This window comes from Pseudomonas sp. m6p, assembly GCF_055760375.1.
Window position 1 is genome coordinate 1,420,800 of record NZ_CM147084.1, and the last position, 454,083, is coordinate 1,874,882.

Annotated in this window: 417 protein-coding genes, 4 tRNA genes, 6 pseudogenes and 1 riboswitch (2 of these 428 running past the window's edge); of the genes and pseudogenes, 196 read left to right on the forward strand and 231 right to left on the reverse strand. The window is 60.2% G+C overall.

Features of this window, described 5'->3' with window-relative positions; all coding sequences use genetic code 11:
• The 3 genes in view from ACYZUM_RS06410 to ACYZUM_RS06420 are tightly spaced (at most 51 nt apart) and all read right to left on the reverse strand, a layout consistent with a single transcriptional unit that may run on beyond the window.
• Positions 1–397, reverse strand: the 5' portion of a protein-coding gene (locus tag ACYZUM_RS06410) for an ExbD/TolR family protein (protein ID WP_003223575.1). Its footprint begins 5 nt before the window's first position; 397 of the gene's 402 nt are visible here — the first part of the coding sequence; its start codon is at positions 395–397; its stop codon lies beyond the left edge, outside the window.
• Positions 397–1,104 (reverse strand): MotA/TolQ/ExbB proton channel family protein, encoded by a 708-nt coding sequence (locus ACYZUM_RS06415; RefSeq protein WP_007966644.1) that lies wholly within the window; start codon positions 1,102–1,104, stop codon positions 397–399. Before ACYZUM_RS06415 ends, ACYZUM_RS06410 begins: the two co-directional genes overlap by 1 nt.
• Before the next feature lie 51 nt (positions 1,105–1,155).
• Positions 1,156–1,980, reverse strand: coding sequence for an energy transducer TonB (locus ACYZUM_RS06420; protein ID WP_108182253.1), 825 nt, complete (start codon positions 1,978–1,980; stop codon positions 1,156–1,158).
• Positions 1,981–3,062: 1,082 nt separating this feature from the next.
• Between ACYZUM_RS06420 and ACYZUM_RS06425 the strand changes: the two genes are divergently transcribed.
• Positions 3,063–3,686 carry a glutathione S-transferase N-terminal domain-containing protein gene (locus ACYZUM_RS06425; RefSeq protein WP_041074054.1) on the forward strand — a complete coding sequence of 208 codons (624 nt, stop codon included), beginning with the start codon at positions 3,063–3,065 and terminating at the stop codon, positions 3,684–3,686.
• 136 nt (positions 3,687–3,822) lie between these two features.
• On the opposite strand, the gene ACYZUM_RS06430 is transcribed toward ACYZUM_RS06425, so the two are convergent.
• Positions 3,823–4,263 (reverse strand): CBS domain-containing protein, encoded by a 441-nt coding sequence (locus tag ACYZUM_RS06430; protein ID WP_041074056.1) that lies wholly within the window; start codon positions 4,261–4,263, stop codon positions 3,823–3,825.
• 342 nt (positions 4,264–4,605) lie between these two features.
• Here ACYZUM_RS06430 and ACYZUM_RS06435 point away from each other — a divergent pair, with 342 nt between their 5' ends.
• Entirely contained in the window at positions 4,606–6,966 is a 2,361-nt protein-coding gene (locus tag ACYZUM_RS06435; protein ID WP_262949097.1) for a DNA polymerase II, read from the forward strand.
• On the opposite strand, the gene ACYZUM_RS06440 is transcribed toward ACYZUM_RS06435, so the two are convergent.
• The 3 genes from ACYZUM_RS06440 to ACYZUM_RS06450 all read right to left on the reverse strand — a co-directional run bounded on the left by ACYZUM_RS06440 (position 6,952) and on the right by ACYZUM_RS06450 (position 9,578).
• Positions 6,952–7,401, reverse strand: a complete 450-nt coding sequence (locus ACYZUM_RS06440) for a DUF1810 domain-containing protein (RefSeq protein ID WP_108182255.1) — start codon at positions 7,399–7,401, stop codon at positions 6,952–6,954. The two genes, ACYZUM_RS06435 and ACYZUM_RS06440, sit on opposite strands and share 15 nt — an antisense overlap.
• Positions 7,402–7,429: 28 nt before the next feature.
• Complete coding sequence (locus ACYZUM_RS06445; RefSeq protein WP_108182256.1) at positions 7,430–8,251, reverse strand: aldo/keto reductase; 822 nt, start codon at positions 8,249–8,251, stop codon at positions 7,430–7,432.
• 178 nt (positions 8,252–8,429) lie between these two features.
• On the reverse strand, positions 8,430–9,578 hold the full coding sequence (locus ACYZUM_RS06450) for an aldose epimerase family protein (RefSeq protein WP_108182257.1): 1,149 nt from the start codon (positions 9,576–9,578) through the stop codon (positions 8,430–8,432).
• Positions 9,579–9,923: 345 nt separating this feature from the next.
• Here ACYZUM_RS06450 and ACYZUM_RS06455 point away from each other — a divergent pair, with 345 nt between their 5' ends.
• The 3 genes from ACYZUM_RS06455 (at position 9,924) to ACYZUM_RS06465 (ending at position 13,049) form a co-directional block, all read left to right on the forward strand.
• Positions 9,924–10,673 (forward strand): hypothetical protein, encoded by a 750-nt coding sequence (locus ACYZUM_RS06455; RefSeq protein WP_108182258.1) that lies wholly within the window; start codon positions 9,924–9,926, stop codon positions 10,671–10,673.
• Between the two features lie 167 nt (positions 10,674–10,840).
• Positions 10,841–12,055, forward strand: a complete 1,215-nt coding sequence (locus ACYZUM_RS06460; RefSeq protein WP_108182259.1) for an MFS transporter — start codon at positions 10,841–10,843, stop codon at positions 12,053–12,055.
• A gap of 208 nt (positions 12,056–12,263) precedes the next feature.
• Positions 12,264–13,049 carry a sulfite exporter TauE/SafE family protein gene (locus ACYZUM_RS06465; RefSeq protein ID WP_041074069.1) on the forward strand — a complete coding sequence of 262 codons (786 nt, stop codon included), beginning with the start codon at positions 12,264–12,266 and terminating at the stop codon, positions 13,047–13,049.
• Between the two features lie 80 nt (positions 13,050–13,129).
• On the opposite strand, the gene ACYZUM_RS06470 is transcribed toward ACYZUM_RS06465, so the two are convergent.
• The gene (locus tag ACYZUM_RS06470; RefSeq protein ID WP_108182260.1) at positions 13,130–13,603 is read right to left on the reverse strand and encodes a GNAT family N-acetyltransferase; all 474 of its coding nucleotides are present in this window, start codon (positions 13,601–13,603) and stop codon (positions 13,130–13,132) included.
• 209 nt (positions 13,604–13,812) lie between these two features.
• Between ACYZUM_RS06470 and ACYZUM_RS06475 the strand changes: the two genes are divergently transcribed.
• Positions 13,813–14,385: a DUF4174 domain-containing protein gene (locus ACYZUM_RS06475; RefSeq protein ID WP_041074073.1), complete on the forward strand. Its 573-nt coding sequence runs from the start codon at positions 13,813–13,815 to the stop codon at positions 14,383–14,385.
• Between the two features lie 136 nt (positions 14,386–14,521).
• Here the strand turns inward: ACYZUM_RS06475 and ampC are convergent, their stop codons facing one another.
• Complete coding sequence (gene ampC, locus ACYZUM_RS06480) at positions 14,522–15,688, reverse strand: class C beta-lactamase (protein WP_108182261.1); 1,167 nt, start codon at positions 15,686–15,688, stop codon at positions 14,522–14,524.
• Positions 15,689–15,848: 160 nt separating this feature from the next.
• Between ampC and ACYZUM_RS06485 the strand changes: the two genes are divergently transcribed.
• Positions 15,849–16,721, forward strand: coding sequence for a LysR family transcriptional regulator (locus ACYZUM_RS06485; RefSeq protein ID WP_108184375.1), 873 nt, complete (start codon positions 15,849–15,851; stop codon positions 16,719–16,721).
• Between the two features lie 130 nt (positions 16,722–16,851).
• Here ACYZUM_RS06485 and gudD read toward each other — a convergent pair whose 3' ends face one another.
• Together gudD and ACYZUM_RS06495 are read right to left on the reverse strand one after the other, a co-directional pair.
• A complete protein-coding gene (gudD, locus tag ACYZUM_RS06490; protein WP_108182263.1) occupies positions 16,852–18,195 on the reverse strand; it encodes a glucarate dehydratase in 1,344 nt (447 codons plus the stop codon).
• A gap of 25 nt (positions 18,196–18,220) precedes the next feature.
• Positions 18,221–19,567: an MFS transporter gene (locus tag ACYZUM_RS06495; RefSeq protein ID WP_108182264.1), complete on the reverse strand. Its 1,347-nt coding sequence runs from the start codon at positions 19,565–19,567 to the stop codon at positions 18,221–18,223.
• Positions 19,568–19,934: 367 nt separating this feature from the next.
• On the opposite strand from ACYZUM_RS06495, the gene ACYZUM_RS06500 reads away from it, so the two are divergent.
• Together ACYZUM_RS06500 and ACYZUM_RS06505 are read left to right on the forward strand one after the other, a co-directional pair.
• Complete coding sequence (locus ACYZUM_RS06500) at positions 19,935–20,648, forward strand: FadR/GntR family transcriptional regulator (RefSeq protein WP_108182265.1); 714 nt, start codon at positions 19,935–19,937, stop codon at positions 20,646–20,648.
• Between the two features lie 92 nt (positions 20,649–20,740).
• The gene (locus ACYZUM_RS06505) at positions 20,741–20,971 is read left to right on the forward strand and encodes a hypothetical protein (protein ID WP_007965409.1); all 231 of its coding nucleotides are present in this window, start codon (positions 20,741–20,743) and stop codon (positions 20,969–20,971) included.
• A gap of 39 nt (positions 20,972–21,010) precedes the next feature.
• On the opposite strand, the gene ACYZUM_RS06510 is transcribed toward ACYZUM_RS06505, so the two are convergent.
• Complete coding sequence (locus tag ACYZUM_RS06510) at positions 21,011–21,166, reverse strand: hypothetical protein (protein ID WP_262949096.1); 156 nt, start codon at positions 21,164–21,166, stop codon at positions 21,011–21,013.
• Positions 21,167–21,186: 20 nt separating this feature from the next.
• Positions 21,187–22,530 (reverse strand): prephenate-dependent tRNA uridine(34) hydroxylase TrhP, encoded by a 1,344-nt coding sequence (gene trhP / locus ACYZUM_RS06515; RefSeq protein WP_108182266.1) that lies wholly within the window; start codon positions 22,528–22,530, stop codon positions 21,187–21,189.
• Between the two features lie 249 nt (positions 22,531–22,779).
• Here trhP and ACYZUM_RS06520 point away from each other — a divergent pair, with 249 nt between their 5' ends.
• The gene (locus ACYZUM_RS06520; protein WP_041074089.1) at positions 22,780–23,841 is read left to right on the forward strand and encodes an AI-2E family transporter; all 1,062 of its coding nucleotides are present in this window, start codon (positions 22,780–22,782) and stop codon (positions 23,839–23,841) included.
• Here the strand turns inward: ACYZUM_RS06520 and ACYZUM_RS06525 are convergent.
• The 3 genes from ACYZUM_RS06525 to ACYZUM_RS06535 all read right to left on the reverse strand — a co-directional run bounded on the left by ACYZUM_RS06525 (position 23,838) and on the right by ACYZUM_RS06535 (position 24,897).
• Positions 23,838–24,020 (reverse strand): hypothetical protein, encoded by a 183-nt coding sequence (locus ACYZUM_RS06525; protein ID WP_041074091.1) that lies wholly within the window; start codon positions 24,018–24,020, stop codon positions 23,838–23,840. The genes ACYZUM_RS06520 and ACYZUM_RS06525 overlap by 4 nt on opposite strands.
• Positions 24,021–24,122: 102 nt before the next feature.
• Positions 24,123–24,317, reverse strand: a complete 195-nt coding sequence (locus tag ACYZUM_RS06530; RefSeq protein WP_025108897.1) for a hypothetical protein — start codon at positions 24,315–24,317, stop codon at positions 24,123–24,125.
• A gap of 229 nt (positions 24,318–24,546) precedes the next feature.
• Positions 24,547–24,897: a hypothetical protein gene (locus ACYZUM_RS06535; RefSeq protein ID WP_007965394.1), complete on the reverse strand. Its 351-nt coding sequence runs from the start codon at positions 24,895–24,897 to the stop codon at positions 24,547–24,549.
• Between the two features lie 256 nt (positions 24,898–25,153).
• Between ACYZUM_RS06535 and ACYZUM_RS06540 the strand changes: the two genes are divergently transcribed.
• A complete protein-coding gene (locus tag ACYZUM_RS06540) occupies positions 25,154–25,972 on the forward strand; it encodes a shikimate 5-dehydrogenase (protein ID WP_108182267.1) in 819 nt (272 codons plus the stop codon).
• A 216-nt stretch (positions 25,973–26,188) separates the two neighbouring features.
• Positions 26,189–26,707: a cupin domain-containing protein gene (locus ACYZUM_RS06545; protein WP_108182268.1), complete on the forward strand. Its 519-nt coding sequence runs from the start codon at positions 26,189–26,191 to the stop codon at positions 26,705–26,707.
• A gap of 131 nt (positions 26,708–26,838) precedes the next feature.
• On the opposite strand, the gene ACYZUM_RS06550 is transcribed toward ACYZUM_RS06545, so the two are convergent.
• Positions 26,839–27,483 (reverse strand): YceH family protein, encoded by a 645-nt coding sequence (locus ACYZUM_RS06550; protein ID WP_108182269.1) that lies wholly within the window; start codon positions 27,481–27,483, stop codon positions 26,839–26,841.
• Between the two features lie 125 nt (positions 27,484–27,608).
• Between ACYZUM_RS06550 and ACYZUM_RS06555 the strand changes: the two genes are divergently transcribed.
• Positions 27,609–28,118: a DUF1993 domain-containing protein gene (locus ACYZUM_RS06555; RefSeq protein ID WP_047291564.1), complete on the forward strand. Its 510-nt coding sequence runs from the start codon at positions 27,609–27,611 to the stop codon at positions 28,116–28,118.
• Between the two features lie 161 nt (positions 28,119–28,279).
• Here the strand turns inward: ACYZUM_RS06555 and sstT are convergent, their stop codons facing one another.
• Complete coding sequence (sstT, locus tag ACYZUM_RS06560; RefSeq protein ID WP_108182270.1) at positions 28,280–29,512, reverse strand: serine/threonine transporter SstT; 1,233 nt, start codon at positions 29,510–29,512, stop codon at positions 28,280–28,282.
• A 337-nt stretch (positions 29,513–29,849) separates the two neighbouring features.
• Between sstT and ACYZUM_RS06565 the strand changes: the two genes are divergently transcribed.
• Entirely contained in the window at positions 29,850–31,013 is a 1,164-nt protein-coding gene (locus ACYZUM_RS06565) for an MFS transporter (RefSeq protein WP_108182271.1), read from the forward strand.
• Here the strand turns inward: ACYZUM_RS06565 and nhaR are convergent.
• Positions 31,008–31,907 (reverse strand): transcriptional activator NhaR, encoded by a 900-nt coding sequence (gene nhaR, locus ACYZUM_RS06570; protein ID WP_086794737.1) that lies wholly within the window; start codon positions 31,905–31,907, stop codon positions 31,008–31,010. The genes ACYZUM_RS06565 and nhaR overlap by 6 nt on opposite strands.
• A 231-nt stretch (positions 31,908–32,138) precedes the next feature.
• Here nhaR and ACYZUM_RS06575 point away from each other — a divergent pair, with 231 nt between their 5' ends.
• Both ACYZUM_RS06575 and ACYZUM_RS06580 read left to right on the forward strand, forming a co-directional pair.
• Positions 32,139–32,381 carry a hypothetical protein gene (locus ACYZUM_RS06575; protein ID WP_025108906.1) on the forward strand — a complete coding sequence of 81 codons (243 nt, stop codon included), beginning with the start codon at positions 32,139–32,141 and terminating at the stop codon, positions 32,379–32,381.
• 28 nt (positions 32,382–32,409) lie between these two features.
• Positions 32,410–33,159 (forward strand): TerC family protein, encoded by a 750-nt coding sequence (locus ACYZUM_RS06580; protein ID WP_041074106.1) that lies wholly within the window; start codon positions 32,410–32,412, stop codon positions 33,157–33,159.
• Positions 33,160–33,347: 188 nt separating this feature from the next.
• Here the strand turns inward: ACYZUM_RS06580 and ACYZUM_RS06585 are convergent, their stop codons facing one another.
• Positions 33,348–33,509: a hypothetical protein gene (locus ACYZUM_RS06585; RefSeq protein WP_174377378.1), complete on the reverse strand. Its 162-nt coding sequence runs from the start codon at positions 33,507–33,509 to the stop codon at positions 33,348–33,350.
• 234 nt (positions 33,510–33,743) lie between these two features.
• Between ACYZUM_RS06585 and ACYZUM_RS06590 the strand changes: the two genes are divergently transcribed.
• The 3 genes from ACYZUM_RS06590 (at position 33,744) to ACYZUM_RS06600 (ending at position 34,929) form a co-directional block, all read left to right on the forward strand.
• Complete coding sequence (locus ACYZUM_RS06590; protein ID WP_041074108.1) at positions 33,744–34,415, forward strand: lipoprotein; 672 nt, start codon at positions 33,744–33,746, stop codon at positions 34,413–34,415.
• 89 nt (positions 34,416–34,504) lie between these two features.
• Positions 34,505–34,711 carry a DUF6021 family protein gene (locus ACYZUM_RS06595; protein ID WP_041074110.1) on the forward strand — a complete coding sequence of 69 codons (207 nt, stop codon included), beginning with the start codon at positions 34,505–34,507 and terminating at the stop codon, positions 34,709–34,711.
• A gap of 11 nt (positions 34,712–34,722) precedes the next feature.
• On the forward strand, positions 34,723–34,929 hold the full coding sequence (locus ACYZUM_RS06600) for a hypothetical protein (protein ID WP_108182272.1): 207 nt from the start codon (positions 34,723–34,725) through the stop codon (positions 34,927–34,929).
• A gap of 53 nt (positions 34,930–34,982) precedes the next feature.
• On the opposite strand, the gene pbpG is transcribed toward ACYZUM_RS06600, so the two are convergent.
• A complete protein-coding gene (pbpG, locus tag ACYZUM_RS06605; RefSeq protein ID WP_041074112.1) occupies positions 34,983–35,921 on the reverse strand; it encodes a D-alanyl-D-alanine endopeptidase in 939 nt (312 codons plus the stop codon).
• Between the two features lie 230 nt (positions 35,922–36,151).
• Positions 36,152–37,006, reverse strand: a complete 855-nt coding sequence (gene folD / locus ACYZUM_RS06610) for a bifunctional methylenetetrahydrofolate dehydrogenase/methenyltetrahydrofolate cyclohydrolase FolD (RefSeq protein ID WP_041074114.1) — start codon at positions 37,004–37,006, stop codon at positions 36,152–36,154.
• Between the two features lie 275 nt (positions 37,007–37,281).
• Between folD and ACYZUM_RS06615 the strand changes: the two genes are divergently transcribed.
• The 12 genes from ACYZUM_RS06615 to ACYZUM_RS06670 all read left to right on the forward strand — a co-directional run bounded on the left by ACYZUM_RS06615 (position 37,282) and on the right by ACYZUM_RS06670 (position 50,671).
• A tRNA-Arg gene (locus tag ACYZUM_RS06615) sits at positions 37,282–37,358 on the forward strand.
• Positions 37,359–37,390: 32 nt separating this feature from the next.
• Positions 37,391–37,466, forward strand: a tRNA-His gene (locus ACYZUM_RS06620).
• A 57-nt stretch (positions 37,467–37,523) separates the two neighbouring features.
• Positions 37,524–37,608: transfer RNA gene (locus ACYZUM_RS06625), tRNA-Leu, on the forward strand.
• Positions 37,609–37,684: 76 nt separating this feature from the next.
• Positions 37,685–37,760 (forward strand) — tRNA-His (locus ACYZUM_RS06630).
• Between the two features lie 1,420 nt (positions 37,761–39,180).
• Positions 39,181–40,884 carry a group II intron reverse transcriptase/maturase gene (gene ltrA / locus ACYZUM_RS06635; RefSeq protein WP_023093520.1) on the forward strand — a complete coding sequence of 568 codons (1,704 nt, stop codon included), beginning with the start codon at positions 39,181–39,183 and terminating at the stop codon, positions 40,882–40,884.
• Positions 40,885–41,013: 129 nt separating this feature from the next.
• Entirely contained in the window at positions 41,014–42,324 is a 1,311-nt protein-coding gene (gene tig, locus ACYZUM_RS06640) for a trigger factor (protein WP_041073914.1), read from the forward strand.
• Positions 42,325–42,416: 92 nt separating this feature from the next.
• Entirely contained in the window at positions 42,417–43,052 is a 636-nt protein-coding gene (gene clpP / locus ACYZUM_RS06645; RefSeq protein WP_007951559.1) for an ATP-dependent Clp endopeptidase proteolytic subunit ClpP, read from the forward strand.
• A gap of 112 nt (positions 43,053–43,164) precedes the next feature.
• Entirely contained in the window at positions 43,165–44,448 is a 1,284-nt protein-coding gene (gene clpX, locus ACYZUM_RS06650) for an ATP-dependent Clp protease ATP-binding subunit ClpX (protein WP_003223632.1), read from the forward strand.
• A 162-nt stretch (positions 44,449–44,610) separates the two neighbouring features.
• Positions 44,611–47,007, forward strand: coding sequence for an endopeptidase La (gene lon / locus ACYZUM_RS06655; RefSeq protein WP_003223634.1), 2,397 nt, complete (start codon positions 44,611–44,613; stop codon positions 47,005–47,007).
• 148 nt (positions 47,008–47,155) lie between these two features.
• Positions 47,156–47,428 (forward strand): HU family DNA-binding protein, encoded by a 273-nt coding sequence (locus tag ACYZUM_RS06660; protein WP_008077714.1) that lies wholly within the window; start codon positions 47,156–47,158, stop codon positions 47,426–47,428.
• Positions 47,429–47,664: 236 nt separating this feature from the next.
• The gene (locus ACYZUM_RS06665; protein ID WP_108182273.1) at positions 47,665–49,536 is read left to right on the forward strand and encodes a SurA N-terminal domain-containing protein; all 1,872 of its coding nucleotides are present in this window, start codon (positions 47,665–47,667) and stop codon (positions 49,534–49,536) included.
• A gap of 247 nt (positions 49,537–49,783) precedes the next feature.
• Positions 49,784–50,671: a DUF2242 domain-containing protein gene (locus tag ACYZUM_RS06670; RefSeq protein ID WP_041073907.1), complete on the forward strand. Its 888-nt coding sequence runs from the start codon at positions 49,784–49,786 to the stop codon at positions 50,669–50,671.
• A gap of 324 nt (positions 50,672–50,995) precedes the next feature.
• Here ACYZUM_RS06670 and ACYZUM_RS06675 read toward each other — a convergent pair whose 3' ends face one another.
• Positions 50,996–52,036 (reverse strand): AraC family transcriptional regulator, encoded by a 1,041-nt coding sequence (locus ACYZUM_RS06675; protein ID WP_108182274.1) that lies wholly within the window; start codon positions 52,034–52,036, stop codon positions 50,996–50,998.
• 3 nt (positions 52,037–52,039) lie between these two features.
• Positions 52,040–53,170, reverse strand: a complete 1,131-nt coding sequence (locus ACYZUM_RS06680; RefSeq protein WP_108182275.1) for a nitrilase-related carbon-nitrogen hydrolase — start codon at positions 53,168–53,170, stop codon at positions 52,040–52,042.
• 206 nt (positions 53,171–53,376) lie between these two features.
• Between ACYZUM_RS06680 and ACYZUM_RS06685 the strand changes: the two genes are divergently transcribed.
• Entirely contained in the window at positions 53,377–55,416 is a 2,040-nt protein-coding gene (locus ACYZUM_RS06685) for an NADPH-dependent 2,4-dienoyl-CoA reductase (protein WP_108182276.1), read from the forward strand.
• Positions 55,417–55,642: 226 nt separating this feature from the next.
• Positions 55,643–56,566: a 1-aminocyclopropane-1-carboxylate deaminase/D-cysteine desulfhydrase gene (locus ACYZUM_RS06690; protein ID WP_108182277.1), complete on the forward strand. Its 924-nt coding sequence runs from the start codon at positions 55,643–55,645 to the stop codon at positions 56,564–56,566.
• 158 nt (positions 56,567–56,724) lie between these two features.
• On the opposite strand, the gene ACYZUM_RS06695 is transcribed toward ACYZUM_RS06690, so the two are convergent.
• From ACYZUM_RS06695 to ACYZUM_RS06705, 3 genes are all read right to left on the reverse strand, one after another.
• Complete coding sequence (locus ACYZUM_RS06695; protein ID WP_108182278.1) at positions 56,725–57,279, reverse strand: cytochrome b; 555 nt, start codon at positions 57,277–57,279, stop codon at positions 56,725–56,727.
• 191 nt (positions 57,280–57,470) lie between these two features.
• A complete protein-coding gene (phnX, locus tag ACYZUM_RS06700; RefSeq protein ID WP_108182279.1) occupies positions 57,471–58,298 on the reverse strand; it encodes a phosphonoacetaldehyde hydrolase in 828 nt (275 codons plus the stop codon).
• 154 nt (positions 58,299–58,452) lie between these two features.
• A complete protein-coding gene (locus ACYZUM_RS06705; RefSeq protein WP_108182280.1) occupies positions 58,453–59,562 on the reverse strand; it encodes a 2-aminoethylphosphonate--pyruvate transaminase in 1,110 nt (369 codons plus the stop codon).
• Between the two features lie 113 nt (positions 59,563–59,675).
• On the opposite strand from ACYZUM_RS06705, the gene ACYZUM_RS06710 reads away from it, so the two are divergent.
• A complete protein-coding gene (locus tag ACYZUM_RS06710) occupies positions 59,676–60,536 on the forward strand; it encodes a LysR substrate-binding domain-containing protein (RefSeq protein ID WP_108182281.1) in 861 nt (286 codons plus the stop codon).
• A gap of 133 nt (positions 60,537–60,669) precedes the next feature.
• Here ACYZUM_RS06710 and ACYZUM_RS06715 read toward each other — a convergent pair whose 3' ends face one another.
• Positions 60,670–61,542 (reverse strand): LysR family transcriptional regulator, encoded by an 873-nt coding sequence (locus ACYZUM_RS06715; RefSeq protein WP_108182282.1) that lies wholly within the window; start codon positions 61,540–61,542, stop codon positions 60,670–60,672.
• A gap of 269 nt (positions 61,543–61,811) precedes the next feature.
• Here ACYZUM_RS06715 and ACYZUM_RS06720 point away from each other — a divergent pair, with 269 nt between their 5' ends.
• Together ACYZUM_RS06720 and ACYZUM_RS06725 are read left to right on the forward strand one after the other, a co-directional pair.
• Positions 61,812–63,137: an MFS transporter gene (locus ACYZUM_RS06720; RefSeq protein ID WP_142580167.1), complete on the forward strand. Its 1,326-nt coding sequence runs from the start codon at positions 61,812–61,814 to the stop codon at positions 63,135–63,137.
• A 71-nt stretch (positions 63,138–63,208) separates the two neighbouring features.
• The gene (locus tag ACYZUM_RS06725; RefSeq protein WP_108182283.1) at positions 63,209–64,600 is read left to right on the forward strand and encodes an FAD-dependent oxidoreductase; all 1,392 of its coding nucleotides are present in this window, start codon (positions 63,209–63,211) and stop codon (positions 64,598–64,600) included.
• Between the two features lie 1,055 nt (positions 64,601–65,655).
• On the opposite strand, the gene ACYZUM_RS06730 is transcribed toward ACYZUM_RS06725, so the two are convergent.
• A complete protein-coding gene (locus ACYZUM_RS06730; protein WP_108182285.1) occupies positions 65,656–67,041 on the reverse strand; it encodes a type VI secretion system Vgr family protein in 1,386 nt (461 codons plus the stop codon).
• A gap of 221 nt (positions 67,042–67,262) precedes the next feature.
• Between ACYZUM_RS06730 and ACYZUM_RS06735 the strand changes: the two genes are divergently transcribed.
• Complete coding sequence (locus ACYZUM_RS06735; RefSeq protein WP_027614601.1) at positions 67,263–67,967, forward strand: YebC/PmpR family DNA-binding transcriptional regulator; 705 nt, start codon at positions 67,263–67,265, stop codon at positions 67,965–67,967.
• Between the two features lie 82 nt (positions 67,968–68,049).
• On the opposite strand, the gene ACYZUM_RS06740 is transcribed toward ACYZUM_RS06735, so the two are convergent.
• Both ACYZUM_RS06740 and zapE read right to left on the reverse strand, forming a co-directional pair.
• Entirely contained in the window at positions 68,050–69,363 is a 1,314-nt protein-coding gene (locus ACYZUM_RS06740; RefSeq protein ID WP_108182286.1) for a leucine-rich repeat-containing protein kinase family protein, read from the reverse strand.
• Between the two features lie 122 nt (positions 69,364–69,485).
• A complete protein-coding gene (gene zapE / locus ACYZUM_RS06745) occupies positions 69,486–70,607 on the reverse strand; it encodes a cell division protein ZapE (protein WP_108182287.1) in 1,122 nt (373 codons plus the stop codon).
• A gap of 285 nt (positions 70,608–70,892) precedes the next feature.
• On the opposite strand from zapE, the gene ACYZUM_RS06750 reads away from it, so the two are divergent.
• From ACYZUM_RS06750 to ACYZUM_RS06780, 7 genes are all read left to right on the forward strand, one after another.
• Positions 70,893–71,414, forward strand: a complete 522-nt coding sequence (locus ACYZUM_RS06750; RefSeq protein ID WP_108182288.1) for a Csu type fimbrial protein — start codon at positions 70,893–70,895, stop codon at positions 71,412–71,414.
• Between the two features lie 105 nt (positions 71,415–71,519).
• Positions 71,520–72,053, forward strand: coding sequence for a Csu type fimbrial protein (locus ACYZUM_RS06755; RefSeq protein ID WP_108182289.1), 534 nt, complete (start codon positions 71,520–71,522; stop codon positions 72,051–72,053).
• A gap of 19 nt (positions 72,054–72,072) precedes the next feature.
• Positions 72,073–72,609: a Csu type fimbrial protein gene (locus ACYZUM_RS06760; RefSeq protein WP_098968110.1), complete on the forward strand. Its 537-nt coding sequence runs from the start codon at positions 72,073–72,075 to the stop codon at positions 72,607–72,609.
• A 4-nt stretch (positions 72,610–72,613) separates the two neighbouring features.
• Complete coding sequence (locus tag ACYZUM_RS06765; RefSeq protein ID WP_041068749.1) at positions 72,614–73,114, forward strand: Csu type fimbrial protein; 501 nt, start codon at positions 72,614–72,616, stop codon at positions 73,112–73,114.
• A gap of 34 nt (positions 73,115–73,148) precedes the next feature.
• The gene (locus ACYZUM_RS06770) at positions 73,149–73,937 is read left to right on the forward strand and encodes a fimbrial biogenesis chaperone (RefSeq protein WP_041068752.1); all 789 of its coding nucleotides are present in this window, start codon (positions 73,149–73,151) and stop codon (positions 73,935–73,937) included.
• Between the two features lie 244 nt (positions 73,938–74,181).
• Entirely contained in the window at positions 74,182–76,539 is a 2,358-nt protein-coding gene (locus tag ACYZUM_RS06775) for a fimbria/pilus outer membrane usher protein (protein WP_108184376.1), read from the forward strand.
• Positions 76,536–77,507 carry a Csu type fimbrial protein gene (locus ACYZUM_RS06780; RefSeq protein WP_108182290.1) on the forward strand — a complete coding sequence of 324 codons (972 nt, stop codon included), beginning with the start codon at positions 76,536–76,538 and terminating at the stop codon, positions 77,505–77,507. The genes ACYZUM_RS06775 and ACYZUM_RS06780 overlap by 4 nt, the downstream gene beginning before the upstream one ends.
• A gap of 103 nt (positions 77,508–77,610) precedes the next feature.
• Here the strand turns inward: ACYZUM_RS06780 and ACYZUM_RS06785 are convergent, their stop codons facing one another.
• Entirely contained in the window at positions 77,611–78,366 is a 756-nt protein-coding gene (locus tag ACYZUM_RS06785; RefSeq protein ID WP_108182291.1) for an anti-sigma factor family protein, read from the reverse strand.
• Positions 78,363–78,869 (reverse strand): RNA polymerase sigma factor, encoded by a 507-nt coding sequence (locus tag ACYZUM_RS06790; protein ID WP_108182292.1) that lies wholly within the window; start codon positions 78,867–78,869, stop codon positions 78,363–78,365. The genes ACYZUM_RS06785 and ACYZUM_RS06790 overlap by 4 nt, the downstream gene beginning before the upstream one ends.
• A gap of 158 nt (positions 78,870–79,027) precedes the next feature.
• Between ACYZUM_RS06790 and ACYZUM_RS06795 the strand changes: the two genes are divergently transcribed.
• On the forward strand, positions 79,028–80,122 hold the full coding sequence (locus tag ACYZUM_RS06795) for a catalase family peroxidase (protein WP_108182293.1): 1,095 nt from the start codon (positions 79,028–79,030) through the stop codon (positions 80,120–80,122).
• On the forward strand, positions 80,119–80,664 hold the full coding sequence (locus ACYZUM_RS06800) for a cytochrome b (protein ID WP_108182294.1): 546 nt from the start codon (positions 80,119–80,121) through the stop codon (positions 80,662–80,664). The genes ACYZUM_RS06795 and ACYZUM_RS06800 overlap by 4 nt, the downstream gene beginning before the upstream one ends.
• On the opposite strand, the gene ACYZUM_RS06805 is transcribed toward ACYZUM_RS06800, so the two are convergent.
• The 3 genes from ACYZUM_RS06805 to ACYZUM_RS06815 all read right to left on the reverse strand — a co-directional run bounded on the left by ACYZUM_RS06805 (position 80,661) and on the right by ACYZUM_RS06815 (position 83,981).
• Positions 80,661–81,860: an MFS transporter gene (locus tag ACYZUM_RS06805; protein WP_108182295.1), complete on the reverse strand. Its 1,200-nt coding sequence runs from the start codon at positions 81,858–81,860 to the stop codon at positions 80,661–80,663. The two genes, ACYZUM_RS06800 and ACYZUM_RS06805, sit on opposite strands and share 4 nt — an antisense overlap.
• A 148-nt stretch (positions 81,861–82,008) precedes the next feature.
• Entirely contained in the window at positions 82,009–83,160 is a 1,152-nt protein-coding gene (locus tag ACYZUM_RS06810; protein ID WP_108182296.1) for a M14 family metallopeptidase, read from the reverse strand.
• A gap of 482 nt (positions 83,161–83,642) precedes the next feature.
• Positions 83,643–83,981 carry a DUF6124 family protein gene (locus ACYZUM_RS06815; protein WP_108182297.1) on the reverse strand — a complete coding sequence of 113 codons (339 nt, stop codon included), beginning with the start codon at positions 83,979–83,981 and terminating at the stop codon, positions 83,643–83,645.
• Positions 83,982–84,112: 131 nt separating this feature from the next.
• Here ACYZUM_RS06815 and ACYZUM_RS06820 point away from each other — a divergent pair, with 131 nt between their 5' ends.
• Positions 84,113–84,772 (forward strand): LexA family protein, encoded by a 660-nt coding sequence (locus ACYZUM_RS06820; RefSeq protein ID WP_086794635.1) that lies wholly within the window; start codon positions 84,113–84,115, stop codon positions 84,770–84,772.
• Positions 84,773–84,811: 39 nt separating this feature from the next.
• Here ACYZUM_RS06820 and ACYZUM_RS06825 read toward each other — a convergent pair whose 3' ends face one another.
• The 4 genes from ACYZUM_RS06825 to ACYZUM_RS06840 all read right to left on the reverse strand — a co-directional run bounded on the left by ACYZUM_RS06825 (position 84,812) and on the right by ACYZUM_RS06840 (position 90,480).
• Positions 84,812–86,761, reverse strand: a complete 1,950-nt coding sequence (locus tag ACYZUM_RS06825) for an acetyl/propionyl/methylcrotonyl-CoA carboxylase subunit alpha (protein WP_108182298.1) — start codon at positions 86,759–86,761, stop codon at positions 84,812–84,814.
• Positions 86,761–87,576, reverse strand: a complete 816-nt coding sequence (locus ACYZUM_RS06830; RefSeq protein ID WP_108182299.1) for a gamma-carboxygeranoyl-CoA hydratase — start codon at positions 87,574–87,576, stop codon at positions 86,761–86,763. The genes ACYZUM_RS06825 and ACYZUM_RS06830 overlap by 1 nt, the downstream gene beginning before the upstream one ends.
• 120 nt (positions 87,577–87,696) lie before the next feature.
• The gene (locus ACYZUM_RS06835; RefSeq protein WP_041068786.1) at positions 87,697–89,304 is read right to left on the reverse strand and encodes a carboxyl transferase domain-containing protein; all 1,608 of its coding nucleotides are present in this window, start codon (positions 89,302–89,304) and stop codon (positions 87,697–87,699) included.
• Positions 89,305–89,316: 12 nt separating this feature from the next.
• Positions 89,317–90,480: an isovaleryl-CoA dehydrogenase gene (locus ACYZUM_RS06840; RefSeq protein WP_108182300.1), complete on the reverse strand. Its 1,164-nt coding sequence runs from the start codon at positions 90,478–90,480 to the stop codon at positions 89,317–89,319.
• Positions 90,481–90,840: 360 nt separating this feature from the next.
• Here ACYZUM_RS06840 and ACYZUM_RS06845 point away from each other — a divergent pair, with 360 nt between their 5' ends.
• A complete protein-coding gene (locus ACYZUM_RS06845; RefSeq protein WP_108182301.1) occupies positions 90,841–92,538 on the forward strand; it encodes an AMP-binding protein in 1,698 nt (565 codons plus the stop codon).
• Positions 92,539–93,141: 603 nt separating this feature from the next.
• Here ACYZUM_RS06845 and ACYZUM_RS06850 read toward each other — a convergent pair.
• From ACYZUM_RS06850 to ACYZUM_RS06860, 3 genes are all read right to left on the reverse strand, one after another.
• Positions 93,142–94,041 (reverse strand): hydroxymethylglutaryl-CoA lyase, encoded by a 900-nt coding sequence (locus ACYZUM_RS06850; protein WP_108182302.1) that lies wholly within the window; start codon positions 94,039–94,041, stop codon positions 93,142–93,144.
• A gap of 138 nt (positions 94,042–94,179) precedes the next feature.
• Complete coding sequence (locus tag ACYZUM_RS06855) at positions 94,180–94,590, reverse strand: MerR family transcriptional regulator (RefSeq protein WP_108182303.1); 411 nt, start codon at positions 94,588–94,590, stop codon at positions 94,180–94,182.
• 197 nt (positions 94,591–94,787) lie between these two features.
• The gene (locus ACYZUM_RS06860) at positions 94,788–95,717 is read right to left on the reverse strand and encodes a LysR family transcriptional regulator (RefSeq protein WP_041075049.1); all 930 of its coding nucleotides are present in this window, start codon (positions 95,715–95,717) and stop codon (positions 94,788–94,790) included.
• 157 nt (positions 95,718–95,874) lie between these two features.
• Between ACYZUM_RS06860 and ACYZUM_RS06865 the strand changes: the two genes are divergently transcribed.
• A complete protein-coding gene (locus ACYZUM_RS06865) occupies positions 95,875–97,104 on the forward strand; it encodes an acyl-CoA dehydrogenase (protein WP_041075051.1) in 1,230 nt (409 codons plus the stop codon).
• 145 nt (positions 97,105–97,249) lie between these two features.
• Here the strand turns inward: ACYZUM_RS06865 and ACYZUM_RS06870 are convergent, their stop codons facing one another.
• Together ACYZUM_RS06870 and xthA are read right to left on the reverse strand one after the other, a co-directional pair.
• Entirely contained in the window at positions 97,250–98,584 is a 1,335-nt protein-coding gene (locus ACYZUM_RS06870) for a substrate-binding domain-containing protein (protein ID WP_108182304.1), read from the reverse strand.
• Between the two features lie 162 nt (positions 98,585–98,746).
• Positions 98,747–99,559: an exodeoxyribonuclease III gene (gene xthA, locus ACYZUM_RS06875; protein ID WP_108182305.1), complete on the reverse strand. Its 813-nt coding sequence runs from the start codon at positions 99,557–99,559 to the stop codon at positions 98,747–98,749.
• A 327-nt stretch (positions 99,560–99,886) separates the two neighbouring features.
• Here xthA and ACYZUM_RS06880 point away from each other — a divergent pair, with 327 nt between their 5' ends.
• From ACYZUM_RS06880 to ACYZUM_RS06890, 3 genes are all read left to right on the forward strand, one after another.
• Positions 99,887–100,537, forward strand: coding sequence for a GNAT family N-acetyltransferase (locus ACYZUM_RS06880; protein ID WP_086794616.1), 651 nt, complete (start codon positions 99,887–99,889; stop codon positions 100,535–100,537).
• Positions 100,538–100,603: 66 nt separating this feature from the next.
• Positions 100,604–102,331, forward strand: a complete 1,728-nt coding sequence (locus ACYZUM_RS06885) for an autotransporter assembly complex protein TamA (protein WP_108182306.1) — start codon at positions 100,604–100,606, stop codon at positions 102,329–102,331.
• Positions 102,328–106,002: a translocation/assembly module TamB domain-containing protein gene (locus tag ACYZUM_RS06890; protein WP_108182307.1), complete on the forward strand. Its 3,675-nt coding sequence runs from the start codon at positions 102,328–102,330 to the stop codon at positions 106,000–106,002. Before ACYZUM_RS06885 ends, ACYZUM_RS06890 begins: the two co-directional genes overlap by 4 nt.
• A gap of 155 nt (positions 106,003–106,157) precedes the next feature.
• Here the strand turns inward: ACYZUM_RS06890 and ACYZUM_RS06895 are convergent, their stop codons facing one another.
• The 8 genes from ACYZUM_RS06895 to ACYZUM_RS06930 form a co-directional block, all read right to left on the reverse strand.
• A complete protein-coding gene (locus ACYZUM_RS06895) occupies positions 106,158–108,668 on the reverse strand; it encodes a fimbria/pilus outer membrane usher protein (protein WP_108182308.1) in 2,511 nt (836 codons plus the stop codon).
• Between the two features lie 84 nt (positions 108,669–108,752).
• A complete protein-coding gene (locus tag ACYZUM_RS06900; RefSeq protein WP_108182309.1) occupies positions 108,753–109,502 on the reverse strand; it encodes a fimbrial biogenesis chaperone in 750 nt (249 codons plus the stop codon).
• Between the two features lie 72 nt (positions 109,503–109,574).
• Positions 109,575–110,168 carry a fimbrial protein gene (locus ACYZUM_RS06905; RefSeq protein ID WP_108182310.1) on the reverse strand — a complete coding sequence of 198 codons (594 nt, stop codon included), beginning with the start codon at positions 110,166–110,168 and terminating at the stop codon, positions 109,575–109,577.
• A gap of 109 nt (positions 110,169–110,277) precedes the next feature.
• Positions 110,278–110,925, reverse strand: a complete 648-nt coding sequence (locus tag ACYZUM_RS06910) for a response regulator (RefSeq protein ID WP_108182311.1) — start codon at positions 110,923–110,925, stop codon at positions 110,278–110,280.
• A gap of 22 nt (positions 110,926–110,947) precedes the next feature.
• Positions 110,948–114,115, reverse strand: a complete 3,168-nt coding sequence (locus ACYZUM_RS06915) for a hybrid sensor histidine kinase/response regulator (protein ID WP_142579973.1) — start codon at positions 114,113–114,115, stop codon at positions 110,948–110,950.
• An 86-nt stretch (positions 114,116–114,201) separates the two neighbouring features.
• Positions 114,202–115,389, reverse strand: a complete 1,188-nt coding sequence (gene pvrR, locus ACYZUM_RS06920; protein WP_108182313.1) for a response regulator cyclic di-GMP phosphodiesterase PvrR — start codon at positions 115,387–115,389, stop codon at positions 114,202–114,204.
• The gene (locus ACYZUM_RS06925; protein ID WP_108182314.1) at positions 115,376–118,189 is read right to left on the reverse strand and encodes an ATP-binding protein; all 2,814 of its coding nucleotides are present in this window, start codon (positions 118,187–118,189) and stop codon (positions 115,376–115,378) included. The genes pvrR and ACYZUM_RS06925 overlap by 14 nt, the downstream gene beginning before the upstream one ends.
• A gap of 52 nt (positions 118,190–118,241) precedes the next feature.
• On the reverse strand, positions 118,242–119,210 hold the full coding sequence (locus ACYZUM_RS06930; protein ID WP_108182315.1) for a fimbrial protein: 969 nt from the start codon (positions 119,208–119,210) through the stop codon (positions 118,242–118,244).
• Positions 119,211–119,387: 177 nt separating this feature from the next.
• Between ACYZUM_RS06930 and ACYZUM_RS06935 the strand changes: the two genes are divergently transcribed.
• From ACYZUM_RS06935 to ACYZUM_RS06955, 5 genes are all read left to right on the forward strand, one after another.
• Entirely contained in the window at positions 119,388–120,710 is a 1,323-nt protein-coding gene (locus tag ACYZUM_RS06935; protein ID WP_108182316.1) for a DUF308 domain-containing protein, read from the forward strand.
• A 253-nt stretch (positions 120,711–120,963) separates the two neighbouring features.
• Positions 120,964–121,446, forward strand: a complete 483-nt coding sequence (locus ACYZUM_RS06940) for a MarR family winged helix-turn-helix transcriptional regulator (protein WP_041073261.1) — start codon at positions 120,964–120,966, stop codon at positions 121,444–121,446.
• The gene (locus ACYZUM_RS06945) at positions 121,436–122,905 is read left to right on the forward strand and encodes an efflux transporter outer membrane subunit (RefSeq protein ID WP_108182317.1); all 1,470 of its coding nucleotides are present in this window, start codon (positions 121,436–121,438) and stop codon (positions 122,903–122,905) included. The genes ACYZUM_RS06940 and ACYZUM_RS06945 overlap by 11 nt, the downstream gene beginning before the upstream one ends.
• A 14-nt stretch (positions 122,906–122,919) precedes the next feature.
• Positions 122,920–124,122 carry an HlyD/EmrA/EmrK family protein gene (locus tag ACYZUM_RS06950; protein WP_108182318.1) on the forward strand — a complete coding sequence of 401 codons (1,203 nt, stop codon included), beginning with the start codon at positions 122,920–122,922 and terminating at the stop codon, positions 124,120–124,122.
• Between the two features lie 237 nt (positions 124,123–124,359).
• Complete coding sequence (locus ACYZUM_RS06955) at positions 124,360–125,889, forward strand: DHA2 family efflux MFS transporter permease subunit (protein WP_027614637.1); 1,530 nt, start codon at positions 124,360–124,362, stop codon at positions 125,887–125,889.
• Between the two features lie 103 nt (positions 125,890–125,992).
• On the opposite strand, the gene lpxH is transcribed toward ACYZUM_RS06955, so the two are convergent.
• The gene (gene lpxH, locus ACYZUM_RS06960; protein WP_108182319.1) at positions 125,993–126,745 is read right to left on the reverse strand and encodes a UDP-2,3-diacylglucosamine diphosphatase; all 753 of its coding nucleotides are present in this window, start codon (positions 126,743–126,745) and stop codon (positions 125,993–125,995) included.
• Positions 126,742–127,248 (reverse strand): peptidylprolyl isomerase, encoded by a 507-nt coding sequence (locus ACYZUM_RS06965; RefSeq protein ID WP_027614639.1) that lies wholly within the window; start codon positions 127,246–127,248, stop codon positions 126,742–126,744. The genes lpxH and ACYZUM_RS06965 overlap by 4 nt, the downstream gene beginning before the upstream one ends.
• A gap of 251 nt (positions 127,249–127,499) precedes the next feature.
• On the opposite strand from ACYZUM_RS06965, the gene ACYZUM_RS06970 reads away from it, so the two are divergent.
• Complete coding sequence (locus ACYZUM_RS06970; RefSeq protein WP_047291683.1) at positions 127,500–129,200, forward strand: glutamine--tRNA ligase/YqeY domain fusion protein; 1,701 nt, start codon at positions 127,500–127,502, stop codon at positions 129,198–129,200.
• A gap of 22 nt (positions 129,201–129,222) precedes the next feature.
• The gene (gene cysS / locus ACYZUM_RS06975; protein ID WP_047291685.1) at positions 129,223–130,605 is read left to right on the forward strand and encodes a cysteine--tRNA ligase; all 1,383 of its coding nucleotides are present in this window, start codon (positions 129,223–129,225) and stop codon (positions 130,603–130,605) included.
• 199 nt (positions 130,606–130,804) lie between these two features.
• On the opposite strand, the gene ACYZUM_RS06980 is transcribed toward cysS, so the two are convergent.
• Positions 130,805–132,646, reverse strand: a complete 1,842-nt coding sequence (locus tag ACYZUM_RS06980) for a sigma-54-dependent Fis family transcriptional regulator (protein ID WP_108182320.1) — start codon at positions 132,644–132,646, stop codon at positions 130,805–130,807.
• A 336-nt stretch (positions 132,647–132,982) separates the two neighbouring features.
• Between ACYZUM_RS06980 and ACYZUM_RS06985 the strand changes: the two genes are divergently transcribed.
• From ACYZUM_RS06985 to ACYZUM_RS07010, 6 genes are read left to right on the forward strand one after another with little or no spacing between them, the layout of a single operon-like run.
• Positions 132,983–134,077, forward strand: coding sequence for an ABC transporter ATP-binding protein (locus ACYZUM_RS06985; RefSeq protein ID WP_041073274.1), 1,095 nt, complete (start codon positions 132,983–132,985; stop codon positions 134,075–134,077).
• On the forward strand, positions 134,077–135,192 hold the full coding sequence (locus tag ACYZUM_RS06990; RefSeq protein ID WP_473061304.1) for an ABC transporter ATP-binding protein: 1,116 nt from the start codon (positions 134,077–134,079) through the stop codon (positions 135,190–135,192). Before ACYZUM_RS06985 ends, ACYZUM_RS06990 begins: the two co-directional genes overlap by 1 nt.
• Positions 135,189–136,055, forward strand: coding sequence for a carbohydrate ABC transporter permease (locus ACYZUM_RS06995; RefSeq protein ID WP_007961995.1), 867 nt, complete (start codon positions 135,189–135,191; stop codon positions 136,053–136,055). Before ACYZUM_RS06990 ends, ACYZUM_RS06995 begins: the two co-directional genes overlap by 4 nt.
• A 10-nt stretch (positions 136,056–136,065) precedes the next feature.
• Positions 136,066–136,866 (forward strand): carbohydrate ABC transporter permease, encoded by an 801-nt coding sequence (locus ACYZUM_RS07000; protein ID WP_108182322.1) that lies wholly within the window; start codon positions 136,066–136,068, stop codon positions 136,864–136,866.
• Positions 136,867–136,876: 10 nt separating this feature from the next.
• Positions 136,877–137,149 (forward strand): DUF2160 domain-containing protein, encoded by a 273-nt coding sequence (locus tag ACYZUM_RS07005; RefSeq protein ID WP_027614647.1) that lies wholly within the window; start codon positions 136,877–136,879, stop codon positions 137,147–137,149.
• 47 nt (positions 137,150–137,196) lie between these two features.
• Positions 137,197–138,939 carry an ABC transporter substrate-binding protein gene (locus ACYZUM_RS07010; protein WP_041073279.1) on the forward strand — a complete coding sequence of 581 codons (1,743 nt, stop codon included), beginning with the start codon at positions 137,197–137,199 and terminating at the stop codon, positions 138,937–138,939.
• Positions 138,940–139,524: 585 nt separating this feature from the next.
• Here ACYZUM_RS07010 and ACYZUM_RS07015 read toward each other — a convergent pair.
• Entirely contained in the window at positions 139,525–140,958 is a 1,434-nt protein-coding gene (locus tag ACYZUM_RS07015) for a heavy metal sensor histidine kinase (RefSeq protein ID WP_108182323.1), read from the reverse strand.
• A complete protein-coding gene (locus ACYZUM_RS07020) occupies positions 140,955–141,629 on the reverse strand; it encodes a heavy metal response regulator transcription factor (protein ID WP_047291700.1) in 675 nt (224 codons plus the stop codon). Before ACYZUM_RS07020 ends, ACYZUM_RS07015 begins: the two co-directional genes overlap by 4 nt.
• 408 nt (positions 141,630–142,037) lie before the next feature.
• Between ACYZUM_RS07020 and ACYZUM_RS07025 the strand changes: the two genes are divergently transcribed.
• From ACYZUM_RS07025 to ACYZUM_RS07055, 7 genes are all read left to right on the forward strand, one after another.
• Positions 142,038–143,285 (forward strand): TolC family protein, encoded by a 1,248-nt coding sequence (locus tag ACYZUM_RS07025; protein WP_108182324.1) that lies wholly within the window; start codon positions 142,038–142,040, stop codon positions 143,283–143,285.
• 49 nt (positions 143,286–143,334) lie between these two features.
• Entirely contained in the window at positions 143,335–144,528 is a 1,194-nt protein-coding gene (locus tag ACYZUM_RS07030) for an efflux RND transporter periplasmic adaptor subunit (protein WP_108182325.1), read from the forward strand.
• A 15-nt stretch (positions 144,529–144,543) separates the two neighbouring features.
• A complete protein-coding gene (locus ACYZUM_RS07035; RefSeq protein WP_108182326.1) occupies positions 144,544–147,693 on the forward strand; it encodes a CusA/CzcA family heavy metal efflux RND transporter in 3,150 nt (1,049 codons plus the stop codon).
• A gap of 257 nt (positions 147,694–147,950) precedes the next feature.
• Positions 147,951–148,154, forward strand: coding sequence for a co-regulatory protein PtrA N-terminal domain-containing protein (locus ACYZUM_RS07040; RefSeq protein WP_108182327.1), 204 nt, complete (start codon positions 147,951–147,953; stop codon positions 148,152–148,154).
• A gap of 76 nt (positions 148,155–148,230) precedes the next feature.
• A complete protein-coding gene (locus ACYZUM_RS07045; RefSeq protein ID WP_041073199.1) occupies positions 148,231–148,563 on the forward strand; it encodes a DUF2790 domain-containing protein in 333 nt (110 codons plus the stop codon).
• Between the two features lie 462 nt (positions 148,564–149,025).
• On the forward strand, positions 149,026–149,406 hold the full coding sequence (locus tag ACYZUM_RS07050; protein WP_108182328.1) for a DUF6124 family protein: 381 nt from the start codon (positions 149,026–149,028) through the stop codon (positions 149,404–149,406).
• 330 nt (positions 149,407–149,736) lie between these two features.
• A complete protein-coding gene (locus ACYZUM_RS07055; RefSeq protein ID WP_108181669.1) occupies positions 149,737–150,708 on the forward strand; it encodes an IS110 family RNA-guided transposase in 972 nt (323 codons plus the stop codon).
• A 130-nt stretch (positions 150,709–150,838) separates the two neighbouring features.
• On the opposite strand, the gene ACYZUM_RS07060 is transcribed toward ACYZUM_RS07055, so the two are convergent.
• From ACYZUM_RS07060 to ACYZUM_RS07175, 24 genes and pseudogenes are all read right to left on the reverse strand, one after another.
• Complete coding sequence (locus ACYZUM_RS07060) at positions 150,839–152,164, reverse strand: OprD family porin (protein WP_108182329.1); 1,326 nt, start codon at positions 152,162–152,164, stop codon at positions 150,839–150,841.
• 425 nt (positions 152,165–152,589) lie between these two features.
• Positions 152,590–152,685: pseudogene (locus ACYZUM_RS07065) on the reverse strand (transcriptional regulator); the annotation flags it as partial.
• 270 nt (positions 152,686–152,955) lie between these two features.
• The gene (gene nuoN / locus ACYZUM_RS07070) at positions 152,956–154,419 is read right to left on the reverse strand and encodes an NADH-quinone oxidoreductase subunit NuoN (protein ID WP_095666947.1); all 1,464 of its coding nucleotides are present in this window, start codon (positions 154,417–154,419) and stop codon (positions 152,956–152,958) included.
• 7 nt (positions 154,420–154,426) lie between these two features.
• Positions 154,427–155,959: an NADH-quinone oxidoreductase subunit M gene (nuoM, locus tag ACYZUM_RS07075; protein WP_027614661.1), complete on the reverse strand. Its 1,533-nt coding sequence runs from the start codon at positions 155,957–155,959 to the stop codon at positions 154,427–154,429.
• A gap of 39 nt (positions 155,960–155,998) precedes the next feature.
• Complete coding sequence (gene nuoL, locus ACYZUM_RS07080; RefSeq protein ID WP_095666946.1) at positions 155,999–157,852, reverse strand: NADH-quinone oxidoreductase subunit L; 1,854 nt, start codon at positions 157,850–157,852, stop codon at positions 155,999–156,001.
• Positions 157,849–158,157 (reverse strand): NADH-quinone oxidoreductase subunit NuoK, encoded by a 309-nt coding sequence (nuoK, locus tag ACYZUM_RS07085; RefSeq protein ID WP_003180046.1) that lies wholly within the window; start codon positions 158,155–158,157, stop codon positions 157,849–157,851. Before nuoK ends, nuoL begins: the two co-directional genes overlap by 4 nt.
• A gap of 3 nt (positions 158,158–158,160) precedes the next feature.
• The gene (gene nuoJ / locus ACYZUM_RS07090) at positions 158,161–158,661 is read right to left on the reverse strand and encodes an NADH-quinone oxidoreductase subunit J (protein ID WP_041073216.1); all 501 of its coding nucleotides are present in this window, start codon (positions 158,659–158,661) and stop codon (positions 158,161–158,163) included.
• Between the two features lie 9 nt (positions 158,662–158,670).
• A complete protein-coding gene (gene nuoI / locus ACYZUM_RS07095; RefSeq protein ID WP_003223795.1) occupies positions 158,671–159,219 on the reverse strand; it encodes an NADH-quinone oxidoreductase subunit NuoI in 549 nt (182 codons plus the stop codon).
• An 11-nt stretch (positions 159,220–159,230) separates the two neighbouring features.
• Positions 159,231–160,238 (reverse strand): NADH-quinone oxidoreductase subunit NuoH, encoded by a 1,008-nt coding sequence (nuoH, locus tag ACYZUM_RS07100; RefSeq protein WP_007964859.1) that lies wholly within the window; start codon positions 160,236–160,238, stop codon positions 159,231–159,233.
• Positions 160,235–162,949 (reverse strand): NADH-quinone oxidoreductase subunit NuoG, encoded by a 2,715-nt coding sequence (gene nuoG / locus ACYZUM_RS07105; RefSeq protein ID WP_108182330.1) that lies wholly within the window; start codon positions 162,947–162,949, stop codon positions 160,235–160,237. Before nuoG ends, nuoH begins: the two co-directional genes overlap by 4 nt.
• A 136-nt stretch (positions 162,950–163,085) precedes the next feature.
• Positions 163,086–164,441, reverse strand: a complete 1,356-nt coding sequence (gene nuoF, locus ACYZUM_RS07110) for an NADH-quinone oxidoreductase subunit NuoF (RefSeq protein ID WP_041073222.1) — start codon at positions 164,439–164,441, stop codon at positions 163,086–163,088.
• Entirely contained in the window at positions 164,438–164,935 is a 498-nt protein-coding gene (gene nuoE / locus ACYZUM_RS07115) for an NADH-quinone oxidoreductase subunit NuoE (protein WP_003223804.1), read from the reverse strand. Before nuoE ends, nuoF begins: the two co-directional genes overlap by 4 nt.
• Positions 164,936–164,937: 2 nt before the next feature.
• Positions 164,938–166,722 (reverse strand): NADH-quinone oxidoreductase subunit C/D, encoded by a 1,785-nt coding sequence (nuoC, locus tag ACYZUM_RS07120; protein WP_041073225.1) that lies wholly within the window; start codon positions 166,720–166,722, stop codon positions 164,938–164,940.
• A 69-nt stretch (positions 166,723–166,791) separates the two neighbouring features.
• Entirely contained in the window at positions 166,792–167,466 is a 675-nt protein-coding gene (locus tag ACYZUM_RS07125; protein ID WP_003223809.1) for a NuoB/complex I 20 kDa subunit family protein, read from the reverse strand.
• 10 nt (positions 167,467–167,476) lie between these two features.
• Entirely contained in the window at positions 167,477–167,890 is a 414-nt protein-coding gene (locus ACYZUM_RS07130; RefSeq protein ID WP_003223812.1) for an NADH-quinone oxidoreductase subunit A, read from the reverse strand.
• Between the two features lie 746 nt (positions 167,891–168,636).
• Positions 168,637–169,962 (reverse strand): isocitrate lyase, encoded by a 1,326-nt coding sequence (gene aceA, locus ACYZUM_RS07135; RefSeq protein ID WP_041073228.1) that lies wholly within the window; start codon positions 169,960–169,962, stop codon positions 168,637–168,639.
• Between the two features lie 473 nt (positions 169,963–170,435).
• A complete protein-coding gene (locus ACYZUM_RS07140; RefSeq protein WP_108182331.1) occupies positions 170,436–171,197 on the reverse strand; it encodes a secretin N-terminal domain-containing protein in 762 nt (253 codons plus the stop codon).
• 263 nt (positions 171,198–171,460) lie between these two features.
• Positions 171,461–171,886 (reverse strand): GNAT family N-acetyltransferase, encoded by a 426-nt coding sequence (locus ACYZUM_RS07145; protein WP_003223818.1) that lies wholly within the window; start codon positions 171,884–171,886, stop codon positions 171,461–171,463.
• Positions 171,879–173,051, reverse strand: a complete 1,173-nt coding sequence (locus ACYZUM_RS07150) for a ribosomal protein uL16 3-hydroxylase (protein WP_041073232.1) — start codon at positions 173,049–173,051, stop codon at positions 171,879–171,881. The genes ACYZUM_RS07145 and ACYZUM_RS07150 overlap by 8 nt, the downstream gene beginning before the upstream one ends.
• A gap of 86 nt (positions 173,052–173,137) precedes the next feature.
• Complete coding sequence (gene purB / locus ACYZUM_RS07155) at positions 173,138–174,508, reverse strand: adenylosuccinate lyase (protein WP_027614666.1); 1,371 nt, start codon at positions 174,506–174,508, stop codon at positions 173,138–173,140.
• Positions 174,509–174,635: 127 nt separating this feature from the next.
• Entirely contained in the window at positions 174,636–175,259 is a 624-nt protein-coding gene (gene hflD, locus ACYZUM_RS07160; RefSeq protein WP_041073234.1) for a high frequency lysogenization protein HflD, read from the reverse strand.
• Complete coding sequence (gene mnmA, locus ACYZUM_RS07165; RefSeq protein ID WP_108182332.1) at positions 175,256–176,380, reverse strand: tRNA 2-thiouridine(34) synthase MnmA; 1,125 nt, start codon at positions 176,378–176,380, stop codon at positions 175,256–175,258. The genes hflD and mnmA overlap by 4 nt, the downstream gene beginning before the upstream one ends.
• Before the next feature lie 59 nt (positions 176,381–176,439).
• The gene (locus ACYZUM_RS07170; protein ID WP_041073236.1) at positions 176,440–176,886 is read right to left on the reverse strand and encodes an NUDIX hydrolase; all 447 of its coding nucleotides are present in this window, start codon (positions 176,884–176,886) and stop codon (positions 176,440–176,442) included.
• Between the two features lie 196 nt (positions 176,887–177,082).
• Positions 177,083–179,308 (reverse strand): NADP-dependent isocitrate dehydrogenase, encoded by a 2,226-nt coding sequence (locus tag ACYZUM_RS07175; RefSeq protein WP_041073238.1) that lies wholly within the window; start codon positions 179,306–179,308, stop codon positions 177,083–177,085.
• A 480-nt stretch (positions 179,309–179,788) separates the two neighbouring features.
• Between ACYZUM_RS07175 and icd the strand changes: the two genes are divergently transcribed.
• Positions 179,789–181,045, forward strand: a complete 1,257-nt coding sequence (gene icd, locus ACYZUM_RS07180; RefSeq protein WP_473061305.1) for an NADP-dependent isocitrate dehydrogenase — start codon at positions 179,789–179,791, stop codon at positions 181,043–181,045.
• Between the two features lie 79 nt (positions 181,046–181,124).
• Here the strand turns inward: icd and ACYZUM_RS07185 are convergent, their stop codons facing one another.
• The gene (locus tag ACYZUM_RS07185) at positions 181,125–181,406 is read right to left on the reverse strand and encodes a cold shock domain-containing protein (protein ID WP_108182333.1); all 282 of its coding nucleotides are present in this window, start codon (positions 181,404–181,406) and stop codon (positions 181,125–181,127) included.
• A 224-nt stretch (positions 181,407–181,630) separates the two neighbouring features.
• Here ACYZUM_RS07185 and clpS point away from each other — a divergent pair, with 224 nt between their 5' ends.
• Both clpS and clpA read left to right on the forward strand, forming a co-directional pair.
• Positions 181,631–182,014 carry an ATP-dependent Clp protease adapter ClpS gene (gene clpS / locus ACYZUM_RS07190; protein ID WP_011334948.1) on the forward strand — a complete coding sequence of 128 codons (384 nt, stop codon included), beginning with the start codon at positions 181,631–181,633 and terminating at the stop codon, positions 182,012–182,014.
• A 30-nt stretch (positions 182,015–182,044) separates the two neighbouring features.
• Positions 182,045–184,315: an ATP-dependent Clp protease ATP-binding subunit ClpA gene (clpA, locus tag ACYZUM_RS07195; protein WP_041073244.1), complete on the forward strand. Its 2,271-nt coding sequence runs from the start codon at positions 182,045–182,047 to the stop codon at positions 184,313–184,315.
• Positions 184,316–185,291: 976 nt separating this feature from the next.
• On the opposite strand, the gene infA is transcribed toward clpA, so the two are convergent.
• The 4 genes from infA to trxB all read right to left on the reverse strand — a co-directional run bounded on the left by infA (position 185,292) and on the right by trxB (position 188,090).
• Positions 185,292–185,510: a translation initiation factor IF-1 gene (gene infA, locus ACYZUM_RS07200; RefSeq protein ID WP_002553999.1), complete on the reverse strand. Its 219-nt coding sequence runs from the start codon at positions 185,508–185,510 to the stop codon at positions 185,292–185,294.
• A 112-nt stretch (positions 185,511–185,622) separates the two neighbouring features.
• Positions 185,623–186,330, reverse strand: coding sequence for an arginyltransferase (locus ACYZUM_RS07205; protein WP_108182334.1), 708 nt, complete (start codon positions 186,328–186,330; stop codon positions 185,623–185,625).
• A 57-nt stretch (positions 186,331–186,387) separates the two neighbouring features.
• Positions 186,388–187,068: a leucyl/phenylalanyl-tRNA--protein transferase gene (gene aat / locus ACYZUM_RS07210; protein ID WP_108182335.1), complete on the reverse strand. Its 681-nt coding sequence runs from the start codon at positions 187,066–187,068 to the stop codon at positions 186,388–186,390.
• A gap of 62 nt (positions 187,069–187,130) precedes the next feature.
• Complete coding sequence (gene trxB, locus ACYZUM_RS07215) at positions 187,131–188,090, reverse strand: thioredoxin-disulfide reductase (protein WP_108182336.1); 960 nt, start codon at positions 188,088–188,090, stop codon at positions 187,131–187,133.
• Between the two features lie 309 nt (positions 188,091–188,399).
• Here trxB and ACYZUM_RS07220 point away from each other — a divergent pair, with 309 nt between their 5' ends.
• The 6 genes from ACYZUM_RS07220 (at position 188,400) to cysG (ending at position 196,084) form a co-directional block, all read left to right on the forward strand.
• Positions 188,400–190,808, forward strand: a complete 2,409-nt coding sequence (locus ACYZUM_RS07220) for a DNA translocase FtsK (RefSeq protein WP_084234290.1) — start codon at positions 188,400–188,402, stop codon at positions 190,806–190,808.
• A 66-nt stretch (positions 190,809–190,874) separates the two neighbouring features.
• Positions 190,875–191,495 (forward strand): outer membrane lipoprotein periplasmic chaperone LolA, encoded by a 621-nt coding sequence (lolA, locus tag ACYZUM_RS07225; RefSeq protein ID WP_041074219.1) that lies wholly within the window; start codon positions 190,875–190,877, stop codon positions 191,493–191,495.
• 201 nt (positions 191,496–191,696) lie between these two features.
• Positions 191,697–193,019 carry a replication-associated recombination protein A gene (locus tag ACYZUM_RS07230; protein ID WP_108182337.1) on the forward strand — a complete coding sequence of 441 codons (1,323 nt, stop codon included), beginning with the start codon at positions 191,697–191,699 and terminating at the stop codon, positions 193,017–193,019.
• The gene (gene crcB / locus ACYZUM_RS07235) at positions 193,019–193,393 is read left to right on the forward strand and encodes a fluoride efflux transporter CrcB (RefSeq protein WP_041074221.1); all 375 of its coding nucleotides are present in this window, start codon (positions 193,019–193,021) and stop codon (positions 193,391–193,393) included. The genes ACYZUM_RS07230 and crcB overlap by 1 nt, the downstream gene beginning before the upstream one ends.
• A 15-nt stretch (positions 193,394–193,408) precedes the next feature.
• The gene (gene serS / locus ACYZUM_RS07240; RefSeq protein ID WP_003223852.1) at positions 193,409–194,689 is read left to right on the forward strand and encodes a serine--tRNA ligase; all 1,281 of its coding nucleotides are present in this window, start codon (positions 193,409–193,411) and stop codon (positions 194,687–194,689) included.
• The gene (cysG, locus tag ACYZUM_RS07245; RefSeq protein ID WP_108182338.1) at positions 194,690–196,084 is read left to right on the forward strand and encodes a siroheme synthase CysG; all 1,395 of its coding nucleotides are present in this window, start codon (positions 194,690–194,692) and stop codon (positions 196,082–196,084) included. It abuts the gene before it with no gap.
• Positions 196,085–196,200: 116 nt separating this feature from the next.
• Here the strand turns inward: cysG and ACYZUM_RS07250 are convergent, their stop codons facing one another.
• From ACYZUM_RS07250 to ACYZUM_RS07285, 8 genes are all read right to left on the reverse strand, one after another.
• Positions 196,201–197,202 carry a glutathione S-transferase family protein gene (locus tag ACYZUM_RS07250; protein ID WP_142580031.1) on the reverse strand — a complete coding sequence of 334 codons (1,002 nt, stop codon included), beginning with the start codon at positions 197,200–197,202 and terminating at the stop codon, positions 196,201–196,203.
• A gap of 91 nt (positions 197,203–197,293) precedes the next feature.
• Positions 197,294–198,295, reverse strand: a complete 1,002-nt coding sequence (locus tag ACYZUM_RS07255; RefSeq protein WP_108182340.1) for a glycosyl transferase family protein — start codon at positions 198,293–198,295, stop codon at positions 197,294–197,296.
• On the reverse strand, positions 198,292–198,627 hold the full coding sequence (locus tag ACYZUM_RS07260; RefSeq protein WP_108182341.1) for a TusE/DsrC/DsvC family sulfur relay protein: 336 nt from the start codon (positions 198,625–198,627) through the stop codon (positions 198,292–198,294). The genes ACYZUM_RS07255 and ACYZUM_RS07260 overlap by 4 nt, the downstream gene beginning before the upstream one ends.
• Entirely contained in the window at positions 198,624–198,917 is a 294-nt protein-coding gene (gene tusB, locus ACYZUM_RS07265; RefSeq protein ID WP_108182342.1) for a sulfurtransferase complex subunit TusB, read from the reverse strand. The genes ACYZUM_RS07260 and tusB overlap by 4 nt, the downstream gene beginning before the upstream one ends.
• Positions 198,917–199,273: a sulfurtransferase complex subunit TusC gene (gene tusC, locus ACYZUM_RS07270; RefSeq protein WP_041074231.1), complete on the reverse strand. Its 357-nt coding sequence runs from the start codon at positions 199,271–199,273 to the stop codon at positions 198,917–198,919. The genes tusB and tusC overlap by 1 nt, the downstream gene beginning before the upstream one ends.
• A gap of 1 nt (position 199,274) precedes the next feature.
• Entirely contained in the window at positions 199,275–199,667 is a 393-nt protein-coding gene (gene tusD, locus ACYZUM_RS07275) for a sulfurtransferase complex subunit TusD (protein ID WP_041074269.1), read from the reverse strand.
• Between the two features lie 235 nt (positions 199,668–199,902).
• A complete protein-coding gene (locus tag ACYZUM_RS07280) occupies positions 199,903–200,607 on the reverse strand; it encodes a YoaK family protein (protein ID WP_041074232.1) in 705 nt (234 codons plus the stop codon).
• Between the two features lie 25 nt (positions 200,608–200,632).
• Positions 200,633–200,962 (reverse strand): DUF6388 family protein, encoded by a 330-nt coding sequence (locus ACYZUM_RS07285; protein ID WP_108182343.1) that lies wholly within the window; start codon positions 200,960–200,962, stop codon positions 200,633–200,635.
• A gap of 134 nt (positions 200,963–201,096) precedes the next feature.
• Here ACYZUM_RS07285 and ACYZUM_RS07290 point away from each other — a divergent pair, with 134 nt between their 5' ends.
• A complete protein-coding gene (locus tag ACYZUM_RS07290) occupies positions 201,097–201,447 on the forward strand; it encodes a hypothetical protein (protein ID WP_041074236.1) in 351 nt (116 codons plus the stop codon).
• 89 nt (positions 201,448–201,536) lie between these two features.
• Here the strand turns inward: ACYZUM_RS07290 and ACYZUM_RS07295 are convergent, their stop codons facing one another.
• Positions 201,537–201,962, reverse strand: coding sequence for a GNAT family N-acetyltransferase (locus tag ACYZUM_RS07295; RefSeq protein ID WP_041074238.1), 426 nt, complete (start codon positions 201,960–201,962; stop codon positions 201,537–201,539).
• A gap of 147 nt (positions 201,963–202,109) precedes the next feature.
• Here ACYZUM_RS07295 and ACYZUM_RS07300 point away from each other — a divergent pair, with 147 nt between their 5' ends.
• From ACYZUM_RS07300 to ACYZUM_RS07315, 4 genes and pseudogenes are all read left to right on the forward strand, one after another.
• Positions 202,110–202,547, forward strand: coding sequence for a hemerythrin domain-containing protein (locus ACYZUM_RS07300; protein WP_041074240.1), 438 nt, complete (start codon positions 202,110–202,112; stop codon positions 202,545–202,547).
• 222 nt (positions 202,548–202,769) lie between these two features.
• On the forward strand, positions 202,770–203,405 hold the full coding sequence (locus ACYZUM_RS07305; RefSeq protein WP_108182344.1) for a lytic polysaccharide monooxygenase auxiliary activity family 9 protein: 636 nt from the start codon (positions 202,770–202,772) through the stop codon (positions 203,403–203,405).
• A gap of 40 nt (positions 203,406–203,445) precedes the next feature.
• Positions 203,446–204,468: pseudogene (locus ACYZUM_RS07310) on the forward strand (chitinase); the annotation flags it as partial.
• 131 nt (positions 204,469–204,599) lie between these two features.
• Entirely contained in the window at positions 204,600–205,190 is a 591-nt protein-coding gene (locus ACYZUM_RS07315; RefSeq protein ID WP_108182346.1) for an NUDIX domain-containing protein, read from the forward strand.
• Between the two features lie 83 nt (positions 205,191–205,273).
• Here ACYZUM_RS07315 and ACYZUM_RS07320 read toward each other — a convergent pair whose 3' ends face one another.
• Positions 205,274–205,789: a methylated-DNA--[protein]-cysteine S-methyltransferase gene (locus ACYZUM_RS07320; protein WP_108182347.1), complete on the reverse strand. Its 516-nt coding sequence runs from the start codon at positions 205,787–205,789 to the stop codon at positions 205,274–205,276.
• 150 nt (positions 205,790–205,939) lie between these two features.
• Between ACYZUM_RS07320 and ggt the strand changes: the two genes are divergently transcribed.
• Positions 205,940–207,667 carry a gamma-glutamyltransferase gene (ggt, locus tag ACYZUM_RS07325; RefSeq protein ID WP_108182348.1) on the forward strand — a complete coding sequence of 576 codons (1,728 nt, stop codon included), beginning with the start codon at positions 205,940–205,942 and terminating at the stop codon, positions 207,665–207,667.
• A gap of 66 nt (positions 207,668–207,733) precedes the next feature.
• Positions 207,734–208,267 (forward strand): cysteine hydrolase family protein, encoded by a 534-nt coding sequence (locus ACYZUM_RS07330; protein WP_108182349.1) that lies wholly within the window; start codon positions 207,734–207,736, stop codon positions 208,265–208,267.
• A 286-nt stretch (positions 208,268–208,553) separates the two neighbouring features.
• On the opposite strand, the gene ACYZUM_RS07335 is transcribed toward ACYZUM_RS07330, so the two are convergent.
• Positions 208,554–209,195: a TetR/AcrR family transcriptional regulator gene (locus ACYZUM_RS07335; protein ID WP_108182350.1), complete on the reverse strand. Its 642-nt coding sequence runs from the start codon at positions 209,193–209,195 to the stop codon at positions 208,554–208,556.
• 142 nt (positions 209,196–209,337) lie between these two features.
• Here ACYZUM_RS07335 and ACYZUM_RS07340 point away from each other — a divergent pair, with 142 nt between their 5' ends.
• Complete coding sequence (locus ACYZUM_RS07340) at positions 209,338–209,796, forward strand: GNAT family N-acetyltransferase (protein WP_108182351.1); 459 nt, start codon at positions 209,338–209,340, stop codon at positions 209,794–209,796.
• A gap of 6 nt (positions 209,797–209,802) precedes the next feature.
• Here ACYZUM_RS07340 and ACYZUM_RS07345 read toward each other — a convergent pair whose 3' ends face one another.
• Complete coding sequence (locus ACYZUM_RS07345; protein ID WP_041074257.1) at positions 209,803–210,105, reverse strand: DUF7693 family protein; 303 nt, start codon at positions 210,103–210,105, stop codon at positions 209,803–209,805.
• A gap of 157 nt (positions 210,106–210,262) precedes the next feature.
• Here ACYZUM_RS07345 and ACYZUM_RS07350 point away from each other — a divergent pair, with 157 nt between their 5' ends.
• The gene (locus ACYZUM_RS07350) at positions 210,263–211,708 is read left to right on the forward strand and encodes a SulP family inorganic anion transporter (RefSeq protein WP_108182352.1); all 1,446 of its coding nucleotides are present in this window, start codon (positions 210,263–210,265) and stop codon (positions 211,706–211,708) included.
• A gap of 106 nt (positions 211,709–211,814) precedes the next feature.
• Here ACYZUM_RS07350 and ACYZUM_RS07355 read toward each other — a convergent pair whose 3' ends face one another.
• Positions 211,815–212,708, reverse strand: coding sequence for a DMT family transporter (locus ACYZUM_RS07355; protein ID WP_108182353.1), 894 nt, complete (start codon positions 212,706–212,708; stop codon positions 211,815–211,817).
• An 89-nt stretch (positions 212,709–212,797) separates the two neighbouring features.
• On the opposite strand from ACYZUM_RS07355, the gene ACYZUM_RS07360 reads away from it, so the two are divergent.
• Both ACYZUM_RS07360 and ACYZUM_RS07365 read left to right on the forward strand, forming a co-directional pair.
• The gene (locus ACYZUM_RS07360) at positions 212,798–214,129 is read left to right on the forward strand and encodes an aminotransferase-like domain-containing protein (protein WP_108182354.1); all 1,332 of its coding nucleotides are present in this window, start codon (positions 212,798–212,800) and stop codon (positions 214,127–214,129) included.
• A gap of 161 nt (positions 214,130–214,290) precedes the next feature.
• On the forward strand, positions 214,291–214,677 hold the full coding sequence (locus ACYZUM_RS07365) for a c-type cytochrome (protein WP_108182355.1): 387 nt from the start codon (positions 214,291–214,293) through the stop codon (positions 214,675–214,677).
• On the opposite strand, the pseudogene ACYZUM_RS07370 reads toward ACYZUM_RS07365, so the two are convergent.
• Positions 214,674–214,808 (reverse strand): annotated as a pseudogene (locus tag ACYZUM_RS07370) (LysR family transcriptional regulator); the annotation flags it as partial. The gene ACYZUM_RS07365 and the pseudogene ACYZUM_RS07370 sit on opposite strands and share 4 nt — an antisense overlap.
• Before the next feature lie 212 nt (positions 214,809–215,020).
• Here ACYZUM_RS07370 and ACYZUM_RS07375 point away from each other — a divergent pair.
• A complete protein-coding gene (locus tag ACYZUM_RS07375) occupies positions 215,021–215,716 on the forward strand; it encodes a hypothetical protein (RefSeq protein WP_473061306.1) in 696 nt (231 codons plus the stop codon).
• Positions 215,717–215,756: 40 nt separating this feature from the next.
• On the opposite strand, the gene ACYZUM_RS07380 is transcribed toward ACYZUM_RS07375, so the two are convergent.
• The 3 genes from ACYZUM_RS07380 to ACYZUM_RS07390 form a co-directional block, all read right to left on the reverse strand.
• Positions 215,757–217,400, reverse strand: a complete 1,644-nt coding sequence (locus ACYZUM_RS07380; protein WP_108182357.1) for a sensor domain-containing diguanylate cyclase — start codon at positions 217,398–217,400, stop codon at positions 215,757–215,759.
• A gap of 227 nt (positions 217,401–217,627) precedes the next feature.
• Complete coding sequence (locus ACYZUM_RS07385; RefSeq protein WP_108182358.1) at positions 217,628–218,029, reverse strand: hypothetical protein; 402 nt, start codon at positions 218,027–218,029, stop codon at positions 217,628–217,630.
• A 124-nt stretch (positions 218,030–218,153) separates the two neighbouring features.
• Positions 218,154–218,723 (reverse strand): chorismate mutase, encoded by a 570-nt coding sequence (locus tag ACYZUM_RS07390; protein WP_108182359.1) that lies wholly within the window; start codon positions 218,721–218,723, stop codon positions 218,154–218,156.
• A gap of 126 nt (positions 218,724–218,849) precedes the next feature.
• On the opposite strand from ACYZUM_RS07390, the gene ACYZUM_RS07395 reads away from it, so the two are divergent.
• On the forward strand, positions 218,850–220,208 hold the full coding sequence (locus tag ACYZUM_RS07395) for an MATE family efflux transporter (RefSeq protein WP_108182360.1): 1,359 nt from the start codon (positions 218,850–218,852) through the stop codon (positions 220,206–220,208).
• 98 nt (positions 220,209–220,306) lie between these two features.
• Positions 220,307–220,867, forward strand: coding sequence for a YceI family protein (locus tag ACYZUM_RS07400; RefSeq protein ID WP_108182361.1), 561 nt, complete (start codon positions 220,307–220,309; stop codon positions 220,865–220,867).
• A 15-nt stretch (positions 220,868–220,882) separates the two neighbouring features.
• Here the strand turns inward: ACYZUM_RS07400 and ACYZUM_RS07405 are convergent, their stop codons facing one another.
• Entirely contained in the window at positions 220,883–221,095 is a 213-nt protein-coding gene (locus tag ACYZUM_RS07405) for a YXWGXW repeat-containing protein (RefSeq protein WP_095666916.1), read from the reverse strand.
• A gap of 41 nt (positions 221,096–221,136) precedes the next feature.
• Positions 221,137–221,460, reverse strand: a complete 324-nt coding sequence (locus ACYZUM_RS07410; RefSeq protein WP_041074788.1) for a YXWGXW repeat-containing protein — start codon at positions 221,458–221,460, stop codon at positions 221,137–221,139.
• A gap of 256 nt (positions 221,461–221,716) precedes the next feature.
• Between ACYZUM_RS07410 and ACYZUM_RS07415 the strand changes: the two genes are divergently transcribed.
• Positions 221,717–222,403, forward strand: coding sequence for a GNAT family N-acetyltransferase (locus tag ACYZUM_RS07415; protein WP_086790845.1), 687 nt, complete (start codon positions 221,717–221,719; stop codon positions 222,401–222,403).
• 350 nt (positions 222,404–222,753) lie between these two features.
• On the opposite strand, the gene ACYZUM_RS07420 is transcribed toward ACYZUM_RS07415, so the two are convergent.
• Both ACYZUM_RS07420 and ACYZUM_RS07425 read right to left on the reverse strand, forming a co-directional pair.
• The gene (locus tag ACYZUM_RS07420; RefSeq protein WP_108182362.1) at positions 222,754–223,872 is read right to left on the reverse strand and encodes a DmpA family aminopeptidase; all 1,119 of its coding nucleotides are present in this window, start codon (positions 223,870–223,872) and stop codon (positions 222,754–222,756) included.
• 173 nt (positions 223,873–224,045) lie between these two features.
• Positions 224,046–225,161: a polyamine ABC transporter substrate-binding protein gene (locus tag ACYZUM_RS07425; protein WP_108182363.1), complete on the reverse strand. Its 1,116-nt coding sequence runs from the start codon at positions 225,159–225,161 to the stop codon at positions 224,046–224,048.
• Between the two features lie 111 nt (positions 225,162–225,272).
• On the opposite strand from ACYZUM_RS07425, the gene ACYZUM_RS07430 reads away from it, so the two are divergent.
• On the forward strand, positions 225,273–226,052 hold the full coding sequence (locus tag ACYZUM_RS07430) for a helix-turn-helix transcriptional regulator (protein WP_108182364.1): 780 nt from the start codon (positions 225,273–225,275) through the stop codon (positions 226,050–226,052).
• A gap of 132 nt (positions 226,053–226,184) precedes the next feature.
• Here ACYZUM_RS07430 and ACYZUM_RS07435 read toward each other — a convergent pair whose 3' ends face one another.
• Positions 226,185–227,126 carry a class I SAM-dependent methyltransferase gene (locus tag ACYZUM_RS07435; protein ID WP_108182365.1) on the reverse strand — a complete coding sequence of 314 codons (942 nt, stop codon included), beginning with the start codon at positions 227,124–227,126 and terminating at the stop codon, positions 226,185–226,187.
• Between the two features lie 199 nt (positions 227,127–227,325).
• Between ACYZUM_RS07435 and ACYZUM_RS07440 the strand changes: the two genes are divergently transcribed.
• Entirely contained in the window at positions 227,326–227,739 is a 414-nt protein-coding gene (locus ACYZUM_RS07440) for a response regulator (RefSeq protein ID WP_041062997.1), read from the forward strand.
• A gap of 78 nt (positions 227,740–227,817) precedes the next feature.
• On the forward strand, positions 227,818–228,486 hold the full coding sequence (locus ACYZUM_RS07445; RefSeq protein WP_108182366.1) for an HAD-IA family hydrolase: 669 nt from the start codon (positions 227,818–227,820) through the stop codon (positions 228,484–228,486).
• A 102-nt stretch (positions 228,487–228,588) separates the two neighbouring features.
• Here the strand turns inward: ACYZUM_RS07445 and ACYZUM_RS07450 are convergent, their stop codons facing one another.
• Positions 228,589–229,248: a methyltransferase family protein gene (locus ACYZUM_RS07450; protein ID WP_108182367.1), complete on the reverse strand. Its 660-nt coding sequence runs from the start codon at positions 229,246–229,248 to the stop codon at positions 228,589–228,591.
• Positions 229,249–229,424: 176 nt separating this feature from the next.
• On the opposite strand from ACYZUM_RS07450, the gene ACYZUM_RS07455 reads away from it, so the two are divergent.
• Positions 229,425–230,222 carry an SDR family NAD(P)-dependent oxidoreductase gene (locus tag ACYZUM_RS07455; protein WP_041062988.1) on the forward strand — a complete coding sequence of 266 codons (798 nt, stop codon included), beginning with the start codon at positions 229,425–229,427 and terminating at the stop codon, positions 230,220–230,222.
• 137 nt (positions 230,223–230,359) lie between these two features.
• Here the strand turns inward: ACYZUM_RS07455 and ACYZUM_RS07460 are convergent, their stop codons facing one another.
• On the reverse strand, positions 230,360–231,754 hold the full coding sequence (locus ACYZUM_RS07460) for a sensor histidine kinase (RefSeq protein ID WP_047295030.1): 1,395 nt from the start codon (positions 231,752–231,754) through the stop codon (positions 230,360–230,362).
• Positions 231,732–232,415 carry a response regulator transcription factor gene (locus ACYZUM_RS07465; protein ID WP_003223938.1) on the reverse strand — a complete coding sequence of 228 codons (684 nt, stop codon included), beginning with the start codon at positions 232,413–232,415 and terminating at the stop codon, positions 231,732–231,734. Before ACYZUM_RS07465 ends, ACYZUM_RS07460 begins: the two co-directional genes overlap by 23 nt.
• A 306-nt stretch (positions 232,416–232,721) precedes the next feature.
• On the opposite strand from ACYZUM_RS07465, the gene ACYZUM_RS07470 reads away from it, so the two are divergent.
• From ACYZUM_RS07470 to ACYZUM_RS07495, 6 genes are all read left to right on the forward strand, one after another.
• A complete protein-coding gene (locus ACYZUM_RS07470; protein WP_108182368.1) occupies positions 232,722–233,663 on the forward strand; it encodes a hypothetical protein in 942 nt (313 codons plus the stop codon).
• A 265-nt stretch (positions 233,664–233,928) separates the two neighbouring features.
• Complete coding sequence (locus tag ACYZUM_RS07475) at positions 233,929–234,276, forward strand: metalloregulator ArsR/SmtB family transcription factor (RefSeq protein WP_041062977.1); 348 nt, start codon at positions 233,929–233,931, stop codon at positions 234,274–234,276.
• A 26-nt stretch (positions 234,277–234,302) separates the two neighbouring features.
• Positions 234,303–234,773 carry an arsenate reductase ArsC gene (locus ACYZUM_RS07480; protein WP_108182369.1) on the forward strand — a complete coding sequence of 157 codons (471 nt, stop codon included), beginning with the start codon at positions 234,303–234,305 and terminating at the stop codon, positions 234,771–234,773.
• 12 nt (positions 234,774–234,785) lie between these two features.
• Positions 234,786–235,484: an arsenical resistance protein ArsH gene (gene arsH / locus ACYZUM_RS07485; protein WP_108182370.1), complete on the forward strand. Its 699-nt coding sequence runs from the start codon at positions 234,786–234,788 to the stop codon at positions 235,482–235,484.
• Positions 235,485–235,586: 102 nt separating this feature from the next.
• Complete coding sequence (locus tag ACYZUM_RS07490) at positions 235,587–236,426, forward strand: helix-turn-helix domain-containing protein (RefSeq protein WP_108182371.1); 840 nt, start codon at positions 235,587–235,589, stop codon at positions 236,424–236,426.
• Between the two features lie 68 nt (positions 236,427–236,494).
• Positions 236,495–237,073 (forward strand): LysE family translocator, encoded by a 579-nt coding sequence (locus ACYZUM_RS07495; RefSeq protein WP_041062965.1) that lies wholly within the window; start codon positions 236,495–236,497, stop codon positions 237,071–237,073.
• On the opposite strand, the gene ACYZUM_RS07500 is transcribed toward ACYZUM_RS07495, so the two are convergent.
• The 7 genes from ACYZUM_RS07500 to ACYZUM_RS07530 are packed head-to-tail and all read right to left on the reverse strand — an operon-like array spanning position 237,044 to position 243,365.
• Positions 237,044–238,438: an ATP-binding protein gene (locus ACYZUM_RS07500; RefSeq protein ID WP_086790855.1), complete on the reverse strand. Its 1,395-nt coding sequence runs from the start codon at positions 238,436–238,438 to the stop codon at positions 237,044–237,046. The two genes, ACYZUM_RS07495 and ACYZUM_RS07500, sit on opposite strands and share 30 nt — an antisense overlap.
• Positions 238,435–239,097: a response regulator gene (locus ACYZUM_RS07505; RefSeq protein ID WP_108182372.1), complete on the reverse strand. Its 663-nt coding sequence runs from the start codon at positions 239,095–239,097 to the stop codon at positions 238,435–238,437. The genes ACYZUM_RS07500 and ACYZUM_RS07505 overlap by 4 nt, the downstream gene beginning before the upstream one ends.
• An 11-nt stretch (positions 239,098–239,108) precedes the next feature.
• Positions 239,109–239,753 (reverse strand): tetratricopeptide repeat protein, encoded by a 645-nt coding sequence (locus ACYZUM_RS07510; protein ID WP_041062956.1) that lies wholly within the window; start codon positions 239,751–239,753, stop codon positions 239,109–239,111.
• The gene (locus ACYZUM_RS07515; RefSeq protein WP_108182373.1) at positions 239,750–240,559 is read right to left on the reverse strand and encodes an SDR family oxidoreductase; all 810 of its coding nucleotides are present in this window, start codon (positions 240,557–240,559) and stop codon (positions 239,750–239,752) included. Before ACYZUM_RS07515 ends, ACYZUM_RS07510 begins: the two co-directional genes overlap by 4 nt.
• The gene (locus ACYZUM_RS07520) at positions 240,546–241,220 is read right to left on the reverse strand and encodes a TenA family transcriptional regulator (protein ID WP_047295011.1); all 675 of its coding nucleotides are present in this window, start codon (positions 241,218–241,220) and stop codon (positions 240,546–240,548) included. The genes ACYZUM_RS07515 and ACYZUM_RS07520 overlap by 14 nt, the downstream gene beginning before the upstream one ends.
• On the reverse strand, positions 241,217–242,698 hold the full coding sequence (locus ACYZUM_RS07525; RefSeq protein WP_108182374.1) for an AMP-binding protein: 1,482 nt from the start codon (positions 242,696–242,698) through the stop codon (positions 241,217–241,219). Before ACYZUM_RS07525 ends, ACYZUM_RS07520 begins: the two co-directional genes overlap by 4 nt.
• A complete protein-coding gene (locus ACYZUM_RS07530) occupies positions 242,688–243,365 on the reverse strand; it encodes a thermostable hemolysin (protein ID WP_108182375.1) in 678 nt (225 codons plus the stop codon). Before ACYZUM_RS07530 ends, ACYZUM_RS07525 begins: the two co-directional genes overlap by 11 nt.
• A gap of 207 nt (positions 243,366–243,572) precedes the next feature.
• Here ACYZUM_RS07530 and ACYZUM_RS07535 point away from each other — a divergent pair, with 207 nt between their 5' ends.
• The gene (locus tag ACYZUM_RS07535; protein WP_108182376.1) at positions 243,573–244,121 is read left to right on the forward strand and encodes a cytochrome b; all 549 of its coding nucleotides are present in this window, start codon (positions 243,573–243,575) and stop codon (positions 244,119–244,121) included.
• 232 nt (positions 244,122–244,353) lie between these two features.
• Positions 244,354–244,833: a GNAT family N-acetyltransferase gene (locus ACYZUM_RS07540; RefSeq protein WP_108182377.1), complete on the forward strand. Its 480-nt coding sequence runs from the start codon at positions 244,354–244,356 to the stop codon at positions 244,831–244,833.
• Between the two features lie 170 nt (positions 244,834–245,003).
• Here the strand turns inward: ACYZUM_RS07540 and ACYZUM_RS07545 are convergent, their stop codons facing one another.
• A complete protein-coding gene (locus ACYZUM_RS07545; protein WP_108184378.1) occupies positions 245,004–245,543 on the reverse strand; it encodes a thioesterase family protein in 540 nt (179 codons plus the stop codon).
• A gap of 503 nt (positions 245,544–246,046) precedes the next feature.
• On the opposite strand from ACYZUM_RS07545, the gene ACYZUM_RS07550 reads away from it, so the two are divergent.
• The 6 genes from ACYZUM_RS07550 to ACYZUM_RS07575 all read left to right on the forward strand — a co-directional run bounded on the left by ACYZUM_RS07550 (position 246,047) and on the right by ACYZUM_RS07575 (position 251,705).
• A complete protein-coding gene (locus ACYZUM_RS07550) occupies positions 246,047–246,409 on the forward strand; it encodes a DUF6124 family protein (protein ID WP_473061307.1) in 363 nt (120 codons plus the stop codon).
• A gap of 140 nt (positions 246,410–246,549) precedes the next feature.
• Complete coding sequence (locus ACYZUM_RS07555) at positions 246,550–248,091, forward strand: T6SS phospholipase effector Tle1-like catalytic domain-containing protein (RefSeq protein WP_108182379.1); 1,542 nt, start codon at positions 246,550–246,552, stop codon at positions 248,089–248,091.
• A complete protein-coding gene (locus ACYZUM_RS07560) occupies positions 248,091–248,744 on the forward strand; it encodes a DUF2931 family protein (RefSeq protein WP_108182380.1) in 654 nt (217 codons plus the stop codon). The genes ACYZUM_RS07555 and ACYZUM_RS07560 overlap by 1 nt, the downstream gene beginning before the upstream one ends.
• Positions 248,745–248,755: 11 nt before the next feature.
• Complete coding sequence (locus tag ACYZUM_RS07565; RefSeq protein ID WP_108182381.1) at positions 248,756–249,415, forward strand: DUF2931 family protein; 660 nt, start codon at positions 248,756–248,758, stop codon at positions 249,413–249,415.
• Between the two features lie 408 nt (positions 249,416–249,823).
• Entirely contained in the window at positions 249,824–250,807 is a 984-nt protein-coding gene (locus ACYZUM_RS07570; RefSeq protein ID WP_473061308.1) for a DUF3644 domain-containing protein, read from the forward strand.
• Positions 250,808–250,937: 130 nt separating this feature from the next.
• Positions 250,938–251,705, forward strand: coding sequence for a hypothetical protein (locus ACYZUM_RS07575; RefSeq protein ID WP_142580128.1), 768 nt, complete (start codon positions 250,938–250,940; stop codon positions 251,703–251,705).
• A 148-nt stretch (positions 251,706–251,853) separates the two neighbouring features.
• Here ACYZUM_RS07575 and ACYZUM_RS07580 read toward each other — a convergent pair whose 3' ends face one another.
• The 6 genes from ACYZUM_RS07580 to ACYZUM_RS07605 all read right to left on the reverse strand — a co-directional run bounded on the left by ACYZUM_RS07580 (position 251,854) and on the right by ACYZUM_RS07605 (position 257,815).
• Positions 251,854–252,975: a hypothetical protein gene (locus tag ACYZUM_RS07580; protein WP_108182384.1), complete on the reverse strand. Its 1,122-nt coding sequence runs from the start codon at positions 252,973–252,975 to the stop codon at positions 251,854–251,856.
• Positions 252,976–253,133: 158 nt separating this feature from the next.
• The gene (locus ACYZUM_RS07585) at positions 253,134–253,838 is read right to left on the reverse strand and encodes an adenylate/guanylate cyclase domain-containing protein (RefSeq protein WP_108182385.1); all 705 of its coding nucleotides are present in this window, start codon (positions 253,836–253,838) and stop codon (positions 253,134–253,136) included.
• An 8-nt stretch (positions 253,839–253,846) separates the two neighbouring features.
• Positions 253,847–254,758 carry a TIR domain-containing protein gene (locus ACYZUM_RS07590; RefSeq protein ID WP_108182386.1) on the reverse strand — a complete coding sequence of 304 codons (912 nt, stop codon included), beginning with the start codon at positions 254,756–254,758 and terminating at the stop codon, positions 253,847–253,849.
• A gap of 372 nt (positions 254,759–255,130) precedes the next feature.
• A complete protein-coding gene (locus tag ACYZUM_RS07595; RefSeq protein WP_108182387.1) occupies positions 255,131–256,237 on the reverse strand; it encodes a DNA alkylation repair protein in 1,107 nt (368 codons plus the stop codon).
• A gap of 2 nt (positions 256,238–256,239) precedes the next feature.
• A complete protein-coding gene (locus ACYZUM_RS07600; RefSeq protein ID WP_108182388.1) occupies positions 256,240–256,845 on the reverse strand; it encodes a glutathione S-transferase in 606 nt (201 codons plus the stop codon).
• Positions 256,846–256,906: 61 nt separating this feature from the next.
• Positions 256,907–257,815: a MurR/RpiR family transcriptional regulator gene (locus tag ACYZUM_RS07605; protein ID WP_108182389.1), complete on the reverse strand. Its 909-nt coding sequence runs from the start codon at positions 257,813–257,815 to the stop codon at positions 256,907–256,909.
• A 539-nt stretch (positions 257,816–258,354) separates the two neighbouring features.
• Between ACYZUM_RS07605 and ACYZUM_RS07610 the strand changes: the two genes are divergently transcribed.
• The 3 genes from ACYZUM_RS07610 to ACYZUM_RS07620 all read left to right on the forward strand — a co-directional run bounded on the left by ACYZUM_RS07610 (position 258,355) and on the right by ACYZUM_RS07620 (position 260,902).
• Positions 258,355–258,759, forward strand: a complete 405-nt coding sequence (locus ACYZUM_RS07610; RefSeq protein ID WP_003225981.1) for a TraR/DksA family transcriptional regulator — start codon at positions 258,355–258,357, stop codon at positions 258,757–258,759.
• 606 nt (positions 258,760–259,365) lie between these two features.
• Complete coding sequence (locus ACYZUM_RS07615; protein ID WP_473061355.1) at positions 259,366–260,589, forward strand: methyl-accepting chemotaxis protein; 1,224 nt, start codon at positions 259,366–259,368, stop codon at positions 260,587–260,589.
• Between the two features lie 112 nt (positions 260,590–260,701).
• On the forward strand, positions 260,702–260,902 hold the full coding sequence (locus tag ACYZUM_RS07620; RefSeq protein ID WP_007966907.1) for a hypothetical protein: 201 nt from the start codon (positions 260,702–260,704) through the stop codon (positions 260,900–260,902).
• Between the two features lie 6 nt (positions 260,903–260,908).
• Here the strand turns inward: ACYZUM_RS07620 and ACYZUM_RS07625 are convergent, their stop codons facing one another.
• Together ACYZUM_RS07625 and ACYZUM_RS07630 are read right to left on the reverse strand one after the other, a co-directional pair.
• Positions 260,909–261,145, reverse strand: coding sequence for a DUF2789 family protein (locus ACYZUM_RS07625; RefSeq protein WP_041062897.1), 237 nt, complete (start codon positions 261,143–261,145; stop codon positions 260,909–260,911).
• Between the two features lie 46 nt (positions 261,146–261,191).
• On the reverse strand, positions 261,192–261,467 hold the full coding sequence (locus tag ACYZUM_RS07630) for a hypothetical protein (protein WP_084234098.1): 276 nt from the start codon (positions 261,465–261,467) through the stop codon (positions 261,192–261,194).
• Between the two features lie 401 nt (positions 261,468–261,868).
• On the opposite strand from ACYZUM_RS07630, the gene ACYZUM_RS07635 reads away from it, so the two are divergent.
• The 3 genes from ACYZUM_RS07635 (at position 261,869) to ACYZUM_RS07645 (ending at position 263,687) form a co-directional block, all read left to right on the forward strand.
• Positions 261,869–262,339 (forward strand): hypothetical protein, encoded by a 471-nt coding sequence (locus ACYZUM_RS07635; protein ID WP_047294976.1) that lies wholly within the window; start codon positions 261,869–261,871, stop codon positions 262,337–262,339.
• Positions 262,340–262,347: 8 nt separating this feature from the next.
• Positions 262,348–262,545, forward strand: coding sequence for a hypothetical protein (locus ACYZUM_RS07640; protein ID WP_108184379.1), 198 nt, complete (start codon positions 262,348–262,350; stop codon positions 262,543–262,545).
• 128 nt (positions 262,546–262,673) lie between these two features.
• A complete protein-coding gene (locus tag ACYZUM_RS07645) occupies positions 262,674–263,687 on the forward strand; it encodes an ABC transporter substrate-binding protein (RefSeq protein ID WP_108182391.1) in 1,014 nt (337 codons plus the stop codon).
• A gap of 124 nt (positions 263,688–263,811) precedes the next feature.
• Here ACYZUM_RS07645 and ACYZUM_RS07650 read toward each other — a convergent pair whose 3' ends face one another.
• Both ACYZUM_RS07650 and ACYZUM_RS07655 read right to left on the reverse strand, forming a co-directional pair.
• Positions 263,812–265,944, reverse strand: a complete 2,133-nt coding sequence (locus ACYZUM_RS07650; protein ID WP_108182392.1) for a TonB-dependent receptor — start codon at positions 265,942–265,944, stop codon at positions 263,812–263,814.
• 92 nt (positions 265,945–266,036) lie between these two features.
• Positions 266,037–266,426, reverse strand: a complete 390-nt coding sequence (locus ACYZUM_RS07655) for a DUF2946 domain-containing protein (protein WP_047598254.1) — start codon at positions 266,424–266,426, stop codon at positions 266,037–266,039.
• Positions 266,427–266,519: 93 nt separating this feature from the next.
• Here ACYZUM_RS07655 and ACYZUM_RS07660 point away from each other — a divergent pair, with 93 nt between their 5' ends.
• The gene (locus ACYZUM_RS07660; RefSeq protein WP_041062882.1) at positions 266,520–266,960 is read left to right on the forward strand and encodes a DUF3995 domain-containing protein; all 441 of its coding nucleotides are present in this window, start codon (positions 266,520–266,522) and stop codon (positions 266,958–266,960) included.
• A gap of 80 nt (positions 266,961–267,040) precedes the next feature.
• Here the strand turns inward: ACYZUM_RS07660 and ACYZUM_RS07665 are convergent, their stop codons facing one another.
• From ACYZUM_RS07665 to ACYZUM_RS07695, 7 genes are all read right to left on the reverse strand, one after another.
• A complete protein-coding gene (locus ACYZUM_RS07665) occupies positions 267,041–267,403 on the reverse strand; it encodes a Na+/H+ antiporter subunit G (RefSeq protein WP_047294967.1) in 363 nt (120 codons plus the stop codon).
• The gene (locus ACYZUM_RS07670; protein WP_003225959.1) at positions 267,400–267,678 is read right to left on the reverse strand and encodes a K+/H+ antiporter subunit F; all 279 of its coding nucleotides are present in this window, start codon (positions 267,676–267,678) and stop codon (positions 267,400–267,402) included. The genes ACYZUM_RS07665 and ACYZUM_RS07670 overlap by 4 nt, the downstream gene beginning before the upstream one ends.
• A complete protein-coding gene (locus ACYZUM_RS07675; protein ID WP_047294965.1) occupies positions 267,675–268,163 on the reverse strand; it encodes a Na+/H+ antiporter subunit E in 489 nt (162 codons plus the stop codon). Before ACYZUM_RS07675 ends, ACYZUM_RS07670 begins: the two co-directional genes overlap by 4 nt.
• Positions 268,160–269,839 carry a monovalent cation/H+ antiporter subunit D gene (locus ACYZUM_RS07680; RefSeq protein WP_095666874.1) on the reverse strand — a complete coding sequence of 560 codons (1,680 nt, stop codon included), beginning with the start codon at positions 269,837–269,839 and terminating at the stop codon, positions 268,160–268,162. The genes ACYZUM_RS07675 and ACYZUM_RS07680 overlap by 4 nt, the downstream gene beginning before the upstream one ends.
• A complete protein-coding gene (locus tag ACYZUM_RS07685) occupies positions 269,836–270,180 on the reverse strand; it encodes a Na+/H+ antiporter subunit C (protein ID WP_003225953.1) in 345 nt (114 codons plus the stop codon). Before ACYZUM_RS07685 ends, ACYZUM_RS07680 begins: the two co-directional genes overlap by 4 nt.
• Positions 270,180–273,098: a monovalent cation/H+ antiporter subunit A gene (locus ACYZUM_RS07690; protein ID WP_047294961.1), complete on the reverse strand. Its 2,919-nt coding sequence runs from the start codon at positions 273,096–273,098 to the stop codon at positions 270,180–270,182. The genes ACYZUM_RS07685 and ACYZUM_RS07690 overlap by 1 nt, the downstream gene beginning before the upstream one ends.
• Before the next feature lie 213 nt (positions 273,099–273,311).
• Positions 273,312–274,250 carry a DMT family transporter gene (locus tag ACYZUM_RS07695; protein WP_095666872.1) on the reverse strand — a complete coding sequence of 313 codons (939 nt, stop codon included), beginning with the start codon at positions 274,248–274,250 and terminating at the stop codon, positions 273,312–273,314.
• 85 nt (positions 274,251–274,335) lie between these two features.
• Here ACYZUM_RS07695 and ACYZUM_RS07700 point away from each other — a divergent pair, with 85 nt between their 5' ends.
• Both ACYZUM_RS07700 and ACYZUM_RS07705 read left to right on the forward strand, forming a co-directional pair.
• Positions 274,336–274,899 carry a helix-turn-helix domain-containing protein gene (locus tag ACYZUM_RS07700; RefSeq protein WP_041062862.1) on the forward strand — a complete coding sequence of 188 codons (564 nt, stop codon included), beginning with the start codon at positions 274,336–274,338 and terminating at the stop codon, positions 274,897–274,899.
• Positions 274,900–276,294, forward strand: coding sequence for an FAD/NAD(P)-binding protein (locus tag ACYZUM_RS07705; RefSeq protein WP_108182393.1), 1,395 nt, complete (start codon positions 274,900–274,902; stop codon positions 276,292–276,294).
• Between the two features lie 271 nt (positions 276,295–276,565).
• On the opposite strand, the pseudogene ACYZUM_RS07710 reads toward ACYZUM_RS07705, so the two are convergent.
• A pseudogene (locus ACYZUM_RS07710) lies at positions 276,566–277,301 on the reverse strand (substrate-binding periplasmic protein).
• Between the two features lie 308 nt (positions 277,302–277,609).
• Positions 277,610–278,983: a nucleotide 5'-monophosphate nucleosidase PpnN gene (ppnN, locus tag ACYZUM_RS07715; RefSeq protein WP_041062856.1), complete on the reverse strand. Its 1,374-nt coding sequence runs from the start codon at positions 278,981–278,983 to the stop codon at positions 277,610–277,612.
• A gap of 223 nt (positions 278,984–279,206) precedes the next feature.
• Between ppnN and ACYZUM_RS07720 the strand changes: the two genes are divergently transcribed.
• Complete coding sequence (locus tag ACYZUM_RS07720) at positions 279,207–279,734, forward strand: DUF3087 domain-containing protein (RefSeq protein ID WP_086790878.1); 528 nt, start codon at positions 279,207–279,209, stop codon at positions 279,732–279,734.
• Here ACYZUM_RS07720 and ACYZUM_RS07725 read toward each other — a convergent pair.
• Entirely contained in the window at positions 279,731–280,117 is a 387-nt protein-coding gene (locus ACYZUM_RS07725) for a DUF2784 domain-containing protein (protein ID WP_086790879.1), read from the reverse strand. The two genes, ACYZUM_RS07720 and ACYZUM_RS07725, sit on opposite strands and share 4 nt — an antisense overlap.
• Before the next feature lie 152 nt (positions 280,118–280,269).
• On the opposite strand from ACYZUM_RS07725, the gene ACYZUM_RS07730 reads away from it, so the two are divergent.
• The 3 genes from ACYZUM_RS07730 (at position 280,270) to ACYZUM_RS07740 (ending at position 281,497) form a co-directional block, all read left to right on the forward strand.
• Positions 280,270–280,968: an AzlC family ABC transporter permease gene (locus tag ACYZUM_RS07730; RefSeq protein ID WP_027612977.1), complete on the forward strand. Its 699-nt coding sequence runs from the start codon at positions 280,270–280,272 to the stop codon at positions 280,966–280,968.
• A complete protein-coding gene (locus tag ACYZUM_RS07735) occupies positions 280,968–281,279 on the forward strand; it encodes an AzlD domain-containing protein (RefSeq protein WP_177327894.1) in 312 nt (103 codons plus the stop codon). The genes ACYZUM_RS07730 and ACYZUM_RS07735 overlap by 1 nt, the downstream gene beginning before the upstream one ends.
• Positions 281,280–281,341: 62 nt before the next feature.
• Entirely contained in the window at positions 281,342–281,497 is a 156-nt protein-coding gene (locus ACYZUM_RS07740; RefSeq protein WP_174376867.1) for a hypothetical protein, read from the forward strand.
• A 45-nt stretch (positions 281,498–281,542) separates the two neighbouring features.
• Here the strand turns inward: ACYZUM_RS07740 and ACYZUM_RS07745 are convergent, their stop codons facing one another.
• The 4 genes from ACYZUM_RS07745 to ACYZUM_RS07760 form a co-directional block, all read right to left on the reverse strand.
• The gene (locus ACYZUM_RS07745) at positions 281,543–281,815 is read right to left on the reverse strand and encodes a hypothetical protein (RefSeq protein WP_047294946.1); all 273 of its coding nucleotides are present in this window, start codon (positions 281,813–281,815) and stop codon (positions 281,543–281,545) included.
• A 349-nt stretch (positions 281,816–282,164) separates the two neighbouring features.
• Complete coding sequence (locus ACYZUM_RS07750; RefSeq protein ID WP_108182394.1) at positions 282,165–282,845, reverse strand: SOS response-associated peptidase; 681 nt, start codon at positions 282,843–282,845, stop codon at positions 282,165–282,167.
• Between the two features lie 48 nt (positions 282,846–282,893).
• Positions 282,894–283,739: an ABC transporter permease gene (locus ACYZUM_RS07755; RefSeq protein WP_108182395.1), complete on the reverse strand. Its 846-nt coding sequence runs from the start codon at positions 283,737–283,739 to the stop codon at positions 282,894–282,896.
• Between the two features lie 60 nt (positions 283,740–283,799).
• On the reverse strand, positions 283,800–284,786 hold the full coding sequence (locus ACYZUM_RS07760) for an aliphatic sulfonate ABC transporter substrate-binding protein (RefSeq protein ID WP_108182396.1): 987 nt from the start codon (positions 284,784–284,786) through the stop codon (positions 283,800–283,802).
• A 293-nt stretch (positions 284,787–285,079) separates the two neighbouring features.
• On the opposite strand from ACYZUM_RS07760, the gene ACYZUM_RS07765 reads away from it, so the two are divergent.
• From ACYZUM_RS07765 to ACYZUM_RS07775, 3 genes are all read left to right on the forward strand, one after another.
• The gene (locus ACYZUM_RS07765) at positions 285,080–286,027 is read left to right on the forward strand and encodes an ABC transporter substrate-binding protein (RefSeq protein ID WP_108182397.1); all 948 of its coding nucleotides are present in this window, start codon (positions 285,080–285,082) and stop codon (positions 286,025–286,027) included.
• A 131-nt stretch (positions 286,028–286,158) separates the two neighbouring features.
• Positions 286,159–287,058 carry a polysaccharide deacetylase family protein gene (locus tag ACYZUM_RS07770; protein ID WP_108182398.1) on the forward strand — a complete coding sequence of 300 codons (900 nt, stop codon included), beginning with the start codon at positions 286,159–286,161 and terminating at the stop codon, positions 287,056–287,058.
• Positions 287,059–287,167: 109 nt separating this feature from the next.
• Entirely contained in the window at positions 287,168–287,410 is a 243-nt protein-coding gene (locus ACYZUM_RS07775; RefSeq protein WP_041062828.1) for a DUF1652 domain-containing protein, read from the forward strand.
• A gap of 4 nt (positions 287,411–287,414) precedes the next feature.
• Here ACYZUM_RS07775 and ACYZUM_RS07780 read toward each other — a convergent pair whose 3' ends face one another.
• Positions 287,415–287,777 carry an NUDIX hydrolase gene (locus ACYZUM_RS07780; RefSeq protein WP_108182399.1) on the reverse strand — a complete coding sequence of 121 codons (363 nt, stop codon included), beginning with the start codon at positions 287,775–287,777 and terminating at the stop codon, positions 287,415–287,417.
• Between the two features lie 222 nt (positions 287,778–287,999).
• Between ACYZUM_RS07780 and ACYZUM_RS07785 the strand changes: the two genes are divergently transcribed.
• Positions 288,000–288,197: a DUF2188 domain-containing protein gene (locus ACYZUM_RS07785; protein ID WP_108182400.1), complete on the forward strand. Its 198-nt coding sequence runs from the start codon at positions 288,000–288,002 to the stop codon at positions 288,195–288,197.
• 58 nt (positions 288,198–288,255) lie between these two features.
• On the opposite strand, the gene ACYZUM_RS07790 is transcribed toward ACYZUM_RS07785, so the two are convergent.
• Complete coding sequence (locus tag ACYZUM_RS07790; protein ID WP_041062819.1) at positions 288,256–288,495, reverse strand: hypothetical protein; 240 nt, start codon at positions 288,493–288,495, stop codon at positions 288,256–288,258.
• Between the two features lie 186 nt (positions 288,496–288,681).
• Here ACYZUM_RS07790 and ACYZUM_RS07795 point away from each other — a divergent pair, with 186 nt between their 5' ends.
• Positions 288,682–289,017, forward strand: a complete 336-nt coding sequence (locus tag ACYZUM_RS07795; RefSeq protein ID WP_041062809.1) for a hypothetical protein — start codon at positions 288,682–288,684, stop codon at positions 289,015–289,017.
• A gap of 188 nt (positions 289,018–289,205) precedes the next feature.
• Positions 289,206–289,805 carry a DUF6338 family protein gene (locus ACYZUM_RS07800; protein ID WP_108182401.1) on the forward strand — a complete coding sequence of 200 codons (600 nt, stop codon included), beginning with the start codon at positions 289,206–289,208 and terminating at the stop codon, positions 289,803–289,805.
• A gap of 137 nt (positions 289,806–289,942) precedes the next feature.
• On the opposite strand, the gene ACYZUM_RS07805 is transcribed toward ACYZUM_RS07800, so the two are convergent.
• The gene (locus ACYZUM_RS07805; RefSeq protein ID WP_041062806.1) at positions 289,943–290,827 is read right to left on the reverse strand and encodes a LysR substrate-binding domain-containing protein; all 885 of its coding nucleotides are present in this window, start codon (positions 290,825–290,827) and stop codon (positions 289,943–289,945) included.
• Between the two features lie 159 nt (positions 290,828–290,986).
• Between ACYZUM_RS07805 and ydiJ the strand changes: the two genes are divergently transcribed.
• The gene (gene ydiJ / locus ACYZUM_RS07810; protein WP_108182402.1) at positions 290,987–294,013 is read left to right on the forward strand and encodes a D-2-hydroxyglutarate dehydrogenase YdiJ; all 3,027 of its coding nucleotides are present in this window, start codon (positions 290,987–290,989) and stop codon (positions 294,011–294,013) included.
• Here ydiJ and ACYZUM_RS07815 read toward each other — a convergent pair.
• Both ACYZUM_RS07815 and ACYZUM_RS07820 read right to left on the reverse strand, forming a co-directional pair.
• Positions 293,946–294,635, reverse strand: a complete 690-nt coding sequence (locus ACYZUM_RS07815) for a paraquat-inducible protein A (protein WP_108182403.1) — start codon at positions 294,633–294,635, stop codon at positions 293,946–293,948. The genes ydiJ and ACYZUM_RS07815 overlap by 68 nt on opposite strands.
• Positions 294,632–295,228, reverse strand: coding sequence for a paraquat-inducible protein A (locus ACYZUM_RS07820; RefSeq protein ID WP_041062800.1), 597 nt, complete (start codon positions 295,226–295,228; stop codon positions 294,632–294,634). The genes ACYZUM_RS07815 and ACYZUM_RS07820 overlap by 4 nt, the downstream gene beginning before the upstream one ends.
• A gap of 180 nt (positions 295,229–295,408) precedes the next feature.
• On the opposite strand from ACYZUM_RS07820, the gene ACYZUM_RS07825 reads away from it, so the two are divergent.
• Positions 295,409–296,578: an acetyltransferase domain-containing protein gene (locus ACYZUM_RS07825; RefSeq protein ID WP_108182404.1), complete on the forward strand. Its 1,170-nt coding sequence runs from the start codon at positions 295,409–295,411 to the stop codon at positions 296,576–296,578.
• A gap of 150 nt (positions 296,579–296,728) precedes the next feature.
• On the opposite strand, the gene ACYZUM_RS07830 is transcribed toward ACYZUM_RS07825, so the two are convergent.
• A complete protein-coding gene (locus tag ACYZUM_RS07830) occupies positions 296,729–298,120 on the reverse strand; it encodes an aldehyde dehydrogenase family protein (RefSeq protein ID WP_108182405.1) in 1,392 nt (463 codons plus the stop codon).
• Positions 298,121–298,223: 103 nt separating this feature from the next.
• Between ACYZUM_RS07830 and ptrR the strand changes: the two genes are divergently transcribed.
• Positions 298,224–299,102, forward strand: coding sequence for a putrescine utilization regulator PtrR (gene ptrR / locus ACYZUM_RS07835; RefSeq protein WP_108184380.1), 879 nt, complete (start codon positions 298,224–298,226; stop codon positions 299,100–299,102).
• 83 nt (positions 299,103–299,185) lie between these two features.
• The gene (locus ACYZUM_RS07840; protein WP_108182406.1) at positions 299,186–299,848 is read left to right on the forward strand and encodes a M24 family metallopeptidase; all 663 of its coding nucleotides are present in this window, start codon (positions 299,186–299,188) and stop codon (positions 299,846–299,848) included.
• Positions 299,849–299,851: 3 nt separating this feature from the next.
• Here the strand turns inward: ACYZUM_RS07840 and ACYZUM_RS07845 are convergent.
• Both ACYZUM_RS07845 and ACYZUM_RS07850 read right to left on the reverse strand, forming a co-directional pair.
• A pseudogene (locus tag ACYZUM_RS07845) lies at positions 299,852–300,149 on the reverse strand (glutathione S-transferase family protein).
• Between the two features lie 102 nt (positions 300,150–300,251).
• A complete protein-coding gene (locus ACYZUM_RS07850; protein ID WP_064587942.1) occupies positions 300,252–301,667 on the reverse strand; it encodes a purine-cytosine permease family protein in 1,416 nt (471 codons plus the stop codon).
• 398 nt (positions 301,668–302,065) lie between these two features.
• Between ACYZUM_RS07850 and ACYZUM_RS07855 the strand changes: the two genes are divergently transcribed.
• Positions 302,066–302,977: a LysR family transcriptional regulator gene (locus tag ACYZUM_RS07855; RefSeq protein WP_108182407.1), complete on the forward strand. Its 912-nt coding sequence runs from the start codon at positions 302,066–302,068 to the stop codon at positions 302,975–302,977.
• A 19-nt stretch (positions 302,978–302,996) separates the two neighbouring features.
• On the opposite strand, the gene argE is transcribed toward ACYZUM_RS07855, so the two are convergent.
• The 9 genes from argE to ACYZUM_RS07900 form a co-directional block, all read right to left on the reverse strand.
• Positions 302,997–304,148 (reverse strand): acetylornithine deacetylase, encoded by a 1,152-nt coding sequence (argE, locus tag ACYZUM_RS07860; RefSeq protein ID WP_108182408.1) that lies wholly within the window; start codon positions 304,146–304,148, stop codon positions 302,997–302,999.
• On the reverse strand, positions 304,145–304,822 hold the full coding sequence (locus tag ACYZUM_RS07865; protein ID WP_108182409.1) for a DUF1028 domain-containing protein: 678 nt from the start codon (positions 304,820–304,822) through the stop codon (positions 304,145–304,147). Before ACYZUM_RS07865 ends, argE begins: the two co-directional genes overlap by 4 nt.
• A 152-nt stretch (positions 304,823–304,974) precedes the next feature.
• Positions 304,975–305,391: a RidA family protein gene (locus tag ACYZUM_RS07870; RefSeq protein WP_003225869.1), complete on the reverse strand. Its 417-nt coding sequence runs from the start codon at positions 305,389–305,391 to the stop codon at positions 304,975–304,977.
• Between the two features lie 57 nt (positions 305,392–305,448).
• Entirely contained in the window at positions 305,449–306,768 is a 1,320-nt protein-coding gene (locus ACYZUM_RS07875) for a flavin-containing monooxygenase (RefSeq protein ID WP_108182410.1), read from the reverse strand.
• Positions 306,769–307,024: 256 nt separating this feature from the next.
• Complete coding sequence (locus ACYZUM_RS07880; RefSeq protein WP_108182411.1) at positions 307,025–308,488, reverse strand: GDL motif peptide-associated radical SAM/SPASM maturase; 1,464 nt, start codon at positions 308,486–308,488, stop codon at positions 307,025–307,027.
• Positions 308,489–308,590: 102 nt separating this feature from the next.
• Positions 308,591–309,169, reverse strand: coding sequence for a DUF1842 domain-containing protein (locus ACYZUM_RS07885; RefSeq protein ID WP_108182412.1), 579 nt, complete (start codon positions 309,167–309,169; stop codon positions 308,591–308,593).
• A 42-nt stretch (positions 309,170–309,211) separates the two neighbouring features.
• Positions 309,212–309,829 (reverse strand): DUF1842 domain-containing protein, encoded by a 618-nt coding sequence (locus ACYZUM_RS07890; RefSeq protein ID WP_108182413.1) that lies wholly within the window; start codon positions 309,827–309,829, stop codon positions 309,212–309,214.
• A 34-nt stretch (positions 309,830–309,863) separates the two neighbouring features.
• Entirely contained in the window at positions 309,864–310,049 is a 186-nt protein-coding gene (locus ACYZUM_RS07895; protein ID WP_041062751.1) for a DUF1843 domain-containing protein, read from the reverse strand.
• Positions 310,050–310,709: 660 nt separating this feature from the next.
• The gene (locus ACYZUM_RS07900; RefSeq protein WP_108182414.1) at positions 310,710–310,940 is read right to left on the reverse strand and encodes a hypothetical protein; all 231 of its coding nucleotides are present in this window, start codon (positions 310,938–310,940) and stop codon (positions 310,710–310,712) included.
• Positions 310,941–310,981: 41 nt separating this feature from the next.
• Here ACYZUM_RS07900 and ACYZUM_RS07905 point away from each other — a divergent pair, with 41 nt between their 5' ends.
• Positions 310,982–311,350 (forward strand): lysozyme inhibitor LprI family protein, encoded by a 369-nt coding sequence (locus ACYZUM_RS07905; RefSeq protein WP_108182415.1) that lies wholly within the window; start codon positions 310,982–310,984, stop codon positions 311,348–311,350.
• Positions 311,351–311,387: 37 nt separating this feature from the next.
• Here ACYZUM_RS07905 and ACYZUM_RS07910 read toward each other — a convergent pair whose 3' ends face one another.
• From ACYZUM_RS07910 to ACYZUM_RS07935, 6 genes are all read right to left on the reverse strand, one after another.
• The gene (locus ACYZUM_RS07910) at positions 311,388–313,517 is read right to left on the reverse strand and encodes a TonB-dependent receptor family protein (protein ID WP_142579882.1); all 2,130 of its coding nucleotides are present in this window, start codon (positions 313,515–313,517) and stop codon (positions 311,388–311,390) included.
• 199 nt (positions 313,518–313,716) lie between these two features.
• Positions 313,717–315,261 carry a methyltransferase regulatory domain-containing protein gene (locus ACYZUM_RS07915; RefSeq protein WP_108182417.1) on the reverse strand — a complete coding sequence of 515 codons (1,545 nt, stop codon included), beginning with the start codon at positions 315,259–315,261 and terminating at the stop codon, positions 313,717–313,719.
• 85 nt (positions 315,262–315,346) lie between these two features.
• Positions 315,347–316,219 carry an AraC family transcriptional regulator gene (locus tag ACYZUM_RS07920; RefSeq protein WP_108182418.1) on the reverse strand — a complete coding sequence of 291 codons (873 nt, stop codon included), beginning with the start codon at positions 316,217–316,219 and terminating at the stop codon, positions 315,347–315,349.
• A 210-nt stretch (positions 316,220–316,429) separates the two neighbouring features.
• Complete coding sequence (locus tag ACYZUM_RS07925) at positions 316,430–316,924, reverse strand: PaaI family thioesterase (protein WP_108182419.1); 495 nt, start codon at positions 316,922–316,924, stop codon at positions 316,430–316,432.
• 8 nt (positions 316,925–316,932) lie between these two features.
• Positions 316,933–318,090, reverse strand: a complete 1,158-nt coding sequence (locus ACYZUM_RS07930; RefSeq protein WP_108182420.1) for a GGDEF domain-containing protein — start codon at positions 318,088–318,090, stop codon at positions 316,933–316,935.
• A 103-nt stretch (positions 318,091–318,193) separates the two neighbouring features.
• Positions 318,194–318,442 carry a hypothetical protein gene (locus ACYZUM_RS07935; RefSeq protein ID WP_047294879.1) on the reverse strand — a complete coding sequence of 83 codons (249 nt, stop codon included), beginning with the start codon at positions 318,440–318,442 and terminating at the stop codon, positions 318,194–318,196.
• Positions 318,443–318,612: 170 nt separating this feature from the next.
• Between ACYZUM_RS07935 and ACYZUM_RS07940 the strand changes: the two genes are divergently transcribed.
• The 3 genes from ACYZUM_RS07940 to ACYZUM_RS07950 all read left to right on the forward strand — a co-directional run bounded on the left by ACYZUM_RS07940 (position 318,613) and on the right by ACYZUM_RS07950 (position 320,856).
• Positions 318,613–319,257, forward strand: coding sequence for an ATPase (locus ACYZUM_RS07940; RefSeq protein WP_108182421.1), 645 nt, complete (start codon positions 318,613–318,615; stop codon positions 319,255–319,257).
• An 86-nt stretch (positions 319,258–319,343) separates the two neighbouring features.
• Entirely contained in the window at positions 319,344–319,685 is a 342-nt protein-coding gene (locus tag ACYZUM_RS07945; RefSeq protein WP_108182422.1) for a hypothetical protein, read from the forward strand.
• A 217-nt stretch (positions 319,686–319,902) separates the two neighbouring features.
• Positions 319,903–320,856, forward strand: coding sequence for a bifunctional helix-turn-helix transcriptional regulator/GNAT family N-acetyltransferase (locus ACYZUM_RS07950; protein WP_108182423.1), 954 nt, complete (start codon positions 319,903–319,905; stop codon positions 320,854–320,856).
• 45 nt (positions 320,857–320,901) lie between these two features.
• Here the strand turns inward: ACYZUM_RS07950 and ACYZUM_RS07955 are convergent, their stop codons facing one another.
• From ACYZUM_RS07955 to ACYZUM_RS07975, 5 genes are all read right to left on the reverse strand, one after another.
• Positions 320,902–321,906: an XdhC family protein gene (locus tag ACYZUM_RS07955; protein WP_108182424.1), complete on the reverse strand. Its 1,005-nt coding sequence runs from the start codon at positions 321,904–321,906 to the stop codon at positions 320,902–320,904.
• A gap of 11 nt (positions 321,907–321,917) precedes the next feature.
• Positions 321,918–323,270 carry a c-type cytochrome gene (locus ACYZUM_RS07960; protein ID WP_108182425.1) on the reverse strand — a complete coding sequence of 451 codons (1,353 nt, stop codon included), beginning with the start codon at positions 323,268–323,270 and terminating at the stop codon, positions 321,918–321,920.
• Positions 323,271–323,287: 17 nt separating this feature from the next.
• Positions 323,288–325,540: a xanthine dehydrogenase family protein molybdopterin-binding subunit gene (locus tag ACYZUM_RS07965; protein ID WP_108182426.1), complete on the reverse strand. Its 2,253-nt coding sequence runs from the start codon at positions 325,538–325,540 to the stop codon at positions 323,288–323,290.
• Complete coding sequence (locus ACYZUM_RS07970) at positions 325,540–325,995, reverse strand: (2Fe-2S)-binding protein (protein ID WP_027613020.1); 456 nt, start codon at positions 325,993–325,995, stop codon at positions 325,540–325,542. The genes ACYZUM_RS07965 and ACYZUM_RS07970 overlap by 1 nt, the downstream gene beginning before the upstream one ends.
• Before the next feature lie 88 nt (positions 325,996–326,083).
• On the reverse strand, positions 326,084–327,016 hold the full coding sequence (locus ACYZUM_RS07975) for an AraC family transcriptional regulator (protein ID WP_108182427.1): 933 nt from the start codon (positions 327,014–327,016) through the stop codon (positions 326,084–326,086).
• A gap of 159 nt (positions 327,017–327,175) precedes the next feature.
• Here ACYZUM_RS07975 and ACYZUM_RS07980 point away from each other — a divergent pair, with 159 nt between their 5' ends.
• Together ACYZUM_RS07980 and ACYZUM_RS07985 are read left to right on the forward strand one after the other, a co-directional pair.
• Positions 327,176–328,225 carry an NAD(P)-dependent alcohol dehydrogenase gene (locus ACYZUM_RS07980; protein WP_041062671.1) on the forward strand — a complete coding sequence of 350 codons (1,050 nt, stop codon included), beginning with the start codon at positions 327,176–327,178 and terminating at the stop codon, positions 328,223–328,225.
• Between the two features lie 157 nt (positions 328,226–328,382).
• Positions 328,383–329,111 (forward strand): type 1 glutamine amidotransferase, encoded by a 729-nt coding sequence (locus ACYZUM_RS07985; RefSeq protein ID WP_108182428.1) that lies wholly within the window; start codon positions 328,383–328,385, stop codon positions 329,109–329,111.
• Here ACYZUM_RS07985 and ACYZUM_RS07990 read toward each other — a convergent pair.
• The 3 genes from ACYZUM_RS07990 to ACYZUM_RS08000 form a co-directional block, all read right to left on the reverse strand.
• Entirely contained in the window at positions 329,108–329,464 is a 357-nt protein-coding gene (locus tag ACYZUM_RS07990; protein ID WP_108182429.1) for a hypothetical protein, read from the reverse strand. The genes ACYZUM_RS07985 and ACYZUM_RS07990 overlap by 4 nt on opposite strands.
• 230 nt (positions 329,465–329,694) lie before the next feature.
• Positions 329,695–330,534, reverse strand: a complete 840-nt coding sequence (gene yghU, locus ACYZUM_RS07995) for a glutathione-dependent disulfide-bond oxidoreductase (protein ID WP_108182430.1) — start codon at positions 330,532–330,534, stop codon at positions 329,695–329,697.
• A 73-nt stretch (positions 330,535–330,607) separates the two neighbouring features.
• Positions 330,608–331,228: a LysE family translocator gene (locus ACYZUM_RS08000; protein ID WP_108182431.1), complete on the reverse strand. Its 621-nt coding sequence runs from the start codon at positions 331,226–331,228 to the stop codon at positions 330,608–330,610.
• Positions 331,229–331,404: 176 nt separating this feature from the next.
• Between ACYZUM_RS08000 and ACYZUM_RS08005 the strand changes: the two genes are divergently transcribed.
• A complete protein-coding gene (locus ACYZUM_RS08005) occupies positions 331,405–332,316 on the forward strand; it encodes a LysR substrate-binding domain-containing protein (RefSeq protein WP_108182432.1) in 912 nt (303 codons plus the stop codon).
• Positions 332,317–332,379: 63 nt separating this feature from the next.
• On the opposite strand, the gene ACYZUM_RS08010 is transcribed toward ACYZUM_RS08005, so the two are convergent.
• Complete coding sequence (locus ACYZUM_RS08010; RefSeq protein ID WP_411157865.1) at positions 332,380–332,823, reverse strand: GFA family protein; 444 nt, start codon at positions 332,821–332,823, stop codon at positions 332,380–332,382.
• A gap of 375 nt (positions 332,824–333,198) precedes the next feature.
• Positions 333,199–334,155, reverse strand: coding sequence for a LysR family transcriptional regulator (locus ACYZUM_RS08015; protein WP_108182433.1), 957 nt, complete (start codon positions 334,153–334,155; stop codon positions 333,199–333,201).
• 126 nt (positions 334,156–334,281) lie between these two features.
• Here ACYZUM_RS08015 and ACYZUM_RS08020 point away from each other — a divergent pair, with 126 nt between their 5' ends.
• From ACYZUM_RS08020 to ACYZUM_RS08030, 3 genes are all read left to right on the forward strand, one after another.
• The gene (locus tag ACYZUM_RS08020; RefSeq protein ID WP_108182434.1) at positions 334,282–334,557 is read left to right on the forward strand and encodes a DUF2798 domain-containing protein; all 276 of its coding nucleotides are present in this window, start codon (positions 334,282–334,284) and stop codon (positions 334,555–334,557) included.
• 222 nt (positions 334,558–334,779) lie between these two features.
• Positions 334,780–336,567, forward strand: a complete 1,788-nt coding sequence (locus tag ACYZUM_RS08025) for a thiamine pyrophosphate-requiring protein (RefSeq protein ID WP_108182435.1) — start codon at positions 334,780–334,782, stop codon at positions 336,565–336,567.
• Positions 336,568–336,782: 215 nt separating this feature from the next.
• Entirely contained in the window at positions 336,783–337,496 is a 714-nt protein-coding gene (locus ACYZUM_RS08030) for a DUF72 domain-containing protein (RefSeq protein ID WP_108182436.1), read from the forward strand.
• A gap of 1 nt (position 337,497) precedes the next feature.
• Here ACYZUM_RS08030 and mntP read toward each other — a convergent pair whose 3' ends face one another.
• The 3 genes from mntP to ACYZUM_RS08045 all read right to left on the reverse strand — a co-directional run bounded on the left by mntP (position 337,498) and on the right by ACYZUM_RS08045 (position 340,493).
• Positions 337,498–338,061, reverse strand: a complete 564-nt coding sequence (gene mntP / locus ACYZUM_RS08035; protein WP_108182437.1) for a manganese efflux pump MntP — start codon at positions 338,059–338,061, stop codon at positions 337,498–337,500.
• 8 nt (positions 338,062–338,069) lie between these two features.
• Positions 338,070–338,240: riboswitch (yybP-ykoY riboswitch) on the reverse strand.
• 223 nt (positions 338,241–338,463) lie between these two features.
• Positions 338,464–339,834, reverse strand: coding sequence for an ATP-binding protein (locus tag ACYZUM_RS08040; protein ID WP_108182438.1), 1,371 nt, complete (start codon positions 339,832–339,834; stop codon positions 338,464–338,466).
• Complete coding sequence (locus tag ACYZUM_RS08045) at positions 339,831–340,493, reverse strand: response regulator (RefSeq protein WP_108182439.1); 663 nt, start codon at positions 340,491–340,493, stop codon at positions 339,831–339,833. The genes ACYZUM_RS08040 and ACYZUM_RS08045 overlap by 4 nt, the downstream gene beginning before the upstream one ends.
• A 170-nt stretch (positions 340,494–340,663) precedes the next feature.
• Here ACYZUM_RS08045 and ACYZUM_RS08050 point away from each other — a divergent pair, with 170 nt between their 5' ends.
• From ACYZUM_RS08050 to ACYZUM_RS08070, 5 genes are read left to right on the forward strand one after another with little or no spacing between them, the layout of a single operon-like run.
• A complete protein-coding gene (locus tag ACYZUM_RS08050) occupies positions 340,664–340,930 on the forward strand; it encodes a PepSY domain-containing protein (RefSeq protein ID WP_007960465.1) in 267 nt (88 codons plus the stop codon).
• Entirely contained in the window at positions 340,930–341,475 is a 546-nt protein-coding gene (locus tag ACYZUM_RS08055; protein WP_108182440.1) for a cytochrome b/b6 domain-containing protein, read from the forward strand. The genes ACYZUM_RS08050 and ACYZUM_RS08055 overlap by 1 nt, the downstream gene beginning before the upstream one ends.
• 51 nt (positions 341,476–341,526) lie before the next feature.
• Entirely contained in the window at positions 341,527–342,822 is a 1,296-nt protein-coding gene (locus ACYZUM_RS08060; protein ID WP_108182441.1) for a sialidase family protein, read from the forward strand.
• Entirely contained in the window at positions 342,822–343,433 is a 612-nt protein-coding gene (locus tag ACYZUM_RS08065) for a hypothetical protein (RefSeq protein ID WP_108182442.1), read from the forward strand. Before ACYZUM_RS08060 ends, ACYZUM_RS08065 begins: the two co-directional genes overlap by 1 nt.
• Positions 343,434–343,455: 22 nt before the next feature.
• Entirely contained in the window at positions 343,456–345,483 is a 2,028-nt protein-coding gene (locus tag ACYZUM_RS08070) for an LTA synthase family protein (RefSeq protein ID WP_108182443.1), read from the forward strand.
• A gap of 29 nt (positions 345,484–345,512) precedes the next feature.
• Here the strand turns inward: ACYZUM_RS08070 and ACYZUM_RS08075 are convergent, their stop codons facing one another.
• Positions 345,513–346,331 carry an alpha/beta fold hydrolase gene (locus ACYZUM_RS08075; protein WP_108182444.1) on the reverse strand — a complete coding sequence of 273 codons (819 nt, stop codon included), beginning with the start codon at positions 346,329–346,331 and terminating at the stop codon, positions 345,513–345,515.
• Positions 346,332–346,503: 172 nt separating this feature from the next.
• On the opposite strand from ACYZUM_RS08075, the gene ACYZUM_RS08080 reads away from it, so the two are divergent.
• On the forward strand, positions 346,504–346,953 hold the full coding sequence (locus tag ACYZUM_RS08080) for a winged helix-turn-helix transcriptional regulator (protein WP_108182445.1): 450 nt from the start codon (positions 346,504–346,506) through the stop codon (positions 346,951–346,953).
• A 73-nt stretch (positions 346,954–347,026) separates the two neighbouring features.
• On the opposite strand, the gene ACYZUM_RS08085 is transcribed toward ACYZUM_RS08080, so the two are convergent.
• Both ACYZUM_RS08085 and ACYZUM_RS08090 read right to left on the reverse strand, forming a co-directional pair.
• Entirely contained in the window at positions 347,027–348,070 is a 1,044-nt protein-coding gene (locus ACYZUM_RS08085; protein ID WP_108182446.1) for an LLM class flavin-dependent oxidoreductase, read from the reverse strand.
• Positions 348,071–348,133: 63 nt separating this feature from the next.
• A complete protein-coding gene (locus ACYZUM_RS08090; protein WP_003225754.1) occupies positions 348,134–348,619 on the reverse strand; it encodes a flavin reductase family protein in 486 nt (161 codons plus the stop codon).
• Positions 348,620–348,944: 325 nt separating this feature from the next.
• Here ACYZUM_RS08090 and ACYZUM_RS08095 point away from each other — a divergent pair, with 325 nt between their 5' ends.
• Complete coding sequence (locus ACYZUM_RS08095; RefSeq protein ID WP_108182447.1) at positions 348,945–350,366, forward strand: purine-cytosine permease family protein; 1,422 nt, start codon at positions 348,945–348,947, stop codon at positions 350,364–350,366.
• A gap of 297 nt (positions 350,367–350,663) precedes the next feature.
• A complete protein-coding gene (locus ACYZUM_RS08100) occupies positions 350,664–351,764 on the forward strand; it encodes a polyamine ABC transporter substrate-binding protein (RefSeq protein ID WP_007960451.1) in 1,101 nt (366 codons plus the stop codon).
• 80 nt (positions 351,765–351,844) lie between these two features.
• Here the strand turns inward: ACYZUM_RS08100 and ACYZUM_RS08105 are convergent, their stop codons facing one another.
• The 4 genes from ACYZUM_RS08105 to ACYZUM_RS08120 form a co-directional block, all read right to left on the reverse strand.
• On the reverse strand, positions 351,845–352,822 hold the full coding sequence (locus ACYZUM_RS08105; protein WP_108182448.1) for a TerC family protein: 978 nt from the start codon (positions 352,820–352,822) through the stop codon (positions 351,845–351,847).
• A 289-nt stretch (positions 352,823–353,111) separates the two neighbouring features.
• Positions 353,112–353,585 carry a hypothetical protein gene (locus tag ACYZUM_RS08110; RefSeq protein WP_108182449.1) on the reverse strand — a complete coding sequence of 158 codons (474 nt, stop codon included), beginning with the start codon at positions 353,583–353,585 and terminating at the stop codon, positions 353,112–353,114.
• A gap of 223 nt (positions 353,586–353,808) precedes the next feature.
• Positions 353,809–355,521, reverse strand: a complete 1,713-nt coding sequence (locus ACYZUM_RS08115; protein ID WP_108184382.1) for an amidase — start codon at positions 355,519–355,521, stop codon at positions 353,809–353,811.
• A gap of 139 nt (positions 355,522–355,660) precedes the next feature.
• Positions 355,661–356,449, reverse strand: a complete 789-nt coding sequence (locus ACYZUM_RS08120; protein ID WP_108182450.1) for an AraC family transcriptional regulator — start codon at positions 356,447–356,449, stop codon at positions 355,661–355,663.
• 85 nt (positions 356,450–356,534) lie between these two features.
• Between ACYZUM_RS08120 and ACYZUM_RS08125 the strand changes: the two genes are divergently transcribed.
• A complete protein-coding gene (locus tag ACYZUM_RS08125; RefSeq protein ID WP_108182451.1) occupies positions 356,535–357,533 on the forward strand; it encodes a bile acid:sodium symporter family protein in 999 nt (332 codons plus the stop codon).
• A 101-nt stretch (positions 357,534–357,634) separates the two neighbouring features.
• Here ACYZUM_RS08125 and ACYZUM_RS08130 read toward each other — a convergent pair whose 3' ends face one another.
• Positions 357,635–357,829, reverse strand: a complete 195-nt coding sequence (locus ACYZUM_RS08130; RefSeq protein WP_041062599.1) for a PLDc N-terminal domain-containing protein — start codon at positions 357,827–357,829, stop codon at positions 357,635–357,637.
• Between the two features lie 54 nt (positions 357,830–357,883).
• Positions 357,884–358,498: a LuxR C-terminal-related transcriptional regulator gene (locus ACYZUM_RS08135; RefSeq protein ID WP_108182452.1), complete on the reverse strand. Its 615-nt coding sequence runs from the start codon at positions 358,496–358,498 to the stop codon at positions 357,884–357,886.
• 114 nt (positions 358,499–358,612) lie between these two features.
• Here ACYZUM_RS08135 and ACYZUM_RS08140 point away from each other — a divergent pair, with 114 nt between their 5' ends.
• Positions 358,613–360,238 (forward strand): ATP-binding response regulator, encoded by a 1,626-nt coding sequence (locus ACYZUM_RS08140; RefSeq protein WP_108182453.1) that lies wholly within the window; start codon positions 358,613–358,615, stop codon positions 360,236–360,238.
• Position 360,239: 1 nt separating this feature from the next.
• Here ACYZUM_RS08140 and yecR read toward each other — a convergent pair whose 3' ends face one another.
• The 4 genes from yecR to ACYZUM_RS08160 all read right to left on the reverse strand — a co-directional run bounded on the left by yecR (position 360,240) and on the right by ACYZUM_RS08160 (position 363,948).
• Entirely contained in the window at positions 360,240–360,548 is a 309-nt protein-coding gene (gene yecR / locus ACYZUM_RS08145) for a YecR family lipoprotein (protein WP_027613060.1), read from the reverse strand.
• A gap of 31 nt (positions 360,549–360,579) precedes the next feature.
• Positions 360,580–360,894 (reverse strand): hypothetical protein, encoded by a 315-nt coding sequence (locus tag ACYZUM_RS08150; RefSeq protein ID WP_041062586.1) that lies wholly within the window; start codon positions 360,892–360,894, stop codon positions 360,580–360,582.
• A 508-nt stretch (positions 360,895–361,402) separates the two neighbouring features.
• A complete protein-coding gene (locus ACYZUM_RS08155; RefSeq protein WP_041062583.1) occupies positions 361,403–362,575 on the reverse strand; it encodes a cystathionine gamma-synthase in 1,173 nt (390 codons plus the stop codon).
• Positions 362,572–363,948, reverse strand: a complete 1,377-nt coding sequence (locus ACYZUM_RS08160; RefSeq protein WP_108182454.1) for a pyridoxal-phosphate dependent enzyme — start codon at positions 363,946–363,948, stop codon at positions 362,572–362,574. The genes ACYZUM_RS08155 and ACYZUM_RS08160 overlap by 4 nt, the downstream gene beginning before the upstream one ends.
• Positions 363,949–364,340: 392 nt before the next feature.
• Between ACYZUM_RS08160 and metE the strand changes: the two genes are divergently transcribed.
• The gene (gene metE / locus ACYZUM_RS08165; RefSeq protein WP_108184383.1) at positions 364,341–366,629 is read left to right on the forward strand and encodes a 5-methyltetrahydropteroyltriglutamate--homocysteine S-methyltransferase; all 2,289 of its coding nucleotides are present in this window, start codon (positions 364,341–364,343) and stop codon (positions 366,627–366,629) included.
• A gap of 125 nt (positions 366,630–366,754) precedes the next feature.
• Here the strand turns inward: metE and ACYZUM_RS08170 are convergent, their stop codons facing one another.
• A complete protein-coding gene (locus ACYZUM_RS08170) occupies positions 366,755–367,690 on the reverse strand; it encodes a Ppx/GppA family phosphatase (protein ID WP_108182455.1) in 936 nt (311 codons plus the stop codon).
• Here ACYZUM_RS08170 and ACYZUM_RS08175 point away from each other — a divergent pair.
• From ACYZUM_RS08175 to map, 3 genes are read left to right on the forward strand one after another with little or no spacing between them, the layout of a single operon-like run.
• Positions 367,689–368,084, forward strand: a complete 396-nt coding sequence (locus tag ACYZUM_RS08175; RefSeq protein ID WP_142580081.1) for a hypothetical protein — start codon at positions 367,689–367,691, stop codon at positions 368,082–368,084. The two genes, ACYZUM_RS08170 and ACYZUM_RS08175, sit on opposite strands and share 2 nt — an antisense overlap.
• A 36-nt stretch (positions 368,085–368,120) precedes the next feature.
• The gene (locus tag ACYZUM_RS08180) at positions 368,121–368,348 is read left to right on the forward strand and encodes a ParD-like family protein (RefSeq protein ID WP_041062571.1); all 228 of its coding nucleotides are present in this window, start codon (positions 368,121–368,123) and stop codon (positions 368,346–368,348) included.
• On the forward strand, positions 368,345–369,136 hold the full coding sequence (gene map / locus ACYZUM_RS08185) for a type I methionyl aminopeptidase (RefSeq protein WP_108182456.1): 792 nt from the start codon (positions 368,345–368,347) through the stop codon (positions 369,134–369,136). The genes ACYZUM_RS08180 and map overlap by 4 nt, the downstream gene beginning before the upstream one ends.
• A gap of 131 nt (positions 369,137–369,267) precedes the next feature.
• Here the strand turns inward: map and ACYZUM_RS08190 are convergent, their stop codons facing one another.
• From ACYZUM_RS08190 to ribBA, 5 genes are all read right to left on the reverse strand, one after another.
• A complete protein-coding gene (locus ACYZUM_RS08190; protein WP_108182457.1) occupies positions 369,268–370,422 on the reverse strand; it encodes an ABC transporter ATP-binding protein in 1,155 nt (384 codons plus the stop codon).
• A 17-nt stretch (positions 370,423–370,439) separates the two neighbouring features.
• The gene (locus ACYZUM_RS08195) at positions 370,440–371,249 is read right to left on the reverse strand and encodes an ABC transporter permease (RefSeq protein ID WP_025111627.1); all 810 of its coding nucleotides are present in this window, start codon (positions 371,247–371,249) and stop codon (positions 370,440–370,442) included.
• Positions 371,250–371,255: 6 nt separating this feature from the next.
• Positions 371,256–372,170: an ABC transporter permease gene (locus tag ACYZUM_RS08200; protein ID WP_041062560.1), complete on the reverse strand. Its 915-nt coding sequence runs from the start codon at positions 372,168–372,170 to the stop codon at positions 371,256–371,258.
• On the reverse strand, positions 372,167–373,192 hold the full coding sequence (locus ACYZUM_RS08205) for an ABC transporter substrate-binding protein (RefSeq protein WP_108182459.1): 1,026 nt from the start codon (positions 373,190–373,192) through the stop codon (positions 372,167–372,169). The genes ACYZUM_RS08200 and ACYZUM_RS08205 overlap by 4 nt, the downstream gene beginning before the upstream one ends.
• Before the next feature lie 369 nt (positions 373,193–373,561).
• Positions 373,562–374,671, reverse strand: coding sequence for a bifunctional 3,4-dihydroxy-2-butanone-4-phosphate synthase/GTP cyclohydrolase II (gene ribBA, locus ACYZUM_RS08210; RefSeq protein WP_108182460.1), 1,110 nt, complete (start codon positions 374,669–374,671; stop codon positions 373,562–373,564).
• Between the two features lie 69 nt (positions 374,672–374,740).
• Between ribBA and ACYZUM_RS08215 the strand changes: the two genes are divergently transcribed.
• On the forward strand, positions 374,741–375,034 hold the full coding sequence (locus tag ACYZUM_RS08215) for a DUF1330 domain-containing protein (protein ID WP_108182461.1): 294 nt from the start codon (positions 374,741–374,743) through the stop codon (positions 375,032–375,034).
• A 100-nt stretch (positions 375,035–375,134) separates the two neighbouring features.
• On the opposite strand, the gene ACYZUM_RS08220 is transcribed toward ACYZUM_RS08215, so the two are convergent.
• The 7 genes from ACYZUM_RS08220 to ACYZUM_RS08250 all read right to left on the reverse strand — a co-directional run bounded on the left by ACYZUM_RS08220 (position 375,135) and on the right by ACYZUM_RS08250 (position 380,539).
• On the reverse strand, positions 375,135–375,698 hold the full coding sequence (locus ACYZUM_RS08220) for an NUDIX hydrolase (protein WP_041062549.1): 564 nt from the start codon (positions 375,696–375,698) through the stop codon (positions 375,135–375,137).
• Position 375,699: 1 nt separating this feature from the next.
• On the reverse strand, positions 375,700–376,452 hold the full coding sequence (locus ACYZUM_RS08225) for a GntR family transcriptional regulator (protein ID WP_108182462.1): 753 nt from the start codon (positions 376,450–376,452) through the stop codon (positions 375,700–375,702).
• A gap of 58 nt (positions 376,453–376,510) precedes the next feature.
• Positions 376,511–376,900 (reverse strand): carboxymuconolactone decarboxylase family protein, encoded by a 390-nt coding sequence (locus ACYZUM_RS08230; RefSeq protein WP_007968634.1) that lies wholly within the window; start codon positions 376,898–376,900, stop codon positions 376,511–376,513.
• A gap of 207 nt (positions 376,901–377,107) precedes the next feature.
• The gene (locus ACYZUM_RS08235; RefSeq protein ID WP_108182463.1) at positions 377,108–377,593 is read right to left on the reverse strand and encodes a flavin reductase family protein; all 486 of its coding nucleotides are present in this window, start codon (positions 377,591–377,593) and stop codon (positions 377,108–377,110) included.
• 12 nt (positions 377,594–377,605) lie between these two features.
• Positions 377,606–379,087: an aldehyde dehydrogenase gene (locus ACYZUM_RS08240; protein WP_086790934.1), complete on the reverse strand. Its 1,482-nt coding sequence runs from the start codon at positions 379,085–379,087 to the stop codon at positions 377,606–377,608.
• The gene (locus ACYZUM_RS08245) at positions 379,084–379,917 is read right to left on the reverse strand and encodes an alpha/beta fold hydrolase (RefSeq protein ID WP_041062533.1); all 834 of its coding nucleotides are present in this window, start codon (positions 379,915–379,917) and stop codon (positions 379,084–379,086) included. The genes ACYZUM_RS08240 and ACYZUM_RS08245 overlap by 4 nt, the downstream gene beginning before the upstream one ends.
• Before the next feature lie 31 nt (positions 379,918–379,948).
• The gene (locus ACYZUM_RS08250) at positions 379,949–380,539 is read right to left on the reverse strand and encodes an amino acid synthesis family protein (RefSeq protein WP_007968626.1); all 591 of its coding nucleotides are present in this window, start codon (positions 380,537–380,539) and stop codon (positions 379,949–379,951) included.
• A 451-nt stretch (positions 380,540–380,990) separates the two neighbouring features.
• Between ACYZUM_RS08250 and ACYZUM_RS08255 the strand changes: the two genes are divergently transcribed.
• On the forward strand, positions 380,991–382,034 hold the full coding sequence (locus tag ACYZUM_RS08255) for a WD40/YVTN/BNR-like repeat-containing protein (RefSeq protein WP_108182464.1): 1,044 nt from the start codon (positions 380,991–380,993) through the stop codon (positions 382,032–382,034).
• A complete protein-coding gene (locus tag ACYZUM_RS08260; protein ID WP_086790937.1) occupies positions 382,031–384,415 on the forward strand; it encodes an efflux RND transporter permease subunit in 2,385 nt (794 codons plus the stop codon). The genes ACYZUM_RS08255 and ACYZUM_RS08260 overlap by 4 nt, the downstream gene beginning before the upstream one ends.
• A 173-nt stretch (positions 384,416–384,588) precedes the next feature.
• Here the strand turns inward: ACYZUM_RS08260 and ACYZUM_RS08265 are convergent, their stop codons facing one another.
• Together ACYZUM_RS08265 and ACYZUM_RS08270 are read right to left on the reverse strand one after the other, a co-directional pair.
• The gene (locus tag ACYZUM_RS08265; RefSeq protein ID WP_108182465.1) at positions 384,589–385,308 is read right to left on the reverse strand and encodes a FadR/GntR family transcriptional regulator; all 720 of its coding nucleotides are present in this window, start codon (positions 385,306–385,308) and stop codon (positions 384,589–384,591) included.
• Between the two features lie 156 nt (positions 385,309–385,464).
• Entirely contained in the window at positions 385,465–387,201 is a 1,737-nt protein-coding gene (locus tag ACYZUM_RS08270) for an IlvD/Edd family dehydratase (RefSeq protein ID WP_027613081.1), read from the reverse strand.
• 194 nt (positions 387,202–387,395) lie between these two features.
• Here ACYZUM_RS08270 and ACYZUM_RS08275 point away from each other — a divergent pair, with 194 nt between their 5' ends.
• The 8 genes from ACYZUM_RS08275 to ACYZUM_RS08310 all read left to right on the forward strand — a co-directional run bounded on the left by ACYZUM_RS08275 (position 387,396) and on the right by ACYZUM_RS08310 (position 394,150).
• Positions 387,396–388,718: an MFS transporter gene (locus ACYZUM_RS08275; protein WP_108182466.1), complete on the forward strand. Its 1,323-nt coding sequence runs from the start codon at positions 387,396–387,398 to the stop codon at positions 388,716–388,718.
• A gap of 158 nt (positions 388,719–388,876) precedes the next feature.
• Entirely contained in the window at positions 388,877–389,869 is a 993-nt protein-coding gene (gene araD1 / locus ACYZUM_RS08280; RefSeq protein WP_108182467.1) for an AraD1 family protein, read from the forward strand.
• Between the two features lie 9 nt (positions 389,870–389,878).
• A complete protein-coding gene (locus ACYZUM_RS08285; protein WP_108182468.1) occupies positions 389,879–391,459 on the forward strand; it encodes an aldehyde dehydrogenase (NADP(+)) in 1,581 nt (526 codons plus the stop codon).
• Between the two features lie 155 nt (positions 391,460–391,614).
• Positions 391,615–391,914 carry a DUF5629 family protein gene (locus tag ACYZUM_RS08290; protein ID WP_108182469.1) on the forward strand — a complete coding sequence of 100 codons (300 nt, stop codon included), beginning with the start codon at positions 391,615–391,617 and terminating at the stop codon, positions 391,912–391,914.
• A complete protein-coding gene (locus ACYZUM_RS08295; protein WP_108182470.1) occupies positions 391,914–393,089 on the forward strand; it encodes a lactonase family protein in 1,176 nt (391 codons plus the stop codon). The genes ACYZUM_RS08290 and ACYZUM_RS08295 overlap by 1 nt, the downstream gene beginning before the upstream one ends.
• A gap of 157 nt (positions 393,090–393,246) precedes the next feature.
• Positions 393,247–393,426, forward strand: coding sequence for a hypothetical protein (locus tag ACYZUM_RS08300; RefSeq protein WP_041062495.1), 180 nt, complete (start codon positions 393,247–393,249; stop codon positions 393,424–393,426).
• Positions 393,427–393,686: 260 nt separating this feature from the next.
• The gene (locus ACYZUM_RS08305; RefSeq protein WP_108182471.1) at positions 393,687–393,896 is read left to right on the forward strand and encodes a hypothetical protein; all 210 of its coding nucleotides are present in this window, start codon (positions 393,687–393,689) and stop codon (positions 393,894–393,896) included.
• A complete protein-coding gene (locus ACYZUM_RS08310) occupies positions 393,893–394,150 on the forward strand; it encodes a hypothetical protein (protein ID WP_108182472.1) in 258 nt (85 codons plus the stop codon). Before ACYZUM_RS08305 ends, ACYZUM_RS08310 begins: the two co-directional genes overlap by 4 nt.
• 99 nt (positions 394,151–394,249) lie before the next feature.
• On the opposite strand, the gene ACYZUM_RS08315 is transcribed toward ACYZUM_RS08310, so the two are convergent.
• From ACYZUM_RS08315 to ACYZUM_RS08325, 3 genes are read right to left on the reverse strand one after another with little or no spacing between them, the layout of a single operon-like run.
• Positions 394,250–394,834, reverse strand: coding sequence for a glutathione S-transferase (locus ACYZUM_RS08315; RefSeq protein ID WP_108182473.1), 585 nt, complete (start codon positions 394,832–394,834; stop codon positions 394,250–394,252).
• Complete coding sequence (locus ACYZUM_RS08320) at positions 394,831–398,472, reverse strand: AAA family ATPase (RefSeq protein WP_108182474.1); 3,642 nt, start codon at positions 398,470–398,472, stop codon at positions 394,831–394,833. The genes ACYZUM_RS08315 and ACYZUM_RS08320 overlap by 4 nt, the downstream gene beginning before the upstream one ends.
• Positions 398,469–399,713, reverse strand: a complete 1,245-nt coding sequence (locus tag ACYZUM_RS08325) for an exonuclease SbcCD subunit D C-terminal domain-containing protein (protein ID WP_108182475.1) — start codon at positions 399,711–399,713, stop codon at positions 398,469–398,471. Before ACYZUM_RS08325 ends, ACYZUM_RS08320 begins: the two co-directional genes overlap by 4 nt.
• 242 nt (positions 399,714–399,955) lie before the next feature.
• Between ACYZUM_RS08325 and ACYZUM_RS08330 the strand changes: the two genes are divergently transcribed.
• Positions 399,956–403,579 (forward strand): RCC1 domain-containing protein, encoded by a 3,624-nt coding sequence (locus tag ACYZUM_RS08330; protein WP_142579961.1) that lies wholly within the window; start codon positions 399,956–399,958, stop codon positions 403,577–403,579.
• Between the two features lie 85 nt (positions 403,580–403,664).
• Here the strand turns inward: ACYZUM_RS08330 and ACYZUM_RS08335 are convergent, their stop codons facing one another.
• The 7 genes from ACYZUM_RS08335 to ACYZUM_RS08365 all read right to left on the reverse strand — a co-directional run bounded on the left by ACYZUM_RS08335 (position 403,665) and on the right by ACYZUM_RS08365 (position 411,152).
• Positions 403,665–405,302, reverse strand: coding sequence for a BatD family protein (locus ACYZUM_RS08335; protein ID WP_108182477.1), 1,638 nt, complete (start codon positions 405,300–405,302; stop codon positions 403,665–403,667).
• Positions 405,299–407,035 carry a tetratricopeptide repeat protein gene (locus ACYZUM_RS08340; protein ID WP_108182478.1) on the reverse strand — a complete coding sequence of 579 codons (1,737 nt, stop codon included), beginning with the start codon at positions 407,033–407,035 and terminating at the stop codon, positions 405,299–405,301. The genes ACYZUM_RS08335 and ACYZUM_RS08340 overlap by 4 nt, the downstream gene beginning before the upstream one ends.
• Positions 407,032–408,111, reverse strand: a complete 1,080-nt coding sequence (locus tag ACYZUM_RS08345; protein ID WP_108182479.1) for a vWA domain-containing protein — start codon at positions 408,109–408,111, stop codon at positions 407,032–407,034. The genes ACYZUM_RS08340 and ACYZUM_RS08345 overlap by 4 nt, the downstream gene beginning before the upstream one ends.
• Positions 408,104–408,601 (reverse strand): DUF4381 domain-containing protein, encoded by a 498-nt coding sequence (locus ACYZUM_RS08350; protein WP_108182480.1) that lies wholly within the window; start codon positions 408,599–408,601, stop codon positions 408,104–408,106. Before ACYZUM_RS08350 ends, ACYZUM_RS08345 begins: the two co-directional genes overlap by 8 nt.
• Positions 408,598–409,542, reverse strand: a complete 945-nt coding sequence (locus tag ACYZUM_RS08355) for a DUF58 domain-containing protein (protein WP_047293911.1) — start codon at positions 409,540–409,542, stop codon at positions 408,598–408,600. Before ACYZUM_RS08355 ends, ACYZUM_RS08350 begins: the two co-directional genes overlap by 4 nt.
• A 5-nt stretch (positions 409,543–409,547) precedes the next feature.
• On the reverse strand, positions 409,548–410,507 hold the full coding sequence (locus ACYZUM_RS08360; RefSeq protein WP_003218556.1) for an AAA family ATPase: 960 nt from the start codon (positions 410,505–410,507) through the stop codon (positions 409,548–409,550).
• Positions 410,508–410,798: 291 nt separating this feature from the next.
• Positions 410,799–411,152 (reverse strand): hypothetical protein, encoded by a 354-nt coding sequence (locus ACYZUM_RS08365; RefSeq protein WP_108182481.1) that lies wholly within the window; start codon positions 411,150–411,152, stop codon positions 410,799–410,801.
• A 336-nt stretch (positions 411,153–411,488) separates the two neighbouring features.
• Between ACYZUM_RS08365 and ACYZUM_RS08370 the strand changes: the two genes are divergently transcribed.
• The gene (locus ACYZUM_RS08370; protein WP_108182482.1) at positions 411,489–412,883 is read left to right on the forward strand and encodes a hypothetical protein; all 1,395 of its coding nucleotides are present in this window, start codon (positions 411,489–411,491) and stop codon (positions 412,881–412,883) included.
• Positions 412,884–412,932: 49 nt separating this feature from the next.
• Here ACYZUM_RS08370 and cui read toward each other — a convergent pair whose 3' ends face one another.
• A complete protein-coding gene (gene cui / locus ACYZUM_RS08375) occupies positions 412,933–413,508 on the reverse strand; it encodes a colicin immunity protein Cui (RefSeq protein WP_108182483.1) in 576 nt (191 codons plus the stop codon).
• Between the two features lie 78 nt (positions 413,509–413,586).
• Positions 413,587–414,783, reverse strand: coding sequence for a colicin-like pore-forming protein (locus tag ACYZUM_RS08380; protein WP_108182484.1), 1,197 nt, complete (start codon positions 414,781–414,783; stop codon positions 413,587–413,589).
• A 648-nt stretch (positions 414,784–415,431) separates the two neighbouring features.
• On the opposite strand from ACYZUM_RS08380, the gene ACYZUM_RS08385 reads away from it, so the two are divergent.
• Positions 415,432–420,327: an NAD-glutamate dehydrogenase gene (locus ACYZUM_RS08385; protein WP_108182485.1), complete on the forward strand. Its 4,896-nt coding sequence runs from the start codon at positions 415,432–415,434 to the stop codon at positions 420,325–420,327.
• A gap of 205 nt (positions 420,328–420,532) precedes the next feature.
• On the opposite strand, the gene ACYZUM_RS08390 is transcribed toward ACYZUM_RS08385, so the two are convergent.
• The 5 genes from ACYZUM_RS08390 to pdxR all read right to left on the reverse strand — a co-directional run bounded on the left by ACYZUM_RS08390 (position 420,533) and on the right by pdxR (position 425,156).
• Positions 420,533–421,246 (reverse strand): hypothetical protein, encoded by a 714-nt coding sequence (locus tag ACYZUM_RS08390; protein WP_041062440.1) that lies wholly within the window; start codon positions 421,244–421,246, stop codon positions 420,533–420,535.
• Positions 421,247–421,487: 241 nt separating this feature from the next.
• Positions 421,488–421,889, reverse strand: a complete 402-nt coding sequence (locus ACYZUM_RS08395) for a cupin domain-containing protein (protein ID WP_108182486.1) — start codon at positions 421,887–421,889, stop codon at positions 421,488–421,490.
• A 170-nt stretch (positions 421,890–422,059) separates the two neighbouring features.
• Positions 422,060–423,031 (reverse strand): IS110 family RNA-guided transposase, encoded by a 972-nt coding sequence (locus ACYZUM_RS08400; RefSeq protein WP_108181694.1) that lies wholly within the window; start codon positions 423,029–423,031, stop codon positions 422,060–422,062.
• A 274-nt stretch (positions 423,032–423,305) separates the two neighbouring features.
• The gene (locus ACYZUM_RS08405) at positions 423,306–423,599 is read right to left on the reverse strand and encodes a putative quinol monooxygenase (protein ID WP_108182487.1); all 294 of its coding nucleotides are present in this window, start codon (positions 423,597–423,599) and stop codon (positions 423,306–423,308) included.
• A 123-nt stretch (positions 423,600–423,722) separates the two neighbouring features.
• Entirely contained in the window at positions 423,723–425,156 is a 1,434-nt protein-coding gene (gene pdxR / locus ACYZUM_RS08410) for a MocR-like pyridoxine biosynthesis transcription factor PdxR (protein ID WP_108182488.1), read from the reverse strand.
• A 315-nt stretch (positions 425,157–425,471) separates the two neighbouring features.
• On the opposite strand from pdxR, the gene ACYZUM_RS08415 reads away from it, so the two are divergent.
• Positions 425,472–425,912 (forward strand): carboxymuconolactone decarboxylase family protein, encoded by a 441-nt coding sequence (locus tag ACYZUM_RS08415; protein ID WP_041062432.1) that lies wholly within the window; start codon positions 425,472–425,474, stop codon positions 425,910–425,912.
• 217 nt (positions 425,913–426,129) lie between these two features.
• On the opposite strand, the gene ACYZUM_RS08420 is transcribed toward ACYZUM_RS08415, so the two are convergent.
• Positions 426,130–426,474, reverse strand: coding sequence for a hypothetical protein (locus tag ACYZUM_RS08420; protein ID WP_108182489.1), 345 nt, complete (start codon positions 426,472–426,474; stop codon positions 426,130–426,132).
• Positions 426,475–426,681: 207 nt separating this feature from the next.
• On the opposite strand from ACYZUM_RS08420, the gene ACYZUM_RS08425 reads away from it, so the two are divergent.
• Genes ACYZUM_RS08425 through ACYZUM_RS08435 form a run of 3 tightly spaced genes read left to right on the forward strand, consistent with a single transcriptional unit; the run spans position 426,682 to position 428,865 of the window.
• On the forward strand, positions 426,682–427,347 hold the full coding sequence (locus ACYZUM_RS08425; protein ID WP_473061309.1) for a secretin and TonB N-terminal domain-containing protein: 666 nt from the start codon (positions 426,682–426,684) through the stop codon (positions 427,345–427,347).
• A complete protein-coding gene (locus ACYZUM_RS08430; RefSeq protein ID WP_027613107.1) occupies positions 427,344–427,895 on the forward strand; it encodes an RNA polymerase sigma factor in 552 nt (183 codons plus the stop codon). The genes ACYZUM_RS08425 and ACYZUM_RS08430 overlap by 4 nt, the downstream gene beginning before the upstream one ends.
• A gap of 31 nt (positions 427,896–427,926) precedes the next feature.
• Positions 427,927–428,865: a FecR family protein gene (locus ACYZUM_RS08435; RefSeq protein WP_108182491.1), complete on the forward strand. Its 939-nt coding sequence runs from the start codon at positions 427,927–427,929 to the stop codon at positions 428,863–428,865.
• A 219-nt stretch (positions 428,866–429,084) separates the two neighbouring features.
• Here ACYZUM_RS08435 and ACYZUM_RS08440 read toward each other — a convergent pair whose 3' ends face one another.
• Complete coding sequence (locus ACYZUM_RS08440) at positions 429,085–429,693, reverse strand: prepilin-type N-terminal cleavage/methylation domain-containing protein (RefSeq protein WP_108182492.1); 609 nt, start codon at positions 429,691–429,693, stop codon at positions 429,085–429,087.
• A complete protein-coding gene (locus ACYZUM_RS08445; protein ID WP_108182493.1) occupies positions 429,690–430,142 on the reverse strand; it encodes a GspH/FimT family pseudopilin in 453 nt (150 codons plus the stop codon). Before ACYZUM_RS08445 ends, ACYZUM_RS08440 begins: the two co-directional genes overlap by 4 nt.
• A 133-nt stretch (positions 430,143–430,275) precedes the next feature.
• Between ACYZUM_RS08445 and ACYZUM_RS08450 the strand changes: the two genes are divergently transcribed.
• From ACYZUM_RS08450 to ACYZUM_RS08475, 6 genes and pseudogenes are all read left to right on the forward strand, one after another.
• Positions 430,276–430,710, forward strand: a complete 435-nt coding sequence (locus ACYZUM_RS08450) for a type II secretion system protein N (protein WP_108182494.1) — start codon at positions 430,276–430,278, stop codon at positions 430,708–430,710.
• Between the two features lie 215 nt (positions 430,711–430,925).
• Entirely contained in the window at positions 430,926–433,334 is a 2,409-nt protein-coding gene (locus ACYZUM_RS08455) for a hypothetical protein (protein ID WP_108182495.1), read from the forward strand.
• Between the two features lie 55 nt (positions 433,335–433,389).
• A pseudogene (locus tag ACYZUM_RS08460) lies at positions 433,390–433,817 on the forward strand (type II secretion system protein N).
• A 302-nt stretch (positions 433,818–434,119) separates the two neighbouring features.
• Positions 434,120–434,548 carry a hypothetical protein gene (locus ACYZUM_RS08465; RefSeq protein WP_262948266.1) on the forward strand — a complete coding sequence of 143 codons (429 nt, stop codon included), beginning with the start codon at positions 434,120–434,122 and terminating at the stop codon, positions 434,546–434,548.
• Positions 434,549–434,614: 66 nt separating this feature from the next.
• A complete protein-coding gene (locus ACYZUM_RS08470; protein ID WP_473061310.1) occupies positions 434,615–435,919 on the forward strand; it encodes a hypothetical protein in 1,305 nt (434 codons plus the stop codon).
• A gap of 475 nt (positions 435,920–436,394) precedes the next feature.
• On the forward strand, positions 436,395–437,033 hold the full coding sequence (locus ACYZUM_RS08475; RefSeq protein ID WP_108182496.1) for a hypothetical protein: 639 nt from the start codon (positions 436,395–436,397) through the stop codon (positions 437,031–437,033).
• 154 nt (positions 437,034–437,187) lie between these two features.
• Here the strand turns inward: ACYZUM_RS08475 and ACYZUM_RS08480 are convergent, their stop codons facing one another.
• Positions 437,188–437,952, reverse strand: a complete 765-nt coding sequence (locus ACYZUM_RS08480) for a hypothetical protein (protein ID WP_108182497.1) — start codon at positions 437,950–437,952, stop codon at positions 437,188–437,190.
• A gap of 420 nt (positions 437,953–438,372) precedes the next feature.
• Complete coding sequence (locus tag ACYZUM_RS08485; RefSeq protein WP_108182498.1) at positions 438,373–439,080, reverse strand: hypothetical protein; 708 nt, start codon at positions 439,078–439,080, stop codon at positions 438,373–438,375.
• A gap of 675 nt (positions 439,081–439,755) precedes the next feature.
• Between ACYZUM_RS08485 and ACYZUM_RS08490 the strand changes: the two genes are divergently transcribed.
• Complete coding sequence (locus tag ACYZUM_RS08490) at positions 439,756–440,112, forward strand: DUF6124 family protein (protein ID WP_108182499.1); 357 nt, start codon at positions 439,756–439,758, stop codon at positions 440,110–440,112.
• A gap of 231 nt (positions 440,113–440,343) precedes the next feature.
• Here the strand turns inward: ACYZUM_RS08490 and gspI are convergent, their stop codons facing one another.
• The gene (gene gspI, locus ACYZUM_RS08495; RefSeq protein ID WP_108182500.1) at positions 440,344–440,718 is read right to left on the reverse strand and encodes a type II secretion system minor pseudopilin GspI; all 375 of its coding nucleotides are present in this window, start codon (positions 440,716–440,718) and stop codon (positions 440,344–440,346) included.
• Positions 440,719–440,866: 148 nt separating this feature from the next.
• Here gspI and gspG point away from each other — a divergent pair, with 148 nt between their 5' ends.
• From gspG to ACYZUM_RS08540, 9 genes are all read left to right on the forward strand, one after another.
• Positions 440,867–441,325 (forward strand): type II secretion system major pseudopilin GspG, encoded by a 459-nt coding sequence (gene gspG, locus ACYZUM_RS08500; protein WP_473061311.1) that lies wholly within the window; start codon positions 440,867–440,869, stop codon positions 441,323–441,325.
• Positions 441,326–441,333: 8 nt separating this feature from the next.
• Entirely contained in the window at positions 441,334–442,287 is a 954-nt protein-coding gene (gene gspK / locus ACYZUM_RS08505) for a type II secretion system minor pseudopilin GspK (RefSeq protein ID WP_108182502.1), read from the forward strand.
• The gene (gspL, locus tag ACYZUM_RS08510) at positions 442,284–443,468 is read left to right on the forward strand and encodes a type II secretion system protein GspL (RefSeq protein ID WP_108182503.1); all 1,185 of its coding nucleotides are present in this window, start codon (positions 442,284–442,286) and stop codon (positions 443,466–443,468) included. Before gspK ends, gspL begins: the two co-directional genes overlap by 4 nt.
• Positions 443,461–444,009, forward strand: coding sequence for a type II secretion system protein GspM (gene gspM, locus ACYZUM_RS08515; RefSeq protein WP_108182504.1), 549 nt, complete (start codon positions 443,461–443,463; stop codon positions 444,007–444,009). The genes gspL and gspM overlap by 8 nt, the downstream gene beginning before the upstream one ends.
• Positions 444,006–446,387: a type II secretion system secretin GspD gene (gene gspD / locus ACYZUM_RS08520; protein WP_142580132.1), complete on the forward strand. Its 2,382-nt coding sequence runs from the start codon at positions 444,006–444,008 to the stop codon at positions 446,385–446,387. Before gspM ends, gspD begins: the two co-directional genes overlap by 4 nt.
• A 308-nt stretch (positions 446,388–446,695) precedes the next feature.
• Positions 446,696–448,102 carry a type II secretion system ATPase GspE gene (gene gspE / locus ACYZUM_RS08525; RefSeq protein WP_108182506.1) on the forward strand — a complete coding sequence of 469 codons (1,407 nt, stop codon included), beginning with the start codon at positions 446,696–446,698 and terminating at the stop codon, positions 448,100–448,102.
• The gene (gene gspF, locus ACYZUM_RS08530; protein WP_108182507.1) at positions 448,102–449,316 is read left to right on the forward strand and encodes a type II secretion system inner membrane protein GspF; all 1,215 of its coding nucleotides are present in this window, start codon (positions 448,102–448,104) and stop codon (positions 449,314–449,316) included. Before gspE ends, gspF begins: the two co-directional genes overlap by 1 nt.
• A 520-nt stretch (positions 449,317–449,836) precedes the next feature.
• Positions 449,837–450,949 (forward strand): substrate-binding domain-containing protein, encoded by a 1,113-nt coding sequence (locus tag ACYZUM_RS08535; RefSeq protein WP_142580095.1) that lies wholly within the window; start codon positions 449,837–449,839, stop codon positions 450,947–450,949.
• Positions 450,950–451,152: 203 nt separating this feature from the next.
• Positions 451,153–454,083: the start of a filamentous haemagglutinin family protein gene (locus ACYZUM_RS08540; RefSeq protein ID WP_108182509.1), read on the forward strand. Its footprint extends 9,564 nt past the window's final position; the window shows 2,931 of its 12,495 coding nt (coding positions 1–2,931); the start codon lies at positions 451,153–451,155; its stop codon lies off the right edge, out of view.

Consider the following 454,083-nt stretch of genomic DNA (forward strand, 5'->3'; position numbering starts at 1 on the left):
GGGTGGTCATCACCGAAATCTTGCTGATGCCCGAGCGTTCGATGGACGCCATGGCCTTGGCCACCTGGCCGTAATTGACGTTGGCGTCGGCCTGCAGCTGCACGCGCACCTCGGCGTCCTTGGCCTTGACCTCCTTGAGGCTGGCCTCCAGAGATTCCGGTGCCAGTTCGGTTTTCGCCAGGTAGAACTTGCCGTCCTGATCGACGCTGACCACCACCGGGTCTTTCTTCTCGGCGGGGGCGACGGCGTCGGTTTTCGGCAGGTTGACCTTGATCGCGTTGGTCATCAGCGGTGCGGTGACGATAAACACCACCAGCAGCACGAGCATCACGTCCACCAGCGGCGTGACGTTCATTTCGCTGAGCACTTCATCGCTGTCTTGAGTGGAAAAGGACATCAGCTGGCCTCCCGCACGGCGGCAGTGGTTTTGCTGGCGATGGCCTGGCGGCTGATGGAAAACGCGCTGCGCGAGGCGAGGGCGTCGAAGTCGTGGGCGAAGTCATCCATGTCTGCCGAGGCCAGTTTCAGGCGGCGCAGAAAGAAGTTGTAAATCAGCACCGCCGGGACCGCGACGGCGATCCCGACGCCAGTGGCGATCAGCGCGTGACCGATCGGGCCGGCGACCGCTTCAAGGCTCGCCGAACCGGTTTCGCCGATGCTTTGCAGGGCTTCCATGATCCCCCACACGGTGCCGAACAGACCAATGAACGGCGCGGTGCTGCCGATACTGGCGAGGATCGCCTGGCCGTTTTCCAGCGAGCGGCGTTCTTTCTGGATCTGCTGGCGCAGGTTGCGTTCCAGGCGATCCGAACGGTTGATGGTGTGCGCCAGTTGTTGCGTGGTACGCGGCGATTCTTCCACCAGCAAGGCTTCGAAACCGCTGCTGGCGATGCGCGCCAGCGAGCCCGGATACTGGCTGGCGTGTTCGGCAGCGGTGAGCAGATCCGGTGCCCCCCAGAAGGCTTTGCTGAACTGTTTGTTCTGGGCTTTCTGGCGCAGGTATTGCGCCGACTTGACCAGCAGGATCGCCCAGCTGACCACGGAAAACAGCACCAGGCCCCAGAGCACACCGGGGACAATCATCGAAGACAGTGAATTGTTCATCGCTACACCTCGCTTGCATTAAGTCGGTTGTGAGTTCGTCGGGTTGTGCCGTTATTGCGGCAATTTGAAATCGATGGTTTGGGTGGCGAAGCCGTCAATCGGCGTGTCACCGCGTTTGGCCGGAATGAACTTCCAGTTCTTTACCGCCGCGACGGCGGCGTCATCCAGTTGCGGCTTGCCGCTGGACTTGGTCACTGTCACCGAGCCGGCGCGACCGTTGGCCAGCACCTGAATGCGCAGCACCACACTGCCTTCCCAATTGCGCCGCAGCGCCAGCGACGGGTATTCCGGCGGCGGGTTGCCAAGGCTGGCAAGGCCGGAAATCGCTGCCGATTCCTTGACCGGGCCAGGCGCGGCGGCCGGGGCCGGTGGCGCGCTCGGTGTCACCGGCGCAGCGGGAGCGGCCGGTTGTGCCGGGGTGGGCGGAGCTTTCGGCGGCTCGACTTTCTTCACCGGTTTGGGCTTCTCGACCGGTTTCGGTTTTTCGATCGGCTTGGGTTTTTCCACCGGTTTTGGCGGTGGCTTGACCGCATCTTCGTCTTCCACCGGTTGTTCCGGTTCCGGAGGTGGAGGGGGCGGCGGTGGCGGTGGCGGTTCCGGTGTGGGCGGTGCCGGCGGCGTCGGGCTGGTCAACTCGACGGTCATTTCCGGAATCTGCGGCGGAGTCGGCAGTGGCTCGGGCCGGGTCTGCTGGAAAAACCACCAGGCGCCGCCGTGTATCAGCGCCGATACCGCCACCAGCAACAGCATTTGCTGTTTGTTCAACCCGCCGGGTTGCGAGGTATTGGCCGTGAAGGCTGGCCTGTCCGGTGACAGCGGGATTGGCGCTTCCCGTAACGACCCCGGCAGGGTTCTGTGCTTTACCGCATCGTTCATTAAAGCTCCCTCGGGTTGATGAAGGGCAATAAGGTGCCGTCCGAACATTTCGGTGATGTTCGAGTGGGTGGGTGTAACTTTCTTTTGGGTGTAAGCAAGCCGATAGTTGAACTATCTATTGAATAGGCTTGTGCAGGCTTACTGGTTTAACGCCAATGACTTCGTTTGTTCATTCGCCATTCCCTGGTGTTGTTCTGTATCGGTATGGATTGTTTCAATGGTCGTGATTCATTTTGCAACCGCTGTGCCAAATATTGCTGAAATGTAGCGCGGTTATTTCATGGCTGTTACTCATGTCGCATTTATATAAGTTTTACAGAATGTCCCGGTTTTCTTTAGTGCATGACTGTCCGCGGCCCCGAACGCCGGGGCTTTTTTGCAGGCGAGTCAGACCGGGCGCTGTATCGGCCGGATTAGCCAGATAGAGCCGCTGAGCTCGGGTCCGCCCAGGCGCTTGATGGTGCGCGACGGACTGATTTGGTGCGGGTCAATGTTTTAGCGGGTCACGGCGCATGTTCCTTGTTTTTGTTTAAATGAAATCAGTATTTCGGATCTGCGTTAGTTGCGTGCGCAGGAACGCTTTTGGTGCAATTAAAAAATCAGTTGAAATTATTGTTCGACAATTCGGCAATCGTTGATTGACGCAGTGCTTGCGCAATAACTTCATGGGTCTTATTTAAAAAATAAATAACACGCTGCTGTCGGCACATTATTCAGCGCCAACACAGTGGTCGTTTGTCAGGTTCAGGTAATGACGTAAATTCGCGGATGGCCGGTACTGTTCAGGTGAACTCGACATTGCGCGGATGGATATAAACAGGCCGTGAAACGGCAGAACGATTGAAGATTCACGCAGTGACCTCCTTGTTGCCAGTTCGGATACGCGAACTTTTGGTCCGGTATCGCACCTTACAAGAACGCGGATAGCGTTCGATGATTGCTCTTGGTGCGGGATGGGCACCGCCAGCGCGGTTTTGCGGGGTTTGAATTCGCAAGTCGCGAATGCATGGGAAAAACGTGCCAAAGCCGATACACCCGCTATAAATAGGGCTACACAGATCCGTCGAGATCGAGGAGGGGGCATGTATCAACTGTACGGACATCGCAATTCGGGTGCTGCAGCCATCGAAGCAGCGCTGGAGTTATGCCAGATCGCCTATCGCTTCATCGATATCGAAGCTTCGAGCGAGGCGGCCGAAGCCCTGGCGCGCCTCAATCCACTGAAACAGGTGCCGACCCTGCAGTTGCCCGATGGCAGTGCGATCACCGAGAGTGTGGCGATTCTGATTCACCTGGGCTTGCGCTTTCCCGGATTCGGCCTGTTGCCGGCCGAGGCCACTGATCGCGATCAGGCGATTCGCGGCATGGTCTACATCGCAAGCAATTGCTACGCGGCCATCGGCGTCATCGATTACCCCGAACGCTGGCTGGTGATGCCGGACGAAGCCTCACGACAGAATCTGATGGCCGGTGCCCGCGAGCGCTTGCACTGGAGTTGGGAAGTGTTTGCCGACCAGTTTTCCGCCGAGTTGTACCTGGACGACGAGACGCCCGGCGCACTGGACGTGCTGGCAGCGGTGGTGACGCGCTGGTCGGGGAGTCGCGAGCACCTGCGTCAGACCCGCCCCGGGTTCTACGCGTGGTTGCAGCGCATTGACCGGCACCCGGTGCTGGCGCCGGTGTTTGCCCGGCATTGGCCGGTTTGACCACCACAAGATCCTGTAGTGAGGGGATTTATCCCCGATGTGGCACGAAGCACCCCCAAAAAAGCCGGGACCGCTACGCAGTTCATCGGGGATAAATCCCCTCACCACAGGGCTCACTCCTAAAGGAGGGAGGGACTTATTCCCCGCGAATGTACTGCTCCAGCTGCTTGATCAGCTCGGCCTGTTCGGCAATCGCCTCTTTCACCAGGTCGCCGATCGACAGCAAGCCGATCAGTTTGCCGTTCTCCACCACCGGCAAGTGGCGCAGGCGTCTGTCGGACATGATGCCCAGGCAGGTGTCGACGGTCTGGTGGGTGTCCACGGTGATGACATCCTTGACCATGATGTCGCGCACCGGTGTACCGACCGAGGAGCGCCCGTGCAGTACCAGTTTGCGCGCGTAATCACGCTCACTGATGATGCCGACCACTTTTTCGTCTTCCACCACCAACAGGGCCCCGACGTTTTTTTCGGCCATCTTCATCAGCGCTTCGAGCACCATGTGATCGGGTTTGATCTGATGCACTTCCTGATTTTTCTGATCTTTGAGCTTGAGCAGTTGGGCGACGGTCTTCATGGTGGTTACTCAGGTGTTGTCGTTGTTCTCCAAGCATCGTAGACGCTGGCGTGCAGGGCAAGGTGGCAAAGCGGCAGATAGCACGCAAAAAACGTCATTTGCCGAAAATACCTACCCCTGAGCCTGCGCGAAGGGAAACCTTGTGGTGAGGGGATTTATCCCCGATGGGCTGCGAAGTAGCCCCAAACTCATGAAGCCGGATTTTTCTGACATATATCACTGGATGGCTTTGGGCCTGCTACGCAGGCCATCGGGGATAAATCCCCTCGCCACAGGGAATGGGGTTATCCCGTGAATGGCAGCGTAGAATGCCCCTCTGATTCAATTCCTGAGGTTGCAGTGGTGGATTTACAGCAGGGCTTCGTCCTGACCCGGCATTGGCGCGACACCCCGGCCGGCACCGAAGTCGAGTTCTGGCTGGCGACCGACGCCGGGCCGCGCCGTGTGCGTCTGGCGCCGCAGACGTCAGTGGCGTTTATCCCCGCTGCACAACGCGAAGCGGCCGAACGTCTGCTGCACGATGAAAAGAATGTCGAACTGCGCCCGCTGGCCCTGCAGGATTTCGAACATCGCCCGGTGCTGGGCCTGTATTGCCAGCAACACGGTCAATTGATGCGCCTGGAAACCGCGCTCAACCGCGCCGGGGTCGACGTCTTTGAAGCCGACGTGCGTCCGCCGGAACGCTACCTGATGGAGCGCTTCATCACCGCGCCGGTGCTGTTCAGTGGCAGTGCCGATGACGACGGCGTCTTGCTCAATGCCCAACTGAAACCCGAACCCAACTACCGACCGCAACTGCGGCTGGTCTCGCTGGATATCGAAACCACCGAAACCGGCGAGCTGTATTCCATTGCCCTGGAAGGCTGCGGCCAGCGTCAGGTGTACATGCTCGGCGCACCGAACGGTGATGCGAGCATGGTCGACTTCGACCTTGAATACTGCGACTCACGCACCGTCCTTCTCAAAAAGCTCAACGACTGGTTCGCCCGGCATGACCCCGACGCGATCATCGGCTGGAATGTCGTGCAGTTCGACCTGCGCATCCTCCACGAACACGCGCGGCGCCTCGGCGTGCCGCTGAAAATCGGCCGTGGCGGTGAAGAGATGCAGTGGCGCGAACACGGCAGCCGCACGCACTACTTTGCCTCGGCAGCAGGGCGGCTGATCATCGATGGCATCGAATCGCTGCGTTCGGCGACCTGGAGTTTCCCTTCGTTCAGCCTGGAAAACGTCGCCCAGACCCTGCTTGGCGAGGGCAAGGCGATCGACAACCCGTACCAGCGCATGGACGAAATCAACCGCATGTTCGCCGAGGACAAACCGGCGCTGGCCAAGTACAACCTCAAGGACTGCGAACTGGTCACGCGGATCTTCGCCAAGACCGAACTGCTGACGTTTTTGCTCGAACGCGCCAGCGTCACTGGTCTGCCGGCGGACCGCAGCGGCGGCTCGGTGGCGGCGTTCACCCACTTGTATATGCCGCTGATGCATCGCCAGGGTTTCGTAGCGCCCAACCTGGGCACCAATCCACCGCAGGCCAGCCCGGGCGGCTTCGTCATGGATTCACAGCCAGGGCTGTACGAGTCGGTACTGGTGCTCGATTACAAGAGCCTGTACCCGTCGATCATCCGCACCTTTCTGATCGACCCGGTGGGGCTGATCGAAGGTTTGCAGCACCCGGACGATGCCGATTCGGTTCCGGGTTTTCGCGGCGCGCGTTTCTCGCGCACCCGGCATTGCTTGCCGTCGATTGTCGCGAGGGTCGCCGAAGGTCGCGAGACCGCCAAACGCGAGCACAACGCGCCACTGTCGCAGGCGCTGAAGATCATCATGAACGCGTTCTACGGCGTGCTCGGTTCCAGCGGCTGCCGGTTTTTCGATACGCGTCTGGCGTCGTCGATTACCTTGCGCGGCCACGAGATCATGCTGCGCACCCGTCAACTGATCGAAGCGCAGGGCCATGCGGTGATCTATGGCGACACCGATTCGACCTTCGTCTGGCTGCGCCGGCCTCACGGTCAGGAGGAGGCGGCGCAGATCGGCCAAGCGCTGGTCAAGCACGTCAACGACTGGTGGCGCGAGCACGTGCGGGAAGAATACGGCCTGCAAAGCGCCCTCGAATTGCAGTACGAAACCCACTACAAACGCTTTCTGATGCCGACCATTCGCGGCGCCGAGGAGGGCAGCAAGAAACGCTACGCCGGACTGGTGACCCGCGCTGATGGCAGCGAAGAAATGGTCTACAAGGGCCTGGAAACCGTGCGCACCGACTGGTCACTGCTGGCCCGGCAGTTCCAGCAGGAACTCTACGAACGGATCTTCCAGCGCAAGCCGTATCAGGATTACGTGCGTGATTACGTGCGCAAAACCCTGGCCGGCGAGTTCGATGAACGACTGGTCTACCGCAAGCGCCTGCGCCGCACTCTTGATGACTACGAACGTAACGTGCCGCCGCATGTGCGGGCGGCACGACTGGCCGATGATTACAACGCGCAGCACGGGCGCCCACGGCAGTACCAGAATGGCGGCTGGATCAGTTACGTCATCACCCTGGCCGGGCCGGAACCGCTGGAAGTGCGCCGCGCCGCGATCGACTACGACCACTACATCACCCGCCAGCTACAACCGGTGGCGGATGCGATTCTGCCGTTTGTCGACGACGATTTTTCAACCCTGATCGGGGGCCAACTAGGCCTGTTTTGAGTCCAGCAGTTGCAGGGTCCATTCGTCGAGGATGCCGTGGAAGTAGCGCTCCAGTGCCTGAGCGAACGGGCAGTCGTCGGCGCTGAACTGCGCAAACAGGGTCATCGAGGAGTGGAATTTCAGGTCGTCGGGGTGGCCGAAAATCTCGGCTATCGAGCGCTGACGGATGTTCAGCACCAGTTGCGTGCAGGTGCGCAGCCGTGCACCGAGCAAATCGTGGGCCAGATAGGCCCGCGCCTCTTCGGCAGACTGAATGGCGAAGCGTCGAGACATTTCACTGCCACCCAGCCCGGCGAACTGCGGGAACACAAACCACATCCAGTGGCTGCGCTTGCGCCCCTCGCTGAGCTCACGCTGGACCCGTTCGAACACCGGATCCTGCGCCTGGACGAAACGCTGCAGGTTGAACGGGTCGTACTGATCAGTGCTTCTCATGACGAAGACCTCGCCAGCAGCCAGCGACTCAGACCATCGCCAGCCGCTGCTTGCGTTGTGGCGCTTTGAATACCTGGTCCAGCGCCGCCAGATCCCCGGCATCCAGTTGCAACTGCGCCGCTTGTGCATTGAGTTGCACGTGTTCCGGTCGCACAGCCTTGGGAATCGCAATCACACCATCCTGGCGCAGAATCCACGCCAGTGAAACCTGTGCCGGGGTCACCTTGTGACGAGTGGCAATCTGCTTGAGTACCGGTTCGGCCAGCATCGCACCGCCCTGACCGATCGGGCAGTACGCCATCAATGGCATGCGTTGCTGTTGGCACCATGGCAGCAGATCGAATTCGACGCCGCGCTCTTCCAGGTTGTACAGCACCTGATTGGTCGCGCAGGCCGGGTTGGCCAGTTCTTCGAGGTCATCGACGTCGAAATTCGACACGCCCCAACGGCCGATCTTGCCGTCCGAACGCAGGCGTTCGAAGGCTTCGACGGTTTCTTCCAGCGGATACTGGCCGCGCCAATGCAGCAGATAGAGGTCGATGTAATCGGTGTCGAGCCGGCGCAGACTGCGCTCGCAGGCTTGCGGAATGCCTTTGCGGCTGGCGTTGTGCGGGTAGACCTTGCTCACCAGAAACACTTGGTCGCGCAGGCCCGCGATGGCTTCGCCGACGACAGATTCGGCACCGCCTTCGGCGTACATTTCTGCGGTGTCGATAAGGGTCATGCCCAGTTCGATGCCTTGGCGCAGCGCGGACACTTCACGCGAGTGCGCCGAGCGGTCTTCGCCCATGCGCCAGGTGCCTTGGCCGATCACTGGAACCTGCACGCCTGCCAGTTCAAGGGTACGCATTCAAACCTCCTGTGCTGATGGTCATACCTTAGTGGGCAGCAGGATAGCGCAGGGGTTCCAATGGAGGGCGATGAACCTGTGGCGAGGGGATTTATCCCCGATGGGCGCGTAGCGCCCCCAAGAAGCAGGGTTGCTGCGCAACCCATCGGGGATAAATCCCCTCACCACAAGGCCGGTGCTATTTAGCGGAGAACTTCAACACCACACTGTGGTTGTAAGTCTGCCCCGGATCGAGACGCGTACTTGGGAAGTCCGGCTGATTCGGCGCATCCGGATAGTGCTGCGTTTCCAGGGTAAACGCGCCCCAGTGCGGATAGACCTTGCCGCCCTTGCCTTTGACCGTGCCGTCGAGGAAGTTGCTGGTGTAGAACTGCACGCCCGGCTCGCTGGTGAACAGCTGCAGATGCCGTCCGGATTGCGGATCACTGACCTCGGCGGCAACTTTGCTCACATCACCTTTTGTGTCCAGCACCCAGTTGAAATCAAAGCCGCCCTGTTTCGGTTCGGCGAATTTCAGCTGCGGGTGATCAGCCTTGATGTGGGTGCCGATGGCAGTGGGCTGGGTGAAATCCATCGGCGTGCCGGCCACGGGCGCCAGTTCGCCGGTCGGGATCAGCTTGCCGGTGACCGGGGTGTAATGGCTGGCGTGCAAGGTGGCCACCTGCTTGAGGATGTCGCCATTGCCGGCACCGGCGAGGTTGAAGTAGCTGTGGTTGGTCAGGTTGAGCACCGTCGGTTTATCGGTGCTGGCCTTGTAGTCGATGCGCAACTCGTTGTTGTCGGTCAGGCGATAGGTCACTTCGGTGGTGAGATTGCCGGGGAAGCCCATTTCACCGTCCGCCGACAGATAGGTGAGGGTCACGCCGACTGAATCCTTATCCTTGGTTTCCTGCGCTTTCCAGACTTTCTTGTCGAAACCCTGAGTACCGCCATGCAAGGCGTTGGACTTGTCGTTCTGCGGCACTTGATAGCGCTTGCCGTCGAGTTCGAATGCACCCTCGGCCAAGCGATTGCCGAAACGGCCGATGGTCGCGCCGAAATACGCCGTGCCTTTCTGGTAACCCTGAACATCGTCGAAACCGAGCACCACGTCAGCGGCTTTGCCGTGCTTGTCCGGCACCAGCAGCGATTGCAAGGTGGCGCCGTAGGTGATGACGGTCGCCTGCATGCCGTGGCTGTTGCGCAGGATGTATTGCTCGACGGGCGTGCCGTCATTGGTTTTGCCAAAGGCTTTGTGTTCGGCGCTGAGGCCGGCCGCGTTGGCGGAGAGGGTGGCGATCATCAGGGACAGTCCGAGGCCGGAGAGCAGGTGTCGGGATTGAAGCATGGTTGACCTTCCTTTTTGTTGTTGTTTTCAAAACACCACAATTCCCCTGTAGGAGCTGCCGAAGGCTGCGATCTTTTGACTTTTGTTTTTCAGGATCAAGATCAAAAGATCGCAGCCTTCGGCAGCTCCTACACGGCACTAGTCAATCTATTTTCGCGTGTGGAAAAGATTTATAGCTGATTGAACGTGTATTTCAACAATAAAGACTGACTAATTAGCTTGGCGCTCATTCGCCGCCAATCAACCGGGCAGATCCGCCACTGCACTTTTTTGCAATTGCCGGCTCTATCCATGGCCAGGATGCGGCGACGCCCGCCGCGCAGGAATGTGCCCGTTCGAGAATCCATGCCGAGAGCTTTTCACCCGATCATCCGATTTGTTCGCCGCCCATGTCTGCTGCTGGCCTGTCTGTCATCGCTGTTTGTCAGCGGTTGCACGCACCAGACCGGCAACGGTTTCATCGCTCAGATGCGTGACGGTCAACCGCAGGAATTCCTGCAGACCAGCGTCGATCGCATGGCCACGTTGGCGATGCGCGACAACCTCAACAGCCTTTATCGGTTGATGGGCAAGCTGTATTTGCGCAACCCGGAAGAACTGCGCAAGTCGGGCTTCCTCGACATCAACACGGCGGTGAAACAGGTGCGCCTGGCGGTCGAGCAGCAGCAACCGTTACCGGTGTTGGGCGGGCGCAAAGATCTGGCGGCGCTCAGCTATGCGATGAGTCCGGAGTTTCTCGGGGATCGGGTCGGCGCCTTCATCTATGCCATCGGCAGCATGCTGGTCACCGCCCACGGCAATCGCATCGAGTTCTACATGACCGATGCAATCAACCCGACCTTCGTCTACAACGCCGCGCGCAATATCGAGAAAGCCACGTGGATTCTGGCCCAGCGGCAGAACAAGGAAGGCCAGCCGCTGCTGTTCTCCAATGAAATCTCGGAGGAGGGCAGCAACCTGAGCTTCGCCACCGAATTCGGCAAGATCGTCGCGCGGCTCGACTTGCTGACGCAGATGCTCGACGAGCGTTACCGGCGTATTGGCCTGAATTACGCGCAGAGCCTGCTGTTTCTGAATTTCCTCCCGGTGCAGTAATCCCTGTAGGAGCTGCCGCAGGCTGCGATCTTTTGATTTTGTTTTCTAAGATCAAGATCAAAAGATCGCAGCCTGCGGCAGCTCCTACAGGGAAGTGTTGTCAGTCATGATGGATAGGTTGTATACAATCCTCCGTCACATTTGACTCAAAGGGAGCTGCACCTGTCATGACCGACTCCGCAAGCACCGACTTCAACCGCATCGACCGCGTCGCCCGTACAGAAAAACTGCCGTACGCCGCGTTGCTGGCGTTCGCCATGACCGGCTTCATCGCCATCCTCACCGAGACCCTGCCGGCCGGGCTGCTGCCGCAGATCGGCGCCGGGCTCGGCGTCAGTGAAGTGCTCGCCGGGCAACTGGTGACGCTGTATGCGCTGGGTTCGATTGTCGCGGCGATTCCGTTGACCGTGGCCACCCGGGGCTGGCCACGGCGCCGGGTGCTGCTGATGACGGTCGGTGGTTTCCTGCTGTTCAACACCATCACCACGTTCTCCAGCCATTACGGCCTGACCCTCGCGTCGCGGTTTCTCGCCGGGATGGCCGCAGGACTGTCGTGGGGCATCATGGCCGGTTACGCCCGCGGGATCGTGCCGGTGCATCAGCAAGGACGGGCGTTGGCAATCGCCATGCTGGGCACCCCGGTGGCGCTGTCGCTGGGCACCCCGGCGGGGACGTGGCTGGGCAATCTGATCGGTTGGCGTGCGTCGTTCGGAATAATGTCGGCGCTCGCATTGGTACTGGCGGCGTGGATTGTGCTGGCGGTGCCTGATCGTCCGGGCCAGTCCAGCGCCGAACGCCTGCCGTTGCTGCAGTCATTGCGCCTGCCGGGCGTGCGGCCGGTGCTGTTCGTGGTGCTGACCTGGATGCTCGGGCACAACATTCTTTACACCTACATTGCGCCTTTCCTGATGCAGGCCGGGCTGGCCGAGCGTGTCGATCTGGTGCTGCTGGTGTTTGGTCTGTGTTCGCTGGTCGGAATCTGGATCATCGGCGTGCTGGTGGATCGCTGGCTGCGCTGGCTGACCCTGATCAGCCTCGCGGTGTTTGCCGTGACTGCACTGGTGCTGGCGTTGATGTCTCCGTCGCCGTGGCTGATCTACACCTGTATGGCGGTGTGGGGTCTGTCATTCGGCGGCTCGGCGACGTTGCTGCTGACGGCTGCGGCGGATTCGGCCGGCGAGCATGTGGACGTGGTGCAGGCAATGCTCACCACGTCCTGGAACGTGGCAATTGCCGGCGGCGGCCTGTTTGGCGGGTTGCTGCTGGATCGGGCGGGAGCGATGTCGTTTCCGTGGGCGCTGTTGATCCTGTCGCTGATTGCGCTGGCGACGGTGTGGATCAACCGGCATCACAGTTTCAAACCGGGCCGGCGCCAGCACTGAACCACACCTCCACTGTAGGAGCTGCCGGAGGCTGCGATCTTTTGATTTTGTCTTTTAATCAAGATCAAAAGATCGCAGCCTCCGGCAGCTCCTACAGTGTTAGATGTAGGAATCGGGCATAACGATAGACCGCATTGATATATGTGGTTATATGAAAAATCGCTATGCTGCGGGCCAGATTTTTCCTGTCGTTTTTCTGGACGTCTTAATGGAATTGGCAAATTTCGGCCTGGTCATCGCCGGGCTGGTGGTGGGTTTTATTGTCGGCATGACCGGTGTCGGCGGCGGTTCGTTGATGACGCCGATCCTGCTGTGGTTCGGTATCAACCCGGCAACCGCGGTGGGCACTGACCTGTTGTACGCGGCCATCACCAAATCCAGTGGCGTGCTGGTTCACAAGAAGAACAACAACATCGATTGGGCGATCACCGGTTGGCTGACCCTTGGCAGCGTGCCGGCAGTCGCCTTGACCTTGTGGTTTCTCAGCAGTCTGCACACCGCGCCCGAGGCGATGAACGCGATCATCAAGCAAGCCTTGGGCTGGGTGTTGTTCGCCACCGCGCTGGCGATTCTGTTCAAGAAGCGCCTGCTGGAATTCGCCCATAACCGTGCGGGCGGCAACTACAACCCGAGCGGCGCGCGCCTGAACGTAATGACCGTGATCACCGGTCTGATCCTCGGCACCATGGTCGCCCTGACCTCGATCGGCGCCGGCGCCCTCGGCACGGTTGCGTTGTTCATTCTCTATCCACTGCTGCCAACCCGGCGTCTGGTCGGCACCGAAATTGCCCACGCTGTGCCGCTGACCCTGGTTGCAGGTCTTGGCCACGCGAGCATGGGCAACATGGATTGGGGCGTGCTGGGTTTCCTGCTGATGGGTTCGCTGCCGGGCATCTGGCTGGGCAGCCACTTGACCGGGCGCATTTCCGATGAATTGCTGCGCCCGTGTCTGGCGACCATGTTGCTGTTGATCGGCTATAAACTGGCGTTCTGATGTAGGAGCTGCCGCAGGCTGCGATCTTTTGATCTTCGTTTTTACAATCAAGATCAAAAGATCGCAGCCTGCGGCAGCTCCTACACTGGGGTATGAAGGATGTTGAATTTCATGACGGTCACCGGCAAATCCTCGTAGACCAGATCCTCGACCACCTCCCAACCCAACCCCGCATACAGTGTTTGCGCCGCATCGGTGTACAGATACAACGTCTGTACGCCCAACGCTCTGGCTTCTTCAACAATACGTTTGACCAGTTGCGAAGCAATTCCGCGTCCGCGATCTTCAGCCTTCACATAAACCCCCGCCAGCCACGGCGTCAGTTGCGGGCGGATCTTCATGTCGCTGTCGATCAACAGCGCGCCACCGAGCAATCGGCCGTCTTCAATGGCCACCACCACGCTGGGAACCGCACCCTTGCCGCAGGCGGCGCGCATCCGTTCGGTACGAGCCTCAAGGGTATCGCCGTCGCGGAATTCGCCCCATTCCTTGAAATTGAGTTCGGCCAGTTCCTCAATCAAATGCGGGTGATCACACAGGTAGTCGATGTGCATGGGCTGAACTCCTTTTCATGGGCGGAACAGCCAGCCTAATGCGCTCACAAAACGTAATCAAATGCGCGTCACGATTACGCCGATGCGGTTGCGCAATGACGCGGCTGACCTAAGCTTCTGACAAGGCGAAACATATTTGCCGGGCACAGGTCCGGAACAATCGCCGCGATGCGCAATCATTAGAGCGTGGATATCAAAAGGAGATGCGCATGCTCATCAGGTCACTGACCCTGACACTCTTGCTGGCGATTGCCGGTCCCTTGTTCGCCGCTGACAACGATTCGCCCATAGCCGGGGATATGGGACGGGCCCGACCGTTGATCGTGATCGCCCAAAGCACCGTCGACCCCGTGTGGGTGGGGTTGAAAAAGTCGCTGGAAGATCCGGCGAACAAGAAAGGTGTGACTGACCGCAACATCAAGGTCTACACCATCCTCAATATGGCCGGTCAGCTTGATGGCAAGGACCTTGGGCAGCAGGACACCATGGCCCTGTTGCGTTCGTTGAAGCTCGGCGCCGGGGCGTACCCGAAAGTGTTCCTGCTGGGCAAGGATGGCGAGACCAAACTCTCGGCCTCGGGCGATGAAGCGAAATCGGTGGACCTGAAGAAAATCTTCGATACCGTCGATGCACTGCCGGCCAGCGAAAAGGAAATCAGCGCACCAACGGTCGCTGAAACCAAGGCCACCACAGCCGAGCCGGCAGCCAAGAAAGGCGAGAAGGGTGCCAAGGCGAGCAAACCGGCGAAACCGAGCAAACCACCGGAAATGCCGGATGATTGATGGCATGGCCTGAATCAAAAAATGGGCGACCTCTACAGGTCGCCCATTTTTATTGTCCGCCAAAAAGATCGCAGCCTGCGGCAGCTCCTACATGGGGCCGGTGCAGGAGCTGCCGCAGGCGGCGATCATTTGATTTTCAGTCGGCCAAAGCGCTGAGGATCGTGTGAGCAATCTTCACCCGCTCCGGAATCGGAAAGTTTTTGTTCGCCAGAATCACCACGCCGACATCCTTCGACGGCACAAACGCCACGTAACTGCCAAAGCCACCCGTAGACCCGGTTTTGTTCAGCAGCACATTATCCGCCTGCGGTTGCGGCGGGTTGAGCCACTTCACCTTATGCGGCTGCATGGCCATTTCCGTACTGTTACCGGCCAGCAAGCGGTCGAGGCTGATCGGGTAACGGTACATCTCCCAACCCAGGCCCTGAGTCATGTCACCGACGCTGTAGTAACCGGTGTGGGTGTTGGCGATGGCTTGTTGCAGTGGAGTATCGAGGCTTGCCGGTTTCAGGTTGGCCTGAACGTAACGCAGCATGTCGGCGGCGCTGGTTTTCACGCCATAGGCTTGCGCATCCATCGCGCCCGGGGTGACGCGCACCGGTTGGTTGTTCTTGTCGTAGCCCTGTGCATACAGGCTCATTTGCGCTTTCGGCACTTGCAGGTAGGTGTGTTGCAGGCCCAGTTTCGGCAGCAAGGTTTCACTCATCGCCTGATCATAGGGCTGGCCAAGAGTCTTGGCGGCCAGATAGCCGAACAGGCCCAGGCTCGGGTTGGAGTAAAGACGCTGGCTACCGGCCGGGAAGCTCGGTTTCCACTGTTGGTAATAGCCGAGCATCTTCTCCGCCGAATCCCACTGGTCAGGGAATTGCAGCGGCAGGCCACCAGCGCTGTAGGTGCCCAGTTGCAGCACGCTGATGCCATCGAAGGCGCTGCCCTTGAGCTCTGGCCAGATCTGGCTGGCCTTGGTCGACAGTTCCAGTTTGCCCGTCGCCTGCGCATAGCCCGCCAGGGTCGCGGCGAAGGTTTTGCTCACCGAGCCGATTTCGAACAGGGTGTTTTCGCTGACTTTCTGTCCGGTGTCCTTGGCGGCGACGCCGTAATTAAAGTAATGCGGCTGGCCGTGGACGGTGACAGCCACGGCCAGGCCCGGAACCTGTTGTTGCTGCATCACCGGGGCGACGGCTTTATTAACCAGGGCTTGCAATTGCTCGTCGCTGGGTGTGGCGGCCATGCACGTGGTAGCAGCGAAAATCACGCCAAATGCGCTGCAGATATTGACTTTTCTCGGGTTGATGAAGGACATGTGTGACCCACTCTCCATGAGTGTTGAGGGTGATATCCCGCTACACTGCGGGCGATCTTCTTGTTGGGCGACTGATCAGCGCCGTCAATTTAGGCAGTCCGGCGATGATCGACAAACGATGAAATCTCGCATTAGCCATTAGAAAAATTTGGGAATGGGCATGATTCGACCTCAACTGCCGCTCAATGCACTGCGCGCTTTTGAAGCTTCAGCGCGTCATTTGAGCTTCACCCGCGCCGCCGTGGAGTTATGCGTGACTCAGGCGGCGGTGAGCCATCAGGTCAAAAGCCTTGAGGCGCAACTCAACGTCACCCTGTTCAAACGCCTGCCCCGTGGGCTGATGCTGACCAGTGAAGGGGAGACTCTGTTGCCCGTTCTGACCACTTCGTTCGATCACATCGCGCAGTTGCTTGAGCGGCTGGCCGGCGGTCAGTATCGGGAAATGCTGACCGTGGGAGCCGTCGGAACCTTTGCGGTCGGTTGGCTGCTGCCACGGCTGGCAGACTTCCAGGCGAAACATCCGCTCATAGATTTGCGGCTGTCGACTCACAACAACCGGGTCGATGTCGCCGCCGAAGGACTGGATTACGCGATTCGTTTCGGTGCCGGGGCGTGGCATGGCATCGAGGCCACGCGCTTGCTCGATGCGCCACTGTCGGTGTTGTGCGTGCCGGAAATTGCCCGGCAGTTGCAATCCCCGGGTGACCTGTTGCAGCAGCGTTTGCTGCGCTCGTATCGCACCGATGAATGGCCGCAGTGGTTTCAAGCCGCCGGTCTGGCGACCCACGCCGCGCCGCCGCAGAGCATCGTGTTCGACTCGTCGCTGGCGATGATGGAGGCCGCGCTGCAGGGCAGCGGCGTAGCGCTGGCACCGCCGCTGATGTTCGCCCGGCAATTGGCGGCGGATGTGATTCGTCAGCCGTTTGCGATTGAAATCACCACCGGCAGTTATTGGCTGACGCGCCTGCAGTCACGGCCGGAGACGGTGGCGATGACGGCTTTCAAGCAGTGGCTGGTACACCTCTCGGCTTGAAACAAATCCCCCTGTGGGAGCGAGCCTGCTCGCGAAAGCGGTGTGTCAGACGACAAAAATGTTGGCTGTTTTACCGCATTCGCGAGCAGGCTCGCTCCCACAGGGACGGCAGTGGACTGCAGATCAGCGTTCAGCGCACCAGACACGGCCGCTTGTTATCGAACGTCCACCCCGGAATCAAAAACTGCATCGCCACGCTGTCATCCCGCGCACCGAGGCCCATGCCTTTATACAGCTCATGAGCCTTGGCCACTTGGTCCATGTCCAGCTCCACGCCCAGCCCCGGTTTCTGCGGTACTTGCACGCAACCGTCGACAATTTGCAGCGGTGCCTGGGTCAGGCGCTGGCCGTCCTGCCAGATCCAGTGCGTGTCGATGGCGGTGATGTCGCCCGGTGCCGCGGCCGCGACATGGGTGAACATCGCCAAAGAGATATCGAAGTGGTTGTTGGAGTGCGAGCCCCAGGTCAGGCCCCACTCATGGCACAGCTGCGCGACACGTACCGAGCCTTGCATGGTCCAGAAGTGCGGGTCGGCCAGCGGGATGTCCACCGACTGCAGCTGAATGGCGTGGCCCATTTCACGCCAGTCGGTGGCGATCATATTGGTCGCCGTCTTCAGCCCGGTGGCGCGGCGAAATTCGGCCATGACTTCACGCCCCGAGTAACCGTTTTCCGCACCGCAAGGGTCTTCGGCATAAGCCAGCACATGATGCTGATCGCGGCACAGGCGGATCGCTTCCTTCAGTGACCAGGCACCGTTCGGATCAAGCGTGATACGCGCCTCGGGAAAACGTTCGGCCAGTGCCGTCACGGCTTCGATTTCCGCATCACCGCTGAGCACGCCGCCCTTGAGTTTGAAATCCTGGAAACCGTATTTTGCCTGGGCCGCTTCGGCCAGACGCACCACCGCTTCGGCGCTCATGGCCTTCTCGTGGCGGACGCGGAACCAGTCGTTATCGGCGTCTGGTTCGCTGCGGTAGGCGAGGCTGGTTTCGCGCTGGTCACCGACGTAAAACAGATAACCGAGCATCTTCACTTGATCGCGCTGCTGGCCTTCGCCGAGCAGCGCCGCGACCGGCACGTCGAGGTGTTGGCCGAGCAAGTCGAGCAGGGCGGCCTCGAGTCCGGTCACTGCGTGAATGGTGATGCGCAGGTCGAACGTCTGCAGGCCACGGCCGCCGGCGTCACGCTCGGCGAAGGTCTGGCGCACCTGATTGAGGATCTTCTGATAGTTGCCGATCGGGTTGCCGAGTACCAGGCTGCGAGCGTCCTCCAGCGTCTGGCGGATGCGCTCGCCACCGGGGACTTCACCGACGCCGGTGTGCCCGGCGTTGTCCTTGAGAATGACGATATTGCGGGTGAAAAACGGCCCGTGGGCGCCGCTCAGGTTGAGCAGCATGCCGTCGTGGCCGGCCACTGGAATCACCTGCATGTCGGTGATGATCGGCGCTCTGGCGGTGTCGTGTGCAGTCATGGTTTTGATCCTAATCAGACAGAATTCAGGCGTGCTTCGGCGCGGCTTCGGCCACGGCAAGGTCAGCAGCAGGTTTTGGTGTGGTGCGGGCCGCGAAGACGATGATCGCGGCGATGATCGAGGTCGCGGCCAGACCGTAGAGGCCGCCCTGAATCGAGCCGGTGTGTTGTTCCAGCAGGCCGAAGGTGGTCGGCGCGACGAAGCCGCCGAGGTTGCCCACCGAGTTGATCAGCGCAATCACCGCTGCGGCGATTCGCGCATCCAGATACGCCTGCGGAATCGGCCAGAACAACGACGAGGCGGACTTGAAGCCGAGCGCGGCAAAACAGATCGCGACAAAGGCAAAAATCGGCCCGCCGGTGGTGGACATGAACATCCCCGCCGCGGCGATCAACAACGCGGTGGCGACCCAGGCCTGCTGGTGCTTCCATTTGGCCGAGAAAGCGGCGAAGGCGTACATGCCGACGATCGACAGCAACCACGGGATCGAGTTGAACAGCCCGACCTGGAAGTCACTCATCTCACCCATTTTCTTGATGATGCTCGGCAGCCAGAACGTCGCGGCGTAGATGGTCAGCTGAATGAAAAAGTAGATCAGGCAGAACAGGATGATTTGCCGGTCCTTGAGCAGTTTGCCCATCGATGGGCGGATCGGCGTCGCGGCTTCGCGGGCCTTCTGTTCATCATCGATGGCGTTGACCAGTGCGTCCTGTTCGGCGCGGGTCAGCCATTTCGCGTCGTGGGGTTTCGCGTCGAGCCAGAACCAGACGAACACGCACAGCCCGACCGAGAACATCCCCTCGATGAAATACATCCATTGCCAGCCGTGCATGCCCAGGCCGTTGATCTGCAACAGCAGGCCGGACAATGGGCCGGAGATCAACGAGGCCACCGCCGAACCACTGAGGAAAATCGCGATGGCCTTGCCGCGTTCGGCGCCGGGTAGCCAGCGAGTGAAGTAGTAGATCACCCCGGGAAAGAATCCGGCCTCGGCCACGCCAAGCAGAAAACGCAGGATGTAAAAGTGCGTTTCGTTCTGGATGAATGCCATGCCGGCGGCGACCAGGCCCCAGGTGAGCATGATGCGGGTCAGCCAGATACGCGCGCCGACTTTTTGCAGGAGCATGTTGGAGGGCACTTCGAATAGCGCGTACCCGATGAAGAACAGACCGGCGCCGAAGCCGTAGGCGGCCGCCCCGATGCCCAGGTCATGTTCCATGTGAGTGCGGACGAAACCGATGTTCACCCGGTCAATGTAATTGACGATGAACATGATCACGAAGAGCGGCAGGACGTGGCGTTTCACTTTCGAGATGGCGGACGCGAGTGTCGAATCGACGCCCTCGTTGATCCCGGAGACGGAGGTTTTCACTTGGTTTTCTCCCACTGATTATTTTTATGCGGGGTAGGGCTGGGTGCTGCGTTGTTGCTAGACATCATACAACTGAGATTTTTTGTCCTACAAGTGGGGTGTGGCGATCAATTTTTTCTGGCGGGCAGGTTTTTTATTGCTTTTTTGTCAAATTGTCCATGTTTGTTGGGGTTTTATGGAGGAATGGTTGGTCGTCAGTGTTAAGGAAACTGCTATCCGCCTTTGTTCCTGTGTCTGTCGGGAATCACATATTTCCTGTTTTCTTGAGTGTTGTCATACAAGTTGGTGTCTGTTCCAGGACTAAAATCAATCTCGTCAGCCACCGCGCAGTGCTACGATCCGCAAGCCCCGATGACCGGAATTGATCATGCAAGTAGACCTTGACGCTCCCGCGCCCAAACGTGCGCACAACCTCGCCCATGATCTGGTGGAGAAACTCACCCAGAGCATCCTGCTCGGCCAGATGTCGCCCGGCGACAAGCTGCCGTCGGAGAACGCTATCGTTCAGGAGCATGGCGTCAGTCGCACGGTGGTGCGCGAGGCGATTTCCAAGTTGCAGGCGTCAGGGCTGGTGGAGACGCGGCACGGCATCGGCACTTTCGTCATCGAACGCGCTGCCGAGCAGGGCTTGCGCCTGAATGTCGACACCGCGCTCGGCGTGCGCAGCATTCTTGAGTTGCGCATGGGCCTGGAAACTCAGGCCGCCGCATTGGCCGCGCAACGGCGCAGCGAACAGCAATTGCTGCACATGCGCCAGGCGCTGGATGACTATCAGCGTCTGCTGGACAGCAACGACAGTTGCGTCGAGGCGGATCGCCGTTTTCATCTGCTGATCGCCGAAGCTACCGGCAACGTCTGCTTCAGCGAAATCATGCAGCATCTGGGCAGCGCGATGATTCCGCGTCAGCGGCTCAACGCGGCCGAGCGTGGGGCGGCGGATCTGAGCAAGCTGGGGCAGTTGGCGCATCTGGAGCACGAAGCGATCCTGAATGCGATCAAGCGCCAGGACCCGGACGCAGCGCGCGCGGCGATGTGGCTGCACCTGACCAACAGCCGCGACCGTTTCAGTGCGCAGGGCTGATTGCCGTTGGTCTGCTCGATGGCACGGCCTGCGCAGGCCTGCTTCCAAGCGGTATGGCCCGGGTTTTCCGGACCTCCTTGGTGAGGTGTGTCATGGCTAATGATTTGCTGTTTCAAGGTGGTGTGCTGCCGACCGATCCGACCCGTCCGGTGCCCGGCACGGATGAGCCGACACTGGCCGATCATGATGCGCCACCGGGCATGAGTCCCGGGCGCGATCCGTTGAGTGATGCCGATCGGCCGGAAGACTGGAAGGACCCGGCGGCGGACGATGATGTGCCGCCGGCGGATGAGCCGACGCCGTTGTCTGATGATCGCCGGTAGTGAAAAACCCGGCTCTGGAGCCGGGTTTTTTTTGGTCGGTCAGTGGCGAGGTGTTTTGTTCATGCCGGCCTCTTCGCGGGCAAGCCCGCTCCCGTAGTAGTTGTTGGTGGCATGGGATTTTGTGTTCAACACAACCCCTGTGGGAGCTGGCTTGCCAGCGATGGCGGCCGCGATGTCGCTGAAGATCAGTGACACCTACAAGGTGTTCCGTGTCCTCAATCCGGATTGGCAGCTACATCACGCATCAGCAACCCAAAGCGCAAATCCACCGCATCCGGAATCGGCAGGTACACCGTGTGCCCATCCCCAGGCGCCACCTCGATCGCCTCACCCTTGGCACTCTGCAACTGGTGCAGATCAAAGTGGAAATTGCCCTTGGGCGTCATCAGTTCCAGGTGGTCGCCCAGTGCAAACCGGTTTTTCACCTTGACCTCGGCCAACCGGTCACGGCGCTCACCGGTGAGTTCGCCGACGAATTGCTGACGTTCCGACACCGAGCTGCCGTTCTGATAATTCTGGTATTCGTCATGCACATGCCGGCGCAGGAAACCTTCGGTGTAGCCGCGCTGGGCCAGTGATTCGAGGTCGGTCATCAGGCTGCGATCAAACTCGCGCCCGGCTACGGCATCGTCGATTGCCCGGCGATAAACCTGGGTGGTGCGTGCGCAATAGAAATGCGACTTGGTGCGACCCTCGATCTTCAGCGAATGCACGCCCATGCGCGTCAAGCGTTCGACGTGCTGCACCGCGCGCAGATCCTTGGCGTTCATGATGTAGGTGCCGTGCTCGTCTTCAAACGCCGGCATCAACTCGTCGGGACGATTGGCTTCCTGCAGCAGGAACACCTGATCGGTCGGCGCGCCAATGCCCAGGGTCGGCTCGGGCTGGAAGGTCTGCACGATCTCGCCGAGATGGTTTTCCGTGGCTTCCTGCGCAGAATATTTCCAGCGGCAGGCGTTGGTGCAGGTGCCTTGGTTGGCGTCGCGCTTGTTCATGTAGCCCGACAACAGGCAGCGCCCGGAGTAAGCCATGCACAGGGCGCCGTGGACGAACACTTCCAGTTCCATGCCCGGCACCTGTTCGCGGATTTCAGCGATTTCCTCCAGCGACAATTCCCGCGACAGGATGATCCGGCTCAGACCTCGTTGCTGCCAGAACTCGACGCTCGCCCAGTTCACCGTGTTGGCCTGCACCGAAAGGTGGATCGGCATCTGCGGAAAATGCCGGCGCACCAGCATGATCAGGCCCGGGTCGGACATGATCAGGGCATCCGGCGCCATCTCGATCACCGGCGCCAGGTCCTTGAGGAAGGTCTTCAGCTTGGCATTGTGCGGGGCGATATTGACCACCACGTAGAAGCGCTTGCCCTGGGCCTGCGCTTCGCGAATACCGAGGGCGAGGTTGGCGTGGTCGAACTCGTTGTTACGCACCCGCAGACTGTAGCGCGGCTGGCCGGCGTAGACCGCATCGGCGCCGTAGGCGAAGGCATAACGCATGTTCTTCAGGGTGCCGGCGGGGGCCAGCAGCTCCGGGGCGGCGAGGGGGAGTTCAGGGATCATGGCGGCATCGGTCGCAAAAGCGCGGCAGGGTAGTGCAGCGGCAAGTGCGGTTTATTGATCTGGATCTATCTTTGCGCGGGTGCTACTGATCTGTGCCGCGCCGGCACCATGACAGGGTCCCGCTGCATCAGGTGCAGCGAGCTGCTTCTACCAGGCGATCTATGCTCCATGAACAAAGATGGCACTCGTGCGCGCCCCGGTGGACTAAGGTTCGAGGCGTGCGTGACGCCTGACTGACATGGATCGGACATGAACGAAAAAACGCTGCAATTCAAATCCCTCACCGTGCTGTTGCTGTTGGTGACGGTCGCCTTCATCTGGATTCTGCTGCCGTTCTACGGTGCGGTGTTCTGGGCGGTGATTCTCGGCATTCTGTTTGCGCCGATGCAGCGCAAGTTACAGCTCAAATTCGGCTGGCAGCGCAACCTGACAGCGCTTTGCACGCTGGGCATTTGTCTGGTGATCGCGATTCTTCCGGTGATCATTCTCAGCATCCTGTTGGTTCAGGAAGGCGCGACGGTGTACAACAACATCGAAAGCGGTCAACTGGACATCGGTGCCTACCTGGCACAGTTCAAACACAGCTTGCCCCCTTACTTTCAGCATTTGCTCGATCGCTTCGGCATGGGCGAACTCAACGGTCTGCGCGAGAAAATCGTCAAGGCGTCGATGCAGGGCAGTCAGGTGCTGGCCAGTCAGGCCTTCAGTTTCGGCCAGGGCACATTCGAGTTTGTGGTCAGCTTCGGCATCATGCTGTACCTGCTGTTTTTCTTTCTTCGCGATGGCGCCGAACTGGTACGCAAGGTACGCACCGCAGTGCCGCTGGAAGAGACCCACAAACGCCGTTTGCAGTTGAAGTTCAACCGTGTGGTACGTGCGACGGTGAAGGGCAACCTGGTGGTGGCGGTCACTCAGGGCGCATTGGGCGGGGCGATTTTCTGGTTTCTCGACATCCCCAGCGCGTTGCTCTGGGCGGTGCTGATGGGCTTTCTGTCGCTGTTGCCGGCGGTGGGCGCGGGAATCGTCTGGGCACCAGTGGCGGTGTACTTCCTGCTCAGCGGGATGATCTGGCAGGGCGTGGTATTGGGGCTGTTCGGGGTATTTGTGATCGGTCTGGTGGACAACGTGCTGCGCCCGATTCTGGTCGGCAAAGACACGCGCATGCCCGACTACATGATCCTGATCTCGACCCTCGGCGGCCTCGCAGTGTTCGGCCTCAACGGTTTCGTGATCGGGCCGCTGATCGCGGCGCTCTTCATGTCGAGCTGGGCGCTGTTTATCGAGACCAAACCGAAAGTCCAGTTGCCTTAAGCGTGGAACGGCGCGCTGACGATTTTCTGCGACAGTGCCTGCGCTGCCGGGAGCGAAGTCAGCGGGCCGCTGATGGGCTCACCGTCGCGCACCAGATACCAGCAGGCGAGCAATCCCGACGCTCTGAGCGATGCGGGAACAGCGCTGCCGATGACCGACATGATTTGAACCTGAGCCATGACCAGTACCTCCATCAATCTGTGGAGCTACCTTAGGGATTCGCTGTGCTCAGGGACAATCAACGCTTTCGATAGTGGTCATTGATAACAGTGAGGACGGGGTCAGTCGACAACCTGGTCGAGCATGTGCACCACTTCGCGCTCGTTGAGCAGGCCCTTGTGCACCAGGTTCTCCGCCAGCAGCGAAAGGAACTTGGCGCAGCGGTGGCCTTCCAGGTGTTTGAGTTCGGTCAGCGCACTGTACACCTTGCTTGAAGTGCACAGGCCGACGATGCGGTGCGGATTTTGAGTAGGCATGGGTCGTCCTTGTTGTTATCAACCTGTTGTTTACGGACGGATTCAGATTGCGGTTCCGTCATGACAAATCGATGACCGTTCTGTGTTTTGCCCCCAGCGGTCAAGTCCATCATGCCGACTTTAGCCGCTGGAACTATCCTCACAGCGACCTTGGCAAGATTTTTTCAGACGTTGCCCGACCGACGGTCATAAAAAAGCCCCGCTATAAAGCAGGGCTGTTTGTTGGCGATTACCAGCGTGGGCCACCGTAGTAGCCGTGTGGCCGGCCGTAATAGCCGCGTGGTGGGCCGTAGTAGACCGGGCCAGGCACGTAGACCGGTTGTTGCACGTAAACCGGGGCCGGCTGGTAATAGACCGGTGGCGGCGGTTGTTGCACATAAACCGGTGCCGGTTGAGCGTAAACAGGCTGTTGCACGTAGACCGGCCGGTCCTGGTTGATCAGTGCCGAGCCGATGATGGCCGAGCCGACGATCGCACCAAACACGGCCGGACCCTGCCAGCCACCGCCGTGGGCTTCTGCCTGACCTGTGATCGCGAATGCACCAATCAACAAGGCCACGATGGGGAGTTTACGAATCATGATAATTCCTCGGTTCTTCGACCCGGCGTCCGGGCCTGCACCAGGCCCAAAGTTGTCGCGGGGATACTTCTATGACAGCGAAATTCTGAAAATCAGCACAGCCGCTGGGTAAATTTTGTGTAAGGTCTGTACCGGCTTCTTTACCGGTGGGTCAAAGGGGCACGCGGTCCGTTGCAGACAGGCGCTTATGATCGTTCAGAACCCGATGGAATGGCTAACTCCGTCCATCCGAAAGTCCGTTTGAAGGAGAAGTTTCATGCAGATGAATCCCAACAAAGACACCCAGCTGTGCATGTCCCTGTCGGGGCGCCCGGGGAATTTCGGTCTGCGGTTTCATAACCATTTGTACGAGCAGTTGGGCCTGAACTTCTATTACAAGGCGTTCAGCAGTCAGGATTTGCCGGGGGCTGTCGGCGGCATTCGTGCGCTGGGGATTCGTGGTTGTGGCGTGTCGATGCCGTTCAAGGAAGCGTGCATCGCACTGGTCGATGAGCTGGATGCGTCGGCGGCGGCGATCCAGTCGATCAACACCATCGTCAACACCCACGGTCACCTCAAGGCCTATAACACTGATTACATCGCCATCGCGCAATTGCTGGAAACCCACGCAGTGCCGAAAGATTCGACGTTCGCCCTGCGTGGCAGCGGCGGCATGGCCAAAGCCGTGGCCAGCGCCCTGCGTGATGGTGGCTACAAGAATGGACTGATCGTGGCGCGTAACGAGCGCGCCGGCCAGGCACTGGCGGACTCGCTTGGCTATCGCTGGCAGGCGGAGCTGGGCGAAGAGCGGCCGCAGATGCTGATCAACGTCACACCGGTGGGCATGGACGGCGGGCCGGAGGCGGGGCAACTGGCGTTTGAGCCTGAAGTGATCCAGGCAGCCGGGATTGTGTTCGATGTCGTGGCGATTCCGTCGGAAACACCGCTGATCGTGCGCGGCCGGGCCGAGGGCAAGAAAGTGATTACCGGGCTGGAGGTGATTGCGATCCAGGCGCTGGAGCAGTTTGTGCTGTACACGGGGGTGCGGCCGAGTGAAGAGCAGTTTGCGGCGGCGGTGGCGTTTGCCCGGAGCTGATGAGTTGTGCTGGCTGGGCGGGCCTCTTCGCGAGCAGGCTCGCTCCCACAGTTGAATTTTTGTCATGCACAGATTGTGTGTTCGCTGTAGATCCTCTGTGGGAGCGAGCCTGCTCGCGAAGGATGCACCACGGTCTCAAGTCAGACATCCATGCCTATACTGCCTCCCCAGCCAGCCCAGACTTGCCACCCACAAAAACCGTGACCGAGGCCCGCCATGCACCCACCCATTCTCAACCTGCATCAGGTCGAACTCGAACCCTTGCCCGAAGCCCTGGCCCCGGAAGGCGAAACCGCCGGGCGTTATCTGCAGCGCATGGCGCGGGTAGGCCAGCAACTCGGCGCGCAAAAACTCGGTTATCGCCTGTACGCATTACCGCCAGGCATGCGCGGCAGTCCGTTTCACAGCCACCGGGTCAATGAAGAGATGTTCTATGTGGTGGCCGGGGAGGGTGAAGTGCGCTTGGGGGCCGAACGCTTTCCGATTCGCGCGGGCGACGTGATCGCCTGCCCGCCGGGCGGCCCGGAGACGGCGCATCAGATCATCAATACCAGCGAAGCGGAACTGCGTTACCTGGCGGTCAGCACCCAGCAGCAACCGGATATCTGCGAATACCCGGATTCCAACAAATACGCAGTGATGGACAACTTCAAGGTTGATGCTGAGGGCAATGCATCAGGTTTTGTTGCCGTGGCGCGGCAGGCGGATGGGGTGGATTACTGGGATGGTGAGTAAATAGAGACCTTCGTCTTGGTGCAGCCCCTGTGGGAGCGAGCTTGCTCGCGAATGCAATGTGTCATTCACATCATTGCTAAATGACACACCGCATTCGCAAGCAAGCTCGTTCCCACAGTAGGATTTCGGGGTTATTCGAGGCGCGCCAGGCGCTCTTCCAGTGCGGCAATCCGTGCTTCCAGCTCTTCGATGCGCTCGACCGAAACGCCGCTGGTCGCGCGCTCCCCAGGATTCTGCCGCGCCGCCAGGATCGCCTCGATGTCCGCCGGATCGCCCAGCGCATGGGTGTAGCGGTCTTCGCGTTGCCCGGCCTGACGCGGGATCAACACCGCCAGCCCATGGGCGATCAGACGCTCCAGCTGATGCACCACCTGCTCGGCATCTTCGAAATCGTGCATGCGGCCGCTGCGGGTCAGCAACTCATTCACTGTCTGCGGGCCACGCAAGAACATCAAACCGGTGAGAATCACTTGGGCCGGCACCAGCTCCAGGGCCTTGTCGAGTTTATGCTCCCAGCGATCAGCGCGACTGCCCATGACCAGTTTGGTGTAACCGTGGCTTTCCAGCGCCCGCAGACTTTGGCCGACCTGGCCCTGAGTCAGGTTCATCACCGGCTCGCGGCTGGTCTTCTGATTGCAGGCCAGCACCAATGCATTGAGGGTCAACGGATAGGTTTCCGGGCTGGTGGCCTGTTTTTCGATCAACGAACCCAGAATGCGGATTTCCGTGGCGTTGAGCCGTGGTTCGTTGGTGGTGGTTGCAAGTTCGGTGGTCATCGCGCGTTCCCTCAGCAGTCGAAGGCGCCTAGCCTAATCCTTGGCTAACAAAAGGCAAGCCGTGTGGTCATCAAGCATGGCTATAATCGCCTCCACGTTCCACCCAGCCACCACACGAGACTGCCATGACCATTTCCCTTTACGCCGCATCCGTCCCGGTTTTTCAACAAATGCTCAACGCCCTGAGCGATGTCCTGAAAAAGGCTGAAGCCCACGCCACCGAGAAAAACATCGACCCGAACGCCTTCCTGCAAGCGCGCCTGTACCCGGACATGTTCCCGCTGGTGCGTCAGGTGCAGATCGCCGTCGACTTCGCCAAGGGCGTTTCCTCGCGTCTGGCCGAAGTCGAAATCCCGAAGTATGACGACACTGAAACCACGTTCGCCGAACTGCAGGCGCTGATCGCCAAGGTGCTGGCCTACATCGGCGAGATCAAGCCGGAGCAGATCAACGGCAAGGAAGGCATCGAGATCGTGACCCGTCCGGGGACGCCGAAAGAGAAGCGCTTCAGCGGTCAGGCTTACCTGCTGAGCTACGGTCTGCCGCAGTTCTTCTTCCACGTCACCACTGCCTATGCGCTGCTGCGCCACAACGGTGTTGAAGTGGGTAAACGCGATTACATGGGCGCGTACTAAAACACCCAGCTACAAAAAAGCCCGCAAGGTTCACGCCTTGGCGGGCTTCTTATTGGATAAAGCAAAAGATCGCAGCCTGCGGCAGCTCCTACAGGGAAACGCATTCCTCATGTAGGAGCTGCCGCAGGCTGCGATCTTTTGATCTTTTGATCTTTTGATCTTTAGACTGAGCGCTGAACTTTCGCCTCTTCACCCAAGCAAGCCGCGGCAGTAAACAGCACATCAGTGGACGAATTCAGCGCTGTTTCCGCCGAGTCCTGCAGCACACCAATGATGAAACCCACCGCCACCACCTGCATGGCAATCTCGCTGGGAATGCCGAACAGGCTGCACGCCAGCGGAATCAGCAGCAGCGAGCCACCGGCCACGCCCGAGGCGCCACAGGCACAGATCGCCGCGACGACGCTGAGCAGGATCGCGGTCGGGATGTCCACGGCAATCCCCAGCGTGTGCACGGCAGCCAGGGTCAGCACGGTGATGGTGATCGCTGCGCCAGCCATGTTGATGGTCGCACCCAGCGGGATCGATACCGAGTAAGTGTCTTCATGCAGGCCCAGGCGCTTGCTCAGTTCCAGGTTGACCGGAATGTTCGCTGCCGAACTGCGGGTGAAGAAGGCAGTGATGCCGCTTTCGCGCAGGCACTTGAGGGTCAGCGGGTACGGGTTGCGGCGCAGCTTCCAGAACACAATCAGCGGGTTCATCACCAGCGCCACAAACAGCATGCAGCCCAACAGCACGGCCAGCAGATGCGCATAACCGATCAGCGCGCCGAAGCCCGAGGTGGCGAGGGTAGACGCCACCAGACCGAAAATGCCCAGTGGGGCGAAACGAATCACTACGCGCACGATCACGGTCACGCCGTTGGACAGGTCGCCCAGCACCTCGCGTGTGGTGTCGCCGGCATGGCGAATCGCGACGCCCATGCCGATCGCCCAGGCCAGAATGCCGATGAAGTTGGCATTCATCAGCGCGCTGACCGGGTTGTCGACCACGCTCAACAGCAGGCTTTGCAGCACTTCGGCAATGCCGCCCGGCGCGGTGACTGACACGTTGTCGGTGGACAGCACCAGATGCGAGGGAAACGCCATGCTGGCAACCACCGCAACCACGGCTGCAGCGAAAGTGCCGAGCAGGTACAGGAACAGGATCGGCCGGATGTGGGTTTCCTGGCCGTGCTTGTGGTTGGCGATCGACGCCATCACCAGCACGAACACCAGAATCGGGGCCACGGCTTTCAGTGCCGAGACGAACACTTTGCCGATGAACGCCGAGCCTTTCGCCGCTTCCGGGGCGAACAGCGCCAGAGCGATACCGGCAATCAGGCCGATCAGGATCTGCGTGACCAGGCTGAGGTTTTTTAGGCGTTGCAATAGAGAAGGGGATGAAGCGGTCATAACGGCATCTCTGATTTTTTATAGGGTGCAAGGTTGCGTGAAACCGGTGGTACATCAAGGGGGCAGGTCACCGGCACGAACCGAAAGGGCTGACGCGCGATCAACGCTGTTAAACGGGGCGCTGAACAGGGTGTACGTTTTTCAGGGCGCGGACTTTATCACAGCGTAGGCGTTATCCTTCAGGCCTGTGACGATCTGCCACCGGATTGATCGGCAAGTCGGCAGGTTTATGCAAGTCACTGCTGAAACACTCTGTTAAGATTCGCCATCCTCATTTTAATCGTTGCCAGCGGGCCTTCCGGCCTTCGCTGGTGTCGTCGTTTTGCTGGAGTTGCTCATGCTGTTGCCCATTCTTCTGTTGTCCGCTGCCGGATTCACGGTGCTGACCACGGAATTCGTCATCGTCGGCCTGTTGCCGGCCATTGCCCGAGATCTGGCGGTAACCATTCCGCAGGCGGGTCTGCTGGTGACTCTGTTCGCTTTCACGGTGGCGATGTTCGGCCCGTTTTTGACCGCCTATTTCGCCCGCTTCGAGCGGCGCAAGTTGTTCATCAGCATTCTGATCATGTTCGGCCTGGCCAACACCGTTGCCGCGCTGGCGCCGAACATCTGGGTCATGGCCATTGCGCGCTTGATCCCGGCCCTCGGCCTGCCGGTGTTCTGGGCCTTGGCCAGCGAGACAGCGGTGGACATCGTCGGCCCGGATTACGCCGGCCGTGCGATTGCCAAGATCGGCTTCGGCATCGTCTGCGCCACGGTATTCGGCATCCCGGTGGGCACGTTGATTTCCGATGCGTTCGGCTGGCGCAGTGCATTCGCGATTCTGGCGGTGATCGCTTTTGCCAAGGCCTTGCTGCTGTTTGTTTACCTGCCGAAAACCAGTCTGCATCAGCACCAGGTCAGCTTCAGCTCGCAGTTCAAGATCCTGCGCAGCCCGCTGATGCTCGGCCATGTGCTGTTGTCGATCCTGGTATTCAGCGGCATGTTCACCGCCTACACCTATCTGGCCGACATACTCGAGCGTCTGGCGGGTTTTAACGGCACCGTGGTTGGCTGGTGCCTGATGGGCTTCGGTGCGGTCGGGCTGATCGGCAATTCGCTGGGCGGGCGTGCAGTGGATCGTCATCCGTTGGGGGCGTCCGTGCTGTTCTGCGCGTTCATGATTGCCGGCATGGTCTCGCTGGTGCCGAATATCCACTCGACGCTGGGCCTGGCGGTGGCCATGGGCATCTGGGGTATCACCCAGGCGGCGCTGTTTCTGGTCAGCCATGTACGCCTGATGAAGGCCGCACCGGAAGCGCCAGCCTTTGCCGCCTCGCTGAATATCGCCGGGGCCAACCTCGGGATCGGCCTCGGAGCGATGATCGGCGGTCGAGTGATCGACAGTGCCGGCCTTGGCTTTCTGGGATTTGCCGCTGCCGGGTTCATTCTGTTGTCGGTATTCCTCGCCATGGTCTTGATGACGCTCAAGCCGCGCGAAGCGTGCGCCCAGGCGTCATAGCGCGGTAAACAGCTCGCGTCGGGCACCTTCGGTAATCGCCACGATGCCGGGGTGCTTGACCTTGCGTTCCACGGAAATGGCATAGAACGACTCGGTCACCGCGTCGGTCTGGCCAATCACCTCGACGCCGTACTGGCGTTTGACTTCATCGGCAATCACGCTTGGGCCGATGAAAATCCCGCTGCCCGATTGGCCGAAGGCCTGCATCAGGGCGCTGTCATCGAACTCCCCGACGATTCGCGGCTGGATCTGCTGCTCGGCAAACCAGCGCTGCAGACGGCTGCGCACCACGGTTTCCGCGCCGGGAATCAGCAGCGGTGCGCCGTTGAGGCTGCGCGGAAAGTCTTGCCCGTATTGCGCCGCCAATTGCGCGGTGGCGAAAAAACTGATCCCGCATTCGCCGAGTTTCTGGCTGTAGCCCTTGATGTCGAGGTGCGACGGCATCGGGCTGTCGGAAATCACCAGGTCCAGACGCTGGATGGCCAGGTCCGCCAACAGGCGTTCGAGTTTGTCTTCGCGGCAGGTGATGCGCAGCGGTTCGTGCAACTCCATGGTCGGCGCGATCAGCCGATAGACGATGGACTTGGGCACCACGTCGGCCACGCCGACGCGAAACAGGATCTGCTGTTCGTTGGGCTGGGCACGCAGCATCAACTCCAGTTCGCCGCCCAACTGGAACATCTGCTCGGCGTAGGGCAGGGCCTGGCGTCCGGCCTCGGTCAGTTCCAGCTGGCGGCCGACCCGCTGAAACAGTTCGATGCCGTAGGTTTGTTCGAGCAGCGAAATCTGCCCGCTGATGGTTTGCGGTGTGAGGTTGAGTTGCTCGCAGGCACGCACGATGCTGCCGGTCTTGGCGACCACCCAGAAGTAATGCAGTTGTCGGTAATTGAGCACTCTAAGGTTCCCCCCCCCTGTAGGAGCTGCCGCAGGCTGCGATCTTTTGATCTTGCTTTAAAAAATCAAAAGATCGCAGCCTTCGGCAGCTTCTACACTGATGGTCATAGTTCGTTAAAGCCGAAGTATAGCCGCTAAAAATACGAATTTTCCTGAAGTGTTTGTCTCCCTAGAATGCCCAGCCATCGACGGGTGGTCTGTGACCCTGTCTGTTCATTCGAAGGAAGTCTCATGAAATACACAATCCCTGCATTGATGTTTACGTCTTTACTGCTCATGGCCGGTTGCGATCAGGCCGAGAAAAGTGCCCAGCAGTTGATGGGCAAGGCTGCCGAAAGCGCCAAACAGGCGATCGACGATACGCACAAAGCTGCTGAACAAGCGCTCAGCGACGCCACCGGCGGCTTGATCGAGAAAAAAGAAGCGCCGGAAAAAGATGCGGAAAAATCCGAATCTTCCTCCAAGACCATCTAAATCGTCATACAAGAGTCAGGACTGACCCATGGAATATCTGTTAGAACTCGCCGCCAGCCCCGCCGCCTGGGTTGCTTTGGCCACACTGGTGGTGATGGAAATCGTGCTCGGCATCGATAACCTGATCTTTATTTCGATCCTGACCAACAAGTTGCCTGTGCAGCATCGGCAGAAGGCGCGCCGCATCGGTATCGGCATGGCGCTGATCCTGCGTCTGGCCCTGTTGAGCACCATCGCTTTCATCGTGCAGTTGACCGAACCTGTAATCGAAATCATGGGCCAGGCGTTCTCCTGGAAAGACATGATCCTGATTGCCGGTGGTCTGTTCCTGGTGTGGAAAGCCACGACCGAGATCCATCACAGCATGGACCCGGCCCCGGAAGACCCGAAAACGGCGACTTCGACCGTGACCCTAGGCTTCGCTGCCGCAATCGGTCAGATCCTGATGCTGGACATGGTGTTCTCCATCGACAGCATCATTACTGCGGTGGGCATGACTGAACACTTGCCGATCATGGTGATCGCGGTGGTGGTGTCGGTGATGGTGATGCTGTTCGCAGCTGAGCCGTTGGCCAAGTTCATCAACGACAACCCGACAGTGGTGATGCTGGCCCTGGGCTTCCTGATCATGATCGGCATGACGCTGATCGCCGAAGGCTTCGGTGCCCATGTACCGAAAGGTTATGTGTACGCGGCCATGGCCTTCTCGGCAGCGATTGAAGTGCTGAACATGATGTCGCGCCGGGCGAAGCAGAAGAAGCTGGCTCAGCAAGCTTAATCTGCAGCAAACCAAAAGGCCGGCTGGACTCGTCGAGTTCAGCCGGCCTTTTTGCTTATGCCTCATGCCGCACGGCTTGTGCCTTATGCAGGAGCTGCCGAAGGCTGCGATCTTTTGATTTTTTAGAGCAAGATCAAAAGATCGCAGCCTTCGGCAGCTCCTACAGAGGTTTTATATCAACTGACCTGTCAGTGCGCAGTCGCGTGGCGGTGCTTTTCTGGCTTGTGATTCGGGGTCGAATCGACCGGATGATGATGGCGTCGCGCAATGCGCAGCACGCCCCACAGCATGGCGCTGGCAACGGCCAGCCAGCCGGCTATCAACATTACGATGGTCATGGTCAGGCTCATCGGTGCCTCCTCTTTGCCCTGCGTCGGGCACACACTTTTTCAATTCGCTCTGTTTCAGTGACAGTCTAGACAATGGGGTGTTTCAGACTATTGACCAAAGGTCGGTGATGACCAATCAGTTCGCTCTATGCAATCGATCGGTCTGCGGGTTAAGGCTATACCGCAGCCGTGCGTCGCCCTATGATCGCAGGCGTTGCCGGAACACGATGACCGGCGTCTGATCAGAGAGTGACAATGGTGCAGGTATTGACTCGATTGCGAGGGGCGTTGCTGGTGGCCGGTTGCGCGGCTGTATTGGCGGGTTGTGCGGGCACTGTCGCGCCGCAGGTCAAGCGCCTGCCGGAGCGGGTCGAACTCAGCGGTACGTTCTATCGCGGTGAAGCCAATCAGAGTGGTCCGCAAGTGCTGGCCAGCCTGTTGTCGCAGCAGGGCATCATGATCACGCCGGGGCTGCTGGAAAAACCGTTGCAGCTGCCGGGTGCACAGGATCAGTTGCAGCAGAATCTGCAGAACCTGGCCCGCGATTACGGCATGGTGGTCTATCCGCTGGACAAGAATCTGCCAGCCTTGCTGACCCAGGTCGCGGCCGGATATCCGGTGATGGTGCGCTTTAGCGAAGGCTCGGCGTTCTGGGCTGAGCCGCGTTACGCCATTCTTTCCGGTTACGACCGCTTGAAACAGAAAGTGCTGTTGCGCGCCGGAATGAATCGCCGCGAACTGATGAGTTTCAGTTCCTTCGAGTCGGCGTTCGAGAAGTCGGGCGGTTGGGCCGTGCTGATCCAGAAGCCGTCGCAGATTCCAGCCGAGGTTGATCGTCAGCGCTGGCTAAAGGCGGCCGATGAGTTGGCGCAGGCCGGGCAGGAGCGTGAAGCGGAGCAAGCCAAAAAAGCTCTGGCTGCACATTAAGCCTCCGTTCGTCATTTGCCGGGCACCCTCACGCCCGGCACGCCTCTTAACGATAGAGCCCGAATGTGCGGGTGAATCAGGAGGCGAGCATGGCAGATTCCCCATCCCCGAAAGGCCCACATTCAAGCGAGCATTCGTCCGGTCATGATCTGGGTTTCGATCCGGATTCACCGGATCTCGACGACCCGCAGGTTGATCCGGTCGGCCCTGCCAAGGCGCCGAAGGATGTGGAGACCGGCGAAGACAGCAAGCGTCCGGCCAAGCCTTATGATCCGTTGGCTGATCTGAAACCCTAAGGGAGGTGCGTATGAGTACCGATTCCAGCTTTAACGATAAAAAACCGGACAGCGTGCCGACCACGCCTGAGGATGACGTAGACCCAGTACTGGATCCGGACAGCCCGCTGCGTGATCCATTGGCCCGGCCTAATGTGCTGACCCCGGAGCATCATCGCGATCCGAGTGCCGGTGATGGCATTCCCGATGACGAACAGATGCCGCTGCCCAATGACTGAGACGCAGGCATTAAAAAGCCCCGAGATGTCGGGGCTTTTTATTGTTTCGCGAACTACTTGGAGGCTTCGACCACGCCGCTCTGGCGCGCCTTGAGGTTTTTCTCGGCCTTGTATTGTTGGGCCACTGCCGGAACGTTGGTGCTGCGACCGGTTTCCATCCAACTGCGGATACGGCTGGCATCGGCGAAGTGCGTGTATTTGCCGAACGCATCGAGAATCACCAGGGCAACCGGGCGGTTGCTCATCCGCGTCACCAGCACCAGGCAATGACCCGCCGGGTTGGTGAAGCCGGTTTTAGTGATTTTGATGTCCCAGTCGGCCTTGTTCACCAAGTGATCGGTGTTGCGGAAACCCAGGGTGTAGTTGGGTTTGCGGAATGACACCGTTTTTTCCTTGGTGGTCGTCAGTTCAGTGAGGATTGGGTGCTTGCTCGCGGCCACCAACAGTTTGCTCAGATCGCGGGCGGTGGAAACGTTACGTTCCGACAAGCCGGTCGGTTCGACATAGTGGGTGTTGGTCATGCCCAGTGCCTTGGCCTTGGCATTCATCGCCGCGATGAAGGCTGCATAACCGCCCGGGTAGTGATGCGCAAGGCTGGCGGCTGCACGGTTTTCCGAGGACATCAGGGCAATCAGCAACATTTCCCGGCGCGGCAGTTCGCTCTTCAGTTTGACTCGGGAGAACACGCCTTTCATTTCCGGCGTGTGGCTGATGTCGACGTCGATCCATTCGTCCATGTTCTGGTGCGCTTCAACGACCACCAGCCCGGTCATCAGCTTACTGACCGAAGCGATGGGTACGATCACATCCGGGTTGCTCGAATAGATGACTTTATTGGTCTGCAAATCCATGAGCAGGGCGCTGCCGGAGGCGATCTTCAGTTGCGAAGCATCGCGTGGCGCAGCAGTGGTTTCAGCGGCGTTGACGGTTGGCGTGACGAATGTGCCTGAAAAAGCAAAAACCAGGCTCAGGATCGAAAGACGAATTTTCACGCGGGCGAACTCATAAAGGTTGGATATTCCGTTAGTTTGTAACGGGTTATTTCTTCAAAGCGTCGCATTCTAGGAGTATGGCTGAAGATCTGTCGATGGTTGTTTGAATGACCTGAAAATCTCGTGAAAAGGCCTGTAAAAAGAGGGGTTTCCGGCGAACGGTTAGTGTTTTTTCTCAGATACAAAAAACCCCGCACAAAGGCGGGGTTCTTTTATTGCGGAAAAAACTCTCAGGCGTGCAGGGTTTCTGCCGCGTAGAGGGTGTTTTCCAGCAGGCAGGCGCGGGTCATCGGGCCAACACCACCTGGAACCGGAGTGATCCAGCCAGCGCGGGGCAGAGCGGTTTCGTACACCACGTCACCGACCAGCTTGCCATCGTCCTGACGGTTGATGCCGACGTCGATCACGATCGCGCCTTCCTTGATCCACTCGCCCTTGACCAGGCCCGGCTTGCCGGCGGCGACCACCACCAGATCGGCGCGACCGACGTGGCCGGCCAGATCCTTGGTAAAGCGGTGGGTGACGGTCACGGTGCAACCGGCCAGCAGCAGTTCCATTGCCATCGGGCGCCCGACGATGTTGGAGGCACCCACCACTACCGCGTCCAGGCCATAAAGGTCCACACCCGTGCTTTCCAGCAAGGTCATGATGCCTTTTGGCGTGCACGGACGCAGCAGCGGGATGCGCTGGGCCAGGCGGCCGACGTTATAAGGATGAAAGCCATCGACGTCTTTGTCCGGGCGGATGCGCTCCAGCAATTTGGACGCGTCCAGATGCTCGGGCAGGGGCAGTTGCAGCAGCACGCCGTCAATGGCCGGGTCGTCGTTGAGGCGATCGATCAGATCGGTCAGCGCTTCTTGAGTGGTGTCGGAGGGCAGGTCGTAGGCTTGGGAGAGGAAGCCTACCTCTTCACAGTCTTTACGCTTGTGCGAGACATAAACCTGAGAGGCAGGATCGCTGCCGACCAGGATCACCGCGAGGCCGGGAGTGCGCAGGCCTTGCTGGCGACGCTCGGCAACTCGTTGGGCGATCTGCTGGCGCAGGCTGGCGGCGATCGATTTGCCGTCGATTAGTTGTGCAGTCATTGCGCGTGATTAACCATCGAGAGGGGAAAAAAAGAGAACGCATTCTCGCATGTCAGACGGTGAGGGCAAAGGCGCTTGGTCAGCAAATTCCCCTAACTCCTTTAATTAAATGAATTTTTTTCAAAAAGGATTTGACGACCTTGGGAGCGCTCTATACTATTCGTCGCACTTGTCGGGCACAGCCTAGCACTGGTTAAGAAGGTTGAGCGGAATTAGCGTTCTGCGAAGCTGGAAAGCATTTAGTTTGTAGTCCTCCAAGAGTACAGATTAATAAGGCGCCCGTAGCTCAGCTGGATAGAGCATCCGCCTTCTAAGCGGATGGTCGCAGGTTCGAGTCCTGCCGGGTGCGCCATTAGGCAGCTTTGGCACAAGTAGCGCGATATGGTGGGCGTAGCTCAGTTGGTAGAGCACGGGATTGTGACTCCCGTTGTCGTGGGTTCGATCCCCATCGTCCACCCCATATTTCGAAAGGCGCCAGATGTAACAGTCTGGCGCCTTTGCTTTAAAAGCTTCATCTGCGGATGTGGTGGAATTGGTAGACACACTGGATTTAGGTTCCAGCGCCGCGAGGCGTAAGAGTTCGAGTCTCTTCATCCGCACCAATTAAAGCTTCATTCTTGCCGCAGGCCTGATGAAGTTCAGCAAAGAAGTTGAATGGCTTTTTTGTGACGCAATATGGTGGGCGTAGCTCAGTTGGTAGAGCACGGGATTGTGACTCCCGTTGTCGTGGGTTCGATCCCCATCGTCCACCCCATATTTCGAAAGGCGCCAGATTTAACAGTCTGGCGCCTTTTTTGTTTTACGGTTTGTGGTTTGTTGTGCTGGGTTTCAGGTCGAAGGGCAGGGCGTTTCGTCGTGTTTACGGGCTTGCAGCCTGCGTGTCGACCACCGGCCATGTTCGCTGGATCGGCCGTCAGGGAGATGGCTCGCAGTCTCTTCTATATATAGAAGCGGTTGAAGCAGAGCCCTGGCGTGATGGTCTTTATTCGTCTTCGGGGTGGAATGCATTGCTGCATTCACACCTATAAATGGCCTGCTGTTTTTTTACCCGTTTTCAGTAGGGTGACTTCTTGAGTTTGACCCACTAGAATGCATGCCCTTGGTGCGACACGCGTGGCGTGTCTCCTAAACTTCGAGGTGTAGAGTCATCTTGAAGGGTTTTCGAAAGAGAGCCGAGAGCTTGGGTACCCAACCCCAAGAAACAAAACCCTCCCAGAAGTCCAATGCCTTCAAGGACTTGCCGCAGCGGCGGTGGCAAACTCAAGGTCGATTAGCGCTCGGTGGCTCGACCGCAGTACTGGATTTCCGGTATTGGAGTGCCTACTACACATCAGCCCTATTCAGGGCTAAACCCATGCGGGAGAGAATCCCCGCTGGGGTTCCCTCCTGCTTTTGAAACAGGAGGTAACAATTCTTTGAGCATGCTGCCTCGGCAGTCCCTGTTCACATCAAACCGGAGACATGAGCGAAAGCTCTGTCTGTCATTGTCCAACCATTGCCTGTTTGGAGTGGCAGCGGACTCGTTGTGCGACCAACGATAGCCTAGGAAGACATGCGTCACTGGTAACGGTGGGGTGTGAAGCTCTTCCAACAATGTAGCCCCCGTATGGGTGCGTCTTCGCCGTGAGGCGGAGCGCAGATGCTCGGAGCAGTACCGGGTTGAGGCGCTAGGCTGGCTGGTATGGGTAACACAAGTGAACTGCTAATAAACGTCGTCAGCATTACGGTGCCTAATCTGCTGATAGGCATTAACCAAAAAGGTGATGCGACCGGTTGTTCTGGTCAAGGGTCGGAACACGTCGTCACATAAGGTCGCCGGCGAATAGGCAGACTCTAACCCAGTCGTGTGACAGGCAGGGAACGTGGTAAGCCCGTATAGCTGCCTTCGGGCAGGTGAACCGCAAGGTGATCCGTTGGCTGTGCGGGTATGGGATCGCAGAGAAAGCGAAAGCCGGGCTGTAATGGCCTGGATAGGGGCTGGAACATTGCTCCACGGGAAACCGGGCAGACTTCTGCGTGGTCTTTCGTCGCATGAACTCTGAGTGAACCTGTCTCAATAAACCTAGAGATCCAGCTGTAACGGATCTTCTATTAATCCAGCCCTGGCGGGAGCGTCCATTCCCGTCAGGGGATGTGTGCGTCTTTCGCTTGGGGCAACTTGAGAGGAAGGCAGCATGTTAGAACATAGCCAATTGGCCGTGTCTGCGCCTTCCGGCGCTCCGCAACAATGGCATGACATCGATTGGTGGCGTGTTCAGCGGAATGTCCGGGCGATGCAGATACGGATTGCGAAGGCTTGTCGGGAAGGCAACTGGCGCAGGGTGAAAGCCTTGCAGCGGATGCTGACCCGCTCACGCTCGGCCAGATACTTGGCCGTACGGCGAGTCACTGAAAACCAGGGTAAGCGCACGGCGGGAGTCGACCGCGTGCTCTGGGATACACCCGATGCCAAATGGAAGGCGGCAAATGGGTTGAGGCGCCACGGTTATAAGCCACGGCCTTTACGGCGTGTGTTTATTCCGAAGTCAAATGGAAAGGAGCGCCCTCTGGGCATTCCGACCATGACGGACAGGGCAATGCAGGCGTTGTATTTGCTTGCTCTGGCACCCATTGCAGAAACCACCGGCGATCCAAACAGCTACGGCTTTAGGATCGAGCGATCTACGGCGGATGCAATGGGGCAGTTGTTCGTATGCCTATCCAAGAAGGTTTCGGCCCAATGGGTTTTGGAGGCGGACATCAAAGGCTGCTTTGACCATATCAATCATGACTGGCTTATCACCAACGTCCCAACGGATAAGGTGGTTCTCCGAAAATGGTTGAAAGCTGGCGTGATTCATAAAGGCCAGCTACAGGCAACGGATGCCGGTACGCCACAGGGCGGGATTGTCTCGCCCAGCTTGGCGAATCTGGTGCTGGATGGGCTGGAGTCACAACTTAAGCAACATCTGGGTGTGACCAAGGCCAAGAAGCTGAAAATCAATGTGGTGCGTTACGCGGATGACTTTGTGATAACCGGAACCTCGCGAGAGGTGCTGGAAACTGAAGTCAGACCTTGGGTAGAGCAGTTCCTAGCAGTGCGGGGGCTGCAGTTGTCACTCGAGAAGACGCGTGTCGTCCATATAAAGGAAGGCTTTGACTTTCTAGGTTGGAATTTCCGCAAGTACGATGGGAAGCTTCTGATCAAGCCAAGCAAGAAAAACGTGAAAGCGTTCTATAGCAAGGTAAGGGAGGTCATCAGTACCAGCAAAACGGTAAGGCAGGAGGATCTGATCCGACAGCTGAATCCGATACTGCGTGGCTGGGCGTTCTATCACCAGCCTGTGGTAGCCAAGAAAGCGTATAGCCGCATGGATTACATGATCTTTCTGGCTCTATGGCGTTGGGCAAAACGGCGACACCCTAAGAAAACACTCCAGTGGATCGGAGCGAAATACTTTAAACCCATGAAGGGGCGGAAAGGGGTGTTTGCTACCGCGACGATGAATGACAAGGGAGAGATGCGAACGATCGAGTTGTACTCGCTAGCGAGCACTCCGATCGAACGACACAAGAAGGTGAGTGGGGAGTACAACCCCTTCGATCCTTCTATGGAGGAAATGGGTGAGAAAAGGCGTATGGAACAGATGCTCAAAAGGCTGGCGTACCGTAAGCAAATCTTGAGCCTTTTCCAGAGTCAGAAAGGATTGTGTCCAATATGTAAGTTACCGATTACGAAGGAGACGGGGTGGCATGATCACCACATTCTGTACCGCACAAAAGGCGGTGGAGACTCCCTAAATAACCGGGTACTATTGCACCCCCTTTGTCACCAGCGGCTACACGCTCGCGGATTGACAGTGAACAAACCGGCTCCCCTTACCGGGGGTTTTGATTAGGCCCGAGCCGTATGCGGGGAAACTCGCACGTACGGTTCTTAGGGGGAGATGGGCCAGTAATGGCCCATCTCTACCCGACATTCTGGGGTCGGAAACGGCCGGCTAACGTCTGTGCAACGAGGAATATCCATGCAAGTTTCTGTTGAAAATACTACTGCTCTTGAGCGCCGCATGAGCGTCACCGTGCCGGCTGAGCGCATTGAGAGCCAGGTCAACAAGCGTCTGCAGCAGACTGCCCAAAAGGCCAAGATTGCTGGCTTCCGTCCAGGCAAAGTGCCAATGAGCGAAATCAAGCGCCGTTTCGGTGCTGACGCTCGTCAGGAAGCTGTTGGTGATGTCATCCAGTCCTCCTTCTATGAAGCCGTGGTTGAGCAGAAGCTGAACCCTGCCGGTTCGCCTTCGATCGAGCCGAAGTCGCTGGAAGCTGGCAAGGACCTGGAATACGTTGCCGTATTCGAAGTGTTCCCTGAGTTCACCGTTGCCGGTTTCGACGGCATCACTGTCGAGCGCCTGAGCGCTGACGTGGCTGATGCAGATCTGGACAAGATGCTGGACATCCTGCGCAAGCAGAACACCCGTTTTGAAGTGGCCGACCGCGCTGCCCAGAACGAAGACCAGCTGAACATCGATTTCGTCGGCAAGGTTGACGGCGAAGCATTCGCCGGCGGCTCGGCCAAAGGCACTCAGCTGGTGCTGGGTTCCGGTCGCATGATTCCGGGCTTTGAAGAAGGCCTGGTTGGCGCCAAGGCAGGCGAAGAGCGCGTTCTGAACCTGACCTTCCCTGAGGACTATCAGAACCTGGACCTGGCTGGTAAAACCGCCGAGTTCACCGTGACCGTCAACACCGTTTCCGAGCCGAAACTGCCAGAGCTGAACGAAGAATTCTTCGCTCAATTCGGCATCAAGGAAACCGGTCTGGAAGGCTTCCGCACCGAAGTTCGCAAGAACATGGAGCGTGAGCTGCGTCAGGCCATCAAGTCCAAGGTGAAAAATCAGGTCATGGACGGTCTGCTGGCCACCAACCCGATCGAAGTGCCAAAGGCTTTGCTGTCCAACGAAGTTGACCGTCTGCGCGTGCAGGCTGTTCAGCAGTTCGGCGGCAACATCAAGCCTGATCAACTGCCGGCCGAGCTGTTCGAAGAGCAAGCCAAGCGCCGTGTAGTGCTGGGTCTGATCGTCGCTGAAGTGGTCAAGCAATTCGACCTGAAGCCTGACGAAGCCCGCGTTCGTGAAATGATTCAGGAAATGGCTTCGGCTTATCAAGAGCCTGAGCAGGTCGTGTCCTGGTACTACAAGAACGAGCAGCAACTGAACGAAGTCCGTTCGGTTGTGCTGGAAGAACAAGTTGTGGATACTGTTCTGCAGAAAGCTAGCGTGACCGACAAATCGGTCTCTTACGAAGAAGCGGTCAAGCCGGTAGAAGCTCCAAAAGCCGACTGATTGTTTTTGCGTTAAGAAGTACACACATAAGCCAGCCTTCGAGCTGGCTTATGCGTATTCAAGACATAACTATTTGGGAGTGACTGCAGAGCATGTTCCGTAATTCGTATATTCAGCAGAACTCTGATATCCAGGCCGCCGGCGGCCTGGTCCCGATGGTTGTCGAGCAATCTGCTCGTGGCGAGCGCGCCTATGACATCTACTCGCGCCTTCTGAAGGAGCGCGTAATCTTTCTGGTGGGTCCTGTAGAGGACTACATGGCCAACCTGATCTGTGCGCAATTGCTGTTCCTTGAAGCGGAAAACCCGGACAAGGACATCCATCTCTATATCAACTCCCCGGGCGGTTCGGTGACAGCGGGCATGTCGATCTACGACACCATGCAGTTCATCAAGCCAAACGTATCGACGACGTGCATTGGTCAGGCGTGCAGCATGGGTGCATTCCTGCTGACGGCCGGTGCTCCAGGCAAGCGTTTCTGCCTGCCGAACTCGCGTGTGATGATTCACCAGCCGCTGGGCGGTTTCCAGGGCCAGGCCTCGGATATCGAAATCCATGCCAAGGAAATCCTCTTCATCCGCGAGCGTCTGAACACGCTGATGGCCAAGCACAGCGGTCGTACGCTTGAAGAAATCGAGCGCGATACCAATCGCGACAACTTCATGAGTGCAGAAGCTGCGAAGGAATACGGTCTGATCGACGAAGTCATCAACCAGCGTCCTGCGTAAAATAAGCAGCTCAAAATAAGGTGGGTCGGCAGGTCCGACCACCAGCGGGCTTGAAAAAGCCCGCAATAGCCTTCATCTTGTGTTGCAAGCCTATCGGATTTGGATCGAACGAATGACTGACACCCGCAACGGCGAGGACAACGGCAAGCTGCTCTATTGCTCCTTCTGTGGCAAAAGCCAGCATGAAGTACGCAAATTGATTGCCGGCCCCTCGGTCTTTATCTGCGACGAGTGCGTCGACTTGTGCAATGACATCATCCGCGAGGAGGTGCAGGAAGCACAGGCCGAAAGCAGCGCGCATAAATTGCCTTCGCCTAAAGAAATCAGCGGCATCCTTGACCAGTATGTAATCGGTCAGGAACGTGCGAAAAAGGTTCTGGCCGTAGCGGTATACAACCACTACAAGCGTCTGAACCAGCGTGACAAGAAGGCTGACGACGTCGAACTCGGCAAGAGCAACATCCTGCTGATCGGCCCGACAGGCTCCGGTAAAACCCTGCTGGCCGAAACACTGGCCCGCCTGCTGAACGTTCCGTTCACCATCGCCGACGCCACCACCCTCACCGAGGCCGGTTACGTAGGTGAAGATGTCGAGAACATCATTCAGAAACTGCTGCAAAAGTGCGATTACGACGTGGAAAAGGCCCAGATGGGCATTGTCTACATCGACGAAATCGACAAGATTTCCCGCAAGTCCGACAACCCGTCGATCACCCGCGATGTTTCCGGTGAGGGCGTGCAACAGGCCTTGCTCAAATTGATCGAAGGCACGGTCGCTTCCGTCCCGCCGCAAGGTGGCCGCAAGCATCCGCAGCAGGAGTTCCTGCAGGTCGACACCCGTAACATCCTGTTCATCTGCGGTGGTGCGTTCTCCGGTCTGGAAAAGGTTATTCAAAACCGTTCCACCAAGGGCGGTATCGGGTTCAACGCAGAAGTGCGCAGCAAGGAAGAGGGCAAAAAAGTCGGTGAATCCCTGCGTGAAGTCGAGCCTGACGATCTGGTCAAGTTCGGTCTGATCCCGGAATTCGTCGGTCGTTTGCCGGTTCTGGCGACGCTGGACGAGCTCGACGAGGCTGCGCTGATGCAGATCCTCACCGAGCCGAAAAATGCGCTGACCAAGCAGTATGCCAAGCTGTTCGAGATGGAAGGCGTGGATCTGGAATTCCGGACCGACGCACTGAAATCGGTTGCCAAGCGAGCTCTGGAGCGTAAAACCGGTGCCCGTGGCCTGCGGTCGATTCTTGAAGGTGTGCTGCTCGACACGATGTACGAAATCCCTTCGCAGTCTGAAGTGAGCAAAGTCGTCATCGATGAAAGCGTGATTGAAGGCAAGTCCAAGCCACTGTATATCTACGAAAACAGTGAGCCGACGGCCAAGGCAGCGCCGGACGCGTAAGTGTCCACACTGCCGGAACAAAGAAGGGGCCTTCGGGCCTCTTTTTTTTATGTCGTTTTTTACATCCGCTTTGCGCTTGTTTTTTTTCAAGGCAGCCCCCATCTTGGTTTCAAGCTTAATTCCATCTGATTACGGCCATATGGCCGCCGTAGAGGCGAAATCATGAAGACAACCATCGAATTGCCTCTCCTGCCATTGCGTGATGTCGTGGTTTATCCGCACATGGTTATCCCGCTGTTCGTGGGGCGCGAGAAATCCATCGAAGCCCTCGAGGCCGCGATGACGGGCGACAAGCAGATCCTGCTGCTGGCCCAGAGAAACCCGGCTGACGATGATCCCGGTGAAGACGCTCTCTATCGCGTAGGTACGATTGCGACGGTGCTGCAGCTGCTGAAGCTGCCAGACGGCACCGTCAAGGTTCTGGTCGAAGGTGAGCAGCGCGGCGCTGTAGAGCGCTTCAGCGAAGTCGACGGGCATTGCCGCGCCGAAGTCTCGCTGATCGACGAAGTCGATGCTGCCGAGCGCGAATCGGAAGTTTTCGTGCGCAGCCTGCTGTCGCAGTTCGAACAATATGTGCAGTTGGGCAAGAAAGTCCCGGCTGAAGTCCTGTCGTCGCTCAACAGCATTGATGAGCCTGGCCGCCTGGTTGACACCATGGCCGCGCACATGGCGCTGAAAATCGAGCAGAAGCAGGAAATCCTCGAAATCATCGATTTGTCGGCCCGCGTCGAGCACGTGCTCGCCTTGCTGGATGCCGAGATCGATCTGCTGCAAGTCGAAAAACGCATTCGCGGCCGCGTCAAAAAGCAAATGGAGCGCAGCCAGCGCGAGTACTACCTGAATGAGCAGATGAAGGCCATTCAGAAAGAGCTGGGTGACGGTGACGAAGGTCACAACGAAATCGAAGAGCTGAAAAAGCGCATCGATGCGGCCGGCCTGCCGAAGGATGCCCTGGCCAAAGCCACTGCCGAGCTGAACAAGCTCAAGCAAATGTCGCCGATGTCCGCTGAAGCCACCGTGGTGCGCTCCTACATCGACTGGCTGGTGCAGGTGCCGTGGAAGGCGCAGAGCAAGGTACGTCTGGACCTGGCGCGTGCGGAAGACATTCTCGATGCTGATCATTACGGCCTTGAAGAGGTCAAGGAACGCATCCTTGAATACCTCGCCGTGCAAAAACGTGTGAAGAAGATCCGTGGTCCGGTGTTGTGCCTGGTCGGTCCTCCTGGCGTAGGTAAAACTTCGCTGGCGGAGTCGATTGCTCACGCCACCAACCGCAAATTCGTGCGCATGGCCTTGGGTGGCGTGCGTGACGAGGCGGAAATTCGTGGTCACCGCCGGACTTACATCGGTTCGATGCCAGGAAGATTGATTCAAAAGATGACAAAAGTGGGCGTGCGCAACCCGCTGTTCCTGCTCGATGAAATCGACAAAATGGGCAGCGACATGCGTGGCGACCCGGCGTCGGCGTTGCTGGAAGTGCTCGATCCGGAGCAGAACCACAACTTCAACGATCACTATCTGGAAGTCGATTACGACCTGTCCGATGTGATGTTCCTGTGCACCTCGAACTCGATGAACATCCCGCCGGCATTGCTGGACCGGATGGAAGTCATTCGTCTGCCGGGCTACACCGAAGACGAAAAGATCAACATCGCCGTCAAGTACCTGTCGCCCAAGCAGATTGCCGCTAATGGTCTGAAGAAGGGCGAGCTGGAATTCGACGAGGAAGCGATCCGCGACATCATCCGTTACTACACCCGTGAAGCCGGTGTGCGTGGCCTCGAACGTCAGATCGCCAAAGTCTGCCGCAAGGCTGTGAAAGAACATGCGCTGGAAAAACGCTTCTCGGTAAAAGTGACAGCTGATCTGCTGGAGCATTTCCTGGGTGTACGTAAATTCCGCTACGGTCTGGCCGAGCAACAGGATCAGATCGGACAGGTGACTGGCCTGGCGTGGACGCAGGTGGGCGGCGAATTGCTGACCATCGAAGCGGCTGTGGTACCGGGCAAAGGTCAACTGATCAAGACCGGTTCGTTGGGCGATGTAATGGTCGAATCGATCACTGCAGCCCTGACCGTTGTGCGCAGCCGTGCCAAGAGTCTGGGCATTCCGCTGGACTTCCACGAAAAGCGCGACACCCACATTCACATGCCGGAAGGCGCGACGCCGAAAGACGGTCCAAGCGCGGGTGTAGGCATGTGCACGGCGTTGGTATCGGCATTGACCGGGATTCCGGTGCGCGCCGATGTCGCCATGACGGGTGAAATCACCTTGCGTGGTCAAGTGCTGGCAATCGGTGGTCTGAAGGAAAAACTGCTCGCCGCTCACCGCGGTGGAATCAAGATTGTGATTATTCCGGAAGAGAACGTGCGCGATCTGAAGGAGATTCCTGACAATATCAAGCAGGATCTGCAGATTAAACCGGTTAAATGGATTGACGAGGTCCTGCAAATTGCGCTGCAATACGCGCCGGAGCCCTTGCCGGATGTGGCTCCGGAGATAGTTTCCAAGGACGAAAAACGTGAGTCTGATTCAAAGGAAAGAATTAGCACGCATTAATACGTTTTTGCCTGGGGGGCTTCCTTGACAGCTTTTTAGAGCCCTTGTTATAAAGCGGCTCTTAAGTGTCTGTAGGCCATTCAGCACTCGTTTTTGCTTTCACCAAAAAACTTAGAATCATCTCAAAATAGATATAAGGGGACTTAGAGTGAACAAGTCGGAACTGATTGATGCTATCGCTGCATCCGCTGATATCCCGAAAGCTGCTGCTGGCCGTGCGCTGGACGCTGTTATCGAATCCGTCACTGGCGCTCTGAAGGCCGGCGACTCCGTTGTTCTGGTTGGTTTCGGCACTTTCTCCGTGACTGATCGTCCAGCTCGCGTTGGTCGTAACCCACAGACCGGCAAGACGCTGCAAATCGCTGCTGCTAAAAAGCCAGGTTTCAAAGCCGGTAAAGCACTGAAAGAAGCTGTTAACTAAGTTAGTTTGTTTCAGGTTTTTACCCATCCGGGTCGGGGTCATGCCTGACTTGGCAGCGGAGCGGTAGAGCAGGTCGCTGGAACAGCCGCCTGTAACGCCGGGATCGAGGGTTCGAGCCCTGTCCGCTCCGCCAGTTACGAGAAGGCGCATCCTCGGATGCGCCTTTCTTCTATCCGGATTCTACCCACGCTCCACGGTTGCCAAATTTTTGAAGTTCAACCGTTTCTGGGGGACGCATGCTGCAGAATATCAGGGACAATTCACAAGGCTGGATTGCCAAGACCATTATCGGGGTCATCGTTGCACTGATGGCTCTGACCGGTTTCGACGCTATTTTCAAGGCCACGACGCACACCAACGATGCGGCCAAGGTCAATGGTGAAGAAATCAGCCAGAACGAGCTGAGCCAGGCCGTTGACATGCAACGCCGTCAGCTGATGCAACAGCTGGGCAAGGATTTCGATGCTTCCTTGCTTGACGAAAAAATGCTCCGCGAATCGGCCCTCAAGGGTCTGATCGATCGCAAGCTGCTGTTGCAAGGCGCAGAACAATCGAAATTCGCTTTCTCCGAAGGTGCACTGGATCAGGTGATCCTGCAGACCCCTGAATTCCAGGTGGACGGCAAGTTCAGCTCCGAGCGCTTTGATCAGGTGATCCGTCAACTGGGCTACACCCGCATGCAATTCCGCCAGATGCTGGCTCAGGAAATGCTGATCGGTCAGTTGCGTGCCGGTGTTGCCGGCAGCGGTTTCGTCACCGACGCTGAAGTGCTGGCATTCGCCCGTCTGGAAAAACAGACCCGCGATTTCGCTTCGCTGAACGTCAAGGCCGACCCGGCCGCGGTCAAGCTGACCGACGATGAGGTCAAGGCTTACTACGACGAGCACGCCAAGGAGTTCATGACCCCTGAGCAGGTGGTTGTCGATTACGTCGAGCTGAAGAAGTCTTCGTTCTTCGACCAGGTTGCGGTCAAGGACGAAGACCTGCAGGCGGCGTATCAGAAAGAGATCGCCAACCTGTCGGAACAGCGTCGTGCTGCGCATATCCTGATCGAAGTCAACGACAAGACCACCGACGCTCAGGCCAAGGCCAAGATCGAAGAAGTCCAGGCGCGTCTGGCCAAGGGCGAGAAATTCGAAGCGCTGGCCAAGGAGTTCTCGCAGGATCCGGGTTCGGCCAACAATGGCGGTGATCTCGGTTTCGCCGGTCCTGGCGTCTATGACCCAGCCTTCGAAAAAGCCCTGTACGCGTTGAACAAGGACCAGGTGTCCGAGCCGGTGCGTACCGACTTCGGTTACCACCTGATCAAGCTGCTGGGTGTTGAAGCGCCGGAAGTTCCGACCCTGGCGAGCCTGAAAGACAAGCTGACCCGCGAGCTGAAGACTCAACAGGTCGAGCAGCGTTTTGTCGAGGCGACCAAGCAACTGGAAGACTCGGCGTTCGAAGCGTCTGACCTGGCCCAGCCAGCGGCAGATCTGAAACTGACTGTGCACACCTCCAAGCCGTTCGGCCGTGAAGGTGGTGAAGGCATTGCGGCCAACCGTGCTGTGGTGAGCGCTGCATTCAGCCAGGAAGTGCTGGAGGAAAATGCCAACAGCACCGGCATCGAGCTGGACCCGGAAACCGTGGTCGTGCTGCGTGCCAAGGAACACCTGAAGCCTGAGCAGTTGCCTCTGGAAGCCGTCAACACGGCGATTCGCGCGCAGTTGACCAAGGAGCATGCCAGTGCTGCGGCCAAGACCAAGGCTGACCAGCTGATCGCCAGTCTGCGCGATGGCAAGACTCCGCTGGACAAGGCTGTCGAGGGTCAGAACTGGAAGGTTGTCACAGCGGCCACTCGCGCTCAGGAAGGGGTTGATCCGACTGTGCTGCAGGCGTTGTTCCGTATGCCGAAACCGGCGGTCAAGGGCAAGCCGACGTTCAGCAGCGTGACCTTGCAGGACGGTAGCCTGATGATCGTGCGCCTGGACGGTGTGAATGAAGCAGTAGCGCCGACTGATGAAGAGAAGGCGCAGTACCGTCGCTTCCTTGCTTCGCGTGAAGGTCAGCAGGATTTCGCGGCGTTCCGCAAGCAGTTGGAAAGTCAGGCGGATATCAAGCGCTATTGATGTTTGACTGAGCGGTAACAGGAAAGCCCCGATCTGATGGTCGGGGCTTTTTTATGCTTGGGATTTGGCTGTTTCCGTTGTTTTGGGTGTGGCGGCTGGCCGTTTCGCCCGTGCGGCGAGTGGCTGCGACTTTTTCTGGCAAACCATGGTCAATAGGGTTGTAACGGCTTTAAGACACAATCCATGCGCCGCAGGGCCAAGTTCTGTTGCACAATACGCCCCGGACTGTTTTCCCTCAGGATGTTCAATGTTGATTTCAACTCCCATGCGTGTCGTTGGGTTGGCGCTGTTGTTGACCGCTGTTGCTGGCTGTTCGAAGGACAAGCCGATCTATGAGCATGAGAACTTCGATGATTCCGGCACGTTCTCGCGCAATTATCCGGTGGCCGACACCGCGAGTTGCGAGGCGGCCCGTCGTGCGTTGCTCAGCCAGGGCTACATCATCACCAGCAGTGACCCGAAACTGATCAGTGGCCACAAAAGCTTCCAGCAAACCGGTGAAACCCACATGGAGATCAGCTTCAACGTGGTGTGTACCGAAGACGGCAGTTCCAAACACCATGCCACGGTGTTCGCCAATGCCTTGCAGGATCGCTACGCGTTGAAGAAGACCAACAACTCTGCCAGCCTCGGGGTCGGCGTGTTGGGTTCGGTGTCGATGCCGATCGGCTCGTCCGATGATTCGATGGTCAAGGTGGCCAGTGAGACCGTGACGTCGCAGAAGTTCTATGAGCGTTTCTTCACCCTGGTTGAGCTGTTCCTGCCAGCCGATGCGAAGAAAGCCGCGCACATCGAAGAAAAACCCAAGACTGATCTGGGGGTCCCGGAGCCGAAGCCTGCGGCTGTAGCGCCGACAACACCTGCCCCGGCAGTCGAGACAGCGCCAGCGCCACCGCCGGCCGGCATTGTCGAGCCAGCCCAGACCATGACGCCGGCCACTCCGGCGGTGACGCCTGCGCCGGCCACGGTTGCACCGACGCCAGCGGGTTCCGAACCCGTGGTGCCGCCTGCGGAATCCGCGCCGATCACCCCGGCACCGAGTGCAGATCCTGCACCGGCTGCCGAAACGATCACGCCGCCGGCCAACCCGACCAATATCCCGCCGCCATCGGAGCCGATTCCGGCGATGCAGTGAGCCGCGCGGGCTCTGCTGTGGGAGCGGGGGTGCTCGCTCCCACATTTGTGTTGTGGCGCACTCAAATCCCGTTACATTCCCCGGACAAAACTCCAGCGATAAATTCCTGACCACCTGCTACGTTTTATTCATGAAGGCGGGATGTCACTTTCCCTTCATACGGGCACGATAAGCTCGAGGCACTGGTCACTTGACCGGGCTGTATTTTCAACGGGCAGTAGGGGGATGAAACGATGGACGATTATCAAGAAGAACTGCTCGAATACCACGCGTATGAACTCGATCAGCCAGAACCGGCCGAAGACGCCACCGAGTTGTAAGGCGTCAGGCGGTTTTGCGGTGACTGCGGCGAAACTCGCCGGGGGTCTGGCCGCTCCAGCGTTTGAAAGCGCGTTGAAACGCCTCGGCTGAAGCAAAGCCCAGCAGATAGGCGATCTCGCCGAACGCCAGTTCGGTGTCGCGGATGTAGGTCATTGCCAGGTCGCGGCGGGTGTCGTTGAGTATGGCGCGAAACTGTGTGCCTTCCTCGGCCAGTTTGCGCCGCAAGGTCCAGGTCGGCAGCTTCAGACGCGCCGCCACTTCTTCCAGGTCGGGTTCCCGGCCACCATTGAGCAACGGCCCCAACAGCTGAGTGATGCGTTCGCGCAGGCTGCGGGTGCGGGTCAATTGCTCCAGTTCCCGTTCACACAACGCAAGCAAGTGTTTCCAGGTGCTTGGGCAGTGTTCCGGGTTGCGCAGAGCGAGGCTGGCGAGGCTCAAGCGCAGTTGATTGCGTTCGGCGCCGAACTGGATCGAGCAATCGCCCAGCACGCTGTAGGCGTCGCGATAGTCCGGCGCGTCAAATTCGATGTCGATGCGCTCGGCGCGCAACGGCTCGCGGCTGACGCTGGACAGCTGATGCAGCCAGCCGGCGATGATCGAATCCACCACAAAGCGGTTATAAGCGTTGTACGGGCTGATCGAATAGAAGCGCAGCCACGCGCCATGGGCATCCTCGTGAAAGCTCGACTGCCCGCGATAGTTGGAACCGTACAGTGGCTCGAAACGGATCAGGCAGCGGGCCGCTTCGCGCACGGTCGGTGCCTGTGCAGCGGTGACCCCGGCGAGCCCGGCCTGACTCAAGCGGCTGAGTTGGCCCATGCTCAGGCCCAGCGCTGGATCGCCGGTCAACTGGATCGCGCTGTGCCCCAGCCGCATGTAACGCGGGATCGACAGTCGCGCGCCGGCTTCGGCCAATCGCGCCGCGTCCAGGCCGTATTGTTCGAGCAGCGGTTGCGGCTCGACGCCGTGGCTGCGCACGGCATCAGCCAGGCTGTGCACGAAGCCTACCGACAGATCCCCAAGGCGCATCGGCAGCGGTTTCATGGCTTACAACCAGATGTTCAGCAGACGCGCGCCACGGGCTTCGCCATCGGCGAATTGCTGGCCGTTGCTGCTGAGGAAACTTTGCCCCGAGCCGGGCTTGTCCCAGAACTGCCCACGCAGGAACACGCTCATGCCGGCGATCGCACGGCTGCTCGGCGGCTGTGCGGTGAGCGTCAGGCGATGCCAGGCCTGACCTTCACTGATTTCCCCGGGCTTGAGGCTGACCGAACCCGGTGTACTTGAGCCCTTATAACCGGCCCACGGCTGATTCCACGCACCGTGACCCACGACGAAGGCCGGCACCGCTACCAGTTGCGCGCCTTGCTCGTCGAGTTGGCGATAGTTGTCCGGGTACCAGCTGTCGCTGCCGATCAGCACGCCCAGGCGTCCGGCCGGCGTGTCGACCACGTTGATCGCGTGGGCGTCTTCGCCCTCGATCACATCGCGCTGTTCGAAGATCGGGTGCATTTGCCGCTGGGGCTGGCCCAGCGGTACACCATCACGGCCAAACACCACGCTGCTGTTGAACAGCGCGCCGCTGCCGGGCTTGAGCTGGCCGTCGCGGATGCTCGGTTCGGGCAGGACGATGGAGCCGGCCACCAGCGTCACGTGGAATTCCTTGGCCAGCCCACCAAACAGTGCCTGGTAATCCTTGGCCATGGCTTTGGACTTCATCCGCAGGTGGGCATCGTCAAGGCGGTTGTCGCCCTTGGCAGTAAGCCAGGCGCGGGCGAACAGCAACGGATTGCTCGCCGCCAGCCAATTCATCGCTTCGACCAGGGTCGGCGCCTGGTACAGCTCGTCTTTCTCGCCGCTGATCATCAGCCAGGTACCGACATGCTCGGGCAGCACCACCACGGTTTTTTCATTCAGCAGCCCCTGATCCTGCGCTTGCTGCAGATAGGCCGCGAGTTTGCGGTGCAGGCGCTCCGGGCTTTGGTAGTCGGTGGGGAACAGTTCCGGCTGGATACCCAGCAAGTTGCCACGGTCGCCGGGCGTGCCCTGATCGACCGCCAGTTTGATGCGCAGGTCCGACAGATAATGTCCCGCCGGCCGGTCCGCCGCCCACATGGCGTAGGTGGTCAGGGTGGCAACGATGGCCATGGAGAAAAACAGGTACAGAAGTTTGCGCATGAAAACCAACAACAACCGGATACAGGGTGTGGCGACTAGGGTAGGGCGCATGCCTGCGCTTGCCAAGGGGCGCTGCGCATTTGGATCAATAACTTGTCAGTTTCGGTCATTGAGTGACAGCAGTGCGACTCTTAGTCTGTCGAACATGACTGACGGGGGACGCAGAGCTCCCGCAATTTCCGTGATCGCACGTTGTGGAGTTACCGATGACCGCCGCTCATTACCCGCACCTGTTGGCCCCGCTGGACCTGGGATTCACCACACTGCGCAACCGCACCCTGATGGGCTCGATGCACACTGGCCTTGAAGAGAAACCGGGTGGCTTCGAACGCATGGCGGCGTACTTCGCCGAACGTGCTCGTGGCGGCGTCGGCCTGATGGTCACCGGCGGTATCGGACCGAACGACGAGGGTGGCGTGTACTCCGGCGCAGCCAAGCTGACCACCGAGGAAGAAGCGCTCAAGCACCGCATCGTCACCCGCGCGGTGCACGAGGCGGGCGGCAAGATCTGCATGCAGATCCTTCACGCCGGGCGTTATGCCTACAGTCCGAAACAGGTGGCGCCGAGTGCGATCCAGGCGCCGATCAACCCGTTCAAGCCCAAAGAGCTGGACGAGGAAGGCATCGAGAAACAGATCAGCGATTTCGTCACCTGCTCGGTACTGGCGCAGACGGCCGAGTACGATGGCGTGGAAATCATGGGCTCGGAAGGTTACTTCATTAACCAGTTCCTCGCCGCCCACACCAACCACCGCACCGACCGCTGGGGCGGCAGCTACGAAAACCGTATGCGCCTGCCGGTGGAAATCGTCCGTCGAGTGCGTGAAGCGGTCGGCCCGAACTTCATCATCATTTTCCGTTTGTCGATGCTCGATCTGGTCGAGGGCGGCAGCAGTTGGGAAGAGATCGTGACCCTGGCCAAAGCCATCGAGCAGGCCGGTGCGACCCTCATCAACACCGGCATCGGCTGGCACGAAGCGCGGATCCCGACCATCGCCACCAAGGTGCCGCGCGCGGCGTTCAGCAAGGTCACCGCCAAGCTGCGCGGGTCGGTGAACATTCCGCTGATTACCACCAATCGCATCAACACCCCGGAAATCGCCGAGCAGATTCTCGCTGAAGGCGATGCCGACATGGTCTCGATGGCGCGGCCGTTCCTCGCCGATCCGGACTTCGTCAACAAGGCCGCTGAAGGCCGTGCCGACGAAATCAACACCTGCATCGGTTGCAACCAGGCGTGCCTCGATCACACCTTTGGCGGCAAGCTCACCAGTTGCCTGGTCAACCCGCGTGCCTGCCATGAAACCGAGCTCAACTATCTGCCGGTACAGCAGATCAAGAAGATCGCTGTGGTCGGTGCCGGCCCTGCCGGCCTGTCCGCCGCGACCGTGGCCGCCGAGCGCGGACATCAGGTGACGTTGTTCGATTCGGCCAGCGAAATCGGCGGCCAGTTCAACATCGCCAAGCGGGTGCCGGGCAAGGAAGAATTCTTCGAAACCCTGCGCTACTTCAAGCGCAAGCTGCAGACCACGAATGTCGAGGTGTGCCTGAATACTCGCGTCGACGTGGCGAAGCTGGTCGAGGGCGGTTACGACGACATCATCCTCGCCACCGGCATCGCGCCGCGTGTGCCGGCAATTCCTGGCGTCGACAACGCCAAGGTGCTGAGTTACCTGGACGTGATCCTTGAGCGCAAGCCGGTGGGCAAGCGCGTGGCGGTGATCGGCGCGGGCGGCATCGGTTTCGATGTCTCGGAATTCCTTGTGCACGAAGGCGTGGCCACCAGTCTGGATCGCACCGCGTTCTGGAAAGAGTGGGGCATTGACACGAACCTGGAAGCGCGCGGTGGCGTGGCCGGGATCAAGGCGGCGCCGCACGCACCGGCCCGTGAAGTGTTCCTGTTGCAGCGCAAGAAAACCAAGGTCGGTGATGGTCTGGGCAAAACCACCGGCTGGATCCACCGCACCGGTCTGAAGAACAAACAGGTGCAGATGCTCAACAGCGTCGAATACCTGAAGATCGACGACGAAGGCTTGCACATCCGTATCGGCGAAACCGGCGAGCCGCAAGTGCTGGCGGTGGACAATATCGTGATCTGCGCCGGCCAGGATCCACTGCGCGATCTGCAGGACGGTCTGGTCGCAGCGGGGCAGAACGTGCACCTGATCGGCGGCGCTGATGTGGCGGCGGAGCTGGATGCAAAGCGCGCGATCAACCAGGGTTCGCGCCTCGCCGCTGAGCTCTAAGCTACGCCGCTTAACCTGTGGGAGCGAGCCTGCTCGCGAAAGCGGAGTGTCAGCCAATACACAGGTCGACTGACACGACGCCTTCGCGAGCAGGGTCGCTCCCACAGGGATTGTGTTGTTCACAGAGGCAGTGAACAACATCGAACCAACGCAGGCGTGAGCCTGCTCGCGATGGCTGCTTATGAGCGACTAGAATGCCGGCTCTACTCAGAATGATCAGTCGCCCATGCTTCTTCCTCCCGCCCACTGGTTGCCCCAAGCTCCCCTCCAAATGCTTGAACTCGACTGGCTCACCCGCGCCGGAATCGAGGTCGCGATCCTGCGTCTGGACCAGATCGACCCGCTGATCAGCGGCAACAAATGGTTCAAACTCGTCGAGCATCTCAAGGCCGCCGACCGCGCTGGCGCGAAGGGCGTCATCAGCCTCGGTGGTGCGCATTCCAATCATCTGCATGCGCTCGCGGCGGCGGGCAAGCGTCTTGGCTTCAAAACGGTTGGCCTGTTGCGCGGCCATCCACAGCAAACGCCGACGGTCAGCGATCTACACGCGTTCGGCATGCAACTGCACTGGCTTGGTTACGGCGGCTATCGGGCGCGGCATGAACCGGGGTTCTGGGAGCCGTGGCGGGCGCAGTATCCAGATTTTCATGCGGTGCCGGAGGGCGGTGGCGGATTGGCGGGCGCATTGGGCTGCAAGGTGTTGAAGGAGCAGGTGATCGCGCAACTGGGCAACCTGGGCTGGAGCAATTATCACGGCTGGTGGCTGGCCTGCGGCACCGGGACGACGCTGGCAGGGCTGGTGCTCGCCGAGGCAGGGGCGCATCCGGTGTATGGCGCACTGGCGGTGCCCGAGGATCATGGCGTGGCGCCGCAGGTGGCGGCGATTATGCAGGAGGCAGGTGTCGCTGCTGCCGACTACGAGCTGCTCGACGCCAGTCGCGGTGGCTTCGCCAAGGTTGACACGCAGCTACTTGCATTCATCGAGAGCATTGAACGCTGTAGCGGCGTTGCGCTGGAGCCGCTGTACACCGGCAAGGCGTTGCTGGCGCTCAAGGAGCGGATCGAGGCGGGCGGATTCGCGTCAGGTACACGGTTGATCTTCGTGCACACGGGTGGGTTGCAAGGGCGGCGAGGATTCACCACAGGATGAATGAGTAACCCTGTGGTGAGGGATTTATCCCCGATGGGCTGCGCAGCGGCCCCTCATTGATCAGCTATTGAGTCTGATCCACTGCATGCATAGGTTTTGGGGCCGCTTCGCAGCCCATCGGGGATGAATCCCCTCGCTACAATGGTCAAAACCGGGCCTCAGCGTGGCGCGCGCTTGGGCATCATCCGCAACAAGGTGTTATCACCCACCACATAATGGTGATACAGCCCCGCCAGCGCATGCAGGCCGATCAGCCAATAGCCGATGTTGCCGATCAGTACGTGCCAGTGCTCCACCTGTTTGGCCAATGCCTTGTCTTCGTGGACCAGCAACGGCAGATCGAAGCCGTAGAACATCACCTGGTGCCCCTCGGCGCTGGTGATCAGCCAGCCGAGGATCGGCATGCTGATCATGAACAGGTACAACAGCCAGTGCATCACCCGCGCCAGCAGGGTTTGCCACTGCGGCGAGGCCGGGAAGATTTTTGGTGCCGGGCCGATGCTGCGGGCCACCAGGCGAAACCACACCAGCACGAACACGGTCAGGCCAAGCATGTAATGCACTTCGCGAATCAGCGAGCGGCCGCCGCTGCCCTTGGGAAAGATCCCGCGCAACTCCATGCTGGCATAGACCAGGATCAACAGGATCAGCATCAGCCAGTGCAGCAGCACGGACACGGTGCTGTAGCGCGATTCGGAACTTGTCCACGGCATACGGTGTTTCCTCACAGATCAGGTCGCCACGTGCCGTTCTTGTGCGACGGCATGCTTTAACTGTAATCCGCTTTGGCGGATTTGCCTGAGGCTGATCGGAGTTTCAATGCGCTGACTCAAGGCTTCAGCCATAAAAAAACGCCAGCGTCGCGAAGACCCTGGCGTTTTTGTTGTTTTGACAAAAGAAGCAATCAGCTCGATTGCGGCATTTCACCGTTGGCCAGACGCTTGTTGATGTCGGCAATCACTTCCGGCAGGTCGCTGATGGTGTCGATCATGTAGTGCGGACGGGAACCGGCGAACAATGCGTGGATGCGTTTGCGTTCGCTGGCCAGTTCGTCGCTGCCCAGCGCACGGTAGCCGGCGTAGTCCAGGCCCAGCGCATTGCCCGAACAGATCAGCGCCACCGTCCACATCCCGGCGCGACGACCTTCGAGAATGCCCGGCACGGTGTCGTCGATCTTCACGCAGGCCGCGACATCATCGATGCCCAACGCAATCACGTTGGCCAGGGCCTGAGCCGGCCATGGGCGACCGTTCGGCACTTCGTCGGTGGCGACCACGTGGTCGGCAACGTAGCCGTTGGTGGCAGCCAGCGCCACGACCTTGTCCATCACCTGTTTCGGGTAGCCGGAGCAGGAACCGATCTTGATCCCTTGCTGACGCAGGTTGGCAATGGTTTCCAGCGCGCCGGGAATCAGCGCCGAGTGCTCGGCGATCTTCTCGATCTGCAGCGGCATGAACCGGTTGTAGATGGCGGTCACGTCATCGTCGGTCGGGGTGCGGCCGAATGCTTTGCGATAGCGTTCGGCGACCTGCGGCTGATCGCACAGGGTACGAATGTGATCCCACTTGCCCATGCCCATCGGGCCACGGGCTTCGTCGATGGACACCTGAACGTCGAATTCGGCGAAGGCTTCGACGAAGATCTGCGTTGGCGCGAACGAGCCGAAATCGACCACGGTGCCGGCCCAGTCGAGGATCGCGGCTTGCAGTTTGCTTGGGTTTACGTAGTTCATGGCTATAAGAATCCTGTGTTGGCAATGCAATTCAAAAGGTTCGGCGATCCTGTGGGAGCGGGCTTGCCCGCGATGGGGCCCTTTCAGTCGACATCTATGCTGATGGTCAGACCGCTATCGCGGGCAAGCCCGCTCCCACAGGTATCGTGGTGATTCAGATCTCCAGCACTTCCATTTCGCGCAGCACTTCACCCACCGCCGCCACGGCCTGGCGCATTTCATCCGGGCTGACGTGGCCGATGCAGCCGACGCGGAAGGTTTCCACCTGGGTCAGCTTGCCGGGGTAGAGGATGTAACCCTTGGCCTTGACCCGTTCGTAGAAGTCCTTGAACTGGTAGCGTGGATCTTGCGGGGCATGGAAGGTGGCGATGATCGGGGCCTGGATCGCCGCCGGCAGGAAGCTGCGCAGGCCGAGTTTGCCCATCTCGTCCATCAGTGCCTGACAGTTGGCGGCGTAGCGCGCATGGCGAGCGGGCAGGCCACCTTCTTCGTTGTATTGCAGCAACGCTTCGTGCAGCGCCGCGACCACGTGGGTCGGCGGGGTGAAACGCCATTGACCGGTCTTCTGCATATAGGTGTGCTGGTCATGCAGATCCATCGCCAGCGAGTGCGAGTTGCCAGCGGCTGCGGCCAGCGATTCCTTGCGAGCGAAGACAAAACCCATCCCCGGCACGCCTTCCAGGCACTTGCCCGAGGCGGCGATCAGCGCATCGAACGGGACTTTTTGCGCATCCACCGGCAGCGCACCGAACGAGCTCATGGCGTCGATGATCAGGCGCTTGCCGTGCTGCTGCACGACGTCAGCGATTTCCGGCAGCGGGTTGAGGATGCCGGTGCTGGTTTCGCAGTGGATCAGCGCGACATGGGTGATGTCGCCATCGGCGCGCAGCAGGCGGTCGACGTCGGCGGCGGTGGTCGGTTCGTCTTCGGCGGTTTCGAAGGTGCTGAACGAGCGGCCGAGCACTTCGCAGATTTTCGCCAGACGCTTGCCGTAGGCGCCGTTGATCAGCACCAGTACCTTGCCGTCACGTGGCACCAGTGTGCCGATGGCGGCTTCGACGGCAAAGGTGCCGCTGCCCTGCAATGGCACGCAATGGTGAGTGGCGGCGCCGTTGAGGATCGCCAGCAATTGCTCGCAGAGGCTGGCGGTCAGTTGATTGAAGCGGTCATCCCATGACCCCCAATCGACCAGCATTGCCTGGCGGGTGCGGGCCGAGGTGGTCAACGGGCCGGGAGTGAGCAGGATGGGTGCGGCAGTACTCATTCGTGTGTCCTCGCGATAGCGCTGTGGGATGAAGCTACGGGGCATACGTTGCAATTCGGTGGTCTATCAATCAAATTGTTTGTTGTTATGCCAGCCATCAGTGAGGGTTATCCATGAATCTGTTCCAGCTGCGCGCCTTCGACGCCGTGGCCCGGGAAGGCAGCTTTACCCGCGCCGCCGCGCGCCTGTTCATCAGTCAGCCGGCGGTCACCGGACACATCAAGGCGCTGGAGGAGCACTACCAGATCACCCTGTTACGGCGCACCGCGCGTCGGGTCGAACTGACCGAGGAGGGCACCAAACTGGCGGCGATCACCCGCGCCATGTTCGGCCTGGCCGAAGAAGCGCAGACCCTGCTCGAAGCCAACCGCCAGTTGCTCACCGGGCGTCTGGAAGTGGCGGCGGACGGTCCGCACATGGTCATGCCGATGCTTGCCAGCCTGCGCGCGCGGTATCCGGGGATCACGGTGAATCTGCGTCTGGGCAATGCCCAGGAAACCCTCGCCGCGCTGTTATCGGAACACGCGGACGTGGCGGTGCTGACCGAGGTCGAACCGCGCAAGGGCCTGCATCTGCAAGCCTTGAGCGAATCGCGGATCTGCGCGCTGGTGCCCGCCGGGCATGCGTGGGCGCAGCGTAGCGGCGAGGTGCGGCTCAAGGAGCTGGATCAGGTGATCATGGTGTTGCGCGAGCCGAGTTCGATCACCCGCCGTACCTTTGATCAGGCGTGTGCGCAGGCGGCGGTCAATCCACGGGTGTTGCTGGAACTGGACAGTCGCGAAGCGGTGACCGAGGCGGTGGCGGCGGAACTGGGGGTGGGCGTGGTGTCATCGGTGGAAGTCAGCCATGATCCGCGGGTGGTGGCGCTGCCGATCGTCGGCGACGGGCTGGTCAATCGGCACATGATTGGCTGCATGGAGCGGCGGCGGGAGTTGCGCTTGATTCAGGCGTTCTTCGGTCTGGCGACAGCCTGATACATCGTAGACAAGTATTGCGCCATGCCCATATCCCCCTGTAGGAGCTGCCGCAGGCTGCGATCTTTTGATCTTGTTTTTTAAAAGCAAAATCAAAAGATCGCAGCCTGCGGCAGCTCCTACAGGTGGTGGGTCAGATCAGGCTCTCGCGCACCATATCGAGAAACGTTGCCACCACCCGCCGCGAACTCTGCTCGCGCAAGCACACCAGGGTCTCGGTCAAACGCCGGGTGCAGTCGGTAATCGGCAACGCACACACCCGCGAATCCGCGCCGAACTCCGCCGCCGAAACAACCCCCACACCAATTCCCACCACCACCGCCTCGCGCGCCGCTTCCCGGCCTTCGACCTGAATCGCCGGACGGATGCGAAACCCGGCGCCGGCCATTTCTTCTTCCAGGGTCTGCCGGGTCACCGAGCCGTGCTCGCGCAGCACCAGCGGCGTGTCATCCAGATCCGCCAGGCAGATCGACTCACGCTCGGCCCACGGATGATGGCGCGAAACGAACGCCACCATCGGGTCATTGCGCAGCGGCACGCACAGCAAACGTTCATCGCTGACATCACGCCCGAGCAGCGCCAGATCGGCCTGATAGTTGAACAGGCGAAACAGCGATTCATCGGTGTTGCCGGTCTCGATCTTCACGCTGATCCCCGGGTAGCGCTCGCAGAACCGCGCAATCAGCGGCAGCACGTGTACCGGGGCATCCACCGCCAGAATCAGGCTGCCGGTCAGCAGCGCCTGAGATTCCTGTAGCAGTTCTTGGGCTTCAGCCTCGATCACAAACAGCCGCTGGGTGATCGCCAGCAGGCGCTCGCCCAGATCGGTCAGGCGCACCGAACGCTTGTTGCGATGAAACAGCAACACACCGAAGCGCTCCTCCAGTTTGCGCACTTGGTCGGAAATCGCCGGTTGCGTGAGAAAAAGCCGTTCGGCCGCTTTAGTGAAGCTTCCGTGTACAGCCACGGCGTGAAAGGCTTTGAGCTGGGCGTGGGACACCGACATGCAGCCTCCAGTAACAAGCTGAGCTTATGTGTGAAATACGATAAATCGATTTTATTTATTAAACAGTAATTGCTTTGATCCGCTCACGCCATCGCTGACTGCCCGCTCGGGCAGCAACGCTGGCGATGAGCCTGTGCGTGCAATAACAGGACTCATCTGACCGCTATCGCCATAGGGATGGGGCGCTGGCGCAGTGCTCAACAATAAAAAACACAGGCGTTTACTTAACGATTCTGCCGGCACACTCACACCCTGAGGTCAGAACCACAATGAACAAGCACATCGGCACCCTTGCGCGTTGGCGCATGCAGATTTTCGCTATCACCTGGCTCGCGTACGCCGCTTTCTACTTCACCCGCAAAGCGTTTTCCGTGGCCAAACTGGGCATCGCGGAAGACCCGACCTTCATGCTCGACAAGATGGCCATGGCCAACCTCGATGCGATCTATCTGGCGGCCTACGCCATCGGCCAATTCACCTGGGGCATGCTCGCCGACCGCTTCGGCCCAAGGGTCGTGGTGCTCGGCGGGCTGTTGATTTCCGCCGCGGCGGCGTTAGTGATGGGCAGTTTTGCCACGCTACCGATCTTCGCCACTTGCATGCTGATTCAGGGCCTGGCGCAGTCCACCGGCTGGTCGGGATTGTGCAAGAACCTCGGCAGTTTCTTCCCGGCGCAGCAGCGCGGGCGGGTGCTCGGATTGTGGAGCTCCTGCTATGCGTTCGGCGGTCTGGTAGCCTCGCCGTTCGCCGGCTGGTGGGCGTATACACTGATCGGCACCTGGCACGCAGCGTTCATATCCAGCGCCGCGGTGGTCGCGGCGGTGGCGCTGTTGTTCTTCATTTTTCAGCGCAACAAACCGGAAGACGTCGGCCTGCCGGCCGTGGAGCCGGAGCCGGAACTCAGTGCAGAAGAAACCGAGGCCAACAGCAAGCTGAGCGTCTGGGAGCCGTTGAAGGAAATCCTGCGCAACCGCACGGTGCTGGTGCTGGGCCTGGCGTATTTCATGTTGAAACCGGCGAGTTACGCGATTCTGCTGTGGGGGCCGGTGATCGTCTTCGAGCAGATGCCGAGTGTCGGCAAGGTCGGCGCGGCAATCATTCCCACCTCGTTTGAACTGGCCGGTCTGCTCGGGCCGATCATGATCGGCCTGGCCTCGGACAAGCTGTTCGGCGCCCGGCGCATGCCGGCCTGTGTCCTCAGTCTGCTGGCCCTGACCGTGACTCTGGCGTTGTTCATGGGCGCGTTGCACACCGGCAGCGTGATGCTGGTGGTGGCGCTGCTGTTTGTCATGGGCCTGACCCTGTATGGACCGGACTCGATGATCAGCGGCGCGGCGGCGATTGACTTCGGCAAGGCCAAGGCCGGCGCCACGGCGGCCGGTTTCGTCAACGGTTGCGGTTCGGTTGGCGCGGTGCTCGGCGGATTGCTGCCGGGTTACTTCGATTCGGTGACGGTGTTCATTGTCTTCGCCGGCTGCGCCTTGTTTTCGGCGCTGGTGCTGATCCCGCACTGGAACAGCCGCCCGGTCGGGGTGATGGAACCGCGCGCGTCTGTGCCCAATTGCCCGCTGACCATCAAACCCCTGCGTAACTGAAAACCCTTGCTTCGCGGCCTGCTGCGGTGCTCGCGGCAGGCTGTGTCGTGGCCATCTGACTGGAGAATCCCATGCGACCTTTTTGGCTCGAGCAAGCCTTGCAGGCCGACGCATCCCCGACGTGTTCGCCGCTGCAAGGTGAAGTGCGCACCGACGTGTGCATCGTCGGCGGTGGCTACACCGGGTTGTGGACGGCGATCATGCTCAAGCAGCAGAACCCTGAGCTCGACGTGCTGATGATCGAAGCGGACATCTGCGGCGCCGGTGCCAGTGGGCGCAACGGTGGTTGTGCGCTGTCGTGGTCGGCCAAGTATTTCACCCTCGAGCGCCTGTTCGGTGTCGAGGAGGCGGTGCGCCTGGTCAAGGAATCCGAGCGCAGCATCCACGCCATCGGCGAGTTCTGCGAACAGTACGGCGTCGATGCCGATTACCGCCTCGACGGCACGCTGTACACCGCCACCAACAAGGCGCAGGTCGGTTCGACCGACGCCGTGATCGCGGCGCTGGAGCGTAACGGCATCAACTCGTTCACCCAGCGGCCGGTGGCCGACGTACAGCGCATGGCCGGTTCCAGCCTGCATCTGGAAGGCTGGTTCTCGCCGGCAGCCGCCAGTGTGCAACCGGGCAAACTGGTGCGCGGCTTGCGCCGGGTGGCGCTGCAACTGGGCGTGAAGATCCACGAAAACACCGCGATGACCGGTCTGGAAGAGGGCCGCCCGGCGCGAATCCACACCGCTCATGGTTGCGTGATTGCCGACCGCGTGGTGCTGGCGATGAATGCGTGGATGGCCCGCGCGTTTCCGCAGTTCGAGCGCAGCGTGGCGATTGTCTCCAGCGACATGCTGATCACCGAACCGCGCCCGGATCTGCTGCAGGAAATCGGTTTGACCAGTGGCGTTACTGTGCTCGACTCGCGGATTTTCGTGCACTACTACCACAACACCCCGGATGGCCGGATCATGCTTGGCAAGGGTGGCAACACGTTTGCGTTTGGCGGGCGGATTCTGCCGGTGTTCGATCAGCCATCGCCCTATGCGAATTTGCTCAAGCGCAGCCTTGGGGCGTTTTTTCCGGCGTTTGCCGAGGTCAAGGTGGATGCGACCTGGAATGGGCCGTCGGATCGTTCGGTGACCGGGTTGCCGTTTTTTGGGCAGATGAGTGCCAGTGGCAATGTGTTTTATGGCTTTGGTTATTCCGGCAGTGGCGTCGGGCCGTGTCACATGGGCGGGCAGATTCTTGCCTCGTTGGTGCAGGGGCTCGATAACCTCTGGACCCGTTCGCCCTTGGTGAACGGGCCGTTGGGGTATTTTCCGCCGGAGCCGATTCGGTATCTGGGGTCGTTGATGGTGCGTAATGCGATTCGGCGCAAAGAGCGGGCTGAGGATCATGGGCGGCGACCGCGGCATCTGGATGTGCGGTTGGCGAAGTTTGCGGCGGCGGCGGGGAAGGCTGACAAGGGGTGATTGGGGGCTGGCGAGCGCTGCGTTCTTTTGGGTTACCGAGTACATATCCGTTTCTGCGGTAACGGCTTCTTATGGTTTCGCTCTTACAGCGACTCACTTTTCCAGACGCCGAAAAGTAAGCAAAAGGCTTGGCCCCGGCGTGCGGCCCTCGCTTAGGCTCGGGTTCCTTCGTTACGGGATTCATCCGGGGGGCAGCGCCTACGGTTTGCTTCGCTGCACCTCCTCTCGCTGTGTTTGGCTGCGCCAAACGGTCGCTGCGCTCCCACCCCCGGATAAACCCCTCCACTCAGCCTGCCGATGGGGCCGGCACGGCAAGATCAAGAGCTGCAGCCGAGCTAACGCTCATCCTGTTGAGTGGTGAAAAGCATGCGGTCTGCCTGGGCTGCTTTGCTTTTCTGTGGGAGCCAGCCTGCCAGCGAAGGCGGCCTATGGGCCGACCAATTTCCAACAGACCGCACCCATTCCCACTGTGGGAGCGAGCCTGCTTGCGAAGACGGCCTGACAGCCAACCGATCTCCAACTGAACACCCCCATTCCCACTGTGGGAGCTGGCTTGCCAGCGATGGCGGCCTGACAGCCGACCAGTCTCCAGCTGCCAACACCCATTCCCACTGTGGGAGCGAGCCTGCTCGCGAAGACGGCCTGACAGCCGACCAGTCTCCCACTGCCCACACCCAATCCACCTGTGGGAGCTGGCTTGCCAGCGATGGCGGCCTGACAGCCGACCAGTCTCCAGCTGCCAACACCCATTCCCACTGTGGGAGCGAGCCTGCTCGCGAAGACGGCCTGACAGCCGACCGATCTCCCACTGCCTACACCCAATCCACCTGTGGGAGCTGGCTTGCCAGCGAAGGCGGCCTGACAGCCGACTAGTCTCCAGCTGCCAACACCCATTCCCACTGTGGGAGCGAGCCTGCTCGCGAAGACGGCCTGACAGCCGACCGATCTCCCACTGCCCACACCCAATCCACCTGTGGGAGCTGGCTTGCCAGCGATGGCGGCCTGACGGCCAACCACTTTCCGGCAGCTGTTCTCAATTCCAATGTCTGCGATGCTTACGGATCGGCCCCGTGGAGCAGCCAGTCGAGCAACAGGCTGCCGTCGTGCGGCGGTGGCGTTTCGTTCGGTGGCGCCGGGGGTGGATGGGCGAGGCAGAGGATCGGTCGATCCGGGTCGCTGTCGAGGAAGCTCACCCACACCTCACTGCCGGCGCGGGGCAGTTGGTGGATGGCGAGCCGGCCGGCGCCGGTCAGCGCGATCGGCAACCACAGGCATGCAGGCTCAGATGTCTGCGTCGGCCACAGACTGACGCCGATGCGCCCGCGATCATCCAGTGGCGCTGGCTGGCCAGGCGATCCCAGCACTCGTGCCAGGTGATAGCCGCCGATGTTCGGGCGCGGCTGCGCCAGGGGCGGGCGAAAGTCGCTCGACCAGGGCAGGGCGCTGAAGTCGTTTCGGTAATCATGCACCTCGGTTGTCGGATCAAGGATCGAAGGGTGCCGGCCTTGATGGTGCAGTTCGGTGATCAGCCATTGCTCGTTGAACGCATGGATCGGGTGTTCGCTGATCTGCAGCAGATGCCCGCTGCGCAACGCGCTGCAATCGCCGGATCCGCGAATCGTGCGCGACTGGCAGCGCTGGCGCTGCAGATGACGTCGGCTTCGTTGTTCGGTGTGACGCTGGTCGCTCGACAGGTTCCGCGGTGTGAGCGCCGGCACAGGGTGGTTGGCCGCGTCGGCGCTGATGACTGCCTGGCCCCGATTGCGAATGCCGGGCGCGGCCATGACCGGTGTCGCGTCATGGCGCTGTAACAGCGTGCTGATACGTGGTGAGGGCGTGTCGTCGGTCACGGCAAACGGCACTGCCAGCGGTTCCTGCGGCAGGCTCAGGTTGTCGTCGGCAAATACCACCACATGCCCGTCCGGGCGATGTTCGAAGTGATAGTGAATGCCTTCCTCCTCACACAGACGGTGAAGGAAGGCCAGGTCGCTTTCCTCGTATTGCAGGCAAAATTCCCGTGGTGGGTAATGGCTGACGCTCATTTCGATCCGGTAACTGTCGGCTGGCAGCTCATGCTCTTCGAGCAGTTGCGCAAGGATCGCCGGCACGCTCGCTTGCACGAAGACCCGACGTTGTGGCGACTGCGCCAGACGTTGCAGGTGCGGCACCAGCGTCAATCGGTAGCCAATGCGGTGGCTGGCGCGATGCTCACAACTGACACTGTGGATCAGGCCGTGAATGCCGTGAGCGTCGCCCAGGCGCAGGAACGCCGGTTGTCGCAGCAGGCTGCCCGGCGCCAAGGCCGGGGCCAGGGCGATCACTTCAATCTCGAAACGAAACGGCTGATTGAGTGCTTCCTTGCCACTGAAACACAGGACCGGCAGGCACAGTGGGCCGTCGGTCAGGGTCAGGGTGAACGGGCTTTGCTGGTCATTGAGCATTCATACGGGCTCTGTCGGGCAATACGGACGGCAGAGGGTACGAAAACGCGAGCATTAATGGTCGTGGCTGGTGGGCTTTTCAGAATCGCCCTACAAGTCGTGGTGAAGATGTCGATTCAACAATGAATTTTTTTGGTCGATTGCCGACTTTAGGCCGTATAAACTTGGCGCCATGCGTCGGCCAATAGATGTCTCGGCGCCACAGATCAAGAGAGTGAGTAATGGGCGCACAGTGGAAGGTTAAACACAAAGAAGCGGCAGCCAACGCCAAGGGCAAGATCTTCGGCAAACTGGTGAAAGAAATCACCATCGCTGCCCGCAACGGTGCCGATACCGCCACCAACGCACACCTGCGTCTGGTGGTCGAACAGGCCAAGAAAGCCTCGATGCCCAAGGAAACCCTGGACCGCGCCATCAAGAAAGGCGCTGGCTTGCTGGGCGAAACCGTGCAATACCACCGTGTGACGTATGAAGGTTTCGCGCCGCACCAGGTTCCGTTGATCGTCGAGTGTGTGACCGACAACATCAACCGCACCGTCGCGGAAATCCGCGTGGCGTTCCGCAAGGGCCAACTGGGTGCATCCGGTTCGGTGGCCTGGGACTTCAACCACGTCGGCATGATCGAAGCCTCGCCGGACACCCCGGACGCCGACCCGGAAATGGCCGCGATCGAGGCCGGTGCCCAGGACTTCGAGCCGGGTGAAGAGGGCGCGACCCTGTTCCTGACCGATCCGACCGACCTTGATGCCGTCCAGAAAGCCCTGCCTGAGCAAGGTTTCACGGTGTTGTCGGCGAAACTTGGCTATCAGCCGAAGAACCCGGTCAGCGGCCTGAGTGCCGAGCAGATGGCTGAAGTTGAAGCGTTCCTGGAAGGCCTCGACAACCACGATGACGTGCAGGACATGTTTGTCGGTCTGGCGGGCTAAGATCAAAAGATCGCAGCCTGCGGCAGCTCCTACAGGTGTACACATAACCCTGTAGGAGCTGCCGCAGGCTGCGATCTTTTTGTCATTGTGCGTGCAATACCTGAATCACTTCGCCAAACCCCGGCCGCGCCAGCACATCCGGCTGACAGCAACGCTGTTCCAGCGCTTGCAGCACTTCGCGCCGCTCGGCACTCAGCCCTGAGTCGATGCGCTCCAGCAATTCCCCCAGCAGAACCCCGAACGCCCGCACTTCGATGCGTTGCAGCGCCCGGGTTTCCAAGTTGTCCGTGGTGGCATGGAATGATGCCGCGCCGAAATCCCCCAGCAAGCAGTCGCCCTGATCGTTCAACAGAATGTTGTGGCCGTAGAGGTCGCCGTGGGTGATGCCGTGTTGATGCAAGTGTTCGGCTGCCGAAGCGATGCCCTTGGCAATGTTCAGCGCCACTTCGGCACTGAAGCGGCAATCTTCGGCATACACATCCCGCGAGCAGCTCGCCAGGCTCGGCAACGCCGCCAGATTGCGAAAGCTCGGGTCGATCAGTTGCATCACCAACCCGTGTTGCCCGTCAGGATGACCGTGAATACGGCCTTCCACGCGGATCAGGTTCGGGTGCAGGCCGGCGGTGATGCAGGCGTTCATCTCATGCAGCGGCGAACCGTCGCTGGTCATCTCGCCTTTGTACAGCTTCACCGCGACCGGCACCGACGAGTCTGCGCTACGTTGCCACTGTGCCCGGGAAATCACCCCGGAAGCGCCTTCGCCCAAACGCTGTTGCAGACGCAGTGTCGACCAGTCGATCAGCGGCGTGGCCTCCAGCGCGGCGGCGTCGGCTTCGGTTTCCAGCGGATTGCCGGCATATGCCAGCCAGGTCAGGCTCGGCAGGGTCAGCAGCCACTGCGGCAGTTCACGCAACTGGTTGGCCGCGATGCGGATCAGCTCCAGACGGTGGCACTGGCTCATCGACGCCGGCAGCGCTTGCAGGCGATTGCCGGCCAGCAGCAGTTTTTGCAGGTACGGGCGCTCGCCCAGTTCGCTGGGCAGGGTGTCGATGCAGTTGTCGGTCAGGATCAACCAGCGCAGCCGCGGCGGCAATGCAGCGCCCGGCACGTGGCGGATGCGGTTGGCCTTGAAGCCGATCATCGTCAGCGCTGCACACTGGCCGACGCACTCCGGCACCTCGGTAAAGTGGTTGTCCGAGCAGAACAGAATGCGCATGCGGGTCAGCCGATGCAGGTCGTCCGGCAGGCTGCTCAAGGCATTGCCGCTGAGGTTGAGCACCTCCAACGTATCGGCCAGATCGAAAATTTCCCGGGGGAACTCGGTCAGGCCGCAGGACAGGTCCAGCCGGGTAATGCCCGACAACTCGCCGGCGCGCAATTGAGCAAGGGTGTGCATGTGCAGGTTCACTATCAAATGAAGAAGCGCCGGGCGCTCGGAATGGGCGACATGATAACGGCAAAGTCCGGGTTTGCATTGATCTGACCTGCAGGCTCGCTCCCACAAGGGACTTGAGTGGATCAGTGGATTTCCTGCAACTGCCCCAGACGGCTGCGGGTGCGGGCCAGATCGATGGCGTTGCCGCTCAGGGTCTCGCGCAGCGGCAAGCGGCTGAGCAGGGTCAGGTGTTTGTCCTGGTCGTAGAGCACGTCGATCAGATTGATGAAGCGCTGTTGCGCGGCGATCGAGCGTTCGTCCAGTTCCGGCAGGTCGTCGATGATCCACTGGTCGAAACGCCGACACAGTTCCAGGTAATCCATCACCGCCGTCGGTTGCTCGCACAAATCGTTGAAGCGGAAAGCCACCCGGCGGCCCTCGCACAGGCGCGCCTGAATGTGGCGGCTGCCCACCGGCAGAGCCATGGCTGGCGCACCCTCGGGCGGCAGATTCAGCGCCTGGCGCTGGGTCGCTGCGGCCGGCCACACATAATGGCCTTGAGTGAAGACCTGGTGCGCATGATTGCTCGCCTGACTGCGGTAATCGTGGGGGCCGCCGACCTCCATCACGTGCATGCGTGCGTTGATCAAGTCGATCACCGGTTTGAAACGCGCGTGATAGAGCGGGTTAGGCAGCAAGCCCTCCGGCGGATAATTGGAGGTCACCAGCAACACAATGCCGCGCTGAAACAGGGCCTTGAACAGCCGGGTAATGAGCATGGCATCGCCGATGTCATGCACATGAAATTCGTCGAAACACAGCACCCGGCAGTCGTGTAACAGTTCATCGAGGGTGACGCCGAGGGCATCGTTCTGTTCGCGATGCTCGAACATGCCCTGATGCAATCGGGCGAAGAATTCATGGAAATGCACGCGCTGTTTCTGCGTGGTGGGCAGGGCCTGAAAAAAGCCTTCGAGCAGCCAGCTCTTGCCGCGTCCGACTGCACCATGCAGGTACAGACTCGGCGGCATTTGCGGCCTGGCACCGAACAACAGGCTGGCCTGTTGTGCCATGTAATCGATCACCCGCTGCTGGCTGTGGCTGAGGGTGTAACCCTGGCTGTGAGCCTTGAGCCGGAAGTATTCGTAGATCGTGCGGGCAGTGGCGTCATGCCCGGCACTGGCTGGCCGGCCCTTGGCGAGCCAGCGGCGCAGCGCCGACCAGCGTTGGGTCAGTGGCGATCGTTTGGGCGCTCGAGAGGGCACAGTGCAGTCACTCCGTAGTCATCAGGCCGGCGCCCGGGAGCGCGGCGCCGTAGTGTAACCAGAGGCGGCGTCAGGCTCCATGGCGGCGTGTCGACAATGGGCGATTACTGAACAACATTGTGTGGAACGTACAGCTATTTGCAGCGATGTAATTCGTTGTATTGCCAACCTTTCGAAACATATCCCGGAAGATCCATGGATCCAATCGACTGGCGGATTCGTCGACTGTTGCTAACCTGAAACACAGTAACGTCATCCGAATGTTCCCTGCCAAGGAATGGGACCGTGATTGCACGTGTGGTGGTGGGCCTGCTCGGGGTGCTTGGGAGCGCGGTATATGCGGCGGATCTTCAGGTTGAAGTCCGCGTTGACGTGATGCGTGGTTGCCAATTGATCGGCCAGCAGCGCGAGGCGGGTATCGAACAACTGGGCGTGCTGGATTTCGGCAGCACCGCGCGCCTCGATGATCCGGCCGGGCCCTTGGGTGCGGCGCTGACCAACCAGCGGTTGCCACGCCTGGAGTGCAACCCCGACACACCTTATCAGTTGCGTGTCGACGGTGGCCTGCACGGCGGCGTCGGTGAGGTTCGCTACATGGCGGGGGCGGCCGGGAGCAAGCCGATTCCGTACCACCTGTTTCAGGACGCGGCGCGCCGGGTGCCGTTGATGGTGAACGTGCCGGTCAGCGGTCGGGTGCCGGACACCGGCACCGTGGAGCTGCCGCTGTATGCGCGGATCGAGCGTCTGGCCCAGGTGCCACAGGTCGGGCGCTATTCGGACCTGGTGAAGGTCACCGTGACCTGGTAAGTGCAGGATTTCAGGCAATCCGCTGGAGGCGGGCTGCGCAGGGAAGGGGCGTTCAGTACTGAGCGCGGGAGACGCAAGCATCCTGAAGGAGTAGGGACGGACGCAATGACAGGCAAGCACTGGATGGTCATCGCCACGGGTACGCTGCTGTTGCTTGCTGACGACGCACATGCAGCGATCAGTGGGCAGATCAACGCGCGACTGATCCTGATCGCCGGGTGCGAAGTCACCAACAGCGCCACCCCGGCGATCCCGGTGAGCAATCTGGGCACCCTTGATTTCGGTCAGCAGGGGCCGACCTGGACTTCGCCCATCAAGGCCAGTCTCGACGGCGACAGCAGCGGCAAGCTGCATGTGGCCTGCAATCCCTCGGTCACCGGTTTCACGGTCACCATCGACGGCGGCACTCATGGCGACGGCACCACCCGCCGCCTGAGCAACGGACGCCAGACCCTGCCTTATCAACTGTTCCTGGATGCCTCCGGCAGCCAACGCTACAGCATCGGCCAACAACACAATTTCGCTGTCACCAGCGGTGCGCAGATACCGATTCCGGTCTTTGGCACGGTGGTGGCGAATACCCGCGCGGTACCGGCAGGTGTCTATACCGACACGCTGACGGTGACGCTCGACTGGTAACCCGTAGAGGACGGACACCATGCGCAAGTTTGCATCAAGGATAGGTTTGTCGTTGCTCGGCCTGACGCTGGTTTCCAGTGCCAACGCCGCCACCACGGTCACCGGCCAGATCACCGCTAGCCTGACCCTGATCAGCAGCTGTCAGGTCAACGGTGCCGGCGGTTCCACCGGGCTGAACTTTGGTGCGCTGAACTTCGGCACCGCCAACAGCCTGTTCACCACCGCGAGCGGGCAGGTTCTGGGCGGTGGCGGCGGGGCGCTGTCGATTCTCTGCTCCAGCGGCACGACCCCGGTGGTCAAGGTGCGCGCCGGCGCCCACGACGGTCAATCGCCGGGTGGCGCTCGCGCGCTGTACGACGGTGTCGCCAACTATGTGCCGTACGACTTCTACACCGATGCCGGGCATTCGCAGCTGCTGCCGATCGACGGCACGATCAACCTGGCGACCAGCACTGGCGTGGCGCAGACGGTGAATATCTACGGTCAGGCGGTGGGCAAGGCCGGGTTGCCGGCGGGGACGTACACCGACACCGTCGCTGTTGAATTGACGTTCTGATGCCATGCGCCGCCAGGGCTGTGCCGCGCTGCTCCTGCTCTGTGCGGGCAGTGTGCCGCTGCCGCTGGGGGCCGCCACCAGTCAGAGCTTTCAGGTCAGCGCCACCATCACCCCGGGGTGCCTGGTGGTGGGCGGTGTCTCGAATTACGGTGGGCTGAATTTCGGTACGAGTTCGGCTCTGGGTACCGGCACGGTGCAAGTGGCGCTGACCGGTGGCGTGCAGTTGCAATGCACACCGGGCGTGACGCTGAACATGAGCGTCGATGGCGGCCAGTACAACAGCAGTGGTCGGCATATGCAGCTCAACAGCGGCAGTGCGCGGGTGGCGTACGCGCTGTTTCGCGATGCGGCTTACAGCCAGAGTCTGGGCATCAGTCAGAGCGTGGCGGTGGCTTACAGCGATGCGAACAACATCAGCCTGCCGATTTATGGGCAGGTGCAGTTGCCGGGCAATCAGCCTGGGGGGACGTACAGCGACGTGTTGCAGGTGCAACTGTCGTGGTGAGGCGACGTTTGAATGGCCGACAAGGAGCAGGTTCATGGGGGCAGTGACTTCACGGCATTCGGTTGCGCAGCGCGTGATGCTGGCGCTGATGATGCTTGGGGCTGGCAATGCGCAGGCCGCCAGTTCGGTGCTGATCTGGCCGATCGATCCGGTGCTGGAGGCCGATCAACAGGCCAGTGCGTTGTGGCTGGAGAACCGCGGCACGGAAACCGCCAACCTGCAGATCCGAGTGTTCGGCTGGAGCCAGAGCGGCTTTGAAGAGCAATACCAGAACCAGCGTGACGTGATCGGGAGCCCGCCGGTGGCGAAGATCGAACCGGGCCAGAAACAACTGGTGCGCCTGACCCGAACCAAGGATGTGCCGCCGGGACAGGAACTGGCTTACCGGATCATCATCGACGAAATCCCTGGCGCTCAGCCACCGGCTGCCGAGGGCGGCAAAACGGCGGCGGCGATTCGCTTCCAGATGCGTTATTCGGTGCCGTTGTTTGCCTACGGCGCGGGGCTGTGGAGCAAGGAGGACAGCACGCGGCCGCGCGATCCCAAAGGCGTGGGGCTGCCGCAATTGAGCTGGCGCACGGTGGCGGTGGACGGCCGGCCGTATGTCGAAGTGCGCAATCAGGGCGCAGTGCATGCGCGGCTGACTGACGTGGCGATCAAACAGGGCGGGCAAAGCAAGCCGTTGGCCGAGGGCCTGTTGGGTTACGTGCTGCCGGGGGCGGTGATGCGCTGGCCGGCACCGGGCCCCTTGGCGAGCGAGTCGGCGCTGCAGGTGCGGGTCAATGGCGGGGCGCAGGTGCAGAGCATTGCGCCGGAGCGCTGAAAAAGGAGCCATGCCGAGTGGACTTTTGTGGCGAGGGAGCTTGCTCCCGCTGGGTTGCGAAGCAGCCCCAAGCCGTGTCAGGTAGTCCGCTCAAACAGTTCTGACGACGGCTGCGCCGCCGAGCAGGAGCAAGCTCCCTCGCCACAATGATTACATCGTGTCGTCAACATTCCAGAGAAAGATAACTGGCTTTGGCAATAGTGGCATCAGGAGGATTCAGTCCATTGACGGACGTAAAGCGTGTATGAGCTCAGGATGGGCTCGTCGTATTCAGCGTCCGTTGTGGCTGATGACTGGCGCGTGGTGCCTGATGGTCGTGCAACCCACCGGGGCCGGCGAATTGCCGCCGCCTCCCAGCGGCATGGAGGCGGTCAGTGATGCACAGTTGTTTCTGGAGTTGGTGGTCAATCAGATGAACACCGGGCGGGTGGTGGCGGTACAGCAGCGTGACGGGCATCTGTTTCTGCCGGCGAGCGCATTACGCGAAACCGGGATGAAACTGCCTGACGGTAGTGCTGACGAAGTCGATCTTGATGGCCTGCCGGGACTGCACATCGAGTACGACAGTGTCGGTCAGCGCCTGCTGCTGGATGTTCCGCCGCAGTGGCTGCCGGACCAGTTCATCGGCAATCGCGAGAACTATCCGCGCACTCCTGCGCTGAGCAGCTTCGGTGCGCTGTTCAATTATGACCTGTACCTCAACGACACCGACGACGCCGGCACCTATCTGGCGGCCTGGAACGAGCTGCGGCTGTTCGACGGCTGGGGCACCCTGTCCAACACCGGGCAGTACCGGCGCACCTTGTCCGGCGATTCGCTCAGTACGCTGGACAACGGCTATCTGCGCTACGACACCACCTGGCGTTACTCGGATGACGAGCGAATGCTCACCTACGAAGGCGGCGACGTGATCAGCGGCGCCTTGCCCTGGAGCAACTCGGTGCGTCTGGGCGGTGTGCAGTTCTCGCGGGACTTTGCCGTGCGTCCGGATCTGGTGACCTATCCCTTGCCGCAGTTCGCCGGGGAAGCGGCGGTGCCGTCCTCGGTAGATCTGTTTATCAATGGCTACAAGTCCAGCAGCACCGACCTGCAACCGGGGCCGTATACCTTGACCAACATTCCGTTCATCAACGGCGCCGGGGAGGCGGTGGTGGTGACCACCGATGCGCTGGGGCGGCAAGTGTCGACGACGGTGCCGTTCTATGTCACCAGCAGTTTGCTGCAAAAAGGCCTGAGCGATTTTTCCGTGGCTGCCGGTACGTTGCGCCGCGATTACGGTTTGAAGGACTTCAGCTACGGCACCGGAGTCACCTCCGGCAGCCTGCGCTACGGCGTCAGTGACAGCTTTACTCTGGAAAGCCATGCCGAAGCGGCGGATTCGCTGACCCTCGGCGGCATCGGCGGCAACCTGCGTCTGGGCAATTTCGGCGTGCTCAACAGCGCCATCAGTCAGAGCCGTTTCGAAGGCGAGGGGGGCAACCAGTTCAGCCTCGGTTATCAGTACAGCAGCCAGCGCTACAGTTTTTCCTGGCAACGCTTGCAACGCCGCGACCAATACGCCGACCTGAGTGTGATCGACACGCCTTACATCAGCCTCAGCCGGCGCAGCGAGCAGGCGACCCTGAGTGTCAACCTCGACCGTTGGGGTAGCCTCGGTGCCGGCTATTTCGACGTGCGCGCGGCGGACGATTCGCGCACGCGCCTGCTCAACCTGAGCTGGAGCAAGCCGTTGTGGCGCAACAGCAGTTTCTACCTTTCGGCCAACCGCGAGATCGGCGACAGCCACTGGGCGGTGCAGGCGCAACTGGTGATTCCGTTCGATCTGCGCGGCAGTCTGGCGATCAGCAGCGAGCGCAGCAAGACCGGGCAGAGTCAGCAGCGGGTCAATTACAGTCGTTCGGTGCCGACCGAGGGCGGGGTCGGTTTCAATCTGGGCTACGCCGAGGGTGATGGCCCCGATTATCGTCAGGCCGACCTGACCTGGCGTCTGCAATCGGTGCAATTGCAGGCCGGGGTCTACGGCACTTCAGACGCCGAAACCCGTTGGGCTGATGCCAGTGGCTCGCTGGTGTGGATGGATCGCCAGGTATTCGCGGCCAATCGTATCGACGATGCATTTGTGGTGGTCAGTACCGATGGCTTTGCCGACATTCCAGTGCGCTACGAAAACCAGCAGGTCGGTCAAACCGACAAGAACGGCCATCTGCTGGTGCCTTGGAGCAGCGCCTATTACCGTGGCAAATATGAAATCGATCCGCTGAACCTGCCGGCCAACGTGCGCAGCCCCAACGTCGAGCAGCGCATCGCCGTGCGCCGGGGCAGCGGTTATTTGCTGGAGTTTCCACTGAGTCGGGTGATCGCTGCGAGTATCGTGCTGGTGGACGCGCAGCAACGTGAACTGCCGTTGGGCGCGGGCGTGTTGCACGAGCAAAGCGGGGCGCGCACGGTGGTTGGCTGGGATGGCCTGGTCTACCTGGAAAACCTGCAGGCACAGAACTCGTTGTTGGTGACGCTGGCGGACGGCAAGACCTGCAAGTCGCAGTTCAATGTGGATATGCAACAAAGCCAGGTGCCGCTGATCGGCCCGTTGGTGTGTCAATGAGCGCGGCGCGGATTTGCCTGTGTCTGGCGCTGCTGCTGCCTGGGGCGGCACAGGCCTTGTGTTCGGTGGTCAGTACCACTGCGGCGGCGTTCGGTTCGATCAGTTCGATTGCCGTGCGCACCACGACGCAGCCCAGTTCCACGCTCAACGCCGGGTTGAGTTGTACGGGTTCGCTGCTGACCCTGCTGACCAGCAATGATCACTTTTACGCCACCATCACCTCGACCCAGAGCGGCTTGCTCGGGCCGACCGGCGATGTCATCGGCTACACGATCTACGCCAACAACAGCACCAGCTACCCGGTGACCCGTGGCACCGCCTTCGACTTCGCCCGCAATGGCATCATCGACGCTTTGGGGCTGCTCAACGGCACCACCCCGAAAACCGTGCCGCTGTACCTGAGTACGACCATTGGCAGCAACGTTGCCGCCGGGGTCTACACAGAAACCCTGAGTATTTTCTGGAACTGGAATTACTGCTCCGGGATCGGTGCCGGCAGTATTTGCCTGGGGCGCGACATCAACAGCGGTACGGCGACGTTGACAGTGAACCTGACCGTGTCCAACGACTGCACGATTACCGCGCCAAACATTGCCTTTGGCAGCGCGCCGGTGATCAGCGCCTTTACGCCGGTGACCGGGCAGACGATCAATCTGGCCTGCACCAAGGGCAGCGCCTACACCGTCGGTTTGAGCGATGGGCAGAACCCGGTCAGTGTCGGCGGTCGGCGGCGGATGATTTCCGGGAGCAATTATCTGGCCTACGACATCTTCAAAAGCGCCGGGACTACTCGTTGGGGCAGTGTCGGCAGTGCGCGCCGGTCGAGCACTGACGCCGAGGTCAATCCAGGAAATGGTCTGGGCACCGGGAGCCAGATCTTCAATTACAACGCGAAAATCTACACCGACCAGACCACGCCGCCGGCGGGGACTTACCTGGACAATGTGGTGCTGGACGTGGGTTTCTGACCCAACACAGTCCCCTGTAGGAGCTGCGGCACGCTGCGATCTTTTGACCTTGATGTTAAAAATCAAAAGATCGCAGCGTGCCGCAGCTCCTACAGGGGGGCTTTCAGAATTGTATTGATTGCTTCAACTGCTGCGCCGCCGGCGAGTCTGTCGGACTGACCATCGCATAATTGTACCCGCCGCCGGACCAGTAATCGGCCTGCAGATCGCCGTCGCTGCGGCTGCCGCGTGGCAGGAAGGTGTTTTTCGGCCCCGGTGGCCGCACGTAGAAACTGACCTTGTGACCGCTGCGATCCTCATACATCACCATCGCCGCCGGACCTTCGTCGGTGCTGAGCAGACGGCCGCTGACCGGTTCGAAGCCGGCGGATTTCAGATCCGGCAGACGACTGGCCTGAGTGAAATACCGGTCGAGCCAATGCTGCATGTCGCCGTCACTGTCGACTTTATAGTCCGCCGGCAATATTCCCTGCTGCGCAATCAGTCGATAGGCCTGCAAGGCATCGGTCATTGGCAGCACAGAGGCGCGCGCGAGGGTCATTTCCCGCGCCTGCCAGCCACTGAAACCACCGAGGCCGACCGCGATCAGCAATACAGCCGCGCTGGCCAGATGACGCCGTGACTGACGCTTGAGACGCTGGCGAATCTGCGCGGGATCCAACTGCGGATTCGCCGGTTGCTGCAACGCACCGCCCAGCGCAGCGCGCAATTGTTGGGCATCCTGCTGCCAGGCGCGAACCTGTGCGGCGGTGTCCGGATGATTGGCCAGCCAGGTGTCGACCAGACGCCGGTCGGCTTCGTTGAGTTGGTGATCGACGTACGCGTGCAGGTCGCGCTCGCTGGGGGGCATGCTGATCATTTGAGTATCCGCAAAGAAGGGCTGCTGATTTCGCCGTCGCTGAGTTGGCGCAAGGCCTGGCGGGCGCGGGACAGGCGCGACATCACGGTGCCGGTGGGGACGTCGAGGACGTCCGCGACTTCCTTGTAGCTCAGGCCTTCGACCGAGACCATCAGCAACAGCGCGCGTTGTTCGGTGGGCAGGCGATCGAAGGCTTGCAGGGTCGATTGGGCAATCACGGTGCGCTCAGTCGAGGGTTCGGCGTCATCGCGACCGGTGAAGAATTCGAGCATCCGCGCATAACGACGGGAGCGCCGATGGGCGTCGAGAAACTGCCGATAGAGAATTGCGAACAGCCATGCGCGCACATCACCCTCGGCGCGTTTCGCGCTCCAGCCGGACAGGGCCCGCTCGAGGCTGGCCTGCACCAGATCGTCGGCGCTGCTGCTGTTGCGGGTCAACGACACGGCAAAGCGGCGCAATCTGGGAATGATTTCTCTCAACTGTTCGTCGAATTCGCTCATGAATTTCTGCTAGTCACTACGCTGTGGACTAGGGGAGACGTCTGCCGTGCGAGGTTATTCCACGTTCGGAAAAATAAATACCGGGCCATGGAATAAATCCCGCTGGGGTGCGTCTTGCTGATTCTTCCTACTTGTGGCCGATGGCCCTGGAGTTATTCATGGTTGATCGCACTTCACCGCCGGGCAGGCCGTCGCGCCCACCCTTGAGTGCCGCGAGCACAGTGTTGCGTCTGACGGCGATTGCCGTGGTAGTTGCCGCTGTCGCCGGGGCGTTTGCCTACGTGCACGGTAACCTTGACCCACAACGTCTGACGCCCAAGGCGCTGGTCGATGTGCTGGAGAAAAACAACGGCGTGCATCCCGGTTTCCGTCGCAACCACGCCAAAGGCGTATGCGTGATCGGGCATTTCGAGAGCAGCGGCGAGGCGCGGGCGTTTTCTACCGCGCAGGTGTTCAACGAGGCGCGGACTCCGGTGGTCGGGCGCTTCGCATTGCCGGCGGGCAATCCCTACGCCCCGGACAGCAGCGTACCGATTCGCAGTCTGGCGCTGCGTTTCAGTCAGGCCAACGGTCAGCAATGGCGCACCGGGATGAACAGCATGCCGGTGTTCCCGGTCGGCACGCCCGAAGCGTTCTATCAATTGCAGCAGGCGCAGTCGCCGGATCCGGTCACGGGCAAACCGGACCCGTCGAAGGTGCCGGCATTCTTCGCCGCGCACCCGGAAGCCGTGCCGTTCCTGACGTGGGTGAAGACCGCCAAACCCTCGGCCAGCTATGCCACCGAAACCTACAACAGCGTGAATGCGTTCTATCTGGTCAGCGCCAGTGGGCAGAAGCAGGCGGTGCGCTGGAGCGTCACGCCACTGGCGCGCGATGCCGCCGGAGCAACAGCGCCGGAGGGCGCGGATTTTCTGGAAAAGGATTTGGTGCAGCGACTGGCCGAAGGGCCGTTGCGCTGGCAGTTGAACATCACCTTGGCCAACCCCGGTGACCCGGTGAACGATGCAAGCAAAACCTGGCCCGACGGCCGCAAGGTGATCAACGCCGGCACGCTGGTTCTGGAGAAAACCCAGCCGCAGCTCAGCGGTGAATGCCGTGACATCAATTACGATCCGCTGGTGCTGCCCGCCGGTATCGAAGGCTCCGACGACCCGTTGCTCGCTGCGCGTTCCGCCGGTTACGCCGATTCCTACCTGCGGCGTACCAGTGAAGTCAGCCAACTGCCCGCCGCCAGACAGGAGGCTCGCCCATGAGCACGCAACCGACTCATTTCGCGCTGTTGGCGCGGCTCCTGCACTGGCTGATGGCGCTGATGATCATCGCTATGTTGTTCATTGGCGCCGGCATGGTCACTTCGGTTTCACAGCGGCATGAATGGTTGATTCACCTGCATAAACCGCTGGGGATTGCGATTCTGCTGTTGGTAGTCGTGCGCCTGTTGGTACGTTTTTCCACCCGACAGCCACCACTGCCAGCGGATCTGCCGGGTTGGCAAGTGATGGCGGCCAAGGCGTCGCATGTGTTGTTGTACGCCTTGATGCTGGTGCTACCGGTGCTCGGTTGGGCGATGATCAGTGCGTCGGGGGAGCCGGTGATGCTCAGCAATACCTTGCAATTGCCGTCGATTTTGCCGGCCGATGCGCAGGTGTTTGCCATGTTGCGCAAGGCGCACGGTTATCTGGCGTACCTGTTGTTCCTGACCGTGCTGTTACACCTGGCGGCGGCGCTGTTCCACGGTTGGGTGCGCCGCGACGAGGTGCTCGACAGCATGTTGCGCGGTCGCGAGCGCGATTAACCGGCCTGTGTGGCGCACCGCTGCGGCGCGCCACTTTTCAGGGTCAGCCACCAGTAACCCAGCGCCAGCGCATTGATAGCGGCGCCGAGCAGGCAGACACCGCTCCAGCCGGCCCACGCGTATGTCGCCGTGGAAAGGATTGAGCCCACGGCGCTGCCAATCGAGTAGAACAGCATGTAGCCGGCAGTGAGGCGGCTTTGCGCTTCGGGGCGCACGCTGTAGATCATGCTCTGGCTGGTGACGTGTACGGCCTGCAAGCCCAGATCCAGAGTGATCACCCCCAGCAACAGCGCCCACAGCGAGGACTGGGTGAGAGCGATCGGCAGCCATGAGGCGAGCATCAGCAGCAGCGACACACCACTGACCCATTGGCCCAGACCGCGATCGGCGAGATGTCCGGCGCGTGCTGCAGCCAGTGCCCCGGCGGCGCCGGCCAGTCCGAACAGGCCGATTTCGCTGTGGGACAACGACAGCGGCGGGGCGGCCAGCGGCAGTACCATCGGCGTCCACAGGACCATGGCGCTGGCGAAGGTCAGCAGGGCGAGGATTGCCCGTTGTCGCAGCACCGGCTCTTGTTTGAACAGGCGGAACACCGAGACGATCAGCGCGCCGTAAGCGCTGGACGGTTGCGCGGACTCACGCTTGGGCAGGACGCGCAACAGTAGAAGGGCCATCAGCAGCGTCAGCCCCGCCGACAACAGATAAATCGCCCGCCAGCCGGCCAGATCAGCCATGGCACCGGCCACGGTACGGGCGAGCAGAATACCGACGACGATGCCGCTGGTGACCACGCCGACCACGCGACCGCGCTGCGCCGGGATGGCCAATGTCGCGGCGTAGGCCACCACCACTTGCGTCACCACCGCGAGCAAACCGGTCAACGACATGCCGAGCAGCAGCCACAGACTGTTGGGAGCCAGCGCAATCATCAGCAGGGCGACTGCCGAGAGCAGGGTCTGGGTGACGATCAGTCGGCGTCGGTTGAGCAGATCGCCGAGGGGCACCAGCAATACCAGACCGATGCCGTAACCGATCTGCGTCAAGGTCATGACGATACCGATGCTTGCCGGTGACATGGCGAATGCGTCGGCCATGGCGTCCAGTAGCGGCTGCGCGTAATACACGTTGCCCACGGCCAGACCGCAGGCAATGGCGAACAGCAGCACCACGCTGCTTTTGAGCGGTTGAGGTTGCATGCCCTGATTCCTTTTTGGGTTTCAAATTAAAACCAGAATCAAAGTAAGCATTCTGGTTTTAATTTGCAACCTTGTTGGTCATGGCGTGTGATTGCGCAAAAAAAGATCGCAGACAAAGCTGCGATCTTTGGGTGGAGCGGGGGAGGGATCAGCGCAGAGTGTCGATCATGTCTGCGATCGTGGTCAGCACGTCCTTGCCCAACTGTTTCGAGCGTTTGCCCGACCAGCCCGTTTCTTTGTTCGGGTGGTCATCGTGATCCTTGAACGGCATTTCCAGTGTCAGCGACAGGCAGTCGTATTTCTGGCCGACCGCGTTGCAGGCCAGGGTCATGTTGGCCTGACCCGGTTCGTCGCGGGTGTAGCCATATTGGGTCTGGAAGTCTTTCGTGGTGTGCTTGAGGTGCGTGCGGAAATGCTCTTCGAGCTTCTCGATGCGCGGCGTGTAACCCGGGTTGCCTTCGCAACCGGCGGTGAACACGTGGGGAATTTCTTCATCACCGTGTACGTCGAGGAATAGATCGACGCCGTACTTTTCCATCTGCTGTTGTACGAAAAGTACCTCTGGGCTGATTTCCTGACTGGCGCTCTGCCAGGCGCGGTTCAGGTCCTGGCCCATGGCGTTGGTACGCAAATGACCGTGGAAGGCGCCGTCCGGGTTCATGTTTGGCACCAGATACAGATCGGCGCTGGCGAGCAGCTTGTTCAGCACCGGATCGTCGTGGCGTTCCAGGCGCTCGATCACGCCTTCCATGAACCATTCGGCCATGTGCTCGCCCGGGTGCTGTTGCGCGATGATCCAGATTTTGCGCTGGCTCTCGGCACCGCTGCCCTTGCGCAGTAACTGAATGTCACGCCCTTCGACGCTCTTGCCGGTGGCCAGCAGTTCGGTGCCGGCCTTGGTCAGCGCCTGCTCGATCAACCAGTCATGACGACCGCGGCTGTAGGGTTCGAAGTAGGCGAACCAGGCGTGGGTTTGTTCGGCTTCAAGGCAAAAGCGCAGGCTGTCACCTTCGAAACTGGTGGGAATGCGGAACCAGTTGACGTGGTCGTAGGAAGCGACAGCCTGATAGCCGGTCCAGGCCTTGTTGTAGGAGGACTGGCTGGCGTTGACCAGGCGAAACCAGTGCTCTTGATGAACATGCAGGCCGCTGGCTTTGAAGTGGAACCATTGAAAATGCGCGCTGCGGGTATCCGGGCGGATGGCCAGAACCGGGTTGAGCGGATTGGAGATGTCGATGACTTGGATGTTGCCGCTGTCGAAGTTGGCGCTGATGTCGAACGAAGATTTGGCCACGGTCATAATCGATTCCTGAATATGATTTTTATGGCGGCTACTTTACACGCAAGGCTGAGGTGAAACCGAGGGAAATTGCGGCTTGCGGTAGGGGGGCGTCTTCCGTGACGCGCAAGCAGCTTAGAGACTGTGCGATTGATTCTCAAGTGCCAATTGTCATTGGTTTGCCCCAATCTGGCCGGGCCAGGCTTGCCAAGCGATATTCTTTTGATATTATCCGCGCCATCGAATTTGCAGCACCCACAGACTTCATTAGCCTGAAGCCATAAGCCCGAAAAACGGGCAAAAAAAGACCCGGCAAAAAGCCGGGTCAAAAACCGTGATTAGCCTGATGAGGAGATAGTCCAGAAGACCGACCTAAGGTCTCTGGTCCATCGACTGATCTCGCGACCAGTTGCTTGCAATAATAATCATTATCATTTGCAAGTCAAACGTTTTTATCTGCGCGATTGGAAAATTCTTTCCTGTCCGTTCATTTCCCGTGTTCGTCAGAGCTGCTCGCCATCAATCGAATGGTCGACCATCGCTCGCGCCATATCCACCATATGCACCACCGAAAAGGCCAGGTCACGGCTTGCGCCCTGCAGGTTTTCGGCTGCCTTGAAGGCGGTGGCCGCTGCGCAACGCAGCAGATCCGGCGCATGCACCAGCGCCTCCTCGCCGCTGAGATGGCGTTTCACGTCAAAAAAACGCTCATCGACCTCGGGTTCTGACACAGCTGGTTTCAAGTAATAATCCAGCGCTCGCTGCGCTGCCGCGTTGCCTTGAGGGGAGGTAAACGTGGTGTCCATTTGCAGATCGGGCAAGTCTTTGCTGCTGATATTCATGGTGAAGGGTCACTCCTTGTTCGATTGGAAGTCCGTGCTTTCAGGATAGTACGATGCGTAGTTGTGACCAGAATTTAAATACTACAATATGTGTTTTGCCGGCCGAAGGCGGGGCAAGTAAGGTGCCGCACATGGATAAATGGATTGAGTTGGTCAAGGCCAAGATGAGTGAACTCAAAATCACTCAAACAGAGCTCGGAGAGCGCGTCGGCATGTCCCAGGGCGGCATCGGCCATTGGCTGAACAAACGCCGCGAACCGGGCATCACCCAAATGAACCGCGTGTTGCAGGCGCTGGGCATGGACTTCCTCGAAGTCGTGCTGGTGATCCGTGAACCGCAGGAAGCGGCGGATGACGAAATGCCATTGGCACAGAAGTACAACCCGTACTTCCGCTACCCGGTCAGTGACTGGTCCACCTCGTGCGAAATCCGCGAGAGTGCAGCCACAACCTATGCTCCGACGCAGGACAAGCAGCGCTTCGAACTGACGGATTATCACGCCCGTGGTGCGGCGTTCTGGCTGACGGTGGCGGGGGATTCCATGACCGCACCGACCGGCCAGAGCATTGCCGAGGGCATGCTGATTCTGGTTGACCCTGAGGTGGAAGCGCTGCCAGGCAAACTGGTGATCGCCCAGTGGCAAGGCTGCGATGAAGCGATCTTTCGCAAGCTGGACGAAGAGGGCGGCCAGCGTTATCTGGTACCGCTCAATCCGACCTGGCCCAAAGCCTTGTTCACCGATGAGTGTCGAATCATTGGCGTAGTGGTTCAGGCCACAGCGCGTTTCTAGCCAGATCGATCCTCGTTCGGCGCAGGATCGATCCTCTGGCTACAAGGCTTCCAGTTCAACCAAAGCGCTGCCTTCGCTGACCATTTCGCCTTCTTGGCAATACAGCGCTTTGATCACTCCCGCATGGGGCGCGCGAATGCTGTGCTCCATCTTCATCGCCTCCAGCACCACCAGTTGCGCGCCGGCCTCGACCGATTGCCCGGTCTCTACCAACACCCGCACGATGCTGCCGTTCATGGGCGCAGTCAGACCGCCCTGATGGCTGTGGCTGGCGTCGACGGCGCTGATCGGGTCGTAGGTCTGAATACGCCGTAACTCGCCGTCCCATTGCAGGTGCAGCGAATCGCCCTGGCGAATGGCGCGCAAGGTGCGGCGCACGCCGTCGCGCTCGACCACCAGCGTTTCACCGCAAAGTCGGGCGTGGCTGGTGATGCCCAGCGTCAACGCCCGGTCTTGGCCCTCGCAGCTCAAGTGCAGAGTGATTTCCGCCGGCAGGCCCGCGCGCAAACCACGGTTCAAGGCCCACGGCGATCCCGGATCATCTTCCCGAACAGCGCTCGGCAAACCCTGTGCGAAAGCCTGTGCTGCGGTTTGCCAGAACTCATCGCTCAACTCCCTCGGAGCAGGCAGCAGCGTTTCCTGATAACGCGGAATAAACCCGGTATCCAACTCCGCATCGGCAAATGCCGGATGCGCGATGATCCGCCGCAGGAAGTTGATGTTGGTCTTCAAACCGCCGATCGCGAACTCATCGAGCATGCTCAACAGCCGCAGCCGCGCCTGCTCGCGATCTTCGCCCCAGGCGATCAGCTTGCCGAGCATCGGGTCGTAGAACGGCGAAATTTCATCGCCTTGCTCGACACCGCTATCGACCCGACGCCCTGGTCCCGCAGCCGATTCACGATACAAATCCAGACGCCCGGTGGCGGGCAGGAAATCATTCGACGGGTCTTCGGCATACAGGCGCACTTCAATCGCATGGCCATTGAGCGGCACTTGATCCTGGGTGATCGGTAACGCTTCGCCGCGCGCCACACGAATCTGCCACGCCACCAGATCGAGTCCGGTGATCGCTTCGGTGACCGGGTGCTCGACTTGCAGGCGCGTGTTCATCTCCATGAAGAAAAATTCGCCACGCGCATCCAGCAGGAACTCCACGGTCCCCGCGCCGACGTAACCAATCGCCTGCGCCGAACGCACCGCCGCTTCGCCCATGGCGCGGCGCAGCTCCGGGGTCAGGCCCGGGGCCGGGGCTTCTTCGACGACTTTCTGGTGCCGGCGCTGAATCGAACAATCACGCTCGTTGAGGTACAGGCAGTTGCCATGCTGATCGGCGAACACCTGAATTTCCACGTGGCGCGGTTTGAGCAGGTATTTCTCCACCAGCATTCGCGAATCGCCGAACGACGACTGCGCCTCACGCTGCGCCGAAGCCAGGGCTTCGGCCAATTGGCTGACGTCCTCGACCACTTTCATGCCTTTGCCACCGCCACCGGCCGTGGCCTTGAGCAGCACCGGATAGCCAATACGTGCGCAGGCATCGCGGAAGGTATCGATATCCTGCGCCTCGCCGTGATAGCCCGGCACCAGCGGCACGCCGGCGGTTTCCATCAACGCCTTGGCCGCCGATTTGCTGCCCATCGCGTCGATGGCCGAGGCGGGTGGACCGAGGAAAATCAGCCCGGCTTGTTCAATGGCGCGGGCGAAGCCGGCATTCTCCGACAGAAAGCCATAACCCGGATGAATCGCCTGCGCGCCGCTGGCCTTGGCCGCCGCGATCAGTTTGTCGATTTGCAAATAGCTGTCAGCGGCTTTGCTGCCACCGAGATCAACGCGGACATCCGCTTCCCGGCTGTGCCGCGCTTCGCGGTCGATGGCGCTGTGCACGGCGACGGTGGTCAGGCCCAGCGCCTTGGCGGTACGCATGACCCGGCAAGCGATTTCGCCACGGTTGGCCACCAGCAGGGTGGTGAGAACAGGTGCGCTCATCAACGCGGCTCCTTGGGGGTGGTTGCAGCTTGCCAGCTTGGCGGGCGTTTTTGCAGAAAGGCGCGCAAGCCTTCCTGGCCTTCAGGGCTGACGCGGATCCGGGCGATGGCGTTTTCGGTGTAGCGGCGCAGCGCCGGGGTCAGTGCGCCGTTGCCGACTTCGCGCAGCAGATCCTTGCTGGCGCGCATCGCGGCGGGACTGTTGAGCAGCAGGTTGTCGATCCATTGTTCGACGGCTTGATCAAGCTCGGCGACCGGGTAGCTCTCGGACAACAAACCGATTTCCCGCGCACGCTGCCCGCCGAAACGTTCAGCCGTCAGGGCGTAGCGACGCGCAGCCCGTTCGCCGATGGCCTGCACCACGAACGGACTGATCACCGCCGGGGCCAGGCCGATGCGCACTTCCGACAGACAGAACTGCGCGTCATCGCTGCCAATCGCCATGTCGCAGCAACTGATCAGACCCAGCGCGCCGCCGAACGCCGCCCCTTGCACCACGGCCACGGTCGGGACTTTCAGCTTGGCGAGGTTGTACATCAGCTCCGCCAGTTCCCGGGCGTCGTCGAGGTTGGTGTGGTAATCGAGCTCGGCCGATTGCTGCATCCACGCCAGATCGGCGCCGGCGCTGAAGTGTTTGCCGCGTCCGCGCACCAGCAGGAAACGCAGGCTGGCATCGCTGGCCACCTTGTCCAGCGCCAGAATCAGTTCGCGGATCATTTCGGCGTTGAACGCGTTGTTCTTTTCTTCGCGGCTCAGCCACAGGGTCGCGAAACCCCGTGGATCGCTCTGCAATTCGAGGGTGTTGAAGTCGCTCATATTCTTCCGTCTCCACGGTTCTTGTGGGAGCGAGCCTGCTCGCGAAAGCGGTGTATCAGTCGAAGTATCCGGAGCTGACAGACCGTCTTCGCGAGCAGGCTCGCTCCCACAAAAAAAGCATCACATCCGGAACACGCCGAAGCGGCTCGGTTCGATAGGCGCGTTCAGCGACGCGGACAAGGCCAGAGCCAGCACGTCACGAGTCTGCGCCGGGTCGATGACGCCGTCGTCCCACAGTCGTGCGCTGGAATAGTAAGGGTGACCCTGCTCTTCGTATTGGTCGAGGATCGGTTGCTTGATCTCGGCTTCCTGCGCGGCGCTGAAGGCCTGCCCGCTGCGTTCGGCCTGCTCGCGCTTGACCTGCACCAGCACGCCCGCTGCCTGCTCGGCGCCCATTACGCCGATGCGCGCATTCGGCCACATCCACAGGAAACGCGGGTCGTAAGCGCGCCCGCACATGCCGTAGTTACCGGCGCCGAAGCTGCCGCCGATGATCACGGTGAATTTCGGCACCTTGGCGCAGGCCACCGCCGTCACCAGCTTCGCGCCGTGCTTGGCGATGCCGCCGGCCTCGTATTTCTGCCCGACCATGAAGCCGGTGATGTTCTGCAGGAACAGCAGCGGAATGCCGCGCTGGCAGGCCAGTTCGATGAAGTGCGCGCCTTTTTGCGCGGCTTCGGCAAAGAGGATGCCGTTGTTGGCGAGGATCGCGATCGGGTAGCCGTGCAGGTGCGCAAAACCGCAGACCAGCGTGGTGCCGAACAGCGCCTTGAATTCATCGAACACCGAGCCGTCGACCAGCCGCGCAATCACTTCGCGCACGTCGAATGGCTGTTTGGCGTCGGCCGAAACCACGCCATATAACTCGTCGCTGGCGTACAGCGGCGCAATCGGCGTGCGCTGCTGCACTTCGCCGAGCTTGCGCCAGTTGAGGTTGGCGACGCTGCGGCGGGCGAGGGCGAGGGCGTGTTCGTCGCTCTCGGCGTAATGGTCGGCCACGCCGGAAATCTTGCAGTGCACATCGGCACCGCCGAGGTCTTCAGCGCTGACCACTTCACCGGTCGCGGCTTTCACCAGCGGCGGACCGGCGAGGAAGATGGTTGCCTGATTGCGCACCATGATCGCTTCGTCCGCCATCGCCGGCACATAGGCGCCGCCAGCGGTGCACGAGCCCATGACCACGGCGATCTGTGGAATGCCCATCGCGCTCATGTTGGCCTGGTTGAAGAAGATCCGGCCGAAGTGCTCGCGATCCGGGAACACCTCGTCCTGACGCGGCAGGTTGGCGCCGCCCGAGTCCACCAGATAAATGCATGGCAGGCGATTTTGCTGGGCGATCGTCTGGGCGCGCAGGTGTTTCTTCACGGTCAGCGGGTAGTACGAGCCACCTTTCACTGTCGCGTCGTTGGCGACGATCATGCACTCGACGCCTTCCACGCGACCGATCCCGGCAATCACGCCAGCGGCGGGAACGTCTTCGCCATACACCGCGTGCGCGGCGAGCTGGCTGATTTCCAGAAACGGCGAGCCCGGGTCCAGCAGGCGATTGATCCGCTCACGTGGCAGCAATTTACCGCGCGAGGTGTGCCTTTCCTGGGCTTTCGCGCCGCCACCTTGCGCCACGTGGGCGAGCAGGGTGTGCAGGGCGTCGACCTGTTCGAGCATTGCCGCGCTGTTGGCGGCGAACTCCGCTGAACGGGGGTTGAGCTGGGTATGCAGGATAGCCATGGACAGCTCCGTTTAGCGGGTTTCGTTGAACAGTTCGCGGCCGATCAGCATGCGCCGGATCTCGCTGGTGCCGGCGCCGATTTCGTAGAGCTTGGCGTCACGCAGCAGGCGGCCGGCCGGGAATTCGTTGATGTAGCCGTTACCGCCGAGAATCTGGATCGCGTCGAGGGCCATTTGCGTCGCGCGTTCGGCGGTGTAGAGGATCACCCCGGCGGCGTCCTTGCGCGTGGTTTCGCCGCGCTCGCAGGCCTGGGCCACTGCATACAGGTAGGCGCGGCTGGCGTTGAGCTGGGTGTACATGTCGGCGACTTTGCCCTGGATCAGCTGGAACTCGCCGATGCTCTGGCCGAACTGCTTGCGGTCATGGATGTACGGCACGATCAGGTCCATGCACGACTGCATGATCCCGGTCGGGCCGCCGGACAGCACGACGCGCTCGTAATCGAGACCACTCATCAGCACTTTCACGCCACCGTTGAGCACGCCGAGGATGTTTTCTTCCGGCACTTCGACGTCATCGAAAAACAGCTCGCAAGTGTTGGAGCCGCGCATGCCGAGCTTGTCGAACTTGTTGCTGCGGCTGAAGCCTTTCCAGTCGCGTTCGACGATGAATGCAGTGATACCGTGCGGCCCTTTTTCCAGGTCGGTCTTGGCGTAGATCACGTAGGTGTTGGCGTCAGGGCCGTTGGTGATCCAGGTCTTGCTGCCGTTGAGGACGAAACGGTCGCCGCGTTTATCGGCGCGCAATTTCATCGAAACCACGTCGGAACCGGCGTTCGGCTCGCTCATGGCGAGGGCGCCGACATGTTCGCCGCTGATCAGCTTGGGCAGGTATTTGCTTTTTTGTTCGTGGTTGCCGTTGCGGTTGATCTGGTTGACGCAAAGGTTGGAATGCGCGCCGTAGGACAGCGCCACCGAGGCCGAACCGCGGCTGATTTCTTCCATCGCCACCACGTGCGCCAGGTAACCCAGACCCGCACCGCCGTACTCTTCCGGCACGGTGATGCCCAGCAGGCCCATGTCGCCGAACTTGCGCCACAGGTCGGCCGGGAACAGGTTGTCGTGGTCGATCTGCGCGGCGCGTGGGGCGATCTGATCGGCGACGAAGGACTGAACCTGATCGCGCAGCATGTCGATGGTTTCACCGAGGGCGAAATTCAGGGATGGGTAGCTCATGGGTCACCTTTTGGCTTTTTTGTAGGGTGGGGAGGGCAGTCGAACGGCTCTCACCTTTACGTTAACGTAAGCCTGCGCTGGTTGGCTGTCAATCACCCTTTACGTTAACGTCAACTTGAGCGAGAGTAAGGGCATCTCAGGATTGAAAGCGGACTGCTTTTTTGTGGGCGCGAGCTTGTGTGGCGAGGGGATTTATCCCCGATGGTTGGCGAAGCCGACCCAAAACCTGTGAATGCGGTTCGACAGGAAAAGCTGAGGGTACGCTTCGCACACCATCGGGGATAAATCCCCTCGCCACAAAGGCCACCCGCAAAAAAGTGAGCTCCGGTAAACCCACTAATAAAGACAATAGGGGTCGTCATGGATCAACCCAGTGCAAACCCGCAGCGCAGCTATACCCGAGGCTCCCAGGACAAAGCCTTGCTGGCGATGACCATCGGGCAGAAGTTCGATGAGACCGTCGCGCAGTACCCGGACGGCGAGGCGCTGGTGGTGCGCCACCAGCAGTTGCGTTACACCTGGCGGCAACTGGCCGATGCGGTGGACGTGCATGCCAGAGCGCTGCTGGCGCTGGGTTTGCAGGCCGGTGACCGGCTCGGCATCTGGGCGCCGAACTGCGCGCAGTGGTGCATCACACAGTTCGCCACCGCGAAGCTCGGCGTAATCCTGGTCAACATCAACCCGGCCTACCGCAGCTCCGAACTCGAATACGTACTCAAGCAATCCGGTTGTCAGTGGCTGGTCTGTGCGGGAGCGTTCAAGAGCTCCAACTATCACGGCATGTTGCAAGGCTTGCTGCCGGAACTGGTCGAGCAATCCATCGGCGAACTGCGCAGCGAGCGCCTGCCGGAATTGCGCGGGTTGATCAGCCTTGATGCACAGCCGCCTTCGGGTTTTCTCCCGTGGTCGCAACTGGCAGATCTGGCCGCCAGTGTCTCTGCCGAACAATTGCGTGAACGCAGCGACAGCCTGCACTTCGACCAACCCGTCAACATCCAGTACACCTCCGGCACCACCGGTTTCCCCAAGGGCGCGACCCTCAGTCACTACAACATCCTCAACAACGGTTACATGGTCGGCGAGAGCATCGGTCTGACCCCGGACGATCGCCTGGTGATCCCGGTGCCGCTGTATCACTGCTTCGGCATGGTCATGGGCAACCTCGGCTGCATCACCCACGCCAGCACCATGATCTACCCCAACGACGCGTTCGACCCGCTGCTGACCCTGCAAACTGTCGCCGAAGAACAAGCCACCGGCCTGTACGGTGTGCCGACCATGTTCATCGCCATGCTCGATCAGCCGCAGCGCTCCGAGTTCGACCTGTCGACCCTGCGCACCGGGATCATGGCCGGTGCCACCTGCCCGATCGAAGTGATGCGGCGGGTCATCAGTGAGATGCACATGAGCGAAGTGCAGATTGCCTACGGCATGACGGAAACGAGCCCAGTGTCACTGCAGACCGGGCCAAACGATGAGCTGGAGCTGCGCGTGACCACTGTCGGCCGAACTCAGCCACAGCTGGAAAGCAAGATCATCGACGAGGCCGGTAACCTGGTGCCGCGCGGCACCATCGGCGAACTCTGCACCCGTGGTTACAGCGTGATGCTTGGTTACTGGAGCAACCCGCAAGCCACCGCCGAAGCTATCGATGAGGCGGGCTGGATGCATACCGGCGACTTGGCGAGCATGAACGATGAGGGTTATGTGAATATCGCGGGGCGTAACAAGGACATGATTATTCGCGGGGGCGAGAACATTTACCCGCGTGAGCTGGAAGAGTTTTTCTTCACTCACCCGGCGGTGGCAGACGTACAGGTGATCGGCATTCCGTGCTCGCGTTACGGTGAGGAGATCGTCGCCTGGATCAAATTCCACCCCAGCCACCATGCCTCCGAACTGGAACTGCAGACCTGGTGCAAGGAGCGCATCGCGCACTTCAAGACGCCGCGTCATTTCAAGTTTGTGGAGGAGTTTCCGATGACGGTGACGGGCAAGATCCAGAAATTCCGGATGCGTGAGATCAGTATTGAGGAGTTAAAAACAATCGAACGGTAACCACCACCCCTGTGGGAGCTGGCAAGCCAGCTCCCACAGGGATGTTCGGGAATTCGGGAATTGCAGAAAGCACAAAGGGGAGCCGAAGCTCCCCTTTAATTTTGTCGTCGCGTGCTCTTTTTTATTATTGAGGGGCGGTCTGTTGTTGTTTTTGGCAACCGTGGCCCTTTACCGCTGTTTTTGGCGACCCCCATCCGGGGTCAAGAGCAAACGTATTTTTTTGAGCGCTGATCTGCTTTCTCGTTAAACGATCCAACCGATTCGGGCGCTACCTGAAGGTAGTTTTATTGTTCTCTGCCCGGTTGCGGGTCATTCCGAGGAACACCCTGAAAAGCACACCTTCTCCAAAAAAATCTGTTAGCTGCGTCTCTGCCGTGTTGTTTTTGTTATGTCAGAGTCGGTACGTCTTATTTTTATTGGTTTGCTGCTTTTTATTCTTGTTATGCCATAGAGATAGCAGAAGCCGTGCCAACTTTTTAAAACTCTTTTAAATCAATGGCTTGAGATTTTTGAAGGATTTTTCCTTCAGGCAAAACCAGACAATTTGTTTCCGTGTTACTCGACTATGCCCACGTTTCAGACACCGCGGTAACACCTTCGCCCTCACTGGGCGTTACGGGCCTTGGCCACACGCGAACCGCTCGGGCGACCGAGCACCGCGCTGATCTGCTGACCCGCCGCAATCAGGGCGTCCAGGTCGATACCGGTCTCGATGCCCAGACCGTTGAGCAGGTACACCACGTCTTCGGTAGCGACGTTACCGCTCGCGCCTTTGGCGTACGGGCAGCCGCCCAGGCCGGCAATAGAGCTGTCGAACACCGCAATGCCTTCCAGCAGACTGGCATAGATGTTGGCCATGGCCTGGCCGTAGGTGTCGTGGAAGTGCCCCGCAAGCTTTTCCCGTGGCACTTGCGCCGACACCACTTCGAACAACCGACGGGTCGCGCCTGCGGTGCCGGTGCCAATGGTGTCGCCGAGGGACACTTCGTAGCAGCCCATCGCGTACAGTTCACGCGCAACCATCGCCACTTGTTCCGGCGCGACCTCGCCTTCATAAGGGCAACCCAGCACGCAGGACACGTAACCGCGCACGGTAACGCCATGCTGTTTCGCGGCTTCCATGATCGGTGCAAAGCGCGCCAGGCTTTCGCTGATCGAGCAATTGATGTTGCGCTGCGAGAACGCCTCGGATGCGGCGGCGAATACCGCAACCTCTTTCACACCCGCCGCCAGCGCATCTTCAAAACCGCGCAGATTGGGCGCCAGTGCACCGTAGATGACGCCGGGCTTGCGCTGGATCTGCGCGAACACCTCGGCCGAACCGGCCATTTGCGGCACCCATTTCGGCGAGACAAAACTGCCGACTTCTATATAGCCGAGGCCGGCGGCGCTCAGGGCGTCGACCAGTTGTACCTTGTCAGCCACGCTGATCGGTTGGGCTTCGTTCTGCAGACCATCGCGCGGGCCGACTTCGATCAGGCGTACTTGGGAGGGGAGGGACATGGGATTGACCTGTTGTAATTGTCTGAAGTCTTCGAAGATGCCCCTGTGGGAGCGAGCCTGCTCGCGAGCGATCTGTCATTCAACATCTTTGGTGATTGACCTGGTGCATTCGCGAGCAGGCTCGCTCCCACAAGGGATTTATTTGGACCACTGAACTGATTGCTGGCCCTTGAGCGTCTGCTCCAACGCCTGCACGCAGCGTTCTTCCGCGGTGTCGAGTTCCAGCTTCATCTGTTCGATGTCGAGCAGCTGCTGCTCGAGCTGTGCCCGGCGCTCGCTGATTTTCGCCAGCATGCTGTTGAGCTGTTTGGTGTTACCGCTGGACGGGTCGTAGAGCTCGATCAATTCGCGGCATTCGGCGAGCGAGAAACCAATGCGCTTGCCGCGCAGGATCAGCTTCAGACTGACCTTGTCGCGCGGTGAATAGATGCGTTCCTGGCCACGGCGCTCAGGGCTGAGCAGGCCTTGCTCTTCATAAAAGCGGATCGCCCGGGTGGTGATGTCCAGCTCGCGGGCGAGGTCGGAAATGCTGTAGGTCTGGCTACTCATGAAAGCGCTCGAAAGAAGGTCTTGGCGCTAAGCTAATGGCGAGTTGACGTTTACGTCAAGGTTCAAAATGTGTGGCGCCAGTGCTGGCCTCTTCGCGAGCAGGCTCGCTCCCACATTCGGTCGTGTTTCTTCAGATGGAACGCGATCAACTGTGGAAGCGAGCCTGCTCGCGAAGAACGAAAACGCGGTAGCCAGCCTTACACCTTATCGAGCTTCTTCTCCTGCGCCGCCACTTGCTGGCACAACTCGATGATCTGCTCACGCATCCAACGGTTGGCTGGGTCCTGGTCGGTGCTCTCATGCCAGTAAAGGTGAGTCTCCACCGGCGGCACGTCGTTGACTGGAAGGTTGAACGCATGCAAGTCGTTGCGCCGGGCAAAACGCTCGGGCACGGTCATGACCATATCGGTCTGCTGCATGACCTGCGACGCCATCAAGTAATGCTGCGAGCGCAGGGCGATCTTGCGCTGAATGCCCATTTTCCCCAGGGACAGATCGACATAGCCCAGACCGCTGCGGCGGCTGGAGATGTGGATATGTGTCAGCGACAGGTAATCGTCGAGGCTGAGTTTTTCCTTGCCCGCCAGCGGATGACCCTTGCGCATTGCACAGACGTAACGGTCTTCCATCAGCTTGACGTGACGCACTTGCGGATCGGTGTTGAGCGGCGCATCCACGGCGAAATCCAGACGCCCGGCCGCCAGTTCCTTGGTGGTTTCACGGCGTTTGGACAGGAAACTCTCGATGATCACCGTCGGCGCCAGACGCCGCAAACGCTGGAACAGCGGCGGCAGAATCACCGCCTCCGTCAGGTCGGTCATGCTGATGCGGTAAGTCTTCACCGCCTGCGCCGGGTTGAAAATCCGGCTCTCTTGGACCGACACCCGCAGTAGCGACAGCGCGTTGCGCACCGGGCCGATGATGTTCTGCGCCATCGGCGTCGGCACCATGCCCTGAGCGGTGCGCACGAACAGCGGGTCATTGAAGGTTTCGCGCAACCGCGCCAGCGCGTTGGACACCGCCGGCTGGGTAATCCCGACAATCTGCCCGGCGCGGGTCAGGTTGGCTTCGGTGTAGATCGCGTCGAAGACGATGAAAAGGTTGAGGTCGACCTTACTCAGATTCATTACGCGGCTTCTCTTGTTCTAGGGGCTGACGATCAGCGGATCATATATCGGTGATGAATGTTTATACATGCCGAGAATAGGCTAGGTAAATTATCAGCGCTGTTCTAGCATCGATTGCATGATCTGAACAACCTCTGCCCATAGAAGGTAATTGCTCATGGATTTCGCTTATTCGCCCAAGGTGCAAGAACTGCGTGAGCGCGTGACCGCGTTCATGGACACTTACGTTTACCCGGCCGAAGCCGTGTTCGAACGCCAGGTTGCCGAGGGCGATCGCTGGCAGCCGACCGCGATCATGGAAGAACTCAAAGCCAAGGCCAAGGCTGAAGGTCTGTGGAATCTGTTCCTGCCGGAGTCGGAACTCGGCGCCGGGCTGACCAACCTGGAATATGCACCGCTGGCTGAGATCATGGGCCGTTCGCTGCTCGGGCCAGAGCCGTTCAACTGCTCGGCGCCGGACACCGGCAACATGGAAGTGCTGGTGCGCTACGCCAACGAAGAACAGAAACAGCGCTGGCTCGAACCGCTGCTGCGCGGCGAGATCCGCTCGGCGTTCGCCATGACCGAACCGGACGTGGCCTCGTCTGACGCGACCAACATGGCCGCCCGTGCCGTGCGTGATGGCGACGAGTGGGTGATCAACGGCAAGAAGTGGTGGACCTCCGGCGCTTGCGATCCGCGTTGCAAGATCCTGATCTTCATGGGCCTGAGCAACCCCGACGCACCGCGCCATGCCCAGCACTCGATGATCCTCGTACCGGTCGACACCCCCGGGGTAAAAATCGTCCGTCCGCTGCCGGTGTTCGGTTACGACGATGCACCGCACGGCCACGCCGAAGTGCTGTTCGACAACGTGCGCGTGCCGTACGAAAACGTGCTGCTCGGTGAGGGAAGAGGCTTCGAAATCGCTCAGGGTCGCCTTGGCCCGGGCCGCATTCACCACTGCATGCGTTCGATCGGCATGGCCGAGCGCGCACTGGAATTGATGTGCAAACGTTCGGTGAGCCGCACCGCGTTCGGCAAACCATTGGCGCGTCTGGGCGGCAACGTCGACAAGATCGCCGACTCGCGGATGGAAATCGACATGGCGCGCCTGCTGACCCTGAAAGCGGCGTACATGATGGACACCGTGGGCAACAAAGTGGCGAAGAGCGAGATCGCACAGATCAAGGTTGTCGCGCCGAACGTCGCGCTGCGGGTGATCGACCGGGCGATCCAGATCCATGGCGGGGCCGGGGTGTCGAACGATTTCCCGCTGGCCTACATGTATGCCATGCAACGCACCCTGCGCCTGGCCGACGGCCCGGACGAAGTGCACCGCGCGGCGATTGGCAAGTTCGAGATCGGCAAGTACGTGCCGAAGGAAATGTTGCGTAGCGAGCGCTGATCCAGTACCGCGTCATCGTTCATCGCTGGCAAGCCAGCTCCCACAGGTTTGTTTGGTGTTCACAAACTTTGTGTTCACTGGAAATCTCTGTGGGAGCTGGTTTGCCAGCGATGACGTAAGCAGGTTCAACACATCAACATCAGATTCAGTACACCCAAACCTCAACCCGCCGATTCTTGATCCTGCCTTCATCCGCACTGTTCGCCGCCACCGGCATCAGCGCGCCAAACCCGCGCACCTCGCGCATCACCACGCCGTTTCTCACCAGTTCGCGACGCACCGCCATCGCCCGCAGTTTCGACAGCAGGTCGGCCCGTGCCGGGTCGTCTTTCTCGTCGCCAAACCCCACCAGCGTCACCGCGCGCTCGGTCTTGGCGTGGCGCTTTATATAGTCGAGCACCCGCGCCAGATCCTGCCGCGCCTTGTTGTCGAGGCTGGCGCTGCCTTCCTCGAAACGGAAATTCACCGTCAGACGCTGGGCGTGGCGGCTGAGGGATTGATAACCCTCGGGCATCAGCGCATTCGGGGTGACGGTCATCGCGTGCACGGTCTGGCTGATGAAACCGGTGGCCGCGACAATCTTCTGGCCCTGTGGGCTTTGCGCAAACGCCACCAGCGCCGATGCCCACGGATTCTGGTTGCTGGGCGGCAAATAAAAGAACAGGCGCCGCGACAGCGGATAGTCCTCGGTGGCAATCAGGCTGTTGAGCGGCAACATCGACTGCGATGCGCCGTCAGCGATGGCCACGGCTTTGGCCTGGCGCACATACGGCAGGCCGATGAAACCGATACCCTGCGGATCGTTGCTCACCGCATCGGACAATTGCTCGCTGGATTCGAAGCGTTTCGCACTGGAACTCAGGTGTTTTCCACGGCGACCCAGCACCAGTTCCTTGAACGTGTCGTAGGTACCGGACTGATCATCCCGCGCATATAAATGAATCGATCCGCCGTGCCCGCCGACATCTTCCCAGGTTTTCACCTCACCGCTGAAGATCCGCGCCAGTTGCTCGGTGTCCAGTTGCTGCAGGGGGTTGCCGGGATGAAGGATGATCGCCAAGCCGTCGATGGCGATCACTTGCTCGGCCTCAGCGCTTTTCAGGTCGCCGAGCGCTTCCAGGTTGAGCAGTTCGCTGTCCTTGATTGGGCGTGAGGAGGCGGCGAGGTCGGCGCTGGCGGTTTTCAGTGCGGTGAACCCGGTGCTGGAACCATGGGCGGCGACTTCAATCACCACCCGTTGGCCTTGCGCAGTCTGAGCCACGATGTGTTGTTCGTTGGCGTTGTCGGGGTTTTCGCGGTGAATCTTCAGCAGACCCTGCTCTTGCAGAAAACCTTCGACCAGCGCCGGGCCGAGATCGGCGCCGATGGTGTTGGAACCCTGAATGCGCAATGCCGGGCCGTTTTCGGGGACGGGCAGGGTGGCGGCACTGACCGTCAGCCATGCACTCGACAGAAAAGCGAACAGAACACGCAGGGTCATGCCGGCACCGAATCAGGCCAAGGGGATTGCCGGGGAGATTAAGTCAGGTGCATGACCAAAACATGACAGATCAAAAGATCGCAGCCTGCGGCTGCTCCTGCATTTGGAATGCGTTCCCTGTAGGAGCTGCCGCAGGCTGCGATCTTTTGATTTAGAGGTATATCAGCTCAACTCAAGCCAGATCGGCGCATGATCCGACGGTTTTTCCATGCCGCGCAGTTCATAGTCCACGCCCGCATCCTTGACCCGTGGCAGCAAGCCATGGGAGGCGAGGATCACGTCGATGCGCAGCCCGCGCTTCGGTTCGTCTTCAAAACCACGGCTGCGATAGTCGAACCAGCTGAACATGTCGGTCACGTCCGGGTTCAGGTGCCGATAGCTGTCGGTCAGGCCCCAGTTTTTCAGGCGGGCCATCCACTCGCGCTCTTCCGGCAGGAAGCTGCATTTGCCGGTTTTCAGCCAGCGCTTCATGTTGTCCGGGCCGATGCCGATGTCGCAGTCCTCCGGGGAAATGTTCACATCGCCCATCACCACCAGCGGCTGTTCGTTGTGGAACTGGCTTTCCAGCAGGGTTTGCAGGTCGCTGTAGAAGCGCTGCTTGGCCGGGAACTTGGTTGGATGGTCGCGGCTTTCGCCCTGCGGGAAGTAGCCGTTCATGATGGTCACCGGCACGCCATTGGCGTCGGCGAAGGTGCCCCAGATGAAGCGCCGCTGGGCGTCTTCTTCATCGCTGGCGAAGCCTTTGTGAATCGCGATCGGCTCACTGCGCGAAAGCAGGGCAACGCCGTAATGGCCTTTCTGACCGTGGAAATAAACGTGATAACCCAGCGCACGCACTTCTTCCAACGGGAATTGGTCGTCGTGGACCTTGGTTTCCTGCAGGCCGATCACGTCCGGCTGATGCTTTTCGATCAGCGCTGCCAGCTGATGCGGACGGGCGCGCAGTCCGTTGATGTTGAAGGAAACGATCTTCATGGTCGGCAGTCCTGGCAAAAGGGCGATGCTAGCTGACATGTGGGATGGGGGCCAGTGTGGGGTAAGCAGATTCCCTGTGTTCTGTCAGATGTGTGCTGTCTGTAGGGGCCCCATCGCTGGCAAGCCAGCTCCCACAGGTTCAATGGTGTTCACATATTTTGTGTGCGACGCAGGCACTGTGGGAGCTGGCTTGCCAGCGATGAGGCCCGCCCGGTCGATGAAGATCCGGAGTTGGTCTATACCTGTGGGGAACTGCGCCACCTGCAACAGGTTCGTACCATCAAGAGCGCAGTCATTTGCGCTGCGCCCCGGGGGAGAATCACCGTCATGCCTGAAACCCAGACTGCCATCGCCGACATCCACATGCTCGACCGCGGTTACTCGCGCGAAGCCCGATCGTTGCTGTATCAGGCGTACCGCCACGAGCCGACCTTCGGTTACTTGTTCGAGGCCGAGCGGCCGGGCTACGAGCAGCGCGTACGGGCCACGGTGCGTGAGCTGGTCAAGCAGCATTTCCTGCAGGACCTGCCGGCCATCGGTCTGCTGGTCAACGACCGCCTGATCGGGATTGCCCTGATCGCACCGCCGCAACGGCGTCTGGGGATCACCGAGAGCTGGGCGTGGCGCCTGCGCATGGTGCTCAGCACCGGTTTCCGGTGCACCCGGCGTTATCTGGCCTATCACGATGCGGTGGCGGCGTGCGTGCCCAGCGACTCGGTGCACATGTTGCCGCTGCTGGGAATCCACCCGCAGTTTCAAGGTAAACATTTCGGTGAGCAGTTGCTGACGGCGGTGCACAACTGGTGTGCGGTGGACGAAACCTCGCAAGGCGTCGTACTCGACACCGGCAACCCGCGTTACCTGGAATTCTATAAACGCCAGGGCTACGAAGAGATTGGCGAAGTGGCCGTGGGCCCGGTGCGTGAACACGTGTTTTTCCACGCCAATCCGCAGGTGTTACAAACTGCAACAGCATAGCAATCGAACTTCTTCGGAAATTTCCTGTTCTATCACGCTCCCAAGCCCGTGATAGCATCCGCGCCTATGAAGTTTCCAGGAAGATTTACCAGTGGCGTGCTCCTGCTGTTAACCAGCTGCGCGGCGCTGGCGCAAAGTGAATTGGACGTGCGGATCAAACCGTCCAACGACGAACTCAAGGCCAATATAGAAGGCTATATCGGCAGCCTCGGCGATCGTGACGAACAAGCCTTGCTGCGCTTCAGTCGCGGGGCCGAGGAGCAGGCGCGCAAAGCCGCGCAGGCCTTGGGTTATTACCAGCCGCAGATCGACAGTGACGTGAAGGGCGGTGAAAAACCGCGCCTGGTGCTGAACATCGATCCCGGCGAGCCGATTCGTCTGCGCAACGTGACTATCCGCGTCGACGGGCCCGCGGCCTCCCTCAAATCCTTTCGTGTGCCGAGCAGTGACACGCTCAAGTCCGGCGCCGTGCTCAACCATGGGCGTTATGAAGACGCCAAACGCCTGATTCAGAACCAGGCCTCGCGCTTCGGTTTCTTCAGCGGCCATTTCACCAGCCAGAAACTCCTGGTCGACCCGCGTGCCGGGGTGGCCGACGTTGAATTGATCTACGACAGCGGCCCGCGTTATGCGCTGGGCAGCGTCAGTTTCGAGGGCGACACGCCGTTCGACGAAGACCTGCTGCAGCGCATGGTGCCGTTCAAGGCCGGCGACCCGTATGACTCCGAGCTGATCGCCGAACTCAACCGCGACCTGCAATCGAGCGGCTATTTCGAAGGCGTGCGCGTCGATGCCGCACCGACGGCGGCGAAAAACAACGTGATCCCGGTCGACGTCAAACTCGACACACGCAAGCCGCGCACCATGGGCCTGGGCCTCGGTTATTCCACCGACGTCGGCCCTCGGATCAAGGCCAACTGGACGCGCCACTGGGTCAACCCGCAGGGCGACAGCTACGGTTGGGAGGCCGAACTGTCGGCGCCACGGCAAAACGTCGGGCTGTTCTACGACATCCCGCTCGACCCGCCGTTGACCGATAAATTGCGCTGGGCCGGTGGTTATCAATACGAAGACATCGACGGCTCCGACACCCTGAGCAAGCTGCTGACCTTCGGCCCGGAATGGCACAGCAAGTTGCCCAGCGGCTGGCAGCGGGTGATCTCGCTGAAATGGCAGCGCGAGGAATATCAGCTCGGCGACGACTCCGGCCTCAGCACCTTGTTGATGCCTGGCATCAGCTATTCGTACCTCAAAAGTGACAACCGCATCGACCCGCACAACGGCTATCGCCTGACCTTTGAAAGCAAAGTGGCGAAGGAAGGCCTCGGCTCCGACAACAACCTGCTTTATGGCACGGCGTTGATCAAAGGCCTGACCACAGTGTTCGACAACCACCGCTTCCTCGGCCGGGTGCAGGTCGGTGGCAGCGCCACCAACGGTTACAACTCGGTACCGCCGTCGCTGCGTTTCTTCGCCGGTGGCGATCAGAGCGTGCGCGGATACGACTACCAAAGCCTGTCCCCGGAAAACGCCAAGGGCGACCGTATTGGCGGACGCTACATGGTCGCCGGCAGCGTCGAGTACCAGTATTCGATTGCCGAGAAGTGGCGGGTCGCGACCTTCGTCGACCAGGGCAACTCCTTCAACAAACTCGAACTGCCGAACCTCAAGACCGGGGTCGGTATCGGTGTGCGCTGGGTCTCGCCGGTGGGGCCGATCCGCCTCGACCTGGCTCACGCGCTGGACGACGACGGCGGCATCCGGCTGCACTTTTCCATGGGGCCTGAGCTGTGAAGCGTGGTTTGAAAATAGCGGCACTGGCGTTGTTGACGCTGGTGCTGTTGGTTGTATTGAGCATCGCAGCCGTACTCGGGACGCAGGCCGGCAGCCGTTGGGCGCTGAGCCTGGTGCCGGGTTTGAGCGTGGAGAATTTCCAGGGGCGTCTCGGTGGCCAATGGAGCGCCGATCATCTGCTGTGGCAGCAGGACAGCAGTCGCGTCGAGCTGAGCAAGGCGATTTTTGCCTGGTCGCCGCTGTGCCTGACGCGCATGACCCTGTGCATCGAACAGCTCAAGGCTGATCAGGTGATTCTGCAATTCCCGCCGAGTGAAGAAACCACCGACAGCGGCCCGATCAAACTGCCGGATCTGCAACTGCCGGTGGCCATCGAACTCGGTGACGTACAAGTCGGCAGCCTGCTGTTCAACGGCAGCGAGCAGCTCAAGGGCCTGCAACTGGCGGCGCACTGGACCGCCCAGGGCCTGCAGATCGACAGCGTGAAACTGCAGCGCGACGACCTCAGCCTGAACCTCTCCGGCCTGCTGCAACCGACCGGCAACTGGCCGCTGAACATCGCCGGTGACCTGAGCCTGCCGTCCCCTGGCACTGGCCCCTGGACGCTGGCGTTGAAAGTCGACGGCGATCTGCTGAAAACCCTCAACCTGCACGCCGACAGCCACGGTTACCTCGACGGCCAGTTGAGCGGCGAACTGCAACCGCTGGCGGAAAACCTGCCGGCCAAGGTGCGCATCACCTCCGAGTCGTTCAAACCCAGCGCCGATCTGCCGGACACCCTGCAACTCAATCAACTGCTCTTGACCGGCGAAGGTGATCTGAAAAACGGTTACCAGCTCAATGGCAACGCCACGCTGCCCGCCGACAAGGGGCCGGTGGCGCTGCTGCTCAAAGGCAAAGTCGACGCCAGTGGCGCGCAGATTGCCGGCCTCGACCTGACGGCTAACGACAAACAAAGCCTCAAACTCACCGGCAGTGTTGACTGGAGCAAAGGCCTCACGGCGCAAGCCAACATCAACTGGCAGGACTTTCCGTGGCATCGGCTCTATAACGAAATCGACGAGCCACAAGTCGCCTTGCGCACCTTCACTGGCGAAGTCTCCTACACCGACGGTCAATACATCGGTAACTTCGCCGCCGCACTGGACGGTCCGGCGGGCGCATTCAGCCTCAGCAGTCCGTTCAGCGGCAGCCTGAAACAGATCGCCTTGCCGCAATTGAAGATGGAAGCCGGGCAGGGCAAGGCTGAAGGGCATGTCAACGTGCAATTCGCCGATGGCATCGCCTGGGACACCGCGCTGGATCTCTCGGCGCTGAACCCGGCGTACTGGGTCGCGGAACTGCCTGGCACCCTGGCCGGGCCGCTGAAAAGCCAAGGCGAGATGAAGAACGAACGCCTGAGCCTCACCGCCGACCTCGACCTCAAGGGCAAACTGCGCGGGCAACCGGCCGTCCTCCAGGCCAAGGCGGACGGCGCCGGCGAGCAGTGGAACCTCAACGCCCTGCAAATCCGCCTCGGCAATAACAGCATCAGCGGCAAGGGCAGCCTGCAACAGAAACTCACCGGGCAGATCGACATCAAGCTGACGCGCCTGGCCCAGCTCTGGCCGCAGTTGCGCGGGCAGGTCACGGGGCTGGTCAATGTCGCCGGTACGCTGAAGGCACCGCAAGGCAAGCTCGGTTTGCAAGGTTCGCAACTGGCGTTTCAGGACAATCGTCTGCAAAGCCTCAATCTCGATGCCACGCTCGACAGTGCGCAACGGGCAAAGATCGACCTCAAGGGCAGCGGCATTCAGGCCGGTGACACCAACCTCGGTGTGTTGACCGCCAGCGCCCAAGGCGACATCAAGCAGCAGAAACTCAACCTCGACCTGCTCGGGCCGAAGCTGAAACTGGCCCTCGGTCTGGACGGCAATCTGGATCAGGGCAACTGGCGCGGACGTTTGGCCAGTGGCGATATTCAGGCCGGCGGCCAGGACTGGAAACTGCAGAGCCCGGCCAAACTCGAACGCCTCGCCGACGGCAAGATCAACTTCGGCGCGCATTGCTGGATGTCCGGCAATGCCAGTCTGTGCGGTGAAGATCAGCGCCTGCTGCCGGAGCCGAAACTGCGTTACCACCTCAAGCAGTTCCCGATCGAAAGCCTCGCGCAATGGTTGCCGAAAGACTTTGCCTGGCAGGGCAAGCTCAACGCCGATCTGCAACTGGACCTGCCAGCCAGCGGCCCGAACGGCGTGGTCAGCATCGACGCCAGCGGCGGCACCTTGCGCATGAAAGAAAAGGATCAGTGGCTGGACTTCCCGTACCAGACCCTGAAGCTCACCAGCAAACTCACCCCCAAGCGCGTGGACACCGAACTCAACTTCGTCGGCGGCAAACTCGGCGAGTTGATGGTGCAGGCGCAGCTCAATCCGTTGCCGAAAAACAAACCGTTGAGCGGCTCTTTCCGTCTCAGCGGGCTGGACCTTTCGGTGGCGCGGCCGTTTGTACCGATGGTCGAGAAACTCACCGGGCGCCTGAACGGCAGCGGCACGATTTCCGGCGGGCTGCTGGCGCCGCTGGTCAACGGCACCGTCAAACTCAGTGACGGTGAAGTATCTGGCGCCGAGTTGCCGATGGAGTTGCAGAATCTGCAACTCACCGCGGTGATTGCCGGCGAATCGGTGCGCCTCGACGGTGGCTGGAAAAGCGGCAAGAGCGGGCAGGGCAGCCTGAACGGTAACGTCGCCTGGGGCCAGGCGCTGGTGGTCGATCTGGCGCTCAAGGGCACGCAATTGCCGGTCACCGTCGAGCCGTACGCCAAGCTGGAAGTGGCGCCGGACCTGAAGATTTCCATGGCCGGCGATGAGCTGAAAATTGCCGGCAAGGTTCAGGTGCCGCGAGGCGAAATCACCGTGCGTGAACTGCCGCCGTCAACGGTGAAGGTGTCCGACGACACGATCATCGTCGGGGCACAGACCGAAGAGGGCAAACCACCGCTGGCCATGAAGATGGACATCGACGTGGTGGTCGGCGAAGACAAACTGAGCTTCGCCGGGTTCGGCCTGACCGCCAACCTGCAAGGTCACGTGCACATCGGCGACAACATGGACACCCGTGGCGAGCTGTGGCTCAACGACGGCCGTTACCGCGCCTACGGCCAGCGCCTGAACGTGCGCCGTGCGCGGCTGCTGTTCGCCGGCCCGATCGATCAGCCGTATCTGGACATCGAAGCGATTCGCCAGACCGACGACGTGATCGCCGGTATTCGCCTGAGCGGCAGTGCCGAGCAACCGACCACGCAGATCTTCTCCGAACCGGCGATGAGCCAGGAACAGGCGTTGTCGTATCTGGTGCTCGGGCGGCCGTTGAGTACCAACGGCGAAGACAACAACATGCTCGCGCAAGCGGCGTTGGGTCTGGGCTTGATGGGCAGTTCCGGGGTCACCAGCAGTCTGGCCAAGGACCTGGGGATTCAGGACTTCCAGCTCGATACCCAGGGCAGCGGCAACACCACCAGCGTGGTCGCCAGCGGCAACATCTCCGAGAAACTCAGTTTGCGTTACGGCGTTGGCGTGTTCGAACCGGCCAACACCATTGCGCTGCGTTACAAGCTGAGCAAGAAGGTCTATGTCGAAGCGGCCAGCGGTGTCGCCAGTTCGCTGGATATCTTCTACAAGCGCGATTTCTAGAGCGCACTTCCTCCTTAAACCGAGTCGCCTCCATCGCTGGCAAGCCAGCTCCCACAAGTCTCTCTGGTGCACCTGAATGTTGTGACCGGCAAGGACCCTGTGGGAGCTGGCTTGCCAGCGATGGCGTCTTCTCAGTCGTCGGCGCAGACGGTGGATCACTGGAGATCTGCGGATTTCTCAGAGGCTGTCGCGTGGCACACCAGCGCCACCCGCTCATAGTTCAGCGCCTTGTTGCGCTCCGGCAACGCGTAAGGCGCTTCGCAGCGCTGGTTCTGCCAGTTGATGATCAGGGTGCCGGCGTCGGCCTCCACCAGCGCCAGTGCCTTGCCGCCCGGGTCGGAGATCGCCAGTTGCTTGCCGGCGCTGTCCTCCAGCGAGGCGCCAAACGGGATCGGCTGGTGCTGCGCATCGAATAAGGCGAACTGCACGCGGCGTCCGGTCTTGCTGGTGTAACGCGCCAGCACCACGGCACCACGGCGTGGCACCACTTGTCGGGTCGCATTGTCGATCTCGACATCGCCGCCCAGATCGCGGGTGTCGAGGTTGATCCAGTTCACGCGATAGGGCTGCGCATTGGGCACCACGGCGAAGCCGTTATTGCCGGTGCTGGCCCCGGTGAAACTGCCGATTTTCACTCCTTCCACGCCTTCGACCTGAGCCAGCGCGAACGTCTCGCCCACGGTTTGTCCGAGGTTGATCCCGCCGGCATGGCCGACGATCGAACCTGCCAGGTTCAGGTTCTGCGAGTTGTAACCGCGGCCCTGACTGTAACCGGCACTGATATCCATCACCGAGGTGCGGGTGCTGAGGTTGACCGAACCGGAGCTGCCAGCGGTGCTGCTGTTGCCGGCTTGTACCGAGTAATAGGTGTCGCTGTCTTCCGACAGATAGCCGTTGATGCCCATTTGCGTGGTGTCGCTGGATTTCTGCGTGCTGGCCGAGACAAACGCCCGGGGAGCGCGGGGCTTGGAACCCAGCGGGAACGACACCGACAGGTTGACCAGTGTGTCGTTGTTCGCCGGCCCGTAATTGCCGACATCCTTGGTATACGTCGCGCCGAGGTTGTAACTCACATCCCCCCAATAGTTGCTGTAACCGGCCGACAGGCTTTGTGAACCGCCGCGTCCCCAGTAACGCTGGTCGCTGGCGTTGATGTAGACGCTGCCATATTCCTGGTTGCGCCCCAGGCTCTGATTGACGGTCAGGTCGGTACGGGTTTTCGAGTTGCCGGTACGTGGCTGGCCATCGCGGCTCAACTCCTCTACGTGCTCGGTGAGGGTGCGATAGCCCTCGGTCGAGTAGCGATAGGCGGCGAGAGTGAAGTTGGTGTCGGTGCCAGTGAACGTCTTCGCATACAGGGCACGCAAGCTGTTGCCGGTGAGCGTTTCGCCGAAGGTGTTGCTCATGGAGTGGGTCAAGTCCAGTGAGATCGCACCGATGGCGGTATTGCGGCCAGCGCCGACGGACAATGCCTTGAAGTTGTCCGTGGCCTGCACCCCGACGATCCCGGACAAGTTGCTGCTGATGCCATACGCCAGTGTGCTGCTGACAAACTGCGGGGTCTTCTGATCCTCGCTGTTGCTGTTGTACTGGCCGGCCGAGACGCTGTACTTCAACTGGCCCTGGCGAACCATGATCGGCAAGCTGGAAAACGCTTGCACCGTCACTCGGCGCCGACCATCGGCTTCGATGATTGTCACTTCCAGGTCACCGTTGGAGCCGCTGGGGTAGATATCGCTGATCTCGAACGGCCCCGGCGGCACGTTGGCGGTGTAGAGGATGTAGTTGTTCTGGCGAATTTCCACGGTCGCGCTGGACTGCGCAATGCCGCGAATCACCGGCGCATAACCGCGTTCGCTGTCGGCACGCATACCGTCGTCGGACGCCAGCTTCAGCCCGCGGTAGCGCACGCTGTCGAACAGGTCGGCATCGGAGAAAATATCCCCGGCGCTGAACTGGCCTTTCACGGCGGTCACGTCATGTTGCAGGTAACTGCGGTTGCTTTTGAACGTGCTGGGGCGGCCAGTGCTGCTGTTGAAGTTCGATTCGTTGCGCAGGCGCCAGCCACCCAGGTTGATCCCGTTGCGCAAGCCGAGGTTGTTGGACAGGGTGTTCTCGGTTTGGGTGCTGTTGCGGCTGCTGCTCAACTGATAATTGATGAACGCGGCGGGTACGCCTTCGTCCCACAGCGCCGAGTCGACGTAACCCCGTCGGCCACGCTCCATGGCACTTTGCGGGACACTGACCATCAGCCGCAGACGCGGCACGTCGTAACGGACAGTAGCGTGATCGATCAACGCGGGCAGATCGACGCAGGCGTTCGGGTCATCGCCGAGCAGTTTGCCGGCGGCCTGCAGTTTGCCGATGTCGACCCCCAGTTGCTGCACCATCTCCAGGGTCAGACAGGCTTCGATCTTTCCCGTACCAGGATGGCGACGGAAATCGATATCGCGCCGGCCGACCAGCGTTTCGTTGCCGTAAAGATCGACCCGATAAATGCCGGGCAGCACGCGACTGCTGGCGAGCAGTGATTGCAGGTCGACAGATGAGGGGGCGCCTTGCAGAAACGATGTATTGAATTGTTCTTCGTCATCGGCCAGGCAGGTGCAACTGATAACCAGAGCAACCGAAAATGGCGCCCATCCGTCGCGCTTGAGTAAAAACATGCAGGAACCCTATATCACCTCCGATACGAACTAACGGAGCGAAGAGAAATACAGTGAATGTGTGCGATCAGTGCGATTCGCGAGTTATGGCGTTTCTTTCTTTGGACTGGCGCGAGTGTCGACGCTGTTGGAAAGTTGCGCGGTGAAGCGATCTTGGGCGCCATAGTCATTAATGCTGCTGAACAACAAACTTGCCGCATTCGTCGAGTGAAGTTGTTTAAGCACGAACTCTTTGCGTTCGCCGGGCGCGATCATCATCGAATCAAACGGGTGCTCACTGAGTGCGCCGGATTGCAGAGTGATATCGGCGATGGACACGTGATAAAGACCGGGGTTATTCACCATCAGCACGCTTTTGCCGGCGCGCTCGGCCAGGCGCCAGGTCAATTCGCCCGGTGCCAGATAGGCGTTGTTTTTCAGGCCCGGCGGGCGGAAGAACACCTTGATGCGCTGGCGCACGGCGAGTTGCAGGGTGTTCTGGGTCTTCGCATTCTGGGGGATTTCCTGCACGTTGAGCCAGACCACCGACTCGCGGTCGGTCGGCATGCCCGCGCCTTCGTAGATCACCCGCAGGATCTGCTGTTCGTCGCCACTGACGCGTACCAGTGGCGGAGTGACGGCAAACGGTACCGCGGCAGTTTCACTGGAGTCGGTGTCGATCCATGATTGAATCAATACATCAGCACCACTGTTACGCACGGTGATTCCGGCTTCCTTGTGCTGGCCGTCGAAGACCAGACGGGTGCTGCTCAAGGAAATGCCGGCCATGGCCTGATTGGCCACGAGCAGGCCCAAAAGGCCCGCGCAAAGGGACAATGAATGACGATAAAACATAAGGGGTACCGCGCTGTTGATTGAGGGTGCAGGGCCGGCCGGCCCTGCACCAGGCGTGAGTGTTCGCGCGGGTTATTCGTATTGCAGCGTGAACGGCAGGGTGGCGTCACCGCGACCGGCAACGGCGGTTGTCACGTCGCCAGTGGTGACGTAGGCGGCCGAGAATTTCAGCGTGGTGTTGCTGTCTTGCAGAGTATTTTCGATCTTCGCAGTTGACGGCGAGCTCAGGTCGATCAACGCTCCGTTGGAGTCGAGCAAGGCGATACCAATGTTCTTCGCAGCACCAAGACCGTCAATCAGCTTCAGCACTTTGGTTCCGGCAACGATGCCCGAACCTGCGCCCTTGGTCGGCTCGAAGATCATCGCAACCTTGGTCCCGGCGTTGCAGTTGATCTTCATGTCGAAGTTCTCGACGCTCAGGGTGCCGTTGCCTTTAGGCGCAGTGGCGGTGCCCATGTCCTTGATCGACACTTCACCCATGTCGACCGAAATGGTTTTGTTCTTGCCGGCGCCTGCAACCGAGCAGGCATCGTTGTTGATGGTGCCGGTGAAGTTGATCGTGCCGGTGCCGGCCTTGGTCGGGGTCAGTGGCGGGTCGGCTGCCAGGACATTGCCGGCCGCAGCGAAGATCGAAAGGGTGAGAAGCGTTCGGGACAACTTTTTCATGTTGCTTTTTCCATTGATGGGGTTAAAGCAACACAATAAAGCGCGGTTTACTAACGGAACATCAGACGATTCCTAGATGTACGAAAGTATCAGAGAGGTGGCTGCTTTATTAGTTGAACAAGTTGCGCTCAATACAATAGGCCATTAACTCTTGGTCGCTACTGACTTCAAGTTTGCGCATTGCCGATATTTTTTGTGTACTGATGGTTTTTGCACTTCTGTTCAGGTGACGGGCAATGTCGTTGACGCCTTGGCCCTGAACGAACAAACGCAGAATTTCATGCTCCTTGGGCGACAGCCGGGAAAAACGTTCATCCAGAGCGGCGCCGTCGCTCACTACGGATGTCGGCGCGGGTGCTTGCCAGCGCACCGGGCTGCCTTTGGCGATGGCTTTGAGGGCGGTCTCGATTTCGTCGTGCAGTTGGTTTTTCTGAATGACCGCCAGCACGCCCAGCTCCCGCAGGCGCGTCAGGATCAAGGGGTTGGAAATCATGGTCAGCACCAATACCCGGAGCTTGGGAAAGTGTCGTGTCAGGTATTCCATCAGTTTCAGACCGTCTCCGTAAGGCGAATCGGCGGGCATGTTGAAATCGGTGATCAACAGATCTACAGGCTTGGTCTCCAGCAGCTTGATCAGCTCATCGGAGCTAACGGCTTCGCCCACCACGCGAAAGCGTTGGTCACGCTCAACCAGTTCCCGCACCCCCAGCACCACGATGGGATGATCATCGGCAATGACAACGTTGAAGGTTTCCATGAGTGATTTATCCAGAGTGAAGTTATTCGAGGGAGTCGAGCAGATCTTGCAGACGCGTCAGATTTTGTCGCACCGCCACGGCCAGAGCGGGCGTCACGGCCATGCCGGTCAAGCGACATTCCAGCTCGACAAAAGCGCTGGCCAAGACGTTGACCTGCACCGCTCCCAGCGCCCCCGCCATGCTGTGCAGTTGCTGCGCCACGTTATTGGCGTCGGCCGCATCCAGTGCCGTCAGGGTGGTCTGAATATCCTGGCGCAGGGTGGTGACAAACAACTCGCGCATTTTTGCAGATAGCGACGGCGGGGCATCGATAACGGGGGCCATAGCGATTTTGCAATGTTGTTCAAGTTGCGCGCGCAGGGTGGCAAGGTTCAGTGGCTTGACCATCCAGGCGTTCATTCCGACGGCTGCGCAACGCTCGCCTTCTTCGCGCAGAGCGTTGGCGGTGACGCCGATGATCGGTAGCGTTGTGTCCTGTTGGCGTATCGCTTCGGCGAGTCGGTAGCCATTCATGACTGGCATGTTGACGTCGGTCAGCAGCAGATCGAAGCGGCCGGGTGTCCACTGCGCCAAGGCCTGTTCGCCATTCGCGGTGACGACCACCGTGCAGCCCAGTGCTTCCAGTTGTTCCTTGATGATTGCCGCGTTGATCACGTTGTCTTCGGCCACCAGCACTTGCAGATTCAACGGGCGGGTCTTTGCCTGCAACGAGGCTGGGCGCTGCGCATTGGCGCCGAGTTGGGCCAGATGAATCGCCCATGCGATCGCGCGCACATCATCGGCATCGACCGCCCAGTCGGTGCCGTTTGACTGCGCCGGATTGGGGCCACCCGGCACGGCGACGATCCGTGGCCCGTTCCGGAGTGGGGCATTGTCGATGGGCGCAAGGTCCACCAACAGCGACGACGGCGGCGGCATCTCGCTCACCACCAAGCGGCAATCAAGACCAAAACGATTGAGCCAGGCAATAAGGTGCTGCGCCAGTTCGCTGACGGGGGCACGAACATAAACGGTGGGACTGCCGGCAGCGAAAGCAGGGCAGTCAGCCAATGCCCCCGGCACGGTCTCCAGCGCGAGCTGCAGGGTAAAACTGCTGCCCAGTCCCGGTTCGCTGACCACGTTCAACTTCCCTTGCATCAACTCGCACAGCCACTTGCAAATAGCCAGGCCCAGACCCGCGCCGGCCTGACTGTCGGCGTCGTTGACCTGATAGAACGGGTCGAACAACTGCTGCTGTTGTGTCAGGGAAATCCCCACGCCGGAATCACTGACCTGCCACTGCACCTCGGTGTTGCCAGCGGCGTTTTGCAACATGCGTAGGCGCAGCGCCACGCGGCCGTTGTCGGTAAACTTGATCGCGTTGCTCAGCAGGTTGTTGAGGATCTGGCGGATGCGCAACGGGTCACCGCGCAGTCGATCCGGCAAGGTCGAATCGATGCAGGCATACAGTTGCAGGCCTTTCGCGCGGGCAAATGCGCTGTAAGTACGCACGACGTCTTCAGTCAGCTCCAGCGGGCAGAAGTCCTGAAGCTCAAGAGTCATTTGCCCGGCCTCGATCTTCGACACATCCAGCACATCGCTGATCAGCTTGAACAGGCTGGCGGAGGAGCGCTGGATGGTGTCCAGATAATCCTGCTGGCGCGGGGCGAGTGGTGTCAGTCCGAGCAATTCAAGGGTGCCCAGTACACCGTAGAGCGGGGTGCGAATCTCATGGCTCATGGTGGCGAGGAAGCGGCTTTTGGCCTGGTTGGCCGAGTCGGCGGCCTGACGGGCCTCTTCCAGCGCTGCTGCGTCTTCGATATGCCGGGTCACGTCATGCAGTGCACACAGCCAGGCATCCTGGCCTTGGTAACGCGTCGACACGAAATCGACGTGCACGTGGCGGCGGTCAATCTCCAGTTCCGCGTGACCAGGCCCGGTCGACTGCTGGAGCAGACTCATCAGATCGCGGGTGTCCTGCCATTGCTGCGCACGCTGGTTTTGCAACAGTACGCGGTGATCGCTACGGCGGATCACGCACAGGCCTGTGGGAGCCGTGTCGATGATCGCGCGGCCGAAAGCCTCGCTTTCGGCGATGCTGGCGTGAGCGCTCTGCGCCGGCAGGATGACCCGGTTCATGTACCAGCGATTGAACGCGCGGCCACATCCGAGCATGGTCAGGACCAGAGCGAACAGGCCCAGCAGTGGCCACAGCGCGTAATCCATAAAACTCTGCACGCTGATGACGTAGATCGCCGTCCAGCGCTGATCTTCGGCACTGCTAAGTTTGAACACCAGACCGTCGCGATTGAAGTTCACGCCCTCATCCAGCGCCTGAGCAGATCGCTGTGCGCCGGTCAAAACCTCGCCAGCGGGACTGATCAAGGTGAAGTCATCGTAAATCGACCACTCCATCAATCGCTCTATGTTGTTCACCTGAGACAGTTTCAGCAACGTGCCGAGCACCACCCAGGAATCGGCGCCCTCAATGGTCAGTGTGGGCTGCAGCAGATTGATCCTGACGTAGGCCAGCAGCGTCGGTGTCGCTTCGTTGTCCTGAGTGGGCGGGTAGGGTGCCCAATGCACTTGATGATCGGCCGTCGATGAAGCCTGTTCGCGTGTGTGCTGGTTCATCTGGCTGATGATCTGGGCAACCGCGCCGATTTGTATCGGGCCGGCACCGCGCAAGCGCCCGGCGGAGGGAACGGCCACGTCGAAGTTGTCGGGGCCATTAAGCAGGATCACTTGCGGCGATTGATAGTGCGATGCCGCCCAGAACGCGCTGTAGTAGGCGGCCAGATAACTGCCCAGCGCGAAAACCTTGGGGTATTGGTCGGCGGCGATTCTCTGCGGATCAATCTTTACACTGAACGGCAGTGAGAACGGCAAGCCACGCCCCTCATAGACATTCGGGCCTTCTTCTGGCAGCGGTTTTTGCGAATAAGTGGGCAACACGACCAAAGGAAAATATTGACCCTTGGCACTGGCCTGAGAGATATCGCGAAGGAACGCTTCCTGCTCATGGATATTTTCCATCAAACGGGCGAAGTGAAACTGCAGCGTGTCGCGCTGTTCTTCAATCATGCGCTGCGCGCCCAGATAACTGACGCCGAGCAAAAACAACACCAGCGCGCCGAGCACTGGCAGGCTTTTGTTCAAACGCAACGAACTGCTGGCCAGTTTATCCAGAAATGCATTGGTCTGCGGCATTAGAGCGCCTGACCAGCGGTGATGGGGCAGCCTTGGGACACAGTGACCTCGGTAGCGAGCGACGTTCAATAACCGCCACGTGCCGCTCAATAGGCAGTCGCCGGCCCGTCGTGGGTCAGCAAGTGCTGGAACTGATCGGCTGAAACGGCATGGGAGATCAGGAAACCCTGAACCTGAGTGCAGTCGATTTTACGCAATAGGGCAAGTTCTTGCGCGGTTTCCACGCCTTCGGCGACTACGGTCAGGCCCAGTTGGCGACCGAGGCTGACAATGCTGGTCAGGGCTTGCGCGAGTTCGGCGTTGGCGTTGCAGCCTTGCACCAGCGCGCGGTCGATTTTCAGTTCGGTGAACGGTGCCGACACCAGGTTCATGTACGAGCTGTAGCCTTTGCCAAAATCGTCCTGCGACAGACCAAAACCTTTGATCCGCAAGCGGCAGGCGCCAGCGTAGAAATTGCTGATGTCGTCGGGCACCGAGCACTCCATCAACTCGAAACAGATCCGCGCGGGCAGGCCTTGATGGGTCAGAACGAACGCGAGAATGCGGTCGGGCAGGTCGTGGCTGTTGAGCAAGTGCGTGGGCAGGTTGACCGAGACCGGAATGTCATAGCCCTGTTCGCGCCAAGTCGCTTGGGCGGCGATCGCCTGTTTCAGCACGCACCAGAGCAGAGGCTCTTCGAGACCGAACGCAATCAACGCCGGCAAAAATACCCCGGGTAACAGCGTGCCATGTTCAGGGTGATTCCAGCGTACCAGCGCTTCGGCGGCGACGATCCGGCCATTGCTCAAAGCCTTCTTCGGTTGAAACCAGGCTTGCAGTTCACCGTTGTCGAGGGCGTTGCGAATACTCTGGCGATCAATGCCGGGATGGCTCGCCGCCGGGGCGCTTTGGCGCAGTGCCTGCAATTGATCGATCAGGCAGCGCAGGGCGGCGGCATTCACCGGTTTGGAAATCAGCCCGATGACTTTCACTTGCAGGTTGCTCGCCACCAGGCTCGCGCCCATCAACATTCGTCGTGAAGCGGCGCTCATGATCGCCAGTGCCGGGCGTGAGCGTTGCGCGGCGAGGCTCTGAATGAATTGCACACCGTCCATGCCCGGCATCAACAGGTCGGTAAGGACCATATCGAAGTCGCGTTGTTTCAGGCAGTCCAATGCTTCTTCGCCGTCCCTGGCGCACGCCAGATCGAAGTCACCCAACTCGCTGAACAGGTTCTGCAAATACAGGTGCTGGAAGGGGTGGTCTTCGACAATCAAAATGCTACAGGGCTTCATGAGCAACTCGTTCGTAGGGAGCCAGGATCGCGGACAAGGCTCGCAGCGTAAAAGGTTTGACCAGACAGTGATTCATCCCGGCCGCCAGACACAAGGCATCTTCGCCGCGCAGGGCGTTGGCGGTGGCGCCGATGATCGGGGTGACACAGCCGGCATGGCGCAGGGCTGCGGTCAATTCGTAGCCGTTGAGCCGGGGCATGTTGACGTCGGTGAGGACAATGTCGAACGCGCCTTCGCGCCAGAGCGACAAGGCTTCTTCGCCATCGCTGGCCAATGTCACGGTGCAGCCGAGCTCTTCGAGCTGATCGCGCAGGATCAACTGATTGATGACGTTGTCTTCTGCCACCAGTATGTATAGTTGTAATGGTCGTAACGTATGGGTTTTTCGATGCTGTGGATGCGGGGCGGTCGCGCCGCCCTGAGCCTGGCTGACCGCGCGCTGGATCGCGGCCAGATCGTTCAGATTAACTTTCCAGCCGTCTCCGCTGAACTGCGGTTCGTGGGCGCCGTCGCTGCTGGCGAGTACGCGCGGCCCGTACCATGCCGGGTTCGAAAACTGTCCGCAGGGTGCGGGATGCAGCTCCAGCAGTACAGCCGTCGCGCCAGCTTCCTGGCTGTCAGGTGCACCGATTTGTGGACGCGCGCCCCAGCGGCGCAACCAGCCGCTGATGCTGTCGGCCAGTTCGCGGATGGGCGATACCACATAAACGATGTCTGCCGCCAATTCCGGCAAAGCGATAATGGAGGCGCCTGAGGAGGGTTGCTCCAGCGGCACGCTCAAGGAAAAACTGCTGCCCAGTCCCGGCTCGCTGACCACGCGCAGGCTTCCGTTCATCAAGTGCGTCAGCCGCTGACAAATCGGCAGGCCCAGACCCGTGCCGGCCACTACGTTGGTGTGGCCTTCAGTCTGGTAGAACGGTTCGAAAATGAACGCCTGATCGTCATGGGCGATGCCTTTGCCGGTGTCCGAGACTTGCCATTGCAGGCACACCCGTTCACCTTCGCGACCGAGCAGTTTGACCCGCAGCACCACGCGCCCGGAGTCGGTGAACTTGACCGCGTTGCTCAGCAGATTGTTGAGGATCTGCCGCACGCGGCTGACATCTCCGATCAACCGGTCCGGCAATTGCGAGTCAAGGCATGCGTACAGTTGCAAACCTTTGCTTTGCGCCGCCGCCGCGTAACCCTGCACCACTTCCTGCACCAGTGTCGCCGGGCAAAACTCGCTCAATTCCAGAGCCAGTTGCCCGGCCTCGATTTTCGAAACATCAAGCACGTCGCAAATCAATTGCAGCAGAGTCGCCGAGGAGCCTTCGATGGCGTGCAGGTAACCTTTCTGCTGGGTATCGAGTTGCGTACGGGCGAGCAGTTCCAGGGTGCCGAGCACGCCGTAAAGCGGGGTGCGGATTTCGTGGCTCATGGTCGCGAGGAACAAGGTCTTCGCCTCGTTGGCGGCGTCGGCCGACTGGCGAGCCTGTTCCAGCGCCGCTTCGATTTGCCGGCGTGCACTGATGTCGCTGAAGGCACACAACAAAACGTCTTCACCTTTGTAGCGGGTAGGTGCGCAGCTCAGGTACAGGTGGCGGCCATCGGCGGTCTCGAAATAATCCGTCAGGAGAGGTTCGCTGGCGTCAAAGGCACCGCGAATCCAGCCTGCACCCAGTTGCTTGCTGCAGCCGCCCAACCACTGCCGGGCGAGGGTGTTTTCCAGCACCACCTGGCCGTCGCTGCGTCGCAGCACGCACAGCGCTACCGGGGCGGTCTGGATCACGTCGCGGCTGAACAGCTCGCTTTCCACCAGTGCCTGAATACGGTGAATGGCCGGGTTGATCACGCGGTGTTCCAGACGCCGGGTCAGCAGGCACACCAGGCTGACACTCAGCAGACAGAACAGCAGCGCACCGAGCATTTGCGGCCATAGTGCCCACAGTACCGCGAGCAGATCGAAGGAGTAGGTGAGCTGCCAATCCGATGATTTCAGCTGCTTGCGCAATACCAACTGTTCGGGCAGCCAGCCGTCACCGACAAAACCGAAAAAATCCTGTTGCCGCAGCAGCGGCAGATGTTGCCCGGGCGGTGGTCTGTGGCTGTTGCTGAACAGCGGCATGCCTTGCGCGTTGAACATGGTGAATTCGCCGGCACTGTGGTCGCTCAAGGCGCTGGAGACTTCGCGGTCGTCCATCTCCAGACCGAGCCAGCCGGAGTTGATGTCGCGCTCGTCCAGCCGAATGAATATGTACAACTGCGAGTGCCCGTCAGCGGCATGAGTCAGCCAGAGTTCCTTCAGATTTTCGCGATTGTGGTGCTTGAGGGTTTGCAGTTGCTCAAGCGTGGCCCGGGGAAAAGCACTGGGCACCGGCGTCGCGTTGTACAGGCGCCACACTTGAGGCTGGGGGGCGCTGCTGACATAGACCAGGTTGAGTTGCCGGGCTTTGAGGTAGTCGCGCATGCGTTGGGTCAGCCAGATGCTCCATTGGCGGCCCGGCGTTTGCCCGAGTAACAGACGGATCTCTTCCTCGGAGACCGGCAGATCTGGGTGGGCCATGCGCGTGGCCGAAAGGCTCAGGCTTTCCAGGAGCGCTTCGCGGGTGGTGAAAAAAGTATGCGCTTCCGCAATGGCGCTGCTCATGTAGCTGCGCCGCTGGGAGATTTCACTGTTGAAGGTAAACAACAGGAAGCTGTATACGCCGCCGAGAATGCCCGCCAGCAGCACCAGGGCAAAAATGCGCAACAGGCGACGCGCCGCGTGGGGCGAGGACAGGATCGGGCTGATCTGGTGGAGGTAGTTCTTCAATCTCATCCCGGCACTCTAGGGACGGCCAGGTGCCGGGAACATCAGATGATCCTTAGTTTTAAAGGTAGTTGACGATGAAGGTGACCTCGGTGTTGGCGCTGCCGGCCTTGAGTTCATCTGTCGCCAGACGGTAGTACGAAGCCGATAAAGGAATTTTGAAGTTGGTGCCAGTAGTGGTGAATGCGCCGAACGGGTAGGTGGTGCCCAGTGCAATGGGCTGTCCGGTGTCGTTCATCAATTGCAGGCCGATGCCCTTGGCGGTGGAACTGTCGTTGAGCGCGACGATGCCTTTGGCTGCATCGATCACAGGGGTGTTGGCCTTGAGCGTATAGGTGACCTTGTTGATGCCGGTCTGGCACTGGTTCAGGTCAATGTTGAATCGCACGGTACGCGGTTTGGCGCCTGACTCACTGAACTCGTGAAGTTGATAGTCGTCGCCCATGGCGACCGGCACAGTCGGGGTTTGGCAGGAGGCCGCATTCAGCACAAATGCATTGGTCAGGTTGAATTTGTTCAGGATCAGCTCACTGGACTGCAGGTTGCCCAGATTGCCGGCATCAATCCTGACTTGCGACGTCAGTGGGCCGGTCTTGACGATTTCCAGTCGGATTGTGCCGGCGTCGACGCGGTAGTGGTTGCCTGGGCTTGGCTTGATCGCATACGGAGAGGGTTCATAGCGACTTAACGAATCCATCCAGATACGGAACGAGAGCCCGGTCTTGCCTATGGGAAAGGTCGTTACGCTCCCGGGTGGTGTGCCTAATGCGGGATTGACTGCCACGCCGTATTGCGAAGTTGCACTGCACGACCAGTTGTGCTCGCTCGATTGCTGCGCGGTGTCCTGGTAGACCACTGTGCCATCGGGTGTGTCGGCGGGGATTGTCAGCCCACCATTGGCAAGGCTTGCGCCAAAGTTGAGCGTTTGGGTGTACGAAGAATTGATGAATGTGCAATTCGCCGCCATCGCGTCCGACGCGCACATGACTACCAGGGTGAGCAATGGGCGCTGAAGTTTTGATCGCTTCATGAAAAGGCTATACGTGTTGGCCAGGGAGGCCCTTACGTTAAACACGCAGTCTGCCGTGTGAAATCAGGCGATTCCTAGAAATCGCGTTCGCGATTCGGAAATGTCAGGATGTATTAGACTCAGCGAAGCCTGAAAGCTCGGTAGGTTGCAACTGCCCCAATGCAACAGGAAGCGCCTATGGTCCGCTTGAGTATGGTCCTGCTCGGTAACGACTTTGTCCGCAAGCGTTGGTCAGCACTGGCGCTGACCGGAATTGTCTGGGGTGCGGCCGGGGTGGCGATCTTCATCGATGCGCTGGATGGCGTTTTGTATTTTCCGCTGCATCTCTTTGGCTATCTGTTGTTGCTCGAAGCGTTGATCCTGCTGCTGGTGCCGGCCCCGCAAACCGGGACCGCTGCGGCCCTGCGTAAAGCGCGAGGTCTGGCATTTCTCTTGCTGGGGCTGCTGATCGTCGACCGGCAACATGCCGCCAGCCTGATTCTGGCGGTGCTGTTTGGTGTGGCGTTTCTGCTCGACGGCGGCTTTCGGCTGGCGGCGGCGGTGGTGGTGCGCTTTGTCGGCTGGCAAGTGTCGCTGCTGGCGGGGTTGTTCGAACTCGGCTTTGGCGTGTTTATCCTTGAGCCGTATCCGACGCTGTACAAGGGCACGGTGCCATTCTGCATCGGCATGAGCCTGTTTCTCTCGGGCTGCGCGTTGTTGCGCCAAGCCGTGCGCTTCAGGCACCTGCCGCCGCTGACAAACCCTGTTGCGCTCAGTGCGCCGGCCAGCAGCGACGCATTGGTCATTCATGTCTGGACACCCAGCGGCACCGTGGATGACACTCTGGTGCGCAACCGTCTGCTCAACCGCTATATCGCCGCAGTCGATATCAACGGCGTGATCTCGGCCGGTCACGCGGCGCTGGAATGTGGCCCGGAGATTTACATCAGCCACTACCCGCTGGATGACATCGATCGTTCGGCGGGGGATTTCGTGCGCTTGCTGCGGGCGACGCCGAACAACGATGTCGCCGGGCGGTTTCTGCCGGACTATGCGGGGGAGGTGGCGGACTGGTGCCCGTCTTCGGTTCAGGTCAGTTTTGCTCACTACGACGCCCGGCGGTTGCAGGCGTTCTGGGCTGAGTATCGACAGAACAGCACATACAACCTCACCAGCCGCAACTGCTCGAGTGCCGTCGCCCACAGCCTCGAAGCAGCCCTTGAAGGGGCGATGAATCGCGGGCATTCGAGCATGCTCGATTTCGCCAGAGTGATACTCAGCCCCGAGTTCTGGGTGGCGGCGCAGGTGCGTAAACGCGCCGAAGTGATGGCCTGGACGCCCGGTTTGCTGCTTGATTACGCCCGGGCGCTGCATGCCGCGATCGAGCCGGCACCGCCGGGCTGGCACAGCATGTATGCGGTGATCAAACGCGCTTGCGGTTATGCGCTGACGGCCTTGCGCGGGCGTGAAGTGCATCCCCTCCAGCCGCCGGCGGCTGCCCGTCCTTCCGATGAAACCTGAGCGTCTTTAAACCGAGTTGCCCCAATCGCTGGCAAGCCAGCTCCCACAGGGTCAGTGGTGTACTCAAAATTCACGTACGCCATAGAAACCTGTGGGAGCTGGCTTGCCAGCGATAGCGTCCGCCCGCCAAACACAAAACCCAGTCCACTGGTCAACTAATTACAAAGCAACCTAACTATTGCGTTGACATTCGCTGCCTAGGCAGTAACATCTCGACATACATTCACTGCCTAGGCAGTTATTAGGTGAGCACATGAAGCATTTCACCCCGGACGAATTCAAACATTGCCATCTCGGCCTGTTGCTGGGCCGTGCTGCGCTGCTCAAGGACCGGATCATCGACACCCACATGGAACCCCACGGCATCACCGCCGCGCAGTTCAAGGTGTTGATCATCATGGCCCAGTACGGCGTCGACACGCCGGCCGAGCTGTGCCGGCACCTGTCGCTGGACAGCGGTTCGATGACGCGCATGCTCGATCGTCTGGAGCAGAAAGGTTTCCTGGTTCGCCAACGCAGCGAAGGCGATCGCCGTCAGGTGCAGCTCAAGCTCACCGAGCAGGGCCAGCAACTGGCCGATCGCCTGCCCTACATCGGCGCCGATGCGATGAATGAACTGGCCGGCGCCATCTCTCGTGAAGAGCTGAAAACCCTGGAATACATTCTCAAGAAAATCCTGCTGGCAGCCGGTGACCCGATCACTATCCAGCGCTTAGGTGAACATAATGAGCGGTAAAACCTTGCGCAGCAGCCTGACCCTGCTGCTGTCGGCGATGATCCTCGCCGGTTGCGCCAACTACAGCGGCCTCGACACTCAAGGCCAAAACCTCGATGCGAAAAGCCTCAACGCCAGCCAATCACTCAACGGCGTGACCCTGTCGCCGGCCGCCTGGCCGAAAAGCGACTGGTGGACCAGCCTCGGCGATCCGCAACTCGACGGGCTGATCCGCGAAGCGCTGCACGACAGCCCGGACATGCAGATCGCTGCAGCCCGCGCCCATCAGGCCAGCGCCGCCGCGTATGCCGCCGATGCCGAACGTTATCCGACCCTCGACGCCAGCGCCGGCATCAGCCGTTCGCGTCTGGCCAAGGATCAGGACCCGCGAGGGCAGGGCGATGCTTACGCAACGGTGCGTAACGTCAGCGCCGGCTTCAACTACAACTTCGACCTGTGGGGCGGCCAGCGTGATGCCTGGGAAGCCGCACTCGGTCAGGCCCGCGCCGCCGAAGTCGATCGTCAGGCTGCGCAGTTGACCCTCGCCGCCGACGTGGCCCGGGCTTACAGCGATCTGGGTCAGGCGCACATCGTCTACGACCTGGCCAGCGACGACCTCAAGCGCACCAAACAGATGCTCGATCTGAGCCAGCGTCGCTTGAGTGCCGGGATCGACAGCCAGTACCAGTTCCAGCAAACCCAAAGCCTTGAGGCCAGCTCCGAAGCCAGCCTGATCGACGCGGAAAAACGCTTGAACAGCGCCAAGATCGCTTTGGCCGTGCTGCTCGGCAAAGGCCCGGATCGCGGCAACGAAATCGCCCGGCCGAAAGTCCTGCAAGCCAGCGCCGTGGCGGTGCCGTCGGTGCTGCCGGCGGAACTGCTCGGTCGGCGTCCGGATCTGGTCGCTGCGCGCTGGCGCGTAGAAGCGGCGAGCAAAGACATCGACTCGGCGAAAACCCGCTTCTATCCCAACTTGAACCTCACGGCCTCGGCCGGTGCCGAATCCTTGTTGGGTGACGCGATGTTCGGGTCGGCCAGTCGCTTCTTCAGCATCGCCCCGACCATTTCGGTGCCGATCTTCGACGGCGGGCGCCTGCGCGCCAACCTCGATGCGCGTGACGCCGATTACGATCTGGCGGTGGCGCAGTACAACAAAAGCCTGGTGAAAGCCCTAGGTGATGTCAGCGACACGATCAACCAGTTGCGTGACATCGGTCGGCAGATCGGCGCGCAGCAACACGCCACCGAGATTGCCCAGGATTCTTACAACACCGTCGTCCAGCGTTACGGTTCCGGCATCGGCAACTACCTGGACGTGCTCAGCATCGAGCAGCAATTGCTGCAGGCCCAGCGTCAGCTGGCCAACCTCAATGCCGAGCAGATCGACCTGTCGATTCAACTGATGCAAGCGCTGGGCGGCGGCTTTCAGGGTGAAACCCTGACCGCAGCCAACGCCACCCCAGCCACGTCGCACAACTAATTCAGGTATTTGTCATGGCCACTGCCGAAAACACCCAAACTCAAGCCAACACGCCCGACACTGGCAATCCGCGCAAGCGCAAATTCATGCTGCTGGTGCTGGCCATCGTGGTCCTGCTCGCCGGTGCCGGCGTCTGGGCGTATCACGAATTCATCGGGCGCTTTAACGAAAGCACCGACGACGCCTACGTCAACGGCAACGTCGTGGAGATCACGCCGCTGGTCACCGGCACCGTGGTCAGCATTGGCGCTGACGATGGTGATCTGGTTCACGAAGGTCAGGTGCTGGTCAACTTCGACCCGAACGACGCCGAAGTCGGCCTGCAAAGTGCCCAGGCAAAACTCGCGCGCACCGTGCGTCAGGTGCGCGGCCTGTACAGCAACGTTGACGGCATGAAAGCCCAGGTCAACGCGCAACAGGCTGAAGTGCAGAAGGCTCAGGACAACTACAACCGGCGGAAAAACCTCGCTGCTGGCGGGGCGATTTCCCAGGAAGAACTGTCCCACGCCCGCGACGATCTGACCTCGGCGCAAAACGCCCTGGCCAACGCCAGGCAACAACTGAAAACTACCAGCGCGCTGGTCGATGACACCGTGGTTTCGTCGCACCCGGACGTGATGTCGGCCGCTGCCGATCTGCGTCAGGCGTACCTGACCAACGCCCGCAGCACCCTGATCGCGCCAGTCACCGGTTACGTCGCCAAGCGCACCGTGCAACTCGGTCAGCGCGTACAGCCGGGCACTGCGCTGATGGCGGTGATTCCGCTGGATCAACTGTGGATCGATGCCAACTTCAAGGAAACCCAATTGCGTGACATGCGCATCGGCCAACCGGTGGACATCGAGTCCGACATCTACGGCAGCAGCGTGAAGTACAGCGGCACCGTCGACAGTCTCGGCGCCGGTACCGGCAGCGCGTTCGCTCTGTTGCCAGCGCAGAACGCCACCGGTAACTGGATCAAGATCGTGCAGCGTGTGCCGGTGCGGATTCACATCAACGCCGAAGAACTGGCCAAGCACCCGCTGCGGGTCGGGCTGTCGACCAACGTTGAAGTGAACCTGCACGACCAGAGCGGTCCGGTGCTGGCCCAGCAACCGCCGCAAAAGGCCTCGTTCAGCACTAACGTCTACGACCGCCAACTGGCTGAAGCCGACGCGATGATTGCGCAACTGATCCACGACAACAGCGCTGCGGTGAGCAAGACCGCGCAACGCTGAATCTTTCCCTGTGGGAACAGGTTCTCAAGGTGATGAGATTTACTGTGGTGAGGGGATTTATCCCCGATGGACTGCGCAGCAGGCCCGGCTTTTCTGAATCAAAAGACGGGCCGCTTTGCGACCATCGGGGATAAATCCCCTCACCACAGAGGAACTTCCTCATCACAAGAGCCTGTTCCTTATGGGCAACTGCTTCTTTAACAGACGCAGCGTCAACCTGGTTTCATAGGATTCACAATGAGCAATAACGCCTCTTTCACGCCGCCCAGCCTGTTGCTCAGCACCATCGGCCTGTCGCTGGCGACGTTCATGCAAGTGCTCGACACCACCATCGCCAACGTGGCGCTGCCGACCATCTCCGGCAACCTCGGCGTGAGTTCGGAGCAGGGCACCTGGGTGATCACCTCGTTTGCCGTAAGCAACGCCATCGCGCTGCCGCTGACCGGCTGGCTCAGTCGGCGTTTTGGCGAGGTGAAGCTGTTTTTGTGGGCCACCATTCTGTTCGTGCTGGCCTCGTTTCTCTGCGGTATCTCGACGTCGATGCCGGAACTGATCGGCTTTCGCGTGCTGCAAGGCCTGGTGGCCGGGCCGCTGTATCCGATGACGCAAACCCTGTTGATTGCGGTCTATCCCCCCGCGAGGCGCGGCATGGCTCTGGCATTGCTGGCGATGGTCACGGTGGTCGCGCCGATTGCCGGGCCTATTCTCGGTGGCTGGATCACGGACAGCTACAGCTGGCCGTGGATCTTCTTCATCAACGTACCGATCGGCATCTTTGCGGTGATGGTGGTGCGTTCGCAGCTGGCCAAGCGTCCGGTGGAAACCAGTCGGCAGCCGATGGACTACGTCGGTCTGATCACGCTGATCATCGGCGTCGGCGCGTTGCAGGTGATCCTCGACAAGGGCAATGACCTGGACTGGTTCGAATCGAACTTCATCATCATCGGTGCGGCGATATCGGTGATCGCCCTGGCGGTGTTCGTCATCTGGGAAATGACCGACCAGCACCCGGTGGTCAACCTGCGCCTGTTCGCCCATCGCAACTTCCGCATCGGTACGCTGGTGCTGGTCCTGGGTTACGCCGGGTTCTTCGGCATCAACCTGATCCTGCCACAGTGGCTGCAAACCCAGATGGGCTACACCGCGACCTGGGCCGGTCTGGCCGTGGCGCCGATCGGTATTCTGCCGGTGCTGCTGTCGCCGTTTGTCGGCAAGTACGCGAACAAGTTCGACCTGCGCCTGCTGGCCGGTCTGGCGTTCCTCGCGATTGGCTTGAGCTGCTTCATGCGCGCCGAGTTCACCAACGAGGTGGACTTCCAGCACATCGCCCTGGTGCAACTGTTCATGGGGATTGGCGTGGCACTGTTCTTCATGCCGACCCTGAGCATCCTGATGTCCGACCTGCCACCGAGCCAGATCGCCGACGGCGCCGGTCTGGCGACGTTCCTGCGCACCTTGGGCGGTAGCTTTGCGGCATCGTTGACCACGTGGATCTGGATCCGCCGCGCCGATCAGCATCATGCGTACATGAGCGAAAGCATCAGTACCTTCGAGCCGGCGACCCGCGAGACCTTGAACCATTTAGGCGGCGCGAGCCAATCGGCTTATGCGCAGATGGATCAGATCCTCACCAGCCAGGCGTACATGCTCTCCACCGTGGATTACTTCACGTTGCTGGGCTGGGGGTTCATGGGGCTGATTCTGATTGTGTGGCTGGCGAAGCCACCGTTTGCGGCGAAGGCCGGGCCGGCTGCTTCCGGTCATTGATTGTGCGGTGATCGCTAAAAGATCGCAGCCTGCGGCAGCTCCTACATTGGAATGCGTTTCCTTGTAGGAGCTGCCGCAGGCTGCGATCTTTTGATCTTGGCTGTTAGATTGCGGGAGCGGGCAGGGCCGGTGGCGGGGCAAAGTCGAACGGCGCCAGGGCAAACCCGTTCTCATCCACCTGCAGCGCCCAACCCTGACGATCCCAATCCCCCAGCACAATCCGCTTCGCCGCCTGCTCGCCGAGCTGCAGCTTGTGGATCGCCGGGCGATGGGTATGGCCGTGAATCAGGGTTTTCACCCCGTATTGCTGCATGATCCGCGGAACTTCCTCCGGCGTGACATCGACAATGTCGTTGGCCTTCATCCGCGTCTGCGCGCGGCTTTCGCTGCGCAGCTTGCGCGCCAGTTTGTGGCGGGTGCTCAGTGGCAGGTGGCGCAGGATGAACAGGGTGATCGGGTTGCGCAGGTAGCGCCGCAGCTTCATGTAGGCTTCGTCGCGGGTGCACAGGCTGTCGCCGTGCATCAGCAGCACCGGCTCGCCGTAAAACTGCACGACACTCGGGTCCTTCAACAGCGTACAGCCGGCTGCTTTGCAGAAGGCCTTGCCGAGCAGGAAGTCGCGATTGCCGTGCATCAGAAAGATTGCCGTGCCGCTGTCGCTCAATTGGCGCAGGGCCTGGCAGATGGAACGCTGGAAGGGCGTCATGGCGTCGTCGCCAATCCACGCTTCGAAGAAGTCGCCGAGAATGTACAACGCACTCGCCGAGCGGGCGCGTCCGGCGAGCAAATCCAGAAACGCCCGGGTGATGTCCGGGCGCTCCTCTTCCAGATGCAAATCTGAAATCAGCAATATCACGCTTCGATGATCTCGGCTTTCTCGATGATCACGTCGTCTTTCGGCACGTCCTGGTGGCCGGCCTTGGAAGTGGTGGCAACGCCTTCGATCTTGTCGACGACGTCGGTACCGGCAACCACTTTACCGAACACGGCATAACCCCAGCCCTGAGCGGTCTTGGCGGTGTGGTTGAGGAAGCTGTTGTTGGTGGCGTTGATGAAGAACTGCGCCGAGGCCGAATGCGGGTCCATGGTGCGGGCCATGGCAACGGTGTACTTCTCGTTCTTCAGACCGTTGTCAGCTTCGTTCTGAATGCTTGGGCTCTTGTCTTTCTTTTCCTGCATGCCAGGTTCGAAACCGCCGCCCTGGATCATGAAGCCCTTGATCACGCGGTGGAACACCACGTTCTCGTAGTGACCTTTCTTAACGTATTCGATGAAGTTGGCCGCGGTGATCGGCGCTTTTTCCGCGTCCAGTTCGATGACGATGTCGCCGTAGTTGGTGGTCAGTTTGACTTGAGTCATGATCGCTACTCTTTATAAGGAATTCGTGGTTCTGGGACATTCAGCCCCGCAACCGGTTCAGCCTGCATCGGCCAAGGTGCGCAGTTTAGCGTGACAGGCGCGAATTTCGAGGCTGTTTTTCCAAAACCCGTCGATTAAATGCACGCCTTTATAGGCCGCGCTCTGTCAGCCCCTTGACAGCATCGGCTATGATAGCGGCTTTGTTTTGTCTGGCCCCCTTTGCGGCCGCGCACATGTAAGTCAAGGATCCTATGAGCAAGCCCACTGTCGACCCTACCTCGAATGCCAAGTCCGGCCCTGCCGTGCCGGTCAATTTCCTGCGGCCGATCATCCAGGCAGACCTGGACTCGGGCAAGCACACCCAGATCGTCACCCGTTTTCCGCCTGAGCCCAACGGCTACCTGCACATCGGCCACGCCAAGTCGATCTGCGTGAACTTCGGCCTGGCCCAGGAGTTCGGCGGCGTCACGCACCTGCGTTTCGACGACACCAACCCGGCCAAGGAAGACCAGGAATACATCGACGCGATCGAATCCGACGTCAAGTGGCTGGGCTTCGAGTGGTCCGGCGAAGTGCGTTACGCCTCGCAGTATTTCGACCAGTTGCACGACTGGGCGGTGGAGCTGATCAAGGCCGGCAAGGCCTACGTCGACGACCTGACCCCTGAGCAGGCCAAGGAATACCGTGGCAGCCTGACCGAGCCGGGCAAGAACAGCCCGTTCCGCGACCGTTCGGTGGAAGAGAACCTCGACTGGTTTGCGCGCATGCGCGCCGGTGAGTTCCCGGACGGTGCCCGCGTGCTGCGCGCGAAGATCGACATGGCCTCGCCGAACATGAACCTGCGCGATCCGATCATGTACCGCATCCGCCACGCCCATCACCATCAGACCGGTGACAAGTGGTGCATCTACCCGAACTATGACTTCACCCACGGTCAGTCGGACGCCATCGAAGGCATCACCCACTCGATCTGCACCCTGGAATTCGAAAGCCATCGTCCGCTGTACGAGTGGTTCCTGGAAAACCTGCCGGTGCCGGCCAACCCGCGCCAGTACGAGTTCAGCCGCCTGAACCTGAACTACACCATCACCAGCAAGCGCAAGCTCAAGCAACTGGTCGATGAAAAACATGTCAATGGCTGGGACGACCCGCGCATGTCGACGCTGTCGGGCTTCCGTCGCCGTGGCTACACGCCGGCGTCGATCCGCAACTTCTGCGACATGATCGGCACCAACCGTTCCGACGGCGTGGTCGACTTCGGCATGCTCGAGTTCAGCATCCGTCAGGACCTGGACGCGAATGCCCCGCGCGCCATGTGCGTGCTGCGCCCGCTGAAAGTCGTGATCACCAACTACCCGGAAGGTCAGGTCGAGAACCTCGAACTGCCGCGTCATCCACAGAAAGAAGAACTCGGCGTGCGCCAGCTGCCGTTCGCCCGTGAAATCTACATCGACCGCGATGATTTCATGGAAGAACCGCCAAAGGGCTACAAGCGCCTGGAGCCGAACGGCGAAGTGCGTCTGCGCGGCAGCTACGTTATCCGTGCCGACGAAGCGATCAAGGACGCCGACGGCAACATCGTCGAACTGCGTTGCTCGTACGACCCGGACACCCTCGGCAAGAACCCTGAAGGCCGCAAGGTCAAGGGCGTGATCCACTGGGTGCCGGCCGCTGCCAGCATCGAGTGCGAAGTGCGTCTGTACGATCGCCTGTTCCGTTCTCCGAACCCGGAGAAGGCCGAAGACAGCGCGAGTTTCCTCGACAACATCAACCCTGACTCACTGCAAGTGCTGACCGGTTGTCGTGCTGAGCCATCGCTTGGCAATGCACAGCCGGAGGACCGTTTCCAGTTCGAGCGCGAAGGCTACTTCGTTGCTGACATCAAGGACTCGAAACCAGGTCAGCCGGTATTCAACCGTACCGTGACCCTGCGTGATTCGTGGGGCCAGTGATTTAGCGTCAAGGAAATATAAAGTGCTGACGATCTACAACACGCTCACCAAGAGCAAAGAAGTCTTCAAGCCGCTGGATGGCAACAAGGTGCGCATGTACGTGTGCGGCATGACCGTGTACGACTACTGCCACCTCGGCCACGGCCGCAGCATGGTCGCGTTCGACCTGGTGACCCGCTGGTTGCGGTTCAGCGGTTACGACCTGACCTACGTGCGCAACATCACCGACATCGACGACAAGATCATCAATCGTGCCCGCGAGAACGGTGAGTCGTTCGAAGCGCTGACCGAACGCATGATCGCCGCGATGCACGAAGACGAAGCGCGCCTGAACATCAAGAAGCCGGACATGGAGCCGCGCGCCACGGATCACATTCCGGGCATGCACGCGATGATCCAGACCCTGATCGACAAGGGCTTCGCTTATGCTCCGGGCAATGGCGACGTGTACTACCGCGTTGCCAAATTCATGGGCTACGGCAAGCTGTCGCGCAAGAAGATCGAAGACTTGCGCATCGGCGCGCGCATCGAAGTCGACGAGTCGAAAGAAGACCCGCTGGACTTCGTGCTGTGGAAGGCCGCCAAGCCGGGCGAGCCGAGCTGGGAATCGCCGTGGGGCGCCGGGCGTCCGGGCTGGCACATCGAGTGCTCGGTGATGTCCACCTGCTGCCTCGGCGAGACCTTCGACATTCATGGCGGCGGCAGCGACCTGGAGTTCCCGCACCATGAAAACGAAATCGCCCAGAGCGAAGCGGCCACCGGCAAGACCTACGCGAACGCGTGGATGCATTGCGGCATGATCCGCATCAATGGCGAGAAGATGTCCAAGTCCTTGAACAACTTCTTCACCATTCGCGACGTGCTCGACAAGTACCACCCGGAAGTCGTGCGTTACCTGCTGGTGTCGAGCCACTACCGCAGCGCGATCAACTACTCGGAAGACAACCTCAAGGACGCCAAGGGCGCACTCGAGCGTTTCTACCACGCGTTGAAAGGCTTGCCGAGCGTTGCTCCGGCTGGCGGCGAAGCCTTCGTCGAGCGTTTCACCACGGTGATGAACGACGACTTCGGCACGCCGGAAGCCTGCGCGGTGCTGTTCGAGATGGTGCGTGAGATCAACCGTCTGCGCGAGAGCGATCTCGACGCGGCGGCCGGTCTGGCGGCACGTCTGAAAGAACTGGCGAGCGTGCTGGGTGTGTTGCAGCTGGAAGCCGATGACTTCCTGCAGGCGGGCGCCGAAGGGCGTGTCGATGCCGCTGAAGTCGACGCGCTGATTGCTGCACGTCTGGCGGCACGTGCCGGCAAGGACTGGGCCGAATCCGACCGCATCCGCGACCAGCTCACCGCCATGGGCGTGGTGCTGGAAGACGGCAAGGGCGGCACGACCTGGCGTCTGGCTGACTGATTGCCTGATCCGCTTTAAAACAAAACCCGCCTTGTGCGGGTTTTGTTTTTTCTTCCTCAGGACCAGCGTTGACCGGGCTAACGCCTTCGCGAGCAGGCTCGCTCCCACAGTGGACTTTCGTCATGTCCGTTTTCCGTGCACGACACGAATTCTCTGTGGGAGCGAGCCTGCTCGCGAAGAGGCCCTCAAGGCTGAGTTGTCATTCAGCCTGCCGCAACCGCTTGTACAGCGTATTCCGACTCACCCCCAACCGCCGCGCCAGGTGCGAAATATTCCCCCCGGCCGCCTTCAACTCGCGGTTCAACGCTTCAACGTCATTCAAGTCCAGCCCCAACGGCGCTGCCGTTTCCACCGGCTCCATATCCAAATCGACAAAAAAATCATCCGGCAAATGCTCCGGCCGTACCGGTTGTTCCTCGGCCATGGCCAGCGCCACCTGCATCACGCTGCTGACCTGGCGCAGATTGCCTGGCCATGGATGACGACTGAACAACTCCAGCACTTCGCGGCTGAGCCCGGCCCATTGTGTCGGTTCACGATGCTGCTCCCACAGGCGTTTGAACAGCGCCTCCTTGTCACTGCGCTCTCTGAGCGGCGGCAGTTCCAGTGTCAAACCGCCAATTCGGTAGTACAAGTCCTCACGAAATCGGCCCAATTGCACTTGCTCGCGTAAAGAGCGGTTGGTCGCCGAGATGATCCGCAAGTCCACCGCGAACAGCTCGCTGCTGCCCACCGGTTGCACGCAGCGCTCCTGCAGCACCCGCAACAACCGCGCCTGAGTCGGCAACGGCATGTCGCCGATTTCGTCGAGGAAGAGGGTGCCTTTGTCGGCTTTGCGGATCAGGCCGATGCTGCCTTTCTGGTTGGCGCCGGTGAATGCGCCTTTTTCGTAGCCGAACAGTTCCGACTCCACCAGTTCGGCGGGGATCGCCGCGCAGTTGACGGCGATGAATGCCTGTTTGCTGCGCGAACTGGCTTGGTGCAGCGCTTTGACGAAGACTTCCTTGCCGACCCCGGTTTCGCCGTGGATCAACAGTGGAATGTCTTTCTCCAGCAGGCGTTCGGCCTGGCGCACGGCTTTTTCTACGCGGCTGTCACCAAAATGCAGAGAGTTGAGGCTGATCACGCTTGGCGCTTTGATCGGCGCCGTTTTCGGTTCGGCAAATACCCGAGGCTGAACAGGCGCCTGTTGCGGTCGCTTCAACAGGCACTGGAAACGGTTGCGCCCCGAGGTCTGCAAGGCAAACGGCAAGCCGTCGGGCTGATTCAGCAGCTCCAGCAGCGACACGTTGAACAGGCTTTCGACGCTGACCCGCGACAGGCGCACGCCGAGCAGATTGTCCGCGCGGCGATTGGCCGACAGCACTTGACCGCTCTCATCGAAAATCAGCAAACCGGCCCATTGACTGTCGAGGTTGTTCAACCCGGTGTTGAAGGTCAGCTGAAAGTACTGGCCATGGAACAGGTTGAGGATCAGCCGGTTCTCCACGGTCTGGCTCATCATCTTGACCATGCCCAAGGTGTGCGAGGGCGGCAGGTAGCTGTCGCTGGACACGTCGAGCACGGCGATGACCTTGCGCTCGGCATCGAAAATCGGCGCGGCGGAACCGGTCATGAAACGGTTGGCTTTCAGAAAGTGTTCATCGTGCTCGATGTGCACCGCTTGCTCGCAGGCCAGCGCGGTGCCGATGGCATTGGTGCCGCTGCAGCGTTCCATCCAGCTCGCCCCGGCGCGAAAACCCCGGGCCAGGTTCGGCTCGATAAAGCGCTGGGTGCCCCACGAGGTCAGCACCTGACCTTGATGGTCGGCGAGCATGATCAGGCAGTTGGAATTGCTGAGGATGTTCTCGTAGTACGGCAGCACTTCCTGATGGGTGGTTTGCACCAGCGCGTGGTGACGGTCGAGCAACTGCGCGATGCCGGCGGCGGGCAATTGATCGAAGGCCGGGGCGCTCTGGTGGTCGAGGCCGAAGGCGCGGCAACGTTGCCAGGAGGTCTGGACAATCGCGTCGTGGGACAGCGGCGGGGCAGGTGCGGCCATGGTGGTGGGCCTCAGCGTCTTTATTATTGTTATGGCCCACACAATTCCCCTGTAGGAGCTGCCGAAGGCTGCGATCTTTTGATCTTGTTCTTGAAAACAAAAGTCAAAAGATCGCAGCCTTCGGCAGCTCCTACAGAGGGGGCGTGAACAGTTCATAGAGTGTTGTTCACTATTGTTCATTGTCAATCGCCAAGCTGTTCAAATGTGTTCAGCAATGAACGCCCGTTCCCCACGTTTTCGACACTTTTCACGACAAATCAACCACTTGCCATTTCTGGCACGAATGTCGCTCTGCTGCACAGGTCGCTTGACTCCAATAATAAAAAAGGCCGAGCCATGTCACTCACCCTGGAGCACGTCAGCCGCACCGTCGAGGGCCAGACCTGGATCGACGATGCCTGCCTGACCTTCGAACCCGGATCCTTCAACGTTCTGCTCGGCCGCACGCTGTCCGGCAAGACCAGCCTGATGCGTTTGATGGCCGGCCTGGACAAGCCCGACAGCGGCCGCGTCCTGATGAACGGCGTCGACGTCACTCAGCGCCCAGTGCGCCTGCGCAACGTGTCGATGGTCTATCAGCAGTTCATCAATTACCCGACCATGACCGTGTTCGAGAACATCGCCTCGCCGCTGCGTCAGGCCGGTGTCGCCAAGGACATCATCCACAGCAAGGTGCAGGAAACCGCACGGATGCTGCGCATCGAGAAGTTCCTGCAGCGCCATCCGCTGGAGCTGTCCGGCGGTCAGCAGCAGCGCACGGCGATGGCCCGGGCGCTGGTCAAGGATGCCGAACTGATCCTGTTTGACGAGCCGCTGGTCAACCTCGACTACAAGCTGCGCGAAGAACTGCGCCAAGAGATGCGCGAGCTGTTCAAGGCCCGCCATACCATCGCGATCTACGCCACCACCGAGCCCAACGAAGCGTTGGCCTTGGGCGGCACCACGACCATCCTTCACGAAGGCCGGGTGATCCAGAGCGGCCCGTCGACTTCGGTGTATCACCAGCCGCAAACCGTGCTGGCAGCGGAGTTGTTCTCCGAACCGCCGATCAACCTGATGCCCGGGCGCATTGCCGGCAACGAAGTCAGCTTTGCCAACTTCGTGCACTTCCCGTTGAACGTCGATCTACGGCCGGTGGGCGAGGGCGAATTCCGCTTCGGCGTGCGCCCCAGCCACATTTCGCTGGTGCCGAGCAACGATGACGATCTGGAACTGGCGGTCACCGTCGAGGTGGCCGAGATCAGCGGTTCGGAAACCTTCCTGCACGTGCGCAACGAACATTTCCTGCTGGTGCTGCACCTGCCCGGGGTTCACGAATACGACGTTGATGCACCGATCCGCATTTACATCCCGACCCACAAACTGTTCGTGTTCGATGCGCAGGGCCGTCTGGTGCAGGCACCGGGCCGGCGTGTCGCGAGGGTTGCCTGATGGCCGAAATTCGTTTGCAGCACCTGGCCCACAGCTACAGCAAGCAGCCGAGCGGGCCTGACGATTACGCGATCCGCGAAATGGACCATATTTGGGAGCAGGGCGGCGCCTATGCCTTGCTCGGCCCTTCGGGTTGCGGCAAGTCGACGTTGCTCAACATCATTTCCGGCCTGCTCAGCCCCTCGCAGGGGCATGTGCTGTTCGATGGCAAAGCGGTCAATGACCTGACCCCGGAGAAGCGCAACATCGCCCAGGTGTTCCAGTTCCCGGTGGTCTACGACACCATGACCGTGTTCGACAACCTGGCCTTTCCCCTGAGAAATCAGGGCATGGCCGAGGCGAAAGTGCACAGCAAAGTGCAGGAAATCGCCGAAGTCCTCGACCTGCAAAACCTGCTGAGCAAGAAGGCCCGCAACCTCACCGCTGACGAAAAGCAAAAAGTCTCCATGGGCCGTGGCCTGGTGCGTGACGACGTCTCGGCAATCCTCTTCGACGAACCGCTGACGGTGATCGACCCGCACCTGAAGTGGAAGCTGCGACGCAAGCTCAAGCAGATCCACGAGCAGTTCAACATCACCATGGTCTACGTCACCCACGATCAACTGGAGGCCTCGACCTTCGCCGACAAGATCGCGGTGATGTACGGCGGCCAGATCGTGCAGTTCGGCACCCCGCGGGAATTGTTCGAGCGGCCGAGCCACACCTTTGTCGGCTACTTCATCGGCAGCCCGGGGATGAACCTGATCGAGGTGCAGCCGCAGCCGGGCGGGTTCGGTTTCTCTTCGACGCACCTGCCACTGTCCGACGCCTTGCAGCGGCATATCGAACATGGTCAGTGGAAAAATCTGAAGGTCGGCATCCGCCCCGAGTTCATCCATGTCTGGGATGAACCGTTTGACGAAGCGATGCAGGCGCGGGTGGTCCACGTCGAAGACCTGGGCACCTACAAGATCCTCACCCTCGACCTCGACGGCGCGCCGTTGAAGGTGCGTCTGGCCGAAGACAAACCGGTGCCGCAGGGCACCGCGTACATCAGTTTTCCGGCGCAGTGGCTGATGGTCTACGCCGACGAGTTTCTTCTTGATGACACCGACTCTACCGAGGTGCAGCCATGAACAAGGTGCAGAACAACAAGGCCTGGTGGCTGGTGTTGCCGGTGTTCCTGCTGGTGGCGTTCAGTGCGGTGATCCCGATGATGACCGTGGTCAACTATTCGGTGCAGGACATCTTCGATCAGTCCAGCCGCTACTTCGTCGGCGCCGACTGGTACAAACAGGTGCTGCTCGATCCGCGTCTGCATGACTCGTTGCTGCGCCAGTTCATCTACTCGGCCTGCGTGCTGTTGATTGAAATTCCGCTGGGTATCGCCGTCGCCCTGACCATGCCGACCAAGGGTCGCTGGTCGTCAGTGGTGCTGATCATCCTGGCGATTCCGCTGCTGATCCCGTGGAACGTGGTCGGCACCATCTGGCAGATCTTCGGCCGCGCCGACATCGGTCTGCTCGGGTCGAGCCTGAATGCGCTGGGCATCAGCTACAACTACGCGGCCAACACCATGGACGCCTGGGTCACGGTGCTGGTGATGGACGTCTGGCACTGGACTTCGCTGGTGGCGCTGCTGTGTTTCTCCGGGTTGCGGGCGATTCCTGACGTGTATTACCAGGCGGCGCGCATCGACCGCGCCTCGGCCTGGGCGGTGTTCCGCCATATTCAGTTGCCCAAGCTGAAAAGCGTGCTGCTGATCGCGGTGATGCTGCGCTTCATGGACAGTTTCATGATTTACACCGAGCCGTTCGTGCTCACCGGCGGCGGGCCGGGTAATGCCACGACCTTCCTCAGTCAGACCTTGACGCAGATGGCGGTCGGCCAATTCGATCTGGGCCCGGCAGCGGCATTCTCGCTCGTGTACTTCCTGATCATCCTGCTGGTCTCGTGGCTGTTCTACACCGCCATGACCCATTCCGACGCCAATCGCTGAGGGCCCGGCCATGCACAAAAGAAAGCTGATTCCGTTGCTGGTGTACATCCTGTTCCTGCTGGTGCCGATCTACTGGCTGCTGAACATGTCGTTCAAGAGCAACACCGAAATCCTCGGCGGGTTGACCCTGTTTCCGCAGGATTTCACCTGGCACAACTACAAGGTGATTTTCACCGACCCGAGCTGGTACACCGGTTATCTCAATTCGCTGTATTACGTCAGCCTCAACACGTTGATCTCGCTGAGTGTGGCGTTGCCGGCGGCGTACGCGTTTTCTCGCTATCGCTTCCTCGGTGACAAGCACCTGTTCTTCTGGCTGCTGACCAACCGCATGGCGCCGCCAGCGGTGTTTTTGCTGCCGTTCTTTCAGTTGTATTCGTCGATCGGGCTTTTCGACACGCACATCGCCGTGGCCTTGGCGCATTGCCTGTTCAACGTGCCGCTGGCGGTGTGGATTCTGGAGGGCTTCATGTCCGGCGTGCCGAAAGAAATCGACGAAACCGCCTACATCGACGGCTACAGCTTCCCCAAGTTCTTCGTGAAGATTTTCATCCCGCTGATCGGCTCCGGGATCGGCGTCACGGCGTTCTTCTGCTTCATGTTTTCCTGGGTCGAACTGCTGCTGGCGCGCACGCTGACCTCGGTCAACGCCAAACCGATTGCCGCGGTGATGACCCGCACCGTGTCGGCCTCGGGCATCGACTGGGGCGTGCTGGCCGCGGCGGGGGTGCTGACCATCCTGCCGGGCATGCTGGTGATCTGGTTTGTTCGCAACCACGTGGCCAAGGGCTTTGCCCTGGGTCGGGTCTGAGGAACGCATGATGGAATGGATGAGCTGGACCACCCCCACGGCGGGGTTCTTTATTGCCATCGGCCTGTTGCTGGTGGGCATGACCACCTGGGAACTGCGCTCGCCGAGCATCCTGCGCCGCGGTTTTCTGCCGATTGCCACCACCCGTGGCGATCGCTTGTTCATCGGTCTTCTCGGCAGCGCCTACCTGCATCTGCTGGTAATCGGCGTCACCGACTGGAGCATCTGGGTGGCGTCCGCGCTGTCTCTGGTGTGGCTGTTGGTTGTGATGCGCTGGGGCTAGTCGAGTCGCTCGGCAATCGTGCTCCGTAACTCTAACTGGAGGTCTCTATGTTCGATAAAAACAATAAGCTGCGACATAGCATTTCATTGGCAGCCATGCTCGCACTCAGCGGTTTGAGCGCTTCGGCCTGGGCCGATGCCTACGAAGACGCTGCGAAAAAGTGGATCGGCAGCGAATTCAAACCGTCGACCCTGACGGCGGATCAACAACTCGAAGAATTGAAGTGGTTCATCAAGGCCGCCGAGCCGTTTCGCGGCATGGAAATCAAAGTGGTTTCCGAGACCCTGACCACCCACGAGTACGAGTCCAAGGTGCTGGCCAAGGCGTTCAGCGAAATCACCGGGATCAAGCTCACCCACGACCTGCTGCAAGAAGGCGACGTGGTGGAAAAAATGCAGACGGTGATGCAGTCGGACAAGAACATCTACGACGGCTGGGTCAACGACTCGGATTTGATCGGTACGCACTTTCGCTACGGCAAGACCGAGTCGATCACTGACCTGATGGCCAACGAAGGCAAGAACTTCACTTCGCCGACCCTCGACATCAAGGATTTCATCGGTATCTCGTTCACCACCGCGCCGGATGGCAAGGTTTATCAACTGCCCGACCAGCAGTTCGCCAACCTGTACTGGTTCCGCGCCGACTGGTTCGAACGCGCCGACCTGAAAGCCAAGTTCAAGGAAAAGTACGGCTACGAACTCGGCGTGCCGGTGAACTGGTCGGCCTATGAAGACATCGCCAAATTCTTCAGCGAAGACGTCAAGGAAATCGACGGCAAACGCGTCTACGGGCACATGGACTACGGCAAGAAAGACCCGTCGCTGGGCTGGCGCTTCACCGATGCCTGGTTCTCCATGGCCGGTGGCGGCGACAAGGGCTTGCCCAACGGTCTGCCGGTGGACGAGTGGGGGATTCGCGTCGAGGACTGCCATCCGGTCGGTTCCAGCGTGACCCGTGGCGGCGACACCAACGGACCGGCGGCGGTGTTCGCCACGCAGAAATATGTCGATTGGCTCAAGGCCTACGCGCCACCGGAAGCGGCGGGCATGACCTTCTCCGAGTCCGGCCCGGTGCCATCGCAAGGCAACATCGCCCAGCAGATTTTCTGGTACACCGCGTTCACCGCTGACATGACCAAACCGGGCCTGCCGGTGGTCAACGCCGACGGCACGCCGAAATGGCGCATGGCGCCGTCGCCGCGCGGGCCGTATTGGGAAGAGGGCATGAAGCTCGGCTATCAGGACGTGGGGTCGTGGACGTTCATGAAATCCACGCCGGAGAAACAGAAGCTGGCGGCGTGGCTCTACGCGCAATTCGTCACCTCGAAAACCGTGTCGCTGAAGAAAACCATCGTCGGCCTGACGCCGATCCGCGAGTCGGACATCAACTCGCAGGCGATGACCGATCTGGCGCCGAAGCTCGGTGGTCTGGTCGAGTTCTACCGCAGCCCGGCCCGCGTGCAATGGACCCCGACCGGGACCAACGTGCCGGACTATCCGCGTCTGGCGCAATTGTGGTGGAGCCACATCGCCGAAGCGGCCAGCGGCGAGAAAACTCCGCAGCAGGCGCTGGATGGCCTGGCCAAGGATCAGGACGCGATCATGACGCGTCTGGAACGCTCCAAGGCGCAAGCCACGTGCGCCCCGAAAATGAACCCGGAACGTGACGCGCAATACTGGTTCGACCAACCGGGCGCACCGAAACCGAAACTGGCCAACGAGAAGCCGAAGGGCGAGACCGTGAGCTACAACGAACTGCTGAAATCGTGGGCGGATGCGCGTAAGTGATGGTTGATGTGTGAAAGCAAACGGCACCGTAAGGTGCCGTTTTTTTTGCTGCCTGATCTACCGTAATCGCTTGCAGGCAAGCTCCCACAGGTTTCAGTGGTGTCCACAACCCCCAAAAACACCCCGACACTCTGTAGGAGCTGCCGCAGGCTGCGATCTTTTGCTCCTGATCTTCAAAGGCCAAGGCAAAAGATCGCAGCCTGCGGCAGCTCCTACAGGACATCGGTCAATGCCAGCTTCATGCTTGAATTTCTTCAAAGGTATCAAGCGTGGCGTCAGGCCCGGGTACACCGCGATTCACTGTGGGAGCTGGCTTGCCAGCGATAGCGGTGTGTCAAAAAAATAAGGATGTGACTGACCCGCCGTCATCGCTGGCAAGCCAGCTCCCACAAGTTTGCGTGTCGTCCAAAAAACTCAAAAACACCCCGATCCCTGTAGGAGCTGCCGCAGGCTGCGATCTTTTGATTCTGATCTTCAAAGGCTAAGGCAAAAGCTCGCAGCCTGCGGCAGCTCCTACAGGACACCGGTCAATGCCAGCTTCATGCTTGGTATCGAGCATGGCGTCAGGCCCGGGTACACCGCAGATTACTGTGGGAGCTTGCCTGCAAGCGATGAGGCCATGTGTGTCGCCGCAGGAAAACCGAGGCGGAATACGGTCATGACGCCGGGCAAGCTCTTCACCTCCGCCACCCCCTGATGCAGGCTCATGATCGAGCGCACGATTGCCAGGCCCAGCCCGGTGCTGCCCTGCGAGCGCGAGCGGGCACTGTCGACGCGATAGAAGCGGTCGAACAGGTGCGGCAGGTGTTGCGCCTCGATGCCGACGCCGGGATTGCTCACCAGCAGTGAAGCCTGCGTTGCGCCTTGCTCGATCAGCAAGGTGATGGTTTTGCCGTTCGGGCAATGGCGCAGCGCGTTGGACAGCAGATTGGAAATCGCCCGCTGAATCATCAGTCGATCGCCCAACACCGAGGCGCTGCCGACAACATTCAAGTGAATCTGCTTGTCCTGCGCCGCCAGCGAAAACATCTCCGCGACCTTCGCCGCTTCTGCCTCCAGCGCCACCGCTTCAAATGGCGCCAGTGCCGACGGATGACTGACCTGCGCCAAAAACAGCATGTCCGAGACAATCCGCGCCACGCGCTCCAGCTCCTCGGTGCAGGACACCAGCACGTCCTTGTACTCCTCGGTCGTACGCTCGCGGGACAGCGTCACCTGGGCCTTGCCCATCAGGTTGTTGATCGGCGTGCGCAGCTCATGCGCCAGGTCATCGGAGAACTGTGACAACTGCTGCACCCCGGCATCGAGGCGATGCAGCATGAAGTTGATGCCCTGCGCCAGTTCGCTCAACTCCTGCGGCATGTTCACCACCGACAGCCGATGCTCCAGATCCTGCGTCGAGACCATCGCCGCCACTTTGCGAAACTCGCGCAGCGGCGCCAGTCCGCGCTGCACCGCGCCCCAGGCTGTGAGGCCGATGAACACCAGCAACAGCGGCAAGGCAATCAGCGTCGAGCGCAGATAGGCGCTGAGCAGCGCCTGATCATGTGCGTTGTCCATCGACAGCAGCACCGGCACGCTGCTGCCGTCCTTGAGCCGAATCAGCTTCGACGCGGTAAGGAACTTTGCGCCCTCGTCATCGATGCTTTCGCTATAGGCCAATTGTTCGGTGGTGGTTCGCACTGCGCGCAATTCGGCGCGTGGATCCTTGAGTCCCGAGCCAGATTTGAGCAGCGGCGTACGCAGGTTCGAACGGTCATAAATCGTCAGTGTCAGGTTGTCATGGCCCATGACCTGATCGAGCAGAATGTGCGGCTTGCCGCTGACTTCATTGGCGTCGACGTACAGCGACAGGCTGTGCTCCACCTGCGCCATCTTCTTTTGCAGGCTGTCGCGGGACAGGGCATTGAGCTCATGGGTCAGGGCGAAATAGGCAAGGATCGCCAGAAACACCACCAACAGCGCGCCGAGAATACTTACCGTCAGACCGAGGCGCATCGACAGGCTGGCCGGCTTCATTCCCGCGCCTCCAGCACGTAGCCGACACCGCGCAGGGTGTGGATCAGCTTGTTGTCGAACGGGTCATCAATCTTCGCCCGCAAGCGGCGGATCGACACTTCGACCACGTTGGTGTCGCAGTCGAAATTCATGTCCCACACCAGCGAGATGATTTGTGTGCGGGTCAGCACCTCGCCGGACTGGCGCATCAACAAGTGCAGCAGGGCGAATTCCTTGGTGGTCAGGTCGATGCGCTGCGCCCCCCGAAACGCCCGATGCCGGCCCGGATCCAGTTCCAGATCAGCGACTTTCAACACCTGCGGCACTGGTATGTTTTCGCTGCGGCGCATCAGGGTGCGCACCCGCGCCAGCAGTTCGGGAAACTCGAACGGCTTGACCAGATAGTCGTCGGCGCCCAGGTCCAGACCGCGAATCTTGTCCGCCAGCCGCCCGCGCGCGGTGAGCATCATCACCCGTGTGGAGTGGGTACGGCGCAGTTGTTCCAGGACGCCCCAGCCGTCCAGTTCCGGCAAGTTCACGTCGAGAATGATCAGGTCGTACGTCTGCTGTTGCGCCAGATGCAAGCCATCGGCACCGGTGGCGGCGTGGTCAACGATATAACCACTTTCGGTCAAACCCTGATGCAAGTATTCGGCAGCTTTAAGCTCGTCCTCGACGACAAGGATTCGCATGATCTTTCACCACTTTCATTTAATGGATGTTTAATTAAGGCGGTCGGGAAAGTTGTTGTTTTTGTAGGGCCTTGCGCACGTTTCAATCACTTGATGCCAGGCACGGTAAAGGCTGAAGTGGCTACAGGGTCAACGAGCGGAGCCTTTAAAACGGCGTTGCGCGACACCCTGTCGCAGTTAAAAAAGCAAATTTCCGCGACTTCGATTTCGGCAAGTGCTGTTTGGCAGATAACCCGTGCGTATGTGTTTCGATGTATTACGACAACGCCTTTTGCACTTCGCATCCTAGAACAAAACAACTTTGCTGAACCGTGGATAACGGATTTGTAATGTTCCAGTCACCTTGTCGATAAGTTAAAAACTCTAACGTGGCGGCATCGAAAAATCCTGAATAAAGGAAGCCCTCCATTGCCCGGTTTAATTGAACTGACGGCGCGATCACGCCTGAACAAAACCGCCAGCGGCCTCTTGTTGCTGGCGTGCAGCAGCCTGACCAGCGCATCGGCCCTGACGCTGGATCAGGCGCTGCAAAGTGCCTTCGCCGGCAACCCCGACCTCGCCGCCGCGCAGTGGGAAATCGGCATCGCCGAGGGCGATCGCCAACAGGCTGGCCTGATTCCAAACCCCGAAGTGTCGTGGGAGGCCGAAGACACCCGGCGCAACTCGCGCACCACCACGCTGATGCTCAGTCAGCCGATTGAGCTGGGCGGTAAACGCGCAGCGCGGATCGATGTTGCCAGCCGCGCGCAGGACGCTGCCAGCATCGAGCTGGAGCGCAAGCGCAATGCCTTGCGCGCCGATGTGATTCAGGCGTTCAACAGTGCGCAAACCGCGCAGCAACGCTTGCAGCTGTCGCGTCAGTCACTGCAACTGGCCGAGCACGGTTTGCGCGTGGCCCAAGGGCGGATCGAGGCCGGTAAATCGTCGCCGGTCGAAGGCACCCGGGCACAGGTGCAGCTCTCGGAAGTGCGCCTGGAATTGAGCCGCGCCGAGCGCGATCAGAGCAACGCGTATCAACAGTTGGCGCAGGTCATGGGCGCGCCGTTGCCGACTTCGACCAACGTGCAAGCCGCCACGCAAAACCTCGCCACGCTGCCGCCGCCCGGCCGCTTGCTCGAGCGTCTGAACCAGACCGCCGAGCTGCGTCTGGCGAAACTGCAGATCGATCAACGCGAAGCCTCGTTGGGCCTGGAAAAGTCCCAGCGTATTCCTGATCTGACCGTGAGCATCGGCAGCCAGTACAGCGAAACCGAGCGCGAGCGGATCAACGTGGTCGGGCTGTCGATGCCGATTCCGCTGTTCAACCGCAATCAGGGCAACGTGCTCGCCGCCGCACGCCGTAGCGATCAGGCGCGGGATCTGCGCAACGCCACCGAGCTGCGTTTGCGCACTGAAGTTCAGACCAGCCTTGAGCAATGGCAGACCGCCAACGGCGAAGTCAACGCGTTCAATCAGACCATCCTGCCCGCCGCACAAAGTGCGGTGGACAGCGCCACCCGTGGTTTCGAAATGGGCAAGTTCGGCTTCCTCGACGTGCTCGACGCGCAGCGCACCCTGATTGCCGCGCGTGGCCAATACATCCAGGCCGTCAGCGAGGCGACCGACGCCCGCGTGCGCCTCGAACGGATCTTCGGCGACCTCAGCGTCAGCCCTTGAATTTCACTTTTCAGACAACTGCGCGATGGCACGGCGCAGAGGAGTTTCCATGGATAAAAAACTGATGGTGGTCGCGGTGGCGACCCTGGCGCTGGGCATTGGCCTCGGTTCGATGTGGCCGGCCAATTCAAATATCGACGCGCATGCCGATGAGGCCTCCGAACATGCCGATCACGCCGAGGAGGGCGCTGCAGCCGAAGGCGAACAGGCCGAAGAAGGCCACATCGAATTGAGCGCCGAGCAGATCGCCGCCGCGGGCATTCAACTGGCCGAGGCGCGGGCGCAAAGCATCAGTCTCGGCCTGTCGTTTCCCGGCGAAGTGCGCTTCGACGAAGACCGCACCGCGCACGTGGTGCCGCGCGTGCCGGGGGTGGTCGAGTCGGTGGCGGTCAACCTCGGGCAAGCGGTGAAGAAGGGCCAGTTGCTGGCGGTGATCGCCAGTCAGCAGATATCCGATCAGCGCAGTGAACAGGCTGCCGCGCAACGTCGCTTGGCATTGGCGCGCACCACCTACGAACGCGAGAAAAAGTTGTGGCAGGACAAGATCTCCGCCGAGCAGGATTTCCTCCAGGCGAAGCAAGCGTTGGAAGAAGCGGAAATCGCCATGAACAACGCCCGGCAGAAAATCAGCGTACTCAGCGGCAGCGTGGTCGCCACCGGCGGCAATCGCTACGAACTGCGCGCACCCTTCGATGGCGTGGTGGTGGAAAAACACCTGACGCCGGGCGAGGTGGTTGATGAAACCACCGCCGCGTTCACCCTGTCGGACTTGTCCCGCGTGTGGGTGACCTTCGGCGTTTCGCCCAAGGACCTGACCCAGGTGCAGGTGGGCAAACCGGTCACCGTCAGTGCGCCGGAATTGAAAGCCGAAGTGACTGGCAGTGTGGCTTATGTCGGCAGTCTGCTCGGCGAACAGACCCGCACCGCGACCGTGCGCGTGACCCTGGAAAACCCGCAAGGCTCGTGGCGACCGGGGCTGTTCGTCAGCGCACGGGTCGCCACTGACAGCCGCGAAGCGAAAGTGGCCGTGCCGGAAACCGCGATCCAGACCGTCGAGGACAAACCCACGGTTTTCGTGCGTACCGACGACGGCTTCAAGGCACAGGCGGTGGAACTGGGCAGCCGCGCCGCCGGCCACGTGGAAGTCACTCAAGGGCTGGAACCGGGCGTGCAAGTCGCCAGCGCCGGCAGCTTCGTCCTCAAGTCGGAGCTGGGCAAAGCCTCAGCCGAGCACAGTCATTAATTCTGGAAGGTCACCATGTTCGAACGCCTGATCCAGTTTGCCATCGAGCAGCGCATCATCGTGCTGCTCGCCGTTCTGCTCATGGCCGGCCTCGGCATCGCCAGTTATCAGAAACTGCCGATCGACGCCGTGCCCGACATCACCAACGTCCAGGTGCAGATCAACACCGGCGCCGCCGGCTTCTCGCCGCTGGAAACCGAGCAGCGCATCACTTTCCCGATTGAAACCGCGATGGCCGGTTTGCCGGCACTGGAGCAGACCCGTTCGCTGTCGCGCTCCGGGCTGTCGCAGGTCACGGTGATCTTCAAGGACGGCACCGACCTGTTCTTCGCCCGCCAACTGGTCAACGAGCGCCTGCAGATCGCCAGGGAGCAATTACCCGAAGGCGCGGAAGCGCTGATGGGCCCGATTTCCACTGGCCTCGGCGAGATTTTTCTGTGGACGGTGGAGGCGAAGGAAGGCGCGTTGAAGGACGACGGCACAGCGTACACGCCGACCGATCTGCGGGTGATTCAGGACTGGATCATCAAACCGCAATTGCGCAATGTGCCGGGTGTTGCCGAGATCAACACCATCGGTGGTTTTGCCAAGGAATACCAGATCGCGCCGGATCCGAAACGCCTCGCCGCGTACAAGCTCACGCTCACCGATCTGATCACCGCGCTGGAGCGCAACAACGCCAACGTCGGCGCCGGCTACATCGAGCGCAGCGGCGAGCAGTTGCTGATCCGCGCACCAGGGCAAGTGGCGAGCACCGAGGACATCGCCAACATCGTCATGGCCAATGTCGATGGCACGCCGATCCGGGTGAAGAACGTCGCCACCGTAGAAATCGGCCGTGAATTGCGCAGCGGTGCGGCCACCGAAAACGGTCGTGAAGTGGTGCTCGGCACGGTGTTCATGCTGATCGGCGAGAACAGCCGCACGGTCTCGCAAGCGGTCGCCAGCAAGCTCGAACAGATCAACAAATCCTTGCCCAAAGGCGTGATCGCGGTGCCGGTGTATGACCGCACGCACCTGGTCGACAAAGCCATCGCCACGGTGAAAAAAAACCTGATCGAAGGCGCGATTCTGGTGATCGCGATTCTGTTCCTGTTCCTCGGCAACATCCGCGCCGCGCTGATTACCGCGATGGTGATTCCGCTGTCGATGCTGTTCACCTTCACCGGCATGTTCAGCAACAAGGTCAGCGCCAACCTGATGAGCCTCGGCGCGCTGGACTTCGGCATCATCGTCGATGGCGCGGTGGTGATCGTCGAAAACACCCTGCGCCGGTTGGCGCATGCGCAGCAACATCACGGGCGTTTGTTGAGCCGTCCCGAGCGTTTCAAGGAAGTGTTCGCCGCCGCGAAAGAGGCGCGGCGCCCACTGATTTTCGGTCAGTTGATCATCATGGTGGTGTACCTGCCGATCTTCGCCCTGAGCGGCGTCGAAGGGAAAATGTTCCACCCAATGGCGCTCACCGTGGTCATCGCTTTGCTCGGTGCCATGCTGCTGTCGGTGACCTTCGTCCCGGCGGCGATTGCGCTGTTCGTCACCGGCAAGGTCAAGGAAGAAGAGGGCGCGGTCATGCGCGGCGCACGTCGGGTGTATGCGCCGGCGCTGGCCTGGGTCATGGCCCATCGCACGGTTGCGGTGGGCGCGGCGTTGGGCGTGATCGTGCTCAGCGGCGTGCTCACCAGCCGCATGGGCAGCGAGTTTGTACCGAGTCTCAGTGAAGGCGATTTCGCTCTGCAAGCACTGCGCGTGCCGGGTACCAGCCTGACGCAATCGGTGGACATGCAGCAGCGCCTGGAAACCTTGATCCTGGCCAAAGTGCCGGAGGTTGAACGGGTGTTCGCCCGCACCGGCACGGCGGAAATCGCTTCCGACCCGATGCCGCCGAACATCTCCGACAGCTACGTGATGCTCAAACCCAAGGAGCAATGGCCAGACCCGAACAAGTCCCGCGAAACCCTGATGGCCGAGTTGCAACAAGCCGCCGCGACGTTGCCGGGCAGCAACTATGAACTGTCGCAGCCGATCCAGTTGCGCTTCAACGAACTGATTTCCGGCGTGCGCAGCGATGTCGCAGTGAAGGTGTTCGGCGATGACATGGACGTGCTCAACGCCACGGCAGCGAAGATCGCGGCGGCGATGCAAAAGGTCAACGGCGCCTCTGAAGTGAAAGTCGAGCAGACCACCGGGTTGCCGGTGCTGACCATCAACATCGACCGCGACAAGGCGGCGCGTTACGGGCTCAACGTCGGTGATGTGCAGGACACCATCGCTGTGGCAGTGGGCGGGCGTCAGGCTGGGACCTTGTATGAGGGTGATCGGCGCTTCGACATGGTGGTGCGGTTGTCCGATGCGATGCGCAAGGACATCGACGGCTTGTCGGCGTTGCTGATTCCGGTGCCGGCGCTGAGCGGTGCGGCGAATCAGATCGGGTTTATCGCGCTGAAGGACGTCGCCAGCCTCGATCTGGTACTCGGGCCGAACCAGGTCAGCCGCGAAAACGGCAAGCGTCTGGTGATCGTCAGCGCCAACGTGCGCGGGCGCGATATCGGCTCGTTCGTCAGCGAAGCGAGTGCGGTGATCGAGCGCGAGGTGCAGGTCCCGGCCGGTTACTGGACCCGTTGGGGCGGGCAGTTCGAGCAACTGCAATCGGCGGCCAAGCGCTTGCAGATTGTGGTGCCGGTGGCGTTGCTGCTGGTGTTCGGGCTGTTGTTCATGATGTTCAACAATCTGAAGGACGGCTTGCTGGTGTTTACCGGGATTCCGTTTGCGTTGACCGGTGGGGTCATGGCGTTGTGGCTGCGGGATATTCCGTTGTCGATTTCGGCAGGCGTCGGGTTTATTGCGCTGTCCGGAGTGGCAGTGCTCAACGGGTTGGTGATGATTGCGTTCATTCGCAATTTGCGTGAGGAAGGGCGGTCGCTGGCCGAGGCGATCAATGTCGGTGCGCTCACGCGGTTGCGGCCGGTATTGATGACGGCGCTGGTGGCGTCGTTGGGTTTCATTCCGATGGCGCTGGCAACCGGCACCGGCGCTGAAGTGCAGCGGCCGCTGGCGACGGTGGTGATTGGCGGGATTCTGTCCTCGACCATTCTCACGCTGCTGATATTGCCGGCGCTGTACCAGATCGCCCATCGCCGGGATGAGGACGTAGTGCCCATCCGGTAGAACAGCACTACCTTTGTGGCGAGGGGATTTATCCCCGATGGGGCTGCGCAGCAAGCCCGCTTTTTTGGATAAAGAGCGGGGCCGCTGCGCGGCCCATCGGGGATAAATCCCCTCGCCACAAGGTATTTCTCAGGCCTGAGATTTTCTGTGTGGCTGCCGTACTTGCCACATTACGAATCTGTAATTCCCCCGCCACCGTCACGAAAGGTACGCCTTGTTACCTTGATCCCGTCAGTTACTTAAACGAGGAATCAACAATGAAAATCGTACAAATGGGTGCTTTTGTGGTGGCGTTGGCGATGTCTTCCCTGGTCATGGCTGAAGGTGGCGGCGACCGCACGTTCGATCGGATGATGACCAACAATGATCGTTCCATGGAGCTGTTTGTGGCCAAGGAAAAAGCCGCCGGCAACCCGGTGGTGGTCAATGAAAAAGCCGTCGACAACAGCAAGAGCCTGTAAGCGACAGCACTTGATCAAGCCCGTCATCGCGCATCGATGCTGGGCTTTTTTATGCCTGGATGGGAAGGAAATGGATATGAAAATACGCAAGTTGATCGCGTTCGCCAGTGTCATGGCGATGTCTTCTCTGGTCATGGCCGAAGGCGGCGGTGACCGCACTTTCGAGCGTGCCTTCAGCGCCAACGCCAAAGCCATGGAGCAATATGCCGCCGAGCAGGGCAAAGCGCCGCCGGTGGTCAAGGAATACGAATACGGGATGAAGCTGGACGTGGTGAAAATCGTCAGCGTGGTGAAGCCGCAGCCGGCTTGCTCGGTGGTCCCGACAGCCATGACCTACGAGGACTCGCAAGGGCAGCTCAATACGCTCAAGTACAGCGTGGCGGGTGTGTGCCGCAACAGTGGTGGCTAATTAATCCCTATCCCTGTAGGAGCTGCCGAAGGCTGCGATCTTTTGATCTTGATCTTAAAATCAAAGTCAAAAGATCGCAGCCTTCGGCAGCTCCTGCACGGGGCACATTTTCAGTATCACGATCGGTATTTCAATTCGGGATGTTTAAGGTTGTGTGGGCAAAGCAGAACCTTCCCACAATGTTTTCAGGTTGTCCCTCGGACGTCCGCTCTCTAGCCTGTATGGGTCGCTGCCAAATCAGCGATCGGGATTGGAACCCCGGAGAACGTGTCAGCGCCAAAGCGTCTTTCATGACGTATGCTTGCCCATCTTCATGGTGTGCAGTCTGTAATGGCGGCTGTGCGTGGGAGACTTTCGAGTCTGCCGGGTTTCTCCGTTCCCCGGGTTCCAACCTGCGTACAGCTGCCACCCCATCGCGTGGAACCGATCGGGTCAGCTCCAACGTTTTGAAGGAGAAAAACCATGAAAAAGCCAACACCGAATCCGCCCGAAACAGACACGCCTGCAGACCCCGATCCAACATCCCCCTACGCCGCCATCGACACCCACAAACTCCACGAAGCCGCCGACCGCGCCCTCGACTACTACCTCAAGCCCGCACCGCCCATCATGGCCACACCTTACACCGCCAACGCGCTGTTCCTGGTCAACCCCAACGCCGACACCGAATCCCTGCTGGCCAACGCTTGCGAATCCCTGGCCTCGGCCACGGTGATGCTCGGTGACTTCGCCGCGCTGCTGGAGGGCACGCATCGCAAGACGCTGCTCGGCATCACGCAGGTGGTCATGCTTGGCGAATTGGCGGTGAACAAAGCGCTGGATAACGTCGAACCCAGCGCCTGACCAATGTCTTCTGTAGGCGCTGCCGAAGGCTGCGATCTTTTGATCTTGATCTTAAAAAACAAAATCAAGGGATCGCAGCCTGCGGCAGCTCCTTGTATCTCGACTATCGCTCCGTCAGGAGCGATAGTTCTCGACTGATCATCGAGGGAGGGACTTGGAAGCCGTGCAGCTCCTTAGGCTTTTTGCCTGTGATGTAGATCGTGCTCCAGCCCTCCACACTCACTCATATAGTTCGAACGGTATCTTGGGCCCGTCTCTGGCGAGAGCTCGCATTCGCAAGGTTGGACAGAGTGCAGTGATGATCGAAAACAGATCAATGGAGAGACACTCATGTCCAGTTTCGTCGGTGTCGATATCGCTAAAAACACCTTTGATATCGCCACGCACTTGCCAAACGGTAAGCACAAAACCAAGGCCAAGCTGCCTAATGACGCGAAGGGTTTCAAAGAGTTTGAAGCTTGGTTGAACAAGCAGGTCGAGCCCACAGCCTCGATCGTGATGGAAGCCACCAGCGTCTATCACCTGGAACTTGCCGAGTTCGTCTACAACAAGGGTTACCGGGTCTGTGTCGTCAATCCGGCCACGACCCATGCTTACGCCGATAGCGAATTGCGCCGGATCAAAACCGATAAAAGCGACGCCAAACTGCTCGCTGATTTTGCTCGGGAAAAGGCTGAAAAGCTTCAGCTTTGGGCTCCGGAGCCACTGAAATACCGCCAACTGAAGGCGATGGTGCGTCGATTGGATGATCTTCAGGAAATGGAGCAGATGGAGCTCAATCGTCTGGATGTGTCCGACGAAAAGGTCAAAGACTCGATCAACTCCGTTCTGCGCCACATCGAAAAAGAGATCGCTGAAACGCACAAAGCGATCAAGAAACACATCGATGATGATCCGGACATGCGCCAGATGCGCGACTTGATCGTGACCATCGACGGTATCGGGCAGAAAACCCTTGAGCGGCTGCTGGCCGAGCTGGGCGACCTGCGCAAATACGACGACCCTCGCAAACTGGTCGCTGCTGCAGGGTTGAACCCTAAGCTGCAGGAGTCAGGAAAACTCAAAGGCAGAACAATTATTTCGAGGGTCGGCTCGGCTCGCGTTCGGGCGGGTCTGTACATGCCAGGCCTGGTAGCGCTGAGGCACAACGAGGCGATCATCGCCATGAAGGAACGCTTGAAGGCCAATGGCAAAGCCCCCAAACAGATCATCTGTGCAGCCATGCGCAAGTTGTTGCACTTCGTCTACGGAGTGCTCAAATCGGGCCAACCATTTGACCCGAAATTGGCACTTGCCCGGTGAGGGGCAAGACGGTATCTACAGGAGTGTGTTTCGGACGGGATAAAAAAGGCGCCCCGAAGGGCGCCAAAAAATTCACCTCTGACCAAAGGAGCAAGGAGCTTCTAAAGGTGAATGGTGTTGCTCGGGAAACTCAGAGAATCGCCAGCGGGTATTCGACGATCACGCGCACTTCATCCAGGTCCGACTCGAATGCCGTGGCGCGAGTGGTGGCCTGGCGCAGACGCAGCGACAGGTCTTTCATCGAACCGCTCTGCACCACGTATTTGACTTCCACATCACGCTCCCAGCGTTTCTGGTCGGTCAGCGGATTGCCCTCGGCATCGCGGCGCATGTACACGGCGTTGGCGTTGGAATAGTCGGCGTCGGTGCCGCGTGCGTAACGGGTCATGAACGACAGACCGGGTACGCCGTAAGCGGTCATGTCGAGGTCATAGCGCACCATCCACGAACGTTCTTTCGGCGAGTTGAAGTCGCTGTACTGGATCGAGTTGTCGAGAAAGATCGAGTCGGACTGGCGCAGGTAATCGAAGTCGTCGTTGCCGTTGTTGCGCTGGTGGGAGAGGGCAACGGAGTGCGCACCGAGTTTCACCCCGACGCGGCCGCTCCAGATGTTGTTGTCGAACTCGCCGAGCAGTTGCTTGCCTTCGTCGACCGCCTTGTAATAGTTCAGGCCGCCGAACAGCGACAGGTCGTCCGCCAGCGGATAGGTCCAAGCGGTGCCGGCGTAATACTGATTCCAGGCATCCTTGAGGCGACTGGAGTACAGGCTGAAACTGAGGTTCTTGTTCAGCACGTAGTCGCCCCCGCCATAAGCGATCCACGGCGAATTGACCGGGCCGGCGTAGAACGTGGCGAAATTTTCGCGCATGTCGCTGGACACCGGTTGGCTCATCGCATGCAAACGACCGCCCTGAATCGACAGACCGTCGATACTGGTGTTGGTCGCCGTCACACCGCGAAAGCTTTCCGGCAGCAGGCGCGAATCACCTGCGGCTACCACCGGGTTGGCCGGGAACACATCACCGACCTTGACCAGGGTATCGAAGGCCCGCACTTTGGCGGCGCCACCGACCTTGGTGTACTCATCCCGCGCCTGGCCGTCACGGTTGACCGGCAACACATCGAACGAACTGCGCCCGCCGTTGCGGCCATCACCGGTGTCGAGTTTCAAACCGATCATGGCAAACGCATCCACCCCGACCCCGACGGTCCCTTGGGTGAAACCGGATTCGAACTTGCTGATCACGGCATGCGACCAGGCTTCGGAATAACCGTTGCCGGTCGGGCTGGACTGGCCGTTGCGATGATCACGATTGAAGTAGAAGTTGCGGTTGAGCACGGTCAGGCTGCTGCCTTCGACAAAACCCTCGGGCTTGTCTTCTGCAAACACCATGGACGGCCCGGCGCCGACTACCACCGCTAAAGCGGCCATCGACATTTTTGTATTGTTAACCATCAAACACTCCTTGGGTTCGGCAGAACGGGAACGTGCGTCGGCGTGGTTTTATTGTTCGGCGGGGCAGGGCCCGCCGGCATTGGTCGCCGGGTCACATCGTTGCAGGCTGCGGATAACGCCAAGGTGATGGGGGAATTACAATTTCGTCATGTGGTTATATGGATTGAGTGAACGCCACATAAACCTGTGGGAGCGAGCCTGCTCGCGAAAGCGGAGTGTCAGGCACTGAAGATGGGGATGTGCCGACGCCTTCGTCGGAACGCCGCCCGGATCAGGCTCGCTCCCACAGTGGGTTGAGTGAGTCTGATAGATCACATGAGAGCAGATGTAGCTTTTTATCGTTCGAAGGTATCCAGCAAACCGTGTGATAGAGAGGCATCAGTTTCGGCGGGAAGTATGAGTTTGCCCTTCGTGTCGCCGATCCGTTTTACACGCGTCTTCTTCAAGGTAATTTTGCCTTGGCGTTCTTCGGCTATCGCATCAAGGCCATCCATCAACTCTGAAAAAATATCCCGCTTCATGGTTCGTGGATCTCCACTTGATAGGTGATCCTCAAATTTAACCGCAACTACCTTCTGCAGAATGTCAGCCATTGCTCACCACTTTGCAGGCAAATTCCTAGAAAGGGGAGAGTGTTATAAGTCAAAAGATCGCAGCCTTCGGCAGCTCCTACAGACCGCATACCATCCCAATGTAGGAGCTGCCGAAGGCTGCGATCTTTTGATGTTGATTCCCGCAAAAACAAAAACGGCACCCGAAGGTGCCGTTTCCGTTTCCAGCCAGCCGAGCAATCAGCCTGCCAGACCCGCCTGCTGAACCAGCGTCAGCAATGGCTGCGGGTACACACCGAGGAAGAACGCAACCACGGCGATAGCCAGCAGCATTACACCGCCTGCTTTCTGTTCCCAGTGCAGCTGGGCGTCGTGGCGGCGCAGGTTCGGTTCGATCAGGTACAGGGTGACCATCACACGCAGGTAGTAGAACACGCCGATGGCGCTGCCCAGTACCAGGGAACCGACCAGCCACCATTGGTGCGACTCGACACCGGTGGCGATGATGTAGAACTTGCCGATGAAGCCGGCAGTCAGCGGGATACCGGCCAGGGACAGCATCATCACGGTCAGTACAGCGGTCAGGTACGGACGGCGCCAGAACAGGCCGCGGTACTCGTACAGCGCATCGGCGTCGCGACCGTTGTACGGCGAGGACATCAAGGTGATCACGCCGAACGCGCCGAGGCTGGTGATCACATAAGTCACCAGATACACGCCGATGGCTTCCACCGCCAGACCCTTGCTCGCCACCAGCGCGATCAGCAGGTAGCCGAAATGTGCGATGGACGAGTAACCGAGCAGACGCTTGAGGTTGCTTTGGGTCAGGGCCAGCAGGTTACCGAACAGGATCGAGGCGATGGCGATGACGGTCAGTACGTCGCTCAGCACGCCACTGCTCGCGGCAGGGGAGATCTGGAACAGACGCACCATCACCGCGAACACGGCAACCTTCGACGCCGTGGCGAGGAACGCGGCCACCGGCGCCGGAGCACCTTCGTACACGTCCGGCGTCCACAGGTGGAACGGTACCAGCGACAGCTTGAACGCCAGACCGATCAGCATCATGCCCAGACCCAACTGAGCCAGCGAGCTCGGCAGGTTGGTGGTAGCCAGTGCCTGACCGATACCGTTGAAGCTCAGGGTGCCGGCATCAGCGTAGAGCAGGGCCATACCGAACAGCAGGAACGCGGAACCGGCGGCCGACAGCACCATGTACTTGATGCCGGCTTCCAGCGAACGCTTGTTGAAGAAGGCGTAAGCCACCAGACCGTAGACCGGTACCGACAGCAGTTCCAGACCGATGAACAAACCGGCCAGGTGCTGCGCGCTGACCAGAACCAGACCACCGGCGGCGGCCATCAGGATCAGCAGGTACAGTTCTTCACGGTTGCCCGGGTAACCCGAGCCGCCATCGCCGAGGTAGGCATGGGCGAGGGTTACACAGGCGAGGGTGGCGACCAGGATCAGCGCCATGTACAGACAGGCGAAGGTGTCGACTTGCAGCAATGGCGTCACGGCCAGAGGCGCGACTTTCAGGGCTGGCAGGATCGACAGCAAGGCCAGATTCAGACCGGCGACCGAAATCAGGAAGGTCTGCGAGTGGTTGCGGCGCCAGGCGATTGCCAGCATCACCACGATAATGGTGAGGCTGGTGATCAACAGTGGCGCAAGCGCAATAAAGTGTTGAATCGTGAATTCCATAGCGCTCTTACCGGGCCGAAGCGAGTTGAGTGAAGGCGGTGCCGAGCCACTGCTGCACGCCATGCATCGTGGCGGCGGAAGTGTCGAGGAACGGTTGCGGGTAGACGCCGAGGTAAATCAGCAGCGCCGCAAGGCCCAGCACCATGGTCAGTTCGCGACCGTCCATGCCGTGCAGGATCGAATCCGATTTCGACGGACCGAAGTAGGCACGGTGGATCATGATCAGCGAGTAGACCGAGCCGAACACCAGACCGGAGGTGGCAATCGCGGTGATCCATGGCGCACTGGCGAACGTACCGATCAGGATCAGGAACTCGCCGACGAAGTTACCGGTACCCGGCAGACCCAGAGAGGCGGCGGCAAAGAACAGGCTGATCGCCGGCAGATAAGCGATACGCGACCACAGACCGCCCATCTCACGCATGTCACGGGTGTGCAGACGCTCGTACAGCTGACCGCTGAGGATAAACAGTGCTGCCGCCGACAGACCGTGCGCCAGCATCTGGATCACTGCGCCTTGCAGCGCCAGTTGGCTGCCGGAGTAGATGCCGATCAACACGAAGCCCATGTGGGAAACGGAAGAGAAGGCGATCAGACGCTTGATGTCGGTTTGCGCGAACGCGAGGAACGCACCGTAGAAGATCCCGATCAGACCGAGGGTCATGGCGATCGGCGCGAACTCGGCCGAGGCATTCGGGAACAGCGGCAGGGCAAAACGCAGCAGGCCGTAGGCCGCGGTTTTCAGCAGGATACCGGCGAGGTCGACGGAACCGGCAGTCGGCGCCTGGGCATGCGCATCAGGCAACCACGAGTGAAACGGTACGACTGGCAGCTTGACCGCGAAGGCGATGAAGAAGCCGAGCATCAGGATGTACTCGGTGGTCATCGACATCTTGGTCTTCAACAGGTCGGCGTAGTTGAAGGTAATCACGCCGGTGTTGTTGAAGTTGACCAGCACCAGACCGAGGATCGCCACCAGCATGATCAGGCCGGAAGCCTGAGTGAAGATGAAGAACTTGGTCGCCGCGTAGATCCGGGTTTTCTTGCCATCCGAAGAACTGTGACCCCAGAGCGCGATGAGGAAGTACATCGGCACCAGCATCATTTCCCAGAAGAAGAAGAACATGAACAGGTCGAGGGCGAGGAACACGCCGACAACGCCGCCCAGGATCCACATCAGGTTCAGGTGGAAGAAGCCAACGTGACGTTGAATCTCTTTCCACGAGCAGAGTACCGAGAGGATACCCAGCAGGCCGGTCAGCAGGATCATCAACAGCGACAGACCGTCGAGGGCCAGGTGCACGTTGATGCCGAAGCGCTGGATCCAGACGTGCTTGAACTCGAGCGCCCAGGTCGGATCGGCGCCAGGCGCCGGTGCAAATGAGTAGTCACCGTGGGCCCACAGCCAGAGGCCGAGGGCGAGTTCCAGGGTCATGGTCAACAGCGCAATCCAGCGGGGGAGGGTAGCGCCGAAGCGCTCACCCATCCAGCACAGCAGGCCGCCGATGAAGGGGATCAGGATTAGCCAAGGCAGAATCATGACGGGCTCGTTTCCTTTCGCAAATTCGCAAGGTTCATATCAGACCGCTACCAGCACGATGGCGCCGATCACCAGCACGGCACCAGCAGCCATCGAGGCGGCATACCAACGCAGTTGACCGGTCTCGGTGCGGCTCAGGGCGGTGTGACCGCCTTTGGCCATACGCGGGATCAGACCGATGGTCTGGTCGAGCGGGTCTCTGCGCAGTACATGGCTGATCGCAAGGTACGGCTTGACGAACAGTTTGTCGTAGATCCAGTCGAAGCCCCAGGCAGCGAACCACCAGGCCGAAAGGAAACGGCCGATGCCGCTGTTGGCGATCGCGGTCACGAAGCGACGCTTGCCGAGGAACAGCAGGGCCGCCAGCAGGATACCGGCCAGAGCGATGGCGCCCGAGGCGATTTCCAGACTGTGCTTGGCTTCGCCACCGGCATGGCCGACGCTTTCCGGCAGTACGCCGTGCAGCGGCGGTACGATCATCGCGCCGACGAACGTCGACAGTACGATCAGCACCGACAGTGGCAGCCAGTGAGCGATGCCGTGACCGGCGTGGGCTTCGGTCTTGGCTTCACCGTGGAACGTGATGAAGATCAGGCGGAAGGTGTACAGCGACGTCATGAACGCGCCGACCAGACCTGCGTAGAGCAGACCGTGGTTGCCGCTGGCGAACGCTTCCCAAAGGATTTCGTCCTTGGAGTAGAAGCCTGCGGTGACCAGCGGCAGGGCGGCCAGTGCAGCACCACCGACGATGAAGCTGGCGTAGGCCAGTGGCAGTTTTTTCCACAGACCGCCCATCTTGAAGATGTTCTGCTCGTGGTGGCAGGCAACGATCACCGCACCGGAAGCAAGGAACAGCAGGGCCTTGAAGAAGGCGTGGGTCATCAGGTGGAAAATCGCGCCATCCCAGGCACCCACGCCCAGCGCCAGGAACATGTAGCCGATCTGGCTCATGGTCGAGTAGGCGAGGATACGTTTGATGTCGGTCTGTACCAGGGCGGCGAAACCTGCCAGCACCAGGGTCACACCACCGACGATGCCGACCAGGTGCAGGATTTCCGGCGCCAGGGTGAACAGGCCGTGGGTACGGGCGATCAGGTAGACACCCGCCGTCACCATGGTCGCAGCGTGGATCAGTGCCGACACCGGGGTCGGACCGGCCATCGCGTCCGCGAGCCAGGTTTGCAGTGGCAGTTGCGCCGATTTACCGACCGCACCACCCAGCAGCATCAGGGTCGCCAGGGTGATCCAGAAGTCGCCGGCCTGGAATTTCTGCGGTGCCAGCACCAGCAGTTCCTGGATGTTCAGCGTGCCCACTTGCTGGAACAGGATGAACAGGCCGATGGCCATGAACACGTCGCCGATCCGGGTCACGATGAAGGCCTTGAGTGCGGCGTTACCGTTGTTGCGGTTGCTGTAGTAGAAACCGATCAACAGGTATGAGCACAGGCCCACGCCTTCCCAGCCGAAGTACAGGAACAACAGGTTATCGCCGAGCACCAGGAACAGCATGCTGGCGATAAACAGGTTGGTGTACGAGAAGAAGCGCGAGTAACCCGCTTCGCCGCGCATGTACCAGGACGCGAACAGGTGGATCAGGAAACCCACGCCCACCACCACGCCGAGCATGGTGATCGACAGGCCGTCGATGTAGAGGGCGAAGTCAGGCTTGAAACCTTCGACCGCCATCCACTTCCACAGCACCAGCGTGTAGTGACCGCCCTCGGGAGGCGCGACGTTGAATTGCCAGATGACGTAGGCGGCGACAATCGCCGACAAGCCAATGGAACCCACGCCGATCAGCGCCGAGAGGTTTTCCGACCAGCGTCCACGGGAGAACGACAGCAGCAGGAAACCGATCAGAGGGAATACAAAAGTCAGAAAGATTAGGTTCATCCGCGCATCTCACTGGCAGCGTCGATATCGAGCGTGTGGAAGCGGCGATACAGTTGCAGCAGGATCGCCAGGCCAATACTGGCTTCGGCGGCTGCCAGGCTGATCACCAGAATGAACATGATCTGTCCATCCGGTTGCGCCCAGCGGGCGCCGGCAACGATGAAAGCCAGGGCAGAGGCGTTCATCATCACTTCCAGACTCATCAACACGAACAAAATGTTGCGGCGGACCATCAGGCCGACCAGACCAAGGCAGAACAGGATGCCGGCAACGGCCAATCCATGCTCGAGAGGGATAGCAGGCATGTCTTACTCCTTCGCCTCGTTACGGCCCAAATGGAACGCCGTGACGGCTGCGGCGAGCAGCAGCATCGAGGCGAGTTCGACCACCAGCAGATACGGACCGAACAGGCTGACGCCCACGGCTTTCGCATCGACGGTGGTGTGGCCGATGGCCTGACCGCTCTGGTGAGCGAACAGCACATACAGCAGTTCGGCCAGCAGCAGGGCGGCGAGAATCACCGGGCCTGCCCAGATGCCGGGTTTGAGCCAGCTGCGTTCCTGCTGAACCGAGGCGGGACCCAGGTTCAGCATCATCACCACGAACACGAACAGCACCATGATGGCGCCGGCGTAGGCGATCACTTCCAGCACGCCGGCGAACGGTGCGCCGAGTGCGAAGAAGGTCATGGCCACGGCGATCAACGAGATGATCAGGTAGAGCAGGGCGTGCACAGGGTTGGTGTTGGTGACCACACGTAGCGTGGACACAACCGCGATACCCGATGCGAAATAGAAAGCGAATTCCATCGTTCTTCCTTAAGGCAGCAAGCTCTTCACGTTGATCGGTTCGGCTTCGTTCTGCGCGGAGCCTTTTGGCTTGCCAGCGATTGCCATACCTGCAACACGATAGAAGTTGTAATCAGGGTTTTTGCCGGGGCCGGAGATCAAAAGATCTTCTTTCTCGTACACCAGGTCCTGACGTTTGAACTCGGCCATCTCGAAATCCGGGGTCAGCTGGATCGCGGTGGTCGGACAGGCTTCCTCGCAGAGACCGCAGAAAATGCAGCGCGAGAAGTTGATACGGAAGAAGTCCGGGTACCAGCGACCGTCTTCGGTTTCAGCTTTCTGCAGCGAGATGCAACCTACCGGGCAAGCCACGGCGCACAGGTTGCAGGCTACGCAACGTTCTTCGCCATCGGGGTCACGGGTCAGGACGATGCGACCACGGTAGCGTGGTGGCAGGTAGACCGGCTCTTCCGGGTATTGCAGGGTGTCGCGCTTGCGAAAGCCATGGCCGAAGACCATGACCAGGCTGCGCAACTGGGTACCGGTACCCTTAACGATGTCGCCAATATATTTGAACATGGGTCAAATCCTCACTGAACCGCAACCGCAGGTGTGTTCCACAACACAACCGCAGCGGTTATCAGCAAATTGATCAGGGTCAGTGGCAGGCAGAATTTCCAGCTGAAATCCATCACCTGGTCATAACGCGGACGCGGGATGGAAGCGCGCAGCAGGATGAACAGCATGATGAAGAACGCGGTCTTCAGTGCGAACCAGACGAAGGACAGTTGCGGCAGGATGCCGAACGGACCGTGCCAGCCACCGAAGAACAGGGTGACCAGCAGCGCCGAGATCAGGATGATGCCGATGTATTCACCGACGAAGAACATGCCCCATTTCATACCGGCGTATTCAATGTGGTAACCGTCGGCCAGTTCCTGTTCCGCTTCCGGCTGGTCGAACGGGTGACGGTGAGTCACGGCGACGCCAGCGATGAAGAAAGTACAGAAGCCGAAGAACTGCGGAATGATGAACCACAGGTTCTGCGCCTGGTACTCGACGATGTCGCGCATGTTGAACGAGCCGACCTGCACCACGATGCCCATCAGGGCCAGGCCCATGAACACTTCGTAGGACACGGTCTGCGCCGAGGCACGCAAGCTGCCGAGCAGGGCGAACTTGTTGTTGCTCGACCAGCCGGCGAACAGCACCGCGTAGACCGACAGACCGGCCATGGCGAAGAAGAACAGCAGGCCGATGTTCAGATCCGCCACGCCCCAGGTCGGGGTGATCGGGATGATCGCGAACGCGATCAGCAGGGCGGACATGGCGACCACCGGTGCCAGGGTGAAGATCACCTTGTCGGCAAACGGCGGGGTCCAGTCTTCCTTGAAGAACATCTTCAGCATGTCGGCGGCGATCTGGAACATGCCGAACGGGCCAACGCGGTTCGGACCGTAACGGTCCTGCCACCAGCCCAGCAGGCGACGTTCGACAAAGCTGAGCAACGCGCCGGCGACCACAACGGCCAGCAGAATCACGATGGCTTTGATGACCGTCAGGATCACATCGATCACTTCAGGGGTGAACCAGGTCATTGCGCTGCCTCCTGCAGACCGTCGACGGACACGCCGGCGAATGCCGGTGGAATGCCGGCGATGCCCGCAGGCAAGGCCACCAGACCAGCGCCCAGTTCTTCATTGATGCGCAGCGGCAGACGCAGGGTCTGGCCGGCCACGTTCAGGCTCAGCAGAGCACCGTCGTTGACGCCCAGGCGATCCGCTTCGGATTTGGCCAGCGCCACGTACGGAGCCGGGATGCGTTCTTGTACCGGCGCGGCTTTCGACGAGTTTTCGTCGCTGCCGAACAGGTGGTAGAACGGCACGGCCTGCCAGGTGCCCGGCGCCGGGTTGAATGCGCGCGGAGCGGCAGCGAACCAGTTCAGCGAATCACCGGTGCTTTCGATCAGGCGGGTGCCCGGGTCGCCAGCACGCAGGTGACCACCGACTTCGTCCTGGAACTTGTTCCAGGCTTGCGGCGAGTTCCAGCCCGGCGACCAGGCGAATGGCACCTGCTGACGCGGTTCGGCCGAGCCCGAGTAACCTTCCATGGAGAAGGCGAACGCGGTGTCTTTGTCTTGCGGGGTGCGCGGTTCGTGAACGCTGATGTCGGCGCGCATCGCGGTGCGACCGGAATAACGCAGCGGCTCACGCGCCAGTTTCAGACCCTTGATGCGGAACGCGGCAGACGGCGCGGCATCGACGATACGCGCCAGTTGCTCGGTGCTCGACGCCACGGCAGCGGTGACGTGGTCGAGTTGCGTCCAGTCGATCGGCTGGTTCAGCAAAGTCGAGCGCAGGGCGTGCAGCCAGCGCCAGCCTTCGTGAACCAGGATGCTCGCATCCATGTATTGCGGATCGAAAACCTGGAAGAAGCGCTGTGCGCGGCCTTCCTGGCTGACCAGCGTACCGTCGCCTTCAGCGAAGCTCGCCGCTGGCAGCACCAGTTGCGCGCGATCGGTGGTGGCGGTTTTCTGGTGGTCGGCAACGATCACTACTTTCGCAGCGTTCAGCGCGGCATCGACCTTGGCTTTCGAGGTGCGGGTGTACAGATCGTTTTCCAGCACGACGATGGCGTCGGCCTTGCCGTCGATCACGGCTTGCAGCGCCGCGTCGACCGATTCGCCACCGAGCATGGCGAGGCCGAGGCTGTTGGCTTCCGGCACGATCAGGCTGATCGAACCGTTCTTCTCGCGCAGCTTCAGGGCTTTGGCGATGTTCGCCGCCGCTTCGATCAATGCTTTGGAACCCAGCGAAGTACCGGCGATGATCAGCGGGCGCTTGGCCGCGAGCAGGGCGTCGGCGATGCGCTTGGCCAGTTCCAGTGCTTCCGCGTCCAGACCTTCAACGGCCGGTGCGCTGGCATCCAGTGCGTGGGCCACAGCGAAGCCGATGCGCGCCAGATCGTCCGGAGCGGCGTGAACGCATTCTTCGGCGATGTCGTCGAGCTTGGTTTCGGCCAGGCTGGCGATGAACAGCGGGTTCAGTTCGTGCTGACCGATGTTCTTCACTGCAGCGTCGAGCCACGGCTGCACGCGCATGGCTTCGGCCATGTCTTCGGCCTTGCCCTTGACCGACTGACGCAAGGCCAGCGCCATACGGGCGGCGGTCTGGGTCAGGTCTTCACCAAGGACGAACACAGCGTCGTGGTCTTCGATGTCGCGCATGTTCGGCACGGGCAACGGGCTGTCTTTGAGCACTTGCAGGACCAGGCGGATGCGCTCCAGTTCGGAGGCTTCGATACCGGAGTAGAAGTGCTCGGCGCCGACCAGCTCGCGCAGCGCGTAGTTGCTTTCGAGGCTGGCACGCGGCGAACCGATACCGACGATGTTGCGCCCGCGCAGCAGATCAGCGGCTTTATCCAGCGCAGCGTCGACGCTAAGCTTGGTGCCGTCGGCCAGCAGCGGCTGACGTGGACGGTCGGTGCGGTTGACGTAGCCATAACCGAAACGGCCACGGTCGCACAGGAAGTACTGGTTCACCGAACCGTTGAAACGGTTTTCGATGCGACGCAGTTCGCCGTAACGCTCGCCCGGGGAGATGTTGCAACCGCTGGAGCAGCCATGGCAGATGCTCGGCGAGAACTGCATGTCCCATTTGCGGTTGTAGCGCTCGGAGTGCGTCTTGTCGGTGAACACACCGGTCGGGCAAACCTCGGTGAGGTTGCCGGAGAACTCGCTTTCCAGCGTGCCGTCTTCAACGCGACCGAAGTACACGTTGTCGTGGGCGCCGAACACACCGAGGTCGGTGCCGCCGGCGTAGTCCTTGTAGAAACGCACGCAGCGGTAGCAAGCGATGCAGCGGTTCATTTCGTGGGAAATGAACGGGCCCAGTTGCTGGTTCTGGTGGGTGCGTTTGGTGAAGCGATAACGGCGCTCGTTGTGGCCGGTCATCACCGTCATGTCTTGCAGGTGGCAGTGACCGCCTTCCTCGCACACAGGGCAGTCGTGCGGGTGGTTGGTCATCAGCCATTCGACAACGCTGGCGCGGAACGCCTTGGATTCTTCATCGTCGATGGAGATCCAGGTGTTGTCGGTGGCAGGCGTCATGCAGGACATGACGATGCGACCACGGGTGTCGTTCTCGTCGGTGTACTGCTTGACTGCGCACTGGCGGCAGGCCCCGACGCTACCAAGCGCGGGGTGCCAGCAGAAATAAGGGATGTCGAGGCCCAGCGACAGACATGCCTGTAACAGGTTGTCTGCCCCGTCGACTTCGAGCGCTTTGCCGTCTACGTGGATAGTGGCCATGGTTCAAAGGTCTTCGTTGGCCCGGTGTCAGCGGGCGTGGCTAATGGAATCTTGTTATCCGTCCGAATCCAGTCAGCCCCGAAAGGCGTCATCGGACGAAAGGCGAAGGGCACGGACCCTTCGCCTTTTTAAGCGTTTACGCGCCGATTACGATCGGCCTTGCCAGAGGCGGGACGGCGGCGCTTGCAGGCGCGATACCGGCTTCGAACTCTGGACGGAAGTATTTGATGGCACTGCCCAGCGGCTCCACGGCACCCGGTGCGTGAGCACAGAAGGTCTTGCCTGGGCCGAGGAAACCGACCAGACCCAACAGGGTCTCGATGTCGCCCGGCTGACCACGGCCTTCTTCGATGGCCATCAAGAGCTTGACGCTCCATGGCAGGCCATCACGGCACGGGGTGCAGAAGCCGCAGGATTCACGGGCGAAGAACTGCTCCATGTTGCGCAGCAGGGAAACCATGTTGACGCTGTCGTCCACCGCCATCGCCAGGCCGGTACCCATCCGGGTGCCCACTTTGGCGATGCCGCCGGCGTACATTTGTGCGTCGAGGTGTTCTGGCAACAGGAAACCGGTACCGGCGCCACCTGGCTGCCAGGCCTTGAGCTTGTAACCGTCGCGCATGCCGCCGGCGTAGTCTTCGAACAGCTCGCGGCCGGTAACGCCGAACGGCAGTTCCCACAGGCCAGGGTTCTTGACCTTGCCGGAGAAGCCCATGAGCTTGGTGCCCATGTCTTCACTGCCTTCGCGGGCCAACGATTTGTACCAGTCAACGCCGTCGGCAATGATCGCCGGCACGTTGCACAGGGTTTCGACGTTGTTCACGCAGGTCGGCTTGCCCCACACGCCGACAGCGGCAGGGAAGGGCGGCTTGGAGCGCGGGTTGGCGCGGCGGCCTTCGAGGGAGTTGATCAGTGCGGTTTCTTCACCGCAGATGTAACGCCCGGCGCCGGTGTGGACGAACAGTTCGAAGTCGAAACCGCTGCCCAGAATGTTTTTACCCAGCAGGCCTGCAGCCTTGGCTTCTTCCACGGCACGGTTGAGGTGCTTGGCGGCGGTGGTGTACTCGCCACGCAGGAAGATGTAGCCACGGTAGGTTTTCAGTGCGCGGGCACTGATCAGCATGCCTTCGATCAGCAGATGGGGCAGTTGCTCCATCAGCATGCGGTCTTTCCAGGTGTTCGGCTCCATCTCGTCCGCGTTGCACAGCAGGTAGCGGATGTTGATGGATTCGTCCTTGGGCATCAGGCCCCACTTCACGCCAGTGGGGAAGCCTGCACCGCCGCGACCTTTGAGGCCGGCGTCTTTCACGGTCTGGACGATGTCGTCCTGGGCCATGTCGGCGAAGGCTTTGCGCGCAGCGGCGTAACCGTTCTTGGCCTGGTATTCGTCGAGCCATACGGCTTCGCCGTCGTCACGCAGGCGCCAGGTCAGCGGGTGAGTCTCGGCCGAACGCTTGATGCGGTTGGCAGGACCGAAAGATGTCAGGGTCATACGTAGCCCTCGAGCAGTTTGGCCACGCCGGCAGGCTGTACGTCGCCAAAGGTGTCGTCGTCGATCATCAGCGCCGGTGCCTTGTCGCAGTTGCCGAGGCAGCAGACCGGCAGCAGGGTGAAACGACCGTCGGCGGTGGTCTGACCCAGGCCGATGCCCAGATTGTTCTGGATCTCGCTGACCACCGACTCGTGGCCGCCGATGTAGCAGACCATGCTGTCGCAGACGCGAATGATGTGGCGGCCGACCGGCTGACGGAAGATCTGGCTGTAGAACGTCGCCACGCCTTCAACGTCGCTGGCCGGGATGCCGAGGATCTCGCCGATCGCGTACAGGGCGCCATCCGGCACCCAGCCGCGTTCTTTCTGAACGATCTTCAGGGCTTCGATCGACGCCGCGCGCGGGTCTTCGTAGTGATGCAGCTCGTGCTCGATGGCCGAGCGCTCGGTTTCACTCAAGGTGAAACGGTCTGTCTGGATAAGCGTGCTGTTCATGCTTAGCGGTCCACGTCGGCCATAACGAAGTCGATACTACCCAGGTACGCAATCAAGTCCGCGACCATGCTGCCTTTGATCACCGAAGGGATCTGTTGCAGATGCGCGAAGCTCGGAGTACGGATCCGGGTACGGTAGCTCATGGTGCCGCCGTCGCTCGTCAGGTAATAACTGTTGATGCCCTTGGTCGCTTCGATCATCTGGAAGGATTCGTTGGCCGGCATGACCGGGCCCCACGAAACCTGCAGGAAGTGCGTGATCAGGGTTTCGATGTGCTGCAGCGTGCGCTCTTTCGGCGGCGGCGTGGTCAGCGGGTGATCCGCCTTGTACGGGCCTTCCGGCATGTTGCGCAGGCACTGATCGATGATCTTGACGCTCTGGCGCATCTCTTCGACGCGCACCATGCAGCGGTCGTAGGCATCGCCGTTGGCGGCCAGCGGCACTTCGAACTCGAAGTTCTCGTAGCCGGAGTATGGACGCGCTTTACGCAGGTCGAAGTCGCAACCGGTGGAACGCAGGCCGGCACCGGTGACGCCCCATTCCAGCGCCTCTTTGGTGTTGTACTGGGCAACGCCGATGGTACGACCCTTGAGAATGCTGTTCTGCAGGGCGGCCTTGGTGTATTCGTCGAGGCGCTTTGGCAGCCATTCAACGAAGTCTTTCACCAGTTTTTCCCAGCCGCGTGGCAGGTCGTGGGCGACGCCGCCGATGCGGTACCAGGCCGGGTGCAGACGGAAACCGGTGATGGCTTCGATCACCGTGTACGCCTTCTGGCGGTCGGTGAAGGTGAAGAACACCGGAGTCATGGCGCCGACGTCCTGGATGTAGGTACCCAGGAACAGCAGGTGGCTGGTGATCCGGAAGAACTCGGCCATCATGATGCGGATGACGTCGACCTTCTCCGGCACCTTGATACCGGCCAGCTTCTCGACCGAGAGCACGTACGGCAGGTTGTTCATCACGCCGCCGAGGTAGTCGATACGGTCGGTGTACGGGATGAAACTGTGCCAGGACTGACGCTCGGCCATCTTCTCGGCGCCACGGTGGTGGTAACCGATGTCCGGCACGCAGTCGACGATCTCTTCACCGTCCAACTGCAGAATGATGCGGAACGCACCGTGCGCCGAAGGGTGGTTCGGACCCAGGTTGAGGAACATGTAGTCCTCGTTGGCCCCGGAACGCTTCATGCCCCAGTCTTCAGGACGGAAGCGCGCGGCTTCTTCCTCAAGCTGTTGCTTGGCGAGGTTGAGGCTGAACGGATCGAATTCGGTGGCGCGCGCCGGGAAGTCCTTGCGCAGCGGGTGACCTTCCCAGGTCGGCGGCATCATGATGCGCGACAGGTGCGGGTGGCCTTTGAAGTCGATGCCGTACATGTCCCAGACTTCACGCTCGTACCAGTTGGCGTTCGGCCAGATGCTGGTGACGGTCGGCAAGCTCAGGTCGCTTTCGGACAAGGCGACTTTGATCATCACGTCACTATTACGCTCAAGCGACATGAGGTGATAGAACACGGTGAAGTCGGCGCCCGATGGCAGCCCTTGACGCTTGGTGCGCAGACGCTCGTCCACGCCGTGCAGGTCATAGAGCATGACGTACGGCTTGGGCAGGTTGCGCAGGAAGGTCAGGACTTCGACGAGTCTGGCGCGCGCCACCCACAGCACCGGCATGCCGGTGCGGGTCGACTGAGCGGTGAACGCTTCGGCGCCAAAACGGTTGTTCAATTCGACGACCACATCCTGGTCGTCTGCCTTATAAGGCGGGATGTACAGAGCGCTGCCTGTAGTCATGGTTATTTTTTCGCTTTCGGTCAACGTAAAGAATGAAGCCAGCTTCTCGTTTCTTTGAAACAGACTGGATCAGACTTCGTCAGGGCTGCGCAGGTTGGTGACTGCGATTCGCTGTTCGCGGCGCTGTTCCTTTTGCGAAGGCATGTCGGCGCGATAAACGCCTTGGTCGCCAACGACCCAGGAAAGCGGACGACGCTCCTGTCCAATCGATTCCTGCAACAGCATCAAGCCTTGAAGGAATGCTTCTGGACGAGGCGGGCAGCCAGGTACGTAGACGTCCACGGGCAGGAACTTGTCCACCCCTTGAACCACGGAGTAGATGTCGTACATGCCACCGGAGTTGGCGCACGAACCCATGGAGATCACCCACTTCGGTTCGAGCATCTGCTCGTAGAGACGCTGAATGATCGGCGCCATCTTGATGAAGCAGGTACCGGCGATAACCATGAAGTCGGCCTGACGCGGTGATGCCCGGATAACTTCGGCGCCAAAGCGCGCGATGTCGTGGGGCGCCGTGAAGGCGGTGGTCATTTCCACGTAGCAGCACGAAAGGCCGAAGTTGTACGGCCACAGGGAGTTTTTACGCCCCCAGTTGACCGCGCCACTCAGCACGTCTTCGAGCTTGCCCATGAAAATGTTTTTGTGGACTTGATCCTCTAACGGATCGGAAACGGTTTCCCGTTCGCCGATCGGATATTGCTCGTTAGGAGCATCGGGGTCGATTCTGGTGAGATTGTATTGCATTGCCAAAGCCTCATTGTTTCAGCTTCGCCTGCCGCTTGCGACGAGCTTCCGGAGCCCAGTCAAGGGCGCCCACTCGGAACAGGTAGACAAGACCTGCCAACAGAATTGCTATGAAAACGAGAGCTTCGACGAATCCGGTCCAGCCGCTTTCGCGGACGGACACAGACCATGCAAAGAGAAAGAGGGCTTCGATATCGAAGATCACGAACAGCATCGCGACCAGATAGAATTTGGCTGAGAGCCGCAAGCGGGCGCCACCTGTAGGTAGCATGCCGGACTCGAACGGTTCGTTTTTGCTGCGGCCCCAGGCTTTTGACCCGAGGAGGCTGGAGACGCCAAGCATGAAGGCACACAGGCCGACGACACCCAGAAGGAAAATGGCAAAGCCCCAGTTGTGGGCCATGAGTCCTGTCGCTTCGGGCATGCTGGTAATCCTTAACAGAGAGCAAAGGTCTCTGAGCTTGATAAAGAAATAGGCAGTGACGATATGTCGCAGCAATCAATCGCGCTGATTTTATGGCTAAACACCCGGCAAGTAAAATTCCTATAGCGAAATTATTTATTGGAATAAGGACATAGCGAACCTCCGATGCCCTGCAGGCCATGCGTTGCGGGCATTAGCCGGGATTCTGCCAATTATGTTTTGTAGGAAATGTAACGAACATAGTTGTCGCTAAATGATAATTAATATCGTTTGGGGTGGTTTTGTAACTGTTTAGCGGTGCAGTAAACAGAAAGTTGTCTTATATGCCTGTTACTGCAAGTAGCGGTGGCGAGCGTTTTAGCTGATTTTTGTGACGTCTATACCGCTCTGGGTCAATGTTTTGTCTCGCGGGCTGAAGGACGAAACCTGTGGGAGCGAGCCTGCTCGCGAATGCGGTGGGTCAGTCGCCGCATGTGCAGGCTGACAATACGCTTTCGCGAGCAGGCTCGCTCCCACAAGGGTCGTTGAAGGATCTACCCTTTGTAGGAGCTGCCGCAGGCTGCGATCTTTTGACTTTGCTTTTTAAAGACAAGATCAAAAGATCGCAGCCTTCGGCAGCTCCTACCGGGCGGGCGGAGAAATCTGCGGGCAAAAAAACGCCCCGAACCAGTCGGGGCGTCAGTCTTGCGGCTTTGCGGTTAGCTTTTTATACGATCCGCAAAGGCCGTTTGCTCAGCGAAGTCGAATCAGTGGAACTGTTCTTCTTCGGTCGAACCGGTCAGCGCGGTCACCGAGGACGTGCCGCCCTGAATCACGGTAGTCATGTCGTCGAAGTAGCCGGTGCCCACTTCCTGCTGGTGAGCCACGAAGGTGTAGCCCTTGGCGGCGTCAGCGAATTCCTGCTCCTGCAGCTTCACGTAGGCAGTCATGTCGTTGCGGGCGTAGTCGTGCGCCAGGTTGAACATGCTGTGCCACATGTTGTGAATGCCGGCCAGGGTGATGAACTGGTGCTTGTAGCCCATGGCGGACAGTTCGCGCTGGAACTTGGCGATGGTCGCGTCGTCCAGGTTTTTCTTCCAGTTGAAGGAAGGCGAGCAGTTGTACGACAGGATCTGGTCCGGGTATTCCTTTTTGATCGCTTCGGCGAAGCGACGGGCTTCTTCCAGGTCCGGCTTGGCGGTTTCGCACCAGATCAGGTCGGCGTACGGTGCGTAGGCCAGGCCACGGGCGATTGCCTGGTCCAGACCGGCGCGAACCTTGTAGAAACCTTCCTGGGTGCGGGTGCCAGTCACGAACGGCTGGTCGTACGGGTCGCAGTCGGAAGTCAGCAGGTCGGCAGCGTTGGCGTCGGTACGGGCCAGGATGATGGTCGGTACACCGGCAACGTCGGCAGCCAGACGAGCAGCGGTCAGCTTCTGTACGGCTTCCTGGGTTGGAACCAGCACCTTGCCGCCCATGTGGCCGCACTTTTTCACGGAAGCCAACTGGTCTTCGAAGTGCACGCCGGCGGCGCCTGCTTCGATCATGCTCTTCATCAGTTCGTAGGCGTTCAGTACGCCGCCGAAACCGGCTTCGGCGTCAGCCACGATTGGCGCGAAGTAGTCGATGTAGCCTTCGTCGCCCGGGTTCTTGCCGGCTTTCCACTGGATCTGGTCAGCGCGACGGAACGAGTTGTTGATGCGCTTGACCACGGTTGGCACCGAGTCCACCGGGTACAGCGACTGGTCCGGGTACATCGATTCTGCGGAGTTGTTGTCTGCAGCCACCTGCCAGCCCGACAGGTAGATCGCCTGGATACCGGCCTTGACCTGCTGAACAGCCTGGCCACCGGTGAGGGCGCCCATGCAGTTGACGAAATCTTTCTCTGGGCGGAAGGACGGCTTGGCACCCTGGGTCACCAGGTTCCACAGCTTCTCGGCGCCCATTTTTGCAAAGGTGTGCTCAGGTTGAACCGAGCCACGCAGACGGACGACGTCAGCAGCGGAGTAAGTGCGAGTCACGCCTTTCCAGCGCGGGTTTTCAGCCCAGTCTTTTTCAAGGGCTGCAATTTGCTGTTCGCGTGTCAGTGCCATGGAGATAAACCTCGTCGCGTCTTTATGAAAAGTTGTTCTGCGGTGGAAAATTCCTGCGCTCGCTGACCAGAAGCTTAGGCGGTCAGGTCGGGTTCGGCGGGGTAGGCGACGGGATGAACGATGGGCTCGAGGGGAAGTGAGCAGGTAGTGGCGGACTGCGGGCGCATTCGGGCGTCGTGGGCCTTTATACGTTCTACAGCGTGAAGCCGGGTTACCTAATTACGCTTCCGTCCCTCGGGACAACTTCGTTCCAGTCGGCAACCTCGTCAAACACACCTTGTGGGCGGTACAGACACGAAGCGGTTCGCGGGGTAGGTGCGAACGTCGCTTCGAAGGCCCTTGCCAGGGCCTCTGATTAGCGGGAGCGAGGCCATCATGCCTTCGCTTTTTTGGCTCGTCAAACGTTTTGTAGTGCTTTTTTTCAAGCACTACATCTTTCGTCTAATACGACTAATCAGTCAGTTTTCGGTGCTTTAGTCCAGGGCGTCGACTTTGACCCGCAAGGTCATGTCATCCCGGCCTTGAGTCGAGTAGCTGCGGGCCAGCCCCTGTTTGTCGGCCTGAGTCTGGCGATTCACCCCGGCGAGAGTGATCCATTCGCCCAGGCGTCCGCTGACCGTTGTGTCGGTACTTTGCACGTTCACTACATCGGGACGTTCCTGGTTCATGCGGTCACGGTTGGTACTGATTGCCAGGTGAACGATGTCGCCGGTGACGCTCGCCGTCACGTAGAAACCCTGGGTGACGTTGCGGTATTGCGTCTGGCTGCTGTAATCGCCGTAGGAGTTGGTCTGGCTGCTGGTGATCGGCACACTTTGACCGACTTGAATCAGCGCCGGCATGCCGTCGGTGGCTTGCACCTGCTGCACGCCGCCATCACGGCTGGCGGTGCTGCGGCTGATGATGCGGGTCTGGTTCGGTTGGGCGCCGTTGACCGAGTAGCCTTCATCGCCACGGTCGTTGTTTTCATTGGTATCGACCGTGATCAGCAGGCGTTTGGGCGCAGTGTCGAGTTGACTGATCAGCGCCTTGAGTTCCTGGATCTTGTCCGGCTCGGCCTTGATGATCAGTTGATTGCCATAGGCGCTGACCTGACCGTCCTTGCCGATGAAGTCCTGCGCCATCGGCAGCATATCGGCACTGGTGCGGTAATTGAGGGGCACGATTTCTGTGGCTGCCATCACCGAAAAACTGCAGCCGAGCAGCAGGGTGGTGAGCAGTGTGCGTAGGGACATGTCCGTTATCTCCGCTTTCGAAAGGCTTGATATTGCCAGTTTGTCGGCCCGGGGTGGGGCAAGTTGAATCGTAGACAGCAAAACGCCCCGGCATCCGAAAATGGCGGGGCGTTTTGAGAGGGCGCTCAAGAGCCTTTGTAGTGAGGGGATTTATCCCCGATGGGGCGCGGAGCGGCCCCAAAAAACCTTGGGCCTGCTTCGCAGTCCATCGGGGATAAATCCCCTCACTACAGGATCTCCAAAGATCACAAGATTTCTGCCGCTCAGGCCGAATGGCGAACCATATCGACATGCGGAATCCCGGCTTCAAGGAATTCCTCACTGACCAGGCTGAAGCCCAGGCGCTCATAGAACGCCGTGGCCTGTACCTGGGCGCTGAGCATCTGCTGCTGCAGGCCGCGGGCTTCGGCTTCGGCGATGACCGCCTGCATCAGCGCATCACCCACCTTCATCCCGCGCCAGTCCTTCAGTACCGAAACCCGGCCAATGTGCCCGTCGGGCAGCAGGCGCGCGGTGCCGATCGGAAAGTCACCTTCGAACGCCAGAAAATGCACGGCGGTCGCGTCATCGGCGTCCCATTCAAGCTCGGGTGGCACCGATTGTTCGGCGATGAACACCGTTTCACGAATGCGCCGGATCTCGGCGTTGTCCTTTTGCCAGTCTGCGACACGTACGCGAATCTTATTCATCGGCAAATCCCAGGCTGCCCTGTTTGACCAGCTCACACAGCAGGCCGCGACCGTCTTCGTCGTTCAGCCACTCGCCGAGGTTGTCGACGTGCAGCGCATCGGCGGCGCAGATCATCTTCAACAGCTCGCGCAGCTTGCCCGGCAGGTAACGGCTCTGACCGCTGGCGAACAGCAGCAGATCGTCATCGACTTCCGACCAGGCCAGGCGCGCGCTCGGGTTGCGGATCAGCACCGCACCGTCTTGCAGGGCGTTGAGGAAGTCGTCTTCTTCAACGTCTTCCGGGCCGACCACCAGTTCCGGGTAGCGCGGTTCGGTCATGTACTGGCCGAACCAGGTCAGCAGCAGGCGTTCGTCGCTCATGTGTTCGGCGAGCAGGCTTTTCAGGCGGCCGAGTGCGTCGTGCTGGATCTGATGCGGATCATCGCTGACCGGCTTCGCATCGGCGTCGGTGTAGCGTTCTTCGTCAGTCAGGAACTGGCTGAGGAAGTCAGTGAAATGGGTCAGCACTTCAGAAGCGCTCGGCGCACGGAAACCGACCGAGTAGGTCATGCAGTTGTCGACGGCGACGCCGCAATGGGCCAGACGCGGTGGCAGGTAAAGCATGTCGCCCGGTTCCAGCACCCATTCTTCGGTTTCGTGGAATTCGGCGAGGATGCGCAGATCCGCGTGTTGCAGCAGCGGGCTTTCGGAGTCGCACATCTGGCCGATCTTCCAGTTGCGCTTGCCGTGGCCTTGCAGCAGGAACACGTCGTAGTTGTCGAAGTGCGGACCGACGCTGCCACCGGGGGCGGCGAAGCTGATCATCACGTCGTCGACGCGCCAGCTCGGCAGGAAGCGGAAGTTTTCCAGCAGTTCGCTGACTTCCGGGACGAATTGATCAACGGCCTGAACGAGCAGGGTCCACTCTTTTTCCGGCAGCTTGCTGAATTCGTCTTCGGCGAACGGGCCGCGACGCAGCTCCCACGGACGCTCGCCGTGTTCGATCACCAGGCGCGACTCGACCTCTTCTTCCAGGGCCAGGCCGGCCAGTTCGTCGGCGTCGATCGGGCTTTCGAAGTCAGGGATGGCCTGACGGATCAGCAGCGGCTTTTTCTGCCAGTAATCGCGCATGAATTCGCGCGCCGTAAGACCGCCCAAAAGTTGAAGAGGAGTATCAGGATTCATGTGTAACCTATTGAAAAAAAGCATTTTTCAGACGGGAATAAAAACGCCCGGCGCGGCCGGGCGTCTCAAACGGGTCAAGCGGTGAATCAGATGCGTTTTGCTTGCGCCACAGCGTTACCGATGTAGTTGGCCGGGGTCAGCTGTTTCAGCTCGGCTTTCGCTTCGGCTGGCATGTCCAGGCCGTCGATGAAAGTCTGCAGCGCTTCAGGGCTGATGCCCTTGCCGCGGGTCAGTTCTTTCAGCTTCTCGTACGGGTTTTCGATGTTGTAGCGGCGCATTACGGTCTGGATCGGCTCGGCCAATACTTCCCAGCAAGCGTCCAGATCGGCAGCAATCTTGTCGGCGTTGAGCTCGAGTTTGCTGATGCCTTTGAGGCTGGCTTCGTAGGCAATCACGCTGTGAGCAAAGCCCACGCCAAGGTTGCGCAGTACGGTGGAGTCGGTCAGGTCGCGCTGCCAGCGGGAGATCGGCAGTTTGCTCGCCAGGTGCTGGAACAGTGCGTTGGCGATGCCCAGGTTGCCTTCGGAGTTTTCGAAGTCGATCGGGTTGACCTTGTGCGGCATGGTCGACGAACCGATTTCGCCAGCGATGGTGCGCTGCTTGAAGTAACCCAGGGAGATGTAGCCCCAGATGTCACGGTCGAAGTCGATCAGGATGGTGTTGAAGCGCGCGATCGCGTCGAACAGCTCGGCGATGTAGTCGTGCGGTTCGATCTGTGTGGTGTACGGGTTGAAGCCCAGGCCCAGTTCGTCTTCGATGAAGGCGCGGGCGTTGGCTTCCCAGTCGATCTGCGGGTAGGCCGACAGGTGCGCGTTGTAGTTGCCTACGGCGCCGTTGATCTTGCCCAGCAGCGGCACGGCAGCGACTTGAGCGATCTGACGCTCGAGACGGTAAACCACGTTCGCCAGCTCTTTGCCCAGCGTGGTCGGGGAGGCCGGTTGACCGTGGGTGCGCGACAGCATCGGCACGTCGGCGAAACGGATTGCCAGTTCGCGGATGGCGTTGGCAGTCTGGCGCATCAGCGGCAGCATCACGTCGTCACGGCCTTCGCGCAGCATCAGGGCGTGGGACAGGTTGTTGATGTCTTCACTGGTGCAGGCAAAGTGAATGAACTCGCTGACCTTGGCCAGCTCCGGCAGCTTGGCCGCCTGCTCCTTGAGCAGGTATTCGATCGCCTTGACGTCGTGGTTGGTGGTGCGCTCGATCTCTTTGACGCGCTCGGCGTGCTCCAGCGAGAAGTTTTCAGCCAGTTCATTGAGAACGGCGTTGGCCTCGGCGGAGAAGGCGGGCACTTCCGGGATACCGGCGTGGGCGGCCAGGCGCTGGAGCCAGCGCACTTCAACCAGGACGCGGGCACGGATCAGGCCGTACTCGCTGAAAATCGGGCGCAGGGCCTGGGTTTTGCCGGCGTAGCGGCCGTCAACAGGGGAAACCGCAGTGAGCGAAGAGAGCTGCATGGGGTGTTCTCGGACAGTCGGGCAACGAAATGGGGCGCGTATCATACATGAAAAAATCCGCCGGTCCGTTGCCAACTGACCGGCGTATTACGCGCTACAGACTACAAACCTTTTATCGCGCGACGATTTACTCGCTGCGCATCAACGGATACAGCTCTTTGAGCAGCTTGCGCCGGCTGATCACCAACTGCCAGCGATGGCCGCCGAGCTGGCGCCACAGGCGTGCCGAGCGAATGCCGGCCAGCAGCAGGGCGCGGATCTTCGAAGCGTTGCTCGGTTGTTGCAGGTTGCGCATGTCGCCATGCACCTGAATCCGCTGGCGCAGTGTGCTCAAGGTGTCCTGATACAGTGCACCGCAAGCGGCGATCACGTTTTCGTGGGCCGGGCCGAAATGTTCGACCTGCGACTGGATCTGCGGCAAGCGCTTGCCAATGGTGTCGAGCATGTCGTCACGCTTGGCCAATTGACGTTCGAGGCCGAGCATCGACAGGGCGTAGCGCAGCGGTTCGCGCTGCAGGGTGCTCGGGTCGCGCTCGAGGGCGCCGATCAATGCCCGATAACCCTCGCGCAGATTGATATCGTCGCCGCCGTACACGTCCAGTGTGTCTTTCGGGTCGCGTACCAGCAGGCTGCCGAGCATGCAGCTCAGGCCGGCTTCGCTGGTCTGGCCGGTCTTGGCGATCCGGTCGACCAGCACGGCGGCGAGAAACACCCCGCCCAGCGCCGTCAGTTGCTCCTGAGTCGGGCTCATGCCTGGCCGCTCCACGGCTCGGCGACTTCGATCACGCCGCCCCCGAGGCAGATTTCATCGTCGTAGAACACCACGGATTGGCCCGGGGTGACAGCGCGTTGCGGTTCGTCGAACACAGCGCGGTAGCCGTTTTCGGTTTTTTCCAGGGTGCAAGCCTGATCGCTCTGGCGATAACGCACTTTGGCGGTGAGGCGCAGCGGCTGGCTCAGGTCGATCGGATTGACCCAGTAGATTTCCGAAGCGAGCAGGGCGCTGGAGAACAGCCACGGATGGTTGTTGCCTTGGCCGACGATCAGCTCGTTGGTGTCCAGATCCTTGCGCAGCACGTACCACGGTTCGTCGCCGGCATCTTTCAGGCCGCCGATACCCAGGCCCTGACGCTGACCGATGGTGTGGTACATCAAGCCGTGGTGACGGCCGATGACCTCGCCTTCGGTGGTCTTGATCTCGCCCGGTTGCGCCGGCAGGTATTGCTTGAGGAAATCGCTGAAGCGTCGTTCACCGATGAAGCAGATTCCGGTGGAATCCTTCTTCTTGGCGGTCGCCAGCTCGTATTTCTCGGCAATGGCGCGCACTTCGGGCTTTTCCAGTTCACCGACCGGGAACAGGGTCTTGGCGATCTGTTCGCCGCCGACGGCGTGCAGGAAATAGCTCTGATCCTTGTTCGGATCGAGGCCCTTGAGCAGTTCGGTGCGGCCATCGATGTCACGACGGCGCACGTAGTGGCCGGTGGCAATCAGGTCGGCACCAAGCATCATGGCGTAGTCGAGGAACGCCTTGAACTTGATCTCGCGGTTGCACAGGATGTCCGGGTTCGGCGTGCGACCGGCCTTGTATTCGGCGAGGAAGTGCTCGAACACGTTGTCCCAGTACTCGGCGGCGAAGTTGGCGGTGTGCAGCTTGATGCCGATCTTGTCGCACACGGCCTGGGCATCCGCCAGGTCATCCATGGCGGTGCAGTATTCCGTTCCGTCGTCTTCTTCCCAGTTCTTCATGAACAGGCCTTCCACCTCGTAACCCTGCTCGATCAGCAGGAGAGCGGAAACGGAAGAGTCCACGCCGCCGGACATGCCGACAATGACGCGCTTCTTGGATGTGTCAGAAGGGGCTGGATCACGCATAGGGATTCAATGAGTGTCTTGAAAAAGGACGCGATTCTAGCAGGCTCACGGCCTCAAGGCTAAAGAGAAGGGCGGATCAGTTCGAGACTGAAGTGATGACCGGCCAGATAGTCGTCGATGCAGCGGATGATCAGCTCGCTGCGCCAGTTGTCGCGCTGAGCGATTAATTCGCTACGGGTCAACCACTTGGCGCCGACGATGCCGTCGTCGAGTTGATAGTCCGGGTGGTGTTTCACCGCTTTGGCGCTGAAGCACACGCGCTGGTAAGTCACGCCGTTGCTCGGTGCGGTGTACAGGTAAATCCCGATCACGCCAGTGGGTTCGACGTCCCAGCCGGTTTCCTCGAGGGTTTCGCGGATGGCGGCGTCGATCAGGGTTTCGTCCGGGTCGAGATGGCCGGCGGGCTGGTTGAGCACGTTACGCCCGGCCTTGTGCTCTTCGACCATCAGGAAGCGGCCGTTGTCTTCGACGATGGTGGCGACGGTGATGTGGGGGAGCCATTCCATAAAACCTTCCTCAATATCCAGGTTTAACCCGATTCCCTGTGGGAGCTGGCTTGCCAGCGATGGCGGCTTATCATTCACCATTGAAGGTGCCTGATCCACCGCTATCGCTGGCAAGCCAGCTCCCACAGGGTTTTGTGTTGTATTCGGAAACAGAAACCCCGGCACTGGGCCGGGGCTTCTTTGCAGCATTACAAGCTTAAACCAGCGCAGCAATCGCCGCGTTGAAGGTTGCGCTTGGGCGCATGGCCTTGCTGATCAGCTCGGCGTCGGCGTGGTAGTAACCACCGATGTCCACTGGCTTGCCCTGCACGGCGTTGAGCTCGGCAACGATGGTCGCCTCGTTCTCGGTCAGGGTTTTGGCCAGGGTCGCGAACTGCGCTTGTAGTGCAGCGTCTTCGGTCTGGGCGGCCAGGGCCTGAGCCCAGTACAGCGCCAGGTAGAAGTGGCTGCCGCGGTTGTCGATGTTGCCGACTTTGCGCGATGGCGACTTGTTGTTGTCGAGGAACTGGCCAGTGGCCTGATCCAGGGTCTTGGACAGAACCAGTGCTTTCGGGTTGTTGTAGTTCACGCCCAAATGCTCAAGGGACGCTGCCAGCGCGAGGAATTCGCCCAGCGAGTCCCAACGCAGGAAGTTCTCTTCGACCAGTTGCTGCACGTGCTTCGGCGCCGAACCGCCAGCGCCGGTTTCGAACAGGCCACCGCCGTTCATCAGCGGCACGATCGACAGCATCTTGGCGCTGGTGCCCAGTTCCATGATCGGGAACAGGTCGGTCAGGTAGTCGCGCAGTACGTTGCCGGTCACCGAAATGGTGTCCTTGCCTTCGCGGGTGCGCTGCAGGGTGTACTTCATGGCATCGACCGGCGCCATGATCTGGATGTCCAGACCGCTGGTGTCGTGATCCTTCAGGTACGCCTGAACCTTCTCGATAACCACGCCGTCGTGGGCGCGCATCGGGTCCAGCCAGAAGATCGCCGGGGTGCTGCTGGCGCGAGCGCGGTTGACGGCCAGTTTGACCCAGTCCTGAATCGGCGCGTCTTTGGTCTGGCACATGCGGAAGATGTCGCCGGCTTCAACAGCCTGTTCCATCAGCAGGTTGCCCTTGCTGTCGGTGACGCGAACCACGCCGTCAGCCTTGATCTGGAAAGTCTTGTCGTGCGAGCCGTACTCTTCGGCTTTCTTCGCCATCAGGCCAACGTTTGGCACGCTGCCCATGGTGGTCGGATCGAACGCGCCATTGGCTTTGCAATCTTCGATCACGGCCTGGTAGATGGTTGCGTAGCAACGATCCGGGATCACTGCCTTGGTGTCGTGCAGTTGACCGTCGGTGCCCCACATCTTGCCGGAGTCACGGATCATTGCTGGCATCGAGGCGTCGACGATAACGTCGCTCGGCACGTGCAGGTTGGTGATGCCCTTGTCGGAATTGACCATCGCCAGCGATGGACGCGCGGCGTAGACCGCTGCGATGTCCGCTTCGATCTGTGCTTGCTGCTCGGCCGGCAGAGCCTTGATGCGCGCGTACAGATCGCCAATGCCGTTGTTCAGGTTGAAGCCGATCTGGGCCAGCACGTCAGCGTGCTTGGTCAGGGCGTCTTTATAGAACTCGGCAACAATCTGGCCGAACATGATCGGGTCAGAGACCTTCATCATGGTCGCTTTCAGGTGCACCGAGAGCAGTACGCCTTGCGCCTTGGCGCTGTCGATTTCAGCAGCGATGAACGCACGCAGGGCGTTTTTGCTCATCACGGCGCAGTCGAGGATCTCGCCGGCCTGAACGCTGGTTTTCTCTTTCAGGACGGTCGCGGTGCCATCTTTGGCAATCAGTTCGATCTTCACAGCGTCAGCGGCGTCGATCAGGGCAGCTTTTTCGCTGCCGTAGAAATCGCCGGTGCTCATGTGAGCCACGTGGGACTTGGAGTCTTTGGCCCAGGCGCCCATTTTGTGCGGGTGCTTGCGCGCATAGTTCTTGACCGACAGCGGAGCGCGGCGGTCGGAGTTGCCTTCACGCAGAACCGGGTTCACGGCGCTGCCCTTGACCTTGTCGTAACGCGCCTTGGCTTCTTTTTCGGCGTCGTTGGTCACGGTTTCCGGGTAGTCCGGCAGGTTGTAGCCCTGGGCTTGCAGCTCTTTGATTGCCGCTTGCAGCTGAGGTACCGAAGCGCTGATGTTCGGCAGCTTGATGATGTTGGCTTCAGGCGTAACGGCCAGGGCGCCCAGTTCGGCGAGGTGGTCGGCTACGGCTTTGTCGCCCAGTTGCTCGGGGAAGCTGGCCAGGATGCGTGCTGCAAGAGAGATATCGCGGGTTTCCACGGCGATATCGGCCGAGGCGGTGTAAGCCTCGATGATCGGCAGCAGGGAATAGGTGGCGAGGGCTGGAGCTTCGTCGGTGAAGGTATAGATGATCTTCGAGCGGGTGGGCATATTCGGATTAACTCTCTCTTCTTTGCTAAAGCGTGCGCAGAAACTCGAGGGGCGCCGGGTAAGCGCGTTCGTTCAAAGTCATCCATGAACCGAATGTCGAGAATCTTCGCGGTGATGTTGGGTGCATCGTTGAGCGTCAAGCAGTCAGGCTGCGGTAACAACCCGACCAATCAGGCGGAAAGTCTCGTGCTAGAGAGGCCAGCCGTCGTGACCCTTTGGTCAGCGGGCGGCATTATACATAGGTAGCTGGCAATCTGCCGATGGTTCATATGCAACCGGTCTCGTCCATTGGTCTAAAGGTCGCAGGGCGGGGTGGGGCGTAGAGTCGCCGGGAATGCTTGAGTTTGGCGCTTTTCCCTTTGCTTTCAGGCTTGTACGAAACCAGATGTGCCCGCGTCGTGAACAGAGGGTTTGCGTGTTGATTTAACTGGGTTACGCTCGAACCAAGCCAGATGTTCAATCCAAACAATGGAGTTCAGCATGGGTTACAAGAAGATTCAGGTTCCAGCCGTCGGCGACAAAATCACCGTCAATGCAGACCATTCTCTCAATGTTCCTGATAACCCGATCATCCCCTTCATTGAAGGTGACGGCATTGGCGTCGACGTCAGCCCGGTGATGATCAAAGTGGTTGATGCTGCCGTGGCCAAGGCCTACGGGGGCAAGCGCAAGATTTCCTGGATGGAGGTTTATGCTGGCGAAAAAGCGACTCAGGTCTATGACCAGGACACCTGGCTGCCCCAGGAAACCCTGGACGCCGTCAAGGATTACGTGGTCTCCATCAAGGGCCCGCTGACCACCCCGGTCGGTGGCGGCATCCGCTCCCTCAACGTGGCCCTGCGCCAGCAACTCGATCTCTATGTCTGCCTGCGTCCAGTGGTGTGGTTCGAAGGCGTACCGAGCCCGGTGAAAAAGCCTGGCGACGTCGACATGGTGATCTTTCGCGAGAACTCCGAAGACATCTATGCCGGCATCGAGTGGAAGGCCGGCTCCCCTGAGGCCACCAAGGTCATCAAGTTTCTGAAAGAAGAAATGGGCGTCACCAAGATCCGTTTCGACCAGGATTGCGGTATCGGCATCAAGCCTGTTTCCAAGGAAGGCACCAAGCGCCTGGTGCGCAAGGCCCTGCAATACGTGGTGGGCAACGACCGCAAGTCGCTGACCATCGTGCACAAGGGCAACATCATGAAATTCACCGAAGGTGCCTTCAAGGACTGGGGCTACGAGGTGGCGAAGGAAGAATTCGGCGCCGAGCTGCTCGATGGCGGCCCATGGATGAAGTTCAAGAACCCGAAAACCGGCCGTGAAGTCATCGTCAAGGATGCCATTGCCGACGCCATGCTCCAGCAGATCCTGCTGCGTCCGGCCGAGTACGACGTGATCGCCACGCTGAACCTCAACGGTGACTACCTCTCCGACGCCCTGGCGGCTGAAGTGGGCGGTATCGGTATCGCGCCGGGCGCCAACCTGTCCGACACTGTGGCAATGTTCGAAGCCACCCACGGTACCGCGCCGAAGTACGCCGGCAAGGATCAGGTCAACCCGGGTTCGGTGATTCTGTCGGCCGAGATGATGTTGCGTCACCTGGGCTGGACCGAAGCGGCTGACCTGATCATCAAGGGCACCAATGGCGCCATCAAGGCCAAGACCGTGACTTACGACTTCGAACGTCTGATGGAAGGCGCCACGCTGGTGTCTTCTTCGGGCTTCGGTGAGGCGATCGTCAAGCACATGTAAGAACGGCAGTCGCAACAAAACCGCCCGGCTCGAGTGATCGAGCCGGGCGGTGTGTTTTCTGGCAGGTGTTCGGGTCGCTTCAGCTGGTCACGGATTGGTGATGAGCGGCTGTCGAGGCGGCATCTTTCGCGACCTCGACATTCTGAATATTTGTGGCGTGCAGGCCTTTGGGCCCTTGCACGATCTCGAATTTGACGGTTTGCCCGGCTTTGAGGGTTTTGTACCCGTCCATCTTGATGGCGGAGTAGTGGGCAAAGAAATCGATGTCCTTGCCGTCCTCGTCCTTCCCCTCGCGGGAGTCGGTGTTAATGAAACCGAACCCCTTGGCATTGTTGAACCATTTCACCTTGCCGACAGCCATGCTCAAATCCCTCTGCAACAGTCTCCATCGCTGGAGTATCATCCAATTCATCCGCAATCGAATCCGTTAAAAAGATTGACTCCGCGGATCTTTTTTACCCACTGTGGGCTCTATTGGTTGTAACACCGTTTTCCCGATAGTCAAGGTGACCGGGCAGTCGGAGTTGAAAAGGTGTACAGCCGCCCCCACCACTGTATTTGCACAACTGACGAACCTTTCTTTCCATGCATGCAATCAGCCAGATTCGACTAACATTCAATCAGGATCGCCCGCTTCTCCAAAAGGATCTTCCACAGGAGCACGACGACGATTCGGCAGGCGTTGCTGTTCAGGAAGCAAAGCCTGCGTTACAGGCGCCGCCGATGTACAAGGTGGTTTTGTTCAACGATGACTACACACCGATGGATTTCGTCGTCGAAGTGCTCGAGGTGTTTTTTAACCTGAATCGCGAGCTGGCGACCAAGGTCATGCTGGCCGTTCACACAGAAGGACGGGCAGTATGTGGAGTGTTTACCCGCGACATCGCCGAGACAAAGGCCATGCAGGTCAACCAGTACGCCAGGGAAAGCCAGCATCCGCTACTCTGTGAAATCGAGAAGGACGGTTAATCGCCGACCACTTGGGTATGAGGTGAAGCTATGTTAAACCGCGAGCTCGAAGTCACCCTCAATCTTGCCTTCAAGGAGGCTCGTTCGAAGCGTCATGAATTCATGACCGTCGAACACCTGCTGCTGGCCCTATTGGACAATGAGGCTGCCGCCACCGTATTGCGTGCCTGCGGCGCAAACCTCGACAAACTCAAGCACGACCTGCAGGAGTTCATCGACTCAACCACGCCATTGATCCCCGTCCATGACGAAGATCGCGAAACCCAGCCAACCCTGGGCTTCCAGCGTGTACTGCAACGTGCTGTTTTTCATGTACAGAGCTCGGGCAAACGCGAAGTGACTGGCGCCAACGTGCTGGTTGCAATCTTCAGTGAGCAAGAGAGTCAGGCCGTGTTCCTGCTGAAACAGCAGAGCGTTGCGCGCATTGATGTCGTCAACTATATCGCCCATGGCATCTCCAAGGTGCCGGGGCATGGCGATCACTCTGAAGGTGAACAAGATATGCAGGACGACGAGGGCGGTGAGTCTTCTTCTTCAGGCAATCCGCTGGATGCTTATGCCAGCAATCTCAACGAACTTGCGCGCCAGGGTCGAATCGATCCGCTGGTCGGTCGCGAAACGGAAGTCGAGCGTGTCGCGCAGATCCTCGCGCGTCGACGCAAGAACAATCCGCTGCTGGTCGGCGAGGCGGGCGTGGGTAAAACCGCGATTGCCGAAGGCCTGGCCAAGCGGATTGTCGACAACCAGGTGCCGGATTTGCTGGCCAATAGCGTCGTCTATTCGCTCGACCTCGGCGCTCTGCTTGCAGGCACCAAGTATCGCGGTGATTTCGAGAAGCGCTTCAAGGCGCTGCTCAATGAACTGAAAAAACGTCCGCAGGCGATCCTGTTCATCGACGAGATTCACACCATCATCGGTGCGGGCGCTGCGTCCGGTGGCGTAATGGATGCCTCGAACCTGCTCAAGCCGCTGCTGTCGTCTGGCGACATTCGCTGCATCGGCTCGACCACGTTCCAGGAATTTCGCGGCATCTTCGAGAAGGATCGTGCGCTGGCACGACGCTTCCAGAAAGTCGATGTCGTCGAGCCGTCGGTGGAAGACACCATCGGTATCCTGCGCGGCCTGAAGGGGCGTTTCGAGCAACACCACAACATCGAATACAGCGATGAGTCGTTGCGCGCCGCTGCTGAGCTGGCATCGCGTTACATCAATGACCGGCACATGCCGGACAAGGCCATCGACGTGATCGACGAAGCGGGCGCCTACCAGCGTCTGCAGCCGGCCGACAAGCGCGTGAAGCGCATTGACGTGCCGCAGGTTGAAGACATCGTGGCGAAAATCGCGCGGATTCCGCCGAAACATGTCACCAGCTCCGACAAGGAACTGCTGCGCAATCTGGAGCGTGACCTGAAGCTGACGGTATTTGGTCAGGACGCGGCGATCGATTCGCTGTCGACCGCGATCAAGCTGTCCCGCGCCGGCCTCAAGTCGCCGGACAAGCCAGTGGGTTCGTTCCTGTTTGCCGGTCCAACCGGTGTCGGCAAAACCGAGGCTGCGCGGCAACTGGCCAAGGCGTTGGGGATCGAACTGGTGCGCTTCGACATGTCCGAGTACATGGAGCGCCACACCGTATCGCGTCTGATCGGTGCGCCTCCAGGCTATGTCGGCTTTGATCAGGGCGGTCTGTTGACCGAAGCGATCACCAAGCAGCCGCACTGCGTGTTGCTGCTCGATGAAATCGAGAAGGCGCATCCGGAAGTCTTCAACCTGCTGCTGCAGGTGATGGACCACGGTACGCTCACCGACAACAACGGGCGCAAGGCGGACTTCCGCAACGTGATCATCATCATGACCACCAACGCCGGCGCCGAGACGGCAGCGCGGGCTTCGATCGGCTTCACTCATCAGGACCACTCGTCCGATGCGATGGAAGTGATCAAGAAGAGCTTCACGCCGGAGTTCCGTAACCGTCTGGACACCATTATCCAGTTTGGTCGCCTCAGCCATGAGGTCATCAAAAGTGTGGTGGACAAGTTCCTTACCGAACTGCAGGCGCAACTGGAAGACAAGCGTGTGTTGCTGGAGGTTACCGATGCGGCGCGCAGTTGGCTGGCGGCCGGTGGTTACGACTCGGCGATGGGCGCACGTCCGATGGCGCGTCTGATCCAGGACAAGATCAAGCGTCCGCTGGCGGAGGAGATTCTGTTTGGCGAGCTGGCCGAGCATGGCGGTGTGGTACACATCGACATCAAGGATGGTGAGCTGACGTTTGACTTCGAGACTACGGCTGAGATGGCCTGACGGTTGTTGGTCTGTTGTAAAGCGAAAGGCGCCTTCGGGCGCCTTTTTTGTTGTCTGATCTTTTTTGGGTGTATATCCGTTGCTGCGGTAACGGCTGCTTAGGGTTCCGCCCTTACGGCGGGTCACTTTTGACAAACGCCTCAAAAGTAACCAAAAAGGCTTTACCCTGACGTTCGGCCCTCGCTCAGGCTCGGGTTCCTTCGCTGCGGGATTCATCCGGGGGCAGCGCCTACGGTTTGCTTCGCTGCACCTCCTCTCGCTGTGTTTGGCTGCGCCAAACGGTCGCTGCGCTCCCACCCCCGGATAAATCCCTCCACTCAGCCTGCCGACGGGCCCTGAGATCAAAAGCTTTACTCGAGCTAACGCTCATTGTGTTGAGTGGGGCGGCTTCGCCGCATGGGATGTGCACGAATAAAGTTGTAGGAGCTGGCTTGCCAGCGACGGCGGCCTGACAGCCGACCAATCTCTAACTGATGACACCCGATCCCACTGTGGGAGCTGGCTTGCCAGCGATGGCGGCCTGACAGCCGACCAATCACCCACTGAAAACACCCAATCCCATGTAGGAGCTGCCGAAGGCTGCGATCTTTTGATCTGGCTCTGGCTTTTGATCTTGACTTGGCTTTTGATTTTTTGCCCCTTCGGCAGGCCGAGCGGAGGTGTCCATCAGGGGGAAGGCGCGCAGCGCCATGCGGCGAAGCCGCATACATCGAGAGGAGGTGCAGCGAAGCAAACCGTCGGCGATGCCCCCTGATGGGCACCGTAGCGAGGGAACACTGAGCCTCGGCGAAGTGCCGTACGCCGGGGCAAAGCCTTTTGGGTTACCTTTTCGGCGTCTGGAAAAGGTGACTCGCTGTAAGAGCGAAACCATAAGAGGCCGTTACCGCAGCAACGGATATACACCCCAAACCCCAAACCCCAAACCCCAGACAAACAAAAACGCCCGGTATAAACCGGGCGTCTTGTATTGACTTGATTAGCGAGCGCGGTAAGTGATGCGCCCTTTGCTCAAGTCATAGGGCGTCAGCTCGACGCGCACTTTGTCACCGGTAAGAATACGAATGTAGTTCTTGCGCATCTTGCCGGAGATATGCGCGGTTACGACGTGCCCATTTTCCAACTCCACACGAAACATGGTGTTGGGCAGGGTGTCGACGACAGTGCCTTCCATTTCGAAGCTGTCTTCTTTCGACATGCAGTAAAGCCCTCGGTGTCCAATGAATGGCCCGGTGCAACTGCGCCAGGCAAAAGCGGCGTGCATTGTGCCCGAAAAAGGGGGTTCAAGCCAAGGGGTTTAGGGCTCGCGATTAGTTCAGGATTACCCAGCGCTGATTGATCAGCAATTCGATGGGGCGATATTGGGTCTTGTAGTTCATCTTTTTGCAGTTCTTGATCCAGTATCCGAGATACACCGCTTCCAGCCTCAGACGCTGGCTTTCGGCGATTTGCCACAGGATCGCGAAGCGCCCCAGGCTGCGGCGCTCCTCGCCAGGTTCGTAAAAGGTGTAGACCGCCGACAAGCCGTTGGGCAGCAGATCGGTCACAGCAACGGCGAGTAACCGTCCGTCGAGTCGAAATTCATAGAAGCGTGAGAAGGGCAGGTCGCGCACCAGAAAGGTCGAGAACTGGTCGCGGCTTGGCGGGTACATGTCGCCGTCGGCGTGTCGCTGTTCGATATAGCGTTGGTACAGGTCGAAATATTCTTCGCTGAAATGCGGTTTTACCGGGCGCACCTGCAGATCGGCATTGCGTTTGAAAATGCGTTTCTGCTGGCGGTTGGGGTTGAACTGTGCCACCGGGATGCGTGCAGGCACGCACGCATTGCAATTCTGGCAATGGGGCCGATACAGATGGTCGCCGCTGCGGCGAAAGCCCATTTCCGACAGGTCTGCGTAGACGTGCACATCCATGGGCTGACTCGGGTCGAGAAACAGCGTCGTCGCCTGCTCCTCGGGCAGATAACTGCAGGAATGAGGCTGAGTGGCATAGAACTTCAAGCGCGCCAACTCGGTCATGATCAACCCTCGGGATAAGCTGGTGAATTAAGTGTAAGCCACGCGCGCAAAAGTCGCTCAGCAAACCCAAGTGGCGCGACTGGATTGATCCAGGTGGCGGGCCAGGTAGTTGGCGAATTCGTGGCGGGGGATCGCCCGGGCGCCGAGGCTGTGCAGATGATCGGTCGGCATCTGGCAATCAATCAGAACGAATCCCGCTTCTTTCAGATGCTGCACCAGCGTGGCAAAGCCATATTTGGAGGCGTTGTCGGCGCGGCTGAACATCGATTCGCCGAAAAATAGCTGACCCATCGCCAGGCCATACAGGCCGCCGACCAGTTGGCCCTGATCCCAGACCTCGACCGAGTGGGCGAAGCCGCGGCGGTGCAGTTCGAGGTAGGCGTCCTGCATCGCTTCGGTAATCCAGGTGCCATCGGCGTAGTCCCGAGGCGCGGCGCAGGCGCGAATCACGGCTGAGAAATCCCGATCGAAGGTCACCTGGTAGCGTTGCTTGCGCAGCAGCTTGGCGAGGCTGCGCGAGACATGCAGTTCGTCGGGAAACAGAACGGTGCGCGGATCCGGCGACCACCAGAGGATTGGCTGGCCCTCGGAAAACCATGGAAAACAGCCGTGCCGGTAAGCCTGTACCAGGCGATCGGCGGACAGGTCGCCACCGGCGGCCAGCAATCCATTGGGATCGCGCATGGCCTTTTCCAGGGGCGGGAAAGTCAGGGAATTGCGTTGTAACCAAGTCAGCATGGCGTCCAGGCTTGCAGAAGGGGAGGGCGGTGCGGGTGCGAGGCCCGCGATAAAGTGTGCCGTTAAATGACAGGAATGTCGTCCAGATACTTCTCCGCGTCCAGTGCCGCCATGCAACCGGCACCGGCCGAGGTCACCGCTTGGCGGTAGACATGGTCGGCCACATCGCCAGCGGCGAAGACGCCGGGGATCTCGGTGGAGGTGGCGTCGCTGTCGCTGCCGCCCTTGACCAGCAGATAGCCGTCGCGCATTGGCAACTGGCCCTGAAACAGGTCGGTGTTGGGTTTGTGGCCGATGGCGATGAACACGCCGGCCAGGGCCAGTTCGCGGGTCTGCCCGGTGTGGCTGTCACGCAGGCGCGCGCCGGTCACACCGCTGGCATCGCCCAGCACTTCGTCCAGATTCTGGTTCCAGTGCAGGTGAACGTTGCCGTTGGCGGCTTTTTCGAACAGTTTGTCCTGGAGAATTTTCTCCGAGCGCAACTTGTCGCGGCGATGGATCAAGTGCACCTCTCTGGCAATGTTCGACAGGTACAGGGCTTCCTCGACGGCAGTGTTGCCGCCGCCCACCACGGCGACCACCTGATTGCGATAGAAAAAGCCATCGCAGGTCGCGCAGGCCGAGACGCCTTTGCCGGCGAAGGCTTCTTCCGAGGGCAGTCCCAGATACTGCGCTGAAGCGCCGGTGGCGATGATCAGGGCGTCGCAGGTATAAGTGCCGCTGTCGCCGATGAGCTCGAACGGGCGCTGCTGCAACTTGGCGGTGTGGATGTGGTCGTAAACGATCTCGGTGGCAAAGCGTTCGGCGTGTCTCTGCATGCGCTCCATCAGTACCGGGCCGGTGAGGCCTTCGACGTCGCCGGGCCAATTGTCGACTTCGACGGTGGTGGTGAGCTGGCCACCGGCCTGCAACCCGGTAATGACCACCGGTTTGAGGTTGGCGCGGGCGGCGTATACGGCGGCGCTGTAGCCGGCAGGGCCGGAGCCAAGAATGATCAGGCGTGAATGCTTCGCTGCGTTCATCAAATACACCTCATAAGCCTTTGTCACAAAAGACAATGCATGCTCAAATTGAACCGCAGGATTTGTGCGGTTGGCTATGCTCAGCTAAGGGGTTTGAAGCATGGCATCAGCCGCGCAAACCCGTACAATGCCGGGCTGTTACAGAATATTTGTAGAGCGCTGTGTTTATAGCTGTGTTTATAAAAGCTGCGGCACAGTGTTAAAAGTAGTCTCAGATGCGCCGGTTCACTTTTTTACCTGCCTGGATTGGGCAGTTTTTTATCGTCATTCAATAGATGGACGCGCCTTGGGCGCAGGAAAAGAAGCGTTTTGAAGAAATCCACCGCAGCACCAAAAACAGTCGTTCCGCTCTGGCGCCAGCAATTGCACTACCGGCTCAAGGAAGGTGCATTGATCGCCATCGGTGCCTTGTGCCTGTTCCTGATGATGGCCCTGCTGACCTACGGCAAGGACGATCCGGGCTGGAGCCACAACAGCAAGATCGACGACGTGCAGAACTTCGGCGGCCCCGCCGGTTCCTACAGCGCTGACATCCTGTTCATGGTGCTGGGTTATTTCGCGTACATTTTCCCGTTGCTGCTGGCGATCAAGGCGTATCAAATCTTCCGTCAACGCCACGAACCCTGGCAGTGGAGTGGCTGGCTGTTCTCCTGGCGCCTGATCGGTCTGGTGTTTCTGGTGCTGTCCGGCGCTGCGCTGGCGCATATCCATTTTCATGCCGCCACCGGTCTGCCGGCGGGTGCGGGCGGGGCGCTGGGCGAAAGTCTCGGTGACCTGGCGCGCAACGCCCTGAATATCCAGGGCAGCACGCTGCTGTTCATCGCGTTGTTCCTGTTTGGCCTGACGGTGTTCACCGACCTGTCGTGGTTCAAGGTGATGGACGTCACCGGGAAGATCACCCTCGACCTGTTCGAACTGTTTCAGGGCGCGATCAACCGCTGGTGGTCGGCCCGTACCGAGCGCAAGCAATTGGTCGCGCAGTTGCGTGAAGTCGATGACCGCGTCCACGACGTCGTGGCGCCGACCGTTACCGACAAGCGTGAACAGGCCAAGGTCAAGGAGCGCCTGATCGAACGCGAGCAGGCCTTGAGCAAGCACATGTCGGACCGCGAGAAGCAGGTGCCGCCGGTCATCGCCCCGGCCCCGGTCAAAGCACCGGAGCCAAGCAAGCGCGTGCAGAAAGAGAAACAGGTGCCGTTGTTCGTCGACAGCGCCGTGGAAGGTACTTTGCCACCGATCTCGATTCTCGATCCGGCGGAAAAGAAACAACTCAATTATTCGCCGGAATCCCTGGCTGCCGTCGGCCACTTGCTGGAGATCAAGCTCAAGGAGTTCGGCGTCGAAGTCACCGTGGATTCGATCCATCCGGGCCCGGTGATTACCCGTTACGAAATCCAGCCTGCCGCTGGCGTCAAGGTCAGCCGTATCGCCAACCTGGCCAAAGACCTCGCACGTTCGCTGGCGGTGACCAGCGTGCGCGTGGTCGAGGTGATTCCGGGCAAGACCACGGTCGGTATCGAAATTCCCAACGAAGACCGGCAGATCGTGCGCTTCTCCGAAGTGCTGTCGACCCCCGAGTACGACAACTTCAAGTCGCCGGTCACCTTGGCCCTCGGCCACGACATTGGCGGCAAGCCGGTCATCACCGACCTGGCCAAGATGCCGCACCTGCTGGTGGCCGGTACCACCGGTTCCGGTAAGTCGGTGGGCGTGAACGCGATGATCCTGTCGATCCTGTTCAAGTCCGGCCCGGATGACGCCAAACTGATCATGATCGACCCGAAAATGCTCGAGCTGTCGATCTACGAAGGCATTCCGCACCTGCTGTGCCCGGTAGTGACCGACATGAAGGACGCCGCCAACGCCCTGCGCTGGAGCGTTGCCGAAATGGAACGCCGCTACAAGCTGATGGCGAAGATGGGCGTGCGTAACCTGTCCGGCTTCAACGCCAAGGTCAAGGAAGCCCAGGACGCCGGCGAGCCGTTGAGCGATCCGCTGTACAAGCGCGAGAGCATCCACGACGAAGCGCCGCTGCTGCAGAAGCTGCCGACCATCGTCGTGGTGGTGGACGAATTCGCCGACATGATGATGATCGTCGGCAAGAAGGTTGAAGAACTGATCGCCCGTATCGCGCAGAAGGCGCGTGCTGCCGGTATCCACTTGATCCTCGCGACACAGCGGCCGTCGGTGGACGTGATCACCGGTCTGATCAAGGCCAACATTCCGACCCGGATGGCGTTCCAGGTGTCGAGCAAGATCGACTCGCGGACCATCATCGACCAGGGTGGCGCCGAGCAACTGCTGGGTCACGGTGACATGCTTTACATGCCGCCGGGCACCAGCCTGCCGATCCGGGTGCACGGTGCGTTCGTTTCCGACGATGAAGTACACCGCGTGGTGGAAGCCTGGAAACTGCGTGGCGCACCGGAATACAACGATGACATCCTCAACGGTGTCGAAGAGGCGGGCAGCGGTTTTGAAGGCAGCAGCGGTGGTGGCGACGGTGATGATGCCGAGACCGACGCGCTGTACGACGAAGCCGTGCAGTTCGTGCTGGAAAGCCGCCGGGCGTCGATTTCTGCGGTACAGCGCAAGCTGAAGATCGGTTACAACCGCGCTGCGCGCATGATCGAAGCCATGGAAATGGCGGGGGTCGTGACCTCAATGAACACCAACGGTTCGCGTGAAGTTCTGGCCCCCGGCCCGGTTCGCGACTGATTGCCAAGCAAGAGGCGGGACAATGATGTGCCGCCGCTCTCCCAACGAGTATTCAAGAGGACTCCCATGCGTCTTATCCGCATGCTGTTGCCAGTACTGGCGCTGACCACGCTCACGGCCCACGCCGATGACAAGGACGTGGCGCGTCTGACTCAATTGCTGGAAACATCGAAAACCCTGACCGCGAACTTCTCCCAACTGACCCTCGATGGTAGCGGCACCCAGTTGCAGGAAACTCGCGGTGATATGGTCCTGCAGCGTCCGGGCCTGTTCTACTGGCACACCGAAGCGCCAAACGAGCAGACCATGGTTTCCGACGGCAAGAAGGTCACCCTGTGGGATCCGGATCTGGAGCAGGCGACCATCAAGAAGCTCGACGAGCGTCTGACTCAAACCCCGGCGCTGCTGCTCTCCGGTGACGTGTCGAAGATCAGCCAGAGCTTTGAGATCAGTGCCAAAGAGGCGGGCGGCGTGATCGACTTCACCCTCAAGCCGAAGACCAAGGACACCCTGTTCGACAGTCTGCGTCTGTCGTTCCGCAACGGCCTGGTCAATGACATGCAACTGATCGACAGCGTTGGTCAGCGCACCAATATTCTGTTCACCGGGGTCAAGGCCAACGAAGCGGTGCCGGCGTCGAAGTTCAAGTTCGACATCCCGAAGGGTGCTGACGTTATCCAGGAATAAACCCCGGACCCCGGGTCGGGTTCTTGTGGCTTGGAGCTTTTGTGGCGAGGGGATTTATCCCCGATGGGCTGCAAAGCAGCCCCAAAAAAGGTGACTGCTGCGTAGTCCATCGGGGATAAATCCCCTCACCACAGGGTCACCAACAGGTGTCCACAGGTATTCCAAAAGGTTTCAGACAATCAGAGGTTTCAACGCTACGTGATGGATCTGTTTCGCAGTGCACCGATTGCCCAGCCGCTGGCCGCGCGTTTGCGCGCGACCAATCTGGATGAGTATGTCGGTCAGGAGCACGTGCTCGCTCGCGGCAAGCCTCTGCGTGAGGCGCTGGAGCAGGGTGCCCTGCATTCGATGATCTTCTGGGGGCCGCCGGGTGTGGGCAAGACCACCCTGGCGCGCTTGCTCGCGGAAGTCTCGGACGCGCATTTCGAAACGGTGTCGGCAGTGCTCGCCGGGGTCAAGGAAATCCGTCAGGCGGTGGAAATCGCCAAGCAGCAGGCCGGCCAGTACGGCAAGCGCACGATCCTGTTCGTCGATGAAGTGCACCGCTTCAACAAATCGCAGCAGGATGCGTTCCTGCCGTACGTCGAAGACGGCACGCTGATTTTCATCGGTGCCACCACCGAAAACCCTTCATTTGAATTGAACAACGCGCTGTTGTCGCGGGCCCGCGTCTATGTGCTGAAAAGCCTCGACGAGACGGCACTGCGCAAACTGGTGCACCGCGCGCTCACCGAAGAGCGTGGCCTGGGCAAGCGCAACCTGACCCTCAGCGATGAAGGCTTCCAGATGCTGCTGTCGGCCGCCGATGGCGATGGCCGGCGCCTGCTCAATCTGCTGGAGAACGCCTCGGACCTGGCCGAAGACAACAGCGAGATGGGCACCGAGCTGCTGCAAAGCCTGCTCGGCGACACCCGACGGCGCTTCGACAAGGGCGGCGAAGCGTTCTACGACCAGATCTCCGCGCTGCACAAATCGGTACGCGGCTCCAACCCCGACGGCGCGCTGTACTGGTTCGCGCGGATGATCGACGGCGGCTGCGATCCGTTGTACCTGGCGCGACGCGTGGTGCGTATGGCCAGCGAAGACATTGGCAACGCCGATCCGCGCGCGCTGAGCCTGTGCCTGGCGGCGTGGGAAGTGCAGGAGCGTCTTGGTAGCCCGGAAGGCGAACTGGCGGTGGCCCAGGCCATCACCTATCTCGCCTGTGCGCCGAAAAGCAACGCGGTGTACATGGGCTTCAAGACCGCGCTGCGCGCGGCTGCCGAGTACGGTTCGCTGGAAGTGCCGCTGCACTTGCGCAATGCGCCGACCAAACTGATGAAGCAATTGGGCTATGGCGACGAATACCGCTACGCCCACGACGAACCGGACGCGTATGCCGCCGGCGAAGATTATTTCCCGGAAGAGCTCGACCCCATTCCGTTCTATCAACCGGTGCCCCGTGGCCTGGAATTGAAGATCGGCGAGAAGCTCAACCATCTCGCGCAACTCGACCGTTTAAGCCCAAGACAGCGGAGAAAATAGTGCTTCCATTGATTGTTGCGGTCTCCGTCGGCGGAATCGCCGGCACGCTGTTGCGCTTCGCCACCGCTAATTGGGTCAATGCCAATTGGCCGCGGCACTTCTATACCGCGACGCTGGCCGTTAATATCGTGGGCTGTCTGCTGATTGGCGTGTTGTACGGCCTGTTTTTGATACGCCCGGAGGTGCCGATCGAGGTGCGTGCCGGGTTGATGGTCGGCTTCCTCGGGGGGCTGACGACTTTTTCATCCTTTTCACTGGATACGGTGCGCCTGCTGGAAAGCGGGCAAGTGCCGCTGGCCTTGGGCTATGCGGCGATCAGCGTATTCGGCGGGCTGCTCGCGACGTGGGCCGGCCTGTCCCTGACCAAACTTTGATAACGAGAAACCGACATGCTCGATTCCAAACTGTTACGTAGCAACCTTCAGGACGTAGCGGACCGCCTGGCTTCCCGTGGCTTTGCCCTGGATACCGCGCGCATCGAAGCGCTGGAAGAACAGCGCAAGACCGTCCAGACCCGCACCGAAGCACTGCAGGCTGAGCGTAACGCGCGTTCCAAATCCATCGGTCAGGCCAAGCAGCGCGGCGAAGACATCGCGCCGCTGATGGCGGACGTCGAGCGCATGGCGGGCGAGCTGAGTGCCGGTAAAGTCGAGCTGGACGCGATCCAGACCGAACTGGACTCGATCCTGCTGGGTATCCCCAATCTGCCGCACGAATCGGTACCGGTCGGTAAAGATGAAGACGACAACGTCGAAGTGCGCCGCTGGGGCACGCCGACCCAGTTCGATTTTGAAGTGAAAGACCACGTTGCACTGGGCGAGAAGTTCGGCTGGCTGGACTTTGAAACCGCCGCCAAGCTCTCTGGCGCCCGTTTCGCCTTGTTGCGTGGCCCGATTGCTCGCCTGCATCGCGCCCTGGCGCAGTTCATGATCAACCTGCACGTCAACGAGCATGGCTACGAAGAGGCCTACACGCCTTATCTGGTTCAGGCCCCGGCGCTGCAAGGCACCGGTCAACTGCCGAAGTTCGAAGAAGACCTGTTCAAGATCGCTCGCGAAGGCGAAGCCGATCTGTACCTGATCCCGACTGCCGAAGTGTCGCTGACCAACATCGTGGCCGGTGAAATCGTCGATTCGAAACTGCTGCCGATCAAGTTCGTCGCGCACACCCCGTGCTTCCGCAGCGAAGCCGGCGCATCGGGTCGTGACACTCGCGGGATGATCCGTCAGCACCAGTTCGACAAAGTCGAGATGGTCCAGATCGTCGAGCCGTCGACCTCGATGGAAGCGCTGGAAGGCCTGACCGCCAACGCCGAAAAAGTCCTGCAACTGCTGGGCCTGCCTTATCGCACCCTGGCGCTGTGCACCGGCGACATGGGCTTCAGCGCCGTGAAGACCTACGACCTGGAAGTGTGGATTCCAAGCCAGGACAAGTACCGCGAAATTTCCTCGTGCTCCAACTGCGGCGACTTCCAGGCCCGCCGTATGCAAGCGCGTTTCCGTAACCCGGAAACCGGCAAGCCTGAACTGGTACACACCCTGAACGGTTCCGGTCTGGCGGTCGGTCGTACTCTGGTTGCCGTGCTGGAAAACTACCAGCAGGCCGACGGTTCGATCCGCGTGCCGGACGTACTGAAACCGTACATGGGTGGCCTTGAGGTCATCGGCTAAATGAAATATCTGCCGCTGTTTCACAACCTGCGCGGCAGTCGTGTGTTGGTGGTCGGTGGGGGGGAAATTGCCTTGCGCAAATCCCGCCTGCTGGCCGATGCCGGTGCGCTGCTGCGGGTGGTCGCACCTGAAATCGAAGCGCAACTGCGCGAACTGGTCACTGCCAGCGGTGGTGAATGCCTGTTGCGTGGTTATGTGGAAGCGGATCTGGACGGCTGCGGCCTGATCATCGCCGCCACCGACGATGAAACGCTCAACGCCCGAGTCTCCAGCGATGCCCATCGGCGTTGCGTGCCGGTCAATGTGGTTGACGCGCCGCAGTTGTGCAGCGTGATCTTCCCGGCGATCGTCGATCGCTCGCCGCTGATCATCGCGGTGTCCAGCGGCGGCGATGCGCCAGTGCTGGCGCGGCTGATTCGCGCCAAGATCGAAACCTGGATTCCGTCGACTTACGGCCAGTTGGCCGGTCTTGCCGCACGTTTTCGCAATCAGGTGAAAAACCTGTTTCCCGATGTGCAGCAGCGTCGCGGGTTCTGGGAAGACGTGTTTCAAGGCCCGATTGCCGACCGGCAACTGGCCGGGCAGGGCGCCGAGGCCGAGCGTCTGTTGCAGGCCAAGATTGATGGCGAGGCGGACATCACCACCGGTGAGGTGTATCTGGTGGGCGCCGGGCCGGGTGATCCGGACCTGCTGACCTTCCGCGCCTTGCGTTTGATGCAGCAAGCTGACGTGGTGCTGTACGACCGCTTGGTCGCGCCGGCGATTCTTGAGCTGTGCCGTCGCGATGCCGAGCGCGTCTATGTCGGCAAGCGTCGCTCTGATCACGCAGTGCCGCAGGATCAGATCAACCAGCAACTGGTGGATCTGGCCAAGGCCGGCAAACGCGTGGTGCGCTTGAAGGGCGGTGACCCGTTCATCTTCGGTCGCGGCGGTGAAGAGATCGAAGAGCTGGCGGCCCACGGCATTCCGTTCCAGGTGGTGCCGGGGATCACGGCGGCCAGCGGTTGCGCGGCGTATGCCGGGATTCCGCTGACCCATCGCGATTACGCGCAGTCGGTGCGCTTCGTCACCGGTCACTTGAAGGACGGTTCCACCGATCTGCCATGGGCCGACCTCGTTGCCCCGGCGCAGACGCTGGTGTTCTACATGGGCCTGGTGGGCTTGCCGGTGATTTGCGAGCAGTTGATCAAACACGGTCGCCGCGCGGACACCCCGGCAGCGTTGATCCAGCAGGGCACGACGGTCAATCAGCGGGTCTTCACCGGCACGCTGGCCGACCTGCCACGCCTGGTGGCGGAGCATGAAGTGCATGCGCCGACGCTGGTGATCGTCGGTGAAGTGGTGCAGCTGCGCGAGAAGCTGGCGTGGTTCGAGGGTGCTCAGGCGCAAGTCTAAAAGACCGAGTTGCCCTCATTCGCGAGCAGGCTCGCCCCCACCTTGGATCTGTGTCGTGCACAAATCCCGTGGGAGCGAGCCTGCTCGCGAAGAGGCCCTCAAACACGCCGAATCAATCAGCCCCTGCGCCAGACTCCTTTGCCAGCCAAACGCGCCCGGTCATGCGCCACACTGAAATCCTGCTCTGGCCCCTTCGGCACAATCCCCGTGGGATTGATGGTCTTGTGGCTGCCGTAGTAGTGATTCTTGATGTGCTGAAAATCCACGGTCTCGCCAATCCCCGGCCACTGATACAGCTCACGCAGCCAGTTCGACAGGTTCGGGTAATCGGCAATCCGCCGCAGATTGCACTTGAAGTGCCCGTGGTACACCGCATCGAAGCGAATCATCGTGGTGAACAGACGCACGTCGGCTTCGGTCAGGTATTCACCGGTCAGGTAACGATTGGCGCCCAGTATTCGCTCCAGATTATCCAGCTCGGCAAACACTTCATCGAAGGCCTGTTCATAAGCCTGTTGCGAGGTGGCGAAGCCGGCGCGATACACGCCGTTGTTCACCGCCGGATAAATCCGCTCGTTCAGTGCATCAATCTCGCCACGTAACGGTGCCGGGTAGAAGTCCAGCTCGTTACCGGTCAGGCCATCGAAGGCGCTGTTCAACATGCGGATGATTTCCGCCGACTCGTTGCTGACAATGCGCTTGAGTTTCTTGTCCCACAGCACCGGCACCGTGACGCGCCCGGTGTAGTCCGGGGTGTCGGCGGTGTAGCGCTGGTGCATGAAGTCGAAGTGATCGAGCTTGTCGCCAGTCGAGCCAAAGGCCTTGTCGAAGGTCCAGCCGTTTTCCAGCATCAGCCAGCTGACCACGGACACGTCGATCAGGCTTTCCAGACCTTTGAGCTTGCGCAGAATCAGCGTGCGGTGCGCCCACGGGCAGGCGAGGGACACATAAAGGTGATAGCGCCCGGCTTCGGCGGCGAAACCGCCTTCACCGCTCGGCCCGGGCTGGCCGTCAGCGGTGACCCAGTGGCGACGTTGCGCCTGTTCGCGCTGGAACGCGCCGTCCTTGCTGCTTTCATACCACTTGTCCTGCCAGTGGCCATCGACGAGTAAACCCATGATCAAGACTCCTGAATCCAATAAGCGTTGGAGCCGAGTCTATTCCGATGAGTTCGAACAAAAAGCGCAAAGATCGGGCGTCTATGATCGGTTAAATCGATTTGTTGCGCGCGTCCCAGTATTGCTTGGCGATTTTAAAGGCTTGCTCGCGGCTTTGACCGAGGCCACGCAGGGCCAGGGCCATGGTCGAGATCAGGGCCATTTGCGGATAGCTGTCGACCACGTCGCCACGCCATACCGCTTTGAGATGTTCAACGTCCAGCGAGGCCGGTTTGACGTGGCGCTGGCTCGACAGTTGCGGCCATTCTTCATCCCAGCTCTCGCCGCCCTTGGTGCCGTACAGATGGCTGTCGGCATCCGGGTTGATCTCGATCTCGCCGCCGTCGCCCTTGACCACGATCGCCGTGTCGCCGAGCAGACCGCTGGCCTCGCGATGCACCGCTTGATAGCCCGGATGAAAAATACTTTGCAGGCCACAACGGGCGCGCAGCGGGTTGAGAATCCGTGCCAGTGAATGGATCGGCGAGCGCAGGCCCATGGTGTTGCGCAGGTCGATCATCTTCTGCAACTGCGGCGCCCAGTCCATTAGCGGCATGAATGCCAGGCCGCCGTTGTCCAGCGCGTTGCCGACCTGCTGCCAGGTGCGGCACAGCGGGATGTTCAGCTCGCCAAGCAGCTGTTCGGTGTACAGACGCCCGGCGGTGTGCGCGCCGCCGCCGTGCATGAAAATGCGCACGCCGTTCTGCGCCAGGCACTTGGCCGCCAGCAGGTACCACGGCAGATGACGTTTCTTGCCGGCATAGGTCGGCCAGTCCAGATCGATGTGCAACGCTGGAGCCTGCAAGCGTTCACGCAAGGCTTCGGTGAAACCGGCCATTTCTTCGGCGCTTTCTTCCTTGTGCCGCAGCAGCATCAGAAAGGCTCCGAGTTGGGTGTCTTCGACCTTGTCGTCGAGCACCATGCCCATGGCTTCCCGGGCCTCTTCACGGGTCAGGTCGCGGGCGCCGCGTTTGCCCTTGCCAAGGATCCGCACGAACTGCGCGAACGGGTGCTCGGCGGGCGTTTCGAGGGTCAGCGCTGGAAAGTCGGTCATAGGCAATTCGTCGGTTTGGGCAGGCCCGCCAGTTTCGCGGCGAGTTTGGCTGGGGTGCCTTTGAACAGTCGGTTCAGGTGCAGGCTGTTGCCTTTGTCCGGGCCGAGCTTGAGTGCGGTGTATTTGATCAGCGGACGGGTGGCCGGCGACAGCTGAAATTCCGCGTAGAAGCTGCGCAGCAGTTCGAGGACTTCCCAGTGTTCGGCAGTCAGTTCGATGTCCTCGGCAGCGGCAAGGGCGCTGGCGACGTCAGGGGACCAGTCGTCGAGGTCGACCAGAAAGCCATCCTTGTCCAGTTCGATGGCGCGAGCGCCGACAATCATCGAGTTCATAGCCAGCTGTTGACCTTGTCGTGGCGGATCGACAGTTCGACGAACGCTGGATAGTCGATGGCCTCGGCCCAGTCGGGAGCAACGATGGCGCGGGCCTGCAGGTCTTCGGCGAGAGCGAACAGTTTGACCCCGCGCTCGTTCAGCGTGGCGAATGGCGCGGTGCCGGGTTGCAGGGCATACACCGCGTCACCGGATAACAGCAGGGCGTCGGCAGCGCCGATCACGCGCAGGCAACTGTTCAGGCGCTCGTCGCCGAACGGGGAATGAGACAACACATGCAAAGTCGACATCAGAGGGTGATCACCTGGTCGTAACGGTCAATAAGGGCGCTGATTTCGCTGGCGCCGAGCGGCTGCGCTTCGTCCAGCGACAGCGTGCTCAGGCCACGGGCGCTGGCGCTGTCGGTGCAGTAGAACAGTTCTTCAACGCCGAACATCGGCAGCGCCTGCAGGTTGGCGCTGAGGTCTTTCTGTTGCAGGGCCTTGGCGTTCTGTCCGGCGGCCAATTGCAGTACGCCGTCATCGAGAAACAGCAGGCCGATCGGCAGATCGAACGCGCCGCCGGCCAGCACGATGTCCAGCGCCTCGCGGGCGCCGGGGCCGGACCATGGCGACTGGCGGCTGATGATCAACAGGGATTTGGCCATCTCACGCACCTCCGAAACAGATCAGTCGATCAGCGTCCTGCACCGCATCGTGCAACTGGCCGAGGCCGGACAACTCCCACGGTGCGCTGACCGCAACGGCATCACGCTGATAACGCCTGGCCTCTTCGTCATTCAGTACGCCACGACGCAGGGCGGCGGCGATGCATACCACGCCGTCCAGTTGTTGCTCGGTGATGAACGCACGCCACTGTTTGGGCAGGTCCAGTTCGTCCTGCGGGGTGACCACCGCGTCGGAGGCGTTGTAGACGCCGTCCTGATAGAAAAACAACCGGACAATCTCATGCCCACCAGCCAGCGCCGCCTGAGCAAACAGCAGGGCACGGCGCGAGGAGGGCGCATGGGCGGCGGAAAACAGCGCAATGGCGAACTTCATGACGGACTCGATCAGCAAAACTGCGGCCATGATAAAGCTTTATGAAGGCAGCCGCGAAACCCAAGTTGCACACACCGATTGCGCGGGAATAACTGTCCGCCTGCTGCTATCGGTCATAGTGCGAATCCATGTAGGAGCTGCGGCACGCTGCGATCTCTCGATCTTTACAAGCAAGATCAAGAGATCGCAGCCTCGTTTCACTCGACAGCTCCTACAGGGGGGAGTGAGGCCTCGATCAGCGGGGCATATAGCCCAGTTGCCAACGCCGCGGAATGCTCAGCGACAGCACACCGAGCGCCGCCGCCAGCAAGCCGCTGGCGAACAGCGCCCGAAGCCCGAAATGATGTTCCAGTACCGCGCCGAGAATCGCGCCGATGAACATCCCGCTCCATGGCACCAGTTGCACCCGCCAGCCGTTACGGCGTTCGCCGAGCATCCAGCGGCCGAGTCCACGGCCGAAGCGCGATAGCGCGCCGGTCACGTAAGTCAGACCGACCGGCAGACCATTCACTTCCTCGACCGCCGCGTTAAGCATGCCCATCGCGATGATCGCCGCCAGCAGCGCCGGCAGTTGCGTGTCATACGGCCAAGCGGCCGCGAAGCACAGCAGGGTGGCGATGCACAGCAGCAAGGGCAGTGTGCGCCGACCACTGAGGCGACCGATCACGATGCCCAAGGCATTACCGATCACGAACGTGACGACGAGGATGACCAGGCGCAGCGTCAGTCCGAGGTCGCCGTCACTGATCGCCACCGCCAGTCGCGTGGTGTTGCCGCTCATAAAGGAAACGAAATCGCCACTGGCCATGAAGCCGATAGCATCGGTCATGCCTGCCAGCACGGACAGACTGGCCACCAGTGCCAGACCGATACGGCCACGCCATTTCTGCCGATGCAAATGCCCGGACGTGGCGCGGTGAGTCGAAGTGGAGGGCAGCATCGGTGACGATATCCTTGAGCGGCGGTTAAGGTTCCAACCCGTACAGATCGCAGTAATCGGCCCAGCTCATGTGGGCCATTTCCGCCACTTCGCGGTGCACCTCCATGCGCTGAGCCTGGTACTCTTCGGGCGTTTGCGCCGTGAGCTGCAAGGTCAGTTCCCAAGCGAACAGGCCTTGATTCTCCGCCTCAGCCTCGAAGGCTTCGTGCAGGCGCTCCTCACGATACTGCGCCGGGGTTTCGCCCTTGGCCTGGGCCAACAGCGGGTTGAGGTGATCGAGGGTTTCGCGCAATTCGGGGCGCGCGTCGAGAAACAGTTTCAGGGCTTGCTCATGTCGCTGGTCGGTGGGCGCCATGTGTATTCCTTGTCAGGCTGATGACCCTAGGGTGCCGGAGCGGCCGGCGTGTGTCGCGCGATAAATGCAGTAAAGCAGAACGATTTTGCCTGTTGCGATGATACAGTCCGCTTTTTTCTGAATGAGCGAATGCAATGCGAATTCTGATGGTAGCGCTGGCCGCGACCGTGCTGGCGGGCTGCGCGGGTTCGGTGATGGACGATTCTCGCACCAAAGCCCCTTACAAGGTTCTGACCTCGGACAAGCCAGAGAAAGTCGTGGCCCAGTGCGTGCAATTCGCCTGGCAGGACGAGGCGGTGTTTGGCGTGGACGCCGGCGCGTATCTGCAACCGGGCAAGAAGGGCGGCTCGACGGTGTATACCCGTTCGGCGGAATCGTTTGTCGACGTGACCAGCGATGCGTCGGGGACGGTGCTCAATTACTACGTGCAGAAGGATGATTTTGTCGCCAAGCGGCGTTTGGCGGGGTTGGCGACCTGTCTTTGATATTGCGCTGAGCGGCTGCAGGCTTGCTCCCACTGTTTGAAATGCATTCCATTGTGGGAGCGAGCCTGCTCGCGAAGGGCTCTTGAGATTCAACCCTTCAGGCGCTTCTGGAAATAGTGCCTGCTATGCCCCGGCGGATAGTCGACGATCTCGCCAAACTGGCTGAATCCCAACTTCTTGTAAAACTCCGGCGCCTGAAAATCGAAGGTATCCAGCCAGATGCCCAGGCAGCGCTTCTCGTTGGCCAGCTCTTCGGCCATGGTCATCAGTCTCGAGCCAATACCCTGGCCGCGCCCCTGTTCCGGCACCGAAAGCAACTCGATGTACATCCACTGGAAAATCACCCGGCCATACAAGCCGCCGAGTATCGCGTCGTGTTCATCGCGCACCAGCAGGGCGAACGGTTCCGACGTGGAGCCCCCGGTCTGGGCGTCGTTGTACGCAATCAACGGCTCGAGGATAGCCTTGCGCTGTTCTTCCGTGGGGTTCTGTGACAGCTCGATTCGCAACGTCATACGCAACTTCCTTGTGAGGTGAACGCGCAGCCTATCCTGCCCGGCGGGCGCTTTCCAAGTCCTTGCTCATCCCTTTGGAACCGCCGCTGTTGCGTCGGGGTCTAGCTTCTACAGCGTCATTTCGAACGCGGTTGATGAGGACCCCCCATGAATATTTTCGAAGCCCTTCGCGAAAGCCACGACCGTCAGCGCAATTACGCCAAAGCTCTGGTCGAAACCAGCGGCGACACCCCGGAGCGGGTCGAAGCCTACAAACAGCTCAAGGCCGAACTGCAGGCTCATGAGACCGCCGAAGAGCGCCACTTCTACATTCCGCTGATGGAGTTCGACAACGGCGTCGATCTCAGTCGTCACGCGATCTCGGAACACCATGAAATGGACGAGATGATGGAAGAACTGGATGAGACCGAGATGTCCAGCCCGGCGTGGCTGGCCACCGCAAAAAAACTTTCCGACAAGGTTCATCACCATCTCAAGGAGGAGGAGCAGAAATTCTTCCAGATGGCCGGCAAGTTGCTCGACGACAAGCAAAAGGAACAGCTCGCCGGGCAATACGAAAAGGAATATCAGGCACAACTGGAGTGATTGATGAATGCGGGTTTTTGCTGTGTCGGCGTGTAGGCCTTTAGCCATGCATCAGGTGGGCGTTGTCGCAATTGACTGTATATTCATCCAGTATTTGCGGCGTTTTCCACTCAATACGCCGATTGCCTGCGACAAAACCGCCGATGGACAAAAAAAACACCTCCGTTAGCTTGAAGGCCTCTCCTCGGACAGGAGAGTTCTTAAATCAACGGAGTGAAAAACATGAATCAACCACAAGCTCAAACCCAACTGCGACACGGTCGCGTTACTTCTCCAGCCAGCCGCGGTGCGGTCGCCATCGAGCAAGGATTGCTCGGTGCCTGGCAGGTCAACGAAATGGAAGGGGGCAAGAATTTCCCGGCGCTGACGGCAGGACCTTTTCCTGCGCCCTATGGCAGTGACAGCGACAGCGTCACACCACCCGCCGACGGTTACATTCTCAGCGGTGGCAAGACCGATGCCCGTGACTGTGTGAACTTCACCGACGAGGAAATGAGCAAAAAGCTCAACCGTCCGTTCAACTGGCCGCTGCTCAGCGTCACCCCGGGCCAGACGCTGGAAGTGAAGTGGGAATACACCGCGCCACACACCACCCGTGGTTATCGCTGGCTGATCACCAAGGATGGCTGGGATCCGAAACAGCGTATTTCCCGTGCACAACTCGAAGCGCAGCCTTTCGCCGAAGACTTCTACACTCAGGTGCCTTATTACAGCTATCCGGGGGAATTGAAGGCCAAGGTCAATCATTCGGTGAAATTGCCGGCCAGCAAAAAGGGTCGTCACGTCATCGTGTTGATGTGGATTGTCGCCAACACCGGTAACGCGTTCTATCAGGCGTTCGACGTCGACTTCAAATAATGGCGTAACGCTCAACCCACAGGTTCTGAAGGATTAGAACATGTCAAATATCGACTTTTCGTTAATGCACAGTCAGGCCGCCGACGCTGCCTCGCTGATGCCAAGCATCGCCGGCAAGAAAATTCTCATGGGTTTCTGGCACAACTGGCCGGCCGGTCCGAGTGACGGCTACCGCCAGGGCCGCTTTGCCGAGATCGCTCTGGAGGCGGTGCCCAAGGAGTACAACGTGGTTGCGGTGGCGTTCATGAAGGGCAGCGGGATTCCGACCTTCAAACCGTACAACGTCTCCGATGCCGAGTTCCGGCGCCAGGTCGGCGTGCTCAACAGCCAGGGGCGGGCGGTACTGGTCTCCCTGGGCGGCGCCGATGCGCACATCGAATTGCGTGCCGGTCAGGAACAGCCGCTAGCCAATGAAATCATCCGTCTGGTGGAAACCTATGGCTTTGACGGGCTGGACATCGATCTTGAACAGAGCGCGATTGATTTCGCTGCCAACAAGACCGTGTTACCGGCCGCGCTGAAGCTGGTCAAGGATCACTACGCAGGCCAGGGCAAGCATTTCATCATCAGCATGGCCCCGGAGTTTCCGTACCTGACCACCAGCGGCAAATACGTCGGTTACCTGCAGGCGCTGGAAGGCTACTACGACTTCATCGCACCGCAGTTCTACAACCAGGGCGGCGACGGGGTCTGGGTGCCGGAAGCCAACAATGGCAATGGTGCGTGGATCGCGCAGAACAACGACGCGCTGAAAGAGGATTTCCTCTATTACCTGACCGAAAGTCTGGTGACCGGTACCCGGGGCTTCATCAGAATCCCGGCGGACAAATTCGTCATCGGCCTACCGGCCAACGTCGATGCCGCTGCCACCGGTTATGTGATCGACAGCACCGCCGTCGGCAATGCGCTCAAACGTCTGGCGATCAAAGGGCTGCCGATCAAGGGCCTGATGACCTGGTCGGTAAACTGGGACAACGGCGTCAGCAAGGATCGCCTGCCGTACAACTGGGAGTTCAGCCGGCGTTATGGACCGCTGATTCACAGCGCTCGAACAGCGGCGCAGGAAACGGATGATGCGTTGTCGCGCATCGCCCGTTAATCGCAAGTAAAGAAGCCCGGTAGCGCTGCCGGGCTTTTTTTGTGGGCGCGATTAATCGACTATGGGCGTTTTCCGATGACAAAGGATCAGGCGTCATGATCAAGACAGCCGAGCGGGTCAACATCGTCGACACTCAGGTGTTGTCCCACGACTGGTACCTGTTGAAGAAGATTACCTTTGACTACCTGCGCAACAACGGCGACTGGCAGCGGCAGACGCGCGAGGTCTACGACCGGGGCAATGGTGCGGCGATCCTGTTGTTCAACCGCGAACAGCGCACCGTGGTGCTGACGCGCCAATTCCGTTTGCCGGTATTCGTCAACGGCCACGACGGCTTGTTGATCGAAGTGGCGGCAGGTCTGCTGGAAGGTGCGGCACCGGAGCAGCGGATCCGCGACGAGGCCGAAGAGGAAACCGGCTACCGCGTGCACGACGTGAAGAAGGTGTTCGAGGCTTACATGAGCCCCGGTTCGGTGACCGAGAAACTGCACTTTTTCATTGCCGAGTACGACGCGAAATCGAAGGTCAGTGAGGGCGGCGGCCTGGAAGAAGAAACCGAAGAACTGGACGTGCTGGAGTGGCGCTTCGATGAGGCACTGGCGGCGTTCCACCGTGGCGAGATCTGCGATGCCAAGACCATCATGCTGTTGCAGTATGCGGCGATGAATAACCTGTTTGTCCGATAAAGCAAAGATCGCAGCCTGCGGCAGCTCCTACAGGGAACGCATTCTCATGTAGGAGCTGCCGCAGGCTGCGATCTTTTGATCTTCTAAAACAAATCCCCAGTTCTGCCCACCGCCGACCAGTTACCACCCTCCAACACCAGCAACCGCTCTTTGGCCTCAAGCCCACCCGCAAATCCGGTCAACTTCCCCGACGCGCCAATCACCCGATGGCACGGCGCCACAATCGAAATCGGATTGCGCCCATTCGCCGCTCCGACCGCACGCACGGCTGTCGGGTGACCGATCTGCTCGGCGATCTGGCTGTAGGTACGGGTTTCGCCAAACGGAATGGTCAGCAACGCTGCCCAGACCTTTTTCTGAAAATCGGTGCCGACAAAATCCAGCGCCAGGTCGAAGCGATCACGCTTGCCGGCAAAGTATTCCTCAAGCTGCTGTGCGGTTCGTTGCAGCAGCGGATTGTCCGGTGCTGCGCTCATCGGACCAAGACGCACCCGGCCCGGTTTGTCGTTTTCCCAGAGGATGGCCGCCAGTCGTGCGTCGTTCGCAACCAGCTTCAGTTCGCCGACCGGTGAGGGCAGGGTGATGAACGTGTAGGGCATGGGCAGAACTCCGGATCAGCGTGGCGAAGGCGTCCAGCATACTGGCTGATCGGGGAGGCGCAAATCGCAATAGCGACCATACTGCTTGGTGCTTTTGCAGCGTTCCCTTCTGCTCTGCACAGAACCCAAAAACAAAAAAGAGATCGACTCATGAAGTACGAACCTTTGGCCAAAACGCTGATCGCGACTTCGCTGGCACTGAGCTGCCTGATGGCCCAGGCCGCTTCCGTGGCCCCGGTTGCCGCCGAGAACGGCATGGTGGTCACCGCTCAACATCTGGCCTCCCATGTCGGCGTCGAGGTGTTGAAAAGCGGCGGTAATGCGGTGGATGCGGCAGTCGCTGTGGGCTATGCGCTGGCGGTGGTGTATCCCGCGGCAGGCAACCTCGGCGGTGGCGGTTTCATGACCATTCAACTGGCGGACGGGCGCAAGACCTTCCTCGACTTCCGCGAAAAAGCCCCGCTGGCGGCGACCGCCAACATGTACCTGGACAAGGACGGCAACGTCGTCCCGGACCTGAGCACCCGCGGTCACCTCGCCGTGGCGGTGCCCGGCACCGTGTCGGGCATGGAGCTGGCGCTGAGCAAGTACGGGACCAAGCCGCGCAAGGACATGATCGCCCCGGCGATCAAACTGGCGGAAGACGGTTTCGAACTGGAGCAGGGCGACGTCGATTTGCTGGACTACGCCACCGATGTATTCAAGAAGGACATGCGTGATTCCGGCTCGATCTTCCTGCACAACGGCGAACCGATGCAGGTCGGGCAGAAACTGGTGCAGAAGGATCTGGCGAAAACCCTGCGCACCATTTCGGAAAAAGGCGCTGACGGTTTCTATAAGGGCTGGGTGGCCGACGCCATTGTCACCTCCAGTCAGGCCAACAAGGGCATCATCACCCAGGCCGACCTCGACAAATACAAGACCCGCGAACTGGCCCCGGTGGAGTGCGATTACCGCGGCTACCACGTGGTTTCGGCGCCACCGCCAAGCTCCGGCGGGGTGGTGATCTGCGAGATCATGAACATTCTCGAAGGCTATCCGATGAAGGACTTCGGCTTCCATTCGGCCCAGGGCATGCACTACCAGATCGAAGCGATGCGCCATGCCTATGTTGATCGCAACAGCTATCTGGGCGACCCGGATTTTGTGAAGAACCCGATCGAGCATCTGCTGGACAAGAACTACGCGACCAAGCTACGCAACGCTATCCAGCCGCAGAAGGCCGGGATCTCCGCCGAACTGAAACCCGGCGTCGCGCCCCATGAAGGCAACAACACCACGCACTATTCGATCGTCGACAAGTGGGGCAACGCAGTGTCAGTGACCTACACCCTCAACGACTGGTTCGGCGCCGGGGTGATGGCGAGCAAGACCGGGGTGATCCTTAACGACGAAATGGACGACTTCACCTCCAAGGTCGGCGTGCCGAACATGTACGGTCTGGTGCAGGGCGAGGCCAATGCCATCGCTCCGGGCAAAACTCCGCTGTCGTCGATGAGCCCGACCATCGTCACCAAGGACGGCAAAGTGGTGATGGTGGTCGGTACGCCGGGTGGCAGCCGCATCATCACTGCGACCTTGCTGACCATGCTCAACGTCATCGACTATGGCATGGGCCTGCAGGAAGCGGTTGACGCGCCGCGTTTCCACCAGCAATGGATGCCTGAGGAAACCAACCTCGAAGACTTCGCGGCCAGCCCCGATACGAAGAAGCTCCTCGAGAGCTGGGGCCACAAGTTCGCCGGGCCGCAGGACGCCAACCACATCGCCGCGATCCTGGTCGGCGCGCCGTCGCTGGGCGGTAAGCCAGTGGGCAAAAACCGCTTCTACGGTGCCAACGATCCACGACGCAATACCGGATTGTCACTAGGCTACTGACAGGGGTAAAAAGGGGGCGGGCGCTGCTCCGCCCCGGTTTCAACGTTCGATCAAGGAAGGCCCATCATGTCTAGCGCATTGCTGATCATCGACGTCCAACAGGCTCTCTGCTCGGGCCAATATCAGTGCTTCGACATTCGCCGCGTCATCGACATCATCAACCAGCTCAGCACGCGCGCGCGCAAGGCTAGCGTGCCGGTGGTGTTGGTGCAGCATGAAGAAAAGGACAGCCCGCTGGCCCATGGAGCCGAAGGCTGGCAACTCGCCGATGGCCTGCTGACGGCAGATCAAGACCTGCGCATACGCAAAACCACCCCGGATTCGTTCTACCAGACCGAGCTGGGCAAACTGCTGCCCGGCGAAGACTTCGAGCGCCTGATCATCTGCGGCCTGCAAACCGACTATTGCGTTAACGCCACCGTGCGCCAGGCCCATCAGTTGGGTTACGACGTCGTCCTCGTGGCAGACGCTCATTCCACTCTCGACAACGGCAACATGAGCGCCGAAGACATCATCGCCGAACACAACAAGGATCTGGCGCACCTGACGGGGGCCACCGGACGCATTGACGTCAAACCCGCAACCGAGGTCATTTTCTGAAGCCCGAAAATACCTCTGTTGTTCTTGCTGGCCTCATCGTTGGCAAGCCAGCTCCCACAGGGTTTGGCATGGATCACGAAGTCTTTGAACAACACATATCATTGTGGGAGCTGGCTTGCCAGCGATGGCGGTGGATCTGTTAATGAAGATGCAAGCTGTACCCACCCAATCGCCAGCAGGCTGGCTCCTACAATGATTGATGGTAATCACCAATCCCCATGTCCAGCGCAAACCTTCTGTGGCGAGCGAGCTTGCTCGCGCCGGGCTGCGCAGCAGCTCTCCCGCTTCAAGTCGCAAACAACACGCCGCGAATCGCCCCGACCCGCGGCGCCTCGACGCCCTCCAGCACCAGCCGCGTAATGGTTCGCGCTGCTATCGCGTAGTCCTCATCCTGGGGGATTTCACGCCCGGTGATGCAGCCCATTTGCCAGCCAATGTTGGTGTAGGTGCGGGTCGCCGACCAGATGAACAGCATCAGGTGTTCCGGGTCCACCGGGGCCAGCAGGCCGCGGTCGATCCAGCTGCGCAGGCAGTCGACGTTGCGCCGGGCTTCGGCGTGCAGCAGGTCGCGGCATTCGGTCGGTAGCTGGCGGCCCCCCAGCAGCAGCTCGCCGCTGAAAACCCTGGCAATCGCCGGGTGTTCACGGGCGATGCGGATGCGCGCGGCGACGTAGGCGCGCAGGCCGATCATCGGATCGTCGCTTTCACGTAACGCCGCCGAGGCTTCCAGCAGCGGTTCGACGAACCCCAGCAGAACCTTGGAGTAAAGGTTTTCTTTGGTCTGGAAGTAGTAATACAGGTTGGCCTTGGGCACGCCGGCACGGGCGGCGATGTCGCGGGTCTGAGTGGCATCGAAACCGTTGGCGGCAAATGCTTCGCTGGCGGCGGCGAGGATCAGTTGCTCGTTGCGTACGCGGATGGCGCTCATGGGAATGCGGTGTGAATGAATGGCATGGACGAATACTGGCAAATTTGGCTTCGCAATATACAAAACTATATAGCGATGAGGCCAGCTCACTCGTTCGAGAGCGCTATGCTGATTCGATCATCAAAAAGTCGGGGGAGGGAACATGGCCATCAACGCACTGCGCGCTACGGCGACGCACTTGGAGGCTGTAGCAAAACTGTTCGACGCCTATCGTGGCTTTTATCAGCAACCTTCGAACCTGACGCAATCGCGCGCCTTCATCGCTGAGCGCATGGCTGGCGAAGAATCGGCGATTTTCCTCGCGCAGGATGAACAGGGCGATGCGCTCGGCTTTGTGCAGTTATACCCGACGTTTTCCTCGATCGACGCTCACCGCACCTGGCTGCTCAGTGATTTGTTCACCACGCCCGCAGCCCGTGGTCACGGTGTCGGGCGATTGCTGATGAACACGGCCCGCGACTTTGCCTTGCAGACTGGCGCCAAAGGTCTGGTGCTGGAAACCGCCACCGACAACTTGATGGCGCAGGGTTTGTACGAGTCGCTGGGTTATGTGCGTGATACCGGCTATTACACTTATATGCTCGATCTGCGTCAGGGTTGATCGAGTTCAACACTGTCGCGCCAGCAATCGCTCGATCTGCGCCAGCTCCCAGGTACTCAGCAGGTCGACTGGATTGGTGCCGTAACGCTGCCACGTTGCCAATGTCCCCTCGCGGCCATCCGGGGCGCGGGCCTGTTCACAGTGGTGCAAGCGTCCGCCCTCAAAGTCCAGCAGCAACTGCCAGCCTTCGATATCGACCGCAACCAGTCCGGCATCACCGGGCCTCTCGGATCTGTTGAACATCAGTACACCCAGCGCAGCCTCGCGCAAGCGCTGGCAAACGTCGCGGGCGGTCAGCCATGCAGTCATGGTCATACTCGGAGGAGGCACAAGCGCGTCAGGATAAATCGCACGGCTAACGGTGTCAGCGATCGCTGGCCCGATTCCGAACTATTCCGTAACATCCGCACCCCTCATTTTCGTGAACATCAGCGGCCGCGCTCGTCGGCCGCCAGTCAGGTAAGCCATGAAACCACAACGTCTGCGCGCCGATGTCCTGGCCGGACTCACCACCTCGTTTGCCTTGTTGCCCGAATGCATTGCGTTCGCGCTGGTGGCGCATCTCAATCCACTGATGGGCCTGTACGGCGCCTTCATCATTTGCACGTTGACCGCATTGTTCGGCGGCCGGCCGGGAATGGTCTCCGGTGCGGCGGGTTCGATGGCGGTGGTGATCGTCGCGCTGGTGGTGCAGCACGGCGTGCAATACCTGCTGGCGACCGTGTTGCTCGGTGGCCTGATCATGATGGCGTTCGGCTTGTTGCGCCTGGGCAAACTGGTGCGCATGGTGCCGCATCCGGTGATGCTCGGTTTCGTCAATGGCCTGGCGATCATCATTGCCCTGGCGCAACTGGAGCATTTCAAGAACGGTGAACACTGGCTCAGCGGCACGCCGCTGTACCTGATGACCGGGCTGGTGCTGCTGACCATGGCCATCGTCTACCTACTGCCGCGCCTGACCCGCGCGGTGCCGCCGGCATTGGTGGCGATCCTCGGCGTGGGCCTGCTGGTCTACCTGTTCGGCCTGCCGACGCGCACCCTCGGCGACATGGCGCACATCGCCGGCGGTCTGCCGACTTTCGCCTTGCCCGACATCCCATGGAGCCTGGAGACCCTGCGCATCATCGCTCCGTACGCGATTCTGATGGCGCTGGTCGGTCTGCTGGAAACCCTGCTGACCCTCAACCTCACTGACGAAATCACCGAAACCCGCGGCTATCCGGATCGCGAATGCGTGGCGCTGGGCGCGGCGAACGTGGTCTCCGGCGCGTTCGGTGGCATGGGCGGTTGCGCAATGATCGGCCAGACCGTGATCAACCTCAGCTCCGGCGGCCGTGGGCGTTTGTCCGGGGTGGTCGCGGGTGTGTTGATACTGCTGTTCATCCTGTTTCTGTCGCCGCTGATTGAGCGTATTCCGCTGGCGGCGCTGGTGGGCGTGATGTTCGTGGTCTCGCAGCAGACCTTCGCATGGGCCTCGTTGCGGGTGTTGAACAAAGTGCCGCTCAACGATGTGCTGGTGATCATCGCCGTGACCAGCATCACCGTGTTCACCGATCTGGCCACTGCCGTGCTCTGCGGAATCATCATCGCCGCGCTGAATTTCGCCTGGCAGCAGGCCCGCGAGTTGTACGCCGATGAACACCTGGAAGCCGACGGCAGCAAACTTTATCGCCTGCACGGCACACTGTTTTTCGCCTCGACCACGCCGTTTCTCAACCAGTTCGACCCGGCCAATGACCCGGCCCGGGTGACGCTGGATTGCCGGCATTTGAGCTTCGTTGACTATTCGGCGATTGCCGCACTGAAGACCTTGCGCGAGCGTTACGCCAAGGCCGGGAAGGAGTTGCAGGTGTTTCATCTGTCCGAGCGCTGCAAGAAACTGCTGAAACGCGCGGGCGTCGAACAGCACTGATCCTCCCTGTAGGAGCTGCCGCAGGCTGCGATCTTTTGATCTTGTCTTTTAAAAGATCAACATCAAAAGATCGCAGCCTGCGGCAGCTCCTACAGGGGCGGTGGGGTTATCTGGCGAATTTCTTTGCGCCGGCTACGCAGAGGATGACGCCCAGCGTCACCGCCAGCATGCCGACGCTGACCTGCTCATGCAGTAACGTCGCCGCCAGCGCCAGACCGAAAAACGGCTGCAGCAATTGCAACTGACCCACTGCCGCGATTCCGCCCTGGGCCAGGCCGCGATACCAGAACACAAAGCCGATCAGCATGCTGAACAGCGCCACATAGGCCAGGCACAGCCAGGCCGACAGGCTGATGTGGTTGAACGAGACGGGCGCCAGCCACAGGCTGAGCACCGTCATCACTGGCAGCGACAACACCAGCGCCCAGCAGATAACCTGCCAGCCGCCGAGGACGCGCGACAGTTTCGCGCCTTCGGCATAACCCAGGCCACAGGCCAGAATCGCGGCGAGCATCAGCAGATCACCGGTGGGCGAAGCGGTCAGCCCCTGTGACAGGGCGAAGCCCACGACCAACGCGCTGCCGAGAATCGAGAACACCCAGAACACCGGTCGCGGACGTTCGCCGCCACGCAGCACGGCAAAAATCGCCGTCGCCAGTGGCAGCAATCCTACAAACACGATCGAATGCGCCGACGTCACATGTTGCAGCGCCAATGCCGTCAGCAGTGGAAACCCCAGCACCACGCCCAAGGCCACAATCAATAACGACCACCCCTGATCGCGTGTCGGGCGTCGTTCGTGAAACAGCCTCAACAGAATGAGCGCCAACACGCCGGCAATGGCTGCGCGCGCGACGGTGAGGAACACCGGATCGAATTCCAGCACCGCCAGACGCGTGGCGGGTAGCGATCCGCTGAAGATCAGCACGCCGATAAAGCCATTGATCCAGCCGCTGGTTTTTTCCAGGGCGGGATTAACCAGGTTCGAAGTCCGTTCCATACAGGTCACGCTCAAAAGGTGGGTTGCTTTCGAGCCATGCTGAGGCTGAGAATCAGCACAATCAAATAATTGTCATGGATACATCCAGCATGCCGCGCTCGCGCTACAAGACGCTCGTTGACGCCTACGCCGCAGACATTCGCGCGGGGCGTCTGGCGCCCGGAACCCGACTGCCCACCCACCGGGAACTGGCAGCGAGTGCGGGGTTGGCGCTGGTCACTGCGTCGCGGGTGTACGCCGAGCTTGAGGCAATGGGGCTGGTCAGCGGCGAAACCGGACGCGGGACATTTGTCCGCGAAACCACGTTGTCGCCGGGGCAGGGCATCGACCAGAAAGACGTGGCGGTCGGCATGATCGATCTGAATTTCAACTATCCATCGCTGCCCGGCCAGGCCGATCTGTTGCGCACGGCGTTACGCCAACTGGCGCTGTCCGGTGATCTGGAAGCCTTGCTGCGTTATCAACCCCACGCCGGGCGCAAGCATGAGCGCGCTTCCATTGCGCAGCATTTGCAGGCTCGCGGAGTGCAGGTCGATGCCGGGCAGGTGTTGATCGTCAACGGTGCCCAGCAAGGGTTGGCCGTGACACTGATGGCCTTGCTCAAACCCGGTGATGTGATTGCAGCGGATGCGCTGACCTATTCCGGCTTCAAGGTACTGGCCGAAGCGCTGCATCTGGAAGTGGTGGCGATTCCGCCCGGTGATCACGGGCCGGATCTGGCGGCGCTCGACAAGCTCTGTCGCAGCCGTTCACTGCGGGCGATCTACAGCATGCCGACCTTGCACAATCCCTTGGGTTGGGTGACGCCGATCGAACAGCGCGAGCAGTTGGTCGCGCTCGCCCGCCGCCATGATCTGACGATCATCGAAGACGCGGCCTACGCCTTTCTGGTGGAAAACCCACCGCGCACCCTGGTCGATCTGGCACCGGAACGCACGGTGTACGTGTCGGGACTGTCGAAGAATATCGCCACCGGCCTGCGCGTCGGCTTCATTGCCGCGCCGCTGCACACGGTGCCGGCGCTGGAGCGGATCATTCGCGCCACCACCTGGAACACTCCCGGGGTGATGACCGCAATGGCTTGCAGCTGGCTCGATGACGGTACCGTCACCCTGCTGGAACAACAAAAGCGCGACGACGCCAAGGCCCGGCAAATGCTTGCCACTGAGTTACTGCAAGGGCTGACGTGCATCGGACATCCAGCTTCATACTTCTTGTGGCTGCCGCTGCCAGAAGACGTGCGCGCCGATCAGATGGTGGTGGAATTGATGCACGAGCAGATTTCGGTGACGACTGCCGAGCCGTTCGCGGTGTCGACGCATGTGCCGCATGCGATTCGGCTGGCGTTGGGGTCGGTGCCGATGGACGTCTTGCGCCAGGCATTGATCACCGTCAGAAAGGTCATCGGCGCTTATCTGTAAAAATACTGACTGTGAAATACACCTGTGGCGAGGGCGCTTGCTCCCGCTGGCCTGCAGCGCAGGCCCATATTGGGGTCGCCACGCAACCCAGCGGGAGCAAGTGCCCTCGCCACAAAATGTTAGCCTTGCCTCGACTGCATCACACCGTTCTGGATTGCCCGATGAAAAACACCGCTTCATTTCTTCTTGCCTTGGCCGCAACCGCCGTGCTGTTCAGCTCAACCGCCCGCGCCGCAGGCGATCCGGCAGCCGGCGAGAAGATCTTTCCACGTCTGTGCGGCGGCTGCCATCAGGTTGGCCCGGACGCGCGCCCGGGGTTCGGCCCGCAACTCAACGGCATCATCGGCCGAGCAGCCGGAACCTCGGCCAATTACGTGTATTCCGAGGCGATGAAAAACTCGGGCAAGACCTGGGACCGCGAAACGCTGACCGCGTATCTGAAAGATCCAAAAGGCGTGGTGCCGGGCACGCGAATGATTTTCTGGGGGCTGAGTGACGAGGAGAAGATCGATAATTTGCTGGCGTATCTGCAGCAGTTCGCCAACTAAAGAGTTTTCTCGACCTGCGCGGCAAACCACTGCATGACCACCGCGCACGCCGCATGCGAAGCCGCCGCCGGTTGCAGGCATAACACGTAAATTCCGCCCGTCTTCAGCAGTGGTCCGAACGGCACCCCCAACACGCCCAATGCCAGCTCATCGAGGTTGTGTTCACCGTGGAGGAGCGGCCGGCGGCGATTGCGCGGTTGTGGACCAAGTTGAAGACCAATACCTGAGTTCGCTCGTTTGATCCGGGTCAGGCACGCAAGCCTGACTCTCCAGCTCATACGGATTCAAGAAATGCAGGTGGCGGGCGATACGACTGTCACCCATGTTCTGGATCCTGCCTGATATGAAGAAGATTCTCGGTATTGTTTGTGCGCTGGCATTGCTCTCTGGTTGCGTAACCAAAAACCTCAGCACTGAAGACCGCCAGCAAATCAGGACCCTCAAGGTGTTGCCGGTGTTTGTTGCGGTCGACAATTTCCAGTACACCAGCATGACTCAGGCATGGGGCGCAGGCCTGGGCGCGGGTGCCGGCGCAGCAACCGGCATGGTGGCCGGTGCATCCTCTGCCGGTACAGCAGCACTGACCGGGGCAGGCTCCGTGGCCGGTACTAAAACGGGCGATGTGCTGACTGGCGATATTTCCCGAGCGATCCAGAACAATATGAAAGCCAACGGTATCTACCTGAGTCAGTTGATCCGCCAGAGTTTCGTCAAACGCATCCAGCAGGAACGAGTCTTCACTGTCGTGGGTGAGGGCGAGCAGGCTGACGCCGAAGTGGAAATCCTCGTGATGCAGTGGGGACTTTCCCTGAAGAACTACAGCACCGTGCTGTACCCGGTTATCGGCGCCAATGCGTCCATCAAGCGCAATGGCTCTGCGGTATGGCGTAACTTCGAAACCATTTCAGTGTTCAACGACGCCAACACCATCGCCTATGCACCTGAGCAATATGCGACTGACCCCGAGGCATTGCGCACGGCGTTCACCCATGTTTCCGATCTGGTGATGAAAAAGCTTGTCGATGACTTGAAACCTTGATTTTTCGGCGAGGGCAACTCGACTCCTTACACCTCGCTGATCAAGCCACCTGATTACGACCCGCCGCTTTCGCCTGATACAGCTGCTGATCGGCACGTTTGATCAGCATCGTGTGACTGTTGTCCGCCGGATCGGCCAGCGCGACGCCAATGCTTACCGTGACCTGTCCGATGTTGGGAAAGTGCGCCTGTGCCACGGCAACACGGATCTTTTCGGCTACCACCTCTGGCGTATCAGGCTGGGCAACTTCCGGCAGCAGTACGGCGAACTCCTCGCCGCCATAACGGGCAACGAAATCAGTGGCGCGCACGCTGACCTGAATGAGTTGCGCCAATTGCTGCAGCACGTCGTCGCCAATCGCATGGCCGTAGGTGTCGTTGATGCGCTTGAAATGGTCGGCATCAATCAGCAGCAGGGCAAACGGTCGCCCGGTGCGGCGGAACAGCAGGCTGTACTCGCTGATTTTTTCGTCGAAGCGACGGCGGTTGTAGACGCCGGTCAGGGCATCGTGGGTCGCCAGGTTCAACAGTTCGGCATTGGCCTGCATGAGTGCGGCGGTGCGCTGGGCGACGGTGGCTTCCAGGGAGGCGTTGGCTTCCTGCAGTTCGCGTTCCTTGGTCAGCAGCGACTGGGTCATGGCGTCAATCGACTGCCCCAACTGGGCGATTTCCCGCACCGGGTGTTGCAGCGGGAAGTGTGCGCCGGGCTGCTGGTTCTGCACCTGTTTGGCTGAATGCGCGAGTTGCTCGATGGGCCGGCTCAGGTACTGCGCCAGGTAATACGCCACCAGCCCGAACGCGACGGCGGCGGCCACACCCAGCAGCAGCAATTTATAGAGCAGCAGGCGTGCCGGTTCGAGCGCGGTGTCCAATGGCTGGCGCACGGCAATCGACCATGACAGCGCGGTGCTCGAAGGCGTCGGTACGGTGACCATGCTGGTCAGGTAACCGTTGCCGACCGACCAGCCCGGCGACTTCGAATCATTCACCGCCAGTTGCTGGCCCATCAGCGCTTCCGGGTACAGCACCTTGCCATCGTGATCAATGATCAGCGCTTCGATATCCGGCGAGGCATTTTTATGCGAGAACGCTGCCGATTCGACGATGCGCGTCACCCAGCTCCAGTGCGCGTGCGCCCCCAGTACGCCAATCACCTGGCCGTCGGCGTTGCGGATCGGGGCGGCGAAATCGATGAAGCGCAGCGGTTCGCCGTTGGGTGTTGCCGGTAGCAGTTTGGCCAGCAACACCGCTTCGTGCGGGTCACCGGTGTATTCGCCCCGCAGACCCGCCTGAAACCATGGGCGTTGCTGCACCGATTGCCCGACCAGCAAATTATTGACCGCTTGATGCACATGGCCCTCGGCATCGGTCACGCCCATCCACGCATACTCGGCACGGGCCTGGGTGCGCAGTTGCATTGACTTGAGAATCGCCGGGTTGTCGAGGTCGCCACGTTCCAGATGCGGCGCACGGCTGAGCAGGTAAACCTCCAGTTGGCGTTCGCGCAACTGGTCACCGAGCAGCGTCGCCGCCGAACGCGCGGTATTGAGCAGGGCACTGCCGCTGGCCTGTTTCATCTGTTCGGTGGCGATATGGCCGACATAGAAGCCGACGCTCACCAGGGTCAGCAGGGACAAACCGGCGAACCAGAGGGTCAGGTGGCTTCTCAGACTGGCTTTGAGCATGGGCAGGCAAATTCTGTTTGGACGTTGTGGCCGCATGGTATGCGCATTAAGCGTCGGGCTGCCAGTCGGTCGCTTCGGATAAGCGCCGTCGGAAGTTTCGCCGATGCTCTACAGGGCAGGATCCGTTCTGACGCTGATTGTTGAAAAGAACCACGCCTGCTAACGACAAAATGAAAAAGCCCGGCTGATCAGGCCGGGCTTTCCTTGACTGCTTTAGAACTGGTGTTTCAGGCGTTACGGCTTTCGATCAGACGATCCGAACCACCTTCGGCTACACGGCGTTCCTGCAGACGATCCGAGCCACCTTCAGCCACACGGCGTTCCAGCAGACGATCCGAACCACCTTCGGCTACACGGCGTTCCAGCAGACGATCCGAACCACCTTCAGCCACACGGCGCTCCAGCAGACGATCCGAGCCACCTTCAGCCACGCGGCGTTCCTGCAGACGATCCGAGCCACCTTCAGCCACGCGGCGTTCCTGCAGACGGTCCGAGCCACCTTCAGCCAAACGGCTTTCAATCAACTTGTCCGAGCCGCCTTCAGCGACCAGGGTGTGAGCGGGTGTTGCTGCAAAAGCGTTAACTGCAAGAACCGAGAAAGCGATGCCGAGGATGGTTTGGCGTTTCATGATCGTGTGCTCCGGGGTGTATTGGGTTGGTATGGAGCTGATGTTACGCCGCGGATTTTTTATGAGAACTTCATTGACGTGATGGTGACTATCGACGCCAGCGATGTATGCCGCAACCCCTGATTTAAAGCTTCGGCGCCCGAATGCACAGCTCTCCAGTGGCACGGGTCAGGGCCAGTTCATGCAGTGCGTCGTGGGTCAGACTCTGCCGAGCCTTGGCCAGCAACGCCTGGCAATTCGGCTCGCGGCGGTGCGGCGCGAAGTCGGCGTACTGGCGCAGCAGGCGGGTTTGCAACTCGTCCAGGCGCGGACGAATCTGCTTCGCCAGATCCGGTCGCGGGGTGTCCGGCGCCGCCCCGGCCGCTTGCCATTGTGCGAGCAATCCGTACTGCACCAGTTTGTTCGCCTCCATCTGCGCGGCGATCAACTGAGCCACGTCTTCGGGGTCGAGCTGGTGTTCGGTCGCCAAAGTGCGGGCATTGGCGATGACCTGCGCTTCGCGCGGGCTGTCCTGAATCGGCTTGCCGCTGTCCCATTTGGTCAGTGCCACCAGATCGCCGATGTTCAGGCGTTCATTCAAGGTTGCCAGCAAGGGGCGCAACGATTCGATGGGGGCGGTGGCTTCGGCGGCGCCAGCCATGTGGCTGAAAACGACCAGCAGGGAACAGGTCAGGGCATTTCGCAACGGGGTCATGGGCAGGTGCGTTCCACGGAAAATAGTGCCGTCATTTAAGCCTTGCGCAGAGGCGATGTCGACCGACTTTAACCTGCGCATCTAGCGTAATATCCAACGCATCTCCCACCCCGAGACGGATCCTCAATGCAAACCCCTGGCACCCGCAAACCGCTCTGGCAAACCTACCTGTTGTTCCTCGCGCCGATGGTGCTGTCCAATTTTCTGCAATCGATGTCGGGCACGGTCAACAGCATTTACATCGGGCAAATGCTCGGGACTCAGGCGTTGGCAGCGGTGTCGGGGATGTTTCCGGTGATCTTTTTCTTCATTGCGCTGGTGATCGGTCTGGGCGCGGGTGCCGGGGTGTTGATCGGTCAGGCATGGGGTGCGCGCGAGGCGCACATGGTCAAGGCAATCACCGGGGCGACGCTGCTCTTGGGGGTGTTGATCGGCTTGCTCGCCGCGGTGCTGGGCAGTGTCTTTGCGCGGCAGGCGTTGCAGGGGCTGGGGACGCCGGTGGATGTGCTGGACGACGCGGTGGCGTATGCGCACGTGATGATGTGGATTCTGCCGTCGATGCTGGTGTTTGTGCTGTTCACGCAATTGCTGCGCGGGGTCAGCGACACCGTATCGCCATTGTTGGCGCTGATGGTATCGACCTCGGTCGGGCTGGCGCTGACCCCGGCGCTGATTCGTGGCTGGTTCGGTTTGCCCCAGTTGGGCATCCAGAGCGCGGCCTTCGCCGGTCTGGCTGGCAACCTGTCGGCCATGGCGTGGCTGGCCTGGCGGTTGATTCGCAACAACCATCCGCTGGCGCCGGACCGCGAGTTCTTCGCGGCACTGCGGCTGGACAGGGCGATTCTGGGCAAGGTGCTGCGCATCGGCCTGCCGACCGGGGTGCAGATGATCGTGTTGTCGCTGTCGGAGCTGGTGATTCTGGCGCTGGTCAACCAGCACGGCTCGCAGGCGACGGCGGCGTATGGCGCGGTGACGCAGATCGTCAACTACGTGCAGTTTCCGGCGCTGTCGATTGCCATCACCGCCTCGATCCTTGGCGCCCAGGCCATCGGTGCCGGGCACCTGCAGCGCCTGGCCGCGATCCTGCGCACCGGGCTGTTGATCAACGTGTGCCTGACCGGTGGCTTGATCGTGCTCGGTTACCTGTTATCGCACTGGTTGCTGGGACTGTTCCTGACCGAAGAATCGACCCGGGCGATGGCTGAGCACTTGTTGCACATCATGTTGTGGAGCCTGCTGGTGTTTGGTTTCCAGGCGATCATCGGCGGCATCATGCGCGCCAGCGGCACGGTGCTGGTGCCGGTGGCAATCGCCATCGTCTGCGTGGTCGGCGTGCAGTTGCCGGCGGCTTACTGGCTGGACGGGCAGTACGGTTTGCAGGGAGTGTGGATGGCGTTTCCGGTGGCGTATCTGGGCATGCTGGTGTTGCAGACGCTGTATTACAAACTGGTCTGGCAGCATCAGAAGATCGAGCGGCTGGTCTGAGCCTGAGCCACACCGGCGGACAGATGACATGGCACAACTGCCGGTTGTTTGCTTAAGTCAATCGAGGCCTCGAAGGTTTGCCCTGTCCGGAGAATCCCATGCGTGTCCGATTCACCGCTGTGGCACTGTTCACCGGCCTGTGCGTCATGACCTGCGCGCAGGCCGCTGAATACAATCGCGTCAACACTACCGCCAGCAAGATCAGCTTCATTTACAAGCAATTCGGCGACCAGGTCTATGGCACCTTCGGCAAGTTCGACGCGACGCTGCAGTTCGACAGCGACAACCTCGCCAACGCCCACACCACGCTGCACATCGACCTGGCCAGCATCGATGCCGGCAGCGACGACGCCAATACCGAGCTGGTGAAACCGGCGTGGTTCGATACCCAGCGCTTTCCTGAGGCGGTGTTCGTATCCAGCCGTTTTACCCGCGTGGCGAACAACCGCTATCTGGTCGCCGGTCTGCTCACCGTCAAAGGCATTACCCGCGAGGTGCAGGTGCCGGTCGAGCTGAAGCCGGACAGCGCGATCGGCATTTTCGACGGCGAGCTGGTGCTCAAGCGCAGCGAATTCGGGCTCGGAGCGGGGGAGTGGGCGGATACCGTGGTGTCCAATGACATTGCCATTTCCTTCAAGGTGGTGGCGCCACAGCAGTGACGCCAGTCTTTCAGGTCAGTAGGCGCGCCAGTGCCCCGGCACCCAGCGCCATTCATGACCACCCCAGCGGTAATGACCAGCGACCCAGTGATAGCCCGGCGCAGGCATCACCGGCACCACTTCCACGGGCGGTGGTGGCCGGTGCGGACGGACCGGTTCGACGACGCAACCGGACAGGGTGATCGCCACCAGTGCGGCGGCGAGCAAGGCTTTAATGCTTCTGGACATGGGTTGTTCCTTATGGAAGAAGTGTGCAGGTCGACGGCCAATCAGCGCACCCAGCGCCCTTCAACCCAGAACCAGTTCGGCCCGCGTGCCTGCCAGTGCCCCGGTCGCCAGTGCGCACCATGACGCACCGGTTGCCAATGGCCGGGCATCCACACGTAACCGCGTCCTTCCCAGCGCCAGTGGCCCTGATCCCAGACATACCCGGGACGCGCGCCGGGCATCACTTCCATGCGCATCGGCGGTGGGGCTTGCTGGACGATCACCACCTGCTGGGCAAACGCTGGCGCACTGGCCAGCGCCGCCAGCGTCATCGGCACCAGCAGCAGGGTCTTTCGCCATTTGAACAGTGAACGCAACACGCTCATGAAAACTCCTCAAGGCCTGCGTGAAAAAGTGAACGCAGCTGAAGAATTGGACGCCAAATCGGCGAAAAATCCGCTTCACGGAGGATGAAATTTTCTTCAGGTCAACCGCGAGCTTCCCTGTAGAAGCTGCCGCAGGCTGCGATCTTTTGATCTTGCTTCTATAAAGCCAAAAGATCGCAGCCTTCGGCAGCTCCTACACAGAGCAGGCGTCGGGACAGGGTATGATGGCGCGGTTTTTCGCCGGAGTTCACCCGTCATGTCACGTATCACCCACTACAAATCCCCATGCCCCGAAAGCGTCAACAGCCAGATTCTGCAACTGGTGGTCGATTACCTCACCGACATCAGCGCGGTCGGTCTTGGCCCGAGCAACCTGCTGTACAACGTCTATCAGTACGCGGTCGGTTATGAGGTGCATCTGTATCTGGAGGCGCTGAACGGCGAGAAGGGCACCGAGGTGGAGTTGCTGGTGGCGACGGCCGAGGATGATCCGGAGCAGGTCACCGGTTTCCTTTTGTACTTGCCGGTGCAGGGCGACTGGGAAGCGTGCAGCGTTGCCTACATGGCCGTGCGCGAAGGCTATCGGCGTCAGGGCGTGGCGCGGGCGATGATCGGCGAGATGGTCAGCCGTTACCCGCATGCCGAACTGACCTGCAGTGTCGGCAAGGTGCCGTATTTCGAAGCGCTGGGGTTCGAGGTGATCGGCGCTCGCGAAACCCAAGTGCTGATGAGCACCCGGCATTACCGCAGCAACGGCCTGCGCGGTTTTATCGACACCACACCGATCTACCGCTCGCTGGAAGTGCAGCAGATCCACACCTACCTGCTGCAGAAGAACGGCAAGCGCGCGATGCTCGATGCCGAGAAACAGCGCGACCGGCATCTGGATCAGGTCACCCGACACACTGAAGAATTCGTGCGCCAGCGGCTGACGTTGCACTGAGTCAGCGGCAAAAAACGGACAAAAAAAGAGCCTCAAGGCTCTTTGATGGGGAGAAGTAGAGCCCATGAGGCTCAAGCTGCGCATGAAACAGGGAACGGGCTTGATTTGGGGTTCAGAACACCCGATCCCTACACAGGCGCTCAGGAGTGAAGCGCCTGCGTATCTTCATCATGGGAACGCGCGGGGGCTGACTCAAGTACCGCGTGTCGAAATCCTGATAGGGCGCCGAGCGGATGATGACGTGGTCGTTGAGCACCGCTGACTCCCTCTGTAGGAGCTGCGGCACGCTGCGATCTTTTGATTTATGAAAGCAAGGTCAAAAGATCGCAGCGTGCCGCAGCTCCAACAGGTCAGCGGGCGCCGGGCCAGCCGGCCTTGGCGAGGGCGGCGAGCAGCGTTTCCTTATCCAGCCCCGGCACCGCATGCCCGTTGCCCTCGGTGCTCTCACTGGCGAGCAGGGCGTTGATGATCGCTTCTTCGACCGCTTCGGTGGCGGCCAGGAACAGCTCGCTGATGTGGTCGTTGTTGACCATGCGCAAGCCGTCGCAGGTCGGCGCGCCTTTGCCTTCGTAAGCCGCGGGCGGCACCTGTTCGTTGCCGGTGGCGAAGGCGATGAAGATGTCGCCGCTGTGATCTTCGTTACCACCGCCGCTGCGCGCCAGACCAAGGCTGGCGCGCTGTGCCAGACGCGTGCATTGATGCGGCAGCAGTGGCGCGTCGGTCGCCAGGCAGACCACGATCGAACCCATGCCCGGATGCGGCAGCGAGGCACGCAAGAACGGCGAATCCACTTGTTCCATATAACGGCCCACCGGATAACCGTCGACCCGCAACTCGCTGCGAATGCCGTGGTTGGCCTGCACGATCGCACCCACCGTCCAGCCACCCTGAGCGCTGCTCAAACGCCGTGAGGCGCTGCCGATGCCGCCCTTGAATTCATGGCAGATCATGCCGCTGCCGCCACCGACAGCGCCTTCTTCAACGGCACCGGCATGCGCGCAATTCAGTGCCTCGGCGACATGCTCGGGTTTGACGTGAAAACCGTTGATGTCGTTGAGCAAGCCATCGAAGGTTTCCAGCACCACCGGCATGTTCCAGTAGAGCCGACCGTCGTCCGGTTGCTGTTGGCGGTCCAGCGCAATCAGTGCATCGCGCACCACGCCGAGGCTATGGGTGTTGGTAAAGGCGATGGGACTGGTCAGCAGCCCGGCCTCGCGAATCCACTCAAGGCCGGTGGCATCGCCGTTGCCATTGAGTACATGCACCCCGGCAAAACACGGTTGCTGGTTGCTTGAGCCACGGCGCGGTTCGATCACGGTGACGCCGGTGCAGATGTCGCGTCCGCTGTCGCTGCGGCCACGCACGTTACTGTGGCCGACGCGCACGCCGGGGACATCGGTGATGGCGTTGAGCGGGCCGGGTTGCAGTTGGCCGATGCGGATGTTGAGGTCACGGGCACGGGGTTTCATGGGTTGTCTCTCTATAACAAGGCAGAAATGAATGAGTGGGGCTGAACACAAAACCCTGTGGGAGCGTGGCTTGCCCGCGAAGGCGTCCGTCCAGCCCATGCATGTGTCGCCTGACACTCCGTCATCGCGGGCAAGCCACGCTCCCACAGGTTTTGTGTGGTTTGCAGGTGGGGTTACTGACCGTTCTTGACCTTGCTCCACACCCGCGTGCGCACGCGTTCGGTGGCTTTGGGCAGCGGCTCCAGGGTGTACAACGTGGTCATCGCCGCCGCCGACGGATACACCGCCGGGTTATCCCGCGTGGCTGCGGCCACCAGCGGGGTCGCGGCGCGGTTGCCGTTGGGGTACGACAGGTGATCACTGACCGGCGCGATCACTTCCGGGCGCAACAGGTAGTCGATGAACGCCAGGCCCTGAGTGCGGTTCGGCGCGTCCTTGAGCAGCACCAGCGTGTCAAACCATACCGGCGCGCCTTCCTTGGGCAGGCTGTAGGCGATCTTCACACCGTTGTTGGCCTGCTCGGCGTTGGTCTTGGCTTCGAGCATCGCCCCGGACCAACCAACGGCCACGCAGATGTTGCCGTTGGACAGGTCACTGATGAATTTCGACGAGTTGAAGTAGGCAATGTGCGGGCGCAACTTGAGCAGCAGCGCTTCGGCTTTCTGATAGTCCTCGGGATTGGTGCTGTTGGGCGGCAAGCCCAAGTAGTGCAGGGCCACCGGGAGCATTTCCGACGGCGAATCGAGCATCGCCACCCCGCACTGGCCGAGCCTGGCGAGGTTTTCTTCCTTGAACACCAGGTCCCAGGAATCTAGCGGCGCCTTGTCGCCAAGGGCGGCGCGCACCTTGTCGACGTTGTAGCCGATGCCGTTGGTGCCCCACAGATAAGGCACGGCGTATTGATTGCCGGGGTCGTTGTTGGCCAGTTTGCTCAGCAGATCGCTGTCCAGATTCTTCCAGCCCGGCAGTTGATCGCGCGGCAGCGGGGCGAGGGCGCCGGCCTTGATCAGCGTCGGCAGGCTGAAGTTGCTCGCCACCACCACGTCGTAACCGCTGCGGCTGGTCAGCAGTTTGCCTTCGAGCACTTCGGCGCTGTCGAAGGTGTCGTAAACCGGTTGAATGCCGCTGTCGCGCTTGAAGTCAGCCAACGTCGTGGGGCCGATGTAGTCGTACCAGTTGTAGACGTGCACGCTCGGTGCGTCGGCGGCACTGGCAGCGAATGTGGCGCCCAGACAGGTGAGCAGGCCAAGGTTGATGCCCCGGTTGATATAGCCACGACGACAACGCATGATGCGGCACTCCTGGCCTGCGGCAGGCCGGTAATTGACAGGAGTGCTCAGCCTATCGGGGCGGGCGCGCCTGACCCATTCCCATCATGGGTTACACAAAAGGGGTAGTGCGTGGACGCGTTGTTGCAGGAGTTGCCGGTGCATCAAAGTCTGGCGCGGGTGTTTGCCGCCGTCGGCCAGGACGGGTTCTGGCGTTCGCTGGTCGACACGCTGCGGCTGCTGGTGCCGCTGGACAACGCGCTGGTGGCGCTGATGAAGGCGGGGCAGGCGCCGCAGTTGCTGATCGACTTCGACAGCAAGGGCCGCGCCGACGAGCAGGAAGAGCTGGCCAGCTACAGCGCCGGGATGTACCTGCTTGATCCGTTTTATCAAACCGCCTCGACCGGCATCGCCGACGGCCTGCACAGCCTGGCCTCGGTGGCGCCCGACCAGTTTCTGCACAGCGAGTATTACCAGAGCTACTTTCGCTCGGTGGTCGGTGAGGACGAGTTGCAGTTCATGATCAACATCGACGGCGGTGTACTGGGCCTGTCGCTGGGGCGCTCGACGGCTTTCGATCTGGTCGAGCAGGGCCGTCTGTTGTGCGTGCGCGACTGGGTGCTGGCGGCGATGCGCCGTCACTTGCAGCTATTGCCGCCGCAAGGGACCGGCACCGAGCCGGTGGCGGGGGATCTGGCGACGCTGCTCGATCGCTTCGACGCGCGTCTGACCCTGCGCGAAGTCGACACCGCGCGGCTGATTCTGCAAGGGTTTTCCAGCAAGGCCATCGCCCAGCAGATGGGGATTTCGCCGGAGACGGTGAAGGTTCATCGGCGCAATCTCTATCACAAGCTCAACGTGAACGGGCATGGTGAACTGTTTGCGCTGGTGTTGCGTCCACCCACTTCCTGACCCACCAAACCCCTGTGGGAGCTGGCTTGCCAGCGATGAGGGCGGCACAGCTGACATCCTCGTTACCAGAAACACCGCCATCGCTGGCAAGCCAGCTCCCAGAGGGATCAGCGATGTTGGCGAGGTGTCGGGTCAGTCGAAACGTTTGAACACCAGCGCCTTCAGGCCGCTCTCGGGATCGACATCCGGAAACTCCGGCGGATTCTCCAGCCGCTGCTCAAAGCGCAGACTCGGCGCCTCTTGAGTCACGCCATCAATCAAAAAGCCCGAACCCAACGACGGATCATTCATGCACGCCAGCACCGTGCCGTCTGCCGTGAGCAATTCCGGCAAGCGACGCAGCACCCGCTGGTAATCCTTGGTCAGCAGGAAACTGCCTTTCTGGAATGATGGCGGGTCGATGATCACCAGGTCGTACGGGCCGCTGTTGATCACCTTGCCCCAGGACTTGAACAGGTCGTGACCAAGAAAACTCACCTTGCTCAGGTCATGCCCGTTCAAGCGGTGATTGTCGCGACCACGGCTCAGGGCTGCGCGGGACATGTCGAGGTTGACTACATGGCGGGCGCCGCCTTCGATGGCCGCCACGGAAAACCCGCAGGTGTAGGCGAACAGGTTCAGCACGCGCTTGCCCGTGGCCTGCTCACGCACCCAGTTGCGCCCGTAGCGCATGTCGAGAAACAGCCCGGCGTTCTGCTTGCGGCCCAGATCGACGCGGTATTGCAAGCCGCCCTCGACGATGCTCATCTCGTCTATTGCATCCCCCAGCAACCATTCGGCGGTGCTTTGCGGCAAATAGCGATGTTGCAGCAGCAGGGTGTGGGCGCCGGACTGCTGCCACTCGGCCGAGGTGCTGAGGTCGAGCAGCACGTGCTTGAGCGCTTCGAGCTGTTCCGGTGCCGGTTCCTTGAACAGCGAGACCAGCACCACGCCTTGCAGCCAGTCCACCGTCAGTTGCTCCAGCCCCGGCCAGCAACGCCCGCGGCCATGGAACAGGCGACGGGTTTCGCTCGGTGCGGCCGCCAGTGCTGGCAACAAGTGAGCGCGGAGGGTGGCGAGGGCTTCAGGGTTCATCATTCACGGTCGGCAAGCAAAAGGGCCGGCATTTTAACCACAAAAACCGCCTGACGAACGCCCGACAGCCAAGGCCACTGACGACTGTTAAGAAAAGACCTGTATCAAAAATGAATTTATACAGGGCGCGCTGCTCATACCTGATAAGCAGCGGATTTGAGCCGCTAAGTCGTTAATGCAATTCAGGGAGTGCCAGTTCATGAGTCCAACACCGACGCCGAGCGCGCACCTTCCTGGCGGGTTGATTCTGGTGGTTGAGGACGACCCGTTGATTCTGGAGTTTCTCTGCGAAATTCTTCAGGAGGAAGGTTTCAAGGTCGAGCCGCAAACCAGTGCGGATGCCGCCAAGCTGTATCTGGAGGCACACGCGCCGGAAGTCGCGCTGCTGCTGACCGACATCACCATGCCCGGTGAAATCAACGGCGCGGGGCTGGCCAATCTGGTCGGCGAGCGCTGGCCGGACAAACCGGTGATGGTCATGTCCGGTTATGAAACGCCGGAGACTTCCGGGGTCAAGCACCCGGTGGCGTTCATCAAAAAGCCTTGGGCCATCGGCCAGTTGCTCGATTGTGTCGACAGCGCGTTCAAATCCAAGGCCGCGCGTCTGCACTGAGTCTTCGGGTCGAACTGCCGGGCAAAAATGCTACATTGCCCGGCCAATCCGCCCGGTTCTGTCAAAGGATGCGACCTTTTGTCTGCTCACGATAACGTCTTTGATCGCGCGTTCGGCGCGTTCCTGTTCGACATGGACGGCACCGTCCTCAATTCCATTGCTGCTGCCGAGCGCGTCTGGGCGGCGTGGGCTGAACGCCACGGGGTTGATGTCGAGAGTTTCCTGCCGACCATCCATGGCGCCCGCGCCATCGACACCATTCGCCGGCTGAACCTGCCGGGGGTTGATGCGGAGGCGCAAGCGGCGTTCATCGCGCAGGCGGAAATCGATGATGTCGAAGGGATTGTGCAGATTCCCGGGGCCGCGGCGTTTCTCGACAGCCTGCCTGCGCAGCGTTGGGCCATGGTGACGTCGGCGCCTCGGGATCTGGCGTTGCGCCGCATGGCGGCGGCGGGGATTGCCGAGCCTGCGGTGATGATTACCGCCGAGGATGTGACGGCCGGCAAGCCTGATCCGGCGGGTTATCGTCTGGCCGCGCAGCGTCTGGGGCTTGATCCCGCCGATTGCCTGATTTTCGAAGACGCCACCGTCGGCATCCAGGCTGCTGAAGCGGCCGGAGCGGCGCTGATGATCATCACCACAACCCACCAGCATCCGCTCGACACCCGCCACGCGACGATCGACAGTTATGAGTCGCTGAGCGTCACCGCCAACAGCCAAGGCCAACTGCACCTGCAAAAGACCTGACACAACACAATCTCTGTAGGAGCTGCCGAAGGCTGCGATCTTTTGCCTTTGATTTTCAAAAGCAAGGTCAAAAGATCGCAGCCTTCGGCAGCTCCTACAGGGTCAGTAGACGCCCGGTAACAAGCGCCAGCTACGTGCGCAATAGGCCTCGTACTCCGCACCAAACTGCCCGCGCAGCAAGGCTTCTTCCGAGTGGATACGCGCGATCAACGGAATCAATGTCAGCGCCGCCAGAATCAACCCGACACTGGAACGAAACGCCAGCGCCCAGCCCACGGCATTGACCACCAACCCCAGGTAGCTCGGGTTGCGCAGGCGCGTGTAAATGCCGTCGGTGACCAATCGATGCCCCGGCTGAATCGCCACCAACCCGCTGAACCGTCGGCCCAGCACAAACACCGGCCACAGACGCAGCGCGCCACCGACGATAAACAGCAGAGCACCGAGCCAGCGCACGCCTTCAGCGCCGAAGGTCCAGAAGTCGATGCGATCGCAGTACGCCGGCAGAAAACCGCTGAGCAGACCGATGACGCCGAACGCCGGAATCACCCAGCGATTGGCCCGGTCCTCGCGCTCGCCCGAGCTCATGTTCACATCGGTGAACAGCGACGCCAGCACCATCAATACCGTGGCCAGCGCCACCAGCACCAGCGCCCGATGGGAGAAGAACACCGCCGGCCCGCCGATGCCCCACACCGCCAGCCCCAGATAGGCAAGGGTGGCCAGCACCGCGACCACGGTCATTTGCGCAGACATTTTCATGGTGTTCTCTAAAAAGCAGCTGACCCTTTCAGTGTAGAACGCCGCTCAACCCGCGAAGGCGTCGGATCGTTCGCGACCGGTCTTTGGTCGGCCACGTCTTCATACAAGCGACATCGCGTCTACGCTGATCCATTCCTTCTATTCGTCCGTGTATTGCCTATCGAAGAGGTGAACCCATGAAAATCGACTTGAGTGGAAAACTGGCCATCGTCAGCGGCAGCACGGGTGGCATTGGTCTGGGCATCAGCCAGTCGCTGGCCGAAGCCGGCGCCACGGTGGTGGTCATCGGGCGTGAAGCGGCCAAGGTCGAGCAAGCGCTGGCGAGCATTCGGCAGCAGGTGCCGGGTGCGCAATTGCGGGGTCTGACGGCGGATCTGGGCACCGCCGAAGGCGCGGAAAAACTCTTCGCCGCTGAACCGCGTACAGACATTCTGGTGAACAACCTGGGGATCTTCGACGCCGTGGATTTCTTCGACACCCCGGACAGCGAGTGGACGCGTTTTTATGAGGTCAACGTGATTTCCGGCGTGCGCCTGTCGCGCCATTACGCGCCGGCGATGGTCGAGCAGGGTTGGGGGCGGATCATTTTCCTGTCTTCGGAATCCGGCGTGGCCACCCCGGCCGACATGCTCAACTATGGCGTGACCAAAAGCGCCAACCTCGCGGTGTCCCATGGCTTGGCCAAGCGTCTGGCCGGCACTGGCGTGACGGTCAATGCGATCCTGCCGGGGCCGACCTTTACCGGCGGCGTGGAGCACATGCTCAAGGACGCTGCGGCCGAGTCCGGTCGCAACCTGCGCGACGAAGCCGACGCTTTCGTCCGCCGGGCGCGGCCGACCTCGATCATCCAGCGGGTGGCCGACGTTGCCGAGGTGGCGCATCTGGTCACGTACATCGCCTCGCCGTTTTCCTCCGCCACCACGGGCGCGGCCTTGCGCGTGGATGGCGGTGTAGTCGACAGCATGGCGATCTGAGTTCAACGGCCTCTATCAGGGTGGCCTTGAGGCGCTGCGGGCCAATTACCCGGCGTGATCATCCAACACAAAAAACGGTGGGAGCTGGCAAGCCAGCTTCCACAGGGGATGTATCAGTTTGAAAGATCGGCGCAAATTCAGGACTGTGAGATCAAACTCTGCCGGCAATCCAGCACCAGCTTCGCACCGCCCAGTTCACTGCTGCCCACCTCAAGATTGAAGCCATGCAGGCTGACAATCGCCGCCACAATCGACAGGCCCAGGCCAAAGCCGCTTTGCGGTTGCCCGCCTTCGGCCCGATAGAAGCGCTGGAACACCGCCTCACGCTCGGCTTCGGGAATCCCCGGTCCGGAATCGTGGACTTCGATCCGCGTATGCCCGTTGTCATTCACGCCGCGCAAAATCACCGTGCCACCCGCCGGGGTGAACTTGATCGAGTTGCTCAACAGATTGGCCAGCGCCTCGAACAACAACGCGCGGTCGCCATTGAGGGGCGGCAGGGTTTCCGGCATGTTGAGGACGAAGAGCAGTTCGCCTTCTTCGGCCAGTGGCAGGTAAAACTCATGCAATTCTTCCAGCAATTGCACTGGATCGAGCTCGACAAATCCTGAGCGCCGTTGACGATCTTCCAGTTCGGAAATCCGCAGCAAGCCGCGAAACCGCGCCATCAGCGTATCGGCCTCGGCCAGCACCAGATCCAGTTGCGCCGCTGCGGGCGAACCTTCGCCGGCCTGTTGCTGCATGCGATACAACTGCGCGCGCAGGCGCGTCAGTGGCGTGCGCAAGTCATGGGCGATGTTGTCGCACACGCCTTTGACTTCGTGCATCAGCCGTTCGATGCGATCGAGCATGGCGTTGACGATGGCGGCGAGCATGTCCAGTTCGTCGCGGCGGTTGGACAGCGGCAAACGGTGAGTCAGGTCGCCGGCGACAATGGCCTGGGCGCTGTCCTGAATCGCGCGGATGCGCCGCAGCGGCCGACGGCGCAGCAAATGCCAGCCGGCAATCCCCGGCAGGATCGTGAGTGACACACCCCAGAACAAGGCATGCAGAATGATCCGTGTCACGGCGAACAACGAACCGTTATCGCGCAACAACACCAGCCAGCGACCGTCGCGGGTCTGGGTTGCCACCGCGTCGCAGCTGTCGGCGGGCAGGGTCGGGTCGTCGGAATCGGCGCAGTCATCCAGGGTGTGGATCTTGCCATCCAGCGGCAGGCCTTCGGGCAGTTGCTGCAAGGCGCCACCGAGGTACACGCCCTGGGCGTCGAACAGGCCGTAGGCGTCGATGCCGCGGATGTCGAAGGTCATGCTGGCGGCGAGTGCTTCTTCCAGTTGTTCACCGCGAAAGTGCGAAAACAGATGCTGACGTTGCATCAGCGAATGCTTGGCAAGGTTATCGAGGTAGCTGGAGACTTCGAAGTACATGACCCCCATGAGGATCGCGCTCCAGGCCACGAACAGCGAACTGTACAGCGCCAGCAGACGACTGCTGGAGGAGCGCCAGCCGTCAGACGGGTTCGGCAATGACATAACCCGAGCCCCGTACCGTGCGAATCAGCGGGACATTGCCCGCCGCGTCGATCTTCTTGCGCAGACGACCGATGTGCACGTCGATCAGGTTGGTGCCCGGGTCGAAGTGATAACCCCAGACTTCTTCGAAAATCATCATCCGCGACAGGATCTGGCCGCTGTTGCGCATGAGGAATTCCAGCAACTTGTATTCGGTCGGCAGCAGCGTCAGCACCTGCTCGGCGCGGCGTGCTTCGTGGCTGATCAGATCCAGTTCGAGGTCGGCCACCTGCAATGTGGTGGCCTGGGTGGCGACGCTGTTCTGGCGGCGCAGCAGCACTTCCACGCGCGCGGCCATTTCGTCGGTGGCGAACGGCTTGGTCAGGTAATCATCGCCGCCAGCCCGCAAGCCGCGCACACGCTCGTCGACATCGGAGAGCGCGCTGATCATCAGAATCGGCGTGGCCACGCCCATGGTGCGCAGGGTGGTGACGATGGCCAGGCCATCGAGTTCCGGCAGCATGCGGTCGAGGGTAATCAGGTCGTAGTTACCACTGACCGCACGGTCCAGACCTTCGCGGCCATTGTCGACCCAATCCACTTCCAGGCCGTGGCTGCTGAGTTCGGCAACGATTTCACGGGCAGTCACGGCGTCGTCTTCGATGGTCAAAATACGAGTCATAGAGCAGGCCTTGATCGGTTCAAACGGGATGGCAGCATTTTGCCAAGTATTTTCCGTCGCGCTTTAAATTAACTTTCATGTATAGCCTGTCACAAACGCAGATTCGGGTGCCCGGCTGTTTTGCCGTCAATGCAGAAAACCCGCCGCTTTGCGTGCATTGTTGCAAATTGCAATGAATAGAGAAGTTCAGTCTTTTTAACTCGTTGAAAAATAGAGGTTTATTTAAAGTTGTAGACTGGCACGGTCGCTGCAATTCATCTGCTGACGAGTTGTAACACCATTTTTCATGCCTGGAGCACTACAACAATGAATAGATCCTCTGATGGGTTTTATCCGGCCTTCGAAGGAGAGTCGAGCAACGTGTCAGGCGTGTCCTGGGGCGCGATCTTCGCGGGCGCGGCGGCGGCTGCAGCACTGTCGATGATTCTGGTGCTGCTTGGCTTCGGTTTGGGATTCTCTGCCGTTTCACCTTGGGCCGGGGAGGGCGTCAGCGCCAAGAGCCTGGGGATTTCCACGATTGTCTGGCTGGCGGCGACGCAGATTATCGCCTCCGGCCTGGGTGGCTACATCGCCGGCCGCCTGCGGGTGAAGTGGGCCAACATGCACGGGGATGAAGTGTATTTCCGTGATACCGCCCATGGCTTCCTCGCCTGGTGTGTGGCGACGCTGGTCACCGCCGTGCTGGTCGTCGGCTCGGTGAGCAGTGTCATCAGTGGCGGCGTGCAGGCCGGTGCCAGTGTCGCCGGTGGCGCAGCCGCTGCCGCGACTCAGGCGGCCGGTACCGCTGCAGCAAACACCAGCAGCGATCAATACGGTTACTTCGTCGACAGCCTGTTTCGCGATGACCGTCCTGCGTCCGTCAGCGATGACGCCGCGCATGGTGCGGTGACCCGGATCTTCGCCCAGAGCCTGGCCAACGGCCAACTCAGCCCTGAAGACCGCACCTACCTCGCGCAACTGGTCGCACAGCGGACCAACCTGAGTCAGGCCGACGCCGAGAAACGTGTCGACGAGGTTTATGCGCGTACTCAAAAAGCCATTGCCGATGCCAAGGTCAAAGCCCAACAGGCGGCTGACACCGCTGCCAAAGTTGCTGCCTGGACGTCGCTGTGGATGTTCATTGCGCTGTTGGCCGGTGCGTTCTTCGCCAGCCTGGCAGCCACCTTCGGCGGCCGTCGTCGGGATGCAGTCGAGTACGTTGAAGTCGAGACTTACACCGCCACCACCACGCTGCCTCCAGTCCGTTAACAAGGAGAATCACCATGCGCTCTCTACTACTGTTTTTCCTCGGTGTGCCAATCCCGATCATTATCCTGATCGCCCTGTTCGTGCACTGATCCTGTTGCTCTATTGAGGCCTTTGCCTCAGCCGCTTTCACTTCACGGTGAAAGCGGCTTTTTGCTTTCTGCGACCACGCACGTTCCCGCAGGACTCATCGTTGTCGCTGAAACTCGGGGTTGAATAATATATGGATATCCGTATATTCAGTTTTCCATATGTTCGAGTCCGCCCCATGCTCACTCCCACCGAACTGTTCAAAAGCCTGGCCGACGAAACCCGCGTGCGCGCCACCTTGCTGATTGCCGAGCAGGGTGAGCTGTGCGTTTGCGAGCTGATGTGCGCCCTCGACGACAGCCAGCCGAAAATCAGCCGCCACCTCGCGCAATTGCGCAGCAATGGGTTGCTGCTTGATCGGCGTCAGGGCCAATGGGTCTATTACCGGCTCAACCCGGACCTGCCGGATTGGGTCCGGCAGGTCCTCAACGTCACGGCCAAGGCCAACACCGATTGGCTCAAGGACAACGCCTGTCGCCTGCACAACATGGATGGCCGTCCTGCCCGCGAAACCGCGTGCTGCTGAACTTCAAATATCCCCGGGAGCTACCCATGCGTGTCCTGTTCATGTGCACGGCCAACAGTTGCCGCAGCATCCTTTCCGAAGCCATGTTCAATCATCTGGCGCGGGAGGGCTTCGAGGCGGTGAGTGCCGGCAGTTTTCCCAAGGGCCAGGTGCTGCCGCGCAGCCTGACGACGCTGCAACAGGCCGGTATCGCTATCGAGGGTTTATACAGCAAGGGCAACGACGCCTTTGAAGGCAACCCGCCGGACATCGTCATCACCGTTTGCGACAAGGCGGCGGGCGAAACCTGCCCGGTGTACTTCGGCCCGGCAATCAAATGCCATTGGGGGCTGGAGGATCCCTCCGAGGTGACCGGTGATGAGGCGGCCGTGGACGCGGCGTTCCGTGCCACGCTGGCGATCATCGAGCGCCGTTGCGCAACCTTCCTCGGTCTTCCTTTCCAAACACTCAGCCGCGTTGAGCTTCAGCGTGAACTGGATCGCATCGGCTCCCTTTGAGCCGGAGGACATATGTCAAAGCACCTGCCCAATCTTGATCACAGCCTGTTCGAAGGCCGCAACACGCCACCTTCGCACGAACACAAACCGCGCATCCTGCTGCTCTACGGCTCGACCCGCGAGCGCTCCTTCAGCCGTCTGCTGGTGGAGGAGGCCGCACGTTTGCTGGAGCATTTCGGCGCCGAAACGCGTGTCTTCAATCCGTCCGGTTTGCCGTTGCCGGACGATGCTCCGGTCGATCATCCCAAAGTGCAGGAACTGCGCGAATTGGTGCTGTGGTCGGAAGGCCAGGTGTGGTGTTCGCCGGAACGCCACGGCGCCATGTCGGCGGTGTTCAAGGCGCAGATCGACTGGATCCCGCTGGAGCTCGGCGCGGTGCGTCCGACCCAGGGCAAAACCCTCGCGGTGATGCAGGTCTGCGGCGGTTCGCAGTCGTTTAACGTGGTCAATCAGCTGCGTGTGCTGGGGCGCTGGATGCGTATGTTCACCATCCCCAATCAGTCTTCGGTGCCCAAGGCTTTTACCGAATTCGACGAGGCGGGGCGGATGAAACCTTCGCCGTTCTATGATCGCGTGGTCGATGTGATGGAGGAGCTGGTGAAGTTCACCGTGCTGCTGCGCGAGCGCCAGGATTTTCTGGTGGATCGCTATTCCGAACGCAAGGAAAGCGCCGAGCAACTGATGGCCCGGGTCAATCAGCGCTCGATCTGAAGCGCCGCGACACGCCTTCATCGGTCGGGCAGTGCACAAACGTTCTAGCCGTTCCGGGGCATTTGTGGATTACTGGCGCCAGCCCATTAGCGTATTCAAGTCATGAGTAACTGGATCGACCTTGCCCACGACCGGGAAACCGGCATCGAAACCCTGCACGCGCATTTCGCCGGGCATGCGCATGCCTACGATCCGCACTGGCATGAGACCTATCTGATCGGTTTCACCGAGCAAGGCGTGCAGCGCTTCAACAGTCGTCGGGCGCGGCACGACAGTACCCCGGGCAAAGTCTTCATGCTCGAACCCGGCGACATTCATGATGGCGACGCGCCGAGCCCGGACGGCTTCACTTATCGCATGCTGTACCTGCAACCGGCATGGCTGGAGCAAGCGCTGGACGGTTTGCATCTGGGCAGTTACGGCAGCGGCCTGCCCGGCATCGGCAGTGTGCTCAACGATGATCCCGAATTGGCCCGCGCCACCTTGTTTGCGTTCAATGCGCTGCATCAGCAGGACGTGCGCATGGTGCGCGAGGTGGCGCTGGACGCGTTGCTCGAACGACTGGCGATTCATCTGTACCGGCGACCGCAACCGACCGCTGCCAACCGCGCGCCCTTGATCGCCCGTCAGGCACGCGATTATCTGGTGGCCTTTCACGAACAGGACGTCAGCCTGCAAACTCTGGCCGAGGTCTGCGGCACCGACCGCTTTCGCCTGACCCGCGCCTTCAAGGCAGCCTATGGACTCGCGCCGCACGCGTGGCTGATCCAGTTGCGCCTCAGCCGGGGCCGGCAGATGCTCGCCGCCGGCATACAGCCTGTGGACGTCGCCAGTCGCCTCGGATTCGCCGACCAAAGCCATCTGGGCCGCTGGTTCGTACGCGCTTACGGCATCACGCCGGGCGCCTATCAGCAACGCGCCATCGGCGCCTCTCGACGCTGAACAAACGTTCAAGACCGCAGCCCTGCGCAGCCGTCAGAGTAGGCCCTGACTTTCTACAGGGCCGTACCATGCTTGCGTTCATCCTCTTTGCCTTCGTGGCCTCGGTTACTCCGGGGCCGACCAATCTGATCGTGCTCAGTACCAGTGCCCGACGTGGCTGGCGGCCGTGCCTGCCGATCATCCTCGGCGCGGGAGCGGGTGCTGCGTCGCTGGTGTGGGTGGCCGGTGCGGGTGCCAGCACCTTGATGCTGCCCGGCGTGCGCCCGGTGATCAGTGCGCTGGGAATGGGCTGGATGCTCTGGTTGGCGTGGCAGATCTTCAGCGCGCCGGCCACCGCCATCGACCCCGCCGCCGGCGAAGAGAAACCCGAACTGGGGCTGGTTGGCGCCGCGCTGTTGCAATGGGTCAACCCCAAGTCGTGGATGATGGCGATTGCGGTGATCAGCGTGTTTACCGCACAAGGGCAGGGCTTGAACGCGTTGTGCCTGGCGTTCTTTCTGGTGTCGTTGCCGTGTCTGGCGCTGTGGGCGTTGCTCGGTCGCGGTGCAGCGCGCTGGCTGAGCAATCCGGCGCAGTTGCAGTGGCTGAACCGGATCCTCGCGGTGCTGCTGGTCGTCTCATCCGCCGCGGCGTTGCTGCACACCTGAGCTGATCGGCACTGACAACGTTGCGCACAAGCCGCCCTCGGCCCGGTTGACCAACGTAATCCGTCCGCCCAGGCGCAACGCAATGGTGTTGACGATGGTCAGCCCCAGGCCTGCACCGTTGGCGTTGCCACGACTGTAAAAGCGTTCGAACAACCGTGCCCGATCGGCCTCGTCGATGCCCGGGCCCTGATCTTCGACGCTCAAAAGGCACCAGCCATCGGCCTCGCTCAGCTTGACGGTGATCACCCCGTTCTCCGGGGAGAAGTTGGCGGCGTTGGTGATCAGGTTGCTCAGGGCGATGTCGATGGCGGCGGTGCTGGCCATGACGTGCAGCGCTTGTGCGCTGTCTTCGAAGGCCAGTTCGAGATGCTTGCTCAGCAGCCACGGCGTGAGTTGCACCAGGCTGTTGCGCACGGTTTCGCTGAGGTCGATGCGTTGCAGCGGCGGCGGGTTGGATTTCGGTTCCAGGCGCGCCATGGTCAGCAATTGATTGACCAGGCGACTGGCGCGATCAACCCCGGAAATCAGGAACTGCAACGACTCGCGGCGCTCCTGTTCGGTGCCGGCCTCCAGCAGGTTCTGCGCATGCACCCGCAGCACCGCCAGCGGCGTACGCATCTCGTGAGCGGCATCGGCGATGAAGCGCCGTTCACGGCCAAGCACTTCCTGGATCTGCGCGAGCATGCGGTTGAGCGCCGCCTGCATCGGTTCCAGTTCGCTGGGCAGGGGCGTCAGTTGCAACGGTTCCAGCGAGCCGCTGTGGCGAGCACGCAGGGTCGCGGCCATGTTCGCCAGCGGCTTGAGGCCCCAGCCGATGGCCAGCCAGACCATCGCCGCGAGGATCAGACTGCCCAGCACGTTCGGCCACAGCGTATGGCGCACGATGCGGTCGACCAGATCGGCCCGCACATCGTCGCGTTCGCCAACCCAGATACGCAGCCCGTTTTGCGGGTCCTCGAGCATGAAGGCGCGCCAGTGGCGACCGTTCAAGTCCACCACATCACTGAAACCCGGTTGCGTCGGCGGCGCGGTGAACGACGGCGCACTGGCGGTGTGCACCAGCACTTCGTTTTTCGGGTTCCAGACCTGGAAGGCGATCTTGCTTTCGTAAGGGTGACCGTCGACGCGCGGCTTGGCTTCGCCGAGCGCCTGATTGAACGCCTGATACAGCTGCGAGTGTTCCTGGCTCGCCAGCGGCATGCGCATCACGCCCTGCAGCAGCCGAGCGTTTTGCGCCAGTTGCGCGTCGTAGACTTCGGCGATTTCGTGGTTGCTGTCATGCAGGTTGAACACGCTGAGCACCGCAAGACCCGCGAGCAACAGCCCGATGATCAGCGTCAGCGTGCGGCGACGAATCGAGGTCATCGACGCTCCTCCACCAGATACCCCACACCGCGAATGGTGCGGATCAGGTCGGTGGAGAATTTTTTGCGCAGGTGATGGATGTGCACTTCGAGGGTGTTGCTTTCCGCTTCCTCGTTCCAGCCGTAAAGCAGCTGGATCAATTGATCGCGGGTCATCACCCGGCCGGGCGGCGAGAGCAATTCATGCAGCAACTGATACTCCTTGGGCGTCAGCGCCACAGGTTGGCCCTGATAGCTGACCTGCTGGGTGCCGGGGTTGAGGCTGATCCCGGCGTGCTCGATCAGCGCCTGAGCGCGGCCCGCACTGCGCCGCAACAGAGCGCGCAGGCGTGCCTTGAGTTCGGCGAGGTCGAACGGTTTGACCAGATAGTCGTCGGCGCCGGCATCCAGCCCGGCTATGCGGTCTTCGGTGACATCGCGGGCGGTGAGTATCAGCACCGGCAGGTTCGAACCGCTGTCGCGCAGGCGCTGCAGCACTTCGAGGCCGTCCATGCGCGGCAGGCCCAGATCGAGCACCGCCACGTCAAAGGTTTCACTGAGCAGCGCATGCAACGCGCTGCTGCCATCCTTCAACCAGTCGACGGTGTAGCCCTCACGGCCCAATGCCCGATGAATGCCTTCACCGAGGGCCACGTCATCCTCAATCAGTAATAAACGCACGCGGACTCCTGTCAGTCGAGTTTCTTGTTCACGTCCACCAGCAGCGCAGCGATCTCTTTGCGACGCCCGGCGTCAGCGGTTTCCCGGCCCGGGCGCGGTGCAGCCTGCTGAGCTTTGAGCAGCGCAGCCTTGGCTTCAGCGTAGCGCTTCTGACGGTAGAGGTGATCACCCCAGAAGTACAGGCTGTCGATGCCATCCGGATTCAGTTGCAGCGCTTGCTTGAGCAGTTGCTCGGCCTTGTCGCTGTCGCCGAAACCGATCGGCCAGCCCGGGACGCGATCATACAGCGCCGCCAGGCTGGTATAGGCCGAACCTTGCAGGGCCTTGGGGTCGAGCGTCAGGGCTTTTTCCAGATCGGCCTTGGCGTCCTTGGCCTTGCCCAAGGCACCGAGCCCGCCCTGAGCGCCGGCCCAACTGCTGGTTACAATGCCTTTCCAGATCCACGCTTCGGCCACCGCCGGGCGCTGTGTAGTAAAGGCAGTGGCTTCGGACGACAACTGCTCGAACGCGGCGGCGCGTTGCTTTTCCGCCACTTCATACTGGATGTGCGCCCAACTCTGCTGGATGCCGTTCAGACGCTGCTGATCGGCCGGTTCCAGTGCCCAGACGCTTTGGCTGAGGGCGGCGAACAACAGGCATGCGCTAAGTTTTTTCATGGCTTCAGGGACTCGTTGTCGGTTTTTTCACTGAGGCGGCGGATCAGCGGCAGTTGCTTGCGCAAACCGCGATCCACCAGGTGCGGCAGCAGGTTGTTCAGGCGTACGAAGAAGCGCTCCGGCCAGCCCAGGTACAAGTCGCGGCGGTCGCCGGCAATCGCGTGGATCACCGCCGAGGCGACGGTTTGCGGGTCATCGACGCTGGACTTGAGGGCATCGTTCAAGGCTTGCGCCGCCGCACTGTTCATCGACGTGCGCGTGGCCCGGGGCGCGACATACAGCACGTTGACCCGAGTGTCGGCCAGCTCGCGGCGCAGCGCTTCGGAAAATCCGCGCAGGGCGAACTTGGTCGCGCAATAACTGGCGTAGCCTGGGTAGCCGATCGAGCCGTAAGTGGAACCGACGTTGACCACCATCGCGCTATCGGCCTGTTTGAGCAGCGGCAGCAGCAATTTGGTCAGGCACATCGGCGCGCTGATGTTCACCGCGAGCATCGCGTTGATGTCGCTGTCGTCGAGCTGTTCGAGCATGGCGAAGTGATTGACCCCGGCCGCGTTGATCAGCAGGTTGATGCCGCCGATGGCTTCGGCAGCGGCCAGCACTTTGCGTCGGTCGCTGAGGAAGGTCAGGTCGGCGGCGACCCAGCACAGGGTATCGGGATAGCGTGCGAGCAACGGCGCCAACGCCTGCTCATGCCGCGCCACCGCCAGTACCTGGGCGCCGGCGGCGCACAAGGCCTCGGTAATCGCCAGGCCGATGCCGCCACTGGCACCGGTCAACACCACCCGTGCGTCACGCAGCTGCATGTTGAGTCTCCGCGTCACGCGGCAGGCCACGGAACATGTCGGTGTACAGGCGATAGACGACTTTCGAGGCGTGAATCACGGCCGCTTGGTCTTCGGGATCTTCCAGTTGATTCATCAAGCGGCGATAGGTCTGCATGTGCTCGATGTCCAGCGAACCGTGCGAGCTGAGGTAGCTGAACGCGGTGTCCGGCAGCGCCAGACGCTCGCGAATGCTCCCCGCCGCATGGGTAGCCAGCGCAATGCTGGTGCCTTCGAGCACATTGACCATGCCGAACAGACCCACCGGATTGCCCCGGGCGATCAAGTCGTAGAGAAAGCTCACCATCAGCTCGATCGGCAGCGAGGGCTGGCCGTCGCGGACCGCATCGCGGTCACCGCCACACGCGGCGATGTCGTTGAGGACCCAGTGTTCATGGCCGTATTCGTCTTCGATGTACTCGGCCACCGCTTTGCGCAGCCATTCCAGACGTGTCGGCAGACGCGCGCCGCAGGCCATCATCAACGGCACGGTGTGACGCACGTGGTAGTACGCCTGCGCGAGAAACGCCCGATAGCTTTCCAGGCTGACCTTGCCTTGCAGGGCGTCAAGAATGATCGGCAGATTGAACAGCTCGTGGCGTTCCTGATGCGTGGCTTCTTGCAGGGTGTCGAAAAAACTCATGATGCGGACTCCTCGGAAACAGCGGATTCAGTCAATTGGGCGTGGTACAGCGCGGCAATCGCCTCGCGGCGTGGCCGACCGTTGGCCGTGAGCAAGCCATTGGCGGCGGTGAACGGTTGCGCCAGGCGCGTCCAGCCATGCACCTGGGCGTAATCGGGCAAGGCTTCGTTGGCTTCGGCGACCGCGGCGGCCAGCTCCGCGTCGCTGCAATCGGCACGGTGCGGCCAGAGCAGGGCGTGGTTGCGCGGCAAGGCCTCGCCATAGACAAAGGCCTGGGCGATGTGGCGGCGCTGGGTCAGTTCCGACTCGACCCATTCCGGGTTGACGTTGCGCCCGAAACTGGTGACGAACTGGTGCTTCTTGCGACCCTTGAGGTAGAGGAAACCTTCGGGGTCGAACTCGCCCAGATCGCCACTGGGCCACCACTCATCGGCGTACGGCGCGTCCCCCAGATAACCGAGCAGGGTCGAGCCCTTGATCAGCACTTCGCCGTCTTCGGCCAGGCGCACTTCAACGTGCGGCAGCGGCTGGCCGACGCTGCCTGGACGCCGCGCGCCGGGGCGATTGAGGCACACCACCGAGGCGCATTCGGACAAGCCGTAGCCCTCGAACACCGGCAGGCCGACACGCTGCGCGCGGTGCAGCAGATCTTCCGAGACCCGCGCACCGCCGACGGCGGCGAAGCGCAGTTTTTGTGGGTCGAAGGCTTTCTGCTCGGCAGCGCTGACCAACATCAGCAACAGTTGCGGCACCAGAATCAGACTCTCCGGCGCACGACCGGCCAGGTAGCCCAACAGGTGCGGTACATCGACGCCGCTGGCGCCCTGAATGCCCAGGGTTTTCTGGCTTGGCAGACTCAGCGTCGCACCGGCGTACAGCGCGGCGTAGCAGCCGAGGTTTTCCAGCAGAATCGCCAGTGGCAGCAACGCCAGATGATGCTGTGGATCGGTGGGTTTGCTCGCGTGATCCAGCTCCCGCGCCACACGCAGCAAGCTGTCGGCGCTCAAGCACACGCCTTTCGGTGTGCCGGTGGTGCCGGAGGTGAAGGTCAGTTTGGCGGTGCCGGCTGGCATCCGGCTCGGGCCGCTGAAGGTGCGGCACCAGAACTCGCCGCGCTGTTCATAGCCGGCGGCGAGCAGCTCGGCCGCCAGCTCCGGTTCGGCAATCACCCGTTCGGCCTGGCTCTGTTCCAGACAATGCGCCCGCTGCGCAGGGCTGAAAAACGGCGGCAGCGTCACGCAGGTCAAGCCCTCGAACAGCACGGCCAGATCCCACAGCATCGCATCGACGCCGTTATCCAGCGCCAGGGCGACGACTTGCGCCTGTTCATCGCGCAGGCGTTCCTGGCGATACAGCACCTCGGCATACACCGTGGCGTAATCAAGTTTCAGCGTATCGCCCCACAGCGCGGTGCTGTTGTCATTGCGCCGGGCATGATCGCGCAGGGTCTCCTGGAAGCGTTGCAGTTCAAGCGACATGGCAGGCTCCTTCAATCGAAGTCGGCAGGCCCAATCGAGTGAACAGGCCGATATTGCGCAAATGGACGAAGCCGGCGCGGATGTTGCCGACATGCACCCACGGCTTGCTTTCGTAATAACTGCCCCAGTGTTGACGCTCGTCACCCAGGCGCTCCGGGTCGGCGGCGCATAATGTCACTGGCTTCAGACCGAGCCGATGGAAGCTGTTGACCAGCCCGATGTTGCCGGTGAAGGTCACCCATTCCAGGCCGCCCATGGCCAGCAGGTAGGTGATGGCGATGATGCTCAAGCGTGCGCTGCCGGTGTCGCTGGCAGCGAGGTTGCCGACTTCGACGATGGCGCTACGCTCAACCGGACGATCCGCCGCCGCACTGATCAAGGGTTCGATCGGTTCATCCAGATAGCGCTCGAGAAACAGCGGCTCTTGATGGGCACGACGTACACCGGCCACCGCACACAGCGCACCGTCGCCGTTGTGCATGCCGAACAGCTCGGGCATAAAGTGTCGAATGTCGGCGCCGTGGGCCTTGCGAAAACGCTGCTGGATGAAGGCTTCGAAAGTCTCTCGCAGCGCGTCGTCGGGCAGGGCGCCGGTCAACGTCATCTGCGGCGTTTCGGCCTGGCCGAAACGTAGAGGAAGGGGAATGTTCCAGTGGTAATCGGGCATGGGCAAAGCGCCTCCCTCAATGGTTTGAGCGCAGTATCGGAGGCATTTCTTAACGAAGTCTGAAGGTGAAAAAAGGTTAATCAACGGGCAATCTTCAGATTGTCTTAAGACTGCAAGGGCAGGGTGGCACCGTCGGTTCGCCCTGCAACCGGATCGAGACTGTCGAACGAATCGACCGTCGCTCACGACAATCACGAGGCGCATCTTATGACCCGCGACACCGCCGTCACCCGTTATGGAAAACTGTCAATTACGTTGCACTGGCTGATGCTGGCGCTGTTCGTCGGCGTCTATGCCTGCGTCGAAATCAAAGGCTTCATGCCCAAGGGCAGCGAAGCGCGCGGCCTGCTGATGGGCTTCCACGGCCTGTTCGGCACGAGCATCTTCATCCTCGTCTGGGTGCGCCTGCTCGGCCGCCTGACCCCACGCCCGCCCATCACCCCCAAGCCGCCAGCGTGGCAGACCGGCATCTCGCACCTGATGCACCTGGCGCTGTACGTGCTGATGATCGCCACGCCGATCTTCGCCTGGCTGATGCTCGCCGCCGCCGACAAACCGTTCCCGTACTTCGGCTTCCACGTCCCGGCACCGGTCGCCATCGACCCGGACTTCGCCAAACAACTCAAGTACTGGCATGAAACGCTGGGCAGCGCCGGCTACTGGCTGATCGGCTTGCACGCGGCGGCGGGGCTGTTTCACCACTACTGGGTGCGGGATAACACGCTGGTGCGGATGTTGCCGGGCCGCACCGAATAACCCTGACCCCAAACCCGTGTGGGAGCGAGCTTGCTCGCGAAGGCAGTGTGTCAGTCAGCGATGATGCCGGCTGACACGACGCCTTCGCGAGCAAGCTCGCTCCCACAGGTTTTTGTGGTGTCTTGAAGCGCGCTGCAGTTGCCCGAATCGTACTTCGCGTCCACGCTATGGCATGCCAACGCGCCGGGCGCGCATCACCTTGGCAACACCGACAATAAGGGGCAGGGCAGCCATGAACTTTACCCACCGGCCAGTGACGGCCGACGACGTCAAAACCCTGTGCGGCTTTCCGCAGGGCGTTCAAGAGTTGTACTTCATGTTCCCGAAAGCGCATTACCCGCTGACGGAAGAACAGATGCACACCGCGATCAGCCAACGCTTCGACTCCACGGCGTTTCTGGCCAACGGTGAGTTCGTCGGTTTCGCCAATTTCTACCGTGCCGAACACGACGGCGTCTGCTGCATCGGCAACGTCATCGTCGCGCCATACGCCCGGGGCCAGGGTGTCGCTCGCTACATTGTCGAAACCATGACCGCCGTCGGCTTCGAAAAGTATCAGGCCAGGGAAGTGCAGCTGTCCTGCTTCAACGAAAACACCGCTGGGTTGCTGCTCTACCCGAAACTCGGCTTTACCCCGTTCTCCATCGAAGAGCGCGCGGCGCCGGGTGGAAGACGCGTGGCGCTGATCAACATGACCCGCCACAGACAATAGCCATCCCCCAATCCCTGTGGGAGCCGGGCTTGCCCGCGATGGCGTCCGCCCGGCCAAACGCCCTCCCGAGCCTTGCGCAGAACCTGTGGGAGCTAGCCTGCTAGCGAAGACGCCAGCCCAAACGACACCGTACTGCATCCATAAACACGATCATCCAGGCAACCAATGACTCAAACCTCCTCACCCCTGAGCTGAAGACTCATCAGATCGCAACTCGCCGACCACGACGTCAACCACGCCGGCATCTCCGGCGACTGCTCAGGCAACCCCAACGCCCTGACAAACTCACCCGGCGCCATCGTGCCTCTCGCCGACCGAAACAGCCCACGCATGACCACCACGCCGATCACCCGTCCCTTGCTCACGAAGCGATGCTCCATGAAGCTCCATTTATCGTCCCAGCCAAGCATCCGGCTGTGAATTTCAAACGCTTCAAACAGCTTCAGCTCACGCCGAAATTTACCCCAGGTATCGCCAACAATCGGCAACGCCTTAGCGCGCAACGCCACCCGAAACGCGCCACTGCGCAACACAAAATCCATGCGCCCGACGTCAGCCATAGTGAAGTAGCGACCATTGGTAACGTGCCGATTCAAATCAAGATCCAGCGGCCACACGCGCATGCGGATCACGGTGGATTCCAGCGCATTGACCGGCTTGCGCCACGGTCGGCGAAAAAGCATGCAGAGCAATCGAAACCACAGATTCATCAGTACTTCAGCCCGTTGAAAAGAGCGCTGCACTCTAGCGAGCCGGGCGATGGCGAGGTAGGTGCGTAAATGACTTTTTTGGACGGAACAGTGCATTCCGATCATTGCGGGGTGGGTGCTGGATCGGTAGATCGTTCAACCGGCGGATAAACAGGAAATAATCGGGATGTTTATTTGAAGCCTGCCGTTAACACCGAAGCCCTACAACGCCTTGCGCCATCGCCTACGAGTACGCCAGAATCCGCCGGCTTGTGCGTCTAGGGCGCGGGTTCTATCGTCTGTCGGTCACTGAAAAACAGTGATCGGGTTTGGTAGCCCGCCATAACTAGTCGCATCGCGCACCGTTCGCAGACCTCATCAGGTCGCTGCTCAATGGTGGCCATGCGCAGGACACCTTCGGGTGTGCCGGGTCCTAGTTACCGGTCTACCAACCCGCGTGTGGCCGCCACCCTTCGTTTGGTAGCGAAGGTGAAGGCTCCTCTTCAATAACTAGGAGTTTCACCATGATCAAACCAACACCCAACCCGCCAGAAACCGACCTCGCATCCCCCTACGAATCCCTCGATTCCAAAAAACTCCACGAAGCCGCCGAACGCGCCCTCGACCATTACCTCACCCCGGCCACCCCAATCATGGCCAGCCCCCAAAACCCCGAACCCATGTACCTCGCCAACCCGAAGTGCGACACCGAATCCCTGCTCGCCAACGCCAGCGAAACCCTCGGCTCCGCCAGCGAAATGCTCAACAACTTCGCCGCCATGCTCGACACCTCCCACCGCAAAACCGCACTGGGCATCGCCCAAGTCGTCATGCTCGGCGAACTCGCCGTAAACCAGGCCCTCGACAACGTCGAAATCGCCCACTGACCACCCCGGTGCGACGAGCCCAAACCCTCGCCGCACCCAGCAATTTCAACCGAGCTGGCACAGAGCCACGCCTTGCGCCCCCAAGCCTCGGCTGTCACCCTTCGGCCCGTTCTTCAAGGATCAGAACAAGGAATCAAGGATTGAGTGGCTACGTTCCCAACCCCCCGAAAAACTACCGCTACGAAGAAGCCAAACCCATCGACATTCATGCCCAGCGTTGGGCTGAGTACGAGAAACACGGGAAAGAACCTGCGCGCGAGCCCGAGAAAATCGGCATTGCGTTGAGGATTGGGGTGTTCTTTGATGGTACTGGTAACAATGCGAACAACACGGCAGCAGGGTTGCTGTGTGGTGCGCAGCATCCGATTGCGCCGCAGGATATTCCTGCGAGTTGCATGCCTTACATGAGTGATCCGGATAGCAGTTACGGTAACGATGTCAGCAACGTGAAAAAGCTGAGCGAACTGTATGAGGCGCCGCGACGCGCTGAGGGGGAGGGGCCACGAAAGAAGGCTTCCGGTATGGTCTACGTCGAAGGCATAGGCACCCGTTCAGGTGAAGAAGACAGTAAATTCGGCGCTGGTACAGGACGTGGCGAAACCGGTGTTGCCGGGCGCGTCCAATCTTCTTTCGTGTTGATCGAACAGCGTATCACTGAGGTATTGGATAAAAATCCCGATAGTGAAATTACTTCGTTGACCTTCGACACTTTTGGCTTCAGTCGCGGTGCGGCAGCCGCCAGACATTTCGCCAATGAAATCGTGCGTGGCAAACAAGGCCCTTTGGGCGAGATTCTCCGCAGTAAGTCCGATGCCTTCAGTTCGACCTTTGTCGATCAATACAACAGCGACATCAACATGGGCTTCATTGGGTTGTTCGACACTGTACCGTCGATTGCTGGATGGTCCAATTTAGGCAACATCAAAAGTGCAGTCGCAACGGGGATCAAACTCTACCTCGACCGACGTTATTTCACCGACGTTGTGCAATTGGCTGCTCGGGACGAATGTAGGGCTAACTTTGCTCTCAATCGAGTAGCGATGGATCATCCGGAAATTGTTTTGCCAGGAGTGCATTCTGATGTGGGCGGGGGTTACCTCGAGGAGGCTGAAGAATGCGTGCTCGTTAGCCCAATGCAAACGCTAGAAGTCGGCAATTACGCGGATGTCACCACCACATCGATCTATCAGGATGCGGTCAATGTGAGAAATCAGTGGTTAGCCAACGGCTGGCCTTCCGAAATGCTGGAAATAGTTACTCCAGCTCCATTGCTGATGCCGATCAGTCCTCAGGATCGACTGAGTCCTCGAGTCAAACGAGTCTATGCCGCCGTTCAACTCAAACGTCCGGTGAGTGGATTACTGTCGAGAGTGAGCCTGCGCGTGATGCATCAACTCGCTAAAGCTAAAGGCGTTCGCTTCGAAGATATTCCCGAGTCGCCTGGCTTCTTCGTTCCTGAAGAACTCCAGCCTATGTGCGATCGTTTCGTCTCCGGCGACTACCGCACCACCCCCGAGGAAGAGCAAATGCTCAAGCTCAAGTACATTCACACATCTGCCAACTGGAATCATCCGCTTGGCAGGAGAGATGGAAGTGGTCTCAGAGCTGTTTACATTAACGCCCCCACGGAAGATGCAATCCGGGTAAAACACCCTCACGTACCTGACTGGACGCTTTGGTAATGAAGTTATTTGCAGCCCTGCTGTGCACGCTTTTTGTGGCCGGTTGTAATGCCGATCCGCTTTCAGCAAAGAACGACCCTAAATCTCCATGGTGGGAACTCGGTTTTACCGAACCTGACTACATGAAGGTCTGGGTTGAAGACAGCGCCGTGGAAGACATAAAGGGCAAGACGTTTCTACGCACTGGCGGTGGAATTGCATCGGGCGGGCAGCCTGAAGACGGTACAGAATCAGCCCGAGGTTGGGACGGAGTGGGTGCATCTGCCAAAGCAGTAGTAGGCGCTGATCTCCCAAAACGAATTTTTGTTCGCTGGCAGTCCATCGTGGAGCCTCAGACCTATCGCGCATGGGTGGACATACCCGAAGAAGCCAGACAATTGATGCTGACCTCGGTCAACCAGCGCTGTGCGAAAACCCCGGACCAAAAAGCTACCTATATTTCTTCGGTCTACCTGGGGTTGGCTCCCGGAGGTGTCGTACAAGTGTGGGTCAGAGACTCCTGCCACCATCCAATCAAAGTGGCTAAAGCCCAAGCTGAAATCGAACCGCTAGGTCCAAGCCAAGGTAAAACCCAAGGGCGTTACGCTTATCCTGTCAGTGAAAAGTCCAAGCGATATATCGAGAAATTCGGCATCCCTTACGGGAGTTGGTAAGCGGTAAACCAATGAAGCTATGCATTGTCGCGGTATGCATGTTGTTCCTGAGCGGCTGCCAGTCTACCTCTTCGCTATCCGTAAAAAACGACCCGAAATCCGATTCGTGGGAGCTTGCGTTCACCGAACCCTATTACATGAAGGTTTGGGTTGAGGACAGTGCCGTCGAAGACATAAACGGCAAGCTATTCACGCGGACGGGAGGAGGGACGGCCGCTGGCGGGGAGCCAGAAAATGGTAAAGAGTCCGCGCGCGGTTGGCATGCGGTGGGCGCGGCTGCGAAACCAGTGATTGGCGCTGACTTGCCCAAACGCATTTACGTGCGCTGGCAATCCATTGTCGAGCCGCAGACCTATAAGGTTTGGGCAGATGTGCCTGAAGAGGCGAGGCAACTGATGGTGCAATCGGTCACTCAGCGCTGCCCGGAAACACCAGAAGAACCGGCCAGCTACAGCGCATCTATTTATCTGGGATTGGCTCCAGGGGGCGTTGTACAAGTTTTTGTTCGGGACGAGTGCCATCGCCCTGTCAAAGTCGCCAGAGCGCAGGCAGAGGTTGAGCCGCTGGGGCCTAGCCAAGGTAAGAACCAAGGGCGCTATGCGTATCCCGTCAGCGAAAAGTCCAAACGGTATATCGATAAATTCGGCATACCGTACGGGAGTTGGCAGTAGACAGGCAGGAGACACTTCTCTTGTCTGTCTTCAGCGGCTTGTTCTGAGTAGTCATATTTGACAGCTACCGAGTCAATGTCGGGTTCAACGAAGGTCCGCTTTCGGCCAGAAGCGGACATCGGCAAGGGACCTACCGGCCAAAAGCGGACGCTCCCGCGGAGAAGTTTTGTAGCTACCACGACAGCAACGTTTGAAAGCTATTCAGAGGCAAGAATTCCGCTTATACAACCACGTTGGGCATAGTGCCAGAGCGGGATGAGAGCAAAATGCAGTTAATCGTTTGCCCAGACTGGATTTCCGCCCATCTATCGCTATTGTTTAAAGGAAGAGTAGGACCATTCCGAGCCCGCACGATGGCCATTCTTTAGTAAGCGCACATAAATATCGTTCACTCCAAGGATGATCAGAATGGCGGCAGAGAAGAGAGTGCGATCGGTTGGCTCTGTAGCTGACGAGCTTATAAAGAAATCCAGGGAGGCGGCCCTCGCCTCTGTGCAGATATTCAATAACCCTGCGCTCACCTTCAAGTCTGAAATATTCATTGTTTTGATGATGATATCTTGGACCTATCTCCTTCACGCATTTTATCGAAAAAATGGAGTTGAATATCGATACTTCAAGATGGAAGGTACGCGAAAGCGATTTCACAAAACTGCTAAAGGTGCTGTAAAGCATTGGGAGCTAGAGAAGTGTTTGAATCAACCTGAATCGCCGGTAGCCTTGAGCGCCGCTAACAATCTTCGATTTCTGATCGGTTTGAGGCATGAAATCGAACACCAAATGACAACGAAGATCGATCAGTTCTTAAGCGCTAGATTTCAGGCCTGCTGCCTAAATTATAACGAACTTATAAAATCTTTATTTGGCGCAAGCTTTGGCATAGACAAACATTTATCTTTTAGCCTTCAGTTCTCCTCTTTGAACAAGGATCAAGTTGACAGATTATCCCAAGCAGACGGCCTCCCTGAAAATATTCGAGCCTATATAACTTCGTTTGACTTAGCTCTAACCGATGAAGAATTCAACGATCCGAAATTTTCTTATCGTGTTTTCTTTGTTCCTAAAACCGCAAATCATAAAGGCCAGGCGGATCAGGTAATTGAGTTTATCAAGCCAGGATCTGAAATGGCTCAAGGAATGAATACCAAGTATATTCAAATCAAAGAGACCGAGCGTCCTAAATATCTGCCTTCAAAAATTGTCGAAAAAATAAAGAGCGCTGGCTATCCAAAATTCAATATGATGCATCACACTCAGATGTGGCAATCCAACGAAGCAAAAAAACAAGGCAAAGGTTTTGGTGTTACCGTCATGAATACCTGGTACTGGTATGAGACATGGCTGGAGAAAGTGCTAGCCGAGTGTGAGATTCGAAAAAGTGAATTCCTATAAGTATACGCTGCTGTTTTTTGACTTTTAGCAGCTGCTCGAATATCGTCGAAGGCTCATATTCCGTGAAACTATCTAGATACTGGAGTAAAAATTGTTAAAGCTACATACTCAGTTGATTTGCGTTCATCACATGAACAATGCAGACGATCCTTCTGAAATTGTGCCAGCACCTGATAAACGTGCAAATAAACCAATTGGCATTCACGAGACCTCCACGAACAAAACAGCTTTTTTTCAAAAAATAATCAAACCAAAAATTGGTTCAAATACAATTACATTGGCGCTCCCCAATGAGATTACTTTAGCCATAAGCGTCGCAACCAAGGCTTTGCAGCAAGCCCAAAAAATCAAAGTAGATCTCGAGCGGCTATCGGAATTCACCGAGTCTATATATGACCGCAATGTAGGCCTTGCCTATGATTATCTTGAAAGCATTCAAGTGGCGACGATATTTGCATACAAGGCAGTGGAGTCGTTTTGCAATGCGGTAATTCCTGATACATACACATACAAAAAAACCACGAGCAGGTCTACTGAGCATTATAGCAAAGAACAGATAGAACGATGGATATCAACTTCGGAGAAGGTGGCATCCATATTGCCACCAATACTGAAGTGCTCGCCACCTCAATCAGAGAATTTCTGGTCTGACTTCAAGAGTCTTGAGCGCTTAAGAAACGAAATCATACACAGCAAGTCAAGTAATACGGATGCAATTTTGGAAGAGCTATTCGCGAAGCAGGTATATCGATATATACAGTCCGCCATGGCTTTACTCGAACACTTCATCTCTATAGACCCATCTAATCCAATTTTTCCATTAGGTTTCGGCATGTCCATGGTGCGAGTTTTGAACGTAGAAAAAGCGGAAGATATATTGGGTAAAATCGAGGGGTGAATCACCCATGGTGTCGTGGACATTTCAGACTGACTACTTATGGCCGACATCTGCCGGACACAACCGGCAGATGTCGGCCAAAAGCTGTGGTTGATGAAGTCCTGCCAACTAACAGTTTCCTCAAACCGCTCTGAGATTTATTCGCGGCTCATGTTGGTCTTCCAGGCATAGCTTTGTTCATCTGAGTGAGCCAAACCGCAGGATGGTAAGTATCCAGCTGAGCTGTTGCTTTAGCGCCAAATACTTGGTCTATAAGTCCAATTCCAACTCCAACGGAGCCAGCTATGACTGGATCTGTTAAAACCAACCCGGCCAATGTCCCAAGCCCACTAGTGGCTCCAAATCTCATCCAGCCCGACCACTGGCTTTTAGAGGGAAGCAATTTTTCAGCACGATTATATGCCGCGCGGACGTCTAGATCTGCTGCCAAGTTTGACTTTAGCCAATCTCTCAGCTCTTGCGATTCGTCACTAAGGATCAGCTTAACGATGTCGCCAACCTCATCGCGAGGCCTAGTGATAGGCCTGTATTCCTTAATTTCAAACGATGGCAAATTATTTATACCGTGAAGGTCTGAAATTATTTTTTGTGCATCATGTCGTACCGCGCTTTCATCAACACCTGCCTCTCTCTTGACTGGAAAACAGAGTTCCAACAGCCAGGGTAACTCTCTATCCATTTCCATCGTCGTTATACCTGAGGACACAAGGTTGCTAATGCGACTGACACCAGTTAGCGCCCCAACTTGATAGTAATACCTCCCGGGAGCCAAAAGACCCTCATCTCGAGGGAAAAGAAATTCGTAACCTGGGCGGGAAGCATAAAACTGGAAAGCCTCATCCACCTGTTTGTTAATCTGTGCCAAGGTATTAATGGACCGCGCAATCGGATCTATGAAACTTTTAGTTATTTCTGCGAAAAGCGCAGATCTATCGTCGCCATGCTTAAAAAAATCTTTTTCACGAACTTTGGAAATATAGCGTTCTCGGTCAAATACAGAATCTTCATCGCTACCGTGAGCGTTGTATGCGGGATCGTGGCAGAATATAATCTTTTGGCTCTTGATAAGTTCGAATAGTGGAGGACTATCAAAAGCGGCCTCAAGCCTATTGAGTGCCTGAGAATTCAAGGGAACTACGACAGAATCGTGAACTAAGAGGCAATCAGCCAAATAGCCAACATGATCTGGAACGCTAAAGCAAAGATCAGCCGCAATACCCAGTTGTTTGGGCAGAACGAAATTGTCGGTGCTCGGAGGCATCGCTTCCATATTGAAAGTCCTTTTAAATATACATTATTCGTAGGTCGTTAATATCTGTAATTCCGTTGATATAGTGCTAGAGATGTACTTATTTAGACTGGTGTAGTCGACTGTCCGCAGCTGCCTACATTTGATCATTTAGCGCAAATTTCTAAATTAAGAAACGCTCATGAAAAAGACCACGTCCAGTTGGAGCTATAGATGTCCTTATTATCCATTTTTGTCCAGAGCCATTTTTTCCACATGTTTTCACCGCTAGAAGATTTACGGACACTATCAGATAACCCGTCGTGCACGTCCTTTGTGATCCAGGTAGTGGGAAGATCCGCGTATAGGTCGGTTAGCTTTGCTGCATAATTTGCTGCTCTACCCACCCAAACCAAGTCATTGTCTCCCCGCACCCCTGTTCTTGCTACATGAACATCAGAAATATCTATACCGATTGAATGACTGACAACAAAATTGGTATTTGGATATGCACTCTTTAACTCAGCAGCTATTATATTTTTTACGGCCCACTGTAGCTGTAATCCGGCCTTAGCAGCTCTATCACACTTATCTTCGCCAATGAACACAGCCATAATTCGATCGCCGTCATAAGCTGTTATTGTGCCGCTCTGAAACTTTACTATTTTAGCTGCGCAAAAAAGATATGCCTTATAAATTTCAGCTGAAAACCACCACTTATATCCGTCGACCATTTTAGTCGAACCTGCCATGTCCGCATATAACACAACCGCCTTTTCTAGAAGAACGGCCTTACTACCTAAGCCGACGTCCGTCGGCGCCGGAACTACTCGCCCGGTGGTAACATCCCAACGCGTAACAAACAACTTTTTAACTTCTGCTGAAAGATCATCCTTGAGAGTCATAATCCACCTTATGCTATCGGGCCAAGACGAGCAATGTGTTCACGAAGTGCATTACAAGCAGGCGCAATTTTACTCTGCGCGTCTTTACCGGCTTCGTACTGATATGGAATTGTAGTTACTCCAGACATATCGCTTGGCAATTTCACTCGCTCGGCGCGGGGTTCCATGAGAATAGCTCGTTGCCTCCCGAGTCTGCCCATGAAAAGCCCTAGCTCAAAAATCACATTATCACGTGGAGCAGGCCACTCCTGCTCTCGAAACTCAACCACATCATCACCATGAGCAATTGCAACTGCAAAGTCAGCCTGATCTACCTCCTCTTCCAAAGTCTGAAGCGTATAGTTTGTAACTTTAAACACCCCATCGCTCCAAAGAACAACATCAAAAGGGTCATGTTCAAGAGCATTTTGAACCAGCCGGGCAACGGGCAGCGCTTCCGCAGAGCAAATTATGAAAACCCGAATTTTTTCGTGTACAGTTTTTACCAAATTATTTCTTTCAACAAGCCTTTTCAGAAGTTCCATTGCGATACTTCTGTACATCTCAGCATACCGACTGGCAACTGATTCAAATCTAGGTTCGTCAAGCTTGGCTACCAAACATCCCTCTTCAGTCATAACAGTAGCAGAACGTTTCTGGCCAGGGTCAATAGCTGCAATCTCACCCACATGATCATTAACAATACGAGTCGCGACTATTCGCCCATTCACAACAACTTTCAACGAGCCCGCGATAACAAAATAGATACAGTTGTCGCTATCTCCTTGAGTAATCAATACCTTACCTGGAGCTAAGTCAATAAACTCGACGATATCAGCCAGTTCTTCTGCTAGCGCCCTATTTCGTCCAACCATTTTCTGGGCAAGCAATACAGACACTCGCAAACGCCGACCATCTTCCCCTTGAAAACGTTCAATCATCTTAGTTATTCCGGTCGCGCAAAATTCTAAAGATCCGATGTTGAGTAGACCAAGCTTTGCTAAAGCGATCAAGGTCAAACTACCGCGTCACGGCATACGAAAGTGCCCCAGCCTAGCTTGCTACATGGGGCGACGTAAGACTTCACGATACAGTAAAAGCTTTAAAACAACCTTCCTAGATCGGCAGGCTCTCAATTCATGATCAACAGCTCATCGAGTTCATATGCGACCGCCTCAATGGTGCTAAATGCCTGACGACTGGATAGGGGGCATTCCGACGCAAACGAATGTCTGCTTTTGGCCGAAAGCAGCCCCATCCGTAATTCCCTATCAGTCCGAGTCCCGCCAGATCAACGGAATCTATTACCGGTATCAATCGGCAACGATCTCAAACGCAGCACTCCCCAAAACCTCCCCATTCACCAAAACCCTAACCCCATGCCGCCCCACAAAATGCCTCCGCGTCGTAAAATCCCGAATCACCTGCCGCCTCCCCACAACCACTTCCCCAAACCCCGCCAACACCACCGTCTTCAACTTGAAAACCTTCCCCGAAACCCCGCCATTCGCCTTCACATAGTCAATCGCATAATCAATCACCAACCGCTGTTCATGCGCCACCGTCGACTTCACCGTAAACGACAACGTAATCGCCTCACCCAACCTCACCACTGCCGGCTCAACCCGCACATCCAGCAACTCAACCTCTGCCTTGGCCCCCGCACCAATCACCGTCAGCGCGCGCAGATCTCCCTGTTTGATCAAGCTGCGCAACGCATGCTTGGCAATCCATGCCGTGTGTTTGTTCTCCAGTGGCCAGCCTTCAATCGTGTCCAGCACCCATTCCGGATGCTCTTTGGTCACGTCATTCAGATGGTTTGCCACGGACTTGCGCACGTACAGGCTTTCGTCTGCCTTTAACCGATCGAGGATGCCGGCGGTCAGTTGCGGGTTGGCTTGCACGGCTTCCAGGCGGAATGACCAGGGCAGGCGAGGGCGGGTGCCTTCGCTGGCGAGGCGGCGGACGTGGTGGTTTTGGTCTTGGGTCCAGTCGTGCAGGAGTTCCAGCGAGCGGTCGAGGTCGCTGCGCAGGAAGTGGCGGATGGCGAATTCGGAGGAGCCGAAGGTGGTGAAGTATTTCAGTGCTTGCATCGAGGTATCGAAGGCGTGGCCGCCGTAGCTGGCGACGTAGTGCGGCAGGCACATGCTGACGAATCCGCTGTTGAGGCGGGGGGCGAGTTCGCGCAGGACTTCGAGGGAATCTTCGTAGTCCAGCGGCAGCACGGCGTGCAGGCTTTCGCTGACGCGGGCCATGCGTTGCATCACCGACAATTCCGCCAGCCCTTGGTTGGCGTGCTTGAGAAACGCCTTGGCCTTGAACGCCGGGTACACGGCGCTCATTTCGCTGGCGATGTGTTGCAGGCGTTCGGCGTTGAAGATTTCCTTTAACGCCGGGGCGGCAGTGTCGGTGGTGCTCATGGTCAGGTCATCGGAGTGCTGACGAACGCTTCGAGGGTTTCGGCGTACGCGGTGTATTGGGCGATGTGCGGGTAGCGGTGGGTGTCGATCTGGTCGGGGACGACGAGGCCGGTAAAGCTCCAGGCGACGGCGAGGCTGATGCCGGCCTGGGTCAGGGTGCCGTCGGTGGGCAGGCCGGTTTTTTCCAGTTCCTGTTCGAGGGCGGTGAAGGCGGCGGCGAGTTGGCCTTCGACGCGTTCGACCCACGGCTGGTATTGAATGTCCGCCGGGCGCAGGTTGCGTTCGTAGTAGAGCTGCACGGCTTTTTCGCAGGCGGCGAGGCTGAGGCCGATCAGGCGCAGGGCGTGGGCGCGTTGTTTGAGGTCGCTCGGCAACAGGCTTTTGCCGCTGGCGGCTTCGAGGTAGTCGAGGATGAGGGTGGAGTCCATCAGGACCACGCCGTCATCGAGGATCAGCGTGGGCGCCTTGACCACCGGGTTGATCTGCTGGAATTGCTCGAAGTGGCGGAATACCGAGACCGATTCATGTTCGAGGTCGATGCCGAGGCGTTTGGCGGAGATCGCCACGCGGCGCACGTATGGGGAGTCCAGCATGCCGATCAGTTTCATGACGCGTTCCTTCAAGTCGAACCGGTGGGAAGGCATAACCTAGCCGAGCCTGAGGCAAATGTCAGTCGTCAAAACCGGCCTGCTCATGAATCTCGTCCACATTCAATTCCAGCCGATACGCCACCGCCACGAACAACGCCTGACACAAACACAAGGTCGCACTCAGCGAACGGAACGCCAATGCGCTGCCTTCATTCACCAGCAGCAGGCTGTTGGCGTTTTTAGCCAATGGCGAGAGGTGGCTGTCGGTGAGGATCAGGGTGTTGGCCTGTTGTTGGCGGGCGTAGCGCAGGCAGTGCTGGGTTTCCTTGGCGTAGGGGGTGAAGCTGATGGCGATCACCAAATCACCGCTACGCACGCTGCGCATCTGTTCGCGATAGCTGCCGCCCAGCCCCGAAACCAGGTGAATGCGCTTGTGAGTGTGTTGCAAGTTGTAAACGAGGTAGTCGGCGACGGCGAAGGAGCGGCGCACGCCGACGACATAGATGTTGTCGGCGTTGACGATCAGGTCGACGGCTTTTTCAAACGCGACGTCGTCGAGTTCGCGGCCCAGGCGTTCGATGCCGGAGCGGGTGGCGTCGATGCATTCGCGGGCGAGGTCGCCGCCGCTGGCCTGATGCGACTGGTTGGCGATCATGCTGCGGATGCGTTGCTGGTAGTTGTGCACCGGTGAGGCTTTGTGGGTGTAGGCGGCACGGAACAGCGCCTGCATTTCGCTGAAGCCGCTGAAGCCGAAGCGCTGCGAGAAGCGCACGATGGCGGAGGGATGCACCTCGCATTCGCGGGCGATGTCGCTGATGCGATCGACCATGATCCGCTCGCTTTGCTGGCTCATGTAGCTGGCGATGCGTTTGAGTTGGCGCGGCAGGGTGTCGTATTCGTCGGTGATCAGTTGCAGCAGACGCTCGGCATTGATCGGGGGGCAGGCGAGGGCAGGCTCGTCGTTGGCCGGCAGATCGGGGCGGGGCATAAGTCTTCCTTCAGGCTGATCAAATCACACTGTGGCGAGGGAGCTCGCTCCCGCTGGACTGCGCAGCAGGCCCAAAGTTGGGGGCCGCTTCGCGACCCAGCGGGAGCAAGCTCCCTCTCCACAGTTATTTACGGTGTGCCTGATGATAGGCGGGGTGCGGGGAGTTGGCTGGGGAGATTTCCGGCGTCTGCGCAGCTGAAACGATGCACTGCGCGGGCGGCATGGCTGAAAAAAATGCGATCAACTGCCGCTCGGTTAGCCGTTTGTCTTCTATATACAGCCGTTGGACTGAATTTCTTGCTATAAACGCACTCCGATGACCGCCATGACGCCTGTGTCAGAGCTGTTTACTGGGCTTGTCGGACAAATTCCCGGTATTTACAGTTGCTGAGGCCTCAAACGGGCCTTAGACTGCCGCCCCTTCGTAAATTGAGTGCCGGGTGGCGTTTGCAATAAACGATGCCTTTTCGTCGACCGGACACGGTTCGCCGGAACGCTCCCTATTTCGCCTTAATGCACGTTTTTTTATAGAGATATCAATGACAAAGGACAAGTTGCTGGCCATGCCGGCAGATGACTACATGAATGCCGAGCAACACGCTTTCTTCACTGAGCTGTTGCAGAACATGAAAGTCGAAACCCATGAGCGCATTGAGCAAAACCGTATCGCCATCGAAAGCCTGGACACTCCGGCCGACCCGGCGGACGCGGCTTCGGTTGAAGAAGAGCGCACCTGGCTGGTGAACGCGATCGATCGCGACCAGCGCATGCTGCCGCAACTGGAACAAGCCCTTGAGCGCATCAAGGAAGACAGTTTTGGCTGGTGCGACGACAGCGGCGAGGCCATCGGCCTGAAACGCCTGCTGATCAGCCCGACCACCAAGTACTGCATCGAAGCTCAAGAGCGTCACGAGCAGATCGACAAGCACCAGCGTCAGGCCTGATTCCATGGCTGCCCCCTGAATCGGGGGCGCCTGCAAAAGATCGCAGCCTTCGGCAGCTCCTAGACGAGCTGACGGGGCTGCGATCTTTGCTTTTGCTCGTCCGCGATATCTTGCGCACCGTTCCATTGACCTGCTGCAGACCCCACGACTAACGGACCATGGATAATGGCGTTCTAGTGGCGTTTAATGCAGTCACAACAATGAGAACACGCGTGGGGTGTTGAAATGACGAGAGATGGATCTCTGGTTGGGGCTTTGCCCGCACCAGTGCTGTTGCCGAAAAACCGCTGGATCGCTCCGACCCTGCAAAGCATCGCCCTGATGCTGTTGCTCGCCGGCATGACGCTGGGTGAATGGTCGCTGTACATCGGCCTGCCGCTGGCGGTGCTGATTGTCTGGCTGCCGCGCCTGCGCTCGCGTGCCATCCCCGATCTTGCCCCTGTCGATGCCGGCAGCGCGATTTCCGAACTCACTCGCGACCTTTCCTACACCACCAGTCATAACGCGCTGTCAGCCGCCGGTGTGGCGTTTTCCGTCAAGCAACTGGCGAGCAAACTGGAATCGCAACTCGACGCGGCGGCGCAGATTGTCAGCAACGCCGAAGTGATGATCGCCACCGAACACGCCACTTCGCAGCTCAGCCGTGAAGCGCTGGACGCCGCCAGCGAAGCGCATCACAGCAGCGCGGCGGGGCGCACCGAACTGGTGGATTCGATTGCGCGCATGCATCAACTCAGTCAACGCGCCAACGCCAGCCGTGAGTTGATCGAAGCCCTGAGCCTGCGCAGCGACGACATTCAACGGGTGACGCTGGTGATTCAGTCCATCGCCAGCCAGACCAATCTGCTGGCCTTGAACGCGGCGATTGAAGCGGCACGGGCCGGCGAGCATGGCCGGGGTTTTGCGGTGGTGGCGGATGAGGTGCGCGGTCTGGCGGCGCGCACGGCGTCGGCGACGGGCGAAGTCGGCGAGATGGTCGCCGATATTCAGCAGCGCACGGCGCAAGTGGTGGAGCAGATCCGCGAGCTGTCCAGTGATCTGCAGACCGGCGTCGAGCAGGTCGAGAACACCGGTCAGCATCTGGAAAACATCGCCCGGTTGGCCGCCGGGGTGGAAGGTCAGGTCGGCGAAATCGCCCGGGGTGCGGAAACCAATCGCGAGCAGCTCGACAGCCTGTTCAAGGCCATCGAACAGATGCGCAGCGATCTGGCGATCAGCGATCAGCAGACCCGGCGCCTGGCCGAGGCCGCCGTGCAGATGGAAGGCCAGGCGGAAACCATCAGCGAGCGCCTGGCCGAAGTCGGTCTGGATGACTATCACCAGCGCGTCTATGACTTGGCGCGTGAGGGCGCGAGTCAGATTGCGGCGTGGTTCGAGGCGGATGTCGAGCAGGGGCGGATCAGCCTTGAGGATTTGTTCGACCGTCAATATCAGCCGATTCCCGGAACGCAACCGCCGAAGTTTCAGACCCGTTTCGACCGCTACACCGATCAGGTATTGCCGGCGATTCAGGAGCCGTTGCTGCCGCGTCATGAGGGGTTGGTGTTCGCCATCGCCTGCACGCAGCAGGGTTATGTGCCGACGCACAACCTGGCATTCAGTCAGCCGTTGACCGGTGACGAGCAGGTCGACGCGGTGGGCAACCGCACCAAGCGCAAGTTCGCTGACCGCACCGGGATTCGCTGCGGCAGTCATCAGCAAGCGGTGCTACTGCAGACGTACACCCGCGATACCGGCGAGCTGATGCATGACCTGTCGGTGCCGATCATGGTCAAGGGCCGGCATTGGGGCGGTCTGCGCCTGGGTTATAAACCGGAGAGTCCGCGCTGATCGATTGTTACCGCTCGCGCAATGAATCTGTGCACGGGCATTGCTGTTTCCTCTGCGACGAAGTCATTAACATGGCTATTAGTTAGGTAGCTAATGAAGTCGAGAGGTCAATATGTGCAGAGTCGATGTCGCGGTGATGATTGGCAGTGGCGTGCCCGCCGGATTGCGCGCGATGGGCCAGAGTGTCTGCTGGGTGGTGCTGCTCAACGGTGAGCGGCGCGGCACTGCGTTCGCCAGTCGCGACGAGGCGGAGGAGTGCAAGGCTGCCTGGCTCGCGCAATTGATGGCCGAGCCTGGCGACAGCCTGCACTGACATTTATTAACGTCCGTCGTGCAGGCGTACGTTCAACTCATCGACCATCACCGCTTCTTCGCCGTCGGCGCGCAACCACTCTTTCAGAAGTTGCGCCTGTTGCGGCGTCCAGAACTCGGCATCAATCAACTTGGTGTTGGCGTCCAGCGGATGCGCTTCGATGAAATCGTCGATTGCCTCGTTTTCCGAAGGCAGGCCCAGTTGGTCGAACAGGGTTTTCAGATCATAGGCTGGCAGTTCCATCGTTTACTCCTTTTGCGTTGGCCGGAATGGCGCTCTCGCTCGCTCTTTATCTGAGGCGGCCGTTGGACAAGAGTTCGATTCGTGATTCAAGCGAGCGGGCAAGGGCGCATGCTTCGTTATGATCTTCGCGGAAACCTCTTACACGACCGGTGGATGATTCTTTGATATGAAAGAACGCATTGCCCGCCGGAACTACCTGAAATCGAGGTCTGTGATTGCCTGGTCCGTGCTCCGCCAGTTCAGCCAAATCGGTGCCTTGCAGTACGAATGGCGAGTCAATGCCAAGGTTGGAAGGCTGGGCAAAGTGAGTCAGAGTGCACATATGAAGTCCTTTTCATGAGATAGCCGACGGTTACAGGTCGGTTCGGGTAGTCGGAAGGAGCATTGCTGCTCTAGAATCGCCAGTGTCTGTTGGCGACAGGTGCCTATCTAAAGCAATTTTTTACCGGCGATATGTCGGAAAAGGGCTTTTTTTCGTCAGCTTTTTCCCTAAAGTTTGTAGTCCGTCTTCGTTGCGCTTCAATGAAGATTTTTCCTTCAAAGCCTGGCGAACGTCGAGGCAAGTTTCTCGCCTGACTTTCCAGTAGTCTTGCGAACTTGTGATGTATGGGCGCTCCGCTTGTTTCAGGTGTACTGAAGTCAATCGGTAATAGCATCGGCCTGGCCGTTTTTTTGCCGTGCGCGTTTTGGCGCAGGGTACTTTTCAGATGTGGGGATGTTTCTTTGGCAGTCAGTAATCTCGATATGCATGCTTTGTTCGTGTTGGGTGATTTGCGTGCAAAGCTGGTCAAGCTGTTTCAATCGCGTTTTGTTTACATCACCGAACAGAACGCCGAAGGTATTTACGTGGCCGAGATCGACACCGAAAGTGCATTGGTGGTCGATGACAAACCGGGGCTCAAGCTCAAGGTCGGCGATCATTTCAGCGCGGCGGTGCTGCCCAGCCGTGAAGGCGGCAAGATGGACATCCGCTTTCGCGAAATCAAACTGACGGTGTACGGCCTGGGCGATTATGCCTTTGTCGATACAGCGGAGGGTCACGCGATCCTGTTCAAGGAAGGCCACAGCGTGGTGACGGTGTTTGCCGCGCATCAGCAATTGCAGGAAGGCCTGACCAAAACCCTGAAAGCGGTCACCGGCAAAGCCGCGAAGTGGCGCAAGGGCGAGCTGGTCACGTTCAAGGCCAGCGAGTGACTGGCGATTTGAATCGCGCTGACTTCCATTCCCGGCACCTCGACCGAGCACGTGAAGAGGCTTTGCGGCTGTTCAACGCCAAAGCCGGAATGCAAGGCGCGTGGCTGAACTGGGTGGCTGCGCAGATCTACACGTTGCGGCCTGCGGAATACGCCAGCATGGTCAGACGCGAGCTGCAAAGCTTGCAGGAAAAGTCTGAAACGTAACCTCGTCGGGATAGGGTCCCGGAAAAAGCAGGAACCTCGGCTACAGTCAGTTGACTGAGTATTCAGAGGCTTGCGGTCTTCTGCCAGGCCATCCTGCTATTGCTGTGAACAGCACGAGGTGCAAAAGCATGAAAGGATTTCGACGGCTACTGGCCGCCAGCATGGTCACGTTTGGTGTGCTGACATCGGCACAACCGGTGACGGCGGCGCAAACGCCCATCCATTTTGCCGACCTGAACTGGGAAAGCGGCAGCCTGATCACCGATGTCCTGCGGATCATCGTCGAGAAAGGTTACGGTTTGCCGACGGATACGCTGCCGGGCACCACCATCACCCTGGAAACGGCGCTGGCCAACAATGACATTCAGGTCATTGGCGAGGAGTGGGCCGGACGCAGTCCGGTGTGGGTCAAGGCCGAGGCGGAGGGCAAGGTCGCCAGTCTCGGTGATACGGTCAAGGGCGCTACGGAAGGCTGGTGGGTGCCGAAGTACGTGATCAAGGGTGACCCGGCCAAGGGTATCAAGCCGCTGGCGCCAAATCTGCGCAGCGTCAGTGACCTGAAGCAATACAAGGACGTGTTCAAGGACCCGGAAAACCCGAGCAAGGGCCGTTTTCTCAACAGCCCGATCGGCTGGACCTCGGAAGTGGTGAACAAGCAGAAGCTGAGCGCTTATGGCCTGCAGGATGACTACACCAACTTCCGCAGCGGGTCGGGTGCGGCGCTGGATGCCGAGATCAGTTCTTCGATCCGCCGGGGCAAACCGGTACTGTTCTATTACTGGTCGCCGACACCGTTGCTGGGCAAATTCAAACTGGTGCAACTGGAAGAGCCACCGTTTGATGCCGAAGCGTGGAAGACCCTGACCGATGCCGATAACCCCAATCCGAAACCGACCCGTTCCCTGGCCTCGAAACTGTCGATCGGGGTGTCTACGCCGTTCCAGAAGCAGTATCCGCAGATTACCGAGTTCTTCAGCAAAGTGGATTTCCCGATTGCGCCGCTGAACAAGGCGTTGGCCGAGATGAGCGAGAAACACACTGCGCCACGGGAGGCCGCAGAGGCATTCATGAAGGCGCATCCAGAGGTGTGGCAGGCGTGGGTGCCGAAGGATGTGGCGGAGAAGGTCTCCGCCAGTTTGTAATTGCTCTTTGTAGGAGCTGCCGCAGGCTGCGATCTTTTGATCTTGATCTTAAAAAATCAAAGTCAAAAGATCGTCCGATCGCGGCCCGAGCCTGCGGCAGCTCCTACAAGGGATCCGGTTAAGTTCAGAACCTGGTTTGCACCGCCAATTCAAAGGTGCGCGGCGTACCCAGGTAGTAAGCCGGCGACACATGCGCAAACTCGGCATACACCTCATTGGTCAGGTTACGCACTCGGCCGGTAACGGTGGTATGCGAGTCGACCTTGTAGCTGAGGAAGCTGCCGAACAGTGTGTACGACGGCACGGTCATGGTGTTCGCCGTGTCCGCATACACCGACGCCACATACCGCGCATCGACCCCACCTTGCCATTGCGGCGAAAAATCATAAGTCAGCCACAGATTGCCGACCCGGTCCGGGACGTTGGTTGGCGTGTTGCCCTTGCGTGAAACCACCACGCCGGCGGCATTCTTTTCAGTGAAGTCGTCGTACTGCGCATCGACCCAGGCGAAGTTGCCTTCGGCCAACAGCTTGTCGGTGATCCGCAGGGAACTGGCGATTTCTATGCCTTTGGAGGTTTGCTGACCGACCGGGATGCTGCTGGTCGGGTCCAGCGGGTCAGTCACGGCGAAGTCCTTGCGCTCGATGGTGTACGCGGCAACCGTCGCCGCGCCACGGCCATTGAGGTAGTCGAACTTGCTGCCGATTTCCCACTGTTTACCGGTTGAAACATCGAAGTCCTGCGTGCCGTTCGGTTGTTCGGCGGCGGTGCTGTATTGCACGTAGACGTTGGCCGACGGGATGAACTGGTAGGTCAGGCCGACGCGCCCGGTGACCGGCTCCCAGCTGCGTTTGAGGTGCTTGGGGTTGGTGGCCGTCACCGTGCGATGGTTGGTCACGTCGAGGTCGATGTCGTCGTAGCGCAGGCCGGTGAGCAGCGCCAGTTTGTCGGTCAGGGCCAGACGGTTTTCTGCGAATAGCGCTTTGGTCGTGACTTCGTTGGTCTTGTCGCTGATCAGCGCCGGGTTGGTGCCGGGAATATCGTAGAAATGCCCCGGGCGGTAGTTGTTCGGATCGACGGTGCTCGCGCCTTTGATATTCAGCGGCGAGTTGGTGGTCTGGTTGACCTTGTACTCGAAACCACCGGACCACGTCGTGTCGAGACCGAAAAACCTGTTGTCGTGGCGCAGTTCGAACTGGTTGCCGTTCTGCTCACCCTGATGCCGCACTTGATACGCGGTGGAGCGGTTCACCGCGCTGTTGTCGGCGTTGTACTGATAGGTTTCGAGGTTGCGGTAGTCGCGCTGGCTGTCGAGGTGATACAGCGTGTTGCGCAGGGTGGTGCTGTCGTTGATCCGGTAATCGATGATCGAGCGCACCCAGATCGTGCGCTGTTCGTAGCGCCCGTCCTCGACGTTGTAGTTGTTGAAGCGGTTGTGTTTGTCGATCTTCAACTCGCCAGCCTTGGGGTTGAGCACCGGCGTGCCCCAGTACGGGCTGTCTTCGTGTTCGTCTTGATATTCCAGGGCCAGCGTGTGCGACAGATCCGGCGTAAGGTCGCTGAGCAACGAAAACGCCACGCTCCAGGCATCGCGTTCCTGGCGGTCGATGTAGCCGTTGCTGGTGTTGTGGCTGACATCGAGGCGCGCGTAGTGCTGCACGTCGGCGTTCGGTTCGGTCAGCGCATGGTTGAGGCCGAACGCGGTTTCGGTGGTGTCATAGCTGCCGTAGCTGACGCGGCCTTCGACCGCTTGTTCTTCGCGGGTTGCCAGTTTGGTCACGTAGTTCAGCGAACCGCCGACCGAGCCTGCGCCGTTGATCAGCGACGACGGGCCGCCCACCAGTTCGACTCGGTCATAGATCCACGCATCCACCGGTCGGGCGAGGCCGCCGGAGACGTTGATGCCATTGAACATCTGGGTGATCTGGCTGCTGGTGAAACCACGGTAGGAGACGAATCCGCCAAAGCCAGGCGGCGCACTGGCATTGACCCCGGGCAGGGTGTTGGCGGCGTCCTGGAAGTTCTGTGCGCCGTGGCGCTCGATGTCGTTGCGGTTGGCGACCGCCACTGACGCAGGTGTGTCGCGCACGCTCAAGCCGAGACGCGAAGCCATGCCGCTGGATTGATCGAGGCTCAGGCCCGGTTCGCTGGTGGATTCGCCGTCGATGGTGATCGGCGCCAGATCCACGGTGGATTGCGCCCAGGCGTTAAGGGACAGGCAGCCGCACAGGCTCGCCAGTAGAGGAATATGTTTCATCGTTGAATCCTGAATGCTTGTCTAGGAGTCAGCGCACAGGCAAACGCCGCGCGTTGGCGCAGTGAGCTGAAAAATCAAAAAGGCAAGGACACTCAGGCGAGCGGCGGGGCGCGAGGGTTGGCCGAAGGCCAGGTGAAGCGGGCAGGGAGGTCAGCACTGACGATGGGCGCCAGCGGCGGGCTGTGCTGTTCGGGCAGCACCGCGAGGGTCAGGCTGGAGTTGAACGCCGGGCCCATGCCGCCGCCGACCGAGCATAGCGGGCAGCCGAACGCCTTGGACAGGGTCGGCAGTTGTTCTTCGCTGGGATTACTGGTCAGCGGCGCTTGCGTGGCCGGGTCGACCGTACAGAACTGCCCGCCGATGCCGTTGAGCTGCATCCCGACCATTTGCCCGTGACCGATGCTGCAGGCGAACACGTTGAACAGGACGCAGCAATAAAGCATCCAGGCCAGCAGTGAGCGATCGGAACGGGTGAATTTCATGGGGCGGCACTTTACCGTACCGCCGATCGGTCGTGCACTTCAAAAAATGCCGACTAGGATGTTTTGTTCAAATCCCCAGAAGGATTCTCGACCATGACCTTTGTGTTGGCTCAATGGCTGGTGACGATATTTGCGGCAATCGCTCTGGTACACGTGTATTGGGCGCTGGGTGGGCAGTGGGCGGCGGTGGCGGCGGTACCGCAAGTGCCGGTGCGAGGGCTGGTGGCGACGGTGCGACCGGCATTCAAACCGTCTGGCTGGATCACGCTGTTGGTGGCGGCAGCGTTATTGGTGATCGCCGCGCTGGTGTGCATGCGGGTCGGCTGGGGCATGCCGCCGGTGCATCACAAGGCGCTGCAGTGGGTGATCAGTGCGATTGCGTTACTGATGTTTGCCCGGGCGATCGGCGATTCGAATCTGGTGGGGTTTTTCAAGGAAGTGAAGGGGTCGCGATTTGCGCGGCTGGATACTTGGGTGTATTCACCGCTGTGCCTGTTGTTGGGGGCGGGGTTGCTGGCGGTGGCTTGGGTCTAGAAAGATCGCAGCCTTCGGCAGCTCCTACAGGGGATTGCATGCCAATGTAGGAGCTGCCGAAGGCTGCGATCTTTTAAGGGTTAGCTACCACTCTCGGTCCTGCGGCTGCTGACCTCAGCCGGCACATCATCCCCGGCCATGCGCTTGCGGAACAACGCTGCCCGCGCCAGCAGCAACGTGGTTACCGGCACAGTAATCGCCAGCAGGATCGGAATCAGCCAGGCATGCATCACCGGCCCGGACTTGAGTGCCGAAAAGCAGATGATCGACGCCAGCGCCACGCACCATGCGCCCAGCGTAGAGGCCAGCGCCGGTGGATGCATGCGCTGGAAGTAATCCTTCATGCGCAGCAAGCCGGCCGCGCCAAGCAGCGCAAATACCCCGCTAAGCACCAGTAGAATCGCCACCGGAATCTCGACCCACAACGACAATTGCGCAGTCATTCGATCACCTCGCCACGCAGCAGGAATTTCGCCAGGGCAAACGAGCCGACGAAGCCGAACAGCGCGATCAGCAGCGCTGCCTCGAAGTAAGTGTCACTGGAATAACGAATGCCCAGCGTCAGCATCATCAGCATGGCGACGATGTACAGGTAATCCAGCGCGAGTACCCGATCCTGTGCCGACGGCCCCTTGAACAGACGAATCAAGGTCAGAACCATTGCCAGCGAGAACAGGAACAGCGTCAGCAGAATCGCGTTCGACAGCAGCGGGCTCATTCGAAAATCTCCATCAACGGCTGCTCGTAGGCAGTCTTGAAGTGGTGGATGAAGTGCGCCTCGTCATCCAGATCCCAGACGTGCAGCAGCAGAATGCTGCGATCCAGCGCCAGCTCCGACCACACGGTGCCCGGCACCACGGTGCAGATCATCGCCAGCGCGGCCAGACCGTTGGCGTCGCGCAGGTCCAGCGGCACTTTGACGAAGCGCGAGCGTGGCGGTCGGCGACCCGCGTTGAGCACGCCCCAGGCGACGATCAGGTTGGAGAGGATCACGTCACGACCGACCATCACGAACAGGCGCAAAATTGTCAGCGGGCGGCGAATGCGCACCTGTTTCGGGCGCAGCTTGCGCATCATCAACGGTGCGGCGAACCCGAGTATCGCGCCGAGCAGCAGGTTGCCCGGGCTGACGGAGAGGTTGAGTGTCAGCCACAAAACCCATAAAGCCAGTGACAGCAGCGGAGCCGGGAACACGCGCTTCATGGCTGCACCTCCAGCATCGCGGCTTTGGCTTCCGGGCTGGGAACGGCGCGGGTGCCGAGCACGGCCATCACGTATTGCTGCGGGTTGTTCAGCGCGTCGGCGGTGGCCTGGGTATAGCGCAGCAGCGGTTCGGCCTTGAAGGTCAGCGCGATGCTCAGCCCCAGCAACAGGAAAACCGGCGCACATTCGAGTTTGCGCAGCAGCGGTGAAGGGCGCTCTTCCGGCGTCCAGAAACGCTGGACACCCATGCGCGCGAACGCCATCAGAGAGGCCAGCCCGGAGAGGATCAGCAGCGCCAGCAATGCCCAGGACGCGTTGGAAATCGGCGCTTCATCGCCCAGCCCCAGTGGATTGAGCAGCGCACCGATCAGACTGAGTTTGCCGATGAACCCGGACAGCGGCGGCATGCCGATGATCAGTAGTGCGCAGGCAATGAAGCTCAGGCCGAGAAACGCCATGGTCCACGGAATGACCTGGCCTACCACGGCTTTCTGCTCGTCATCGAGGTTGATGCCCTTGGGCGGTTGCAGGGATTCCTGCGGACGCGGCAGCAGTTCGCTTTCATCCTCCAGCGGGATTTCGTTGGCCGAACGCGACCGCTCGATCAACTCCGCCAGCAGGAACAGCGCACTCAGGGCCAGCGTCGAGCTGACCAGATAGAACAGCGCCGCGCCGATCAGGTTCGGCTGGGCGAAACCCACCGCCGACAGCAGAATCCCCGCCGACACCAGAATGCTCAGGCTGGCCATGCGCTCCAGGCGTTGCGCAGCCAGAATCGCCAGCGCGGCGCAGGCGATGGTCGCCATGCCACCATAGATCAGCCAGTCACCACCGAAGAACGCCGATGCCCCGGCCTGGCCGGAGAACAGCAGCGTCCACAGGCGCAGCAGGGTGTAGACGCCGACCTTGGTCATGATCGCGAACATCGCCGCGACCGGTGCGCTGGCCGACGAGTAGGCCGGCACCAGCCAGAAGTTCAGGGGCCACATGCCGGCCTTGGCCAGAAACGCCACCGCAAGAATCCCCGCGCCAGCATGCAGCAAGCCACGGTCGGCTTCCGGCACCAGCGGGATCTTCAGCGCCAGATCGGCCATGTTCAGGGTGCCGGTGACGCCGTAGATCAGCGCCGCGCCGATCAGAAACAGCGACGAGGCCAGGAGGTTGATCGAGATGTAATGCAGGCCCGACGATACCCGCGCCCGGCCCGAGCCGTGCAGCAACAGGCCATAAGAGGCCGCGAGCAGCACTTCGAAGAACACGAACAGGTTGAACAGGTCGGCGGTGAGGAACGCGCCGTACAGGCCCATCAGCTGAATCTGGAACAACGCGTGGAAGCTCGAGCCCGCGCCATCCCAGCGCGCCATGGCGAACAGCAGGGCGCTGACGCCGATGATCCCGGTCAGTACCAGCATCAATGCCGACAGGCGATCGACCACCAGCACGATGCCGAACGGCGCCTGCCAGTTGCCCGGCAGGTACACGCCGATGGAGCCGGGCACGCCGGTGGTTTGCGTCCATTGCAGCAGCATCACCGAAATGAACAGGCCGACGAGGCTGGAGAACAGGTTGATTTTCGCCTTCAGCGGCCGGTGTTTCTCGCCCAGCATCAACATCACGGCGGCGGTCAGCAGCGGCAGCAGGATCGGTGCGGCAATCAGGTGAGTCATCGCCATCATTCCTTGGGCTCCCGACCGTCGACGTGGTCAGTGCCGGTCAGGCCCCGCGATGCCAGCAGCACCACCAGGAACAGGGCGGTCATGGCAAAGCTGATGACAATGGCCGTCAGCACCAGTGCCTGTGGCAGCGGATCGGTGTAGTGCAGCAGGTCCTGGGTCACGCCGTCCTTGATCACCGGTTCTTTACCGATAAACAGGCTGCCCATGCTGAAGATGAACAGGTTGACCGCGTAGGACAGCAGGCACAGGCCCATGACCACCTGAAATGTCCGTGGCCGCAGCACCAGCCAGACCCCGGAGGCGGCGAGGACGCCGATGGCGATTGCGATGACTTCTTCCATCAGACGGCTCCTTTGCTGGCGACGGACTTGGGCAGCGACGCGGTTTTGTGACCACGCACCGATTGATGGGCGAGAGCGGTGAGGATCAGCAGCGTCGAGCCCACGACCACGGCGTACACGCCGATGTCAAAGAACAGCGCGCTGGCGATATGGATGTCGCCCAGCAGCGGCAAGGCGAAATGCCAGGTGTGGGTGGTCAGGAACGGATAACCGACCGCCATCGCCCCGAGACCGGTGGCGGTGGCGAACAACAGGCCGGTGCCCATCCAGCGCAACGGTCGCAGGCTCATTTGCGCCTCGACCCACTGCGTCCCGGCGACCATGTATTGCAGGATGAACGCCACCGACATCACCAGCCCTGCAACGAAACCGCCGCCCGGTTGGTTGTGGCCGCGCATGAACAGATAGCACGACACCACCAGCGCAATCGGCAGCAGCAGGCGCACCAGCACCGCCGGCACCATCATGAAGCCGAGCGCGGTATCGCTGGCGCTGCGCGGGTTGACCAGATCGGTGACCACGTCGGGCGCGAGCAGGCGTTGCTGGGCCGGCAGTTGCAGGCTTTCTTTCGGCGGGCGGAAACGCCGGAGCAGGGCGAACACGGTCAGCGCCACGGCCACCAGCACGGTGATTTCACCCAGGGTATCGAAGCCACGGAAGTCCACCAGCATCACGTTGACCACGTTGCTGCCACCGCCCTCGGGCATGGCCCGGCTGAGGTAGAACGAGGAAATGTCGTTGGGCGTCTGCCGCGTCAGCATCGCGTAGGACAGCAGCGCCATGCCGGCGCCGACCGCAATCGACAACAGCAAGTCGCGCAGGCGCCGCACCCGGGCCTTGCGCAGGCTCGACGGCAGTGGCGAGACTTCTTCGATGCGTCGCGGCAACCAGCGCAGGCCGAGCAGGATCAGCACCGTGGTCACCACTTCCACCGCCAGTTGTGTCAGGGCCAGATCCGGCGCCGAGAACCAGACGAAGGTCACACAGGTCATCAGCCCGCAGACGCTGACCATGGTCAGGGCGGCGAGACGGTGATACTTGGCTTGCCATGCGGCGCCGAGGGCGCAGGCAATCGCCAGCAGCCACAGAGTCACGAACACGATGGAGCCCGGAATCTTCGGCCGGTCGCCCCAGCTCAGCTGGCTGTGCAGCATCGGGATCAGGCCGGCGAGCACTGCCGCCAATACCATCAGGAACAGTTGCATCTGCAGGCGGCGGGTGCCGAGTCGACGTTCTACCCGGCGGGCCATGCGCATCATCAGCACCAGACTGCGCTCGAACAGCCGCTTGCCGTTGAAGCGACCTACCAGCGGCGGGTATTTGAAGCGGCCACGCTTGAGCTGATTGCGCAGCAACAGATAAACCACGATGCCACCGGACATGGCGATCAGGCTCATGATCATCGGCGCATTCAGACCGTGCCAGATGGCCAGGCTGTACTCGGGCAGCGTGCCGCCCACTACCGGCAGGGCGGCGGCCGCGAGCAGCGGACCGACCACTTGCGCCGGGAAAATCCCGACGATCAGGCAGGTGAACACCAGCAACTCGACCGGCGCACGCATCCAGCGCGGCGGTTCGTGCGGGGTGTGCGGCAGGTCGGTGGCGGTCGGGCCGAAGAACACATCGACGGTAAAGCGCAGCGAGTAGGCAACGCTGAAGGTGCCGGCGATGGTTGCGACAATCGGCAGCGCCGCTTCGACCCACGCGGTGGCATTGATGAACACGGTTTCGGCGAAGAACATTTCTTTCGACAGGAAACCGTTGAGCAGCGGTACGCCGGCCATCGACGCGCTGGCAACCATCGCCAGGGTCGCGGTGAACGGAATCAGTTTGATCAGGCCGCTGAGCTTGCGGATGTCTCGGGTGCCGCTCTCGTGGTCGATGATCCCGGCGGCCATGAACAGCGAGGCCTTGAAGGTCGCGTGGTTGAGAATGTGGAACACCGCCGCGACTGCCGCCAGCGGGCTGTTCAGGCCCAGCAGCAAGGTGATCAGGCCCAGATGGCTGATGGTCGAATAGGCCAGCAGACCCTTGAGGTCGTTCTGGAACATCGCGCAGTAGGCGCCGAGCAACAGCGTACACGCGCCGGCGCCGCTGACGATGTAGAACCATTCTTCACTGCCGGACAGCGACGGCCACAGGCGTGCGAGCAGGAACACCCCGGCCTTGACCATGGTCGCCGAGTGCAGATAAGCCGAAACCGGGGTGGGCGCCGCCATGGCGTGCGGCAGCCAGAAGTGGAAAGGGAACTGAGCGCTTTTGCTGAGGGCGCCGATAAGGATGAGGGGAAGCAGGATGGGGTAGAGGGCATGTGCGCGAATCTGATCGCCGGCGGCCAGGACCTTGTCCAGGTCATAGCTGCCGACGACATGGCCGAGGATCATGACCCCCGCCAGCAGGCATAGTCCCCCGGCGCCGGTGACCATCAGCGCCATATAGGCGCCACGCCGGGCATCGGAGCGGTGGTGCCAGTAGCCGATCAACAGGAATGAGAAGAGGCTGGTCAGCTCCCAGAAGAACACGATCTGGATCAGGTTGCCGGAAATCACCAGGCCGAGCATGGCGCCCATGAACGCCAGGAAGAAGGCGAAGAAACGTGGCACCGGGTCGTCCGGCGACATGTAATAACGCGCATATAAAGAGACGAGGGCGCCGATGCCCAGCACCAGCAGCGAGAACAGCCAGGCGAAACCGTCCATGCGCAGGACGAAGTTCAAACCGAGGCTGGGCAGCCACATGAATTCTTCGCGGATCACGCCGCCGTGGGCGATTTGCGGGTACAACAGCGCGACCTGCACGGTGCCGATCAGAGCGACCAGGCCTGCCAACAGGGATTCGGTATTACGCGCATTGTGTGGCAGCACCGCTGCCAGACAGCTGCCAATGAATGGCAGAAGCAGTAGAACTATCAGGGACATAGGCTTCTAATCTGCGGAAGTTTGTGAAGCATCATACGTGCCAGCTCCCTGATTACCAAACCCGAGGATGTCTCAGAATCCTACAAAGTAGTCTGAAAAAATTGGTTTGGCTTTGTTTCAGGGGCGAAAAGATCGCAGCCTGCGGCAGCTCCTACATTGGAATGCATGTCCCTGTAGGAGCTGCCGCAGGCTGCGATCTTTTGATCTTTGCGCTCAATTGCCGCTGTCGTTCTCCAGGGCACCATCAACTTCGACGTCAACCTTACCCTTGGTCTTCAACTCACTGACAATCACCGCCGCGACAATCAACCCTGCACCCACCAAGGCAATCGCCGGCAAGCGCTCCCCGGCGATCCGCCCGACGATCCCGGCCCACACTGGCTCACCGGCATAGATCAACGTCGCCCGGGTCGGCGAAACGCTTTTCTGCGCCCAGTTCATCGCCACCTGAATCGCCGCACTCGCCGCGCCGAGTCCCAGTGCGGTCACCAGCAGCGTCCAGGAAAAATCCGGAAGTGCCTCACCGGTCGGCACCACCAGCAGGAATGACAGCACCGAGGTCGCTGCCAGTTGCACCACGGTCACCCGGCGTACATCGACCTGGCCGGCATAGGTGCTGATCAGAATGATCTCGGCGGCAATGGCAATGGCGCTGATCAGCGTGGCGATTTCGCCGGGGCTGAAATTCAGCGCAGCCCCGGACGGCCCGGACAGCAGCATCAACCCGGTAAACGCCAGCATGATGCCAATGCTCGGCATCAGCCCCGGCCGACGGCCCAGCACCAGCCATTGCAGCAACGGCACGAAGGGCACGTACAACGCGGTGATGAATGCCGACTGGCTGCTCGGGATCGTTTGCAGGCCAACGGTTTGCAGGCCGTAACCGAGCATGATAGCCACGCCGATGAAGGTGCCGGCTTTGAGTTCGAACAGGGTCAGGTTGCGCAAGTGGCGCCAGGAAAACAGCGCGACAATGGCGGCCGCAGCGGCAAAGCGCAGGCCGACGAAGAACATCGGGCCACTGACGGTCATGGCGTGTTGCACCAGCAGGAACGTACCGCCCCAGACCATGGTGATCAGCACCAGCACGCACTCGGCCTTGCTGAAGCGGGAGAAGCGAAGAGGTGTGGGGGAGCTGTTCACTGACGTCATGACCTTGCGCACTATAAAAGGCAGGACGCACAATGCGCCCAACGTTGCGCAGTATACTGCCCAACCCCACCGAGTGAGCAATATAGTGCACAAAGATTCCAGCCAACGGGCGTCCGTCCTGCAACACGTCAGCCACAACGTTCGGCGCCTGCGCCACGCCGCTGACATGAGCCAGACCGCGCTGGCCGAAAAGTCCGGCGTCAGTCGGCGCATGCTGGTGGCGATCGAGGCCGGGGAAAAGAATGTCAGCCTGACCACCCTCGACCGCGTTGCCGAAGCGCTCGATGTGGCCTTCAGCGACCTGATCCAGGCCCCCGACGCACGCGATACCAGTCGCATCAACGAAGTGGCGTGGGCCGGCGTCATTCCGGGGAGCAAAGCGGTGCTGCTGTCCAAGGCCACCGCCACCCGTGAAGTCGAACAGTGGGAATGGTGCCTGCAACCGGGCGAGGTCTACCCGTCGCAACCCGACGCCGATGGCTGGAGTGAACAGATCTATGTGTTCGAAGGTTGCCTGACGTTAACGGTGGGTGAAGTAACCAATACCATTGCGACTGGCGAGTTTTTCATGTTCGCCAGCAACCAGCCGCACGGCTATCGCAACGACGGATCCGTCGCGGTGCGCTTTGTGCGCAATGTGGTGATTTGAATGGCCCAGAGCGCAGACATCTTGATCATCGGCGGTGGCCTCAGCGGCACGATGCTGGCCGTGCAATTGCTGCGACTGCCCGGCCAGCGGCGGATCCTGATCATCGAACCGCGCGTCGAACTCGGCCGTGGCGAAGCCTACAGCGCCGTCGAACTGGGCCACACGCTCAACGGCAATGCGGCGCGCATGAGTGTCGACCCGGACAACCCTGATGACTTGACCCAATGGCTGACTGCGCACATTGCCGCCGGCGGCTGGCCGGAGTCTGCCGAGCAGAACGTGCCGATCAGTGAACTGTTCCCGCCGCGCGGGCTGTTTGGCGTGTATGTGCAGCAGCGCCTGGCCGAGGCGCGAGTCGTTGGTGCGCGACACGGTTCGACCGTCGAGCACGTTCGCGCCGAAGTCGTCGATCTGCAAACCGATGCTGATTCGGTGCAACTGACCTTGAACGATGGGCAGCACCTGAACGGCGCCTTTGCCGTGCTCGCCACGGGCATGTTCCCCGCCGCGCGCACGCCGCAGAAGGATTCCAGCGGCCTGAATGCCGCTGCGCTTGATCCGTGGGACGTCGCGGCCATGCGCCAGCTCGATCCGCAGTCAACCGTGCTGATCATCGGCTCCGGGCTGACCATGGTCGATGCCGTGGTTTCGCTGGAGCAGGCCGGGCATCGCGGGCCGATCGACGTGTTTTCCCGCCATGGACTGTTGCCCCATGTACGTCGGCAACCGCCGGCGTGGGTGGATTTCCTTGCGCAAGATCCGGGCATTCGCACGCCGCGACAGTTGCTGCACGAACTGCGCAGGCATTGCCGTGACGCCATTGCCCAAGGCATCGACTGGCAGGCGCCGCTGGACACCGTGCGAGCTAATATCGGCCGGCTGTGGAGTCAGGCGACTGACGTGCAGCGAAGACAATTCGTACGCCATGTGCGGCCATGGTGGGAGAGTCATCATCACCGTTCGCCACCGTTGAGTGCGGCGTTGGTTGTGCGCTTGCACAACGAGGGACGGTTGCGGATTCAGGCAGCGTCGTTCAAGGGGCTTGAGCCGAGTACGCAAAATGGTGTCAGCATTCGCATTCGGCCACGCGGTGAGTCTGAGACTCGCGTGGTACACGGCGCAGCGCTGATCAATTCCAGTGGCATCGAGTACGACTGGCGGCGCGTGGCGCGACCGTTGCCGCAGCAGTTGCTGGTGCGTGGGCTGGTGCGTCCGGGGCCGTTGGCGTTGGGGATTACCGCAGCGGTGGACGGCGCGGTGCTGGACGCCGAGGGGCAAGTCGCCAGCCGTCTGTTCGCCATGGGCCCACCGCTACGCGGAATGTGGTGGGAAAGTACGGCAGTGACGGATGTGGCGTTGCAGGCCAAGGCGTTGGCGGTGCGGCTGGTGGATTGATGTTGTTCTTGCTGGCCCCATCGCTGGCAAGCCAGCTCCCACAGGGTTTTGCATGGATCACAAATCTGTGAGCAACACAGAAAACTGGGGTAGCTGGCAAGCCAGCTCCCACAGGGTTTTGCATGGATCACAAAATCTGTGAACAACACAGAATACTGGGGTAGCTGGCAAGCCAGCCCCAATAGGGTTTTGCATGGATCACAAAGTCTGTGAACAACACAAACCACTGTGGGAGCTGGCTTGCCAGCGATGGGGCCAGTTCAGCCAATGATTATCTCGGCAGTGCATTCATCAGCCAGCGCTGGCGAATCTGCTCCAGGCGCCCGTCGGCGCGCAAGGTTTCCAGCGCCTGTTGCCAGCGTTTGACCTGACCCGGATCGGTCTGCAGCGAAAAGGCGATGTAGGTGTCCTGTTTCATCAGCGACATCTGATACCGCAAGCGTCCCGGCTCCATGCCCTGGGTGCGGGCCAGCGCGGCGGTGGACAGGGTGTCGGAGACCACGAAATCGGTCCGGCCCAAGCTGAACAGACGCATCATCTGTTCCGGGGTTTCGACACCGTCGAGGTTCTTCAGATTTTGCTGCTGAAGGTAGCTGTAGATCAGCCATTTGCGCGGCACGCTGATGCGCCCGGCCTGATCCGCCTGCTGCAGGGTTTTTACCGGCGGCTGGTTGTTGGCATGGGCGTAGAGCGCGGTTTCGACTTCGATCAGCGGCCCGACCCATTGATAGCGGTCATCGCGCTCATCAGTACGCAGGACGGTGAATACGCCAGTGTTGGCTGTTTCGCTGGCCGTGCGCAAGGCTCGCAGCAAGGGGACTTGTTGCAGGTCGATCCGGTCACCGGTTTGCTCTGCCAGCGCGCGCACCACGTCGACTCCGTAACCCTCTAGGTGATCGCCTTGCTGAAAGTGCAGGGGGCGATGGTTGTCGGTGAGCAGTTGCAGATCTGCTGCATCGGCTGCCAGGGGCCAGGAGTGACAGCAGACACGCGGCAATCCGTTTCATGAATCGTCCCTGAAAAATTGAGCGCGAAGCTAGTACGGGCCGGGGGTGGCTTTCGTGCGGAATGTACGGGGCTTTTGCGTCAGAAATAAAGGCTGATTGGCAGCATCGGCGCACGCAGAAACATTGTGGGGTGCCTGGTATTTCTGGCTGGCGCACAACCTGTGGGAGCGAGCCTGCTCGCGAAAACGGTGGATCAGTCAACATCTGAAGTGGCTGATCTGGCCTATTCGCGAGCAGGCTCGCTCCCACTTTGGTTTTGTTGTGCTTGCATGGGTGGCTGGCACAGGGGGATGCGGTGGCCGGAAGAGTTACGCCACCACGCGATAGCACGGCACATACGCCGCGCCGCCCGGCAGTTTCATCCGGTGCTGGGCGACGAAGGCTTTGAGCAGCGCATCGAGCGGTTGCATGATCGCTGCGTCACCACGGATCTGGTACGGCCCGTGTTCCTCGATCAAGCGGATGCCCTTGTCCTTGACGTTGCCGGCAACGATCCCGGAGAACGCGCGGCGCAGGTTGGCGGCCAGTTCGTGGGGCGGCTGGTCGCGGTGCAGCTTGAGATTGGCCATGTTCTCGTGGGTCGGATCGAATGGACGCTGGAAGCTTTCGTCGATCTTCAGCAGCCAGTTGAAGTGGAACGCGTCGTTGCGCTCGCGGCGGAACTGCTTCACCGCTTTGAGGCCAGCCGTCATCTGCCGGGCGACTTCGGCCGGGTCGTCGATGATGATCTCATAGTGCTGTTTGGCCGCATCGCCCAGGGTGGCGGTGACGAAAGCATCAAGTTGTTCCAGATACGGCGCGGCATGTTTCGGCCCGGTCAGAATTACCGGGAACGGCAGGCCCTGATTGTCCGGATGCATCAGGATACCCAGCAGGTACAGGAACTCTTCGGCGGTGCCGGCGCCGCCCGGGAAGATGATGATGCCGTGGCCGACACGCACGAACGCTTCCAGACGTTTTTCGATGTCCGGCAGGATCACCAGCTCATTGACGATCGGGTTCGGCGCTTCAGCGGCGATGATCCCCGGCTCGGTCAGGCCAAGGTAGCGCCCACCATGGATGCGCTGCTTGGCGTGGGCGATGGTCGCGCCCTTCATCGGGCCTTTCATTACACCGGGGCCGCAACCGGTGCAGATGTCGAGGCTGCGCAGGCCCAGTTCGTGGCCGACTTTCTTGGTGTATTTGTATTCTTCGGTGTTGATCGAGTGACCGCCCCAGCACACGACGATTTTCGGCTCGACACCCGGGCGCAAGGTGCGCGCGTTGCGCAGCAGATGGAACACGTAGTCGCTGATGCCTTGCGAGGTGCTGAGGTCGATGCGTTGGCTGTCGAGTTCGTTTTCGGTGTAGACGATGTCACGCAGGGCGCTGAACAGCATCTCGCGGGTGCTGGCAATCATTTCGCCGTCGACGAACGCGTCGGCCGGGGCGTTCAGCAGTTCGAGGCGCACGCCGCGATCCTGCTGGTGAATGCGGATTTCGAAGTCCTTGTAGGCTTCGAGGATAGTCTTGGCGTTGTCGACATGCGCGCCGGTGTTGAGGATGGCCAGGGCGCACTGGCGGAAGAGGGTGTAGGTGCTGCCGGATCCGGCTTCGCTCAGTTGCTGCACTTCACGTTGAGAAAGGGTTTCCAGGCTGCCTTTCGGGCTGACCGAGGCGTTGATTACGTGTCGTTGGGTCATGCAATGATCCTTAAAACGATGTCATTCCAATGGCAGGCAAATGGCATCCGAATAGTGTGTATCCATGAATGAAGATGGCACGATCTGCGCTGTACCGCCATGTCCCCGTTGGACGCTGAAAAGATGAAAAGGGCCCCCAGCATAGCTAAATCGTGCACAGAGGCGATAATGCGCAACGAGTTTTTTCCGTTGCCCTTTTTATCGTTCAAGGAAGTCATGCCTGATGTTCGAGATCCAGCCGATGGACCCAGCAACGTTTCGCCAGCAGACCCGTCGCAGCACACTGATCATTGCCGTGCTGTTCCTGGTGTTGGCGATGGCGCTTTCGACGGCGGCGGTGGCGCTGTTCGGTGAACCCGGCGGCGATAATCTGCGTTTCAATGTCGGCGGAGTGTTCGTCGCGTTTCTGTTGACGGCGGCGCTGATGCGCGGGCAGTTCTGGCAGCAGCCGTGGATGGCCCCGGCGGTCTATAGCTGGCGGCTCAAGCGCAGCCTGATGAGTGTGACCAACGTGATGCATCAGGTGACAGCGGCCGTTGAACAAAACGATCCGACGGCGATGAAGGTGCTGCGTTTCTATCATCTGGGGTTGACCCAGATGCACGAACTGGACGGTAACTCCAGCGATCACGCGCAGTTGCAGCGGGAGGTCGCAGCGCACCAGGAGCGGATGCAGGCGCTGGGTCTGGAGATCGACCAGAAGCGCCTGGATCCGGCCTGGCTGCAAGCCTTGAAACCCGCCGCTCGTTAAAACGGAATACGGCTGGCGCGGCGCAGTTTCCACGCACGGGCCAGACGCCCGTAGACCAGCAAATTGACCACCAGCACCACGCTGCCCAGTGCCAACTGGATCTGTGGCGTCAGACCTGCGGGGTAGATGATCGGCCAGATGTAGTGCTCGATGAAGCCGCCGGCGTATTCGGTCTGCCCGGCGGCGTGGCGCATCAGGTTTTCCCAGTAGGTCAGCGGACAAGTCAGGTGCAACACCTCGACCGCCACGCCCCATGCAGCCGCCGGCAGATGCAGCCACATCAGGCGTGGCCACTTGAGCACCAGCAGCCCGCCGAACAGCACGAACAGAATGAATGACAGATGGAACAGCACCAGCCCGTCGGCTGCGATTCGGTACAGCATGTCGTCTCCCTGACACGGTTGTGAAGGCCTCCATGGTACGCCGACAGAGGCGCCGGGGCGCGACGATTCAGCGTAAGTGCGCAAGATTGTTCAAGCCACGAAGGGGCATTTGCTGGCAGAGTCTGCGACCGTTTCCTCGGTTGAAGAGCGTTATGTCTGACTCACTTATGCCGCGCCGTGCGTTTCTTCGCGGCGCTGCGGCGATCATGCCGTTATCACTGGCGACGGCGCCGTGGGGGCTGCTGGCCGGCTCCATGGCGATCGAAGCCAACCTCACGCCGTTACAGGGGCAGGGCCTGTCGAGCATCGTGTTTGCAGGGGCCGCGCAACTGGTGGCAATCGGCATGCTCAAGGGCGGTGCCGGGATTTTCTCGATTCTGCTGACCACGCTGCTGCTGACCTCGCAGCACCTGTTGTACGGAATGAGCATGCGCTCGGTGATCTCGCCGCTGCCCGGGCGCTGGCGCATCGGTCTGGGCTTTTTGCTCACCGATGAACTGTTTGCCCTGACCAGCCAGCATGACCGCCAGCAGTTCAATCGCTGGTATGCCTTGGGCGTCGGTCTGACGTTCTACATTGCATGGAACCTGTTCACCCTGGCCGGCATCGTCCTGGGCAGCAGTATTCCGGGGCTTGAGCATCTGGGCCTGGACTTCTCGATTGCCGCCACTTTCATCGCATTGATCACCCCGGTGGTGCGTAACGTGCCGACCGTGGTTTGCGTGGCGGTGTCGCTGTTCTGCTCGGTGCTGTTCAGCTATTGGCAATGGGGCTCGGCACTGGTGCTGTCGGGGCTGGCCGGGATGACCGCAGGATTTGTCTGCAACAAGTTGTATCGGGGGCGCACATGATGGTCTGGGCAGTGATTGTCGGCATGGGGATTCTGGTGTTCCTCAACCGCTACGTGTTTCTCGAACCGCGCCTGCCATTGCGTTTGAGCAGCAACGCGCGGCAGTTTCTCGGGTTTGCCGTCCCGGGAATGTTGACGGCGATCTGCGGACCAATTGTGTTCATGCCGGACAAACAATTGAATGTGCAGTGGGATAATCCGTATTTGCTGAGTTCGCTGGTTGCGATCGGCTTGGTGCTGTACACCCGCAATACGTTGCTTAGCATGCTTTTAAGCATGGCGTTTTTCTTTTTGTTGCGCTGGTGGTTGTAAGTTGACGGGGAAAAACTGTTCTACGCTTATTGGATGATTATTGTCGACGAGGCAAAGTTCACATGACGACCGAGCAGAAGCGTCCGGATGAAAACCAGGCAGTAGACGACGAAGTGGACGAACCGAGCGAAGAGGAAATCGAGCGCGAGAAACGCAAGGAACAGACGTGGAAGCACGACGATGACAAGGAACTCACCGGGCCCGACGTGAAATTCTGACAGCCCCATGCAAAAAGCCCCGCAGCAGCGGGGCTTTTTGTTGTTTCACAGGTCTTCCAGGTGCGGGAAGTCCGGATGTGACGCCCGATAGCCCAGCGTCTTGTCGATCCACGCATTGAGCTCATTGACCATCACCGGTGGGTGGCCGGGATAGCCTTCGAGCGTGGTGCGCAGAATACGTTCGATGTCCGGCACTGAACGCAGGTTTCGGGTCTTGATGTAGTGGCCGATAAAACAGTCGAGTTGAAAGCGTTCTGTCATGGACAGATAAATACACTCCAGGCCGTTGGCCTGTTTGATTGCAAAATCGTCGCGCAACTTAGTTCTCTGCAAGGCTTGGTAAAAGTTGTAGGGGATTCCTGGTTTGTTGACTCTTTGGTCAACTGGTATGCCAATTGGAAATGCGGCGCGCATGCTATCCGTAGTGCATCTAAATGTATGTATGACGGTTGAAATGTCAGACAAGCGGTTAAATCGCTCAAACGACTGTTTTTTTGAGGCTGTTTCAGCGATGAAACACCAGCTGTAAAGATCGAGTATCACCTGTAATCACCTGTAGGAGCTGCCGCAGGCTGCGATCTTTTGATCTTGCTTTTAAAAAATTAAAAATCAAAAGATCGCAGCCTGCGGCAGCTCCTACAGGGTAAACGCGTGAGATCACGGATCTTTAAGCCACTTCTTCAATGAGGTTGGCGCCCTGATTGCGCGAATTGCCGACGGCTTTGCCAACCTTGTGCCAGGCAAATGCCTCGCTGGCTTCACCTTCGAACAGCAACATCTGTTCGGCACGTTCGGTCGGTGTTGCCGGGTCCAGCCACTCGGCAGCCAGCTCCGGGCGGAACACCACCGGGCGGCGATCATGGATATCGAGCAGGCCGCCGACGCTGTCGGCGGTGATGATCACGAAACCATCGTCGTCCCGGGCGTCGTTGCCGGGTGTCGGAAACTGGCCGATGGCCGCACAGAACACCGGCCCGTGATCGGCACGCCGGATCAGCCACGGCTGTCGGGTGTCATCCGGGCCGTCGACCCATTCGAACCAATTGTCGACCGGCACGATCAACCGATGACGCCAGATCGCCCGGAAGAAGGGGCCATGGGCGACTTTTTCCACACGGGCGTTGATCGGCGCCGCGCGGTCTTTGGCCCAGTGCGGACGCCAGCCCCAGCGCAGGTTGTCGGCATACAGGCGTTGATCATATTGATGAAGAATGGCGAGAGACGTGGTCGGCGCCGCGTTGTAGTGTTCCAGCGCGGCGTCGCCGACGTGATTGATCAGCGCATCGGGAATGCTCAGCACCGCGACAAAGTCGTGAATGCCACGGTACTGCGAGAGTCTTCCGCACATGCGCTGAATCTCCGGTTGCACGCTTTCAGCTTAGTTGGCTCTGGCCAATCAGTCCTGTGCCGCCTGACCGGTGAACGTGTCGCGCCAGACCAGCCAGCGGCGCTCCAGCAGCGCGAGCACGCCATCGCTGAGTTTGCCGAGCACGGCGAGCACGATGATCGCTGCCAGCACGATGTCCGGTCGCGAGGTTTCGCGGCCGTCGCTGAGCAGATAGCCCAGGCCTTTGGTCGCGGCGATCAGCTCGGCGGCCACTAGAAACATCCACGCCAGACTCATGCCGCTGCGCAGCCCGGTGAACAGGCCGGGCAGGGCGGCCGGCAACAGAATCCGCCGTACCAGTTGCAGGCGGCTGAAGCCATAGATGCGCCCGACCTCGACCAGTTTGCGATCGATGTTGCGAATCGCCGCGACCACGTTGACGTACACCGGAAAGAACGCGCCGATGGCGATCAGCACGATTTTCGAGGTTTCATCGATGCCCAGCCACAGCAGCAACAGCGGCACCCAGGCCAGACTCGGAATCGAACGCAGCGCGGCGAACGTCGGTTCCAGATACGCCTCGGCCTCACGACTGAGGCCGACCCAGGCGGCGAACACCAGCGCCAGGCTGGCGCCAATTGCAAACCCGAGCAACACGCGGATCAGGCTGGCGCCGATGTGTTTCCACAGCGCGCCTTCGGCGAGGTCGGTGAGGGTCAGGGCGATCTCGCTGGGGGCCGGCATTTGGTAGGACGGCAGCCAGCCGAGACGCACGATGAACTCCAGGACGACTACGATCAGCAGCGGCAGGGCCAGACCTTTGAAGTGCCGTCGCCATGTCGGGTTGAGGGATGACGCTCGCGGCCTCGACAAGCGCCGAGGAGGGGCGGGCAGTTCGTTACTGCGAGTGGTCATACATGAGCTCCGCTCACAGCGAATCCGCAGCGGACGCGGATGGGCTGTGAGTCTGGTCGGTTATTGGCGGGCGACGGCTTGCTGCACACCACTGTCGAGCAACTGATCGATGACTTGATCGACATTCACCCCACGCCGCACCAATTCCTCGGACACCAGAATCGGTGCCGCCGCCTTGGACGCCTGCACGTCGTTGGCGGTCAGTTGCGGGCTGCTCAAGTCGGTGCGCGACAACTGCAGTTTGGCCACGTCCAGCGGCAGGCCGGATTCCTTGGCGAGCAGGGCGGCGAACTCGTCGGGATTTTGCAGCGCCCATTGTCGCGCCTGCTCGTAGGCTTTGATCACCGTGTCGATGGTATGCGGATGCTCCTTGGCGTACTGCTCGGTGACGCTGACCACGCCGTAACTGTTGAACGCCGGGTTGCGGTACAGCAGACGCGAACCGGCCTGCACCTGACTGGCGGCCATGTGCGGATCGAGTCCGGCCCAGGCGTCCACATCACCTTTTTCCAGCGCGGTGCGGCCGTCCGGGTGTTGCAGGTGCACCAGTTCCACGTCGTCTTTCTTCAGCCCGGCCTGTTGCAGGCTGCGCAGGGTGAACAGGTAGGGATCGGTGCCTTTGGTGGCGGCGATTTTCTTGCCTTTGAGGTCGGCGACGCTCTGGTACGGCGAATCCTTGCGCACCACCAGCGCAGTCCATTCGGCGCGGCTGTAAACGTAGACCGATTTGATCGGGCTGCCGTTGGCGCGGCTCAGCACTGCAGCAAGGCTGGCGCTGGAGGCGAAATCGACGCCGCCGCTATTCAGATATTCCAGCGAACGGTTGCTGCCCTGGCTGAGCACCCAACTGACTTTGGTCTGCGGCAGGGCTTTTTCGAGGAAGCCGAAATGCTTGAGCACCAGGCTGACCGGTGAGTAGTAGGCGTAGTCCAGATGAACTTCGGCGGGCACCGTTTCGGTGGCGTGAGCCAGCGGTTGCAGGCTTAGCGCCATGGCGCTGGCAACCAGCAGCGTTTTGAGGCGGAAAAAAGGTGAGAAGGATGTCATGGCGGCGCTCCGGCAAAGGCACTGTTTTTTATGTCCAAAAATATATTTTCAATGGCTGCTTCCTGCATGAATGGAATATTGCAGGCTCTGTGCCATGTGCGTACCAGCCAATGTTTACGGGGTTTTTGCCGGGTTTGACGGCTTTCAACTGTTGCTGGGACAACACGCTGGTATCGCACTGTTGCGCAGCGAACAGTGAGCATTCGGTGTGCTGAGCTTATGCATTAATCGAATTTAAAAAGCGCCGATCAAGAGCGTTATCGTCTATGCAAAATCCCATTGCAGGACCCGACATGAAGCTCTCCAAATTCTTGCGTATCACACTGACTGCTGGACTGTTCAGCTCACCGCTTGCCTACTCCGCCGAGCCGTTGGTCCTGCACGTCGGTGATCAGAACTACTACAACATCCGCGCCTCGATCGAGGCCTCCGGCGTGTTGAAAGACGCGCCGTACAGCGTCGACTGGAAACATTTCCAGGCCGCTGCACCACTGGCCGAGGCATTGCAGACCGGCTCGCTGGATCTGGGCTTTCTCGGTGATTCGGGCTTTCTGTTTCTTGCTGCCAAACAGGCGCCGGTGAAGCTGATCGGGGTATCGCGGCAGAACCCGGACACCATCGCCTTGCTGGTGCCGAAGGATTCTCCGGTGAAAACCATTGCTGATCTGAAGGGTAAAAAAGTCGCCTACTGGCCTGGCGCGTGGAGCCAGCAGCTGACCTTGCGCGCCCTGGAGCAGGGCGGTCTGCCGGAAAACTACGTCGACTTCGTCAAGCTGATGCCGATTGACGCTGCGGCGGCATTGCCACAGGGCAGCATCGACGCTTTCCCGGTGTGGGAACCGTACATCTCCCAGCAAATCGTGTTCTCCGGTGCGCGGCCGATTCTCACGGCGAAAAACCTGATGCCGGGCCTCAGCGCGATTGCCGCGTCGGCGCCGTCGATCGACAGCAAGCGTGCGGCGATTGCCGATTTTCTCGAGCGTTTGAAACGGGCGCGGGCGTGGGTCGACAGCCACACCGATGAATATGCGGATCTGTGGGCGAAGAAGGCCAATCTCGATCAGCAGGTGTCGCGGCACTGGTTGCGCCAGGCGCACATGAGCATTGGGCCGGTGGATCGACAGGCCGCCGCCGACCTGCAAAGCACCGCCGACTTCCTGTTCAAGGTCAAGGCCTTGCCGGCGCCGCTGGCCACTGCCGGGATCATCGACACCTCGTTTCAACAGGCATTGGCGGACTGAGCGAGCGCCGGAACCAAAGCCTGTGTACCCTATCCAACGCTGGCTCGAATAGCCGGGCGCAGGGATGGATCAGGGCGAGGGAGTTTTGCCGGACGACAACAGGACCGCAACGGTCAGGCGCAAGGCAAAACATGAAATACGCGTTCAATCTTCTCTGTGCAGCGGCCATCGCGTTCGGGCTGGCCGGCTGCATTGCCGCGCCGATCGAAATGACCGCGCAGACCGAAACCCGGCTCAAGGCCCAGGCGCCGGTACGGTTTCTGCTGACGTTCGATGACGGCCCCAGCGCTTCGAGCTTGTGGAACCCGTCGGCGACAGTGCTCGACAGCCTCAAGGACAATCCGGTGCAACCGGACATCAAAGCGGTGTTCTTCGTGCAGACCCGCGCGCCCCGCGCCGGCAACAGTGAGATTGGCCGCGGCATCATGCGACGCGAATACGCCGAAGGGCACATCCTCGGATTTCACACCGCCACCCATTGGCACACCAACCATCGCTCGCTCGACCCGCAAGAGCTGGAGCAGTCATTGAGCAACGGCACCGCCGATATCGCCGCGATCACCGGAACCGCGCCGATCCTGCTGCGTCCGCCCTTCTGGAATTACGACAAACGCACGTTCGCCGCCTATCAGCAACACGGTCTGCATGTGTTGCTGACCGATTTGAGCGCCAATGACGGCAAGATCTGGGGCTTCAACGCCAGCCCCCGACGTCGGGCGAATATGCTGCGCCAGCTATCGGAAGTCCGCGAGCGCATTGCCCGCGGCGAATTACCAACCGTGGACGGCGTCATTCCGGTGGTGGTGACCTTTCATGACCTCAACCGTTACACCGCGCGACATACTCGCGAATACCTGCAGATCCTCCTCGACAGCGCCGCCGCCACGGGCGTGAGGCTGGCGGACAAAGCGTTCTACGACGATCACGCGGCGCTGCAGAAAGCGGCGCTGGCGCGCACCGTTCAGCAGAGTTCGCAGCCGGTGCAGTTGCCGGGCATCTGGAACTGGATCTGGGATCACGACGCGCATTGAGGCGGGGTCAAATATGTGAGCGGGTTGGCAATTGCCGGGGCGGCAGGTTGCTGATGGCTCATCTATGCTCAACGGGTCGACCGACTCAACGCCTGCGAGGCGTGTACCCATGTTAGCCATTGCCGACATCTGCCGGATTGTCGAGTCCGGCTTTCCGTCGCTTGAATGCGAATGCACACAAGTGGAGCAGGGACTGCTGCGGATCAAGGTTTATGAGCCTGACTCCGGGCGAGTCGAGTTGTTGCTCAATGGGGTTTCGCCGGAGCATCTGGTGACGATCCGCGATCTTTCCAACTTCATCGGCGAATTGCGCACGGAAATCAGCGCCGGGCGCCGGGCGTTTGCCGGTTGAAACCTCACAAGCGTCGTTGAAATGCCTGCACGATGCGCAAGGTCGCGTCGCTGGTGGGCAGATTCTGCACCGCGTCCAGCGGATGCCAGATGCATTCGATGATCTCGTTTTGCGGGCGCAACGGCTCAAGGTCGAGCACCGAAGCCTCGTAGACATGATGCTGGGTGCTGCCGCTGTGCAGTTCCATCAGATACAACATTTGCTCGGCATTCAGTGCCGTTTCTTCCTGCAGCTCGCGCGTCGCCGCCCCGGCTTTGGTTTCCCCAGGCTCGACCTTGCCGCCGGGCAGTGTCCAGCGACAGCGGGGTTTGCGGACCAGCAGAACGTGTCGATCCTGCTCGCAAATGACGGTTGCGCGTACTTTCATCTGTTACCTGTTTGTTGCGTGTCACATAAATGAAATAAAACTGCAATATTCGAGCCGGGCCCGGATTCAAAGGTTCCGTCAAGGTTTTGAGCGTGTGGCGAGGCGGAAAGTGCCAGAGCCTTGGCACATGACTGTCGCGACACCCGGTCGGCACATCCGCGACAACAGGGTGTAAGGTAAAAAAGCTCAGCTGAAACCACCGTCAGCAAAAAGGAGGTACCCATGAGCATTCCTGTTCTGAACAAAATGCACATGAACGGCTACGACGTACTCAGCGTGAATAACGGCCCTTGGCGGGTTTGTACCCAAGGCGACCGGCTGGCATCGTTTGGTCGCAGAGAGGAAGCGCTGGCCTACGCCGCTGCGTTGCCGGGTTACAGACAACGCTCGGCGCGAGCGCGAAGTCACACTGCAAATTGAAGCAGATGTAACGAAAGAGCCCCGGTGATGACCGGGGCTTTTGTCGAGGGCAGGGGGATCAGTGAACCTTGATCCGGCTGATGGAGCGCGTCTTCACTTCCTTGGCATAGGACTGCAAGCGTTCTTCATCACTTTGCAGCACCTCACAAGACCTCAGAACCGCTTGGGCATCGGCTTCATTGCCGCTCTTGCGCAGCTGTTCGGCGATGCGCTTGAGGTCGACCGCCGACCATCTCAGATCCGATGCAACGGCTTGCAGGTCGCGTTGAAGTTCGTGTTCGTATTCATTGAGCCGCATGATCACCTCCGGAACATTCTCGGTAAAACAGAGTAGCCGCATTTTTCAGCGATGATGCGCAGCTCGTCTGCCATCGGGCTGGATGCATGTAAATATTTGTCCAATCCCCCTTGTGGGCGAGGCGTCGCGCTGGATGTACATCCGGTTACACGTTACATTCGCTTTTTTTCAAAACAGGGAAACACCATGCGGATATGGATCGGGAGTTTGGCGTTGGCATTGCTGGCGGGTTGCTCATTGCCAGCATCGCTGGTTCCGGGCGAGCCGAATCTCAGCAAGACCACCACCAAGGCGCCTAAAGACTATGCCGCGTGCTTGTTGCCGTTGTGGCAGCAGGACATTCCGAAGACCACGCAGACCGCGATTTCCAATGGTTACCGGATCACGGCACCGAGCATTGTTACCGCCGACGAGATTCTTGACATCATCAAGTACAAGGACGGCAGCCGGGTTTCCCTGTATCAGGGACCGCCATGGGCCAAGTCCGGGTCGTTGCGCAAATCGGTGCGTGACTGCCTGTAAAGCACAGCCTCAGCTGCAGAACCCGCCGCCAGAAAAGCAGAAACCGGAGCAATGGTTTCTGCTTTTTTGCTTTGTGAATTTGCGAAATGCGTTGTGACAGATCGGCACGAGGCGTTTTCCAGTGTGCGCTAGGCTTTTGAGTGCTGCCCGGTAACCAGTGGGGCATGCCTTTAAAGGAGCCACGGATCATGGATGATCTGGTCAAAGAAGTTATTCCGTTGTTGCAGTATCTGATTCCCGGACTTGTCTCGACCTGGATTTTCTACACGCTCACTTCATTCAAGCGACCTGATACGTTTGGGCAGATTGTGCAGGCGTTGATTTTTACGTTTGTGATTCATGGGGTGGTAACAAGTATTGGCGAGATCCTTTTGTGGGTGGGGATGAAGGGGGTTTCCGTAGGAATATGGGATGGCAAGGCGCAGACGTCTTGGGCATTCTTTTGTTCGCTGGTACTTGGATTGCTGTCCTGTTGTCTGGCGACCAATGACAAGCTACATGGTTGGTTGCGTAGCAGAAACGTAACGAAACAATCTTCTTACCCAAGCGAATGGTTCTGCGCATTCGCCCAACTTGATCGACTCATTACCCTGCATTTGCATGACGAAAGGCGCGTACTTGGTTGGCCGGCCGAGTGGCCGCCGGAATCAGCCAACGGTCAGTTCGTGATCCATAAGCCGCGTTGGCTGCATGAAGATGGCAATGTGGCGCCTTTTGGCGCCGAATATTTGTTGATAGATTCCGCGAAGGTTAAATGGGTTGAATTCAGCCCGGCATCAGAGGATTGATTATGAGCGCCCGCGCACCACAACCAATGCCAAAGAAATATGAACACCTGTTCTTTGGGCCAGACGGAAAACCGTTGGATAGTCCACTGTTGAAGGGGCCGAGTGCGCCTCCACCTTTAAAAAAGCACTGCTGCTGTTCACAGCGTATCCACCAACCAGTCCCTGAACGCTTTCAATGACGGTAACGCCTCATTGCGCGGCGGATACACCAGGTAATAGCTGCGCCGGCTGGTGATCGGCTCCCCCAATTGCAGCAGTTCGCCGTTGAGCAATTCATCCTCCACCAGAATCCGCGGCACCAGCCCGACGCCAATATTCGCCCGCACCGCCTGAATCAGGTGCGAGGTCATTTCAAAGCTCGGGCCGATGCGCATGCTGCGGTGTGGCAAACCATGATGGGTGAACCATTCCGCCCACGCCTGGGCATTGCTGCTGACATTGAGCAGCAACTGCCCGGCGATGTGCTGTTCGGCGTCGTCGCGTTCGGCCGTCGACAACTGCGCGCTGGCGATCACCACCAGTTCCTCAGTGTGCAGTGGCAGGGCGCTGAGGCCGGGCCATTCACCGCCGCCGACACAGATCGCGGCGTCGATTTCGCTGGTGTCGAAGTCGATTGCTTCAATGCGCGAATGCAAGTGCACGGTCATGCCCGGGTGCGCGGTGTAGAAGTCCTTGAGCCGTGGCAGCAGCCATTTCGAGCCGAAGGTCGGCAGCGTCGCCAGACGCAAACTGTGAATGCCCGAACCGAACGCCATGGCCTGCAACGTCGCGCTGCGGATCTGCCCGAGGGCTTCGGCCAGTTCGCGCTGATACATGCGCCCGACATCGGTCAAAACCACTTGCCGGCCTTCGCGGCTGAACAGGCGCATGCCGAGCATCTTTTCCAGAATCTGCACCTGCCGGCTGACCGCGCTTTGCGTCAGCGACAGTTCGTGGGCGGCGCGGGTGTAGCTTTCATGGCGTGCAGCGGCCTCGAAGGCCAGCAATAACGACATGGAAGGGGTGAGGGTTCGCGGATTCATTCGTTTTAGTCATGGATTACGGGGCGATTTTACGTTTGTCCCGATAGCACCAAGCAATGAACATAAGCACCATGAGATGGCGGGAGCGTGACGCAATCATTCATTGCGCACAACTGTTCACCGCCACACGGCCCGATATTGACCGAGATTTCCCGACCCATGATTGCCCAGCTGTCGCCCGCCACCGCATTGACCACTGATTACCAACAGTTCCTCAAAGCCCTGAAAGCCAGTGGCTTTCGTGGTGAGATCAGTGCCGATTACGCCAGCCGCGTAGTGCTCGCCACCGACAATTCGATCTATCAGCGCCTGCCGCAAGCGGCGGTGTTTCCGATGGATGGCGAGGATGTGATGCGGGTCGCTCGGCTGATCGCCGAACCGGCTTATCAGCAAGTGGTGATCACTCCGCGCGGCGGTGGCACGGGCACCAACGGTCAGTCGCTGACCGATGGCATCGTCGTCGACCTGTCGCGGCACATGAACCGCATCTTGGAAATCAACGTCGAGCAGCGCTGGGTACGGGTGCAGGCCGGGGTGGTCAAGGATCAGCTCAACGCCGCACTGAAATCCGCCGGGCTGTTTTTCGCCCCGGAGCTGTCGACCTCCAACCGCGCCACCGTCGGCGGCATGATCAACACCGACGCCAGCGGCCAGGGCAGTTGCACCTACGGCAAGACCCGCGACCACGTGCTGGAACTCGACATGATTCTGCGCGGCGGTGAACGCCTGCACGGTGCAGCGCTGGCGGAGGACGACCTGACAGCGTTGTGTGCCCGTGAAGACCGGGTCGGTGAAGTCTATCGCTGTGCGCGGCAGATCATTGATGAGCAGGGCGAGCTGATCAAGCAACGCTTCCCTGATCTCAACCGCTGCCTGACCGGCTACGACTTGGCGCACCTGCGTGAGGCCGACAATCGTTTCAACCTCAACAGCGTGCTGTGCGGCGCCGAAGGCTCGCTGGGGTTTGTGGTGGAGGCGAAGCTCAACGTTCTGCCGATCCCCAAACACACGATGCTGGTGAACATTCGCTACGCCGGTTTCATGGATGCGTTGCGCGATGCCCGGGCGCTGATGGCGCTCAAGCCGCTGTCGATTGAAACCGTGGATTCCAAGGTGTTGCTGCTGGCGATGCAGGACATCGTCTGGCATGGCGTCGCCGAATATTTCCCGGAAAGCGCCGAGCGGCCGACACTGGGGATCAACCTGGTGGAGTTCTGCGGCGACGATCCTGAAGATCTGCAACGCCGGGTCGAAGCCTTCCTCGAACACTTGAGCAGCGACACCACCGTCGAACGCCTCGGCCATACCCTGGCGGTCGGCCAAGCGGCGGTGAACAAGGTCTATGGCATGCGCAAGCGCGCCGTCGGCCTGCTCGGCAACGTTGCCGGCGAAGCGCGGCCGCAGCCGTTTGTCGAGGACACCGCAGTGCCACCGCAGCACTTGGCCGAATACATCGCTGAACTGCGCGAACTGCTCGACAGCCACGGTTTGCAGTACGGCATGTTTGGCCATGTCGATGCCGGCGTGCTGCATGTGCGGCCGATTCTCGACATGAAGGATCCACAGCAAGCGGCGTTGGTGCGTCCGGTGTCCGACGGTGTCGCGGCGCTGACTCAGCGCTACGGCGGCCTGTTGTGGGGTGAGCACGGCAAAGGCCTGCGCTCGGAATACGCGCCGGCGTTTTTCGGTGAGCTGTACCCGGCGTTGCAGGCACTCAAAGCCGCGTTCGACCCGTTCAACCAGTTCAACCCGGGCAAGATCGCCACCCCGGCCAACACGCACGCGCAGCTGTTGAAGATCGACGAAGTGACCCTGCGCGGCGAACTCGACCGGCAGATCGACGAAAAGGTCTGGCAAAGCTACGGCGCGGCCCTGCATTGCAACGGCAATGGCGCCTGCTACAACTTCGATACCGACGACGCCATGTGCCCATCGTGGAAAGCCACCCGCGAGCGTGCGCAATCGCCCAAGGGCCGCGCATCGTTGATCCGCGAATGGCTGCGTTTGCAGGGCGAGGCGGGGGTGGATGTGCTGTCCGATGCGATTCGTCGTCCGGCGTTTTTCCGCAACCTGTGGACCCGTTGGCGCAACAGCCGTGGGCAGAGTGCAGACTTTTCCCATGAAGTGTATGACGCCATGGCCGGCTGCCTGGCGTGCAAATCCTGCGCGGGGCAGTGCCCGGTCAAGGTCAATGTGCCGGAGTTTCGTTCGCGGTTTCTGGAGCTGTATCACAGCCGTTATCTGCGCCCGGCGCGGGATTATCTGATTGCTTCGCTGGAGTACAGCATTCCGTACATGGCGCGGATTCCGGCGCTGTACAACGGTTTGATGGGCGCTGCGTTCGTGCGCCAACAGTTGGAGCGCCTTGGTGGCATGGTCGATGTGCCGTTGCTCAGCCGCTTTGATTTTCACGCTGCGCTGCGTCGCTGGAAGGTGCAGCCAGCGACGGTCTCGACACTGTCGGCGCTGACCCCGGCCCAGCGCGAGCGCAGTGTGGTCTTGGTGCAGGATGCCTTCACTCGTTACTTCGAGGCGCCGCTGCTGGCGGATCTGCTGGAGTTGATTTCACGACTGGGCTATCAGGTGTATCTGGCGCCGTTCAGTGCCAATGGCAAGCCGCTGCATGTGCAGGGCTTCCTGTCGGCGTTCAACCGCGCGGCACTGCGCAATGCGCGGCAACTGCGAGAGCTGGCCGACATCGGCGTGCCGTTGTTGGGGCTGGATCCGGCCATGACGCTGGTCTATCGCCAGGAATACCAGAAAGTGCCCGGCATGCTGGAATGCCCGGAAGTTGCACTGGTGCAGGAATGGTTGCTCAAGGTGATGCCGGAGCAGCCTGGTGCCGACGCGCCGCAGTCATTCCGGCTGCTGGCGCACTGCACCGAGAAAACCAACGCGCCGGCCGCCACTCGCCAGTGGGAACAGGTCTTCGAACGGGCCGGATTGAAACTGGCGACGCAGGCGACCGGTTGCTGCGGCATGTCCGGCACCTATGGCCATGAAGCACGCAACCGTGAAACCTCGGCAGTGATATACGAGCAATCCTGGGCGCGGCAGGTCGAGGCGCCGGCGGAGCAGGGCGAAGCGCTGGCCACCGGTTATTCCTGCCGCAGTCAGGTCAAGCGCCAGTCGGATCGGGCGCTGCGCCATCCGTTGCAGGTGCTGCTTGAGGTGGTGCGTCGCTGAGCGGTTCGTCGTCCGGGGCATTGTCCCAGATCAGCCGTGGGTCGAAACTCATCGCCGAGAGCATGGTGAACACCACCACCATGCCGAAAAACAGGATGCCCGGGCGTGGTTCGATATCGCCCAGCGCCTGGAACTTCACCAGCGCCGCGACCAGGGCGACCACCAGCACGTCGAGCATCGACCAGTAGCCGATCAGCTCGACGAAACGGTACAGCTTCGAACGTTCACGGCGCGCCCAGTCGCTGCCCCGCTGCACGGTGATCAGCAGCAGCGACAGGGCGACGAATTTGATCCCCGGCACCGCGATGCTGGCGATGAAAATGATCAGTGCGATGTCCCACGCGCCGCCCTCCCAGAACTCCAGCACGCCGCTCATGATCGTGCTGTCGGCGCCGTTGCCGAGCATCACCGTGTTCATCACCGGCAGCAGATTGGCCGGCACGTAGAACGCCAGCGCGGCAAACAGATAGGCCCAGGTGCGCGCCAGGGAGTTGGTCTTGCGCCGATGCAGCGGTGCATCGCAGCGCGGGCATTCGTGCGGTTCGTCGGTCATGTCGCAGGCCAGCCCGCAGCTGTGGCACAGGCACAGATTCAATTCGCTGGCGGTCGCCGGTCGCTTCATAGAATGTCCCACAGATCACGAATGTCGCGGCCGGCAATGCGGATCATCATCAGGCTCAGCACCGCCAGGGCGAACAGACCGATGCCCGGCAGCACATCCAGCAGTCCGGCGAGTTTGAACACCGCCACCATTGCCCCCAGCAGACACACTTCGAGCATGCTCCACGGGCGCAGGGTTTCCAGCCAGCGCATGCACAGCTTGAATCCCGGTGCCCGCCGAGAAGACAGTGCGTAACTCAACACCCAGATCAACAGCACCAATTGAAAGGCCGGGGCGATGATGATCGAAATCGCCGCGACCATCGCCATGAACGTGATCGGTCCCTGACTCAAGGCCAGCACCGAATCCCACAGCGTCGCGCTGTTCTTCAGGCCTTTCATGCTGATGCTCATCACCGGGTAGAAATTGGCGAACAGCCACAGCATGGCGGCGGTGAACGTCAAGGCCAGCCGCTGTTCGACGGTCAAGCCGTTATAACGCTGCAGCACACCGCCACAGCGCACGCAGAGGGTTTTCTGGTGTTTGCCGAGCACGACTTTTTCATACACGCAATCGCAATGCTCGCAGATGATCAGGTGTTCGGTTGAAGTCATGGGCAACGCTCGACAGCTGGCGCAAAGGGCGGGGGGCGCCTGATCACTATAGAAGCCTGACGTGATTGGGCAAATGTCGATTGGCTTGGGGATCGACTTTTTATGTTATAGAGTAACGCGAATTTTTGCTGAGGCTCGCCGTTGCGACCCCTGATTCATTGACTCGATGGCGAAATGTCCATGACGATTACCTGTGCTCGTTCCAATCCGCCGCCGACCGGTCGTTTGCTGTCCATTGATGCCTTGAGAGGTCTGGTGATCCTGTTCATGCTGCTGGATCACGTGCGTGAGACGTTCCTGTTGCACCGTCAGGTGTCCGATCCGATGGACATCGCCAACACCGAGCCGGCGTTGTTTTTCAGTCGCACCCTGGCGCATCTGTGCGCACCGGTGTTCGTGTTGCTGACCGGGCTGTCTGCGTGGTTGTTCAGCGAAAAGTACGCGGGCAAGGCCGATGTCAGCGCCTTCCTGTTCAAGCGGGGGCTGTTTCTGGTGCTGCTGGAATTCACCTGGGTGAACTTCGCGTGGACGTTTCAGTTGCCGCCGAGCGTGATCTATCTGCAGGTGATCTGGGCGATTGGCCTGAGCATGATCGCGCTGTCGCTGCTGGTCTGGTTGCCGCGCTGGCTGTTGCTGACGCTGAGTCTGGCGATCATTGCCGGGCATAACCTGCTGGATGGGCTGCATTTTTCGCCGGAGTCGGCACTGCATGTGCCATGGGCGATCCTGCATGACCGGGGCTGGATCGAGGTCGGTGACAGTCTGCGCTTGCGCACTTCGTACCCGCTGTTGCCGTGGATCGGCGTGATCGGTCTGGGTTATGCACTGGGCCCGTGGTTCGCCCGCGGGGCTGATGCCTGGAGCCGTCAGCAGGCTCTGTTGCTGGGCGGTATCGCCGGTCTGCTGGGCTTCGTCGGGCTGCGGCTGATCAACGCTTATGGCGAAAAGCCTTGGGCGGTTGAAGACACGACCGTGCAAACGCTGATGGCGTTTTTCAACATCACCAAGTACCCGCCATCGCTGCTGTTCATCACCCTGACGGTGAGCATCGGGTTGCTGTTATTGCGGGTGTTCGAACGGCGGCAGACGCGCCGCTGGATTCACTGGCTGACGGTCTTCGGTTCGGCGCCGATGTTCTTCTATCTGCTGCACCTGTACGTGCTGAAGGTGCTGTATCTGATTGCCGTGGCGCTGTTCGGCCTTAACCACGGTAGCTATTTCGGCTTCGATTCAGTAGCGGCAATCTGGCTCGTGTCACTGCTGTTGGCGCTGGCACTGTACCCGGCGGTACGCTGGTTCTCTGCGCTGAAATCGCGGCGTCGCGACATCGCCTGGCTGAAATATCTGTAAGCCCTGGGGTCATTGCGCTCGCGCAATCAACGCACGACGTAAAACCCTGTAGGAGCTGTCGAGTGAAACGAGGCTGCGATCTTTTGATCTTGATCTGGAAAATCAAAATCAAGAGATCGCAGCGTGCCGCAGCTCCTACAGGGGGCGGTGTTATTTGCGATCCAGCCACACCGTCTGCGCGTTGCAGAACTCACGCACGCCGAAGTGCGACAGCTCGCGACCGAAACCGCTTTTCTTCACGCCGCCGAAGGTCACGCGCGGGTCGCTGGCGGAGTAGCCGTTGATGAACACACCGCCGGTGTCCAGTTCGCTGGTCAGTTGCTGGGCCAGTTGTACGTTGGCGGTGTAGATCGTGGCGGTCAGGCCAAAGTCGCTGTCGTTGGCCAGAGCCACGGCGTGGGCGCAATCGCGGGCGGTGATGATCGACGCGACCGGGCCGAACAGCTCTTGTTTGAACGAGGTCATGCGGTCGGTGACATCGGCCAGCACGGTCGGCTCGTAGTAGTTGCCCGGGCCTTGGGCCTTGCCACCGCCGAGCAGCAGGGTCGCGCCTTCTTCGAGGGTGTCGCGCACTTGCTGGTCGAGTTCGTCACGCAGATCGAAACGTGCCATCGGGCCGATATAGGTGTCAGCGGACAGCGGATCGCCGACCTTCAGTTGACGCGTGGCCTCGACGAATTTGCGGGTGAACTCTTCGACCACGCCTTCTTCGATGATCAGGCGCTTGGCGGCGGCGCAGACCTGGCCGGAGTTCTGATAGCGCCCGATGACGGCAGCCTGCACGGCCTCATCCAGATCAGCATCATTGAGCACGATGAACGGGTCGGAACCGCCCAGTTCCAGCACGCATTTTTTCAGTGCGGCACCGGCCTGAGCACCGATGGCCATGCCGGCGCGTACGCTTCCGGTCAGGGTCACGGCGGCGATGCGCGGGTCGGCGATGGCGGTCGAAACGCCTTCGGGGGTGACGTTGATCACTTCAAACACGCCGTCCGCGAAGCCGGCGTTCTTGAAGGCATCGCGCAGCAGGTAGGCGCTGCCCATCACGTTCGGCGCATGTTTGAGCACGTAAGTATTGCCGGCGATCAGCGCCGGTACCGCGCCGCGCAGCACTTGCCAGATCGGGAAGTTCCACGGCATCACCGCGAGGATCGGGCCCAGCGGACGGTACTCGATGCGCGCCTTGCCACCCTCGACCTGAGTCGGTTCGGCGCTGAGCATGGCCGGACCGTTTTCGGCGTACCACTCACAGAGCTTGGCGCATTTTTCAATTTCGCCACGGGCCTGGGCGATGGGCTTGCCCATTTCCTGGGTGATCATGGTTGCCATGGCTTCGGCGCTGTCGCGCAGGGCACCGGCCAGCGCAGTCAGGGCGCGGGAACGATCCTGCAGCGGCTTGCGTTTCCACTTCGAGAAACCGAATGCGGCGCGGGTCAGCGCAGCGTCGAGGGCCTCAGCGGATTCAAAGGCGTAGTGACCGATCTGTTCGCCGGTGGCGGGGTTGATCGAGATGGCGTGGGTCTGGCTGGAAATCTGGCTCATGGCTGGCTCCTGCGAATTCAGTGGATGGGCCTAGAGTAGGGTGGCGTTTGTTTTCTGGAAACTGAATAATAAAGATCGATTCCTTCACGATTGGAGAATGACTGTGGATCTGGTGCAGCTGGAAATCTTCAAGGCCGTTGCCGAGCACGGCAGCATCAGTGCGGCGGCGGCGCAGATACATCGCGTGCCGTCGAACCTGACCACGCGGATCAAACAGCTGGAGCAGGACCTGGGCGTCGACCTGTTCATTCGCGAGAAAAGCCGTCTGCGCCTGTCGCCGGCTGGCTGGAGCTTCCTCGAATACGCCCGGCGCATTCTCGATCTGGTGCGGGAGGCGCGGGCCACGGTCGCCGGTGAAGAGCCGCAGGGTGCATTCCCCCTCGGTTCGCTGGAAAGCACCGCCGCAGTACGCATTCCCGAACTGCTGGCGGCGTACAACCAGTTGCATCCCAAGGTCGATCTGGACCTGTCCACCGGCCCGTCCGGAACGATGATCGATGGCGTGCTGGCCGGGCGCTTGGCGGCGGCGTTCGTCGATGGCCCGGTGCTGCACCCGGCGCTGGAAGGCGTGCCGGCGTTCGAAGAAGAAATGGTCATCATCGCACCGCTCAATCACGCCCCGGTGCAGCGTGCGGCGGACGTGAATGGCGAAAACATTTACGCGTTCCGCTCCAACTGTTCCTATCGTCACCACTTCGAAAAATGGTTCAGCACCGACGCCGCTGTGCCGGGCAAGATTTTCGAGATGGAGTCGTATCACGGCATGCTCGCCTGCGTCAGCGCCGGGGCCGGGCTGGCGCTGATGCCGCGCAAAATGCTGCAGAGCATGCCCGGCAGTGCGACGGTCAGCGTCTGGCCGCTGGCGGCGGATTTCCGTTATCTGACGACGTGGCTGGTGTGGCGCCGGGGTACGGTGTCGCGCAGCTTGGGTATGTTCGTGCGTTTGCTGGAAGAGCGCGGCGTGGTGCGTGCAGAAGAGTAATTGACACGTTGTGTCATGGCTGTATCTTGATCGGCGTTTCGCAATATAAAAAACTATACAGCGTAGCCATGAGGAACAAGCAAATGAGTGCAGCCCTGAGCGGTAAAGAAGCAGTCGGTGAGCGGTTTGTGCTGGAAACCATGCGTCACGCGCAGAATCTGACTTGGCAGGCCGTCGATGCCATCGCCCAGGTGATCAAGCCCGGCATGCGCGAATCCGAAGCCCAGGAGCAGGGCAAGCAGATCCTCGCCGGACTGGGCATGGACCGCATCTGGCATCCGCTGCTGATCCGCTTTGGCGCCAACACCCTGAAGACTTTCAAGCAACGCTCCGATGGCGATCCGGTGCTGGGTGAAAACGACATTTTCTTCATCGACATGGGCGTGGTCTGGCAGGGGCACGAAGGCGATGCCGGGGCGACGTTCACCACCGGTTCCGATCCGGAAATGATGGCTTGCGCGGCGGCGGCCAAGGAGTTGTTTGACCGGGTCGAAGCGTTCTGGCGCCAGGGCGTGTCCGGGGTCGAGTTGTACCGCTACGCCACCGATCAGGCCAACACCATGGGTTGGGTACTGCACCTCGATATCAAGGGCCACCGCGTCAGCGGCTTCCCTCACGCGATTTACAAAGGCGGCAATCTCGGTGATTTCGAGCAGGCGCCGAATGCCGGGGTGTGGATTCTGGAAATCCAGATTGCCCACCCGCAGCGCCCGTTCGGCGCGTTTTATGAAGATCTGCTGATTTGATCGTCACGGCGTACCGTTCCTGCCATACAGGCGAAAGCCTTCGCGTTGGCTCAGACGCTCGTAATACGCCCTGACGGCGGCATAGTCCGGATGCGCCAGCGGCGTTTCGAACCAGCGGTTGACCGACAGCCCAATGGGGATATCGGCAAGGGAAAACTGTTCGCCACTGACATAGGCGCCAGTCTTCTGTAATTGCTGATCGAGGCCAATCCTCACGCTCGAACGGGATCTGCAGTTCGGCGCAGGTCCACAGCACTTTGCGCACGTTGATCGATGAGGCCTTGCCCAGTATTCGCAACATGGGATTCCCTGTGTTGTGGCTGACTGTCCAGCCACAGGAAATACCACACCACAACGCAGAAGGCCCGCGCATGGCGGGCCTTCTTTTGTCATGCGGACATCGTCACAGACTGCCCACCAGTTTGCCGCCCATCATCCGCCGCCGATAGGCGCTGTCACGACTGGCCAGCCAGAAGTACAGCGGCGAGGTCACCAGCAGCCCCACCAGCCATGACAGGTCGGCGCCGTTGATATGCGCCGACACCGGGCCGACGTACAGCGGGGTGTTCATGAACGGGATCTGCACCGCAATGCCGATTGCGTAGGCCAGCAGCGCTTGCGGGTTGTAGCGTCCGTAGATGCCGCCGTCGACCTGAAAGATCGACTGGATGTCGTACTTGCCCTTGTGGATGGCGTAGAAGTCGATCAGGTTGATCGCGGTCCACGGCACCAGGACCACCAGCAGCACCAGCACCATGTCGACGAAGTGACCGATGAAGTCCTTCGAGGCGCCGACGGCGGCGAAGCAGCAGGCCAGCAGCACGATGATCGAGATCACCGCACGGCTCTTGGCGGTCGGAATCCAGCGGTAGGCGAAAGTCTGCACCAGGGTAATCAGCGACAGCACCGCGCCGTACAGATTGAGGGCGTTGTGGCTGATCACGCTGAGCAGGAACAGCACCAGCATCAGCGGCCCGATCGAGCCGGTGGCAAGTTTGACCGCATCCATGGTGTCCATGCCCACGGGCGTTGCCAGCACGGCAACGGCACCGAAGATGAACGCCAGGCTCGAGCCGAGCGCCGAACCCAGATAGGTGGTCCAGAATGTCGACGAGACTTTCACGTCCGCCGGCAAGTAACGCGAATAGTCGGACACGTACGGGGCAAACGCGATCTGCCACAGCGCGGCGAGCGACACGGTGGCGAGCCAGCCGGAGAGGTTGAAGCTGCCGCGGGTGAGAAAGTCATCGGTTTGAATATGGGTGAAGATGTAGCCGAAGCCGACGACGATGCCGATCCCCAGCACCCAGGTGCCGATGCGGTTGAGCACGTGGATGAAGCGGTAGCCGATGATGCCGATGATCCCCGAACCGAGGGCGCCGATGACGATGCCGACCGGCACCGGCACGCTGTCGACCACGCCGTGCAACGACTTGCCGGCCAGTACGATGTTGGAGGCGAAGAAGCCGATGTACATGACGCCGGCAATCAGCACCACCAGCAGCGCGCCGAGCGAGCCGAACTGCGCGCGGCTCTGGATCATCTGCGGAATGCCCATCTGCGGGCCTTGCGCCGAGTGCAGTGCCATCAGCACGCCGCCGACCAGGTGACCGACCAGAATCGCGACGATGCCCCAGACCAGATTCAAGTGGAACAACTGCACGCCCAGCGCGCCGGTGACGATGGGCAACGGCGCAATGTTGCCGCCGAACCACAGCGTGAACAGATCCCTGACCTTTCCGTGGCGATCTTCGGGGGGCACGTATCCTATCGTGTGTTTTTCAATGAGCGGCGCGGATGTTGTTGCAGAGGTGGACATGACGAACTCCAAGGCAAGGATGAGTACGTGGACGTACTTCGGCAAGCGCCGACACGGACGGCGCATTTCTTGTTGAAGCGATCATGTGCAAAGGCCCGGGATAGATAAATTAGTAAGTTTGTTGCTTCAGACCTTAAAAAATATATGCCGCGTGTAATGCGTAGCTCCGGTATGTTCAGGCTTCGCTCTTTTCTGGATTTACACAGTTTTGTGGTGAGGGGATTTATCCCCGATGGGCTGCGAAGCGGCCCCTCTTTTGACTTTAGAAACAGGGGCCGCTTCGCGCCCCATCGGGGATAAATCCCCTCACCACAGAACCCCCTGACTACAGACAAATGCCCTGACCACAGACAAATCTCCTCACCACAAAAGCGTCGTCTTACTTGCAGAGGTTTTCCATGGCCGCCTACAACCTGCGCCAGCTCAAATACTTCGTCACCACCGCCGATTGCGGCAGCGTGGCCGAAGCCTCGCGCAAGCTCTATATCGCCCAGCCGTCGGTCTCCACGGCGATCAAGCATCTGGAAGAAAGCTTCGGCGTGCAGCTGTTCATCCGCCATCACGCCCAAGGCGTGTCGCTGACGCCCAGTGGCTCGCGGTTTTATCGCAAGGCGCTGGAGTTGCTGCGGGTGGCGCATGAGTTCGAGCAGAACGCGCTGGCGGACAACGACGTGGTTTCCGGGCAGATCGATATCGGCTGTTTCGAAACCGTCGCGCCGTTGTACCTGCCGCGCCTGATCGCCGGGTTCAAGCAGCGTTGGCCGGGGGTGGAAATCCGTATTCGCGACGGCGAACAGCAGGAACTGGTGCAGGCACTGACCGCCGGCAGCATCGATGTCGCGATGCTGTTCGAGCACGACCTCGACAGCACCATCGAAACCACCTCGCTGATGCCCCCGCAGCAGCCTTACGCCTTGCTGCCGGCCGACCACCGCTTTGCGCAACAGGCGAAAGTCTCGCTGCACGATCTGGTGCTTGAGCCGATGATCCTGCTCGACGTGGTGCCGAGCCGTACCTATTTCGTGAGCATCTTCGAAGAGCGCGGACTGGCCCCGCACATCGTTTTCAGCTCACCGTCGATCGAGATGGTGCGCGGCATGGTCGGGCGCGGTTTCGGCTTTTCGATTCTGGTGACCCGGCCGTTCGGCGAGTACACCTACGACGGACAGAAAGTGGTGTGCGTGCCGCTGGCGGAAACCGTGACCGGTTCGGGCCTGTCAGCCGCCTGGCTGCGTCGGGTGCAACTGACCAAACCGGTGCAGTTGTTCGTCGATCACTGTCGGGAGGAATTGGCTCGACTGTACGCCTGAACGTACGTCGAGCCGTGTTTCAAGCGCGGATAAAAGCCAGCAGCCGTTGCAGCATCGCATCACAGGCATCGAGTTGCGCGCGACTGACAAACTCGTCCGGTTTGTGCCCCTGATCCATGCTGCCGGGACCACAGACCACGGTGGGAATGCCCGCCGCATCGAACAGCCCGCCCTCGGTGCCGAACGCCACGGTGCCGAATTCCCGTGAACCGCAGAACGCCGCGATCAGCTCCGCCGCCTGACTTTGCGCATCGGTGGCCAGGCCGGGATAAGCCGACAGCTCACTGAAACGAATCGCGCTGTGTTCGCTGACCGCCCGCATGCGTGGCAGCACGTGCTGCTCGGCGTAGGTCTGCAACTGCTGCGCGACCAGGCTCGGATCCTGCGAGGGCAGGGCTCGGATTTCGAAGTCGAAGCGGCAATCGGCGGGGACGATGTTCAAGGCCTTGCCGCCGCTGATCACGCCGGTCTGCACCGTGCTGTAGGGCGGATCGAAACGGCTGTCGTGCTGCTCGGGTGCCTTCAGTTGTTGGCCGATGCGCCCCAGTTCGCCGATCAGCTCGGCGGCGTACTCGATGGCGTTGACCCCCAGCGGCGCGTAGGCCGAATGGCACGGATGACCATGCACGTCGCAGCGCATCGCCAGTTTGCCTTTATGGCCGAGCACCGGTTTCAGTTCGGTGGGTTCACCGATGATGCACAGCAAAGGTTTGACTGGCCGTTGTTCCAGCTCGGCGAGCAACGAGCGCACGCCGAGGCAACCGACTTCTTCGTCGTAAGACAGGGCAATGTGCACCGGCATGCGCAATGTTGCTTGCACCAGCGCCGGCACCAAGGCCAGCACGCAGGCGATGTAGCCCTTCATGTCTGCGGTGCCACGGCCGAACAGCTTGCCGTCACGCTCGCTGAGTTCGAACGGCGCTACGGTCCACGGTTGGCCGTCGACCGGCACCACATCGGTGTGCCCGGAGAGCACGATGCCCGGTTGCCCGGCGGGGCCAATCGTCGCGAACAGATTGGCCTTGCTGCGCTCGGCGTTGTAGATCAGCTCGCACGGCACGTCGAAGCCAGCGAGGTAGTCACGCACGAACTCGATCAGCTGCAGGTTGGATTCGCGGCTGGTGGTGTCGAACCCCACCAGCGTTTTGAGCAAAGCGACGCTGCTGCTCATCGATCGTCTCCGGCAACGCCATACCCCGGTGCCTTGGCCGGGTCGAGCGCGCGATCGATGTAGTCCTGCAGCTGCGGCTGATAGGCGTCCCATAGTTTTTGCAACTCGCCGATCGGATTCTCGTCGGCCCAGTCGACCCGCAGATTGACGATCGGCCAGGTCTGTTCGCCGACCACCACCACCGCTGCCGAATGCACTGGCCCGGCTTCGCCACCGAGGGCCTGGGCGGCGTGCAGGGCCTTGAGCAAACGGTCGGCCAATTGGCCTTCGCCGTCTTCAAAGGCGCTGACCATTGCTTCGATCACCGCGCGCCCGGCGAGCATGTTGCCGGCGGCCACGCATTGTTCGCCGCACACGGCGTTGTGCACGCCGAGGGTTTGCGCTCCGCTGAAATGCGCGGTCTGGCCGAGGTGGTTGATCGCGGTGATCTGCCGGTACTGGCTATAGCCGTTGCGGGTCAGCACCTGGTCCAGCGCCGCATCGGGCGCGTGACCTTGTTCCATCAGCGCGAGGACTTCCGGGCCAAGGGACGGCAGGGTGATGTTCTGGCTCGACACCGCGCCAACCCCCGGCAGCAGCCACGGGCAACGCGCACCGACGGCGATGCTGGAGGAACTGATGGCGACACCGAACTGGCCGGTTTCGGGGCAACGGGCTGCGATTGAAAAGGTCATGGTCTAACTCCTTTCGAGGAATTTGTTGTCCTTGTGGGCCTCATCGCTGGCAAGCCAGCTCCCACAGTTATTGGGTTGGTCACAAAATCTGTAAGCACCTCAAACCTGTGGGAGCTGGCTTGCCAGCGATGGCCGCGACGCGGTGCGTCTGATTACTCGGGAATCACCGCCACCACATCAATCTCCATCAGCCACTGCGGCTGCCCGAGTGCCGACACCACCAGCCCGGTGGAAATCGGGAACACGCCTTTGAGCCACTTGCCGACTTCCTGGTACACCGGCTCGCGGTAGCGCGGGTCGATCAGGTAAGTCGTGGTCTTGACGATGTGGCTCATGTCGCTGCCGGCTTCTTCCAGCAGTTGTTTGACGTTGCGCATTGCCTGTTCGGCCTGCGCGCGCGGATCACCGAGGCCCACCAGATTGCCGTCGAAATCAGTGCCGACCTGACCCCGGACATACACGGTGTTGCCGGCACGCACGGCCTGGCACAGGTCGTTGTCCAAGGTCTGGTTTGGGTAAGTGTCCTTGGTGTTGAACATACGGATGCGGGTGTGAGTTGGCTTGCTCATGTACAGCTCCAGACTGGGTATTCAGCGGCGCAGAAGCACCGCCGCGAAAGTAGGCAATCAAGCGTCGACGGTGTCGGCGGCTTTCGTGTTGGCGGTCGAATGCAGGGCGGCTTCACGCTGCTCGGCATCTTTGTAATCAAGGTATTTGCGCTGGGTGGCGATGTGGTCGGCCACGTGTTTGGCGTCATGCCAGACGCCCCAGATAAACGACGAACCGCGTCGCGACTGCCATGGCAAGCCGAGGAAATACACCCCCGGCTCGCTGGACACGCCGCGCTGGTGCTGCGGTTTGCCCTTGTCATCAAATGCCGCGACTTGCAGCCAGGAATAATCCACGGCGAAGCCGGTGGCCCAGATGATCGAGGTGATCCCGGCTTCGGCCAGATTCAGATCGAGCAGCGGATTTTTCACGCACTCCGGATCTGGATAGGTCGCTCGCGCTTCAGGTTCTTGCGGCAGGTCGAGGCCGTTGCGCTCGATGTAGGCATCGGCGGCATCCAGCAAGGCGAGGTAGTTGTCATCGCCACGTTTGAGGTTGTCGACCAGGTCCTGCTTGAAGGTCACCACGCCGTTATTGAACGACTCGGTCACGCCGACCAGGGTCATGCCGCGATGGGCCAGACCCCGGAAATCGATGGTGCGTCCGCCATGCGCGCCGCTGACCGCAATGGTCACGTGCTCACGGCCGGGTTTCATCGCCGCCTGATCCCACTCGCCGAGAACCCCCAGCCACCAGCAGAAATCGCGGTTGCGATAGGCACGCGGCGGACGGTCGTGAGCGCCGACCGAAAGGTAAACCTGCTTGCCGGAACGCTGCAGCTCATCAGCGATCTGTACGCCGGACGAACCGGCACCCACTACCAGCACCGCGCCGTCGGGCAGTTGCTGCGGATTGCGATAGTCGGCGGAGTGGATCTGCAACAGACGTGGGTCGTGCGGCGCAATCGGCGGGATCACCGGGCGCTGGAAAGGACCGGTCGCCGCGACCACCCGGCTGGCCTCGATCACGCCCTCGGAGGTCTCGACGGTGAAGCCCGGACGCCCGACATTGCGCACCACGCTTTTGACCTCGACGCCGGTGCGGATCGGCGCGTTGAATTTCTTCGCGTAGGCTTCGAAGTAGTCCGCCACACGCTCCTTGGGGGCGAAACCATCGGGGTCGACATCATCGAATTCCAGCCCCGGAAAGCGGTCGTGCCACGCCGGACCGTTGGCCACCAACGAGTCCCAGCGCCCGCTGCGCCAGCGTTCGGCAATGCGGCTGCGCTCCAGCACCAGGTGCGGTACACCGAGTTTGCTCAGGTGCTCGCTCATCGCCACACCCGCCTGTCCGGCGCCCACGACAAGCGTGTCTGTTTTTATTGTTTCAGTGCTCATTTGTACATCCTTCCTGGCAAGGCAAGTGGATTCGGATCGCTTCAGGCTTGTCCGTTTTGCTTGCGGTCAGACTAGGCAGGAGGGGGGTATCGGTAAAATATTATTAAGCTGGGATGTGAATACAAATTGCTGAAGCAGAACGGCCTAACCCAGTTAAAACGGGCCTTTGCGGGCAGGGGGTGAGCTGTCCCGGGCAGGAAAACCCGGGACACGGAAGAGAAATTTCTATTTCAGGACTGACGCCGACCTCATGCAATCAGCTCAGGTGACTGGGCGCAATGCCCAGCAGCCCGGTCAGCGTATTCATGATCGCCTGCTGCCGCGCGCGATTGCTCTGGTGCTCGGCTTCGGCGGCGGCGACATCGGCGGCGCAGTGCGGACAGATCACCTCGTGCGGATAGATGTACTGCAAGCAACTGCGGCACAGGCTCAGTTGCGGGGCGATCCGGCCTTGTTCCGGCGATTGCTGGCCCTGATTGATCCATGCCAGTTTGATCACCTGACCGCTGTCGCTGACGCTGCTGACTTTTTCGCCGGTGTCGATGCGTTCGGTGATCAGGTCGAAGCGGCCGACCGCAAATGATTTCTGCGCCGCATCCTCGACCTTGACGATGCGCTCGCGCAGCCCGCGCTTGTGCAGCTCCAGGGTGCGGTAATGGCAATAGGGGTTGTTGCCGGGTTTGCCGAGCAGCGAATGCGAAGTCCAGGTGCAGCCGCCGCGACAGACGTCGTTGTAATAACAGCCACGGCAGTAACCCCACATGTCATCCACTGAGCGCAGGCGCCCGAAATGCATGCCTTCGCTGTAATGCCAGATGTCGTGCAGGCTCATGTTGCGCACATTGCCGCCGGAGAAACCCACGGTGGCCAGGGACGGGCAGCCTTTGACCGTACCGTCGGCCTCCAGCGCCAGAACGGTCTGGCCGGCGGCGCAACCGGTCCAGTGCACGCGCTCGTCGCCGAAGCCGCGCCACAGGTGTTCATACGGGCCGTAATAGCCGATGTTGTTGCCGACATTCATCAGCAAGCCACGGTCGACACCTTCGCGATACAGCCGCGCAAGCAGCGGCATCACTTCGAGCAATTGATAGGGTTGCAGCAGCAACTCCGGATGATCCACCGCGTTGCCCATGGCGACGGTGATCTGGATCTGCCAGTGGGTGGCGCCGAGTTCGATGATGGTGTCCATCAGCGCTGGCAAGTCGGGCAGGGTCGCGGCGCCGATCTGGGTGTTGACGCTCACCGCCAGCCCCGCGGCTTTGGCCCGGCGCAGGGTGTCCACGGCCTTGTCGAACGAGCCGGGAACGTTGCGCACCGCGTCATGCAACGGCGCAAGTCCATCGAGGGAAATGCCCACGCCGTCGAGCCCGGCATCCACCGCCGCCTGCATCTTCGCCGGGGTCAGGTTGCGCCCGCCGGTCTGGATTGCGCAGTACATGCCGTGGTCGTGAATGGCCTTGATCAGTTGTGTCCAGTCCTTGCGCAGATAGGCTTCGCCGCCGATCAGGGTGATTTCGCGAGTGCCGAGCGCGGCCAGCGAGTCGATGACGTCCAGGCATTCGCGGGTGTTGAGTTCGTCAGGCCGGCGATGCCCTGCGCGGGAGCCGCAATGCAGGCATTTCAAGTCGCAGGCCAGGGTGATCTCCCAGACCACGTGCACCGGCACGTAGCGTTTGAGATCGGTGTCGCTGAGATAACGGGCAGGGCGCACGTCTGACATGGGAAATCCTTGCGCACCATCCTGTGCGCGCTACGAAGGAATTGACCGCCGTTGAACAAGCCCCGGGCACGATCCTGTGCAATCGCGCCCGGGGCCGGTCGGTTAGCGTGTTTCCAGACGCGTGATTTCCGCTTTCAGATGCTCAAGCGCACTGCGCAAGGCGCCCTCATGCGCCACTTGTTGCTCGGCCTGTTGCACCACGGATCTGAGCTGCGCCAGATCGCCGCCGGCCTGCGCCTGCTGCACGGCCACGGCGTACAGGGGTTGCGGATGCGGCGTGGGGTGCGGTTGCTCGCTGGGTGCCGGATGCACCGCAACGTGCTTTACCTCGTGCCACTGGCCCTTTTCTTCATAGCGATAATCGACAAAACCACTGGCCCAGTCGCCGCCCAGGATGCCTCTGAGGTGGAAGGTCTGGGCGATCTGGCTGAGCGGGCCGCTCGGACCGCCGTCAAGGGTCAGGATGATGTGGTTCTCGACGTTTGCAGTCAGTTTGGTTTCGGAAAAACTGCCCCAGACCTGAGTCCGGAAATTGACCGTCGGCCAGGTGGCCTGGAACACGCTGGCAATCCCGCTGACCCGTTTATGCGCGGTGTCGACCAGCAGATCAAGGGTCAGAACCGGTGCGCCAAGCAGTGAGTTGCTGATGTAGAGACGAGTGTGAAAAAGTCCAATCGACATGGTGCTACTCCCTGAAGTGAATGGTGAATCAAGTGGCCTGACTCAGCGGCTCTGCAGCCGGCTGACCTCTTTCTTCGCGGTGTCCAGTGCGTCGCGCAATTTCGGCAGTTGCTCCAGTTGCTGTTCGGCGAGTCGGGCGAGATTTTTCATCTGCGCCAGATCACCGCTGGCAATGGCGCTCTGAATCGGCGCGGCATACAGCGGCAGGATCGGTGGGTGCGGGTTGATCACCGGGCCGGGATTGAACGGTGAAGGTATCGACTCCACCAGATGCGCCGGGGCGTTGTTGACCTCATGCCAGCGTTGACCATCGAAGTAGCGATAGTTGGCGACACCTTCGCGCCAGTCAGTGCCCACCACCAGCCGCACCTCGAAGTTATCGAGGGAGTTGGCGCCTGGGCCGCCGTGATTGCCCTGGGCCGTCACGAGAATCTTGCTGACGCCGGGCGACATCACGGTGAGGTAGGTGTACTCGCCCCAGACGTCGGAATGCACGTCGAGCGGCGGATTGGTCGCCTGGGTGATCGCGGCGGTGCCGTTGACTTTCGTATCGGGTGTCGAGACCAGCAGGTGCAGCGCCAGCGACTGCGCACCGGGAGCGCCGGTGCCGATGCGATAGCTCACCGGGAACAGGCCGACATTTTCAGTGGATCCGGACATGTTGATTGCCTCCATTGCAATGTGATTGATGGCTTCAGGACTTTTCGTGCCTGGAAACTTCCCTGGCCAGTTTTTCGTACGCGTCTTTCAGGTCTTGCGCTTCAGGCTTGCTGGTGTCGCGTTGCTGCAACAGCGTCTTCATGTGCTGCACATCGCCTTGCTTGATCGCACTTTGAATGGCGACGCCGTAAGGCGGGATGTTGGCCGTTGAACGGGACATAGCGAGGGTTTCCTCATCGGTGCTGCAAAACCGCCCCCTGACGAGAAGGGGCGCCTTACCTGACAGACAGGCAGCCTCTGCCTTGTGGAGCACCGGCAGGCGAGCAACCTGATCCGTCGGGATCTGTTCAAGGGTGATGTCCGGGTGCACGGCGCAGGCGCCATGCGCCGAGGCCGCGCGTGTCCTCAGCCGAAACCGCCAGGCGGGACGTCGGGTGTTTCGCAAGTGGCCTGCCTCAGGGGCTGGCAAGGGGAAATGACCGGTACGTTGTTCATCTTTCTATCCTTGAGAGAACACAACGAAACGCAGGGATCAGTGGCGCGCCCGGTGGCGCGCAGAACAGCCGCAAGCACAAAAACCATCCCTGATTTCTTTTCCAGTGCTACTACGGGCGAGCGCGTGACCGCCGCTCGCGGGTCGCTGGCACATCGCCAGCCACGCAACCCTAGATGCGATTTGGCGGCCCTGCCAGCGAAAGCGCCGAACGGTCGTGGGCGGGAGTTTGACGGTCAGCAGAACGTATCCGCTCCAGACCTTCAAGTCTTTGAACGGACACAGTTATCGGGAGGGAAGAGAGGCGCGCGCAACGCATGGAATCATTGGCAATAAGCAATCCATCCAACGCGCATATTCGCGCAACGCTACCCTGTGTTCGACGAATTAATTGCCGTCGGCGACTTTGCGCTCGATCGCATCGGTCTTGCGCTTGAGTGCCTCGGCCTCCTGTTCCTTGGTGCGGATCGAGGTCGGCGTCAGCACTTCGTCCACAGCCTTGGTGTCGTCGTCGCTGTCCTGCAGATACCGGCGAACCACATCCACCGGTTTGCCCGCCGCATCCAGCGGTGGTGCGTTGTGAGGGGTTGCAGGCTTGCTGTCGTCGGTGCTTTTCATTTCTCATACCTCCATTGGCTTACAACGTTGGATACGACGACATGACACGAGTTCTAGAAATTTCAAGGGTGACCGCCGCGGCCCTCGGCTGTGCGCTGCTGATCGCTGCCAATTCAGCACACGCCGCCAGTTTCGACTGTGCCAAGGCCAAAGCGGCAGACGAGAAAGCAGTCTGCGCCAACCGCTCGCTGAACGACCTGGACGTGACCATGGGCGAGCTGTTCAGCCTCGACAAACGCCTGCTGCCGATGGGCGGGCGCGATGCGCTGATCGGCGAACAGCAGGCTTTTCTGAAAAGCCGCAAGGCCTGTGGCGCGAAGGTCGGTTGCTTGACTGAGCTGTACCAGAAGCGGGTTGACGCGCTGCGCAACATCATCGAGACGCGGGTGATGACGCAGGGGCCGTTTTGACCCGCTGTTTGTTGCCGCTACGGGTCAGATCCTGCGGTCAGAGCAAACTCCACGACACCCCGACATAGACCCCCAACCCTTCACCCGGCGTAGACCGCGCCGCATCCTGGCCTTTGTCGTCATACCCCGGCGTAACGGTGGCGGCGTAGTGCTTGTTGGTCAGGTTGCGCAAGTCGAGCCAGGTTTGCCAGTCGTTTTTCGGCGCGTTGTAGCCGACGGTGGCACCGAACAGTGCGTAGGGATCGGCGTAGTAGCTGTTGGCGTAATCCACCGCGACCTTGGACACCAGTTGCGTGTTGACCGCCGCGAAGAAGCCCTGAGGCCAGTCGTGGCGCAGTTCGCCCTGGTAGTAATGCATCGGCAAACCCGGCAGGCGGTTGTCGCCAAAACGCTGATCGTCGCGGTAGTGGAAGTCGCTGAACGTGTAGGCCTGACGCAGGCTCAATTTACGTCCGTCGGCGGCTGACCACAGCGTGCTTTGCAAGCTGGCTTCGACACCCTGATGCACGGTGAGGCTGGCGTTGAGTTCGTACGGGGTGACGGCGTTGGCGTCCGGCAGCACCGACAGCAATTCGTGGCGCACCTGCGCGTAGTACCACGCCAGGCTCCACTGGCCGAGTGTGCTGTCGCCGCGACCGCCGAGTTCGAGGGTGGTCGCGGTCTGGTTCTGCAGTTTGATCGGATCGCTCTGGGTGCCGGTCGCCGCACCGTTGCCGGCCGGGAAGCGGATGTTCGAGCTGTAGATCAGCGACCACGGGTGCGGTGCTTCGACCGAACGGCTGAGGTTGCCGAACAACTGCAGGTCCGGCGTGACCTGATAGCGCAGGCCCAGACGCGGCGCATAGTCCCAGTCGCTCATGCTGGTCTTGCCGCCGCTTTGCGGGTAGGTGACGGCGCTTTCGCGGCGGGTGTAGAGGGCGGCGAGGCCGGTGGTCAGCCACAGGTCGTCGGCGATTTCCAGGTCGTTGCCGACGTGCAGAACGGTGTCCGAACCCTGATAGGTGAAGTTGCGCATGCGGGTGCCCGGCGCATACGCGGCGGTGTTGCCGGACGGGATGCGCACGAATTCACTGGCGCCGTCGTTGGGCAGGTGTTTGGTGGTGCGCAGGCCCACGGTGCTATGGCTTTCCATACCCAGAAAAGTGTCGCGGCGCTTGTAGTCGAAGGTGCCGCTGACGTCGGTGTAGGCGACTTTCAGACGGTTCGGGCCTTCGCGCAGGTCCATCGGGTAGTCGTGATAGACGAGGCCGGTCTGGATGCTCGAATCATCGTCGATGTAGTAGGTGGTCTTGTTGCCGATGAAGGTGCTGCCCGGTTGTTTGCGGCTGTCGTCGCGCGCCACGTAAGCCGGGTTGGCCGCCCGTGGCGTGTGCTCGATCGAATGCTTGGTCACACGGCCGGCGAGGTCGTTGTCGGTCTCGCGGTAACGGAAATAGAAGCGGGTCTCCAGGTTCGGGCTGAAGCGGTAGCCAAAGTTGGCGATCACGCCCTGGCTCTCGCTGGCGGTGTGATCCTGATAGCCGTCAGCGTTCGCGTCGGTCAGCGACACGTAGTAATCGAAGTCGCCCAGCACCTGCCCGGAACTCACCTGACGCTGCTGGTAACCATGGCTGCCGGTGGCATAGCGCACCTGCAGTTTCGGCGCGTCGTAGCCGGTGTGGCTGACGTAATCGACGGCGCCGCCCAGCGCCAGCGCACCACGATCAAAGCCGTTGGCGCCGCGCAGCACCTCCACATGGTCGAGCCACAGCGGTTCGAGCAATTCGTAGGGCGTGCCGCCGGGGCCGGTCAGCGGCAGGCCGTCGAGCATCGTGTACAACCCCGAAGCGTGCGCGCCGGGTGCGCGGTTGATCCCCGAACCCCGGATCGAAATCTTCACCCCTTCGTTGCCCGCCGACTGCGCGTAGACCCCCGGCTGATACGCCAGGACGTCCTGATTGCTCGCCACCCGGCCCTGCAACGGCTGACGCATGTCGACCACATTGCTGCCGCCGGGCACTTGCGCCAGACGCGCTTCGGCCTCCGCCACGGAGGCATCCGTGCCACTTTGCTCGTCAGCGGAAATCAGCACCTGTCCCAACTCCATGCCTTTGGGTTCCTCGGCCATGACCGGGCAGGCGAGGGCCAGGCCCAGCAGGGCAGAGGGCAGGGATTTGGGCGACGGCATCGAGAAACTCCAGACAGACAGGGACGGGCAATGAACAGTGCGACGCCAGAAGGAACGATGGAAACACATGGCAATTTTGCTTTTTCGCCGGGGAGTCAGGGATGGAAGTGCTGGAGGTCAAGTCCGGAGACGGCATTCATGGCCGCAAACGCAGACGACCGGCCGCTGGTGATCGCGGCCAGTCGTTCGGGGGAAGGGATCAGGCAATCTTCAACGCCATGAGAATGTCCAGCGGTGTCTGGGCAAATGCCCGGGCCTGCTCAGTCATCTCGGCAAGGTTTTCTTCGGCGGTGAGCAGCGGCTGGTCACCCCTGAGCAGCACTTCGCCCTGTTCACCGATGACGGCCCACGCCAGTTGCGCCCAGTCTTGCGGGTCAGTCATGCCTTGTTTGAGCGAAATCAGGAACAACTGCTGGACGCGGCTGACTGCCACGCCACCGCCGGTGACCGGGCTGGCCAGCACCTGAATATCGCTGTTGAACAGCGCCCGTTTGCACAGTTGCAGGTTGAGGGTGTCGCAACGTTCCTGCACCTGTCTTTCAGCGGCTTCGCTCTGGCACGGGGCGGCGACGCCCATGCCGATCAGCACGGTGACAGCCTGTACCAGGTCGTCGTAAGACACGGAGCCCACAGCCATCGACAACTGCTGCAGGGTTTTCGCTGCATAGGCATTGGCTGCGAGCGCTGCGAGCACCGGGCTGTAAATCTCCGCTTGCAACGAAGCCGCACCGGCCGGACCGGTGACCGTGTCGGGAATGTTTTCAATGGCTTGCAACAGGACAAACCGGCTTCTCAGCAGGGCATCGCGCTGTTCGGCGGCAGACAACCGATTGGCACCGCGTATGTACAGATCCCGGCGGAAGTTCTGATTGATGAAGTAGTCGCGCGCCTGTTCGCGCATGACCGGATGCTCGATCCCCTGCAGAAAGTCCATGCCTTCTGCACTCAGATTCAGCGCAGCAACGGTATCCAACGGCACGGCGGTCGCGGCGTAGTCCAGTTTGGCCGCCGCCATGGCGTCGACCACGTCAGTGAAATACATGCAGTTCCAGTCGCGATTGAAGTACTCATGGGCCACGTACTGACGATTCTGGCCCTTGATGCTCTGCAACTGGGCACCGAGAGCCGGCGCCGTTCTGGCGTACTTCGGATTGGCCGCCAACAGTGCTTCGGAAAATTGCATCGCGGCATCGATACGTTTGGCCGGGCTGGTGGAGGCGTGGCTGGCAAAGCGGTTGTGCAGACTGAACAGATTGCGCAAGGGCGCCGAAGGCGACCAGCCCGGGAAACAATTGTAGCTGACATACAACAGGCCGCCGGGTTTGAGGTGACGGCGGGCGAATTCGACGATCAGTTGCTGATTGTCGCGGCTGACCCAGGTCCAGATGCCATGCAGGCTGATACTGTCGAAGGCCGGCAGGTCATCCCGGGCCAGCAGTTGCTCGAAACTGTCGTCATAAAGGCGGGCCTGGCTGTTCCAGTCGCTCGCCAATGCAATGGCATGCGCGGCCTGGGATGGCATGAAATCGGTGCCGACGTAGTTTCCCGGGTTGGCGGCGGCATGGATGTTGATCGACACACCCTGGCCGAAGCCCAGTTCGCAGTGGTAGCCACCAGCACTCTCCAGCGTGGCAAAGCCGCGCAACAACAGGCAAAAACGCTGGAACACCGGATTGATTTCCCGGCTATACGAGTAGGTGTAGCCCTCGTCGGTGAAATACCCTTCGTTCCAGGCATTGCTCATGGTGAACCCTTTATTTCGAGAGAGAAGCCGCTCTTATAAAGGGTTGTCCTTGGGCACCACAAGCGGAAAAACAGCTCAGTGGCACTTACCCTTGCAAAGGCACGTACACGTCCGTCTGCCACTGCTCTTGCGGCGTCTCGGGATAGACGCTCAGGTAATGGAAAAACAGCGGATGATCGCGCAATTCCTCACCGCTGGTGGGCAGCCAGTCGCGATAGATCGGGTAGATCGTTTCACCGATGTGGTCGGGTGAACCGACGTGCCGCACCACCACACAACGACCTCCGGGAATAACGAGTTCCTCCACGCCGAACGTATTCGGTGCTACCGGCTCTTCAATCTCGCCACAGATGGCGAAGCGAAAATCCTCCGCAGGCGTGGTGTCGGGGTTGTTGAAGGGAATGCCGAAGGTGCGACTGGACGCCACGGGCGACTGCCCGCTGTGCAGGCGCCAGGCGATGAATGTCTGCACACTTTGCTGAACTTCGCCCGGCGCGCCGCGGTGCTCAAGCGCGGCGACCCGCACGGTCGGGAAGTCGATGATTCTGGTTTGCATGATGACGCTCCTGGAAAAGTGAGGGATGGCGAATACCGCATTCCAGGTCTGCCAGTTCGGTTGCTTCCTGAAGGCACTGGGCGTCATGCCGAAGTCGCGCCGGAACGCCCGGCTGAACGCTTCCGGACTCTCGAACCCGGCGTCAGACGCGGCGTCGAGTATCGAGTGCTGCGGTTGCGCGGCCAGCCGATGGGCGGCCCGGCGCAAGCGCATCAGCTGCACATAGCGCGACACCGGCACACCAATGAACGCGCTGAATTGCCGATGGAAGTGAAACGCCGAAAAGTTCGCTACCTGACTTAACGTGTTCACCGACAGGTCACCTTCGAGATGGGCATCGATGTAGGCGAGCACGCTGTGGAAGCGCCGGGTATAGGCGCGGTGGGTCGGCAGGTCGGACACTTGGTGGAGACTCCTGGAAGTGCGGTCGGCTATAGCCTCGTCGATTTTGGCGTAGGCGCGCCTAGCCGGGTTTGCTCAAGTATCGGTTCTGTAGGAGCTGCCGAAGGCTGCGATCTTTTGAGGTTGATTTTTGGCGTCCTCCATCAAGGTCAGAATCAAGAGATCGCAGCCTCGTTGCACTCGACAGCTCCTACAGGAGAGCGTGTGGAGTCAGCGGCCGTGCGCCGCGTCCGCCAGTTGCCCGGTATCGACCCGCACGAACACCGAATCGCCCACCGCCGTCAGCACTTCCCCGGCGTACACCTCGCAGATCACCCGAGTCTTGCGCCCGACGTCGCCTTCGACCCTGGCGCGCAAGGTCAGGGTGACGCCCATCGGTGTGGGTTTGATGAACTTGAGGCCGAGGTTGCCGGTGACGCAGTCGATGCGCGGCAGGCTGCCCGGGGCACGCTGTTCGGCGCGGTAGTGGTAAGCCATCGCGGTCCAGTTGGAATGGCAGTCGACCAGCATCGCCAGCAACCCGCCGTACACCAGGTCCGGCCAGCCGCAGTATTTGTCGTCCGGCAGGTGTTCGGCCATCACATGCACGCCGTCCTTGTGCCAGAAGCTTTTGACGTGCAGCCCATGCGGGTTGCGGCCGCCGCAGCCGTAGCAGATGCCTTCGGGGGCGGCGAGGTCTTGCAGGGGCGTTTCGGAACGGGTCATGGGGCTGGTCATCCTGAAGGGGTGATTCCGGTCAGGCGCAGGCGGTTGCGCCCACCGCGCTTGGATTCATAGAGCGCGGCGTCGCCTTGTTCGATCAATGCCGCGAGACTGGCCGGCGGCTGGTTGAACAGGCTGGCGCCGATGCTCAACGTCACCGGCTCTGGTGTCGGGAATGCCTGGGCGGCGCTGCGGTGAAACTGATCGCGCAGGGCGTCGCCCAGTCTGACGACGTGATCACTGGGCGCGTTGCTCAGCAAAATCACAAACTCGTCGCCGCCCAAACGGGCGGCGAGCGCCTCATCGGAGGTCTCGGCGCGGATCATTTCGCTCAAGGCCACCAGCAAACGGTCGCCGGCGCTGTGGCCATACTGATCGTTGACCGATTTGAAGTTGTCGATGTCGATCAGCAGCAGGGCACCCGGATGCGCCGGGGAGACGTCCTGCAGCAAGCGCGGCGCGCGCACATCGAGGGCGCGGCGGTTGTAGAGAGCGGTCAGCGGATCACGGGCGGCCAGTCGGGCGATCTGTTCCTCGCGCCGGTAGCGTTCGGTGCCGGTCATCGACAGCGCAATCAGCATGATCGCCATTGCGCCTTCGACCAGCGAAATCTGAATGATTTCACCCCGGAACGCCGCCAGATCGATCAGCGTGCCCGGGATCATCACGGTCAGGGCCTTGGCCACATAGAACAGCCCGTGACCGAGCAACACGTAGCGCAGTTGCACCGCGCCGACGCTCAGCGAGCTGCCATGGGGGCGCAGCAGCAGACTGGCCTTGAGCGTCGAGGCGGCCACCAGCAGCGAGTTGGCGGCCAGCATGACTTTCGACCACAGCGGCCCGTCCGGCAATAACAGCATGACCAGCCAGCTGACGAAAATCAGGTACCAGGCCGGGGACAGACGGATCTGCGTGAAGCGCGCCACCCCCAGCAGAAACAGAAAGTGCGCGGTCACCAGCAAGCCGTTGGCGAACCAGATGCCGATCAGCAGAAAACCGTTGCTGCGCAGCAGGGCCAGGGTGGAACCGATGGTGATAGTGGCGAAACCGGCGCTCCAGAACAGCAGCGAAGGCTCACGAATGCTGCGCCACTCGACCGCCAGATACAGCGCGGCGGCGGCTGCGAGAGCGATCGAAATGGTCAGCATCGTCAGTGGGTCGAGCGGCATTTCCGGGGGAGCCTGTCAGAAGGTCGGTAGGGCCGGCGATTGTAAGCGTTCGGGGCCGTTTTGGCAGGCTCCGCACGCTGATGTCATGGCCGGGCGTTCGCCGTCATGACTGTGGCGCGAGCCAGGTGTCGACGACCCGCCGATCCAGTTCTTCCCAATAAGCCATGCCCAGCACCCGCGTGGTGTTCAGCCCGCGCAGATAGCCACGCAACTGATTGGCCGTATCGCGTTTGAGCTGGACATCGGTGATGTCCTTGTCCAGCAGCACGTTTTCGTACTGCACCAGGTATTCCGCCACCCGCTCGCGAAAGTCGGGCAAAACCGCGTCGCGGATCAGGTCAAAGGTTCTCAAATCGGCGTCCTCACTGTTGTTTTAGTCATTAGAGATGAGCATGGATCAAACGTTATCGTCAGTAACTATCGCTAGAAGTAATAGTGACCATCACGAAACGCAAGTTCAGCTTTGCTGGCAATAGGCGGAAAATTGCCCTCATTGAAAACGCAGCTCAAGGAAATTGCGCGATGAAGACACTGACCCGACTGGCGCTGACCGCTCTGCTGATGAGCGGCATGGTAGCCACGGCACCGTCTTACGCAGACGACGCTTGTGCGTGTCATCTTCAGCCAATCGCCGGCAGCAGCGCGACATTGCAACATTCACAGACCGTGGGTGTGCTGTACAGCGAAAACACCCGGGAAAACCTGCAATACCTGACGCGCTACCACGACATGGCGTTGCACGGCGCCAAGGATGCGCTGGATTCGCGAATTCGTGCAGCCTTTGTCAGCAGCTCCGACCCGGAACTGGCCATCGATTGGTTGCTCAGCTCGCTGCAGCGTCATTTTTCGTCGGTGACGGTTTACGACAGCCTTGATGCGCTGATTCAGGCACACCCGGACGTTGTGGTGAAACTCGACACCTTCAACCGCTTGCTGACCCAGCAAAACAGCCTGTACGAGGCGCATTTCATCGCGCGTTTCTACGATGCCGACCTGCAATACATCGGCAAGGCCGAGGGCTCGGTAGAGAAACAGATTCCGTCGGTCTGGGTACACGACAAAGCGGCGCAGGAGATTGCCGCGCAGATCGAGCAACAACGTGATCTGCAACTCAATGCCTTGAAGCAGTTCGATGCCTCGCTCAAGGCGCTGGTGGCTTCCAGCTGAACACTCAAAACCAAAAGGGCAGCGGCGGCGCCGTGACGCTGAACCGTTGCCGGATGAACCGGACTTTTATTTTCAGGATTACACCGATGCGTACTTTTTTTGCCCCGACCCTGGCGGTTGTCTCCTTGCTGCTCGCCGGTTGCGCCTCCGCACCGAACGACCCGACGCTGACCTTGCAGACCCGCAAAACCCCGGCGCAATACGCCGATTGCGTGGTGCCCAAGCTGCAGAGCAGTGCGCTGAACCCGACCGTCTCGCAGACCCAGCGCAGCTACCGGATCGTGGTGCCGAGCAAGGTGTCGGCAGACAACGTGCTGGAAGCCTACAAGGCCGGCAACGGCGGCAAAGTGTTCATCTATGAGCGCCACTTGCTGGCTTCCAATTTCCTGCCTTCCAGTTTTGAACGCGCTGCCCAGGATTGCATCTGACCCGGCCGCGCAAACCGTTCTGACCGAGCTCCTTTGGTTGGCCGCAACCAACCAATACTTTGCCCCGCACCTCATTCGGTAGCGGGGCTTTTTTTGCCTGACATTTGCTGCTCTGGTGATGTCGGCACGCTAGCGTTTGCCCGGCGTGGTTGGCTGCTTGCGTCGGCGTGGGGGAATATGGTTGTATGGTGCAACTAAATTTCAGCAGTGATGTGTCATGAGTGTCCCTAAAGCCTTGATCGAAGAAATCCGTACAGCGTCGCGCACAATGGTGCGTGAGTTCGGTTTCCTGCGCGCCACCCTGGCGGCGACCGACTATTCAGCCTCCGGCGTGCACGCATTGCTGGAAATCGAGGCCGGGGACGGCGTCAGCGCTGCACAACTGGCGCAAAGCCTTGGTCTGGAAAAGTCCAGTGTCAGCCGCATGGTCGGCAAACTGATCAAGGCCGGGGAGATCGAGGAGCGCGCCGCCGAGGACGCCCGGGTCAAGCTGTTGCAGCTGACCGCGCAGGGCCGGCAGACCGTCGCCGACATTCATGCCTACGGCCGGGCGCAGGTCAGCAACGCACTGAACACGCTCAATCCGTCGCAACAACAGAGCGTGGCGCAAGGCCTTGCAACTTACGCCCATGCGCTCAAAAGCATCCGTCTGGGCGCTGACCGGCCACTCACGCCGAACCTGCACATCAGCGCCGGCTATCGCCCCGGCCTGATTGGCCGCGTGGCGCAAATGCATGCGGATTATTATTCGCGGCATTCCGGTTTCGGCGCGATTTTCGAACGGCGTGTTGCCAGTGAAACGGCGGAGTTTGTCGGGCGTCTCGATCAGCCCAGCAATCAGATCTGGGTGGCGATGCTTGATGAGCGCATCGTCGGCTCCATCGCGATCGACGGGCAGGATCTGGGTAACAATCAGGCGCATCTGCGCTGGTTCATCCTCGACGACGGCTGCCGCGGCAGTGGCGTCGGTCGGCAACTGCTGAGCGCGGCGGTGGAGTTTTGCGATCAGCACGGCTTTGACGCGATTCAGCTCTGGACCTTCAAGGGCCTCGACGCCGCGCGCCGACTGTACGAAGCGGCCGGGTTCGAATTGACCATGGAAGAGCAGGGCAGCCAGTGGGGCAGTGTGGTCACGGAACAGCAGTTCACCCGTGCAGCCGCCTCACGTTGAAGGTTGATTCAGCGTCATCACGCAGGTGCTGAATGTGTCCGCCAATCAGGCTTCCTGCGCCTTGGCGCTGGCAATCGAAAACGCCTTCGGCAGGCTGGCGCCATTCTTCGCGGCCAGGATCTCGGCCATCACGCTGACCGCGATCTCCGCCGGTGTCTTGCTGCCAATGTAAATGCCGATTGGCCCGTGCAGCCGTTCGAGTGATGTCTGGGTCTCACCAAAATGCTCGATCAGCCGTTCGCGACGCAGCTGACTATTGCGCCGCGAACCGATGGCGCCGATGTAAAACGCCGGGCTGTGCAGGGCTTCGAGCAGTGCCAGATCGTCGAGTCGCGGATCATGGCTCAAGGCGACGATGCAGGTGCGCAGATCGACCGCGAAGTCGCGTACCACGTCATCCGGCATGCCAATGATCCGCTCCACACCGTTCACCGCCCAGGTGTCGATGTATTCCGCACGCGGGTCGCACACCGCGACCTTGAAGCCGTTGAACAGCGCCATGGTCGCCAGATACTCGGCCAGTGCGCCGGCACCGATCATCAGCAGCCGATACCCCGGCCCGAGGGTATTGCGCATCCGTTGGCCGTCGAAACTGAATTGCTCCGGGGTGGCTGTGGCTTGCAGTGTGACGCGACCGTTATCCAGTGCCAGGCAGCGGCGTACCAGTTGCCCGGCATCCAGTTGCTGCAGCAGTTCGTCCAGCACCTGCCACGACGGATTGAACTCGAGAATCAGCTCAAGCGTGCCGCCACAGGGCAAACCGAAACGATGCGCCTCGTCGGCGCTGACGCCGTAGCGCAGCACCTCGGGCGCACTGTCCTTGAGGCCGCTGCCGCCCTGCGCGGTGGTGTAACGATGGATCAGATCGTCCTCGATGCAGCCGCCGGACACGCTACCGACCACGCGCCCGTCATTACGCAAGGCCATCATCGACCCTGTCGGGCGCGGCGAAGAGCCCCATGTGCGCGCGACCGTGGCGAGCAACACCTGCTCGCCGGCGGCGAGCCAGTCCCGCGCGGTGCGCAGGACCAGCAAGTCGATGCTTTCCATCAAACGTTCCTCTAACGCATTTGCAGGATGATCGGGCTGCTGTTGGCCGGATCCGTACGTTCACGCAGCTTGTTGACGGCCTGCGCTTCAATGGCACCGCCCTGATTGCCCCAGGTGCTGCGCATGAAGGTCAGCACTTCGGCGATCTCTTGATCCGACAACTGCTCGCGGAAGGCCGGCATGCGATAGGCGTCCGGCACTCCGGCGGCCACCACCCGCTGCGAACCGTTGATGGTGATGTTGATCGCCGAAGCACTTTCCTTGGCCAGTGCCGAGGTGGCGCCGGCCAGCGGCGGCATCCATTCGGACTGGCCCTTGCCGTCCAAACCGTGGCACGAAGCACAGCGCGTGACGTAGGTATGAGCACCGGGCGCGTCCAGACGTTCCGTCGCCGAAACCGTTTGGTACTGCCATGGCTGGCCGTCGCGCTGACGGTCCCCCGGCAATGACTTGAGATAACGGGCAATCGCGCTCAGATCGTCATCGCTCATGAACTGCGTGGAGTTGTTGAACGCCTCGGTCATCGAGCCGTAAACCACTGCATGTTTGTTGCGCCCGGTCTTGAGGAACTGCACGATCTCCGGCTCGCTCCAGCGGCCCAGGCCGGTGTTGTGATCATCACGCAGGCTCGGCGCGTACCAGCCATCGAGCAAGGCGCCGGCGAGGTACGGCGAGGCGGATTCATCCAGAGCCTTCTCGTTGAACGCCAGACCGCGTGGCGTATGGCAACTGCCGCAGTGCCCGGCGCCTTGCACGAGATAAGCGCCGCGATTCCACACGGCATCCTGCGACGGTTTGGCCACGTAAGGTTCGGTATCGGCGAAGACACCGTTCCACAGCGCAATCGGCCAGCGCAGGTTCAACGGGAAAGGAATCGCACTCGGGATATTCGCCTGCTTGACCGGTGCCACGCCTTTCATGAAGAACGCGTACAGCGCGCGCACATCGTCGTCACTGAGCTTGGCGTAGGACGGGTAGGGCATCGCCGGGTACAGACGACGGCTGTCGGGTGCCACGCCGTGGCGTACCGCACGATCGAAGTCCGCGAGGCTGTAGCGGCCGATGCCGGTTTCCGGCTCCGGGGTGATGTTGGTCGCGTGGATCGCGCCCAGTGGTGTGGCCATTTCCAGGCCGCCAGCGAACGGCGCACCGCCCGGCACGCTGTGGCAGGCCACGCAATCGCTGAGTCGGGCGACGTATTCGCCACGCGCGACCAGCGCCGGGTCGATATCAGCCACGGCGGTGTGGTTGTTTTCAAGGCGCGAGACAGGCTCGCGGGTGACGTACCAGGCCAGCAGGCCTGCCGCGACCAGACACGGCACTGCCAGCCAGCCTGCGGTTCTTGCGAATCGGCGGTTATTCATGGACGCTCCGGCGCTGATCAAGTGAAGGTGTGGCGGCTCATGGGCAGGCTGCGCACCCGTTGCCCGGTCAGCGTTGCCACCGCATTGGCGACGGCGGGCGCGACGGCGGGCAGCGGTGGTTCGCCGATACCGCCCATTTTTTCCCCGCTCTCGATCACACGCACGTGGACCCGGGCCATCCGCGCAGGCGGCAGGATCGGATACAAGTCGTAGTTGCGCGCGCGCGGTTTGCCATCAATCCACACGGCTTCCTCCACCAGGGTCTGCGACAGTCCCAGCGCCACCGCGCCATTGACCTGCGCTTCGACAATCGCCGGATTGACGATGCTGCCGGGGTCGATTGCCTGCCAGATGTCGTGCACCTTGACCTGACCGTGCTCGATGGAGACTTCGGCGATCACCGCCGTCTGGGTACCGAACGGCGACGCCATCGCCACGCCTCGGGCACGTTTGCTGCCGTCCGCCGCGGTAAACGGCCCACGCTTCCAGCCACCCGACAGCTCGCCCACCGCTTGCAGCAGCGTGGTCAGTCGCGGGTTGTCGCGCAGCAGATGCAGGCGCAGTTCGAACGGGTCCTTGCCGCCCTTGTCGGCCAGTTCGTCAAGGAACGACTCATAGAAGAAATCGTTGAGCGAATTGCCCACCGAACGCCAGTAACCGAGCATCGCCGGGCCTTTGGCGTAGATCTGCGCGATGCGCTTGTTGGGGATTGCATAGGACTTGCCCGACAAGCCTTCAAGCGCCGTCGGGTCGAGCTTCTCACCCTGTTTGCCGGCCAGCGCCTCGGTCGGTCCTTCGGTGGCGCTGATCGCTTCGATTGCCAGCGGCCAGCCGTCATTGTCCAGCGCGGCACGGAAATTCACCGCGGCTACAGGACGCAGCACGTCGCGCAGGAACTCTTCCTCGCGGCTCCAGATCAGTTTGACCGGGCGGCCAACCGCCTTGGACAACTCGATCGCCTGGGGGTAGGGACTGGCGGCGTCGTAAAGGAAATGCCGACCGAAGAAACCGCCCAGCAATGGCGAATGCAAGGTGATGCGCGACGGATCCAGCCCGGTGCGTTTGGCGATGTCGGCACGGAACATGTCCGGCGCCTGATTCGGCAGCCAGACTTCCAGCGAACCGTCGGGATTGAAGCGGGCCAGCGCCGACGGCGGCTCCAACTGACCGTGGTTCAGGTACTGGTTGTGGTAAGTGGCGTCAATCCGGGTCTTGGCGCTGGCCAGAACTGCAGCCACGTCGCCCTCATTTTCATCATCCCTGGCCGGGCCTTTGTCGTCAGCCAGGCGTTTGAGCCAGGCATCACTGGAAAAGTCTGCGGGCATCGGCCGAACTTTGCTGTCGGCGGTTGGCTCTTGCCAGTCGACCTGTATTGCTTCCACTGCACGTTTGGCGTGCCACCAACGCTCGGCGACCACCGCCACGGCACCCGGCAGACGATGCACGGAATGCACGCCTTTCATCGCCTTGACCTGCTCTTCGTTGCGCAGGTTGCCCACGGTCATACCCAAACGCGGGGCGTGCTGAACGGCGGCATGCAGCATGTCGTCGACCTTCAGGTCGATGCTGTACAGCGCCTTGCCGGTGGACTTGTCGTAGGCATCGACGCGCTTCACCGGTTTACCGATCCAGCGGAACTGGCTCGGATCACGCAGTTGCACCGAGGCCGGATCGGGAACCGGCAGATCCATGGCGTGTTCGGCCAGTTCGCCGTAGGCCAGCGAGCGGCCCGATTTGGCGTGCACGACTTTGCCGGGTTCGGTAGTCAGTTCGCTCACCGGCACCCCAAGTTTCTGCGCACCGGCCTGCAGCAGCATGGCGCGGGCGAGGGCGCCGAGGCGGCGCATCACCGGGTAACTCATGCGCACCGACATGCTGCCGCCGGTGATGCGCATGCCGTTCTCCATCACTACATAGGCTTCGCCGGGCGGCGCGGCTTCTACCAGGAACGTCGCCGGGTCGGCATCCAGTTCTTCACCGACGATCTGCGCCATCGCGGTGAACGTACCTTGTCCGCCTTCCATGAACGGGCACAGCAGGCGCACGCGGTTGTCCGGGCGGATTTCCAGAAACGCTGGCACCTGCGTGCCGCGTTCGGCAGTGGCCGACGCCACTGCCGCTTGCACGCGCGTCGTGCCCAGCGGCAGGCCGAAGCCGAGCACCAGTGCGCCGACGGCGGTGCCGGCCAGAAAGCGTCTGCGCGACACATTGATCGGTTCGTGCAGCGTCAGTGCTGATGCTTCCTGGGACGGATCGATACGCACGTTCATCAGGCGTCTCCCTTGCCGGCCAGCTCATGCACAGCGGCATGAATGGCGTTGTACGTGCCGCAGCGGCACAGGTTGACCATCGCCGCTTCGATCTGCGCGTCACTCGGTTTTGGGTTTTGCTTGAGCAGCGCCGTGGCGGCCATCACCTGGCCGGACTGGCAGTAGCCACACTGGGCGACCTGCAGATCAACCCAGGTCGAGACCACCCGTTTGCCGACGTCATCGGCCTCGATCGCCTCAATGGTGGTGACCTCGCGGCCGACCACACCGGCCACCGGCGTGACGCACGAGCGCACCACGTTGCCGTCCACCAGCACGGAGCAGGCGCCGCATTGCGCCAGGCCACAGCCGTATTTGGTGCCGGTCATGCCCAGATCATCGCGGATCACCCACAGCAAGGGCGTATCGGCGTCGGCATCGACCTGATAGGTTTTCTGGTTGATTCGTAGTTCCATGGTTCACCCGCTCGATCATCGGTTGACGTGCATTTTTATAAGCGGTGAAACGCGGCGTGGCGCCTCACCGGTGAAGCGTGTTCTTTGCTCAACTGGCCGCGTTGCCCAGCGCTTCTGCGGCGAAGGGGTCGCCACGCAGTAGCGCGATGTCCCGACTGGGTGCGGTGCCGTACAGGCGGGCGTATTCGCGGCTGAATTGCGAGGGACTTTCATAGCCGACCGCAAACGCCGCTCGCGAAACGTCCAGACGCTCCATCCACATCAATCGGCGCGCCTCGTTCAGTCGCAGCCACTTCTGGTACTGCAGCGGGCTCATGCCGGTGAGTTGGCGGAAGTGGTGGTGAAAAGTCGGTGCGCTCATCTGCACTCGCGCCGCCAATTCATCGATGCGCAGCGCCTCGGTGTAGTTGACCTTGAGCCAGTCGATGGCTTTGGCGATGCGATAACCCTGGCCATCGACGGCCGTGATCTGCCGCAGCCGCGCACCTTGATCGGTATGGAGCAACCGATAGTGAATTTCCCGCAGCACCAGCGGCGCCAGTACCGGGATCGCTTCAGGCTCGTCGAGCAATGCCAGCAGGCGCTCAAGCGCGCCTTCCAGCGCGCACGACAGGTTGCCAATGCCAGCGCCCGCGTTCATCGACGGCGGCCGTTTCGCAGGCAAGCCACCTTTGCTGAGGATCTCGGCGAGCATGCCGACGTCCAGTTTCAGCACCAGCCCGACACAGGGCTGTTCGGGGCTGGCAAGCATCACTTCGGAATTGGCGGGCAGATCCAGCGAGGTGACCAGAAACCGCGAAGGGTCGTAGCTGTAACCCTCACCGCCGACCCACAAGCGCTTTTCCCCACGGCCCACCAGAATCAGGCTCGGCTCGATCATGCACACGGTCGGTGGCGCCGGCTGATCGCGACGAAACAGCGACAGGCCGGGTATCGACGTGGCGAAGTCGCCCGCTACGCTCACGCGCGAGTCGATGTTCAACGCCAAAGGTGATTCGTGGCGCAGCGGGGTAGGGATCATGTCGGCAACTCCTGTTGAACGAACTCTAATCCGCTGCACAGGCGTTTCCTATACACCACCCTGCAACCTCAGAGGATCAGGCAAGCATTCAAGAGGAATGCACTAGGGCAGAGGTGAATCGACCGGGAGAATGTGTCAAACCATTACAGGAGAGCCACCATGCAAGTCTTCGCTTATGGCGCCCATGCGGGCGACAAACCGCTTGAACCTCTGCGCATCACCCGTCGCGATCCCGGCCCGGAAGACGTGCAGATCGAAATTGCCTATTGCGGTATCTGCCACTCCGACCTGCACCAGGTGCGGGCCGAATGGGAGGGCACACAATATCCTTGCGTGCCCGGTCACGAGATCGTCGGTCGGGTCACCGCCGTAGGCCAACAGGTCAGCGGCTTCGCTCCGGGTGATCTGGTCGGCGTCGGCTGCATTGTCGACAGCTGCAAACATTGCGAAGAGTGTGCCGAGGGTCTTGAGAATTACTGCGACGGCATGATCGGCACCTACAACTTCCCGACTGCAGATGCGCCCGGCTGGACCCTGGGCGGTTACTCGCAAGCGATCGTGGTGCACCAGCGCTACGCATTGCGGATTCGTCATCCTGAAACTCAACTGGCTGCGGTGGCGCCGCTGCTGTGCGCGGGCATCACCACCTGGTCGCCGCTGCGGCACTGGAACGCTGGCCCGGGCAAAAAAGTCGGCGTGGTCGGCATCGGTGGTCTGGGCCACATGGGCATCAAACTGGCGCACGCGTTGGGCGCGTACGTAGTGGCGTTCACCACGTCCGAATCGAAACGCGAGGCCGCGAAAAGCCTCGGCGCCGATGAGGTGGTGGTTTCAAGCGATGCCCAGCAAATGGCCGCGCACCTGAAAAGCTTCGACCTGATCATCAACACCGTGGCCGCCCCCCACGACCTCGACGCTTTGCTGGTGCTGCTCAAGCGTGACGGCGCAATGACACTGGTGGGCGCTCCGGCGTCACCGCATCCATCGCCGAACGTGTTCAACCTGATCATGAAGCGTCGTACCCTGGCGGGATCGATGATCGGCGGTATTCCAGAGACTCAGGAGATGCTCGATTTCTGTGCTGAACACGGCATCGTCTCGGACATCGAGCTGATCCGTGCCGAGCAGATCAATGAGGCGTACGAGCGCATGCTCAAAGGTGACGTCAAATACCGTTTCGTGATCGACAACGCGACGCTGGCACCGTGAAAACAGTGCGTCCGGGCCAATGCCCGGACGCCTCTCGCGATTGTGAGAGAGTGATGGTGGAGTTGTCAGCTCAACTCCAGCAACGGATTTGCAAATGACACAAAGTGTCATATAGTCTTTCGCGCAACACTCACCCAGCCCCCACCAAGGATTTTCAATGAACGTTCATTTCGTGGTTCACGAAGCATTCGAATCGCCCGGCGCCTATGAAACCTGGGTGCGCGAACGTGGCCATGAAGCGAGTTATTCGCGCGTGCATGCGTTTGAGGCCTTGCCCGCGAGCGTCAAGAACATCGACCTGCTGGTGGTGTTGGGCGGCCCGCAATCGCCGGCGACGAGCAAAGAGGAATGTCCGCATTTCGATGCGGCTGCCGAGTGCGACCTGATCGTTAGAGCGATCAACGCGAACAAGGCAGTGGTAGGCGTTTGCCTGGGGGCGCAATTGCTCGGCGAAGCGCTGGGTGCTGCGCATGGTCACAGCCCGGAAAAGGAAATCGGCAATTTTCCGATCACCTTGACCGAGGCGGGCAAGAACAACGCCAAGGTGGCGCACTTCGGCGATGCGCTCGACGTCGGTCATTGGCACAACGATATGCCGGGGCTGACGGCGCAGGCGAAGGTCCTCGCCGTCAGTGAGGGCTGTCCGCGCCAGATTGTCGAGTACGGCGATCTGGTCTACGGCTTCCAGTGCCACATGGAGTTCACGGCGGAGGTCGTGGAGCGTTTGATTGCCGCGTCCCCTGACGAGCTGGCGGCGGCGCTGGATTGTCGTTTCGTTCAGCAGCCGGCGGCGCTTCGCACCAACGCTTATGAGCAGATGAACCTTAAGCTGTTCGAGTTCCTCGACAAGCTGGTGGCGCAGTATCAACAGCAACGCAAGGGCTAGGAATAGCGGGCCAAACGCTCACGCCAGTTGCCACCGTGCGAACGCATGCACGCTTGCTCTGAGTCGAAACACACGTTGCGCTCTGATGCGGGCAGGTCGATATCGGCCTCCCTCAGCGCGGTGGCCGTCAGTTCGAAGATCCGTGCTTTGGCTTGTGTGAGGGCGAGATGTTTGTCGGCCTCAGTATCGAATACCCAGATCACTTTCAGGGTCGCCGCCAATGCGTTCAGGTCAGCGGTGTGGGTCAGCCAGGTGAAGCCCTGGATTTCAGCTTTTGCGGCTTCACATGCGTCGGTGAGCGTGGCAATCAAGCGCCGCTCGATCCGCGCCAGTTCTCGTTTTCCAGCAGGCATTGCAGATCCTTATACGACAGTGGTGGTGTGGTCTCACTGTAATTGCTGAGGTTCACAAATCCTCATGTCCAACCCGAATTTCCTGTGGGAGCGAGCTTGCTCGCGAAAGCGGTAGGTCTGTTATGTCAGTGTTGACTGACCTGGCGCCTTCGCGAGCAAGCTCGCTCCCACAAAGGTTGCTATGAACCGGGATGCCCCTGTCCAGTACAAATCTTTGTGGGAATGTGGCGTCAGTCCAGATCGCTGGCCTGATGCCGTTCAGCAACCTGGCTCGCCTCGTCACCCCAGGTGCGATTGACGCGCTGGCCACGCTTCACCGCAGGGCGTTGGGCGATGTCTTCGGCCCAGCGCTGCACGTGTTTGTAGTCCTGAGCCGATAGAAATTCGGCGGCCGAATACACGTTGTTGCGCACCAGTTGGCCGTACCACGGCCAGACCGCGATGTCGGCGATGGTGTAGCTGTCGCCGGCCAGATAGCGGCTTTCCTTGAGGCGTCGGTCGAGCACATCGAGTTGACGCTTGGCTTCCATTGTGAAGCGGTTGATCGGGTATTCGAGCTTCTCCGGCGCGTACGCATAGAAGTGCCCAAAGCCGCCCCCCAGATAAGGCGCAGAGCCCATCTGCCAGAACAACCAGTTCAGGGTTTCCGTGCGGCCAGCCGGGTCTTTGGGCAGGAAGGCGCCGAACTTTTCCGCCAGATACAGCAGGATCGAACCGGACTCGAACACCCGAATCGGCGGCTGTGCGCTGCGGTCGAGCAGCGCCGGAATTTTCGAGTTCGGATTGATCTCGACAAAACCGCTGGAGAACTGATCGCCCTCGTTGATGCGGATCAGCCAGGCGTCATATTCGGCCCCGGAATGCCCCAACGCCAACAGCTCCTCCAGAAGGATGGTCACCTTCACGCCATTGGGGGTCGCCAGGGAGTACAGCTGCAGCGGATGTTTGCCGACAGGCAATGTCTTGTCATGCGTCGGCCCGGCAATCGGGCGATTGATGCTGGCGAAATGGCCGCCGGACGGCGCTTCGTGTTTCCAGACCTTGGGCGGAGCGTAGGGCGCTTTACTCATGAAATGGGCCTCATGGTGAACTTGCCGAGAATGACCTGACGGATATCAGACACGACAGCATAAACGCTCTAGCTCAAGACTGCGCAACCCCCGGAATGATCAAACACGCCGCCAGCCCCATCAGCGCAATCCCGATGACCTTGTCGAGGAGCCGCTGTTTTTCCAGCAGGCGACGGCGTAACCGTTCAGTGGAGAAAAACAGCGCAACCAGACTGAACCACAGCCAATGAATGACCGACATGAACAAGCCATAGGCGAAGTTCACCGTCAGTGAACTGCCTGGCTCCACCACCTGGCTGTAGGCCGCCACAACGAACAACATGGTTTTCGGATTCAGTGCATTGGTCAGAAAACCTGAGCAGAACACCTTCCAGGCACGGGGTGCCGAAGCGCTCCCATCGGTAAATGTCAGCACGGATTGATTGGTAAAGGACTTGATGCCCAGATAGACCAGGTATCCGGCGCCCAGCAGTTTCATCATCCAGAACAGCAGCGGCGATTGGGTGATGATCAGCGCCACCCCGAACACCGTGTAGAACACGTGAACCTGCACGCCACAGCCGATGCCCAGCGCAGCCAGCAAACCACTGCGCCGTCCGTAGGCATAACTGTTGCGAGTGACCATGGCAAAGTCCGGACCCGGGCTGATCACCGCCAGAACAGTGATGGCGATTACCAGAAACAATTCATTCATGCCTACGCTCCATCGCGTCATTTGCGCTACTTGATTTCACAGATGCACTGTCCGCAGTCATTCTTGCAAAAGTTTGGAAGGATGCAGCAGGCTCCGAGTGGCGCCATGATGAGAAATTGTCACTGGCAAAAAAAACGATTTATAGTCGCGAAAATCTGTGAGAAATCATCGTCTATATGAACCTGCCTCCGCTGGCTGCCTTTCGCTTCTTCAACACCGCTGCCCAGACCCAGAGTTTCGTCAAGGCTGCCGAGCTGCTGCACGTCACCCACGGCGCGGTCAGCCGCCAGGTGCGTTTGCTGGAGGAGGCGATCGGGGTCGAGTTGTTCGAACGGCGTAACCGCGCGATCTTTCTCAATCACGCGGGACGTTTGCTGTTCAATGTCACCGCGCCGATGTTCGAACAGTTGCAGAGCACGGTTTATCGCCTGCAACGCGAAGTCCACGATGACGTGCTGGTGGTGTCCTGCGAGCCGACCATCGCCATGAAATGGCTGATCCCGCGTCTGCCCGACTTCCACAGCGCGCATCCACAGTTGCAAGTGCAATTGCTGACGGCCGGCGGGCCGATCGACTTCGCTCGTTCAGGGGTGGATCTGGCGATCCGCCGCGATGATTTCCATTGGGACGAAACCGTGCACGGCGTGACCCTTTGTGAAGAGTGGATCGGCCCGGTCTGCGTGCCGTCCAGTCGTCCTGACGGTGATCATTTGCGTGGCGCCTGCCTGCTGCACAGCAAGACGCGCCCGCAGGCGTGGGACAACTGGATGCGACAGACCCGGATCAGCGCGGCAGGGGGCAGTCGGGTCGATTACGAGCATTTCTACCTGTGCATTCAGGCCGCGCTGGCCGGGCTGGGCGTCGGTATGACGTCGTTTCTCATGGTGCAGGACGAACTCAAGTCCGGCCAGTTGATCGCGCCGTTCGGCTTTGTGCGGGACGGTTCGAGCTATTGCCTGCTGTCACCGCGACCCTTCGAACAGAGCGCCAATGCCATGCTGTTTCGCGAATGGATTACCCAGCAGATGAGTGCGTGTAGCCGGCAGTTCGGAGACGGAATTACGGTTAGCTCCTCCGAGCCTGTTTAACTCTGCAATCTGTCGCCGCTGTTTACCATCAGTGCTGGGAAAAGTAGGCCTGTGATCAACGGTTCAACGCTCGCGATGTGGCCAGTGATCTTGAATTTCATACCATGACGCTTTGGATGTCACCTCGACATGCTGCTGTTTACCGGGGGTGAAAGCGGTATCCAGTGTTCCCAGTGCTATTGAGATCCACTCCGAGAACTCGCCTTGAATGCGTGACCAGAACAACGAAGCGCCGCAGTGAGAGCAGAATTGGCGCAACACTGCTTCAGAGGAGGGATAAGACTTGATGTCTTCGGTGCCCTCCAACAATTCAAGGTCTTTACGCAGCACGCTGCCATAGCTGGCAAATGCGGCTCCATGGCTTTTGCGACACTGCGTGCAGTGGCAGTGAGAAACCGCTTTTGGATTTGAGTTGATCTGGTATCTGACGGCACCGCAAAGGCAACTGCCTCGCAAGGTTCGGGAAGAGGCTTTTAGCGACTCCGGATCGAATGATGTGTTGGCAATCCTGCTGGCGTCAGATTCCAACTGCCATTGGTCGCAGCTGTTGGAAATCTGGCGTACAACCCACTGCTGCGGGCCAGTCCAGGAAAGCTCTAGGTACGGGCCCGCAAGCTCTGCGTTGGCGATCAGTAACGCCGCCTCATCCGCGGGGCCGGGGCACATGCCTCCGACAGCGAAAGGTACACGCGCAAGCATCAGTTCGTTGAGCAAGCGCACCAGCTCGGCATGTGAGGTGAAGGGCATTGTGCGTTCTCCGGCAGCAGAGCCGGCGAAGACCAGATCGCCCGTAGTCGAGTCGGACGAGTTGATCGACGCCAGATGTACCGGTGGCTGCCCTGAGCCTTTTGCATAACGTGGTGTGTTCACTGCAAATCCTTTTCAGCGGGTGTGCGAGACGATGTGGCCAAAAGCATTTTCCAGCGCCCAGCGTCTATTCAAGTGCTCAGTCAAATAATCCATGAAGGCTCTGACCTTCGGCGTCATCGCTGCTCGTTCCTGCACGCACGCATAGATGTCCATCGGTTCGACATACCCGTGGGTTTCACCCGGAAGATCTTCAAACAGTTGCACCAGTTGACCGCTCTCGAGATAGGGCGCAGCGACGAATTCGGCCAGGCGCGTGACACCTGCGCCGTTGACTGCCATTTGCGCCAGGGCGTCGATGTCGTCGCTGATGGCGGTGGCGTTGATCGGGGCGTCGTAGTGCTGGTCGTCGCGGATGAAACCCCAGCGCAGAAAACGCCCATCTAACGGGTAACGGAACGCCAGGCAGGCGTGGTGTTGCAGGTCTTGCGGTGATTGCGGCACGCCGGCGCGTGCAAGGTAGGCGGGTGCGGCGCAGAAGATGAAAGGCAGGGAAACGATTCGGCGTGCGACGATGCCGTCTTCCAGTTGTGGTTTGATCCGCAGGCTCAGGTCGATTCCGTTCTGGATGTGGTTGATTTTGCCGTTGCTGGTCGACAGCTCGACCAGCAGGCGCGGATGCAGTGCGGCGAAACTGGCGAGTAACGGCGCCAATACGTGGCGACCGAAGGCGCTGGTGGAGGCAATGCTCAACCGGCCTTGCAGTTCGCCTTCGTCGCCGATGATCGCGCTTTGCGCCGACTCCAGATCCGCCGCGATGCGTTTGACTTTCTCGTAATACAGCGCGCCATTTTCAGTGAGGGCCATGCGGCGGGTGGTGCGCTGCAGCAGGCGCACGCCGAGGTGTGTTTCCAGGCGATTGAGGGTCTGGCTGACCGCTGCCGCACTGACGCCCAGAGCCTTGGCGGCGCCGACGATCGAGCCGGCCTCAACCACTTTGATAAAACTGGCAATCGCCGCCAACAGATTCATCCATGTCCCGCCGTGTGGGTTTGATTCGTAAGTTGTGCTTTATAAAGTACCTGTGGCAGGCCGTCTAGTTGAGGGCTGGGGGCTTTGCTAAGGTGCCGGCTCCCTGTCAATGGATGGAAAAGCCATATGAATCAAAGAACCACTACCGATGCCCTGTATTCGCCGCGTCGCAAGTTGTCGTCACGAGCGACGCCCTACGTGTTTGCGTTGTACATGGCGACGATCATGGCGTTCCTGATGTCGCTGGTGATCACCGCCGCCAACTCCGGGATTGATAACGACTACCTGAGTAATGCGCTGCACGCCTACAAGCTGGCGATGCCGGTGGCGTTTTTGTGCATCCTCGTGGTGCGGCCGATCGTGATCAAACTGGTGGCGATGACGGTGCATCCGCATCGTTGATGATCCCCGTGCAGGAGCTGCCGAAGGCTGCGATCTTTTGATGTTGTTTTTGCAGATCAGAAGATCGCAGCCTTCGGCAGCTCCTACAGGGAGCGGTTCGGCAATGCCGTCGGGCAAAAACAATCGAAACTTCGCGCGCTCCCAAACTGTCCAGACCCATGTACCGCCCGGCGGATGTCTCGCCGGGCAGGCTTCATGCATCGGTGACAGGCGAGGAACGAAATGACGACGACAGTGGGCGATTTTCTGGTTGAGCGGCTCAGCCAATGGGGCGTCACGCGGATTTTTGGTTATCCGGGAGACGGCATCAATGGCGTGTTCGGCGCGCTCGCCCGAGCCAATGGCAAGATCGAATTCGTTCAGGCCCGGCACGAAGAAATGGCCGCGTTCATGGCGTCGGCCCACGCCAAGTTCACTGGCGAGTTGGGCGTGTGCATCGCCACTTCGGGACCGGGTGCTTCGCACCTGATCACCGGCTTATACGACGCACGCATGGATCATCAACCGGTACTGGCGATTGTCGGCCAGCAGGCACGGACGGCGCTCGGCAGTCATTACCAGCAGGAGCTGGATCTGGTCTCGATGTTCAAGGACGTGGCCGGGGCGTTTGTGCAGCAGGCGTCGGCGCCGTCGCAGGTGCGTCATCTGCTTGATCGCGCCGTGCGCACGGCGGTTGGCGAGCGGCGGGTGACGGCGATCATTCTGCCCAATGATTTGCAGGATCTTGAGTATGAACCTCCGGCGCGGGCGCATGGCACCGCGCATTCCGGCGTCGGATACACCAAGCCGAAAGTGCTGCCCTACGAGGCGGATCTGCAGCGCGCTGCCGACGTTTTGAACAGCGGTGAAAAAGTCGCGATTCTGGTCGGCGCTGGCGCGTTGCAAGCGACGGATGAAGTGATCGCCATCGCGGAAAAACTCGGTGCTGGCGTGGCCAAGGCGTTACTTGGCAAGGCCGCGCTGCCGGACGATTTGCCGTGGGTCACCGGCAGTATCGGCCTGCTGGGCACCGAGCCGAGCTATAAGATGATGAGCGAGTGCGACACTTTGTTGATGATCGGCTCGGGTTTTCCCTATGCCGAATTTCTGCCCAAGGAAGGTCAGGCGCGCGGCGTGCAGATCGACCTGCAGCCGGACATGCTCAGCCTGCGTTACCCAATGGAGGTCAATCTGGTCGGTGACTCCGCCGAAACCCTCGCTGCGCTGCTGCCGTTGCTCGAACAGAAGACCTCGCACAAGTGGCGCAAAAAGATCGAGGGCTGGCGCGGCAGTTGGGAGAAAACCCTGGAAAAGCGTGCGATGGCCAAAGCCGATCCGATCAATCCGCAGCGGGTGGTGTACGAGCTGTCACCGCGCCTGCCGGATCAGGCGATCATTACCAGTGACTCGGGTTCCTGTGCCAACTGGTACGCGCGTGATCTGAAGATTCGCCGCGGCATGCAATGTTCGCTGTCCGGTGGCCTGGCCTCGATGGGCGCCGCCGTGCCGTACGCGATTGCCGCCAAGTTTGCCCATCCCGAGCGCGCGGTGATTGCGCTGGTGGGTGACGGTGCGATGCAGATGAACAACATGGCCGAACTGATCACCGTTGCCAAATACTGGCGCCAATGGAGCAGCCCGAAATGGATCTGCGCGGTGTTCAACAACGAGGATCTGAATCAGGTCACCTGGGAGCAGCGGGTGATGGAGGGCGATCCTAAGTTCGAAGCCTCGCAGAGCATTCCCGATGTGCCGTATCACCTGTTCGCCATTTCCATCGGCCTGAAAGGGATTTTCGTCGACCGCGAAGAAGACGTCGCTGCCGCCTGGGAGCAGGCGCTGGCCTCGGACGTGCCGGTGCTGATCGAGTTCAAGACCGACCCCAACGTGCCGCCGTTGCCGCCGCACATCAAGCTCGAACAGGCGAAGAAATTTGCCACGACCTTGCTCAAGGGCGACCCGGACGAGGCGGGGGTAATCGTGCAGGCCGCCAAGCAGGTACTGGCCAGCGTTCTCCCCGGCAAAAAATAACCACGACAGGCGCTTCCCGCCCCCCACGTCGGTGAGCGCCGCCGAAACCTGTGGGCGCGAGCTTGCTCGCGAAAGCGTTGTGTCAGGCGCAGCGATTGTGGAGGTGCCGACGCCTTCGCTGGCAAGCCAGCTCCCACAGGTATTTCGTTGTGCCTGAAATCTGTGAACGAGACCGTGGAGATTTTCATGCGTGAAGCGGCGAAGGTACTTTTCTGATGTTCATCGGTTGCGCGGGCTGGAGTCTGGGGCGTGAGTATTGGCCGCAGTTTCCGGCCGAGGGCACGCATCTGCAGCGCTATGCGGCGCTGTTCGACTGCGTGGAAATCAACAGCTCGTTTTATCGGCCGCATCGGCGTCAGACCTATGCGCGCTGGGCGGATTCGGTGCCGCCGGGCTTTCGTTTTTCGGTGAAGGTGCCAAAGCAGATCACTCATGAGTTGCGTCTGCAAAACTGTGATCAAGCGCTGGACGAGTTTCTCGGGCAGTGCGAGGGCTTGGCCGATCGGCTGGGGTGTTTGCTGGTGCAACTGCCACCGTCGCTGGCCTTTGAGCCGGCAAGTGCAGAGGCGTTTTTCGTGGCATTGCGTCAACGCTTCGCCGGTGACGTGGTGCTTGAGCCACGGCATGAGTCATGGGTAACGGCAGCGCCGATGTTGCAGGCTTATCGGATTGCCCAGGCCATGGTCGATCCGTCGCGGATCAGTACCGACGGTTCGGCGCAGGGCTGGACGGGAGTGCGCTATTGGCGACTGCACGGGTCGCCACGGATTTATCACAGTGCTTATGAGATGCCTTATCTGCAGCAACTTGCGCAGGACATGCAGCTTTGCGCTGCTGATGGGGCCAGCGTCTGGTGCATCTTCGACAACACCGCCAGTGGCGCCGCGTTGGGCAACGCGATGACACTGGCGGCGCTGAGCCGGGCCTGAATCAGGCTGCCAAGTGCTCATACAGAATGGTCGCGCCGACGATCATCAGCACCACGCCACCAACCATTTCCGCACGCTTGCCGACGACCGCACCGAGCACCCGGCCGAGCATCACGCCAATGGTCACCATGGTCATGGTTGCCACGCCGATGGCCGCTGCCGCCACCCAGATATTCACGTCGACAAACGCCAGACCGACGCCGACCGCGAGCGCGTCAATGCTGGTGGCGAACGCGGTGACCGCCAGAATCAGGAACGAGTGCTGACCGGGTTTTTCTTGTTCCTCGTCTTCGTGCTTCAGGCCGTTATAGATCATGTGCAGACCGAGGATCAACAGCAGGGTGAAGGCGATCCAGTGGTCCCATTCGGCGACCCAGCGGGTGGCAGCCTGGCCGATCAGCCAGCCGATGATCGGGGTGATGGCTTCGATCACGCCGAAGATCAGGCCGGTGCGCAGCGCTTCGCTCAGACGTGGTTTGTGCAGGCTGGAGCCTTTGCCGATGGCTGCGGCGAACGCATCCGTGGACATGGCCAAAGCAAGGAATATGAGGGAAACAGGATTCACGGGGGCACACTTCCAGTCGGGCTATGAGTCAACGACACAACCACACGCCCGACTTCAGGCATGGATGTGTCGTCGGTCTCACCAACCAAAAGGTGTTCGTACCACGGCAGGTTGCCGAGAATGTTGATACGAACGCTTCCGAGGGACTCGGAAACAGGCTACTCCCCAACGAGGCTGCGAATCTTATGGGGGCAAACATGAAAATTTTGTCAAAAGCATTGAGGCGATCGATAAACGCAAGACTCTGTGGCGAGGGAGCTTGCTCCCGCCGGGTCGCGAAGCGGCCCTTCTTTTGTCGAACAGCAGAAGGCCTGCTGCGCAGTCCAGCGGGACGGTGCGACGATTCGACAAGCTCCCTCGCCACAGATATCTTCACACAGAGTTACGCTCGAACCTGTCAGCTCAGCGCTCCTCATTGATCCGCAACTGCGCGCACAACCCGCCCTGCGGCCGGTTGTACAGCTGCAACGTGCTGCCGATCTTGCTGACGATCATCTGCACGATCGCCAGCCCCAGCCCGGCGCCGTTGCCGTGGCCGTGGCTGTAGAAACGCTCGAACAGCCGCGCGTATTCCTGCTCGTTGATACCGGGGCCGGCGTCCTCGACGCTGATGTACACCGCGCCGCCCGCCTGCGGTTGCACCTGGACTCGCACCTCGCTGCCCGGCGGGGCGAAATTCAGGGCGTTGGTCACCAGGTTCTGCAAGGCGATGGCGAGGGCTACCGGGTCGGTGTCGACCGGGCAGTGGTGGTCGCTGTCGAGGAACAGTTCGACGTCCTTCTCCATGGCCAGCGGTGCCAGTTCGGCAAGCTCTTCGCGCACCAGTTCGGTCAGATCCACAGTGCGGGTGTCGGGATTGGCCAGGTGCGGTTCGATGCGCGCCATGGTCAGCAATTGACTGGCGATGCGCGTCGCCCGATCCACTGCGCTGAGCAGATATTCCAGTGCCTCTTCGCGTTGTTGCGGCGTGGCGGCCAGTTGCGCGTTTTGCGCGTGGATCCGCAGAATCGCTAGCGGAGTGCGCAGTTCATGGGCGGCGTCGGCGATGAAGCGTCGCTCCCGCGCCAGCAGATTGTCGATCTGCTGCAACAGGCGATTGAGCGCGGTCTGCATCGGCTCCAGATCATGCGGCAGGGGGCTGAGGTGCAGCGGTTTCAGGGTTTCGGTATCTCGTCCGCGAATGCTCTGCGCCATCGCCCGCAGCGGTTGCAGGCCCCAGCCGATGGTCAGCCAGATCAGCGCGGCCAGCAGCGGTACGCCGATCAGGCTCGGCCATAACGTGTGGCCGACGATGCGCTCGATCAGGTCCTGACGGATGTCGTCGCGCTCGCCGACCCAGATCAGCAATCCTTGCTGCGAATCCTTGAGCAGAAACGCGCACCAGTCGCGGCCATTCTCCATCAGGTCATGCGAGCCGAGGGTGGTGGGCGGCGCTGCAAGCTCCGGCGCTTCGGCCGAGCGCACCAGCAATTGCCCGTCGCTGCGCCAGACCTGAAAAGTCAAACGGGTTTCGTAAGGGTGCGCAGCCTCGCCGTCGCCGACCCGGCTCATGGCGTCATCGAAGGCCTGATAGAGCCGGCTCCAGTCGTTGTCGCCGGGTGCGCGCTGGGCCAGCACGCCTTGCAGCAGGCGCGCGCTTTGTGCCAGCTGGGCATCGTAGACTTCTTCGATTTCATGGTGACTGTCGCGCAGCACCAGCCAACTGATCAGCAGGTCGCCGATCAATACCAGAATCAGTACCGGCACCAGAATCCGCGCACGGATGGAAATCATGGCTTTAGCTCCAGCACATAGCCGACGCCGCGCACGGTGCGGATCAATTCGCTCGAGAGTTTTTTGCGCAGGTTGTGGATCAGCACTTCGAGGGTGTTGCTTTCGACCCGGTCCTGCCAGCCGTACAGCGCTCGCGACAGGCGTTCGCGGGTGACGACCTTGCCCGGGCGAGCCATCAGTTGATGCAGCAGTTGATATTCCATCGGCGTCACCACCACGTCAGTGCCGCGCCAGCTGACCTGCTGCGTGACCGGATCGAGACACACGCCCGCATGCTCAAGCACCGGTTGCGCACGGCCCTGACTGCGGCGCAGCAGGGCGCGAATGCGCGCCTTCAATTCATCGACGTCGAAGGGTTTGATCAGGTAGTCGTCGGCGCCGGCATCCAGCCCGGCAATGCGCTCGGCGGTGCCGTCGCGGGCGGTGAGGATCAGCACCGGCAAGTCCTGTTGTTCGCCACGCAAGCGTTGCAGCAGCGCCAGACCGTCGAGCCGTGGCAGGCCGAGGTCGAGCAACAACAAGTCGAAGCTTTCACTGCGCAGGGCGTGCAGGGCGCTGGCCCCGTCCTGCAACCAGTCGAGGGTGTAGCCTTCACTGCCGAGGGCAACGCGAATGCCTTGACCGAGGGCGCGATCATCTTCGACCAGCAATAGGCGCATAACGGATTCTCTTGAGGAAACATGGCGGTTGACCGGCGGCATCATGCCGCTGTGCAGCCGGCTGTGGCAGCTGACCCGACGGGAAAGATGTAACGACTCGTTGCCAACTAAGCTTCGACTAAGGTTGCTTTTGCACAGTGAGGCCTTCCTCATCGAGCGAGAGTGTTTCCATGCGCAAACTTCTGCTGTTGTCCCTCATCGTTGCCAGCCCATTGGCCGTCGCCGGCCCGCAATGCACCACCGCCGAACGCTCGCAATGGCAAGACCAGAAAGCCTTTCAGGAGCAGCTCAAGGCTCAGGGCTACGAGATCAGCAAATTCAAGGTTACCGACGGCAACTGCTACGAGATCTACGGCTTCGACAAGGACAAGCGCAAGGTCGAGATCTACCACGACCCGGTCAGCGGCAAAGCGGTGAAAACCGAGATCAAGGGTTGATGCCGAGCGCGTCCGTGCGCCTGTGGGACCCCGTGGTGCGGCTGTTTCATCTGTCCATCGCGGGCGTCTTCGTCGCCAACTACTTCTTCAATGAAGCCGGTGACGTCTGGCATGTCTGGCTCGGCTATTACGCCATGGGCTGGCTGCTGGTGCGGCTGGTATGGGGCTTTGTCGGGCCGCGCAGTGCGCGCTGGGCGGATTTCTGGCCGACACCGACGCGGTTGATCGCTCATGCGCGCTCGCTGATTGCCGGACGGCCCGAGCATCGCCTCGGGCATTCGCCGATGGGTGCGCTGGTGATGATTTTGATGCTGCTGGCAATGTTCACCGCTGGCGTGAGCGGTTGGGCCATGGAAGAGGTCGATGCCTTGTGGGGCGCCGATTGGCCGTTGCAGGTGCACGAAACCGCTACCGACACCTTGCTGGTGCTGGTCTGCCTGCACATCGCCGCCGCGCTGTTCGAAAGTTTTCTGCTGCGCGACAACTTGCCGTTGTCGATGCTCACCGGACGCCGACGGCGCTTGCCGGACGATCCGCCGCGCTGACAGGGATGTTTTGTCGATTGCCCTCCATCCTGTTTTTGCCGTGAGTCCACTATGCGTGCGCTTCCCGATCGCTTGAAACTTATCCTCGGCGGACTGGCCGTGAGCCTGATTTTCTGGGGTGCCTGGCGCAGCCATCCGGCCCATGTGCTGGCGCCGTTTGCCGTAACGGCGCCGCCGGTCGATGCCTCGCTGCAGGCACCTGAGCCGCTGTACAGCAGTCGCTTCGTCTCCTCGCAATTGAATGATTTCGTGCACTCGTCGTCGGTGACCGCACTGCCGGGCGGCGACCTGATGGCGGTGTGGTTCGCCGGTTCCCGCGAAGGCGCCGCCGACGTGCAGATCCGTACCGCCCGCTATGACGCCGACAGCGCGGAGTGGGGCGCCGAGCAGGTGTTGGCCACCCGCGAATCGACCCGCGACGGCACCCGCCGCTACATCCGCAAACTGGGCAATCCGGTGATCGCCCTCGCGCCGGATCAACGGTTGTGGATGTTTTATGTCTCGGTATCCGTGGGCGGCTGGGCCACCAGTGCGATCAACGTGATGGTCTCGGATGATTTCGGGCGCAACTGGTCGGCGCCGCGACAGCTGATCACTTCACCGTTCTTCAACATCAGTACGCTGGTGCGCGCCGCGCCGGTGTTCCATGCCGACGGCTCGATCGGTTTGCCGGTGTATCACGAGTTCATGGGCAAATTCGCCGAGTACCTGTACCTGAGCGCCGACGGCGCGGTGATCGACAAATTCCGTATCAGCCGTGGCAAGCATTCGTTGCAGCCAACCATTGTGCCGCTGGACGGACAACGTGCCGTGGCCATGCTGCGTTATGCCGGCGACACTCATCATCGAGTACTGGCCAGCCGCACCGAGAATGCCGGGCAGACCTGGAGCGAGCCGTATCCGCTGGAACCGGCCAACCCCAATTCGTCGCTGGCGGCCGTGGGTACCGACGACAACGGTTTGCTGGTGGCGCTCAATGATCTGCAGGACGGACGCTTCAAACTCAGCCTCTACGGCACCGATGCCAACCTGAGCAACTGGCGCAATGTGATCGAACTCGATCAGTCGCCCGATCCGCTTGGCCAGCCGTTCGCCCCCGAAGCCTACAAAGCAATCATCGGCGAAGGCTTTCGTGCTTCCAGCGGGGCGCGTCGTCTGCCGCTGGAAGCGCGCTTTCTGAGCAATCTGGACTACCGGGTGTGCAAGCCGCAGGGCTGTGATTTCGAGTACGAGTATCCGTACTTCAGTCGCGGCAGCGATGGGCTCTATCACCTGGTGTATTCGTGGAATAACACCTTCATCAAACACGTCAGCTTCAATGAAGCGTGGCTCGAGGAGCGCCTGTGATGCTGTTGCTCTGGCAAGCCCATTTGACGTTCGTCCTGCTCGCTTTTGTCTTGCTCGGCTCGCTGCACTTCACGCAACGCTGGCGTCCGTGGCTGTTGCCGCTGCTGGCGCTGGTCAGCTTTGTGCCAGTCAACGATCTGCCGTTAGCGGCGTACGTGCGCAGTGTCACCGATGATCTGGCGATTACCACGCTGGTGTTGCTCGGCTGGGCCAGTCTGGTCCGATTGGGCGTGGTCGAGCGGCAGACGTTGTCGGCACGGGTGCAGGTGCTGGTGTTGTTTACCGTGCTGGCCGCGCTGTTGTACCCGGCGACGATGGGCCTGACCTATTTCGATCCGTACCGCTGGGGCTTCAACCCACGGCCGATGATCGTTTGTATCGGTGTGCTGGCACTGACGCTGTTGTGGCTGCGCAACACGCTGGCCGTGTCGATGTTCGCGCTGGGCACGCTGGCGTTCGCCTTGCGTCTCAAGGCTTCGGAAAACTATTGGGACTACCTGATCGATCCGCTGCTGCTGGGTTACTGCCTGGTCACCGCTGCGGCGCTATGCATCCGCGAGGTCTGGCGTCTGCTGCGAGCCGCACCGGCAAGCACGACATCTTCTATTTGAACCAACGACACTGAGGTCAATGATGGGCTGGTTGCAATCGCGACGCCTGCGCTACGGCGTGGGTGCGGCAGGTTTGGCGTTCTTGTTGTTTGCCCTGCTCAGGCTGGTGTTCGTGCTGGGTTTCTCCGGGATCGCGCCCAGTGAGTTCCTCGACAACCCGGCACTACGCGAAACCCTCGGGATCGGTTTGCGCTTCGACCTGCGCCTCGCCGTGTTGCTGATCCTGCCGTTGGCGCTGCTGGCCTGGGTGCCGCGCTGGAATCTCACGCGTCTGCCGTGGTTACGCTGGGTCGCACGGGTTTACTGGCTGCTGGCGCTCGGTGTGATCGGCCTGTTGTACATCATCGATTTCGGTCATTACGCCTATCTTGGCGTGCGGATCAACGCCACGGTGCTGCGTTATCTGGAAGATGCGCAAATCTCACAACAGATGGTCTGGGAAACCTACCCGGTGCTGTGGATTGCACTCGGCTGGCTGGCGGTGCTGGGCGTCTGCTTCTACGGACTTTTGCAGCTGGAACGGCTGACGCTGGCCCGCGAACCCAAGGTTATCCAGCATCCATCGCTGGCATTCGGCACCGGGCTAAGCGTGGTCGTGGTGCTGCTGGCGCTGCTCGGTCGGGTCGACAATCTCAACCTGGAAAACCCGGTGCCGCTGCGCTGGAGTGATGCGTTCTTTTCCGGTAACGCGCAGATCGCCGCAGTCGGTCTGAACCCGGTGCTGTTCCTGTACGACACGCTGAAAACCGGGCAGGCGCAATTCGATGAGGCGCAGGTGCGCGAGCACTATCCAGTGATTGCCCGCTATCTGGGCGTGGATCGACCGGACCCGCAAAGCCTGACGTTCGAACGTCAGCAAGGCGTGCAGCCGTATCGGCTGCCGGGCACGCCAAACGTGATGTTCGTCATGCTCGAATCGCTGGGCACCAGCGCTGTCGGCGCCTACGGCAATCCGTTGAACCCGACGCCAAACCTCGATCAATTGGCGGCCCAAAGCTGGTTCTTCAAACACTTTTATGTGCCAGTCACCGGCACTGCGAAAACCGTGTGGGCGAGCATCACCGGTGTTCCCGACGTGACTCGCCGCGAGACCGCAACGCGCCATCCGCTGATCACCCGCCAGCACACGCTGATCAACGCGTTCACCGATTACCAGAAGCTCTACATGATCGGCGGCAACGCCGGCTGGGCCAATATCAATGCGCTGATCCAACAGAGCATCGACGGCGTGCGCCTGTATCAGGAAAGTGACTGGCGTTCGCCGCTGGTGGACGTGTGGGGGATTTCCGATCTGGATCTGTTCAAGGAGAGCGACCGCATCCTGCGCGACTTGCCGAAGGACCGACCGTTCTTCGCTTACGTGCAAACCTCGGGCAACCATCGGCCGTTCACCATTCCCAAGGACAACGACGGCTTCCAGGTCAGCAACCTGTCGCTGGAACAGGTGCAGGCCGCTGGGTCACGTAGCGTCGAGCAATACAACGCGGTGCGCCTGCTGGATTTCAATATCGGCAAGTTGATGGAGCTGGCCAAGGCCGGCGGCTATTACGACAACACGATTTTTGTGTTCTTCGGCGACCACAACACCCGCATCAGCCAGATCCCGCACATGCCGCCGGCGTTCGAGCAACTGGGGCTGGAAAGCAATCATGTGCCGATGCTGATTCATGCGCCGGGGCTGCTGGCGCCAAAGGTCATCGAGGAAGCCGTGGGGCTGATGGATCTGCTGCCGACGGTGGCGGGGATGGCTGGCGTGCCGTTCAGCAATGGTGCGATGGGCCGCGATGTCCAGCAACCGGCGCCGGAAGGTGAGCGCGTAGTGCCGCTGGTGCTGCGCGAGGGCACGTTTCCGGTGATTGGCGGGGTGACCAAGAATTTCCTCCTGCAAATGCAGCATGACGGCAGCTCGCCGACTCTGCATGACCTGGCGTCGAACACGCCGCTAGACAACGTCGCCGGGCAAAATCCCGAGGAATTCCAGCGCCTGGTGGAGCTGACGCGGGGCCTGCACGAGAGTGCGCGGCTGATGCTGTATCGCAACGTGCGCTGACCGGGCTGCACCCGGTCAGCGCAGTGTTTTCAGCGGTTGAGGAAGGCCAGCAGATCCTCATTCAGCGCCTGAGCGTGGGTCACGGCAAAACCATGGGGCGCGCCGGCGTAGACTTTCAGCTCGGCGCCCTTGATCTGCGCGGCGGCCTGTTTGCCGGTGGTTTCGAACGGCACGATCTGATCGCCGTCACCGTGGATTACCAGAGTCGGCACGTCGATCTTCGCCATGTCCGGGCGGAAGTCGGTTTGCGAGAACGCGGTGACGCAATCCACGGTGCCTTTGAGCGAGGCGAGCAGGGCGACGTTCAGGGTTTGCGTGAGCACGCCGTCGGAGACTTTTTGGCCCTGATTGGTGCCGTAGAACGGCGCGGCGAAATCAGCGATGAATTGCGCGCGATCCTTGAGCAGACCTGCCTTGATCCCATCGAACACCGAGGTGTCGACACCTTGCGGGTAGTCGGCTTTTTTGCCGAACAATGGCGTCACTGCACCGAGCAGCACCAGCCCGGCAACGCGCTCGCTGCCGTGACGAGCGATGTAGCGGCTGACGTCACCGCCGCCCATGGAGAAGCCGACCAGCGTGACATCGCGCAGGTCGAGGTGGTTGATCAGTTGCGCGATGTCATCGGCAAAGGTGTCGTAGTCGTAGCCGGTCCATGGTTGATCGGAGCGGCCGAAACCACGGCGGTCGAAGGCAATTGTGCGGTAGCCGCGACTGCTCAGGTATTCCATCTGGTATTCCCACATGTCGGCATCCAGCGGCCAGCCATGGCTGAACAGCACGGGCTTGCCGCTGCCCCAGTCCTTGAAATAGATCTGTGTGCCGTCATCGGTAGTGAATGTGCTCATGGAAACTCCTTGCTTGAGTACGCGTTGGGGAGGGGCTGTAAAAGCAGGATTCACTATCCGCGCAATCGACCGTGGCCACTTGTATGCAGGTGCTGCGCTGGCGGCGTGGTTCTTTTCCGCGAACACAGTTGTAAGATGCAACCACACGCTGGATTTGACGGAGAAACACCCTGTGAAGCGCAAAAGCCTGCACGGCAACGCCTGCCCGGTCGCCCGTACGCTGGATCTGATCGGCGACTGGTGGTCGCTGCTGATCATCCGCGATGCGCTGGAGGGCATTCGCCGCTTCAGCGATTTCCAGAAGAATCTGGACATCGCCAAGAACATGCTCAGCGCTCGGCTCAAGAGCCTGGTGGAGCAGGGGATCCTGCAAACCGTGCCGGCCGCCGATGGCGGTGCTTATAAGGAATACGTGCTGACCGAACGCGGCAAGGCTTTGCAGACGGTGATCGTCGCGCTGTCGCAGTGGGGCGGCGAGCACCTGTATGCGCCGGGGGAACCGGGTTCGGTGATGGTTGACGCGCAGCAGCGGCTGCCGATCAGGAAGCTGGAGTTGCAGGCGGCTGACGGCCGTGTGCTGGGGGCTGGCGAGGTATCGACGAAACTTGGCGTAGTGCACTGATTGAAGGTTTAAATGCAAACGCCCCGACACAGCGTTGGAGCGTTTGTTTGTTCGGTTTCAACCTGTAGGGTCCTTAGCGAAACGCCGGCACCACATGCTTGATGAACAACGCCAACGACTTCTTCTTCTCCGCATGCGGCAAGCTGTTGTCACACCAGAAACTGAACTCATCCACCCCCAGTTCCTGGTAATACTTGATCCGCGGAATGATCTCTTCCGGCGTACCGATCATCGCTGTCTTGTGCAAACTCTCCAGCTCAAACTCTGGACGCCCGGCAAACTTCTCTTCCGGGCTAGGGGCGAGGAAACCGTTGACCGGTACTTCCTTGTTGCCGAACCACGCATCGAAGGTGCGATAGAACCGTGAGATGGCTTTGGCGCCGACTTTCCAGCCGTCCGGATCGTCCGCCGAGTGCACGTGGGTGTGGCGCAGCACCATCAGTTGCGGACGCGGGACGTCGGGGTTGTTGTCCAGGGCGGTCTTGAACTTGTTCTTCAGGTCGACGACTTCTTCGTCGCCCTTCATCAGTGGCGTGACCATCACGTTGCAGCCGTTGGCCACGGCGAAGTTGTGCGAATCCGGGTCGCGGGCGGCGATCCACATCGGTGGGTTGGGCTTCTGAATCGGCTTCGGCACGCTGGTCGAGGTCGGGAATTTCCAGATGTCGCCGTCGTGGGCGTAGTCGCCTTGCCACAGGGCGCGGACCACCGGGACCATTTCGCGCAGGGCCTGGCCGCCGCTGGAGGCGGGCAGGCCGCCCGCCATGCGATCGAATTCGACCTGATAGGCGCCGCGCGCCAGGCCGACTTCCATGCGCCCGTTGCTGATGACGTCGAGCAGGGCGCATTCACCGGCCACCCGCAGCGGGTGCCAGAACGGCGCGATGATGGTGCCGGCGCCGAGGTGAATGGTGGTGGTTTTGGCGGCGAGGTAGGCCAGCAGCGGCATCGGGCTCGGCGAGATGGTGTATTCCATCGCGTGGTGTTCGCCGATCCACACGGTGCTGAAACCACCGGCCTCGGCCATCAGGGTCAGTTCGGTCAGGTCTTCGAACAGTTGGCGGTGGCTGACGCTTTCGTCCCAGCGTTCCATGTGGATGAACAGGGAAAATTTCATGACGCTTCCTCGGATCTTTTATTGTTGAGGCTACAAAGCTGTGTGGGAGGGCTGAAATCTTGCTCAGGCCAGAACGGGCAGGGCGCCCATCTTGCCGTGGCAATACACCAGCGGCCCGGTGTGCTGCTCCGGGACGATCAGGTTCTTCACCGCGCCGACCATGATCGCGTGGTCACCGCCTTCATATTCGCGCCACAACTCACACTCGATGATAGCCGTCGCGTTGGCCAGGATCGGGTTGCCCAACTCGCTCAATGTCCACTCGATGCCTTGCGCTTTGTCCTTGCCTTTACGGGCGAAGGCGTAGGCTTCGCTCTGTTGGCCGCCTGACAGAACGTGGATCGCGAAGCGCTTGTTCTTGATCAGCACAGGATAGGAGTCGGAACTGTAGTTGGGGCAGAACAGCACCAGGGCCGGGTCCATCGACAGTGAGCTGAAGGCGCTGGCAGTGAGGCCGACGATCTGGCCGTCATCGTCCAGCGTGGTGATGACAGTGACGCCGGACGGAAACGAGCCCATGACTTGTTTATAGATGGCTGCATCGATCATTGGACGGTCCTCGGGTGTTGTGACGCGATTTTTTATATGTTTGTTGGTCTGATGGTATACCAGTATTTTTTCTTTGCAAGAGCTTTTAGGCTGAACCGATAAACGTGGTGCTTTCGTCGGAAACTCTGCATTTATTGGGCTTCTGGCTGGCCTGCAGGCCGCAGAATCAGGGAGGATGGCGCATCAGATAGCGCCGTAAACTACGGATCAGTCTTGTGAAATGTTTGGAATACCATAATATGGTCTGCATCTGAGGGGCGGCCGCAGAGTCCCCCCGGTTTGGCTTCATACAAAGATAAGAACAGACAAACTCGAGTTCATGCATATGTCCCAGATGTCCCGGCAAGATCCGTTGATCGAGAATCACACGGTCGACTACGTCCCACTCGCGGAACGCCACGGGAAGGCCCGCGACCTTTTCACCTTATGGTTCAGCACCAACATTGCGCCACTGCCCATCGTCACCGGCGCCATGGTGGTTCAGGTGTTTCATCTCGATTTGCTCTGGGGGCTGCTGGCGATTGCGCTGGGGCACTTGATCGGCGGGGTAGTGATCGCTCTGGCGTCGGCGCAAGGCCCGCGCATGGGCATTCCGCAAATGGTCCAGAGTCGCGGTCAGTTCGGGCGTTACGGCGCATTGTTGATCGTGTTTTTTGCAGCGCTGATCTACATCGGCTTCTTCATTTCCAACATCGTGCTTGCCGGTAAATCGATTGTCGGCATTGCGCCGTCGGTACCGGCGCCGTTGAGCATTCTGATCGGTGCACTGGCGGCCACCGCAATTGGCGTGATCGGCTACAACTTCATTCACACACTCAACCGCATCGGCACCTGGGTGATGGGCAGCGCACTGCTCGCCGGTTTCCTCTACATCTTCGCCCACGACTTGCCTGCAGACTTCCTGACGCGCGGCAGCTTCAACCTGTCGGGCTGGCTGGCGACGGTGTCGCTGGGGATCATCTGGCAGATCAGCTTCTCGCCGTACGTGTCCGACTATTCGCGTTACCTACCGGCGGATATCGGTATCGCCAAACCGTTCTGGGCCACTTATCTGGGGGCGACGCTGGGGACGATTCTGTCGTTCAGCTTCGGCGCCGTGGCGGTGCTGGCGACGCCGGAAGGCACCGAGGCGATGGCGGCGGTCAAGCAGTCGACCGGTTGGCTGGGGCCGATACTGATGGTGTTGTTCCTGCTCAACATCATCAGCCACAACGCGCTGAATCTGTACGGCGCAGTGCTGTCGATCATCACCTCGATCCAGACGTTCGCCAGCCAGTGGACGCCGAGCATCAAGGTGCGCGTGGTGTTGTCGAGCGTGGTGCTGGCGGGTTGCTGCGTGGTAGCGCTGGGTGCTTCGGCGGATTTCATTTCGCAGTTCATCGGGCTGATTCTGGCGTTGCTGCTGGTGCTGGTGCCGTGGGCGTCGATCAATCTGATCGACTTCTACCTGATCAAGCGCGGCAGCTATGACATCAGCTCGATTTTCCGCGCGGACGGCGGCATTTACGGGCGCTTCAATCTGCACGCGATCATTGCCTATTTCATCGGGATCATTGTGCAACTGCCGTTCGCCAATACGTCGCTGTACGTCGGGCCGTACGCCAATCTGGTCGACGGTGCAGATCTGTCGTGGCTGTTCGGCCTGGTGGTGACGGTGCCGTTGTATTACTGCCTCGCCACGCGCGGGCAGACGCAGAAGCAACGTGGCGAGGGGATTTATCCCCGATCGGCTGCGAAGCAGTCGTGAAATCAGCGAGTGCGGCCCCCTTTGAGATTTAAAGGGGGCCGCTTCGCGTCCCATCGGGGATAAATCCCCTCACCACAAGTGATCCCCCGTCCAGCTTCCGCATTCCAGTGGTCATTCAAATTGGCCATTTCGATCCCCTTTTGGCCCATCACCCACTGTGCCGCGACCCCGCGGTCGGCAAGAATCAAGGCCACAACAAAACGCTGGACTTTGCTTGCCCTTGGCTACCTTTACAGCCGCTGCCGTGTACAGAACATAAAAACCATCGATCTCACGTCGCATTCCGGGGAAACAACCATGGTCACGATGAAACGCATTTTGGGTGCCACCGTGTGTGGGCTGACGCTGCTGGCCAGCGCGGTACACGCCGAGCAGCGCGAGCTGCGGGTCTACAACTGGGCGGATTACATCCTGCCGTCGGTGCCCAAGGATTTCGCCGCAAAGACCGGCATCAAAGTGACCTGGGACACCTTCGACACCAATGAATCGCTGGAAGCCAAGTTGCTCACCGGCAACTCCGGCTACGATCTGGTGGTGCCGTCGAACCAGTTCATCGACACCCAGATCAAGGCCGGGGTGTTCCAGAAACTCGACAAGTCGAAACTGCCGAACTGGAGTCACCAGGATCCGGCGCTGCTCAAACTGCTCGACGCCAATGACCCTGGCAACCAGTACGGCGTGCCCTACATGTATGGCACGGTGCTGATCGGCTTCAACCCGGCCAAGGTCAAGGCCGCGCTTGGCGACAACGCGCCGGTCGACAGCTGGGATCTGGTGTTCAAGCCGGAAAACATGGAGAAGCTCAAATCCTGCGGCGTGGCGATGCTCGATTCGCCGTCGGAAATCCTCCCGCTGGCCCTGCATTACTTGGGCCTCGACCCGAACAGCCAGAACCCGGCCGACTATGAAAAGGCCAAGGATCTGATGCTGAAGATTCGCCCGTACGTGACCTACTTCAACTCCGCCAAGTACATGACCGACATCGCCAACGGCGATATCTGCGTGGCCATCGGTTACTCCGGCAGCTTCTATCAGTTCGGCAACCGTGCGAAAGAGGCGGGCAACGGTGTGGTGGTCGACTGGCGTTTGCCGAAGGAGGGTGCGCCGATCTGGTTCGACACGTTCGCCATTCCGAAGAGCGCGAAGAATGTCGAAGAGGCCCACGAATTCCTCAACACTTTGCTCGATCCAAAAGTCATTGCGCCGATCAGCGACTTCCTCGGCTACCCGAACGTGAACAAGGACTCGATGCCGCTGGTGAACAAAGACATCACCGCCAACCCGAACCTGACGCCAACGCCTGAAGCCCTGAAAACCCTCTACGTCGTCCAGCCCCTGCCGCAAAAACTCGAACGCGTACGCACCCGGGTGTGGACCAGCATCAAGTCCGACAAGTAACCGCCTCCTCCCTGTAGGAGTTGCCGCAGGCTGCGATCTTTTGATTTTGCTTTAAAAAAGATCGCAGCCTGCGGCAGCGCCTACAGGGATTGAGTTTGGTCTTCCTTGCGAGTGACGATCAGGCTCAACACCACTGACCCCAGAATCACCCCGCCGACCACCGCCAGCGACCATTCCACCGGCATGTGAAACCACGGCATCAGCGTCATCTTGCCGCCGATGAACACCAGCACGATCGCCAGTCCGTACTTGAGCAGATGAAAGCGGTCGGCCATGTCTGCCAGCAGGAAATACAACGCCCGCAGGCCCATGATCGCGAAGATGTTCGAGGTGAACACAATGAACGGATCGGTGGTGACTGCGAAAATCGCCGGGATGCTATCGACCGCAAACATCAGGTCGCTGGCCTCGATCAGCGCCAGTACCAGAAACATCGGCGTTGCCCAGCGTACGCCGTTCTGCAGCACGAAAAAGCGTTCGCCGTGAAAGCCCTGCGTGATTCGCATGTGCCCGCGCACCCAGCGCAGTAGCGGGTTTTTGTCGAGATCCGGTTGCTGCTCGGCGAACATCAGCATCTTGATCCCGGTGATGATCAGGAACACCCCGAAGGCATACAGCAGCCACTCGAACTGCGACACCAGCCACACCCCGGCAAAGATCATCGCCGCGCGCATCACGATCGCCCCGAGCACGCCATACAGCAGCACCCGGCGTTGCAATTCCGGCGGCACCGCGAAGTAGCTGAAGATCATCACGAAGACGAACATGTTGTCGATCGACAGTGACTGCTCGATCAGATAACCAGTGAGGAATTCCAGCGTCTTGCGCTGGGCAATGTCGGCGCCGAACTCGCCGTGCAGATACCACCAGAGCCACCCGGCAAAAGCCATCGCCAGCGCGCACCAGGCGATCACCCAACAGGACGCTTCCCGCACTGAAACACGGTGCGCCTTGCGTCCGCCGAAGACGAACAGGTCCAGTGCAAGCATGGCGAGAACGAAGACGATAAACGCGCCCCACATCCATGGTTCGCCAATGTTGATATTGTCAGTTGGCATGGCGGGCTCCCTGGCTTTATGTCGTTGGAGATAGACCGGGACATGCTAGCGAGGAGTGAGTGCCAAGGAAAAATCGTATATTCCTGAGATAAAGTTCGATAAAAACGAAGTGTCTGGCGTTTTTTTGCAGCAGGCGTCTTTGCAATGGCAAGCGGCATTGATGCGTGACTGCGAGAGATATTTTCAAGTGAATTAATTTAAAAGTTGGAGCTGCCAAACACTGCGGGCAGGCACTTACCCGTTTGGCATTGATGTGTGTTTGCAACCAGCTTTCCTATTGCTGAAAGTTTTAAAGAGGGCCCGTCGCCAGTAGTTCTAATGTGCCCTTTACTTTGTAGGATTTTTCGCCGGACTCTATTTCAAAATTAAAATCTGCGAATATTGATTCTTTTATGTTGTCTCGCAGAAGTTTGATTTCGCCGTTGCCACCATGAAGCCACCCTCCAGTGGAAATGACGCTGGCAAGTACATGGCTTCCTTCACCTTTCTTAATCGGATATGTGCCGCTTTGGAGTTTGCGACCAAAGATAATGGCTATTTGGTAGAAATCGTCTTGTGTATGATATCGCCCAATGGCACTGACTGATTCGTCGGTCAGGGAAGCATAAATAAACACGTTCGGCTCGAACCTCGGAATGGGCGGAAAATCAGGGGTGAATGTCGCTTTGTAGTATTTGTCAAGCGGCTGTTGTTTTACTTTGATAGGTAATGGCTTCAAGTTTTCATCGACGCCAAGTTGTTTAAATAGATTGGCATTGCTCATGGTCTGCGTTCCTTTAGTGATTAGCGATTTCGCGGATTTTCTAAATGGAAAGTCCATCGAGCGAGAACGTTACTCGCGGTCCTGTTCGACCGCTACTGTCAGAACTGTCAGTTGTCAGGCACGGGAGGGTATGTTGAAGGGGTATTGACGCAGAGATGAGCGACAGGCCATTGCAGCCGAGAGCGGATTGAGACCCTTTCGAGCCTCAATCCAACCCTCCTTGTTACTTGCCGGCAGTCAGCGCCGGAGTGCGCGGCGGCACCTGACGCTTGGAGCCGGTCGCCTCGAACGCCGAGGCCAGGCGCAGCAGGTTCGAGTCATCGTAGGCGCGACCGGCGAAGGTCAGGCCGACCGGCATACCGATGTCGGCCATGATCCCCATTGGCACAGTGACGGTCGGCACGCCGAGGTGACGGATCGCCAGGTTGCCGTTGGCGACCCAGATGCCGTTGCTCCAGGCGATGTCCGCCGATTCCGGATTGATATCGGCATCTGCCGGGCCGACGTCGGCGTTGGTCGGGAACAGCACCGCGTCGAGTTTCAGTGTGTCCATCCAGTCTTCCAGATCGAGCTTGCGGGTCTTTTCCAGGCCGCGCAGGCCGTCCGGCAGAGTCGGAATCTGATCCCACGGGGTGATGCCGCGCTCGGCCATGCGCACGTATTCGTCCATGCCGGCGGCCAGGTCGCCCTCACGGTTGGGCAGGGTGCCCGGGTCGTGCGGGAAGATCTTCGGCCCGTCGACATCGGCCAGACGGTTGAGCTTCGGATCGCCGTTGGCGCGCAGGAAATCGTCGAAGGCCCAGGCCGACAGGTCCCACAGTTCGTGGTGCAGGAACTCCTTTGAGACGATGCCGCGATTGAACACGGTCGGCGCGCCCGGACGGTCGCCTTCGCAGTTGGAGACCAACGGGAAATCCACTTCGATGACTTCGGCGCCGGCCGCTTCCAGAGCCGCGCGGGCCTGTTTCCACAGGTCGATCACCGAAGGGCGGGTGTTGATCCGCTGCCCGGTCGGGCCGCCGATGCCCGGCGCTTCGCTGGTGCCGGCTTCAGGGTCGGCATTGATGTACATCTTCGGCACACCGAGGCGTTTGCCGGCCAGTGCCGCGGGTTTCACTGCCAGTTCGGCGTAGGACGCCGGACGCACCGAGGCGACGCTCGGGATCGGCACCCACGGCTGCAGGCGCCACAGGTCGCCACGGGTGTCGGGGTCTTCCGCGACGACCACGTCGAGCACTTCAAGCAGATCGGCCATGGTCCGTGCGTACGGCACCACCACGTCCATGGTCGGCGTCAGCGGCCAGTTACCGCGTACCGAGATCACCCCGCGCGACGGCGTGTAGGCGCACAAACCGTTGTTCGACGCCGGGCCGCGACCGCTCGACCAGGTTTCTTCCGCCAGGCCGAAGGCCGAGAAACTCGCGGCGGTGGCGGTGCCGGCGCCGTTGGACGAGCCAGAGGCAAACGGCGCGGTCAGGTAGGCGGCGTTGTACGGGCTCTCGGCCCGGCCATAGACGCCACGCTGCATGCCGCCATTGGCCATCGGCGGCATGTTGGTCTTGCCCAGGCAGATCGCCCCGGCGGCGCGCAGGCGTTCGATGGTGAAGGCGTCGCGATGCGCCACCAGATCGGCGAAGGCCGGGCTGCCGGAGGCGGCGGTCAGACCCTTGACCAGATAGCTGTCCTTGGCGGTGTAAGGGATGCCGTCGAGCGGGCCGAGGGTTTCGCCCTTGGCCCGGCGCGCATCGGATGCCTGGGCTTCGGTCAGCGCTTCAGGGTTGCGCACCACCACGGCATTCAGTGCGGTGGCGGTGTGCGGGCCGTCGTAGGCGTCGATCCGGGCCAGATAGGCCTGCACCAGTTCAACCGCGGTGGTTTGGCCGGCTTCTAGCGCCGCGCGTAATTGAGCAATGGAGACTTCAGTGACTTCGATCATGCTGTTACCGCCGACAGGTTCGCTAAAGGGTTGGGTCATTAGGGTTATCGTCGAAATGCGTGAAGAATTTCGTATGGGCGAAACTCTACCCTGAACTTTGCCGAATGGCATGTGCTAATTCGATAAATATCGACAAAACTCAGCGAAAAAATTCCCCCGGTGTCTCGCCAAACTGTTGGCGGAAGGCTGCGATGAACGCAGAGGTCGAGTCATAACCGCAGGCCAGCGCCACGTCGGTGACCCGTTCGCCGCGTTCCAGCGGGGTCAGCGCGCCCAACAGACGCAAGCGCTGACGCCAGGCGCGGAAGGTCAGGCCGGTGTCGCGTAAAAACAGTCGGCTGAGGGTTTTCTCGGTGACACCGAATTTTTCGCTCCAATGGTTCAGTGTGGTCTGCTGTTCCGGATGTTGCTCCAGACTTTGATAGATCTGCCGCAGACGGCTGTCCTGCGGCAGTGGCAGCATCAGGTCGATCTGCGGCGCCTCGGCCAGTTGATCGAGGATCACCTGGGCCAACCGGCCATGCGCGCCACTCTCGTCGTATTCCACCGGGACCAAACTGAAGGCGCGAATCAGCTCGCGCAGCAGGTCGCTGACGCCCAGCACATGACAGCGCTCAAGCGCCCAGCCGGCCACGCTGCAATCGATATACAGGCTACGCATTTCGGTGTGCGGCGAGCTGAACACTCGGTGCGGCACGCCCGCCGGAATCCACACCGCACGCTCTGGCGGCGCGACGAAACGCCCGACGCTGGTCTGCACCTCAAGCACGCCCTGAATCGCGTACGACAATTGCACCCACGGGTGACTGTGACGTCGGGTCAGCGCGCGATTGGGCAGCGATTCGGTGCGCCCGTACAGCGCACGCGGCAGGCTCGGCAGCCCGGGAATGCTGCGCCGGAAGCTTTTCTCGTGTCCTTTAGGCGGCATCTGTTGGCTCTTCGGCGTTAGTCGGTAATTTCTGCTCACGTTAGAGTCGCAGTCACGTACTGGCAACCCCCGGATGAACAGACCCATGACCCGACCAAGATTCCTGCCCGACAACTTCACCCTGACCCTGATCGGCGTCGTGCTGCTGGCCAGTTTCCTGCCGGCCAGCGGTCAGGTCGCGGTCGGGTTCGGCTGGCTGACCAACATCGCCATCGCGCTGCTGTTTTTCCTGCATGGCGCCAAGCTCTCGCGTGAGTCGATCATCGCCGGTGCCGGCCACTGGCGCCTGCACCTGTTGGTGTTCGGCCTGACCTTTGTGCTGTTCCCGCTCCTCGGTCTGGCATTGAAACCGCTGCTGTCACCGCTGATCGGCGACAAGCTGTACATGGGCATGCTCTACCTTTGTGCGTTGCCGGCCACCGTGCAGTCGGCGATTGCTTTCACTTCGCTGGCCCGGGGCAATATTCCGGCGGCGATCTGCAGTGCGGCGGCATCGAGCCTGTTCGGGATCTTCCTCACGCCGTTGCTGGTGACGCTGCTGCTGAACGTGCAAGGTGACGGCGGTTCGACCGTCGATGCGATTCTGAAGATCAGCGTGCAACTGCTGCTGCCGTTCATTGCCGGGCAGATCGCTCGGCGCTGGATCGGTGCGTGGGTCGGCCGCAACAAAAACTGGCTGAAGTTTGTCGATCAGGGTTCGATTCTGCTGGTGGTGTACGGCGCGTTCAGCGAGGCGGTCAACGAAGGTATCTGGCACCAGATTCCGCTGGTCGATCTGTTGGGGCTGGTGGTGGTTTGCTGCATCTTGCTGGCGCTGGTTTTGCTGGCGTCGACCTTGCTGGGCAAGGCGTTCGGTTTCAGCCAGGAAGACCGCATCACCATTTTGTTCTGCGGTTCGAAGAAGAGTCTGGCCACTGGCGTGCCGATGGCGCAGGTGTTGTTTGCCGGCAGCACGATTGGCGTGTTGATCCTGCCGCTGATGCTGTTCCATCAGATTCAATTGATGGTCTGTGCAGTGTTGGCGCAGCGTTACGCGAAACGGCCGGAATCGGTGCCGGAGTTGATGGCGCAGGTTGATCCGTAAACGCTGCATTCCCTGTAGGAGCTGCCGCAGGCTGCGATCTTTTGATCTTGAAAGTTAAAAGATCGCAGCCTGCGGCAGCTCCTACAGGGGTTTTTGTTGTATCAATCCTGCGTAACGTGTTTCGGGCCGGCCAGTGCCCAGGCAATCAGGCCAAACAAGGGCAGGAACACGATGGCGATAATCCACACGCCTTTATTGCTGCCTTTGCCTGCGCTCTTGCGCACCCTGTTGATCGCCCACAGTTCAATGATCACAAGAACGACGGCGAGTACGATCCAGACGGGTTCAATTTGCATGGGCTACCTCCTGATGGTCTTTCAGTTAGGTGAGCCCAAGCCCGCAGGGTTCATTTAAATTGCGCCACTGCCTCCCGAATACTTCACCGCAGCGGCTGCCCGCGACGGCACATTGAGCGTGCGCAACAACGACGACACGTGGATGCGCACGGTGAATGGCGAAATATCCAGCTCCCGGGCGATTTCCTTGTTGGTCTTGCCTTGGGCGATCAACCGCAACACATCCTGTTGACGCGGGGTGAGGGCGGTGCCGGTCTCCAGTGGCAGCAACCCGGAAGGGGCGAACCTGACCAACACTTCGCCTTCGCGGATCGCCAGAATCGCCTGGCCGATCTCATCCGGGGCGATGTTCTTGCCGATGAAGCCGTCGATGCCGGCCGCCATCACCTCACCGATCAATGTCTCGTCGTCGACCATCGACACTACGATCAATGTGGTGCGTGGCAGTTTTTGGCGCAGCGCGGCGAGTTGGCTGATGCAGGTCAGGCCGGGGAAACGCAGGTCGAGAATCAGCGTGTCCGGCTCGTTGCCGGCGGGCAGCAAGGCCAGCACGGCGTCGAGATCGCCGGCCTCCTCGATAGTCGCCTCGGGCAGCAGGCGCTGCACGGTGCGCCGCATGGCTTCGCGAAACATCGGGTGATCGTCGGCTATGATGATTCGGCCGGTCATGGCGTGACCCTCCCTGGATCAGGCGTGGTTTACGGCATGCACCTTAGCACCGCAGACGCGGATTGCCTGCTGGCCGGTGCTGATTCTGACGACTGTCGCACAAGGACGTTGCCCATGAAGTTCGAAAAAAACACCGAGCTGGATCAGGCCAATCTGCGCATCATCATCGCCAGCATTGCCATGGTTTACATTGGCGTGCTCGGCGTGTTGCCGGGTCAACGCTTCGCTACCTATCTGCCGGTGGTGGTCTACATCGCGCTGTTTCTGCTGGCGTCGATTGGCTTGCGCCAGGCCATTGCGCGCTGGCCCGGGCATTACCCGGCGCGGCGGATTTTCGGCATGGTCCACGATTACACCGGCACCTGTTTCGGCCTGGTGCTCGGCGGTGAAGCGGCGTTGCCGCTGTACGCGGTGATCATCTGGGTCAACCTGGGCAACGGTATGCGCTATGGCTCGCGCTATCTGGCGATTGCCACGGGGTTGGCGTTGCTGGCGCTGCTGGCAGTCTATCGGTTGACGCCGGTGTGGCAGGCGCAACCGTACATGGTGCTGATGTTGATGCTCACCAGCACGGTGATTCCGTTCTACGCGCACTTGCTGCTGGAGCGCACGCGCAAGGCCTCTGAAGAAGCCGTCGCAGCCAATCTGGAAAAGTCGCGGTTTCTCGCCCAGGCCAGCCACGATCTGCGCCAGCCGATTCACTCCATCGGTCTGTTCACGGCGTGCCTGCGTGAATCGCGGCTGGGCGAGCAGGAGCGGCAACTGGTCGACAACATTGACCGGTCGCTGCTCAACGTCTCGCAGTTGTTCCGTTCGATTCTTGACCTCTACACCCTCGACAACGGGCGCGTCCTGCCCAGGTTGCAGGTGTTCAATCTGGGCGAGTGGCTGGCCGACCTGATCCGCCAGAACGCCGAGGCGGCACGCTGGGCCGGTGTGGAATTGCGCCTGCGTCCGTGCCAGCACTGGGCACAGAGCGATCCGGCGTTGCTCGCGACCATGGTGCAGAACGTGCTTTCCAATTGCTTCAAATACGGCGCGCAACGCCCGGTACTGATCGGCGTGCGCAAGCGTGGCACCGGGCTGGCCATCGTGATTTATGACCGTGGCAACGGCATTGCCGAGGAGCATCTGCCGAAGGTCTTCGAGGAGTTTTATCGAGTGCGTCAGGTGCGCGACAAGGACGTGGAAGGCGTCGGCCTCGGGCTGTCGATCGTCAAGCGTCTGGGGCAGTTGATCGGCGTCGATGTGGCCTTGCGCTCGCAGCTTGGGCGCGGCACGGCGGTCTCCCTGTATGGCTTGCCGGTGGCCGTGGCGCCGCAGTTGCCGGTCATGCGTGACGATGTGCGGCAGGCCGGCCTGTTGACCGGGCTGAAGGTGTGTCTGGTGGAGGATGATCGCAACGTCTTGCTGGCGACCTCGGCGCTGCTCGAGCGCTGGGGCTGCGTGGTGCAAGGCGAATTGAGCGGGCAGGGGCTGGTCACCGATTGCGACATCATCGTCGCCGATTACGATCTGGGTCCACATTCCACGGGCATCGAGTGCATTGACGAGGTGCGGCGCCAGCGTGGTTTTGCGGTGCCGGCGATGATCATCACCGGGCATGACATCGAGAAAATACAGGCGGCCTTGCACGACCGCCAAATTGCCATCCTGTCCAAACCGGTACGCCCGGCCGAGCTGCGCGCGACCTTGCGCAGCCTGCGCGACCGGCAAACCGAGCCGGCCGAGCAGGTTTGACTCAACGCTTGCAGAGGTAGTCCTGAGTGATGGTGGTTTGCAGGCAGTTGAACTGGCCCATGGTGCGGCAGATGTTCTTCTCGGAACCGGTCACCTCGGCGTTCTTGTAACCCCAGGTCTTGCAGCGCTCCATCGCCACAGTCAGGCCTTGCGCGGCGTTGGTCTGGCCGCTTTCGAACTGGCCCAGTTCGTAGGAAACCTGAACCACGCCGTCGTTCTTGCTGCCGCCGGTGGCTTCCCACTGTTTGGGCGTGGCGCAGCCGGTCAGGGCGAGGGCGGTGAGGGTGAGAGTAGCGATCAGGATTTTCATGATGAACGTCGTCCTTTACCGGAGAAATCAATTACTGAACGGGGATCGGTGAGGCACCTTTGGGCAGGCAAGACAGCGGCGGAGTCATGATGCCCATGCTCGCCACCGCGATAATCGCGCCGCTGGGCAACTCACAGTTGTACTCGCCGGCCGAGGTATACGCGGTGTAGTAGGTGAGGGTGCTGTCGCTGCGGATGTTGTCGATTTTCGACACCGGTTTGCCGATGACGGTCTGGGCCCGTTCTTTCATGCTGGCTTCGGTGGGTTTGGCAGTCTGGCAACCGCTGGCGCCCAGCATCAGGGCGCCGACAATGGCCACTTTGCACAGATTGGAATGCAGTTTCATGGTGCTTCTTCCTTGGTGTTGTTCTGATTTCCAGGCACAACCATCCCGCGCACTGCACAGTGGCAATGTTGGGGAACATCGGGGGTTGCGAGGGAATATAGCGCCGGGGGGCGGGGCGGTCGATTAGCACAAATGTGCTAGTGAGCCGTGAAGCCGATAGTCTTTTCGCTTCCTTGCAAGGGGGCGCAGAAAGGAAATCAGTCTAAAAACACTCACCCATCAGCCGATGGCGTTTGCTAGCCTCAAAGGTGTAGGCGAAGACGCAGACTGATGCGCAAGCGGATAGCAAGGGGACGTGGGGCGCGTTCCGAAGGGTACACGGTTAGAAAGATCTCCGCGCTGAGATCCAGCCCTTATGCCGTGTGAGGCAGCAAAGCACCGTTCTTTTTCCATGGTTGCTTTTGTACTGTGAGAGGCCCGATAAACCTTGTAAGCCAGAGACCAGCACTGGCCGCCTACTCGAATAACCAAAGCCCGCATCACTGCGGGCTTTGTCGTTGTTGCAGGATCAGATTTTCGTCAGCGCATACGCCAGATCGGCGCGCAGGTCTTCGAGGTCTTCCACGCCCACCGACAGACGCACCAGGCCATCGCCGATGCCCAGTTTTGCGCGGGTTTCCGCGGGAATGGTCGCGTGGGTCATGATCGCCGGATGCTCGATCAGGCTTTCGACGCCGCCGAGGCTTTCGGCCAGCGCGAAGATCTTCACGTTTTCCAGAAAGCGCCGTGCACCCTCCAGATCACTGTTCAGATCCACCGAAATCATCCCGCCAAAACCATGCATCTGCCGTTTGGCCAACTCGTGCTGCGGGTGCGACGGCAGGCCTGGGTAGTAAACGCGTTTGACCTGCGGCTGCTGCTCCAGCCACTTGGCCAGTTCCAGTGCGTTGCTGCAATGACGTTCCATGCGCAGCGCCAGGGTTTTCACCCCGCGCAACGTCAGGAATGCATCGAACGGCCCGGAAATCGCGCCAACTGCGTTCTGCAGGAAGCCGAGTTTGTCCGCCAGTTCGGCATTCTGGCCGACTACTGCGATACCACCGATCACGTCGGAGTGACCGTTCAGGTACTTGGTGGTCGAGTGCAGCACGATGTCGAAACCCAGCTCCAGCGGGCGCTGGATATACGGGCTGGCGAAGGTGTTGTCGGCAACGCTGATGATCCCGCGTGCGCGGCAGATCCGTGCAATCGCGGCCAGATCCGACAGGCTCAGTAGCGGGTTGGTCGGCGACTCGACAATCACCAGGCGCGTGTCGTCCTGCAGCGCCGCTTCGAACGCCGCCAGGTCAGTCAGATCGACGTAGCTGAAACGGTGTCCGGCACTGCGCTGGCGTACCTTGTCGAACAGGCGGAATGTGCCACCGTACAGGTCATTGCCGGAGATCACGTGCGAACCGGCATCGATCAGTTCGAGCACGGTGGAAATGGTCGCCAGCCCGGAAGCGAACGCGAACGCGCGGGTGCCACCTTCCAGATCCGCCACGCAGCGTTCCAGCGCAAAACGCGTCGGGTTGTGCGAGCGCCCGTAGTCAAAGCCCTTGTGCACGCCGGGGCTGTCCTGCAGGTACGTCGAGTTGGCGTAGATCGGCGGCATCAGCGCACCGGTGGTCGGGTCAGGCGTTTGCCCGGCGTGGATCACCCGGGTCGCGAAGCCTTGGGATTTATCGTCGTGCTGACTCATGCGAGGGATCTCCGTAATTGGTTGAGCATGTCGGTGCGGGTAATCAGACCGTGGAAGCCCGAAGCGTCGGCAATGATCGCCACGAGGCCGCGACTGAGCACCGCTTCCAGCTCGGTGAGATGGGCGCCAGGTGCGAGGGTTTGCAGTTTGTCGGTCATCACGCTGGACACCGATTGACTGAAGCGCGCGGCGTCTTCGTGCACCGCGAGCAAGATGTCGGATTCGTCGATCACGCCGACCAGTTGTTTGCCTTCAACCAGCACCGGCAGTTGTGAGACATCCGCCAGACGCATGCGCTGGAACGCGGTCAGCAGGGTGTCGTCGGGGCCGACGCTGATCACGCGGCCGTCTTCGAAACGTCGGGCGATCAGATCGCGCAGGTCGCCATAGCGTTTGCGCTGCAACAGGCCCTGATCGGTCATCCACTGGTCGTTGTAGACCTTCGACAGATAGCGCGTGCCGGTGTCGCAGACGAAGCTGACCACGCGTTTGGGCTCGGTCTGTTCGCGGCAATAACGCAGCGCGGCAGCCAGCAAGGTGCCGGTGGACGAACCCCCGAGAATGCCTTCGGCCTTGAGCAACTGACGGGCATGATCGAAGCTTTCTTCGTCGCTGATCGAGTAAGCGTGGCGCACGCTGCTGAGGTCGGTGATCGACGGAATGAAGTCTTCGCCGATGCCTTCCACCGCCCACGAACCGGGCGTCGGCATCGTGCCGTCGCGGCTGTATTGCGCCATCACCGAACCCACCGGATCGGCGAGGACCATTTCCAGATCCGGCTGTACGCGTTTGAAGAAGCGACTCAGCCCGGTCAGGGTGCCGGCGGAACCGACGCCGACCACGATCGCGTCCAGATCATGTTCGGTCTGCGCCCAGATCTCCGGTGCGGTGCTGCACTCGTGTGCCAGCGGGTTGGCAGGGTTGTTGAACTGGTCGGCGAAGAACGCGCCGGGAATGTCTTTCGCCAGGCGGGCGGCGACGTCCTGGTAATACTCGGGGTGGCCCTTGCCGACGTCCGAGCGGGTGATGTGCACTTCGGCGCCCATGGCTTTCAAGTGCAGGACTTTCTCGGTGGACATCTTGTCCGGCACCACCAGCACCACGCGGTAGCCCTTGGCCCGGCCGACCAGTGCCAGACCCAGACCGGTATTGCCGGCGGTGGCCTCGACAATGGTGCCACCTGGTTGCAGGCGCCCATCGCGTTCAGCGGCGTCGATCATCGCCAGACCGATGCGGTCCTTGATCGAGCCGCCGGGGTTTTGTGATTCCAGTTTGAGAAACAGTGTGCAGAGGCCGGTATCGAAGCGGGTAACTTGTACCAGCGGCGTGTTGCCGATCAGCCCAAGTACGGCAGGGCGTGAATCCTTTGACATTTCTTCACCTCTTGTAGTGGTGTTGATCGCGTTCCATTCGCGGGGAAAAGCTCGCGTGCAACATAGGCGCAGACAGGATCTGTCGCAACCATTAGTCAGCCGCAGATACTGCCATTTCGATCTAACCATAGAACAGAATCGAAGCCTGCAACGGCGCGGTTTCAGAGGGTTTACATCAAGGCGCCATTGAGTATTCAAAGGGCGTCGTGACCGCGCTCGCCAGCTTGATTCGCGGATGAATATCCTGCAGGGCAAAACATGTTTTCAGCGGGCATACAGGTGACATTCGATCATGAGGGAAACTTGTGATCATCAAGATTAAAATGAGTTTGTCTCACCAGTGCCTGATCCCGACAATGGCCGCCATCAACAAGACATTGGAGTTGTTTGTCATGGCACTGGCCCATTCCCTCGGATTTCCGCGCATCGGTCGCGACCGCGAACTGAAAAAAGCGCAAGAGGCGTTCTGGAAAGGAGAACTGAACGAGGCCGGCCTGCGTGACGTTGGCCGCGAGTTGCGCAAGGCCCATTGGGACTTGCAGAAAAACGCTGGCCTCGAGCTGCTGCCGGTGGGCGATTTCGCCTGGTACGACCAGGTGCTGACTCACTCGCTGATGTTCGGGGTGATCCCCGAGCGTTTCCGTCCGCACGACGGCAAAGCCACGCTGCAGACCCTGTTCGGCATGGCCCGTGGTGTCAGCGACAGCTGCTGCGGCGGTGCACACGCTCAGGAAATGACCAAGTGGTTCGACACCAACTACCACTATCTGGTCCCGGAATTCAGCGCCGATCAACAGTTCCAGCTCGGTTGGGAACAGTTGTTCGAAGAAGTCGAAGAGGCACGTGCCCTCGGCCATAACGTCAAACCGGTGATTATCGGCCCACTGACTTATCTATGGCTGGGCAAGGCCAAAGGCGCCGAATTCGACAAGCTGGAATTGCTCGACCGCCTGCTGCCGCTGTACGGGCAGATCTTCGCGCGCCTCGCCGCACTCGGTGTGGAATGGGTGCAGATCGACGAGCCGATTCTGGTGCTCGACCTGCCGCAGGAATGGAAGAACGCTTTCGAGCGTGCGTACAACCAGATCCAGCGCGATCCGTTGAAAAAGCTGCTCGCCACTTACTTCGGTGGTCTGGAAGAAAACCTCGGCCTGGCCGCCAACCTGCCGGTCGATGGGTTGCACATCGATCTTGTGCGTGCAGCGGAACAGTACCCGACCATTCTTGATCGCCTGCCGGCCTACAAAGTGTTGTCGCTGGGCCTGGTCAATGGCCGTAATGTCTGGCGCTGCGATCTGGAACATGCGCTGGCGACTTTGCAGCATGCGCATGAGCGATTGGGTGATCGGTTGTGGGTCGCGCCGTCCTGTTCGCTGCTGCACAGTCCGGTGGACCTGAGCCGCGAAGACCAGCTCGATGCCGAGCTGAAAAGCTGGCTGGCGTTTGCCGTGCAGAAGTGTGAAGAAGTCGCCGTGCTGGCTCAGGCCGTCAACGAGCCTGAGTCACCAAAAGTGCTCCGCGCCTTGACCCAAAGCCGCTCGGTACAGACCAGTCGCGCCGCCTCGCCACGTATTCACAAACCGGCGGTGCAGGCCCGTGTGGCGGCCATAACAGCGCAGGACAGCCAGCGCCAATCGCCGTTTACCCAGCGCATCGCCAAGCAGCGCGCCGGCCTCGACCTGCCGCTGTTCCCGACCACCACCATCGGTTCGTTTCCGCAGACCGCCTCGATTCGTCTGGCGCGTCAGTCGTTCAAGCAAGGCAAGCTCAGCGAAGCCGAATACACCGAAGCCATGTACAGCGAAATTCGTCACGCTGTGGAGATCCAGGAGCAACTGGGCCTCGATGTACTGGTGCACGGAGAAGCCGAGCGCAACGACATGGTGGAGTACTTCGCCGAGCAACTCGACGGCTACGTGTTCAGCCGTTTTGGCTGGGTGCAGAGCTACGGTTCACGTTGTGTGAAACCGGCAGTGATCTTCGGTGATCTGAGCCGTCCGCAAGCCATGACCGTGGACTGGATCCGCTATGCTCAGGGCCTCACCGGCAAGGTCATGAAAGGTATGCTGACCGGCCCGGTGACCATGCTGATGTGGTCGTTCCCCCGTGAAGACGTGTCCCGTGAGGTGCAGGCGCGGCAACTGGCGCTGGCGATCCGTGACGAAGTGGTGGATCTGGAAGCCGCCGGAATCAAGATCGTGCAGATCGACGAAGCCGCCTTCCGCGAAGGTCTGCCGCTACGCCGCGCGCAGTGGCAGCATTATCTGGACTGGGCCACTGAAGTGTTCCGCCTGTGCGCCTCGGGGGTGCGTGACGAGACCCAGATTCATACCCACATGTGCTACAGCGAATTCAACGATGTGATCGAGTCCATCGCTGCGATGGATGCCGACGTGATCACCATCGAAACCTCGCGTTCGGACATGGAGTTGCTCGACGCCTTCGAAGCCTTCGCCTATCCGAACGAGATCGGCCCGGGTGTCTACGACATCCACTCGCCACGCGTTCCCGATGCTTCGGAGATGGCCAATTTGCTGCGCAAGGCAGCGCAGCGGATTCCGGCCGAGCGGTTGTGGGTCAACCCGGATTGCGGCTTGAAAACCCGTGGCTGGCCGGAGACTGAGGCGGCGCTGGTGCATATGGTTGCCGCTGCCCGGCAACTGCGCAAAGAACTGGCCTGAGCAGACACCCACCAAACCCTGTGGGAGCGAGCTTGCTCGCGAAAGCGGAGTGTCAGCTGAATAATTCTCGACTGACACTCCGCCTTCGCGGGCAAGCCCGCTCCCACACTGGAGTGTGTAGGGTATCAGTGCCGGCTCATCAAACCATGCAGCACACCCAGGCGCAGCCCCGGTTCCGACGGCACCATCTGCGAAATCCCGAATGCCTTGAACGCCGCCAGCATCAATACCAATCCGCCGGGCAAAATGCTCTGGCGATGCGGCTGCAAACCTGCCAGCTTCAACTGCTGAACGTTTTTCACCTTCAGCAGCAACAGCGACAAGCGCAACAACCCACCATAGGTAATGCCATCCTGGCCGAAGTCGTTCAAGCGATTGGCCTTGAGCACTTTCGCCAGCATCCGCGCCGTGCCGGACGAGCCAATGGTCTGCTGCCAGCCCTGTGCGCGGTAGCGGCGGGCGACTTTTTCGAATTGCAGGATCGCCACGCGTTCGGCTTCCTGCAGCGCACCGGGCGCGATGCGCCCGTCAGGGAAATAGCGTGCGCCCAAGGTGCCGCTGCCGATGGCGATGCTTTCGGTGAGCAGCGGCTGCGACCCCTGGCCGAGAATCAGCTCGGTGGAACCACCACCGATGTCGACCACCAGCCGCATGTCTTCTGCATCCGGCAGGGAATGGGCGACGCCGGCATAGACCAGTTGCGCCTCTTCATGGCCGGAAATGACATCGATGCGAAAACCCAGATGACGTTCGGCGCTGTGCAGAAACAGCTGCGCATTGTCGGCCTCGCGTACCGCGCTGGTTGCCACGGCCCGCACTTTGCCGGCCTCGAATCCGCGCAGTTTCTTGCCGAACCGCGCCAGCGCCTGCCAGCCCCGATCCAGCGCCAGCGCGTCCAGAGCACCGCCTTCGAAACCTTCGGCCAGTCGCACCGGCTCACGCAGGGTTTTGACCTCCTGAATCATCAAGCCCTGTCGACTGCGTACCGACTGGCCGATCATCAGGCGAAACGCATTCGAACCCAGGTCGATGGCGGCAAACAGCGAGGCGTCTTGTTTCATGGGAATCCCTGCAAAGCGTCCGTCGAAGGCTCAAGACGGTTTGCGAGGATTTTGCGGTGCGGTTGATGACATCCTGATGACGGGGCAGGGGCGCTTCAGTGAAGGGTTGGCTGTCATGACACTGTCATTATCCGGCGTCTATCCTGAACCCAATACATCGCGTGTTCTTAAAGTATTTGCTGCCTCTTTGGGCAGCTTTTTTTTGCCTGAAATTCGGCATGTTTCCCCCAAGCCGACACCAAACCCTGTAGGAGCTGCCGCAGGCTGCGATCTTTTGATTTTGGTTTTTATAAACAAAAGCAAGATCAAAAGATCGCAGCCTGCGGCAGCTCCTACACGGTTATGTCAGCAGGTTTGCGGAGTGTATTTGCAATTCGGCGCCAGGCTTGTCTAATATACGATCCATATACACTTCGTATTGGATTTGGATATGGGCATCGTAAAGATTTCTGAAGACATGCACGAGAACCTGCGCATCTCCAGCACCGCGCTCAGCCGCTCGATCAACGCGCAGGCCGAGCACTGGATGCGCATCGGCATGCTTGCCGAACTGCACCCCAACCTCGACCACAGCGCCATTTGCCGCTTGCTGATCCGCGCCGTACAGAACGGCGGGCTGGATCTGCACCAACTGACTCAGGAAGCCGTCAGCGCATGAGAAACCAGATCAAGATCAACACCCCCGCCGAAATCGCTCAGTCACGCGCTGCCGGCAAGCTGGCCGCCGAGGTGCTGGCGATGCTGGTACCGCATGTGAAGGCGGGCGTGACCACCGATGAACTGGATCGCCTGTGCAACGACTACATCGTCAATGTGCAGAAAGCGATTCCGGCTAACGTCGGTTATCACGGCTTCCCGAAAACCGTCTGCGCCTCGGTCAACGACGTGGTGTGCCACGGCATCCCGTCGGGCACGCCGCTGAAGGATGGCGACATCGTCAACCTCGACATCGCGGTAATCAAGAATGGCTGGTTCGGCGACACCAGCCGCATGTACGTGGTCGGCACGGCGTCGTCTGAGGCGCAACACCTGATCAAGACCACCTACGACGCCATGTGCGCCGGCATTCGCAGGGTGCGTCCCGGAGCGACGCTGGGTGACATCGGCCATGCGATCCAGAGTCTGGCGGAGAAAGAAGGCTTCAGCGTGGTGCGCGAGTATTGCGGGCATGGCATTGGCAAGGTCTACCACGATGAACCGCAGATCCTGCATTACGGGTTCCCCAATCAGGGCCTGAAGCTCAAGGCGGGGATGATCTTCACCGTCGAACCCATGCTCAATGCCGGCAAGCGCCATGTGAAGAACATGCCGGACGGCTGGACGGTGCTGACCAAGGATGGCTCCTTGTCGGCGCAGTGGGAGCATATGGTCGCGGTGACCGACACCGGCTTCGAGATCCTAACGGCGTGGCCGGACGAAATCGAAGGGTTCACTCCGATCAACTGAACACCACCGGCCCCTGTGGGAGCGAGCCTGCTCGCGAAGAGGCCGTGTCAGTCAGCATTAACGTTGAATGACGCACCGCATTCGCGAGCAGGCTCGCTCCCACAGTTGAAATGCAGCTCCTTCACGGATTGTCAGTGAGAACCGGCGGCTTTGTTGAGGTCGCTTTCAGCCCATTCGCTGTAGACACAGGCATCCGCCGTCGCCCAGCGCACTCGCACCGGGTCGCCAGCCTTGAGCGGCATGCCCGCCGCCGACAACGCTTTGACCGTCATCGAAGTCCCACCCGAAGTGACCACGCTGCACGTCTGGCTCTCACCAAGAAACAACACCTCCACAACCTGCGCCGACACCTCATTCCAGCCCGCCGCCAACGGCTCGTCGCTCGCCTGCTGCACGCTCAGCGCCACAGCCTTTTCCGGACGCACCATCAGCAGCACATCCTGATCGGTGTGCAACCCGGCGGTCAGTCGAATCGACAATGACTGTCCTTCAAACGAAGCCGCCGCATTGCCTTGCGCCTTGAGCTTGAGGAAGTTCGAGTTGCCGAGGAACGACGCGACAAACGCGTTCGGCGGATTCTGGTACAGGTCATAACCGCTGCCTAAACCCACAATCTTGCCGTGACTGAAAATCGCAATGCGCTGCGACAGGCGCATGGCTTCTTCCTGATCGTGGGTCACGTAGACGATGGTGATGCCCAGACGCCGATGCAGCTGGCGCAGTTCATCCTGCAAGTCTTCACGCAGTTTTTTATCCAGCGCTCCGAGGGGTTCGTCCATCAACAGAATGCGTGGCTCGTAGACCAGCGCGCGGGCGATGGCGACGCGTTGCTGTTGCCCGCCAGAGAGTTGCGAAGGGCGGCGATGAGCGAATTGTTCCAGTTGCACCAGCTTCAACATCGCATCGACACGCTTGTCACGTTCGGCGGCGGCGAGTTTGCGGATCGCCAGCGGAAAGGCGATGTTGTCGCGCACCGACAAATGCGGGAACAGCGAATAGCGCTGGAACACCATGCCGATGTCGCGCTTGTGCGGCGGCACGTTGACCAACGACTGACCGTTGACCAGGATCTCGCCGCTGCTTGGGGTTTCGAAGCCGGCGAGCATCGACAGCGTGGTGCTTTTGCCCGAGCCGCTGGAGCCGAGGAAGGTCAGGAACTCGCCGTCCTTGATGTCCAACGAGATGTTGTCGACGGCGGCAAAGTCGCCGTAGTGCTTGTTCAGGTTGCGCAGGCTGACCAGAGGTTTGTCGTTCTGCAGGGAGGCGTCTTTGATCACGGCACTCATGTCGTACTCCTGGGCGCTCAGGCGCTGATTTCGTTGCGCCGGCGCAGCGCGGCGGCGATCACCATGACCAATACCGACAGGCCGATCAGCAGCGTCGAAGCGACGGCGATCACCGGGGTCAGGTCCTGGCGCAAAGTGGTCCACATTTTCACGGGAAGGGTTTGCAGGGTCGGGCTGGCCATCATCACGCTGAGCACCACTTCGTCCCACGAAACCAGAAAGGCGAAGAGGGCGCCGGCGACCATGCCCGGACGGATCGCCGGAAAGGTCACCTTGAACACCGCTTGCAGGCGTGAGGCGCCGCAGATCACCGCCGCGTCTTCAATCGACTGATCGAACAGCTTCAGCGAGTTGATGATCGAGATGATGGTGAACGGCAGCGCGACGATCACATGGCTGACCACGAACGCGAACATGGTCCCTGTGTAACCGAGCTTGAGAAACAGCGCGTACACCGCCACGGCGATGATCACCAGCGGCACGATCATCGGCAGGGTGAACAGGCCGTAGAGCATTTCCCGACCGGGGAAGCGCCCGCGCACCAGAGCGAAGGCAGTCGGCAAACCAAGGGCCACGGCGCAAATCGTGGTCAGCACGGCAACCTTGAGGCTGGCCGCCGCAGCGTTCATCCAGTCGGCGTTGGAGAAGAACTGGCCGTACCATTTCAGCGTCCAGCCCGGCGGCGGGAACACCAGCCACTGCGACGAGCCGAACGACAGCAGGACGATGAACACGATCGGCAACAGCAGGAACAGACCGATCAACCCGGTGGTGGCGTACAAGCCGAAACGCATCCGCCGGCTCATGGCATTGGGAGTCAGGAGCATCTCGGTTTACCTCGCGTTGCTGGCGCCAACCGGGGATTCCGGCTGAAGCTTCAGGTAGAAGTAGAACAGCACCAGCGTGATCGCGATCAGCAACGCGGCGCCGGCACTGGCCAGGCCCCAGTTGAGGAACGATTGCACCTGCTGAATGATGAACTCCGGCAGCATCATGTTCTGCGCCCCGCCGAGCAGCGCCGGGGTGACGTAGTAACCGAGCGACATCACGAACACCATCAACCCGCCGGACGCCAGCCCCGGCCGGCACAGCGGCAGGAACACCCGGAAGAAGTTGGTCCAGGGACTGGCGCCACAGATCGAGCCGGCTTGCAGGATCATCGGGTCGATGGCCTGCATGGTTGCCTGCAACGGCAGGACGATGAACGGGATCATGATGTAACTCATGCCGATCACCACGCCGGTCAGGTTGTGCACCATTTCCAGCGGCTGATCGATGATGCCCAGCGCCATCAGCGCCTTGTTGATCACCCCCGAGGCCTGCAGCAATACCAGCCACGAATAGGTGCGGGCGAGCAGGCTGGTCCACATCGACAGCAGCACGATGTTGAGGATCCAGCGCCCCCAGCCGCGTGGCACCAGGGTAATCGCCCACGCCAGTGGAAAACCCAGCAACAGGCTGAAAATCGTCACCAGCCCGGCCACCGAAAAGGTGTTGAGCAGCACCCGCGCATACGCCGAGTTGGCGAACAGTTGTTCGTAGTTGCCAAGGCCGGGAGTCGGTTCCAGTACGCCGCGCAACAGCAGGCCAATCAACGGCGCGAGAAAGAACAGGCCGAGGAACAGCAGGGCCGGGACCAGGTTGCCGGCACCTTTCCAGCGTTGTCTGAAGGTGGGGGACGAGCCGGCAGCGCCAGTGGCGCTACCGGTCACCGTTGCGGGGCGGGGCGCAGTGGCCGCCATTTTCATTTGACCAGCCATTCGTTCCACCGTGTCGCGATGGCTTGACCGTTCTTGGCCCAGTACGCGAAATCAAGCGTGATTTGATCCTTGGCGTAGGCCGTCGGCAGGTTCGGGGCCAGCACCGAGTCCAGGCGCGCCACGCTGTCGACGTTGACCGGGGCGTAGGCGGTCAGGTTGGAGAAGTCCGCCTGGCCTTTGGCACTGCTGGCGTTGGCCAGAAACTTCATCGCCGCGTCCTTGTTTTTCGAGCCTTTTGGAATCACCAGAATGTCGGCCATGACCAGGTTCTGTTTCCAGCTCACACCGACGGGGGCGCCGTCTTCCTGCAGGGCGTGAATCCGGCCGTTCCAGAACTGACCCATGCTCGCTTCACCGGAGGCCAGCAGTTGCTGCGACTGCGCGCCACCGCCCCACCAGACGATGTCTTTCTTGATGGTGTCGAGTTTCTTGAAGGCGCGATCCAGATCCAGCGGGTAGAGCTTGTCAGCCGCTACGCCGTCGGCCAGCAGCGCCAGTTCGAGCACGCCGGGGCTTGGCCATTTATAGAGCGCGCGTTTGCCGGGATAGGTCTTGGTGTCGAACAGGGCGCTCCAGTCTTGCGGCTTGGCAGCGCCGAGCTTGCCCTCGTTGTAGCCGAGGACGAAGGAGAAGAAGAACGAGCCGACGCCGTAGTCGCTGACGAAACGCGGGTCGATCTTGTCGCGCTGGATGACGTTGAAATCGAGGGGTTCGAGCAGGCCTTCGGAAGCGGCGCGCAGGGCAAAGTCGGCTTCGACATCGACCACGTCCCATTGCACGTTGCCGCTCTCGACCATGGCCTTGAGTTTGCCGTAGTCGGTCGGGCCGTCCTGCACGACGGTGATGCCGCTGGCCTTGCTGAACGGATCGGCCCAGGCCTGTTTCTGCGCATCCTGGGTGCTACCGCCCCAGCTGACAAAGTTCACACTCTCGGCGGCCATTGCAGCCTGGCCGGTCACGCTCAGCAGTCCCGCAAAAAGGATTGCGGTTGCAGCTTTGTTCAACACCATTTTTACGCCCTCATTGTTGTGTTTTTGAGCGGGCTTGCGTTGTTGCCCGCCTGTCGGGAGCAGTAGCTGGACGGTTTTTCAGGTCGTCCGGTCTATGGAATATCATATTATGGTATTCCAAACTTTGTGCAAGCACTTTGCCTTACCGGTTATCTGCTCGCGTGTTGTTTATTGTCAGGGAAATGGGTGAACCGCGTTTTGTGGCGAGGGGATTTATCCCCGATGGGCCGCGAAGCGGCCCCTGAAATCAGCGATTGCGATGTGTCAGGTTGATCGCAATATCTGGTTTTACGACTGCTGCGCAGCCGATCGGGGCGGTGCGACGTTTCGCTAAATCCCCTCGCCACAGGGGATCTCCAGATCTGAGCGTTATTCGGTAAACGGAATGCTCTCCACCACCTCCAGGTCATACCCGGTCAGCCCCGCATACTTCAGCGGCGGCCCAAGATGGCGCAGTTTGCCGACGCCGAGGTTCTGCAGAATCTGCGCCCCGGTGCCGACCTCCGAGTAAATCCGCGATTGCGAACGACTGAACTGCCGTGGCGGCTGAGTCAGTTGCGGCACGCGCTCAAGCAGCGCCTGTGACGATTCATGATTGGCCAATACCACCACAACCCCATGACCTTCCGCCGCGACCCGTTGCAGCGCCGCCCACAGCGTCCAGTTGCTCGGCCCGCTGTACTCGGCGCCGACCAGATCACGCAGCGGATCGATCACATGCACGCGCACCAGCGTCGGCTCTTCGCGGCGCAGATCGCCCATGACCATCGCCATGTGCACGCCACCCTCGATGCGGTCTTCGAAGGTGATCAGGCGGAAGGTGCCATGCACCGTCGGCAACTCGCGCTCACCGATGCGTTCGACGGTGTGCTCGGTGCTCAGGCGATAGTGGATCAGATCGGCGATGGTGCCGATCTTGATCCCGTGCTTACGCGCGAACACTTCCAGATCCGGACGCCGGGCCATGGTGCCGTCGTCGTTCATCACCTCGACGATCACCGAGGCCGGGGTGAAACCGGCGAGGCGCGCCAGATCGCAACCGGCCTCGGTGTGGCCGGCGCGGGTCAGCACGCCGCCTTCCTTGGCGCGCAGCGGAAAGATATGGCCGGGTTGCACCAGGTCTTCGGCGCGAGCGTCTTTCGCCACAGCGGCCGCGACCGTGCGTGCGCGGTCAGCTGCAGAAATGCCAGTGGTGACGCCGACCGCCGCTTCAATCGATACGGTAAACGCGGTGCTGAACACGCTGCCATTGCTCGGCACCATCTGCTCAAGGCCCAGGCGCTGGCAGTGTTCGTCGGTCAACGTCAGGCAGATCAACCCACGTGCTTCACGGGCCATGAAGCTGATCGCCTCGGGCGTGCAGCAGTCGGCGGCCAGCAGCAGGTCGCCTTCGTTTTCCCGATCTTCATCATCGACCAGCAGGACCATTTTGCCGAGGCGATAATCTTCGAGGATTTCTTCGATGCTGTTGAAGGCCATGCTGGACTCTCAGGGTTTGTTCGAAATAATATTGGTATACCATAATACAAAATCAACAATGAGGTCACTATGAAGGCGTACTGGATTGCCCACGTGGATGTCGACGATGCCGAGCACTACAGCCAATACACCCAGCGCGCACCGAAGGCGTTCGCCGAATTCGGCGCGAAGTTTTTAGCGCGTGGCGGACGCAGCGAAGCACTGGAGGGCAGGCCTACTCCACAGCGTAGCGTGGTGATCGAGTTCGAGAGCTACGAGCAGGCGCTGGCGTGCTACCACTCGGCGGCGTATCAGGAGGCGAAACGTTATCGCGAGGAATGGGCGAGGGCGGAGATCGTTATCGTCGAAGGTCTGGCGCCGTAGCCATTGTAGGAGCTGCCGCAGGCTGCGATCTTTTGATCTTGTTTTTTAAAATCAAAGTCAAAAGATCGCAGCCTGCGGCAGCTCCTACAGGGGTGAGGTATCAGCGGATAAAGTGGATCTTGCCGCTGTCATCATTACCCATGTAGATCCCATACACCCCGGCCTGGCGTTCCTCGATATAGCGCTCGAGGATCTGCCGGATCGCCGGGTAGTAGATCTGCTCCCACGGAATGTCTTCAGGGGCAAAGAACTTGTAGTCGAGAGTCTCGGGCCCGTACTGCCCGGTGATCTCCAGCGCGATCGCGCGGAAGATGATGTACACCTCGCTGATTTTCGGCACGCTGAAGATCGAATACGGCGAGACGATTTCCGCACGTACGCCGCTTTCTTCCCAGACCTCGCGCAGGGCGGCCTGCTCGGTGGTTTCGCCGCTTTCCATGAAGCCGGCGGGCAGCGTCCAGGTGCCGGGGCGCGGCGGGATCGCCCGTTGGCACAACAGGTATTTGCCGTCCTGCTCGATGATGCAGCCGGCGATGATTTTCGGGTTCACATAATGGATGTAGCCGCAGCCGCGGCACATCAGGCGCTCGTGCGTATCGCCCGGCGGTACCTGCTGACCGAGGTCAGGGCCACCGCATTTAGGGCAAAAGCTCGGGCTGAACATGTCAGTGACCTATGCGCGGTTCTTTCAGCGCGATGGGCAGGGTGATCGTCGGCGTGGCGCCGGTCTCTTCCTGTTTGCGCTTCAGATAATCGAGGGCCACGGCGGCAGCGGCGCGTACGTGATCGACACAGGCCTGATGCGCCGCCAGCGGATCGCCGCTCTTGATCGCCTCGACCATTTTTTCCATCTCGTGGTTACTCGCGCCGCGCCGGTTTTCCTGGGACACCGAGGTCGCCCGCAGGTAGCTGATGCGCGCCTGCAACTGGCGCAACTGCGTGGCCGCAACATGGTTGCCCGAGCCTTCGAGCAGCACGTCGTAGAAGCCCTGCACCGAGTCGATCACCTGTTGCAGTTCGCCGTCCTTGAGTGCCTTGCGGTTCTCGTCGAGGGCTTTTTCCAGGGCCTTGATGTCCTTGGCCTTGGCGCGCAGGGTGAACAGCTGGACGATCAGGCCTTCGAGCACGCAGCGCAGTTCATAGATGTCGACTGCATCGGCGAGGGTGATGATCGCTACGCGCGGGCCTTTGGCATCGGCGAATTCGACCAGGCCTTCGGACTCCAGGTGACGCAAGGCTTCGCGCACCGACGTGCGACTGACACCGAGGCGATCGCACAGATCGCGCTCCACCAGACGATCGCCGGGCATGAGCTGGAAATTCATGATCGCGCTACGCAGTTTATCCAGCACGATTTCGCGCAGGGTAACGGGGTTGCGATTGACCTTGAAGCTGTCGTCGAGTGGCTGGCGTTTCATGGGGTCCGCTCTTTAAGTTGGCTGTCCATGCCAGACGGGCATCTAAACAGCCGAGGGGTTAACTGGAGGCCTCGGCGTCGGCTTCGGCGAAGGCTTCACGGGCGAGCCGGAAACTGTCCACGGCTGCCGGGACGCCGCAATAAATACCGACCTGAAGCAGAATTTCGCGTATTTGCTCACGACTCAGGCCGTTACGCAAGGCGCCGCGCACATGCAGCTTGAGTTCGTGCGGGCGGTTGAGCGCCGAGATCATCGCCAGGTTGATCATGCTGCGCTCCTTGAGCGACAAACCCTCACGGCCCCAGACATGGCCCCAGCAGTATTCGGTGACCATTTCCTGCAGCGGGCGGGTGAAGTCGTCGGCGTTCTCGATCGAGCGTTGCACGTAGGCTTCGCCCAGTACCTGGGTGCGGATTTTCAGGCCCTTTTCGTATTTTTCGTTACTCATCATTCCTCCTCGCACCACATATCCCTTTGCTGGAATGAACCCTGTGGTGAGGGGATTTATCCCCGATCGGCTGCGGAGCAGTCGTAAACCATTGCACGCGGTGTTTCTGGAAAAACGCGGGTGCAGGTTGTGGGGGCGCTTCGCACCCCATCGGGGATAAATCCCCTCACCACAATGGGCAGTTCCAAAGTGGGACCTATGTATCCATCAGGCCAGGGTCGGCAACGGCCCGAGCTTGCCCTTGTGATAAATCATCGGCGTCACCGGTTGCGCGGGCAGGATCAGGTGCTTCACCGCGCCGACAATGATCGCGTGATCACCACCGTCGTATTCACGCCACAACTCGCACTCGATGATTGCTGTGGCCTTGGCGAGGATCGGGTTACCCAGTTCGCTCAAGTGCCACTCGATGCCTTTGGCCTTGTCCTTGCCTTTGCCGGCGAAGGCGTAGGCCTCGGCGGTCTGCTCGGCGGACAGCAAATGGATCGCGAATTTCTGGCTGTCGCGCAGCACCGGGTAGGTGTCGGAGGCGTAGTTGGGGCAGAACAGCACCAGCGCCGGGTCAATCGACAGCGCACTGAAGGCGCTGGCGGTGATGCCGACGATGGCGCCCTCCGGGTCGAGGGTGGTGACCACCGTGACCCCGGACGGAAACGAGCTCATGACGTCTTTGTAAATGCCGGGTTCGATCATGTCGCAGGACTCCTAGCGCATCACAAACGGGTCAGGCATCGGGGCCTGAGAGAGATTGATCCACACCGTTTTCAGTTCGGTGTAGGCCAGCACCGAATCGATGCCGCTTTCGCGTCCATAGCCACTGTTCTTGAAACCGCCAATTGGCGCCATGGCCGATACCGCGCGGTAGGTGTTGACCCAGATGATCCCTGAGCGCACGTCCCGGGCCAGACGATGGGCGCGGCCCAGGTCGCGGGTCCAGATGCCGGCGGCAAGGCCGAACTGCGAGTCGTTGGCAATCGCCAGCGCTTCGGCTTCGTCCTTGAAGCGAATCACCGAAGCCACCGGGCCGAAGACTTCTTCTTGCATGATCTTCATCGAGTTGCGGTCGCACTCGAACAGCGTCGGCTCGTAGAACCAGCCGTCACCGAGGCCGGCCGGACGCTTGCCGCCGGTGCGCAACCGCGCGCCTTCAGCAATAGCGTCAGCCACCAGACCTTCGACCACCGCCAATTGCTGCGCGGTGGCCATCGGGCCCATTTCGCTGTGGTCTTCCTGCGGGTTGCCGATGCGGATGCGCTGGGCGCGTTCCACCAGGCGGTTGACGAACTCGTCGTAGATTTCGTCCTGCACCAGCAGGCGCGAACCGGACACGCAGCTCTGGCCCGAGGCGGCGTAGATCCCGGCGATGGCGCCGTTGATCGCGCTGTCCAGATCGGCGTCGGCGAAGATGATGTTCGGCGATTTGCCACCCAGTTCCAGCGACAGCTTGGCGAAGTTCTCGGCGCTGCTGCGCACCACATGCCGGGCCGTGGCCGCGCCGCCGGTGAAGGCGATCTTGCGGATCAGCGGATGGCGGGTGAGGGCGGCGCCGGTGCTCGGGCCGTAACCGGTGACAACGTTGACCACGCCCGGTGGAATCCCGGCTTCCAGCGCCAGACGCGCCAGCTCAAGGATGGTCGCCGAGGCGTGCTCGGACGGCTTGATCACGATGGTGTTGCCGGCGGCAAGGGCCGGCGCGAGTTTGATCGCGGTCAGGTACAGCGGGCTGTTCCAGGGAATGATCGCGGCGACCACGCCCATCGCTTCGTGCACGGTGTAGGCAAACAGGTCGGGCTTGTCCAGCGGCAGAGTGCCGCCTTCGAGCTTGTCGGCCAGACCTGCGGTGTAGTGGAAGAACTCCGGCAGATAACCGACCTGACCACGGGTTTCGCGGATCAGCTTGCCGTTGTCGCGGCTTTCCAGCTGCGCCAGTTGTTCCTTGTTTTCCGCGATCAGGTCACCGAGACGCCGCAGCAGTTTGCCGCGCGCGGTGGCGGTGAGGCCGCGCCAGGCCGGGCTGTCGAAGGCAGTCTGCGCCGCTTGCACGGCGCGTTCGACATCGGCTTCATCGGCGTCAGGCAGTTCGGCCCAGGCTTGCGCGCTGGCCGGGTTGAGGCTTTCGAAAGTCTTGCCGGAGAGGGCGTCGACCCATTCTCCGCCGATGCACATCTGGAAGCGTTGGAGTGTCATGCAACGATCCCCTTTATAGGGTTTTGTCGGGCGTGTGCGTAGTCGAGAAATTCCAGCAACGTCTGGTTGACCAGGCGCGGCGACTCTACCGGCATCATATGCCGTTGCTCGGGCAGTACCGCAACCTTCGCACCGGGGATGCGCCGGGCCAGTTGCTCGGCCATTTCCGGGGTGGAACCGGGGTCCAATTCGCCGGTGGCGATCAGCGTCGGCGCCTGGATGCTGCCGAGGTCGTCGGCGCGGTACATGTCCTGAGTGGCGAACAATTCATAGGTAGTCAGGTAACCCTGCGGGTCGTTGCCGGCCAGGGTCTGACGAATGGCCGCGATCTGCGCCGGGTTCGCCGCCTGATATTCGCGGCTGAACCAGCGCGACAGCGCCGCTTCGGCATTGGCGTCCGGCCCGTGTTCGGCGGCCTGCGCGGTGCGGGCGATGACCCCGGCGCGTTGTTCTTCGCTGCGGTTGAACACGCTGTTGAGCACCACCAGGCTTTGCAGGCGCTCCGGGTAATGCAGGGCAAACGCCCGCGCCACCAGGCCACCCATGGAAAAACCGATCACCGCTGCCTGGGGCAGATTCAAGTGATCGAGCAGTTCCAGCAACTGATCGGCATAACCGAGCAGGCCGGTGCCGCTGGCCGGGCGCGGGCTGGCGCCGTGACCGAGCATGTCGTAGGCGATCACCTGGTATTGGGCAGACAGGCCAACGATCTGGCCGCCCCACATTTCTTTGTTCAGGCCCACGCCGTGGATCAATACCACGGGCTGGCCTTGGCCGGTCGCCAGGTAACTGGTGCCAGCCGGGGTGAGTTCAGCGGTGAGCCGAATCATGGAGCGCTCCTGCAGTGCCTTTTTATTGTGATTACTGGGCTTTTTCGGCGGCCAGTTCTTCCAGATCGATGTAGCGGTTGCCGATGCGCGGGTGCAGGCGACCACCGTCGGCGCAACCGAGCACCACCACGATTTCGTCGGCACGCGGCGCGTCTTCGATCTGCATTTCCAGGGTGATGTAGTGCGAGCGCAGACCTTCGTCGTCCTTGTGCATCATCGGGATCTGGATCGACGTGCCCGGGCCGCCGCGCTTGTTGGTGAAGCTCAGGTAGCTCTTGGCCTTGACCGCTTCGCGGTAGTGGTTGCCGAAGCGCAGGGTGTGGATCACGGCCGAGGCGTGTTCGATTTCGCCGTCAGCGCCGACCACTGCCGCTTTGCCGTAAGCCTCGATCTTCTCGGCGCCACCGATGATGCCCACCAGACGCTCGACCATCATTGCGCCGAGGTCGGAGCAGTTGGCGCGGATTTGCGGTTTCAGGTCCTCGACGAAGCCGTTGCCGACCCACGGGTTCTTCATCACCACGGCCAGGCCAACCATGGTCACTGGCTTGTCAGTGGCCTTGCCGCCTTCGATGAAGGTTTCTTCGACATAGCTGACGATCTTGCGAATTTCGAAACTCATGAGCTGCTCCGTAGGGGAATTGAGAGTGTCTGTGCGTCTTATGGTATACCATAATACCGATCGTGCAAGTCCCCCACGCAAGATTTGCCGCATCGATCCGGCGAATGGCGGTGTATTCGCCTGCCATCCTCATCAATCCGCCACAACGCGATATCGATGTAGGAGCTGCGGCACGCTGCGATCTTTTGATCTTGTTTTTAAAAAACCGGATCAAAAGATCGCAGCGTGCCGCAGCTCCTACAGGGGGTTGTGTCGGGGTCATTTGGTTAACAAAAGATAACGTGGCGCCGATTGTCAGACGTTTCCAAAGCCCGATAGGATGAGCCAGCTTCCCAAGGCGCTCTGGACTGCGGGTTTCACGGCTATGCTTGTGACCCATCAGTCACCACGAGCACCCTTGCGGCGCCCTAAGGCCCAATGGCCTAACAATAATAAATAGGGGAAGAGGTCTATGAGTCGTTGCCGCCCGCCGGCGTTACGCAACACCGCGTTGCTGGCCACAGCACTCACACTGCTGGGCTGTGCTGCCTTGTCGGCACCCGTTCTGGCCGCCGAAGCGCCCGCCGACGGGGTGTATTCCACCGAATCGGCCAAAGCCGCCAAAAGCCTGATACTCGATGTTGTCCACGCCGGCACCCGGTTGGTGGCGGTGGGTGATCGCGGGCACATTCTCTATTCCGATGACCAGGGCAAGACCTGGACCCAGGCCAAGGTGCCGACCCGGCAACTGCTGACGGCGGTGTACTTCGTCGACGACAAGCACGGCTGGGCGGTCGGCCACGACGCGCAGATCCTCGCCAGCGCTGACGGCGGCCTGACCTGGAGCAAACAGTTCGAAGACCTCAAGCGCGAAGCACCGCTGCTCGACGTCTGGTTCCAGGACGTCAACCACGGCGTCGCCGTAGGCGCCTACGGTGCCTTGCTGGAAACCACCGACGGCGGCAAGAACTGGCAGGACGTCAGCGACCGCCTCGACAACCAGGACCAGTTCCACCTCAACGCCATCGCGGCGGTCAAGGACGCCGGGCTGTTCATCGTCGGCGAGCAGGGCAGCATGTTCCGCTCCCCGGACTGGGGCCAGACCTGGGAAAAACTCCAGGGCCCATATCAAGGCTCGCTGTTCGGCGTGATCGGCACCGCCCAGGCGCAGACCTTGTTGGCCTACGGCCTGCGCGGCAATCTCTATCGTTCCAGCGACTTCGGCAGCACCTGGCAGCAGGTCGAACTCAAGGCCGCGCGTGGTGCGCTGGAGTTCGGTCTGTCCGGCGCCACGCTGCTCGCCGACGGCTCGATCGTGATCGTCGGCAACGGCGGCTCGGTGATCAGCAGCAGCGACAACGGCGAAACCTTCAGCGTGTTCAACCGCCCGGACCGCATTTCGCTGTCCTCGGTGACAGCGGCCGGCGACGGCAATCTGATTCTGACCGGGCAGGGCGGCGTGCACACCACGCAGCCAAACGGCGCCGAAATCAATAATAAGAAGGCGGGGCTATGACTTCCTTGAGCACTCATCATCAGGACAAGGCGACGTTCCTCGAACGTCTGATTTTCAACAACCGCCCGGCCGTGATCCTGATCTGCCTGGTGGTCAGCATCTTCCTGTTCTGGCAGGCCACGCTGATTCGCCCCTCCACCAGTTTCGAAAAAATGATCCCGCTCAAGCATCCGTTCATCGAGAAGATGATGGAGCACCGCAACGATCTGGCGAACCTGGGCAACACCGTACGGATTTCGGTGGAAGCCAAGGACGGCGACATCTTCTCCAAGGAATACATGGAGACCCTGCGCCAGATCAACGACGAGGTGTTCTACATCTCCGGCGTCGACCGCTCCGGCCTCAAGTCGCTGTGGAGTCCGAGCGTACGCTGGACCGAAGTCACCGAAGAAGGCTTTGCCGGCGGCGAAGTGATCCCGCAGAGCTACGACGGCTCGCCGGACAGCCTCGACATGCTGCGCAACAACGTCCTCAAATCCGGGCAGGTCGGGCGCCTGGTGGCCAACGACTTCAAATCGAGCATCGTCGACATCCCGCTGCTGGAGTCCTACCCGGACCCGCAGGATCAGGGCAAGCTGCTGGCGCTGGACTACCGCCAGTTCTCCCATGAGCTCGAAGACAAGATCCGCAACAAGTTCGAAGCGCAGAACCCCAACGTCAAAATCCACATCGTCGGCTTCGCCAAGAAGGTCGGAGACCTGATCGACGGTCTGGTGATGGTGGTGATGTTCTTCGGCATCGCGTTCGTCATCACCCTGATTCTGCTGCTGTGGTTCACCAACTGCCTGCGCAGCACCATTGCGGTATTGAGCACCACGCTGGTGGCGGTGGTCTGGCAGCTCGGGCTGATGCACTTCTTCGGTTTCGGGCTGGATCCGTATTCGATGCTGGTGCCGTTCCTGATCTTCGCCATCGGCATTTCCCACGGCGTGCAGAAGATCAACGGCATCGCCCTGCAGTCGAGTGAGGCGGACAACGCCCTGACCGCGGCGCGGCGCACGTTCCGGCAACTGTTCCTGCCGGGGATGATCGCGATTCTCGCTGACGCCGTGGGCTTCATCACCCTGCTGATCATTGATATCGGGGTGATCCGCGAACTGGCGATCGGCGCGTCCATCGGCGTGGCGGTGATTGTGTTCACCAACCTGATCCTGCTGCCGGTGGCGATTTCCTATGTCGGCATCAGCAAGCGTGCGATTGCCAAGAGCAAGAAGGACGCGAATCGCGAACATCCGTTCTGGCGCCTGCTGTCGAATTTCGCCAGCCCGAAAGTCGCCCCGGTTTCGATTGCTCTGGCGCTGCTCGCCTTCGGCGGCGGCCTCTGGTACAGCCAGAACCTGAAGATCGGCGACCTCGACCAGGGCGCGCCGGAGCTGCGTCCGGACTCGCGCTACAACAAGGACAACAACTTCATCATCAACAACTATTCCACCAGTTCCGACGTGCTGGTGGTGATGGTCAAGACCGCCACCGAGGGCTGCTCGCGCTACGAAGCGATGGCGCCGATCGACGAACTGATGTGGAAGATGCAGAACACCGAGGGCGTGCAGTCGGCGATCTCGCTGGTGACCGTATCCAAGCAGATGATCAAGGGCATGAACGAGGGCAACCTGAAATGGGAAACCCTGTCGCGCAACCCGGACGTGCTGAACAACTCGATCGCCCGCGCCGACGGCCTGTACAACAACAGCTGTTCGCTGGCGCCGGTGTTGATTTTCCTCAACGACCACAAGGCCGAAACCCTCGACCGCGCGGTGCATGCGGTGCAGGAATTCGCCAAGGCCAACAACAAGGACGGTCTGGAATTCATCCTCGCCGCCGGTAACGCCGGGATCGAAGCGGCCACCAACGAGGTGATCAAACAGGCCGAGCTGACCATCCTGATCCTGGTGTACATCTGCGTCGCAGTGATGTGCATGATCACCTTCCGTTCATGGGCGGCGACCCTGTGCATCGTCCTGCCGCTGGTGCTGACCTCGGTGCTGGGCAACGCGCTGATGGCGTTCATGGGCATCGGCGTCAAAGTCGCGACCCTGCCGGTGGTGGCACTGGGCGTGGGGATTGGCGTGGACTACGGCATCTACATCTACAGCCGTCTGGAGAGTTTCCTGCGTGCCGGTCTGCCGTTGCAGGAAGCCTATTACCAGACCCTGAAATCCACCGGTAAAGCGGTGCTGTTCACCGGCCTGTGCCTGGCCATCGGCGTGTGCACCTGGATCTTCTCGGCGATCAAGTTCCAGGCCGACATGGGCCTGATGCTGACCTTCATGTTGCTGTGGAACATGTTCGGTGCGCTGTGGCTGTTGCCGGCCCTGGCCAAGTTCTTGATCAAGCCGGAGAAACTGGCGGGGCAGAAGGGCAATTCGCTGTTTGCTCACTGATCCGGATGCCTGAAACGACAAGCCGCAACCTCAGGGTTGCGGCTTTTTTGTAGCTCAAGATCAAAAGATCGCAGCCTTCGGCAGCTCCTACATGGGCACAAGTACACCCGATATTCACCGGTGCACATGATCCCTGTAGGAGCTGCCGAAGGCTGCGATCTTTTGACTTTGCTTCAAGAGAACTCGGTGCCGAGCACCGCACTCAACGCACTGCGCGCATCATCCAGCTGCACCAGCGTCGCGTGGCGGGCACCCAGTGCATCGCGGTTCTCGATCGCCGTAAGAATCGCCTTGTGCCGCGGCAACGCCAGTTCATGCAGATTCGGTCGCTGGTTGGAATGCTTCAACGCCTCGGCAATCGCCACCGAAAGCATGTTGCACAGGTTCGCCAGCAAATCGTTGTGCGTCGCATCGGCAATCCGGCTATGGAAGTCCAGGTCCGGTTGCAGCAAGGCTTCCGGTGTCGGCGCGGCTTCCATGCGTTGATAGGCCTCGCCGATGGCGGTGATGTCGGCCTCGGTCGCGTGCTGGGCGGCGAGGGCGGCAGCGGCCGGTTCGATGATGCTGCGCACGCTGGTCAGCACATTGAAGAATTCATTCTGCGGACTGCTTTGCATCAGCCAGTGCAGCACGTCCGGGTCGAGCATGTGCCATTCGCGACGGGCCTTGACCACCGTGCCAACACGCGGTTTGGAGTACACCAGCCCCTTGGCCACCAGCACTCGCGTGGCTTCGCGCAACACCGGGCGGCTGACCGCGTATTCCTCGCACAGCAGTGCTTCGGCGGGCAGTTTGTCGTCGGGCAAAAAGCGTCCGGAGACGATCTGCATGCCCAGTTCCTGGACAATGCGCGAGTGCATGCTTTTACGGTCGGAAGGTTTGCGGTAATCCATGGGGAACGGCGCGATCCTGAGCGATGGAGATGCCGCGCATCATAGCAGGCACGGGCGGTGGGCGATCCAGCCCTTGAAAAGATCGCAGCCTGCGGCAGCTCCTACAGGGAAATGCATTCCAAGGTAGGAGCTGCCGCAGGCTGCGATCTTTTGATCTTAATGAGAATGGCGCGGCACTTCGGCCCCTCGGCAACCCACCAGGAAGTCAAAGTCACAACCCTGATCCGCCTGCAACACATGGTCGATGTACAGCTGACGATAGCCGCCGACCAGTAGCTGCTGCGGTGGCTGCAGATCCGCCATGCGCGCTGCCAGTTCGGCATCCGGAATGTCCAGATGCAAACGCCCGCTGGCGCAATCGAGCTCGATCCAGTCGCCTTCCTGCACCACCGCCAATGGCCCACCGGCAGCGGCTTCCGGGGCAACGTGCAAAACCACGGTGCCGTACGCGGTGCCGCTCATCCGCGCATCCGAGATGCGCACCATGTCGGTCACGCCTTGGGCCAGCAGCTTGGCCGGCAAGCCCATGTTGCCCACCTCGGCCATGCCTGGATAACCCTTCGGCCCGCAGTTTTTCATCACCAGAATCGAGTCTTTATCGACATCCAGCTCCGGATCATTGATCCGCGCCTTGTACATGTCGAAGTTCTCGAACACTACTGCGCGTCCACGATGCTGCATCAATTCCGGGGTCGCGGCGGACGGCTTGAGTACCGCACCCAGCGGCGCCAGGTTGCCGCGCAATACACAGATACCGCCGTCCGCGCGGATCGGATTGTCGAGGGTGCGGATCACTTCGTCCTCGCCATAGATCGGCGCGTCCTTGGTGTTCTCGCCCAGCGATTTACCGTTAACGGTCAGCGCGTTCGGATTGGGGATCAGATTGGCCTCACCGAGACGCCGCAGCACCGCCGGCAAACCACCGGCGTAGTAAAACTCTTCCATCAGGAAACGCCCGGACGGTTGCAGGTCGACGATGGTCGGCATGCCGCGCCCGATGCGCGTCCAGTCATCCAGATCCAACTCGACGCCGATGCGCCCGGCGATGGCTTTCAGGTGAATCACCGCGTTGGTCGAACCGCCGATCGCCGCGTTGACCCGAATGGCGTTTTCAAAGGCTTCCTTGGTCAGGATCTTCGACAGGCGCAAATCTTCGCGCACCATCTCCACTGCGCGCATGCCGGACATATGCGCCAACACGTAACGTCGCGCATCCACCGCCGGAATCGCCGCGTTGTGCGGCAGGGACGTGCCGAGTGCTTCGGCCATGCAGGCCATGGTCGACGCGGTGCCCATGGTGTTGCAGGTGCCCGCCGAGCGTGACATGCCGCCCTCGGCTGCAAGGAAATCGTCAATGGTGATGGTGCCGGCCTTGACCTGCTCGCTGAGCTGCCACACAACCGTGCCGGAACCGATGTCCTTGCCCTTGTGCTTGCCGTTGAGCATCGGCCCGCCGGTGACGACGATCGCCGGCACGTCGCAACTGGCCGCGCCCATCAGCAGCGCCGGGGTGGTTTTGTCGCAGCCGGTCAGCAGCACCACGCCGTCAATCGGGTTGCCGCGAATCGCTTCTTCGACGTCCATGCTCGCCAGGTTGCGGGTGAGCATGGCGGTCGGGCGCAGGTTCGACTCGCCATTGGAGAACACCGGGAATTCCACCGGAAAGCCACCGGCCTCGATCACGCCGCGTTTGACGTGCTCGGCAATCTGGCGGAAATGCGCGTTGCACGGGGTCAGTTCCGACCAGGTGTTGCAGATGCCGATGATCGGCTTGCCGTGGAACTGGTGGTCGGCGATGCCCTGATTCTTCATCCAGCTGCGGTACATGAAGCCGTTCTTGTCGGCCGTGCCAAACCATTGGGCGGAGCGCAGGGTGGGTTTCTTCTCAGACATGATCGATTCTCTTATTGTAAGACTATTGTTTGCAAGTCATGGCTAAACATAAGCGCAAAATCGCAGCTTTGGAAGTGTTGTTGGGTAATTAGTAATACTATATAGTCGTTTTCGACGGAGGGATTGGCCCTGGCGATTTTTCGCGAGAGGCGTCCCCCGAGGTTCTATAAAAACAACAATCGGAGACCGATCCCATGAGCCAGGAATTGCGGCTTATCCGCCGCATCACGCTGAAACTGATTCCCTTCCTGATCCTGCTGTACCTGATCGCCTATGTGGATCGCTCCGCCGTCGGCTTCGCCAAGCTGCACATGGGCGCTGACATCGGCATCGGTGATGCGGCCTACGGTCTCGGTGCCGGGCTGTTTTTCATTGGCTACTTTCTTCTCGAAATTCCCAGCAACCTGATGCTCGAACGCTTCGGTGCGCGGCGCTGGTTCGCGCGGATCATGATCACCTGGGGCGCGATCACCATCGGCATGGCGTTCGTCCAGGGCCCGCACAGTTTCTACGTGATGCGCTTTCTGCTCGGCGCGGCGGAGGCGGGGTTCTTTCCCGGTGTTCTGTACTACATCACCCAATGGTTCCCGGTGCGCCATCGCGGCAAGATCCTCGGCCTGTTCATCCTCTCCCAACCGATCGCGATGATGATCACCGGCCCGGTGTCCGGTGGTTTGCTCGGTATGGACGGCATCCTCGGGCTACACGGCTGGCAGTGGCTGTTCATCGTCATCGGCACCCCGGCGATCCTGCTGACCTGGCCGGTCCTGCGCTGGCTACCCGATGGCCCGCAAAACGTGAAGTGGATGGATCAGGCCGAGAAAGACTGGCTGACCGGCGAGCTGAAAAAGGATTTGCAGGAATACGGCCAGACCCGTCACGGCAACCCGCTGCATGCACTCAAGGACAAACGGGTGTTGCTGCTGGCGCTGTTTTACCTGCCGGTGACGCTGAGCATTTATGGCCTTGGCCTGTGGCTGCCGACGCTGATCAAACAGTTTGGCGGCAGCGATCTGGTGACCGGTTTCGTCTCGTCGGTGCCCTACATCTTCGGCATCGTCGGCCTGCTGATCGTGCCTCGCAGTTCCGACCGCATGAATGATCGCTACGGTCATCTCGCGGTGCTTTATGTGCTGGGTGCACTGGGCCTGTTTTTCAGCGCCTGGCTGACCCTGCCGGTGGCACAACTGGCGGCGCTGTGTCTGGTGGCGTTCGCGCTGTTTTCCTGCACGGCGGTGTTCTGGACCTTGCCGGGGCGGTTCTTTGCCGGCGCGAGTGCGGCAGCGGGGATCGCCTTGATCAACTCGGTGGGCAACCTCGGCGGCTACATCGGGCCGTTCGTGATTGGCGCGTTGAAGGAATACACCGGGAATCTGGGTTCGGGGTTGTATTTCCTCAGCGCAGTGATGGTGTTCGGTTTGATTTTGACCGGCGTGGTTTACCGCGTGCTTGAGCGCAAACACGTCCTGCCAACCGAGCAATTCGCCGCCAGCGCACGCGGTGCCACCCGAACCTGATATCAAACGAACCATCACCGCAAACCCTGTGGGAGCTGGCTTGCCAGCGATAGCGGCGGCACATCCAACATAGCGGTATCTGACAGATTGCTATCGCTGGCAAGCCAGCTCCCACAGGGTTTTGCAGTGTTTCGAAGTTTTGTTTACAGGAGAAATTTATGCATCTGGTTCAATTCGAATTGATCAACGGCGAGCGCCGCGTCGGTGTGGTCGACAACGGTCTGATCCGCGACGTGCAGGACGCCCGTAGCGTACGCGATCTCGCGCTGGCCGCCATCGAAGCCGGCGGCACTCTGGAGCAGCAAGTACAAACCCACGGCCTGGGCATCAGTCATGACTACGCCGAGCTGCTGAGCACGCGGCGAATTCTGCCACCGCTGGATCACCCGGACCCGGCGCACCTGCTGGTCAGCGGTACCGGCCTCACGCATCTGGGCAGCGCCTCGGCGCGGGACAAGATGCACCAGCAGGCCGGCGACGAAGCGCAAATGACCGACACCATGCGCATCTTCAAATGGGGCGTGGAGGGCGGCAAACCGGCGGCAGGGCAGGCCGGTGTGCAACCGGAATGGTTCTACAAGGGCGACGGCAGCATCGTCGTGCGTCCGGGCGAAGCCTTCCCGTTGCCGCCGTTCGCCGAAGATGCCGGCGAGGAGCCGGAAATGGCCGGGCTCTACGTCATCGGCCACGACGGCAAACCGTATCGCCTCGGTTTCGCCGTGGGTAACGAGTTCTCCGATCACGTCATGGAGCGCAAGAACTACCTGTACCTGGCCCACTCGAAACTGCGCAGTTGCAGCTACGGCCCGGAACTGCGCACCGGCGAATTGCCGCAGCATCTGGCCGGCAACAGTCGCATTCTGCGTAACGGCGAAGTGCTGTGGCAGAACGAATTCCTCAGTGGCGAGGCCAACATGTGCCACAGCCTCGCCAACCTCGAATACCACCACTTCAAGTACCGCCAGTTCCTGCGCCCGGGCGACGTGCACATTCACTTCTTCGGCACGGCGACCCTGTCGTTCGCCGATGGCGTTCGCACCCAACCGGGCGACCAGTTTGAAATCAGCCAGGCCGAATTCGGCGCCCCGCTGGTCAACGGCATTGCGCCGGCAGCAGCGGCCTTTCAACCGGACAGCATCGGCACCCTTTAAGGAGCTCCCATGACGCAGATTTCTGGATACAACTTCATTGGCGGACAGCGCAGCGCAGCGGGCGACGTGACACTGCACAGCGTCGACGCAACCACCGGCGAACACCTGCCGTACGCATTCATTCAAGCGACTGAAGCCGAAGTCGATGCCGCCGCCAAAGCCGCCGCCGCAGCGTACCCGGCCTATCGCAGCCTCAGCGCCGAACGCCGCGCGCAATTTCTTGACGCGATTGCCGACGAACTAGATGCGCTGGATGATGATTTCGTAGCGTTGGTCTGCCGTGAAACCGCGCTGCCCGCCGGACGCATTCAGGGCGAGCGCGGGCGCACCAGCGGGCAGATGCGCCTGTTTGCCAAAGTCCTGCGGCGCGGTGATTTCTACGGCGCGCGAATCGATCTGCCACTGCCCGATCGCCAGCCGTTGCCGCGCCCGGACCTGCGTCAATACCGCATCGGCCTCGGCCCGGTGGCAGTGTTTGGCGCGAGCAACTTTCCGCTGGCGTTTTCCACCGCCGGTGGTGATACCGCTGCCGCGTTGGCCGCCGGTTGCCCGGTGGTGTTCAAGGCGCATTCAGGTCATATGGCAACCGCTGAACGTGTGGCCGAGGCACTGATTCGCGCCGCCGAAAAAACCGCGATGCCGGCCGGTGTGTTCAACATGATTTACGGCGCTGGCGTTGGCGAGTGGCTGGTCAAGCATCCGGCGATTCAGGCGGTCGGCTTCACCGGTTCGCTGAAGGGCGGTCGGGCACTGTGCGACATGGCCGCGGCACGGCCGCAACCGATCCCGGTGTTCGCCGAAATGTCGAGCATCAACCCGGTGATCGTTCTGCCTCAAGCCTTGGCTGAGCGCTCGGAAACCATCGCCCGCGACCTGACCGCATCCGTGGTGCAGGGCTGCGGCCAGTTCTGCACCAACCCGGGTTTGGTCATTGGGATTCGCTCGCCGCAGTTCAGCGCCTTCGTCCAGCAAGTCGCCGGGCTGATTGGCGACCAACCGGCGCAAACCATGCTCAACGCCGGCACCCTTGGCAGTTACGGCAAAGGTCTGCAAAAGTTACTGGCACATTCCGGCATCGAGCATCTGGCGGGTAATCCGCAACAGGGCAATCAGGCGCAGCCACAACTGTTCAAGGCCGATGTCAGCCTGTTGATCAACGGCGATGAGGTGCTGCAGGAAGAAGTGTTCGGCCCGACCACGGTAATTGTCGAAGTGGCGGACAAGGCCGAGCTCAGCGCGGCGCTGTCGGGCCTGCACGGCCAATTGACGGCGACGATGATCGGCGAGCAGGCTGACTTCGAACGCTTCCCGGAACTGACGCCGCTGCTCGAACAGAAAGTCGGACGGATCCTGCTCAATGGTTATCCAACGGGTGTGGAGGTGTGTGACTCAATGGTGCACGGCGGGCCGTATCCGGCGACTTCCGATGCGCGCGGTACCTCGGTGGGGACGCTGGCGATCGATCGGTTCCTGCGCCCGGTATGCTTCCAGAACTACCCGGATTTCTTGCTGCCGGAACCGCTGAAAAACGCCAACCCGTTGCGCATTCAACGGCTGGTAGACGGCAAGCCCTCGCGCGACGCCCTCTGACCCATCACTCTGTAGGAGCTGCCGAAGGCTGCGATCTTTTGACTTTGATTTTAAAAAACAAGATCAAAAGATCGCAGCCTTCGGCAGCTCCTACAGAGGGATCGAGGCGCTATAAGCTATCATTGGCCCTTTCCCCCCTAGAAAGACTGTTTGCCATGACTGCCCAAACCCTTCTCAACGCCCTCGAACACTGCGGCATGGTCGAAATCGATGGCTTGCACGCCTTCGAATTCGCCCTCGACGAAGACGACAACCTGCACATCGAATGCATCGATGGCCGCGCGGCCAAGCATTGGGAGTTCACCCCGGCGCAGGTTGCGGCGGCGACGTTTGATGAAGACCTGCAAAGCTGGCTGATCATTGGCTACGCCAGCGACACCAAGACCACCGGCGAACACCGTCTGGTGTGCCTCGGTGATGTGCTCAGCAGCAGCGACGACGAGGATGACAATTAATGAACATGCGTAAATTCTGGCCATTGCTGATGGCTGGCAGCGTCGGTGCGATGGGCCTGTCCAGTGCCAGCGCCGAGAGCTATCAATTGCTGGTCGGCTCCTACACCGCCGGCACCAGCCAGGGCATCTATCGAATGAATTTCGACAGCGCCACAGGCCAGATCGCCGCCAAGCCGCTGCAAGTGGTGAAGAGCGAAAACCCGTCATGGCTGACCTTGTCCAAAGACCAGAAGCAGCTGTTCGTGGTCAATGAAAACGGTCCCGGCCAGAAAGATCCGGTCGGCCGCGTCAGCAGCTACTCGATCGATCCCAAGACCCACCTCCTGACGCTGATCAATCAAGTGCAGAGCCTGGGCAACGAGCCGACCCACTCGAGCCTCAGCGGCGATGCCAGCCATCTGTTCGTCAGCAACTATTCGGTGGTCGAAGATCCGGGCGGCACCCTCGCGGTGTTGCCGGTCGGTGCCGATGGCAAACTCAAACCGGTGGTGCAGATGAGCGCGCACCCGGCGAGCCGGGTCAACCCCGAGCGTCAGGCCTCGAACCACGTGCACTCGACGGTGTCCTCGCCGGATGGCCGCTACGTGTTCTCCAACGATCTGGGGGCGGACAAGGTCTTCATCTACCAGTTCGACCCGAAAGCCAACCCAGAGCTGCCGTTGACCCCGGCGAAAACTGCTTCGGTGAGCCTGCCGGCCGGCAGCGGCCCGCGTCACTTGCTGTTCAGCGCGGACGGTAAACATGCCTGGCTGACCATGGAAATGAGCGCACAGGTTGCAGTGTTCGACTATCACGACGGTGTGCTGACCCAGACGCAACTGGTCGATCTGGCTGCCGGTCAACCGACCTCGGACAAAGCCGCCGCCGCGCTGCATGCCTCGGCCGATGGCAAGTTCCTCTACGTCAGCAACCGTGGTACCGCCAATCAGCTACTGGTTTTCAGCATCGATCCGGCAACCGGCCAGCTCAAGGAGCTGCAAAAACGTTCGGTGGAGGGCGATCACCCGCGCGAATTCAGCCTCGATCCAAGTGGCAAATTCCTGCTGATCGCCAACCAGAAGAGCAACGAAATTGTCGTCGTCGAGCGTGACGCCAAGACCGGTCTGCTCGGCAAAACCGTGCAGAAACTGCCGATGGACGCACCCAGTGACCTGAAGTTTATCGTGCGACAATAAGCCACAGGCCCCGGTTTACGGGGCCTGTCTCTTTGTATTAATCGCGCTGATATCCGGTAATGCTACAAAGCATTTCAAGCGATCAACCCTCGAGCGTTAAGTTTGCTTCACGGCCCAACCGGGCAAAGCAAGCCAACCGAACACGAGGGTTACCGCCATGAACTTCAATCTCTTCTCCGTCATCGCCGCTTCCGCCATTTCCGCCACCGTTGCATTGCCAGCCAGTGCCAACGTTGAAATCGCCAGCAAAAAATCCCACACCCAGAGCTACACCCAGAAATACCTGCAACAGAGCGCCAACTTCTACGCCGCACTGGATCACAAAGCCCAACACTGAAAGTCCGATTTGGCATCACTCCCTGTAGGAGCTGCCGAAGGCTGCGATCTCTTGATCTTCAACGTCAAAAGATCGCAGCCTTCGGCAGCTCCTACACGTATGCGTGATCAAAAATCTCCGCTCGATAGGTTTTCTCCAATGCTGAGATAGACGGCCTAAATAATCAACCAAGCTGATGTTTACTATGGCAAACCCTGAGTGGTTACCACGGCTTTTTTGATTGATCCTGACGGCACTGAAACATGCCCACGGAGCACATCATGGCCAGTTCAATCATTACCTCAGCCAAGCGCGGCGCCTACCTGGCCATCGGTCTTTACCTGGCCCTGGTGCTGTTCGTCAGCATCGCCGCGCAAACCCAACACAGCGTCGACGCACCGATCGAAGTCGCACACCCCGGCATCCAGTTCGAACACCGCGCAGACGTGCTGGTTGATCGTGCTGAAATCACAGGAGTGAGCGGCGCATGAAAGGCTATAGACTCTGGGTCATCGCCGGTCTGGCATTGATGACCAATGGCGCGGCGTTACTCGGTTTTGGTCAAGGCTCGGTCGGTGCGCTGGCCCGGGCCATAGAGGCCAATCACAGCATTGCGCACAATATCGAACGGGCCAACTCGCAGGGGTTGCTGGCCGGTAATCCGCCGATCAAGGCTGAGGTCGATTTTCTTGGGCCGTTTGAAGTGGATTGCTTGGCACTGGGCATGTGCAACGCACTGGCCTGAAACACATTCCCTGTAGGAGCTGCCGAAGGCTGCGACCTTTTGAATTTGTTTTTAAGATCAAGATCAAAAGATCGCAGCCTTCGGCAGCTCCTACAGGGGTTATTTCTTCATGATGGAGGTGAAGAGGTTGGATTCGAGGAAGCGCTGTAGCCACGCCTGCAAGCGAACATAGGGCGTCTGCGCGAACCACTCGCGATCCACATGCGCAAACTGTCGAACGAACGGCAGCAACGCCACATCTGCCAGACTCAAGTGATCACTCAGCAAATAATCCCGACCTTCAAGCAACCCATCCAGCCGCTGCAGAAACACCGCGCCCTCGGCCCGATAAACCTCCATCGGTTGCTCCGGATAGCGTTCGGCGTACTTGTAGCGGTTCAGCTGCACCTTGAATGCCTGATCGTTAGCCTCGATCAACTCGGCAATCCGTGAATCCCCACCGAGCAGCCAATCGTCCGGATCATGCTGAGCCAACGCCCAGCGCATGATTTCCAAGCTTTCATCGATCACCCGGCCATCGGCCTCCAGCACCGGCACCGTGCCTTTGGGGGAGATCGCCAGCATCGCGGCCGGTTTGGCCTTGAGGCTGACTTCGACGATCTCCACCGGTACCCCCGAATAGCGCAGGGCCATCCGCGCGCGCATCGCGTACGGGCAGCGGCGGAACGAGTACAGCGTGTTCATTTCACCTCCAGCGTACTTAAGCCGTTGCCCTGGCGCTGCACCTGAATCTGCACCGGAATTCGCTCGTGCATTTCCTGCACGTGGGAAATCACCGCGACCTTGCGCCCCTGCGCCTGCAAGCCGTCGAGGGCATCCATGGCCAGTTGCAGCGATTCCGGATCGAGGCTGCCGAAGCCTTCGTCGATGAACAGCGATTCGATTTTCAGCGTGCTCGACGCCATCGAGGCCAGCCCCAGTGCCAGAGCCAGTGACACCAGAAAGGTCTCGCCGCCGGACAGCGAATGCACCGAGCGCAATTCGTCGCCCATCTCGGTGTCCAGCACCAGCAGGCCGAGCATGCTGCCGCCACGTTTGAGGCGATAGCGTTTGACCAGTTGGCGCAACTGCACGTTGGCATGATGCACCAGCAGGTCGAGGTTGTAGGCCTGGGCGATCTTGCGGAAGGTGTCGCCGGTGGCTGAGCCGATCAGCGCGTTCAGGCGCGCCCAGCGCTGGTACTCGGCGTAAGCCTCGGCGATCTGCTGCGCCAATGCCTGATTGGCGTTCTGGCGGCGCTGATCTTCGGCTTGTTCGGCGCGCAGTTCGGCACACTGTTGCTCGCTGAGGTTGAACTGGTTCTGCAGCTGGGCGAGAGCGCTGGCGAGTTGCTCGGCATCGAGATTGCCGTTGTGCTGCGCCTGATGATCGGCCAAGCGCTGATCGCGCTCCTGCAGCAGCACCTTGGCCTGTTCGATGGCTTTTTCGTTGTGCTGCAAGCGCTGGCGCAGTTCACTGAGTTGCGTGTCATCGACGCGCAGCAGATCTTCCAGACCGCCGTCATCCAGTTCAGGATGGCGTGCGCGCCAGTCGGCAATCTTCTGCGTCAGTTCGCTGTCTTCGCTTTGCAGTACCTGCAAGCGTTCCTGCTGCGCCTTGAGTTCGGCACTGATTTGCACCTGTTGCGTGCGCACGTTCTGCAGTTGTGCAGCAGTGCTGGTTTCGGCGTTGCGCGCCTGTTCCACGGCCTGTTCCAGCTGCTGCTGCCAGTGCTCGGCGCTGCTGTGCTCGCCCAGCAGCTGCGCGAGTTTTTCCTGACTGGCCTGTTGCTGTGCGGCCAGTGCGCCGAACTGCTGCTCGGCGCTTTGCAGCTGCTGGACGCGGCTGAGCTGGCGGTCCTGTTCTTTCTCCAGCGTTTGCTGGCGTTGTTGCTGTTCGGCCAACTCTTCCTTCTGCTGCTCGACCTGCGCCAGACGCTCGGCAATCTGCCGATCCAGTTGCATGAAGGTTGCCGCCGGTTCAACGCGCAGGGCTTCGAGGGTGTCGGCTGGCAACAGGCTGGCGAACGCGCTGAGCTCTTCGTCGAGACGCTGACGGTCGCTGCTCAGTTCGCGCTGTTGATTGCTCAGGTGCTGCGCCGCTTGCTGATGTGCGGTTTCGGCATTGCGCAGTTGCTGGGTCAGGCGCGCCGCATCCTGTTGCAGGGTGAGCAGGGCGCTCTGGCGTTGTTCGTCCTGAGTGATGCTCTGGTTCAGTTGCTCGTTTTGCCGGGTCAGCCAGGCATCGCGCTTGTCGGCGTCCTGATTGAGCAACTGAGGCGCCAGCGGATGCGCCTCCAGACTCGGCGCCAGTGCCTGCAGCTGGACGCTCAATTGTTCCTGCTGTTGCAGCAGCTCTTTCTGCCGGGCGATCACGCCACCGACTTCAGCGCGCAACTCGGTGAGTTTTTCCTTGAGCTGATCCACCGCGTGCTGCGCGCTGGCCTGCTCGGATTCATCATGACGGCCGAGGCTTTGCAGCAGCGCTTCCGGCTGATGATACGGATGCTCGTTGCTGCCACAGACCGGGCACGGCTGATCGTCCTGCAACTGCGCGCGCAGCTCTTCGACACTGGCGCTGCGGGCCAGACGCTGGCGTTCAAGCAGCTCACGGGTGACGTTGAGGGTTTGTTCAGCGACAGTCAGTTCGGCCTTGGTTTTCACCCCGTCCTGGGTCAGGCGCTCGCGTTCCTGCTGCGCATCGAGCAGGCGCTGTTGCACCTCAGCGCTGCGTTTTTCCAGCTCCTGCTGACTGGCCCAGAGCCGCGTCAGGTCTTCGATAGCGCGCAGTTGTTTGCGATTGTCCTGCAGCAGATTGCCAAGGATGCCGATCTGTTCGGCGACGGCATCCGGCTCGGCGCCGGCCTCCTTGAACAGCACTTCCAGTTGTTGTTTTTGCGCGGCCAGCGTCTCGGCGCTGAGCGCCGCGTTCTGTTCGAGGGACGCCAGTTCGGCCTGGCCCTTGTTCAGGCGATTGCCGATCAGCATCAGCTGTTGCAGGCGATCGCGGTAGGCATTCCATGCATCGCTGAGCGGCGCCAGACCCGCACTCTGCTCCAGCCCGGCGGCGATTTTCTGCAGGCGTTCAGCGACTTCTACCTGTTTCGTCTGCAAGGCCTGAATTGCGCTCTGGCCTTCGCTGCAGGCCAGCTCGGCGGCTTGCCGGGTTTCGGCGCTGAGGGCTGTTTCCTTGGCGAGGCGGGCGAGGGTGCTTTGCTCGTCGAAGGCCTGACGCAGCAGCGGGCCACTTTCGCTGTGCCGCTGCTGCGCTTCGCTCAGGGCGATGTTTGCCGCATTGAGCGCCTGTTCCAGTTGCGTCTGGCGCTCGTTGAGCTCGCCGTGTTGCCGGGTATGCGCGGCAATCTGTGCCGCCAGCGGCGTCAGTTGCGCATCGAGTTCAGTCTTGCGCGCGAACTGGTGGCGTTGCGGCGCGAGTTGCTCCAGGCGCGTGAGCTTCAGGCGCTCGCCAGCCAGACCTTCCCACTGCTGCTGTGCACTCTGCAGTTGTTCGGCGGCCGCTTGTTGCGCGTCCTGCAATTGGCGCAAATCCTTGAGCCAGCTGTGCTGTTGTTCCAGTTGCTTGAGCTGCGCCTGCTGCAACTTCAACTGTTGCTGGGCGGCGTTGAAGCGTTCGTCCAGATCGGCCCGCGCTTCGGGCGTCAGCGGAGTCACGCCAGTGGCCTGATCCTGCAACAGCTTGTGCGCTTCGCGGGCCTCTTTGGTCTTGTCGAACGCGCGGCGACCGAGGCGGGTGTAGAGCGCGGTGTCGGTGAGTTTTTCCAGCAGTTCGCTGCGGTCGTTGTCGTCGGCCTTGAGAAACGCGCTGAACTCGCTCTGGGCCAGCAGCACGGCACGGGTGAATTGTTCGAAGTTCAGGCCCAGCGCGGCTTCGAGTTGGGTCTTGTATTCGCCTTTCTGACTGGCGAGCAGTTGATCCTGATCGATGTCGCGCAGGCTCTGGCGACTGGCCTGCAACTTGCCGCCGGCCTTTTCCCGGGCGCGGTTGGCTTCCCAGCGCGCGCGATAACGCCGGCCATCGACGCCGACAAAATCCACTTCCGCGTAACCTTCACCGGTACCACGGCGCAGCAAGGTACGCGGGTCGCCGGTGGCGATTTCGCCGTCGGCATCCGGCACCTTGGCGTCACGACCGGTGTTGTTCAGCCGTGGCACGGCGCCAAACAGCGCCAGGCACAAGGCGTCGAGCAAGGTACTTTTACCGGCGCCGGTCGGCCCGGTGATCGCGAACAGGCCGGCACTGGCCAGCGGTTCGGCGGTGAAATCAATCTCGAACGGCCCGGCCAGCGAGGCGAGGTTCTTCAAGCGAATGGCGAGAATCTTCATGGCTGCTCGCCCTCCAGTTGCACGTCTTGCAGCAATTCGGCGAAGTCCTTGAGGGTTTGTTCATCGACCTCGTTGCCGTAGTTGTCGAGCCAGGCACGGCTGAACAGTTCCTGCGGGGTGAGTTGATCCAGTTCGACCAACGCGCTGCCGTCGTCGCTGCCCTCGGCGCCACGGTTGCCGGCGTACTCGGCGGCGATCCGCACCAGGCGCACGGCTTTGCCTTGCAAGGCGTTTTCCACCTGATGGCGCAGATCCGGCTGCGGCTCGTCGAGGGTGACGCGCACTTCCAGCCATGGCTGACGCTGGGTTTCAGCGAGCAGATCGATGTTCGGCAGGTCAGCCAGTTGCAGCAGAATCTCCGCCAGCGGCGCCGGGCCGATGCGTTGCAGGTTGACCGAGCGCGGGATCAGTTTCGGCTCGACGCTGACCAGGGTTTCGCCGTCGAGGGTGATGTCGAGAATCTGATGCTGATAGGCGATCTCTGAAAACGACAGCGGAATCGGCGAGCCGCTGTAGCGAATGCGTTCTTCACCGTTGACCTTTTGCGGCTTGTGCAAATGGCCGAGCGCAACGTAGCTGATGCTCGGTCCGAACAGGCTGGCGGGCAGCGCCTCGGCATTACCGATGATCAGGCTGCGCTCCGAGTCTTCCGAGACCGAGCCGCCAGCCATGTGCGCGTGGCTGATGGCGACCAGCGCCTGACCCGGCTGGCGCTTGGCATTCGCCGCTTCGATCAGCCATTCATGCACCTGTCCGATACCGCGCAGATAGTCGTCGCCCAGATGCGCACCGGTCACTTCCGCCGGACGCAGGAACGGCAGCGCCAGGCACCACGCGGCGACTTCGCCGGTTTTATCCGGCAACGGCAGCAGCAGGCGTTCGGCATCCAGTTGCCCGTCATCCAGCCACAACACCCGACCCAGCGCATGGGTGCGCAAACGGCGCATCAACGGCGCGGGCAGTTCTATGCGCGAGCCGGAATCGTGGTTGCCGGCGATCATTACGATGGTCAGCAACGGCTGCTGTTCGTGAGCGCTGACGATGAAGTCGTAGAGGCGTTCCTGGGCTTTGACCGGTGGGTTGACCGTGTCGAAGATGTCCCCGGCAATCAGCAGCACATCCGGCTGCGCCAGTTGCAGTTGGCGCAGCAGCCATTCGAGAAAGCACGCATGCTCGAAATCGCGCTCCTGGCCATGCAGGTTTTGCCCAAGGTGCCAGTCGGAGGTGTGGAACAGACGCAAGGTGGACTCCGCTACAGAAATAGGTGATGGCCGCGGGGGAAATGATGGGCGGCTAAAGAGGGGGGAGTTTACTGGCAAACGAGCGGGCTTGCCCAAAGGCTTGCAAGATCAAGAGGCCGTAGCCGCTTCCGTCTGTCGCTACTGTCAGATCTGACAGTAGCGACAGACGGCGTCGGGTGATGGGATACCGCAGTCGCCAAGGCGTCAAGCCAGGGCTTTCTGTCACCTGAGGAATTGCCTGTATGAAAACGCAATCATCGTCGACCTCTACGTCTTCTGATCCAGGCGTGAGCGCACTCAAGCCCTTAAAAATCATCAAGCTCAGGACTCCCGTGCAGGGCTATGACGGTGGGTTGCCGGTGGCCGCTGTGGAGGGAGGCGTCGAGTTTCTGGTGCCTCCCTGGCTGGTCATGAAGGCGGGTGATCTGCTTGAGGTGTTCTGGGGCGACCTGCAGATGCCGGTCTGGAGCAAAGACATCGAGCCAGAAGATGAAAACGAACTCATCAAAGGGGTTATCGATGAGGGGCATATCCGCAGAGGGGAGGCCTATCCGGTTTTTTATCGCGTGACCCGACCGTTTCAGGAGCCTGAGTCAACTCCGCCGGAGAGGTTCTTCGTCAAACTGGATCGCCCCGGCGGCTTCGATGACGACCAGTCGACGCCCGGTAACCAGAACCTGCGTTACCATATTCCGCAGAGCATCATTGACGGCGGTGTTGGCCCCGAAGAGGCCGCAGCGGGTGTGCCAATCACGATCCTGCCGTACCTCTTCATGCGCATCAACGACCTTGTCAAAGTGGCATGGGGCAGCGTAGAGAAAACCGTCCTTGTCGAGCAAAGACATATTGATGACCCTGACGATAACCCGCTGGTCGTGACCATCGATAAGTTACTGATCGAGCAGGCGGGCGACAGCGCCGGGGTGATCGTGACGTACCAGGTGATCGATGAGTGCGGCAATTATCCCGATCTGCGTTCACCGTGGTCAGCGGAAATCCGACTCGTGGTGGATCTGAAAGAAAATCGCCTCGATGCGCCTATCGTGCTGGAGGCCGATCCGCAGACTGACGAAATCGACCTCGACGAATTGAACGATGACGATGTGAACGTTCTGGTCAACACCCCCGCCGGCTCCTTCCAGGTACAGGATGTCGTCGCATTGACTTGGCTGGGAACCAACGCCCAGGGCGCACCGATCAACCATGGCCCGGTAGAGCTGACGGTGACGCGAGTCGGTCTTGCGCTGCCGTTCACCATCCCGAACGACAAGGTACGGGCCATTGCCAAAGGCCGGGCCAGTGTCTCCTACATACTCAAGCGAGCGGGCGAGGCCGATCGGCCGTCCAAGACCGTCGGTATCTCGGTGATAGGGGAGGCCTTCCGACTGCCTTCTCCTACGGTGGACGAAGCCCCTGCCGGTACGCTGAACCCGGACGAACGCTGGGCCACCGTGCGCATTCCATGGTTTGCGGGGCGTGCCGCCAGTGACCTGTTGACGCTGATCTGGCAGGCCACGCGCCCCGGCGGCGGCATCGTCTATTACGAAGATCCGCGTCCGGTTGGTGATGTGCCGGATGACGAGCCGGTTTTGCGCAACGTCTCGAATGTGGTGATCCAGCGTTTCGACGGGTTGAAGGTTTCGGTGTTCTATTCCGTCGCCAATGATGACGAGGCGACACTCAACGTGCGCGAGTCGTTGCCGTTCGAGATGCAGGTGGGCGAGGTGCAACCGCTTTTCGTGACGCCGCGTGTGGAAGAGGCAGTGCCTGGCACGTCGTTGATCGATCCGGAAGCCGTACCGCCGCTGGGCTGTAAATTGATTGTGCCGTATCTGGAGACGCTGCCCGAAGACGTGGTGAATTATCGCTGGCGCGGCTCGGCCACCAGCGGCAGTACCAGCGGCTCGCTGCAACTGACATCGCAAACCGCCGGCAAGGAGGTGCCGTTCACCGTGCCTAAACAGTTTGTGACCAACAACCTCAATCGGCGGATCGTCATTGACTACTTTATCGTGCGTAACGGCAAGACCCTGGGTTACTCCTTTCCGCTGACCTTGCGGGTCGGCAATGCCCTGCTGGATTTCGATCCGCCCTCAATCGATGGCGCACGCGGCGACCAGATTGATGCGAGCGCGGTACCTGCGGTGGGTGCCACTGTGCGCCTTGCCGCGACGTATGGCCTGAAGGTTGGCGACCGCGGCGAGATCCGCTGGATCGGCGTTGCCGGAGAGGGCACGGCGATGGTGCCATTTCGCGTGGAAAGCGGAGAAGCGGGACGCGACAAACTGATCAGCGTGCCGCTGTCGGTGGTGTTGGCCAACGTCGGGCAGGAGATTTCGCTGGATTGCACCGTGCTGCGTCAGGCCGGTGGTCAACAGTACTCGCGCGTGGCGGTTTATGACGTGCGTGCTTCGCTGGGGACAGGCCGCTTGCTCGTAATGGGCGCGCGCTCGCGGGGCAATTATCAGATTTATGGCGGCGGGACTGCGTGGCTGACCGCGCTGGATGCAACCGACCGGCAGCCGGTCAGGGCCTGGTGGCGTTATAACGGCGAGGAGGGCGAGTTCAGTGGTATGACGTTTCGTGACACCCGCCCGGACCGACTGCTGCACGTGCGGATCAGTGACGATCAAGTGACAGTCAATCCGCTGAACCTTTGCGGGAACGGTAATTTTATATCTGGCCATGAAGCAAACAACGCAGCCTTTGCCGCGCGGACGGAGCGTGGAGCACTGGTGGCATGGGGCAGTCCTGACCGGGGTGGAAATTTAGGAGATTCGTTACCGGCCATTTCTGATGCCCTATCGCTGAGTGCTTGCGGTTATGCGTTTGCGGCGCGTCAGGCAAGTGGCGGGGGGGTGGCTTGGGGGCGGAAAGAAGACGGAGGCGAGATACCTGAACCCATCAGTCTTATGCGGGATATCTTGGCAGTGAGCGGCAACGGTTATGCATTCTGTGCGCTGCGTCGCGATGGGAGTCTGGTGGCGTGGGGAAACCCTAGTATGGGGGCGGCGCTTCCACAGCCGATCCCTGCATTGAGGGATGTCGTCAGAGTGATTGGCAACCTCTACGCCTTTGCTGCGTTACGGGCCAATGGTTCGGTCGTGGCGTGGGGGCACCAAAGCAACGGAGGTAATGTGCCTGCGGCCATCGCGGTATTGACTGACATCGTTGATATAGTCGCTACCGCATACGCCTTTGCAGCTCTGCGTGCCAATGGTTCGGTAGTGGCATGGGGAGCCGGCACTATCGGCGGAAACGTGCCTGCCACGATTGGAGACATGACAGACATAATCGAGCTGAGCGCCACTCAAAGGGCCTTTACCGCCCGACGAAGCAATGGCAGCGTTGTTGCCTGGGGGGATGGGGCACATGGCGCCAACGTTCCTGCGCCGATCGCAGCCCTGACGGATATCCGGACCGTGACGGGTAACTTTGGATCTTTCGTCGCACTGTTGAGCAGCGGGCGTGTAGTGGGGTGGGGAGCCCAGGCTATTCCGGCGCCGGTTGCAGCTCTGACAGATATCGTACAGGTTGTATGCGGGCACGTTGCTTTTGCCGCGCTGCGGGCCAACGGCACTGTTGTAGCTTGGGGCTTTGCTGATCGAGGCGGTGAAATCCCGGATGCCATTACGGCCAGATTGATCAACGTCCGGGCCATTTATGGCAACACCCATGCCTTCGCTGCACTGACGTCCAGCGGCGACGTCGTGACCTGGGGGCGTGGCCCCGCCGGAGGAGATAGCGATGCCGTCGCCGATCAGCTCAATGGCAAAATCTTCTACGAAGCTACAGCGCTGTCCCGTGGTCTGGGAATGCGTGAGAAGCGACTGCTTGAAGCGGCAGCAAGTGAACAAACCTCATAACACCGTCAACGCCTGAAAGATCGCAGCCTGCGGCAGCGCCTACGACTAAATGTAGGAGCTGCCGCAGGCTGCGATCTTTTGCTTTTTACTTCGGATAAAGCGGCGGCAACCCGCTGTCACCCACCGGATCCTGCACCCGCTCCGCCGCCGGAATCGTGCGGATCGCCCGCCACAGATCCTCGCCTTGCCAATGCTGCCCGGTCTCGCTGTACAGCGCGCCATTGAGCCCGTCCAGCGCGTCGGACAACGGCACAAACCGCGCCGCCATGTCCGCCAGTGTCTCCGGCTGTTGCCGCGCCCAGGCATCGAGTGCCTGCCGCGTCGCTTGCGGATCATTCGCCTGGCACGCCCGCTTGATGTCGTCCAGCAAGGTGCGCGGGCTTGGGCCGGTCTGGGCGGCGCGATGCACCGCCGGTTGCCAGCGCGCACGCCACCACAGGCCGAAGCCGAGCAGGGTGGTGCAGGCGAGGATCAGGGTGCTGAGTTTCCACCACCACAGGGTATCGCTGTCGACAATGGCCGATTGCAGGGTGCCCGCCGGGGTGTCGACTTGCAGGCTCGGGTTGTTCGCCACCTGCAGGGTGCGCGCCGGCAGGCTGGTGTGTTCCAGATGATCTTCGAAGGTGTTCCACCAGACCACATCGACGGTGGGCAGCTCGATGCTGCCGCTGCGGCTGGGCACCAGTGCTTCGCGTTCTTCACGACTGCCGATCAGGCCGCGCTCGCCGCTCTGGTTGCTCAGCACCGGTTGATCCGGGTAACGGCGCAGGCCGTTGGCTTCGGTACCGGGCAGGGCCGGCAACTGCGAGCTGGCCAGGCCTTCGGCTTTCAGTGTCAGGCTGCGGGTCAGCGAGTCACCGACCTGAATGTGCTCCGGCTCCGGGTTCCAGCTTTCGCTCAGGCTCAGGCTGCGAGCGGGCAGCCACGGCGCATCTGCCGGATAGGTCAGCGGTTTCGGTTTGACCGTCAGGGCGATCTCGGCGGAATTGACCCGCAGCAATTTGCCCGGTTTCGGGCCTTGCGCGGTGGCGTCCTGGCTGGGCTGGGTGTCGACCAGCGTGGCGCTGAACGTCTGCGGGGCGATGAGCAGCAAACCACTGTGCTGCGGGTAGATCGCATAGCGCATCTCGATCACGCCATGGCGCACGCCGTTGATGTCTTTCTCATAGGTACGCATGTCGCCCAGCTGTTCGATACGCGCATCGGCGATTTGCAGCGGGGTCAGGCTGCTGTCGTCGTACAGCGACACTGAATGGTAGATGCGCAGGGTCAGAACCGCCTGGGCTTGCACGTAAACGCTGGACTGATCGAGGCTGACCTCGATGAACACCGGGTTCGGGTTGTTTTTTTCTGCGCGAGTATCGCTCTCGACCACTTGCACGGTGATCGGCTGGCTCTGCACATCGCCCAGTTGCAGCGGTGGAATGACCACGCTGCCGTTCTCTTTCGGCAGCAGGGTGATGATCCAGCGCGTGGTGGCGCGGTTGTCGCCATTAAGCGTGTTCAACTGGTTGACCTGACGCGTGCCGCGCACCTCGAACAACGGTTCCAGCGGGGTCAGGTCGGGTTTGCCGAACTGGGTGACATCGCTGGTTTCGAGGGTGAGCTCGACCGTCTCGCCGGAGTTCAGGCGACTGCGATCCACGCTGGCCGTCAGCTCGGCCGCCTGGGCGGTGGCTGTGCAGAGCAGCAGGGGTAGCAAGAGGGCGCTGAAGCGGGTCATCGAGTTTTTTCCTGATCCTGATGTTGTTGCTGTTCGTACCAGAATTTGCGTCGCAGCAATTCGCCCGGGTTGTCCGGAATTTTGCCCAGCCATTGTTCCAGTGCCTGACGTTGCTCGCCTTCGAGGTTGTCCTCGGCCGGTTGCAGCGTCGGTGCCGTATTCGGTGCTTCTTCCGGCGGATTGCCCGGCACTTCGTCAGGGCCCGGCTGCGGAGGCGTGGTCGGCGGCGGCTCGGTAGCCGACTCGCCGGGCTGAGCCTCGCTCGGGGTCTCGTTTTTGACCGTCGGTGGCGGCGCGGTCGCTGGCGGTGGTTCATCGCCGGGCACGTTCGGCTGGGCCGTTTGCGGCTGTGGTTCGGCCGGTGGCGGGGTGTTCTTCTGCTTGAGCAGGTTTTCCACCAGGGCCTTGTTGGTCAGCGCCGGGCGCAAATCCGATTGCAGTTCCAGCGCTTGCTCGTAGGCATCAATCGCCGCTTCCAGCTCGCCACTTTTCGCCAGCGCGTTGCCACGATTGTAGTGGGCGCGGGCATCGCTGCCTTCGGCGAAACGCTGAGCGGCGCCACTGTAATCGCCGGCCTCATACAACGCCAGCCCTTGCCACTGGTGATCTTCAAAGTGTTCGGCGGCCTCGGCCGGGCGCTTCTGCTTGAGCAAGTGCAAGCCCTGTTGGTCAGGACGCAGCCACAGGTCTTCGAAGTCGAAAGCGTAGCTCGGCTGCGGCAGGCACAGCAGCAGCGGCAGGCAGAATAACCAGCCACGCCGTCCGGCACACGCGGCGAGCAGCAACAGCGGCAACAACAGCCAGTAGCCCTGATCTGCCCAGGTGTCCAGGCGCACGGTCTGACCATCGTTGCGCAGGCTGCGCGGGCCATCGAGCAGGCCGAGGGCGCGCAAATCGGATTCGTCCAGACGCGCGCTGTGGTATTCACCGCCGACGCTGGCGAGGAACGCGCCGAGGCCCGGGCTGTCGAGTTGCGGTACGCGAATCGCGCCTTGTTCATCCTTGAGGAAACTGCCGTCCTCCTGAGCGATGGGCGCGCCTTCAGCGGTGCCGATGCCGAGCATCAATAGTTGCGCCGATTGCTCGCCGAGGGCACGGCGGATGCCTTGGCGTTCCTCCTCGGTCAGCAAGGAGCCGATCAGCAGGATGCGTCCCTGGCCCAGGGCGCCTTGCTTGAGCAACGCCAATGCTTTGCCCACGCCGAGGTCGGCGCGGTGGCCGCTTTCCGGCATCAGCGACGGCTTGAGGGCGTCGAGCAGGTTGCGGCTGGTCGCCAGGTCATCCGACAGCGGTACCAGCGTGTGCGCGCTGCCGGCGTAGACCACAATCGCGGTTTGCGCATCGCTGCGTGCCTGCAACAGGTCGAACAGCTTGCGCCGGGCCTGTTCCAGTCGCGTTGGCGGCGAGTCGGTGGCGAGCATTTCCGGGGTCAGCTCCAGCACCACCACCAACGGATCGGCGGGTTTCTGGCTGGTCTGTTCGACGCGCTCCCAGCTCGGCCCGAGCAGCGCGACGAGGGTCAGCAACCACGCGACGCCGAGGGCAACCCACGGCAGCTTGCTGTCGCGTCCACCGCCACCGCTGAGCAACGTCGAGTGAAACGCTGGCGGCAGAATCATCTGCCAGCGTCCGGCGCGTTTTTGTCGGTGCCAGAGTTGCCAGATCAGCCAGCCGAGCAGCGGCAGAAGCAGCAGCCACCAGGGGCGGAACCAGTGCGGCCAGAGCGCGATCATCGGCGCCTCCGCAAACGCAGGCGCTTGAGACGCTCACGCCAGTCAGGCAACGGACTTTGCAGATACAGCTCCTTGGTAAACAGGCGTTGCAGCGGGTTGTCCGGCCACAATTCGCGGACGACCAGCAACAGGCTCAGCAGCAGGGCCAACGCCAGCGGCCAGTGATACAAGGCTTGCGCCGGGCGTGCCTGGGTCGGTTGCTGGGTGACCGGTTCGAGTTGGTCGAGAGTGTCCTTGATCGTTTGCAGCTCTTTGCCGTCGCGGGCGCGGAAGTATTGGCCGCCCGTGGCGTTGGCGATGGCTTGGAGAGCCGGTTCGTCGAGGTCCAGACTCGGATTGACCCCGAGCAGGCCGGTGCTGCCACTGTCTTCCGGGTCCGCACCAATGCCGATCGGGTAGATTTTCACCCCTTCGCTGGCGGCCAGTTTTGCGGCGGTCAGCGGATCGATTTCGCCACCGTTGTTGGCACCGTCGGTGACCAGAATCAACACTCGGCTTTGCGCCGGACGCAGGCGCAGCCGCTTGAGCGCCAGACCGATTGCGTCGCCGATGGCGGTGTTCTTGCCGGCAATGCCGATGCGCGCTTCATCAAGCCAGACGCGCACGGTGTGGCGGTCAAACGTCAGCGGTGCCTGCAGATACGCCTGACTGCCGAACAGGATCAGACCTACGCGGTCGCCATCGCGGCTTTCGAGGAAATCCCCGAGCAGATGCTGAACCAGCGACAAGCGGCTGACGTCTTCGTCCTGCCACTGCATGTCGGGAAAATCCATCGAGCCGGACACGTCCACCGCCACCAGCAGATCACGGCCGCTGGCGGCAATCGGCAACGGTTCGCCGAGCCATTGCGGGCGCGCCGCGGCGCTCAGCAGTAGCAGCCACAGCAACAGAAACGGCGCCTGCTGACGCCACGCTGGCAGGTTGGCTCGGGCGCGGCGACGGGCGAGGCCTTCGAGGTCCGAGAGGAAACTGACGCGCAACGCCGGCTCGCCGCTGTCGGCCACCGGCAACACCAGACGCATCAGCCACGGCAGCGGCAGCAGCACGAAGATCCACGGCCAGGCGAACTCAAACATGCTTGCGAATCCAGGTGTCGACGGCTTGGGTCAGGCCGGCGATGGCTTTGTCGTCAAGTTTGCATTCCGGTTTGTAGGCGCCTTCGACCAGCACCATCCAGCGCGTCAGACCGGCCGCTGGGCAACGGTTGTCGAGAAATGCCAGCCATTTGCGGCCATTGAGCGTGTGGCTCTGGCTGTAAGGGTAGTGGTTGCGGCACAGGCGTTTGAGCAGGCCGTTGAGCTGCTGCAGCCACGCCCCGGCCGGTGCACCGTCGTAGGGTTTGGGCATTTGTGCCAGTTCGGCCAGCGCGGCGATGCGTACCGGATCGAGCGGCTGTTCGGCGCGCACGATCGGGCGTTTCTTGAGCGGAATGAACCGGCGCAAACGCCACACGGCGAAGCCCAGCAGCGGCAGCAATAACAGCAGCAGCCACCAGCCCGGCGCTGGCGGCCAAAAGTCGATCGGCGGTGGCGAAATCAGCGGTTGCAGTTGCTCGAGGCCGTTCATCGACTGCTCCCCGGGCGCTGCGGATTGAGGAACTCGCGCATCTGCTCGACCATTTCGCTTTGCGTGCTCAACGGCATCAGCAGCACCCGCAGTTTTTGCGCGAGCAATTCCCAGCGGGCGATACGGGCCTCGGCCTGGGCGCGATAGGTTTGACGCAGCTCGAAATTGAGGGTGTCGAGTTCCAGTTGCGCGCCCCTTTCCGCGAATCTGAGCAGCCCGGCGGCGGGCAGGGCGTGGTCCAGCGGATCGGACAGCGGCAGCATCAGCAGGTCGCAATGGCGCGCCAGCAGGCTCAGTTGCTGCTCGGCGCTGTCGGTCAGCGCGCGCTCGTCACAGATGACGATCACCAGACTGCCCGGGCGCAACACTTCACGCGCCCGGCGCAACGCCACGCCGAGGGCATCGCGGTCCGGCTCGCGTTCGCTGTGCAGCGACTGATTGACCTTGACCAGACGGTTGAGCAATTGCAGCAGGCTCTGCTTGCTGCGGCGCGGTTTGATTTCGTAGTGCTCGTTGTCGCCGAACACCAGCCCGCCAACCCGATCATTGTGCCCCAGCGCGGCCCAGCCGATCAGCGCCGCCGCTTGCGCCGCCAGCACTGACTTGAACATCAGCCCGGAGCCGAAAAACAGCCGCGTGCTTTGCTCGACCATGATAAAAATCGGTCGTTCGCGCTCCTCGTGGAACAGCTTGGTGTGCGGCTCTTGGGTGCGCGCGGTCACGCGCCAGTCGATGGTGCGCACGTCGTCGCCGGCCTGATAGACCCGCACCTGATCGAAGTCGACCCCGCGTCCGCGAAATTTCGAGTGGTGCAGGCCGATCAGCGGGCTGCGCTGACTTGGCGTGGAAAACAGCTGCACTTCGCGCACACGGTGACGCATCTCGATCAGGTCGGTGAGGCTGATGCGGATGCCCGGTTCGGACGGCAGGGGGGCGTTCATGGGGGTCAAGCGACGGCTACGACGTCGAGAATCCGCTGCACCACCCGATCCTGATCGATGCCGGCGGCTTCGGCTTCAAACGACAGAATGATGCGGTGACGCAACACGTCGAACAGCACCGCCTGAATGTCTTCCGGGCTGACGAAATCGCGACCCGCCAGCCAGGCGTGAGCCCGGGCGCAGCGGTCGAGAGCAATAGAACCACGCGGGCTGGCGCCGTAGGCGATCCACTCGGCCATCTCCGGGTCGAACTTGGCCGGGGTGCGCGTGGCCATGACCAGTTGCACCAGGTATTCCTCTACGGCGTCCGCCATGTACAGACCGAGGATTTCCTTGCGCGCGGCGAAAATCGCCTGCTGGCTGACCCGGCGTTCAGGTTTGGTTTCGCCGTTGAGCGCTTCGCCACGGGCCTGCTGCAGGATCCGGCGTTCGACGGCGGCGTCCGGGAAACCGATCTTGACGTGCATCAGGAAGCGGTCGAGCTGCGCTTCTGGCAGCGGGTAGGTGCCTTCCTGCTCGATCGGGTTCTGCGTCGCCATCACCAGAAACAGCGGCGACAGCTCGTAAGTGCTGCGCCCGACACTGACCTGACGCTCGGCCATGGCTTCGAGCAGCGCCGATTGCACCTTGGCCGGGGCCCGGTTGATTTCGTCCGCCAGCACCAGGTTGTGGAAGATCGGCCCTTGCTGGAACACGAAACTGCCGGTTTCCGGGCGATAGATCTCGGTGCCGGTGATGTCGGCCGGCAGCAGGTCCGGGGTGAACTGGATGCGATGGAACTGGGCTTCGATGCCCTCGGCGAGTTCTTTGATCGCTTTGGTCTTGGCCAGACCCGGAGCGCCCTCGACCAGCATGTGGCCGTCGGCGAGCAGGGCGATGAGCAAACGCTCGATGAGTTTTTCCTGGCCGAGAATCTGCGTTGAAAGAAAGGTTCGCAGCGCCAGCAGCGCTTCACGATGTTCCATCGGTGACTGTTCCTGGAAAGGGTGGCCGCAGGCGTTCGGATAACGCCGGGGCTGGGGGCGTTACTTTAATCCATCGAGGGGGGTGGCGACTAACGGCATTTTGCGCAAAGTGCGGGAAATGAACGGGGGATTTGTTGGAATTTTGTAGCAGGGGGAGTGGTGAGGTGGCAGTTCTGGCCCCATCGCTGGCAAGCCAGCTCCCACAGGTATCAGCGGTGCGAATGCGATTTATGCAACACATCGCTCTCTGTGGGAGCTGGCTTGCCGGCGAAGAGGCCGGCTCAGTCACCCTCAAATCTGGCTGATATAGGTGCCGGTGCCATCCAGAATATTCTTCAAGGTTTCCTCAACCTCCTCCAGATCCACCATCTCCGGATTGAAAGTGATCTCCAGCACATCATCGCCATTCAGCGCATCGGCATCCGCCGCCGCGATCTCGATCTTCAACTGCGTTTTGCTCAGGGTGACCTTTACGCCGTCGAGCGTCGAAGGCTCGCCATCCAGGGTGATCTCCAGCTCGTCCTCGTCCGGATAGCGGCTCATCAGAAACATATCGCCCTTGTCGCTATGGCAGCAGAGCATGGCCATGTTGTCTTCTTCGTCGTCGCACGGGTTGACGATCAGTAGGGCGGTGGTCATTTGCATGGGGAGTTCCTGGCCGACGGGCGCTAAGTGCAATCGAAAGCGCGATTTTGCCAGCGTTGACGAAATTGCGCTGCTCTCTTGCGCGGGTTGCTTTATGGATGCCTGCGATAAAAGGGCGCGTGAAATTTGGCTGAATCAATGAAGAAGGAGAATTCCGACAGTTGAATCCTAGGTTGAGCGCTGAAATTTCCGAGGACGCCGCAGGAAAAAATACATGTTTGAACTTGGCAGCCATTTTTTGCTTTTTCGCTTGTTTTATCGACACGATTGTCATTATTTTGCCGTTCAAACGCAAAGGAGTGCGTCAATACAAACTGAAAAAAAGGACCTCTTTCAATGCATCCGTATTTCGAACGCGCAGAGGAAATCGCTCACCTTTCTGACGCTCAGGTCGAGCAGATTTATCAACGGTATCTGGACGGCGAAAAAAGCGCCGCGCTCCTGGTCGAGTATCAGATCCCTGTCACTGTTCGCAGCTTGCTCAAGGTATTGCCGCCGATTGTCAGTCAAGACCTGAAATGCCCTTATTGTGATTTACCCATGTGGATACGTCGGCACGCCCGGGGCACTTCGGTCTCGCAGCGTCATCCTTACAAGTGCGTACGGTGCGAGCACCGATACTCTGAATTCGCCCGCCATGGCCGGCGCATGGCCTGTACTTGCCAGGCGTGCTGGCAGGTTCATCAGCAACACTTGGCGGCGCAGGCCGAGCGTGACCGACGGGAACTTGAATCGCACTTCGGCATACCGAGGCTCGCGGTGCCATATGGGGCCCTTGGGTTTGTGCAGAAACTGACATTGTTGGCCTTGCTGGACGATGGCAACGTCAGCCGTCCCGAATGGATCGCTCCGTTGAACGCGTCTTCCCGAAGCGAACGTCTGGCACCGAGCGTTGAGGCAAGTGAGGAAAGATTGAAGAGTCTGCACGAGGCCGGCGTGGTAACGGTCGCGACGAGCTCTGATATCAGGGCCTTTGATCGCACTGAGGGTTGCAGTATCAGTGACTATTCTGCAGTGCGCTGGCAGCCCAATGTGGCACTCGGCGGGGTTGCGCGCTGTAATCGGGAAAGCCTTTACCTGGCGCTCTATCAGGAATTGTCCGGCGACATTCAGGTCGCCTGGAAGAGCGAACTCTACGGGCTGATCTTCGATTTGGCCCGAGAAGAATCGCTTCAATACATCCGTGTACTGGCCAATGAAGTCAGTTTTTCGTTCACGGCCGAGGCGCGTGCTGAAACAGTTGTGGGGCAACTCCTGCAGGATTTTTCTGTAAGCCAGCTCTATTACTTTGCCCGTCTGGCAGTAAAAAACGCTGCGCATTTCTACGCTACCGGCAATTCCAAAGGTCGCAATCATGCGTCCAACACCATCCCGCGCAACATGCTCGGGACCGCTCAGGATGCCCTGACTCGGAACTGGCGCAAAAACGCACACCGCGATTCGCGGGTACCGCAATCGGCGCTGCATCGGCTGTTGTACGACGTAGTGCTCAAGGACAGCGGAGCCGGCTTTTCCAAGTCGCCGGGAATGTATTGGCGCGATGAACTGGTGCCGCAGTTCTTCTCCCGTGCAGCTTTTGACAGCGACCTGCTCGGTCATTTGAGGCTGTTTTGCCGAGAGTGTGACTCCAGCAATATCGACGCCAGCATGGATAAACTGGTCCTGAAAACCCTGTGTTACGACTGTGCCACGGTTAGTAAATTCAGGGCGTTCGAGGAGCTGCCTGACTGATGTTGATGGGGGGCTGTAAACAGCTCAGGAAAAAGGGAAGGCATAGCGCTCAATGAGAGTGGCGGCGTTCCCTTTTTTCCTTCCAGTTCTTGATCAGCAAGTACGGAAAGTAAAAAAAGATTCGATGGATCAGAAATGGGATGACAAAGAAAAGTATCAACATGCCTGAAGAGAATATCGAGTAAAACAATATGTTTTGTCCAAACAGGTTTCCATATTTTCCGGTGCCTTTTCCAAGATCTGTTTCGGTTAAATAAAAAGCTAATATAAAAAATATAATCATAAAGGCTGTAAAGAATATTCCGGTGATGAATCGAGTTAAAATCCTGTTTTTGTACTGGGTCGGGTCAATCTTCATTGTTTTGTAAATTTTGTAGAATAGAATTGGTGCAAATATTGGCCCGACAACCGCTACATAGTTTGCGGTTGCTTTGGAACTGAAGGGGAATAAGGAAGACCAGAATCCGCTCAAGCCGAAAAGCTGGTTGTCCAGGAAGTCGTTGATAGCAAAATCCAGGCTGCTTTGCGGGAGTGCAGGAAGAAGAAGGTTTATAAAAAAGATCGGCGCGCAGAAAAGGGAAATCAATAATGGAGGTACAGTCAGTTCAGGCGGGTTTTTATTCATCTTGGTGTTCTCCAGTAGGCTGGCTGTGTTGTCTGTTTAACAGAGCCAGCCGGAAGGCTGGCCCGTTACAGATGTTTGCTATCCTTTTGAGGAAGCGCTATTGAACTGATCAAGGATCAGTGTATTTATTTTTTCCACGTTATCAGCGCTCAAAAAGGCTGCTGCCAAGGCAATCAATAAGCCGACTACTGCTATACCGGGTACGGTAGTAACCAGTGCCGGGAAAAAGTAGGCGGCGGTCACTGCCAGTAGTGCGCCTGCCCCCATACCAGCCGCAATACTCTCAAGCTCCAGCATCAACGGTTTCCAATTGCCTTCTTGGAAACCAATCGCAGTTTTCTCGATCACCGAGTGCACCTGCACGATTTTTCCGGTTACGCCAAATCCTTTGGCGAGCCGATTGACACTGTCCGTGTAGGTCGCCTTGTCCAGCGCGTTCAGTGCGTCGACAACCGCACGGGTATCCTGCGGGCTGAGCCTTGCATTCGGGTTGGTGCGCACTTTTTCGAAGGTCTGCATGGCTTCGGTGTAGCTTCGGATCTTCTTGCCTGAAATGTCCTTTTGAAGATCCATAACGACCTGATGCAGGTTCGCGCCGTATTTCTCCAGGATGTATTTATTGGCGTCGGCAACGAACGCCACGGCGCGCTTGTGCTCGTCGATCTGCCTGGCTTCCTCTGCTGCCGCGAGCCTCGCGTTTTCCTCGGCGATTCGTTGGGCTTCGGCAAGGGCTGCGAGGCGCGCCTGCTCCTGCGCTTGCCTGCGTGCTTCTTCTATCCGGCGCGCGGCTTCGGCAGCCTGTTGCAAGGCCAGAGCCTCGGCTTGTCGGCGGTTTGTTTCGGCATATAACTGTGTTTGCCGGGATTGCAGGCTTGCAATCTGATCGGTGAGGATCATGGCGTTGTAAGTTGCTTCCAGCTTTGCATAAAGTTTTGCAGTATTTACAGTTTTCAATTGTTGTTGAAGTTCGGCGTTTTTCTGAAATAAAAGTTCGTTGACGATGTTTGTTGCCCGGGATAGCCATGAGTCCGGCGTAATGGCTGTCAGAGGCGGATAGCTGCTTTCTTTGATGTTCAGTTCGGATTGAAGGTTGGCTTCAAGATTTTGCTTGCGTGTGTTGTAGTCATTTTGTAGTGCGAGGGTGAACCCATGCATCGGATTTCCCAAGGGATAGTTTCTGCGGATGTCGCCTCTTATCGTGTTTGGGTTTAAATTGATTATTTCCCACGTGCCATCGGCATAGGTGATTATCCCGGGAAGTTCCAGTTGTGACATGTGCAAGTTCCTTGTGCATTGAATGCCCGATCCTTCGGGTGGAGAATGTTTTTACATTGATAGCATTGCGTTGAAATTCAAACAATTCAGGTTGTAAGAATATGTTCTGAAGTTTCTGTGGGCTTTTTCTTTGCTGTTTGTAAGAAGGTGGAAAAGCCTTGTAACTACTTGTTTTTTCTCTAAATCGTTGCCATTTTTTTGGAGGGGGGGCTGAAAGCAGGGAGGCGCAGGGCCGAACGCGCGGGAACGTTCGTTGTTCAGGCAGTCATTTTCGATACGAATGTGTGGAAAATAGGGTTTTAATCCGACCAGTTCGCCCATCCACTGCTAGTGTTGTGCCATGCCCCAGCCTTGGTTTACGTGCCAATGACCGAATATGTCGCAGCACCGCAAGCAGACACATTGTCGCACCCATTAAGCTGCGCAACGAATGAGCACCCGTAAAGGCATTGTCGGCAGCCTCGACAGTCGTTTTTGCAGATGCCCATTCAATGGAAGGTGAATGTGACCTGAGTGTCTCGTCCAGCTTCACCCACCTGTCCCCCTGTTTCCTCTGCCCGAGATTCAGGAACAGGGCGACACAAGCCCCGCAAGGGGTGTTGCACGCGACGCTTTCCATCAATAACAAGCTTAAGCGGAGTACCACAGATGGCGTTCTTCACCGCAGCCAGCAAAGCCGACTTCCAGCACCAACTGCAAGCGGCACTGGCGCAGCACATCAGTGAACAGGCACTGCCACAAGTGGCGCTGTTCGCTGAACAATTCTTCGGCATCATTTCCCTGGACGAGCTGACCCAACGTCGCCTCTCCGACCTCGCTGGCTGTACTCTTTCCGCGTGGCGCCTGCTTGAGCGCTTCGATCACGCGCAACCGCAAGTGCGCGTCTACAACCCTGATTACGAGCGTCATGGCTGGCAGTCGACCCACACCGCGGTCGAAGTGCTGCACCACGACCTGCCGTTCCTGGTCGACTCGGTGCGCACCGAGCTGAACCGTCGCGGCTACAGCATCCACACCCTGCAGACCACCGTGCTCAGCGTGCGTCGTGGCAGCAAGGGCGAGCTGCTGGAAATCCTGCCAAAGGGCAGCACCGGCGAAGGCGTGCTGCACGAGTCGCTGATGTACCTGGAAATCGACCGCTGCGCCAACGCGGCCGAACTGAATGTGCTGAGCAAAGAGCTGGAGCAAGTGCTCGGTGAAGTGCGCGTCGCGGTCGCTGATTTCGAGCCGATGAAGGCCAAGGTGCAGGAGATCCTCACCAAGCTCGATCACAGCGCATTCGCCGTCGATGCCGACGAAAAGAGCGAAATCAAGAGCTTTCTGGAATGGCTGGTGGGCAACCACTTCACCTTCCTCGGCTACGAAGAGTTCACCGTTGTCGATCAGGCCGATGGCGGCCATATCGAATACGACCAGAATTCCTTCCTCGGTCTGACCAAGCTGCTGCGCACCGGCCTGACCAACGAAGACCGGCACATCGAAGACTACGCGGTGAACTACCTGCGCGAACCGACCCTGCTGTCGTTCGCCAAGGCTGCGCACCCGAGCCGCGTACACCGTCCGGCTTACCCGGATTACGTGTCGATCCGTGAAATCGACGCCGACGGCCACGTCATCAAGGAACACCGCTTCATGGGCCTGTACACCTCCTCGGTGTATGGCGAGAGCGTGCGGGTCATCCCGTTCATCCGCCGCAAGGTCGAAGAAATCGAACGCCGTTCCGGCTTCCAGTCCAAGGCTCACCTGGGCAAGGAACTGGCGCAGGTGCTTGAAGTGCTGCCGCGTGACGACCTGTTCCAGACCCCGGTCGACGAACTGTTCAGCACCGTGATGTCGATCGTGCAGATCCAGGAACGCAACAAGATCCGCGTGTTCCTGCGCAAAGACCCGTACGGTCGCTTCTGCTACTGCCTGGCCTACGTGCCGCGCGACATCTATTCCACCGAAGTGCGCCAGAAGATCCAGCAGGTGCTGATGGAGCGTCTGAAGGCCACCGACTGCGAGTTCTGGACCTTCTTCTCCGAGTCCGTGCTGGCTCGCGTGCAGTTGATCCTGCGTGTCGATCCGAAGAACCGCATCGACATCGACCCGCTGTTGCTGGAAAAAGAAGTGGTACAGGCCTGCCGCAGCTGGCAGGACGACTACGCCGCCCTGACCGTCGAAAGCTTCGGCGAAGCCCACGGCACCAACGTGCTGGCGGATTTCCCGAAAGGTTTCCCGGCGGGTTACCGCGAGCGTTTCGCGGCGCATTCGGCCGTGGTCGACATGCAGCACCTGCTGAGCCTGAACGAAAAAAATCCGCTGGTGATGAGCTTCTATCAGCCGCTGGGCCAGGTGTCCGGTCAGCGCGAGCTGCATTGCAAGCTGTACCACGCCGACACCCCGCTGGCGCTGTCCGACGTCTTGCCGATTCTGGAAAACCTCGGCCTGCGCGTGCTGGGTGAGTTCCCGTACCGTCTGCGTCACACCAATGGCCGCGAGTTCTGGATTCACGACTTCGCGTTCACCGCAGCCGAAGGTCTGGAGCTGGATATCCAGCAACTCAACGACACCCTGCAGGACGCGTTCGTCCACATCGTCCGTGGCGATGCCGAGAACGATGCGTTCAACCGTCTGGTGCTGACCGCCGGTCTGCCATGGCGCGACGTGGCGCTGCTGCGTGCCTACGCCCGTTACCTGAAGCAGATCCGCTTGGGCTTCGACCTGGGTTACATCGCCAGCACCCTGAACAACCACACCGACATCGCTCGCGAGCTGACCCGGTTGTTCAAGACCCGTTTCTACCTGGCGCGCAAGCTGGGCAGTGATGATCTGGAAGACAAACAACAACGTCTGGAACAGGCGATTCTGACCGCTCTGGACGATGTTCAGGTGCTCAACGAAGACCGCATCCTGCGTCGTTACCTGGACCTGATCAAAGCCACGCTGCGTACCAACTTCTATCAGACTGACGCCAACGGCCAGAACAAGTCGTACTTCAGCTTCAAGTTCAACCCGCACGCGATCCCTGAGCTGCCGAAGCCGGTTCCGAAGTTCGAAATCTTCGTGTACTCGCCACGCGTCGAAGGCGTGCACCTGCGTTTCGGCAACGTTGCGCGCGGTGGTCTGCGCTGGTCCGACCGTGAAGAAGACTTCCGTACCGAAGTCCTCGGCCTGGTAAAAGCCCAGCAAGTGAAGAACTCGGTCATCGTGCCGGTGGGTGCGAAGGGCGGCTTCCTGCCGCGTCGTCTGCCACTGGGCGGCAGCCGTGACGAGATCGCGGCCGAAGGCATCGCCTGCTACCGCATCTTCATTTCCGGTCTGCTGGACATCACCGACAACCTGAAAGACGGCGCGCTGGTGCCGCCGGCCAACGTCGTGCGGCATGACGACGATGACCCGTACCTGGTGGTGGCCGCGGACAAGGGCACTGCGACCTTCTCCGACATCGCCAACGGCATCGCCATCGACTACGGCTTCTGGCTGGGCGACGCGTTCGCCTCCGGTGGTTCCGCCGGTTACGACCACAAGAAAATGGGCATCACCGCAAAGGGCGCGTGGGTCGGCGTACAGCGCCACTTCCGCGAGCGCGGCATCAATGTTCAGGAAGACAGCATCACTGTGGTCGGCGTCGGTGACATGGCCGGTGACGTGTTCGGTAACGGCCTGTTGATGTCCGACAAGCTGCAACTGGTCGCTGCGTTCAACCACATGCACATCTTCATCGATCCGAACCCGAACCCGGCCACCAGCTTCGTCGAGCGTCAGCGCATGTTCGACCTGCCGCGTTCGGCCTGGACCGACTACGACACCAGCATCATGTCCGAAGGTGGCGGCATCTTCTCGCGCAGCGCGAAGAGCATCGCCATCTCGCCGCAGATGAAAGAACGCTTCGACATCAAGGCCGACAAGCTGACCCCGACCGAACTGCTGAACGCCTTGCTCAAGGCGCCGGTGGATCTGCTGTGGAACGGCGGTATCGGCACTTACGTCAAGGCCAGCAGCGAAAGCCATGCCGACGTCGGCGACAAGGCCAACGATGCACTGCGCGTGAACGGCAACGAGCTGCGCTGCAAAGTGGTGGGCGAGGGCGGTAACCTCGGTATGACCCAACTGGGTCGTGTGGAATTCGGTCTGAATGGCGGCGGTTCCAACACCGACTTCATCGACAACGCCGGTGGCGTGGACTGCTCCGACCACGAAGTGAACATCAAGATCCTGCTGAACGAAGTGGTTCAGGCCGGCGACATGACCGACAAGCAACGCAACCAGTTGCTGGCGAGCATGACCGACGAAGTTGGTGGTCTGGTGCTGGGCAACAACTACAAGCAGACCCAGGCCCTGTCCCTGGCAGCGCGTCGTGCCTACGAGCGCATTGCCGAGTACAAGCGTCTGATGAGCGATCTGGAAGGCCGTGGCAAGCTGGACCGTGCCATCGAGTTCCTGCCGACCGAAGAGCAGATCAACGAGCGCGTTGCGGCAGGCCATGGTCTGACCCGTCCCGAGCTGTCGGTGCTGATCTCGTACAGCAAGATCGACCTCAAGGAACAGCTGCTGAACTCGCTGGTGCCGGACGACGACTACCTGACCCGCGACATGGAAACGGCGTTCCCGCCGACCCTGGTCAGCAAGTTCTCCGAAGCCATGCGTCGTCACCGTTTGAAGCGCGAGATCGTCAGCACCCAGATCGCCAACGATCTGGTCAACCACATGGGCATCACCTTCGTGCAGCGACTCAAAGAGTCGACCGGCATGAGCCCGGCGAACGTGGCTGGCGCCTACGTGATCGTGCGTGACATCTTCCACCTCCCGCACTGGTTCCGTCAGATCGAAGCGCTCGACTATCAGGTTTCCGCTGACGTGCAGCTGGAGCTGATGGACGAGCTGATGCGTCTGGGCCGCCGTGCTACCCGCTGGTTCCTGCGTGCCCGTCGCAACGAGCAGAACGCTGCCCGTGATGTCGCGCACTTCGGTCCGCACCTCAAGGAGCTGGGTCTGAAGCTCGACGAACTGCTGAGCGGCGAAATCCGTGAAAACTGGCAGGCGCGTTATCAGGCTTACGTCGCGGCCGGTGTGCCGGAATTGCTGGCGCGTATGGTGGCGGGTACCTCGCACCTGTACACCCTGCTGCCGATCATCGAAGCGTCCGACGTCACTGGCCAGGATCCGGCCGAAGTGGCCAAGGCCTACTTCGCCGTAGGCAGTGCGCTGGACATCACCTGGTACCTGCAACAGATCAGCGCGCTGCCGGTTGAAAACAACTGGCAGGCCCTGGCCCGTGAAGCGTTCCGTGACGATGTGGACTGGCAGCAACGTGCGATCACCATCTCCGTCCTGCAACAGGGCGACGGCACCCAGGACGTGGAAGCACGTCTGGCGCTGTGGATGGCACAGCACGAAAGCATGATCGAGCGCTGGCGCGCCATGCTGGTGGAAATCCGTGCTGCGAGCGGCACGGACTACGCCATGTACGCCGTTGCCAACCGTGAGCTGCTGGACCTCGCGTTGAGCGGGCAGGCGGTGGTGCCTGCGGCTGCTGCGAATGCCGAGCTTGAACTGGCCTGAGTAGTGGTTGAATGAAGAAGCCCCGGTGTCGTGAGATGCCGGGGCTTTTTTATGCTCGTTGATGCGCTCCCTGTAGGAGCTGCCGAAGGCTGCGATCTTTTGATTTTAAAAGTCAAAAGATCGCAGCCTTCGGCAGCTCCTACAGGGTTTGAGTGTCACCACAAATCCTGTGGGAGCTGGCTTGCCAGCGATGAGGGCCTTACTTTCAATACAAGTCAGGTGCTTGTTTGTTATCCAGCATCGACACTTTATCTGTCGGTCTGGTCAATAAATTACTCAGCGACTGATCAAACTTCTGCAGCGCCCGAACTTGCACATCCTGCTGCTGATTAATATCAGCGACGATCTCGTCCGAACCTTTGAAGTCCGCCCACACCGGCGTCAGTTCCTTCGCTTCAGAACCTTTCGCCGTACCGATGTAGTTCAACTTCGCATCATAAAAATCCGCACTCACATCAGCCTTGATGTCGGAGCTGCGCGAGGTGATCAACTGGCTGTGGGTGTCGATGATCGCCACCACGTCGGGATGCGCTGCACGCAAACTCTGCATGTCCGGGTACACCGTTACTGAACCGAACTGCCGTTGCAGCGAGGCCTTGACCCAATCCACCGCCATGTCCGGTTTCGAGGTGTTGACGTAGGCGTCATGGATCGGCTGCACCAGCAGGCTCTGGCCGAAACCGGTGCCGGCGTTGGCTTGATAGTTACGCAGGTATTCGCGGTTGGTCAGGGTGCTGGGGCTGTAGACCACGCCCAGTGACACGCCGGGGCCGCTTTGCACTTGGGCGGCGCTGCTGCGGCCAACCGGTTGGGTGAACAGCGTATCGAGGGACGAAACCGCTTTCGGCGCGGTGGGTACTGAGCAGGCGGACAAAGCTAAAACCGATATCGCCAAGGTACTGGCAAACGCAAGTTTCATGGTGAGTCTCCCGTGAAGCAACTTCAGTCGGAACGTCATAGTTGTCGCGGCTGTTTGTCAAAGGCGCACGACAGTTGACTCAGACTAAACCCGCCAACCTGTAAATAAGCTGACAATTTTCCGTGTTGTGGCAATGCATTAGTTTTATTGGCTTTAAGGCAAATCGGTTAATTGCCTCGGGAAATAAAAAGGCGCAAAACAGTGTTTTGCGCCTTTTTATTTATGGCTGTGCCAACAACCATCAGTTTTTCAAAGGGATCAGCACTTGTTCGTCCGGCGCCAACACCATGAACACCAGCAACTTCGCCGGTTTGCTGTTGCTGGCGTTTTTCGACACCAGATGTTCGGAGCCGGCCGGTTCGTACCAGAACTGGCCTTTCTTGTAGGTGATCGGCTGTTCGCCCTTGACCTGGGAAATCACTTCGCCTTCGAGCACATAGGCCATGGCGGTGCCGTCGTGCTTGTGGGCGATGGAGGATTGGCCGGGTTTGTAGTCGACTTCGATCATCATGGCTTTTTTGCCGGGGGCGTTTTTCAGCATCTGGTCTTGCAGGACGGTGACTTTTTCGGACGGGTCGTGGGCCAGCGCGGCAGCGGACATGGACAGGGCGAGAGTGGCGGTGAAGAGGTGCAGGGCTTTCATGGCGGATCACCTGTGGGAGGAGGGGGTGGTGACCACAGTAGTCTGCGGGGTGGGGCATGCAAACGGCCAATATTCGGGAAGATCGGGTGACCAATCGGCTACCGCCAAAAAGCAAAAGATCGCAGCCTTCGGCAGCTCCTACAGGGATAGTGTAGATACCGTCTTGCCCCTCACCGGGCAAGTGCCAATTTCGGGTCAAATGGTTGGCCCGATTTGAGCACTCCGTAGACGAAGTGCAACAACTTGCGCATGGCTGCACAGATGATCTGTTTGGGGGCTTTGCCATTGGCCTTCAAGCGTTCCTTCATGGCGATGATCGCCTCGTTGTGCCTCAGCGCTACCAGGCCTGGCATGTACAGACCCGCCCGAACGCGAGCCGAGCCGACCCTCGAAATAATTGTTCTGCCTTTGAGTTTTCCTGACTCCTGCAGCTTAGGGTTCAACCCTGCAGCAGCGACCAGTTTGCGAGGGTCGTCGTATTTGCGCAGGTCGCCCAGCTCGGCCAGCAGCCGCTCAAGGGTTTTCTGCCCGATACCGTCGATGGTCACGATCAAGTCGCGCATCTGGCGCATGTCCGGATCATCATCGATGTGTTTCTTGATCGCTTTGTGCGTTTCAGCGATCTCTTTTTCGATGTGGCGCAGAACGGAGTTGATCGAGTCTTTGACCTTTTCGTCGGACACATCCAGACGATTGAGCTCCATCTGCTCCATTTCCTGAAGATCATCCAATCGACGCACCATCGCCTTCAGTTGGCGGTATTTCAGTGGCTCCGGAGCCCAAAGCTGAAGCTTTTCAGCCTTTTCCCGAGCAAAATCAGCGAGCAGTTTGGCGTCGCTTTTATCGGTTTTGATCCGGCGCAATTCGCTGTCGGCGTAAGCATGGGTCGTGGCCGGATTGACGACACAGACCCGGTAACCCTTGTTGTAGACGAACTCGGCAAGTTCCAGGTGATAGACGCTGGTGGCTTCCATCACGATCAAGGCTGTGGGCTCGACCTGCTTGTTCAACCAAGCTTCAAACTCTTTGAAACCCTTCGCGTCATTAGGCAGCTTGGCCTTGGTTTTGTGCTTACCGTTTGGCAAGTGCGTGGCGATATCAAAGGTGTTTTTAGCGATATCGACACCGACGAAACTGGACATGAGTGTCTCTCCATTGATCTGTTTTCGATCATCACTGCACTCTGTCCAACCTTGCGAATGCGAGCTCTCGCCAGAGACGGGCCCAAGATACCGTTCGAACTATATGAGTGAGTGTGGAGGGCTGGAGCACGATCTACATCACAGGCAAAAAGCCTAAGGAGCTGCACGGCTTCCAAGTCCCTCCCTCGATGATCAGTCGAGAACTATCGCTCCTGACGGAGCGATAGTCGAGATACAAGGAGCTGCCGAAGGCTGCGATCTTTTGATCTTGCTTCTAAACGATAGGGAAACTATTGAAATCCACACTATTGGCCAGACGGCTATCGATCAGGTCAATAAACCCCTGCGCCTCGGGCCGGTTGAAGTGCGCCTGCATCGCCGCTTCCGACTGCCAGCGTGCGCTCACTGTCCAGCGTTGGCTGTCCTCGGGGCAGCGGTCGACCATATAGGCGTCGCAGCCCGGGGTCTGGCGCAGGGTGTCGACGATCTTCTGCAACTGCCGGCCGAGCTCTTCCGAACGGCCGGCGGCGGCGCGCACCTGAACGGTGTTGATCACTTCGATGGACATTGCTCACTCTCCTGAATCAGGCCGGACGAATCCTGCTCATTGAGGGATAACGCCCATGCAGAATAGGCCTGCACCCGTTGATCACCAATAACCAATCGGCGGTTAATCGCGCAGACCAATCATTCACGCCACTTGTTGCAGAATGTCGCGCAGGCGATCCAGAGCGGTGTCGATGTCGAGGGTTTCGATGGCGCCGAAGCCGAAATACAGGCCGCTCCTCACCGGCTGTTGATAATAGAAAATGTCGATGGGATATAACCCGACCTCGACCTTTCTCGCCAGCTCGATCACCAGCGCCAGGTCGACCGGCACCTTGCACAGCACTGCCATGTGGAACCCGGCACTGGGCGGTATCGCCTCCAGCCACGGCGACAGATCCGTGGCCATGCGCGCCAGAATCCGCTCGCGGCGCTGGGCGTAAATCGCGTGGCAGCGGCGGATGTGCTTGAGCAGACAACCTTCGGCAATGAACTTGGCCAGCGCCCATTGCGGCAAGGTCGAAGCGTGCTGGTCAGTGAGCTTTTTCGCGCGGATCACCGCTTCGAGGATCGCGGGCGGCAGAATTGCGTAACCCAGGCGCAGCTCCGGCAGCAGGGTTTTGGAGAAGGTCCCAACGTAGGCAACGATCCCGCGCTGGTCGAGGCTGAACAGTGAGTCCGTAGGCCGGCCTTCGTAGCGGAATTCGCTGTCATAGTCGTCCTCGATGATGATCGCGCCCAGTTCATACGCCCGGGCGAGCAACGCCTCGCGGCGCGCCTGGCTCATCGACATGCCCAGCGGAAACTGGTGCGACGGGGTGACGTAAATCAGCCGCGTACCCTCGGGAATCTGTTCGACCACAATGCCTTCGGCATCCACCGGAACTCCACTGACTGCGGCGCCGTGGCTACCGAACAGCAGTCGGGCCGGCGGATAACCCGGGTCTTCCATCGCCACTTGGCTGCCGGGGCTGATCAGCACGCGGGTGATCAGATCCAGCGCCTGCTGCGCGCCGTTACACACCACGATGTCCTCGTCCCGACCGTTGATCCCGCGCGAAAACGCGATGTGCCGGGCAATCGCATTGCGCAGTGCCGGCAAGCCTTCGGGAACGCTGTAGAAACCTTTGGAGCCGGCCATCTGGCGCATCGCATGCGAGACGCAACGGCGCCAGTCGTCATGCGGGAACTGGCCCTTGCTGGTGGCGCCGCCGATAAAATCGTAACGCAGCGAGCCTTCCAGCGTCGGGTGCTGCAGGAACATCGGCAGGTTGCGCCAGCGCTCGATCTGTTCGGCGCTGGCCAGTTCGGTGTGGCTTTGCTTGCGCTGAACCTGCGCCGGACGGGCGTTGACGTAGGTGCCTTTGCCGATGACGCCGGTAAGGAAGTTTTCGTAGGTCAGCTGCGCGTAGGTGTCGGAAATGGTCTTGCGCGAAATCCCCAGTTGCTCGGCCAGCAAGCGGCTGGGCGGCAACTGCGTGCCGGCGGCCAGACGCCCGGACTCGATGGCGCCGCGCAGCTGGTTGTACAGCTGGCCGGCCAGGTCCTTGCGGCCATTGATCACGACGTGAAGTTCCATACCGACGCGGCTCCGGGGGGCGATTGGGGTGTCGGCCAGATTACCGCTGTTGCGTGATGGGCAGTAGTTGCGCAGCACAAAAACCCGAAATTGGTCACCATCCCTGTAGGAGCTGCCGCAGGCTGCGATCTTTTGACTTTGATTTTTTATAAGCAAAAGCAAGATCAAAAGATCGCAGCCTACGCCAGCACCTACAGGGGAAATGTGTGGGGCCGGGATTTCAGTGGTGTGGCGGTTTTTCGTGGAATTGGGGCTGTAACGCTGGCGCATCAGCGCCTACCGTAAAACCACTATCCCGCATTCCGAGACCTGCCCATGTCCCCGCGTCTGGACTACTACAACGCATCGCCCAAGGCGATGAAAGCCATGCTCGCCATGGAAGCGCTGACCCGCGACCTGAGCATCGAGGCGCCACTGTTGCAACTGATCCGGATCCGCGCCTCGCAGCTCAACGGCTGCGCGTTTTGCACCGACATGCATTCAGTGGATGCGCGGCGCGCCGGGGAGAGTGAACGGCGTTTGTATGCGATTGCGGTGTGGCGCGACAGCGGCTTTTTCAATCCCCGCGAGCGCGCCGCGTTGGCCTGGGCCGAGGCAGTGACGTTGTTGGCTGAAAGTCATGTGCCGGATGATGTTTACCAGTTGGCCAAAGCGCAATTCAGTGAGGCCGAACTGGTGGATCTGACCATGGCAGTGACCACGATCAACAGCTGGAATCGCCTGGCGGTAAGTTTCCGCCAGATCCCAAGCGACTGACGTGCATACCCTGTGATTGAGGTGTTCCTTGTGGTGAGGGGATTCATCCCCGATGGCCTGCGCAGCAGGCCCAACACTATCCGCCGCGGGTCCTTCAGATAAACCGAGTCAGCGGGATTGACGACTGCTGCGCAGCCGATCGGGGATAAATCCCCTCGCCACAGGTGTGTTTCCCCTTCCTCTAGGTGTGTGAGCTTCTTAGCCTCAGGTGTTTGACTCATTTATTGGTTAATGGGGAGGTTCCGTTATTGGCGGGTGGGCGCTGTGGTTTGACTGAGGTGCCGAAGGTGTTACCCATGCGTGTGCCAGTTGCGGCCGGGGTCGCCAGCCCAACCTGATTCGGCGGCCGCTTGTTCACCGGCACATTCAGCGCTTCCTGATTCTTCTGCGCGGCGGCTGCACCCTCGGGATTGTTGCCCATCTGCTGACTCAGACAGTCATAATTCGGCGCCTTGTAGCCACCCACCGTTACCTCCACACAACCCAACGGCTGTTCGGCGTGGGCGCTGGCGAAGACGTTCAGCAGCAGCCCGCCGAGGGCGATTTTCCACAGTGATTTCATGCAAGCCTCCTGGCCGGCCCGAAGCGGCCGTTGTCTGCTTGCAGTCTAGTGCAAGCCTTGGGCGAATCCCGTGATGGTTTTTTTGCACCGCCCGTCACACCAGATTCATAAACAGCCATCAGGATGACGGTTTTCAGGGGTACTTCAGCCGTGCAGCGAGGCAGTTCCAGGGACGGTCTTCAGGGTTCAGCGACTCTTGTGCGCCGGGTGAGTCTGGGGCTGCTGCTTGGCTGGTTCAGCGGTGCGGCGACAGCCGAACCGGTGCCGGCCGATATGCGCATGACGCTGCACATCCCGGCGCAGGATCTGGCCCGGGCTCTGGATCAGTACAGCCATGCCACCGGGGTGGCGGTGCTGGTCGACAGCCAGTTGAGTCGCGGTCGGCGCTCGTTGGCAGTCGATGGCGAATACACCACTGCAGACGCCTTGCGCCGTTTGCTCGGCGGCAGTGGCCTGATGGCGCGTTACGCCCGCGACGATGCGTTCACCTTGCAGGTGGCGCAGGTCGAGGACGTGCCGTCGGCCCTGGACAAAAACACCCCGGCCAGTGCCGCTGTCAGTCGCAGCTACGCCACGGCGGTGCAAGCGGCGATCGAGCGCAACCTGTGCCGTTCGCCGCTGACTCGTCCGGGCAGTTATCGCGCGGTGTTGCAGGTCTGGGTCGGGCGTGACGGCGTGGTGCAGCACAACCGGTTGGTCACCACCACCGGTGATGTACGGCGCGATACCGCGCTGGTGGAGAGCTTTCGCAATCTCAGGATCGACCGGCCGACGCCCAGCGCGTTGCGTCAGCCGGTCACGTTGCTGTTGTTACCGGAGTCGTCAGGGAAACGCATGGAATGCACCCAATGGGAAGGAGTTTCCGGGGGATGAAAGACACCGGACAAGGTTCGATGGTCCAGCTGTTCCTGACGTCCTACGAGGACTTTCGGGTGCGCTTGCGCAGGCGTCTCGGCTCGGAAGATCTGGCCAACGACGTGTTGCACGAAACCTACCTGCGGGTCGACCGCATGGAAACGCCGCCCAACCTGCTGCGGCCCAACGCTTACCTCTATCGCATGGCCCTGAACATCGCCGCCGACCGCCGTCAGGCCGACGCGCGCCTGCTCACCGGTGAGGAAGTCGAAGAGCTGCTGCAGATCGGCGACGAGGCGCTGGACCCGGCGCGGGTGGTGGGCGGGCAAAAGGAAATCCAGTCGCTGCTCAGCGCCCTCTACGAACTGCCAGCGCGGCGTCGCCGAATCTTCATCGCAGCGCGGCTGGAAGAGGCGCCGCACCTGGAAATCTCCCAGCGTTTTGGCATCTCCACGCGCATGGTCGAAAAGGAAATCAAAGCTGCATTGGGCTTCTGCGCCGCGAAACTGGAAAGAAAAGTGTTTCAGCGGTTCGGTCGCGGGGCCGGAAAACCGTCTTCTGAATAGTGCCCGATCATTTCGTTGAGAATCTGCGCGTTTGAACATCTTTCGACTGACATCTGCCAAGCCATCGGCGGCCGACAATCTGCACAGCGAAGCCCACGACTGGTTGGTCCTGCTGACCTCCGGCCGCGCCACCGTGGCCGACGCCCGCGCCTTGCGCCAGTGGTGCGCGCAGAGCGCCGAACATGCTCAGGCTTTCGAGCAGGCCAAGGTGTTGTGGCACAACCTGCAGCCTGCCGCTGAAAGGCTGCAGTCGCCTCGGCGCTTTGGCCGACGGGCGTTTCTCGGTGGCGCCATCGCGGCGTCGGCGGCGTTCCTGCTGGTGCGCGGGACGATTCCCGGTGGCTTTGAAGGGCTCGGCGCCGATTACATCACCGAAGTCGGCCAGCAGAAGCGTTTCGAACCGGCCGACGGCGTGCGCCTGGAACTCAACACCCAGACCCGCATTAACCAGCGCGCCGGCGATGACGATGTGCAGAGGTTCGAACTGGTCAGCGGCGAGGTTGAAGTGCAGACCGCGCGGTTGCCATTGGCGATGCAGGCTGGAGGAGGGTGGTTGCGCGCCAGTCAGGCGCGGTTCAATTTGCGCAATACGGATCAGCAAGTGTGCGTGACGTGCCTCGATGGTTCGGTGGACGTCAATGTCGATGGCCACAGCCTGCGCCTGCAGCCCGGTGAACAACTGACCTACGACTCGCAACGAGTGGGCGCAGTGCAAAGCGTCGACACCGCCGCAGTGATGAACTGGCGCCAACAAGTGCTGGTATTCAACGGCGCAACCCTCAGCCAGATGATCGACGAAATCAACCGCTACCGCCCCGGCATGTTGCTGCTGCTCAACCGCGACCTCGGCCAACGCCGCGTCCAGGCCCGCTTCAGCCTCGACCAACTCGCCGGCGTCGCCCTGCTGATCCGCGACGCCTACGGCGTCAAATGCACCGAACTGCCCGGCGGCGTCGTCGTCCTCAGCTAACCCAATTCAGCCAACCCCACTACCCCCTGTGGGAGCTGGCTTGCCAGTGATGACGCCCTAACAGCCAACCACCCCCCAACTGACTGCCCCCATTCCAATGTAGGAGCTGCCGAAGGCTGCGATCTTTTGATCTTCAAAATCAAAGTCAAAAGATCGCAGCCTCCGGCAGCTCCTACAGAAATCTCCGATGCGCAGTGATATCGACATAACCTGCATGCATCACTCAAACGGCCCCATCACCTGCCGATACCGCTCCACCCCCTGCGCCGTCTCCCGCGTCAACCGCACCTCCAACCCCAACGGGTTCTCCCGCCGATTGCCACTCAACTGCCGCCAACCCTTATCCACCTCCCAAACCCGCACCTGCACATCACTCACCCCCTGCAACACCGCCACCCCGCCAGTCGGCGCCGGCAACGGATACCGACTCCGCGCCTCAGCTACCGCCCGATACAACGTATCCCCCTTGACCCACCAACGCACCCGCTGCAAAGCCCCCGGCTGATCCGCCGCACGGCGAATAATGTCCAGCCGAAACCCTTTGCTGTCACTGCTGCGCACCGTCAGCGCAGGCGGCGCACTCGGCGGCTCATCATCCACGCCAACCTTCTTCGGCTCACTCAACTCCACACCCGCACGCATCTCCACATCACGCTGCAACTGATTCAACGCCCGCAACAAACCGTCACTCTGCTCACTGCTCGCCTGCAAATGACTGTCCGCCCGCGTCACACTGTCCAGCCCGCGCCAGGCAATCAAACTGACCACCGCCATCAGCAGAATCGCGACCATCACCTCAATCAGGGTAAAGCCCCGTTGAGCGTTCATTGCACACTGATCCTGCCACTGGCATCACGCAGCACACTCAGCCGATTGAGCCCATCAGACAGGGTCAATTGCAGCGGCGGATTGATCCACTCGGCGTTAAGCACCACCTTCTGCTTCGGCTCCACCCGCACCCCCAGCTTCGGACTCTGCCAGGTGCGTGGCCGCAACTGCGGATCATCCTTGAAATGCTCAAACCCCCGGCCACTCTCACTGCGCCGACTGAAGCGAAAGCCCTTGCCATCACTCACCCACACAATCGGCCGACCATCCGCACGGGCCTCGGCCTGCGCGACCTGCAGCAACTGCGCCACCCGCTCGGCGTCCTTGCGCAGCAACTGCAGCGGATCCGGCTTGATACTCAGACTGATCGCCGCACTGGCGATCCCGATGATCACCAGCACCACCATCAACTCGATCAGCGTAAAACCCTGTTGCTTGCCCACCTTCATCGGTTGCGCACTCCGTTGCGTCCTGCCCCGTCCCAAAAAAACATCCTGCACGGCCAACATGTAAGACGTGTGAAATAAAACCGTGAGAATTGCCGCGTAGCCTGTCAGCAGGGACAAAAAGGAGATTCAGCCCATGATGCTCACCGCACGCATTTCCCCCCCGCAAACCGTCCAGGCCCTCGCACTGCTCGCCGCATTGGTCGGCGTCGCGACCTGGTCGTCGCTGCTCCTGACCTCCGCCGAATCCCACACCCCACCCGCACCCCCGCAAATGCTCACGGCACGCAGTGATAGCCCGGCGTTGCAGTGGTTTTCCAACCAGACGGCGCCGATGGACATCAAGGTGAGCGGGGTGATGGCGGGGAGTCGCGGGGCGGTGGCGATTTTGAGTTTGAACGATGGGCCGCCGAGGAGTTTTTTGCAGGGGGAGAGGGTGGGGCCTGGGGTGAAGTTGGTGACGGTGGAGGGGGATGGGGTGGTGATTGAGCAGGGTGGCGAGAGGGTGAGGTTGGAGGTGGAAAGGTTGGCGGAGGGGCCGCCGTTGTCGCCACTCATCCGGCCTGAGTAGAGCCTGTTCTTCCGCTTCCAGGAAATGACCATTCGTCATAAAGCCCCACTCACCTGTCAGATGTGACGGGTGACAGCCGCTCTGCATCAAGCCTTCAATCATCCCGAGTCTGCATGGCTGAACAGAAGTCTTCGCCATGCATAACTAATGATTGCCTGACAGTGAACCGGGTTATTCCAGGGACTGTTCGAAGCTTGAGATCAAGGCGGAGCATCATGCAAATCGAATGGACGCGGGTCAGGGCGTGGCTGTTGGTATTGCTACTGTTCAATAGTCTGGGTGAAGCCGCAACCGGCCCGGAAATCGCACAATTGCTCAACAAGCGCTATCAAAACGTGCAAGCAGAGTGTGTGGGCGGCAACCCGGCGTATTTTTGCAGCGGCGTCATGTTGCATGGCAGCGCTCCGATGAGCGAATTCTGGAAACACGATGATGTAGCCACGCAATTGGGGGCGGAAAGTTTTGTCTATCTGCGCGCCGATTTGGGTACGCAGACATTGCCGTCAGCCAACGGGGTGGTGTTCAGTGATTCGTTCACGGCTATCGGCAAGGACCAGCCACTGGATGTCCTGTGCGCCTATCCTTTCGCGTTCATACCTGTTGGGAGCCATGCGGGTTTCGGTTGCGGCCTGTCAACCGCAAGTCGACAGGCCGACGACGCGAGCTCTTGCGCAAGCGAGGGCGTAAGTGATTCAGCGAGTTGGTTGGCGCACTTCGAGCAACAAGGCCGACAACCGACAAAGCAATGCTCGTTGAGCAGTCTCAATCCCACGTTATTCAAGGCCAGCCTGCTGGCGCATCAAGGCATCGACAGCGATTGGTCGGCCCGACCTACCCAGTTGCAGATACGAAACTGGGACGAAGCCGCACCGAAAAAAATGCCGATCCAGGCGCTTTTTTACGATACGAATAAATCAGGTTCGTTGTTCGGGGCACAGAGAGATCAGTATGACTACTTTGCAACTACCGGGGATTGGCTGCCAATTCTGCGAATGGATTTGGCTCAGGCAGACCGTGCGGTATTTGGATTCAATCAGCAGGATCAGTTGTACATCGGTTATCAAGTGGCCGATAAACTGAATGCACGGTATGCCGACACCACGCCAGCCTGTCGTGGCAACACGCCGGCCTACGAGTGCAATGGCGTGTTGATCAGAGTGACAAGTGCTTCACCGGACTACCATGCGTGGAACCCAAGCTCGGGATCAGTACAGCGAAACGGCGTGTCATTTTCCTATATTCGAGAAGATGTCGGCACCAAGGGCTTCTTGTATGCGAAAAGCCAAGGTTTGATTCTCAAGGAAATGGCGGCACCCACCGGTTTTCCCCTTACCGTGCGCTGCGCCTATCCGTTTGATGCGGCAACCGATCACCGGAGCGACAGTTGCAACGAGTACGAGGAGTTACCCATTAGCAAGCCGTGTGTGGAGCAAGGTGTTATCGATATTACGACGTGGCGCGTTTATTACGATGAGTTGAACGGGGCTTATGGGCGCCATTGTAGTTTCGGTGCAAATCAATCCGAATTTGCGATGAGTGTTGATGTTAGATCTCACCTCCCTGATCCGAATATGCGCAGGCTTCATAACGAGGTCATCATCGCCGCGTGGCCCCAGAACATTGCGACGCAGCTCCCCATTCAAGCCTTTTTCCATACAAGTGAAACGGCGTTAACGAGCGCGCGCTTTTTTCAGCGCGATTACTTTCAGGAGACGGGGCAGTTCTTGCCTATTGTCCGGGTGAACTTGAGTGGCTCTGATGGTCGCACCTTTGTTTATGAACCTCATGACCAAACCGCTCAAGTTCCCATACTGCAAGTGCCACACGCATCAGATGTCGAGGCCAGTGTGACCCTGGCCGCTCTCGACGCCAAATCAGGTGTACGGGTGAGCGTTGCCTACCCTGGTATGAATAAGGACCAAAGCATTCAGTTGATAATGTCCGGCACGCCGGGAGCCGGCTCCCCGACGATTCCACCCATGCCGGGTGCGGAGAGTGGGAGTGCGGAGCTTTGGATTGATTCTGAGGCCATTGCTGCCAACGTCGGCAACGCCACTAAAAGCTTCATGCTCAAGTACGAAGTCACGGAAGGCGACAGTAAAACCGCGTCGGGCACGCTGACTGTAAACGTCCTGCCGTTACCTGCCGCGGAACTGGATAAACTCAGCATCGTGCAGGCTGAGGGCGATCAGCTGGATCTGAGCAAAGTTACGGAGGGCGGTACTCTCCGGGCGGGAGTCTGGGCATTCATGCAGGCTGGTCAGCCTGTTTGGCTGGAATTGAAAGGCAGGACTGCCACGGGTGCAGAGCACAATCTTCAAGTGTGGAAGGTCCCTGGCGCGGCAGTGAATCAGAGTTGGATTAATACCGGCCAATATGTTCGGACCGTGCCATACAGCTATCTTGAAGGGCTTGGAAACGATAGCTTGCTGGAGCTGCATTACAAGTTGGCTTTGACTATGAGCCAAGTCAAAGCGGACGCTATTGACGGGCCAGTGAAACGGTACAGGATCAAAGCGATGGATCTTGCGAAACCTTCTGTTAACCGGTCGCGCGCTCCGTTGCGGCCAGCCCCTTCCCAAAAAAACATCCTGCACGGCCAACATGTAAAACGTGTGAAGTAAAACCGTGAGAATTGCCGCGTAGCCTGTCAGCAGGGACTGAAAGGAGATTCAGCCCATGATGCTCACCACCCGCATATCCCCCCGCGAACCGTCCAGGCCCTCGCACTGCTCGCCGCCCTGGTCGGCGTCGCGACCTGGTCGTCGCTGCTCCTGACCTCCGCCGAATCGCATACCCCTCCGGCGCCACCGCAAATGCTCGCGGCACGCAGTGATAGCCCGGCATTGCAATGGTTTTCCAACCAGACGGCGCGGGTGGACATCAAGGTGAGGGGTGATGGCGGGGAGTCGCGGGGCGGTGGCGATTTTTAGTTTGAACGATGGTCCGCCGAGGAGTTTTTTGCAGGGGGAGAAGGTGGGGCCTGGGGTGAAGTTGGTGGCGGTGGAGGGGGATGGGGTGGTGATTGTGCAGGGGGGGAGAGGGTGCGGTTGGGGGTGGAGAGGTTGGGGGAGGGGGTGGAGATGCCTAGGTTGATTAGGCCGTGAATGGTACAGATTGAAGGCGGTTATTTTGCTGTTTCAGGTTGGATAGTAGCTACTGAAGTAACAGTTCATACCTTTGGTGCAGAGGAACCGCACAAGCTAAAAGTTTTTTTGGTTGCTATCGGCCTGAAGCGCACAGGAGCTCAAGGGACTGTCAGACGCAGGGCTACAGATCACATCTGTTTGAAATGGACTTGGCTTCGCCTGTGCCGTGACAACGATCGCCAAAAAAACGGCTACATTTGTAATGGAATAATGTGCTTTCCACATTTTTGTTCATAGATGATGAGTTGAAGGAAGAAGGAATGTCCACGAAGACCGGTAAGGCAATAAGCGGAGTTTACAATGAGGCAAATAACTTCCTGATAATCGGTCTTACGGGGCGTACCGGTTCAGGTTGCTCTACGGCTGCCAGCAAGTTGGGCGGAGTAAGCTTCGAATTCCCTGCAGAAGGTTATGAAGGGCTTACAGAGAATGAGTTAAAAAAACATAAAATAATTCACAAATATCTAAAGGGTAATGAGTGGGCTCCCTTTTATAAGGTCGAGGTGCGATCGTTAATTACATACCATCTGTTACTTTTGGAAAGGGATTCATTTATATTACATTTGGCTGGGGTTTCTGGCGCCGGGATTTCGCAAGAAATCGCAGCAACGATTTATGACGAGTCAAATGGAGTTCGAGAAGAGATTCTTAGGCTTAACTCATTCAGTGGGAGAGTTGATCCTCACTAAGTTGAGTCGTGGATTGAGCTTTACTTTTCAACTTTGCCGCTTGCTACTGAGAGCTTAAGAGACAAATTGGGGGGCGCAATTTTCACCAAGCTCTACCAAGAGTCAGGAGACAATATCAGATCTTCAGGGGTTGCGGATATAAGTGAGTTTGATGCTGATAAGTTATTTAACTTCCCAAAGCACTTGAATTTTCTGATTAAGCTTGTTCGTAAATCCACGGCGGCAAAAGGAATACCATGTAGGATTGTTATAGATGCCATTAGAAATCCGTATGAGGCATTTTTTTTAAAAAGAAGGTACGCAAATTTCTACCTTATATCGGTAAATACATCAAACTCAAAAAGATTGAATAGCTTGCAAGAGTATAGAAAGCTATCAATAAAAGAAATATCAGATCTCGATAATAAGGAGTACCCTGGGAAGATTTCTGGGGCAAATAAGTTTGTCGCACAAAATATTCAGGCTTGCATTGAGATTGCCGATATTCATGTTCATAACTCAAAGGCTAGTGAGTTTAACCAAAATGATTTGGTGAGTCAGCTAGCGTGGTATCTGGCACTTATGATGCATCCTGGCTTAGTGATGCCAACATCAGTCGAAAACTGTATGCAAATAGCATATACAGTAAAGCAAAGTTCTGGATGTATATCGCGGCAGGTGGGGGCTGTAATAACGGATATAAGTTACAGTGTAAAAAGCGTTGGCTGGAATAGTACTCCACAGGGGCAGACTCCATGCTTGTTGAGGAGCGCTGAAGACTTGTTGAGTGGAGTTAATAGTTCTGATTATAGCGAGTATGAGAGGAATGATAATGTGTTTCGTAAGGCGCTGAGTGACAAGTATTTTGATTTGATAAAGGCTGGCGCCACTCAGAAACGAAATATCCCGTTTTGCTTCAAGACTATACAAAATGAAATTGAGGGTGAAAAGAACCAGGTTCATACAAGGTCGCTGCATGCAGAAGAGAATGCTTTTTTGCAAATCGCAAAATACGGTGGGCAAGAACTTATAGGTGGCGTCTTGTTTACTACCGCAAGTCCATGCGAGCTTTGTGCAAAAAAAGCTTATCAATTGGGTATTACAAAAATTATATACATTGACCCATATCCAGGTATTGCTACTGATCATATTCTTTCTATTGGTGCAAAAAAGCCAATGCTTGAATTGTTCAGAGGTGCAGTGGGTCGCGCTTTCTATCAGCTTTATCAGCCTTTGATGCCTTACAAAGATGAACTGGAATTGCTTTATGCTATTCCGTCTTACCATAATCCTGAAAGTCCATCGAAAAGCTTTCTTATTAAAGAAAACGAAAGCCTATTAGCTCAAATTGAGGGTCTGAGAGAAGAACTTCGTAAGTCAAAAGCTAATTAGAGTTTCGTGCTCTGTGTTCATTGGGCGAAGGGGCAAAAAAGGAAATAGATTAAGCGGAAAATGAATTCACATTTTTATTGTTTTAAAAAAGAAAATACTCATTAAGTAGAGATTGTCAATGCCGCTCGATAAATACGGCACTATCTATTTTTTGACCGGGGAAGGATGGGTTGAAAAACCAAATTTTAAAGGGAAAGAGGTGGAAGTCATTGAAGAGTGGTGCGTTTCGGTTTTTCAAGCTCCATCAGGTCAATCGATGTTGTATAGGCACAAATTGGCGAGACCAGTCCGAAACTGAAGGGGCTCGCGGATAAACTGCGAGCCAAGTTATCTCGCCCCGCGGATTCTACATTTTTATCGCTACTAGCCAGAATTTGCTTTGGCGAAATAAATTAAAAAAACGTCTGGTTTTTTCAAGAACATGGATTTGTGCCCTTTCCTATTGAAAGAAAGTGCCAAGAAAATGGAGACGCTCATGGGCAAGAAAGACTCATCGCGTGGTTTAGAACTCGCGAAAGTAATACGATCTGGCGCAATGGGAGACGCAGCAAAGGAATATGCCGAACTCGGAATAGATGCCTTACTCGCCTCAGAGGCTGCGAAATCAATCCCGGTCATTAGCACCATAGCCGGTATCTTCAGCGCGACATTATCTATCAGAGATCACATTTTTTGCGGCAAGCTTCTTCGTTTTCTCAGTCAGCTTTCCGAGATTTCAGAAGATAAGCGGAATGAAATGCTTCGTAAGCTTGGAGAAAACGAAAAGTTCGCGGGAAAAGTAGGTGAAACAATAATCGAAATTCTGGAAAGAATGGAGAGTTCGAAAAAGCCTGAACTGGCAGCAAAGTGTTTCGCGGCTTATGCCAGAGAAGGTATTTCGTTTGAAGAGCTTAGCCGAATCTTATTCGCTCTTGAGCGAGTCCCGTCCCTTGATATCGATAAAATTGGAAAATTTTCCAAGGCGAAAATTGAAGATGCAGTCAAAATGGATGAGTCTCTTCTGCTTGCATTTGTGAACGCCGGTCTGGGAATGAACAATGGCGGCCTTGATGGTGGTGTCGTTCGCCCGACTAAACTCTGTCAGCTTTTTCTGAAGGTGGGCCTGGTGGCATAGTCACGTAGTGGCGTTATCGCGCCCGCCCGGCAGCTTTTGACAAAAAAGATAGCCGTTCGACGAAGAAAAGGAGAGGGATATATTATTTAAAAAATAGATCCGTCTCCTTTTTCGCGATCGCAATAGGTGATTATTCTATTGTTGGTTTTGCTACTCAACTCTCCGCATTGCCTTCTTTTGTGGGATATTTTCTTTCATCCCAGAAAGATATGTTCTTGTTCTTTCGAAAATCAGACTCCATGCTAATAAACTTTTCACGAAGTCGAGCGATATCGTCGTCGCCACCCTTAAAATGATCAAGCATATCGAAAAGCTGATCGGTCATTTTCAGCATTATTTGACGCTTTCGAATTAGAGCGAAGAAGCACGAGTGTCCGATAGCGTAAGTCTCTGGGGTCGTATCAATACTTGCGAATCCGTTGATGTAAGTGTTCGTTACATCCTCCCACTCATTGCCATCTGCAATTTCGTCCAGGTGTGCTGGCGTTGTTTTACTCGGTTCTCTTTCTGGTATTAGTTCAATGTTTGCGAGAGAGTAAATTTTTGCGGTAAGCTCCGAGCAAAAGGATGAAGCGTCGTCACCAGTTAAGAAAAATTTATAGTTGTACGCTTGGCCAGCGTAAAACATTGTGGCTCTCTGAAGTTGCTCGAAATCTTCTTGAGTTAGCCCAGCTTTTCTAATAACCCGCCAACCGTCCTTAACCGACTTGTTTATAGACGGATATGCTGTGAAGTGTACTCCCCCATCAGGTGTTGCGTGAACAAATGCACCGTCTCCCATGGACACCATAACATGGCTAGACTTAGCTTTTTTGTATATAAATTTTTGAAGCGTCGCGAGCCACTCCGATCCCTCGCCGCACATCAAAAAAATATCTCCGGGCATCATGAGGGTTGTTTCATCGGTTTCGTTATGCATTGCAGCGTCCTTGGTGGTGATTCATTGGTTTTCTATCACTGATTATTATATTAGGTGTCCATCCACTAATTTTTTTTTCGAACGTTTCGAACAGATTTTTGCAAAGGCGCGTAAAAGGGACAGAGGAATCGGCCAATGAACTAGTCATCTAGATTCATCGGGAAAAAGGGGGCTGATTTAATTCAATCGCAGAGTATAAATTAGTTCCCTTTTCAGTACTTTTAAGTTAGGTGAGCTACTTGTGAGCGCGTTGCCACAGTTCGTGAGCGTCATCCATCAGGCCGACAGTAATTGACTCCTTGGTTTCGGGATCTCGTAGGAAAAAGAGACAGATCTATTTGAAAAAATAGATGCGTCCCCATTGTTCGAATATATGTGTTAAATTTAAGTCACTTGATGGGCCGACGAGCGGCCCTTTAGTTACTCGATCTCTTTAGGTGTGGATTCATGCCCTAATATAGGCGCTTCGCTACTAGATGGCAGGCCCTCCGAGTGAGCATGCGTTCTCCAGGAAATCCCCATAAGTTCTTTTGCAGCCTCAAACAGCGGCTTAGCATTCTCACCAATTTTTCCAGCTACGATGCTTGCTTCAATTGCTAGAGAGTATATGTGATCAAGGGACGATACTTTTTTGTGAAGCTCCTGCTGGACTTGTTCCAGTTTTTTGTGTAGGCGCCTTTTATGGTCGGCATCAAGGTCTTTGCAACTGGCTATAAAATCCCTTAGCTTGTTGATTAGAGATTGCAGCTCTTTAAAGTCACCATCAGTGAACTCATAGCCGAAACTATTTTTAATGCTTCGGGTAAATCTTGCATCTATGTCAGCCTCCAACTGGAGGGTCTTGTGATGTTTTAGAATGACGTTAACTTCGGCTAGAACTTTCCCTACGAAATCACGAGTGGCATCTTTGCTGACCAACCCACTGCTGATTTCTGGAATATCTGCCTCGAAGTCAAGAGCGCCACTTTTCTTCATGTAAAACAGAAACTTTACAATTTCCAAACTCTCACTCTCTAAACTAGAGAACATCTCTTTTTTTGAGGCGGCTATGTAAAGCGTGCACGCTTCTACCACTACGGCGAGTGGCTCCTCGCTGGCTCGTTCAAGAAGATTATCTGAAATCAACATAGGTGCCTCCTAGCGTATGAGATGCAGCGATGATGGCATACTGATGCTTGTTGTTGGAAGAGGTTACATATCGTCATTCAAATACCTAATACCTTGCACCAAGGCTTTTTTTGTCGATGACGCAGCGATAGAACATAGGTGGGCGAGGTAAGATGCGCCCCAACGACGACTGAGAGCACACGGGGCATCGTAATATTGGCACGAACGCGGATGTTAGTTGGCTCTGGAAAAAGGGGACTGATTTTTTACCAGAAAATACATCTGAGAATCATCTGGCCGACCTCCCAACCACATGGAGGTGCCGCAGTCAGGTCTCGATAAACACCAGCGTTTAAAAAGACATCTCCAGACACTCTCTCAGGCTACATATCCTTGCGCCTTTGCCTACAGCTACGCCAGAATCCGCCGGCTTGTGCGCTTTGTACCTGGTCTTTATCGTCTACGTGTCGCTGGCAACCCAGTGACCGGGTTTAGCGACCCGACCAGGTATAAGTGCAACGACGCTCCAGTTTGTCGCAGACGTTTGCGACGACGACATGGTGGCTGTGCGTGGGAGACCTTCGGGTCTGCCGGGTCTTATACCTCTCGGTTCGCTAACCCGCGTACAGCTGCCACCCTTACTTGTTTAGCGACGGGTTTTGGTGGTTCCACCAGGTATAAAAATGGAGCTTCACCATGATCAAACCAACACCTAATCCGCCCGAAACCCCCTCGGTTTCCCCCTACGAATCCATCGATTCCAAAAAACTCCACGAAGCCGCCGACCGCGCGCTCGATCATTACCTCTGTCCGCCCGGTTCCACGCCGCCACGTAAAACTCGTGGGATGTATGCCGTGACGGCGGATAACAAAACCGAAGAGCTGCTGGTGGATGCCAGTGAGACGCTTGCTTCGGCCAAAAACATCGCGCAGAACATTGCCAGCCTGGTGCCGGTGTCGCAGCGTCGGGCGCTGTTGGGGATTGCGCAGTTGATTATGCTCGGGGAGTTGGCGGTGAATCGGGCGTTGGATAATTTGCAGTTGCCGGGGTGATGGTTGTGCTGGGCGTGCCTGCTGATTGATTGGGTGTCGGTTCTGGCGCCTTCGCGAGCAGGCTCGCTCCCACAGGGTTTCAGGCTGATTGCGGATGTCGTGTGGGCATGCGTTGTTTTGTTGCCTGAGATGTTTGTGTAGGGGCTGCCGGAGGCTCGGGCCGCGTTCGGACGATCTTTTGATTTTGGTTTTAAAAGATCAAAGTCAAAAGATCGCAGCCTTCGGCAGCTCCTACAGGGGGCGATTTAATAGGGTTTCCAGGCGGGCTAGGGCCGGGGCGTCTTGGTTGCGGTTGAAGACTTGGATGGCGACTTTGAGTAAGCGGCCATTTTCAGCCGCTGCGATTACTTGCTCACACCGCAACGACAATCGTCCCAGATCACAATCAACGGCTTTCACACCGGTCGGCAATCGACCTTCCAGTTGCAGCTCCGCCATGCGTGTTTGCGCCGCGATCATTGCAATTGAGCGATCCCGCAGAACTCCGCTGCTTTGGGTCATCAGCCCGGCCACGCGCACGGCCGCCGACATCGCCACGGCAATGATCGCCAGCGCCACCAGCACTTCAATCAGGGTGAAACCCGCTTCTCGGGAACACGCGCGCATATAAGGCCCAAAACCAAAACACAGCCCTCGACGCTAACCCCCGTCCTTGACGGCTTGACGACGAAAACTCCCGAGGATTTTCAACATCCCTGACATATCTTCTTGCAACACTGCGCGTCGAATCGAATCAAGCCAAGGGAATGTCGAGATGGATATCGCGCAGTTCAAACAGCCCGGACGACCGAGCCGGATGCCGCGTGGGCAGCAGGGTTTTACCCTGATCGAGATCATGGTGGTGGTGGTGATTCTCGGGATTCTGGCGGCGATGGTGGTGCCCAAGGTGCTCGACCGGCCGGATAAGGCGCGGGCCACGGCGGCGAAGCAGGACATTGGCGGTTTGATGCAGGCGCTGAAGTTGTATCGCCTCGATCACGGCACTTACCCGAGCATGACGCAGGGTCTGAAAGTGCTGGTGGAGCGGCCGGCGGATGCGAAGAACAGCAACTGGCGTTCGTACCTGGAGCGTTTGCCGAATGACCCGTGGGGTCGTCCTTATCAGTACCTCAACCCCGGCGCGAATGGCGAGGTCGATATCTTTTCCCTCGGTGCCGACGGTCAGCCTGACGGCGACGGCGTGAATGCCGATATCGGTTCCTGGCAGCTGTAAGGCCGGTGATGAACAGCCAATCGAATCAGCAGGGGATGGCGATCATCAGTGCGCTGTTGATCGCGGCGGTGGTCGCGGTGATTGCGGCGGGAATGTTGACCCGGCAGAGCGTTTCGACCCGCGCGCTGGAGGCGGATCAGCAGCGGGTGCAGGGGCGCTGGGTGTTGCACGGCGGTCTGGAGATCAGCCGGCAGTTGCTTTGGGATGCGCGGCAGCGTGATCCGCTGACCCGGCTCGATCAGCCGTGGGCGCAGCGTTTGAACGCGCAGGGTTTCGAGGGGCGGCTGGAGGATGAGCAGGGCAAGTTCAACCTGCGCAATCTGGTGGCCAACGAGCGTGTCGATGAGGCGCAGGTGCAGGCGTTTCAGCGGCTGTGCGCGTTGATCGGCATCAGCGCCGGGTTGAGTCAGCGCATCAGTCAGCGGGTGATCGGCTCTTATCCGTATCTGTTGAATCCGCAGATTGCCGAAAACACCACGAGCAAAAACGCCTTTGACAGTGGCCGCGCCACGTCGCCGAATGCGTCGCGCAAGCCACAGCATCCGAAGTTGCCGATGCTGCGCAGTGTCGATGATCTGCGCAGCGTCGAGGGTGTGAATGAGGCGGTCATCGACAAACTGGCGCCGTATCTCACGGTAATTCCGGCGACTACTTGGCTCAATGGCAATACCGCCACCGCGCCGGTGCTGGCCGCGTATGTGCCGGGGTTGTCGCTGGAGCGCGCGCAGGCGCTGATCAATGAGCGTGACGCCGGGCGCTGGTTCATCAACCGGGGCGATTTCGTCAACCGCTTGCGCATGCCGAACCTGGAGCTGACCAGCGTCAAGGTCGGCATCACCAGTGACTGGTTTCGTCTGCGCGGCGAGGCGCGGCGGGATCAGCGCCGAGTCAGTCTCGATGCGTTGCTGCACCGCAGCGAGGATCGTCTGCCGCAGGTGATCTGGTCGCGGGTGGGGGCATGAGCCAGTTGCGTGTGAGTTTGCCGCCACTGGCGCAGTTAAGTCTCGACAGTGAGATGGACTGCGCGTGGCTGGACCGTCAGGGGCAGGTCATTCGTGAACAGCGCCAGACCTTTAGCCAACTGGGGCAGTCACCCAAGCAGCCACCGCTCAGCGCTTATCTGCACCCGGCGGACAGCCTGTTGGCGAGCATCGACCTGCCACCGCTACCGGCGAACAAGACCGCAGCGGCGGTGCAATGCGCGGCGCAGGCCTTGATGCTCGGCGATAGCAACGACATGCACATCGCTCACAGTTCGCGGGATGAAGCGGGGCAGGTGCAGATCGCCTGGGCGCCGCGTCAACGCTTGCAGCATCTCGGGCAATTGCTCAAGCAGGCCGGTCTGAATCTGCGCGGTCTGTACCCGGCGGCGTACCGCTTGCCGGTGCTGCCGGGCACGGTGGCCTGTCGGCAGGACGGCCATTTGTTGCTGCGCGAAAGCGTGCAGGTGGCGCGGGTGCAGCCGCTGTTCGACGACGAGATTGGCGATTGGCTGCTGACCTGCGGTACGCCGCTGCACTGGATCGGTTCGACGCCACCGCCGGATGCGCAATTGCCGATGGCCGAGGCGCAACGCTGGACCGGGCCGTTGCCCGGTTGGGGCCTGCACGGCGCGGTGCAACAGCAGCGCAGCGAGCATCGCGGTTGGGGCCGGGCGCTGGGGCTTTGCGCCTTGGCGGTGGCGGTGTGGGTCATCGGCTTGAACCTGTATGCCGCCCGCGAAGCCAGTCAGGGCCAGCAGCTCAAGGCGCAGATGGCGCAACGGGTGAAGCAGGCCTTTCCCGAGTTGCCGGTGATCCTCAATCCGCTGCAGCAGGCGCGTCAGCAATTGGCGGCGCGGCAGAAGGGCGCGGCGGAGGACCCGGCGCAGCCGTTCAATCGGCTGGTGTTGCAGGCCGGCAGTGGCATGCCGTTCATGGCCGGCACGGTCGAGCGCCTGACGTTTGTCGATGGCACCTTGCAGTTGAGTCTACTGGCCGACGCCCGACGCAGCGCCAATGACAAGGACAAGGATTGGCAAGCCGCATTGGCTCAGGTCGGGATCAGTGCGACGGCTGACGATGAAGGCTGGCTGCTGCGCCCAAGCGACGAAGTCACCAACCCCGACGACAGCGCTGACGACAGCGGAGCAGAAGATGAATAAGGCATCGCTCGCGGCCTACCGCGCCCGTTGGCAGCGTTTCAGCGCGCAGCTTCAGGCGCGTTGGCAAGCGCTGGCCCTGCGCGAAAAACGCATGGTCGGCGGCATGGCGGTGGTGCTGCTGTCGCTGTTGGTGTGGGTCGCATTGATTCAGCCGCCGCTGAAAAAAATCACTTACTGGCAAAGCGAAACGCCGAAGTTGCGTGCGCAGGCCGAAGCCCTTGAAGTGCTGCTGCGCGAGGTCAGCGTGCGCCCCGAAGGGCAAAGCTTGGCGCAGTCTCTTGAGCAAACGCTGCAGGCCAGCGGCCTGGCCGGGCACTATCAATTGCAGGCCGGGGAGACTGGCGCGTGGCAGTTGACGTTCGACGCGGCGCCAGCCGATGCGCTGCTCGACTGGCTGCTGAGCACTCCGGCACAACTTTCTCTGCAAGTGGTCGAGGCCCGTCTGCAACGCGCCGACAACGCTTCGACCGAAGTCACTGCCGGCACATTGTCAGGCACCGTTCGCATGGATCAGGCGCTGGGCGCTAAGGAAGCTTCATGAAGGGGTCAGGATCCAAACCGGCACGTCTGGCGTTGCCGATGCTGCTGATGGCGTTGAGCGCGTGCAGCAACACCACCACGCCGCCGAATCAGCCGCCGTTGCTGGTGGACAGCGAACTTGGCCGCCCATTGGCCAACACCCAACGCAGCGGTGATGCGCTGCTCGATCGGCAACGCGCCCAGGCTCAAACCGCGCCGCAACCCCGGCAACTGCACAACATCACCGAACGCGCACGCAGTGGCGGCGCCCCACGCGGCAGCACACTGCCGAGCAATCCGCTGGGCGATCAGCCGGTGACGCTGAATTTTGTCGATGCCGATATTCAGGCTGTGGTGCGCGCGTTGTCGCGTTCCACCGGCCAGCAGTTTCTGGTCGACCCTCGGGTCAAGGGCAGCCTGACGCTGGTCTCGGAAGGTCAGGTGCCGGCACGCCAGGCTTATGACATGTTGCTGGCGGCGTTGCGCATGCAGGGTTTCAGTGTGGTCGATGTCGGCGGCGTCGCCCAGGTGGTGCCGGAAGCCGATGCGAAACTGCTCGGCGGACCGATCTACAGCCCGGACAAACCCGCCGGCAACGGCATGCTCACCCGCACCTTTCGCCTGCAATACGAAAACGCGGTGAACCTGATTCCGGTGTTGCGCCCGATCGTGTCGCCGAACAACCCGATCAATGCCTACCCCGGCAATAACACCATCGTGGTTACCGATTACGCCGAGAACCTGACCCGCGTCGCCCAATTGATCCAGACCATCGACACCCCGAGCGCGATCGACACTGACGTGGTGCAGATCCAGAACGGCATCGCCGCCGACATCGCGCCGATGGTCGCCGATCTGCTCGACGCGCCGGGCAACGATCCGACGCAGAAAATCGCGGTGATCGGCGACCCGCGCTCCAACACCATCATCATCCGCGCCGGCAGCCCCGAGCGCACGGAGCTTGCGCGCAACCTGATCTACAAACTCGATAACGCACAGAGCAATCCGAGCAATCTGCATGTGGTGTATCTGCGTAACGCGCAAGCGGCGAAACTGGCGCAGGCCCTGCGCGGTTTGCTGACTGGCGAAAGCGACAGCGGCACCAGCGACAGTGCGCGCTCGGTGCTCAGTGCCATGGGCAGCAACGGCAACAACAATGGCGGTTCGAGCGCGCAGAGCGGCACGCAAACCAGTGGCAATACTTCGACCACTTCCAGCACGGGTAGCACTGGTGGCAGTTACGCCCAGGGCAGCAGTTCGACCGGCAGCGGCGGCAGTCAGGCCAGCGAACAGAACGTTGCGTTCAGCGCGGGCGGGGTGACGATTCAGGCTGACGCCACCACCAATACCTTGCTGATTTCCGCGCCGGAGCCGTTGTATCGCAACCTGCGCGAGGTCATCGATTTGCTCGACCAGCGCCGCGCGCAAGTGGTGATCGAGAGCCTGATCGTCGAAGTCGGCGAAGACGATGCCAGTGAATTTGGCGTGCAATGGCAGACCGGCAATCTCGGCGGCAACGGCGTGATCGGCGGGGCGAACCTTGGCGGTTCGGGGATCAATCTCAACGGCAAGACCAGCCTAGATGTGCTGCCGCAAGGCTTGAACCTCGGTTATGTCAACGGCACCGTCGACATCCCCGGCATCGGCAAGATCCTCGACCTGAAAGTGCTGGCTCGGGCGTTGAAGAGCAAGGGCGGCACCAACGTGCTGTCGACGCCGAACCTGCTGACCCTGGATAACGAGGCGGCGAGCATTTTTGTCGGCCAGACCATTCCGTTTGTCAGCGGCAGTTACGTCACTGGCGGCGGGGGCACCAGCAATAATCCGTTCCAGACCGTGACCCGTGAAGAGGTGGGCTTGAAGCTGAATGTGCGGCCGCAAATTTCCGAGGGCGGCACGGTCAAGCTCGATATCTATCAGGAAGTCAGCAGCATCGACGAACGTGCTTCGGTCAGCGCGCGAGCGGCGGGGATCGTCACCAACAAGCGCGCGATCGACACCAGCATCCTGCTCGACGACGGTCAGATCATGGTCCTCGGCGGCTTGCTGCAGGACGGCTACAGCCAGAGCAACGAAGCGGTGCCTTGGCTGGGGACGTTGCCGGGAATCGGTGCGCTGTTTCGCAACGAGCGCCGGGCGATCAGCAAGACCAACCTGATGGTGTTCCTGCGCCCATACATCATCCGCGACAGCGAAGCGGGGCGCAGCATTACCCTCAACCGCTACGACTTCATGCGTCGCGCCCAGGGCGGCCTGCAACCGGAGCGCAGCTGGGCGATGCCGGACATGCAGGCGCCGCAGTTGCCGACGGCGGCGCAAGGGGTGCCGAGTCCGGTTCCGGCTTCGGGACCTCGCGCGACGATCAAAGCTGTGCCGATTGAAGGGAGTACACGCTTTTGAATCCGACCCTCAATCTGAGAAGTAAACCTGTGGTGAGGGGATTTATCCCCGATGGGCAGCGAAGCGGCCCCAAAACCTATGCACGCGGTCAGCCAGATGTATTCGGATGTCAGGTTTCGGGGCTGCTGCGCTGCCCATCGGGGATAAATCCCCTCACCACAAGAATTCCCCTCACCATAGAGAGCCGGGACGACGCTGGACCTGTAGGAGCTGCCGCAGGCTGCGATCTTTTGATCTTTAAACGCAAAAGATCGCAGCCTGCGGCAGCTCCTACACGGGATCGTATTGCCACGGGAGGAGGGCTTTAGATGAGTGCGTTGCCGTACGCCTGGGCCAAGGCCCAGCGCATTCTGTTGTGCGACGGCGTGCTGACCGTTTGCCCATCGACACCGGGCTGGTCGATCAGCGAGGTGCGGCGCCAGTTCGGTGAAACCCCGCTCCGGCGCGTGCGCGACGATGAACTCGACGGCTTGCTCAATACGGCTTACGCGGATACCGGCAGTGCGGCGGCGGTCGTTGGCGCAGCAGAAAACGAAGTCGATCTCGACCGCCTGATGCAGGACATGCCGGAAATCACTGACCTGCTCGACACTCAGGACGGCGCGCCGGTGATCCGCATGATCAACGCCTTGCTCACTCAAGCCGCGCGCGATGAGGCCAGCGACATTCACATCGAACCGTTCGAAACCCATTCGGTGGTGCGCTACCGGGTCGATGGCACCCTGCGTGACGTGGTGTCGCCGCGCAAGGCGCTGCACGGCGCGCTGGTGTCGCGGATCAAGATCATGGCCCAGCTCGACATCGCCGAAAAACGCTTGCCGCAGGACGGTCGTATCGCGCTGCGTGTGGCCGGGCGGCCGATTGATATTCGCGTCTCCACCGTGCCCACCGGGCATGGCGAGCGCGTGGTGATGCGCTTGCTCGACAAACAGGCCGGGCGCCTGCATCTGGAAACCCTCGGCATGGACGCGCAGGTGCTGGCCAAACTCGATCACCTGATCCGCCAGCCCCACGGCATCGTGCTGGTCACCGGCCCCACCGGCAGCGGCAAGACCACCAGCCTCTACGCCGCGCTGGCGCGACTGGATGCCAGCACCAGCAACATCCTCACCGTCGAAGACCCGGTGGAATACGACCTGCCGGGGATCAGCCAGATTCAGGTCAACGCCAAGATCGACATGACCTTCGCCCTGGCGCTGCGGGCAATCCTGCGGCAAGACCCGGACATCATCATGATCGGTGAGATCCGCGACCTGGAAACCGCGCAAATCGCCGTGCAGGCCTCGCTCACCGGGCATCTGGTGCTGGCGACGCTGCACACCAACGACGCGGTGTCGGCGGTCAACCGCTTGATCGACATGGGCGTCGAGCCGTTTCTGCTGGCTTCGTCGATGCTCGGCGTTCTGGCGCAACGCTTGGTGCGACGGCTGTGCAATCAGTGCAAGCAGGAAGACCCGGCGGCACCGGGCACGTGGCGGCCAGTGGGCTGCGCCGCCTGCAACCACACCGGCTACAGCGGACGCACCGGCATCCACGAATTGTTCTGCATCGACGACGACATCCGCACCCTGATTCACCAGGGGGCAGGGGAGCAGGCCTTGCGCGCGGCAGCGGCCAAGGCCGGGATGTTCAGCCTGCGCGAGGACGGCGAGCGCTGGATTCGCAGCGGCGCCACCGCGCCTGAAGAAATCCTCCGTGTGACCCGGGACGCCTGATGAATCGCTATCGTTTTGAAGCCGCCGACGCTACCGGCAAGATCGAGTCCGGGCATCTGGAGGCGGACAGCCAGGGCGCGGCATTCGGCGTGTTGCGCAGTCGTGGATTGACCGCGTTGTCGGTGCACAAGGAAAGCAACGTCGCCCAGCATGGCGGCGGCAGTGGCTTGTTCAGTACGCGGATGTCGGACAACGACCTGGCCTGGGCCACCCGGCAATTGGCGAGCCTGCTCGGTGCCAGCCTGCCGCTGGAGGCGGCGCTCAGCGCGACAGTGGAGCAGGCCGAGAAAAAACACATCGCCCACACCCTTAGCGCGGTGCGCGCCGACGTGCGCAGCGGCATGCGTCTGGCCGAATCACTGGCCGCACGACCACGGGATTTTCCGGAGATCTACCGCGCGTTGATCGCTGCAGGGGAGGAGTCCGGCGATCTGGCGCAGGTCATGGAGCGGTTGGCGGATTACATCGAAGAACGCAACAACCTGCGCGGCAAGATTCTCACCGCGTTTATCTATCCCGGTGTGGTCGGGCTGGTGTCGATCGGCATCGTGATCTTTCTGCTGAGTTACGTGGTGCCGCAGGTGGTCAGTGCGTTTTCCCAGGCTCGGCAGGACTTGCCGGGGCTGACCTTGGCGATGCTCACCGCCAGTGATTTCATTCGCGCATGGGGCTGGTTGTGTGCGGCGCTGATCGCGGGGGCATTCTGGAGCTGGCGCCTGTACCTGCGCAATCCGGCGGCGCGCTTGAGTTGGCATCATCGGGTGCTGAAATTACCGCTGATCGGGCGTTTCGTGTTGGGCCTGAACACCGCACGGTTCGCCTCGACCCTGGCGATTCTCGGTGGTGCCGGGGTGCCGTTGTTGCGGGCGCTGGAGGCGGCGCGGCAGACGTTATCGAATGATCGCTTGAGCCTGAGTGTCAGCGACGCCACGGCCAAGGTGCGTGAAGGGGTGAATCTTGCGGCGGCGTTGCGGGTGGAAAACGTGTTTCCGCCGGTGCTGATTCACCTGATCGCCAGCGGCGAGAAAACCGGCGCACTGCCGCCGATGCTCGAACGTGCGGCGCAAACCCTGTCCCGCGATATCGAACGGCGGGCGATGGGCATGACCGCGTTGCTCGAACCGCTGATGATTGTGGTGATGGGTGGGGTAGTGCTGGTGATTGTGATGGCGGTGTTGTTGCCGATCATCGAGATCAACCAGTTGGTGCAATAACCCCCTGTAGGAGCTGCCGAAGGCTGCGATCTTTTGATCTTGATCTTGATCTTGAAAAGCAGAAGCAAAATCAAAAGATCGCAGCCTTCGGCAGCTCCTACAGAGAATGGAGTAAGCACCATCCACCTGTGGGAGCTGGCTTGCCAGCGATAGGGCCATGCAGAACAACAAATAACTCAGACTTATTTACCAGGACTTCAGCATCACCCGACCCTCAAAAGCACCATCCTCGGGTTCTCCTTTCTGTCATCTGCAACCACCCCGCAACGGCTGCAGCCAGTTTCAGCCAAACCCACGATCCAGCCCCCTCGCCATCCCCCGCAAACACCCGAGAACCTCCCCTGAAATACCCCGCGCAGCTCCCGAGGTTTTTTCCTTTATCTGTCACCGGAAACTGCGAATTTCTGACTGCGACTTAACCCCGGGCCCCGCTTGCGAAGGTCAGCGGTGAGTCTTCCCAGTGTCATGCAAGACCCCTGAAAACCTGTGTTCACAACCATCGTTGAAAAGGAGATTCTTCATGTTCAAGCGCACTCTGATCGCCGCTTCCCTGACCGTCGCCGCCCTGGCTTCCGCCCAGGCCATGGCCGTTACCGGTGGCGGTGCCACCCTGCCAGCTGCACTGTACAAAGGTTCGGCCGACAGCATCCTGCCTGCCAACTTCAGCTACGCCGCCGTGGGTAGCGGTGCCGGCAAGACCGCTTTCCTGACCAACAACCCGGCCGGCTTCAGCACCACCGGCACCGTGCATTTCGCCGGCAGCGATTCGATCCTCAGCGCTGCGGAAATCAACACCTACAACACCACCTACGGCGCTTCGTACGGCCCGCTGATTCAACTGCCGTCGGTGGCCACTTCGGTTGCCATCCCGTACAAAAAAGCCGGCCAGACCGCGCTGAACCTGACCAGCGCTCAGCTGTGCGATGCGTTCTCCGGTGCCAAAACTACTTGGGGCCAACTGCTCGGCACGACCGATACCACACCGATTCGCGTTGTTTACCGCAACGTTTCCAGCGGCACTTCGGAAATCCTCAGCCGTCACTTGAACTCGGTCTGCCCGACTCAGTTCGCCACCAGTTCCACCTTCACCAACGCGCGTCTGCCAGCCGGTTCGGCACTGCCGTCGAACTGGGTCGGCGTCGCCAACACTGCCGATGTCGCCACTGCCGTGAACGCGGTCGACGGTTCGATCGGTTATGTCGGTCCGGACGGTGTCGATGCTACCAGCAACGCTGTTGTTGCTCGCGTCAACGGTGTTCAGCCAACGTCGCTCAACATCACCCTGGCACTGTCGTCGGTGTCGGCTCCTTCGACCCCGGCCCAGGCTGCAAACCCTGCCAACTGGTCGCCAGTGGTGGCTAACCCGGCTTCGGGCTACAAACTGGCTGCCTACACCAACTTCATCTTCGGTCAGTGCTACAAGGATGCAACCGTGGCCGCGGCCGTCAAAGCCTTCCTGACTCAGCACTACAGCAACCCGGGCAACAACACTGCGACTCAGGCCCACAAGTTCGTCGCCGTGCCTAACGCCTGGAAAACCGCTGTAACCGCCAACTTCATCACCAACACCTCGGGCAACAACCTGGACATCAACAACGCCAGCGTCTGCAACGCTATCGGTCGTCCTTTGTAAGCTCGCGCGGTCGTAACACCGATGACGGCAACCTTCGGGTTGCCGTCATTTTTTTTGGCTCGAATACACGCCGAACATGAAGTTTGTGTGACATCCGTTCGGTCGCGCCCCTCGCCAACGGCCTATGTCGTAACAGCAGGTTTTTGCAGGCCTGCGGCATCTTTGGCAACCCAAGTGTGGCAATCAAAAAGGATCTCGTAGTGATGCTCGCTCGCCCATCCCGTCGTCGTACCCACGTTCAGTCCTTCCAGCGTGATGCCGTGGAGCCGGCGCTGTGGCTGCTCAAGCCATTGGCGCACGCGGTGGCGTTGTGTCTGGTGGCGGGCAGTGCGCAGGCGCAGACGGCGTTCAGTTCGAGCTGGTTTGCCGCCAAGGGTGCGGCGCAACAGGCTGCGGCGGCGCGTCCGAGCGTGGGTGGCTTGCCGGGGATGACACCGCCATTGGCCCAACAGCAAAAAGCCAATGCGCAGTTGCAGCGTTCGATCCAGACCCTGAACAACACGGTTGCCGCGATTGCTGCGCAACAGGCGGCACAGGCGGCCGGACGCACGGCGGCGTTGGGCACGGTACAGTTTGTACCGGACGGTCTGGGCGAGGGCGGTTTGAAAGTCGATAACAGCCTCACCCAGGGTTGGCAGAACGCCAAGGGCCCGCAACAGACCCGGGCCGACGGCAAGACCACGGTGAAGATCGAGCAGACCGCCGACAAGGCGATCCTCAACTGGGAAACCTTCAACGTCGGCCGCAACACCACTGTTGAATTCGCCCAGCAGTCGAACTGGGCGGTGCTCAACCGCGTCAATGACCCGAATGCCCGAGCCAGCCAGATTCAAGGCCAGATCAAGGGCGACGGCACGGTGATGCTGATCAACCGTAACGGCATCGTCTTCAGCGGCAGCAGTCAGGTCAACGTGCGCAACCTGGTGGCGGCAGCGGCGAATATCACCGATATCCAGTTCCGCGATCGGGGTCTGTATTTCGACAGCAGCGCCACCCAACCGACCTTCACCGATGCGGCCGGCAAAGTGTTGGTGGAACGTGGTGCCTCCATCGACACCCACACGCCGGCATCGTCTACTGCTGCCGGGGGTTATGCCTTGCTGCTCGGCAGCGAAGTACAGAACGACGGCAGCATCAGCACCGCCAAGGGCCAGACCGTGCTGGCCGCCGGTGACCGTTTCTACATTCGCAAGGGCTCGGGCACCGAGGGTAATGCGCTGTCGACCACCTTCGGCAGCGAAGTCATTCCCGGCTTCAAGGCCGGTGCCGTTGCGGGCAAAGTCACCAACAACGGACTGATCCAGTCGTCTACCGGCGACATCACTCTGACGGGTCACGAGGTCGTGCAAAACGGCGTATTGCTCGCCAGCACGTCAGTGGCGACGCGGGGCACGATTCACCTCACCAACCCGATCACCGATACCAACGGCAGCGTGACGCTGGGGCAGGGCAGTGCGACGGCGATCATGCTCGACAGCAGCGACATGACCGCCCTCGACAGCCAGCATCAGGCCGCGCTGACGGGCGTCACGGCCAATAACCGGATCCGTAGCGACCAGTCACGCGTCGAGATTCAGAGCGGCGGCACTGTCGAGTTCCAGAGCGGTTCGATCACCTTGGCCACCGGCGGCCAGGTCGCGGTCAACGCACAACGGCGCAGCCTGGTGCGCGACGGTGCAATGATCGATGTGTCCGGTGCCCTCGGCGTCAAAGTGGCGATGGAAAACAACAGCATCAAGATCAACGTGCAGGGCAACGAGCAGCGCGATGCCTCGGTCAACCGCGAGAAAGGCGCGCTCAACAGCAATGACATCTGGGTCGATGTGCGCGATCTGGTGTATGTGCCGGCGGGCACCAACGGCTACGCCACGGATCGCTGGTACACCGCCGGTGGCCTGTTGGAAGTCGGTGGTTATCTCGGCACTCAGGGCCACAGCGTCGGCGAATGGATGGCTCAGGGCGGCACGGTGAGTTTTGCCGGCAACGACGTGGTGACTGAAAAGGGTTCGCTGATCAACCTGTCCGGCGGCACCCTGGATGTGCAGAGCGGCGAGATCCGCCAGAGCTGGTTGCGTGGCGCCGACGGCAAGTTGTATGAAGTGTCGCGCGCGCCGGGGGACTTGCTCTACACCGGCCTGTACAAAGGTTATGAAGACAGCAGCCAACGCTGGGGCCAGACCAGTTATTACTACAGCCCGCTGATTGCCCCGCGCTCGCGTTTCGAGTCGGGCTACACCGTCGGTCGTGACGCCGGACAACTGGTGATCGCCACGGCCAACGCCGTGCTCGACGGGCAAATGATCGGCGAGGTGTATCAGGGCGAACGGCAGAACCAGGCGCCGAAACCGTTGCTCGACGGCTATCAGCAGAGTCAGACCGCACTGGCGCGGCGGGCGCAGTTGATCGTTGGCAGTTATGACCCGACCTTCGTCGCAGCGTCGAATGGCCTGCTCTACACCCTCAATCCATTGCTCGATCAGGTGCAGATCGGTGGCGCCCGCCCGGTTGCCGGCAGTGATCTGAACCTGAGCGCCGTAGTGTCCGAGTCGCGCAAGGGCAAGTTGTATCTGGATAACGATCAACTCAATGGTTTCCGGCTCGGTGCGCTCAAGGTCGCGGCCAGCGATCAGATTGTTGTTGACGGTGCGCTGACGGTCGATAGAGGTGGCGACATCACCCTGTACTCCCCGGACGTGCAGATCGGCGCCGACCTGACCGCGCGTGGCGGTAGCCTGCGTCTGGGCAATGTGCTCAATCAGTTTCTCAGTAGCGATACCGCTGACACTCGGCTCACGGCGAAGGTCGGCAAGGCGACGCAAGTCACTGTGGCCGACGGTGTGCAACTCGATACCCGTGGTGTATGGAGCAACCTGCGCAGCAACCCGAATGACGGTGCGAGCCTGGCGTCTCTCAATGGTGGCCTGGTATCGATCCGCAGCAGCGGCGATATCGACCTTGGCGCAGGCAGCCTGCTCGATGCGTCCTCCGGTGGCGCTGTGCTGGCCAACGGCAAGACCCGGGGTGGCAAGGGCGGGGACCTGACCCTGGAATCCAGTGCGATTTCGGCGCCCGGTGACACCCACCTGAACCTTGCGGGCGATCTGCGTGGCTACGGTGTCACGGGCGGCGGCACG

Bases quoted from the DNA above. Each gene is read 5' to 3' on its own strand.
- ACYZUM_RS06895 (WP_108182308.1), bottom strand. From the start codon at position 108,668: ATGTTTTTACTCAAGCGCGACGGATGGGCGCCATTTTCGGTTGCTCTG.
- ACYZUM_RS06465 (WP_041074069.1), top strand. From the start codon at position 12,264: ATGGAATTGGCAAATTTCGGCCTGGTCATCGCCGGGCTGGTGGTGGGT.
- ACYZUM_RS07380 (WP_108182357.1), bottom strand. From the start codon at position 217,400: ATGCTCAAAGCCAGTCTGAGAAGCCACCTGACCCTCTGGTTCGCCGGT.
- cui (WP_108182483.1), bottom strand. From the start codon at position 413,508: ATGAATAAAAACCCGCCTGAACTGACTGTACCTCCATTATTGATTTCC.
- ACYZUM_RS06430 (WP_041074056.1), bottom strand. From the start codon at position 4,263: ATGAAGACCGTCGCCCAACTGCTCAAGCTCAAAGATCAGAAAAATCAG.
- ACYZUM_RS07145 (WP_003223818.1), bottom strand. From the start codon at position 171,886: ATGAATAAGATTCGCGTACGTGTCGCAGACTGGCAAAAGGACAACGCC.
- ACYZUM_RS07560 (WP_108182380.1), top strand. From the start codon at position 248,091: ATGAAGTTATTTGCAGCCCTGCTGTGCACGCTTTTTGTGGCCGGTTGT.
- ACYZUM_RS07570 (WP_473061308.1), top strand. From the start codon at position 249,824: ATGGCGGCAGAGAAGAGAGTGCGATCGGTTGGCTCTGTAGCTGACGAG.
- ACYZUM_RS08265 (WP_108182465.1), bottom strand. From the start codon at position 385,308: ATGGATTACCGCAAACCTTCCGACCGTAAAAGCATGCACTCGCGCATT.
- ACYZUM_RS06730 (WP_108182285.1), bottom strand. From the start codon at position 67,041: ATGCTCAATGACCAGCAAAGCCCGTTCACCCTGACCCTGACCGACGGC.
- ACYZUM_RS06735 (WP_027614601.1), top strand. From the start codon at position 67,263: ATGGGCGCACAGTGGAAGGTTAAACACAAAGAAGCGGCAGCCAACGCC.
- ACYZUM_RS07390 (WP_108182359.1), bottom strand. From the start codon at position 218,723: ATGACCCCGTTGCGAAATGCCCTGACCTGTTCCCTGCTGGTCGTTTTC.
- ACYZUM_RS08190 (WP_108182457.1), bottom strand. From the start codon at position 370,422: ATGAGTGCCGTGATCAAAGACGCCTCCCTGCAGAACGACAAACCTCTG.
- ACYZUM_RS07490 (WP_108182371.1), top strand. From the start codon at position 235,587: ATGAGTAACTGGATCGACCTTGCCCACGACCGGGAAACCGGCATCGAA.
- ACYZUM_RS06990 (WP_473061304.1), top strand. From the start codon at position 134,077: ATGGCCGAAATTCGTTTGCAGCACCTGGCCCACAGCTACAGCAAGCAG.
- ACYZUM_RS06810 (WP_108182296.1), bottom strand. From the start codon at position 83,160: ATGACCGTGGCCAAATCTTCGTTCGACATCAGCGCCAACTTCGACAGC.
- ACYZUM_RS06695 (WP_108182278.1), bottom strand. From the start codon at position 57,279: ATGCCGTGGACAAGTTCCGAATCGCGCTACAGCACCGTGTCCGTGCTG.
- metE (WP_108184383.1), top strand. From the start codon at position 364,341: ATGGCACTGGCCCATTCCCTCGGATTTCCGCGCATCGGTCGCGACCGC.
- ACYZUM_RS07865 (WP_108182409.1), bottom strand. From the start codon at position 304,822: ATGACCTTTTCAATCGCAGCCCGTTGCCCCGAAACCGGCCAGTTCGGT.
- ACYZUM_RS07950 (WP_108182423.1), top strand. From the start codon at position 319,903: ATGAGTGTCCCTAAAGCCTTGATCGAAGAAATCCGTACAGCGTCGCGC.
- ACYZUM_RS07940 (WP_108182421.1), top strand. From the start codon at position 318,613: ATGAAGACACTGACCCGACTGGCGCTGACCGCTCTGCTGATGAGCGGC.
- ACYZUM_RS07205 (WP_108182334.1), bottom strand. From the start codon at position 186,330: ATGACCGAGTTGGCGCGCTTGAAGTTCTATGCCACTCAGCCTCATTCC.
- ACYZUM_RS08380 (WP_108182484.1), bottom strand. From the start codon at position 414,783: ATGTCACAACTGGAACTTCCCGGGATAATCACCTATGCCGATGGCACG.
- ACYZUM_RS06965 (WP_027614639.1), bottom strand. From the start codon at position 127,248: ATGACTCAAGTCAAACTGACCACCAACTACGGCGACATCGTCATCGAA.
- ACYZUM_RS07880 (WP_108182411.1), bottom strand. From the start codon at position 308,488: ATGTCAGACGTGCGCCCTGCCCGTTATCTCAGCGACACCGATCTCAAA.
- ACYZUM_RS08160 (WP_108182454.1), bottom strand. From the start codon at position 363,948: ATGTCAAAGGATTCACGCCCTGCCGTACTTGGGCTGATCGGCAACACG.
- ACYZUM_RS08320 (WP_108182474.1), bottom strand. From the start codon at position 398,472: ATGAAGATTCTCGCCATTCGCTTGAAGAACCTCGCCTCGCTGGCCGGG.
- ACYZUM_RS08310 (WP_108182472.1), top strand. From the start codon at position 393,893: ATGAAAGGCTATAGACTCTGGGTCATCGCCGGTCTGGCATTGATGACC.
- ACYZUM_RS08275 (WP_108182466.1), top strand. From the start codon at position 387,396: ATGAGCCAGGAATTGCGGCTTATCCGCCGCATCACGCTGAAACTGATT.
- ACYZUM_RS07150 (WP_041073232.1), bottom strand. From the start codon at position 173,051: ATGAATCCTGATACTCCTCTTCAACTTTTGGGCGGTCTTACGGCGCGC.
- trxB (WP_108182336.1), bottom strand. From the start codon at position 188,090: ATGAACGCAGCGAAGCATTCACGCCTGATCATTCTTGGCTCCGGCCCT.
- ACYZUM_RS07955 (WP_108182424.1), bottom strand. From the start codon at position 321,906: ATGGAAAGCATCGACTTGCTGGTCCTGCGCACCGCGCGGGACTGGCTC.
- lolA (WP_041074219.1), top strand. From the start codon at position 190,875: ATGCGTCTTATCCGCATGCTGTTGCCAGTACTGGCGCTGACCACGCTC.
- ACYZUM_RS07500 (WP_086790855.1), bottom strand. From the start codon at position 238,438: ATGACCTCGATTCGTCGCCGCACGCTGACGCTGATCATCGGGCTGTTG.
- ACYZUM_RS07000 (WP_108182322.1), top strand. From the start codon at position 136,066: ATGCACAAAAGAAAGCTGATTCCGTTGCTGGTGTACATCCTGTTCCTG.
- ACYZUM_RS07750 (WP_108182394.1), bottom strand. From the start codon at position 282,845: ATGTGCGGAAGACTCTCGCAGTACCGTGGCATTCACGACTTTGTCGCG.
- sstT (WP_108182270.1), bottom strand. From the start codon at position 29,512: ATGACCGCTTCATCCCCTTCTCTATTGCAACGCCTAAAAAACCTCAGC.
- ACYZUM_RS07435 (WP_108182365.1), bottom strand. From the start codon at position 227,126: ATGAACCCTGAAGCCCTCGCCACCCTCCGCGCTCACTTGTTGCCAGCA.
- nuoH (WP_007964859.1), bottom strand. From the start codon at position 160,238: ATGACCTGGTTCACCCCTGAAGTGATCGATGTGATCCTGACGGTCATC.
- ACYZUM_RS07335 (WP_108182350.1), bottom strand. From the start codon at position 209,195: ATGAGCGCCATCCGCGTACGCAACGAGCAACTGATCCTCGCCGCCGCC.
- ACYZUM_RS07600 (WP_108182388.1), bottom strand. From the start codon at position 256,845: ATGAAACTGATCGGCATGCTGGACTCCCCATACGTGCGCCGCGTGGCG.
- ACYZUM_RS06910 (WP_108182311.1), bottom strand. From the start codon at position 110,925: ATGGAAACCTTCAACGTTGTCATTGCCGATGATCATCCCATCGTGGTG.
- ACYZUM_RS08045 (WP_108182439.1), bottom strand. From the start codon at position 340,493: ATGCGCCTATTGCTGGTCGAAGATGATCGCGCCCTCGGTCAAGGCATT.
- ACYZUM_RS08070 (WP_108182443.1), top strand. From the start codon at position 343,456: ATGGGCTGGTTGCAATCGCGACGCCTGCGCTACGGCGTGGGTGCGGCA.
- ACYZUM_RS08050 (WP_007960465.1), top strand. From the start codon at position 340,664: ATGCGCAAACTTCTGCTGTTGTCCCTCATCGTTGCCAGCCCATTGGCC.
- ACYZUM_RS08240 (WP_086790934.1), bottom strand. From the start codon at position 379,087: ATGACACTCCAACGCTTCCAGATGTGCATCGGCGGAGAATGGGTCGAC.
- map (WP_108182456.1), top strand. From the start codon at position 368,345: ATGAGAAACCAGATCAAGATCAACACCCCCGCCGAAATCGCTCAGTCA.
- ACYZUM_RS07925 (WP_108182419.1), bottom strand. From the start codon at position 316,924: ATGACCCGTTCCGAAACGCCCCTGCAAGACCTCGCCGCCCCCGAAGGC.
- ACYZUM_RS06765 (WP_041068749.1), top strand. From the start codon at position 72,614: ATGCGCCGCCAGGGCTGTGCCGCGCTGCTCCTGCTCTGTGCGGGCAGT.
- pdxR (WP_108182488.1), bottom strand. From the start codon at position 425,156: ATGGAACTTCACGTCGTGATCAATGGCCGCAAGGACCTGGCCGGCCAG.
- ACYZUM_RS07705 (WP_108182393.1), top strand. From the start codon at position 274,900: ATGGCCCAGAGCGCAGACATCTTGATCATCGGCGGTGGCCTCAGCGGC.
- ACYZUM_RS07050 (WP_108182328.1), top strand. From the start codon at position 149,026: ATGAAAAAGCCAACACCGAATCCGCCCGAAACAGACACGCCTGCAGAC.
- ACYZUM_RS07540 (WP_108182377.1), top strand. From the start codon at position 244,354: ATGAACTTTACCCACCGGCCAGTGACGGCCGACGACGTCAAAACCCTG.
- gspK (WP_108182502.1), top strand. From the start codon at position 441,334: ATGAACAGCCAATCGAATCAGCAGGGGATGGCGATCATCAGTGCGCTG.
- ACYZUM_RS06725 (WP_108182283.1), top strand. From the start codon at position 63,209: ATGCGACCTTTTTGGCTCGAGCAAGCCTTGCAGGCCGACGCATCCCCG.
- ACYZUM_RS07290 (WP_041074236.1), top strand. From the start codon at position 201,097: ATGCGAATTCTGATGGTAGCGCTGGCCGCGACCGTGCTGGCGGGCTGC.
- ACYZUM_RS06865 (WP_041075051.1), top strand. From the start codon at position 95,875: ATGGATTTCGCTTATTCGCCCAAGGTGCAAGAACTGCGTGAGCGCGTG.
- ACYZUM_RS07460 (WP_047295030.1), bottom strand. From the start codon at position 231,754: ATGTCATTGCCGAACCCGTCTGACGGCTGGCGCTCCTCCAGCAGTCGT.
- ACYZUM_RS07885 (WP_108182412.1), bottom strand. From the start codon at position 309,169: ATGTCGATTGGACTTTTTCACACTCGTCTCTACATCAGCAACTCACTG.
- ACYZUM_RS07610 (WP_003225981.1), top strand. From the start codon at position 258,355: ATGACAAAGGACAAGTTGCTGGCCATGCCGGCAGATGACTACATGAAT.
- ACYZUM_RS07765 (WP_108182397.1), top strand. From the start codon at position 285,080: ATGAAGCTCTCCAAATTCTTGCGTATCACACTGACTGCTGGACTGTTC.
- purB (WP_027614666.1), bottom strand. From the start codon at position 174,508: ATGCAGCTCTCTTCGCTCACTGCGGTTTCCCCTGTTGACGGCCGCTAC.
- ACYZUM_RS06880 (WP_086794616.1), top strand. From the start codon at position 99,887: ATGCCTGAAACCCAGACTGCCATCGCCGACATCCACATGCTCGACCGC.
- ACYZUM_RS08030 (WP_108182436.1), top strand. From the start codon at position 336,783: ATGTTCATCGGTTGCGCGGGCTGGAGTCTGGGGCGTGAGTATTGGCCG.
- ACYZUM_RS07615 (WP_473061355.1), top strand. From the start codon at position 259,366: ATGATCGCCACCGAACACGCCACTTCGCAGCTCAGCCGTGAAGCGCTG.
- lon (WP_003223634.1), top strand. From the start codon at position 44,611: ATGAAGACAACCATCGAATTGCCTCTCCTGCCATTGCGTGATGTCGTG.
- ACYZUM_RS08040 (WP_108182438.1), bottom strand. From the start codon at position 339,834: ATGATTTCCATCCGTGCGCGGATTCTGGTGCCGGTACTGATTCTGGTA.
- ACYZUM_RS07005 (WP_027614647.1), top strand. From the start codon at position 136,877: ATGGAATGGATGAGCTGGACCACCCCCACGGCGGGGTTCTTTATTGCC.
- ACYZUM_RS08015 (WP_108182433.1), bottom strand. From the start codon at position 334,155: ATGAATCTGTTGGCGGCGATTGCCAGTTTTATCAAAGTGGTTGAGGCC.
- ACYZUM_RS06775 (WP_108184376.1), top strand. From the start codon at position 74,182: ATGAGCTCAGGATGGGCTCGTCGTATTCAGCGTCCGTTGTGGCTGATG.
- ACYZUM_RS07305 (WP_108182344.1), top strand. From the start codon at position 202,770: ATGAATCAACCACAAGCTCAAACCCAACTGCGACACGGTCGCGTTACT.
- ACYZUM_RS06800 (WP_108182294.1), top strand. From the start codon at position 80,119: ATGAGCACGCAACCGACTCATTTCGCGCTGTTGGCGCGGCTCCTGCAC.
- ACYZUM_RS07870 (WP_003225869.1), bottom strand. From the start codon at position 305,391: ATGAGCAAGCCAACTCACACCCGCATCCGTATGTTCAACACCAAGGAC.
- ACYZUM_RS08360 (WP_003218556.1), bottom strand. From the start codon at position 410,507: ATGGAACATCGTGAAGCGCTGCTGGCGCTGCGAACCTTTCTTTCAACG.
- ACYZUM_RS08105 (WP_108182448.1), bottom strand. From the start codon at position 352,822: ATGCCAACTGACAATATCAACATTGGCGAACCATGGATGTGGGGCGCG.
- ACYZUM_RS06900 (WP_108182309.1), bottom strand. From the start codon at position 109,502: ATGTTTTATCGTCATTCATTGTCCCTTTGCGCGGGCCTTTTGGGCCTG.
- araD1 (WP_108182467.1), top strand. From the start codon at position 388,877: ATGCATCTGGTTCAATTCGAATTGATCAACGGCGAGCGCCGCGTCGGT.
- ACYZUM_RS06830 (WP_108182299.1), bottom strand. From the start codon at position 87,576: ATGAGCGACTTCAACACCCTCGAATTGCAGAGCGATCCACGGGGTTTC.
- ACYZUM_RS06955 (WP_027614637.1), top strand. From the start codon at position 124,360: ATGAGCAATAACGCCTCTTTCACGCCGCCCAGCCTGTTGCTCAGCACC.
- ACYZUM_RS07340 (WP_108182351.1), top strand. From the start codon at position 209,338: ATGGCCATCAACGCACTGCGCGCTACGGCGACGCACTTGGAGGCTGTA.
- ACYZUM_RS08315 (WP_108182473.1), bottom strand. From the start codon at position 394,834: ATGAACACGCTGTACTCGTTCCGCCGCTGCCCGTACGCGATGCGCGCG.
- ACYZUM_RS07285 (WP_108182343.1), bottom strand. From the start codon at position 200,962: ATGGCGCCCACCGACCAGCGACATGAGCAAGCCCTGAAACTGTTTCTC.
- ACYZUM_RS07630 (WP_084234098.1), bottom strand. From the start codon at position 261,467: ATGTGCACTCTGACTCACTTTGCCCAGCCTTCCAACCTTGGCATTGAC.
- ACYZUM_RS08090 (WP_003225754.1), bottom strand. From the start codon at position 348,619: ATGATCGATGCAGCCATCTATAAACAAGTCATGGGCTCGTTTCCGTCC.
- ACYZUM_RS06585 (WP_174377378.1), bottom strand. From the start codon at position 33,509: ATGAGCCTGACCATGACCATCGTAATGTTGATAGCCGGCTGGCTGGCC.
- ACYZUM_RS08365 (WP_108182481.1), bottom strand. From the start codon at position 411,152: ATGCAAATGACCACCGCCCTACTGATCGTCAACCCGTGCGACGACGAA.
- ACYZUM_RS07365 (WP_108182355.1), top strand. From the start codon at position 214,291: ATGAAAAACACCGCTTCATTTCTTCTTGCCTTGGCCGCAACCGCCGTG.
- ACYZUM_RS07900 (WP_108182414.1), bottom strand. From the start codon at position 310,940: ATGAAAAGCACCGACGACAGCAAGCCTGCAACCCCTCACAACGCACCA.
- ACYZUM_RS08195 (WP_025111627.1), bottom strand. From the start codon at position 371,249: ATGCTCCTGACTCCCAATGCCATGAGCCGGCGGATGCGTTTCGGCTTG.
- ACYZUM_RS07725 (WP_086790879.1), bottom strand. From the start codon at position 280,117: ATGCTGTACCGAATCGCAGCCGACGGGCTGGTGCTGTTCCATCTGTCA.
- ACYZUM_RS07755 (WP_108182395.1), bottom strand. From the start codon at position 283,739: ATGACCACTCGCAGTAACGAACTGCCCGCCCCTCCTCGGCGCTTGTCG.
- ACYZUM_RS07470 (WP_108182368.1), top strand. From the start codon at position 232,722: ATGAATAGATCCTCTGATGGGTTTTATCCGGCCTTCGAAGGAGAGTCG.
- ACYZUM_RS07255 (WP_108182340.1), bottom strand. From the start codon at position 198,295: ATGACCGACTTTCCAGCGCTGACCCTCGAAACGCCCGCCGAGCACCCG.
- folD (WP_041074114.1), bottom strand. From the start codon at position 37,006: ATGACTGCACAACTAATCGACGGCAAATCGATCGCCGCCAGCCTGCGC.
- ACYZUM_RS07620 (WP_007966907.1), top strand. From the start codon at position 260,702: ATGTGCAGAGTCGATGTCGCGGTGATGATTGGCAGTGGCGTGCCCGCC.
- ACYZUM_RS08225 (WP_108182462.1), bottom strand. From the start codon at position 376,452: ATGAAACGCCAGCCACTCGACGACAGCTTCAAGGTCAATCGCAACCCC.
- ACYZUM_RS08390 (WP_041062440.1), bottom strand. From the start codon at position 421,246: ATGAAACTTGCGTTTGCCAGTACCTTGGCGATATCGGTTTTAGCTTTG.
- ACYZUM_RS07815 (WP_108182403.1), bottom strand. From the start codon at position 294,635: ATGAAGCGACCGGCGACCGCCAGCGAATTGAATCTGTGCCTGTGCCAC.
- phnX (WP_108182279.1), bottom strand. From the start codon at position 58,298: ATGAACTACGTAAACCCAAGCAAACTGCAAGCCGCGATCCTCGACTGG.
- ACYZUM_RS07385 (WP_108182358.1), bottom strand. From the start codon at position 218,029: ATGAAACGCCAAACCATCCTCGGCATCGCTTTCTCGGTTCTTGCAGTT.
- ACYZUM_RS08180 (WP_041062571.1), top strand. From the start codon at position 368,121: ATGGGCATCGTAAAGATTTCTGAAGACATGCACGAGAACCTGCGCATC.
- ACYZUM_RS06485 (WP_108184375.1), top strand. From the start codon at position 15,849: ATGATTCGACCTCAACTGCCGCTCAATGCACTGCGCGCTTTTGAAGCT.
- gspE (WP_108182506.1), top strand. From the start codon at position 446,696: ATGAGTGCGTTGCCGTACGCCTGGGCCAAGGCCCAGCGCATTCTGTTG.
- ACYZUM_RS07770 (WP_108182398.1), top strand. From the start codon at position 286,159: ATGAAATACGCGTTCAATCTTCTCTGTGCAGCGGCCATCGCGTTCGGG.
- clpP (WP_007951559.1), top strand. From the start codon at position 42,417: ATGTTCCGTAATTCGTATATTCAGCAGAACTCTGATATCCAGGCCGCC.
- ACYZUM_RS07875 (WP_108182410.1), bottom strand. From the start codon at position 306,768: ATGAGCACTGAAACAATAAAAACAGACACGCTTGTCGTGGGCGCCGGA.
- ACYZUM_RS07575 (WP_142580128.1), top strand. From the start codon at position 250,938: ATGAACAATGCAGACGATCCTTCTGAAATTGTGCCAGCACCTGATAAA.
- ACYZUM_RS08130 (WP_041062599.1), bottom strand. From the start codon at position 357,829: ATGCAAATTGAACCCGTCTGGATCGTACTCGCCGTCGTTCTTGTGATC.
- ACYZUM_RS08060 (WP_108182441.1), top strand. From the start codon at position 341,527: ATGCGTGCGCTTCCCGATCGCTTGAAACTTATCCTCGGCGGACTGGCC.
- ACYZUM_RS08340 (WP_108182478.1), bottom strand. From the start codon at position 407,035: ATGATCGCGCTCTGGCCGCACTGGTTCCGCCCCTGGTGGCTGCTGCTT.
- ACYZUM_RS06950 (WP_108182318.1), top strand. From the start codon at position 122,920: ATGGCCACTGCCGAAAACACCCAAACTCAAGCCAACACGCCCGACACT.
- ACYZUM_RS08440 (WP_108182492.1), bottom strand. From the start codon at position 429,693: ATGAACGCTCAACGGGGCTTTACCCTGATTGAGGTGATGGTCGCGATT.
- ACYZUM_RS06690 (WP_108182277.1), top strand. From the start codon at position 55,643: ATGCTTCTTCCTCCCGCCCACTGGTTGCCCCAAGCTCCCCTCCAAATG.
- ACYZUM_RS08535 (WP_142580095.1), top strand. From the start codon at position 449,837: ATGTTCAAGCGCACTCTGATCGCCGCTTCCCTGACCGTCGCCGCCCTG.
- ACYZUM_RS08405 (WP_108182487.1), bottom strand. From the start codon at position 423,599: ATGTCCATCGAAGTGATCAACACCGTTCAGGTGCGCGCCGCCGCCGGC.
- ACYZUM_RS06535 (WP_007965394.1), bottom strand. From the start codon at position 24,897: ATGATTCGTAAACTCCCCATCGTGGCCTTGTTGATTGGTGCATTCGCG.
- ACYZUM_RS07045 (WP_041073199.1), top strand. From the start codon at position 148,231: ATGAAAATACGCAAGTTGATCGCGTTCGCCAGTGTCATGGCGATGTCT.
- ACYZUM_RS06545 (WP_108182268.1), top strand. From the start codon at position 26,189: ATGCACCCACCCATTCTCAACCTGCATCAGGTCGAACTCGAACCCTTG.
- ACYZUM_RS07565 (WP_108182381.1), top strand. From the start codon at position 248,756: ATGAAGCTATGCATTGTCGCGGTATGCATGTTGTTCCTGAGCGGCTGC.
- ACYZUM_RS08430 (WP_027613107.1), top strand. From the start codon at position 427,344: ATGAAAGACACCGGACAAGGTTCGATGGTCCAGCTGTTCCTGACGTCC.
- ACYZUM_RS06685 (WP_108182276.1), top strand. From the start codon at position 53,377: ATGACCGCCGCTCATTACCCGCACCTGTTGGCCCCGCTGGACCTGGGA.
- ACYZUM_RS06590 (WP_041074108.1), top strand. From the start codon at position 33,744: ATGGTGCAGGTATTGACTCGATTGCGAGGGGCGTTGCTGGTGGCCGGT.
- ACYZUM_RS07800 (WP_108182401.1), top strand. From the start codon at position 289,206: ATGGATGATCTGGTCAAAGAAGTTATTCCGTTGTTGCAGTATCTGATT.
- ACYZUM_RS06525 (WP_041074091.1), bottom strand. From the start codon at position 24,020: ATGGCTCAGGTTCAAATCATGTCGGTCATCGGCAGCGCTGTTCCCGCA.
- ACYZUM_RS06575 (WP_025108906.1), top strand. From the start codon at position 32,139: ATGAAATACACAATCCCTGCATTGATGTTTACGTCTTTACTGCTCATG.
- ACYZUM_RS06670 (WP_041073907.1), top strand. From the start codon at position 49,784: ATGTTGATTTCAACTCCCATGCGTGTCGTTGGGTTGGCGCTGTTGTTG.
- hflD (WP_041073234.1), bottom strand. From the start codon at position 175,259: ATGAGCCCGACTCAGGAGCAACTGACGGCGCTGGGCGGGGTGTTTCTC.
- ACYZUM_RS06540 (WP_108182267.1), top strand. From the start codon at position 25,154: ATGCAGATGAATCCCAACAAAGACACCCAGCTGTGCATGTCCCTGTCG.
- ACYZUM_RS08260 (WP_086790937.1), top strand. From the start codon at position 382,031: ATGACTTCCTTGAGCACTCATCATCAGGACAAGGCGACGTTCCTCGAA.
- ACYZUM_RS07825 (WP_108182404.1), top strand. From the start codon at position 295,409: ATGACGATTACCTGTGCTCGTTCCAATCCGCCGCCGACCGGTCGTTTG.
- ACYZUM_RS08445 (WP_108182493.1), bottom strand. From the start codon at position 430,142: ATGAAGGTGGGCAAGCAACAGGGTTTTACGCTGATCGAGTTGATGGTG.
- ACYZUM_RS07230 (WP_108182337.1), top strand. From the start codon at position 191,697: ATGGATCTGTTTCGCAGTGCACCGATTGCCCAGCCGCTGGCCGCGCGT.
- ACYZUM_RS08250 (WP_007968626.1), bottom strand. From the start codon at position 380,539: ATGAGTTTCGAAATTCGCAAGATCGTCAGCTATGTCGAAGAAACCTTC.
- ACYZUM_RS07795 (WP_041062809.1), top strand. From the start codon at position 288,682: ATGCGGATATGGATCGGGAGTTTGGCGTTGGCATTGCTGGCGGGTTGC.
- serS (WP_003223852.1), top strand. From the start codon at position 193,409: ATGCTCGATTCCAAACTGTTACGTAGCAACCTTCAGGACGTAGCGGAC.
- ACYZUM_RS06705 (WP_108182280.1), bottom strand. From the start codon at position 59,562: ATGAGTACTGCCGCACCCATCCTGCTCACTCCCGGCCCGTTGACCACC.
- ACYZUM_RS08465 (WP_262948266.1), top strand. From the start codon at position 434,120: ATGTCCACGAAGACCGGTAAGGCAATAAGCGGAGTTTACAATGAGGCA.
- ACYZUM_RS07185 (WP_108182333.1), bottom strand. From the start codon at position 181,406: ATGGCTGTCGGCAAGGTGAAATGGTTCAACAATGCCAAGGGGTTCGGT.
- ACYZUM_RS06855 (WP_108182303.1), bottom strand. From the start codon at position 94,590: ATGAGTAGCCAGACCTACAGCATTTCCGACCTCGCCCGCGAGCTGGAC.
- gudD (WP_108182263.1), bottom strand. From the start codon at position 18,195: ATGACTGCACACGACACCGCCAGAGCGCCGATCATCACCGACATGCAG.
- ACYZUM_RS06470 (WP_108182260.1), bottom strand. From the start codon at position 13,603: ATGCACATCGACTACCTGTGTGATCACCCGCATTTGATTGAGGAACTG.
- ACYZUM_RS07760 (WP_108182396.1), bottom strand. From the start codon at position 284,786: ATGACATCCTTCTCACCTTTTTTCCGCCTCAAAACGCTGCTGGTTGCC.
- tig (WP_041073914.1), top strand. From the start codon at position 41,014: ATGCAAGTTTCTGTTGAAAATACTACTGCTCTTGAGCGCCGCATGAGC.
- ACYZUM_RS07720 (WP_086790878.1), top strand. From the start codon at position 279,207: ATGTTCGAGATCCAGCCGATGGACCCAGCAACGTTTCGCCAGCAGACC.
- ACYZUM_RS06550 (WP_108182269.1), bottom strand. From the start codon at position 27,483: ATGACCACCGAACTTGCAACCACCACCAACGAACCACGGCTCAACGCC.
- ACYZUM_RS07590 (WP_108182386.1), bottom strand. From the start codon at position 254,758: ATGATTGAACGTTTTCAAGGGGAAGATGGTCGGCGTTTGCGAGTGTCT.
- ACYZUM_RS07850 (WP_064587942.1), bottom strand. From the start codon at position 301,667: ATGTCCACCTCTGCAACAACATCCGCGCCGCTCATTGAAAAACACACG.
- ACYZUM_RS06925 (WP_108182314.1), bottom strand. From the start codon at position 118,189: ATGAGATTGAAGAACTACCTCCACCAGATCAGCCCGATCCTGTCCTCG.
- clpA (WP_041073244.1), top strand. From the start codon at position 182,045: ATGTTAAACCGCGAGCTCGAAGTCACCCTCAATCTTGCCTTCAAGGAG.
- xthA (WP_108182305.1), bottom strand. From the start codon at position 99,559: ATGAAGATCGTTTCCTTCAACATCAACGGACTGCGCGCCCGTCCGCAT.
- ACYZUM_RS07525 (WP_108182374.1), bottom strand. From the start codon at position 242,698: ATGTCGCTTGAACTGCAACGCTTCCAGGAGACCCTGCGCGATCATGCC.
- ACYZUM_RS08215 (WP_108182461.1), top strand. From the start codon at position 374,741: ATGAAGGCGTACTGGATTGCCCACGTGGATGTCGACGATGCCGAGCAC.
- ACYZUM_RS08475 (WP_108182496.1), top strand. From the start codon at position 436,395: ATGGGCAAGAAAGACTCATCGCGTGGTTTAGAACTCGCGAAAGTAATA.
- ACYZUM_RS07060 (WP_108182329.1), bottom strand. From the start codon at position 152,164: ATGGTTAACAATACAAAAATGTCGATGGCCGCTTTAGCGGTGGTAGTC.
- ACYZUM_RS06790 (WP_108182292.1), bottom strand. From the start codon at position 78,869: ATGAGCGAATTCGACGAACAGTTGAGAGAAATCATTCCCAGATTGCGC.
- ACYZUM_RS07510 (WP_041062956.1), bottom strand. From the start codon at position 239,753: ATGAAAAAACTTAGCGCATGCCTGTTGTTCGCCGCCCTCAGCCAAAGC.
- ACYZUM_RS06850 (WP_108182302.1), bottom strand. From the start codon at position 94,041: ATGTCCCTCCCCTCCCAAGTACGCCTGATCGAAGTCGGCCCGCGCGAT.
- ACYZUM_RS07015 (WP_108182323.1), bottom strand. From the start codon at position 140,958: ATGAAGCCGGCCAGCCTGTCGATGCGCCTCGGTCTGACGGTAAGTATT.
- ACYZUM_RS07665 (WP_047294967.1), bottom strand. From the start codon at position 267,403: ATGACTGCGCAATTGTCGTTGTGGGTCGAGATTCCGGTGGCGATTCTA.
- ACYZUM_RS07315 (WP_108182346.1), top strand. From the start codon at position 204,600: ATGATCAAGACAGCCGAGCGGGTCAACATCGTCGACACTCAGGTGTTG.
- ACYZUM_RS06835 (WP_041068786.1), bottom strand. From the start codon at position 89,304: ATGGCTATCCTGCATACCCAGCTCAACCCCCGTTCAGCGGAGTTCGCC.
- ACYZUM_RS07980 (WP_041062671.1), top strand. From the start codon at position 327,176: ATGCAAGTCTTCGCTTATGGCGCCCATGCGGGCGACAAACCGCTTGAA.
- ACYZUM_RS07645 (WP_108182391.1), top strand. From the start codon at position 262,674: ATGAAAGGATTTCGACGGCTACTGGCCGCCAGCATGGTCACGTTTGGT.
- ampC (WP_108182261.1), bottom strand. From the start codon at position 15,688: ATGTCCTTCATCAACCCGAGAAAAGTCAATATCTGCAGCGCATTTGGC.
- infA (WP_002553999.1), bottom strand. From the start codon at position 185,510: ATGTCGAAAGAAGACAGCTTCGAAATGGAAGGCACTGTCGTCGACACC.
- ACYZUM_RS07375 (WP_473061306.1), top strand. From the start codon at position 215,021: ATGAAGAAGATTCTCGGTATTGTTTGTGCGCTGGCATTGCTCTCTGGT.
- ACYZUM_RS08345 (WP_108182479.1), bottom strand. From the start codon at position 408,111: ATGTTTGAGTTCGCCTGGCCGTGGATCTTCGTGCTGCTGCCGCTGCCG.
- ACYZUM_RS06500 (WP_108182265.1), top strand. From the start codon at position 19,935: ATGCAAGTAGACCTTGACGCTCCCGCGCCCAAACGTGCGCACAACCTC.
- ACYZUM_RS06720 (WP_142580167.1), top strand. From the start codon at position 61,812: ATGAACAAGCACATCGGCACCCTTGCGCGTTGGCGCATGCAGATTTTC.
- ACYZUM_RS06770 (WP_041068752.1), top strand. From the start codon at position 73,149: ATGGGGGCAGTGACTTCACGGCATTCGGTTGCGCAGCGCGTGATGCTG.
- ACYZUM_RS07775 (WP_041062828.1), top strand. From the start codon at position 287,168: ATGTTAGCCATTGCCGACATCTGCCGGATTGTCGAGTCCGGCTTTCCG.
- ACYZUM_RS07280 (WP_041074232.1), bottom strand. From the start codon at position 200,607: ATGCTGCCCTCCACTTCGACTCACCGCGCCACGTCCGGGCATTTGCAT.
- ACYZUM_RS08290 (WP_108182469.1), top strand. From the start codon at position 391,615: ATGACTGCCCAAACCCTTCTCAACGCCCTCGAACACTGCGGCATGGTC.
- ACYZUM_RS08300 (WP_041062495.1), top strand. From the start codon at position 393,247: ATGAACTTCAATCTCTTCTCCGTCATCGCCGCTTCCGCCATTTCCGCC.
- nuoL (WP_095666946.1), bottom strand. From the start codon at position 157,852: ATGAACCTAATCTTTCTGACTTTTGTATTCCCTCTGATCGGTTTCCTG.
- ACYZUM_RS06915 (WP_142579973.1), bottom strand. From the start codon at position 114,115: ATGCCGCAGACCAATGCATTTCTGGATAAACTGGCCAGCAGTTCGTTG.
- ACYZUM_RS07415 (WP_086790845.1), top strand. From the start codon at position 221,717: ATGTCACGTATCACCCACTACAAATCCCCATGCCCCGAAAGCGTCAAC.
- ACYZUM_RS07780 (WP_108182399.1), bottom strand. From the start codon at position 287,777: ATGAAAGTACGCGCAACCGTCATTTGCGAGCAGGATCGACACGTTCTG.
- ACYZUM_RS07595 (WP_108182387.1), bottom strand. From the start codon at position 256,237: ATGAGCACCACCGACACTGCCGCCCCGGCGTTAAAGGAAATCTTCAAC.
- ACYZUM_RS07740 (WP_174376867.1), top strand. From the start codon at position 281,342: ATGACGACCGAGCAGAAGCGTCCGGATGAAAACCAGGCAGTAGACGAC.
- ACYZUM_RS07650 (WP_108182392.1), bottom strand. From the start codon at position 265,944: ATGAAACATATTCCTCTACTGGCGAGCCTGTGCGGCTGCCTGTCCCTT.
- ACYZUM_RS06940 (WP_041073261.1), top strand. From the start codon at position 120,964: ATGAAGCATTTCACCCCGGACGAATTCAAACATTGCCATCTCGGCCTG.
- ACYZUM_RS08205 (WP_108182459.1), bottom strand. From the start codon at position 373,192: ATGGTGTTGAACAAAGCTGCAACCGCAATCCTTTTTGCGGGACTGCTG.
- clpS (WP_011334948.1), top strand. From the start codon at position 181,631: ATGCATGCAATCAGCCAGATTCGACTAACATTCAATCAGGATCGCCCG.
- ACYZUM_RS08420 (WP_108182489.1), bottom strand. From the start codon at position 426,474: ATGAAATCACTGTGGAAAATCGCCCTCGGCGGGCTGCTGCTGAACGTC.
- ACYZUM_RS08155 (WP_041062583.1), bottom strand. From the start codon at position 362,575: ATGAGTCAGCACGACGATAAATCCCAAGGCTTCGCGACCCGGGTGATC.
- ltrA (WP_023093520.1), top strand. From the start codon at position 39,181: ATGTTAGAACATAGCCAATTGGCCGTGTCTGCGCCTTCCGGCGCTCCG.
- ACYZUM_RS07345 (WP_041074257.1), bottom strand. From the start codon at position 210,105: ATGACTGCATGGCTGACCGCCCGCGACGTTTGCCAGCGCTTGCGCGAG.
- ACYZUM_RS06505 (WP_007965409.1), top strand. From the start codon at position 20,741: ATGGCTAATGATTTGCTGTTTCAAGGTGGTGTGCTGCCGACCGATCCG.
- ACYZUM_RS07260 (WP_108182341.1), bottom strand. From the start codon at position 198,627: ATGAACTCGATGATTGTCGGCGCTCGCGCCATCGAACTGGACAAGGAT.
- ACYZUM_RS07495 (WP_041062965.1), top strand. From the start codon at position 236,495: ATGCTTGCGTTCATCCTCTTTGCCTTCGTGGCCTCGGTTACTCCGGGG.
- ACYZUM_RS06970 (WP_047291683.1), top strand. From the start codon at position 127,500: ATGAGCAAGCCCACTGTCGACCCTACCTCGAATGCCAAGTCCGGCCCT.
- cysG (WP_108182338.1), top strand. From the start codon at position 194,690: ATGAAATATCTGCCGCTGTTTCACAACCTGCGCGGCAGTCGTGTGTTG.
- ACYZUM_RS07420 (WP_108182362.1), bottom strand. From the start codon at position 223,872: ATGAAACCCCGTGCCCGTGACCTCAACATCCGCATCGGCCAACTGCAA.
- ACYZUM_RS08115 (WP_108184382.1), bottom strand. From the start codon at position 355,521: ATGATCGAAGTCACTGAAGTCTCCATTGCTCAATTACGCGCGGCGCTA.
- ACYZUM_RS07455 (WP_041062988.1), top strand. From the start codon at position 229,425: ATGAAAATCGACTTGAGTGGAAAACTGGCCATCGTCAGCGGCAGCACG.
- ACYZUM_RS06580 (WP_041074106.1), top strand. From the start codon at position 32,410: ATGGAATATCTGTTAGAACTCGCCGCCAGCCCCGCCGCCTGGGTTGCT.
- ACYZUM_RS07330 (WP_108182349.1), top strand. From the start codon at position 207,734: ATGTCTAGCGCATTGCTGATCATCGACGTCCAACAGGCTCTCTGCTCG.
- ACYZUM_RS07465 (WP_003223938.1), bottom strand. From the start codon at position 232,415: ATGACTCGTATTTTGACCATCGAAGACGACGCCGTGACTGCCCGTGAA.
- ACYZUM_RS06715 (WP_108182282.1), bottom strand. From the start codon at position 61,542: ATGTCGGTGTCCCACGCCCAGCTCAAAGCCTTTCACGCCGTGGCTGTA.
- ACYZUM_RS06565 (WP_108182271.1), top strand. From the start codon at position 29,850: ATGCTGTTGCCCATTCTTCTGTTGTCCGCTGCCGGATTCACGGTGCTG.
- ACYZUM_RS08000 (WP_108182431.1), bottom strand. From the start codon at position 331,228: ATGAATGAATTGTTTCTGGTAATCGCCATCACTGTTCTGGCGGTGATC.
- ACYZUM_RS07730 (WP_027612977.1), top strand. From the start codon at position 280,270: ATGTCTGACTCACTTATGCCGCGCCGTGCGTTTCTTCGCGGCGCTGCG.
- ACYZUM_RS06530 (WP_025108897.1), bottom strand. From the start codon at position 24,317: ATGCCTACTCAAAATCCGCACCGCATCGTCGGCCTGTGCACTTCAAGC.
- ACYZUM_RS08330 (WP_142579961.1), top strand. From the start codon at position 399,956: ATGAAAACGCAATCATCGTCGACCTCTACGTCTTCTGATCCAGGCGTG.
- ACYZUM_RS06985 (WP_041073274.1), top strand. From the start codon at position 132,983: ATGTCACTCACCCTGGAGCACGTCAGCCGCACCGTCGAGGGCCAGACC.
- nuoG (WP_108182330.1), bottom strand. From the start codon at position 162,949: ATGGCCACTATCCACGTAGACGGCAAAGCGCTCGAAGTCGACGGGGCA.
- ACYZUM_RS07820 (WP_041062800.1), bottom strand. From the start codon at position 295,228: ATGACTTCAACCGAACACCTGATCATCTGCGAGCATTGCGATTGCGTG.
- ACYZUM_RS07480 (WP_108182369.1), top strand. From the start codon at position 234,303: ATGCGTGTCCTGTTCATGTGCACGGCCAACAGTTGCCGCAGCATCCTT.
- ACYZUM_RS07440 (WP_041062997.1), top strand. From the start codon at position 227,326: ATGAGTCCAACACCGACGCCGAGCGCGCACCTTCCTGGCGGGTTGATT.
- ACYZUM_RS06980 (WP_108182320.1), bottom strand. From the start codon at position 132,646: ATGGCCGCACCTGCCCCGCCGCTGTCCCACGACGCGATTGTCCAGACC.
- ACYZUM_RS07580 (WP_108182384.1), bottom strand. From the start codon at position 252,975: ATGGAAGCGATGCCTCCGAGCACCGACAATTTCGTTCTGCCCAAACAA.
- ACYZUM_RS06840 (WP_108182300.1), bottom strand. From the start codon at position 90,480: ATGAGCTACCCATCCCTGAATTTCGCCCTCGGTGAAACCATCGACATG.
- gspI (WP_108182500.1), bottom strand. From the start codon at position 440,718: ATGCGCGCGTGTTCCCGAGAAGCGGGTTTCACCCTGATTGAAGTGCTG.
- ACYZUM_RS08480 (WP_108182497.1), bottom strand. From the start codon at position 437,952: ATGCATAACGAAACCGATGAAACAACCCTCATGATGCCCGGAGATATT.
- ACYZUM_RS06995 (WP_007961995.1), top strand. From the start codon at position 135,189: ATGAACAAGGTGCAGAACAACAAGGCCTGGTGGCTGGTGTTGCCGGTG.
- ACYZUM_RS07320 (WP_108182347.1), bottom strand. From the start codon at position 205,789: ATGCCCTACACGTTCATCACCCTGCCCTCACCGGTCGGCGAACTGAAG.
- ggt (WP_108182348.1), top strand. From the start codon at position 205,940: ATGAAGTACGAACCTTTGGCCAAAACGCTGATCGCGACTTCGCTGGCA.
- nuoE (WP_003223804.1), bottom strand. From the start codon at position 164,935: ATGAACAGCACGCTTATCCAGACAGACCGTTTCACCTTGAGTGAAACC.
- ACYZUM_RS08020 (WP_108182434.1), top strand. From the start codon at position 334,282: ATGAATCAAAGAACCACTACCGATGCCCTGTATTCGCCGCGTCGCAAG.
- trhP (WP_108182266.1), bottom strand. From the start codon at position 22,530: ATGATCCCTGAACTCCCCCTCGCCGCCCCGGAGCTGCTGGCCCCCGCC.
- ACYZUM_RS06440 (WP_108182255.1), bottom strand. From the start codon at position 7,401: ATGAGAAGCACTGATCAGTACGACCCGTTCAACCTGCAGCGTTTCGTC.
- ACYZUM_RS06870 (WP_108182304.1), bottom strand. From the start codon at position 98,584: ATGACCCTGCGTGTTCTGTTCGCTTTTCTGTCGAGTGCATGGCTGACG.
- ACYZUM_RS08150 (WP_041062586.1), bottom strand. From the start codon at position 360,894: ATGAAACTGCATTCCAATCTGTGCAAAGTGGCCATTGTCGGCGCCCTG.
- ACYZUM_RS06815 (WP_108182297.1), bottom strand. From the start codon at position 83,981: ATGAATATCAGCAGCAAAGACTTGCCCGATCTGCAAATGGACACCACG.
- ACYZUM_RS06905 (WP_108182310.1), bottom strand. From the start codon at position 110,168: ATGAAAAAGTTGTCCCGAACGCTTCTCACCCTTTCGATCTTCGCTGCG.
- ACYZUM_RS08100 (WP_007960451.1), top strand. From the start codon at position 350,664: ATGGTCACGATGAAACGCATTTTGGGTGCCACCGTGTGTGGGCTGACG.
- ACYZUM_RS07550 (WP_473061307.1), top strand. From the start codon at position 246,047: ATGATCAAACCAACACCCAACCCGCCAGAAACCGACCTCGCATCCCCC.
- mnmA (WP_108182332.1), bottom strand. From the start codon at position 176,380: ATGCGTGATCCAGCCCCTTCTGACACATCCAAGAAGCGCGTCATTGTC.
- ACYZUM_RS08120 (WP_108182450.1), bottom strand. From the start codon at position 356,449: ATGCCGCCTAAAGGACACGAGAAAAGCTTCCGGCGCAGCATTCCCGGG.
- argE (WP_108182408.1), bottom strand. From the start codon at position 304,148: ATGAGCAGCAGCGTCGCTTTGCTCAAAACGCTGGTGGGGTTCGACACC.
- ACYZUM_RS06450 (WP_108182257.1), bottom strand. From the start codon at position 9,578: ATGCTTCAATCCCGACACCTGCTCTCCGGCCTCGGACTGTCCCTGATG.
- aat (WP_108182335.1), bottom strand. From the start codon at position 187,068: ATGCTGACTTGGTTACAACGCAATTCCCTGACTTTCCCGCCCCTGGAA.
- ribBA (WP_108182460.1), bottom strand. From the start codon at position 374,671: ATGGCCTTCAACAGCATCGAAGAAATCCTCGAAGATTATCGCCTCGGC.
- ACYZUM_RS06420 (WP_108182253.1), bottom strand. From the start codon at position 1,980: ATGAACGATGCGGTAAAGCACAGAACCCTGCCGGGGTCGTTACGGGAA.
- ACYZUM_RS07690 (WP_047294961.1), bottom strand. From the start codon at position 273,098: ATGTCCCTGATAGTTCTACTGCTTCTGCCATTCATTGGCAGCTGTCTG.
- ACYZUM_RS06780 (WP_108182290.1), top strand. From the start codon at position 76,536: ATGAGCGCGGCGCGGATTTGCCTGTGTCTGGCGCTGCTGCTGCCTGGG.
- ACYZUM_RS06555 (WP_047291564.1), top strand. From the start codon at position 27,609: ATGACCATTTCCCTTTACGCCGCATCCGTCCCGGTTTTTCAACAAATG.
- ACYZUM_RS08135 (WP_108182452.1), bottom strand. From the start codon at position 358,498: ATGACCGGCCGAATCATCATAGCCGACGATCACCCGATGTTTCGCGAA.
- ACYZUM_RS07020 (WP_047291700.1), bottom strand. From the start codon at position 141,629: ATGCGAATCCTTGTCGTCGAGGACGAGCTTAAAGCTGCCGAATACTTG.
- ACYZUM_RS08055 (WP_108182440.1), top strand. From the start codon at position 340,930: ATGCCGAGCGCGTCCGTGCGCCTGTGGGACCCCGTGGTGCGGCTGTTT.
- ACYZUM_RS06805 (WP_108182295.1), bottom strand. From the start codon at position 81,860: ATGCAACCTCAACCGCTCAAAAGCAGCGTGGTGCTGCTGTTCGCCATT.
- ACYZUM_RS07400 (WP_108182361.1), top strand. From the start codon at position 220,307: ATGCGTGTCCGATTCACCGCTGTGGCACTGTTCACCGGCCTGTGCGTC.
- ACYZUM_RS07625 (WP_041062897.1), bottom strand. From the start codon at position 261,145: ATGGAACTGCCAGCCTATGATCTGAAAACCCTGTTCGACCAACTGGGC.
- yghU (WP_108182430.1), bottom strand. From the start codon at position 330,534: ATGAGTAAAGCGCCCTACGCTCCGCCCAAGGTCTGGAAACACGAAGCG.
- ACYZUM_RS07790 (WP_041062819.1), bottom strand. From the start codon at position 288,495: ATGCGGCTCAATGAATACGAACACGAACTTCAACGCGACCTGCAAGCC.
- ACYZUM_RS07130 (WP_003223812.1), bottom strand. From the start codon at position 167,890: ATGCCCGAAGCGACAGGACTCATGGCCCACAACTGGGGCTTTGCCATT.
- ACYZUM_RS07530 (WP_108182375.1), bottom strand. From the start codon at position 243,365: ATGCCCGATTACCACTGGAACATTCCCCTTCCTCTACGTTTCGGCCAG.
- ACYZUM_RS06445 (WP_108182256.1), bottom strand. From the start codon at position 8,251: ATGCGTACCCTTGAACTGGCAGGCGTGCAGGTTCCAGTGATCGGCCAA.
- ACYZUM_RS06930 (WP_108182315.1), bottom strand. From the start codon at position 119,210: ATGAAGCGATCAAAACTTCAGCGCCCATTGCTCACCCTGGTAGTCATG.
- ACYZUM_RS07030 (WP_108182325.1), top strand. From the start codon at position 143,335: ATGGATAAAAAACTGATGGTGGTCGCGGTGGCGACCCTGGCGCTGGGC.
- ACYZUM_RS06680 (WP_108182275.1), bottom strand. From the start codon at position 53,170: ATGCGCAAACTTCTGTACCTGTTTTTCTCCATGGCCATCGTTGCCACC.
- ACYZUM_RS07985 (WP_108182428.1), top strand. From the start codon at position 328,383: ATGAACGTTCATTTCGTGGTTCACGAAGCATTCGAATCGCCCGGCGCC.
- ACYZUM_RS06860 (WP_041075049.1), bottom strand. From the start codon at position 95,717: ATGAATCTGAGTAAGGTCGACCTCAACCTTTTCATCGTCTTCGACGCG.
- ACYZUM_RS07425 (WP_108182363.1), bottom strand. From the start codon at position 225,161: ATGCGTTGTCGTCGTGGCTATATCAACCGGGGCATCAACCTTGGCCTG.
- ACYZUM_RS08415 (WP_041062432.1), top strand. From the start codon at position 425,472: ATGTCCCCGCGTCTGGACTACTACAACGCATCGCCCAAGGCGATGAAA.
- ACYZUM_RS08200 (WP_041062560.1), bottom strand. From the start codon at position 372,170: ATGAAAATGGCGGCCACTGCGCCCCGCCCCGCAACGGTGACCGGTAGC.
- ydiJ (WP_108182402.1), top strand. From the start codon at position 290,987: ATGATTGCCCAGCTGTCGCCCGCCACCGCATTGACCACTGATTACCAA.
- ACYZUM_RS08140 (WP_108182453.1), top strand. From the start codon at position 358,613: ATGAAGTTCGAAAAAAACACCGAGCTGGATCAGGCCAATCTGCGCATC.
- icd (WP_473061305.1), top strand. From the start codon at position 179,789: ATGGGTTACAAGAAGATTCAGGTTCCAGCCGTCGGCGACAAAATCACC.
- ACYZUM_RS08245 (WP_041062533.1), bottom strand. From the start codon at position 379,917: ATGATTCGGCTCACCGCTGAACTCACCCCGGCTGGCACCAGTTACCTG.
- ACYZUM_RS07010 (WP_041073279.1), top strand. From the start codon at position 137,197: ATGTTCGATAAAAACAATAAGCTGCGACATAGCATTTCATTGGCAGCC.
- nuoC (WP_041073225.1), bottom strand. From the start codon at position 166,722: ATGACTACAGGCAGCGCTCTGTACATCCCGCCTTATAAGGCAGACGAC.
- ACYZUM_RS08305 (WP_108182471.1), top strand. From the start codon at position 393,687: ATGGCCAGTTCAATCATTACCTCAGCCAAGCGCGGCGCCTACCTGGCC.
- ACYZUM_RS06760 (WP_098968110.1), top strand. From the start codon at position 72,073: ATGCGCAAGTTTGCATCAAGGATAGGTTTGTCGTTGCTCGGCCTGACG.
- ACYZUM_RS08110 (WP_108182449.1), bottom strand. From the start codon at position 353,585: ATGAGCAATGCCAATCTATTTAAACAACTTGGCGTCGATGAAAACTTG.
- ACYZUM_RS08285 (WP_108182468.1), top strand. From the start codon at position 389,879: ATGACGCAGATTTCTGGATACAACTTCATTGGCGGACAGCGCAGCGCA.
- ACYZUM_RS06475 (WP_041074073.1), top strand. From the start codon at position 13,813: ATGCTCATCAGGTCACTGACCCTGACACTCTTGCTGGCGATTGCCGGT.
- gspF (WP_108182507.1), top strand. From the start codon at position 448,102: ATGAATCGCTATCGTTTTGAAGCCGCCGACGCTACCGGCAAGATCGAG.
- ACYZUM_RS08065 (WP_108182442.1), top strand. From the start codon at position 342,822: ATGCTGTTGCTCTGGCAAGCCCATTTGACGTTCGTCCTGCTCGCTTTT.
- gspL (WP_108182503.1), top strand. From the start codon at position 442,284: ATGAGCCAGTTGCGTGTGAGTTTGCCGCCACTGGCGCAGTTAAGTCTC.
- ACYZUM_RS06710 (WP_108182281.1), top strand. From the start codon at position 59,676: ATGAATCTGTTCCAGCTGCGCGCCTTCGACGCCGTGGCCCGGGAAGGC.
- gspG (WP_473061311.1), top strand. From the start codon at position 440,867: ATGGATATCGCGCAGTTCAAACAGCCCGGACGACCGAGCCGGATGCCG.
- ACYZUM_RS07140 (WP_108182331.1), bottom strand. From the start codon at position 171,197: ATGTCCCTACGCACACTGCTCACCACCCTGCTGCTCGGCTGCAGTTTT.
- ACYZUM_RS08335 (WP_108182477.1), bottom strand. From the start codon at position 405,302: ATGACCCGCTTCAGCGCCCTCTTGCTACCCCTGCTGCTCTGCACAGCC.
- ACYZUM_RS06825 (WP_108182298.1), bottom strand. From the start codon at position 86,761: ATGAGCGCACCTGTTCTCACCACCCTGCTGGTGGCCAACCGTGGCGAA.
- ACYZUM_RS07735 (WP_177327894.1), top strand. From the start codon at position 280,968: ATGGTCTGGGCAGTGATTGTCGGCATGGGGATTCTGGTGTTCCTCAAC.
- ACYZUM_RS08485 (WP_108182498.1), bottom strand. From the start codon at position 439,080: ATGTTGATTTCAGATAATCTTCTTGAACGAGCCAGCGAGGAGCCACTC.
- ACYZUM_RS08125 (WP_108182451.1), top strand. From the start codon at position 356,535: ATGACCCGACCAAGATTCCTGCCCGACAACTTCACCCTGACCCTGATC.
- clpX (WP_003223632.1), top strand. From the start codon at position 43,165: ATGACTGACACCCGCAACGGCGAGGACAACGGCAAGCTGCTCTATTGC.
- ACYZUM_RS08490 (WP_108182499.1), top strand. From the start codon at position 439,756: ATGATCAAACCAACACCTAATCCGCCCGAAACCCCCTCGGTTTCCCCC.
- ACYZUM_RS06845 (WP_108182301.1), top strand. From the start codon at position 90,841: ATGGATCAACCCAGTGCAAACCCGCAGCGCAGCTATACCCGAGGCTCC.
- ACYZUM_RS08295 (WP_108182470.1), top strand. From the start codon at position 391,914: ATGAACATGCGTAAATTCTGGCCATTGCTGATGGCTGGCAGCGTCGGT.
- ACYZUM_RS06600 (WP_108182272.1), top strand. From the start codon at position 34,723: ATGAGTACCGATTCCAGCTTTAACGATAAAAAACCGGACAGCGTGCCG.
- ACYZUM_RS06520 (WP_041074089.1), top strand. From the start codon at position 22,780: ATGAACGAAAAAACGCTGCAATTCAAATCCCTCACCGTGCTGTTGCTG.
- ACYZUM_RS07890 (WP_108182413.1), bottom strand. From the start codon at position 309,829: ATGTCCGGATCCACTGAAAATGTCGGCCTGTTCCCGGTGAGCTATCGC.
- yecR (WP_027613060.1), bottom strand. From the start codon at position 360,548: ATGAAAATCCTGATCGCTACTCTCACCCTCACCGCCCTCGCCCTGACC.
- ACYZUM_RS08355 (WP_047293911.1), bottom strand. From the start codon at position 409,542: ATGAACGCCCCCCTGCCGTCCGAACCGGGCATCCGCATCAGCCTCACC.
- ACYZUM_RS07605 (WP_108182389.1), bottom strand. From the start codon at position 257,815: ATGCCCCGCCCCGATCTGCCGGCCAACGACGAGCCTGCCCTCGCCTGC.
- ACYZUM_RS07515 (WP_108182373.1), bottom strand. From the start codon at position 240,559: ATGCAGCTGCGTGACGCACGGGTGGTGTTGACCGGTGCCAGTGGCGGC.
- ACYZUM_RS07905 (WP_108182415.1), top strand. From the start codon at position 310,982: ATGACACGAGTTCTAGAAATTTCAAGGGTGACCGCCGCGGCCCTCGGC.
- nuoN (WP_095666947.1), bottom strand. From the start codon at position 154,419: ATGGAATTCACGATTCAACACTTTATTGCGCTTGCGCCACTGTTGATC.
- ACYZUM_RS07960 (WP_108182425.1), bottom strand. From the start codon at position 323,270: ATGAATAACCGCCGATTCGCAAGAACCGCAGGCTGGCTGGCAGTGCCG.
- ACYZUM_RS08400 (WP_108181694.1), bottom strand. From the start codon at position 423,031: ATGTCCAGTTTCGTCGGTGTCGATATCGCTAAAAACACCTTTGATATC.
- ACYZUM_RS07830 (WP_108182405.1), bottom strand. From the start codon at position 298,120: ATGAGCCAGATTTCCAGCCAGACCCACGCCATCTCGATCAACCCCGCC.
- ACYZUM_RS07405 (WP_095666916.1), bottom strand. From the start codon at position 221,095: ATGTCCAGAAGCATTAAAGCCTTGCTCGCCGCCGCACTGGTGGCGATC.
- ACYZUM_RS07355 (WP_108182353.1), bottom strand. From the start codon at position 212,708: ATGGAACGGACTTCGAACCTGGTTAATCCCGCCCTGGAAAAAACCAGC.
- ACYZUM_RS07410 (WP_041074788.1), bottom strand. From the start codon at position 221,460: ATGAGCGTGTTGCGTTCACTGTTCAAATGGCGAAAGACCCTGCTGCTG.
- tusD (WP_041074269.1), bottom strand. From the start codon at position 199,667: ATGAAGTTCGCCATTGCGCTGTTTTCCGCCGCCCATGCGCCCTCCTCG.
- ACYZUM_RS08230 (WP_007968634.1), bottom strand. From the start codon at position 376,900: ATGAGTAACGAAAAATACGAAAAGGGCCTGAAAATCCGCACCCAGGTA.
- ACYZUM_RS06820 (WP_086794635.1), top strand. From the start codon at position 84,113: ATGGATAAATGGATTGAGTTGGTCAAGGCCAAGATGAGTGAACTCAAA.
- ACYZUM_RS07915 (WP_108182417.1), bottom strand. From the start codon at position 315,261: ATGAGCAATGCCTGGAACGAAGGGTATTTCACCGACGAGGGCTACACC.
- tusC (WP_041074231.1), bottom strand. From the start codon at position 199,273: ATGGCCAAATCCCTGTTGATCATCAGCCGCCAGTCGCCATGGTCCGGC.
- ACYZUM_RS06455 (WP_108182258.1), top strand. From the start codon at position 9,924: ATGCCGAGAGCTTTTCACCCGATCATCCGATTTGTTCGCCGCCCATGT.
- nuoI (WP_003223795.1), bottom strand. From the start codon at position 159,219: ATGTTCAAATATATTGGCGACATCGTTAAGGGTACCGGTACCCAGTTG.
- ACYZUM_RS07945 (WP_108182422.1), top strand. From the start codon at position 319,344: ATGCGTACTTTTTTTGCCCCGACCCTGGCGGTTGTCTCCTTGCTGCTC.
- ACYZUM_RS07295 (WP_041074238.1), bottom strand. From the start codon at position 201,962: ATGACGTTGCGAATCGAGCTGTCACAGAACCCCACGGAAGAACAGCGC.
- ACYZUM_RS06665 (WP_108182273.1), top strand. From the start codon at position 47,665: ATGCTGCAGAATATCAGGGACAATTCACAAGGCTGGATTGCCAAGACC.
- ACYZUM_RS06785 (WP_108182291.1), bottom strand. From the start codon at position 78,366: ATGATCAGCATGCCCCCCAGCGAGCGCGACCTGCACGCGTACGTCGAT.
- aceA (WP_041073228.1), bottom strand. From the start codon at position 169,962: ATGGCACTGACACGCGAACAGCAAATTGCAGCCCTTGAAAAAGACTGG.
- ACYZUM_RS07910 (WP_142579882.1), bottom strand. From the start codon at position 313,517: ATGCCGTCGCCCAAATCCCTGCCCTCTGCCCTGCTGGGCCTGGCCCTC.
- ACYZUM_RS08075 (WP_108182444.1), bottom strand. From the start codon at position 346,331: ATGAGCACATTCACTACCGATGACGGCACACAGATCTATTTCAAGGAC.
- ACYZUM_RS08005 (WP_108182432.1), top strand. From the start codon at position 331,405: ATGAACCTGCCTCCGCTGGCTGCCTTTCGCTTCTTCAACACCGCTGCC.
- ACYZUM_RS07655 (WP_047598254.1), bottom strand. From the start codon at position 266,426: ATGAAATTCACCCGTTCCGATCGCTCACTGCTGGCCTGGATGCTTTAT.
- ACYZUM_RS06740 (WP_108182286.1), bottom strand. From the start codon at position 69,363: ATGCACACCCTTGCTCAATTGCGCGCCGGCGAGTTGTCGGGCATTACC.
- ACYZUM_RS07990 (WP_108182429.1), bottom strand. From the start codon at position 329,464: ATGCCTGCTGGAAAACGAGAACTGGCGCGGATCGAGCGGCGCTTGATT.
- ACYZUM_RS08220 (WP_041062549.1), bottom strand. From the start codon at position 375,698: ATGTTCAGCCCGAGCTTTTGCCCTAAATGCGGTGGCCCTGACCTCGGT.
- ACYZUM_RS07035 (WP_108182326.1), top strand. From the start codon at position 144,544: ATGTTCGAACGCCTGATCCAGTTTGCCATCGAGCAGCGCATCATCGTG.
- tusB (WP_108182342.1), bottom strand. From the start codon at position 198,917: ATGTCGACTTTGCATGTGTTGTCTCATTCCCCGTTCGGCGACGAGCGC.
- ACYZUM_RS07520 (WP_047295011.1), bottom strand. From the start codon at position 241,220: ATGAGTTTTTTCGACACCCTGCAAGAAGCCACGCATCAGGAACGCCAC.
- ACYZUM_RS07840 (WP_108182406.1), top strand. From the start codon at position 299,186: ATGAGTGCAGCCCTGAGCGGTAAAGAAGCAGTCGGTGAGCGGTTTGTG.
- ACYZUM_RS06675 (WP_108182274.1), bottom strand. From the start codon at position 52,036: ATGAAACCGCTGCCGATGCGCCTTGGGGATCTGTCGGTAGGCTTCGTG.
- ACYZUM_RS07040 (WP_108182327.1), top strand. From the start codon at position 147,951: ATGAAAATCGTACAAATGGGTGCTTTTGTGGTGGCGTTGGCGATGTCT.
- ACYZUM_RS07450 (WP_108182367.1), bottom strand. From the start codon at position 229,248: ATGAAAATGTCTGCGCAAATGACCGTGGTCGCGGTGCTGGCCACCCTT.
- ACYZUM_RS07535 (WP_108182376.1), top strand. From the start codon at position 243,573: ATGACCCGCGACACCGCCGTCACCCGTTATGGAAAACTGTCAATTACG.
- ACYZUM_RS07970 (WP_027613020.1), bottom strand. From the start codon at position 325,995: ATGGAACTACGAATCAACCAGAAAACCTATCAGGTCGATGCCGACGCC.
- ACYZUM_RS07055 (WP_108181669.1), top strand. From the start codon at position 149,737: ATGTCCAGTTTCGTCGGTGTCGATATCGCTAAAAACACCTTTGATATC.
- ACYZUM_RS08450 (WP_108182494.1), top strand. From the start codon at position 430,276: ATGATGCTCACCGCACGCATTTCCCCCCCGCAAACCGTCCAGGCCCTC.
- ACYZUM_RS06415 (WP_007966644.1), bottom strand. From the start codon at position 1,104: ATGAACAATTCACTGTCTTCGATGATTGTCCCCGGTGTGCTCTGGGGC.
- ACYZUM_RS08350 (WP_108182480.1), bottom strand. From the start codon at position 408,601: ATGAACGGCCTCGAGCAACTGCAACCGCTGATTTCGCCACCGCCGATC.
- ACYZUM_RS07695 (WP_095666872.1), bottom strand. From the start codon at position 274,250: ATGACGTCAGTGAACAGCTCCCCCACACCTCTTCGCTTCTCCCGCTTC.
- ACYZUM_RS08255 (WP_108182464.1), top strand. From the start codon at position 380,991: ATGAGTCGTTGCCGCCCGCCGGCGTTACGCAACACCGCGTTGCTGGCC.
- ACYZUM_RS07785 (WP_108182400.1), top strand. From the start codon at position 288,000: ATGAGCATTCCTGTTCTGAACAAAATGCACATGAACGGCTACGACGTA.
- ACYZUM_RS06945 (WP_108182317.1), top strand. From the start codon at position 121,436: ATGAGCGGTAAAACCTTGCGCAGCAGCCTGACCCTGCTGCTGTCGGCG.
- ACYZUM_RS07805 (WP_041062806.1), bottom strand. From the start codon at position 290,827: ATGAATCCGCGAACCCTCACCCCTTCCATGTCGTTATTGCTGGCCTTC.
- ACYZUM_RS08175 (WP_142580081.1), top strand. From the start codon at position 367,689: ATGGGAATCCCTGCAAAGCGTCCGTCGAAGGCTCAAGACGGTTTGCGA.
- ACYZUM_RS06460 (WP_108182259.1), top strand. From the start codon at position 10,841: ATGACCGACTCCGCAAGCACCGACTTCAACCGCATCGACCGCGTCGCC.
- ACYZUM_RS07350 (WP_108182352.1), top strand. From the start codon at position 210,263: ATGAAACCACAACGTCTGCGCGCCGATGTCCTGGCCGGACTCACCACC.
- ACYZUM_RS07170 (WP_041073236.1), bottom strand. From the start codon at position 176,886: ATGGAATGGCTCCCCCACATCACCGTCGCCACCATCGTCGAAGACAAC.
- nuoK (WP_003180046.1), bottom strand. From the start codon at position 158,157: ATGCCTGCTATCCCTCTCGAGCATGGATTGGCCGTTGCCGGCATCCTG.
- ACYZUM_RS08370 (WP_108182482.1), top strand. From the start codon at position 411,489: ATGCATCCGTATTTCGAACGCGCAGAGGAAATCGCTCACCTTTCTGAC.
- ACYZUM_RS08235 (WP_108182463.1), bottom strand. From the start codon at position 377,593: ATGATCGAACCCGGCATTTACAAAGACGTCATGAGCTCGTTTCCGTCC.
- ACYZUM_RS07660 (WP_041062882.1), top strand. From the start codon at position 266,520: ATGACCTTTGTGTTGGCTCAATGGCTGGTGACGATATTTGCGGCAATC.
- ACYZUM_RS07475 (WP_041062977.1), top strand. From the start codon at position 233,929: ATGCTCACTCCCACCGAACTGTTCAAAAGCCTGGCCGACGAAACCCGC.
- nuoJ (WP_041073216.1), bottom strand. From the start codon at position 158,661: ATGGAATTCGCTTTCTATTTCGCATCGGGTATCGCGGTTGTGTCCACG.
- ACYZUM_RS06935 (WP_108182316.1), top strand. From the start codon at position 119,388: ATGGTCCGCTTGAGTATGGTCCTGCTCGGTAACGACTTTGTCCGCAAG.
- ACYZUM_RS07585 (WP_108182385.1), bottom strand. From the start codon at position 253,838: ATGACTCTCAAGGATGATCTTTCAGCAGAAGTTAAAAAGTTGTTTGTT.
- ACYZUM_RS08095 (WP_108182447.1), top strand. From the start codon at position 348,945: ATGTCCCAGATGTCCCGGCAAGATCCGTTGATCGAGAATCACACGGTC.
- ACYZUM_RS06885 (WP_108182306.1), top strand. From the start codon at position 100,604: ATGAAGTTTCCAGGAAGATTTACCAGTGGCGTGCTCCTGCTGTTAACC.
- ppnN (WP_041062856.1), bottom strand. From the start codon at position 278,983: ATGACCCAACGACACGTAATCAACGCCTCGGTCAGCCCGAAAGGCAGC.
- ACYZUM_RS06595 (WP_041074110.1), top strand. From the start codon at position 34,505: ATGGCAGATTCCCCATCCCCGAAAGGCCCACATTCAAGCGAGCATTCG.
- ACYZUM_RS07395 (WP_108182360.1), top strand. From the start codon at position 218,850: ATGCAAACCCCTGGCACCCGCAAACCGCTCTGGCAAACCTACCTGTTG.
- ACYZUM_RS08395 (WP_108182486.1), bottom strand. From the start codon at position 421,889: ATGAAAGCCCTGCACCTCTTCACCGCCACTCTCGCCCTGTCCATGTCC.
- ACYZUM_RS08455 (WP_108182495.1), top strand. From the start codon at position 430,926: ATGCAAATCGAATGGACGCGGGTCAGGGCGTGGCTGTTGGTATTGCTA.
- ACYZUM_RS07855 (WP_108182407.1), top strand. From the start codon at position 302,066: ATGGCCGCCTACAACCTGCGCCAGCTCAAATACTTCGTCACCACCGCC.
- nuoM (WP_027614661.1), bottom strand. From the start codon at position 155,959: ATGATTCTGCCTTGGCTAATCCTGATCCCCTTCATCGGCGGCCTGCTG.
- ACYZUM_RS08270 (WP_027613081.1), bottom strand. From the start codon at position 387,201: ATGTCTGAGAAGAAACCCACCCTGCGCTCCGCCCAATGGTTTGGCACG.
- arsH (WP_108182370.1), top strand. From the start codon at position 234,786: ATGTCAAAGCACCTGCCCAATCTTGATCACAGCCTGTTCGAAGGCCGC.
- ACYZUM_RS06425 (WP_041074054.1), top strand. From the start codon at position 3,063: ATGTATCAACTGTACGGACATCGCAATTCGGGTGCTGCAGCCATCGAA.
- ACYZUM_RS07175 (WP_041073238.1), bottom strand. From the start codon at position 179,308: ATGCCCACCCGCTCGAAGATCATCTATACCTTCACCGACGAAGCTCCA.
- ACYZUM_RS08025 (WP_108182435.1), top strand. From the start codon at position 334,780: ATGACGACGACAGTGGGCGATTTTCTGGTTGAGCGGCTCAGCCAATGG.
- ACYZUM_RS07670 (WP_003225959.1), bottom strand. From the start codon at position 267,678: ATGAGCCCGCTGCTGTCGAACGCGATTCTGCTGACGCTGTTCCTGTTC.
- ACYZUM_RS06795 (WP_108182293.1), top strand. From the start codon at position 79,028: ATGGTTGATCGCACTTCACCGCCGGGCAGGCCGTCGCGCCCACCCTTG.
- ACYZUM_RS06755 (WP_108182289.1), top strand. From the start codon at position 71,520: ATGACAGGCAAGCACTGGATGGTCATCGCCACGGGTACGCTGCTGTTG.
- ACYZUM_RS07250 (WP_142580031.1), bottom strand. From the start codon at position 197,202: ATGGGTTTACTCGTCGATGGCCACTGGCAGGACAAGTGGTATGAAAGC.
- ACYZUM_RS07300 (WP_041074240.1), top strand. From the start codon at position 202,110: ATGAATATTTTCGAAGCCCTTCGCGAAAGCCACGACCGTCAGCGCAAT.
- ACYZUM_RS07360 (WP_108182354.1), top strand. From the start codon at position 212,798: ATGCCGCGCTCGCGCTACAAGACGCTCGTTGACGCCTACGCCGCAGAC.
- ACYZUM_RS07965 (WP_108182426.1), bottom strand. From the start codon at position 325,540: ATGAACGTGCGTATCGATCCGTCCCAGGAAGCATCAGCACTGACGCTG.
- ACYZUM_RS07895 (WP_041062751.1), bottom strand. From the start codon at position 310,049: ATGTCCCGTTCAACGGCCAACATCCCGCCTTACGGCGTCGCCATTCAA.
- ACYZUM_RS07125 (WP_003223809.1), bottom strand. From the start codon at position 167,466: ATGCAATACAATCTCACCAGAATCGACCCCGATGCTCCTAACGAGCAA.
- pvrR (WP_108182313.1), bottom strand. From the start codon at position 115,389: ATGAAGCCCTGTAGCATTTTGATTGTCGAAGACCACCCCTTCCAGCAC.
- ACYZUM_RS07675 (WP_047294965.1), bottom strand. From the start codon at position 268,163: ATGAAGCGCGTGTTCCCGGCTCCGCTGCTGTCACTGGCTTTATGGGTT.
- nuoF (WP_041073222.1), bottom strand. From the start codon at position 164,441: ATGACCCTGACATCTTTCGGTCCTGCCAACCGCATCAAGCGTTCGGCC.
- ACYZUM_RS07685 (WP_003225953.1), bottom strand. From the start codon at position 270,180: ATGGAAGAAGTCATCGCAATCGCCATCGGCGTCCTCGCCGCCTCCGGG.
- ACYZUM_RS07975 (WP_108182427.1), bottom strand. From the start codon at position 327,016: ATGATCCCTACCCCGCTGCGCCACGAATCACCTTTGGCGTTGAACATC.
- ACYZUM_RS08170 (WP_108182455.1), bottom strand. From the start codon at position 367,690: ATGAAACAAGACGCCTCGCTGTTTGCCGCCATCGACCTGGGTTCGAAT.
- gspM (WP_108182504.1), top strand. From the start codon at position 443,461: ATGAATAAGGCATCGCTCGCGGCCTACCGCGCCCGTTGGCAGCGTTTC.
- ACYZUM_RS08085 (WP_108182446.1), bottom strand. From the start codon at position 348,070: ATGAAATTTTCCCTGTTCATCCACATGGAACGCTGGGACGAAAGCGTC.
- gspD (WP_142580132.1), top strand. From the start codon at position 444,006: ATGAAGGGGTCAGGATCCAAACCGGCACGTCTGGCGTTGCCGATGCTG.
- ACYZUM_RS07930 (WP_108182420.1), bottom strand. From the start codon at position 318,090: ATGCCGCTCGACCCACTGACGATGCTGACCATTTCGATCGCTCTCGCA.
- ACYZUM_RS07545 (WP_108184378.1), bottom strand. From the start codon at position 245,543: ATGAATCTGTGGTTTCGATTGCTCTGCATGCTTTTTCGCCGACCGTGG.
- ACYZUM_RS08385 (WP_108182485.1), top strand. From the start codon at position 415,432: ATGGCGTTCTTCACCGCAGCCAGCAAAGCCGACTTCCAGCACCAACTG.
- ACYZUM_RS07680 (WP_095666874.1), bottom strand. From the start codon at position 269,839: ATGATGGCGATGACTCACCTGATTGCCGCACCGATCCTGCTGCCGCTG.